The organism is [Clostridium] hylemonae DSM 15053, from assembly GCF_008281175.1.
Classification (GTDB): domain Bacteria; phylum Bacillota; class Clostridia; order Lachnospirales; family Lachnospiraceae; genus Extibacter; species Extibacter hylemonae.
Genome location: NZ_CP036524.1, coordinates 3,100,600 through 3,561,972 on the forward strand (window position 1 = coordinate 3,100,600; position 461,373 = coordinate 3,561,972).

The following is a 461,373-nucleotide window of genomic DNA, read 5'->3' on the forward strand; positions in this document are numbered from 1 at the left end:
TAGTAACAATAGACAATATGGCTGCCAGCACGACAGACACCAGATTGATTCTGAATAATATTTTTCTTCTCGTAATGTTTTAAATATGTAGATACAAGTATCGAGCTCTTACATTCGTACACACAGATTGGCATAAAATGCGGCATATCCCATACTCGCCTCATACTGTGGCAGCCACCAAATAAGCAGTTTAGTCATTGGATAATAAAAATCATACAGCCAAATAAACCCATAACAACAACACTGTTAATAACAGGGTATAATTTGAACAATTCATTTTATCTGTCCTTCGTAAAGCAGGAAAAGTGTAACTGCAACGGCATTAATGCATTGCAGGAATACATTCGCAATACTGATCGTAAGCGTAACTTCTGCAAATGTTGTAATGTTCCAGTGATTCTCAATACACCATCTTGTTATGCCAATTATTACTGTTCCTGCCAGAGTGGCAAACAAAAGCTTATAGCCACTTTGAATTGCCTTTTCCCTTCGGTAACTGCCAATGGATGTTTCTTTTAAAAACATAATATCTTTACAACAAAACATCACATAAACCAATGACAATACTCTCCTGCTACATCTAATAAAATTAACATAATATAACTTTTCATCCCACAGAGTACTGCCAAAATGCTAAATCCAACAGAAACCAATCTCCATAATACAATCGTCAGACTATACTCTTTTATCCTGTTTGTAGCCTGTATGATAAATTGAAGATAACGCCAAATATTTACTACTGCTCCGGCAAGACAGGAAAAGAAAAAACAATTTTTTTATCATAAGTTAATGGACTAAAATTACTATTACTAATAAGACAGTAAAAACGGTTATCATGGAAATCGAAAGCAGCCGATACTGTGCCGAAATGCTCTCTGTTAATATTCTGATAGGACATTCCCCTATTTCCAGATAAGTCTCTCCGGCCACCCTAATGCTGCAATCGAACTGTATGTGACATAAAAAATATATAACTGATAATATCCGTATGAGTCCACCTATAAATTTGGGAATAATCAGCATTGCCGCCATTCCGAGGACTACAGAGAGAATATTTGCTCCTACACTATATGAAAGATTTGTTAATAACTTACTGTATTTTATCTTCAATTGTCTTACCTTTACTATCCCTTTTGTGTATTACTGCGTAAATACTGTAGTGAATGTTCCCGCTGAATTCTTAACTGTTCATCAATATATGACCAATCTATTTCTTTGTTTAATATTTTTCAAAATTATCAAGACTTGCATTTGTCTTATGTTCTAATAGCCCTACTTTTCCAATAATCCCTGTTGGCGGTTATTATTGACCGTCTTTCTTCCAGAAGTATCTGTTCTGTCAAGAACAACAAACTGCCTGTGTAACAGAAGCGAAAAGCACAATCCGTGAAAGCTGTCTGTAAAACCATGTCAGCATTCTCTATTAAGGATATCCATTCCCGCGGACCTGCTTCATATAATTTTATATGTGCAAATTTTTCATCTTCCTTTTATAATGTCCTTGTGCATGTGGAATAGATATAAGTTTTATCTGTTCTCTGTCGCAGTATTCCCTGATTACTCTTCTATGCACTTTATCAACACCGACCAGATATACAAAAGCATATTTTCCACGCTGAATACTTAATGCATTTCCGATCTTTTCCATCTATCACCACTTAACAGCAACGTTGGGTCGAGGCAAACCTCGCAATAATTATGGCAAACTTGTTCTATAATTTTTTTGGCTTCGTATTCTCTCACTGAGATTGCATCAAAGTCTTTAATTGCATGTTGAAGAAAACTCACTTCTTCAACAGATAGTGCAGTTACCCCATAGATGCTGCATAAGATATTTTTTTGTATTCTCACCAGCAAACTTTAAAAAATAGATATCATTCCATGAACTTGGATTCCAAATCTGATCACTTCCTGCAATAATAATCTTGTATCTATCTTTACACTTCCCAATATTTTTTCACTATATGTAACGCTATGCGGTATCTTCTCCATAAACTTTTCAAAATTAACGTATCTGCCTTTTATTCCTTTCTTAATCTCTGGAAAAAGTATATTTAAAACTTTTAGACCTAATTTTCTCTTGAATATACTTAACATCTCCGATATCCGCAATTTCGTTATTTTATGGATAACCAAAGCTTTATAACTTTGACAATAATCAATTATTTCTGCATCATACCCCAGCTCTCCCATAATTTTAACCATGGCATATGCCTGCAGTATGCCCCCATAATTATAATTCTTGTGATATAACGTTATAATTCCACACTTTTCCACAAATCATATTCCTTCTATAAAAACTACTGCCAGAAAAACATATAAGGCATCGTACTGCCTATGTTATTTATACTTAATCTCAATACGTACTGCACACCTATAAGCGTATAAAATATCCCGTTGATAAGTTTTTTGTTTTTTACAAATCTCATATTGTCGGTCACAAATGGCACAAGTAAAATGAGAACAGGACTGAACAAAAAGATACCCTGGAAAAATCTCCAGCCGAAAAGAAAGCCAGTAAAATTCTAATTCCATAATGAAAGCCCATAAATATAAATTAAAGCTACTGCCAGCTTTCCTGAAATCTGTTACTACAAGTATAAAAATAAATATAAGTATGTGAAAACCGAAAACTACACCATTAGTTATCTGCGATGTCATAAGATATCTTTGGTAAACATCCGGCACAAACAAGCTTATAACAGGAAGGAGTCTGTCATAAAGCATAAGCACAATTCCACCTGCGCCAAATAATAAAACCGCTCGAAATCTGGTTAACTTGATGCTATGTAGAATATATAAAGCAATAAATATAAACACACTCTGATGCATCTGCATCGCCAGAACAATTATCAACAGAAACTTCCATAACTTTCTTTCAAGTATAAAGCAAAAGCCGCCTATCACTATAAGACTGGCAATATTACTCGGTATCATATTTAAAGCAGTCTGATATATTCCAAGTGTAATATATAAAAAAGACTGAGAATCGGTTTTAAAGAATATTTCTTTATCATTACTGTCAATGCTATGAATAACAGAATACTATTACAAATTGTGATCGTCTGTCCTGATTCAAAGAAAAGCCCAGTATTTTGTTATATATCATATACCCAGTTTCAATCAGGTATTTATCCGCATAGTAACTTAAATCCTTCCATGTATGCAGCTGTACGATATCTTCGTAATACGCGTAATAGTTTTTAGTATCAGCCCCTACTGTAATTCCTCTTAATACTGCAATGGCAGCAGGAAATATAACTGCCCCCCAAAATGCAACATCCACCCCGCTAATTTATACTGTCTTCGGTTACAGCCATTTATTGCCATTATTGAAACTAGAATAAAATCACTATATATACCGTCATCTTTTAACCCCGATGTCTCTTCCAAAACCATTCCTGTTGCAACTTCTGGTTTTTCATCACCTTTCCACGGAACACATTTTGTATAGTTAGTTATTTTTCTTTATAACTTTCATAATCTCCAATAACCTTTGCCGGCACACCACCAACTACAGTGCCGTCTGGTATATTTCCCGTTACTACACTACCGGCAGCTACAATCACATTGTCTCCTATTACCGTGTCGTACAGTATTGTTGCATTACAGCCTATAAAACATTATTACCGATCTCTATGCACCCAAGTCTTACCGTATATTCTCTATTCTCCTGCCACTCAAACATAAAGGAGGTTATATCATGATTGACAAATGAGACCCCGTCGCAACATGAACATTGTCCCCATAGCTATTAACCACGGTTCTGTTCCGAATCTAACAGGCCAAAATAGCAATGCCGGCCCATTTTATAAAATATGCTTTTCTTTTTTAAATACTCAGCTCTTTTATAACCATCTCTTAAAAAAACAATTTTATATAATAATAGATTCTTTTAAACTTCTGCATCACATCGTCCTATTCATTTATCAATTTGATCCATTCCTGCACATTATTTTGGATAGAAAATTTATTCATCCTGTAATCCCAAGCAGCTAATGATCTTTTTTTTCGTTCTTCAAATGTCAATTCAAAAAAATCATTTAATGCCTGACTAAATTTTTTTATATTACCGCTCTCTATTAATTCTCCAGAAATATGATTCTTTATCTGCTCTCCAATCGCCCCTACATCAAATGCAACAACATATCTGGATGCTTTGTAGGCATCAATCACTACCCCTGACTGTGTTGCCGTTCTGTACGGGAGTATGATCAATTCAGCTTCCTTAAATGTTTATAGTATTCCTCATTTGTTACATATCCAAGAGTCAGGTTAACATTATTATATTTTTTAATATTATTAATATATACATCTGTTTCTTCTGTGCCCGTCCTACTATATCAAATGAAAGTCCGGGCATTCTTTTATTATCTCTTCCAGATACTCTACACCTTTATAAAGATTTATACGACCTAAAAACAAAACCCTTTTCGTCTGCTGCAAAGGAGTATATTTACCGAAATCTTTGTAAATATCTATAAATTTAATGTTTGAAAATTTTACTTTGTACTCCTTTGAAAGGTAATCTATGTATTTTCTATTATGCACAACTACATAGTTAGAAAATATACCTATCAGTCTATTAAACACTTTAAGCACTTTTTCTTGACGATCACCTTCATGTGGAATAATATCATGAATCACATGAAACTTTTACTTTTCTTAGTAATATAAGCAGGGAAGATTCCACACATGCAATGATTCAAAATATATAGTGTCTATATGTAATTGCCTTATGATGCGCAGAAGTTTTAGATATTCTCTAATATTAAATGTCCCCTTACTGATACCGGGTCTCTTTGGCGCATTAACAAATAGATTGTGATTATCAAACTCGGCTATAAACTTGGGATCCCTGATGCCTATCGTGTAAATATTTGATTTATTCTCAATTTCTCTATATAAAGAATAGATTATTTCCTGATGGTCAACATTATCTGAAAAGCTTATAATTGCAACCCTCATTGCCTTTTCTCTCCTCGTCAATTATATTTGTCCTTCCAATATTCCAGCATTTCCTTTATTGTCTGTTCCAAATTAATCTGCTGTTTCCATCCTGTTGCCTCTTTAAGCTTTTTTACATCTCCTACAATTATTTTTTCGTCTGTCGGACGTAATAGTTTTCATCAACACGAAGCTCAAAATGTATCCCCAGCTGTTGCTCAATTATCTCGATAATTTGGCTGATTTCATAGACCCTCTCAGATGAAATATTATATACTTCTCCTGCTACACCCTTTTCTGCCAAGCTTCTAAGTGCTGTAATTAAATCTTTTACATCCATAATAGCCCGTTTTGTATAGATGTTTCCGACTGTTAAAACCGATTCTTCTTATTTTCACAGTATTGTCTAATAGCTCTATTTGTAAAATCAGAAGTCACATCATTTTTCTTCCTCGTCCCTGTAGTGTTAAAAATTCTTGCCCTGATAGTTCTTATATTGTCGTTTGCAAAATACTGATAAGAAATCAGATCCTGCCCCACTTTACTTACTCCATATGGGTGAAGTGGTTTTAACTGCGCATTTTCTTTTACCTTTTCGTCTTCTATTTCTTCCAATGTCTTCCCATACTCCGCACTGGAACATGCCACTATGACAATAGGATTGTAATTGGGATATGTTTTCCTTAGTTCTTTAATAGCCTCAAATACCGCTATTGTACCTCCCACATTGACATCCATCGTTTCATATGGCTTTTCCCATGAAACAGTCGGATAGCTCTGTGCTGCCAAATGATAGATTTGTTCGGGCATATACTGCCTGATTATTCTTTCTATATTCTTTGGATATCTGATATCACACTCTATAAGATTTACACAATTTGAAATTTCATTTAGATCTACTGTTGGTTTATAATAAGTTCCTACTACTTCTATCCCTCCAGCTTCATTATCTCTATTAAATGCGAGCCAACCATCCCCCGGCACCAGTAACTAAAACAGTCATATTCAGATTCTCCTTTCAAAAGAACTCATCTTCTAGCATAAGACACAAACAGTGATATATCGGCAAATGCAATTCCTGTACAAGATACGTTTCAGATTCTGGGACTATAATCGATACATCGGCCTTTTCTCCTAAATACCCACCATCCTTACCAGTCAGTCCTACAACAGTCATACCCTTTGCTTTGGCTGTAACTATCGCATATTTAATATTACATGCATTTCCGGAAGTTGATATGGCCCATAACACGTCTTCCTTTTCCCATATCCCCATACTTGTTGCGCATATACTTGATCTCCATCTACATCGTTCGCAAAGGCACTGTTCAATGCCAGATGATTTCCCAATGCAATAGCCGGCAGCTCCTGTAGATCATCTGCAAGTACTCTTCCCATATCTTTATCGACATTGCATAACTTTTCCTGCATATCTGATGCTATCGTTCTCTGAGATTTAAAGCCTTTCATTAATTCTCCCACTATATGTTCTGCATCTGCAGCGCTTCCCCATTTCCCCAATTAATAACTTTCCCCTTTATAACAGTTCTTTAATATATCAAATACTTCTTCTATCTCTTTTCAACGATACCAAGCATAGGATATCTGTCAATTAATAGTTTCACTCTCTTTTGTTGTTTTCATTCATTCTCAGTCCTCAACGGTGGTAAAATATCCTTAACGCAGCAAAGTAAATCTGAATATTTTTCCCCTCTCCCAGCTTCACCACTTTACATCCCGCCGCTATTCCAGCTTCAACATCAATTTCACTATCACCGATCATCCACGATTGATTTAAATCAATGTTGTACTCTTTCGCTGCACGGAGCAGCAATCCGGGGCTCGGTTTTCTACATTCACATTTCACCTTATACTCTGGCACTTCTCCTCATATCCCCTATCTGGATGGTGCGGACAAAAAAATATTGCGTCTACATATGCTCTTTCTGTTCCAAGCAGTGTCTCCATCTTATTGTGAATTTCTTCTAATTCGTCTACTGTCACTTCCTCTGGCCACCACAGGCTGATTCGTAACTACAACTGCCAGATATCCTGATTCATTAATACAGCGTACAGCTTCACATACTCCTGCCTTCAATTTAAAATCGTCAATATGTTTTAAAAGCCTACGTATTCATTAATTGTTCCATCTCTATCTAAAAATATTGCTTTTGTTTCTCTTTCAAATTTCTTTCTTTGACTTTCCCAGATAATATATCAGCCTTAACCTCTGCCAGTCTTTCAGGCGTACCCATGTCTTTTACATATTCAGGGCTGTCATATGCGTACAACATCCCTTCAGAAATCAGATTTTTCAGTATGTCTCTGTCCAAATCCATCTTCTTAAACTCAGTAATTTTATCTAAAACCTGTGAAGACAAAATATGTATTCCTGCGTTCACCCTATTTTTGTACCATTTTCTCTCATCTTCTTTACAAAGCCATTCCAAAACCCTTCCTTCTTTATCGGATCTTATCAGACCACTGTCAAACGGATGATCGTTGGGGTGTATAAAATTGTCGCCTTCCCCTCTTTTGCTTGTGATATCTTACAAATCTGCCAATATCAATATCAAAATAATATCTCCATTAATGAGTATAAAATCTTCAACTATTTTATTTTTAAGCAGATATAAAGCACCTGCAGTCCCGAGTGGGGACTCCTCAACTATATAATTAATCGTCACACCAAAAGCTGCGCCGTTACCAAAATATGCCTGTATCTGCTCCCTTTATAGCCAATGATAATAATAATATCCTTATAACCCTGTTTTTTAAGACACTCTATCTGATATTCCAATATAGGTTTTTCCAATACAGTAATCATCGGTTTGGGAACTGAGGAATTTATACTTGCTATTCTAGTACCCATTCCGCCAGCCATAATTATTGTCTTCATTCCATATCCCTCTTCCCGAATATTGTCTTACCCTTCCAAATCAAAACTTTCTGGAGCGTAATAAATCACTCTAGTCCCTCATCTTCAAACTCAAATGGAATATATAGGAAATCCTTCAAAATCTCTTTAACCTGATTCTGATATTCTGGTTCAACATAGAAAAGTAAAAACCTCCACCACCTGCTCCAAGTAGTTTTCCCCGACTGCCCCCGCTGATTTTGCTTTTTCATAGCATAGATCAATGGCCTCTGTTGACACTTTACTTGACATATTTCTTTTAATTTCCATGTATAGTCAAGCAGCTTTCCAAACTCAGATAAACCACTTTTGTAGTCAATACTTTTTCTGCTTCATCTACCAGCTGCAGCATTTCCAACAGCTGATTTATTTTTGTCTCAATAGACAATTGTGCTTCTTTTGAATATCAGAAGAAAATCTTGAAAATCCAGTAAAAACAGCATTAATCTGTTGTTTAATTCTTTTCTTTCTAGTTGAAGAATGACAGGGTTCACCCTATACCCGTCCGCTCCGAAATTAATGCGGTTAAATCCGCCAAATGATGCCGCTATTTGATCCTGTATCCCTCCCGCCTCTGCGCACAGTGATCTTTCCAGATAGATTGCATCATCCGCCAGGGTTCTCTTATCGACTCTTTTTCCTTTCAAAGCATAAAAGCATTCAACATACCAACAGAAAATGAACTGCTCGTCCCAAGTCCGGAACGCGCCGGCAAGTCCCCTTCATAGCTTAACCTCAGTTCATACATTTCCAAATATTTCATTGCTTCCCGAATTGCAGGATGCTCAATCTTAGAAATATCAGTAACCCTTTCTATTTTTGAATATACCAGCTCTGATGTATAATCAAAAATCTCGGAGATGCCTGACATTTACATAACAATATTTATTAAAACTCGTAGAAAGCACTGCTCCGCCATGTTCCAAATAAAACTCCGGAAAATCAGTACCTCCTCCAAAAATGACATTCTAAATGGTGTTTTAGTTGTTATCATGTTCTCTCCTAACGCAATAACTTAATATTTTCTGTTTCCTCCGCTTATATTAGAAGGCGTTTTCTGCCTTCCTCTATCCCTTCTGTACTTTCGGGAATAAAAGAATTTTTATCGTCCAGACAATTAGTTTCAGATCCAGCAAAACAGATTGCTCATTTATATATAGCAAATCCAGTCTAAGTTTGTCATACGGAGTTGTATTATATTTCCCGAAAACTTGAGCATATCCAGTCAAACCTGCTTTAACCTTTAATCTAAGCTCAAATTCTGGCAGTTCCTTTAAGTATTTCGCCTCTATTTCCGGACGCTCCGGTCTTGGCCCCACAACAGACATATCACCCTTAATGATGTTGATCAACTGAGGCAGTTCATCAATCCTCGTCATACGGATGAATTTTCCAACGGGTGTTATCCTATTATCATTTCTACTGGCAAGCCGTGCTCCGCCTTTTCAGCATCAACAACCATGCTGCGAAATTTATATATTTCAAATATTTTGTGACCTTCGGTGAGTCTGGTCTGTTTATAGAACACCGGTCCCCGTCATATAACTTAATGCATAGTGCCACAATACCTAAAATAGGAGAAAGCAATACGAGTCCGGTTAAAGATAGTAATATATCAGATAAACGTTTTACAAAAGGATAATACCAACGCACCAGTTCTCGCCTTCTTCTCATAAAGGAATATCCAGAGAGTGAGAAATCTCATATTCAGACGTTAAGATTTCCTCTATATCTCTCGTAATATAAAGCTCAACATTCTTGTTCTCACAATAATTTATAAAATATTTTTTACAGCTGTTACTTACCTCGTATAGATAAACTTTCTGGCATTTGTTTAAATACTGCTCTAACTCAGACTTTATCTCTTTCTCCGCAAAACAACCTGCCACTATATGTATCTTCTTTAATGCTTCGATCTTCTTAACAAGCCTCTCATAGTCATTTTTGCCATATATTATAGTAGTCTGAATGGGCAGCATATATCTCATTATCCACCTGTTAAATACAAAGTAACAACTATCACTCCTGAGAGCTGACACATAAATATAACAAAAACAGGTAAAATAAACATCATTCTGTGATAATATACGGCCGCTTCTACGTATAGAAATATATCTGACAGACCAAAACACAACAAGTGAAAATACACCAAATCTGTCAATCGATATTCACCTATTCTATAAGCATGATACATTTTGCCAGCACATGATAGACGAGTAAATATAAAATTGCAATTATTATCAATTTCATATGACCTTCGAAACCCTCGCTCCACCATGGACTGTAACTTGTATCCCACATTATCATGGCAAGCAGAAAACAAACAGCCAAATCACCAGTTTATAAACAAACTTTATAATCTTTATTTTATCTTTTCGTATTTTGTTCATAAGCACCACTCTTTTCCGCCCCAATACATTCTATTATCCTTTTATTTTTCTTCTGCGATGCTGTTCATCCTATCTTTAATCTGTCGTACAGAACTTTCATCCGGCCACATTACATACAATAACTGTTCTCCTGAGGAATAGCATATCTGCTCATCTCCTTTTCCAGTCGCAGCTGTGGATTCAATAGTCCATGATGTTCCGTCTGAAATCTGCATATTTATCATACGTGACATTTCATCCTGAGTCATATTTGTCTCTACACAATTACTAATGTTCTTAAGTATTTCATTTGCACTTGTCAAAATTGCAGGTGACATCGCTTTCTGTAAGATAGCTGTCAGAACTGCTTCCTGGTTTTTCCTCTGATTATCTCCGGACTCAAAGCTATATCGTTCTCTTGAAAATGCTAATGCTTCGTCTCCGTCCAGATGATTGACACCTTTCTTAAAACTGCTGCCCATCGCTGTAAATTCATAATCAGAATTTACATCTATACCCCAAGCGCATCTACAATCGTAATCAACGATGTAAAGTTCACTCTTGCATAATAGCTAATATCAATTCCATATATCCTTTCCAGAGTATTCATGGAAACATCCACACCATATATCCCCGCATGTGTCAATTTATCTCTCTGTTCTCCAGAAATGTCCGGAATAGGCACATAATAATCCCTTGGCGTTGTAGTCAGCAGAATCTTTTTTGTACTGGGATTTACTGTCATAATAATATTTACATCGCTCCTGCTGTTTGTTGTAATCGGTCCAGAAACATCAATTCCACTAATATAGATGTTAAAAGGAGTCTCTATATCAGCCTCATCTGCTTCAACAGGAGTATCAATTCCATATTGATATAAAATCCTTATTTCTGATGAATAATCCTCTATTGCATCATCCAGTATTCCTGCAAACGCTTCATTATAAATCGCTGCATCAATCCGGCCTTTTAAAAGAGCTTCCGCCTCTTCCTGTAGCGTGTCATACTCTTCAAGCTTCATATCTCTGCCTATGACTTTCTGCACATCTTCGATCATTTTCCCGTTATTTTCCTGGTCCACCGATGTCTGCACTCCAAAGCGGTAGTTTTTGCGGCCAGCAGATTTGCGGCCGGATCATCTTTTGACCACAACGATCATATTGTCTGTCTTGTAGGTTGCTCCTCCTACATCCTTCATAAGCTGGGCGGCCTGCATGATATAGAAAATGCCTGCGGCCGTCGCGGCGCTTATAAGGACACTCAGGACAATTCCAACAATATGTATCTTGTTCTTTACATACTGCAGGCCGAAACAGACCGCAAATAACAGGATAAGCAGTCCGAACATTACTGCCATATATTTTGCCGGCAGCCATCCGCTGTTAAAGACGACTACAGCCAGTACAACGGAAAGCAGCAGCTGTAGAAGTGTAATAAGCCTGCCCGCCATATGTGTACTTTTCTTCTTACTTGAATGCGTATGTGTATGCTTTTTCATATGTATCTCCACTTCTTATTGTACTGTCAAACTAAATGTTTTACGTCCGACGTATTGCCCTCGCTGTCACTGACATAGAATCTGAGTTCATATGTCCCTGCAGTATTTATGTCATACTGGCCGTCCACATGAATATGACGGTATAGCGTATTCTGGTCATCTTTATCATCCGCCACGCCTTTCACATAACTGAGGGCATCAAAACCCCGCCCGCCTTGATCTGAGCATTGTCGGCATTCAGCGCGATGACCGGCCTTACTCCGTCCGGCTTTAATTCTTCACTGTCAGAAGCCTCGTCTTTGTCTCCCGGTGTGTGATCTTCTCCGTCTTTCTTTCCTTCCGTTTTTCATCCGGCATGTCACTGCTTTCATCCGGTGCGCCCGCCTGTATCCCCGTGGCAAATTTCACTTTCCGCACAGCAGTCCCGACATTCCTGTTGCTGTCCATGACTCCGTAATATACGACCGCCTTCCCATTTTCCAGAGGTACGATCTTATATACAAAACCGCATCTGACAAGTCGCCGTCCCTGTCATCCTCTGCCGATACTCCTTTTAGAAGGCCACTGTAATCATCTCCTTCTGTGTAGGATATCTCCATCTCTTTACGACAATTTCAGGCGGTTTGTCATCATGCCCTGCATACAGAAAAATGATACCAAAGCAAGGACTGCCGAACCTGCTGCCAGAGCCAGGGCCAATAACCGTTCCTTCATCTTATGTTACCCTCTACTTTTTCCCGTATTCTCCATAATACTTTCCATAATATTTTCCGTAATATTTATTCTGCTTCATATTCACTTTGTTTAATACAACGCCAAGGATCGGACAATTAGATTTCTCCAGCTGTTCCTTTACAACTCTTGCGAACTTATAGCTGATGGCATTTGCCGCTATCACGAGCACTGCCGCGTCACACACAGCAGCAGCGATCGCGCTGTCAATAACGCTGCCCAGAGGCGGAGCGTCTATGATTATGTAATCATAGATCTTTCTGCACTGGTGATAAAAGAACTGAAGCGCTTATTCCCAAGCAGTTCTGCCGGGTTCGGCGGTACCACTCCGGAAAATATGACCATCAGTCCCGGTTCCTGGGTTTTGTATATGATATCGTCCACCTCCGACTGTCCTGACAGAAAATGACTGAGCCCTTTTAAATCCCCATTCACTTTATGCCTTCCCATCAATACTGATTTTCTCAGATCCGCATCCACAAAAGCACTCTCTTTCCGCCCTCTGCCAGCGATTGTGCCAGTGACAGCGATACTGTACTTTTCCCTTCGTTAGAGTACAGCTTGTAAATACGATCACTTTATTGTCAGCCTGAAAATTCCACATTCGTACGAAGGGTCTTATATGCTTCATTGCTGCGGTAATCTTTTGTCATATTCTTTAAATATATTTCCTGCATTTCCATCATCCTCCTTACCGCTTCATACTCTTCACAAATTTCCTGGCGGACATGCCCTTTACCTTTTAGACTTTTGACCCCTTCCTGAATTGGAATGGATGTCAGGACATTCAGTCCAAGGTAATGCTCTACGTCATCCGGTGTCTTAATCGTATCGTCCAGCACAAATATGAGCACAATAATGCCAAGAGCAATGATAAGTCCCAGAAGACCGCCTATCGCCATATTTTTTACAAGGCTTGGCGACGAAGGTTCCGTCGGAAGATTTCCTCTTCAAACGTATTTACGGAATCTGCATCCATGATCTCTGTTATCTGTATACTCACGGATTCACGCAGTGCATCTGCAATTTCCTTAGCCAACTTCGGATCCTGATTCTCAACTATGATCGTCAGTATTCTCGTGTCCACAGGTGTCTCGGCTGTGATCGTTTCCTCCAGTTCCTCTGCTTCCATATCCAGATTCAGCACTGCTATCACCTGCTCCAGAACCGGTCTGCTCTTTACGAGTTCCATATAATCTTTGGTCAGCTGTGTCCCGGTCTGAATGTCGCTGTAGGTCACGCCGGCCTGCTGTCCTGCTTCGTAAGAACATACATCTTTGTCGTGGATGAATACATTGGCGTTATAAACATCTTTGTTCCTGCAAACGCAAGCAAAGCCATAAAGATCCCCGCCAGAATAACAAGGTGTATCTTACTCCACACAGCCAGAAACAATTCTGTCAGGTCTATGTTTATCTCATCATTTTCAAATTCTCTGTTTGCAACACTATTTTGATTCATTCTCAACCCTTTTCTTCAGCATTATCTTCGCATTGCTGAAAAATATCCTCCTCATATAGTCTTCTCCATATTTTTCTCCACATAATCTGCCGCCTTCTTCATTCTCGGAGCCCGGTGCGCGGCGCCGTGGGCATCCGTTCCCACACAGAACACCAGATCCCGGTCCATAAGTTCCTTTACAAATCTTTTTATTTTCCTGCGCTGTCACCGGTTATACTTCCGGCATTGATCTGCAAATGCGCGCCCATCTCCCACAGATGCTCTGCAAAACCACATTTTCCACAATACATTCATATCTTTCCACATGAGCCAGGATGACCTCGTAACCGTTCATCTGAAGCTGCTGGATCCCCTGCTGGATATACGTATATGTATCGGAAGGGAAAATTCAACGAGAATATATTCTCTACGGTTCATGCTGAGTATTCTTCCTTTTAACTTTGCGGGAATATCCTGCCCAAAGTAGATCTCAGTTCCGAGATATACGCGGAACCGCTCATCGATCCTGTGCGCAGCCCTTCTCAGCAGCTTTAATCTTTCAAGCAGCACGTCCGGATGTTCCTTTCCTCTTCTCGGATGGTAATGAGGTGTGGCTATCATGCATCGGATTCCATCGTCATAGGCTGTTTTCAGCATCCGTTCCATCTCTTCCACACTCCTGGCTCCGTCATCGACCGCAGGCAGTATATGGCAGTGCATATCTATATATCCGCCCATAAATCTTCCTTTCTAAATACTTATTTCCATATCTTTGTCCTGAGACAAAGGCCTTATTTCACGGCTTCCGGGCAGCCCGTAATATGGTAAAGTACACTTTAAAGTACTTCGAAAGAAGTGCTTTTTTATTTTGTAAAAATATAAAATCGCTATATATATTATAACCTTTCCTGTACTAAAAACAAGTATTTTACGTACTAAAGTGTACTTTTACATATTTTTATGTATTGCACATTTTCTTAAAGGTCGAGCAGCTTAACATGGTTGAAAAATAACTTCTGCTCACATCAAGCTGTTCCAGCCTGCTGGCATGTTATTTCCTTCTCCCGCCACTTAAGCACCGTTTCCCGAATCCATTGGGCAGCGGCTTTTTTTCTCCCGAACTTTACTCCGGCCTTTGCAGCCGCAATTCCTTCCGCCTGCCGCTGCCTGATATTTTCTCTCTGTCTGTGCCACATAGGACAGGATCTGCAGCACCAGATCCGCAATAAAAGTACCTGTAAGGTCCTCTCCTCTCGCCCTCGTATCAAGCAGGGCATGTCCAGGATAACTACATCGGCCCCAATCTTTTTGTCAGTATTCTCCACTGTTCCAATATCTCATCGTAATTCCTCCCAAGCCTGTCAATACTCTTTACGAATAAAACATCACTTTTTTTATTCGCCTCAGCAGCTTCTGATAAGCCGGACGCGCAAAGTCCTTTCCGCTTTGCTTGTCAATAAAAGGCGGCTCCGGGGATATGATATTCCGCCAGAGCCGCTAACTGCCTCGCTTCATTCTGATCTTTAGTCGATACCCTGATGTAGCCAAACGTATTTGACATGCGAATAACCCTCCTTATTCATATTGAGAAACTATTTTCAGTTATCTCTATTTTAGAAGAATTATTCCATAAATTACTACTGTAAATTTTTCCAACTTCCTGGCCTCTCGGACTTCCCGCCACTCCGCCTATACCTGTCTCACGCAGACTTACGTCCATCTTTTCACCGACTTCCCGCATGGCGTCGATGACCTGGTCCACCGGTATCTGACTCACAATGCCGCCAGTGACATGTCGGCTGCTGCCATGGCGTTCACCGCTCCGCCCACATTCCGCTTAACGCACGGTACTTCCACAAGTCCTCCTACCGGGTCGCACACAAGACCCATCAGGTTTTGAGCCATAGCACAGGCATGTCCGATCTGGTCAAAGCTGCCGCCGCGCACATAGGTGATGGCAGCCGCGGCCATTCCGGAACCGGATCCAACTCTGCCTGGCAGCCGCCGGAGGCTCCCGCGAGAAACGCCCGGTTTGCGATCACCTGCCCGATACCTGCCGCAACATACATGGCCTCTATCATCCTTTCTTCCGGCACATCATACTCCCTGAAATACGTCACGAGCACTGCCGGGAGCACCCGCAGGCCTGCGTGGGCGCGGCCACTATACGCTTCATGCAGGCATTATTGCATCCCATCTTTAATGCTGTCGTCATGACTTTCGCCATATAGCCGCCGCAAAGTGGTTCCCCTGTCTTTGCATACTCTTCCATAAGGCCGCCCTCTTTCCCCACAAGACCGCTTCTGGAGATGAGCCCCGGCTCATATGCGTCGACTCCGTCGAGCATAGCCTGCCACATATGCTTCATCTCTTTCAAGAATCTTTGGAGCGACATCACGCTCAGCCGCATCTTCTAACTGGACTGCCTTCCAGAAAGATATCTCTTCCTTCTCACATCTTGCTCTGACCTCTTCTATTGATTGAAATGACATACGTTCTTCTTCCTCCCGCCGCTTATTTCTCTTCGATCTTCCATTTACATTCAGGAATGTGACATTGACGATTCCCTTTTCCTTCCAGCCGGTCGAGCGCGTCTCTTGACACGACCTGGTCGGTCTCCACTACCATGACCGCACAGCCGCCTTTCTTATCGCGGAACACCTGCATCGTAGCTATATTGATGTCCTCTTCGCTCAGGGACGCCGCAACTTCCGTAATACATCCCGGCTGGTCGATATTGCGCACAATGAGCGTATTGCTCTCGCCGCTGAAACTAACGTCTATACCGTCCAGTTTGCTGACACGTATTCTGCCGCCTCCGATAGAATATGCCTCGATCTTCATTTTCTCCGCGCCGTCTGCCTCCAGTATGATCTGCGCCGTGTTCGGATGCGCTCCCCTGATCTCCTTTTCTGAAATGGTAAACTCCATTCCTTCCTCCGCTGCGATCTCAAAGCTGCCGGGTATACGCATATCGTCAGGCTTCATCCCCAGAAGTCCGGCGACGATCGCCCGGTCTGTCCCGTGGCCTTTCCCCGTAGCCGCAAAGAACCGTGCAGATAGATCGTGGCTCTTCCCGGCCTTCTGCCAAATAACTGGGTGCTGATCAAGCCGATGCGTACCGCTCCCGCCGTGTGGGAACTGGACGGCCCCACCATCACCGGTCCCAGAATATCAAATATACTGCCCATGTTATAACCTCTCTTTTCTTAAGTTTTGCTTTCTTTTATTATACTTTGGTTCCGGGCGGTTTACAACGACTATTTCACCCTCCTGACCTGAGTCTGCCAAGACACCCTTTCCACAGATTTCACATAATATGCATTAACTACTATATTTATGAGAGAAGGCACATTGGTATGTATTTTTATTTCCCCTGCTGCTCCTGTTTTTGATGGCTGGCAGTTATATTTCATTTTCGTAAAAAAAGAATCATCTGTAAAATAAAATGTATGTGTACTGAAGAAAAGCTGGAACTGCTCAACGAAATTACCGCCCCTTTGGTTTCAGCTATGAATTATGCCATGATGTTTTACTTCCCGTACAGATGCATGGCAGAAAGAATTCGGATACAGCGGTCTCTACGATAAAACGCCGTTCATTTTAATATGGTGTTCGACTGCGAACCTGTTTATTTTGATCACAACGGACGTACCTGGCTGATCGAATTCTGGAAGGGCCAGTATGGCATCAATATCGGCAGTGAGATCGGCATCTATCAGGCAGAAGATATTATTCCCCTGCCGAAAGAAAAATGTACTGTTTCACGCTGTACCGGAAAAGGATATGGTCTCGTTCTCTGTCCGTCTGTTCAACGGCACTTCTCTTCTATATTCCCTGTCCCGCCGGAAACACTGGTGGCTTGCCGGCTTCAGCATGGGATGTTATTCTGTGCCCGAACTGCTGAAAATGGAGATCACCATATCCTTCGGAAACCGGCAGATGATGCATGCCTTTCTGGGCGGTATGAAAAGACCGGATACCGTCCAGGCGAGATCAGCATATGTGGTAATTTGTCTCCTTTGATTTCGACAGGCCCAAAACACGGCAGCCCCGCATGTCACATCTTCTCAACTCGGCATGGGCTCTGGAAAGACCGGCTGTTCCTCTTTCTCTACTGCCGGGTCACGAAAGTATTCTGCCACACACTTGATAAACTCCTGTACCTGTATGAGTATCTGCCGTTCGTCTTCCGTCACATGATGCGCATTCACTGCTATTCCCACCGCAGACACCAGAGGAGGAAACGATCATGAGCACAGCCGCCCGCCTGGACTTAGCTTTTAAAAACGCCCCTGTGCTGCCTTTGGAGCCTGATTCCAAATATGTACTGTTCAGTGACTGTCACAGAGGGACGGGTACTTCAAATGATAATTTTCTAAAGAATCAAAATTTATATTTTGCAGCACTTAAACATTATTATGACCGGCAGTTCACTTATATTGAGCTTGGAGACGGAGATGAATTGTGGGAAAACCGGTCTGTGGAGCAGATAAAATCTATCCATGACAATACGTACTGGCTCCTGTCGCTCTACTACAGGCAGAAACGGCTCTGGATGCTCTACGGCAACCATGATCTCGTAAAACGGAATCCCCGTTACTCAAAACAACATTTTTCTTCATATATTTGCAGTACAAACAAGACCGAGCCGTTGTTTCCCGGCGTCACCTTCTATCAGGGATTAATATTGAAAGACTCCTCGGCACAAGAGACGTCTACCTCACGCACGGCCACCAGGCTGATGATCTGAATTCGGTCCTCTGGAAGCTCTCCCGCTTCCTCGTGCGCTACATCTGGAAACCGCTGGAACATATCGGCTTTCTGGACCCCACAAGTGCGGCGAAAACAACACAAAGAAGAGAAAACAGAGCGGCTGCTCACAGACTGAGCTGGACAACGGAATCCTCATCATATCCGGTCACACACCGGCCGATGATCGGTACAAAAGAATCCCCGTACTTTAATACCGGAAGCTGCGTACATCAAAGGTGCATTACATGCATTGAGATCACAAACCGTTGCATGACCCTCGTAAAATGGACGCTGCGCACGCGGGACGACATGACGCTCTATGTCGGAAGAGAAGAACTCGCAGGCCCCGTCTGCATAGACGAATATTGACCGCCCGGCTGTAAATTTCCGGTAACCGCAAAAGACACCGCCGCCCATCTGCAGGTTGTCAAATCACCCGGGATATGATAAGATTGTGTACAGTTTTTTAGAAGGAAGTGTTGCGCAATGAATAAAAAGAAGTACTCGAGATCCGCAAGCAGTTTTCACCGGAGAACTGCACGATCACCGAATCTGCGGCTGTTATGTAGACCATGAAAACAGAAGATACTGGAACTTAAGAAGGCATTTTTTTCCATGCCGGAGGATGAGGCTTTAAATATTTCGATATATTTAAAAGACTCTCCGCACGATCGGAAAGAATCTCATGAATATGGAATTTCCTCTTGACCAGGAAAAGCCGGGGGGCACGCAGGACTTTCTGCTCAAACTGCGCGACAGCCGCCTGGAAGATGAGATGATCGTCGAAGAATTCTATGATAAAGTCATTGAGAATTACATTTATGCCGAGAACTATTATATCATTCTCATCCATGCCGCCTATGATATACCCGGGAAAGCGTCCGATAACATGGAAATGTTTGACGCCTCGGACGAAGTATACGAGCATATCATGTGCAGTATCTGCCCGGTCAATCTGTCCAAGGCGGGCTTAAGCTACAACGCCGCGACAAACAGCATCGAAGACCGCATCCGCGACTGGATCGTGGACGCTCCTGCAAAGGGATTTCTTTTCCTGCCTTTCAGGACCGTTCTTCCGATATACATAATATCTTATACTACTCAAAAAAGCCGGAAGAACTGCAGCCCGACTTTATTGAACATGTGCTCGGCAGTACGATACCGCTTACGGCCAAAGACCAGCAGGAGACTTTCCACGCCATCGTAAGCGATACGCTCGGGGAGGAATGCGATTATGAGGTTGTCCGCAATATACACGATAATCTGACGGAGCTTATCGAAGAGCATAAGGAAGCGCCGGAGCCGCTTGAGCTTTCACGCCCGGATGTGAAACGCCTTTTGAAAAAAGCGGTGTCCCAGATGAACGGATGGAATCTTTTGACCGTGACTATGAGGAGATCATCGGAGAAAAGAACTCACTTCTCGCTTCCAATATTGTAAATACGAAAACATTCCAGATCGAGACGCCGGATGTGATCGTAAAGTCAACCCGGAACGTTCCGACCTTGTTGAGACGAAGCTGATCGACGGCAGAAAGTGTCTTGTGATCGCGATAGACGACCATCTGGAAGTGAACGGGATCGAGATCGTAAAATAATTTAAAAAGTGCAAAAAAACATTTGCCATATCGCATAATGTATGGTAGAATATTTTTGCGAGCGGAGATGGCGGAATGGCAGACGCGCTAGATTCAGGTTCTAGTGGGAGTTATCCTGTGAGGGTTCAAGTCCCTTTCTCCCACTGGAAAAAGCACCAAACACCGTAGTATTCACGGCATTTGGTGCTTTTCACATATTTTCAAAACGAGACAAGCAATTTTATTTACCGTCAGCTCTTAGTTTCTTATAATGCACTCCCTTACCAGGTACATACAGCCGTGACAGATCCGCTCCTTCCAGTTCAAGTAGCTTCACCTTTGTTTGAATGCCTCCGGCATACCCTGTCAGACTGCCGTCGCTCCTGCCACACGGTGGCAGGGAATGATGATAGATATGGGATTATGGCTCACCGCGCCTCCCACTGCCTGGCTTGACATCGCCTCTCTGCCCATCTTTTCTGCCATCCTTTTGGCGATGCTTCCGTAAGTAACCACCTCACCGTATGGAATTTCACATAGAATCCGCCATACTTCCTGACGGAATTTACTGCCGGCAGCAGACAATTCGGAGATATCCGGCTTTCTGCCTGCAAAATATCTGTCCAGCCAGCTCTTCACAGCGTCAAATACCGGCTGTCTGTTATTCTCTGTCATATCCTCACGTATGGAACCTCCGAAATATTTCTGCCCCTCCAGCCACAGGCCGGCAAGACTGCTGCCACTTTCACCGCAGGCCAGTGTGATCATCCCGACCGGCGATGGATATGTAGTTGAATAATACATATGATACCTCCTTTAACACATGCCACAAAATGCCCTTTATACGGCACTGGTCCATAAATGCAGTACCTCCGGTGTTACTCCTCAATCTTTTCTATAACTACTGCTGTTCCGCTTACTATAGCAGCTGCTATCACATCAGAAATGGACGTGATATCAAAATCTATTCCAATAATTGCATTCGCCCCTTTACAACTGCCTGATCGATCATTTTTCCTGGGCCGCATATTTGGCTCTGGACAATGAATTATCTATATTTATAAAGTGACCCACCGAATATTCCCCATGCACAATATCAATATACCTGCTGATCCTGTATCCTCAAAATTGTAACCCGTGGTTACCATCAGTTTGTTTTTCTCGCTTGCTGCTCCCTGTGTATTTCTGCTTCTTCCAATTTCCTCTGCGTCATACATTGTCTGTTGTCTTCTAATTTTTAAATTCTTCTTCAACAGCTTTGACAGCTTCCTGGGGCTGTTCTCAGCCATTTTATTTTTTATATTATCTTGTGCCTTCTGAATCTGTTCCGCGTTCTCTGCCTTTTGATCTTTTCAAACATATCGGCACACTGATAACAGCCATATAAACCGTACGGAAGCTTATACTTATTCTCCAAAATGAATCGCTTATCTTTCTACCGCAAATGCAACAATTTGGCATGACATCTGTTCTCCTTTTCCCGGTATATAATTTTGTTAACGTATAACTAAATCTTAACATATTATTCCGGCTATTACGACAAAATAAGACAGGGCACCTTTTCCCAGGTACACCCTGTCTCTTTACTTTGCTGCACCTTCTGCGCTATCCGCTGCTACCAGGAGCCTCAGCCGACGCCGCAGTCTGCCGGATGGTCATTTACACATACTTTGCTGTGATACTTTTCTATCTCTGTATTCCAGAACTCTTTATCCTTCGCTCCTGCATACGCATCACCAAGCACTGTTCCGTCCCGGCCGACCATGAGGTTACCGGAGCATCGCCATATTTGCTGAGAACATTCTTCTCCATCTCTTCCGAGGCTATCATCTGCACATAGTCGGCATTAACCTCTGCTGCTGCAGCCTCAGCCTCGGATTCATTATCTGCATTAACACCTCTTACAATGCCGAGGATCTGTACGCCTTTTCCCGCATATTCTCTTCCGATCTCTCCGGCTTCCATCTCTCCTTTGCAGGAATCACAGGATAAATCCCATATATTTACGACCGTAAGTTCCGCCTGGTCAAATATAGTATTCGTGTTTGTCTTTATACCGTTCAATGCGTCTGCTCCGTAGTTTCCAAACTCCTCCTTTTCTCCTCTGTCCTGGCTTCCGGATCCTTTTCTCCGCTTTTTTGTCTGTCGCGGCAGGACTCTGACAGGCTGCCAGAAGCAGCGCTGCCGCCATAACGGCGAGCAATACTTTAGCCTTCATATGTCAGTCCCTCCACAATGATCCTTTACTCCAAAGGATTCTGGCAAGTTTCAGCTTCAGCGTATCCGCAATACTGACTCCTTTTCCCGGCAGAACGATTTTTCCCGTCTCGCTCGGGATAGTCCTGTAACCTATTTCTTCCAGATTTTCATTTCTTCCTCGTCAGCAAACCTTGCTGACATCTCCACATAGGAGCCGCCTCATGTATTGCACACCGTCGGCTCCACGACGATATCCCTGTATTGTTTTTCTTCCATATATTCCTTCAAACTGTTATCCATTACAACATTCATGACTGTTACCTCCTTTTTCATTATGCGTTCATGATATCAGATTTAAAACCAGACTTCTGTGATTACGTCACATTAAGCTCCAAATAATATGCCGGACTTACGTAATATTTGTTCAATAGCCGTAAAAATACGGCATCCTTTTCCTCATTGACTTATAATTTATTAAAATATACTTATATCAAGGGGAATCTTATGAAACGTAAGAAAATCTGTACCGTAACGCTGGCTGTACTAAGCGGTGTCGTTATTCTATCGCTCGGGACATTTATCACTTCCTTTGCCAAAGAAGACAGTTCCGGCAGTCAGGTGACTACGATGGCTGCGACTGCCAATCTCAATCTGCGCGATGACGCAGGACTCCACGGAAAAGTGATCACGGTTATGCCAAAAGGAGCCTCTGTGGAAGTCTACAGCATGACCTCAGCCGGATGGTACAACGTAAAGTACAAAGATCAGACCGGTTATGCATACTATGTATATCTGAATTTTGAGGGGACAGACAAAGGCACTGTCAACGACGGAAAGGTTACTCATATGTATGCCACAGCTCCGCTAAATGTCCGCTCTAAACCAAATACGGGCAGTGCGATTCTTGGAAGCTTTAAAAGGAGATGCCGTCACGGTAGTGAGTAAGCATGACGGTTGGTTTAAAGTGATTTTAACGGAAAGCAGGGGTACTGCCACGGCGGCTACCTCGATTTTGGAAAAGGGGATCCTTCTGTCACAGCAGATGAGAGCACTATGAATGATATGACCACATCAGCCCCGCTGAACGTCCGCGACCGTCCGAGCATGAAGGGTAAGATCATCGGCTCTTTCAAAAAAGGGAAACTGTCAAAGTGATCGGTCAGGAAGGCGACTGGCTGAAAGTAAAATATAAGAGCACGACCGGTTATTCCCATGTTGACTACTTAAAATAAACAGCCGGAAATAACGCGCAGTTCCCCAAGTGAAACTGCGCGTTATTTTATGCGTTTCTATCTCTATCCACAGTGACGTACAGACCGCTATACTTGTCTCATCTTCACATCAACCGCTTCTTTTCTGGCATTGTGCTCCTGGTTCTGATTCTCAGGCTTCACCTTTTCTGTGACGCTGTTGAACTTCTCCAGATTCTTTTCTGATTCTGCTTTTCCTGTCTCTTCTTGTCCATATTATCACCTCATAAACAGTGTTTCTCCGCAATACATATATTATACTGTATACTTTTTCCACAGAAGTACATGCTATATAAAAAGGAGTGTTGACATGAAAGACCTTTCAGAATTAAAACTGGACCTTACACCAGAAGCCCTTCGCAGCTTAGCTGACAGAAAATCAAAAACCGGACAGAAAGTACGAGTGATATCACGATTCCATTTCCGGAAGAACTGCTGCAGAAAACCGGTCAGGAAGACAAGACAAAGGGATAACATTTAAATTTTTAAGAAAACCTTATAAGTTTGTGAAGCTTCTGTATTCCCTCTTGAGAAATTTCTTCAAAAGATATAGAATAAAACTCATTGTTAGGAGGGATCACATGAATAAATATATTGATAAGGATTATGACAAACATTTTGACGATGATTTTGAAGTGATTTACGACGCCCTGGACGAGCTGGATGAATATATAGACTATGATGATGACTATGAGGCAGATGCCTTTGAAGACGATACGTATTCTGACGACGCATCCGGGAGGACGTCCAAAGAAACAGACAGCCCGGCCGGCAGAAAGAGCAGGAAACAGGACGGGAAAACGGCAGCAGCAATAAGTCCGCGGATAAAAGGACGGCAGGAAAAAAACCGGCGGAATCTGCCCAATCTGCTCTCCCCTGCCGCAAAGACAGTCAAGGCCGGCGGGAAAGCGGCAGGCAGTATCATCCGCACGGTCTTAAAAGCCGCATCCTTACTGCTTACGGCAATCATTATAGTCCTGCTCGCTGTCAGCTTCTGGAAAGGGCATACGGTGTACGGGAATCCCGCAGCAGCCGTCGCAGAAAAGAATTATGGACTTGCCGCCTACTTTGGCTTTGCCGCCCTGCTGCTTCTCTTTGAACTGATTTCTTTCTTCTGGATCCTATCCGGACAGAAGATAAAGGATGGCCGCAGAATTCGGAAACTTGATACAGGAAGAGGATTATGTTCCTTCGTCATCATCTATGCCGGTTCCTTTCTTTCCAGTTCCTTTGGCAGCCTCATTCCTGAAGCGCCCAGGCTGAGCGGTAAAGGAGCCGTAACAGTCTACGGCTCCCTCGATCAGACGCTGTTTATTTTATGCGCCGCAGGTCTTGTCAGCTGCCTTGTGCGCAAATTTATTTTTCATTAGCCTTTTCATCCTCAGCTTCCGCCTGCTGCAGAAAGTCTGCATCTTTCGTTTTAAGTCTGGGGATGAATCTTTTGCGAATTTCCTTTTCCTCTGTTCTTTACATAAAAATATCCGATCACTGAAAATACGACCGCCCCTGCAAAGTTTACGAGCAGATCTTTCATCGTATCGATAAGACCGATATCCAGGTAGCCGCCGAGTCCGAGACTCTGGCCGTTTACCGCGGCGTCCGTAATGTTTTCTATAACTTCCGGGTGGTTTCCGCCGGCCGGGTCCAGCATTACAGATGATATCGTGTGCACTATCGTATCCTTCTGCATGTCAAAATGGAATATCTGGTCCATACCGAACTCAAAGAACTCCCAGATCACACCAATGGTCATGGAAAAGCAGAAGGCGACTATCGCTACAAATACCGGGGACAGCCTGATGGAAGCGCTCATTCCGGTTCAGTATATCTACGAGCGCAAACCCGATGGCTGCCATCAGAAACCCGTTCAGCGTGTGCAGCAATGTGTCCCACGCGGGGAATTTGATATAATAAGCCTGAATCTCCCGAGTATCTCTGCTGCAAATATGAACAGCAGAATGATGATCTCCAGTGCAGTAGGCAGCTCTATTTTCAGATTTACCTGCACAAAACTGGGGACTATGAGGAGAATCAAAGTTAATATACATAGAAATACATTTTCAAAATTACCATTAAATATCTGCAGTATCATTATTAGAATAACAAGTGCCCGCAGTGTCACGAATACCATAAAAGAGCTTTTGTGCTCTCTCAGTTCCATTTTGAGGGCCCTGCCCATGATCTTGATCTTATTCATCATTTTCTTCATATGTTCTTCATCCTATTTATGCCTGCTGCAGACTATTCCAAAAGTTTTCTATTATGACTCCTTCCGCTTCCTCTTCCGTCATGCCGAGGGTTCTCAGCTTGATCAGCTGCTCATCATTGATACGCCCGATCGCCGCTTCATGTATGATCGCCGCATCGAGATGTCTTGCATTTATTTCCGGAATGGAGCATACTTCCGCCTTATCCATGATAATAGAATCACACTGTATATGGGCATGGCATCTTGCGTTTCCGACAGCTTTCGGGTGGAAGGTCTGTACGGAGCTTCCTTTTGCCACTGATCTGGACACGATCTGCGCAGAGCTCCCTCGCCGTTCATATTTACTTCCATGTCGGACTGGGCCGTCTGGCTGTCATGCGTCATCAATTTTCGACCACATAAAGCTTCGCGTCCTCTCCCATAATGACATCTGTAGTGCGGACCGTAGAGTCTACACCTTTGATCTGCGCTGTATCAAGCGTAAATACCGCGCCTTTGTCAAGTATGATCTTTGTCACAGGGTTCAGCACTCTTGCGCCTGTCCCTCCCCTTCTCCGTAATGCTTTTCCTCATAGCGGACATTTGCCCCTTTCCCAACGTGAAAGGTATGGATGCCGTCATGCCGGCTCTCGTTGCAGCCGCTGTTATGGATACCGCATCCTGCGATTATGGTCACGTCGGCCGTCTGCCACAAAGAAATCGTTGTAAACCTCATCCTTCATGCCGGTGGCATTGACTACGACCGGAATGTGCACCTGCTCGCCATTTGTATTTTCGTCTATATAAATGTCTATTCCCTGCCTGTCTGTCTTCTTCTTTATCTTAATATGCTCACTGTCGCCGTGGCACAGAGCCGTTCCGTTGTATCTCAGATTAAACGCGCCCTTCTGCCTGAATCCGGCTCCGTCGATCTGCTCGAGCACTTTCTCTACGATTTTGTCCAACTGCTTTCTCAACTTTAACTCCTCCTTCTTATTGGCCGTCCATACATGCACACTGTCCTCGCTCAGCAGACTCGGAAGAATCTCATCCCGTGTGCCGATGGCTCCGATCTTGCCGTTCTCGATCACCATGATCCTGTCCGCCATCTGAATGATTCTCTCCTGATGTGAGATAAGAATCAGGCTCTGTTCTTTCTTTTCATGGATCCGTTCAAACTGCTGTACAAGCATGGAGAAGCTCCACAAGTCGATCCCCGCCTCCGGTTCATCAAAATACAGAGCTTATGGGGTCTGGCAAGGACTGTTGCTATCTCAAGCCTCTTCATCTCTCCGCCTGATAAAGTAGCATCCACTTCTCTCGTGATATACTCCTGGCACAGAGCCCTACACTGCTCAGCATCCGGCAGCACTCCGGCTCAGTCAAAGACCGTCCGGCCGCCAGTGATAATAATTTATCAACTGTCATGCCCTTGAATCTGGGCGGCTGCTGGAACGCAAAACCAATGCCAGCCTCTGCCCTGTGGTTGATATCATAATCTGTGATATCCTCGCCGTCCAGAACGATCCGGCCTTCGTCAGCATCCTCTATCCCCATCAGCACCTTTGCAAGACTGGACTTCCCGCCCCGTTAGGCCGTGATCACAAGCATTTCCCCGTCTTCCACCTGAAAACTGATATCCTTGACAATACTTCTTTGCACACCATTTTCATCCACTTTGAATGTCAGGTTTTTACTTCAAGCATCCTTTGCATCGCTCCTTTATTTCTTATAAATTCCAGGAATCTTATATGTTCCCTACATTGATTTTTAACAGTACGAGACCATTATAATCTCTTTTATCCACATTATCAACAGAAAGGAATACAAAAGGGGACACGGCAAGAGTTGGGGACGGGGTTTTGAAAACCCCGTCCCCAGCCTATCCCCTTTAATAATTCTCTACTTTTCTTTCAAAGTATGCTCTTGAATATCCGCATGCCGGGCATCTCTCCGGCTTCCTCTCCTTCGTAGATGAATCCGCACTGGCGGCATTTCCATCAAGCGGTGCATCACCTTTAAACGTTTTTCTGCCTTCAATGTCTCCAGGATCTTAAGGTAACGTTTTCGTGGGAAGCCTCGACTTTGGCCACATTGTCAAACTTCACGGCCAGTGCCTCAAATCCTTCTTCTCTTGCCTCTTTTGCCATTCGTTTATACATATCTGACCATTCTTCGTTCTCGCCGTCTGCCGCAGTCTGTAGGTTCTCCGCAGTATCTCCCAGGCCGTGGAACTCGCTGAACCACATTTTAGCGTGCTGTCTCTCCTGCTCGGCGGTCTCTGTAAATATGGCCGCTGTCTGTTCCATTCCCTCCTGCCTTGCAATCTCCGCAAAGAAGGAGTATTTGTTTCTTGCCTGTGATTCGCCGGCAAATGCTTCCATCAGATTCTTCTCCGTCTTTGTTCCTGCATATTTTCCGCCGCCTGTCTTTTCTTCTTCCAGTCTGACAAATTTGTCAGCTCCCACCTTACATATCGGACACACTTCCGGTGGATTGTCTCCTTCGTGGATATAACCGCATACTGTACATTTGAATTTTGCCATAGTCTTGTTCTCCTTTTCTTTCTCTTTTTTATTAGTTGTATCATCTGACAAATTGTCTTGTTCCTGTCTTTGCCCAGCCTCACCCGCCGTCTCCCACGGAGAAGGCGTCAGCGGCTTTTCTTTCATTCCTGCCGTTCCCAGATCTGCGCTTCTGTCGTGATACTGTGTGTGCAGAGTTTCTCTGCCACCGCGCTTAACGGCTTTATGTAATATTCTTCATATACTTTTTTTGATATCCGGGTTCTCGTGACTGTACCGCAAGGTCATAGACGCATCTTTGTCATACAGCGCCATGATCCGCGCCTGTCTGACCGCATCGGTCATGGGCACCTCCGTCTTCGGCTGGCCTCCTCCTCCGATGCATCCGCCCGGACAGGTCATGATCTCCACAAAATCATAAGTCTGTTCCCCTCCGGTCATGCAGTCAATAAACTGTCTTGCATTTTCCAGACCGTGTATAACCGCCAGTTTAAGCGGCACTCCGGCAATGGCTACTTCTGCCTTACGTATGCCCGCCATGCCGCGCACCGGTTCCAGCTTCAGATAATCCTCAGGAGGATTCTCCCCGGTAATAAGGTAATAGGCCGTTCTGGCAGCTGCTTCCATGACACCGCCCGTGTTTCCAAATATAACACCAGCTCCCGATGCAGCCCCATCAAAGAATCGTAGGAACTATCCGGCAGATCTTTCAAGTCTATGCCTTCTTCTCTCATCCACCTTGCAAGCTCCCTCGTCGTGATGACATGATCCATATCTCTCATATCTTCTGCCCCATTACTTACAGCTGATATGTTCCTCTCGCCCTGCGTATCTCAAACTTCTTGGCTGTACACGGAGTCACGGCCACATTGACGATCTTGGCCGCGTCAAGATTATTCTGCTTCGCAAAATACGTCTTAATAGTCGGTCCCTGCATTCCGATAGGACTCTTAGCACTTGATATATGTGGAAGAATCTCCGGGTAAAATGTCTCGGCAAATTTCACCCACGCCGGACAGCAGCTTGTAAACTGCGGCAGCGGTTTTGTCTTTTCGTAACGCGCTCTACAAGTTCAGACGCCTCTTCCATGATCGTCAGGTCTGCGGCAAAGTTCGTATCGAGCACATAGTCTGCTCCAAGACTTCTAAGCGCAGCCACCATCTTGCCTTCCACAAAACTCCCAGCCGGATACCCGAACTCTTCCCCAGTCCGACCCGCACTGACGGAGACGTACTGAAAATAACGATCTTCTCCGGATCCTCCACTGCCTCTTTGACCTTTCTGTACTCATACACTTCCTTGATCGAATCCACCGGACAGACATTGGCGCACTGACCGCAATGTACACATATGGCAGTGTCATTCGTACTTTTCAGATCATAAAGACGGCCGACGGCAACTTCCCGCTCACACACCTGCCTGCACTGACCGCATTTGATACACAGGCTTTCCTCTCTTCTCACTGCTGGATTGTCAGATTCTATGGGAATCCTGATTTCCGCAAATTCGTGCTTCATTTTTCACCTCATCATTTCAATATTAGTAACTATTATTAATATAGCATATATTTCCAACAAACGCAAGGATAAAAATATATATTTTAATTATCGGCAAATCTTCTTTACTTATTAAAAGTTTAAGACAGCAGATCCATTTTGTCACATGATTGTCACAATTTTATCTTATACTAAGTCAGACAGCAGAAAACCGCTGTTACTCTGCGGCATATTATAGCAAACCCGCGATAAGGAGAAATATATAAAATGAAATTACTAAGAAATGTATTCCTGGTTCTGCTCCTCCTCATTCTGTCTGCAGCCGGCTGCGTATTTTACGCGTTCAAAATAGAACCTTACAGACTGAAGACCAATGAATACACCATAAATAAAACACAATCTGATTCAACGCCGGTAAAAATAATTCAAATTTCCGACTTACACATAAAGAAGATTTTACATGTAAGCGTCTGGAAAAAGTAGTAAATAAAGTGAACAGCCAGAATCCCGATATCATACTGTTTACAGGTGATCTGTACGATAACTACGCGGCATACAGCGATGATGAAAATATAACAGCCGCCTTACAGGAATTAAAGGCAGCGCATGGTAAGATCGCGGTGTGGGGCAACCGCGACTACGGCGGCGGAGCATCCAGACAATACGAATCTGTCATGCGGGAGGCCGGTTTTACCCTGCTGAAAAATGAAAATCTGTCCGTGACGCTGAACGATCAAAAAAAGATATTGTTCACCGGCCTGGATGATTCTCTGCTTGGTCGTCCTCTGATGCCGTATCTGCCGGATCAGACGATTCGGATTACAGTATACTGCTGACCCATGAGCCGGACATTATAGATGAATATATGGATAATAATTATGATCTTGTCTTAAGCGGGCATAGTCACGGCGGACAGATAAATATTCCTTTTCTGCCGGCTGTTAATGAAAAAGCCGTAGAGACGACCGCGCTTTCCACAAAATACAGCGGGGAATGTATCATCTGAAGGAAGACCCGGATACAACACTGTATGTTAACACCGGAATCGGAACCACTCATATTTCAGCCAGATTCGAGTGGTACCGGAAGTGGCAGTATTTTATGTCTGTCTATGACAGACATAGCCTTCAGTTAAAACCGTGCTCCGGCGAGGGCGAATAGAACAAAGCCGCTTTTGGGACTTCCGTCTCTTTACAGCGGCTTTATCGATTAAATTACTATTTTAACTTTTCCAAAACATATCTGCCAATATTTCTATTTGATAATACATTGTGACCGCACCCGGGTCTAAATGTCCTTCCCTTTATCCGCCTGGTAGACCGCCCTGCCAAAACCGCCCGCATGGATCTTGTAGCGTCAGCCCCTTTCTGGAAGCCTCTTTACCGCTTCCAGCACTTCACACTCCGGCTGATTCTCATCAAGGAGTCTCCTAAGTACATTTACTGCCGGGTCTAGGGCATCGATCATAGTTTTATGCCCCGGCCTGGCCCTCCTCTTGACATAATGGATTCGAGCATAGCTTTTAATATATTGTAAAAGTCTCAAGGTCGATTTCTTCCGTCCCCTCAAGCGCCTTTGATACGCTGATGTACGCCCCGCCGTACAGTACACCTGATGATCCTCCGATACCTGACATCAGCAGCATTCCACATCTTTTCATGAGCCCGCTTAAGTTTTCTTTTCTCAAGTCTTCGGCAGAATCCGTAAGCTTCTTAAATCCGGTATACATGTTTGCCCAATGGTCTCCGTCTCCGGTGGCGGCATCTAACTCTGTCACATAGTCTTTTTCCTGCTCCAGCTTTTTTAACACACGGCTAAAATAATCCAGATAGTCCTCCTTGCCCAGTACCGCTTTCATATCATGCCCTCCTTTTCCATGCCATTGTATCGCAGGGTGCTTCTAGCAACGGCTTCATCTCTTCATCAAGCCGCATAAGCGTCAGGGAACAGCCCGCCATCTCAAGAGAAGTAATATAATTCCCGACAAAGGTTTCATGGATCTTAACTCCCATGCTTTTCAGGAATATATGTGCCTCCCGGTTCAAAATATACAGCTCCATCAAAGGGGTTCCGCCGAGCCGTTGACCATCAGCGCAAATTCTGATCCTGTTTCTTTCAGATCATTCAGTATCCTGGACAGCAATACCCTGGCTGTTTCTTTTGCGGACATAAGCTTCACCCGCTTAACACCTGGTTCACCGTGAATTCCCATTCCAAGCTCGACCTCATCGTCCGCCAGTTCAAACCCAGGCCGGCCTATGGCAGGAATAGTACAGGATGACATTGCCATTCCCATTGTACGGACATTGTCCGCCGCCTTCTGAGCCAGCCGTCTTACTTCCTCAAGGGAATGCCCTGCTGCCGCAGCAGCCTGCCACCTTATGGACCAATATTGTACCTGCGATCCTGCGCCGGCCTGTAGATGTCGTACTGTCTTTGACAGACACATCATCTCTGACGATCACCGAAGCAGTGCTGATTCCTCCATATTTGCAGTTCCGCCGCCATAGAGAAGTTCATACAGTCACCGGAATAATTTGTTATGATAAGCAGCACTCCTTTTCCTGAATCAGCCGCCTTTATACCTGCCAATATTCTCTCCGGATCGGGAGGCGAATACATTTCCCGAGACAGCGGCATCAAGCATTCCTTCTCCTACATAGCCTGCATGCATAGGCTCATGGCCGCTTCCGCCTCCGGATACCACTCCCACTCTTCCCGTCTTGGTCCTCCTTGCTATAACACCCATATTCTCAATATAACATACATCCGGGTTAGCAGCCTGAATGCCTTCCAGCATCTCTTCCACTACCTTTTGCGGGTCATTTATGATCTTTTCATTATTATCACTCTCCTTTTCACCTGCATCCTTGTATCCCTGTGGATCTTATCTCATATGACTTCTTAACAGGGCAATGATCTCCTTTGACTTCTCCTTGATAATATCCTTGCTCATCTTTGCAAGGTCATGGTAGTAAACCGGATCTTCAGCACGCTGTACTGCCTCCATGAGAGGGCTTGCAGGAGCCGTGCCCACACTCGTATAATGGTTGATCTTTCTTACTCCATGGTCTACTGCCGCGAGCATCTGATCCTGGTCTACGCCTGAAGAGCCATGCATAACGAGATATGCGTCCGTCTCCTTATGTATATCAGTTAGCAGCTGGATATCAAGTTCCGGCTTGTCTACAAATACGCCATGCACTGTTCCAAAGAAACGGTGAGCATGTCCACACCTGTTTCCTCGACAAAACGTCTTGCTTCTTCCGGCTTTGTATAATAGTCTTTGATATTGATGATCTCCTTCCCGAATTCCGTACAGCCGCCCTGTCCTACAATATTACTCGGCATACACCCTACTTCACCTTCTACCGCTACCCCCATTTTGTGGGCAAGTTTTGTAAAACGACGCACTTCCTCTATGTTTTTTCCAGTGAAAGAACAGAGCAGTCATACATAATGGAATTAAACCCGGCACGCACTGCCTTTATCGCATATTCATAATCCATACCGTGGTCCAGATGGACCACGACCGAACTTTTGCTTTTACAGCTTCCTGAACGATCAGCGGACCAAACTCATCAATAGGAGCTACTGTTTCATGTACCTGTGCATGCCCCAGTATAACAGGGGCATTTAATTCCTCTGCCGCCTCAATGATTCCCCGAAGCCCTTCATAAGTAGTAGCATTAATGCATGCTACAGCGTAGTTTTATTTTCGGCATCCTTTAACATATCCTGTAGTGTAACGATCATAGTCTTAATCTCCTTTACTATTGCTGTCTTACTTTAAGTGGAACTGATATAATGTTTCATATAATTGTCTGTATTTTTCGTACAGTGTCATGTACTGTTCATGTCTGCCCTTATCCGGATAAAATGTTTTCTCTATTCTGGATGTTTTATGGAATGCTTCTTTTCATTTTGTATATCCCCAGTGCCGAAGCGGCAAGTAACATACACCCCTTTGCCCCGGCCTCTGTGTGCTCCATCCTGCACACCGGAAGTCCGAATACATCCGCGCGGATTCTGAGTGTTACATCTGATGCAGCTCCTCCTCCGGATACCCGGATCAATTCCGGATGAATTCCCATCTGGCCTAACGCCTCAAAACAGAGCTTCATATGGTATGCCATCCCTTCCTTAAAGCCGCCAAACAACTCACCGGGACTTGTGTGAATAGTAAGTCCCCATATCGTTCCTCTCGCCGCATAATCCACGTGAGGATTCCCGGAAGAACCAAAGTTCGGAATCACCAGAAGTCCTGTAGGGTCGTCCGGAACGCCCTCGTCAAGCAGTGAAAATCGATCATCCGCCATACGATCCGACAGCGCATACTTTTCATTCATAACGAAATCCCGGTACCAATTCATAAGGCTTCCACAATTTGTCATCACAAGATAGGTCAAATAAGAATCCTTGTGCAGATAAGGTACACAGGGCAGTTCGTTTTTATCATGCATTCATCTGTATGGATCCCGTCAAGCGGCACTGCCATTACCTCACACGTTCCCATACCATCACCGCATATGGCGGATTCCAACACTCCATTTCCGAGCGCGGCACACATCTGGTCATGCCCTCCGGCCACTATAACGGTCTTCTCTGACAGCCCTGTCAAAGCACATATCTCTGCTCTTATGTTTCCGATGATCTCCCGGAAGGGACCGGTTCGGACATCATCTCTTTATTGAGTCCCGCCAGTCCCAGCAGTTCCTCACACCACTCCTGCTTTCTGATATCAAAAGCCATACTCCTCGATGCTCCGGAATAGCTGATCTTTCTCTCTCCTGTCAGCATATATGCAACATAGTCCTCATACATGAACAGAAACCGGGTCTGTTCAAAGATATCTGTATGCTCCTTTGTCCAGATCATCTTTGGGAGGGCATACATCTCACTGGGACAGACCCCGGTAAGCTCAATCAATTCCTTTCGTCCATACTGTCTGACGATTCTTTTGCCCTCGCCGATCCCCGGTTATCTCCCGTAACCATGGAAGCGTTAAGCACCCTGTCATGCGCATCAACAGCTACAAATGACTCTCCAAGCTGCTATGGCAAATCCATCTATCTGTTCAGGACAAAGGACTGCGGCTTCCTCTAATACTTCTACCACCGCGCTCCAGACTTCCTGAGGATGGATCTCCTGATCCTGCCGGTCCGTATTCTTTATATTTTCTCTTGCTCTCACAGATCACGCTTCCGTCATTTCTAAATACAGCAAATTTCGTGCTGCTCGTTCCGATATCCAATCCTCCTATCGCCAAAATACCACGTCCTTTTCCTGCTTAGTCAAATGCAACGATCGTCTTTTTTTCTGTTTTTCCTTCCATAAACCGCCCGAATGCCTCCGGCATCTCATCGAGCGTAATAACTTCACCAACCAGCGGCCTGAGATCTACTTTCTGCGCCCCGATCATCTCAATGGACTGCTGCATCGTCTTTTGAAGCGCATAAGAGCCGATGATCTTTAGATCTCTGTAGTACACCTCTGTGGATCGATCTCGATCCTGCTGTGAACCGGGTAAGCCCCAAATGTAATAATTGTGCCGGTATCTGCGAGCAGGGAATTCCTGCCTCACATACTTTCGGAACGCCTGTAGCTTCTATAATAACGTCAAATCCATTCGGGGCTGTTTCCTGAGTTTTTATTCTGGTTTTATCTGCCAGCACAGTATAAGAGGCTCCCAGCTCCAGGGCCGTACGCAGCTGACTCTCCTTAAGGTCCACTATCGTCACTGTGGCAGCTCCTCTCTGCCTGGCGATCATCAGATGCAGAAGCCCTATGGTCCCCGCCCGAGAATAAGTACGTTTGCCCCAATACCGATCGTAACCTTATTATGCGCATTGATAACACACGCTAATGGTTCTGCCATAGACATCGCGATCATATCTGTATCCTTTGGTATATGGAAAGCACACCGCTCCGGCAGTGTAATATATTCAGCAAATGCTCCGTCCTCGTATTTCCCACTACCTGTATGTTCTTACAATGTATCTGTTTATTTGCCTTACAAAAATCACAGTTTTCACAGAAAATATTAGGATCCCCTACTACATGATCTCCCAGGGTAAAATTGATCACCTTATTTCCTACAGCCTCAACCACACCGGAAAATTCATGCCCCGGCACAACCGGGTATTCTGTCACATGTTCCCTTTATATGTATGGATATCTGTCCCACAGAATCCACACGCAGCGACTTTGACCAATATCTCATCATCTCCCGGTACAGGTTTTCAAGTTCTGCGATCTGAGCATTGTTTGGTTCTAAAACACATATGCTTTCATTTTGTCTCCTCCCTATGGCCGCATGGCTACCTTTATGGCATCCGGCGACTTTTCCGCCGTCTCAAACGCCTTATCCCAATCTGACATGGCAAATGTATGAGTTACGATTCCGTCAGTCTTAATACTTCCGTCAAGCATTCCCTGAATCACCGCATCATAACAATATGGTCCGAGATGGGAGCCAAGGATATCGATCTTTTCGTATCACCGATGATATTCCAATCAGCTGATATTTTCTCTTTAAATACTCCAAATTGTACAAAACGGCCCAGATTTCGGATCGCCTTCAGTCCCTGATCTACACTCTGTTCGCTTCCTGCTGCTTCTATATATACATCACAGCCGTACCCTTGCGTGAGTTTCATGATCTCCTCTGCTACATCCGTCCGGGCAGGGTTAAGAACAATGTCCGCGCCAAATTCTTTCGCTTTTAAAAGTCTGTTCTCCTCATATCCAATCCGATCAAAAGTCTGGGCGCATGTGTCTTTGCAATCGTTACCATCCCAAGACCAATGGCTCCTAAGCCCGAGATCACAACTACGTCACTGTGCCGTATCTTCCTCTTTCAACAGCGTGCATACTGCATGCATATGGCTCTATCAACACAGCCTGCTCTCTTGTAAGCTGCTCCGGAATCTTATGGTTTCTTCCATTTTATGGAACTTCATATATTGTGCAAATCCTCCTTGTGTGTGATCTTTAAAGCCATACACATCACTTTGGCGGCACATCCAGTAATTTCCGCCCTGCAGTATTCACAGTCATTACAGGGAACGATCTGTTCAGAGATCACCCTGTCACCGATCTCTACATCCTTTACTCCGCCCCTTTTCAGCCACCTCTCCAAAAAACTCGTGGCCGCCGATGCAGGGTGCCTGAATGTATCTGTCTTCTTCACCTGTACCCCATATCCTGATCCCCGTGCAGCGTCTTTACATCTCCTGCACATATTCCTGCCGTATCGATCTTTACCAGAATCTCATCGTCCGATATCTCAGGAACCGGAACATCTTCGTATCTGAAATCATATGGCGCATACATCCTCAGCGCTTTCATTGTATTTTCTTTCATGCCTCTTCCCTTTCTTTATCTTTTCTCTTATATGTACCTGACGCCCGGAGTGTCCTTACCGCATCCAAAGATACCGCCAGCAGTAGGATCAGTCCTGTATAAATGTCTGCCAGTAAGCAGATACATTTAATAAATCTAACGAATTCTGTATGAGTCCCATGATCAGTATTCCAAGGAATGTCCCCGATACCTTTCCCTTTCCTCCTATCGTTACGCTGGCGCCCCAGAACACATGCGGTGATCGCCTGCATATCGATCCCTGGGCAATAGATACAGCGACGGAGTTCATACGGCCGACTACAATGATCCCTGCTATACTGCATAAAAGTCCGGCAAATATATAGACGAGCATGATCAGTCTCTTATTATTAATGCCCGCGATCCTCGTAGCCTCAGGATTACCTCCTACCGCATAGATAAGTCTCCTGTCTTTGTCTTGGCAAGGAAGAACCCAAAGAACAGAAACAATCCGATCGTCCATATAACTGCCATAGGTATCCCGAGAAGTTCTCCTGCCCCGATATTGAGAAAATGTTCCGGAAAGCCGTGTAACGGCTCCTTGTGCAAGTCCAAGGTGGATACCTCTGGTGATCTGTTCTACCGCAAGCGTAGCGATCAAAGGTGGAATCTTAAGCCCCGCAACCGCAAAACCATTCACAACTCCTACCATCCCGCCCACAATCAAACATACGAGTATGGCAGCCGGCCATGGAATACCCGCCAGCATGCACTTTGCCGCCACGTAGACAGACAGCCAAAGTCCCTCCCACGGAAAGGTTGATTCCGCCTGTCAGAATTACCATCGTCATCCCGATCGCTATAATGCCATATGTACTTACATACTGGACGATATTCATGGCGTTTCTGACACTCAGGAAATACGGCGATGCTATACCCATTGCTATAATAATGACGATAATGATTGCAAACAGTACGATCTGCTCCGCTATCTTCTTATAGAAATCTTTTATTCTACTCATTTGTCTCATCCTCTCCCAGCGCAGTCTTAAGGGCACACACGCCCTTTATCTCCCGCGCTGCTGTTACTTATATGTCAGCTTATCATGGCAAACAGTTCATTTTACTTATTTCCCGTGGTTCCACTTTGCCTGTCACTTCGCCAGATTTTAAGATCGTAATTGTATCGCACACCTCTATCAATTCTTCCAGCTCAGATGAGAATATAAGAATGGCAACACCCTGATCTGCCATATCAGTCAATATATTGTATATCTCCATCTTTGCATATACATCCACCCTCTTGTAGGTTCATCCAGAATGAACAGCCGGGGCATACTTGCGACACATCTTCCGATAATGACCTTTGCTGATTGCCGCCTGATAATTCAGATATTCTCTGTTCTATTGAGTCACACTTCACTGTCATCCTTTTGGCCATATCTTCTGCAAATTTCTTTCTTCCTGTTTCTTTTATAACACCTGCTTTATTGCAGAATGACCCAAGATTTGAGAGTGTGATCGTCTCCCGAATTGATAGCAGCTGTGAAAAGCCTTCCTGTTTTCTGTCTTCTGTTATCAGTGCCGTTCCTTTTGCCATCATCTTTTCCGGAGATGGATTCCTGATCTCCTCTCCGTAAAGATAGAGTTCTCCACTATCATAAGAGTCCAGTCCGTATACTGCCCTTGCAAGCTCCGATTTTCCGGCTCCAAGCAGTCCGCATACACCCATGATCTCTCCCGCTTTGACTGTGAGGCTGATATTTTTAAATTTGTTTTCACTCGTGAAATTCTTCAGTTCAAGCTGTTGTATGCGTCTCCTTTCTCTTTACATCCGTTTCCTTTCTCTTTACTATGGAACGGCCCATCATAGCTTCTATCAAGATATTTTTATCTACCTGCGCTGTCTGGAACACTCCGTTATTATGTCCGTCTTTCAGTACGGTCACCCGATCCGTCATCTGAAGAATATCTTCCAGAAAATGTGAGATAAAAATAATAGAAACTCCATTTTCTTTCAGCTTATAAATCAGCTGAAAGAAGACCGCCTTTTCTTTTCTGTCAGGAAGAAGTCGGCTCATCCAGTACCATGATCTTTGCATTCGTTGTCATTGCCTTTAATATCTCTATGATCTGTTTCTCAGCCGCACGTAAGCTGCGGACCGTATCTTTCGCGCTGATATTTATTTTCATATCGTCGATCAATTCCTGCGCCTTGCGGATCGTCTTTTGGCGTCGTAAAGACCAAACTTATCCTTTTGAAGGCTGCCTACAAATATATTTTCCGCAACATTTAGATCCAGACAGACATTCAGCTCCTGGTGGACAAAGGATATGCCGTACTTTTCCGCGTCGCTTGGCTGCCTGATCTGTACAGTTTTTCCTTCTATGCTGATGTCCCCGCCATCCAGACTGTAGATACCGTTTAATATCTTGATCAGCGTACTTTTTCCGGCCATTGGCTCCTACCAGCGCGTGTATCTCTCCCTTTTTAATGAAAATCAACGCCGCTTAAGACAACGTTATCAAAGAACTTTTCTTTATATTATTCATTTCCAGTATCATGTCACCCATCGGTTCAACCACCTTTTTCACTGCTTTAAACATAAAGCTGTGACAACTCTGCCACAGCTTTATATCCTCATTGTCTCATTCGATCAAAGCCGCCCGTTATCCGATAATAAATCCCCACAGATCATCATGCAGCTTATCAATATTTTCATCTGTTACAACATCTCCATTGTAATAGACTTTTCTTCAACCTTGCCGCCGTCCAGATATGTCTTCATGGACTTCACCGTATCAATACCAAACTGGATCGGATATTGTGAGAAAGTTCCGTCAACCGTCCGTCTTCGATTAATTTAAGAACCTCTCCTGCGCCGTCTACCGAATAGATTCCCACATGGTTCTCCTCCCCGACCTTTCCTGTCTTGCCGGCTTCTTTTAATGCTGCTACGATTCCAGGTACTAACGCATCTGTACAGGTAAAGATAACATCCAGATCCGGGTTCGTCTCCAGGAAATTTTTCGTGGTTGCCAACGCGGCTTCATTGTGTACTCTCCTGCTGACGGCTCCCCGACAATGGTGATATTCTCATATTTTTCCAGGACATTTTTTACGCCTTGTGTCCGGTCAAGTGTCGGAGTATCAGAAAGAACACCTTGGATGATCAGTACGTCTACATCTTCTCCATAATCTTTCACGAGCTGCTCTGCCATCGCCTCTCCTGCCTTTACATTGTCTGTCTCTAATGTGGATACCACTTCTCCCTCTCCCCGTCTGTCCACACAGAATACAGGAACACCTGCCTCATTTACAGTCGTAAGCGCAGGCCCGATAGCTTCATTTTCAATGGGAGCTACGCCTATGGCGTCAACGCCTTTGTAACCTGGCTCTGCAGCTGGCTTATTTGAAGTTCCAGGTCACCCTGTGGATCCAGAAGCGTTGCTTCCCATCCATACTCTTTGGCCTGTTTTTCAAATCCGTACCAGCACGCCTCCCAGAATGTGGAGAACATCTCAGGTATAGAAAATGCAACCTTTACAGACTCTTCTTTCTTGTCCCCGCTGTCCGATCCTTTCTTCTCTTTCTCCCCGCTTGAACATGCGGCCAGAGAGAGACACATCGTCAGACATAAAAATGCAGCCAGAAACCTTTTTTCATAATTCTTTCCTCCTTTATCTTTTGTTAGTGTGCGTCCATAAAATTATCGTTTTGTTATTTTATGTTATTATTTTCGATAATTTTATAACTTTATATTACATATATATCACTCTTATGTTATAATGTCAATATAATTTTCACATTTTAACATAATAAAAATAATGTACAATTATTATTGTGCATTATGTACACACAAGGCAGCCTAAAATTCATACTCTCCGAGCCGACCGGCAAGGGGTTAATGGCATTGCCAATTTTTTACAACTATGTTATTGTGAAATCAGTATGAAAGTGGAGGATAAATAAGAATGTTACGTGAATCCAGACAAAAGAAATTTTGAATTTATTAAATACTAATGGTTATGTAGAGATCAGCGCATTGTGCCGTATGTTTAATGTAACTGAAATGACCATTCGCCGGGATCTCGACCAGCTTGCTCAGTATAATGATATTGAACGTACCAGGGCGGAGCAGTCAGATCGGAAACCACCCTTTATGAAGAAACAAGATTTGAACACCGGATCAACCTTCATTCAGAAGAAAAGCTTCAAATCGCATCCGAAGCTTTAAAATACATTTCCTACGGAAATACGGTATACTTTGATTCTGGAAGCACTTCTTTCTGCCTGGCCCAGTCACTTCCGAGTGATATTCATATATTAGCTGTCACCAATGCGCTGAATATCTGTTCCGAGCTTACGTACCGCTCAAATATATCTACCATCATGATAGGAGGCGAGATCTCCCGCAATACGCTGTCCAGCCGCGGGACGTTGTCTGAAGAGATGTTAAAATTGTTCCGCCTGGATGTTGCTTTTCTTGGGGCAAATTCTATCGAGCTCGACGGTAAGATCTATACTGCCAACGTAAATGAGACCGGATTGAAAAGACTGCTATGAGATCTGCAAAAAGACTTATGTATTGGCTGATTCATCTAAGATCAACTCTTCCAAGATCATAACCTATGCATCTTTAAATGAAATGGATGGTCTTATAACGGACAGCGGCATATCCGAATCAGACAGGAAGCAGCTTATGGAACATGGGGCAAACGTTATCATAGCTGATATGCAGTTATAACTCACATGATCCGCTCTGAAATCCTGGCCGCACTATCCGTTCGATCCGGCCTGGCCGCCGGTAAGAAAAGACCGTGACTCCTTACATATTAAGGAATCACGGTCTTTGTGTTCAGTTACAAAATAGATGCCCCGCAAAAATATAGAAAATGAGAATCCCAGGTTCTAAATATCAAGTTCATTTTCTTTACGTCACACATTAAAGGCAGAAGCATCAAACCAGCTTCTGCCTAATGAACTTTTCTTGTTTTAAGGCTTATCTTTTCCCCTTTTTCTTAATATGCCAAAATCCCCGCCTATTACAGCAATTGCCGCCGCAAGAGTGCCAATGTACAGACCAGCAGGAGCCGTGTCACCAGACTTCACATTTCCACCTGTAGGATTTCCCGCAGAACCCAGACCGGACTGTTTATCGGTCTGATGATCCACATTGGTGTCAGGCTGACCGTCTGTTCCTCCCGACGGATCGGTTGTTCCTGGCTTTTTGTCCTGCTTTGTGAGGGTAACCGGTATCTTATATAAATTTAGATCTCCAATAGAAACCGCCATTTCTGCCTTGTATGTTCCGGCTTTCATCCCTTCCTTTAAACCAACCACCGTATTCTTCTGGTCTCCGGCCGCAATGTTCATCATCTTTGAACGTTTGGCCTTTTCCAGTATCTGCATCTTGTCCGCATCCTGTCCGGACAGCTGGCAGTTGACATAGGACAGGTCTACGGTTCCCTTATTCTGTAATCCCAGCTCCGCCTGCGGCATGGTCCCCTGGGAAGACAATTCATTTTTATCCAAATGAAGAATCACTTCACCAGTAAATGCTTTACCGTCGATATCATACTGATAGATTCTGTCCGCAATCTTCACAAGAACATCAAAGACGTCATCCTGCACGTAGAGTACAGGGGTATCAGTCATGAAAAGATTATTAAAAATATCATAGCTGACATTTTTTTCACTGAGATCTGCCGTATGCCAGTTCTCTCCCTGATCTGCAGAGAAAATCACCTCTTTAAAGCCGGGAATGGATAATCCCCATGTGACATCAGCAGCGGGAGACTGATATCCGTCTTCTTCAACGTCTGATTGTCCGAATCTTTTAAAACTCCGGTAAATCCTTTAGCAACACCAAAATGGAATGATTTAAAGTCGGCAGCACGGACCCGCTGATATCCTGAAAGTACACAAAGCTTTCATTAAAACAGCGAAATCTCCTGCTTTTAAACTATCCGCATAGACGACTGCCTGATCTGTGATCATCTTCCTGGCAGTCAATGTATTCCTGACGATCAAAATCCCTGATGTTTCTACATTTACCTGATCAGCTGTGACGTCTCCTCTACAGTTACCACGCCCGCCTTTAATATACTGTTGTCTCCCAAATGAATATCTCCAGTTATCGTTGAGGTAGCTGCTGTGTCCAGTTTCAGCACAACATTATCCTGGCCCTCAATGGCATTTGCAGTATATCCCGGCAGCCTCTGCAAAACATCACCGTCCAGGACAATCTCAACCTCTGCCCCTCCTCAATCTCAACCAGCGGCTGTGTTTTATAGTCCTCATCTCCATATAAAATCTTCCATGAATCCAGTGTTGTCCCTTCTGAAATTGCCAATTTCTTTTGTAAAAGTGACAGTTCCCCGGCCCGGCTGTTCAACCTGGATTGTACCGTCCGCATTCTTAGAAATCTTTAACGCTCCATTTTTAATGAAAATGCAGGAGTCTCCAGATCCGGCTTCACGGATACAGGCGTCATACAATTGTCCTGGTCCGCACTGCCTGAATCTATAAACGCATTTGCACGAAAATCATAGTTATAACCGTCTCTGTCCTCTGACAGTGCAAAGATACTAACCCGGTATGTCTGTGTCTGGTCCGTTCGATTCATCAGAGCCTTTAAGCTTGCTCTCCACTGATTATCATTCACACGTTTAAATATTGCCTGTGACATCACATTACTCTGAGGGTCTGCCATAACAGCGATCAAAGTCCTTTCTGGAAAACCTCCATCTGCGTTCCGGTTAGTGTGATCGTAAATACTTCTTCCGACTCCACCTCTCCTTTTATGTCTACAGTCATACTCTCCACCTGAGGAGCTGCCTTCTTTACGACAGCTATCGAATGATTCAGCTTAAACTCCCTGCCATTTACATTGGCAGACACTGCTATTTGTGCAGTTTTGTTCATAGATGCTTCCGGAATCTCATAATAATAGAGTCCCCGTCACCTACCCGGGTAATCGTCATATCTGGACTTGTTATTTCTACTTCGCCCTCCACATGTAAATAATCCTCTAAAGCACAGCCGGCGTCTATGTTAAATTGAATGGGCTTGTCATATGTGTTAAATACATAGCTCCCGTTATGTGTAAACGGGACATTTATCTGATCCTCCATAGAAAGCTTGAGCAGCTGCGGACATGTACATGGATGAAATGCAATCACTGCATCACCCTGACCAAACACAGCGCGGTAGACCGTTCCGCTGTCCGTCACTGCTTCTATATAATTGGAGCCGTTAAATACTGTAATATCCTGTAATTTACTGTCGCCCCCCACCGTTCCTTCCCCGGTGACTGTATTGTAAAGAGTTTTGATATTGCTATCTTCATACCTTTGTGAGACTTTATAAGTAATATGAGTATCCCTAAGAAACGCCCCTGGTCTCCAATAAATTGAAGAGTCTTTTCACCGGACTTACCTTTGTACTACTATATGTTCCTGATGTGATGGTCCCGCCCTGATAATTTATTTGGGCCACAATAGACTCTGTGGCAAAACATGTGGCATTGCCGTTTGTACCTGTTCCGTTCAATGTTAATTTGGCTTCATCCTGTATGGTGAGTTCACCCACACCATTCTTGTAATACTGATAAATATCTGTAGAATTCTGATATCCGGAGCCTATGGCAGCAGAATACCCCGGTTCCACAGTTGTAACCTCCGCCTGGTCCTTTAAGGTGATGGATTCAAATCCTAAAGAAGCGCTTTCCACCTGTCCGCTGCCCACGTAATTGGCTGCACCGATCGCTGCACTTCCCCATCCACATGTTGCAGTGAGCTTCACGGAACCCCGATCACAATCCTGCCTGCCGGCTCCCCATAGTTTCCTCCATTTTCTGAATTATAGACAGAACCGCCGCCAATTCCGGCAGCTGAGGAGCCCTGGATTCCGGCCGTACTTACATTTAAGGAACCGGAACCTGCAATCGTCACAGACGCCCCTCTTCCACCTGAATACCTGCGCGGTAAGCTCCGCCTGCCAATTCATTTATGCCGCTTACCTCTATGGTAACCTGTGCACCGTCTTTGATATGAACAGCCGGCTTACTTGTCTCAGAATTGTTCGCCCCAGGCGTGGCATCCTTGTTGGGCGCGTATGATTACATTGTTTAACTGGAGCGTTGGCTGCCCTCCTGATATGACAATTGTATTCTGTTCTATGCTTGTTCCGGTAATACTGACCGTCTCATTCGTGTTTGTCAAATTTACCGCATCGGCGGAAATATCATAACTGACTGACGCTGCCTGCGGCCAGCACCTGGTATGGCCCTGTCTGGACGCAGCTCCAAACCAGACATATACATAATAACAGGATCTTCTTTACCCTTCTCTTTTTATCATCTCTGGCCCTGTCTCCTTTTGAGAAACCCTTTCGCTTTGTGACATGATGCATATCCATTATGAAAAACGCAGTATCGTATCCGCCCCAGCAGCTCTATATCCTCGGACTCATGGGTAATTGTGATCAATGTTCTCCCTTTTATCATTTTCCGGATGTATGCGGCAGTCCTATGCCTGTTATCCCTGTCAAGCCCTTAAACGGCTCGTCCATCATCACACAGAGACTTGGAGACAGCAGCCCTAAGTACCGCTGCTCTTCTGCACATGCCTCCGCTCAGCTCCCGCACCGGTTTCCCATAGCAGCTGAAAGGCCCAGCTCCGCCAGTGCTTCTTTCAGTTCTTCTTCCGGCCGCCGGCTGCAGACCATTTTCAGGTTGGCCATGACACTTAAGTTTTCACAGAGCCTGTCCTCTTGGAATACAGCTCAACCGGCCGCTGGGGACCCGGTAACCTCACCGGAGTCTGGCTCCTCGATTCCCATCAGTATATGCAGCAGCGTAGTCTTTCCGCAGCCGGACGGACCCATGATACAGGAGCTTTTCCCTTCCGGGAAGGAAAAGACAGACCTTCCAGTACCGGCTGTCCAGAAAATGACTTATTCAGATTATTGATTTTATATCCATACGCTACATCCTCTCGACTTTTGCACCAGCCATCTGATGCCCCTAAAAACACTTTTCAAATACAAAGCTGATCATGACGATTACAACCGTCCACGCAAACAGCTCCGGCGTATTCAGATAAATTTTAGCATGGTACAGCTTTTCGCCTATAGACCCGTCAGGCACACCGATCACCTCTGCGGCCACACCTGCTTTCCAGCATAATCCAAGGGCAAGCGTACATGCTGTCAAAAGGTAGGGAAGCAGCTGGGAGAGATAGATATAGAGAATCCTCCGGCCCCATCCAATAGAAAATACATCTGCCATCTCAAGAAGTTTCTCATCTGTCTGCCGGATTCCTTCCAATAGATTCGTATATATGACGGGAAGTACGATCAAAAACGAGATAAACACAGATAAATTTCTGGACGGGAGCCATATCAGACACAAAATGATAAAGGATGCCACTGGTATGGATTTGACAGTAACTATCAATGGGGTCAGAAGAATCTCAATAACAGAAAATCTGCATGCCAGCACTGCCAGTATCATCCCGAGCACAAGCGCCAGAAAAAGCCGGATATGATCCTGACGAAGCTGTATCCTACCGCCTGCCAGAATCCTAAGGTGACAGAAAGCCCGGCCAGTTTTGAAGCACGGAAGCAGGAGACGCCAGAAGTATCTCCTGTCCCAGCTTCATACTGGCTGTCTGCCAGACTCCGAGCCAGAAACAGACTGCCAGAACACGCGCTGCATATCTGCTTATCCTGCTGCCCTGCTTATTTCTCGTAGTAGAAATCATCATCTGGCACCGCTCCTCCGATCGTCTCCGGATTCTGCCTGTTTAAAGTTTCAAGATAACCGGAAAGCATTGTCTTCATCTCTTCCCTTTACAAACACAATGCTGCAGTCCGGTATCGCCCTGACCGCCACTTCTTTTGCCACAATGTCATGTGACCCTATTATTTCCGCCGCCTCATCCGGGCGTCATTTACAAAATCCACAGACTTTTCATACTGCTCCATAAACTTGTCCACGGCATCCTTGTGCTCATTCAGAAATTCATTTCTTACAATGACCACACCGGTGACCAACCTGCTTCCGTCAGACATTTTGTCCTCCCACATCTGGTTCAGATCCAGAGCTATCTTAAGATTCTCATTTTCATCAGCCGTTGTAACAAACGGCTGAGGGAGAAGTCCTGCTGCGGTCTCGTCTGCTGCAAGAGCGGCTGCTACTTCTGCATGTTCAGATTTATACTCTATCGTTACATCAATAGAAGGATCAAGACCATTTGCCTCCAGCACAGAATTCAAGGCATACTCCGGCGTTGCCCCTTCCCGCTTGCATAGATTGTCTTTCCTCTTAGATCTTCAGCAGACTGGATCGTATTTCCATTTTCCACAAGATAAAGAACACCCAGAGTATTCACTGCCAGAACACTTACCGCCTTATCTGTCTTCTGATATAATACGGAGGACAGATTAGCCGGGACAGCCGCGATATCTACTTTCCCTGAACGACCATTGGAACAATCTCATCCGGGAAGCCGAAATCGTAAACGTATAATTTTCATCGTCCAGCATCTGAGCCATGCCCATAGCCGTAGGTCCTTTCAAAGCCCACATTCATCTTGACGTTCTCTTCTGTCTTCTTCGTTTCTTCTTTTGTGTCTTTCTTTTCCGTCTCCGCCCTATTTGAAGCACATCCAATTAGCACTGCCCCGCACATACACACAACGAGCAGCCATGCCGCCGCCTTTTTAATTTCATTTCCACACCTGCCTGTCTATTTTTCCTGGTCATTATAACACTTTCACCTGCATATATCAGATAATTCCAGCTTTAGAGATTATTGTAACATGTATCGTATGAAAAAGCAGTGGTTATTTCCGAAAACAGATAAAATCAACAGGGATGAAACCACCAAAAAAAGCTGCAGCCCCTGATCAACAAGAGATTACAGCCTTTCACAAAATGCGGATGACAGGAATCGAACCTGCACGGTCTCCCACTAGATCCTAAGTCTAGCGCGTCTGCCAGTTCCGCCACATCCGCATATAAGTTTGAAAACAGAAAACGGACCGTATTTTCTGAACATCATTCAGAAAATGGGACCGTTTTCCAGTGAGCGTGCGGGGATTCGAACCCCGGACAACTTGATTAAAAGTCAAGTGCTCTACCACCTGAGCTACACGCCCATACGTAACCTGGGCTAGCTGGATTCGAACCAGCGAATGCAGGAGTCAAAGTCCTGTGCCTTACCGCTTGGCGATAGCCCAATAAAAAAAGGTGGGTAATGGGACTCGAACCCATGATATCCAGAACCACAATCTGGCGCGCTAACCAACTGCACCATACCCACCACATATATTACCTATTGAACTATAGTGTCCAACTAAGTACCACTTTATTCAATTGTGTGGCTCTAACGAGCCTGGGGATTCGAACCCTCGACCTACGGCTTAGAAGGCCGTTGCTCTATCCAGCTGAGCTACAGACTCACAAACCAGCTCTTTGGAACTGTTTTCTCTCAAAGCCTGAACACGCGATATCAAGGCTTTAAGAAAGCGGGTGATGGGAATCGAACCCACGTATCTAGCTTGGAAGGCTAGTGTTCTACCATTGAACTACACCCGCATAAATATCGGGGTGACAGGATTTGAACCTGCGACCTCCTGGTCCCAAACCAGGCTCTAGCCAAGCTGAGCCACACCCCGAAGGTATTCTTTTTCTGTCACTTTGCGGCTTTTATTCCGCTGTACCGCCGTGACACAAGAGTTATTATATATGATGGTCTCCAGCTTGTCAACATATTTTTCCATTTTTTATAAACAGCTTATTACACAAATTTTATCTCAAAATCGGCATTTCCTTTGTCATCCATTCTCATGACGATGTAGCTTCCTTTTCTGCCCTCCTGCCTCGGATATGCAACACTGCCCGGATTGAGCGTCACCAGATCATCCTCGACCGTGAGCGCAGGCCTGTGTGTATGCCCATACATCACAATATCCGCGCCGCGGCCCCTGGCCTCTGCCTTAAGACGCTCTTCCGACATACCGACATAATAATAATGCCCGTGGGTGATGAACACATGACTGCCGCCGATAAAGAACTCCTCTTCTCTCGGAAGATCGGAAAAAAATCATTATTTCCGCTTATCACATGAAAAGGGCAGTTAACGAGTGCGTTTATATAATCCTCTTTCCTTCAGCGTCACCGAGATGTATCAGCATGTCAATATGGCCTTCACGCTCCAGCACTGTCTCCAGATTTTTATGAGATTTGTGTGTATCGCTTACAATTAATATTTTCATACTAATTCCTCTTATCCCTGCATCTTACTTTCAATGACCGAACGCATCTTCCGCAGTCCCTCTCCTCTGTGGCTCAGTTCATTCTTTTTTCCGGTGAGAGCTGCGCGCTCGTCATACCATATTGGGGCAGGAAAAAATAGGGTCATATCCGAAACCGTTCTCACCGATTATCTCATGTCCTATAATGCCTTCCATCGTACCGCGCACGACCTCCCCGGACCCGTCAGGAAATACTGCGGCGATCGCGCAGACAAATCTTGCAGTGCGCCTGTCGTCCGCCACACCGTCCAGCCGGTTCAGCAAGGTCTGATTCTTTATGTCATAGGACGTATTTTCCCCATATATCTGGCAGAATATATTCCCGGCTCTTTATTCAGGTAATCTATCTCAAGACCGGAATCATCCGCAAGCACTACCGCATCCTTATACTCCTCTATTCCATGGGCGATCTCTGCTATCTTTCCTGCTTTGATCATGGCATTTTCTTCAAATGTACTGCCGTCCTCCACGATATCCGCAATTATGCCGGCCTCTTTCTGTGACAGGATCTCCATGCCCAGACCTTCCAGTATCATACGGATCTCCACCATTTTATGTTCATTTCCAGTAGCAAATATCACTCTCTTCATCTGTTGGCTTTCCTTTCTTCCTGACTGCCAAAACGCTTTGGAGGCCTCGGCCCGGGAAACTGATAAAATAAGTCTTGAGCATCCGTTATAAATCTTTCTGTTCTTGTCAGCCTTTCTTCCAAAGTACCGTTCTGCATCTTCATAGGACGTTATCATATATGCGGACCACGAATCCAGCGTCCTGAAGCTCTCACCAAAAGTTCTGTAAAGCTGCGGCAGGTTTTCCTTTTCCTCCAGCCGTTCCCCATAAGGCGGATTCGTGATGATAAAGCCGTATTTCTTCGGATGTCTCAACTCTTTCACGTCCCTTTGCTGGAAGTGGATCAGATGCTCAACTCCCGCCTCAGCCGCATTTTGCCTTGCGATCCTGACTACACTGTCGTCCACATCATATCCCTGAATATCAACTTCAATGTCATCACGTATTAAGTCATTCGCTTCATTCACCGCGTCATACCACTTTTCTTCGCAATAAGGTTTGTCCAGCTTTCCGCTGTAAAAGAACGGTTCATTCCCGGTGCGATATTGGCCGCCATCATGGCTGCCTCTATCGGAAATGTACCGCTGCCGCAGAATGGATCCACAAGAATGCGCTCCCTGTTCCAGGGCGTCAGCATGATAAGCGAAGCCGCCAGTGTCTCGGTGATCGGCGCCGTTCCGGAAACCTCACGGTATCCTCTCTTGTGCAGCGACACACCGGAAGTATCTATTCCTATTGTAACAATATCCTTCATTAAAATACACGGACCGGATAAGACGCGCCATCCTCCTTGAACCACTCCGTATGGTAATGCTCCTGGAGCCGCTTTACCATAGCCTTCTTCATAATAGACTGAATATCCGAAGGGCTGAACAGCTTACTTTTAACAGAAGCTGCCTTTGCTACCCAGAACTTTCCATCTTCCGGGATAAACTCCTCCCACGGGAGCTCTTGTCTTCTCAAATAACTCATCAAACGTAACTGCCTTAAAAGAGCCCGCCTTCCACAATATACGCTCAGCAGTCCTGAGGAATATATTAGCACGGCACACCGCTTCCGCGTCTCCGTAGAACGTCACCCTTCCGTCTTCCACACCTGCGATCTCATAGCCCAGATCTTGTATTTCTCTTTTAATACAGCCTCCAGTCCGAAATGACAGGGGCAATCAACTCAACTTTATCCATAAATATCTCCAATTTTGTTAATCTTATCCTCTTATCTTACTTGTTGTGTATACGTTTTGTCAATTGGGGACGGAGGTTTTAAAAACCTCCGTCCCCAATTTATTTTCCTGTCCCCTGCGGGTTATCACAGAAAAGGACGTACCCTGTGGATACGTCCTTTCTGCTCTTCTTACAGACTAGTAGTTGTTGCTCTCGTTGCTGCTGTTCTTGTTAGAAGAATTCTGGTTTGATGCATTCTTGTTTGAAGAATTCTGGTTTGATGCATTTTTGTTTGATGCATTCTGGTTTGATGCATTTCTGTTAGATGCATTCTGGTTAGAAACGTTCTGGTTTGATGCATTTGAATTGCTGTTAGATGAATTATAGTTCTTTGCCATGTTAATTCCTCCTAATCAATCTAATCAATTTTTTGATTACGAGATTATTATGTCCCTATTCCAATCATTTATGTAACATGTACAATAAAACTAATTTTCATGTTTTATTAATTTTATTTGTATAATCTACATGTTTCGTCTATTATCGTCGACTCTCGTCTTTTTTGCTCTTTTCGTTTCTGTTATTTCTGAAACTGTAACTTATTGTATACAATTGAATTGTAAGGTCGGTAGGAGGCATATGGATAAATCAAGAGCTCTATTGTTAAGGCTCGGGATACGGTCTACATTGAAAGGTTTCTATTTCCTGCTGTATGCGCTGAAGCTGTGCTTGTCAAACGATGAGTATCTGCTTTCTGTCTACAAAACACTCTATGTTGATGTGGCCACACATTTCGGCACCTCCAGGGATAATGTAGAGCACTGTATCCGTACTGCCATTTCTAACTGCTGGTACAAGGGTAACCGGAAACTTCTAATCAATATTACTGGGTACGAACTTAAGCAAAACCAGCAAACGGAGAATTCATAGACATTCTCTACAATTATTTAACTCAGGAAGGATAGCCCGCTGTGCGGGCTCCTTCTTAAGACCATCATATTCAATTTTTGGCAATTTTCACAAAAGCTTCCATTTTAAGAATTTTTAATTTTAACTTGCTTTTAATGGCCTCTATATTATACTTAATCATGTAGAAAGGATACTTTCTACAACCCCTATTAATTATTTATATCCTCAAAAGACCGATGGCTCCCCATCGGTCTTTTACTTTTTCCAGTGTTTTCCGGTAATACACATCTGAAACTCCACATGAAGCCCATGCATTACTTACATTAATTGGAAATCCCGGCCGTTAAAACCGACGATCTGATCTACTGCCGGTCAAAATATATATTCTTTCCCGAGACGTTCAACGGTATACCGATCCAGAATGCCTCACCTTCCACGTACTGCATTTCAGCGGCTGCTTTTCCGCCGACCACATCATACGGTTATCCACATTATCGCCGGATGCCTTCAGCACCGCCGAGGAAAGTGCAATTCCCAGATCGAGAAACAGATGTGCGCAGTTTCCTCCCGCCTTCTTACATTCCTCACAGTTTTAAAACCGCAAAGAGCACACTGTCCGACGCCCCGGTAACTCTTTCTGGCGCCGATCAAAACTACCGCCTGGCTTTTACGAACGTTCTCCGCGTCCCTTCCATACCATACAAAAGCCTTGTCTTTAAAATACCGTACTCCCAATTCCTCCATCTTATCAGCCAAAGATTCTTTTCATCTCCGGTCAAAACAGTGTAAGAATCTCGTCTACTCCTTGGCCTTTGGTGCAGTGCGTGCGGCAACACACATTTTGCGGCTGTATCAAGCACTCCTCTTTCTTCCAGCGTTCCACTTTGTAATAACATAATTTTTCTCCTTTCCAATTCGTGTATGTACACTATTTAAGGTAAAAAAAAAATAAGATCTTACAGCTTTTCCGAAATCTCAAAACCACCGGAGATTTTCCTTTCCCAAACGTGCTTCTATTTCGGACTGCGCTGATTCCCATAGTGGAATCCCTTGTTCAGAGTCTCTTTCCCAAGACTTGTAAGCTGCAGCTTCTTGTCTCTTCTGCCCTTCTCTGATACATCCTTAATAAATCCCCGTTCCGTCAGCGGTTTTAACGTACGTGTCAAAGTTGTCCTCTCCAAACCAACATAAGCGGCAAGTTCGCTGATACTGCCGGATCCCAGGCGGCTTAAATTCATTAATAAAGAAAACTGATTTACAGTGATCCCTGTTGGTTCAAGGCCTGTCGTAAAACGAAGTAACCGCATTGGCAGCTCTCCTGATGCCGATACAGTAACAGGTACCTTTGTTGTGTTTCATTTTATTGTCACGCTCCGCCCTAAATAGTGTATATACACTATATCAGAATTATGCTTAACTGTCAACCCGTTTACTATTTACACTGTCACAATTAAATCTATATCCCTGCCGCATAAAAAAAAGGGAAACTCCTCTCACCTTCTCCGCCCTATGAGACGAACTACCAGCATCACTACTATGATCGGCATGATCAACGGCATGAGCAGACTGAAAATGCCTCCGATAACCGCTACGACGATCAGTACCACTCCGATAATACCGAGCACAAGCAGCAGCTTCTTCCACCACGAATCAAAGCCGAACACATGAACACTTCCGCCGCCCGCTCCATACTCCCGGCCTCCGCTCTGTCTCCCTGACGCTTCTTTTGCCTCATACCCGCCGCGTGCTTCCGCGGTATTTTCGGCCGCATCGATGAGAGAACGGGCAATGACCCACGGATCGCCAAGCTCACCGACCACTTCTGACTCCGTCCTTCCTTTTCTCATTTCTTCCATTATATAAGAACTGTAATAAGCAACGTTATCCTGAACGGCCGAACCGCTCAATTCATTCTCCAGCGCATTCCGAAGCTTATCCAGGAACTCATTCTGCGTCATTTGTTAATCCTCCTTACATCACCCTGTAAATAAAAGAACCTTGAACCTAGAATAACATATATAAACTGCCATTCCAAGCCCAAGGTCCTTAAATTTTTCTAATCAATTTCTAAAGAATCAGACTTCAAAATCAAATCTCCGTAAGAAGGCATCGGCCACGCTTCCTTGTCTACGATCATCTCCAGCTCATCGACAGGTTTGCGGGCCTCCATAGCCGGCACAACGTCAGAATGACAATATTCCGCCTGCTGTTTTCCCTCTTCCATATCTGAGGCTTTGTCCGCTGCCAGAATGGCTTCCGCCTTTCTTCGTCTCCGCCAGCAATCCAGATACTTCCGTGAGCAGCCCTGCCTGTACGGACATATCCGCCCCGCCTCTTTTACCGCCACAACGGTATCTGCCAGACTCTTCGTATATCGATCACAGCCGGGATGATCTGTTTGCTCGCCATATCTATCATCGTTCGCGCTTCTATATTAATGGCCTTAGAGTAGTTCTCATACTTTATCTCCGCGCGGGATTCAAGCTCCGCCCTCGTAAATACATTGAACCGCTCAAACATACTGACAGACTTCTCTGTCGTCAGTGCCGGAATCGCCTCAACCATGGAGCTAATATTTGGAAGCCCCTTCTGGCCGCTTCTTCTACCCAGGCCTGCGCATATCCGTTGCCGTTAAATACGATACGGTGATGCTCTATCGCATACTGCTTGATCAGATCGTGAACTGCCATCTCAAAGTCATCCGCCTTCTCAAGAATATCACACGCCTCACTGAACGCCTCGGCAACGATCGTATTGATGACTACATTCGGCCCTGCAACGGAATCGCGGGAGCCCACCATACGGAATTCAAATTTATTTCCTGTAAATGCAAACGGAGAGGTTCTGTTTCGGTCCGTCGCGTCTTTCGCAAGGTCAGGCAGCGTTCTTACACCGGTCTCCAGTTTACCGCCCTTTAAACTGTGGGTTGCCTCCCGGTGCTTATAAGCTGCTGAAGCACGTCTTCAAGCTGCTCGCCCAAGAAGACAGAGATAATGGCGGCGGCCTCATTTGCCCCAAGGCGGTGGTCATTTCCCGGATCGGCGGCAGATTCACGCAGAAGGTCTGCATGCTCATCCACTGCTTTGAGGATACACGTAAGCACGAGAAGAAACTGTATGTTTTCATGTGGTGTTTTACCCGGTTCCAGCAGGTTTCTTCCGTCGTCTGTCGTAATAGACCAGTTGTCATGCTTTCCGGAACCGTTCACACCTGCAAACGGTTTCTCATGGAGCAGGCACTTCATCCCATGCCTGCCCGCTACACGCTTTAACGTCTGCATCACAAGATGATTGTGGTCAACCGCGATATTGGCCGGTGCATAGATCGGGGCCAGTTCATGCTGCGCCGGGGCCACCTCATTGTGCTGCGTCTTCGCCGTTACACCTACCCGCCACAATTCTTCATTTGTATCCTTCATAAATCCGGCGATCCTCTGACGGATCGTGCCGAAGTAATGATCATCCAGCTCCTGGCCTTTCGGAGGCATCGCTCCAAAAGCGTGCGACCGGTATATATCAGATCCTTCCTGAGACGGAACTTCTCAGCGTCAACGAGAAAATATTCCTGCTCCGCCCCACGGAAGGAGTCACCTTTTCGCTGTCGTGTTTCCAAACAGACGGACAAGCCTCAGCGCCTGTTCACTGATGACTTCCATAGAACGAAGCAGCGGCGTTTTCTGGTCAGCGCCTCCCTGTATAGGAACAGAAAGCAGTCGGTATACAGAGCGTCGCCCCGCAGCGTCATGCCGGACAAAGGCCGGAGACGTACAGTCCCCGCAGTGTAACCTCTCGCCTCAAATGTAGCCCGCAGTCCGCCGGACGGGAAGGAGGATGCATCCGGCTCACCTTTGATCAATTCTTTTCCGGAAAAGCTCATCAATACTTTTCCGTTGTCAAGCGGAGCCGATATAAAGAATCGTGCTTTTCGGCCGTAACGCCCGTAAGCGGCTGGAACCAGTGTGTATAATGAGTGGCCCCTTTTCAATCGCCCATTCCTTCATCTCATGCGCAATGACATCCGCCGTTGCAAGATCTAACTCTTTGCCTTCTTCGATCGTCTTCTTCAGATCCTTATAGACTTTCTTAGGCAAACGTTCCAGCATGACAGTGTCATTAAACACATCTTCTCCAAAAATTTCAGCTACGTTAATTGCTTCGCTCATATTTTCTGTTTCTTTCTTGTGTTAAATCCTGTTACAACAGGGAGTCTCATATTCCGTCTCCCGGAAATTTGTGCGGTACACGGCGCAGAAACCTCTGTCACACGCATCACTAGAAAAGGCACTCCAACTACCGGTTGGAACGCCTTTGTTCATTTCTACGTCTGCTAGTATACCTCAATCAGCCGAAAAGGCAAGTAAAATTACATTCTGTGACTTAAGCTTTTCCAACTGAACCGAATAATTCCATCTTTTCCTTAACAGTCTGCATAATGGCATCCGTACCCGGTTTCAACAGCTTACGTGGGTCATAGCCTTTACCTTCTAAGTCTTTACCTGCTTCGATATATTTACGTGTCGCGTCTGCAAATGATAACTGACAGTCTGTATTTACATTGATCTTTGCCACGCCAAGGTCAATCGCCTTCTTGACCATGTCGTCCGGGATCCCGGTTCCGCCGTGAAGTACGAGAGGCATTTTGCCTGTAAGCTGCTGGATCGCGTCCAGTGTCTCAAAGCTTAATCCCGCCCAGTTCTCCGGATATTTTCCGTGAATATTTCCGATTCCTGCCGCGAGCATGTCTACACCAAGGTCAGCGATCATCTTGCATTCCTGCGGGTCCGCACATTCGCCCTGTCCGATAACACCGTCTTCCTCACCGCCGATGGCCCACTTCCGCTTCGATGGACATTCCCTTTTCCTTACAGATAGCGATCAGTTCTTTTGTCTTAGCAACATTTTCCTCGATCGGATATTTGGAGCCGTCAAACATGATAGAAGTAAATCCTGCGTCGATACATTTCAGACATCCTCATAGCTGCCGTGGTCAAGATGTGTTGCGACAGGAATTGTGATCCCGAGTCCGTCGATCATCTCTTTCACCATTGCCTGTACAGTCTTAAAGCCTGTCATATATTTCCCCGCGCCCTCGGACACGCCCAGAATTACCGGTGATTTACACTCCTCTGCTGTGAGCAGGACCGCTTTTGTCCATTCCAGGTTGTTAATATTAAACTGACCTACCGCATAGTGGCCCGCTACCGCTTTTCAAGCATCTCTTTGCTGATACTAACATATATTATTCCTCCAATTCCTACACTATGGCGCTCGCCGCCGACATATAATGTAATTGTTTCGCTTTTAACATTATATCTCATAACCCTTAAAACACAATAATGTTTACCAATAAAAGCAGTACACTTTTAATCCGTCCGGGAACTATTGTCAAGCTTTGCACCGCATGACTCCCGGATAATAAGTTTTGTCTGAAAATAAATCTTCTGCGGCTCCGCTCCGTGCTGAATGCGGTCGATCAAAAGCTCTGCGGCTTTCTGCCCTATCTCTCTGCAGGGCTGGGCAGCCGTAGTCAGACCAGGATGAAACAATGCCGCCCACTCACAGTCGTCAAAAGCCGCGACCGCCATATCCTCCGGCACTTTGATGCCAAGACTGTCAGCGCCTTCATGACTCCGAGCACCATCAGATTATTTGCAGCTATGATCGCCGTCGGACGATCCGCCTGCCTTGCCATCTTCCGGACAATGTCCTTCGTGCGTATCTCGGTGGGAACAGTTCTGGACTCTCCTTCAATCACAAGTGATCCGTCGTAAGGGATGCCATACTTCGCCAGAGAATTTTGGTATCCTCTGATCCGTTCCTCGGTCGTACTGATATTGCGCAGTCCAGCGACAAAAGCGATCCGCCTGTGCCCGAGGGAGATCAGATGATCCGTCAGCTTTTCCATGGATTTTTCATTCTCACTGCCGACCCAGTCACCATTGCCCCAGCATCCGGTCGATATAAACGACCGTATGTCCTTCTCCTCAAAATACTTTCCGACGTATTTCTCAGATTCGGCTGTCGGAGACAGAATGAACCCGTCCACGCAGCGCTCACAAAAGACTGGACGTCTCCAGCTCTCTTTTCGGATCATCGTTGGAATCTGCCAGGAAAACGGTATAATTGTTCAGAATGCACGCATCGCTGATCGCCTTGATGACATCAATAAAGTACTGGTTCTGGATATCAGATATCACAAGCCCTATCGTCCTCGTCTCCGACTTTTCAGAGCCTTCGCCACCAGATTGGGCGTGTAGCCCGTCTCCTCGATCACCTTCAATATCTTATCCTTTGTTCTGTCGCTTACATGCTTCGTGTCATTCAGCACATGGGAGACCGTTGACTTTGAAACGTTTGCAATTCTAGCCACATCGCCAATCGTCACTTTACTTCCGTTGCTTTTCTGCATTTTTCATCTCTTATTTCTTTTAATTTCAGACCTTAAATTTAGGATATCATTAACTATTTTGTTTGTCAATTAATGGTAAAACACTGTGTCTGCGGCATGGCAGCCGCCCATAGGGCAGGGATCTATTTAAGCTCAACAAACTCGATCTTCACGCGGTCCGGCCCATATACCATAATACATCTGCAGGACTTCGGCCTCCACGCTTCTGTCGTCGAGACACCCGGTATTGCAAACGGAACTCCTTCTCTTCCAGAACTTTCTTCGTCTTGTCAAGATCATCCACAAGAAGCGCAAAATGATCTATATTACCGTCTCCTTTAGTGCCCGCCTGGCTTCTGACCGTTTCATCCAGTGACTGCGAAGTCCGATGATCACCCGCCGCACTCCATGAATATAAAATTATTGCCCTCCATTCCTCTTGATCTACAATGATCTGAAATCCCAGATCCTGATAAAACGCAATGCTTTTCTCCAGATCAGATGTAGGAATTCCAATGTGGGCAAGTCCTTTTACTTCTATATTATTACTCAACTTCTCTTCCTCCCGCATCCGTATTCGTCCCAAGCTTATATAAGTCTGAGGCATTTTTCCAGAGGATATCCTCCTTTTGTTCTTCGCTGATCTTACACTCTTTAATATCTGATGGCAGCGTTCCTCTCCCGCAAACAATATTTTTTCGATCCAAGAATAGAAACGGCATGCTCGATCCAGCGGTGGATGTCTACCGGTGGAAACTGTCTGGCCGCATAATGGCGCAGCCATGCCGTGTCAAAGTAAGCGTTCTCAAATCTTTCAGTCAGACAGAGAAATTCTCGGTAAAATTTCCGCCGAAATGCGCAAAGATGATCTTCAGTTTCGGATAACGCTCCAGAACCGCGGCAAACTGATGTGGAAACCCGATACATTCATATTTTGGCGTTTTATCTTCCCGGTTCGTCTGACGGCCAAGTGCTGAATGTCACGATTCCATTGTGAAACAGCAGCGGAATGTCCAGTTCGAGGCATGTCTCATACAGCGGATCCAGCATCGGGTCATCCACAACATAATCTTCAACATATGGATGCATCTTGATACCCCTGACAACACCTTTCCCGACATTATCCTCAGCTCCTTCAGGGAATTCTCCATATCATGGACGTTCACATAACCAATGCCAAACAGCTTATCGCCATATTTTCCTACACTTTCCAGCATTGCCGCGTTTTCCGCCTTTGTCGTTGCAATGCAGGAACAACGGTCTACCTTCTGTTCTTCCATATACTGGAATAACGGTTTGTCGTCATAATCAATAAACTTATCTAAAAAAAATACATGTGCATGTGTGTCAATTACCATTTATTCTACCTCCTTCAAATCCTGTCCCGCTTCTTTGTCCACGATCACCGTACAGTCCCCGTGCAGTCTGAGGATACTTGCAGGCAGTGCCGGCGTGATATCTCCGTATACCATCTTCCGGATGATATCTCTTTTCCGGAACCATTTGCGAGAAGAATGATTTTCTTTGCGGACATAACATTCTTTATCCCCATAGTTACGGCTTCCGCGGCACCTCCTCCGGCGAAGTGAAAAATCTGGCGTTTGCCCGTATTGTTTCTCCTGTCAGCTCTGCGACGTTCACCGCTTCGGTGAAATGATCCGAAGGTTCATTAAAGCCTATATGGCCGTTGCCGCCAATTCCCAGAACCTGTATGTCTGCCGATCCGAGTCTTCTAAGCTGCGCTTCATATTCTTCTGCTATTGCGCCGAAATCCCCTCTGTGCTCTTCGGAAAATGTATATTATCTTTCTTAATGTTTACCTGTCCGAAAAGTGAGTATCCATAAAATAACGAAAACTCTGCGGATGGCTTCCCGAAAGTCCTGCGTATTCATCCAGATTCGCTGTTCTGACTCCTGAAAAATCCACCTTTCCCTCCTCATACATGCGCACGAGCTGTTCATACATGCCGGCCGGAGTCGATCCGGTCGCCAGCCGAGAACACTTTCCGGTTTTCCCGAACCTGCTCCGCTATAATCTGCGCCGCCCATTGGCTCATCTGTCCGTAATCATCTACAACAATCACTTTCATTTGGCATCCCCTCCCTTCTCACATATTTCCTCCAGAGTAGGCGGGCTGTCGATCGCCCCATATCTCTGTACCGCGATGGTGCTTGCCCGTACCGCAAAATCAACCGCATTCGCGTAGAACTCTTCTGCTTCCATCTTCTCTGCAAACGCCCCATAATAGTATAAAATGCAGACATAAATGAATCGCCGCCTCCGGTCACGTCGACTGCCTCCACCGCTTCCGGCCTTCGGCTTACACTCAGCTTCCCGCATAGACAGACGCCGTCTCCGCTCCGTCAGTCACGAGTACGATCTTATCTTCCTCCGCTGCCAGCTTCCGGGGATTCAGCCGTAAGATTTCTGCCTCTTCCTTCGTAAGCAATGATATCACTCACACGTACCAGCTCCTGCACCGACTTATCATCTCATCCCGGGAATCCCATGATCCAGGACGCAAATTCACATCCAGAGAGGTCGTCATCCCTTTTCCCTGGCCCTTCTGATCGCCCTGCCCATACATTCACTCGAAGTTTTCTCCGCCATACCAAGACTTCCATAATGCAGGATCTTTGCATTGTCAAATAACTCTGTAGGAATATCTTCAAATGTCAGCTCCCGTCCGCGCTCTCCTTCCTGTAGATCGCATAACGCGTCATGTCCTCCGAACGGGGCATCACGACGGTTACGGTTGTGACACGGCGTCGGTCTGTCTGAATATAAGAAGTATCTACGCCGCATTCTCCTGCCGTGTCTATGACGCATCTTCCCAGGGCGTCATCCCCACCCTTGCAAGCAGCGCACCCTTGCGCCGAGCTTTCCAAGACCGCACGCCACATTATTCGGCCCCTCCGGCAAGTGCTCTGTAAGGACCCGGAACTCTGTTTTCTTCCGGCACAAAATCCACAAGTGCTTCTCCCATTGTCAAAACATCATATTTTCTCATCATACCTTACCTGCATTCCATCTTAAAAGCCATTTTAAAATAACCGCAACTGCCTTCTCCACCACAACTGCCAGAATCAGAATCCAAACGATTCCCACTACAACGAGATCCGTGGACAAAATCGCAATAAATGCATTTAAGATTCTGCCGACTCCGCTCTTTGCCCCGAGCAATTCGCCTACGATCACAAGTCCCCAGGACCAGCTGCACGCAACTTTGATGGGGCCTGCCATCGACGGCAGGAGACTTGGCAGCAATACGCGGTACGCAACCGTCGTCCTGCCGGCCCCAAGCGTTCTTGCAAAATCAGCCTGTACCGGGTCCAGCTCTTACGCTTCCGCGCCGCCACAAATATCATTGTAAATACATAGAAAATAACGATCCCAATGATCCTCCTGGCTCGTACCGAACCAGAGAAGGAAAAGGAGCAAGGGCCAGCGGCGGTATGGCACGCAAAATATCGACGAGCGGATCAAATATTTCCTGAAAACTTCTAAATCTGACCGTCAGAAACAGACAGATAAAGGCGACTGCTGTTCCTGCCAGCGTCCCGAGCAGATATCGTCCCAGGGTAGCCATCACATGTGTAGAAAAGCCACTGCTCCCGGCTCCTGAAACTGGATCTCCGGACTCTCTGTAATTGTCCCGGCAAACCGGCTCACGATCTTCCACGGGGACGGGACTCTTGTCTCTCCCAGCGAAAACTTGCCCAGATCCATACGGCAAACAATATCATAATGCCGGGCCGCCAAAAAAATGTTTTTTTTCTTTGTCATCTTTTATCCATGTCTGTCCCCTATTTCATTTCTTTTACGGCCTGTTCCGAGAGATTCCTGGCATCCAGATAATTGAAAATAGAATACTGATACTCCGCTTTCTCTTTCAGCTCCAGCGCCGTGCCGTCTGCATTTTCCAGTTTTCAAAGTTAGAATCTGCTTCTGCTTTCAGTTCCTTTAACTCCGCATAAATCTTATCCGCGCTTACGATGTCTGACGGGCCGTACTCTCCGCTTTTAAACATTCCCTCATCCTCGTACATCTTGATCGTTGAACCAATCTCATACTCCCAGTACAGGGCATCTTCCTTATCTTCAAACCAAGGCTTCTGCATATCCCATGTATATAACGGAATGGAAGTTTTATATAATGCCTGTACTTCTTCCTCCGTGAACTCGGTGCCGGCCAACTGGTTCACATAATTCACGTGGATCTTGGCTGCCTCTTTAGGATCATCATTGACATATTGGTTGATCCTGAAGCATACAGACGCAAGCCTCAGCACCGTATCGTGATTTTCTTCCGCCCATTTTCTGTCGTTGTCCATCCATTGTGCAGAATGCTTCTCACTTCCTTTGAGTCCTCTGAAGGCTCTGCAGTCTCCACGATATCCTTGGCAGAAAGGATCGGTACAAATCCCTTGGAAGACAAAGTTGCGGCTGCCGCACGCCGCCGACCTTAAAGTCTGCTCTTCCCGCAAGCATAAGCGCTACCCCGTTGGAGTCATCGATCACTTCATTTTCTACGTCATCCAGCGTCATGCCTGCTTTCTGAAAGCAAAGGTCAATGAACGGTTTGATGGCTGATTCGGACGGATAGGTAAATACTTTTCCTTTCATCTGTCCAAGGGCAGCCTTGATAGCTTCCTCCCCGCTCATGCCTTCTTTGACAAAATCACTGTATGTCTTTGTTCCCTCGGGTGCCATAACACTGTAGCCGAGGAACAGGTTGCTGAAAGCAAATGTCGTAAAGTCGCCCTGCCCCATAGACGGAATAAAGAGGGACGGTGCCCCTGAGGCAAAATCATAGTTGCCTGCGATCAGAACAGAAGGTACTTTATCTGCATCAATGGCATCTACTTTCTCCAGTGTAATACCAACGTCCTCAAAAACTTTTTTCAATGCCCACATACGGAACGGTATGGTCCGGATATGGTTCTGTCGCGAATTTCAGACTCACCTGAGGGATTCCGGCCTCGGTTTTCCTTCTGCGCTTTTGCCTTTGTTGCTGCCGCCTGAACAGCCGGCCAGCGTCAATGCCGCCGTCATTATGAGACATACGGTTACTCTTATCATCTTTTTCATATTTTTCCTCCTTCTTCTCATGCATCATGGCATCCATCGTGTTATCCTGTTTCCTGTCACTTTTACAATCCAGCCGAAGATTGCTGTAAGGACAATGAAAACGATCAATATTATGAGCATCCTGCCCGTTTCCATATACTGCTGTGATACGATCAGCAGCCTTCCGAGACCGTCCTGAGCCGCCAGAAATTCTCCTCCCAGCGCAATGGCCCATGCTACCCCCAGCGCTACCTTTGTAGCATTTATAATGTTGGGCACGATCATCGGTATTATGACATTCGTATATACATCCATATTTTTAGCCCCAAGCGTTCTCGCAAAATTGATCCGGATCCGGTCTGTATTATCAATGGCTTCTATAATGTTTGTCGTATATGATCCAGAGTCCAAATGCGATATATACTATGATCCCGATCTCTTCCCCGCCGAACCAGACGAGGAACAGCTATCAGCGCCAGAAGCGGATATTTCTCAATATCTTCACGACCGGATAGAACATTCCTCTCAGTACGGGCTGCAGTCCGATGATGATCCCCGTGACGACACCGGCTGCTCCGCCGATGAAAAGCCCTGTCACTACGCGTTTTACCGTGATCAGGCTGTTGCTCAAGGACGTACAGCGCATCCGCATAGTTCGGCAGCGCGCTCCCTGAATGCCGCAAACCCGGGCAGTGATTCAGTGAGGACCTTTCCCCATGTCGGCACGAGTACCGCGCTGTATTCCCCGCCGCTTCGGGCGATCAGGGCAGCTATCTGCCAGAAAACTATCAGTCCGGCTGCCGCCAGAATCTTTTTTATATGTTTTGTACCCATTACCGCACCTCACTCTTTACATCGCTCAGCTCCAGCAATTTCCCGAGCAGATAGTCCGAGATTGCGTGAAACTCTGCTGTATTGCGTATTTCAACCGGCCTTGGCCTCGGTATGTCTACTTTGAGTTCCTCCACGATTTTTCCCTTTTCAATCATAATAATGCGGTCGGCCACAAATGTCGCTTCCTCCACATCATGTGTCACAAAGAATGTGGTGAGCGGATTCTTCAGCCGTATCTTCTCCACCTCCACCTGAAGCTCCACCTTCGTCGCATAATCGAGCGGCCCGAACGGCTCGTCCATGAGAAGCAGTTTTGGCTGATTTGCCAGGACCATTGCGATCTGAAGCCGCTTGCGCATGCCGCCCGAAAGCTCCTTTGGATAGAACTTCGTGAACTTTTCCAGATTTACCATTTTAAGGTATTTTGTTATCAGCTGCCCGCGCTCTTCTTTTGGCACTCCGCCCAGCTTCAACGCAAAGTCGACATTATCTCCTACCCGCTTCCACCCAAATACAGCGTCCGCCTGGAATACTACTCCACGCTCCCTGCCCGGTCCCGTGATCTCTTTTCCGTTCAGCCTGCACGTCCCGCCTGTCGGTTCCAGCAGACCCGCAACGATATTCAGAAGTGTCGTCTTCCCGCATCCGCTTCTGCCGACGACGGCTACGAGTTCTCCGTGGGCCACATCGAGGGATATATCATCCAGCGCCTTCATCTTATCCCCGCTCACCGTATTAAATTCAATGCTGACATGTTCAATATTCAGTTCTCCGCTTTGTGTCTTCTTTTCTACTTCGCCCATATTCATCGCGCAACCTCAATCTTCTCAATTCCTAATAATTTTGCAATATTTCCGCCCAGTATCAGTTCTCTGTCCTCCTCGTTGTCCACAAATACATCCAGGATCTTATCTTTTATTCCAGGTATGCCGAGAGGGCCGTCCGTTCCTATTGTAAATTTGCCGGCCCCGCACTGCCTGTATGCCTCCGAAACAGAATAAGGCCCCAGATTGCCTGTCAAGTCCAGAAGCAGATTGTCATATGACGGTGCGATCTCTCCGGTCGTACCGTAACACCAAATGAATCCGGAATGGATCATGAGAAAGACCAGTTTCGGGAAATCCTTGGCAACCTCCGCCACCTGCAGCGCAGTCGTATTGCCGCTGTCCCCGGCGCCATGCACCACGACCGGGAGAACCCTTCCCGTACGTTCCTGCAGTTCCCTCAGCTTGTTCAGCATCGGATACACGACCGTCTTATTATTGATCTCATAGTTATGTGCCGCCGGATTCATCCGCAGCCCTTTCAGCCCGAGATCCACGATACAGCGCTCCAGCTCTCTTGACGACTCATCTGCCACCGGGAGTGTAAACGGTCTCCCCGTCTCGTCCGGCGGGTAGTTCCACGTCTTCGGCGCATCATTCCACGGGTTGACAGTGGCAAGGCCTATCACTCTCTCCGGAAACATGTCCTGGATCTTCGCGACATAATCGTTGCCTATGTATGGATTCCACTTTGGTGTCTGATGGGCGAAGCCCTCATCTGCCTGAAAGACTATCTGTATATCGATTCCGTTCTCATCCATCCATGGAATCAAATCTTCTTCCGCAACGCAGGTGCTCTTCATATTCACACCGATCTTAAAATTTGTATCAATTACCGGCCAGCGATATTTTCCCACGGTTCTCATCCTCCTGTTCCTCATATTTTATCTTTGGTATTCCCAGGTATTCTGCCATGTTTCCGCCCATGACCAGTTCCACTGCCTCCTCGTCGTCCTCTCCGGTCAGGTCTCTGACAATGAGCCGCTTTGTCGTCGCAAGGTCGAATGGACCGTCTGTGCCGATCACGAATTTTCCGGCTCCTTCTTTTTCATATGTCGGTTTTAAAGTTGTCGGGGTGACATTCAGCGTCAGGTCCAGCTTCAGATTATCGATGCCTTCCGCCACATCTCCCGCGGTTCCAAATGCTCTCATATATCCCGCATGAGCCATGAGGAACAAAATGTCCGGAAAGTCTGCGGCGACCTGTGCCAGCTGAGTCGGAGTATTATTCACAGAATCTCCGGCACAGTGCACTACAACAAACAATTTCCGTCCGCATTTTTCCTGAAGCCTGGTCAGCTTTTCCATGATCGGATATATAATACTCTTATTATTGATCTCAAAATCATGTTCCAGCGGATGTAATTTTATGCCCCACAGGCCTAATTCCAGAATAGAACGCTCAAGCTCCTCCAAGGCCTCGTCTCTGATCGGCAGATCCATCTCCTTTCCGTACTTTGACTTCGGCCAGTTATAAGTCTTTGGGGCCTGAAGCCATGGATTGATCGTACACAGACCTATCACTCTGTCAGGGAATTTGTGCTGGATCCTGCTGATATAATCATTTCCTATGTACGGGTTCCAATCCGGTGTCTTATGGACAAACCCTTCATTCACCTGAAAAATCACCTGGATATCCACGCCGTTTTTGTCCATCCATGGAATCAGTTCTTTCTCCGCGTCAAATGTGTTGATGAGACACACTCCTGTGTGATAGTGCGTGTCAATTACCGGCCATCGTTCTTTCACCATTTCTTCACTCCTTCTTTTTTTAATTTATCTTTCAGCAGTATGCCGCACGATTCCCGTATCTCTAACCGGGGATAATATTCCACCTTCTGCAGCGCTGCTGTTGGATTCTTAATTCTCTCTATGAGCAGCTGTACCGCTTTTGTTCCAATATCCCGGCACGGCTGCACGATTGTTGTAATACGCGGTTGAAACAGGTCGGCCCACTCAAAATCATCAAATGCCGCAAGCGCCATATCTTCCGGAACCTTAACATTAAGCTCCTGCAATGTGCGCATAATTCCAATGACCATGAGGTTGTTGGACGCGATGATCGCCGTCGGAAAATTCTCCGTATTTAATATGGCTTTAAAACGTTCTTTTGACCTGACTTTAGCCGGAACAATCCTGGATTCCCCAACGATCAGGAGCGTCTTGTCAAACGGGAGCCCTGCCTCTTTTAATGCACTCTCATACCCTTCGATCCGCTCCTCCGTAGTGTTGATTCCTCTGAGCCCGGAGACAAACGCGATCCTGCGGTGCCCCAGCCCGATCAGGTGGCGGGTCAGTATCTTTGCCGCATTCCGGTTTTCTGTCCCTACCCAGTCCCACTTGTCGTCCAGCGTTCTGTCGATACAAACTGCAGGCAGATTCACACTGTTCAGGTACGGCGCCGCATAATTTCCGGAATGGATCGTCGGCGAAAAGATCAGACCATCTATACATCTTTCCTGAAATGACTTTACCAGCTCTAGTTCCTGTTTCGGATTATCGTCCGAATCACCTAGGATTACCATATATCCGTTTCGCAGCGCTTCTTCATTTACTGCCTGTATCACATCCACGAAAAACTGGTTTGTAATATCGGAGACAATCAAACCTATTGTCTTAGTTTCACTTTTTTTCAGCGCCTTTGCTACATAATTGGGAGTGTAACCCGTTTCATTGATAATACCTGCCACCTTCAGTCTCGTACGGTCACTGACATTCTTTGTACCGTTAATTACATGTGACACCGTGGAAGTAGATACATTGGCCATTTTTGCTATTTGGCTGATCGTGATTTTGCTTTCCTTTTTACTCATTCTTTCCGGTTCCGTTTCTTTGGTAAATCGTTTCGCTACAATCTCAAAAAAAAATTAAAAAATATTATACTTAGTTTTATGTTAATATACATATTTATAGTGTTTGTAGTATGTTTTTAATAATGCAAAATTTAGCGAAACGTTTTTCTTTTGTTTTATAATATCATCTGATACGCTTATTGTCAATATTCTTTTCTGTAAATTAAAAATTGCGCTTTCATCTTACAGTTACCAACATTTAATTCTGTTATTTTTAGATTACAAACAACAATAAAAGTGCCTGTTTAAACTGAACGACACCCCTTAAGTTTGAATTCCAGCTTAAGGGGTGCCATTCGGTTCCAATATCTTTTTACTGTCAATTACGGAGTAAACATAAAGTATCCCCGGACAGAGTCCGATGTAGGTCTATATGAATATCCGCTAAGATCCTGCAGCACGACATCACCTGATGCAAGCGCCGCTGCTCTGTATATTGCTTTAGAATTAGAGTTTAATTCATAGTTTTAATCAACACAACATCTGCCGTAAATGTTTCCGGTGTATTCGCTGCCGTTGATGAGAATGGTATTATGATCCTTCCTTCACTCATGACAGCAGCGCCACAAAGAGTCGCCGCATGTGCAGCATATGCGCTCACTGATAATACACTGTAACCTTCAGGTATGGCAAAATTAATATAAGTGTATGACTGCTGTCCGGCCGATACATTAATGCGGTTCCCCACAGTCCTCTTAATAATATGATCATTCAGGGCGCTGTTTACTGTATCCAACAGCACTTTACCCTGCCGGGCATCAAGGGCGTAACCTTCCTCTGTCGTTTCAAGATTGTTCGCCATATTCACCGGACCGGCCGGTCCCACAGGTCCGCGGTCTCCCTTATCGCCTTTCTCTCCCTTCTCGCCCTGCGGCCCCTGCTCTCCTGCAGTACCGGCATCTCCTTTGTCGCCTTTCGGCCCCTGCGGGCCCGCTGCTCCCGGATCTCCCTTTGGACCCGTGGCTCCGGTTGGCCCCTGCGGGCCTGCTGCTCCTGTGTCTCCTTTGGGTCCTGTGGCTCCCTGCGGACCGGTAGCTCCCGTCGGCCCCTGGGGGCCGGTCAGTCCCTGTGGCCCCGTAGCTCCCTGAGGACCTGTGACTCCGGTCAGTCCCTGAGGCCCCATCGGGCCCGCCTCACCCTTCTCACCCTTCGGGCCGGTGGCCGGCACTCCGGTGTCGGCCTCCCCTATATACCAATTGCCGCTGGCTCCGATGTGAGGCGTGATACCGTCGTCACCTCTTGCCTTAACTCCCGTGTCATAGTTGTTGATAAACCAGTTCCCATTTTCACCGATATAAATTTCCGGTATGAAGCTTGTGTTTTCTTCCATTTTTTGTTCCTCCTTATTATCTGTTTGCTGTATTTTAGCAGCAGCATGCGGGACAAAGAGGGACATAGATAAATATTATTTTTAATTTTGCTTAACACTGCGCTTTATGCATCTTGATTTTACGCCTGATCCCTAGTATACTTTAGCGGACATTAAAACAGGAGCCTTCCGGCTCCATGCTTAATTTCTATATAAAAAGTCTACTGTAAAACCTGAACAGTCCGGACAGCGTCCCCTTCACTTATCAGGATAAAAAAAATCCGCTGAACCCCTGTGTTACAAGGGATTCAGCGGAAAAGTTAAGTGACTCCAAGGGGAATCGAACCCCTGATTCCAGCGTGAGAGGCTAGCGTCTTAACCGCTTGACCATGGAGCCATTATTTCACCTGCCTGTCTATTGTAGCAAAAAAAATCACAATAGACAAGCATTTTTTTTAGAAATTTAAAATTTATTTCATTATCATACTTATATACCCCTGAATAAAGATCACGAACACGATAAGAGGAAGGATAAACGTCAGATAAAACCTGACACCCCGGCCGGACGGAAACTTCATTCCCGCTCCTGCGTTGGCTTCCTTGAGGAAGTTATCCCATCCCCATCCGTACCTTGTCACACAGAACAGCAGATACACCATGGAGCCAAGCGGAAGCAGGTTATTACTCACAATAAAGTCTTCTATGTCCATAATGTTCTTTCCGCCTATTGTAAACGAGGACCAGTCCGTCATCCCGAGTACACACGGAATACTGAGCAGTATGAGAAGAACCCCGTTCACAATCACAGAACGTCTGAGGGGCCAGTCCCACAAGTCGCGCGCAAACTGGATTATATTCTGGAATACCGCAACAATTGTAGAGAGCGCCGCAAAGGTCATGAACAGAAAGAACAGGCTGCCCCACACTCTCCCGCCCGGCATCTCCCGGAATACATTCGGTAGCGTCACGAATACAAGCCCCGGGCCTTCCCCGGGATTTAAGTCAAAGGCAAAGCACGCAGGGAAAATAACAAGTCCCGCCACGACCGCCACAAAGGTATCCAGCGCGGTAATACTTACAGCTTCGCCCGCAAGGCTCCGCTCTTTACCGATGTAACTGCCGAATATGGCAAGTGAACCGACGCCGACACTCAGGGTGAAGAACGCCTGACCCATAGCCGCAAAAACCGCTTCCTTTATCCCTGCCTCCTCCATTTTCCCAAAATCGGGAAGCAGATAGAACTTCAGCCCGTCCGCCGCGTTTGGAAGCGTCACGGCACGTATGACAAGCACGATCATGATGACAAGAAGGCTGGACATCATCACTTTTGTGATCAGCTCCACACCCTTCTGAAGTCCCATGGAGCAGATCAGAAGCGCCGCCACAGAAATGAGAACCATCCAGAAAAGCATCCCGTTCCGGTCAGACGTAAGTGCAGTAAATACCCCCTCTACCTGCGCCGTATCTGCCCCTTCAAAATCGCCCTTCAGCATCTTGACAAAATAAGCGAGCATCCATCCTCCGATCGTCGTGTAGAACATCATGAGCAGATAGTTTCCTGCCATGGAAAAATAGCGGAAGACGTGCCACTTGCTCCCGGCCGGTTCCAGCGCGTTGAACGACATGGCAGAACTTTTCTGGCTTCCTCTTCCTACCGACAGTTCCATGACTACGATCGGAAGTCCCAGTATGACAAGGAAGAACAGATACATGAGTACAAATGCTCCTCCGCCGTATTTTCCTGTGATATAAGGGAAGCGCCAAACATTGCCCAGACCGATGGCACAGCCCGCTGAGATCAGTATAAATCCCAATCTTGAAGAAAACTTTTCTCTTTTTTCCATTTGTCAGTTCCTCTGTTATTTCTCTTCCAGCTGTTTATCTTCCAGCTGTTTCTTTTCCAACTGTTTCTCTTCCAGAAGATATTCCTCCGGGTTCTGCATCAGTTCCCTGATATGCTCCTCCGGCACCATGATCTCAAGCTGCCTGTTCAGGTTCTGAACTTCCACCCTGTCATGAATGCCTCCGAATTCCCCGTCCAGCGTCCACGGTATCTCCTCCAGAGATTCAAACACAATATTGCCTGTCTTGAAAGAATACATGTGCTTCGTGTCCACCTGCTCGATCAGAAGGGCCGCCACTATTTCCTGAAGCTCCAGCGGATTCTTCGGCATCTTGATCAACGTCACTTCAAACACGCCGTCGTCAAAGACCACCTGCTTTCCGATCATATTCCGGAAGCCGCCCACGGATCTGGAGTTCGTCACCATCCCGAATATGAATTCATCCTCTATAGTTTCGCCGTCATGTGTGACTTTAATACGGTATGACGGCACGTTGAACAGTCTCTTTGTCCCTTCCAGCACATAGGCAAGATGCCCGAGAACATTCTTCACCTCCTGCTTTGTCTGGTATGATACGTCGGTAAAGAGTCCAAATGCAGCGATATATACGAAGACGTCGTCATTAAACCTGCCGACATCACACGGAAACACAGCCCCGTTTACCGCATTGTCCGCAGCACTTAACAGTCCTTTCGGTATATGGAGGCTGTTGGCAAAGTCGTTCGTAGTACCGGTCGGAATGTACCCGATAGGAGTCCTGTCGCCGCGCTGCATCATTCCCGTCACTACTTCATCGATCGTGCCGTCTCCTCCGCTGCACACGACGAGATCATAAGAGCCGAACTCATACTGCACCACTTTTTTATACGCGTCCCGGTATGCCTGCGTAGGATATGCGACCACCTCATAACCTGCCTTTACAAAAATATCGATGACATCTGAAAGTTTGGGCTTAAGCAGCCCCTTCCCAGCATGCGGATTATAGATAAATAATAGTCGTCTCATAAGCCCTCCCTTTTTCCTGCGTATAAAAAGGGCATTTTCATGCCCTTCTCATGTATGCCTCGTTAAACATCTCCATTTAACAGGTATGTATTTTTATTTTTTGTCAGAAAGGAATAACTCCAGCCCTTTTGCCGCTTCCTCTTCATCCTTGCCCTCTGCAACCACTGTAAGTTCCTCTCCCTGACATAACCTGAGGGTCATCATTCCCATGATACTCTTGGCATTAATCTTTTTCTCTTCAACCTCGAAGAATACCTGGCTCTGATACTGGCTTGCTTCCTGCACAAGCAGCGCCACCGATCTGTCTTCAGTACTCATGTCCGTTTGGATAGTTACAGGTTTCTTAATCATAATGTTCCTCCTTACTGTTCCCTTAACTTATCAGCTATCTCACTTAACTTTCGCAGCCGGTGGTTTACTCCTGATTTGCCAAGAGGCTCCCGGAGCAGATTCCCCAGCTCTTTCAAAGTTGCCTCCGGATATTCAAGACGTGTAAGGGCAACGTCTCTCAGTCCCTCTGGCAGCTTGTCAAAACCGACGGTTTCCTTTATATAAGAAATATCCTCCATCTGCCTTACGGCAGCAGATACGGTTTTATTGATATTCGCAGTCTCGCAGTTCACCTTCCGGTTCACCGAGTTGCGCATTTCCTTCAGTATCCTCACATTCTCCAGCTCCATCAGCGCGATATGCGCCTCCATGACGTTCAATATATCTACGATCTGTGAGCCTTCCTTCAGATACACTACAAAGGTCTTTTTTCTCGGTACGATCTTTGCATCCATGCCAAAGCTGTTGATAATATCCCGCAGGTGAACCGCTTTTGCCTCGTCACCGCACACGATCTCAAAATGATAAGACTTGCTCGGGTCACTCATGGACCCTGCCGCGAGAAAAGCTCCCCGTATGTAAGAGCGCTTGCAGCAGACAGCCTGCGCAGATGCGTTTTTGACCGCCAGCAGTTCTTTCCCTCTTGCATGGATAAAATAACTGCTGCTGTCCCTGCCCGTATTTCTCCGGACAGCGATATCAGTTCTTATATTAAATGTTTTTTCAATTAATGTAAAGCACTTTCTTGCAACAGCGATATTTTCAGTGTGTACTCCGAGACTGCACGTTCCGCCTGCATCCTCCTGAAACCCGCCGCACATATGCACGATCGCAGACAGTTCCGCAAGACTGCAGTGCCGTGCTTTGGCATAATGCCTGGATAATTCTTCTTTTATATTTCCTGAAAATGACATCTGACTCTCCTTAGACCTCTGTCCGTATAAGGCAATCATCTGGCCTTTGTGACAGCATCCTTTCCGATATCCCGGTGTTCGATCCGTATACCGTACACTTCCGTGTCTTTAAGCTGTTCAAACAGTTCGTTTGCCAGCGTCACGGACCGGTGCTTTCCGCCCGTGCATCCGATACCGATGACGAGCTGCGTCTTGCCTTCCACAATATAATTAGGTATGAGGAACTCTACCAAATCCAGCAGCTTTTCGAGAAATTTCTTCGCCTTGTCATTGTTCATGACATAGTCCCTTACTTCCCGGTCATTGCCACTCTCGGAACGCAGTTCTTCTATATAATACGGGTTCGGCAGAAAGCGTACATCAAATACGAGATCTGCATCATTTGGGATCCCATATTTGAATCCAAAGGAAAGAACCGATATATAAAGATTCTTATATTCTTTGTTCTGGACAAATATCTTATTCAGCTCCGCCTTCAGCTCTCTTGTGAGCATATGGCTCGTGTCCACGAGATAGTCCGCCCTCTTTTTTAAAAATTTAAGCTGTTCTCTCTCCCTCTGTATTCCCTGGTCGACTCTGCTGTCGTTTCCGGACAGGGGGTGGAATCTTCTCGTCTCTTTATACCGCTTGACAAGCACGTTATCACTTGATTCCAGAAAAAGTATCTCGTACTTTAAGCCGGTCATATCCAGTTCATCGAGCACTTTCTCCAGTTCTCGGAAGCTCTGGCCGCTTCGGATATCCACGCCGAGCGCCGCCTTATTTATCTCTGTCCCCGGAACCCGCAGCAGATCCGCCATCTTCGGGATCAACGGCACAGGAAGGTTGTCGACGCAGAAATAGCCCACATCCTCCAGCATCTTAAGCGCCGTACTCTTTCCGGCTCCTGACATTCCGGTAACTATAACAAATCTCATCTTAGAACTCCCCTAATCTTTTCACTTCCGGTTCCATCCGCACACCGGTCTGTCTCTCTACCCGGTCTGCGACCTCGGTTATCAGCGCCATAATATCAGCCGCTGTGGCACTGCCCCTGTTTATCACAAACCCACAGTGTTTCTCGGACACCTGGGCGCCCCCGACACGGAAGCCGCGCAGCCCGGCATCCTCGATCAGCTTGCCCGCAAAATATCCTTCCGGTCTTTTGAACGTACTCCCGGCGCTCGGATATTCGAGCGGCTGTTTGGTCACTCTCTTTTCTTTCAGCTCATCCATTCTGGCTTTTATCTCGTCTTTACTGCCTTCCTTAAGCTCTATTTCAGCTTCCAGCGCAATATATCCTTTTCTGGCAATGACGCTCGTCCTGTAGCCAAGTTCCAGTTCGTCTCTGTGGAGCGTGAGAAATGCTCCGTCTTCTGTGAGAACTGTAACGTATCTCAGTACATCCTTCATCTCTCCGCCGTATGCTCCCGCATTCATCACGCAGGCGCCTCCGAGCGTCCCGGGGATCCCCGCGGCAAATTCAAATCCTGTAAGTCCCGCCGACAGCGCCCGGGCTGCGATCGATGATAAAAGTGCGCCGGCCTGGGCCCTGACTGTATGTCCCTCTACCGTTATTTCACTCATATCTCTGTATATCTGTATCATGACTCCGCGGTATCCTTTGTCCGATACAAGCAGGTTGCTCCCGTTGCCTATAATATAGAAAGGAACGTCCCACTGTCTGCACAGGCGGATAATATCTCTTACTTCCTCCTTTGACTCCGGAACCGTATAATAATCTGCCGCCCCGCCGACGCGGAAGGTCGTGTGGTTCTTCATCGGTTCATCCGCCAGCACTTTATCTTCTGTCAAAACATCCTTCAATGCATTGTAAAAATCTTGATTCATATGTGTCTCCATCTTATATTTTTATATTAAATCATATTAATTTTCTCAGTACATCATACACTATCTACCTGCCAAATTCAACGCAGACTTGCAAAAACAGGGAAAATGGGTTATATTAGTCCCATATAATCTATTTTAAAAAGGAGTGAACTTATCATTGGACTCGAGTGACGTCATACAGCTAATAATACTGGTTGTTTTACTGGGATTGTCTGCATTTTTCTCATCTGCGGAGACATCTCTTACAACAGCCAACAAGATTCGAATCCGCAGCCTGGCCGAGGACGGCAGTAAACGGGCTAAAACATTATTAAAAATAACAGACAATTCAGGAAAGATGCTGAGCGCGATACTGATCGGCAACAACATCGTCAACTTATCCGCCGCTTCGCTTACAACAAGCCTTGCATACAGCTTCGGTGGCTCTATGGTGGCGATCGCCAGCGGTATACTGACCGTATTGATCCTTCTCTTCGGTGAGATAACGCCGAAGACGATGGCAACCATCCACGCTGAAAAAATGGCGCTTATCTACGCCCCCATCATCAGCATGTTCATGAAGATCATGACACCTGTCATTTTCCTTATCAACGGTTTGTCCATGGGAGTTCTCCTGCTGCTGCGTGTGGACCCCAATGCAAAGAATGATATCATGACAGAGACAGAGCTTCGCACGATCGTCGATGTGAGCCATGAAGACGGCGTCATTGAATCCGACGAGCGTGAAATGATATACAATGTGTTCGACCTGGGAGATGCCAAGGCCAAGGATGTCATGGTACCGCGTGTCCATGTGACATTTGCAGATGTGGAGAGCACCTACGAAGAACTGCTGGAGATATTCCGGGAGGATAAATTCACAAGGCTGCCGGTCTTTGAGGAGACAACGGATAACGTTATCGGAACCATCAATATGAAAGACCTTCTTCTCTACGACAATACGAAGGAATTCCATATACGCGACATACTGCGCGAAGCATATTTTACCTATGAATATAAAAACATTTCCGAGCTGCTCGTAGAGATGCGGCAGGCCTCTTTTAACATTGCTATCGTATTAGATGAATATGGCGAAACAGCCGGACTTATTACATTAGAAGATATATTAGAAGAAATCGTCGGTGAGATCCATGACGAATACGACGAAAATGAGGAAGATTTTATTCAGGAGATCGGGGAGCGTGAATTTATCGTCGAGGGTTCCACGAACCTGGACGACTTAAATGACCGGCTGGACCTGAATCTGGAATCTGAAGATTATGACTCGGTCGGCGGCTTTATCATCGAGCGGCTGGACCGGCTGCCTGAGGCCGGTGACACGATCACCACGGAGGACGGCATACGTATGGTAGTCGAGACGCTGGATAAAAACAGGATCGAGACTGTGCATATGTATCTGCCGGAACGAGAGGCAGATGAAGATACAGATGATTAAAAGGATATCACGATAATAACAGACGCTGGAATCTGCATTCCAGCGTCTGTTTTATATCTCTTCCTGTTCTTCTTCCACGTCTTCTCCTGCCAGTTTCAGAAGCGCCTCGACCTGCTCTGTCTCCATACTAAGCTGCTGCGCCACCTCATCCACAGATACTTTCCTGCCCATATCTTCACTCATATGGCGGATCGTCTCATCGAGCTCCGCCACCTGGCTCACCATCTTTTTATCCTGACGTCTCGTCTCTGTCTGAGACTCTATAAATGCCTGCAGTCCGGCGCGCACTTCTTCCATGATCTCCTGCTCACTGTCCACCGCCCCTTCAAAACGCCTGAGCGCTGCCATGAGACTTAAGTTGCCCTCCTGTATCATGTCGCCGATGAAAAGCTCTTTGCGGTGCATCTGAAGCGCCGCGTCCGCAACGAGGGGCAGATAGTAGGCCATACGGGCTTCTTCCACACTTCCTCCCCTCATGTTCTCTATTTCCTGTATGTATTCCGTAAAATACTCCTGCTCTTCACTGCTTAGATCTGCGGACTCTTCGCCTGACTCGATGATCTTTCCCGGCTGCTTTTTATACCCTGCAACAGTGACCTTCTGAGCAAGCAGATAGTCGCAGACGAGCTCCGTCTGTTCCTGAGAAAGGCCGTCCTCCTCAAAAAACTTTTCTATTTCCTCCACGGTAAGGCGGTTCCCCTGTCCCGCGGCGGTCTCCTGGATGCTGCCCAGTTTGCTTCTGAATTCCAATCTGTCTGCCATGATCTATATCCTCCCAAGTTCCGGCCGTATCCGTCCATGCTGTACAGCGGCCCTGCCGGTTTACAAAATATATTAGCATACTCTGTCTGAAAATGCCATTGTAAATCAAACGCGAAAGTGATACGATTACGTTTGCATAACGAATATTTACGGCTGCCGCCGGCGAAAAGGAGCATATGATCATGTCAATAACAAAAGGTATTCTTAAAATAGAAGGGGCCAGGCCGGAAGGGGCAAACCCGCTTCCGCTGTTCAGAGACCGTCAGAAAAACAAACACCCAAAAAGCAACGGTACGATGCGTCCGGAGGAACTGGACTATTTTGGGTATGAATCAGCTTTCCGCGTGCTTCCCTATAAAATGCAGGACCGCTATACGAGAACCAAAACGAGACTTACGCTTACATCTGTAGTGCTGGAAAATGAACATCTGAGAGCTGAATTTCTCCCGGAATTCGGAGGCCGTCTCTATTCGCTGAGAGAAAAAGAGACGGACCGTGAGCTGCTCTACTGCAATCCTGTCATGCAGCCCGCCAACCTGGCTATCCGCAATGCCTGGTTTTCCGGCGGGATCGAATGGAATATCGCCCAGCTCGGACATACGTTTTCCACATGTGACGACGTGTTTTTCGCTGCCGTCAAAGCAGGCGGCGCATCCGGCGGCAAAGAGGAAGAATTTCTGCGCATGTACGACTATGAACGGACGAGAGGACTCGTATGGCAGATAGATTTCCACCTGCCGGAGGGCGCACGGAGCCTCACTGCCCACGTCAGGATCGTAAATGACCAGCCTCACAGTGTTCCTATGTACTGGTGGACCAACATTGCCGTAAAGGAGGAGGAGGGAAGCCGGGTCTTCTCCGGCACAGATGAGGTCCTCTATATCGAGCCGCAGTCGCAGGCCGAAGGCTGCGAACACTGCTTCGGCCGCGGTCAGCTTCCTGATCTTCCCGTACTGCCCGGAAAAGATGCCTCCTACTCTCTCAACTTTGACTTTTCCAGCGAATACTTCTTCCAGAATCCGGTGTCGGATGCCGCCCCGTGGGAGGCAGTCTCCTACAAGGACGGCACCGTATTCTGTGAGCGCTCCACACAGCCGCTCCGTATCCGCAAGATGTTCTGCTGGGGCAGCCACAGCGGGGGGCGCAGCTGGTGCGATTATCTGTCTCTTCCGGGCCAGGGCGATTACATCGAGATTCAGGCCGGACTTGCGCCGACGCAGCTGCACGGAATGGAGATGGACGCTCAGAGCAGTATTGAATTTACCCAGATATTCGGCACTGCAGCCGTACAGCCCGGAGAAGGCAATCTGGACTCTTACGGACAGGCACAGGCACTTATCCGGCAGGCGGTGGAACAGTCGCTTCCGGCGGAGGAAGTCGCGCGGGCAGACATGCACTGCCGGACACTCGCTTCCCTCCCATGCGAAACGATACTGCACCGCGGCCACGGATGGGGCGCGCTCGAGAATATGCGCCGGCGGGCGGAAAATAAGCCGCTGCTTCCCGCCTCCTTCACATTTCCACAAGATACGCTCGGCAAAGAGCAGGAACCGTGGATCTGCCTCCTGGAAGGCCGCGCGCTGCCGGAACTAAATGATACGCACTTTCCCGCTTCATGGATGACAGATGCCAATTATATCCCATACCTGGAGCGCTGTATCAAGAGCGATCCACACAATACCGCCGCACAGCTTCATCTCGGCGTAAACCTGTACGAAAACGGCAGATACGATGAAGCCGCCGCCTTGTGGGAAAAAGCCCTGCTGGCAAAACCTCTGCCGATCCTGCACCGCAATCTTGCCTGCGCGGCACATCAGGAAGGAGACCTGAAAAAAGCCATCCGGCAGATGGAACAGATCACCCTTGATACTTACATAGCGGCAGACGCCGCCTTCCTCCAGGAATACTTGCGCCTCCTGGCCGAAGACGGACAATGGCAGAAACTGAACGACATATATCAAAAACTGCCCGCGCGCCTGAAAGAAGAAGAACGGATATACCTTCTCGAATGCGAGGCAGCACTTCATCTGGAAAACTGGAGCTTTCTGGAAGAAGCATTCCAGAAAGAATATGCATCCATCCGGGAAGGAGAGACAAAGATAACCGACATCTGGTTTGCATTCGCGGCGGCAAATCAGATCGATCCAAAACAACTGCCCAAAAATCTCGATCTGCGGATGTTCTGATCGATGGGGACAGGGCAAAATGAATTGGGGACGGGGTTTTTCTAGAAAAACCCCGTCCCCAACTCATTTTGCCCTGTTCCTTTTATACCCGGTTCCTCATCAGGAAGATGATTCCCCCGAACAGTCCGAAGATGATCCCCACGTATATTGCCGCGCACATGATGCCTGTGGCATATGCCAGAACCGATACGCCTGATATAACGCAGAAAAGCATTCCTGCGATGAGAGCCGCAGCGGTCCAGCATATAATATTTGCCGCAAGAAATACACCGGTCGCCGAGTCATTTTGAAATGTTTTATTTGTAAGTTCCCATAGTCGTTTCATCGCACTACCTCCTTGCCAAACTCTTGCTCATCTCTTTGTTGTCTACATTATAGCCAGGTATTGTTAAGGGAACCTGCAGACCGGTGATAAATCTGCGTTAAATCTTTTCAGCTTATGATCAATGTATCATAGCCGTCCATCTTAAGTCTTCGTTCCATCGCCACCGCATCGCTCAGATTATCATATCCTCCTACCTGAACACTTATAAACGGTCCGGAATCGTCGATAAACGCGGGATAATCCTGCTCCAGAAGTTCATTGCGCAGCCGTTCTGCATATCTCCAGTTTCTGAACAGTCCAACCTGTACTCTGTAATAATTCTCCTGAATGACTCCTTCTGCGTTCAGCGCATCGAGCAGACCTGTGGCGATCGCCTCCGCGATGGCGTCAAAGTTGTTGTCAAAAAGCATATTGTCCGTATCGGAATTGATAAACCCGGCCTCTACAAGTACCGCCGGCATATTTGTTCTTTTCAGCACGACGAGATTGGGTCTTGCCTTCACTCCCAGGTTTACAAACCCCACAGCCTCGAGCTGGGCGTTAATGTCCTGGGCTACCTGGTATTTGAGCCCTGACAGGTCATATACAAGGCTCTCCACCCCCGAGACCTCGTTATCCGTCGGGAAGGAATTCCTGTGTATGGACAGAAAAAAATCCACCCCCGCATTGTTTGCTTTCATCGCTTTCTCATATGGTGTCTCGTATACATCCGTTGTCCTCGTGTAGGACACATCTATTCCATTGTCCTGCAATATCTCGCCCACTGCCAGAGCAAGACGCAACGTATCATCTTTCTCCTGTCTGCCGTTAAAGACAGCGCCTGGATCCCGGCCGCCGTGGCCGGCATCCACCATGACTGAATATGGCATAAAAAATCCCCTTTCGCAACATTCTATAATAGAATATGCAGTGAAAGGGAATTTGGGAACCGCGATATATCCGCCAATAAATAAAAACGTATTACATTCTGATCTTTTCTATCTTAACCTTACCGTATATCTTCTCCATGTCATCCGGATCAAAGATACCCGTCTCTTCCTGGAGCGCCGCGGCCGCCGAGACCGCGCTCGCCCTTCGCAGCGTCTCTTCCATGGAATCTCCTCGTTCCAGCCCCATGGCAAACCCTGCGATCATAGAGTCACCGCAGCCAACTGAATTCACCGTGTCAAGCCGCGGCACCGTCGCCCGATAGACACCGCTGCCGCACACGACGAGAGAACCGTCGGCGCCGAGCGACACCGCCACGTTCTCCACTCCTCTTTCACGGATCTTAAGCGCCGCCTCTATGATGTCATCCATTTTGCCGCAGTCCTTCCCTGTGAGCATGCGGATCTCATCAATATTCGGTTTGATGAGTGAAGGTTTCGCTTCGATCCCGAGCTCCAGAAGTGCGCCGCTCGTGTCCAGGATGACCTTGCTGCCGGCTTCCTTTGCGATGGCGGTCAGCCTCTGATACGCAGTGCCGTCAAGCCCTCTTGGGACACTTCCCGAGACAGCCACCACATCCGCGCGCTCTGCAAGATGCCGGTATTGTTCCGTAAACCTGTCAAATTCCTCCGCCGTCACCGTCACTCCCGGCTCCAGCAGTTCCGTCTGGATCCCGTTCTTTTCATCCCAGATATTCACACAGGACCGGCTCTCCTCGCTGACCCGGCAGAACGCGCAGGAAACACCAAAGTTCTCAAGCGCTTCCTCAATATACCGCCCTGCATGGCCGCCCACAAATCCCGTCGCGGTAGTCTCCCCTCCCGCGATCCGGACGACTCTGGATACATTCAGCCCTTTTCCTCCCGGCGTATACTGGCACTCCTTCAGGCGGTTGACCTCACCTACTTTAAATTCCTCCAGCACATACCTCTTGTCTATAGACGCATTCAATGTAACGGTCAGTATCATGGCAACCTCCTAATCTTCATTGACAAGCAGCACTTTTCCCTTGACAAGTCCCGGCGTCTTAAACATTTGAAACGCCTTCTGAGCCTGTTCCATAGGCATCTTCTTATAGATAAAGCCCGGGTCAAACTTAAGCTGCCCTGTTGCGAAATAATGCGCCGTCAATTCCCATTCCTTCCCCGGGAAAGGCGCGCTGTACGACATCCAGGAACCGGTCAGCCTGAATTCTTTCCGGTTCATGTTCTCCCACATGGAAGGGGTAAACGAAAGCTCCGCGTGAGGCGTTCCGATAAAGCAGACGTCCGCCTTGTTGGCCGCCAGTTCAAACGCCATCTGCATCGTCGGCACCTGTCCCGCCGTCTCGAATACGTAATCATACCCTCTCTGGCCCGTGATCTCCATTGCCTTTTCCATAAAATTCTCTTCCGAGCTGTTCACAACCTCGTCGGCGCCAAGCTTTTCGGCCAGCTTCAGGCGCTCCTTGCTTATGTCGAACACAACGACTTTTCTGGCGCCGAATATTTTCGCCCACTGCATCGTAAACATACCGATCGTGCCGCCGCCAAGCACAGCCACATATCCGCCGCCCTTATAGTCATTCTGTAATACACCGTGAAGCGCAACGGTAGAAGGTTCAAACATGGCCCCCTGCTCATAAGAAACAGATTTATCGAACACGACCGCGTTCTGCTCGGGGATCACAACATAGTCCGCATTGCTCCCCTGCTGCCTGGAACCGATAAAACTGTATTTCTTACAGAGAGAAAAGTTGCCGTTCTGGCAGTCGTCACACTTCATACACGGCAGAAGAGGCGCCCCTGACACCCTGTCTCCGACTTTTACCCTGGTGACTCCCTCTCCGGTCTCCACTACGTCACCGGAAAACTCATGCCCGAGAACGATCGGGTAAAAATGCACTCCGTTGTGGAGCACTCTCGGAATATCAGAGCCGCATATGCCGGAGGCCTTCACCTTTACCTTCACCATTCCCGGTCCTGCGTTCGGCTCCTCATGATCCAGATACCGCACATCCTCATTTGCACATACAACCGCTGCTTTCATCGTTACATATCTCCTTTCATTACTGCTTTCAGATTCTCATACAGCTTCCGGTACACCTTGTAATTCCTTGTATACACTTCCTGTGTATCAGGATCCGGCTCGTGGTACCGTTTCTCTGCCACCGTCTTTTTGACAGCCTCGTCAAAGCTTTTGTACATGCCGACACCGACACCTGCCAGAATAACAGCGCCAAGCGTTGTTGCCGTATCGGAAGACGGCACGACAATGCGTTTGCCCGTCACGTCGGCCTTGATCTGCGTCCACAACAGGGAATTGGCAGAACCTCCCATGGAGCGCAGCTCACTCACAGACGCTCCCGCCTGCTCTGCCACATCGAGATTGTGCCGGAGTGAGAGGGCCACGCCTTCCATCGCCGCTCTGATAAAATGTCCTTTTGTCTTGCTGAAGTCAAGTCCGTAATACACACCCTTTGCGTCCGGGTCCCATATAGGAGAACGCTCCCCTGACATATAAGGAAGGAACACGACGCCGTCGCTCCCCGCGGAGACTTCGCCGGCCAGTTCATTAAAAAGCTCCAGCGAGCTTTTTCCCGTTTCCTTCCCCTTCATGCGCTCGTAATCGCCAAATTCATGCTCCAGCCACCGCATAACACCGCCGCCGCCGACGGTTCCTCCCTGGAGTATCCACTGCCCCGGAACCGCATGAAAGCTCAGGATAAGCCGCTCGTCCGCCTTGTATGTATCCATGCAGATGCTCATGCCGCCTGCCTGGCCTCCCTGCTCCTGCGTCTCACCCGGATGTACTGCGCCCGCGCCGAGCGTTCCGCACGCGGCATCCAGCGCTCCCGCCACAACGGGAATCCCCTCCATCAGACCGCATTCTTTTGCCGCCTTCGCCGTCACCGTGCCGATGACATCATGGCTGGCGCAGATGGCGGGCAGCATGTCAGGATCCATGCCGAGGTCACGGCACATCTCCATATCCCACGTTCCCTGACGCATGCAGAAGCAGTGATGGCCGTACCCCTGCGTCAGCTCCTGCGTCACCTCACCGGTCAGTTTAAAAGCAATATAACTGTTGGACTGCAGAATTTTGTCCGTCTTCCTGTACACGTCCGGCATCTGCTCTTTATACCAGAGTACCTTAGGCGTAGAGTAAGAAGGCTTAAACGGATTGCCGCACACGTCAAATATCCTTTTTTCACCGACACGGGCTCCCGTTTCCTCACAGATGCCGGCAGCCCTCGTATCCATCCAGATAGGCGTATTGGCCAGAACCTTCCCTTCCGCGTCGATCGGTATGGCAGACCAGCTCTGCCCGTCGATACCGATACCGGCAACAGACCCGGGCCGTATGCCGCTCTTTTCCATAGCGGCCTTCACTGCAGAACATACCGCCTGCCACCATTCCTCCGGATTCTGTTCCGCCCAGCCGGGATGCGGATAATATACGTTGTAGGCGCCGCTGGCGCCCGCCTTTACCTGACCGTTCTCATCAAATACGGCGACCTTACATGCACTTGTTCCAATATCGATTCCCAATAAATACTGCTCCATAGTACCACTCATTCTTTCCGTCTCTATTTTGCCCTGCCGTCACATCCGCATACTTTCATACGGCCTTTGACGAGTTCCTTCACAGCTTCCATACCGACAGTCCCTAACTTCTTCGGGTCAAATGTCCCCGGCTTCTCCCCGAGAAGTTTCTTGCAGGCGTCCGTGTAGGCAACGCGCAGCTCTGTGGCAAAGTTCACTTTGCACATCCCTCTTTTTACACATTCCCTCACATCCTCGTCACTTAGTCCCGACGCGCCGTGAAGCACCAACGGCACCGGCACGGCCTCTTTGATCTGGCTCACCCGCTCCTTATCCAGCACCGGCGTGCCCGCATAGAAGCCGTGAGCCGTGCCGATGGCGATCGCCAGAGAAGACACTCCCGTACGTTCTACAAACACCTTCGCCTCCGCCGGGTCGGTATTCGTGTCGGCCTCAGCCTCAAGGTCGTCCTCTTTTCCTCCCACCTTGCCAAGCTCAGCCTCAACCGGAATGCCGCAGGCTGCCGCCACATCGGCCACTCTCTTTGTGAGCGCGATATTATTTTCCAGATCTTCGTGTGAACCGTCGATCATGACAGAGGTATATCCTGCTTTCATTGCCTGTACGGCAAGCTCAAAACTGCTGCCATGATCCAGATGAAGGCATACCGGCACAGACGCCTTTTTGGCCTCGGCTGAAACGATGCCGAAATAAGTCTCCAGACTTCCGTACTTCACAGTCGACGGCGTCGTCTGCAGCATGACCGGAGCGTTCAGCTCCTCCGCCGCCTGGATGACAGCCTTTACCATCTCCATATTTTCCACATTGAATGCCCCAACGGCATATCCGCCCTTCTGGGCATCGAGCAGCATTTGTTCTGATGTAACTAATGGCATGATTATTTCTCCTTTTCCTTTGCTTCTTTTTCTTTTCCCGGATAAATACATTCGATCCTGTTCTTTTCAAATTCCTGAAGCCATTGTCCTCCCGGCTTCCTGTCCGTCACGATCTTCGTAAGTTCGGTCCACTCCGCCACTTTTGTAAACGCGATCTCTCCGAACTTGGAGCTGTCCGCTACAAGGATCCTCTCCTTTGCGGAACCAAGCATCATCCTCTTGCTGTTTGCGTCCTGTTCATCGGAATCCGTGATCCCTGCTTCCAGGCTCAGGCCTTTGCACGAGATGACCGCTTTGTCCACGTGATAGGACTGGATCATGCGGTCCGTGTGCGGACCGACGAGGGCAAATGACTTCTCTCTGGACACGCCGCCTGTAGAGATCACATTCCACTCCGGCATGTCAAACAGTTCCACAATGATCTCGACCGAGTTCGTTATGACCGTAAGCTTTTTCTTCTCTTTCAGCGCTCTGGCTATGTAAACGTCCGTAGAACTGGCGTCCAGCATGACCGCTTCGCCGTCCCGGACCATCCCGACTATGAGCTCCGCCATCTTCTGCTTTTCCACGATCTTCTGATTCTTTCTTATGTTAAACGGCAGGTCGAAGATGCTGTGCTCATTCAGCACCGCGCCTCCGTAGCTCTTTATGACAAGTCCGTCGTTCTCAAGCTTCTCTAAATCCCTTCTTATCGTCTCCTCAGACACCTGATATGACTGACTGAGCTCACTGACAACGACTCTTTTCTCCTTCTGAAGACGTTCCAATATATCATTGCGTCTCTCTATTGCTAGCATTTTAACACCTCCGAATTCTGTGTGCGACTGTCTCTTACCGCTCCATGTCAGCCGGATGCCTGCCGGTCAGACCGTATTGTTTTCTCATGCTGTAGAGCCTCTTTACCTGTTCTTCTGGGAGAACCTGCGGTCCGCCGATCTGCATTGCCTGATACAGAAGCCGCGCGTAGAATTCCAGAGATTCCATCTTGTGGTAAGCGCCGAGCAGAGAGTCCCCGTATGTGAGAGCTCCATGGTTCTCAAGCAGTACCGCGTCATAATATGGAAGATACTCTGATACTGCATCCGGTATCTCTTCCGTGGACGGCGTCCCGTATTTCGCAAGCGGCACTGTGCCGAGTGATATGACAGCCTCCGGCATGATAGGCGCCGTAAGCTCCATACCCGATACCGCAAATGTGGTGGCATACATAGGATGAGCATGTACCACTGATCTGACATCCTCCCTCTCCTTGTACACGCGCATGTGCATCTTGATCTCAGAAGACGGCTTAAAGCCTTCATTCGCCTCGATCACATTTCCTTCAGCGTCGACCTTACATATGTACTCCGGCGTCATGAACCCTTTGCTTACTCCTGTGGGCGTACATAAAAACTCATTGTCATTTAATTTCACAGAAAAGTTCCCATCGTTGGCCGCAACCATACCCCTGTTATACACCCTCTTACCTATCTCACACATCTCATTTTTGATATCAAGTTCGCTCTGCATGCGCATGTCCTCCTTATTCTGATCCGGCCGGATCACCTTTGCTTTTCGTTGTTTCTAAGTTGATACTACCATATAATTCAATGCAATTCAACTAAAATGTGTGTGGTTTTATGTTGTTTTTGAATTTCATACGATAAAAGGCAAATCCAATTGGGGACGGGGTATTTTTAAAAATACCCCGTCCCCAATTAATTTTAAAAAAAGCAGAAGGCTCATCCCTGTTATCGGGAAAGCAGCCTCCTGCCTTTACACTGCGTGCTACAGTGCCTTTGTCAGTTCTTTCATATCTTCTTTCAAATGACGGTAGATATTTTTGTACAGTCTGAAATATTCATTATATTTTTTGTGGTTTTCTTCATTTGGCATGATCTTTTTATCGAGTACCTGCCATTTCTTTACTTCTTCATATGTAAGGATTCCCGTTCCAATGCCCGCAAGCATAACGTCACCCATGTTTGCCTCCACGTCATAGATAGGGCATACGACCGGATAGCCTGTCACGTCTGCAAATATCTGACGCCATACCTTTGACTTTGTCACGCCGCCTGCTATGAGAATGTATTCTCCCAGATCTTCTCCCGTCGCTTCCATGGCATCACGCAGACAGTAGGCGACCGCCTCCAGAAACGCCCGGTAAATATGTCCCTTTGTGTGTGTAAGAGACAGGCCGACGATCGTACCTTTTGCGTCAGAATCCCACACCGGGCTTCTCTCTCCCATAAAGTACGGAAGTACGACAAGACCTTCACTCCCTGCAGGGATCTCTTCCGCCTGCTCATTCAGCACGTCATATACGCTCGGACCGCCGTTCTTCTGATTTTCTACTTCCCACTGGCAGAGCGTATTGCGGAACCATTTTATGATGGCCCCTGCCGTGTTGCCCCCGGCAAAGTAGTAAGAAAGGTTCTTGGCATCATAAAGGTACGGCCAAATGATAAGCCCCTTTCCCTTTACCGGCCTGTCAGAAATGAGAGCCGCGCACATAGAAGTTCCGATGGCCGCAGCGTACACGCCCGCCTCAAACACGCCGAGTCCGATATTGGCGGCTCCGCAGTCGATCCCTCCGGCGATCACAGGAAGTCCCTCCCACAGCCCGAGCTCTTCTGCCATGTCCTTTTTAAGTCCGCCGACAATATCCGTGGATTCCACGATCTTCTGAGGCATCATGGAAAGCGGGATATCCATGGCGTCCAGCAGTTCCTCGGACCATACGCGGTCATTCATGTCAAAGATACCGCCGATATTTCCGGCGGAGGAATAGTCGATCGCGATCTCTCCGGTCAGCTTGTATATCACATAATCGTTCGGCGGAAGGAACAGTTTTGTTCTTGCCCAGTTGTCAGGCTCATTATGTTTCATCCACAGGATCTTCGTATATCCATAATAAGGATCCGCCCCATTGTGCGTGATCTCAAGCAGCTTCTCCTCACCGATATGTTCAAGCGCCCACTCTGTCTCCTTCTGCGCGCGTCTGTCCATCCAGATCATACAAGGTCTCACCGGCTTCATCTCTTCATCCAGCGGTATTCCGGAACCGCCGTAAAGCCCGCTGATCGCGATCCCCTTGATCTCCTCTTTCTTCACGCCGCACTCTGCCACCGCTTTCTCCACCGTCCTGCGGATAGACTCTTTTGAAGCCTCATACCAGACATCCGGCCACTGCTCCGCCCAGAGCGGCTTTGGCGTAAGTACGTCGTATTCCTCCAGCGCCTGGGATATGAGTCTGCCTTTCGTATCCATCAGAATCGTTTTCGTGCCGGACGTTCCGATATCTGTTCCCAATAAATATTCCATCGCATTTCCTCCTAAATATAACATGTTATCATGTTACGCTTCTGTCGTTTTGCAGTTGTTCCGTTCGTCTTCTCCGTCCCAGATGTCTCTCCAGCTTTCGGCCTCTTCCCAGAGAAATACTTTACCTTTGATAAGGCGGGCATTTCTGTCCGCCCTTTTCAGAGTGTCCATCTCTTCTTCCGTCAGAAAATCCTCTGTTGTACACCGCAGGTTCTCCACATACTCTTTCTCATACACAGAAAAAGGAATGGGGACATGCCCTCTCTGCACTGCCCATTTTACACACACCGACGCAGGGTGGCAGCCGTGTGTCTCCGCGATCTCCTTAAGCTCCGGCATCTCAAAAGTAACGACATCTCCTTCTTCCGTGTCCCGCTCTGGACGGCACGGCGAACCCATCGGGCTGTAAGCGACAGGAAGTATACCGTGGGACATACAATAGTCAAACAGCGCCGGCTGCTGAAACGTCGGATTTATCTCCACTTCCAGGACAACCGGCCTGATCCTGCACAGAGGGAGCACCTGCTCAAGCTTTGTGACCGTCATGTTAGACATACCAAGGCTTCTGACGAGTCCCATATCGACCAGACGTTCCATCTGCCTCCACACCGACATATACTCCTCCACAGAAAACGGGACCGCATCCGGATTCCTGCCCGTCAGCACAGCGCCAGGCGCATGATAGTTCGGGAACGGCCAGTGCACCATATACACATCCACATAATCCAGCTTTAAGTCCCGAAGGCTCTTTGCACAGGCGACGAGCACATCGCCTTTTCCGTGCATATCGTTCCAGAGCTTCGTCATAACAGTCAGTTCCTGTCTCTGTACAACACCTTCCGCAAATACACGGGCCAGCACCTGTCCGATGTCCCGCTCATTTCCGTAAGCTGCCGCACAGTCCAGAAGCCGGTATCCTGCCTTTATAGCTCCGTATACCGCGTCAGCTACCTCCCGCGGCGCATACCGGTCATTGCCGAATGTCCCCATACCGATACCCGGGATGATCATCCCATTGCTCAGTTTTCTCTGGGGAACAGCCGCCGGATCCACATTCTCCATAAGCATCCTCCTCATCCACTGCCGGACAGACGGATACGCGGGTGATCCACCCTCGTATCCGCCCCGGAATTTTCAATCGACATTATGTAAAATCATTTTATAAAACTTATTTATATTTTAAACCACTGACAAACTTCTGTCAATCCCAATCACTTCTAAATTTACTTCCACTCCAGCATATATCTCTGGAACTCCAGCGCACGGCGCGCGTCATCGTCAAGCTGTGCCTCGTCTGCTCCACGGCTTATGTCTCTCCACACCTTGATATCAGCGCCGACCTGTCCTCCCATGCGAACGAACGGCTCCATTACAGCAGTTCCGTCATATCCGATATCACGGAGAGCATCCCCTATCTCACGCCATGGAATACGTCCCTTCCCGGGCACCATGCGGTTGCATTCTCCGGTGTGGAAATGCCCGAGCAGTTTTCCTGCCCGGCGGATCGCGCCGCCTATGCTTTGCTCTTCTATATTCATATGGAATGTATCCAGCATGACCTTTACGTTGTCCATGCCGACTTCCTCTACAAACTTCACACCTTCCTCGGCTGTATTCAGGATATGGCTCTCAAACCGGTTCAGAACTTCCATGCCCAGGTTGATGTCATATTTGGCCGCGGCCGGCGCCAGCCTCTGCATGCCCTCTACACTCCACTTCCAGTCTTCCGTTTTATCGGCGTTTGCAAAATCGACAGGCCAGTAAGAATAGAGCGCCCCTCCGATCAGGTGGATATCAAGCTCTGCCAGCACTTCAAATAACCTCTTATACCATTCCAGCGCCTCTTCCCTTACCCCGGCGTCTGAAGAACCGATATTGTGGTTGAACGTCGGACCATATCCGGCCGTCAGCGTGATCCCATTGTCCTGCGCACATTTCTTCAGTTCCTTCACATCCTGCTCTGCGTATTCCGGCAGCGGCCCAGCGCCGATCTCCAGAATGTCAAACCCAAGCTTTGCCACCTTTTCAACATAGCGCTTGTAGTCGGCCGCCCATTCTTGTTCCCAGTATGCATAATAGATACCATGTTTCATTTTTCTTTCCTCCTTCAGAGTTTTTTTATTACCAGACCTGCCAGATCTACTGTGCAGGTCAGTGATACACTTTTATATCAAAGGATCTGTGGATCATTCCTCTTGCCTCTTCCTTGCCGGAAAATTCACCGCGGCAGATCATCTGCGCCGCAATATTTCCGATGGCGGTCCCCTCCGTCGGGCCGACGTGCACCTCTTTGCCGGTGGCTCTGGCCGTCAGTTCGTTCAGATAGTCCGCATTGCCTCCGCCTCCGACGATATGTATCCTGCTGTACGTTCTTCCGGTGGACGCTTCGATCCCTTTGATCGTCCGGTCATAACACTCCGCGAGGCTTGCGTACACACAGGCAGCCGTCTCTCCAAGCGTCTCGGGCACCTGCTGGCCTGTTCTGCGGCAGTAGTCCTTTATCTCTTCTGTCATATTGTCCGGCGCCATAAAGCAGTTGTCCGTCACGTCTACTCTGGACGGGAAATCCGCCGCCTCAGCCGCCTGGCTGCATATCTCGGCGAAGCTGTACTTATCATCCAGATCATGCCTTACAGACTGGATCATCCAGAGCCCCATGATGTTGCGCAGATAACAGATTTTTGAATCATATCCGCCTTCGTTCGTGAAATCATTGATCCGGCTCGTCTCCGAACAGTCCGGCATATCCCGCTCAATGCCGAGCAGAGACCAGGTGCCCGAACTGATGAAAGCGTAGTCGTCATCCGTGGCCGGAACGGCCAGAATGGCAGAGCCTGTATCGTGGCTGCACGGAAGGACAACATCCATATCAAACCCGAATTCTTCCACAAGCGCGGGCCGGAGCGTCCCAAGCTTCTCCCCCGGCATGGCCATGCGCTGGAACATGCCGCTGTTAAACCCGAGCTTTTCTATAAGTTCATAGTCCCAGTCTCTCTTCTGTGCGTTGACGAGCTGGGCCGTTGTGGCCTCCGTGTACTCGTTTACCTTCTCTCCGGTCAGCAGAAAATGGAAGAAATCAGGCACAAACAACAGCGCTTTTGCCTGCTCCATATATTCCGGGCTGAATTTCTTCTCAGCCATCAGCTGGAAGATCGTGTTGAACATCATCTTTTCAATTCCGGTTCTTTCGTACAGCTCCCTCTCCGGAATAATTTTATACACCTCTTTGTCCATACCGTCGGTGCGTTTGTCTCTGTAGCCTGTCATGTTGCCAAGTACCCGGTCATGCTCATCGAGAAGAACATAGTCCACTCCCCATGTATCGATACCCATGCTGACCGGTATCTTCCCGATCTCCCCGCATTTTTTGATCCCATTTTTAATATGTTCAAACAGCTTCTCATGATCCCAGCAGAGATGCCCATCTTTTTTTATCATACCATTTTCAAAACGGTATACCTCTTCCAGCACGATCTTTCCGTTCTCCACGCTTCCAAGGATGTGGCGTCCGCTGGACGCGCCGATGTCCACTGCCAAATAATATAACGGCATAATTATTCCTCCTGACTTATTTTGTACTTTGTTTTCCAAAACCTGTTTCCAGCTCATAGTATGACCGAAGGCAGTTATAGCCTTCCTCGAACAGCGCTTTCTGCCTCGCGTAGACGTCTCTGTTATTTCTGTCCGGGTAAAAGGAACGCTCCGGCTTCACAAACTGGTGTATGACGGAAAAGTCTTCAAACACACCCACGCCGACGCCGGCGATGACTGCCGCTGCCACCGATGTGGCCGTCTCAACGTAATCAAGCCGGCGCAGCGCAACGCCCAGAACGTCCGACAGGATCTGGGCGAGGACATCACCTTTCGCCCCGCCGCCCGTCAGCACAAGCTCCTCCACATGCGTATACTCTCTGTGCGCCTTCAGGATCAGATCCAGATTCATGGCGACCCCTTCCAGCACCGCCCGGATGTAGTCGCACTTCTCATGTTCCATTTTGATACCGAGAAAGCTTCCCGACGTATCTGGATTCCATCTCGGACTCCGTTCCCCGAGCATATAAGGCAGAAATACGAGCCCTCTGGCGCCGGCCGGCGAATCTGTGACGAGCCGGTTCAATATATCATATACCGGTATTCCTTCATCCTGCGCCCGCCTTTCCTCTTCCCTGCAGAGCGTTTTCCGTATGTAGGAGTAGGAGCTCCCCGCCGCCTGCATCGTCCCGCACGGCATATATTTTCCGGGTATGACGTGTCCAAAACAGATCAGTGTCTTCTCCTTATCCAGAAATACTTCTTCAGAAGTCCCCGCGATCCACGCGGACGTGCCAAAGGAGAGAAACATCTGTCCCTTTTCGATACTGCCGGCGCCAAGCGCCGAACACGGGCCGTCCCCGCCTCCGCACACGACCCTGGTCTCCTTCTTAAGTCCGAGCGCCTGCGCTGCCTCCGGCAGCAGTTGTCCGACTACGTCTGTGGACGCGTTAAGTTCCGGCATCTTTTCCATCTCGATCTCTGCCGCGCTCAGTATCTCCTCCGACCACCTGCGGTTTCTCAGGTCAAAGGCATCTGTGCCCGACGCCTCGGAGTGATCGGTCACAAAGTTTCCTGTCAGTCTGCAGATGATGTAATCCTTTGCCAGCAGCATCTTGTAAGTCCGGCCGTACAACTCTGGCTCATTGTCGCGGATCCACATGAGCTTCTCAATGCTGTAACTTGCGCTCGCCCGGTGTCCGTTCAGCTCATACATCCGTTCGGCCCCGACCCGTTCTATAAGCTGCCGCGCCTGCTCCTCTGCCCTTAAGTCCGCCCATATCATGGCAGGTCTGAGCGCATTGCCCTGCCGGTCCACGATCACACATGCCTGCATCTGCGAGGAGAACGAAAGGCTAAGTACGTCCTCTGGACAGATGCCGTCCACGATCTTCCTCGTCGCCGTGCAGACTGCGTTCCACCAGTCAAGAGGATTCTGCTCCGCACAGTTCTTCTGGAAAAACCGGACATCGTAAGGTACCGTGTAACTCTTTATGAGCCTGCCCTCTGTGGAGAACAGTGAAGCTTTGTTGCTTGACGTCCCCAGATCATGGGCGATCAGGTATTTATCCACAATTTTCCTCCTTGTTCCGTCCGGACAGATGATACATCCGGCTCATTGCGCTTATTATACCATACGATATAGAAAAAGTAAACTTAAGAAATTAATTTACTTTCGTACGAAACCATTCAACTTGACATAACCTGTTTTATATGCTAGTATACTAATGATTCAAAGAAGAGTGATCACCGGTCAGGAGGGATATCTATGAGGGAGCGGCACACTGCGCTTCTGGAGTACATCACAGAGCACGGAAAAACAGAAGTAAATATACTTGCCGAGCATCTTAACACATCAAAGGTCACAGTACGAAAGGATTTAGATTACCTGGCTGAACGCGGTATGCTGAAACGGGAACGCGGATACGCTGTCCCGAACGACCCGGGAGATATCAATTACCGGATGGCGCTCCATTATAATAACAAGCAGAAGATCGCGCGCCGGGCCGCCTCTTCCGTCCAGGACGGAGAGACACTGATCATTGAATCCGGCTCCACCTGCGCGCTTTTTGCCGATGAACTGGCAAAATCCAAAAAGAATGTCACGATCATCACCAATTCCTTTTACCTGGCGAATTACCTGAAAGGGTACACGAATATACAGCTTATCGTACTTGGCGGCACGCTCCAGCCTCATGGCCAGTCACTGGTAGGGCCGCTTACCAAAAGCGCGGCCGGCAATTTTCACGTAGACAAAATATTTGTCGGGACAGACGGATATTCCCGCACTTCGGGATTTACGGGGGACGATCTGATACGTTCCGATACCTTAAGCTCCATGACCGGTTCCGCAGAGCATACTTATGTGCTGGCCGGCTCCGAAAAGTTCAGCCAGCCCGGTTCCGTCGCTTTCCTTGACTTAAAAGATGTATATGAGGTGATCACCGACGGAGACATTCCGCCGGAAGAGAAATCCTATCTCGAGGGACAGGGGATCATCGTGACAATAGCATGACAAGCCGCGCCCGGCATGCGGGCGCATATATGATAATATAAGAGGAGGCTTTTATGAAATATCTGTTAGACACCGCAAATCTTAAGGATATCACACACTACTGCGATATCTTTCCGATCGCAGGCGTAACATCCAACCCATCTATCGTAAAAAAAGAAGGCAGCATTGATTTCTTCCGCCACATGAGAGAGATCCGTTCTGTGATCGGACCGGAAAGTCCGTTCCACATCCAGGTGACGGCTCTCGATACCGACGGAATGCTCAGAGACGCCGACGCCATTCTGGAGCATGTAGATCCTAACGTGTACGTCAAGGTTCCCGTTACTCTGGAAGGCATCCGCGCCATCAAGCGGATGAAGGCGCTCAAGATCCGCACCACCGCCACCGCGGTCTACAGCAGACAGCAGGGATTTCTTGCAATGGAGGCAGGCGCAGACTGCATCGCCCCCTACTACAACCGTATGGAAAATATGGGCATAGACGCGGACGATGTCATTGCCTCTCTGGCGGAAATGATCGAACGTTACGGCTACCCGTCTCAAATACTGGCCGCAAGCTTTAAAAATGCCGGACAGGTAGACCGTGCTTTTCTGGCAGGCGCCCAGACGGCAACGATGGATCCGTCCATTCTGGAGGGGATACTCACCCAGCCGCACATCCTGAGCGCAGTGGATGCCTTTGATGCCGACTGGAAATCTGTGTTCGGCGGTAAGACGATCGCCATGCTTTAAGGTAAGACAGAAGGGCCCTGCTCCAGTATCCCTCTGATAAGATAAAGCTTTGCCGTCCATCTGCCCTCCATAGTGCATTGATCCTGAAGACAGGTAAATATGCGCTCCACCGCTGCATACAGGTCCTGTCTGTACATAATGACCTCTGCCCTGTCGCTTTTGGCCAGCTCATCTACTGCCGCGATCTTGACAGCCGCATGGGATTTCCGAAAGGTCTCCACTGTCAGCTCTCCGCTCTCTCTGTCACTGCATATAACGGCATCGGGCTGCGCGTCTGCCGGTGTCATCAGCCGGCCCAGCATGGCTTCACTTTTCTCTGCATCCTTCCACGGCAGGCACAGAAGCCGGGCCGCCGGCCCGGCCGCCTCTTTGTACGCCTGCCGGCGCGTACGTATGCTGTACGCCTCCTGCAGATCCCAACCTATATACGCGATGTCTTTATATCCCTGTCTCACAAGCTCTTCATACAATGTCTGTACTGCCAGTCTGTTGTCCAGCGCCACGCAGTCCGCATACGGAAGTCCTTTGTCGGAATCAAAGAACACGAGATTCATCCCAAGCGAGCGCAGCCTCCTAAGCTTATCCGGGTCGGCCGTCATATCTTCCAGCCAGACGACCACATTGCGCAGTCCCCTTTTATACAGTCTGTACAGACAGCGCTCCAGCTCCTCTGTGCGCGGCTTTTCCACGTAAAGCAGGAGCGCTCCCTTTGTCTCGGCATAGTTCTGGAACCGGGCGATAAATTCTGAAAAGAACGGATTCTGGGCCGGGGCGATGAGAACCACCATATCCAGCTCGCTTCTGTTCCCTGCATTGCGAAGCGTAACTGTCGTACCTCTCCCTACTTCCCGTACAACAAGGCCTTCTTCCTCCAGAAGCTCCAGCGACTTTCTCACCGTGACACGGCTTACGCCAAGCAGCTCTTCCAGCTCCCGCTCAGGCGGTATCCGGTCGCCATCCTCATAATGCCCTTCAAATATTTCATTACAGATTCTGTTCTTTACTGTCTCATATAAATTCTCATTTCCCATAATACCTCTATCCTACATGCTTGTAGATTCCATGTCCAGACGTTTGATGATATCTTCCTGAATATCCGGCGACAGATCCAGGAAATTGACAAACGTACCGTGTATTCTCATGATATACACCCCGCCCGGCGCATATTTCTTCGGGTTGTCAAGCACCTTCCTGAGCATTTCCGGCGTTGTCACATTTACATACAGATAGAACGGTGCGATGCCTTCCTTCTTTGGATTATAAAAAAGCGGCGCTATTATCTTATCTTTGAACTCGAGCCCTTTTCCTTCAAAGGTCTCCGCCTTAAAATAATTCGGATTGACGCCGAGATGAGAGGCGCAGCCTCCGTTCATCTTGTCGAATGGAAGTTTCATATTGGACAGCATCCGGAAGCCGAGCCCGGAATGTGCCTCACCGTACAGCGGATCGATGCCGTAGCCGAGCTGTTCTCTTGCTTTCCTTCCGTCCGGTGTCGCCCCGACCCAGTATCCGTACAGAAGGTGTGTGGACGGTGACGCCCAGTCGGCCCGGAACGGATTGCCGAGATAATTCTTTCTGGACGCCACAAGGTCGCTCACTCTCCCTGCTATTTCCGCCGCCTCATCATCCACTTTTGCAATGTTGTTTCCGTACTTTTCTGCCTTCATAAGATACTGCCGCATCTCCGGGTCGTGCTCAAAATTATCCCGCAGCGCTTCCAGCATCCTGCCCGCATCCTCCGGCCGTTCTGCAAGCAGTGTGTCGATGGCCGCAAAAGAGTCTGCCACAACGGAAAGACCATGGATGAGACAGCCGCTGCCATTATACTTCGTTCCCTGCGCCTTCGTATCCCTCACGTCGATCCCGCTTTCAATTCCGCCCATCAGCGTGGACAAAAACGGCACCTGGAGCAGAGAGACAGCCCCCGAGGCCGCGTTCGCACACGCAGTCATCCTATCCACATACAGTTCCAGATTTTCATAAAAGACCGTACGTATATTCTGGAGCAGTTCAAGGTCTGTATGATATCCAAATTCCTCACTGCTTCTGCCGAATTTCTTTCCGGATATCGTTGAGACGCCGCCGTTCAGAGACAATTCCAGCACCTTTGCCATATTCAGCCAGCTGTTTGTCGTATTGCCGTTGTCTTTCCCCATGATCAGAGGTTCCTGGCATCCCGCCACTGAATAGTCTTCCAGATCCTCCGGATCTACCTTGTTTTTCTCTCTTAATATTTCAAATACAGAATCATCATTAAAGAAAGACGGTGTCAGGCATCCGGGCGTAAACAGGAATCTGCCGAGACTCTCATACAGCTCATTCGGCGTGTTCTTATGCAGTTTCACAGACAGAATGGGCTGGGGCAGATTCATGTCGTAGTATGCGTCAAGAAGCGCGTAGGACGTAACGTTTGTCATATCCTCCCCTGTGTTCGACTTGCCGCCGATGATCAGGTTCTGGGAGATGGCCCAGCTCCTGTCCGCCACGTTGTAAAATACAAGGAGATGCTTCAGAAGCGCTGCCGCCATCTCCCGGTCTGTGTTCTCCGCCAGCCGGTACGGTTCAAAAATACGGTCCGCGTTCCCCACTGAAAATGCATACGGATTCGGCGTCTGTTCCAGACACATCACCTGCCACATGAGAAGAAAGGACTGTATCGCTTCATAGAGGTTGCAGGCGCCATGCAAAGGTACATTCTTAAGTGTTTCCGCCATTAAGAGAAATCGTTCCCGGTCCTTTCCTGCTGCCGCCGCTGCCTTTTCCTCCGCCAGAGCGGCATATCTTTCAGCGATCACGAGCACCGCGCCGAGCGCAGTGTCCATCGCCTCATAATAGGCCAGCTTCTGAACATCGGTTTCCTTCCCGCGCTGCTCATCAATGCGCCTTTTCAGCCCTTCCACTCCGATCCTGAGCACCGGGCGCATGTCCGGTATGAGATGACCTGTCACCTGTTCGATAAAGTAGATCGCTTCACTTGTATCGTCTCCCGCCTTGTCATATGCACTGCAAAGCGCCCTGGAGAACGCTGTCTTTGTATTATATTCCTTCAGCTCCTCTATGCGCTCCCGGGTAATGTCACCGGCAGGATCGATATCTCCGAACACAGCCACAGGGTCGCAGTATCCGGTGAAAGAGTCCACAGAAAACGCGGGGTTTATAAGCGCATAGGATCTGGCAAACGCATCGTCCTGCGTCCCCGCGAATACCTGGTGATCACTGAGCCACAGAGGGAGCTTTTCCGCAACTGCAGCGAGCGTCTTTGCGGTCCGTATACAGTCCGGCTCCTCCTTATATTTGCTGTCACACTCCCGCATAATTTCTTTCGCCAGAAACCATCCCTCCAGATGGTCCACTCCCCGCTCTTCCTGAAATCTTTTCTTTGCCAGCTCGGTAAGCTCTCCGGCGTCTAATATCTTTTCAATTCTCATAACTGTTATTCTCCTTCTAATGAATCACACGTTATTTATTAGTTCTTGGCCGGCTCTGCTACGTCTTTTTATAACGGCATCCCGACTCTGCGACCGCTTTCCGGAATCCTTTGAGCACCTCATCCTTCACAAACGCATTCCGTGTCATTTCATATTTCCACCCGCACGCTTCCCATTTCTTTCTGCCGAACTCGTGATATGCCAGCACCTCGAACGTCACATTATCTCCTCTGATCCCGCTGAAGAATTCCAGAAATGCTTCGAGGTCGTCCTCCCCGTCGTTTACCCCTCCAATCAGCGGAACGCGCACGTGGACCTTCGGATGGCGGGCCGCCGCTTCCCTTATGTTGTGCAGGATACCGCCGCACGGAATACCCGTGTACGCCGTATGCTTTGTATCCGAACAATGCTTGCAGTCTATGATAAGCTCGTCGATATATGGAAATAATCCCGCCAGCGCGGGATGTGTCCCATTTGTCTCGACCGCCGTATTGATGCCGTACTCTTTCAGCATCCGCAGCGCCTTTTCCAGTTCATCGTACTGCAAGGTCGCTTCCCCTCCGGTAAAAGTCACACCTCCGCCGTCATAAAACATCAGCTCGCCCGCGCAGGCTTCCCGGAACACCTCCTCCGGCGTCTCCTCCTCATAAGAAAGGTACATCCCTTTTGTCTTATGTTCTGTGACGCACTCCTTCTTTTCACACGTGCGGCACACTTCTCTGTCCACCTGCGTCCCCTTAACCGCCCCGTGAGGGCAGACAGTCTCCAGCAGCCACTCACTGTCTGCCATGATCACGCCTTCCGGTCTCATCCCCTCCGGATTGGCGCACCACGGACATTTCATATTGCAGCCCTGAAGATGATAGACGAGCCGGTTGCCGCTTCCGTCCTGGGAATAGTTAAAGCCTTTCTGAAATATCTTCATCACATGCCCTCTCCGTACGATCCTTTCATATGAAACAAATCTTTGTTGTGTCCATACAGTTCTCTGTACACCGCAAACTGTTCCTCATAATATTTCTGGTTCTCGCGGTTCGGTGTCACGACCGTATCCTTCATGCGTACAAGCCGGGCGCACGCCTCCTCATAATCTGCGTATTCACCGCACGCGACGGCCGCCGTTATGGCCGCTCCGATCCCTGCCTGCTCATTTCCGACGTTAGTGTAGATATCACAGTCAAATATATCCGCCTGCATCTCCAGGAACAGCTGTCCTCTGGCGCCGCCTCCGGATGCGATGATCTTGCTGTATTCAATACCGAGGCCCTTGAATATCTCAATTGACGTGCGCAGGCCGAATACGATCCCTTCCATCGTGCTCCTGATCATATGCTCCCTGCCGTGACGGAGCGTCATGCCGAAATAGATCCCTTTTGCGTCCGGGTCATTATATGGCGTCCGCTCGCCGCTCAGATATGGGAGAAATAAGAGTCCTTCACTTCCTGCCGGCGCCTTAGAGGCCAGCGCGGTCATCTCATCAAATGTATCCATATATAAGATCTGATTCATAAGCCACTTCATGGCAACACCGCCGCTTAAGTGGGCTCCCATCAGCATCCACAGATCTTTCTTCACATGGCAGAATGTGTTTGTCCGGTACGCTTCATCGTAGAGAGGCTCGTTAAATCCGCCGGATATCTGGCATGCAGTGCCAATGTTTGCCGACAGCACGCCCGGACTGATAATGCCGTTGCCGACCGCCTGCATCAGTGTATCGCCCCCGCCGCAGGCTACCCTGATCCCGCACTTTAATCCTGTAGCCTCAGCACACGCACGGCTCACAGTACCCACAACCTCACACGACTCATGACACGTTGGAAAGATCTGCCTGTCGATCCGGAGGCTGTCGATCAGTTCCCACGCCCAGCGCCGCTGCTTCGTGTCAAAAATGGCGCCGCTTGAAGCATCTGACATATCTGTCCCGTACTCCCCGCACATCCGGAATCTTATGTAATCCTTTGGCAACATGATATACCGTATCTTCTCATAGTTTTCCGGCTCATGTTCTTTCACCCACATAAGTGAGGCGATGAGAAATCCGGTGCTCAGAGAGTTCAGCGCCACGCTTCGGTACGCGTCCTCTCCTACAATATCATAGATCTTATGGATCTCTGCCTGCGAACGCTGGTCCGCCCATATAATGGCATTGCGTATGAGACTGCCGTTCTCATCTGTCATGACGAGGCCGTGCATCTGTCCCGAATAGCTGATTCCCCTGATCTGCGCCGCTTCCTCCGGATATCTTCTCACCACGTCGGCGATCGTCTTCCTTGCAGCCTCCCACAATTGCTCCATATCCTGCTCCGCGTACTCCGGTCTGCTTTTTATAATGTCGTACCCGACCTGCGACGTCCCGGCAACATGCCCTTCTGCATCCATGAGCAGAGACTTCACGCTGGATGTTCCAATATCTACTCCTAAATAATAATTCATCACCGTACACCTCCTATTATTGGTATTGTATAACAATACCAATATTGCGTCAATACTTTACACGCAATCCTTTCTTTTTTTATGACGGTATGGTAAAATAACCCTCCACTATAACACCAGACTTTCTGTCTATGATAAAATAAATCCCGGAAAGGAGGCTGCCGCCCATGAACACATACAGAACTTCTGAAATCGCCGCATTGATCGGCATACATCCAAATACGGTACGGTTATACGAACAGTCGGGCCTTATTCCCAGACCAGAACGGCAGTCAAACGGTTACAGGATCTTCACCGATATCCATGTAGAACAGTTTAAGCTTGCCCGCCTGGCATTTCAGATCGAAGTGCTGCAGAATGGTCTTCGGAAAAAAATCGTTCAGATGGTGAAAGTATCCGCTGCGGGCGACTATGACACCGCCCTTACGATCACACAAGAATATCTTGCTCAGGTACGCGCAGAAACAGCCAACGCGGAAGAAGCGATCGATATCGTTAAGAATATCCTGAAGGGCACGGCCGAACAGTATACCTGCTCTATGAAAAGGAAGGAAGTCTCCGAATATCTGAATATCACCATGGATACTCTGCGGAATTGGGAGATGAACGGACTGCTTACCGTAAAGCGCAGACAAAACGGATACCGTGTATACACGGGCGGGGATATCAGGCGGCTGAAGATCATCCGCTCCCTGCGGTGCGCAAATTATTCGCTGGAATCTATTCTGTCCATGCTCAATCAGCTGTCGGAAAATCCCCGGATAGATATTAAAAAAGCGCTCGACACGCCGAGGGAGAACAGCGGCATCATTGCCGTGTGCGACAAACTGATCACTTCGCTGACAGCCGCAGAATGTAACGCCTTAAAAATGATCGAAAAACTTCAATATATGAAACATACATTTTCTTAACCCTCCACTTAACCACCACTGTTTATCTGTGTGGTATTCTTGCTTTTGAAAAAGCAAGGAGGTAATACTATGCAGGAAGTAATAAAAGTCACGGAACTCACAAAATCCTACGGCAGCCTGGCCGCCGTCAGCAGTCTGAGCCTTTCGGTGCCACGAGGCACGGTCTTCGGTCTCATCGGCCCCAATGGCGCGGGGAAGTCCACAACGATCGAATGTATTCTTGGAACAAAGAAAGCCGACGCCGGAACTGTCCGTATCCTGGGGGCAGATCCCAGATCAGACCGGAAAAAACTATTTGAGAAGACAGGAGTACAGTTTCAGGATAGCAATTATCAGGAACAGATCACCGTATCAGAACTCTGTGAGCTCACAGCCTCTCTTTATGAGAAACCGGCCGACCCTTTCGGTCTGCTCGCAAGGTTTGGTATCGCCGACAAGAAAAAGAGCCTTGTCAAAGACTTATCCGGCGGACAGCGGCAGCGTCTGTTTATTGTCCTTGCCCTCATCCCTGATCCGGACGTCGTCTTTCTCGACGAACTGACGACCGGACTGGACGCAAAGGCGCGGCGGGAGGTGTGGAACATACTGTCCGGTCTCAAAAAAAGAGGGCTCACTATTTTTCTCACCTCACATTTTATGGACGAGGTGGAAGCTCTGTGCGACCGCATCTGTATTTTAAAAGAAGGAAAAAGTGTATTTTACGGCACTGTTTCGGAGGCGGTAGAAAAGAGCCCCTACGGCAAATTTGAGGACGCTTATCTGTGGTATACAAACGAGGAGGACATGTACAATGAAAACATTTAAAACCATGCTGAAAACAGAACTGAAATTGTCACTGCGGGGAATGGATATGTTTATATTCGCGATCTGCGTTCCCCTTGTCGTACTTATCATTCTCGGTATTATTTACGGAAGCAGACCGGCGTTTCCGGGAGCGGAATACACCTTTCTGGAACAGTCATTCGGCGCGCTCACTACGATATCAGTCTGCGCCGGGGGAGTCATGGGACTGCCCCTTGTCATATCAGACTACCGCAGCAGAAATATATTGAAGCGTTATAAAGTCACCCCGGTCCGTCCGTCCATGCTGCTGTTCGTCCAGGTGGCCGTCTATACGCTGTACGCGCTGACATCTCTTTTCACTCTGTATCTTGCGGCGGTACTGTTCTTCGGATATGAGTTCCGGGGATCCGTCCTGACTTTTGCCGGCGGATATCTACTCGTACTCGTGTCCATGTTCAGCATCGGCATGATGGTGGGCGGCATCGCGCCCAACACTAAAACGGCCGGTGTGATCGCAAGCTTATTATATTTTCCCATGCTCATATTTTCCGGCGCGACACTTCCCTATGAGGTCATGCCGGATGCGCTGCAGAAAGCCGCCAGGCTGCTGCCGCTGACACAGGGGATAAAGCTGCTCAAAGCCGCTTCTCTAGGCTCTAACGCCGGAAGCGCCGCGATTTCCGTTATCATAATGGCTCTGATCGCCGTCCTCTGCTCTGCAATAGCATTTCGCTACTTCAAATGGGAGTAAGCCCGGCACAGGCCGCGCTGACAGTAAAACAGCCGGAATCAGGCTCTGACGCCTGATTCCGGCTGTTGATCTGTCCATGTCCTTCCAGACTAAGACACCTGGATCATAACCTTACCGGTCCTTCTGTATTCAGGTTTGGTAAATACGTCCGCAATATCATCCAGCGGAACGATATTTGTGATAAGGCTCTCCAGATCAATGGCCTTGGATTCCAGAACCTGAATGGCCCGTTCAAATGTATATGGATTGATAAAGGAAGAGGTGATCTTCAACTCTTTCTTAAACACATCGTCCGGTTTCAGCGGGAAGCTTTCGTCCGGCGCCGCCAGTCCAAAATACATCACCGTCGCGCCTTTCCCGGCAAACTTGACCGCGTCTTCCTGTGTATGTATATTGCCGACACATTCGATCACCACATCCACATTTGCGCAGTAGTCTGCCAGAACTGCCTGCACATCCTCACTGATCGGATCGATCGTCTTCGTAGCGCCGAGCTTTTCTGCAAGCTTACGCTTTTCTTCCACAGGCTCTGACATGATTATCTTGGATGCCCCTGCGTTCTTCGCCAGCTGCATCATGATCATGCCTATCGGGCCGCCGCCCATCACGAGCACCGTATCGCCCTGCTTGATCCCGCACAAGTCGATGCCATGCAGACAGCAGGATATCGGTTCCGCCATTGCCGCCTCCACAAAGCTCAGCTCGTCGGAAAACTTATACACCTGCTTCTCCCGGAGGACGACATACTCTGCAAAGCCGCCGTCCACTGTCGTGCCGAGACCGATATTGTTTGTGCAGAAGTGCTGCATCGCATTCTTACAGAAATAGCATTCCCCGCACATATCATTCGGGTCGCCGCTCACACGGTCGCCGATTTTTACGGCCGTAACGCCGGCGCCGACCTTTGCCACTGTGCCCGAGAATTCGTGTCCCGGTATCAACGGAGGGGTGACTTCAAAGGAACCTCCGTCACCATTGAAGATGTGGATGTCCGTACCGCACACTCCACAGTATTTCACCTTTATCATAACTTCATTGTCTTTTAATTCTTTCTCCGGTACTTCTTCCACTCTCAAATCCTGTTTCCCATAATATACCGCAGCTTTCATATTTGAATACCTCCATAATTCGCAGTTAAATAGTATCAAAAAACTCATCGATAAAGCAGATCGCCGCGCCGGCCGCCGCAGATTCCACTTTATATTTACAAGGGAACAGGAAATCTTTTGCACAGTCACTGAAGGAAGTTCTCTTATCTACCCTCCGGCACAGCTCATCCATGTATGACTCTATATACGCCCCTACATATCCCCCGAGAATTATATCTGAGTCAAACAGCATGCGTATATTGTGGATGCCGAGCGCCAGATCGTCCAGATATTTTTCCCAGAGCCTTTCCGCCTCTCTGTCCTTCGACTGAAGAAGCGCAAAAAACAGCTCCAGATTGCCATCCGTGTACTGGTCCAGATTGGTGGAGCGGCACACCGTATCAAAACAGCCGTATCTACCGCAGTAGCACTGTTCTCCGCCTTCCGGAACGACCGTCATATGTCCGATCTCACCACTTTTTTGTGTATTTCCTTCATATATATTGTTGTCGACCAGAACCGCACCGCCCACACTGTTGCTCAGACTGATGTAAAATGCATTGCATATCTCATGGTCGATCCACACTTCGGCGTATCCTGCCGCGCTCGAATCGTGGAACAGCCTGCAGTTGTACGGGATATATCTGGCTATCTCTTCCCTTGTCTTTCCGGTAAAGTTAAGAGTAAGACCGTATGTCACGACCTCGCCGTCCTCAGATACAAGGCCCTGCACCGCTATCCCGACGCCGAGCAGGTTCTCATCGCTGATTTCCGCATCATTTTTAATACGCTCCACCACTTCACCTATTTTTTTTAAATAATCTTCGTCCTCTAAATTAAATTTAATGCGCTCCTTCGTCATGTCGATGACATCGCCCGACAGATCTACCGCCACGCAGTTAATATGATGCCCGGTAAGATACACACCGATCGCAGCCCTCGCTCCCTTCACGTAGGAGTATGCAGTGGCATTGCGGCCCCCGGTATTCTGTATCTTTTTCGACGTATCTATGAGATTCATCTGCTCCAGATATTGGAGCTTCTGCGTGATCGTCGGCAGACTGAATTTCAGGCCCAAAACGATGTCCTGCTTGGAAACTGACTGGTGCGTCCGTACATAATGATATATCTGTTGACTCTTATTCAATGTTAGCTACCTTCACTTGTCTTATAATTATATACTCATTATTTTACTTACGATTGCGCCATATGTCAACAAACAGTCCCCCAATCGCCCGTTTTACGTGCATATTCTTTAAAACCCCGGCAAATATATATTTACCGGGATTTTTAAGCTTAATTATTTTGTATATATGTATTGTATTAATTTTGCTGTCTCTTCTTCTGGATACAGTCGAAACCAACCGCAAGTGCAAGTACGACACCCATAACAACGTCCTGAATATAGGAATTGATGTTCATCAATACCATACCGTTTGTCAGCGCACCGATTATGAAAGTACCTGCGACAACACCGGATATCTTACCATAACCACCGGTTACAGACACGCCGCCTAATACAACACAAGTGATAACCTTGAATTCATATCCAAGGCCTGCATTCGGCATACCGGAGTTTGTACGGGACAGCATAACGATACCTGCAAGTCCTGCAAAGAATCCCGAGATAGCAAATACAAGGTATTTGATTCTTCCTACACGGATACCGGACAACCTTGCCGCATCCACATTACCTCCTACTGCGTAGAAGTAGCGTCCGAAATACGTTTTATTCAAAATAAATGAACCCACCGCAAAGCAGACGATCATGATAATTACCGGAACCGGAACAACGCTGACATATCCTTGTCCAATGATACGGAAACCATCTGTAAACCCATTGATCGGAAGCCCGCCGCTCAAGATATACGCGAATCCTGCAAATGCTGTCTGCGTTGCAAAGGTTGCGATCAATGCCGGAATACCGATCGTGGATACCATAAAGCCGTTCAGTACACCGATCAGTGTAGACACTACAAGTGTAACGAGTATGGCAAGCCACATATTTACTCCCATATTCACCATCAAGTAAGCGCAGACAATATTAACAAATGACATAATAGAGCCTGTTGCCAGGTCAATATCTCCAAGCAGGATGACAAACGTCATACCGATAGAAGCAATCCCGTACATGGATACCTGACGGAGCAGAGAAAATATATTGCTCGGGTTAATAAATCTGGGATTTGCGATGGTAAATGCGATAACAAGAACTAAAAACACAACCCAAATCGCTTTATCTTTTAACTGGTATACTACTTTATCTTTCATACAGTCTGACCCTCCATTCTTGCCGCTGATGCATATGCCATGATCCTCTCCTGATCGAACTCATCTTTTTCCAGTTCACCAGTCATCTCTCCTTCAGACAGCACTAGAATCCTGTCTGACATTCCCATCAGTTCTTCCATCTCAGAAGAAATCATCAGAATTGCCTTTCCTTCTTTTTCAACTAAATCATTCATCAGTTTATAAATCTCATACTTTGCGCCGACATCGATACCCCTTGTCGGTTCATCAAAGATGATCAGCTCAGAATCCGCCGCCAGCCATCTCGCCAAAATAACTTTCTGCTGATTACCACCACTTAAATTCTTCACAAGCTGGTTCAGCGTAGGTGTCTTAATTGCCATACTTTCCTCAAATCTCTTAGCCGTCTTCAGCTCCAGTTTGGAATTAATCACACTAAAACGTGAGTTCTTTTCATATATTGGCATATTGATATTATTTTTAATTGATATGCCAAGCATTGCTCCGTGGCGTTTTCGATCTTCAGGAACTAACGCAATTCCAAGATCGATGGCTTCCCTCGGGCTCTTTGGATTGATTTCTTTTCCTTTGAAAAACATCTGTCCCTTTGTCTTTTGCGCGGCCCCGAAGATAACCTCTGCAAGTTCTGTCCGCCCTGCGCCAACCAGTCCGCCAAGACCTAGTATCTCACCTTTATGAACCTTCAGGTTTATATTGTTATCTCCGTTACCGGTAATATCCTTAAGTTCCAGTACCACTTCATTCTTATCAATACAGTCTTTGCGCGGCGGATAGGTTTCTGTCAGCTCCCGTCCTACCATCAGCTTGATCAGCTCCTGCACCTCACTGTCTTTTGTGATCAGTGTCTTTACATATTCACCGTCACGTAATACAAGAATTCTATCAGACAGTCGGTAGATCTCTTCCAATCTATGAGATATGTAGACAATAGAAATACCTTCTTTTCTCAGTCTTTCTACCACCTCGAACATACTTTCAACTTCCGCACTTGTTAACGGTGCAGAAGGTTCATCCATAATCAATATCTTCGCATTCTGCTGAATCGCTTTGGCGATCTCAACCATCTGCTGATAACCTACCGTAAGATTCTTCATCAAAGCTTTGGGATCAATCTTGATATGTAACTGCTCAAATGCTTTGGCTGCCTGTAATTCCATCTCCTTCTTATCAACTACAATTCCTCTTTTGATAGGCCGTCCTAAAAACAGATTTTCCGCCGCCGACAGTTCTTTTACATTATTAAATTCCTGATAAATAATTGCAATTCCATTCTCCGATGCAAGCTGAGGCGTCATGCTTGTAAACTCTTTGCCATTCACGACGATCTTTCCGGAGGTAGGGATAACAGCCCCTGAGCAGCACTTGATCAGTGTAGATTTACCAGCTCCATTTTCTCCGATCAGCGCCAATATCTCACCTTTTTTTAGTTCCAACGTAACATCTTTCAGTGCTACAACACCCGGGTATTCTTTTCTTATATGCTCTAACCGCAATACATACTCTTCGTTCATATTATTCCCCCTGAGTCAAGCGGATATTATTTAGAGGCGGGTTTAACCGCCTCTATCTCATCGTCTCGCTATCTTTATTATGATGTTACATTCCTTTTATGATTTCTTCAACGCTATCCTTGTCTATTGCCTTAACAGGTCTTACAACGTTATGCTTATCGCCTGAGAAATCTTCTCCGCTCAATATTCTCTCATACATTTCCAAGCAAGCTTTTGCTGTATCTGTGCTTGATCCTTCAAATCCAACGATTGCTCTTACAGCCTCATCTCCTGCCTGAAGAGACTCTAACTGCTGCATTGTAACGTCTGTTGTAATAACGCCAACATTTTCTGGAATCTTGCCGGCGCCGCCGAATTTCTGAAGTAATGCTTCATTAGAACCGATCATAGCGCCTGCGCCAACTCCTACGAATACGGTACAGTCCGGGTTAGCCTGAAGTACGGACTCAACATTTGTCTGTGCTTCGTTTGCTTCCAGTCCATCAACTTCTGCTACGATCTTGTAGTTTCCTTTGTCACAGTTCTCTTCCAGACCTTCTTTGATACCGTTTGCTCTTTCTAACAGAACCTTTGTAGATGGTTTACCGATAACGCACACCTCAGCCGGCTTATCTGCTGTATAATGCTCATTAATGAAAGCTGATGCTGTTTTACCGATCTCATTTCCAAGTGCTGTGTTGTCAAGAATCCAGTTGGCTGTCGTGTTCTCCATCGGATCATCCCAGCACATAACTTTGATTCCCTCATCCATTGCCTGCTGACATACTGTTTCAAGAGCATCTGCATCAGACGGGTGAACCATGATCATGTCGCATCCTGATGTAATGAAGTTCTCCACCTGGCTTACCTGTGTTCCTGCATTGTCAGAGCAATCCTGTAATGTGTAATCCCAGCCTTTTTCTTTCAGCAGTTCTTCCAATTTACCCATAACGCCTGCCCAGTAGTCATTCTTCAGTGACTGAATTGTGATACCAACTTTGTAGCTGTCTTTTTTTTCGCCGTCGTCCTTCTTGTCGTCTCCTCCGGAAGTCGGTGCCTTGGTCGTACATCCAACAACCATCGCTGCGATCATTGCCACGCAAAGAATCACGCTTACCACTTTTTTCTTCATAATACGTTTTCCTCCTTGAAATATATTATTTTTATAGCTTTTGCTATCAGCTATCCTGTTTAGGACCCTTTAGAAGCACGTAAATGCTCCGTCTACGATGATATCGGATCCTGTTGTAAATGTACTTGTATCCCCTGCAAGGTACACGAGGATCGACTGGAGCTCCTCAGGCTTTCCAAGTCTTCCCATCGGCGCCATTGCGTTCCACTGTGTGATCAGTGGTTTCAGATGGTCTGCATTCATGATCAGCTCAGTTCCTATGTATCCCGGGCTTATGCAGTTAACGCGCACGCCCTTCTTTGCCCATTCTACCGCAAGAGATTTTGTCAGCTGGCTCACTCCCGCTTTTGACGCATTGTATGCACACTGCGGCTGGGGAACATTCACGATATGTCCTGACATGGAAGCTGTGTTGATGATAGAACCATGTCCCTGTTTCAGCATCACCCTTCCGGCTGCGGTGGCACAGAGAAATACTCCTGTAAGGTTTATGTCAATTACTTTCTGCCACTGTTCAAATGTCATCTCCTCTGCCGGAGCATTTACCGCGATACCGGCGTTGTTGTAGCAGGCGTCCAGTTTCCCGTATGTATCGACCACTTTTGCGACCATTGCCTCAACCTGGTCTTTCTTTGTGACATCACACTGGATCGCTATCGTCCTGGAACCTGTGGCCTCCGCGATCTCTTTGGCTACTTTCTCAGCTCCCTCCAGATTGATGTCCACAATAGCCACGTCGGCTCCTGCTTCTGCAAATGCCGTGGCCGCGCACTTTCCGATTCCGCTGGCGGCTCCTGTCACGTAGATTGCCTTGCCGTCCAGTCTCATACTTTCAATAATACCCATTTCGTCCTCCTCCCGGCTGATAACCGTTCTGCTTATTATTACGTTGCTCGTGTTCAAAAAGTATACTTTTTTTAACAGTCTGAATTTTTATTGAAAACGCCTGAATCAGGCGTTTTTTCATATTTTACTCTCCAGAATCGCATTGAACGAAAAAGTATACTATATTAGCTGCGGCTACAGCTGCAGCCTTATTTATAATAGTTTTATAAAACGATTTTATAAATTCGATTTATATAATTATACATCCAGAGGACTCATTTGTGCAATATGCAATGTTATACAATATTTTTTTTGCAATTTGGTATAATTTGCATAATGTTATTTATTTAGCAAACTTCAGATCACTTTGCGATCTTCACAACGGCTTTTACGATCTCGCTCTTCTCGTTGACACTTCTGTCCATCGCCGTCTGTATATCGTCAAAATCAAATATATGTGTGGCGATCCCTTTGAGGTTCACCTTGCCCTGAGCTACCGCGTCGATGGCCATCGGATAGATATGGCGGTAGCGGAAAACTGTTTTAAATGTAACCTCTTTGTCAAGCGCCAGGCTCATCATCACATTCATCATCCCTGTCTTGCCATAGCCGACCAGTACAATATTGGAGCCTTTCCGCACTGCCTGGACCGCCTGATTTGTCGTTATCTCTGTCCCGGCTGTCTCGATGGCAAGGTCAAACCCTTCGCCGCCGGTCAGTTCCTTCGCCTTTTCAAGCACATCCTCTTCTCTGCCGTTGATCACACCATCTGCGCCTAACTCCATTGCCTTCTCCAGGCGTTTCTCCATCACATCGACTACATACACTCTCGACACGCCGCACGCCTTCAGGGCCATCATGGATACAAGACCGATACATCCCGCTCCGAATACGACCGCCGTCTGTCCTGCGTGCGCCTCCCCCTGCTTAGCCGCGTGGAAGCCTACCGCAAGCGGTTCTATGAGAGCGCCTTCCAGCGTGCTCACATTGTCGGGAAGTTTAAAGCACAGATCCTCGGGATGTGCCACATACTCCTGGAATACCCCGTCAACCGGAGGTGTCGCAAAAAACACGACATCCGGGCAGAGGTTATACTTTCCCTCTTTGCAGAATCTGCATTTTCCGCACGTCTTACCCGGTTCCAGCGCTACGCGGTCACCCGGCTTCAGATGCTTCACGTTCTTTCCGGTCTCAACTACAGTTCCTCCCGGCTCATGTCCGAGAACAAACGGAGGTTCCACAATGTAATCCCCGATCCTTCCCATCTCGTAATAGTGCATATCGCTGCCGCAGATACCTACATACTCCAGCTTTACGACAACTTCGTCATCTTTTGCCTGCGGTATGGGACGCTCCGTGTAGCCCATCTCTCCGATACCGTTCATAACCGCAACTTTCATCATTCCGTCCATAGTTTTCCACTCCTTTTCCCTGTATCTCTATATAGAATTTATAAAATTTTCAATGTAATATACCGCGGCGCCCAAGGCAGATGCCGCTTTCTGGTACTTACAGGCACGGACATACTCCCCATTGCCCTCAAAGATATTTTTTTCTTCCACTCTTTTTTGAAGCTCCTTCATATACGGGCCGATACAGCTTCCGACATACCCTCCAAGCACGATATCACAGTCAAAACACATCCTCAGATTGTCAACTGTAATGGCCAGGTCATCCAGATAAGTCTCCCACACTTCCATAAGTTCAGCGTCTTCGTCTTCCAGCCTGTCAAAAAACCGCTCCAGATAGCCGTCCGTATGCTCTGCCAGACAGAGCGCGGAACAGTAAGCGTCCACACACCCTTTTTTGCCGCAGTAGCATGTCTTTCCCCCGGGATGTATGACCATATGGCCGAATTCTCCGCTGTGCCAGTGTTTCCCGATATACATATTCTCAAACACGCTGTTCAGCGGTCCCGAGGCGTCTTCACGCGCCGGATCCTGCCGGAATACCACCGCCCCTCCGACTGTGTTGCTCAAAGAAAGATATATCATACTCTCAAGCTGGCTGTCCGCAATACATTCTGTCACAGCCGCCGCGTTGGCATCATTCAGCAGTACACACGGGTATGGAATGTAACGGGAAAATACATCCCCATCTATATCATAAAGATTAAGCGCTCTTGAATACGTGATACGGTTTGCGGCGCCGTCCACGATCGACGGAACAGAAATCCCCACTCCCGCGATCTTTTCTTTCACCGTCCCGTCGTCTCCGAGAAATTCATCCAGCGCTTCGCCAAGCTGTTTAAAATATTCATCTTCACATACAAAAGGCTTTCGCGTCCGCTCATACTTCAGCACAGTCTCCGTCATATCCGTCAGTACCATACCAATATGGTGACGTGTTATCTCAATTCCTACCGCATACCGTGCATCTCTCACCGCCGCCAGCGCCCTGGCTTTTCTGCCGCCCGTCGACTCAAATTCCCCGGCCTCACATACGACGCGGGCTTCCCTCAGTTCCTTTACGATCTGCAGCACTGTAGGTCCGCTCATATCAAGCGCGGCAGCAATATCCGGCATGGAAGTCCTGTTCTTACTGTTGATATAACGGAAAACGCGGTTCCGGTTCAGCCTTTTTACTTCTGAGTTGTTTGTTTTTTGTATCACCGATCACCCCTCCTTTTCTCTATATTTTATTATACACGCACTTTCCGTTAATACTTTATTAAACTATTTAATAAAGTCTTTATTTAAGTATAAATTTACCATCCATTTTATGGAAAGTCAACATGTTTTTATCGACAAGAGCAAAGAATATGGTGATTTTGCCAGAAAACCCGGCATTATATGCCGGGCTGTCTTTCCAGGATCTCCGCCGCTTCTGTACTGCCATATGGCGTATTTATTATCCGGCGGGGCCATTTTGAAGTTTTCGTCAATATCCGCAGTCCATCTTCATCAAGAAAAGTCGTCTCCTCGCACTTCGTTCCGAGGATCGTAGGATTCCATGCGTAGGCCTGGCCTGTATGGATCGTCTTGCTGCTGTCCGGGGTTACAATGAACTCACGGCATCCGTATCCGGCAGGCCCTCCCTGGTGGTGCATCTTCCATTCCCCGCCGTATCCGGCTTCCCGGTATAATTCCATGACATTCTGAAAGTATTCTTTATAAGTCAGCCCCTCCCGCATCATCATCTGCATACAGGCAAAGATATACTGAGTTTTCTCATATCTTTCCATTATATGCTCCGGCACCGGAGTAAAATAGACCATTCTTGTCAGACTGACGTTCAGGCCGTACTTCTCTCCCCCGAGGACAACCATCAGGCTGTTCTCTATTTTTTTCCCGGTGGGGACAGGATGCCGGTAGGACAGGATCCTCTCATCCGATCCCACGAGCACGCAGTCCGGACTGATGCCTTGGCTGATGCAGCGGCATCTGAGCATATTGGCTGCTTCCGCCTCCGTCATGCCGGGTTCCGCCTCCTTGCAGACGCCCTCCACAATATGCGCGCAGAGCGCGCCTGCCTCCTCGTACCGCCGCACCTCATCCTCCGTAAGCTTAAGGCGCAGATCCACCAGTTCCTCCTGCACATTTACCGTGCCTGCTATCCCCGTGTCAGAGACAAACCGTCCCCGCCGGATATGATCCGCGATATACAGCTCCTTGGGTTCATACCACGGAATGAGCACCGGCTTTCCTCCGAGCGGGTTCTGTTCCTCATCCATACGGGAGAGATCACTGCTGTCCGCCAGCAGATCGATCCCATCCCGTCTGATGACATAGTACGCCGCGCCGTTCTCACTGTTGTCCACTACATTATTTTCCGCGCCTTTGCTTACCCATGCGTAATTATCTCTCCGGTTCAGCAGTACGCCGTCATAGTCCTTTTCTTCAAGCCACGCTCTGATTCGTTCCACAGCATCCATCGCTCATCCCTCTTCTATTCCATTTCATGGTTGATACATACTTTTCCTGTCCTGCCGGTCGCAAATACCTCAAATGCCTTATCCGTCTCCCTCAGCGGAAAGCGGTGCGTAATGATCTGGCCCGGATGTATTTTCTTCCTGTCCAGAAGTTCCACCAGCTTTTCCATATTTCCCACAGATGTCACCCAGGAGCCGTGAAGTGTAAGGTTCTTGTGAAGCAGAAGCGGACTCGGTTCAAACGTCACTGTCCCCTGCTCCCCGAGAAATACAACATTGCCCCACATCCTTGCAGCTTCCAGACATCTGTGGCGTCCAATGCTGCTGCCGGAACAGTCGATAGCCGCCTCAACCCCTTTTCCGCCGGTCAGCTTCATAATGTTATCCACTGCATTGTCATCGCCCAGGACAACTTCGTCCGCTCCGGCCTTTCTGGCCATCTCCATCCGCTCCTCGGAGATATCTACACCGATCGTCTGCGCCCCAAGCGCCTTGGCCAGAATGACCGCCGCCTGTCCCACCGGTCCGAGTCCCATGACAAGCACTCTGTCATTTCCGGATACGCCGGCCCTCAAAAGACCCTGGTAAGCCGTTCCGAACCCGCACGCTATCATGGCGCCATCCTCATACGTCAGAAAATCCGGCAGGTGGATACATGTGGCCGCGTCCGCCACCATATACTCGGCCAGCGCTCCGTCCCTCTGCCAGCCATACGCCCGTCTCTCCGCCTGCTGACAGTTGATGTAGAAGCCTTTGCGGCATTCATCACAGTAACCGCAGCCCTGGATATGATACACAACGACCCGGTCTCCGGCCTTAAAGTCATCTACCTTTTCACCGACTTCCACAATCTGTCCGCTCGGCTCATGTCCGGCGATGACATCATCATATCTCGCTCCTCCGGTCTTATCCGTATGTTCAAAATATATGTACTTCAGATCACTGCCGCACAGGCTTGCCGCTTTCATTTTCAAAAGCACCTGCCCGTGACCCGGCTTTGGCACATCACATGTGACCGGCTGTACCTTCGCTCCGCCCGGCAGCTTCATGCCCAACATTTTCTCCGGAATCTTCTCACTCATCTTCGTATCCTCCTGTTTTAAATTAACTGATATTAAATGTTCTTTTCACGTTTTGTTAGTTCTTATACGGATTATATCATCATTGATCAGTAAGCTGAATTCCATATGTTATTTTTTGATGGACTATATTACGCTTCCTCAAGCCTTCCTGACGGCATTTCACTCCACTTAAAAAGCCGCGGTTTTCACCCGCGGCTTAACTGCACCTGTTTTACTTTTGTCTGTCCTGAACAGCGTCGTTATTTCCATGTTCCAAAGGCATGATAATGTAATGTGCCGCTTATGCGCGCCGACACAGTAAAAAGAAGCCAGTATCCTACCGTAGACCTCTGGTCTCCCCCGGTGCTGACCGATGGCCATACACCATTTCTGCCCGCAAAATTAAGTGACACCGAAACGCCGGTGAGAGAAGTATACGGCAGGTTAAACACATACCCCGGCGTAGAATATAAGCTTCCTGAAGCGGTAGTAACAGACGCGTCTGATACAGAAAGCGCTCCCCACATTTCCAGCGTTCCATCGGCAAACTTACGATAATACCCGTTTTTATTTTTACCGGTCCCCACAATGGAATGCTGACCGATCATATCCTTCAGTTCTTTTCCCTGCCGGGCGTCGAGCGCATAGCCTTCTACAGTCGTCTCGAGATCATTGGCAATGTTCACCGGGCCGGCCGGACCCTGCTCACCTCTGTCGCCCTTCGGGCCCTGGATTCCCTGTACTCCCTGAGGACCGGCCGCTCCGGTATCTCCCTTGTCACCTTTTGGCCCCTGGGGTCCGGCCGCACCCGGGTCTCCTTTCGGCCCTGTCGCCCCTGTCGGCCCCTGCGGGCCTGTAGCCCCTGTATCTCCCTTTGGCCCTGTCGCCCCCTGCGGGCCTGTTGCTCCGGTCGGACCCTGCGGACCTGTCAATCCCTGCGGACCCGTCAGTCCCTGCGGACCCGTCGCACCGGTAGCTCCCTGCGGGCCCATCGGTCCTGTATCGCCTTTCTCCCCTTTTGGTCCGGCTGCCGCCACCTGTGTATCTGTTTCTCCTAAGTACCAGTTGCCGTTGGGGCCGATGTGCGGTGTGATGCCGTCATCACCCCTTGCTTTTACCCCTGTGTCGTAATTGTTGATGAACCAGTTTCCGTTTTCACCGATATAGATCTCCGGTATAAAGTTTGCATTTTCTTCCATAATGTATGGCCTCCTTTGTTTTTTATAACTGCATCTTATCAGTTTGTTCAGGGACATGGAGGGACAACAAAACAGAATATCTTACATATTTTGATACAAAAAATCATTCAGGAAATCCATTCAAAGACACAATGCTGCACTTCAAGGAAAACATCTGACTATTTGCATTTTATCTTTTATAATTAAATAACAAATGCCTGGGCAGCATACGGACATTTCCCGCACAGGAAAGTACACAACTGTCGTCTGAAACTATTTATTATCTCTAATATTATATAAGGGAGTCTATAGTGTTTAATAAAAAACGTTTAATCCAAACAGAATCTTTATCCTATGCTATCAGCGTCAAAAGCACCTTAAACGATCACAATATTCCATATACGGAACGGGTAGATGCAGGCAGTGGGTGGATGCAGTTCATTACATTGCTGTTTGTAAGCGGACGAGGCAGTTATGGACTGAACAGCGACCACAAACAGACATACTCTGTCTATGTGAACGAAGACCGGTATGAACAGGCGGTAAAGCTTATAAGCCGTCTATGACACGCTGTCACTCACAGTAAAAGTAGTCCCCGTTTTTATAATCTCTCGGTGACACTCCCACCACCTTCTTAAATATTCTCGAAAAATAATACTGATCTTCATAACCAAGCTCAGAACTCACTTCATAGATATACATATCCGTCGCCTTAAGCAGCTTGCACGCCTCCTGCATTTTCAGGTGGATGAAGAACTCCACTGGCGACCGCCCTGTCTGCGTCTTAAATATAGTATTCAGATAACTTCTCGACAGCTTTACTTCTTCCGATATCTCTTCCAGCGTCAGACTCCGTTTCAGATTCTCATACATAAACCGGATCACCATTGTAACGTGCCGGTCCTGCACTGTGCTTTCGTCTGTCTTCTCCCTGAAATAGATCTCTGACAATATAAGGGAGAGCACCTGGGATATGTAGATAAAATTCCCGAGTGTATAGTTCCGTTCCAACACGCGGAACAGCAGCTTGAACAGCACCATCATCCGGTTGTCGCTCTGTCTGGAATTCATATGTACCACTCTGCATTCTTCTAACGGATAACAGAGCGTGACCTCCCCTTTAAAATGAGCCCACAGTATACTCCACGGATCCTCCGGATCCGCATAGTATTTATGCCTCCTGCCTTTCGGGATACAAAAGGCATCCGAACGGCCGATGTGGTATGTCCGGTCCTCCACCTCGATGCACCCTTTTCCTTCCGTACAATAGATGAGGATATACTGCTGTGCGCCATCTTCACGCTCACGGTAGTGGGCGCGCGCCCTCGGAAAGAATCCCACATCCGTCGGGTAGATCGTGCGCACGAGCGGATGTTCCGCATAGTCTGAAAATGACTCGGTCGGAATTATGATATACTTTTCGTCTTTAAATCCATCTGCTTTTCCGGTTATTTCATTCATCCTGAAGCGCCTGCCTTCTTTTTCAATATTTGTCTCGGTAATCTTTGGTTTATTATATTCTTTCTGTACAATATTGTCCATCTTTTTATCATTTATGACATTTTAACCTGCTGCCTGCTGTGATACTCTTGATACAGAAAGAGACACTGAGAACAATGCAGCCTGCAGCTCATGCATATGAAAGGAGACAGAAATGAGTTTTGAAAAAGTTCACGTATGGGAAGAAAATGTGACCATTCCCACCTACAAAGTGTACCCGGCGGAAAAAAGTCCATTATTTATAGAAAACCGCGCCTATCAGGGGAGTACCGGTAAAGTGTACCCGCTTCCGGTGACGGAAAAGATATCCGACGAAAAAGAAGACGTGTCATACCGCGCCGTCTATCTGGAAAACGACTATCTGCTCGTTATGGTACTTCCGGAGCTGGGCGGCCGTATCCAGCGCGCCCTCGATAAGACTAACAATTATGACTTTGTATATTACAACCATGTGATCAAACCGGCTCTCGTGGGGCTTACCGGTCCCTGGATATCCGGAGGCATCGAGTTTAACTGGCCGCAGCACCACCGGCCGACGACCTGCTCCCCGACTGACTTTTACTGGGAAGAAAACGCCGACGGCTCCTCCACCGTATATGTAAGCGAGATAGACAAAATGTACGGCACAAAGGGAATGGCTTCCTTTACGCTCCATCCGGGCAAAGCTTATATCGAGATCAAAGGCCGCCTGTTCAACCGGACGGACACACCCCAGACATTTCTCTGGTGGGCCAATCCGGCCGTACCGGTGAACGACTATACATATTCCGTATTCCCTCCGGATGTCCACGCTGTCATGGACCACGGCAAACGGGCAGTATCCACCTTCCCTGTCGCCACGGGAGAATACTACAAATACGATTACTCCGAGGGCATTGATATCTCCTGCTACCGCAACATAAAAGTGCCGACTTCTTATATGGCCGCCCATTCTGACTATGATTTTATCGGTAACTTTGACGAACAGGTGGACGCAGGCCTGCTGCATGTGGCCGACCACCACATTTCCCCGGGCAAAAAGCAGTGGACATGGGGAAACAGCGATTTCGGGCAGGCGTGGGACCGCAGTCTGACAGAAACAGACGGGCCGTATATCGAGCTGATGACCGGAGTCTATGCAGACAACCAGCCTGATTTCACCTGGCTGAAGCCGTACGAGGAAAAGACATTTACCCAGTATTTTATGCCCTATAAGCACGTTGGCCGAGTAAAGAATGCCACGAAGGACGCGGCCATCGGCGCGGAGCTTGGAGGCGGCAGATGTATACTGAGAGCGTACGCCTCCGGCGAATACAAAGATGCCGTTATCACTGTGAAGAAGGGCGGGGATATCCTGTTCACAGACCGGGCAGATCTCACTCCCGCCGCTTATTATGAATTCTCTTTCGCGACAGAGCTTCCCGCCTTGAGCGGATGCACCGCCGAACTGCGCGATGCCGGAGGGCGTCTGCTCGTATCCTACACAGAAAAAGCGCCGGAGCTTGAACCGACGCCGGAACCGGCGGAACCTCTCCTTCCACCGGAGCAGCTTAAGACAACGGAGGAACTGTATCTCGGCGCGCTTCACCTGGAACAGTACCGTCACGCTACGTTCCGACCGGAAGATTATTATCTGGAGGGATTGAGACGCGACCCGTCTGATATACGCCTCAATAACGGCTATGGTCTTCTCCAGTACAGAAGAGGGAATTTTGCGGAAAGTATCACTTATTTTAAAAAGGCCATTGAAAAACAGACGTGGAAGAATCCGAACCCTTACTGCGGAGAAAGCTACTTTAATCTCGGCCTTGCCCTTGTGATGACCGGAGAGGAAGACGCAGCCTTTGACGCTTTCTATAAGTCTACCTGGAGCTATGAGACCCAGAGTTCCGGTTTCTACTGGCTCGCCTGTCTGTCCTGCCGGAAAGGCCTGTTCAGGGAAGCACTTGAGTTTGCAGACAATTCCCTGCTCCGCGGCTGGCACAACATGAAAGCAAGAACGTTAAAGGCAGCGCTGCTGCGCCGTCTCGGAAAAGACAATACTTCTCTGCTGGCAGAAACCGTGAAGATCGACCCGCTCGACATGGGCACCCGCTACGAGAACGGGCTGCGCCTTGGGGACCTGACAGAATGGAAGACAACGATGCGCGGTCCGGCTCATAATTACCTGGAGCTGTCTCTTGATTATATGAAGGCGGGCCTGTATGAGGACGCGCTGCGCATACTCTCCTCCTGCCCGGACACTTCTCCAATGCTTTCTTATTATGAGGGTTATATCCACGAGCAGGCGGGCAGCCTGACAGAAGCAGTCCGGATGCACCGGCTCGGCGAGGCCGCGGATCCTTCCTACTGCTTCCCGAACCGCGCAGAAGAGATACTTATCCTTGAAAGCGCTGTGCGTCTGCTTGCGGAAGCTCCCTTGGCGCATTATTATCTCGGCTGTCTGCTGTATGATAAGAGGGAATATGAAAAGGCAGCCGCGCACTGGGAAGTATCGGCAGAGCTCGCGCCGGACTTTGCCATGAACTGGAGAAATCTTGCAATTTACTGTTATAATAAGCAGAAGGATATAGAAAAAGCGCTGAGCTGCATGAAGACAGCGCTGGAGCTTGACCCGTCCAGTTCCCGGTTCCTGCTGGAATACGACCAGCTCTGCGCCAGAGCGGCCGTCTCCGCGGAAGAAAGGCTGGATCTCCTTGAAAGAAACCTTACCCTTGTGACATACCGCGACGCGCTGTATATCGAATATATAACGCTTCTCAATAATACCGGCCAGTACGATAAGGCACTCGGCTGTCTGACGGGCCACCAGTTCCACCCGTGGGAAGGCGGGGAAGGCAAAGTCAGCACACAGTACCGCTTCGCCCTTACCGGAAAAGCAGTCCGTCTTCTTAAGTCCGGTTCCTTCGATGAAGCCATCGGACTGCTCGAAGCCACAAAAGAATATCCGGTCAGTCTCGGGGAGGGAAAACTTCCAAATGTGCAGGATACCATTGCCGACTATTATATCGGCAGAGCATACAAGGCAAAGAATGACCCGAAAAACGCTGAAGCATATTTTAAAAAAGCATCCGACGGGCTGACGGAGCCATCCAGTGTGCTCTACTATAACGACCAGCCGTCCGATACGATCCTTTACCAGGGATTTGCAAATGAAGAGCTCGGCGATATGGCTGCCGCGAAGAAATGTTATCATCAGCTGCTTGCCTTTGGAGAAAAGCACCTGTTTGACGATGTAAGCTACGACTATTTCGCAGTGTCGCTGCCGGAGATAGAAGTCTTCCCGGAAGACATCAAAACACGCAATGATATTTACTGTAAATACTTGATGGCGCTCGGCAGGCTCGGCCTGGGCGAAAAAGAAAAGGCCGCTTTGCTGCTTGGCGGCATACTGGATGTGAGGCCGGATCATCAGGGGGCGGTCCGCCACCTTGCCATGACCAGATAAAAAATGGCGGCAGAATCTTCAGCCAGATTCTGCCGCCATTTTTTTATTTTATTAATTTTCCCGACTCTTAATACATCTCTCAAATATGAGCACGGTCTGGTCTACCGTTGCATTTGCGCCCACCCCTGCAGCGGCGAGCACCGTCTTGCCCGCCTCATTTGTCAGTGCGGTGTGCAGCCTCCAGCCATCCATAGCATATACGGACAACATTCTCTGCAGTTCTTCCTTCCTCACCGTACCCGTAAGAGCAGAATCCACGATGATCTCTACTTTATACTCATACAGCGGATTTTTCTGGTACTGCTCATATCTTCCTTCCGCCGCCCTTATGTAGTCTTCCCTGCTCAGCACCTTGCGGTCCGAGTAAAGATAACCGCACGTGGGGCACACATCATCCTGAGGATCCCTCGCATCCCTGCACACAGGACAGATTTCCCACCGGCCGTTCTCCCCGCCGCTTGCAAACTCTTTTTCTTTGTATTTAAAAAAATCTTTCACATACTCGTATCCGGCAGTCCCTTTTTCTGTCTTTACCTGATCTAATACGCTCTCCTGGACCATCTTAAATTCTCTCGGGCCGTTGACTGCCTCAAGTCTTCCGGCTACATTTTTCGTAAAATATTGATGACACTTCAGACAAAGTCCTCTGCCCTTTCCGTCATCCTGGAATTCCCTGTTGATAGATTCCATCATTCCCAGCGTATTTCCGCACATCGCGCATACGTATTTCGCCATATCGTCATTCTCCTTCCAGCCTGTACTTTTTCACGCTATCACAAGCGGTACATTCAGTTCTTTCGCTATTTTTACATTCTCTTTTGCCACTTCGTCATCTGTAATGATCAAATGCACATCCGTAAGCGGACAGATCACAGAAAGGTAGCCCCCGCCGAACTTGCTGCTGTCCGCCAGCACGTACACTTCTTTCGCCGCGTTCAGTATAGCGTGCTTCACCTGCATCTGCGGTGTGGCTATGGAAGTCAGGCCCGCCTCAAAATTGATGCCGTGGACTCCGATAAATGCTTTGTCCACATGGAAGTTCTGCATATTTTCCAGCGCCGCGTCTCCCATGGTCGCGGCGAGATGTCCGCCCACATGACCGCCGACCATGTACAGTTCAACATGCTTTGCCCCGGACAGCTCATTTCCTACGAGAAGGGAATTGGTGACAACGGCCACGCGCTTTTCCGGATGGTTCTTAATGTGAACCGCCAGATAGAAGCTGCTGGACGCGTCGTCAATGATGATCGTGTCCCTGTCCTCGATGTAATCATACGCACAGGCTGCGATCTTCTTTTTCCGGTCCGTATGGCGGTAAATGCTTTCCGCCGAATATTTGCGCACCGGGCTTTCTTCCCGTTTTATGGCGCCTCCGTGGACTCTTTGCAGCAGGCCTTCCATATCCATATTCTTGATATCGTTTCGGATCGTCACCTCCGAACACCCAAGTTCCCTGCTCAGTTCAGCAACCCGCACTCTTCCTTTTTCGTCCAGTTCTCTCAGTATCGTACGTCTGCGTTCTTCCATTTTACTACCCTCTGTCTCTGTGATTTATATACCGGTCAACTATCTCAGTCTGACCCTCTGCGGATCGATATGCTGCGCTATTATCTTCATAACAGCCATAAAGCGGTCGCCGAAGGCCTGCTTCGGAATGATAAACGCGTGTTCTTTTCCGTAATATATCCCTATTGTTTTCGGCGTGGTCACCACACGCTCTATCTTATCCCATGCCACATTTTCCGTTTTTTCTCCGCGTATGACAGTGATGCCCTCATTGTCGAATGTATAGTTCCATTCCGTCTGGTATTCTCTGTTAAGCTCCACCTGCTTTTTGGCCCTGTGCTTCAGCTGAAGCGGAGTGAATGCGATGAATGCGGCGGCAGCGGCGAGATAAAACAGAAGATACACCGGTGTTATCTTCCCCGTGGCCAGCAGAATAATTCCCATAATGCCCACCGCGGCCCCGAGGACATTTGTCAGGAAACCGGAAAATTTAGAGTATGTATGATATAAAAGGAAATCAAACAATGCCTCTTTTGTCATCTGTACAGTCAGCTTTTCTTCCATGGTTATGCTCCTTATAATAAAGTCCTCTCATACATTACGAAATCATTGTAACATATTAGAGGACTTTTTTCACTTGCTTATAATGAATTGTTCTATTACATCTCTGACGGCGCTGCTTCACCTGTAACTTTGTAGTGTGCCCAGCCTTCCGGTGAGTAGATACCTTTCTGCTTCTTCTGCATCATTTTATCGAAGAACGCCACGATGAACGGACAGAGGAACAGTGTAATGATAGATGCCGTAGCGCACTGGGCTGTCGCCATATCTGTGTACTGTGCCATGGTCGGGTCCGCTTCCGCGACCGCCGCCGGTGTCATGGCAGAGTTGAGCGCTGTCGTACCTACCGCGGCTCCCATAGCGTTTCTTTCCTTCTTTGGAAGAAGTAAGTTGAACACGAAGAAGAACACAACTGCCAGCGCTGCTGAGATAAGTCCGAGTACGATACCTGCCGCCCCTGCGGTCACGATCGTCTTCACATCTGTCTTGGCGCCGATGGATATCGTCATAAAGAAGGTGACGATCGGTTGCGCGGTCGCACATGCTTTGCGGAAGCCAGCGTCCAGGTTACCCCAGATAAATCCGATCAGGATCGGAACGAGTGTAGCGATCAGAGAATTGATCGGAATAGAGGCAAGTCCTGTCGCTCCAAGTGCAACGAGTGTAAAGAACGGTCCGTCGTTCAGTGACAGGATAGAGATCGCTCCCGTATCTGTAGCATTACCAAACTGTGAAGACAGGGATATGTACAGAGATCCGTTGGAATTCGTGATCGCCGCGATCATTACGAACGGTGTTATGCCAAGGAATCCATCCGGTCCGCAGATCCTTCCTACTGCAAGCCCGAATAATATTCCAAGCAGAAGTTTCATACCGGTCAGCGTGACACCTTTATACAAAGGCATGCCTACCTGCTTGATATTGATAGTGGAACCACACACGATGAGGAAGAATCCCATCATCGCCGAGTTTCCCTCGTAGAACAGCGCCGTTACATATCCTCCTATCTGGAATGCCTGCGGCACGAATGTCGCGATCAATACTGCGATCACAAGCGGTATGATAACAAGTCCGCCCGGCAGCTTTTTCATCTTGTTCAAAAGGTCAAGGTCTTTCGTTTTCTTTACTTCTGTTGTCTGTTCTCCCATTTTCTCACTTCCTCCAAATTGTTATTTTCTTGCTGATTCACGGAACAGCCGGCTCACAATGTCACAGGCTGTATTATCGTTGCCTGTCAGTCCCCCTTTTCCCACGACAGGGAGTCCGTCATAGCTTCCCACCAGGCGTCCGACGTCCGTCTGCGGTATGACATAATCCATTACTTCTATACACTCAACACCAAGCTGGTAACAAACATTGACCATCGTATCACCGCCTGTTGTGTAAAGTCCCGCTACTTTCTCTCTGCCGGCCTGCTCAAGCACCTGTGAAATGATCGTGCCGAGTCCCGCGTTGATTCTGTTGGCGCTCATACCGCCGGCATAATGTCTCTTGTTATCTTCTTCATCCAGATTCAGCAGCTCTCCGTGCAGCGCTGTCTCAAAGAGGATCGCCCTTGGCTGGGTCTCGGATTCCATCAGTTCTACCGCTTTATGTACCGCTTTGAACGCTTCGTCCATGGCCGCGTCGCCGCCTTCAATTAGGGGAAGCGGGTCTACGCTGATGCGGACATGTCTTTTGTCCTCACAGAGTACCTCCATCTGTTTCTTTGTGACTGGTGTCGCGCTGCCTGCCGCGATAAGTACCGTCTTGCCGTTCTCATCAGTCTCAGGTGGAACATTTGGTTCTTCCTCCTTGATCAGTCCGCGGTGGAAAGCAAGCTTTGACGTAAACGGGCCCGGATCCACTGCCACTACATTCCAGCGAAGTTCTATACACGCTTTCGCAATTTCTTCTACATCCCCGAGCGTGATCGCATCGACTACTATGACGCCGCATCCTGCGTTTCTTTCTTCTTCCAGCGCTTTCCTGACCGCCTCTTCTCCTTTTAATACTTTATCAAGCGTCACGAGGCCGACCTTGCGTTTTGTCTGGCCACAGAGCAGCCTTGGTATATAATTTTCCTTAACCGGGGTGCGCACGTCCTGTGCCACCGGGGTATTGACAAGTGCCACACCGTCGATGACGGAATAACCTCCAACGAGTATTCTTCTCGACTGAGGCATGGCCGGGACTACAACTGCGACCGCATCTTCTCCGGCGGTATCCAGCATTGCGTCCACTTCGATCCCGACTCCGCCGCGCAGCGTCGTATCGATACGTTTCGTAAAATATTTAACTCCCATGCGCTTAAGCGCCTGTGTTCCGGACTTTACTTTTTCGTATGCTTCGTTTGCCGGAAGCGCTCTGCTGTTGCTGCTTATGAGAACTGCATCCAGCTCATCCAGCCCTTCTGCTTTTTCTGCCGCTTCCTCATTGAAAAATACCGCCGTCCTTGCTTTTGACCTTGCAAGCAGCACACCCGTGGTGGTTGCCCCGGTCAGATCATCAGCTACCGCACCGATTAAAGGCATCTTTATCCCTCTCTTTCTATAAACACAGTCTCTTAGTTTTCTTCTCTTTCATGCTGTTTTGCAGCATACTCGGCAACTACTTTCGTAGATTCGATAAGACTTATGGAACCTGCGATGCCTTTACCTGCGATGTCGAACGCTGTGCCATGGTCTACGGAACTTCTTATGAAAGGAAGGCCGAAGGTGAGTGTCACGGATTTTTCAAAATCCAGTGTCTTGCAGGCAATGTGCCCCTGATCGTGATAGAGAGAAAGGATAGCGTCAAACTTTCCTGACTTTCCGATATTGAATACAGAATCTGCCGGACAAGGCCCTACCGCGTTGATTCCTTTTTCCTTCGCCGCCTCTACCGCCGGTCCGATGTCTGTCAGTTCTTCAGTCCCGAACAGACCGTTGTCTCCGTTGTGCGGATTTAATCCCGCAACCGCGATAAGCGGATTCTCGATTCCTACTTTGCGGAGCTCTTTATCGATATTGATAACATTTTCCAGGATCACGTCTTTGGTCGCATAGTGGCATGCGTCCACAAGGGACATGTGACGGCTGACGAAAAATACTCTCAGTTTGTGGCAGGAGAACATCGTCAGTGCATACGGGGAGTTTGTCGCGTTCTGGTAAATCTCTGTGTGCCCCGGTTCTTTTACGCCAACGAGTTTGATTGCACCTTTGTGGATCGGTGATGTGGACACTGCATCGATCTTCCCGGCCAGCCCAAGCTCAATGGACTTCATGATCCAGTCGATCGCCATCTGGCCTGCCAGCTTCTGCTCTTTTCCCCATTCAATGGAATCCGTGTCATAATCGCCGGTCTCCATTATATCTACAACGCCGTATTCGTACTTTGCCTCGGAAGGATCTGAGATCAAATTGTACTGAAGCTCCTTGCCAAGCACTTTGGCCGCTTTCTCCATGATCGCCCTGCTTCCGATCACAAATGGCTTGCAGCACTCGTGGATCTCTTTGCTCAGCATCGTGCCTACTACTATCTCCGGTCCGATACCTGCCGGGTCCCCCATGGTAATTGCTGTCACTGGTTTGAATTGCTCGCTCATTTTCTTCATTCCTTTCGTTTACTTTCGTTTATGTTTTTGTTTTGTTTTTCGTTTTTCTTTCTTTATGACTTCATATTACATTCGTTTCTTTTGATATGCAACCGTTTTTTGTAATTTCAGTACATTTACATATTTTCAACAATACTGTTTTGTGCATTTTAACCCGGATTTTTATATATGTTTTTCGTTTGCTTTCGTTTTTTCGTTTTGTTAATTATTTCACGGTTTAAAGTTGCGTTTTCACGTATTATCATATATAATAGACTCAGATTACAGATCAGTTTACATCAGATTCGCACAAGGAGGCAGTCATGCAGAAAAAATTATATTTTGGAAGTAACTTAAAGATGTACAAGAATATTCACGATACCGTGGAGTACCTTCAAGATCTCGTAGCGTACACAAAGGATATCAGCCGTGATGAAATCGAGCTTTTCATTATCCCTTCCTACACGACGCTGGAAAGCGCCACAAAAAATGTGGACCGTACATACGTAAAACTCGGGGCACAGAATATGTGCTGGGAAGATGAGGGGCAGTTTACCGGAGAGATCTCTCCTCTCATGCTGAAAGAACTCGGGCTTGACCTCGTCATGATCGGACATTCCGAGAGAAGACACGTGTTCGGCGAAACAGATATGGAAGAAAATAAAAAAGTAAAAGCAGCGCTTGACCACGGATTTACAACTCTGCTCTGCATCGGCGAGACCGCAGAGGAAAAAAATTACGGCATCAGCGCGGAAGTGCTCCGCACGCAGCTCAAAGTCGGATTTCACGATGTACCCAAAACACAGATTCCGAATATCTGGGTCGCATATGAGCCAGTGTGGTCCATCGGAGTCAACGGTACACCGGCAACGGCAGACTATGCGGAAGAAATGCACAAGGTGATCAAGCAGACACTGCTGGAGATCTTCGGCAGCGCCGGAGCAGACATCCCCGTATTGTACGGCGGCAGCGTCAATCCAGGCAACGCGAACGACCTCATCGTACAGCCGTCCATCGACGGACTGTTCACAGGCAGAGCCGCCTGGCAGGCAGATAAGTTCGATAAACTGATCCGCGATGCAAAAAAGACATTTGAGTCATTGTAAAGGGACACGTTAAAACGAATTGGGGACGGGGGAAATCTAGATTTCCCCCGTCCCCAATTTTACTCAATTTTACATTTCGTATAATTCGATCATATTATTGACTCTGTTTTTTATAACAGAAGGGTCAAATGGTTTATGTATGATCTCACAGATACCCAGGTCCTTGATACGCTGCATTTTAACCGCGGAGTTCTCGGCGGTGATGGCGATTACCGGTATATTTTCCAGCAGGCTCCGGCTTCTGGCTTCCTTCATCATTTCAATCCCGTCCATGACAGGCATTATAACATCCAAAAGAACTGCCGCTATTTCATCCCCGCGGGAGTCAAGGTGCTCCAGCGCTTCCTGCCCGTCTGCCGCCTCCAGGATCCCGAACTCGCCGCGCAGCACTTCCTTTAATATGACACGGTTCATCTCCGCATCATCCACGAGGAGCACAAGGCCCCGCTCCTTCTGCCGCGTCGGCTGTGGCCGGCCGGCCCGTTTTCTCTTCTGGTTCTCCGTCAGTCTGATCAGCTGGTCTACCCGGTTTGTAACAAGATAGGGATCAAACGGTTTTGCAATCACATCACAGACGCCATATTCTATCCCTTTTAAAATATTTTCCTTATAAGTCTCTGCCGTTACAAATATAATGGGTATATCTTTATACTCGTGTATCTGCTTTACCCGCTCCAGGAATGCAAAGCCGTCCATGACAGGCATTATGATGTCCAGCATTATAAGCGCTATATTCCTATACTCTTTTTCCAGTATCCCGAGCGCCTCAAGCCCGTTCTCTGCCTCGAGTATATGATGATCATTTCCCAGGATCACCGAGAGAAGCTGACGGTTCATCCCCATGTCTTCCACTATCAAAATTGTCTTTTTATTTATATTGTCCACATTATCCACATCCTGTCCCTCCATATTTCTCTTCTATTATAAACTATCTGGAAGGATTTACAAGTGAATTGGGGACGGGGGAAATTTAAATTTCCCCCGTCCCCAATTCGGTTTTAACGTGTCCCCTTTTATCCTTCTATGAATTCTCTCATGCCCTGGAAGATGAGCCATACGGATGTGGCTCCTGCATCCTGGTATCCGATGGCGCGTTCCATCAGTGATTTTGCACGTCCGAATTTGGCCACATAGTTCTTCGTATCTTCCACGCCCTGTCTTGCGGCTTCTTCCGCAGCCTTCGTCATCTCGAGCAGGCCTTTGCCGCTGTTGGCTTCCATTGCCTCCACGGCAGGCGCCAGGGCGTCTACCATTGTCTTGTCGCCGACTTCCGCTTTGCCCCGCTCTTTTATTGCTGCCAGGCTCTTTCGTTCCATCTTCGCCAGTTCTCCGGCCGTGATGGATGCCGCCGGCTCTGTGTCCCTGGCGCCTGCCAGATACAGGCTTCCGAAGATAACTCCGGAGGCGCCGCCCATGGACAGCAGCATCGCCTTCCCGGCCGCCTCAAAGATGGCGTATACGTTCTCCTCGCCTTTCATCCTGAGCAGTTTCGCCCTGGCCTTCTTCATGCCCCCTGCCATTCCGATGCCGTGGTCGCCGTCTCCGATGGCGCTGTCGATCTCCGTCAGATACGGCTTCTTTGCGATCACTTTGTCCGCTATGTATATGAGCATCTCTCTCGCATCTTCAGCCGTAAGCTCAGTGATCGTCCCTTTCTTCGTCCTCGAAAGCACCGGCTCTTCTTCGTCCCCGGCCTCATCCCCGGTATCCTCCGGCTCTGCTTCTGCCTCTTCGTCCTCCGCCTCGTACGCGCTCCCGGTCAGCTCTCCCTTGGCATAGTACGGACTGTAACAAGGCATATCGTAGTATTTCTTAAGCTCTTCATCGAGCCGGAACAGCGTAATGGAAAATCCGCCCATCTCCTGGCTCGTACAATAGTGGTTCAAGTCCGTATCATATACTTTGACGCCGTCCTTATCGAGAAGCTCCTTCACCTTACGGAATACGATCGCAAGCTCGGTTATCGTCGTGGAGCCAAGTCCGTTTATGAGCACACAGACCTCCTCCCCTTCCCCGAGTCCTGTATCTTCCTTGATCTGCTCATACATCTTCTCAGCCAGTACGTCCGCAGGCTCCCATTTCGTCCTGAGTACGCCTCTCTCCCCGTGCAGTCCCATCCCGTATTCGATCTCCTCTTCGCCGAGTTCAAATATAGGCTTATCCACACCGGGAAGCTGAGCCGGGGCGGTGGCCACTCCTATGGTGTTCGTATTGTCACGCGCTTTCTCTGCGATCCTTGTCACTTCCTCCAGGTCAAGCCCCGCATCGCACGCAGCTCCCGCGGTCTTTACGACAAACACATCCCCCGCGATCCCACGCCGGTCTGATATTCTGTCCCTGGGCGCGCTTGCCACATCGTCCCACACACGGACGTGCGCCGTCCTGATCCCGTCGTCATTCAGAAATTCTTCTCCCATGTCAAAGTTCAGATTGTCTCCCGCATAGCAGCCGTATACGAACAGAACCCCCTTGCCATTATCCACCGCCTTTGCCGTCTCATATATAGTGTTCGGGTCCGGAGACGCAAATATATTGCCGCAGGCGGCCGCATCCGCCAGTCCCTTACCGACAAATCCCGAAAACATAGGCTCGTGTCCGCTCCCGCCGCCGATGACAAGGGCCACCTTGTCCTTTCTCCTCTGCTTTAAGATGACACCGTTCACCTCAGGATGCTTTCTGTAATATCTGCTGTAAGCGCTGACATACCCTTCCATCATCTCCTGTACTACATTGTCCGCATCATTGATAATCTTTCTCATCGTTCAACCTCTTTTCTGTCCATATTTTATACTCATTATATCATGAGCACAGCTCATGATTATTGTACATTCGCCAAATGCTTCGCGCCTGGCTCATTGTGTTCATTATATCATACGAAATAAACCTGCGTAATCATCCCTGTATCATTCCACAAGCTTCATTATGCTTTCAGCCCACAGTCCGGCCATCCGCCTGTGCCCTTCTTCGGAAGCATGGATGCCGTCCAGATAAAATGACGCGGTACCGGCGGGATCATCCGGAATACTTTGACGGAAATCTATGAGCGGCACACCGAAGCTGTCCGCAAATGCCATCAGCCAGTCGCTGTATTCCCCGAGCAGCCGGCCGACGCACTCTCCGGACGCGAACGCCTTCCATTTGTCAGAAAGCCCGGCTTCATACACAGGAAGCGGACTGCCGATCACCGGCCTGATCCTGCGGTGCATACAGCGAAATACCATTGCCGCCATATTACATTTTGCCTCTGCGATGCTTCCTGAAAAAAAGATGTCATTGCTCCCTCCCATCACAAATATCACATCCGGCCCGCTGCCTGCCGCGTCTGTCTCAAATCTGGACAGCATGCCCCCTGTCGTATCTCCGTTTATTCCTTTATTGACGATCTCACTTCCAGGCATTGCACGCGAAGCAAGGGCAGTCCAGACGGACGCCCTTTTTACTCCATACCCATATGTAAGACTGTCACCAATACAGACGATTCTCATGCACATTCCTCCTGCCTCATTCCGGAACACAGCAGATACAGGCCGCGACTTCATTTGCCTCGATCGTTCCGAAGTAATCCCTTATCCGGAACTCCTGAAGCACCTCCAGCACCTCCTCGTACCGGTATCTGCATCCCGTAAGCCTCCCGGCCACCTCAGAGGCCGGCCGCAGCGCCATAAAGTCTCCGTACATCAGACACTCTTCTATCCGGCCCTCTCTTACGTTCATGTATACTTCCACCGTGCCGCCCTCATATTTTTTATAGTTATGAATGGCACAGTTTATCGGCTGTCCGTAATTCCATTCCCACGTCTCATATTTTTCCCGCTTCAGCCGTTCAATCTGTACAAGCTCCTTCTCCGGCAGCTTCAGCATATCATAACCGGAGTCCTCGAGCATCTTTTCCGCAAGACGCTCCCGGAAGACGTCCATCGTGATCTCATCCGGCACATAATCCTTTATATTGCCCACACGGCTTTTTACCGACTTCACCGCTTTGGAGTTAAATTTTTCGCTCCTCACATTCAGGCTTTTGGATACGACAGATAAGTCAGAATCAAAGAGCAGGCAGCCGTGATGCAGGATCCGGTTCTTGTAGATTCTCTGTGCAGTGCCGGACACCTTCCTGTCCTCTATCATAATGTCGTTGCGCCCGCTGAATTCCGCCTTCGCCCCCAGTTCTCTCAGCACCTCGATGACAGGTCCTGTAAAATGCTTCATCTCATCCCGGCCTTCCTCCCCTCTGTCCGCAATGACAGAGTAGTTCAGATTACCAAGGTCATGATACACAGCCCCGCCTCCCGTCGTCCTTCGCACGACCCGGATGCCGTGTTCCTTCACAAACTGCTGGTTGATCTCCTCCATGGCATTCTGGTGTCTTCCGACCACGATCGTATTGTCATTCTGCCAGAGCATGACAATGACACCTTCCATATGATGCGTCAGAAGATATTCCTCCAGTGCAAGATTATAATAAGGATCGGTACAATTATTTACAACAAGGTAATTATTTTTCATACTTTTTCGCCACCTGGTATAAATCAGTAAAATCATTCTTCAGATGCGCATATAAGTTCCGGTATATTTCAAAGTATTCCATATAGCGCTCATGCGTCTCCTGATTCGGTTCCATATAATCAATATAGTTTACTTTTTCCTTGGCTATCGAAAAGTCTTCAAACACGCCTACGCTCACTCCCGCCAGAATAGCATCCCCGTAAGGCGCTCCGACACGGTTTTCCACAAATGCGGTCGGGACATTGAACACATCTGTGATGATCCTCCTCCAGAGCTTGCTCTTCGCTCCGCCTTCATTGAGGATGATCGGCGCATTTGCCTTGATCCCCTTCTCCAGCATAAGTCTGTAATTATCATACAGCGCATATGCAACACCTTCCATCATGGCACGTATGAGATGCCCCTTTGTGTGGTGGAGCGACAGGCCGAACACCGTCCCCCTCGCATATGCGTTCCAGAGCACGGTGCGCTCCCCCATAAGATACGGGAGCACGATAAGCCCTTCACTGCCGGCCGGCACTTTCTCTGCCTCTTTGTTCATGATATCATATACATCCATATCTGACATCAGTTTTGCGGTGGCATGTTCCATCTGGCAGAAATTATCCCGGATATACCGGAGCACCTGTCCCCCGGTGAGCACGACAGCTATGGAAATGAAGTCGTTGCAGGAATTGGTCGTGTAGGCATCATTGCACACAAGATCAATAAATTCTCTGCTGTCATTTACAACACCCATGACACCGCACGTTCCGAGATTGATCTGCACATCGCCCGGGGCGATGGCGCCGCCGCCCACAAAACCGGCATTGCAGTCCACCTGTCCGGCGCAGACCGGTATGCCCGGCACAAGTCCAAGTTCTTCTGCCGCACGTTCCGTGACCGTCCCGACGATATACTCGCACGGATACAGATCCGGCATAAGTTCCATGTCAATGCCAAGCTTATCCATCAGCTCCCTGTTGAACTCTTTTTTCCTGATATCATACGCGACACCCCAGAATCCGCCGTGGGAATAGCTCATGGCTGCCCGGCCCGTCATGCGCAGCCTGACAAAGCCGTCGATCGTCAGCGTCTTCCAGATCCTGGCGTAATCGTCCGGTCGGTTATTCTTCTCCCACATGATATTCACCATGGTCGGATAATCCTCGATCCGGTTGCCGTTGATTTGAAATATCTCATCCACCCCGATCTGTTCCCTGAGCCACTCTACTTCCTTAACGGCCCGCCGGTCCATCAGATTATAAGCGCGGTTGATAGGACGTCCGTCCTTATCGACCATGACAAGGCACGGCTGCGCTGATGATATGCCGATCCCCCGGATCTCCTGGGGTGATATGCCCGCCTTCTTCATACAGTCTCTTATCGTCCCGCACGCCAGTGTCCAGTAATTCTCTGCATCGTGCTCAGACCACGAAGGTTTGTCTACGTAAATGGGGTACTCCTGGAAGGAATATGCGAGCACGTCCGCATGTTCATCAATTATACACGCCTTTCCGCCCCCCGTTCCGTAGTCAAGGCCTATCATATATTTTCCCATACTGCTTCCTCCTTATTTTACAGCTTTGTGCACGCTCTTTCCAAAGCAGTCAAGAGCCGCTTCCCTGATCATTTCCGACAGCGACGGATGTGCCACTATCATCCTCTCCCACTCGTCAAGTGTCGTTTTGTTCCTGACCGCCTCGGAGGCAAACGCGATCATCTCCGGGGCATTTTCACCTGTGATATGTACGCCAAGCGTCGTCTTCCTTTCTCTGTCCATGACGACCCGCACAAGACCGTCCGCCCCTTCTGCCAGCGCCATCCCGTTGGCGCTGTAGGCAAATTCTCCGGTCACCGCCGCAATTCCTTCTTCTTCGGCTTTTGCCGCGCTCATTCCCACTGCCGCAAAGGCCGGCATCGTATAGATGCATCTCGGCATAACGCGCAGGTCTGCAGGCTCCCTGCGGGAGGTGATGTTTCTCACCGCCGCCTCACCTTCCGCGTAGGCGGCGTGCGCCAGCTGGTATCCACCGGCCGCGTCGCCGATGGCATAGATATGGGGCACGCTCGTCTCCATGTATTCATCTACCTGTATCTCCCCCTTTGCAGTGAGCGCAATGCCCGCCGCTCCGGTATCGATCCCGTTCAGATTCGGCTTTCTCCCGGTAGCCATAAGCACAACATCCGCGTCAGCCTGTCCGTTTTCTTCTCCTTCGTAAATGACCCGGAACCTGTCTTTTGTCTTCTCCACCTTTTGGACTTTCGTCCCGCACAATATATGTATGCCCCGCTTTTTAAGCGAGCGGGTCATGTATGCCACCGCCTGTCTGTCTTCCGCCGGGAACAGCTCCGGAAGCACTTCGATGACCGTCACCTCCGAACCGAGGGAACTGTACGCGCTTGCCAGCTCCATACCGATGACTCCCCCTCCGATGACCACAAGCCGCGCCGGGACCTTTTCCAGTTCAAGCGCCTCTGTGCTCGTTATCGTATACTCTGCCCCCTGTATCGGAATGGAAGCGGAGACAGAACCGGTAGCGATAATGAGGTCTCTTCCCTTATACACCTGTCCGCCGCACTCTGCCTCGCCCGGAGCGGAGACGCTGGCAAAACCGCGCACTACCTTCACATTATTTACCTTCAGCAGATGATCCACACCTGCCACGAGCTTATCCACCACTTCCTTCCGTCCTTTCTGTATCTTCCGGAAGCTGAACAGCCCGCATTCTTTAAAGATATTCTGCTTTGTAAGCGCCCGCACCTTCTCCATGGCCGCCGCCTTGTCAAGCAGATACTTTGTCGGTATACATCCCACATTCAGACAGGTGCCGCCGATGTGCCCGCCTTCAAACAATACGACAGACAGCCCTTTCTTTGCGGCCGTTATGGCGGCTGAATAACCGCCCGGCCCGCCGCCGACCACGATCAGATCGAACTCTTCCTTCACCCTGTTATCTTCCATTTTAGCGCCCCCCTTATCTACAGCAGTGCCATTGCCGGATCTTCTATCAGAGACTTCAATTCCGCCAGGAACTGCGCTCCATATGCGCCGTCGACGACACGGTGGTCGAAGCTTCCCGTAAGATTCATCACCGGAACCGCCGACCATTGTCCATCTTCAAGCACCGGCTTTTCCTGGACGGCGCCCACGGCCAGTATGCACACTTCAGGCGGGTTGATGATAGCGTCAAACTGTGTCACCGGATACATGCCGAGGTTAGACAGGGTGATCGTTCCGCCCGACATGTCATCGGCCGTTAGCTTCCCTTCCCGCGCGCGGCTTATGTTGGCCTTGTTCGCCTCACATATCTCCGTTATATTTTTTTCATTTACCGCTCTCACGACCGGAACGATAAGTCCGTCGTCCACAGATACGGCCAGACCGATATTCACATCCTTATGCAGCAGAATTGCGTTGTCTGTGTAAGAAGCATTGACATACGGATACTTGCGCACAGCCGCTTCCATACATTTGAACAAAATATCATTGTAAGATATTTTAAAGCCGGCCTTATTGTCGTTGACTTTCGCCCGGAAGGCAATGCACCGCTCCATATTTACTTCTACGGTCGCTCTGAATACCGGAATATTCTGTGAACTCTCCAGCATCCTGCGGGCGATCGTCCTGCGCATCGAGGTGAGCGGCACTTCAGTGACAGCTGCGCCTTCTGCTACCGCCCTGCGCGGCGCGTTCTCGATGTAGATCTGTACATCCGAACGTTTCAGGATATGCTTTCCTGTAAAGGCCGCAGCATCGCTGAGGGAGATCCCGTGCTCTCTGGCGAGCAGTTTCGCGTTCGGCATCGCTTTTACTTCCCCTGTATCCGTATGTACGGACGGCGCCTGCTCCTGCTTTGGCGCGGACGCATAGCGGACAGGTCCGGACGGATCGATGGGCTGATATTCGTCCTCCTCCTCTTCTGTCTGAGACACCGGCATCGCGGCCGCCCCATGACCTGAAGCGCTGCCTCCTCCCGCTCTCGCCTCTGCTTCCTGTCTGTCGCTCTCATCACCGATCAGCGCCAGAACCTCCCCGGCAGCGGCACTGTCTCCTTCTTCTACCAGGATCGCAAGCACCGTGCCCTTGGCAAAGCTTTCCACTGAGAGGGTGGCCTTATCCGTCTCCACGGTGAGAAGCTCGTCGCCTCTTTTGACCTTATCTCCTTTTTTTACCAGCCAGGCGCCCACGGTGGAAGTGTCTGTCGTCTGCCCTCCGGCCGGCATCGTTATCTCTTTTATCATAATTTTCTACCACCTTAAAATGCTTTGTTCTCTCCGTTCAGTGCGCGGATCGTCTCTTCCACATACGCGATGACCGCTTCCTGCTCTTTCACGATCATATCCTTGCCGGCGCCTCTTCCGAGGACGTCATTCGGATCCATGTGGTCCACATCATGTTCTGCAAGATAGGCTTTCACCGCGTTAATGGCCGCCCGTTTCATCCCCGTGCCAAAGTTCACCTTTGCCACGCCCATCGCCGCCGCTTTGGACAGATCTTCGTGAGCGATACTCGTGCCGCCGTGCAGTACGAGCGGGATATCGATCTCTTTCGCAAGTGTCCGGAGGGCGTCGTAGTTGATCGTCACTTTTCCGTCTTCTTTCAGGTGACAGTTGCCGACGGCCACAGCCACGGCATCTATGCCTGTCTCTTTCACAAAGCTGCGGCAAAGTTCAGGGTCTGTGTCCTCTCCTTCGTGAATCTCTCCTGTCGCTGAGTTGAAAAGCGGCAGCTCCCCGACTTCCCCTTCCACGGCCACGCCTTTTGCGTGCGCTTTCTCCACGATCCGCTTCTGGATCTCTGTGAGTTCCTGAAGCGGAAGTGCGTCGGAGGCGAATACAGGGGCGAACATGACCATGTCAAAGCCTGTCTCGGCCGCCTCGATGACCATAGCTTCATCATCCGATTCATTCAAAAGCAGCGCTACCGGAACCTTCGCTTCCTCCGCTATTTTAGACAGCATGGCATAATACACGGCAAGACTTTCTTTGTAACGCCTCTTGGCCTCCCCGACATAAGTGCCGCACACGCCGATCATGACCGGTGACTTTACGTTTTCCGCCGCCCTCACCATCGCGAGTGTAGACTGCAGGTCCCAGCTCTCAAAATATCCGACTGCGTATTTATTTTCAAGTGCGTGTCCAAGCAACTCTTTCACTGTTATTCTGCTCATAATTTTTTCATCCTTTCACATCGTCTCTTGTTGTTAAAACTCTGCCAGTTCCCGCGCCGCATCCATAATACGCTCCGTACTTGGAATCACAAAATTCTCCATCGGAGACGCAAACGGTACCGGGGTGTCATATGCCGCCACGATCTTTACAGGTGCGTCCAGGTCAAATATATTGTGCTCCGCAACATGTGCGGCAACCTGCGCCCCCCATCCGTTGTTCTGATGATCTTCATGCACGATAAGCAGCTTTCCCGTCTTTTTGAGCGACTCTGTCACTGTCTCGTAGTCAAACGGCACAAGCGTTCTCGGGTCAATGACTTCGCAGCTGATCCCTTCTGCCTCCAGCTTCTTTGCGGCCTCCTGCGCGCGGTAGCTCATAAGAAGGTTCGCAACGATCGTCACGTCGCTGCCTTCTCTCCGCACGGCGGCCTTTCCAAATTCCACCGTGTAGTCCTCTTCCGGCACTTCCCCGGACGTTTTGATGGCGTCTTTTTCTTTTCTCGTTCCTCCGTACAACAGCTTGTGTTCAAATACGAGCACCGGATCATCGTCCCGGATTGCCTGCTTCATCAACCCCTTCGCGTCATACGGCGTGGACGGGCAGATCACTTTAAGTCCGGGCACGTGTGTAAAATAGCTCTCCAGACTCTGGGCATGCTGCGCGCCTCGATTCGTCGCTCCGCAGGGCGCCCTCATGACCATCGGCACATGTACGGTCCCGCCGGACATGTAACACATTTTGGCCGCCTGATTCACGAGCTGGTCCATCATACAGAACAGGAAATCACCGTACTGGAGGTCTGCCACCGGACGCATACCGGTGATGCCGGCGCCGACGCACACTCCTGATATGAGGATCTCGGCGATGGGTGTATTGATGACCCGTTCCGGCCCGAATTCCTCAAGAAGACCCTTCGTCACCGTGAACGCCCCTCCCATTCCACCTTTTATATCTACGTCTTCCCCAAGGCAGAAGACGGTGTTGTCTCTTCTCATCTCTTCCTGGATCGCCTGTTTTAAGGCGTCCGCTATGGACATTTCAGCCATTATGCATTTCCTCCTTCCCAGTATACGTCCCGGAGTGCAGATTCCGGGTCCGGGTCTTTGCTGTTCTTTGCATATTCCACTTCCGCTTCTATCTCTGCTTCTATCTCTTCTTCTATCCGGATCAGTTCTTCTTCACTGATGATCTCTTCCTCAAGCAGCCGCTTCCTGAATGACTGTACCGGATCTCTGGAAAACCACTCTTTCTCCTCATCCTCCGGCCGGTAACCGCAGGCGTCATTTCTCGAGTGTCCGCCGATGCGGTACGTCTTAAGCTCCAGGATCGTAGGGCCTTCCCCTTTTCTTGCGCGTTCGATCGCCCGCGCGGCCGCCTCGTTTACAGCCAGTACATCATTGCCGTCCACGACTTCCGCCGGTATCCCGTATGCCGGCCCTCTGTCCGCAGCAACGTTCTCAAGATTACAGGTCATCTTGATGGAAGTCGTTGCAGAATAAAGATTATTTTCGCACACATAGACGACCGGAAGCTTCCACACCGCAGCCGCGTTCAGCGCCTCGTGAAAGGCGCCCTCATTGCTCGCCCCGTCTCCGAAAAAGCAGACCGCCACATTGTCTGTCTTCATCAGCTTGCACCGGAGCGCCACGCCTGCGGCGATCGGCAGGTTCCCGCCTACGATGGCGTTTGCCGTGATGGCGCCGACCGAAATATCTCCGGTGTGCATTGCGCCGCCTTTTCCTTTGCAGCATCCTTCCGCTTTGCCGAACATCTCACACATCATGGAGCGTAAGCTGACTCCTTTTGCCAGATCATGGCCTGCCGGCCTGTGAGTCGTCAATATGTAATCCTCTTTCCTGAGATCATATATCATCCCCACCGCGCAGGCTTCCTGGCCATGGGACTGGTGAATCGTTCCCGGCATGATTCCTTCCAGAAACAGATAATAAATAGTTTCCTCGTACTGGCGGATAAGGTACATATCCCTGTACATTCCGACCGCCCGTTCTCTTTCAGGCATTTTCTGCATAACGCACTCTCCTTGTCATCGTAAAATCAAAATAAATATAAAAGTAATATAGAAAAGCTATTTAACATGTTAAACTCTATGCTCTTATTATATTTTCAAAAAGTTATATATTCAACATTTTGAGCCGTGTGTGATGTTCGTATTAAAACATTTCAGACTCATATTTGTTCATTTATAAACAAAATCGTATCTATTCGGGTTGTCAAACAGAATGCGTTGTTATAAAATAAACAGATAGACACCGCACATGAAAGGGGATTTGAGATGAAAAAAGAACGGCACGCCCGGATCATCGAACTGCTGGAGAACCGTATGGTATGCACACCGAAGGAACTGGCAGACGAACTCGCCTGCAGTGAAATGACTGTCAGAAGGGATCTGAACGAACTGGAGGCTATCAGCCTCGTACGCAGAAAGCATGGCTGCGCCTTCCTCGTGAAAGCCGCAAAACCGAATTATTTTCTCGAACAGATCGACGAGCAGCAGTATGAAAAGGAAGCGATCGCAAAGGCTGCCCTGCAGTTCGTTCATCCATACAGCGTCATCTGTATAGACTCCGGCACGACCGCCCACACGGTCTCACGCTTCCTTCCGGACAACATTCCGCTGTCTGTCATAACTTCTAATCTCATGACTGCGGTAGAACTGTCCAACAAGGAGAACATCCAGACATATCTCGTCGGGGGGATGCTGTACCACAGGACAAAGTCCATCATGACCGAATCCGCCGAGCTGCTCACACAGCACCCCGCGGACGTGGCATTCATATCCGCCAGAGCCTTCCGCATCCCCGGCGGCGCGTTTGAGCACACCTACCCACTCGTGGCCACAAAAAAAGCGCTCGTGTCTATTGCCCGGAAAACGGTACTTCTCATCGACCACACGAAATGCGAGCACGTGTCGCTGTGCAATTCGATCCCGCTGAACCAGATAGACGTGATGATCACGGACAACAAAACGTCGCCCGAGATCATCAAGAAGGCGGTGGGGCTTAAAAAAGAAGTCATTGTCGTCGATCCGGAGACCTCTGCCATTGAGCATCATTACAAAGTATAAGCCCGGCCGCCTAAAGCGGCCTTGCCGATAACCTGCAGGACCTTCTATTCTTCCGCGTAGTTTCTTCCTGCCACAAGAGCGCTTCCCTTTCTGTCCTCTTCCGGCACAAAGCTGTCGTCGCTCCAGGCTGTTATCTCAACTTTGTCATCTTCTGATACCTCTACGATATTGAGCGCCGCGTTGCCTATCGGTTTTACCTCCCACAGCTCGTTGACCGCTCTTTCTTCAAACCGCATCATAAGAAGTGTCAGACATATCATGTGGGATGTTATGAGTATCGTTTTTCCTCTGTTCTCATTTACAATTCTCCAGAACGCATCCGTGATCCGCTCCGACACTTCCTGAAAGGTGTCCCCGCCTTCGATCCTGATCTCTTCCGGCCGGCTCCCCCAGAGCGCTATCTGGCCGGGATACTTTTCTTCCACTTCATTGCCGTCCAGTCCTTCCCACGCTCCGCAGCATATCTCCCGCAGTCCGTCGTCGGTCCGGACAGGAAGGGCGCGGTCTCCCCTGATGATCTCTCCCGTCTCATAAGCCCGCTTCATAGGGCTTGAGTAGATGACATCGATAGGTTCCTCCTTCAGCGCTTCCTTCGCGTACCCGGCCTGCCGTCTGCCTTTTTCGTTCAGCGGGAGGTCTACGCTTCCGAGAAATTTACAAAGTACATTCCACTCCGTCTCACCGTGGCGTACCATAATAACTTTTGTCTTCATAAATCTTTACTCCTTTTCCGTCTTTTTTGACGGCTCCGTAAGCCTGCATCTGTCCGCAAGCCATGATTTTACATTGTCCTGTGTCACAAGCAGACGCATTTCTTCTTCCGGTACTGCCTCCAGCAGCAGATCCACATTTGCAAATTTATATTCGTCTGCATACGCTTCCAGCGCTGTTTGGAAATCTTCTTCGTTTGGCTTTAAGCCATATTTATTTGCCAGCACTTCCGCTGCCAGTTCCTGCTTGACCGATGCCTTGGCCGCTTTTTCAATATCCTTGTCCGTCATGCCGAGGGCTTCCATATAGGCGTCGTACTCTGTGCCCGCCTCTTTTGCGTAATCTTCGTACTGGCTTTTCAGATTTTCTTCCACTTCTTTCAGACGGTCTGCGGGATATTTCTTCACTTCACTGTTATCAATGACTTTTTCCCACACTTTCGTCTCCACCTTTGTCCGCGCCGCTTTTTCCTTTGCCGCGTCGATCTGTTTCTTAAGCTCCAGGCGGTACTGCTCCACCGTCTCCGCGGTATCGGACAGCGTTTCCTTTACAATGGCGTCCGTGATCTTCGTATCTTCCGGGAGATCATGCTGGGCCGTATAGCCTTCCATCATCCTTGCCACGACCTTGTCTATCTCTTCGTCTGTTGTGTCGGTGACTTCCGCTTTTTCAACTTCTATTCCTTCGTATTTATCAATGGTTATATACTCATCTGACAGCCTGCCGGAGCACCCGCCGAGCATAAGAGCCGCCAGAATCATCGTTAAAAGTGCTGTTTTTTTCATAATACTTACCCCACAGTTATGTCGGCAGTGTCCATTACTGCCTTTTTTATTGTTTTAACCTTCCTTTTACAGGAGCACGCAACAACAAGAATTGCATCACATATCTTTTGGCCCGGTTTTCACAACTTGCCGGATACTAACAGCCAAGCTCTCTGTGAAGGTAGTCCATCGTCTTTTTCATGCCGTCATAGACCGCGTCGTCCTCGTCTTCAAATATTGTGACAACTTCCAGATACTGCATGACATCGTCAAGCCCAGCGTCTGCCGTGGCGCGTTTTATCAGTTCCGGCGTTACGATCCCTTCTTTTGTAAAGTCCCAGTGGCGGTCCCACTGACCGTCTGTCTGCTGCAGATGGATGGAGCCGATGTAAGGAGCGCACGTGTGGAACCACAGCTCAATGTCTGCCTCCTCTTTAAGCAGCGGTCTAAAGAGCGCATGCCCCCAGTCCACCAGAAGCCCGACCGGAATATCCGTTCCTTCCAGATCCTTCATCATCTTGACCGATGCCTCCGGGCTGTGGGGAAATTCTGTTATGAGAGGGGTCGCCTCGATATGTATCTCCTCTATCCCTTTCTCTTTCCCGTAGGAGGCCAGGCGTCTTACATAATCGAGCATTTCTTCGTACAATGCTTCCCGCCTGGCAGGATCTAACGCGTCATCGTATGACATTCCGCCTACCGGCGTCCCCATCACCTTTGCCCCCATGACTGCCGTCAGGTCAACGGCCCGTTTGAAGAAGAGAAACGCCGCCTCCCTCTGCTCCTTCGACGGGGCGAGAAAATGCCCGTAGGAATAAGAGGCCAGCCCGCCGAACGTGGCGTCTATATGCACGCCGGCTTTTGCAAATGCGTCTCTGTAGCGCAGCGCCAATACGTCTCTTAATTCTTCCGGCCACCACGGATCGATCAGGTCCCATGTAAACTGTACGTGATCCGTGCCAAAGTCATTTTTGCACATGAAAGCCAGCTTTTCCGGATCCATAAAACGCTTTACGGCAAATGACAGATTTAATCCCAGTTTCATATTTATTCTCCTCGCATTATATAGTATTAGTGTTTATAACCCTTCTTCCCGAAACTGTATGCGGTACTCACCTGACGCTGCCGTTAAGTTTCCGATGTCCGGGCATCTTTAGAAAATGATAATGGGGACAGTCCCCTCCATGCAAAAAGAGACTGCCCCCGTATAAAGAATGAGCGAATTCTCTCCCTTTATACCGTTTTTATGTACAGTTTATACAAACTTGACTACTGCTTTTATTACTTCATCCTTATGGTTGAGGCTGTAGTCGATCGCTTCGATACAGTCTTTGAAGTCAAATTCATGAGAAACAATGTCTTTTACAGGGATCGCGCCTGAGGAAACGGCTGAGATCGCTTTTGGCCAGAGATTTCTGTAGCGGTACACAGAGTATACCACACCTTCCATGGCGTTCAGTGTCGCAACATCCAGTTCCAGAACCGGCTCCGGTGATACCCCGACGAGGGTCACCTTTCCGGCGCGTTTGATCAGTCTGCATGACTGCAGCGTTGTAATGCGGTTGCCCGCGCACTCATATACCTGGTCTGCGCCGCCGCCCGGCAGTGTCTTGGCGAATTCTTCTATACTTTCCCTCGTGCTGTTGAATACTCTTGTCGCTCCGACTTCCAGCGCTTTTTCAAGCCGTTTGTCCATGACATCAGCTACATAGATCTCGCTGACCCCTCTTGCTTTCAGACTCATCACTGTACACAGTCCGATACAGCCGCTTCCGAGCACGATGGCGGTCTCACCGATTCTTGCGTCCGACAGCTCCGTCGCATGCATGCCTACTGCCAGCGGTTCTATCATAGCGCCCTCCAGCGTCGTCATATTGTCAGGGAGCTTGTAGCACATGTTCGCATCGTGCGTACAGTATTCTGCATTTACTCCGTCTCTTTCCCCCGGAATCGCAAGCATCTTGATATTTTTACACAGGTTGTAGTTTCCTTTTCTGCAGTCTTCACACTGTCCGCACGGCACTGCAGGCTCGATGGACACTTTATCGCCGACCGCAAATCCTTCCACCCCTTCTCCGATTCCGGTAACTACTCCGCCCGGCTCATGTCCGAGCGCGAGTGGGCCGTCCAGTGTCCAGTTCGCAAGCTGCCCCTCCTGATAGAAGTGAAGGTCCGAACCGCACACCCCTACATATTCAAGCTTGATCTGAAGCTCGCCTTTTCCCGGCTGCGGTATATCGCGTTCTACCCATTCCAGCTTTTGTTTCCCTGTCAAAACACATACTTTCATCTTTCCTTCCATTATTCTCTACCTCTTTTCTTTTTTACTGAATGCTTTTACCTCGTTAATATAGTTCCAACTGCTGCTTTCCAGCCTTCATACTTTCTATCTCTCAATGCGCCGTCCATTTTCGGCTCATATTTTACCCGCTTTAACTTATTGAAAATGCGCTCGTCCCACACGCCGAGGGCAAGTCCTGCCGCGTACGCCGGGCCGATGCCCGACAGCTCTTCCGAATCCGGCACCTGCACCGCCGCCTCCGCAATGTCGCTCTGGAACTGCATCAGGTAGCTGTTTCTCGTCGGACCTCCGTCCACACGCAGCTCCTCCACTTTCACCTTCGCGTCCTCGCTCATCGCTTTTACGATGTCTGTGATCTGGTAGGCGATGCATTCCACTCCTGCCCGCGCTACTTCCGCTCTTCCCGTCGTCCTCGTCATCCCGACGATGGCCGCCGCCGCGCGGCTGTCCCAGTACGGCGCTCCAAGGCCCGAGAAGGCCGGGACAAGATACAGCCGGTCGTCCTTCACCGCCTCCCGCGCCAGCGCTTCCGTCTCCTGCGGGGAGCTGATGAGTCTCAAGTCGTCCTTCAGCCAGGTGATGACCGCTCCGGTGTAGTTCAGGTTCCCTTCCAGCACGTAGTTCACCTTCCCGCTCATGCTCCACGCCAGGGAGGTTACGACCCCGTGGGTGCTGAGCACCGGTTCTTCCCCGATGTTCATCATGATCGAGGAGCCGGTTCCGTACGTGGACTTTATCATGCCCGGCTTCCGGCAGCCCTGGCCGAACAGGGAGCCGTGGGAATCGCCCAGCACCCCGTGTATCGGCACGGGCCTCGGGAGCAGCCCCTCAAAGTCCGTCTCTCCGAAGTCGGCGTTGGAGTCGCACACCTCAGCCAGGTTGGCCGGGTCGATGCCGAACAGGCCGCAGATCTCCTCATCCCAGCGCAGCGTGAAGATGTTAAAGAGCTGGGTCCTCGATGCGTTGGAGTAATCCGTCTTGTAGGACGTTCTGCCCGTCAGTCTGTAGATGAGCCAGCTGTCGATGGTGCCGTGGCAGATATCGCCCGCGGCCGCCTTCTCCTTTGCCCCGTCCACGTGTTCCAGGATCCAGGCGATCTTGGAGGCCGGGAAGTAGGGGGACAGGTTCATGCCGGTCCTGGCGCGGATCTGCTCCGCCGCGCCGAGCTTCTCCACCCGCTCACAGATATCCGCGGCCCTGGCGCACTGCCAGACGATGGCCTGCCCGAGAGGGGCGCCGGTGGAGCGCTCCCACGCAAGGGACGTCTCCCGCTGGTTGCTGATGCCGACACCGGCGATCTGCTCCTTCGCAATGCCGGATTCCGTCACAAGCCGTGTTACCACCTCAATGGTATTGTGGTAGATCTCCTCCGGATCGTGGGAGACCCATCCCTTTTCATTCACGATCTGCCTGTGGGGCTTATCCGTTCTCCGGATGAGACTTCCGCTCCCGTCAAAGAGAAGGGCCTTTGTCCCCTGCGTGCTCTGGTCTATGCTGATAATAAATTTGTCTGACATCTTATCCGCTCCTATCATAAGGGTTTCACGAAAGGGGTCAGACCCCTTTGGCCATAGGGGTCTGACCCCTATGAAAATTCTACAAAACTTCCTTTATTGTCTTTACAATTCCTTCTGCGTCCAGTCCGTAATACTGGAACACTTCCTTCGACGTTCCCGTGATGACCGGGGCGTCCGGCAGTGACAGGTTCACGACCTTCTTCGGGCATTCGCTCCCTACTACCTGGCTCACCATGGAGCCCAGTCCTCCGTACGGCGCGTGTTCTTCCACCGTCACCACTGCCTTGGCGTTCTGAGCTGCCTTTACGACGGCTTCTTTATCGAGTGGTTTCACGCAGTACATGTCTACCACCGTCACGCTGATCCCTTCTTCTTTCAGCTTCGCCGCGGCGTCCGCCGCCGGCTTCACCATCTCTCCGCAGGCGATCACCGCCACGTCGCTCCCTTCTGTCACGAAGGTCGCTTTATCCATCTCAAACGGCACGTTCCCTTCTTCGTACACGTCGTCCACCGCGTTGCGGCCCACCCGGATGTACGCCGGCTTGTCATCCGCCAGCAGCGCTCTCGTCAGGCACTCCGTCTGCAGACGGTCGCTCGGCAGGTACACCCGCATGTTCGGCACCGCCGCCATGGCCGCGATGTCCTGGGCCGAGTGGTGGCTCATCCCGAGCGCGCCGTAGCTCACGCCGCCGCTGATCCCGATGAGCTTTACGTTTGTGTTCGAGTACGCCACATCTATCTTGCACTGCTCATAGCTCCGCGTGGAGAGGAAGCAGGCCGGGGACGCCGCGTACGGCTTCTTCCCGCATTTTGCAAGGCCGGCGGAGATGCTCACCAGGTTCTGCTCCGCGATCCCCGTCTCCACGAACTGGTCCGGCAGCCCGCTGGCAAATGGGGTGAACGACGCGCTCCCGCGGGAGTCGCTGCACAGCGCCACCACATCTTTATCTTTTTTTGCCGCCTCCATCAGGACTTCACACATCACCTGTTTGTTTGCCGTCTTAGCCATGAAGCGCCGCCTCCTTTCTCTCTGCCAGATCTTTTCTGATCTGCGCAAGTTCCTCTTCATTCGGGACCTTATGATGCCAGTTTGCCTTGTTCTCCATCACGGAAGAGCCCTTGCCCTTCACCGTGTTGGCGATCAGCACGGTGGGCTGTCCCTTCACCGTCTTCGCCTCCTCAAACGCCGCGTGCAGCTGATCGATGTCGTTGCCGTCCGCCACGTCGATAACGTGCCATCCGAAGGCGCCAAACCTTTCATGCAGGTCGTCGTGTCCCATCACGTCCTCCGTATTGCCGGATATCTGCAGCCGGTTCCGGTCCACCACCGCGCACAGGTTGTCGAGCTTATACTGGCAGGCCGCCATGGCGCCCTCCCACACAGAGCCCTCGGCCAGCTCGCCGTCGCCCATCACCGTGTACACCCGGTAATCCTGGCCGTTCATCTTTCCCGCCAGCGCCATGCCGACGCAGACCGGAAGGCCGTGCCCGAGGGAGCCGGAGTTCATCTCCACTCCGGGCAGCTTGTTGTTCGGATGGCCGATGAATTTGGAGCCGAACTTGCTGAACGTGGAGATCAGTTCCTTTTTGTCAAAGAAGCCTTTCTCCGCCAGCACCGCGTAGTATGCCTCCACAGAATGTCCCTTGCTCATGACGAACTTGTCACGGTCCGGGTCGTCCTGGTTCTCAGGACTTATGTTCATCTGGCAGAAGTACAGCTCTGTCAGGATCTCAAGCACGCTCATGTCGCCGCCGATGTGGCCGGCCTTTCCTTCCACGATCATGTCGATCACGGTCTCCCTTAATTCGTAAGCCAAAGCTTTCAGATTTTCCATATTTCCGTCCTTTCTATTTCCACTGCTATGTATCGCACCGCCTATTTTCTCTTAAACATGCGCACCATTTTTTCACGCATTACAGGATTTTCCTTCATAGCATCGATCACGACAGCTATGAGAACGACCCCGCCGGTAACTACCGTCTCCCAGTAAGAAGATACACGCAGCAGTGTAATGGATGTTGAGATCGTACCACTTAAGAGACCACCGATCACAGTACCCACAACGCCGCCGATACCGCCGGTCATGGAAGTTCCGCCAAGTACGGAAGCCGTAACAGAAGGCATTACCCAGTTTGCGCCGATACTTGCCTGGAAGGAGGCCAGCTTACATGTCATGAGTACACCGGCGGTAGCTGCCAGCAGACCACTCAGGCAATAGACGAGCATCTCAACTCTCTCTGTCTTGATACCTACGATTTTCGCGCAGTTTCTGTTTCCGCCAAGTGCAAAGATATGACGGCCGAATTTCGTGCGTCTGAGCATGACGGTCAGGATAACGCAGATGATCAGCATGATGATCACGATCGTCGGGAGGATCCCTCCGATAACTCCATTGGCAATAAACTGCGCGTCATCCGGAACACCAACGATAGGCATACCTCTTGTAATGATATATACGATTCCTTTGTAGATCTCACCGGTCGCCAGCGTTACGATGAACGGAGTGATCTTCAAGTATGCGATAAAGAATCCGTTTACAGCTCCGAACACAACGCCGAGAAGACAGGAAATAAGGATCGCAAGGTATGAATTCATTCCCATCTCGACCATGAATGTAGCGGCAAACATACTGCTGACCGAGCCGATCGCCGCAACGGAAAGGTCGATGCCGCCTGTCAGAAGTACGATCGTCTGCCCAAAACTGATGATGATGATAAAGGATGCCGCACGTGTCAGCGTACTGATGTTATATGCTGTGAAAAAGTTGCCGGTGGCGGCGTGTACCGCAATTCCTACAAGAATTGTCACTATGAGGACCATTCCTGCAGTAGATTTAAAGAAATCAATAATTTTTTTACCCATTGTTTTATTCCCTCCTACTGAAATGCCACTTTCAGAACGTCTTCTTCTGTGGTCATGTCTACATCTTCGATATATCCTTTGATTCTTCCCTGGTGTACGACCATTACTCTGTCGGCGAGCGCCAGAACTTCCTCCATCTCGGAGGAGATCACAACGACCGCGACCCCGTTGTCCGCCAGTTCCCGCACAAGCTGATGGATCTCTCCCTTGGCATTGACATCAATACCGCGGGTCGGCTCATCCATAATGAGCATTTTGATTCCTTTGGCCATCCAGCGGGCAACGATCACCTTCTGCTGGTTGCCGCCGCTTAAGTTCTTGATAAGCTGCTCCTGCCCTGCTGTTTTGATCTTGAACTTGCCGATATAGTCGTCGGCGATCCTGGACGCCTCTTTAAAATTGATCAGGCCGTTTTTCTTCAGCTGGTCATAGGAAGGAAGCATCATATTTTCAAGCACAGACATGCCAGGCGTGATTCCATCGTGACGCCGTTCTTCCGAGACATATCCCATGCCGAGCCTGATCGCCACGCGGGGATCTCTGATGTCTACTTCTTTGCCCTCCACAAATGTCTTTCCGCCCGGTTCTTTCTGAGTTATGCCAAATACAGTCTTAAATATCTCCGTCCTGCCGGCGCCTACAAGCCCCGCCACACAGAGAATTTCTCCCTTTTTCACCTGGAAGCTCACATCCTGGAACTCTCCTTCCCGGTTCAGCTCCTTCGCTTCAAAGAACACTTCATCGGAGACTTCTCTCGCAATATGCCGGGACTGTTCCACTTTCTTACCGGCCATACAGGTGATGATATCTTCTTTTGTCATATCTTTGACTTCCGCCACTTTGACGAGCTGTCCGTCACGCATGATGGTCATGCGGTCTGCCTGCTCAAGCACTTCATCGAGATGGTGGGTGATAAACACCATTGCCGTTCCCTCTTTTTTCAACCTCTGCATGGATTCAAACAGGGATTCGGCTTCCTTGTTCGTAAGCACAGCCGTGGGCTCATCCAGAATGAGCACCCTCGGCGAGTAGGCAAGTGCCCGGGCAATAGACACGAGCTGCTGGTATGCGGCAGACAGTGTCTTTACTTTGCGGGTCACATCTATCTCAACATTTAAGATCTTCAACAATTCAATTGCTTCTTTCTGTGTTTCTTTCCAGTTGATCAATGTTCCCTTGGCTCTCTCGTTTCCAAGGAAAATATTTTCTTCTATCGTAGCCTCAGGAATGAGATTCAGTTCCTGCGGAACCAATACGATATTCTTTCCGAAGGCATCTTTTGGAGATGAGATCTTGACCGGACTGCCGTCCATGAAAATCTCGCCTTCATCCATGATGTACTGTCCGGTAAGGACGTTCATCAAAGTACTCTTACCTGCACCGTTTTCTCCCAGCAGTGCGTGGATCTCGCCCGGCTTAATGCTTAAGTCGACTTTATCCAGCGCTTTTGTACCAGGGAAGGTCTTGGTGATTCCTTTCATTTCAATTACGAATTCGCTCAACTTATTCACTTCCTCTACCTTTCTTTCAATCCTTCGTGCCGCCTTTTCGTGCTACATTTCTTCTTTTTTTCCAGGCCTGGCCCCCACGCCCTTGCGGGCGGATGCGCCGCCCGTATCAAGTCATATATATTGAACCGCTGACGTTCAATATGGCATGCTTATTGAACTGTTAATGTTCAATATGGCATACTTATTGAACTGCTAACGTTCAATAAGGTATAAAAATTCCACGCAACCATGCTCACATAATCGCGTGGAATTTTATAATCAGCCAGCCAGTCTGCACGTGGTGTGAAACCCAATGTTTACTTTTAGCTTATTTTGCTTCACCAAACAGCATATCGATGTATTCGTCTGCCTGATCCTGGTATACAGATGTTGATCCAACGTCTGTGATTTCGTCAACCTTTTCACCGTCGATACATTTTACTGCATTGTAGATCAGTTTGTATCCCATGTCATAGCAGTTCTGAACCTGAGCAACATATAAGGTACCGTCTTTCAGGTAATTGAATGTACGAAGGTCGTGGTCCATACCGCCGATGATCACTTCGCCGCTCTTGCCGGCATCTTTTACAGCCTGACATGCGCCGACCGGGTTAGACATGTTGTTGCAGAGGATACCGTTCAGATCCGGATAAGCCTGCATCCATGCTTCTGTGATCTCGATCGCCTTCTCTACAAAGTCATTGTCTCTCTGGTCGTCAACTACTTCGATGTCCGGATACTTTTCAACTGTGTCGTAGAAAGCCTCAAGGCGCTGCTCGTGGGAAGATGCTCCGATCGTCCCTGACAGGAAAGCGATCTTGCCTTTTTTGCCCATCTTTTCGCACACTGCTTCTGCTATTGCGGCACCGTCGCCGTAGTTGTCATTGTTTCCAACGAAAAATGATCTCTTGGAATCCGGGATATCAGAAGATGCAAACAGTGCAACTTTAACACCTGCGTCTACCGCGTCATCAACAGCCGGCTGTGTTGTCTCAATCTGGTTAACATCTACCGCCACAAGGTCATATCCCTGTCCTACTGCAGTCTCGATCGAGTTGACCTGGTCAACTGCGTCCGGCTCAACTGGTGCGTACCACTCGTAATCGATCGTCACGCCTTTGTCCTTAAAGTCTTCTACAGCTGCTTTTACACCGACTTCGATCGCGTCATACCAGGCATGTACTAACTTGTATGTACAGTAGATCTTATATTCATCTTTCTTTGGCTCGTAGTTTGTGTCAAAATCCTGGTCTGCAAGAGCTTTCGCGTTTGCAGCTTCCTGTGTATCCTCTGTTTTCTTGTCATCTGACTTGGAATCAGATTTTCCGTCGTCTTTGCTTCCGCATCCTGCCATAGCCAAAACCATAGCTGCGACTAATAATAAACTAACAATTTTCTTTTTCATAATTTTCTCCTTTCAAACTTAACCTTTGCTTTTTGCATGTTGCAAAGCCTCCTTGAAATTCTCCTCCTTTCTCCTAAATTTTTCAGTCACGGGAATTCGTTATTTAGTAAATTTTTTATAAATTATCGACTAAATTATTTTTTCTAAATTTATCGAACAATTCATAAATATTTTTAGAAATGTAGCACATTGACTAAGTTTTAACGGATTTCCCTCTGTTTTTTGACTTTATAACCAAGTTATATCACCTTTATCTTGTCATGTCAACTAAATTTCAAATAAAAAAATAGTGTTTTTACTAAATTAATTTTAGTAAAAACACTACTAAATTTTTAAATCCCTTTATTTACACTAATTTCTTCACACTTTCATTCACGATCAATTTTGTTCCAAGTTTATATTTTACAGTATGCTTCCTTTTGTTGCTCATTTTTTCCATCAGCATCTCCACGGCCATCTCGCCCATCTCATCCCCGGACAACTGCACCGTTGTAACCTTCGGGTCTGTGAATGAACAGATCGGCCGGTTGTCAAACCCGACAATAGACACCTGGTCCGGCACTTTGATCTCCCGCCGCTTCATCGCCTGCACAGCCCGGCACGCAAGCAGGTCATTGTCGGCGAGAAACGCGGTCGGAAGCTTTGAATGTCCGTCCAGATACCTTCCGACATCGCGTTCTGTCTCCGATTCCATATATCCCACTTCCATGATCCGTTCCGTGTCAAACGTAAGCCCCCTGCGCCGAAGACAGTCCTCGAACGCCTGCATTCTCTCCTCAAAGCAGAGAATCGGCACTTTACTTTTGATATACCCGAACTCTCTGTGCCCCATCTGGTACAGATACTCAAACCCCTGGTATATCCCGAGATAATTGTCTACAGTGACAGTATCTACCGCCAGCGTAGGGAACGGATTGTCTATGAAAACGCACGGGACATTGAGCTTTGAAAAGATCTCCATATCCTCAGGGTACATCTCCACCGCATACACGATATAACCGGCATACCGGAAGTTCTCTAAAGCGAGATACCTCTCATTGAGCGGCATACTCTTGTCCAGATACATCATGGTCATCGTATAATTATTCCGCTCAATAGCCTTGTTGAGGCTCTCGGACAAATAATTAAAAAACGGGTATTCGTCCACGATCGCCCCGCCGCACTTATATATGACAAAGCCTATATCTCCTCGTTTGACGCCCCCGTCCTTCAGGAGATACTCACAGTCCAGCTCAATGATCTTCTTCAGGATCTCTTCTCTTTTTTCTTCCCCGACCCCCGGTTTATTGTTAAGCACCAGAGATACGGTCGCCGGGGATACTCCCAGTTCCCGGGCAATATCCTTCGCTTTATACTTCATGTTACTTATTCCTCCCAGATTTTCCTCGACCTTACACATTTTTATCCGGCAATTTATTCACCTTTAAATTTTCTGAAACCTCCTGTAATCTGGCAAACGAATTGGCCTCCATCTTCTGCAGCACGCCCATATATACGGCGTCCAGCATGGCCTGTTCCGCTACCCTGCGGGCAATGATCTCCTTGTCTACCGTCGTGTCAGTCGTCACATTGTATAAAACAATATCCGAATACTTCGTAAGCTCCGACTTCCCCGCTTTGGTGATACAGATCGTGACCGCGCCGCGGCTTTTTGCGATCCGCATTGCTTCCACCACCTGTTTTGTCCTCCCGCTGTGAGAGATGGCGATCGCCACGTCTCCTTCTTTCATGTTGCAGGCATTCACGATCTGCACATCCGCGTCGCTGTCTGCATAGCAGTCATATCCGATCCTCCGGAACCGAAGACTTGCATAGCTGCACGGAAACATGGCGTCACCGATGGCAAAGAAGCATATTTTATTGGCCGTGGACAATACTTCACATGCATTTTCATACTCCTCTACCGCAGCCACCTCCAGCGTCCTGCGAAGATTCAGTATGTTAAGCTCAAACACTCTTGCCACGATCTCGCCCATTCCCTGCCCGGTGCTCAGGCGGACAGACTCCTCCTTCACCGCCGGCAGCTGAAGCTGTGTTTCCAACAGACTTTTAAGCTCGGCATATCCTGATACACCGATCGTCTTGCACAGTCTTACGATCGTAGCCTCCCCGCACTCGCATCTTACCGCGAGCTTTTTAAGAGACATCCTGGTAACTTCCTTCGGCGACGCCAGGACAAACTCCGCCACTCTCTTTTCCGCCGCCGTCAGGCTAGGCAGAAGGAACCTCGTCGTCGCCAGAATATTACGTCCATTCTCAATCATACCCATTTACATTTTCTCCCATTCTGTCATCTTAGCTTTATTATCCCATAGTTTTACTCCGCTTTCAACACGTTATTTTTGGAGTGTATTAATTGTTATTTTCCATTATTTTGGCCATTATATACATATATTTCCTTGTTTATTTTTATTTTAATTGTGCAATATTCAGTATTTACAATCCAATTATTGTATTCTATAATTGGAGCATGAACTAAATTTTACAAAATAATTTTTAGAAAGGACTATATTTATGAAAAAATCATTTCGAGCCACGCTCATTGACACTGTCCTGCAAAGCGCCAATGACTATGACAACCTGGTCGTCCTGAACGCCGATTCTGCACGCGCTCTGAAACTGACCGATTTTACAGCCGCATATCCCGACCGCATGTATGGAATGGGCATAAGCGAAGCAGATATGGTCGGAACAGCAGCGGGCATGGCAGCCGCAGGGCTGCTTCCTGTGATCGTCGGATTTTCCATGTTTGTATCCGAAAAACCATTTGAACAGTTACGGCAGGCCGTCGCATACCCGAATCTGAACGTCAAGGTCATCGCCACTCACAGCGGCCTCTGCGTGGGGCAGGATGGAGCGACCCACCAGGCGCTGGAGGACATGGCTGTCATGCGCTCGCTGCCAAACTTTAAGGTATATGCGGCCGCTGATGTGGCCGAGACAAAGGCGGCCGTCGAAGCTATGCTGAAGCATGACGGACCTGCTTATCTCAGACTCGGCCGTGATCTGGCTGAAGACATTTTTGATGAAAATAAGTCCTTTTATCCCGGAGGCGCCGACGTACTGCGGGAAGGCGCGGACGTGACGATAGCGGCATGCGGCCTCATGGTGGAACAGGCGCTGCTGGCAGCCTCTGCGCTTCGCTGTGAGGGCATCAACGCAACCGTGCTGAATACATATTCCGTCAAGCCGCTCCCGGAAGCTCTCCTTTTGGAGCGGGCCAGAAAGACAAAAGCTTTTGTCACCGCAGAAGACCACTCCGTCATAGGAGGTCTCGGCGGCGCGGTGTGTGAATTCCTGTCGCAGACATGTCCTGTGCCGGTGATCCGCGTCGGCGTAAAAGACTGCTTCGGGGAATCAGGAACACAGGACGAATTATATCATAAGTACGGCCTGACCGCAGACCATATCGTCGACGCGGCCAGACGCGCGGTCAGCATGAAAGGGTAGGTGGTTACAATGTCCAGAGATATAAAAGAACTGAAAACAAAGGCAAATATGATCCGCAGAGATATTTTAGAGATGATCTATAATATCCGCTCCGGACATCTCGGCGGCTCTTTCTCCATGGTGGAACTGCTGACGGCGCTCTACTTTGACGAAATGCACTACGACCCGGAGAACCCGAAAGCTCCGGAGCGGGACCGCTTTGTTCTCTCCAAAGGCCACACTGCTCCCGCCCTCTACGCCGCCCTCGCCAATGCGGGATTCTTTCCAAAAGAAAAGCTTCTCACTTCTTTCCGGAGGATCGACTGCATGCTGCAGGGACATCCCGACATGAAAAAAACGCCCGGAGTGGAGATGACCAGCGGTTCCCTCGGTATCGGCCTCTCCGCCGCAGGCGGCATGGTGCTCGCCTGCCGTCTGCGCGGGCTTAAAAGCCGCGTATACTGCATGATCGGAGACGGGGAGCTGAACGAAGGCCAGATCTGGGAGGCCGCGGCCACGGCAGCTCACTACCGTCTGGATAACCTTACGGCGCTCATCGATGTCAACGGACTGCAGAATGACGCGGAGACAAAAAAGGTGAAAAACATGCTCGATATCCGAAAGAAGTGGGAGGCTTTCGGATGGAACACGACCGAGATAGACGGGCACGACTTTGACGCCATCTTCAGCGCACTTGACGCAGCCCGTGCATGCAAGGGGCGCCCCACTGCCGTCATCGCTCACACCGTCAAAGGAAAAGGCGTATCCTTTATGGAAAATGTCGTCGCCTTCCACGGCAAAACGCCGACGGAGGATGAGTACCGGGACGGAATGAAGGAACTGAAAGCAGCAGGCTTGTAACAGGAGGGGACAGCATGCACGAACAAATATTTATCGGATGTGATATCGGCACATCAAGTACAAAAGCAGTTGCCGCAGATATAAACGGCAGGATCCTTGCCCATGCCTCTGTGTCTTATGGGCTGTCAAAGCCGCACAGCAGCTGGGCGGAGCAGCATCCCAACGTATGGCTTGACGCTGCGGTATCCGCGATCCGTTCCGTCACAGGGATGCTTTCTTCGTCGGACCGCATCGAGGCGGTCTGCATCAGCGCGCTGTACGGAGGGACCGGCGCGATGTGCGACGAACATATGAAGCCCGTACGGCCTTCCATCATCTGGATGGACCGCAGGGCAGAAAAAGAAAGCAGGGAGCTTAAGGAGACGATCGGGGAGGAAAACATATTTCAGGTATCCGGCAATGGAACAGACTCTTACTTCGGGTATACAAAGCTTCTCTGGGTCAAGGAAAATGAACCTTCCAACTGGTCGAGAATACGGCACATTCTCCCCATCCACAGCTACGTCATCTGTAAAATGACCGGCGAGATAACTGTCGACTACTGCTCCGCCGGAAACGTGGGCGGCATCTACGATTACGCAGAACATTCCTGGTCCGAAGAGATGTGCCGGACCATGGAGATTCCTTTTCATGCGCTGCCCTCCCACTTTTACCGGCCGGATGACATCGTCGGAACATTGAATGAAGAGTACCAGGAAAAGCTTGGGATCCACAGGCCGGTCCCCTTCTGCGCAGGCACTGTAGACTGTATTGCCTCCATGCTGAGCGCCGGCATCGTACATGCCGGAGATAACGCGGCCGTACTCGGCACTTCTTTGAACTGGGGATTTATACACGGCAAACGCCCCGATAACCCAAGTCTTATCTCCATGCCTTACTGCACAGATCCCTTGTCCGTCAGTTATACCTACGGCGGGGCTTCCACCGCGGGCGCCCTTCCGAGATGGTTTGCCCAGAACTTTCTCGGTGAAGATTCTGCCTCTGCCTACGACTGCCTGGAGCAGGAGATCCGCGGCAAAGCCATAGGCCCCGGGGCGGACGGGCTCATCGCGCTTCCTTACTTCATGGGCGAACGGACGCCCATCTGGGATGAGAATGCCGCGGGGGTGCTGTTCGGCCTGACGCTCTCGCACACGAGGGCACATATCTACCGGGCGGTCCTGGAATCTGTGGCCTATTCACTGAGACACATTATGGAATCCATGACAGACACGTCGTCCGGCGTGAGCAAAATCGTGCTCGTCGGAGGAGGGGCCCGCTCCGGACTGTGGAAAGAGATCTTTGCCGACGTCACCGGGCTTCCCGTGTGTACACCGGTACAGGACGTTGAGGCTCCCCTCGGGGACGCATTTCTCGCCGCCGCGGGCACTGGCTGTATAAGCGGTTACAGCACCATAAAAGACTGGACCGCCATGCGCGAACCCGTGCTGCCCGGACCGGACCGCCACGAACAGTACAGCCGGTACTTTGCACTGTACAAGGAACTGTACGAAAACCTGAAAGAGACAATGAAAAAACGCGCGGATATGCTTCGGAACTGAAGCACACCGTGCCAAATATCAACTATCCGTCCGTTAGGAACAAGCAGAAAGGAGCGCACTATTATGAAAATAGATTTCAACAAAGTTGTAGAACTGAGCCACCGCATGATTCCAAGAGAAGAACCTTTTAATCTCCAGACGTGGGTATACGATGTGGATATTTTAGGGGAGAGAGGGGAGCCGCACAGTCCGGGTACATGGTACGTATCCGGCGACGTAAGCTTCTCCACACACTGCGGCACTCACGTAGAATTTCCCCTGCATCACGTGGAAGGCGGTTTAAACGCCGCCACCTTCCCTCTCACAAGCCTGATAGGCGAAGCCGCCGTTCTTGATTTTACCGGCAAAAAGGCAGGGGACTGCATGTCACTCGACGAATTCAAGGCATATGAAGACAAGATCCAAGAAGGGGACATCGTCTTCCTTCACACAGGGCTTGACAAGAACTGGCGCACCAACGACTGGGAGCCTTATCCATACGTGGCATGCGACGCCATGGAATGGCTCATCCACGAGAAAAAGATAAAAGCCATCGGGACAGACGCCACTTCTCTGGAGAACTTTAATGTCCCGGACCAGCCAAACCATAACCTTGCTTTCAAAAATAACCTCGCAATGGTGGAATCACTCACAAATCTGGACAAAATAGCGGACGAACGCGCACTCATATTTATGCTGCCGCTTAAAATCGCCGGAATCGAAGCATGCCCGTGCCGGATCATCGCCGTCAAAGAAGGCGGGATTTACTAATACGCAGTTGGGGACGGGGGAAATTTAAATTTCCCCCGTCCCCAACTCATTTTATTTTATCAAAATTGGTTCTATATGATTTTGAACAAATTCCACACGGTCAAAAATTGTCGGTTTGAAATACGAGGTCACTGCTATAACAATGTTGTTGGATGTATTCACATAGATCACGTTGCCACTGTTTCCTATTGCTGAATAACAGTTGTTTTTATCATCTGTCAGCCACCACAAATATCCATAGGACATATTTCTAAATTCTTCACCGCATTTGTGATAAGGCTTTGTCATTTCTTCAATCCATTTTGATGACACGATTTGTTTTCCGTTACAGTTCCCTTTATCTAAGCAGAGCTGCCCGATTTTGGCCGCATCCGCGGCGGACAGGCACAGCCCATATCCGGCAGCGCCCGTACCCTGCGGGTCGCAGAACCAAATGTGGTCTTTAGGAGTTTTTGATATGGTAAATTCCTTATGTTCTTCAGCCGTTTCAGCCAGATAGTTTTCATGTACTTTAACACCGGCCGGCTTAAAGAGATATTGATTGGCAAAATCCACCGTTTTCATGCCGCTTACTTTAGCAATAATACCCGTTAAAATATGAATCCCTAATGTAGCGTATTTAAACTCTCCTGTCACTCCGGCTCTGCCACCAAGAAAATCTAACGCCGAAATAGTCCAATCTTCACTGGAACAGATTTTTGTCCATGGCTCATATTTATATTTGTAGGGTGCTGTCATTGTAAGTAAATGCCTTATAGTGACATTTTGAATTGTTTTTTCACCCCGTTTTATTCTGTATTCCGGAAAAAAAGACAAAACAGGCTGGTTTACATCTTCTATCAGTTTTTGGTCAACAGCGATGCCGGCCAGCAAAGATACGATACTTTTTGTTACGGATGCAACGTGACAGGTATCGTCTTTTTTGTAGTCATTCCATTCGTCTGAGTAGACTTCGGCTCCATCTTTATATGCTGCTATCTGGCAGATATTAGGCTGCTGCTCTGCGATGAAGCTATGTAATTCTTCTATATTCAAAATGTATATCCTCACTTTCAAATTTAACCTATTTCCGTAGACCTGCGTTGATCTGCGACAAAAATCCCTTTGCGCTCTGGCGCATCATTTCGTACACCTCCTGCTTTGTAACCGTAATCAACCCAGCTGCTATAAAAGAAGCCAGCCCATGAGTATATATCATCATATTTCTGCAGAATATTTCTACTTCCTCTATGTTAATATCAAGTTGCTGTGCGATCTGAGCCTTCACTATGCCGCCTTCGGTCGTATCAGTAATTGCGTCAAAGCCTCCTATAAACACTTTTTCATTATTGTTCATGTAGAGATATTGGAATAACCTGGGTTCATCAAAGGCAATGTCAATATACGCGGTACCAGCCTCATAAAAGGCGGCCATTCCACTTGATGAAGTGGTTTGCTTTTCTTTGGCGTACTGTAATGCGTATTCCAGAAGCGCCCTGCGCAGTCCGTCCATATTTCCGAAATGCCAGGAGATAGGCTGTGTAGAGCACCCGATCTCTTTTGCCAGCGCTTTAATATTTAGCGCGCTATAGCCTTCTCGTATGAGCATTTGCAGCGCGTGCTGTAAAATTGTTTCCTTTGGAATTTTGGGACTGCTTGGCATAATACAACCTCGTTCTATAAATCAATTTACTGTAAACTAATTTATAGTATATTTGAGAACTGCCTGTTTGTCAAGAAGAGGATATTCCAAAATCTTTTTTTGATTTCAGAATATCCTCTTACCTTACAATAATGGAATCGTTATCCGTTCAATATCTCTTTGATCCCGTCTGCCATCGCCTCCAGAATGATGCAGCACGATGTCGCTCCTGCATCCAGCACGCCGCGGGAGCGTTCGCCAAGACGGCTGGAGCGGCCATATTTTGCCGTCATGTCCTTTGTGGAATCGCGCCCTGCCCGGGCTGCTTCTTTCATCTTATCCAGTGTTCCGGCAAAGTCCTCCCCGGCTTTGGCCCCGTCTCCGACGGCTTTGGCCGCGGGTGAGAGGGTGTCGACCAGTGTCTTGTCCCCCACTTTGGCTTCGACAATGCCGCACAGACCGTCAAGTCCTGCCGTGAGCATGCCGCCGAAGTCTTCCAGACTGATCTCCTCAAGCTCTGCCCCTGCCTCGGCCATATCCATAAATATCGTTCCATAGATGGGACCCATGGAGCCGCCGATCTCATTTAACAGAATCATCCCAAGCTCATCAAGCCCATCTGTAAAACTGATATCTTCATCCTTGAACCTTGTCTCAAACACAGTGAATCCTTTATTCATGTTCATCCCGTGGTCTCCGTCCCCGATCAGTCCGTCCACCTCTCCGAGATATGCCTTGTTATCCTGTATTTCCTTTACCATCCTAAGCAGTACCGGCTTGCCGTCCGCATTTTTAAATCCGCCCATATGTTCCTCCCTGCCATTCTATATTTATCTCAAAACTGTGTAAGCCCCATGCTCTCAGCCGGCATGTCTATCAGCTCTTTTAATTCCCCGTCCAGCTTCATGACCGTGAGCGTTGCTCCCATCATCTCAAGGGACGTAAAGTAATTGCCCACATATGCCCGGTGAGTCCTGATACCTTTGCTCTCCAGAATCTTGTCGATCTCATCGTATAATACATACAGCTCCATCACCGGAGTTGCGCCAAGTCCCGAGACGAGCACGGCCACTTCATCCCCCTTCTCAAACGGATAATCCGGCAGCACTACGTCCGTCATCCGCTCAGCCATCTGAGCAGCGCTCTCCAGCGGGCACACTTCAATGCCAGGCTCACCGTGATGCCCGATGCCTACTTCCATCGTTCCGTCTTTGATCTCAAAGTTCGGGTGTCCCACCGCCGGGAGCGTACACGGTGTCAGCCCGATCCCGACGCTTCTCGTATTGTCTATCGCCTTCTGGGCAGCCGCCACCACTTCATCCAGACTGGCTCCCTTCGCCGCTTTTGCTCCGCCCACCTTCCACATGAGCACCTCGCCTGCCACGCCTCTTCTCTTTTCCCGCTGATCCTTCGGGGCGGACGCCACGTCATCATTGGCAACCACTGTCTTTACGGTTATGCCGGCCTTCTTCGCCATCTTCACCGCCATTTTTACATTCATATTGTCACCGGAATAATTGCCGTACAGGCAGGCAACTCCCTGCCCCTGGTCCGCCTCCCTGCACGCATCCAAAAATGCCGCCGCCGTCGGAGAAGAACATATCTCCCCCACCGCCGCCGCGTCACAGAGATTCCTGCCCACGTATCCGATAAAGGCAGGCTTGTGTCCCGAACCTCCGCCCGTGACAACTCCGACTTTGCCCGCCGGAATATTCTTCGCCTTCACGACACGCGGATTTTGGGCCGCTTCCACAATATCAGAATGTGCTTTCAGAAAGCCTTTGAGCATCTCATCTACTATATCATCCGGATCATTTAATATTCTCTGCATACACTGTCTCCTCCAACTTGTTGTTCTGTCTATTTGATCGTATATCCGCCGTCGATCAGCAGGTTATGCCCCGTGATCATCGCAGCCGCGCCGCTGCACAGGAAGCCGATCGCGCCCGCGACCTCATCCGGTTCCGCGAACCGTTCGGAAGGCATCTCCTTTTTGAACGCATCCCCGGCCGGTCCGTCCCACGCCTTATGTCCAAGCTCTGTCAGCACGACCGTCGGAGATACCGCATTGACGCGTATCCCGTATCTGCCCCACTCATAAGCCATCACTTTTGTCATCGCTATGATCGCCCCTTTGGAAGCACAGTAGGCCACATGCTTGTCAAGAGCGACCACACCTGCCTGAGAGGCCATATTCACAATACATCCGTTTATTTCATTATCGATAAAATATTTTCCCATCATCTGCGCCATCATAAAGGATGCCTTCAGATTTACATTCATCGTGCGGTCCCAGTCCGCTTCGCTTATAAGTTCTGCTTTCTCAAGCGCCACGATCCCTGCGCAGTTCACGAGAATGTCAACCTGGCCAAACGCCTCCGCCGCCGCGTCAAGCACTCTCTCCCTGTAGGCCGCGTCTGTCGCATCCCCTGAGACTCCGATGGCTTTTGGATCCAGTTCCTTTGCAATGTTGTCAACGTCCGGATTCAAATCTGCCAAACATATATTCACACCTTTTTCAGCCAAAAACCGGGCCGTAGCATAACCGATACCCGCTGCACCTCCCGTAATGACCGCCGTCTTTCCTTCCAGCGAAAAGTCCGCGTCTGCTCCGTAATATTTTAACATGATTTTTCCTCCTCACTTTCGTATGCCGGGAAGCATCATCAGGCTTCCCGGCACATTTATACTATTGGGCTCTCTCTCTGAAATCCGCTACATTGTCTTTGTTTACCTCTTCAAACTCGATCCAGTAATTCTCATCAACGTCTTTGCCGTTTACCGCGTCCATAAGAACCTGGACTGCTTTTCTCGCCTGTCCGTCCGCGTTCTGGAAAATAGATACGACCAGGTTGCCGTCTTCCACCGCGTCAAGCGCGTCCGTGATCCCGTCCACGCCTACGGCGGGGATATCCTTATTGGCAGCCTTCACTGCCTCTCTTGCGCCGAGTGCCATCTCATCGTTCTCGCCGATGATGCCGTCGATCTCATCAAACGCCTGCAGCCATGTCTCCATAACAGTCATCGCCTCTGAACGTGACCAGTTGGCCGTCTTTTCTGCCAGCACTTCCACGCCCGGGTTCTTGTCAAGAATGTTCTGTATGCCCTCACGCCGCTCGATCTGCGCAGACTGTCCCATCGGTCCCTCGATGATAACGATCTTGGCGTCCGTTCCCACTTTATCCAGAAGGGCCTGTGTCTCCATCTCTCCGGCCTTCACATCTTCAGACCCTACATAACTCGTCAGTTTATCGTTCTTCACACGCGTATTGACCCCGACGATCGGTATTCCGGCTTCCACTGCCTTGTCGACACACGGAGAACACGCTTCCGCGTCCTGCGGGTTCAGGATGATACCGTCGCAGCCGTCGGCGATCATCGTCTCCACCTGGCTGATCTGCGTGCTTGCGTCATAGTTTCCGTCATAGACCGTAAGCTCGATGCCAAGCTTCTCCGCCTCGTCCTCAGCGGCATTGGCAAGACGCACCGTATACTCATTTTTCAGACTGTAGAGCGTCATCCCGATCTTCACCTTTTTCCCGGAATCCTCTGTGTCCGACTTTTCCTTCTTTGCATCCTTGTCCGCCGCTCCGCAGCCCACAGCGAGCCCTGCCGCCAGACCCAGGCACAACAGTACACTTAATAACTTCCTTTTCATTTCTTTTCCTCCTTTTTTTGTTTATATAAAAATGCAGCTGCATCTTTATTTTCTTTTTATAGCGGCACCTACCTTGATTCGTTGAGCGAATCGAGCATGACCGCGCCGATGATGATGATCCCCTTTATAACGAGCTGCCAGTACGAAGACACCGCCATCATGTCCAGTCCGTTGTTCATCACTCCCATGATCAGAAAACCTACGACCGTTCCCCACAGCCGTCCCCGTCCGCCGGACAGGCTGTTGCCGCCGATAACGGCCGCCGCGATGGCATCCACTTCATACCCGTCGCCGTTCTGGGAGATCCCGGAAGTGACGCGGGACGTCAGTATCACTCCCGCCAGACCGGCGAGAAGACCTGATATCATGTACACCGAGCATATGACCATTTTTATATTGATACCGGACACCCTCGCCGACGTTGCATTTCCTCCTGTGGCAAACACGTACCGTCCGTATCGTGTCTTATAAAGTATGATATAACATACAATCAATACACCAATCAATATTAAAACTGGAATTGGTATAATTCCTGCACTTCCGCCGCCGATCACAAGAAATTCCTTGCTCAGTCCCGGAATTGGTTTGGCATCACTGGCCATGAATGTGATTCCCCTGGCTATGCTCAGCATACCGAGCGTCGCAATAAATGCCGGAACTCTCAGATACGCGATGACAACTCCGTTTATCGTTCCGATGAGAAGTCCGATGGCAAGGCCGGTAAGAAGCGCCACGTACCACGGCATTCCAGTCTCCGTTCTGGCCACAAGCGCACAGTACATGCCTGCCGCCCCCACTGCCGAGCCGACAGACAGGTCGATCCCCCCGGTGAGGACGACAAAGGTCATCCCGAGCGCCAGCAGACCGTTGATGGACGCCTGGCGCAGCATATTGAGCATATTTGTGACTGTGAGGAACCTGGCTTTCATTACGGTAAAAAATATCATGATGACGACCAGACCGAGAATGACGCCGTACTTTGCCAGAAATTCTTTGATGTTAAATTGTTTGCTTTTACTCTTTTCCATAATTTTCTCTTCCTCCCTTATATGTGCGATACCGCCATCTGCATGATGCTCTCCTGCGCAAACTCACTCCTGTTAAGCTCTCCACCCACTTTCCCGTTGCTCAGGACAAGCATTCTGTCCGCCATTCCCATGACTTCCGGCATCTCCGAAGAAATCATGATAATAGCGTTTCCTCTCGCCGCATATTCACACATAAGCTTATATATCTCCGACTTTGCGCCTACGTCGATTCCTCTCGTAGGCTCATCTAAAATGAGAAGCTTCGGATTTTTGATCATCCACTTCGAGAGGACGACTTTCTGCTGATTCCCTCCGGACAGAGATTTTACAAGCTGCCTCGGGCTGTGCAGCCTGATACGGAGCCGCTCGATCTCATCCTTTACGAGACTGTTTTCTTCCCTTTCATTGATGAACAGTCCCCGGCTCAGTTCCTTCATAGACGCAAGAGAGATATTCTGCCCCACGCTCATCTCAAGTACAAGCCCTTCCTGTTTTCTGTCCTCCGTCACATATGCGATCCCCTCCCGGATCGCATCTTTAGGCTTTCTGATATGCAACGGCTTTCCGTCAAAGATGATCTCACCTTTGTCCGGTCTGTCCAGGCCGAACAGCGCATGCATAAGCTCTGTCCTGCCCGCTCCCACCAGACCAGCGATACCGTATATCTCTCCCCTCTTCACCTTAAAGCTGATGTCCTGGAATTTATTCCCGAGCGTAAAGTTCCTGACTTCCAGTATCGTATCCGATATCGGGACCTCCGACTTTGGAAATATCTCCGTAAGCTCACGCCCTACCATATTTTTGATCAGTATATTATTGTCGATCTCCTCAGCCTTCCACGTATTGACATACTGGCCGTCCCTAAGTACGGTGATATCATCTGATATCTGGAAGATCTCGTCCATCTTGTGTGAGATATAGATGATTCCTTTCCCCTGGTCCTTCAGGTCACGGATTATGGAAAACAGATTATCGACTTCCTTGTCCGTGATGGCGGAAGTCGGCTCATCCATTATGATGATCTCCGCATTCAAAGATATCGCCTTCGCGATCTCTACAAGCTGCTGGTCCGCGACTTTTAAGGAGCCCACCTTTTCTTTCGGGCTTATATGTACTTTCAGGCTTTCCAGCAGTTCCTCCGTCTGCCTGTACATGGCGGCATAATCGACAAACAGCCGGCCGCCCGGTTCCCTGCCAAGATAAATATTTTCCGCCACTGTCATCTCCGGCACCGGGGACAGCTCCTGATGTATCATGGCTATGCCGAGCGCCTGTGAGTGCTTTGGCGACTGGATATCAACACTCTTTCCTTTGACCGTGACCGTTCCCGCGTCACATTTATGGATTCCGGCCAAAACCTTCATCAGCGTGGATTTGCCCGCGCCATTTTCCCCCATCAGTGCGTGGACCGTACCTTTTCTCAGGATCAGATCTACTCCGTGCAGCACTTTGACCGTGTTAAAGCTCTTTTCGATTCCCTTCATTTCCAATAAATTCAAAGTCCTCGCTCCTTTCTCACTGAATTCCTCTGTCTGTTTTTATTCTATTACAGAGAACACACCCGGCGAGGTTCAATATTTTACAATAAAGTTTTAATTTTCCGGATGTTTTTTTGCTGCTCATATTTATTTATAAAACAAAGATGAGAACGCAGTTTCCGCATGTATATGGTATACTGTTAACTATCTGAAGATAAAGGAGGGCTGTATACTTATGCTTAACCCTATACACCGCGCTGCTTAGCAAAGGCTGACGCAGCTGCCCGGTATCCAGTTATTGTGAGTTAGCCTTTGCTTTTCCTGTTAATACGAAACAAAGGAGAGCAAGATGCGCTACAAGAAAGCTGACCAGATTCTGCCGCAGGAATTACTTGAAAAGATACAGGAGTATGTGGACGGCACGATCCTGTACATCCCAAAGACCGAGGAACATAAAAAGAACTGGGGAGAAGGAACGGCGACACGGGAAGAATTGAGGATCCGCAACAGCCGGATCTATTCAGACTACCTGGCCGGTGAAAATATGGACAATTTATCCGCCAAATATTTCCTGTCTCTGAAAAGTATCCAGCGGATCATCGGACAAGAGAAGAAAAAAAACGAAAAAGGCCTGAACCGGTGACACATCCCGGTTCAGGTCTTTTCTCAAGTTTGTTTATAAAAAATGTATTCGGTTGGACGGTCCTGCCTGTAGTGCTACAATTTTACAGAACGAAAGGACTGTGTAAATTGAAAAAGATCGTATGGAACGTCCGATGCGGACCGCCTGCCGTACTTCGCCACTGCCGGGGCTGCGGCTTTAAAACTGAATATATATGCTCCGGCCGGTTCCGGATCAACGCGCAGCGGAAGCATCTGGACATTTGGCTCATATACAGATGTTCCCGCTGCGGCGCAACGTGGAATTTGCCCATATACTCCCGCGTCCGCCCTGCCTCTGTAGCCCCGGATCTTCTCGGGCGTTACCAGAGCAACGACCCCGGCCTTGCCCTGCGGCATGCGCTCGATATGGGCCTGCTCCGGGCGAACGGCGCGGCTGTGCGCACCCCCGTCTTAACGATAGACGGGGAGGACCTTCCTCCTGACGGGTCCGCCGAACTGCACCTGGCCTGCCCGCACCCGCTGAACGTAACTGTCTCCTCCATACTGCGGCAAAAGCTCTCCCTGTCCCGCAGAAGGCTGGAACAGCTCATTGAAAATGGCACACTAAAGGGAACTTCAGGCGCAGATCTGATGAGACAGAAGCTGTCCGGCACAGTCATCGTGACCGTAAACGGATCTGTCACCGGCTTATGAGCTTTTCCCTGTATCCTCTCGGCGTCTCTCCCGTCACCTTCTTGAACACGACTGAAAAGTATTTCGGATTGTTATAGCCGCACAGTTCGCCTATCTCCTGGATGGGAATGCTGGAATCCTCCAGCAGCTTCCTGGCGATCTTGATCCTCTCGCCGGTGAGATACGCGCTGAATCCTCCGCTCGTGTATTTCTTAAAAAGCGTGCTCACATAGCCGGATGTCCTGTGAAACTTTTCCGCGACTGTATTCAGATCCAGTTCCTCTGTTATGTGCTCATCCACAAAGTCCAGCATCTGGCGCATCAGCGCCTCATTCACTCCGCCGCTGTCATCATAGAGCTCCTTGAGCAGTTCGATGCGCTCTTTCAGCTCCTGCCCCGCCTCCCCGACGGACCAGATGCAGGAGAAGCTTTTGTACTTCTCATCCCACACCGGTTTCCCGGTCTGCTTGCGCGACATGACCAGATTGATATGGTTCTGCACCTCCTCATACTCGTGCTCCAGAACCTTCAGCACACGGCGGGTCTTCCCGGAATATGCCAGCTTCCGGTAACGGTCCAGCATGTCAAATATATTGATCTCTTCGATCGGCTTCAGCCGCTTCACAAGCTCCGGAGACTCTGTCTCTTTTCCTTTCTCCAGTTCCTGATAAACGCAGACCATATCTCCTTCTTCAAATATCTTATAGCCGGCCGCCAGCATGGCATGCCGAAGAGAGACGTGGAGCTGCACAGAGTCAAAAGCCACATCCCCGATTCCCGCGTAGATATCTGTCTTACAATACTGTTTCAGCAGCGTCACCGCATCCCGCACAAGCTTTTTCTTCTGTTCCAGCAGGGCGTTCTGGCTCTCTCCCTCAAAGATCGCCACAACCATGCCGGGACTGTACACAACATTGACCACCTTCTCGTCGTCCAGGCGGAGTCCCCAGAACTCATCCAGAATATTCTTCACCACAAAGTCTATGTATTCCTGATTCCCCGGCGTCACCTTATACTGAACCGCGACGCACATATACAGGTGGGAGTCAAAGCTCATTCCAAGCTCTTTAAGCTGAATAAGATAATTCCTCGCCTCCTCGCTGCTTGTACATTTCAGCAGGCCGAGCAGAAAGTCTCTCTTGAGCTTTTCCATAATCCTTATGTTCTCGCTCCTTTTCAGATACTCCTCCCGGTTCCTCTGCTGCGCCTGCCGGATGTCAGCTATGTATGAATGGATGAGTTCCACGAATTCATTTTTCTTGATCGGCTTCATGACATACTCTTTTACTCCGAGCTTGATCGCCTTTTTGGCATATTCAAAATTTTCATATCCCGAGAGGATGATGACCGGCACATTTACATTGATCTCCTTCAGCCTCTGGATAAATTCCAGGCCGTCGCAGCCGGGCATGCTTATATCCGTTATGATCAGTCCCGGCGTCTCGGTCCTCGACTTTTCAAGCGCCTCAAGGCCGTTGCGCGCCTCCACGAAGATCACCTCTTCCCGCAGGTTCCCGGACAATATGGAGACGATCCCTTTCCGTATGAATTTTTCATCATCTGCAACCAGTATCTTAAACATTCCCATCACCTACAGTACAATTATGATCCGGATCACTGTTCCCTCGCCCGGCGTACTTTCAATCGCTACTTCGCTGCCTTCCCTGCATATCATCTCGATTCTCTGCTTTACATTCAGAATGCCGATAGATTTGCGCTGCTTCTGTGAGCAACGTATCTCTTTATTCTCATCGAGACATTTCTGTATCCACGCTACCTTTTCTTTCTCTATGCCGCAGCCGTTGTCCTGTATGGCGATCACAAGACTGCCTTCCTCTCTGCGCGCGGACACTCTGACCTTCCACGGCGGCATCTTTGTCTTAAATGCATGGCTGAAACAGTTCTCCACAAGCGGCTGGAGTATCATCTTCGGAACGATCACGTCCTCCAGTCCGTAATCACATTCCAGCTCATCCTCCAGGTCATCTTCATATCTCATGCGCATAATATAGAGATAATTTTTCAGGTTCTGCCATTCCAGTTCAAACGCAACTTCATTGTTTCCCCACTTGATGCTGTAGCGGAACAGCTCCCCGAGGACAGCCAGGCTGTTTCCCATCATATAATAACCGTCTATCTCGCACTGCATACGCATATTTTCCAGCGTATTGTACAGAAAATGCGGGTTGATCTGGGCCTGCAGCGCTTTTATCTCCGCATCCTTCTGGGCCTGTTCATTGCGGACCTTCTCTTCCAGCACCTCATTCAGATGGGCCACCATGAGATTAAAGGAGCTGCCGATGCGGGATATCTCATCTGATTTGCCGTATTCCGGAATGAGCACATCAAAATGTCCTTCTCTTACCTTGCCCATCATGACGTCAACAACAACAAGGCGGTTCAGCATATTGCTGATGACAAGATATGTGATGATCCCCATCACCCCGAGGCACATAACGGTAATGAGCAGCACGCCTGTGACCATGTTAAAGATGTTGCTGTAAATGTCATCCCTTGAGAGAAGCGCGATATTGACCAGCCCTGTGTTCGGGCATACGGAATAAGACATCCTGTAGCTGGCGCCGTCTATGTACAGCTCTTCCGTGCCCCTGTCCTCCTTTATACGTTCCATAACACGTTTTTCTAGGCTTTTGTCTCTTTCCCCTGTATTGATCAGAATATTTTTTCGCCTGTCCGCCACGATCTTCGTGATCCCGGAATCGTCATTGCGCAGGCTCGTCACTTCCATAAGCCTGTTGATATCCACATCCGTCTCCACAACACCTATCACATCCTTCGTCCCTATGGCATAGACCTTTTTGTAAATGGGAAGAACGTACACATTGGCATTGCCTACTTTGATGTGGTTAGTGTCCAGAGTGGAGAAGACAAGTTCCGACTCCCTGACAGCCCCGTATACAGCCCCCTGGGTATCCACCGTCACCTCGGCGTAATAAGGCTTCTCCTCCAGAGTCTTAAGGGGAAACTGCCAGTCAGCCTTCACCTGCCTATTCAGAGAATACAGTCCGATGTTGCCGAAAATATTTGAATACAGGTAACGGTTATTGATAAGCTCCTTCTGTACACTTGAAGTATAATAGTTGATCTCACGCTGGCTCAGTTCGTTCTTGTCGTTCATAAAATAGGAAAACTCCTGCCGGTAGAACAGCTCGTCCAGCATGACGTCGGCATCTGACAGTGTCTCATCTATCCTGCCCTGCATACTGCCAAGCACAGAGGCAAGTTTCCCGTCCGCCGTCTCCATGGAGGTCTTCTGATACATCTGTATATATATGATGCATATGATAAATATCGGAACGAGAAGCAAAAGCATCGTCGCTATCGTCATCTTCCATACCATGCTTACCCCATAACGTTTCTTCATTCCTTCACCCCTCTCCGGCTTTCTCCATCTTTTTCCAGTATAACACACCCGCAGGAGAGATAACAGAGCCGCGGGACAGAGTATGGGTGTTTCTGTGATTCACAGGATGCTTTCTTTTTCAATATTATAATATGGAATGGAGGTATTAATATGTCAACTACAAAATCACCCTGTCCTTACCAAGGTCCCGGAAAGCAAAATCCGGCGAACATTGGAGGTTATGATATAATTCGTCCCACAGAAGATTCTGCTGACCCGGATTATTGGATCTCATCCGGGAATACAACCGTCTATGACGCCGGCTACGACACCGGCCAGGGCGGCCTCATCCATTTCAAGGACCGCCTCAGGATATCCAAAGGAGCCGCAGGGGAATGTACCGCGGCAGTTACACTGGAGGTGGAGGCAAGTCCTCTCGTATTTTCCTATTATCCGCCGCACTCGCTGGACGTCGTATTTGTACTGGATGTAACAGCAAGCATGATGGCGGGCGGAAGCCGCAAAATGGCTCTCGCCAAAAGGGCATTGAGCCAGACGATCCAACTTCTCTGGCGGCAGAATAAAGAGACCCGCGTCACCATTGTACCCTTTGCCAGAGATGCGTATGTCCCGCTTCCGGGGGGCGGGCTTTCCTACGATTACCTCGGCACTCTGTTCACATGGCGGCGATCTACTACAAGCGGCAACCGCATCGGTCAGATACTCGGCTACCGCAACGGCTCTTATGTATCAACGACGGACATTCCGGACTATATGACGCAGTCTGCGCCTATAGCGGCCAGCGCCGGGTTAAGTCTTTACAACTACTACAATTATTATAAAATACAATACTCTGATATTTTCGAGGACGACGGCGCCGCGCGTACAGACGCCGTGCTGGACCGCTATCTGTCGGAGATCTATATGCAGGATCCGGGAGCATACGCAGGCAGCTTCATACAGAACGTGGCCTCCGGCACCCCGCTGGACAGCACGCAGCTGCCATACAGCATGAATGATACCGGCTATGAAAATAATACGATTCTGGACAATTTGATCTGGGCTATCCCTTACGGGGAAGACACAAACACAGAGGCAGGGCTCAACGAAGCCTATACACTCTTCAACACGCCCGGTTTTGCCCAGTCAGACGACATTCTGCGCCGGGCGGTGATTTTGATCACGGACGGCCAGGCCAACCGCTCCGTCAATCCGGCTTATCCCGGTGTATACGCGGCACCCGGCAGTACGGACAGTGACTTTTTCCCCAGTGTACCCGGGGAACCATGGCGCTACTTTATGTACCTGCAGCAGACTGTAAACAGCCTTATTGCCGAGACTGCCGGCCGCTCTGCCACGTCAGAAGAACTCGTCCTGGCCTTAAGACGTGCATGGGAAACCGCGGAAAAAATAAAAGATCCTGCCGGCGGCAACGCTACTGTCTTCGTGCTCGGCATAGAGATCGACGCCCAGACGCCCGGCCCATACACACGGGATGATGTACTCAACATCATGCGTACGATCGCATCCACCGGCTCCTATCTCCACGAAGCCGCTGAGAACGGTTCCGACAATCCTATCATCGAAGAACTGGAACGTCTGGCCGGATACCTGCTCGTATTGACCGGCGGGCCGGAAGCGGTCATCACAGACACGATCAACACTGCGCTCTTTGAGTATGTCCCCGGCTCGATCCGCATTACCGGTGTACAGGATAAAATAATATTAAAGTCAAAAAACGCATCGGATATTACCGACCCGAATGACCCTGACTACACCGTATACACCAAACCTGCACTGCTTCCGGATATCAGTGATGCCAATGTGCAAAACGGGGTCGTCACTGTAAGTCTTGGGACGATTCCGTATGCTCCGGCGTCACCCGACAGCCGCACACTGATCCGGCTCACCTACGAAATCAAGAACAAAGGGCCGGCCCATGGCTCTCACCTGCACACAAACAACGATCAGGAGACTCTGATCACATTTCGGGAGCCAAATCATCTTGACGCGGCCTCCGCTGTGCTCACGTATGACAATCCGCCCCGGATCCTTCATTTTCATACCCCTGTAGTTTCCTGCCACTCAGACTTTACCGTGGAAAAGTATACAGGTACCGAGGCAGATAACACGATCTACAAGTCACTGTCCGTACCGGCCTGCAGCGATGTCTACTACCGTGTTGCTGTCCATAATTATACGAACACATCCCTGCGCTTTCCGCTTCTGTACGAAGTGCAGAATGTCAATACTCTTAAGGAGGCTCAGGCAAGTCCCAGCCGCCGCCTGCTGGCAGAAGATTTTACCGTTGCGGCGGGAGGCAGCCGGGAATTTACGTTCCAGTACAAAACAGACTGCAGTGACAGCGTTATCCCGGATTTTGCCGTACTGGAAACAGACACCGGCCCTCTTTATGACAATGCCGTTATCGAGGTGCAGGGAGGGACGTCATACTACACGGTACAGTACCTCAACCGCTGCACCGGAATGCGCATCTGCCCAGATGAGCTCGTGACAGGCGCAGATGCCTGTAAGCCGGTGGACGCCTGCAGCCATATACGCTGTCTTCCCTGCTGGAAATTTGTCAGCGCCTGTCCGTACAGGCTGGAGCCATGCAGCGGAGAAAATATAATAAAACTTTACTATATTCCCAGATAGACAGAAAAAACCGCGATCTCCAAAAGGGATCGCGGTTTTTGACTCTGCCGGCCAAAACGCGGCCGTGATCTGCAGCAGTATATGTCCTCCCCGTTCTGCCCGGGGGGATCATTTCCATAATGCGGTTCCGTCATACACGCCGGCCGCGGCCTCATAATATCCCAGCCGCCTGCACTCCTCGATCACGAGACGGTAGATCTTGTCAAACAGGCGGGCAGCCTTTTCAGGGAACTTCCCGCGGTCTCCTTCTGAAAGTGTCTCGATCACTTCGATACACTGCTCATGAATCTCGCAGTTCACAGCCGTTTTTTCCGTATTCAGCAGTCCTGGTATACTGCGGCCGATCCGGAAGTTTTTCTGCAGAAGCATATAGATGGCGTTGAATGCGTCGATCTCTATATGTCTCGTTATGACATCCAGAAGAACGGCCGGCGTGCGTTCATACAGATATTCTTCATTCCACAGGCGCTCTATTTCTTCCTTTACCGTCTGCAGCTCTGACCGGGTAATACTGCCGGCCGCGCAGGCAGCGGCGCCTTCTGCAGTCAGCGCCAGCAACTCCAGTGTGTCCAGATAACGCCGGACATGGTATGCGATCAAATGAGGCGGCACATGAACTTTTCCGATATCGATCCGGTCCATCTCCACAAAGATCCCATTGCCGCGGACCGTCTTCACAACACCCCACTCCTGCAGGATCTGTACCGCCTTCAGCGTTGTGTCAACACTGACGCCATATATATTCTGAAGCTCTTTATGTGGCGGAAGCCTGTCTCCCCGCTTATAACGGCCGGCTGATATCAGTCCGATGATATCCATGTACACTGCAGAATACCTCACATCAGCCCCCTGCAGCAGTCTTTCAAGCTGTTTTCTGCCAAGAAGGACGGCTGAGTCCGCAGCAACCTCAAATGCGGGGCTGTCTCCATCTGCCAGTCCGTACATGCCGGACATGTCGTCAAAACGGACGCTCTCCGGATCGCCCCCTGCTTCAAGGGTTTTCATGAATTCCTTAAGCTGTGTATAATATCTTGCCCTGATTTTACCGTCATCGTGCAGCGGTCTTAGGTCAGACAGCCCAAGACCGTCTACCGCCTGTAAGATCAGTGCGTTTTCATTTCGTAAAACAAAAAACCTTATAAAGCGTTTGGACAATTTCCAAAACTCGGACGCATTATCAATATCCATATTTTCCAGAATTTTGCGCGGTATTTCCAGATCTTTCTTTTTACAAAGAGAAATTCCGTTTTTGATCACCGGATAACAGAGCAGTACCCCCGTCTTCAGCACATCATTTGTGATCTCAGTATCGATCCTCTGCAACGCCTTAGCTGTCGCGGTATGTCCCGCGCTTGTGCGGGCCGCTACAACCGGCCGCTTCCTCTTAGATGTTTCAATATATCCTTTTTCCTCCAGCATGGCCAGCGCACGACGTACGGTTTTTTCTGAGGTTCCAAATTCCAGACACAGGTCAGCCCGGGAAGAAAGACTTGTACCCGGCGGCAGCAGTCCGCTTTCTATTTTATTTTTTATGATACGGAAAACTCTCTCATACATCAACATATCGTATTCCAAATTAGCTCTGCCTTCTTTCATCCTGTTTCTTCTTGTCCGTCTACGGACGCTCGGACTGCCCCGTTCTTTTTTCCCGCTCTGCCAGTGAATCCGCGTAAGCTTTTGTAATATCGTTCATGACAAAAGGTTTGGCGATATGCGCATTCATACCGCTGTCCAGACACTTTTGAACATCCTCACGGAAAGAATTTGCCGTCATCGCAATGATAATGATATCCTGCGCATCCGCGCGGGGAAGCGCGCGGATAGCCCGGGTTGCGCTGTAGCCGTCCATAACCGGCATCTGAATATCCATGAGGATCAGATCAAAGAACCCCTCCGGCGCCTCTGAAAACCGCTCAACCGCCTCCCGGCCGTTTTGGGCCGTGGTGACGGCCGCTCCCGCCTCCGTGAGCAGGGAGACCGCTATATACAGATTGATTTCATTATCCTCTGCTGCCAGAATCTGCACATTGTCCAGCATGGTCTGCTGTTGTGCATCGGCGTTATTTATGTTTTGTCCTGTCAGTCTGGCCATGAGTCCGGCTATGTCCGAATGAAATACAGGCCGGCACAGAGTTGCGTCGGCGCCGCACAATGAGGCCGCGTCGTCCAGTTCATCCTGGTCCCTCCCCGTCAGAACGACTTTAAGACGGTCATTTCGGGCTGCCTGGCGGATATTTGATATCAAAGCCGGCATATCCTCAGAAAAATCCCACTTTACAAAACAAAATTCATACGGACTGCCATGTTCCGCTGCCGCCTGTATCCTGTCCAAAACGGTCTCTGCATCGGTTGTCGAATCAACCTGAAACTGCTCTTTTTCCAGCACGACGGCAAGATGAGTCTCCAGTTCCACGATCTGATTTATGATCAGGACCGGCTGCCCGTCCCCGCAAGGTTCCACGATCTCACTTTCGTTTTCCGGCTCATAGGAAAAGGGCAGATCGACCGTAAATACGCTTCCGGCGCCGATCTCGCTCGAGACAGTGACGGAACCTCCCATCATCTGCACAAAGTTCTTCGTGATCGGCAGGCCGAGTCCGGTTCCGCCGTATTCCCTGACAATTCCGCTGTTTTCCTGTGTAAACGCTTCAAAAACACGCTCCAGATTCTCCGGTGCGATCCCGCGTCCGGTATCTCTGACCTCAAAACGAAGCCATATCCCGTTCTCATCACGCTGCAGTTCCTCTACATTCAGACTAACATATCCGTGAGCAGGTGTAAACTTCAAAGCATTGGAAAGCAGGTTGGTCAGAATCTGATTCAGACGGAGCGCATCGCCGGTCAGATACTCTTCCAGCTCACCGTATAAGAAAATCTGGAAATCGATCTGCTTGTTTTTTGCCTGTACGAGGAACACTGTCGTCAAGGTCCGCAAAAGGCGTCCCAGATCAAACCTTTCAGGGTGCAGCTCGATCTTACCGCTCTCGATCTTGGACATATCCAAAATGTCGTTGATCAGGGAGAGAAGGTGGGCGGAGGAGAGCGTGATCTTGTCGAGGCAGTTGCGCATCCTGTCCGGCTCTTCTATATGATGCTTCCCCAGCTCGACCATGCCCATGATGCCGTTGAGAGGGGTGCGGATCTCATGAGACATCTGAGACAGGAAATCACTTTTTGCCCGGTTTGCGGTCTCCGCCCGTTCTTTTTCCGTGCGAAGCAGCTCACTGCTGCGTTTTTCACTGCGCCTTAACAGTAAAAAGAATGTGAGGACTGTTGCAAGAATGATGAAAAAGATTCCTACGCCTACTATCACGATAAAGCGGCTCAAATATACGATCTGATCGTTTACCGTCTCGTATGCCATACTTGTGACCATATACCAGTCTGTCCCATGAACGGGCACATAATAAAGATACTCATGGTGGTCTCCAACGGACAAAAGTGTTATTCCGCTTTCCCCCGCTTCAATTGCAGAACGAAAGGACTTCAGATCATAACCCTCGTCAAACTCCGCCTGCTGTTCATAGATAGAAAACAGATTGGATCCGTACAAAACTGTCTCTGAAAAGATGCTTTTAATGACAAAGTCTCCGTTTTTCGTCACAATATTAGAGTGGGAGTTCGTCTGTTTCTCGCCGTCGAGACCGAGCCTCGAACCTATGTCGGAAGTCTGAATCCCAATGATCACGGCAACAAGCTTCCCGTCCTTAAATGGTGCGGGAGACATGGAAGTCCCCAACAGAATCGTATCGCTTTCCCAGATCGTTTCATTGACAGAGAGCAGCTCCCCGGAGCCCTCCAGTAACCGGTCCAGATCAGAGATCTTGGACATGGCCGGAATCGTACCGTCGGGAGAATAGGCGATCCCCTTGTCGCTGATGGCCGCGATATGTGTGAAACCGTTATTTTCCTGCGCCTGCGCCAGAAAATGTTTCAGACTCTCTTCATCCTTCAGGTCGTTCTCCGATACTGCGCCGGCGATGGTACGGATCTGGGAGAACTGGCTGTCCAGATTCGTCTGGAAATGACTGCTGACTTGTGCCGCCATCTCCTGCAGGTACACTTTACTTATGTTTGTCACTGTCCGCTCCGATACTTTTTGATATACGGCAGCCGCAGACACGCACAGAACTGCGGCCATAAGAAGCAGCACAGAAACAAAAGCAGATATTTTGTGCTCTTTATACTTTTTCTTGTCAGTATCCAATAATATCCATCCTTTCCGCACAGGAAACTTCTCTAATCATCCTGTGCCAGATCCCGGATCCTTCCCTCCATCTGAGCGTCCACAGCAGTATCTCTGTGCTGTTCAAAATACAGCGCCATGGCGTCGCGGTATGTCAGTCCCGTCTCTTTTATAAGTGTCACACTGCCCTTTGGAACAGTATCATCATAGTAATTGAGCATCGTATACCCGTCGCCGTTTCCCTCTGCATAACTTCTCAGGCCGGCCATATAGTCTGTCACAGCAATCTGGCAGCGGGTGTCCGCATCCACTTCTGTCCCATCAGACAATGTCACACTTACGATCCGGCTTCCGGCCGGCCTTGTGCTGTCAAAAGTATACTGAAGTCCTGAGACCTGTAGGAACCGGCCGCCGGGGAACTCCTCCGAACAGGTAGACACACTGTTCTCCAGCATCTCCCACACAGTTTCCCCATCCATCTCAAGCACAATGATCTTATTGTCAAACGGACACACTGCGGCAATGTCCCCGCCGTAGACGACTCCTTCAAAAAAACTGGCCCGTATCCCTCCGCCGTTGACGACCGCGATCGGGGCTCCGGATGCCCCGGCAACACAATCTGCTATAAAATTGCCGATCTCGGTCTCGCCCAGCCGTATATTAAAATTCTGGAGCAGCAGATCATGGCTCACCTCGCCAATGACCGTGAAATCATACGACAGTTTATCCTCACCTTCATAATTGTATTGATCTACTGCCTGTAAGGCTTCCTCCACCGAACATTTTCCGTTCATGATGTTTCTCACACAGCCGCCAAAATATTCCACCGTTTTGCCCGGAAACAGTACATTGTAGATATATCCCGACTCCACATATTCCTCTACGCCTCCTGGGATCGATTCCTTCGGCTGCTCGTGGTCGCGCAGGCAGGACGTGCCCCCGCCCAGATCCGCGATCAGGGCATCCTGTCCCTCCTGCGTCGAGAGCAGCTCCAGAATCCGCCGGCACGCCTCCTGTTTTTCTTCGCCCGTGTTCTTGTTGATCCCCATGAGCGCAGAAGGCGCAAACAGAAACCATGGCTCATTTCCTTTATCGCTGAAAAACGGAAGCATCCGGTATGTATATGCTGTACCGGTCCCTTCTTTTACCGCTTTCTCATTGTCTGCAACGCATTCATAATATAGTGCGGAATCCCCGAAAGCGGCGGCAAGGGTGCCGTCCACAAGACGCTCCTGGCAGAGGATGGAATTGCGCTGACGGCCGACCGCTGCAGGATCCATAACACCTGCATTTACAAAAGAATCGGACAATGAAAAGCTCTGTTCCCAGACACCGGAAAAGGCTGCCTCTTTATTTTTAAAATCTGCCAGCCATTTTACGCCCTCAACCGTCCCGAGAAAATCCGGCACCATGCACCCAACGTAGAACATGCCCACTGACGTGTTATAGTCACTCATAATACTAAAATTTATGTCGTCCTCACCGACCCCGATCCCTTTTTCCCGCATTTCGGAGAGAGCCGACACAAGTTCCGTGTTATTTGCGGGCAGAGACAGTCCCGCCTGCTCAAACAGTGTTTCGTTGACCACATATCCGCTGTACACCCCGGGAAGCGGAATCAGATACGTTTTTCCATTTTGTTTCCAGGCATTCATGATCGTGCCGTCATACGCCTCGCTCGCCTTTGTGTCACTGAGATCGAGCAGATATTCCTGTACCATAGTTGAATCAGGCTGCGGGGTGAACACCAGGTCCGGTCCTACACCTTTTTCAAGACGCCGGATCTGCTCGCTGGAATAGGGCGATATTTCTACCTGCAGATCAATGTCATCATAGGTGGACTCCACCAGGTCCTCCACTTCCTTAAAATTATTGGAATAAAGAATTTTAATTACTGTCTTTTCCCTGTTCTCCTGCCGGCTGCAGCCTGAAGCTGCCCCCAATATCATGGCTGCACTTAATATACATGCAATTCCCCTGGATACACTGCGTTTCATATCGCTCTCCCTTTCTTTCTGCGCGCCGCACCGGCCGCTTTGCCGGTCCGCCGCGGCGCGCCCTTTGAATATACTCAAATCTGTTTGGCTGACCGGGTCAAACAGATCGGTCATTTCTTGGAACCTTATCCATATTATTATAAGGCAAAATATGGTACTTTGCAATAAAAAACGCCGATTCCGGACGCCGATGCATTTTGCCATGCCTTTTTAACAGCGGACGCAGGACAAAAAAACAGCGCTGGATATTTATATTCAAATATCCAGCGCCTGCCCTCATATTTTATTCAGTATGTCTCACCGTTTCGCCCGGCACGCCGCGTCTTCAAACGCCCGGTCCAGAATGCGGGCGTTCTGCACTGTCTCCTCCATGGATACGAGCGGTTTCTCCCCGTCCAGTATACATCTGCCAAATTGTTCTGCTTCCAGCATATAATTATCCGGACACATTACGATGTATTCCGTCTTAACCTCGTCCAGAACCTCCACATTATCCACATAAGCGCCTGTGGAGACTGTAAACTTGCTTACATTTCTGCAGTTGAAATTACACGGAACTTCGATCCGCCCCTTTTCTCCAACCACAGCATAATATCCCCTCGCGTAAGAATTGAGAGAAGAGTAGCCTGCCGCCTGTGTGCCGTCATCGTACTTGAGCAGGAATGTATTGCTTACATCCACCCCGTGCCTTTCGTCCATCTCGGCAAACGCCTTGACACATTCCGGTTCCTTCCCGAGCAGGTAGCTTATGACACTGACATTGTAGCAGGCCATATCATAAAAAGCGCCCCCTCCCAGGTTCCTGTCCATCCTTATGTTGGACATGTCCGTAAGTACATCCGTCAGATGGGATTCCATATACTTCACCTTCCCTACCGCGCCTTCCTCTATGAGCTCCTTGACCTTATTTACAAGGGGGCTGTGGCGGTAGGCAAACGCCTCCATGAGCAGCACGCCGTTCTCCCGGCATATCTCAAACATCCTCTTGGCCTCTTCCTCATTCATGGCGATCGGTTTCTCACACAAAATGTGCTTACCGGCCCTGGCGGCCTTTTCCACCCACTCAAAGTGCATCGAATTCGGGAGCGGTATGTACACGGCCTCCACCTGATCATCCTCCAGCAGCTTCTCATAACTGTCATAAGCCTTCTCCGCTCCAAACAGTCTTTGGAACTCTTTTGCCTTGGCACTTCCCCGGCTTACAACGGCATACAGCCTGGCGTTATCCGCCTGGAGCAGCCCGGGTATCATTCTTATTCTGGCAATTCCGGCACAGCCGAGAACGCCCCAGTTCACCATTTTACCCATCATCATCTCCTGCCTTTCCTCGTTGGGGTTTGTTGGGGACGGGGGAAAATTAATTTTCCCCCGTCCCCAACCTCGTTTTCCCCTGTCCCCAATTTTATTTCAGGGTGTCCCTATCTGCCTTCTACAAATTCTCTCATGCCCTGGAAGATGAGCCAGACGGAAGTGGCTCCTGCATCCTGGTGGCCGATGGCCCGCTCCATAAGTGATTTCGCTCTCCCGAATCTGGCGATATACTTTTTCGTATCTTCCATGCCTTGTCTTGCTGCCTCTTCCGCGGCGTTCAGCATATCCAAAAGGCTGCCGGATGCCTCCCGCTCCATCGCTTCTACTGCGGGAGCCAGCGCGTCTACCATCGTCTTGTCTCCCACTTCTGCTTTCCCGCGCTCCTGGATCGCGAGAAGACTCTTTCTTTCCATCGCCGCCAGATCGGCTGCCGTCAGCTCTTCTTTGGGCTCCATGTCTTTTGCTCCAGCCAGGTAAAGGCTTCCGAAGATGACGCCGGACGCCCCGCCCATGGACATGAGCATGGCTTTCCCCGCCGCCTCGAACAGTGCATAGACATTTGTTGCGTCCTGCATCTGAAGCAGCTTTTTCTTCGCCTTCTGCATACCTCCCGCCATGCCGATGCCGTGGTCACCGTCGCCGATCACGCTGTCGATCTCTGTGAGATACGGTTTGGCGGCAATGATCTTATCTGCGATGTACAAAAGCATGTTTCTTGCGTCGGCAGCATTCAGCCTGTCAAGCACCCCTTCTTTGCTTCTTACGATAACAGCCTCGTCAACGTCTGTCTCGTCAAACTCCGGCTCTTCTTCCTCTTCACCGTCGTCCGCCGCGCTCACGGCGCCGGTCAGTTCCCCTTTCGCATAGTACGGGGAATAGCACGGCGCATCATAAAACTGCTTCAGTTCCTCGTCCAGCTTTAATATGGTGATGGAGAATCCTCCCATCTCCATACATGTACAGTACGTCTTCACTTCCGCGTCGTGCACCTTCAGCCCGTCCGCCGCCATCCGCCTGTGCAGGTCATAATACACGATGTTCAGCTCCAGCAGCGGTGTGGAGCCAAGCCCGTTCACAAGGACCGCGACTTCATCTCCCGTCTTCAGGTCCATCTCTGCTTTCAGCTCTTCATACATCCTGTCCACAAGCTCATCCGCCGGCTTCATCTTCGTGCGTTCGATCCCCGGTTCGCCGTGGAGTCCCATGCCGAACTCCACCTCGTCCTCCGGCAGTTCAAAGGTAGGCTTGTCATTGCCCGGCAGCGTTCCCGGAGATGTGGCAAGCCCGATCGTATTGATATTGTCCCTCGCCTTTTCGGCGATGCGCACGACTTCGTCAAACGCAAGGCCGGCATCGCATGCCGCCCCGGCGGTCTTAATGACGAAGACATCCCCCGCGATGCCACGGCGGTCGGTGATCCTCTCTTTCGGCGCGGAAGCGCAGTCGTCCCATACGCGCACATGCGCGGTCTGAATACCGTCCGCCCTGCACAGTTCTTCCGCCATGTCAAAATTCAGATTGTCCCCGGCGTAACATCCGTAGATGAATAAAACACCCTTCCCCTGATCCACCGCTTTCGCCGTCTCATAGATCAGCTCCGGGTTCGGGGAGGCGCATATGTTGCCGCAGGCGACTCCATCTGCCAGCCCGGCGCCGCAGTATCCGGAGAACAGCGGCTCGTGTCCGCTTCCGCCGCCGATGACGAGGGCAACCTTGTCTTTCCTGTGGCCCTTGTACATAAATGCATTGTATTCCCCGATTTTTTTATAATAGCGCCTGTACGCGGACAGGTAGCCGGCAAGCATCTCTTCCACGACATTTGACACATCCGCATTTAATATCTTTTTCATGGCACCCTTTCCTCCTTCTTATCCTTTACTCCACATTCCTGTGCCGCCCGGACATCTTCTCAAACGTCAGTCCCGGCGTCTCGTCCACGATCGTCATAACGATCATATCAAACAGGATGAGCAGACACTGTTCAAACAGATTGCCCATCGGCTGGAAGGACGCGACCACATCATCTGTCCCCCTGTACACCGCCGCCGGCACAAAAAACACTTTGTCCGCCACGTGCTGTGCCGTACGCCCGCTCGGCGATCCGGTCACCACATATATGAACGCCCCGGCTTCCTTTGCCCGCTCACAGATATAGTTGATATGCCCGATGCAGCCGTCTCCCAGCGTCGCTATGAGCAGGTCGCCCTCCCCGATGGAAGGCGTCGTGTCGTCCCAGATCCAGTGGATCTCCTTGCCCATATGCATGAGCCGCATGGCAAATGCTCTCGTCGCCATCCCCTCTCGTCCGACTCCTATGAGAAAAATGCGTCCGTGCTTTTTCACTTCCTCAATGAACGCCCGCATCCCCGCTTCATCCAGCTTTTCAAACACCTGTCTGTACTCGGAAAGAATCCGTTCATACATCTCTTTATATTCCATATGTAAGCCTCCTTTATCCAAGCTCTCTGTGAAGGTAGTCCATCGTCTTTTTCATGCCGTCATAGACCGCGTCGTCCTCTTCTTCAAATATTGTGACAACTTCCAGATACTGCATGACATCGTCAAGCCCAGCGTCCGCCGTGGCTCGTTTTATCAGTTCCGGCGTTACGATCCCTTCTTTTGTAAAGTCCCAGTGGCGGTCCCACTGACCGTCTGTCTGCTGCAGATGGATGGAGCCGATGTAAGGAGCGCACGTATGGAACCACAGCTCAATGTCCGCCTCCTCTTTAAGCAGCGGTCTAAAGAGCGCATGCCCCCAGTCCACCAGAAGCCTGACCGGAATATCCGTTCCTTCCAAGTCCTTCATCATCCTGACCGATGCCTCCGGGCTGTGGGGAAATTCTGTTATGAGAGGGGTCGCCTCGATATGTATCTCCTCTATCCCTTTCTCTTTCCCGTAGGAGGCCAGACGTCTTACATAATCGAGCATTTCTTCGTACAATGCTTCCCGCCTGGCAGGATCTAACGCGTCATCGTATGACATTCCGCCCACCGGCGTCCCCATCACCTTTGCCCCCATGACTGCCGTCAGGTCAATGGCCCGTTTGAAGAAGAGAAACGCCGCCTCCCTCTGCTCCTTCGACGGGGCGAGAAAATGCCCGTAGGAATAAGAGGCCAGCCCGCCGAACGTGGCGTCTATATGCACGCCGGCTTTTGCAAATGCGTCTCTGTAGCGCAGCGCCAATACGTCTCTTAATTCTTCCGGCCACCACGGATCGATCAGGTCCCATGTAAACTGTACGTGATCCGTGCCAAAGTCATTTTTACACATGAGAGCCAGCTTTTCCGGATCCATAAAACGCTTTACGGCAAATGACAGATTTAATCCCAGTTTCATATTTTATTCTCCTTTCCGGACATGGACCGCCTCTGTGCGTAAGTCCATGCGATCATTAACCAAGCTTTATTTTTCTCTGCTTTCTCTCCCGCATGATCTCGGAGATAGAGCTGAAGGATATGGCGATAACAACTACGATACCGCTGACCGCTGACTGCCAGTAGACATTTACACCGAACAGTACGATCATGTTCTGAATGATACTGATAATGGCCGCGCCTATGAGAGCGCCCGCCGGGTTACCGATGCCGCCTGTCAGCGAGACACCGCCGATGACAGATGCTGCGATAGAGTTCATCGGCCAGTTCTCACCGATGGCTGACTGTGAGGAACCGAGCCGCGCCACGTACAGGATACCTGCAAGAGATGAGATGAGGCCGACAATGGAGTATATCATCACTCTGATTTTGTCCACCTTGATCCCGAGGATCTTGGCAGCCTCACGGCTGTTGCCGATCGCGTAAATGTAACGTCCTGTTTTTGTCTTCTTTACCATAAATATAATAAGGATGAGAACTGCCACACAGAACACGAACGGAAATGGGACCGGACCGAGGTTCCCTTTGCCGAGTATGTAGATATCCCCCGGAATTCCCGTGATCGCCTTTCCTTTTGTAAGTACAAGGTTGATGCCTCCGTACACTCCCTGCATACCGATCGTGGCTACCATAGAATTCAGTCTTAACTTTGTGATGATCAGACCGTTGATACAGCCGAACACAAGGCCGAGCAGAAGCGCCAGCGCCAGTGAGAGCCACGGGTTAAATCCGTAATTGACCATCATCATACCTGCGAGAATACCGCACAGCGACGCTATCTTTCCGACGGACAGATCCAGCTCTCCGATGAGCAGAAGCAGTGACTGGGCAATACCGATCATTCCGATGAATGCCAAATCTCTGATGAGAGACTGCAGGTTATATATATCCAGAAAATACGGAGAAGCTACACTCGCAATAATGATCATCAGCAGCAGTACGACGCCGATCGCTGTCATATTACTTTTCTTCAACGCATTTACGAAGACGTTGTTTGTCTTTGTTTTCTCTTTATTCATAATAAACGACTCCTCTTTCTCTAAGAATTTACTCCAATAATAGCACTCAGGATTGCTTCTTTATCCGCCTCTGCGTCATACTCTCCGGCCTTTTTCCCTTCGTACAGCGCAATGATCCTGTTGGAGCACTTTTTTATCTCCTCCATCTCCGACGATATGAGGATGATCCCGATCCCTTTATCCTCTGCCAGTTCTTTCATGAGGCGGTATATCTCTGCTTTTGTCCCGACGTCGATCCCCTTCGTCGGTTCATCAAACACAAGCACCTTCGGACTGCAGCACATAGAGCGTCCGATTATGACTTTCTGCTGGTTGCCGCCGCTTAAGAACTGTATCTCCTTCTCTGCGTCCGGCGTCTTGACATCATATGTATCAATGATCCTGCCCGCAAGCTCGTCTTCTTTTCTTTTAGATATGCTGAAACCGCTTTTCAGGTCTTCGAGAGCGGAGACGGAAATGTTCTCACGGATGGACAGCACCGGGAGGATCCCCTGTTTCTTCCGCTCCTCCGGCAGATAAATGAACCCGTGGTTCACAGAATAATTCGTATCTCCCAGCTTCCAGTCCTCGCCGTCCAGCTTTACACTGCCGGAATAAACAGGAAGGTAACCGAAGATCGCCTGCATCAGTTCGCTTCTCCCAGCGCCTACCAGGCCTGAAAAACCTAATATCTCTCCTTTTTTCAAGGTAAAACTTACATCCGTGAACCGCTCTCCCGTCAGTTTGTTCACTTCGAGAAGCACTTCATCTGTGACCTTGTCAGAATAAAAGACCTGCTCCTGGTCGAGCTCCCGTCCTGTCATCTGCCGGATCACCCACGGTATATCTATCTCTTCCAATTTGGAATAAGCAACTTTTTTTCCATTCCGGAACACTGTCAGCACATCGCCGAGGGCAAATATCTCTTCCAGCTTATGGGAAATGAATATGATCGCTTTGTTTTCTGCTTTAATTTCTTTTACAATGTCAAATAATATCTGTGTATCACTCGTTGTAAGACTTGTCGTCGGTTCGTCCAGCATCAGCACTTCATAATCCTCATGGACGGCTGCTCTTGCGATCTGGAGCAGCTGCTGCGCGGAGACGGATATATCTTTTACAAGATCGTCCGGTTTAACCGGAATGCGGAACTTTTCAAGCAGCGGAACCGCTTTTTTCTCAAGTTCTTTCTGGTTTACAATTCCTTTCAGGCCGGATCTCTCATATGGCAGGAACAGGTTCTCGGCGACGGACATATAGCCGAACAGATCTATCTCCTGCGGCACATATGCCACTTTGTCAAAAAGCACTTTGTTCTTCAGCGCATCCTCACCGCCGATCAGAACCTGACCTTCCTCCGGCTCATATACTCCTGTCAGACACTTGATAAGTGTACTTTTCCCCGCTCCGTTCTCACCGATGACACAGTGGATCTCTCCTGGCTCAAAGGATACATCTACCGAATCAAGGGCGACGACGCCCGGGAATAATTTCGTGATATTTTGTGCCTCTAATACTTTCATAGACATGCTCCTTTTAAAAAAACGAAGGGCGAGTAACTTGAATTAATCCAGTCACAAGCCCCCCGTTTTTAGTCATTCTGATTGTTATTCACTTACAGTTTTGATCCATTCGTCGATGTTTGTCTCATCGATGTATGCGATACCTGTGTCAACCTTCTGCGGAATTTCGATTCCGATGGACTGCTGCCACATCATCAGCACTGCCATAGAGCCCTGCATCTGCGGTATTGTGGAAGATGTCGCTGAGATAGTGCCGCTCTTAACGTAGTCCAGAATCTCAATGAGGTTATCCATTGCCACGAATGTGACATCACCGGCTTTTCCAGCTTCCTCGATGGCTGCCGCCACACCGGAACCGCAGGCGTCACAGTTCAGATATCCTTTCAGGTCCGGATTGGCCGCAAGAACCGCCGCCGCCTGGGACTGTGCTTCTTCTACGTTGTCGTTGTCGATACCGCCGTCGATCACTTCGATATTCGGATATTTCTTCAGTGCGTCCAGATGCGCCTGATATCTTTCTGCATGGTTTGGAGCGGAAGGGAATCCCTGCATTACTGCAACTTTTCCTTTTTCCCCGATAAGCTCTGCAAGTTTGTCTGCCGCGATAGTCGCCTGCTCTTTAAAGTCGTTGCCCACGCTTGTAAGTCCGCTGCCTTCCGGTGACGGAGCGTCAAAGAGCACGACCGGGATACCCTGGGACTGGATCTCTTCGATGACCGCCTTGCTTCCTTCATAGTCTACAGGGTCGACCGCGATGCCGTCCGGCTTTGTTGCGGCCGCCTGCTCCATAACAGAATTCTGCTCTGCCACATCAGACTTGGATGGCGCGCGGTAGTCGATCTTGACTTCTACGCCGAGCTGGTCAGACAGTGCGTCAGCCTGAAGCTGCGCGCCTTTGTTGACTTCATCAAACCAGGCATGCACACATTTAGGTACAACAACAAATGTCAGGTCCTCACCTTTTTTCGCCTCTCCTCCGGCGTCTTTTTTGGACTCGCCGGAGTTACATCCTACGAGCATTGCAGTAACCATAACTGCTGCCAGCAGAACCGATAAAACTTTCTTTTTCATTTACATTTCCTCCTTTATGCTAGTTCTTTCCCTCTTGGAATGGTTTTATTATACATGGAGGAAAATCAGAATCCAATGTGACAGGATTTAGATTAAGTGTGAACATTTTAAGGCATTTGCCGCAGCCTCTAATCAAGGCTTATGATCTTGTCGGAGATGTCCTCCACATACTCCTCCCTGGACTTCAGGATGATCACGGCAGTTCCTCTGTTGGCAAACTTTTTGATGTAAGATTTCACGATCGATACCCCGTATACGTCGCACTGGGCAAAGGGCTCAAACAGGACGAGCACCTTCGGATTGTAGATGTACCAGCGCTCACAGGTGACGCTTATGAGGTCGTTCACCTCCAGGCTGCCCGCCTCCATGTCTGGCAGCACGGCGTCGCTGTCCATATTCTGTTTCAGCATCTTCGATATGCGCCCGGACGACGCAATATACTCTACGGATGATATTTTCCCGAGAGAAGGCAGGAGCAGGTTCTGCCCCGCGGACATACGGGTGAACACTTCCTCCTTGCTCCCCATATGCATGACAGACACGACCTTGCCGTGCACGAAGCCGCTGAAATCACCGGAGGCGTACTCCTGCGAGTCGACGATGCAGTAAGTATCTCTTCCGGCCTGGCGCCCGGAAAGCAGCAGAAACAGCCTCTCCTTTTCTTTGCTATCCAGCACAAGAAAGGTGACTACCTCTCCCCTCGAAAAGTTGAAGTCACCTTTTCTGCCGTCCTTAAGCTTTAGCCCCCTGACACGGTATACCGTCTTTTTTTCTTCGCTCTGCTCCAGTGTATAGCTGTCCATATGTTTCTTTTTGGATTTGATCGTGCTGCCGAGCAGAAACTTTTCCAGGTGCGCGCCGTCCTGTATATAATCCTTCCTGCACTTTTTCACGATCCGTCCCTTTTTCATAATGATATATTTATCCGACAGGATGGACAGCACCATATCGGAATGGCTGTTTACAATGACTGCCAGGCTGCCTTTTGCAAGCTGCTTCATGACACGGGCAAATTCTCCGATGGATTCCGGACGCATTCCCTCGAATTCGTCTTCCACAATGACGATCCGCACCCCGTGCCTTCTCGCTTTTACCATGTCGGCGATCCTTTTTTCCAGTTCGGTCAGATCTTTCAGTTTCCGGGAGACGTCGAAGGGAATGCCTAGTTCCTTAAAATACGCATCCGTCTCCTCCTCCAGAAGCCGTCTTTTCCAGAGCATCTGAAACCAGCCTGAATCTACGAGCCCTATGTATTCTGCCACCGTCCAGTCGTCTATCGTGTAGTTGGATGCCGCTATGCGGTACACTTTGCCCGCCAGTTCTTCCTGGTCGGACATCTTCACCCCGTCCACGTAAATGTTAAAATCCTGGATATCTGCCTCCGCCTCTTTGCTCAGCAGGCGGACGAGCAGATCTTTTCCCGAGTACGTAAGCCCGAGGAAGCCGACGCTCTCCCCCTCCAGAATGCACATGGAGATATTTTCCAGCCTCCGGTTGCCGGCATACGTATAGTTCAAATTGTTAATCCGCAGTATTTCTTTCTTCATCTTCCAAGCCACCGCCTCTCTCATATCCGGCCGGCACAGTGATCTCCACATCCGTCCCCTGGCCGACGGTACTGTATACATTTACCCCGTACTCCTCCCCGAAAAGCAGCTGGATCCTCTTGTGGATATTCGGAAGCGCGATCCCTGTGTTCCGCTGTCTGCTGCCGCCGTCATAAAGCTGCATATCCTGCGACTTGATCCTGGCGTTCAGTTCTTTCAGTTCACCGCTTTCGATCCCTTTTCCATTGTCGGATATGGTGACGATGAGGTTGCTTTCCGTGACGATGACTTCAATTATCACTTTTCCTCCTTCCAGCTTCTCTTCCAGACCGTGGAAGATGGCATTTTCCACAACGGGCTGGATGATCAGTCTCGGAATGAGGAAGTCATATGCCGCCTCATCCTCCTCATCAATAATGATCTCCATGGAAAAACGGTTGTTGAAGCGGTAGCGCTGTATGAGCATATAGTTGTTAATATTGGCAAATTCGTCACGCAGCGTGACTAGATTGCCTTTTCCGCTGATGCTGTACCGGAAAAATGCCGCCAGCGCCTCCACCATCCTGGCGATCTCTATATTGTCGTCCATCAGCGCCTGCCCCCGGATAGACTCAAGCGTGTTGTAGAGAAAATGCGGGTTGATCTGGCTCTGGAGCTCAGTGAGCTCTGGCTGCTTGTCAAAGATCTTTGCGGAACTCTTGCGCGTCCGCTGATTGGCGTATCTGTCCGCAAGGCGTTCTATCTGTCCCATATACGGGACGCGCCCCGCCGCCTGCCTGAGCTCTTCCTCTACATTTTCATCCGTTGTACCGTCTTTCTGCGTGAAGCCGTCCAGTGTCTCTGCAAAGTTTTTAACAGGGATATAGACAGCCGCCGCCAGATAGACTAACATTCCGGTCTGGATGAGGATAACTGCCGGAATCATTTCCGGGGCATATCCATTTCTTTCCACTATAATAAAAAGAAGGAGCAGGAAGACAATTTCACTTAATATTACCGTTCTCAATCTTCTGACCAGTTTCATATTCTCCTCCTAAGAATGCAGCTTGCGATACAGCGCCGGTTTCACACCGACTACTTTTGCGAATGTCTGGCTGAAATATCGGGAGTCTTTATATCCGACGCGCTCTCCGATGGCCGCAATCGTCTCATTTGAGCTGCAGAGCATCTCCTTCGCCTTCTCCATGCGCACGTTCATGAGATAAGCGCTGAAGTTCATGCCCGCTTCTTTTTTGAACAGTACGCTGAAATAGACCGGGTTCAGCCCGATGACTTCCGCGATATCTTCCAGCACGATCTTTTCGTTGTAGTGCTCGTCAATGTACTGCTTTGCCTGGCGGACGGGCTTTACCGACTCGTCCTCCGCAGCCGCCCGGTTCATGTCAAGATAACTGCCAAGCTCGGTCTTAAGCAGGTTCTTAAGCTGTGTGATGGAATAACAGTGCTGACAGCTGCCGCCAAGCCTTTTTCTCAACTGGCGCGACTCTTCCTGGTGGAGATCCATGTAACCGAAGAAAAGGTCGATCAGTTCCTCCGCAGCGGTATAGCATCCGGAGAAGTCAATGTCATCGCGCAGCATGAAGCTGCTGAATATCTGGTTGAGACACTGCTCCATATTCTCTCTTGAATACACTTCCAGGCTGGCCAGGAAGCTTTCCCGGTACCGCTCCACCGGATTTTCGTCCGTATTGTCTACTCCCCGCGCCGCGGCCTCTGCGTAGATGAGCCGCCCGGTCCCCATTTTAATACGGTTTCCGACCGCCCGGTTTGCCTCCCTGATGGAAAACCGGATCCCTGCAAAGTCCGTCCGCTCTGTGCCGACGCCGATCGTCACCTCATACTGCTCGAAACCTATGAGATACTCTTTTATCTCCGAGAGGATGTCATTGATGCTGTTTTTGATCAGCTTGGCTCTGCTGTAATCATAGTTAAACAGACAGTAGATGTGCAGGTTCTCCTTTTCACATATGAGCACTTCCTCGGACACTTCTTTCAGTATCCCCTCCACGATCGTGACAATGCGCTCCACCGTCAGCCGGTCCTGCTTCCGGTCGCTCTTACTGTAATCCACATAATCAAGCTTGATGTCGATCCCCCGGTAGACCTCCCCCTCAAGGGCGACTCTCGCATCCTCCACCTCGTCCGCGTCTTCCTGCTCAATAATATTTTTCAGAAAGTCACGCTTGATGATCTGCCGGCTCTGCGTCACCTTCTCCTGCAGCTCCTGCCTCTCCTTTATCTGGTGCTCCTTCTGCAGGAATTCCTTATGTATTTTCTTCAACACTTTATTCAGCTCATCTTCACTGATCGGCTTCAGCAGATAGTCGTCCACCCCGTACTGAAGCGCCCGGTGCGCGTACTCGAATTCTTTATACCCGCTGATCACGACAAACTTGATGTCTCTGCTTATCTCCCGCGTCATGCAGATCAGATCAAGGCCGCTCAGCTTCGGCATACGGATATCTGTGATAACAATGTCCGGCCTCTTTTCCTTGATGATCTGGAACGCAGTCTCCCCATTATCCACGGCATCCACAAATTCCATATCATACTCGTCCCACTTGATCAGCTTCCTGATCAACATTCCAATCCTAAATTCATCGTCCACAATCAGTACACGCCATTTTCTATTCTGCATCCCTTACACCTTCCGTCAAATTTACCTGTTATCGTTATGTAAAATTTATTATGTTATATTATAATGGTTTAATATTTAATTAGCAACACGGGAATGACTGGGGACACCCTGAAACGAGATGGGGACGGAGGAAAATTAATTTTCCTCCGTCCCCATCTCGTTTCAGGGTGTCCCCAGCCCGTACGGTTCTATTTTCCACTCTTTCATCTCATCTTCCGGCGGTCTTTCATACAAGCCCCGTCTGCTGAAGCTCCAGCCTGCCTTTTCCTTCATCTCCAAAAGATATTCGGTATGCTTAAGACCCGCCACCATGGAATCGATCACCGGTACGTGGAATTCTTTCTGAAGCTCCTCATAGAATCCAAACTGCATACTGCACCCAAGGATGATCACTTCCGCGCGGTCTGTCTCGATCGCCGCCCGGATCTCCCGCTTCATCCGCCGGACCGTCTCTTCTTCATTCTCGTGGAACTCAAGCACTCCCATACCGAGGCTCCTGAAGGAGGCGAGCTTGCTTAAAAGGCCGTATCTGTGGACATTTTCTTTCATCTGGGGGATCCACTTATCCCGCCCCACTATGACCGAAAACTGGTTCCCCAGCACGGCCGCCAGATGCATACTCGCTTCGCCGGGCGCCGTGACGACTATGTTCCGGCTGATCTCCCGCGCCGGGTATAAAAAGGGATCGTCAAAGCAGCTGATGATCACCGCGTCAAACCCATCCTTTTCTGCCCTCAGCACTTCTTTTAAGATGCCGTTTCCCGCAATGGCCTGATAATACTGATATTCCAAATGCTTCGGCCCTGTATCCAGGCTTCTCACCTCAAGCTCCGTATTGTTATCCTTATATTGGCACAGATAAGATCGGATCGTTGGATTTAGATCACTGTATGCAACTGCTTTTAAAAATAAGATTCGTTTTTTTCCCATATACGCTCCCTGCCTGTATGTTAATATCTCGCGACTCCCAGTTCCGCACAGATCTTCCTGGCAGTCTCATCGACAAACACACCATCTTCTTCCAGTTTTTCACCGTCCAGTATGATCGTCGGACGCAGTACCGTTCCATCGGAATGTGAGGCAGCGCTCCAGTGGGCGCCGCCGATCTTGACGCCCTGACTGCCGATCCCAAATTCCATACAGCCGAACACCCGCTCGTCCTCCACGATACGCCCGGTCACTTTTCTCACTCCCGGATTGAATCCCTGTGAGTAATGTGCAAGGCGCAGCATATTCGGATCGTCAAAAGAGTACAGCCAGTTCTTATATATTTCCGCCTCTGCTCCTCCCGTCACATCCACAACACGTCCTTCTTTGAAATCAATGCAGATCTTATCTCTCAGAACACCGAGTGTATCCGGCGGGAATACAGCCCCGTCAAATACGAGCCTTCCTTCTATCGATTCCTCTACCGGACACCAGCTTGTCTGGCCGGTGAGCATGACCGGATATCCTTTTTCCGACGCTTTGATCCCCGAATGGCGGACCTTGCGCCCTCCCATGCTGCCGCGAAGGTCCATCCCTTCCTTTGACAGCAGATGAATATCCTGCGCCTTTTCCAGGCGGTATTTGAAATACTCACCCAGCTCGATCACCTTATCAATATTCACTTTTCCGATACAATTTACTAACATTTCCGTATCAAGACCGGTGGCGCAGATATACCGCGCACCGTTTTCATCCACTGCCCTGCGGTAAGCAGGTCCGTGCATGATGGAGGCATAAGTCAGCTCGATCCACACATCCGCGGCTGCGATCGCATCGGCGACCGGCTGCGGGGGGTCCGCGTAAAATCCCTCTGCCGTTGGATAATAGATGACCGTCGGGACAGTCTCTATCGTGTAAGCCGCCTCTGTCAACGCATGAACGACCCGCTCGTCAATGCACGTATCATATGTGATCACAAGATTTTCTCCCGGCTTACAGAGCATGATATCCCGCACGAGCTTCATCGCCGCTCTGGCAAGTTCCATTCTCCGGTATTCACCGCGCATTTCAACTCCAAGATTCCATTCCATATTGTATCCTCCTACTTCTTATAATGTTCCAGATTGTCATCCGCATATTGATATGTTTCATATTTTTTGTATATATGGGGAAGCTTTAAACTGTCCCACTCAAGCCTTGCCCTGGCGTCTTTGATCTCCTGCTTTGAAAGTATCACTTCCACATAGCCTTCCCTGTCATCTTCAAGACTGCATAACAAGTTTCCTTCCGGCCCCATCACAGACGTTCCGCCGCAGTACCTTACATCCCCGGAAGCACGGTTGAGCGCTGCGGTGTAGATCTGATTTTCAGCCGCCCTCATCCGCGCGCAGAGATGAAATAAATCTTTCCAGCCGTCCGCCCAGGCGCTCGGATACACGAGCACATCCGCCCCCATATTGGAAAGCGGCGTGGAAATCTCAAAAAAGCGCATATCCGCACATATGAGCATTCCGATCTGAAAGCCTCTGTAGGGAACCAGGACCAATTCGTCCCCGTGTGTAAAAAATTCGCGCTCCTTATCCCACAGATGTATCTTTTTGTACTCGCCCAAAAGCGTTCCATATTCATCCCACATACATGCGGCGTCATAATACGCGTCTCCTTCTTTTACACAGACGCCCGCCAGTATCGCGGTATTGCACTCTTTTGCCAGGGCGGAATAAAACTCCTTTTCCTCTCCGGACCCTTCTGCCCTGTGAAAATCATACCCGCTGATGCTAAGCTCCGGAAAGCACAGCAGATCAACCTCTCTTTTTGCATAAGTCAAGGCAAGCTCTCTCACATGCGCGCAGTTTTTCTCTATCTCACCTTCTGTGACCGCAAGCTGCACGAGTCCCATCTTCAGCAATATGCCCACTCCTTTCCATCTCTTTTCGTCAGGAAATATTCAGCAGCACATAGAGCGCCTGCGCGTAGATCTTTGCGGACAATATAAGATCCTCCACGCTGATGTATTCATCCGGCTCATGTGCCAGTTCCCTCTGCCCCGGAAAAACAGGACCGTAAGCGGCAAAATTTTCCGCCGCCCTGCAATAGGTGCCCCCGCCGATCACGACAGGCTCTTCCTCCCTCCCGGTACTTTCCCGGTACACATGCAGCAATGTCTGTATGAGGGGCGCTTTCACAGGCATATAAATGTGCTTCTTGTCCTGGTAAATATCAAGTTCCACCTTCTGCTGCCCACACGCCACCTTTAACGTTTTCAGGATTACTTCCTCAGAAGCATGGATTGGATAACGGATCTCCACTGTCGCCTTGCCGGAACCTTCTCCCAGCTCCAGTACGCCAAGAGAGAGTGTCAGGATCCCGGATAGCTTATCCTCGCACGCGATCCCGAGGCGTTCCCCCCGGTAACCGTCTCCGAATAACTCTTCGATCTTTCCGGCAAACCGGGCGCCGCCCCCTTCCTCTAACGGCAGCCTGTGCAGGAACTCTAAAAGCGTCTGGATCGCGTTTTCACCATTCCACGGCTGCGAGGAGTGGCCGCCCAGTCCTTTTGCCTCTATTTTCCAGCCCGTGTCCTGCTTAGAAATAGAGATATTGTCCTTTTTGGCAAAACCGTCCCTTGCCTCCTGTAACATGTGCTCCGCGTCTTCTGTCCCGTCAACGGCCGCGTATGCATATCCCGGAACTACGTTCACCTTTGTCCCGCCCCGGATCTCCTTCAGGTACATGCCGCCGGCGTGTTTTGTCTCCTCCCATGTGTCCGATACATAAAACCGGAGGATCCCCTTTTCCGCATGGATGACCGGGAACTCCCCGTCCGGAGAGAAACCTCCCCAGGGCGCTTCTTCTTTTTTCAGATAGTATTTCAGCCCCCGCATAAAACCGCTTTCTTCGTCTGTCCCGATGATGTGGCACACGTGGTTCTTCACCGGAAGCCCGCTCTCTTTTACTGCTTTCATCGCAAAAAGAGCTGCCGCCATCGGCCCTTTATCGTCCAGCGAACCTCTTCCGTACAATCTGCCGTTGTCAAGGGTGCCCTCGAAAGGACGGTACGTCCATCCGTCTCCCGGAGGCACTACGTCAATATGGGTCAGAATGCCGATCTGCTTCCCTTTCTGCCCCCACTTGACCGTGCCCGCATACCCTTCATGATTTCTGGTCTCAAAGCCAAGCTCTTCTGCCACAGACAGCACTTCCTCAAGGGCCGCTTCAATGGGCTCTCCAAACGGCGCCCCTTCTCTGCCCTCTTCATAAAGGCTAGGATGTGCGATGAGCCTCTGTGTCGTTTTAATAATCTCTTCTTTGTACTGCTCGATCAGGTCATTTAATATGTGATCCACCGTATCCCCTCTTTCTCCTCTTTATCTGCCCAATCTGGCCGCATACTCTTTTAAGTCTTCATCAACGATCTTTCCGTCCTTCGTAATGGCCGTCCCATCCAGGTAAATGGACACGCTCAGACAGGTGGCATCGATGTGGGACGGCGCCGGGACCCCGTCCGGCGGCACGAGGAAACTTCCAATCGCCCCAAAGCCCCACTGGGAACCGCCGAAGATCCGCTCATCCTCTCCGAGCTGTCCCGTTAATTTTGCGTTCGGATGAAATCCGACGCAGACATGGGCGGGCCGGAGCATCTGCGGATGCTGGAAGTCTCTCATATATTTCTCCCACTGTCTGGCCGAGGAGCCGCCTTCCACATGGTCGATGACGCCATCCTTCATATATATCTTCACCGGCTCCTTCAGCACCCCGAACTGCGGCACGAGTGAACCGTCAATGGCAATGACGCCGTTCACCGTATCCAGATCCGGCGTCCATGAGATCATGCCCGCCAGCATATGTGTCCCCGGTTCATCCGCATATCCGTCCCGTGCGTTGATCGGGTGATCCGGGTGGTTGTCAAATGAGATATCCTCACCGGCCGTACTTGTGAGGCGTACATGCTTTGCCGCGCGTATCTTATCCCGCACTGCATGCAGAAGATCCCGGAGCGCCCCGTGGTCTGTATTGGCAAACAGGCGGATAAATACATCCACATACATTCCCGGAAGACACAAGAACCGCAGTTTTTTATTCGTGTGCGCCACTTCCTCATACGTGCTGGAATACAGAAAATACATGGCATTGTACTCGATCCAGCAGTCTGCTTCCAGAAGCGCTGCTTTTATCGCCGCAGACGGCAGAAAACCGTCCACCTGCTTTCCTGGTCCCGGCGGTGTCGCCGTCCAGATCACCATCGGTTTGGCCCCGGCCGCATACACGGCCCGCGCGGTGGCATTTACTACACGCTCATCGCTCTTTGTATCTGCGGTGATCACAAAGCTTTCGCCGGGCTTTACTTTAAAAAGCTCCTTCACGATAACTTCCGCAGCCTTTCCTATCTCAAATTCATATAAAAAGTCACTCACTTTATCACACCTTTCCTTGCGTACATGTCAGTCTGCCTGCCAGTTCCTTCAGTTCCTCATCTATGAGCGTCCCGTGAAGCCAGAGCGGTTTTTCGTCCAGATAGATGTCTGTATTTAAGGAGACCGCGTCGGAATGGGACGGCGCGTACACGCCCTCCGGCGGCAGCATACCGGCCCCGATGCTTCCAAATCCCCACGTCGTAGATCCCCATACCCGCTGGTCCAGCAGAATATCTCCGATCACGCCCGCGCCAGGGTGGAAGCCTATGCCGGCATGTGACACCCGAAGCATCTGGGGATGTGCAAATCCTTTCAGCCACGCCTCATACTTTTTCGCCTCTTCTCCACCGTCGATCGACTGGATACAGCCGTGCTCCACACGGATCTTTACCGGCGTCGTGATGATGCCGATGTCCGGCGCTACGGAACCGTCAAGACAGATGACACCGTTCACACTCTCTATATCCGGCGTCCATCCGATCTGCCCCATGAAAAGATGCGTCCCCGGAACACTGGCATCTCCCAGCTTGCACGATATGGGCCTTTCCTGTACATTTTCAAAGGAAAGGACATCCCCCATCTGAGATACCATGCGCACCTGCTTTGCGCCCGCGATCTTATCCCGCAGTATGACGGTAAACCGGCGCATGGCAGGATAATTTACATTTCCGACACAGCGGATGAGCGTATCCGCCGTCGTGCCGGTCAGACACATGTGCCGGAGGCTCGGGTTTGCCTTTTTTGCTCTGTAAAATGGCGTGGAATATAAGAGCCATTTCACATTCAGCTCGATCCAGATGTCCGCATGGGCGAGCAGCCCGCTTAAGCCCTCTACCTGAATGTCCTTATCCGCAGCGAGACTTACCCCCGACGGCGTGGGGATCAGGGCGATGAGCGGCTTTGCCCCCGCCATGGCTGCGGCCCGTCCAACTGTCTCGATGACAGACATGTCGGACGCCGTATCCCCGGTGATCGCGACGATCTCACCTTTTTGCGTCTTGAGCAGGTCATTTATCAGCACTTCGGCTGCAAATTGTAATTCACGTCCTATCACTCTTCCTGCGCCTCCTTTTGTTCCTCCAAACCGTGTTTTGCAAACTTATGACAGCAGACAAAATGCTCCGGTCCGATCTCCGTCATTGTCGGAGCCTCTACCTTACAGATATCCATACAGTCGCGGCATCTTGTGTGGAACGTACACCCGCTGGGCGCGTTTACCGGAGAGGGGATCTCCCCCTGTGAAGTGATCTGCTCCGGCTTCATTGCCTCCTCTTCTTCCGTTGCGACCGGAATGGAAGACAAAAGCATCTGTGTGTAAGGATGCAGCGGCGCGTCAAAAAATTCTTTCGTCGGAGCCAGTTCACAGAGCCTGCCGAGATACAGGATAGCCACCCGGGTCGCCACGTTGCGCATCAGGCTCAGGTCATGAGTGATGAACAGATACGACAGCTCAAGTTCCTTCTGCAGTTCGATCAGTGTATTGATAACCTTTGCCTGTACCGATACATCGAGGGCAGACGTCGGTTCATCCAGAATGATCAGTTCCGGGTTCGTGGCCAGCGCTCTCGCCACGGACACAAGCTGTCTCTCTCCGCCGCCGATGTTGCGGGGCATCTTATTTTTATATTCCTTCGGGAGCCCTACCTCCTCCAGGAGACTTTCGATCCGCGCCTGTTTCTTTTCTTTTGACATCTTGTCATGGATGTCAAGCGGGACCTGCATGCTCTTTTCAATTGTCCGGCGCGCATTCAGCGAAGAACCCGGGTCCTGGAATACGATCTGTATTTCCCCTTTCTGCCGCAGCGTACGCTTGTATCCTTTTTTTACAAGGTCCGTGCCTTTATAACACACTTCTCCATCTGTAGCTCCATACATTCCGACTACTGTATAAGCAATCGTACTTTTTCCGCATCCCGACTCACCGACCAGCCCCAGCGTCTCTCCTTTATACAGATCCATGCTGACGCCGTCCACAGCCTTTACCGTCTGTCCGTTCCCCAAAGGAAAATACTTTTTCAAATCTTTGATCTCCAAAATTTTCTCCGGCATTATTTTCCCTCCTCTGCTTGAAAGCAAGCCACCCAATGCTCTGCGCTGATCTCATGCCTTACAGGTTTCTCATTTCTGCACTTTTCATCAGCGTACGGGCAGCGGGGAGCAAAGCGGCAGCCCTTCGGCGGATTACTGTAATCCGGTATCCGCCCGGGGATTCCTTTCGCAATGCCGCTGCCGGTCAGTTTCGGAAGACAGTCCATCAATGCCTGTGTATATGGATGCTGCGGGTTTTCAAATACCTGCTTCGTCTCCCCGCCCTCCACGATCGTGCCTGCGTACATGATATTGACCGACGTCGTCACCTGCCTGATCACGCCGAGGGAATGGGTCACCATTACAACCGACAGTTCGCCTGACTCTACAAGGCTCTTGATCAGTCTCAGGATCTGGTCCTGTATCGTCACGTCCAGAGCCGTCCCCGGCTCATCTGCCAGAAGCAGCTGCCTCTGCGCCGCCATCGTCATGGCAATGCACACTCTCTGGCGCATACCGCCGGACAGCTGAAACGGATAGCTGTTCAGTATCCGGTCCGGGTCTGCCAGCGACACTGTCTCCAGCGATTTTGCCGCTTTTTCAAGAAGCTCTGTTTTTGTGAGTTTTTTATCTTTGTGCGCATACTTCAATGCTTCCAGAAACTGATTTTTAATAGAGATCACCGGGTTCAGGGCGCTTGACGGATCCTGGAAGATCATCCCCGCCCCCTTCTGCCTGTATTCCTGCAGTCTGGCCTTTGGCATTTCCAGTATATTTTCCCCTTCATAAAGGATCTCTCCGCTTTCGATCGTTCCGTTGGAAGGAAGCACATTTAAAATCGTCCGTAACGTTGTTGTCTTACCGCAGCCGGATTCCCCGACAATGCCGACACTTTTTCCCTTTTCTACGTCAAATGACACACCTTCCAGTACGTGGGTCTTTACATTTGCAACAGTGTAGGATACGGACAAATCCCTGACTTCCAGTACGTTCGTCTTTTCTTCCATCTATTTGCCCTCCACGTTAAAGATATTTCCGACACCGTCTCCCAGAAGGTTAAATCCGAGCACGATAACAATGATCGCCACTGCCGGAAATACTGCAAGCCACCACATATCCGGAAGAAATTTGACGCCGTCGTTGATCATATTTCCAAGTGCCGGTGTAGGCGGCTGTTCTCCGAGGCCTACAAAGCTCAGTGTCGCCCCCATACATATGACGTATCCCATATCGAGCGTCATCTTTGTCAGAATCTGGTCAAAGGTATTTGGCAGGAACTCCTTCAATACAATATGGCTTAACTTTGCTCCTGTCAGTTCTGCGTATACAATATAATTTTCCGTCCTGAGGGAGGAAGCCACTCCAAAGGACAGCCTTGCATACCAGGGCCACCACATGATCGTGATCGCCACCATGGAATTCTTGAGGTTCGGTTCCAGGATCGCGGCGATCGCAAGTGCAAGCACGAGAGCCGGCACCGACAGAAAGATATCTACGATCCGCATCAGTATGGTCTCTATCCACGTATCTTTAAAGTATCCGGCCAGGACACCTACGACAAACCCTACCGGTACCGCGATCGCCAGCACGAGAACTCCCATCAGAAGGCTGCTCCTTAAGCTGATGAGCAGTCTGGAAAAGACATCCCGTCCCATTGTGTCCGTCCCCATAAGATGCTGCGCGCTCGGCGGCTGTGAGCTTTCTTCAAACTTCACTACCGGCCCCGCATCCTCGGGATACGGCGCGATCACTGGTGCAAAGATCGCAAGAAGTACAATGAGCAGCACGATCGCCAGCCCTAATACAGATACTTTACCAGCCGCAAACTTATACCAGTTTTGAATCCATGTTTCTTTACGTTCTGCTTTCATTTACACCACCTCCTATCTTGTCCGCTTCTGCCGCATTCTCGGGTCCAGAATCATCGCCACGATATCTACCGCTATACTGGTCAGCGCAAACGCAAGACCGATGATCAAAACGACGGCACAGACTGCATTTGTATCTTTATTTAATATCGCTGTCATTCCGTAACTGGACAGTCCCGGCCAGTTAAAGATCCGTTCTACGAGAAATGCATTTCCGAACATGGCCGCTATATCCATTCCTATCACGGTGATGGTAGGTATCACGGACGGCTTCAGCAGGAATCTTCTGTTTACCACCGACTGCGGAACCCCCTGGGACGTCACCATAGTGATATAGTCCTTGTCCGCATTCTGCAGCATACTGGACCTTGTGATCCTGGCCTCCTGCATTGTCTTGCCAAGAGCAAGCGCAAGCGCCGGAAAAAGCAGGTGCAGAAATGCGTCCCAGGCCGCCGCCGGCTTTCCACCGAGCAGCGCGTCCAGCACATACAGGCCTGTAATGTCCGGTATCGTGAAGGAGGGGCTTAAGCGCCCCCCTATCGTCGGCATAACAGGTATCCAGTATCCGAATATGAGCACGAACATGACGGCAAACACAAAGGTCGGTGTCGCTACAAATATATATCCCGAGAATCTGCACACATAATCCTGCCATTTATTCTTATGCTGGGCACTTGTGACTCCGAGGTACAGCGCCACCAGGATCGACGGGAACCCGGCCCACAAGACAAGTTCAATGGTTGCCGGCGCAAAGTCTTTGATATCCTGAATGACCGCTCTCTTTGTGACCGCCGATGTGCCAAAGTCCCCGCGCAGCGCTCCGGTCAGCCAGTATCCGTACTGGGCAGGCAGAGACTCATTCAGGTGGTTGACTTCTCTGTAATTCTCCAGCACGTCCTCGGATACATTTGCCCCCAGTGCAAGCCGCGCCGGGTCGCCCGGCACGATCCGCATGAGAACAAATATAATGATCGTCAGTCCAAGTAATACAACGAGCGAACTAAGTAACCGTTTTAATATACTCTTCAGGAGTGACATGATCTTATCCTCCTCTCTTTTCCCGTTATGCGTCTTTACTTTTTGTCCGGATATACCTTGATATTCGGCATATAGTTGATATATCCCATAACCGGAACAAGGTTTGCGGGGTCTGCGGCATCATAGTCTACATAATCTGAACGGTAGGCAAAGCGAAGCGTAACTTCCGCGATCGGTATCATGACGCATTTATCGGCGAGATAATCCTGTATCCCCTCGTATTTTGCGACACGCTCTTCCTGGTCGACCGTTGTCATCGCGTCGTCGATCATGCCGTCCAGCGTCGCATCCTCGATCCAGCAGCAGTTCTTCCATGTCCCTGAAGTCTTGGAGTGGAGCGCGGACTCAAAGACTGAGCCTGCCTCCGGGTAGTCCGCAGAAAACCATGTAGTCGTCACGTTAGGCGTCGACTCGGGTGAAGAGGAATTCTCTACGACACTTGACCACGGAGTTTTTACTACTTTGACATTCACGCCGATCTGCTGTGCCGCTGACTGGATCAAAAGAGCCAGCTTCTCACGGTCCGGAGTCTCTGCCACCCAGCACACTTCGATCGGATAATCCTGAATATTGTCTGCATATTTAGACTTCTGGATCTCTTCCTTTGCCTTCTCAATATTAAAGCTGTATTCACTCATCTTCTTAAATCCAAGTACGTTTTTGGAAATAATACTTTCTGCTTTGACGGAATTCGGATATACATCCTTGCAGACAGCGTCGTAATCCAGCATATATGCCAGTGCTTTCCTTACATGTTCATCATCTGTCGGCGCTTTCTGGTTGTTCAGCAGCAGATAGATGATATCTCCCTGGGTATTTTCCATGATGCTGATGCCATCTACCTTGCCAAGCGCATCAATTGTCTCAGAAGTCTGATATTCATCAGAGAGCTCCAGCTCTTTCCTCTCCAACATCGTCTTGACTGTAACGGCCTCATTGGAACCGATGGCCTTGAACTCCTCCGGCGTATTCTCATCCAGGCCTGCCCAGTAATCTGTGTTTTTCTCACAGAGCACGTGGGAATTTGCCGCGTATTTCTTTACCTTGTACGGTCCGCTTCCCGCGTCATTTTCAAGGAGAAATGCTTTTCCATAATCGCCCTTGTCCCCGTAATCGCCCTTTGCGTAGTTCTCTTCTACGAGCTTGCTGTCCAGTATGTAAAGCCTTACGAGCGTCGCCAGAAGTGTTCCGGTAGGTTTATTACAGACAAACTGTACCGTCGTATCGTCGAGCGCCTTTGCCTCCTCAACAACAGAGCTGAACAGGTAGCCAAACCCTTCGCCCATATCCAGGTTTCTCTGCATCGAGTAGACAACGTCGGCTGCTGTCAGCGGGTTGCCGCTGTGGAACTTCACATCGTCGCGCAGCTTAAACGTCCATGTTTTCCCGTCCTCGGACGTCTCCCATTCTGTGGCGATCCACGGCGCCGTACTCCCGTCCTTTTGAGGCTGCACAAGCGGATCGTAAAGATTGATGAGCACCGTTGCAGCGCCAAGGTCCGAACCGACGCCCGGGTCGATCTGCGGCGTGGATGTCAGCGTATATCTGACAATATTGTCGCCGTCATTCGCTGTATCCCCGACCGATGGCGTATCCCCGGACTTTTCCTCGTCAGACGACGCTTTACCGCATCCGGCAAACAGGGCTGCTGCCATAACAACACACAGTAAACTAGAAATCATTTTCTTCATACATTACCCTCCTTTATGGATTTTGATTGAACTATCAGAAATAATGACCGTTTTTTCTTTTTATTTGAAAATAAATGGTATTTTTTCTGATTCTATTGATTTACTATTGATTATATCAGCCTTTTTGCTTATAATAAAATTCTAATTTATAATTTATCTATTACTACAAATAATAGTCAGGGGGCTTCCGTATGTTAGATACAAGACTGGTCACATTTTTAACGCTCTGCCAGACAAAAAGCTTTACAAAAACGGCAGAGAAATTACATATCACACAGCCTGCCGTCTCTCATCACATCAAGTATCTGGAAGGGTATTATCACACGAAGCTTTACACCTACACGAACCGCAGGTTTGTCCTGACTCCCACCGGGCGGACCCTGTACCAGTTCGTCAATTCCGTTCATTCGGATTCCGAACGTATCAGAGAACATCTCTCCTTGTTGACTTCCCCCACAAAGGAGCTGCGGCTTGGCGCGGAGCAGTCTGCGGGGGAGTCTTTTCTTCCTTATTTGATCATTGCGTTTATGGGGAAATATCCAGATTATAAGATTCGGGTCGTGACCGACAATTATGATGCGCTCTCAAGAATGTTAAATGAAGGAGAGCTTGACTTTTTTTTGATGGATGGAATCGTATCCAAATCAGAACATGACTATTACGAACTGTGCAGCAGCAGCACGATCTGCGCCTGCTCGCCGGATCATCCGCTTGCGGAAAAAACGGTCTCTATCCAGGAGCTCTATAACAGCACGCTCATACTCGGTGTCGATAAAACGCCGTCGAGGAACCGGCTGGAACAGATCTTCCGGGACAACAATATTTCCTCCATACACTTTGCGCACCGCATAGAGATCAGCAACAGCCTTACTACGGTAAAGCAGCTGCTGATCCAGAATATCGGCATATCCTTTCTGTATAAAAGCGCTGTGGCGAGGGAATTAAAAGAAGGTTCTATCCGGCAGATTTATATAAGAGATTATTATGAATATCATTCCTATAACCTGATCTCTATACATAACAGTTATTTTTATCCCGAACAGACAGATTTTATTAAATTCTGCCAGGACTTTCTGAAGCAGTGGGATTCTGACATATAGCTTTTTGAGCGATCTTTTTTCCGAGTTCGGCAGCTCTCTGGCAGTCCTTCGGAAACTGCTCCTTCTTCACCTTGAGCTTCTCTTCCTGGGAAAACCGCTCTGCCTTATATAATGCGTAATCGTCAAACTGGCACGTGTCAAAGCAATGGAAGATCTCGGGCTTTGAAAAGACAATGCCTGTATATTCCTCCATCGCAGAAAGCTTGATCGGATAATTCATCTGTTTCATCTTTTCCTCGGTCGCATTCATCGTGTAGAAGAACGCCGCCGGGAAACGCTTCGGCGCAATCGATGTGTACTCCTTGCCATAGACGAGATACGGGTACAGAAGACGCTCCAGAAATGCCCGCAGCTGCCCGGGAATGCCGTGGAAAAAGACAGGACTGCCGATCAGAAGCCCGTCCCCCTCGGAAATATTCTCCAGAAGCCTGGAAATGGAATCCCGTTTTGCACATTTCCCATAAGATCTCCCATTGACACGTTTACAGCCGTAGCAGCTGACACAGCCGCTATACGAATGGTCATAGACATGGATCCAGTTGATCTGCGCGTCAGGAAGGACACTTTTGATCCCCTCGACTGCACATTCCAGGATCTTTGCTGTGTTATGGTTCTTTCTCGGACTTCCGTTCAGTACATAAAATTTCATCATAACCCTCTCCTTCCTGCTCTCCGCCCGGAGCAGCAGCTCCATTGATTTCCGTTTTGCTTCATTTTAACATTCGCGCTCCGGTTAATCAACGAATTGGGGGAATTGGGGACGGGGAATTTTTAAAAATTCCCCGTCCCCAATTCGTTTTCCCCTGTCCCCATCTCGTTTCAGGGTGTCCCCTTTATCCTTCTACGTACTCTCTCATCCCCTGGAGGATGAGCCATACGGAGGTTGCCCCCGCGTCCTGGTATCCGACCGCCCGTTCCATGAGTGACTTTGCACGTCCGAACTTTGCCACATATTTCTTCGTGTCCTCTACCCCTTGGGCTGCGGCGGCTTCCGCGGCCTTCAGCATGGGGAGCAGGCCTTGCCCGCAGCTTGCTTTCATTGCGTCTGCCGCCGGGGAGAGGGCGTCTACCATCGTCTTGTCCCCCACCTCGGCCTTGCCTCTTTCCTGGATGGCGCGCAGGCTTTTCTCTTCCATCCGGGCCAGATCTTCTGCCGTTATGACCGGTTTGGGCTCCATGCCTTTTGCGCCTGCCAGGTAAAGGCTCCCGAAGATGACGCCGGAGGCGCCCCCCATGGACATGAGCATGGCCTTGCCGGCCGCCTCGAAGACTGCATACACATTCTTCTCGCCGGTCATTTTTTCCAGCGCTTCTTTTGCCTTTTTCATCCCGCCGGCCATGCCGATGCCGTGGTCCCCGTCGCCGATGGCGCTGTCTATTTCCGTCAGATACGGCTTCTTCTCAATGATCTTATCTGCAATGTACACAAGCATTCTTCTGGCGTCTTCCGCGCTCAGTTCTTCCAGCGCGCCCTTACGCTCTCTTTCCGGCTCTGCGGCGGCGGGTGCGTCCTTACCGGGATCCTTCCGAGTTTCGTCCCCTTGCTCTGCTTCTTCTGTGCATCTGTCTTCTTCCCCTGCCGCGCACGCACGCTCTGTCAGTTCCCCTTTTGCGTAATACGGGCACCAGCAGGGGCTGTCGTAGTAGCCTTTCAGCTCCTCGTCCAGCTGGAAAAAGGTGACGGAAAAGCCTCCCATCTCCTGGCTTGTGCAGTAGTTGTTCAGGTCTGCATCATACACTCTGATCCCGTCCTGATCGAGCAGTTTTTTGATCTTGCGGTAGACGATGGCAAGCTCTGTGATCGTCGTGGAACCAAGCCCGTTCACGAGCACACACACTTCATCCCCTTCCCGCAGATCTGTGTCGTCCTTTATCTGGGCGTACATCTTTTCCGCCAGCACATCGGCGGGCTGCCACGCGGTCCGCAGCACGCCCCGCTCTCCGTGCAGGCCCATGCCGTACTCTATCTCGTCTTCCCCCAGCTCAAAGATAGGCTTATCCACCCCGGGAAGCTGCGCCGGAGCCGTGGCGACCCCCACTGTCCTCGTATGATCCCGTGCTTTCTCCGTAACACGCACCACTTCTTCAAGACTCAGCCCGGCGTCACACGCCGCGCCCGCGGTCTTCACCACAAATACGTCGCCCGCGATTCCTCTCCGGTCTTCCATGCGCTCTTTCGGCGCGCTGGCCACGTCGTCCCGGACACGGACATGGGCCGTCCGGATGCCGTCGTCTCTTAGAAACTCTTCACCCATATCAAAGTTTAAGTTATCCCCCGCGTAACAGCCATATACGAAAAGCACTCCTTTGCCGCTGTCAACCGCTTTTGCGGCCTCGTATATCGTGTTGGGGTCCGGCGAGGCAAAGATATTGCCGCAGGCAGCCGCGTCCGCAAGCCCCTTCCCGACAAATCCTCCGAACATCGGCTCGTGTCCGCTTCCGCCGCCGATCACAAGGGCCACCTTATCTTCCCGTTTCTGTCTGGACAGTATGGCGTTCACCTCGGGATGCTTCCGGAAATATCTGCTGTAGGCGCCGGTAAATCCTTCCATCATCTCCGAAACGACATTGTCCGCGTCATTGATTATTTTCCTCATGCTTTTCCCCCATTCTAGTATTTCACTACAGCCTTTATGACATCTGACTTATTGTCCACATTATAGGCAACTCCCTCGATCACATCCTTGAACTCGAAAATGTGGGAGACAATGGATTTCAGAGGGATCGTACCCTCGCTCACCGCCTTTATCGCTGCCGGGTACAGATTCCGGTAGCGGAATATCGTCTTCAGGTCCCCCTCCTTCGCACTCAGACTTCCGATGTCTACGACGATCTCAGGTTCCGCGCACATGCCGACAAGCACGACCCGCCCTCCGTTTTTGATCAGCTTCGCGGACTGGCGTGTCGTAAACTCCGCGCCGGCCGTCTCAAAGACGAGGTCAACTCCCCCTCCCGGGAGCGTCCTGACAAATTCCTCGATATTGACATCCTTTGCGTTAAACGCCTCCTTCGCACCGACTTCCTTTGCTTTTTCCAGACGCTTGCCGATCATGTCGACCGCATAGATTTCTTCGATCCCTCTCGCCTTGAGCACCATGATCGTCACGAGGCCGATGCAGCCGCAGCCAAGCACGACGGCGCTCTGCCCGATCTCAGCCTCCGCCACCTTTGCAGCGTGGAATCCAACCGCCAGCGGTTCAATGAGCGCCCCTTCCATCGTGTCTACATTGTCCGGCAGCTTAAAGCACATATTGGCCGGGTGCACACAGTATTCAGAAAATACTCCGTCCCGCTCGTTCGGAATGGCCATAAAGGACATATCCGGGCAGAGGTTATAAAGCCCTTTCCTGCACATGTCGCACGTACCGCACGGAACTCCCGGTTCAATGGCGATCCGGTCACCCTTTTTAAATCCGGTCACCTCCGGGCCGACTTCTTCTACGACTCCTCCCGGTTCGTGTCCCAGCACAAGCGGGCCGTCCGGCACCCAGTTTCCAAGTCTTCCGGCTTCATAAAAATGCAGGTCAGAACCGCACACGCCCACATACTCCAGCTTCACGAGCAGTTCCCCTTTTCCCGGCTTTGGAATGTCTTTTTCTGTCCATTCCATCTGTCTTGCCCCTGTCATCACCGCAACTTTCATTTTACCTTCCATATATATACCTCTTTTCCGTCATTTTTTGTCTGCTGGACCGCTATGATCCAATAAATATGATATTTTTTTAACAATACCTTATTTTTTATGTGGTTGGGAGTTACCCAACCACTTATAATTTTTCTCAGGGCTGATTATGTTTTACCGTCGGATCATCTGTCCGCATCTATTCTGCATAGATCGTATCCAGCAGCTCGTCTACGTTGTCCTTTGTGATCCATTTCATATCAATATAAGATAATTCTTTCTCTGTCACTTTTCCTTCCAGCACATCATATGCCTTCTGCACTGCTTCGCTTCCTTCCAGTCCTGCGTCCTGATATACCGTTCCAAGGAGTGTGCCGTCTTTGACTGCGTTGCAGCCGTCCAGGATCGCATCGACGCCTGTAACGACGATCTTATCTGTCAGGCCTGCTGCCTCCAGCGCCTGGATCGCGCCGAGCGCCATCTCGTCGTTGTGTGCCACGATAGCGTCTATCTTGCCGCTGAATGTCTCCAGCCAGTTCTCTACGAGAGTGAGCGCTTCCTCACGGCTCCAGTTTGCTGTCTGGTCGGCCAGCACGTTGATCTTGCCCTCGTATTTGTCAAGTATATTCTGGTTTCCTTCCAGACGCTGTATCTGTGCGGACTGTCCGATCGGTCCTTCCAGAATGACAACATTTCCTTCTCCGCCGATCTCATCTATGGCATTCTGCATCTCAAGCTCGCCTGCCAGTACATCGTCCGGTCCTACATAATGATAAGGCTCCTCTGTATTGAACAGCATATTCACGCCGACAAGCGGGATCCCCGCGTCGTCACACATCTCTATGGCGGGAAGGATCGCATCCGAGTCCACCGCCGCAACGATGATGACATCGACTTTCTGCGCGATCAGGTTTTCGATCTGTGTGATCTGGTTCTGGGCATCCTGCTGTGCGTCGAGCATGACAAGGTCACAGCCAAGCTCCTCCGCCTTTTTCTCCATACCTTCTGTCATGAGCGTCACGAACTCGGTCATGTAATAGACTGTACAGCCGATCGTATATCCTCCGTCCTTCTTTGACGCCTTCTTATCATCTCCTTTGCTGTCGCTTCCCTCCGTACCTGAGCTGCATCCAAGCAGCAGAGCCGCCGCCATGGCTGCTACGAGTAAAATAGATAACATTCTTTTTTTCATAACTTTCCCTCCTGATATTATTGATTCCGTTTTGAATCGATTAAAATCGCCCCGAGAATAATCAACCCTTTTACGATCTGCTGGTAGAACGAAGACACATTCATAAGATCAAGTCCGTTATTTACGATACCTAACAAGATCGCTCCTACGATCGTTCCCCACAGCCTGCCCCGTCCTCCGGAAAGGCTTGTGCCCCCGATGACAGTCGCGGCGATGGCGTCCAGTTCATAACTTTCACCTGCTGTCGGCAGCCCCGCAGACACACGGGCCGTCAATATAATGGCCGCTATCCCGCAGGCAATGCCGCTTAACACATACACCATCATCTTTATGCGCTTCACATTGATGCCGGATACCATAGCTGCATTTTCATTTCCTCCGACCGCATATACATAACGGCCGAACTTTAACTTTGTGAGCATAACGCTGGCCAGTATAAACACAATAATGAGTATGATCGTCGGCACCGGCACACCAGCGATGCTTCCCTTGCCGATGGCAAGAAATTCCGTCGGAAGGTTCGATATAGGCCGCCCGGTGCTGTATACGTAAGTCATGCCTCTTGCTATCGTCATCATAGACAGTGTCACGACGAACGGCGCCGCATTCCAGTAAGCCACAAAATAACCGTTATAAAGTCCCAGCAGCCCGCCGATGGCGATGGCAATGAGCACGATGAGCGCGATCGGATATTCCTTGTCCCTTAGAAGGCCCGCCGCTATGATTCCGGAAAAGGCCACGATAGAACCGACCGATAAGTCTATCCCACCGGTCAGACATACGATCGTCATCCCGATAGCCAGTATTCCATTGATCGATATCTGCCGCAGCACATTGAGCAGGTTTGTCCCTGTCAAAAAGTTACCCGAGATAAACGATAATATGATCCCAAGCCCGATCACTATAAAAATAAGCATATATGTCTGGATCCAATTCCGGTCAAACTTCTTTGTCATCTCTTTCATTACTGCATTCCTCCTTCATCGACATCCGAAGCGTACATCATGATCTTCTCCTGCGTAGCCTCTTCTCTTGCCAGCTCTCCCTTTTTTCTTCCTTCATAAAATACTACAACACGGTCCGACATCCCAAGGATCTCTGGCATTTCCGATGAGATAAATATGATCGCCTTTCCTTCCTTGGCAAGACTGGCCACGAGCTTGTATATCTCTGTCTTCGCCCCCACGTCGATGCCTCTCGTAGGCTCATCAAAGATGAGAATATCCGGGTCCTGGAGCAGCCATTTCGCAAGCACGATCTTCTGCTGGTTTCCTCCGCTTAACTGCTTGACCATCTGCTGCATGTTCGGCGTCTTAATGTCCAGCTTCTCCTTGTATTCCTCCGCCACCCTGGCGGCCTTTCTCCGGTTGATGGCGCCGATTCGGCCGGAAAGCTTTCCAAGCGACGGAAGCACTATGTTATCGTAGACGCTCATTTCGAGAACGAGGCCGTTTCCCTTCCGGTCCTCCGTCACATAACCGATCCCCTTTGAGATCGCCTTTCCCGGTCTTGGCTTATCCATCTTTTCACCATTGACCCATATTGTGCCGGACGTCGGCTGAGTGATGCCGAACAAAGCATTCATTACCTCTGTCCTGCCGGAGCCCATGAGCCCGGAAAATCCGAGTATCTCTCCCTTTCTAAGCTCAAAGGAAATATCTTCAAACACACCTTCCTGGCTCAGGTTTTCTACCTTCAGCACAACGTCTCCCGCCTCGTTTGAGCGGGCCGGATAGATCTCCGTCAGCTCCCGGTCCACCATCTTGACGACCAGTTCATTTTCATCGATCTCTCCCGCGTCATAAGTACCGATATACTGTCCGTCTCTGAATACGGTTATCTCATCCGCGATCTTAAATACCTCGTCCATCTTATGGGTGATATAGACGATGCATCTTCCTTCCTCCTTAAGCCCCTTTATGATGCGGAACAGTCCTGCAACTTCTCTGTCTGTTATCGTCGCCGAAGGCTCATCCATAATGATAACCTCGGCGTCGTAGGAGAGCGCTTTTGCGATCTCCACCATCTGCATCTGAGACACTGTGAGCTCTTTCATGAGCTTGCCGGGCGGAAGGTCCACTCCTACCTTCTCAAGCAGTACAGCCGCCTCCCGGTTCATCGTCTTATAATCGATCAGTTTTCCTTTACAGAACTCTTTTCCAAGAAACAGATTCTCTGCGATCGTCATGTCCAGAATAGGGCTCAGCTCCTGATGTATCATGGAAATGCCGTGGCTTAGCGCATGCTTCGGTGTGTGAAAGGAGACCTTCTCGCCGTGCAGATAGATGTCTCCTTCGTCTGCCTGATAAATACCTGCAATGATCTTCATCAAGGTTGACTTCCCCGCTCCGTTCTCTCCCATAAGTGCGTGAACTCTGCCTTTTATCAGCCTGAAATTTACATTGGACAGCGCCAGGACCCCCGGGAAGCGTTTCGTGATATTTTTCGCCTCAAGCACAAGTCCGTCCTGCGCTCTTTCCTCATTTTTCATAACCTTTCCTCCCATTTATTCATCACCGTTCACAGGTTCCTCTCGATGACTGCATCGTATCACACTGCCGGCGGGTCTCATACTTACCATCTTCACAATAGGGGGGACAATCTTCAGAAGTTAGATGTTTTATATAATTGTCGTTTTAATTTTGTTATTTTTTTGTCTATATTGTCCATATTCATAATTGCTAAATGTACGACCGCGCTTGATGGATCTTCTGTTACAGGGCAAAAAAATATCCCCGTCCAGCGGGGATATTTTAGTATTAAGCCTTCTTTCCTATGCACATCTACAGCTCCGAGTACAGGAACTCATACGCCTCCTCCTTGCCTATCATCCTGCCGTGCCTCATATACAGTTCCCGTCCCCGGCAGTAGTTCAGTTCTGCTGTGTTGGACGTGATGATAAGGACCGGAATGTTTCTCTTCTCCAGCATATATATCATCTCCCTCGCCGTCTCCCTCGCCTGGATGTCCCCCTCCGCAAAAGGCTGGATACAGACAAGCAGCTGGGGGGAGTAGATGAGCCACCGGCAGTACACGATCCGCTGTACATCCGCCGGGGAGAGCTCTTTTACTTTTTTAGAATACACATCATCGGATATGATTCCTCCGAGCAGCTTGCGGATACTCTTCCTGTATTTCGGGATCATCCACATTCCGCTCACCTTCTGGGACAGCAGGATCTGCAGATTATCCATCGCCGAAAGCTCCTGAAACAGAGAAGCAGTGCCGGGATTGCCCTGCACGACACCGATACGGTCCCGCATCCCTGTCATCATTTTCCCGACCGCTTTCTCACAGCCGCCGATACAGAGCCGTCCGGACACGGCCTCTGTCTCTCCTCTCAAAAATCCGGTCACTTCGTTATAACTTCGCTCGTCTATGCAGAAAAGTTTGACGATCTCTCCCTTCGCAACAGAAAAAGATACATTTCTAAGATAACTTGTTGTGACGTCCTGTATGCTTATGCCTTCACCGGCGCGCTCTTTTGGGCCCCGCTTCCAGTCCTCTGCATTTTTCTCCAGCTCATCGCGGTATAAAATAGTGTGGAGCGTTGTGTAATCACATTCATCCACATCCTTCACCGCGCACGTCTTGCCGTGCTTTACGACAACAACCGTGTCTGTATAGACGAAATTGATATCCTCCAGCGGTTCGATGACGAGACATGACAGTCCCTTTCTGCGGAGCTTCTCAAGCAGGCACCACAGCGCCTTCATCTCCGCGTCACTCAGGCATATGCTGAGGGCTGTCAGAATAATGATCTTCTGTCCGAGCAGATACGCCTTCATGATCTCTATCTGTACTTTCTCAAATACAGTGCGCCGCCCCATCGGCTTTTCCACGTCGATGCAAAGCCCGAATTCCCGGAACAGTTCTGCCGCCTCTTTTCTGTAGCTGCGTCTGTTGACCCAGTGCCCTTTTACCCGGGGGCGCACGAGAAACATATTTTCCTCCATGGACACAGAATCGATAAGGCGGCTCTCCCTTGATATGAGCGCCACCCGCTTTCTGAGCACACTTGACATGTCTTTTTCCGGTACCTTTTCTTCCTCGTAGTACACTCTCCCGTAATCCGCTTTCCGGGCGCCTGTCATAAGCTCAAGAAACATCGTCTTCTCCTGGATATTGTCAAACACACAGTGAATAATCTCACCTTCAAACACCTGCAGTTCTATTCGTTTGAGAAGGGTGCCTTTTCTTATATTTTCAATTCTCAGCCGTTCTTTCTTCATATTCATCACGCCTCAGTCTGGGCAGCATTATTTTTACATCGGTACCGATTCCCGCGACACTGTACACATGCACCCCGTAGTCTTCGCCAAACAACAGCTTTATCCTGCTGTTGACATTCTTCATTGCGATGCCGCCCTTTTTCTTCCGGTCCTCTCCCACATAGCTGACCGCCACTTTCTCAAAGTAACCGTTTATCTTTTCCACCTGCTCCTCCGGCATGCCGACGCCATTGTCGGAGACGGTGATCATCAGCTTTTGTTCCGTCGTGTCTATCTTCACCCGCACGACGCCGCCGTTTACTTTCTTTTCCAGACCGTGGTAGATGGCATTCTCAACAAAGGGCTGGATCGTCAGCTTCGGCAGCCGGAGCTGGAGCACTTCTTCCTCCTTTGGATATGTGATCTGAAGCTTTAATTTCTCCCCGAACCTGTAATGCTGGATCGTAAAATAATTCTCTACATTGTCGATCTCCTCCTCCAGTGTCACAAGCTTGTCCACTCCTGTGATGGAATACCGGAAAAAGATAGACAGCGCTTCTGTCGTCTCAGCCACACTGTCAAGCCCTGCGCAGATGGCGTCGCCCCGGATAGCCTCCAGCGTATTATACAGGAAGTGGGGATTGATCTGATTCTGCAGAGCCAGGTATTCCGCCTGTTTTTTGGACATTTTTATGGCGTCCTGCTTATTAAGCAGATGCCGCACCTTTTTCATCACATCATTCCACTGGGGCATCAGCTCATACTCAGCATCAAACAGCTCCTCATATACCTGGCCGTCAATAAATCTCTGATACAGCCGCCGCATTTCCTGATACGGCTTCAGCAGATACTCCGCCGCCAGATAGACCGACACGAGCAGTACCGTGACCTCGGCCAGGAGGACGGCGCACATGAATCCGGCAGAAACGGTCCCTTCAGAAAATATGATACTTAATATCCCGATATTGACAACGCCCGACAGCAGCAATATAGCTATGACTGCCGCTGTTCTGGCAGAAAGCGCTTTTCTTTTCATCCTCTGCCTCCTTCTAATTGTACAGTCGGCGGAATTCTGTCGGCGTCACTCCCGTCTGCTTCTTAAACAGTCTCGAAAAATATTTGATGTCCGAATATCCGACTGCAAAGGAAATGTCCTCCACCTGCTGCTCTGTGTTCAAAAGCATATTTTTTGCATTTTCGATCCGGATCTCTTTCAGATAATCCGAAAAGTTTTTCCCTGTCTCTTTTTTGAACATGCCGGAAAAATAGGTGGGATTAAATCCGATCTCCCTGCTTACGGTCTCAAGTGTGAGCGGAAGATAATAATTCTCTCCGATAAACTGCCTTGCAAGCCGGATCGGCCTGGATTCCACATACTTTTTCTCCTCGATCCAGTGCATGAGAGAGTGCACCATATACCGCTTCAGATAGCCGGCCGCCTCATGTATCGTGCCGAGCACCTCCAGATGCTTTAATAACTCCGGATACTGGTCCGGTATCTCAATATTATAATTGTGCGTTCCAAAATAAAACAACGTCAGCACTTCCTTGTACACACTTGCAACAAGACGTCCGTCCTTCGCAGGGCTTTCAGAAAGCTTTCGTTCCAGATCATCCATCTCACCGCCAATGCCGTCCAGATCAATGATCTCGATATAGTTCAAAAACCGCTTTTTAAACCCATTGTCCACGATCCTGCCGGCTTTTTCCCTGTAGTCCTCCCCCTGGGGAGCTTTCAGCAGGAAATCCTCACCGTAATAAAATCTCTGCTGTATAGACTGCCCGGCTGTCTCAAAGCTCTCCAGTATCTCCCGGATACTCCCGGTCTCCCGGCCGAGTCCGATATACACCTGCACTTCCTCGAACACATCCTGTAGTCTTAAGATATCCAGCTTCACTTTCTTCAGTTTGCGCGTGATCCTGTGCATTTCCTCCTCAGTCCCGTTGAGTATGCCGTATATATCACCGTCGACCACTCCCGTTACCGCCTCGTTGCACAAACCGTCCAATGCGCACTTTACGATCTCCGTGCCTTTCTGGAGAAGAATCCTTCTCGTATCCGAATCCTCCTTGCGCTTCCCGGGAATGGCCTTAATGATAAAGGTCTGATAACATACATCCTCAAAATGATAATGGTATTCTCCGTTTATCCGTTCCAGAGAATAAAAGCCTCCAAACTTTTCCGGCCGCTTCAACAGGTCCTCGAGAAAGCTTCCCTTCAGCCGTTCCTCATTTTCCTCCAGCCGTTTCTGCATATCCTCCCACTTCTGCGCGTCAAGTATCTCCTCCCGGCATTTCTCGATTATTTTCTCAAGCGTTGCCGTCAGATCTTTTTTACGGATTGGTTTCAGCAGATAATCCTCCACTCCGAAGCGGATCGCGTTCTGCGCATAATCAAACTGGCTGTATCCGCTTATAATGACAATATACATGTCCGGATAGAGCACCTTCGCCTTCTGGATCAGCTCCATGCCGTCACACCCGGGCATACGGATATCTGTGATCATGACATTGACTGTATTGTCCTGCAGAAACTTATATGCGGAGATTCCGTCATTCACCACACCGACAATCTCAAATCCGAACGATTTCCACTCCACCAGATTGACGATCAGCTGGCAAACCTTCTTCTCATCATCCGCGATCAGTACCTTCAGCATACTCCGCACCCTCTCTTTCGTATCGTCTAAAATTCATTCTATTATATCATAATGTTCAGACAATTTAAATGGGGTAAAATGGGGACGGGGATTTTTTCAAAAATCCCCGTCCCCATTTCGTTTTAGGGTGTCCCTATCTGACATACATTCACTATCCCCACACTTCAAAAAAGAACCCGGCAGTCTGCCGGGTTCTCGTACGCTGAACTATTTTTACCAGAGCGGTATCTACCGCGCATTATCATATTCTACAAATGCGTCAACTTTTGGCTGTGAGGAACAGCCAGGCACAAAGTCGTTTGTAAGGAACGCATCTGTCAATTCTTCTCTCAGCTTATTGCCGATGGTGAACGCGCCCATGCAGGCGATGTTGGCATCGTTGCTCAAGCGTGCTCTTTTAGCGGAATATACGTCAGAAAGCAGGGCTGCATACGCGCCTTTGACTTTATTAGCCGCAATGGACACACCGATGCCTGTCCCGCAGATCAGAATGCCTCTGTCATACTCTTTTGAAGCCACAGCCTCTGCTACTTTTACTGCTGTGTTGGCATATATCGGATCTTCGCTTCCAAAATCTGTAATTTCTCCATAGCCCTTTTCTTCCATGAATTTGATCAATTCTTCTTTTGCCTCCTGTGCATTTGGGTCACAGCCGATTGCAATCTTCATCTTAATTCCCTCCTGAATACGATATGATTATTTTTGATTCTAGGGATATTCTAGCATTGTGGCCGGGCTTTGTCTACTTTCGGTTGCTTTCGCATTGAAATTTAACGGCCCAGGGGGCAGCCGGAAACAGGCTGCAGTCACCTGCTCCCTGAAATTTATTGGGAACCTGCGGTGCGCAATACTTCCAAAAGCAGTCTGCACAGCACCCCGAGCCGTTCTGTATACAGAGTTTCCTTCGTCGTATGTATATTTTCCAGATCTGCTCCCAGCACGATTACCTCCATATCCGGATTTTTCTGTTTAAAATAACCGCATTCAAGTCCTGCATGTATCTTCTCCAATGTGAGTTCTTCATTATTTTGCGCCCGGTATATTTCACACACTCTCCGGATCAGTTTACCGTCTCGTTTTGAGTCAAATCCTGGTTCTTTGGATACGCACTTTACATCCAGCCGGCAGCGCGCTGCCTGTTGTTTTATCCCCGTATAGAGCAGGTCCAGATATTCTTTCCGGCTTCCTCTTGCCATAATGGAAAGCTCCACGCATGTCCCTGTGGATATCGTTCCGATGTTGGAGGAGAGATGTATATATCCGCTGCTCCCCGGCTCTGTCTTTACCACGCCGTTTGGAATGCTCTGAACAAAGTCCAGTATCTCCTTCGCGCACTGACGTTCCAGCACCCGGTCCGGCTTTTCGGCCTTCTCAACCGTCAGCACAACATCCTCACCCTCCGCTTCCATAAATGCAAACATCTGCTTTTTTACAGAAGACAGCGTTTCGAGGAATTTGTTTATGCAGTCTGATTTAATGCAGACGGTGCCTGTGCACGAATCGGGTATGACATTTTTCGCTGTTCCCCCTGCGATATGTGCCAGTTCAAAATCTATCCCCAGCAATAGTATATTCTGCAGTATCTTAATCATTTCACGGACTGCGTTAGTCTTTACCCGATGTATGTCAAGGCCGGAATGTCCTCCCGGCAGTCCCTTTAGACATATCCGGTAGGCAGAGTCATACTCGGGCCGCTTATACACCGCTTCCTTTCTTGCCAGGAGACTAAGGCTGGACGCGCAGCCGATGCAGCTGGTTCTTGTGGAGGTCCAGTCAAGTCCTATGAAATACTTATCCTGCACAAAGGATGGGTCGAGACTTCTTGCCCCGCCCATCCCCTCTTCCTCCTCCACAGTGAAGATTCCTCTTACCGGCCCGCAGGCCTCTTCCCCTCTCAGTATTTCCAGAATGAGAGCGGCCCCGATTCCATTGTCCGCGCCAAGCGTAGTCCCTTCTGCCGTTATCCGTCCCTCCTCTTCCACCAGCTGTATGCCGTCCTTAAGAGGATCATAGCCGCGGCCGGGCGTCCCTTTGCATACCATATCAATATGTGCCTGAAGGATCACCCTTGGCACGTGCTCATAGCCTGCGTGGGCCGGCTTGTCAATCACAACATTATTTTTAGAATCACGTACTGTCTTACAGCCATATTTTATCCCAAGCTTCTCGATATATTCCGCTGCCCTCTGCTCATGGAAGGTCGCCCTTGGAATTAAGGCAAGCGCGCGAAACTGCCGGATCACTTCTTCTACCATCTCTTATCTCCCTGTAAGCGCACGGGCAAGTTCTTTGAACTCTTCATCTGTTACCTCGCCGTTATGGAACAATTCCCTGCCGTCTATGATAAGCGTTGCGCCAAGAGCCACACAGTCAGAATGTGACGGTCCCGGCACGCCGTCCGGAGGAACGAGATTCCCCCCTATGCTGCCGAACGCCCATGTAACAGATCCCCACACTCTCTGATCCTGCAGGATATCCCCGGATAAAAGCGCCCCTGGATTGATGCCGATACCCGTGTGGGAGATTCCAAACATCTGAGAATGCTCAAAGCTCTTAAGCCATTTTAAATATGCCTCCGCCTCTTTGCCGCCTGCCACTTCCTTTACGCTTCCATCCACGACCTTGATTCTTACCGGCTCTGAAGGGACGCCGCATACCGGAGCCAGTGCCCCGTCAAATACGAGAGTTCCGTTTACACTCTCAATAAGAGGAGTCCAAGCTATCTGCCCCGGAAGCATATTTGTCCCGGGATTTCCCGCATCACCAAGCTCCTTCAGCACCGGCCTGCCCTGAATATTCTCAAAAGAGATATCCATTCCTTTTTCTGTTGTCATCCGCATACACCGTGCATTTTGAATCTTTTCCGCCAGCTTAAGGCCAAATGCCTGAAGCGCGTCGTATCGTATATTCCCGATACAATGCGCGAGAAGCTCTCCTGTCGCTCCGGTCAGACACATATGTCTGAGCGACGTGTTCTTTTTCATGATCTCACTGTACGCGCCGGAGCCATATATCCACATCTTATTGTATTCTGCCCATGCGTCTGCCTTCAAAAGCAGCGATACCACCGCCTTACCCGGTATCTCCTTATCGGCCGCCACAGCCACACCTCCGGGCGCTTTTATCCAGAGCGTCGCCCACTGTATACCAAGTCTGCCTGCCGCCTCCTCAGTTGCTTCCACCACTTCCCGGTCCGTGAGGGTATCCGCTGTAATAACAAGCAGTTCCCCCTGTTTCATCCGATATAGATCCCTCAATAACTTCTGTGCGATCTGAATCAATTCATTCTGCATAAAATAACACCTCCTTGATCTGTTTTATCTAGTTCTGGGCGGTATCCGCCCGTTCCGCCTGACAATACTTGTGACAGCACACATAATGCCCCCCGCTTACCTCCATCATCTCAGGAAGTTCTTTTGAACAGATATCCATCTTCACCGGACACCGCATATGGAATGCGCATCCGGGCGGAACATTTACCGGACTTGGAATCTCTCCTTTTGATATCACCTTCTCAGGCCGCATCATCTCTTCTTCATCTGTCGCGACCGGTATGGAAGAAAGCAGCATCTGTGTGTATGGATGGAGCGGCTTCTCAAAGAAATCCGCCGCCGGAGCCAGCTCGCACACCTTTCCCAGATATAGGATCGCCACCCTGTCCGCTATATTGCGCATCAGGCTCAGATCATGGGTAATGAACAGATACGACAGATTTCTCTCCTTCTGAAGTTCGATCAGCTTACGGATCACCTTCGCCTGCACCGACACATCCAGCGCACTCGTAGGTTCATCCAGGATCAGCAGAGAGGGATCCGCCGCCATCGCTCTTGCCACAGACGCCAGCTGTCTCTCCCCGCCGCCGATAGAGCGCGGATAGTTCTCACCGAATTCTCTCGGAAGTCCGACCATTTCCAGCAGATCTTCCGCCTTCTCCTCCAGTTCCTTCCCTTCTATCCCTCCGTGAAGCTTTAATGTAAATTCAATACTTTTCTTAACTTTTCTCCGGGGATTCAATGCCGAACTTGGATCCTGGAACACGATCTGAATATTTCCTTTCTGCTCTTTTGTCCGCTTCATCCCTCTGGCTGTCAGATCTTCTCCTCTATATATGATACTGCCGTCCGTCGCCTTGTACATACCTACTACCATATAAGCGATCGTACTCTTACCGGAGCCGGACTCGCCCACAAGCCCAAGCGTCTCACCTTCATATATCTCAAGGTCCACTCCGTCCACCGCCCGCACTACCTTTCCATTCTTAAGCGGAAAATATTTTTTCAGGTTTTTTACCTCTATCGTCTTTTTCTTTTCTTCCATATGCGCTTACCTCCTGAGCATGAAACATGCCGTCTGGTGTCCTTCCTCTACCTCTGTCATCTCCGGTACAGTGTTCCTGCACTCGTCTGTCGCATATTTACAGCGGGGCGAGAATCTGCAGCCGTCCGGCGGATTCAGATAATCAGGTATGCGCCCCTCGATTCCGCTTGATATTCCGTCTCCGGTCAATTTGGGGACACATTCCATCAGCGCCTTTGTATACGGATGCTTTGGATCGTGGAATACCGCTTTGGTCCTGCCATGTTCTACGATCATTCCTGCATACATGATATAGACATATTCTGTCACTTCGCGGATAACTCCTATAGAATGGGATACCATTACCATGGAAAGTCCCTTTTTCTCCACAAGTGAATTCATCAGGCGCAGTATCTGGTCCTGGATGGTCACATCAAGCGCAGTTCCCGGCTCGTCTGCCAGCAGCAGCTTCTTGTCCGCCGCCAGGGAAGCCGCTATACAGACTCTCTGTCTCATACCGCCGGACAGTTGGAACGGATAACTCTTCATAATGCGCTCTGCGTCCGGAAGTGATACTTCATAAAGCGCCTGCACTACCTTATCATACACCTCTTTTCTGCTCACTTTATCTTCAAAAGAGTATCTAAGTCCTGTCACCAGCTGTTTCTCAATTGTAAATACAGGATTTAAGGCGGCCGACGGATCCTGGAATATCATTCCGGCGCCCCTTCTGTGAAACAGGTCGATCTCCGCTCCTGACATCTCCCGGACATCTTTTCCGTCGAAACGTATTTCTCCGTCTTCCACCACTCCTGCCGATGGGAGAATGCCAAGTATGGCCTTAAGGCTTGTCGTCTTCCCGCAGCCGGATTCTCCTACAAGCCCGACTCTTCCTCCTGAAGGCACGTCGATACAGATCCCATTTACAACCTTGCTCCTGCCGCCGTATACTTTATATGAAACTTTCAAATTACGTACCGATAATATATTTTTCTTCTCCATCAGGCTTCCTCCACTGTAAACAACGCACTCACGCCATCCCCGATCAGATTGAATCCCAACACGATGATAATAATGAAAACCGCGGGAAATATAGTGACCCACCACTGTCCCGGAATGTATTTGATACCGTCTGCGATCATATTTCCAAGTGACGGCGCGGGAGGCTGTTCGCCAAGTCCGACGAACCCGAGCGTAGCGCCCATCATAATAACGAGCCCCATATCCACCGTCATCTTAGTCAGCACCGGCGAAATGCAGTTTGGAAGGATTTCTTTTGTCAGGATATGCAGTGCGCCTCCTCCTGTCAGCTCCGCATAGATCACATAATTTTCCGCTCTGAGGGATGATGATATACTGTAGGACAGCCTGGCATACCACGGCCACCACATGATGGTTATGGCTATCATGGCATTCGTCAGATTCGGCCTCAGCACAGATGCGATGGCCAGCGCCAGTACAAGCGGCGGTATAGACAAGAAGATATCTGTCACCCGCATGATGATCACTTCAACAAAGGTTCCTTTCATGTATCCGGCCACCACTCCAAGGATAAATCCCACCGGTACCGATATGACGAGGACAAGAATCCCCATAAGAAGCGCGCTCCTTAAGGATATCAGCAGTCTGCTGAACACATCTCTTCCCATATTGTCCGTCCCAAACAAGTGCTGTGCGCACGGTCCGATATTGGCGTCGGCAAAGTTGACATATGCTCCGTCATGATCTGGATACGGCGCGATCTGCTTTGCAAATACAGCTGCCAGTATGACAACGGCGACTATGATAATACCCACAACGGCGGGTATATTCTTGGACAGCTGGTACCAGACTCTTTTTACACTTTCAAGCTTGCTTTCTTTCATGCTATCACCTCTTTCTACGCCGATGTTCTCTGCTGCATCCGCGGATCCAGCCATGCCACGATCAAGTCTACCAGTACATTAACAAGAATAAATACCAGTCCGAATACGAGCACCACCGCGCAGACTGAATTCAGGTCTTTTTGCAGCATGGCGTTGATCCCGTAGCTTGACAGGCCGTTCCAGTTAAAGATCTGTTCCACAAGAAACGCATTTCCAAAAAGCGATGCAAAGTCAAGTCCCATAATAGCAACAGTCGGTATAATGGACGGCTTGAGCAGAAACCTTGCGTTGATGATCCTTTTCGGCACGCCCTGTGTCACCGCCATGGCGATATAGTCCTTCCCCTTGTTGTCTATCATGCTGGCCCGCGTCATCTTAGCTTCCTGCATCATACATCCGATAGAGAGCGAAAGCGCCGGGAGTATAATATGGCCTGCAGCATCTGCAAATGCCGCCAGATTCCCCGCCAGAAGAGTGTCGATGAGCATAAAGTTCGTAATCACCGGGACGTCAAAGCCCGCGCTCAGACGTCCGCCGATGGATGGCAGGATCGGGATCCAGTACCCGAAGATGAGAAGACCAAATACTGCCATGACAAATGCCGGGGTGGCAACTCCTATGTAGCCGATGATCTTGATGAGGATGTCAGGCCACCGGTTGTGGAAGGCCGCGCAGATCACCCCGATCACCTGCCCCAGAATAATCTGAAGCAGGCCGGCAAGAAGAACAAGCTCCAGCGTGGCGGGCAGAAATTCTTTCAAGTCCTGGGTGACCGGCCGTCTTGTCACAAGCGACTCTCCCAGATCTCCGCTTACAAGATCCTTAAGCCAGTATCCATACTGGACCGGCAGAGCTTCGTTATAATGCATCTCCTCCCGGTACGCTGCCACCGTCTCTTCTGAAGCCTTCGGCCCAAGAGCTACACGGGCAGGATCACCGGGAACAATGCGCAGAATACAGAAAATGATGATGGAAAGACCCAGGAGCACAAATATTGACCAGAGTAATCTTTTTATAATAGTTTTTGCCATAACATACAGCTCCTTTACAATACTGACTATTTGTCCACAAAGTGCATCCCTTTCAGGCTATACTGATATCCCATTACAGGTACAACGCTTTCCCCCTTCTTGGCCCGTTCTGCCGCTTCCCAGTAAAGGTAGCTGCTCTGATATGCGTGCGTCTCAACGAGTTCAAAGAGAGGAACCGTTGCATAATCTTCCATGATTATCTTCTGTGCTTCCTCATATTTCTTCAGCCTTTCTTCTCTGTCGATCGTAGATATGGCGTCATTGATAAGAGCATCCGCCTTCTCATTACTGTACCAGTCCATACTCTCCCAGCTGCCCACCTCTTTTGTAAGATAGGAGGCAACCAGCTGTGAACCGGCCTCAGAGTAGCTTGGCGTCGTCAGTATCGTACCACTGTTCGGCGACTGTTCCGGTGATGCCGCACTCTCTACCAGTGTAAGCCACGGCACCTTCTCTACATTCACATCCAGTCCGATCTTGGCCGCGTCCGACTGTATGAGCAGCGCCAGCTTCTCCCGGTCTGGCGTCTCAGCTACCCAGTATATCGTATAATCGAGATCGTCAAGCTCATCATAATATTTTGATTGCTTTAATTCCTCCTCTGCCTTCTTGATATCATAATCATAGGTCAGCTTCTCATCGAGAGAACCTGCCAGCACACGGGTGACCGGTCCGTCCGCCACCTCTGACCCCGGGAATATAGATTCCACCATATTGGCCCTGTCGGCAAGATAAGCCATGGCCTTGCGGAAATGGATGTCGTCTGTCGGCGCTTTCTTATTATTCATCGTAAGATACATCATGCTTCCGCCAAAGAATTTCATCAGTTCTATCCCGTCCATCTTCTCCATCTCAGCGTAGGATTCCATCGGCTGGAATGCATCTGTGATCTCCACTTCCTGCCTTGACATCATCGTCCTTACCGTCACAGATTCAGGAGATACCATGAATTTAAATCCTTCCGGGCTTCCCTCCTCAAATGTCTCAAAATAGTCCTTGAACTTCACACCTGATACATGGTCCCCCGACGCATATTCCGTCACCTGGTACGGGCCGCTTCCGGCGTCGTGTTCATTCAGGTAAGCCTTGCCGTAATCCTTATACTCCCCATAGCTTCCGTCTTTCAGATGATCCATTACATCCTTCTCGCTCACGATATAAAGTCTTACAAGCGTGGAGAGAAATGGGCCAAAAGGTTCGGACAGTGTAAACTGCACCTGTGTATCATCTAATGCCTTCGCCTCTTTTACCTTATCCTGGAAGAGATATGCAAATCCCTCGCCGATCGTAATCAGACGGTTCATGGAAAATACCACGTCAGACGCCTTCACCGGTTCCCCGTTGTGAAACTTAGCATCATCTCTTAGATGAAATACCCACGTAAGGCCGTCATCCGACACGGTCCAGTCCGACGCCAGAGACGCTTCTGTATCTCCGTCATGGGTCGGGACTACGAGCGAGTCATAAATATTCGGAAATATTGCCGTAGACACCTCGTCTGAACCGACTGCAGGATCCAGATACGGCGTATTGGTGAACATCATACGTACGATCTTATCCGGGTTCGCAGATGCACTGTTCTTTGTCTTATCTGAACTGTTCTTTCCCCCAGAACAGGCGCCAAGCATCGTTACACACATGGTAAGTATCAATAAAAAGCTTATTTTCTTTTTCATAGTCTTCCTCCTTTCGCTTCCAACTTTTTCCAATTTCATTTATTTTACATTCATTGCAATCATTAAATAATTATGTTATAACGTATATACTATCCATTTTATATCCTAATTCATAAACCAAACATGTAATCGAGGTGTTAAGATTGGAAATACAAGTATCAGACTGTCTGGCTGTCTCTGCGCTGAAACACGCCTCTGTAGCCGCGGGAAGCAAAGGTCTTGGCCGGACCGTCTCTGCTATCTCCGTACTGGAGACAACAGATGTGGACGATATAGAACCCTCTTTTTTAACGAGTGGTGAACTTCTTATCTCCACTCTTACTTCTATACGCTATGATACCGGCAAGCAGTGTGCCCTTTTGTATGAACTGGACAAGGCGGATACTTCTGGTCTTATCTTATTTTATGTTGGGAAGATTCTGCCCGGGCTTGATGCAGACTTTTTAAGAATCGCCGATGAGCTGGCCTACCCGATAATTACCATCTCCCCGGAGGGGCCTGCGCTTTTTACCGATGTCATTCACGACATTGCCAATTACATCTTTCAGAGAACTTTAAATGACGAACTATCCCTGCCCGAACTTCTGATCGACTTTAATGCCTCCGACAGCCAATATGGTGATCTGGGGCTGCTATTTAACGAGATCGGCCGCTGTTACAGGGGGCTGATGATACTGCTCGACGACAAATACCGCCTTATGTGCTGTACGCCCAACAGCTTTCTCACAGATACCGGCCTGTCAAATGAAACACTCGTACATAATATCATGCACTGGTACCGCAGCCTGTACTTTGGTAAACATCCTGCTTCATCCATAATGACAGACCAATATAGACACGATACCGGTACAATATTTACCGTCAACAGCTGCCAGATCCCGCTTAAGGACACCTCCTGCCGGCTGCTGTTCGTCACAGAGCGGGAAGATATCTCCTACCTTTTCATGAACATGCTCACACAGACCATCCGCAGTTATATATTAAAACGCGAAGATTCTTTTCATGCCTCCAGGGAAGACGACCTGCTTAGCGCTCTGTTTACCAGCAATTACGAATATTGTGACTATCTGGCTTCAAAACTCAATATCTCGCTGGAACAGATATCGTCCATGTGGGTCATCTGCCCTGGCGCAGATGATAATGCTTACCCGGATCTGCTGCTTTCCCAGCGCACGAAGACAATTCTCTCCTATTGCCTGAAAGCAGTGGCAGATATGATAAGACCGGTGCATTATGGTTTTTATCAGGGGGCCTGGATCCTTCTTTTTGATAAAGCGCTTCCTTCCTCTGATCTTTCGTATGCTGCCTCGCTTTTCTTAAAAGAACTGAACATGTGCTTTACCGGAAGCCCTCTCTTTCTCTATGACCGGCTTTCTTCCTATAAAAAAATTGCCGCGGCCTATCAGCTCATTGACAATATACGGGATATTGCCTGCAAGGTGTATCCGTATGCCGAATACTATACGCTGTCGCACATCTTCTTTCTGGATACGTGCCAGTCCTGCCTGAATCATATGGCGGACTCTGATTTTCCGTCCTGGCCGCTCGTGCTTGAACCTCTCAGGGATGACGAATCTCTCATATCCATACTGGAGACCATGATTCTGGACACACAGATGGATGTAAAGAAAAGCGCCGGGCTTCTCTACCTGCACCGCAACACGATCTACTACCGGCTGAAAAAGATCCAGTCCATACTCGGCTATGATCCGTTTTCGGCTCCGGGTATCAGTAATATATCCATTTCTCTTGCGCTGCGGCGGATACTGCAGCCGTAGGGTGCAGACTATTTCCCAAGCTTTTCAGCCAGTTTGTTAAGCTCCGGATCGATGACCTTGCCTTTATCTGTGATCTGTACTCCGTCGAGCCATACAGATGTGTTCAGCGTAATGCCGTCTGTATGTGACGGCGCCGGTACACCGTCCGGCGGCGCGAGGAAGCTTCCGATGGCGCCGAAGCCCCATTGGGTGCAGCCCCATACTCTTTCGTCTTCCCCGTTCTGGCCGCTGATTTTTGCTCCCGGATGGAAGCCATAGCATACGTGCGCAGGACGCAGCATCTGTGGATGGTTAAAGCTTCTCAAGTTATCCTCCCACTCTTTTCCTGCTCTTCCTCCGTCAACCTTTACGATAACGCCTTTTTCAATATACACCTTCACCGGCGCCGTCAGCACGCCGATCTGCGGGACGAGAGACGCGTCAAATACAAGCACTCCGTTAATACTGTCAAGTATCGGTGTCCAGGCGATCTGGCCGCTGAGCATCGTCGTTCCCGGCTTATCCCAGTAGCCCGTCTCACCGCGTACCGGCCAGTCCGGGTTATTGTCAAATTCAATATCCTGTCCCAGCTCAGATGTCATACGGATATGCTTTGCCTTCTTTGTCTTCTCCGCCACCAGCTCAACAAAGTCTCTCAATGCCCGCTGGTCTACCCTTCCGTACAGACGGACAAATACATCCGTCGTCGTTCCCGGAAGCGCCAGATATCTTAGTTTCGGATTCCCCCGCACCGCTTCTTCATACGTTTTGGAATAGAGAAAATATTCCCGGTTGAACTCAAGCCATGCATCCGCTTTCAACAGCGCCCCCAGTATGGACTCCGAAGGCAGAAATCCGTCCACCATCTGTCCGGGGCCAAGAGGAGAGGCCGTCCAGATGACCATAGGTTTACCGCCCACCGCGAAAGCAGCCTTGGCAACCTCCGTCACAAGACGCAGATCACTCTCCGTATCAGCCGTCAGCACAAGCGTCTCGCCTTCCTTCAGCTTACACGTCTCCCTGATCAAGACCTCCGCAGCTTTACTTAATTCGATTTCGTACATACGTGACATACAATACACCTCCATTTTTAAACATCTGCTGGTTACCGGCAAAACGCAGCCTGCTGCCCGTATACAAAAACATCCGGGTAAAAAAATGGCTATTGCAAACTTATTTTTGCAATAGCCCCGCTGCTTTTTGTTAAACAAAGGATATCATTATGTCATAACTTTCACAATATACCCCATTACAAATATCTGCCTACTTATTTGTAATTCAGCACAATTCTGTATTTAATATATTACTATGTCTAATTATTAATTAAATTAAAAATATTAATTTAATTATTCATATAATTATATCTTTACATCAGCCCTCTCCGCACCATACCGCTTTTCCCACCGTCAACCACATCATTATTTCTCCCTAACCCCCTCAAAAACCGACTTATGCCAAGTGAACGGAAAAGCAAAAAGCGTCAACTTTTTTCTTACTAAATCTTCTATTCCAGTTTGCATTTTGGTGTGCTATACTGTTCTTAATTATAGAATAGGATATGGCAGGGCGCCGGCAGTTCTCCCGCGGGCACGCCCTTTTACCGGCGGATGCGGCAGATCGAAACAGTTTCATCCGTTTTGACTAAGGAGGGATCTACATGAAAAAAACAAGGAAAAGTATACTGGCATCGCTGATGGCGGTGATGATGCTGTTCTCGCTCATGCCGGCCACGGTGTTTGCCACCGGAGCGGATAGCGCGTCTGCAGGCTGCATCACAGCGTTTGCGGAGGTGAAGGGAATCACCGCCACGGTGGGCACGGCGCGGGAGGCGCTGGCCCTGCCGAAGTCACTTACCACCACGGCCGGCGGGCCGGGCGTCGTCACAGAGGAACCTGTTGCCGTACCCGTGGAAAGCTGGGTCTGCGAGGGCTACGATGCGGCTGCGGCGGGCAGCTACATCTTTATCCCCGCGCTGGGGGAACTGCCGTTCCCGCTGGGCGAAGGCGTGCAGCCGCCCACAATCACCGTCACGCTGACAGAAGCATCCGAAGGGGCCCCCGACATTATAACCTCTGAACAGCAGGCGGGCGAAGCGCGGGTCATCACGGGCTTTGCGGCGAGGAACGGCGCACGGGAAAAACAACCCGTAACCGCAACGGTGGATCTGACCGGCTATAATTCTTTTAAGGCCGCGGTAGAGGCGCAGCTTACTTCGCTGCCATACGACGAGATTACCACCCTGACAATAACCATGAAAACCACCGGCAGCGTATGGACGAGCGACGATGGGGTTTATTTTGGAGAGACCTTCCCAAATGTGACCGAACTAGATTTGGGGAACTTTACAGGTAGGTTTGGGGCGTATGCGTTTTTAAGCAGCGACGTGGAGAAAGTGCGTCTGCCGGAGAGTGTGCAGGTTTCATACGAGATGTTCTCTGGCTGCTCCAGCCTGAAAACCCTGGTGTGCGGCCCCGCGAATACGAATCCTTTTAAAGAGGAGGGCGTCATCGATTTGTCCGGAGCGGCCTCGTTTAGGGATGGTGCGTTTTCCTTTAGCGGCGTGGAGAAAGTGCGCCTGCCCGCTGATGTGGCGATTTCTAACGGCATGTTTTCTCACTGTGAGAACCTTGCCACCCTGTCTGTGGCAGGCAATACAGGCGAGCCGAACGTGATCGATCTGACCGGCTTTATCAAAACCTACGGTGATCGTTCTTTCAGTTACTGCACTTCTATCACAAAAGTAAAGCTGCCCTCTGCCGTAGCGATTTCTGACAACATGTTCTATGGCTGTGAGAACCTTGCCACCCTGTCTGTGGGTGACAATCCATTAAAGACGGATGTGATCGATCTGACCGGCTTTACCGCAACCAACGGTGGTCGTTCTTTCCGTTACTGCACCTCCATCAAAATGGTAAAATTGCCCGCTGATGTAGCGATTTCTGAGGATATGTTCTCTTACTGTAAGAACCTTGCCGCCCTGTCTGTGGGCGACAATCCATTAAAGACGGATGTGATCAACCTGACCGGCTTTACCAAAACCTACCACAGCAGTGCCTTCCAGGGCTGCACCTCCATTAAAAAGGTAAAACTGCCCGCTGATGTGGCGATTTCTAACAACATGTTCTATGGCTGTAAGAACCTTGCCACCCTGTCTGTGGGTAACAACCCGGCAGAGACGAACGTGATCGACCTGACCGGCTTTACCCAAATCTACGGCAGTGGTGTCTTCCAGGGCTGCACCTCCATCAAAAAGGTAAAGCTGCCCGCTGATGTGGCGATTTATGACAAAATGTTCTTTGGCTGCGACAGCCTTACTACTCTGTCTGTGGGTGACAATCCAGGCAGACAGGGTGTGATCGATCTGTCCGCCTTTTCTGCAACCTGCGGTAATTCTGCCTTCCAGGGCTGCACCTCCATCAAAGTGGTAAAGCTGTCCGCTACCATAACGATTTCTAACAACATATTCGATGGCTGTAAAAGCCTTACCACCCTTTCTGTGGGTGACAACCCAGCAGAGACGGACGTGATCGACCTCAGTCATTATGCAAAAAACACCTGTGGCTCTGGGGCTTTCTTCGGCTGCACTTCAATCAAAAAGGTAAAACTGCCCGCTGATGTAGCGATTTCTATCGGCATGTTCTTTGGCTGCGACAGCCTTACCACTCTGTCTGTGGGTGACAATCCAGCAGAGACGGGTGTGATCGATCTCAGTGATTATGCAAATAACACCTATGGCAGAAGTGCCTTTCAAAACTGCACCTCCATCAAAGTGGTAAAACTGTCCTCTGCTGCGGGGATCTCTGACCTTATGTTCTATGGCTGCGGCAGCCTGGACATGCTGATGTTTTACGGCACGGCAGCGCCCGGCGTGGGGATCAATGCTTTCACCGGCGTAACCGAGGGCGGCACACTGTATTACCCGCGAGGCGGCATGAGATACACGCCGGGGACGTTTGGTGAAAGCGACTTTGCAACCTGGAGATTTGCGGAAGCCTTCGGCCCGGAGATTGCAGCCCAGCCGTCCGAGCAATCAGGAAGAGTGGGAGAAACCGTGACCTTCGCGTTTGGGGTGAATGGGGCGCCGCTCGCTTTCCAGTGGCAGTGGTCGGCCGATGGCATAAACTGGGCGAATCTTGCGGACGGCGGCGGGTATGCGGGCACAGCCACCGATATGCTGGTCATCGACAATTTGCAGCAGGAGCAAAACAGGCTTCGGTTCCAGTGCGTGGCGTCCAACACCGGGGGTTATGGCCCGGATATCACATCTGAAGCCGCGGCTTTGACGGTGAACGCTGCCACGACGCTGCAGCCGCCATCTACACCGTACGACAAGGCAGCCCCCGGCAACCCTCAAACCGGCGACCTCTTTGACCCGCGGCCCTATCTTCTTCTGATGCTTTCGGCGCTGGCAGGCTGCGCCTCCCTGCTGCGCTATCGCAGGAGAAGTGCATAGGGTATCAATTCCTGCCATAACCGAATACGTTTCAGAAAAGCCACCACGGTTTGTAAACCGTGGTGGCTTTGTTAGTTTTCTATGAACTTTTGCCGAAGGGGGCATCGTTTTGCCCTAAAAATGTACGGAATAGTAAAAGGACATTTTTTTGTCCTTCAGGAAAGGAGGCGAACGAAATCGGTAAGCAAATCCCCGTCATGAATCACTCGCACTACCGCCGCTCGCGGAATAAAGATATTACTCCTCAACGTTTGGATGCAGGATCACCTTCAATGTCCCCGGCCCGCCTTTTGCGGCCAGCGCGATGCCTTTGTCGTAATCGTCAAGCGGCATCTCGTGTGTCACAAGGTCCTTCACCTGCACTTTGCCCGACTCCAGATATTCCAGCGCCCGCCCAAAGCAGTGTGTCTGCGCCCACGTCGGAATGAGCTGTATCTCGTGAAGATACCAATACTCCGGGTCAATGGCCCATTTCGCACCGGCATGCGGCATGGCGAACATCATAAACTTGGCTCCCATCTTGCCGAACTTGATCATACTCTCCATGACATCTACATTTGCCGTCGTATCTACGAGCACGTCAAATCCCTTTGGAGCGATCTCCCTGAGCTTTGCCTCATGCACGCCCGGGTCGTTTCTGTCCATGAGGATCGTTTCTTTGCATCCGTACTTTTTCAATATATCCAGCTTATCCTGGCTCGGTCCGCAGACTACTACCCGGTTTGCATTGGAATGCATCAGCAGCTGGATCAGAATGATCCCTGTAGGCCCGCATCCGTACACGAGCACGTCATCCCCGAACTGAACCTGGACACGGTCCATGGAATGAACGGCACATGCCGTAGGCTCGGCAAATATCGCCTCATTAAAGGACAGATTGTCACTGATCGGGAATACTTTGTCCGCATTGACAACGACATACTCCGCAAAGCCTCCCGGGCCGTTGCATCCAAGTGAGTAGAAGTTCTCACAGTAGAGCGGCTCGTCTTTTCTGCAGTAATAGCAGTCATCGCACAGCACTGTATTATCGGCCGTCACACGGTCTCCTACCTTAAACGTCTTGACGTCACTTCCTACCTTGCATACATATCCCGCAAATTCATGTCCGTTAAGCAGCGGGAACTCTGCCAGAAATCCTCCGCCTGCCAGCGCCACGTCGGCGCCTTTGCATATTCCGCAGGACATCACTTTTATGAGCACCTGGTGAGGCGCTGTCTCCGGAACCGGCACTTCCGTGATCTCACAGTGGCCGGGCCTGTCGTACACATTTGCTTTCATCATTTCCATATTGGACACCTACTTTCTATTTTTCAGAGCAATTGCTTCTTTTGCTTTTGCAGCTAACTTCTCCGGCGTCAGGCCGTATTTCACCATGAGCGCCTCCGCAGTTCCGGAATGTCCGAACACGTCTTCCACACCGTGTTTTACGACCGGTACCGGGCACGTTTCTCCTATGACTTCCGACACCGCCGCGCCGAGCCCGCCGATGATATTGTGCTCTTCTGTCGTCACGATCGCGCCGGTCTCTTTTGCAGCCTTTACAATGATCTCTTTATCTATCGGCTTGATCGTGTGAAGGTCAATGACTCTCGCCTCTATCCCTTCCTCTTTCAGAAGCGCAGCCGCTTTCAGCGCTTCCTGCACCATAAGGCCTGTGGCAATGACCGTCACGTCACCGCCGTCTTTTAACTGGACCCCTTTTCCGAGTTCAAACTTATAGCCGTCCGCACTGTCTGTCACACACTCCACGCCGGAGCGTCCGAGCCGCAGATAACACGGTCCGTTATAACCTATCATTGCCTTTACGGCTTCCCGCGTCTCGTTTGCATCACTTGGGCAGATAACTGTCATCCCCGGGATCGTGCGCATGAGACTCAGATCCTCGATACACTGATGTGTCGCTCCGTCCTCACCAACCGACAAGCCTGCATGTGTACCTACAACTTTAACGTTCAGCCCCGGGTATGCGATAGAATTCCTTACCTGGTCATAGATCCTTCCCGCCGCAAACATGGCAAATGTATGGCAGAACGCTGTCTTTCCGGATGCCGCGGCGCCGGCAGCCATACCGGCCATGTTGCACTCCGCGATGCCCGCGTTAAAGAAACGTTCCGGATACTTCTCGGCAAAATAGCAGGACATCGTACAGATCGTAAGGTCTGCGTCAAATACCATTATCTTCTCGTCAGCCCCGAATTCACACAGAGCTCTCCCATAAGCTTCTCTCGTTGATACTACATTTCCCATGATTACACCTCCAGTGATGCGATAACTGCATCTATCTCACTAAATGCCTGACTGAACTGTTCTTCTGTCGGGGTGCTGCCGTGGAATTTTACATTGTTTTCCATAAATGACACACCTTTTCCTTTTACTGTCTTTGCGACAACCACCGTCGGCCTGCCTTTTACATCCGCCGCCTCGTCGACCGCGCGCGCGATCTGCCCGTGGTCATGACCGTCAATGGTGATCACATTCCACTTAAATGCCCGGAATTTATCCTCGATCGGGTAAGGAGACATTACTTCTTCCACCGTACCGTCGATCTGCAGGTTATTGTTATCCACAAACACAGTCAGATTGTCAAGTCCGTAATTTCCTGCCGCCATGGCAGCTTCCCAAACTTGCCCTTCCTGGATCTCACCGTCGCCCAGCGCAGCAAATACGCGGTAATCTTTTTTGTCCACCTTGCCGCAAAGCGCCATGCCGACAGCAGCAGATAACCCCTGGCCGAGGGAGCCTGCCGACATATCCACGCCCGGAACTTTCGTCATCTCCACATGGCCGGAGAGATAACTGTCTACGTTTCGAAATGTCATAAGGTCATCCACCGGGAAATATCCTCTGAGCGCCAGCGTCGCGTACATCGTCGGCGTACAGTGTCCTTTGGATAACACGAACCTGTCACGGTCCGGATTCTTCGGGTCTGATGGCTCAATATGCATCTTCTCAAAGTATAAAACTGCCAGTATGTCTGCCACTGAAAAAGAACCGCCTACGTGTCCGGAGTGGGCCGCCTCGATCGCCTCGAGCGCCTTTCTCCTTATCTTTGCCGCTGTCAATGCCAGTTCTTTCACTCTCTTTTCTTCCATCTTAAGAACCTCCGTCTGATTAAGTCATTTACCTTTAGCAGATTGTAAATCCACCGTCAATTACCAGGTTCGCCCCATTGATGAGACTTGCCGCATCACTTGCCAGGAATACCGCGCACGCCGCCACTTCTTCGGGATACCCGAAGCGGTGGGCCGGTATCTTCTTTTTGAATTCCTCTCCCCGCTCATTGTTCCAGTTTTCTTCGCCCATAGGAGTGAGGATGATCGTTGGCGAGATGGCGTTGACATTGATATTGTATTGGGCCATTTCCATTGCAAACTGTTTTGTGGCATAGATGACCGCCGCCTTGGCGCAGCCGTATGTAAGATGTCCTTCCAGCGCAACGACGCCTGCCTGTGATCCCATATTGATGATTTTTCCGCCGCCGTTTTCTTTCATCACTTTCGCGGCAGCCTTCATAAACCGCACCGTACCCGTCAGGTTGATGCCAAGCGTTTTATCCCAGAGCGCTTCGTCGTGCTCAAGCACGCCTTCTACAACTCCGATCCCCGCACAGTTCACAAGAATATCAAGCGAACCGAACCTTTCCACTGTCTGAGCCACACACGCTTCGATCGCCTCTGTCTCTGTGATGTTGCCGGCATATGCCATATAACCGGCGCCGTGCTGTTCCATGTACGCCGGAAGCTCTGCCGGTTCGCTTAGATCAAAGCTCACCACATTGGCGCCTTTTCTCGCATACATTCTGGCGATCTCAAAACCAATACCGCTTGCAGCCCCGGTGACTATAGCTGTCTTTCCTTTAAGGCTGAAGTCTTCATTAAAATTTCTGTAATCCATCTCTTATCATCCTCCATGGTCGTTACCTGTCACTTATTTAATCTTGATCACTGCTTTCACAACCTCGTCTTTGTTGTTGATCGCACAGTCAAACGCTTCCTGGATATCATCAAAGTCAAACTCATGTGTCACAATGCCGGACACGTCGATCATACCGTCCGCGATCGCAGCGATTGCCTGCGGATATATATTTCTGTACCGGAATACAGACTCGATCTTTGCCTCTTTCGCCATGATCTTGGCAAAGTTATATTCTATCTTCTCCTGCGCGGAAATACCTACGAGAACGATAGTTCCGCCGTTCTTTACCATATACGGCGTCTGCTGGATCGTGACCGGTGAACCTGCCGTCTCAAATACTTTGTCTACTCCGGCGCCGCCTGTGAGCTTATCCATTTCCTCCACCGCATTCACTTCTTTTCCGTTAATGACACGGGTTGCGCCGAGCTTCATCGCATAGTCGAGACGCTTTGGAATCACGTCCACAACTGTGATATCCGTTGCGCCGTGGGCCTTGCACGCAAGCAGCGTCACAAGTCCGATGCATCCTGCACCGAGGATCACCACAGAGTCGCCGAGTTTAACGTCTCCCTGGTTGGCCGCATGCATTCCTACTGAAAGCGGTTCCACGAGCGCGCCCTCTTTTGTGCTGATGTTTTCCGGAAGCTTGAAGCACATGTTTTCCGGAAATGCGATATAGTTCTCATAGCAGCCCTGTACCGGAGGCGTTGCCAGAAACTGTACGTCCGGGCAGAGATTGTAGCGTCCCGTCTTACAGAATTCACACTGTCCGCACGTAATGCCCGGTTCAAGCGCCACCTTGTCACCTACTTTAAGATTCTCAACACCTTCTCCCAGTTCAACTACTGTACCGGCACACTCATGCCCGAGCATGAAGTCGCCCTCTACTTTGTAATCTCCGCACCTTCCGTCATGGAAGTAATGTACGTCGGACCCGCAGATCCCCACATACTCAAGTTCAACGAGCACTTCTTTTGCGCCCGCCTTCGGCATCTCGATGTCGCGAATCTCCATTTTGTCCAAATCTGTCATATAAGCCGCTCTGTTTTTCATAGCAAATCACCTGTCCCTTCCTGGATCGTTAAATATTTCTCGATTTTTTTAAGGTTAAATAAAATGTCCCGCATGCGAGACAGCGCACCTTTTTGTATAAAAACTGGCAAGCCATAAGACCTGCCAGTTTTTTACTTTTACAATATACTTTTATTTACTGACATTCTATTATTCTTTAATCTGTCCGTTGTCTTTGTACATCTGGATATATTCGTCAACATTGTCACTTGTGATCAATGGTGCCGGAACATTGTCGTTGATGTCAGTAATTTTCTTGTCGCCTGTCAGAACAGAGTGAATTGCCTCTGCGTTCATTTTTGCCAGGTCGATTGCTGACTGTAAACCTGTAGATGTCATTTTGCCTTCTTTGATCAACAGACAAGCTTCTGCTGTTCCGTCAACGCCGTATGCCAGCATATCTTTAAATTTGTCATTATCTTTTACTACTTCGATCGCGCCTGCCGCCATGTTGTCATTCATAGATACAACTGCGTCGATGTCGCCGTAAGCCTGTACCCAGTCTTCCATGAGTGACATAGCTTCGTCTTTGTTCCAGTTTGCAATGTCTTCTGCAAGGATCTCAACGTCTGGTCTCTTCTCGAAGAATTCTTTCTCCCATGCGTTTCTTCTCTCTGTGCTGTGGAAGTTACCTGCAGGTCCTAACAGAACAACAACTTTTGCGTTCTCAGGAATCTGGTCAACTGCGAGTTCACAGTTTACTTTGGCCTGCTCGTATGGATCAGCGTCGATGGAACCTGTTCCCTCACACTCAACACGTGGGTTTGTTGTGATACATGGGATCCCTGCGTCAACTACCTGCTGGATATAAGGAAGCTGGGCCTCGCCGTTGTTAGCCTGGATGATGATTCCGTCAAATCCGCTGGAGATGGCGTTCTCGATCATTGTGTTTTCTTTTTCGTCGTTTGCTTCGCCGTCAAATACTTCAAGTGTCATATCGTCATAGTTCTCAAATTCAGCCTTCAGCTCATTTGCAAGCCATGCCGCGAATGAATCGGACTGAGCTCTTGCGATATAAGCAACCTTATAGCTGTCTTTTTTGTCCCCTGAATCCTTCTTGTCATCAGAACTTCCTGAGTCTGATTTGCTGCATCCGATCGCCATTGTGGCAACCATTGCCGCGCAGAGTAATACACTTATAACTTTCTTTTTCATAGATAATGTCCTCCTTTTTTTTGCTTTCATATTGTAAAAGTTCTGCACTTAATGCATTCATTTTAATGAGAAAAGTCTTATTTTGCTTCCTCTTTCTTGGCGTCATCTGCCACAAGGATAACTTTTCTCGTCTTCTTATTCTTGGAACGGATGTCCAGTACGACCGCAAACGCGATGATGGCGCCTTTGACTATCTGCTGTACGTAGGAATCCACCCCGGTCAGGTTCATGATATTGTTCAGGAACCCGATGATAAACGCACCTGCAAGAGTACCCATCGTCGTTCCCACACCGCCTGAGAAACTCGTACCGCCGACGATCGTAGCCGTCAGACCTTCCATCTCGTATCCTACCGCGCCGTTTGGCAGACCCGCATTTACACGGCTCATGAACAGCACGCCGGCGATTCCGGCAAACACACCGTTGATTATGTATGTGATGTACTTATTCTTCTTAACATTGATACCGGATGCGATGGCAGCTCCTTCGTTGCCGCCGATGGCATACAGTGAACGTCCGTATCTTGTGTGGTTCATGATATACCAGGTGATGATCGTGATCACGACCATGAATATAATAGGCATCGGTATCGGCCCTACGCTTCCCTGTCCGAATACGGTAAAGTCTTTCAGCTGAAGCAGGTTCTGTCCCTTTGTATAGAGAAGCGCCGCGCCTCTCGCCATGGTCTGCATCGCCAGTGTGGCAATGAAGGCCGGAACATCAAAATGTGTTACAAGCACCGCGTTCACAAGGTTACACAGAACACCGACTACAACGGCCAGCAGAAGCGCCAGCAAAAGAGAACCGGTAGACTGGTAACAGGCGATCGACAGCACGCCTGCAAGCGCCAGCACGGAACCTACGGACAAGTCGATCAGTCCCGCGATAACGAGGAGCATTTCTCCGTATGCTATGATCGTTCCTACCGACAGCTGGCGGGCAACGTTTGTCAGGTTGTTTACGGACAAGAAATTCTCATTCAGCACCGCACATAATATAAACATTGCCAGCAACACAATAAAAATAGAATATTTTTCTACAAACTTACTGTTTTTGAATTTACTTTTATTCATTTTCCTATACCTCCGCTTTTTCTGTGCCTGTCGCAAATCTCATAATAGTTTCCTGTGAGAACTCGTCTCTGTTCAGGCATCCTGTGATCATTCCTTTGTTCATGACATAGATTCTGTCGCACATTCCGATCAGTTCAGGCAGTTCTGACGAAACCATGATGACCGTCTTCCCTTCTTTGACAAGTTCAGTCATCAGTCTGTATATCTCAAACTTAGCGCCAACATCGATACCTCTTGTCGGCTCATCAAGGATCAATACATCCGGATCCCGGAGCATCCATTTTGCAAGAAGGACTTTCTGCTGGTTACCGCCGCTAAGCGCCTGTATGGCAGTCTCTAACGAAGGTGTCTTGACGTTCATCTTGTCGAAATATTCCCCGACGAGCTTTTTCTCTTCTCTTGGATGGCTTCTGCCTCCGTAGATGAATTTGTCAAGACTGGAAATACTCGCATTCTCCATAACGCTTCTTATAGGTACGATTCCATAGCGTCTTCTGTCTTCTGACAGCATGACTACTTTATTGTTGATACTGTCTCTTACTTTCTTGATATGTACCGGCTTGCCGTGCACCTTGATCTCTCCGCCGTCGTACGGGTCCAGGCCGAAGATCGCGCGCATGGTCTCGGTCCGTCCCGCTCCCATGAGTCCCGCGAATCCAACGATCTCCCCCTTCTTTGCATAGAAGTTGATATCTTTGAATACCCCTCTGCTCTCCAGATCCTTGATCTCAAGTATCGGCTCGCCGACAGGTACTTCTTCCTTCGGGTATACATTTTCCATCTTCCGGCCTACCATCAGGGCAATGACCGTATCCAGATCAAGCTCGGAAGCCGGATGTGTCTCCACCACCGTACCGTCACGCAGCACCGTGATATCGTCCGCGATGCGGAACACTTCTTCCATCTTGTGGGATATGTAGATAATGCTTACGCCGCGGCTCTTCAGTTCCGCGATCTTCTCAAACAGTACCTCTACCTCTCTGTTTGTGATCGCCGATGTCGGCTCATCCATGATAACAATATCTGCGTTATTCGAGATCGCCTTGATGATCTCAAGCATCTGAATGTCAGATACCGTGAGCGTCTTGAGCTTCTGTTCCGGGTCATAGGGCAGCTTCTCCTGCTCCAGGAACCTCAGCGTCTCCTTGCGGACCTTTCTCCAGTCTATTTTTCCGATCTTATTTACCGGCAGCCTTCCGAGAAACAGATTCTCTTCGATCGACATCTCAGGAACGTAATTCAGCTCCTGGGCGATCATGGCGATCCCATAGCTTTGTGCCTGGATAGGATTTTTGATCTCCACCGGCTTCTCGTCAATGAATATCTGTCCTGAGTCCGGCTTGTAAAGTCCGTTGATGATTTTCATCAGAGTCGACTTTCCTGCGCCGTTCTCGCCGCAAAGGGCATGTACTGTCCCTTTCCTGACTGCAAAATCGATGTTGTCCAAAGCTTTAACTCCCGGGAAAGACTTATTAATTCCGCTGACACGCATTTTAATATTCTCCACTCTTCTTTCCTCCCTTTCATATACTGCACAGCTTTTACCAAATTTTTGCAAGTTTTACATATTTGTTTTATTACTGTTTATGACCGTTTTTGTTTGAGCTTAAAATGAGCCCAGCATTTTTAACGATTCTATGACAAATATTTTGCATTTATTATGCATTTTGCTTATTATAGGACAAATTATAATATTATGACCCTTGTTTGTCAAGTCACTTTTTTGTCCTTTGACAGTCACTTTTTTATGATTTTTGTTAAAATAGACACCTTTCGTTACATATTTGTTCATATTTAGTTCATAATGTCAACCGCCATACATTTGTTCTTTTTTACTTTTTTATTGTTTTTTATTGTTTTCTTTTTGTTTTTGTGTTATCTTATGCTTAATTTCTTACCTTCTATTGAACATCACCAGTTCAACAGGTATTTATTAAATGTACATAGAAAGGAGTATGTTATGATTCACACCCTTACGCTGAACCCCGCCATTGACAGGATCCTCTACTTGAAAGAGCTGGAAAAGAATGTCACAAACAGAGTCAGGAAGACGACAGACACCATCGGCGGCAAAGGCACACACGTATCCATCAACCTGAAGCTTCTGGGGCAGAACAATAACGCATTCGGCATATGCCACGGCGAAAACGGCAGACAGGTCATCCAGATGCTCTCCGGTCACGGAATTGACGTCCGCTTCAACCATTATATGGAAGAAGGCAAGGAGACACGGACCAACTATCTGCTCATCGAGGACAGTACCGACTGCACCATCGTGGCAGAATCCGGCGTCACACTTTCGGAGAGGGAACTCGACGAACTTCTGGCGACTATGAAGGAAGTGATCCGGCCGGGAGATTACCTTATCTTCTCCGGGGACGCGTCCAATTCCCCCGATCCTTCCATATATAACAAGATCCTGCACACCTTCCGGGAACGGGATCTGAAGTTTTTCCTGGACACAAGCGGCGCTTCCTTAAAGGAATGCATTCAGGAGTCCCCTTATATGATCAAACCGAATCTGGATGAGCTCTCCACGCTGGCCGGCTACGACATCCCCGAAGATGACGCTTCCATCATCCGGGCCATCGATTCCCTTGACAAATACGGTGTGGAGATCACCGCCGTATCACTGGGCGGGGACGGCTCCATCGTCAAAACACCGGAAGGCGTATTCCGCGTGCATCCGCCACAGGTAAAGGTCGTAAACACGATCGGATGCGGCGACTGCTATCTGGCGGGCTTCGTATACGGCCTTTCCCAGGGATATGACATGGAAGAGACTATACGGACCGCGACAGGAGTCTCGGCGGCAACCGCAGAGTCACAGCTGTCTGCCGGCTTTGATACGAGCCGGGCCACGGAACTTAAAAACCAAGTAACAATTGAAAAAATCCGCTGATTATATTAAAGTAAAGGAGTAAAGTATGAGCAATTTATCTTATTATGAAATGAGACAGGAAATGGTAACCGTAGCACGATTGATGTGGGAGCGCAGACTTACGAACGCAGCCGGAGGCAACTTTGCCGTGCGTGTGGATGACAACCGCATTCTCATGTCCCCGTCGCTTATGTCGGAAGAAAAGCACTGTGATATGAAACCGGAAGATTTTCTTCTGATCGATTATGACCAGAACATACTCGAGGGAGAGGGAAGGCTTTCCCGCGAAGGACTGATGCACGTTCTCATTCTGAGCAACTTTAAGGAAATAGAATGCACGATACACGCCCATCCATTCTACTGTATGCCGTTCGTAGCCCAGTGCAAACCGATCCCGAATGTGACGGAAGCCACCATGGGGCGCGGTGAAGTCGGCTGCATCGAATGGACAAAAGCATACTCCGAAGAGCTGAGCAGAAATGTGTACCAGTATTTTGAAGATCACAGGGAACTGGCGGAAAAGAAACCGATCGGAATGATCATGCCAAAGCATGGCGTCGTTGTGTCAGGCCCGAGCATCTATCTCGCTTACAGTATGCTGGAGAGAATCGAATGCGACGCTTTCTGTACCATTACAAAGAACCTCATCTAAATCTTAAATAAGGATGGTATGAAATATGTACAGCCATGAAAGGAAAGCCAAAATCATAGACCTGCTGAAAGCCCAGTCTTCCGTCAGCGTCAATATACTGGCCGATATGCTCCACACGTCCAAGGAGACCATACGGCGGGATCTGAAAGAACTGGAGAGCGAGGGCCTTCTGACGAGAACCCACGGCGGGGCCATAACAAACGGCAATTCCCGCTCGGTCGGGGCGTCGGCAAAGTACGGCGACACGGTACTCAACAACGAGTATCCCTTTGCGCTCCGGCATGTGAGGAATATACCGGAGAAAAAGATGATCGCCCAGAGGGCGGCCGCCTTTATCGAGAACCGGGACACGATCTTTATAGACAACAGTTCCACCACCTTATTTCTCATGGACTATATTCCGAGGGAAATACATCTGACGATCATCACAAACTCGATCAAGGTGCTGCTGGAGGCCGCCAAGCTTGAAAATCCCAATCTGTCACTCATATCGCTGGCAGGGTTCTACAACTGTAATAATTATTCGGTCTACGGCACAAGGACGATCAAAAGCGCGGAAGATTTCTTCCCGAACAAGTCCTTTATTTCCTGTACAGGCGTAACGCTTGAAAACCGGCTTACAGATATCAGCCTCAACGAGGTAGATACGAAAAAAGCGTTAATGTCGAAGTCAAAAGAGACGTACCTGCTGGCCGACCACACAAAGTTTGAGATCAACGGGCCGTTCTATCTGTCTGACTTCGATGCGATCGACTATATCGTAACGGATAAATATGACTATACACCTCAGACCGGCAATAACATACGGACGATCACTTCCAAGAATAATATAAAGATCATCACAAGCTGAGGGAAGGAGGTTCCACATTGAACATACTGGCTTTTGACCTGGGTGCAAGCGGAGGAAAGCTCTTTCTTGCGTCCATCGACGGCGGCAAAGCTTCCATAGAAAATATACACAGGTTTGACAACGTATCCTATCAGATCAACGACTGTCTTTACTGGGACATCATCAATATATATAAAGAAATGAACACAGGGATCAAAAAGGCGGTCGAACTGACCGGAGACAGCATTGATTCTTTTGCCATCGATTCCTTCTCCAACGACTTTGCATTTATCGATGACAAGGGCGCACTGCTCACACCGGTGCGCTGTTACAGGGATAAGCGCACGCAGCGCCACGCCGAAAAGATCTACGGGCGCCTCTCCAGGGAGGAGCTCTACCGGTTAAGCGGCAACCAGAACGCGCTCTTCAACACTTACATGCAGCTCGCCGCCATGTGTGAGGACGGGCATGACTACATATTAAAGAACGCGTACAAGATGCTTTTTATTCCGGACCTGCTCATCAATTTTCTGACCGGAAAGACAATATCGGAATATACACTTTCCTCGGTCAGCCAGCTGTATGATTTTAAAAAGGACGACTGGTGCCAGGAAATACTCGACAGCTATTCCATTCCGCGCAGCCTGTTCGGCACCCTGACAAAACCGGGCACTCTGCTCGGGCGCACACAGGACAGCTACAATAAATATATGGAGACGAAAGGCTTCCCCGTGTCTGTCGTGTGTGAACACGATACGGCCTCGGCCTACCTCTCCTCTCCGCTCACATCAGACTGTGCCCTCATAAGCTGCGGCACCTGGGCGCTCATAGGGACTGAGCTGGACTCCTGTGTCATCACACCGGAAGGCTACCGGGTGAACCTGGCCAATGAGGGCGGTTATGAGGGCCATCACCGCCTGCTCCGCAACGTGATGAGTTCCTGGTTCATCCAGGAGACGAAACGGTACTATAAAGAACACGGAAAAGACTATTCCTTTGAAGAACTCGGAAGTCTCGCCGAAGCCGCCGAACCGTTCGCCTACCTCTTTGACCCGGACGAAGACCTGTTCTACGAACCGGGCAACATGCCGGTAAAGATCCAGCAGTTCTGCATGGAACACTACGGCTCCCGGCCGGAATCTACAGGGGAGATCATCCGCTGCATCTATGAAAGTCTTGCGATGAAGTTTCGCTGGACGATCGAACAGCTGGAGCGCATATCCGGCAGATCACTTCCCGTCATCAATATGATGGGGGGAGGCGCCAAGGCGTCCATGCTCTGCCAGTTCACTGCCAACGCGGCCAGCCGCAAGGTGATCGCCGGTCCGGATGAGGCAACCGCCATAGGCAACATCACAGTGCAGCTCATCTCCACAGGGGCCGCGCAGACACTGGACGAGGCAAAGGAGATCATGCGTTCATCTTATGAGACAAAGGAATATATTCCCCGTGATACGGACCAGTGGAACTTAAAGTACAGGGAATTTTTGAAACTGTTGAAATAATTCAGTCCCGGTGTCCGGTCCGGGAAGCATAGAGGAGCAAATATGAAAAATATATTAGAGTCACCAATCATAACCGAAATCTGTGATATGACAGCCAACATGTACCGTCTCGGGTGGGATGAGAGAAACGGGGGCAATATAAGCTGGCTTCTTGACGAACAGGAACTCGCAGAATACCTGGACCTTTCACAGGTCATCCGCAATATTCCGATAGCGTTTGACGCCGCAGAGCTTGCCGGACGTATTTTTCTCGTAACAGGTACCGGAAAATACTTCAAAAATGTGACCGGGAACCCGCAGGAGAATCTCGGTATCGTCCGCGTGGCTTCAAACGGTACAGAACTGGAACTTCTCTGGGGCTTTGAAGGAGGAGCGCTTCCCACAAGCGAATTCCCCACCCACCTTATGAACCACATGGCAAGACTGAAAGCAGACCCGGAACACAGGATCGTGATGCACTGCCATCCTGCAAACACCATTGCCATGACCTTTGTGCACTCCATAGATGACCGCGAATTCACTTGCACGCTCTGGCAGATGATCACAGAATGCATCGTTGTATTTCCCGACGGTGTGGGCGTCGTGCCGTGGATGGTCTCCGGCACAAACGATATCGGAGAAGCCACAGCCCGGAAGATCAAAGACTGCCGGCTCGTCGTATGGGCACATCACGGCATCTTCGGCACGGGCCGCACGCTGGATGAGGCTTTCGGACTGATAGAGACTGTAGAGAAAGCTGCACAGATCTATATGAAGATCGCCCATCTGGACATCAAAAACACCATACCGAAAGAACAGCTGAAAGCGCTCGCCGAAACCTTCCATGCAGTACCAAGAGAAGGCTGGCTTGATTAAAACCAAAAAGGAGGACGAGAGTATGTATTTACAGGATATATTTGGACTGGACGGCAAGGTAGCCGTCGTGACCGGAGGAGGACGGGGCATCGGCCAGGTGATCGCCTGCGGCCTCGCAAAAGCAGGGGCAGAGGTCGTTGTGATCTCACGTTCCGGGGCAGAAGAGACTGTGCGTATGATCGAAAAAGACGGCGGAAAATCTTATGACCTGAGAGCAGATGTCACAGATGAGCCTCAGGTGGAGCAGGCGCTTGCCTCCATCCTGGAGCGCTCCGGAACTATTGATATACTTTTCAACAATGCGGGCATCTGCATGCATCAGTCGACGATGGAGGCGACCGTGGAGGAATTCCGTCAGGTAGTGGATACAAACCTGACAGGAGAATTCATTATGGCGCGGGCTGTGGGGCGCATTATGATCGAGCGCGGCATCAAAGGCAGCATCATCAACATGGCGTCCATGTCCGGAACCATCGTGAACATCCCGCAGTGGCAGTGTTCCTACAACGCCTCCAAAGCAGGCGTCATCCACCTGACAAAGTCACTGGCCGTCGAGTGGGCGCAGTACGGCATCCGGGTCAACTCTCTCAGCCCGGGCTACATCGCTACTCCGATGTCCGTCGACCTGTCGCCGCAGGAATTGATCGACGCGTGGATCCCGCTCATGCCGCTTGGCCGGATGGGAAAACCGGAAGAACTTATTCCTCCGGTGCTTTACCTTGCCTCCGATGCGTCGGGGTATACGACAGGGAGTGATCTCATCGTAGATGGAGCGTATTCCTGCCAGTAAATGGGAATTTTTTTGAAAAAATGTTGATGGGTTGTGGTGTACGGCGCAGGAACGGAAGCAGAGGGGTTCGGGCCGGTCGGTGCGCTTGCAATCTGTAAGTAAAACAGACACGGTATAGAAAGACACCGACAGATTCAACGGGAAATCTGGATGATTTCCCGTCTCAGCTGTCTCAGAAACTGCACTTGTAGTGCAGTTTCTGGTCTTTCTATACCGTGTCTGTTTTACTAACGGATTGGCTAAGCTCCCTCCGACGGCCTGAACCCCTCTGCTTCCGTTCCTGCGCCTGTTCTCCACAATGGTTGTATTTTTCCATGCGTGGGATGCGATGGATCTGCATTGTGGTTTTAATTTTATTGTTTAAAAAATTTTGACGCGGTGTGTCCCTTTTCTGCCTTAGCCTGCGCGTTCTTTTAGTTTTTCTGCCTGCTGCGGGGTGCAGGTGCATTTGGCGAGGGGGTTGGGGGTTTTGGCGTATTGGCCGTGGTAATCGCTTCCGCCGGTCTCTGCGAGATCGTATTGCCTGGCGAGTTGTCTGAGTCTTGTTCTGGCGGCTTCGGAGTTTCTTGGGTGCCAGACTTCTACTCCTTGTATGAGGCCGCTTTGCGCCAATTCTTCTACAAGCGCAAAGGAATCGAACTGTTCGGGATGGGCGACGACCGCGATCCCGCCTGCGTCTCTTATGGCCTCTGCCGCCGCTCTGGCTGACGGATAGCTGTTTGGCACGTAACAGCTTCCCCGGGAAGATATGAGTTCCTCCATGAGCGGTCCGATGGCAGTGTTCGTATATCCGAGATCACAGAGCACCTGCATGATATGGCACTCGTAGATCGATTCGCTCTCCGCCGCCTGCTGTTCCACCGCCTCCACGGTGAATCCGGGATACAGCCTGCTGATCTTCCAGGCCATCTGAAGCTTCTGCTGCCGTCTCTTCTTCAGTGTGCCGTCCATAAAGCGCTGCAGGCCGTCCTCATCTTTTGGACAGTAACAGAGCATGTGCACATTTCTGCCCCTCTTATCGTCCCGGGCCGATATCTCAGCACCCGGAATGACCTCCGGCCCTCCCGGCCCTGCGGCTGCCCTTGCTTTCCGGGAACCTGCAAATGTATCGTGATCCGTCACCGCAATGTACCGGAGGCCTGCCCGCTTCGCATAGTCCAGCACATACTCCACAGAGGCGGAACCGTCGGAACATGCCGTGTGCACGTGAAGGTCGCACGCCGCTTCTTCCGGTCCGGTTTTTAATACCATCTTATTCGTTTTCATTTTCAATTTCCGTTATCATATCGATACGGTCCTGATGTCTGCCTCCCATAAACTCTGCATTCAGCCATTCTTCTATTATCATCTTTGCCAGTTCAATGCCGATGACACGCGCTCCGAACGCCAGCACATTCGTATTGTTATGCTGTCTGGACAGTTTCGCAGAATATGGCTCCGAACAAACGACTGCGCGAATTCCTTTCACTTTGTTGGCTGCAAGGGATATCCCGACTCCGGTTCCGCAGATGAGAATTCCCAGATCAACCTCCCCTGCGGCGACCGCCTCCGCCACCTTCCTGCCGTATTCCGGATAATTGCTGCTCTCTTTCTTATCCGTGCCGAAATTTACTACTTCATAACCTTTTTCTTTGAGAAATTCCACCACTTCATTCTTCATATCGACTGCCGCATGGTCGTTGCCAATTCCAATTTTCATCATTCTGTTCGTTCTCCTCTCTTCCATTCGTTTTCTTTTTATATTATAATGGGTAGGTATTTAATTAGCAATACCCAGAAAAAGGAGACCTGTTATGATACAATTAGTCGCCAGCGACCTCGACGGGACGATACTGCAGAACGACGCCCAGCATGTAAGTCCCAGAATATTTGAACTTATTATGGAATTAAAGCGGAAAGGGATCCTCTTTGCGGCAGCCAGCGGCAGACAATACAGTAATCTGCGCGGTCTCTTCGAGCCGGTCAAAGACGAGATCTCTTATATTGCCGAGAACGGTTCCCTCTGCATACACAAAGGCCAGGTTCTCTCACGCGGTATCATTGAGAGAGAACTCGGCCTTGAAATTCTCGATTCGATCAAAGAATATGGAAAATGTGACTGTTTTCTGTCCTGTGAATCCGGCGGATACATGGATTCCGACAACGCGGAATTCATCCGGCACATGACAGAGGTCGTAAAATTTGATATACGCCATGTGGATGACCTGAAAAAGATACAGGAGCCTTTCCTTAAGATTGCTGTCTGCAGTTTCTCCGGCACCCATGATATGGCGCCTTTTTTTAAGGACCGTTTCCACGGCAGGATCAACGTCGTAACCTCCGGCAATCTGTGGGTCGACTTTATCGTGCCGGATGCGACGAAGGGAAACGCTCTGTCTGCTCTTCTGGATCATCTCCATATACCGGTTGAAAACTGCATGGCGTTCGGAGACCAGTATAACGATGTAGAGATGCTGCAGCTAGCCGGAGAAGGCTACGCCATGTCAAATGCCGCTCCCGGGATCGCCTATTATTCTGACTATGTCACCGATTCCGTCGAGGAAGTGCTGGAAGACCTCGTGTCTTCACTGTAGACCGCATACTGATTTTTTCCTTTCGCCTTAGCCCGGTAGAGTGCCTCATCCGCCCTCTTCATCACTGTGTCATAATTTTTCTCTCCGGGCTCTGCCATGGCAATACCGATGCTGAGACTTATTCCCGTCTCATCATAGGCCGCCTTCAGAATCCGGCCGGCAGCATCTTCCGCTACTTTGACATTATCGACCCTATACATCCAGATAACGAACTCATCCCCTCCAAACCGGATCACAACATCGCTCTCCCGCATATTTCCCATGAGGATCTGTCCGACTTTAATGAGGATGCGGTCGCCCTCATCGTGCCCATATGTATCATTGATTCCTTTGAAATTGTCCACATCGATAAACAGACAGGCGCCAAACAGCCTGTTCTGATCCACATGAAGCCCCTTCTCCACGATACGCTTTCCCGTCACCCGGTTATAACAGCCTGTCAGAAAATCTCTCTGCATCTTCTTTACCCGCTTCTCCACATGACGGATCCCGCTTATGCTCGTCAAGAGTATGAGCACCACGGCGGCCACTACACCGGCCAGCATCCAGAGCGAAGTCGCTTTAAGCTCCTGAAGCACCTTTTCCTCCGCATCCGTGACGACAAGAGAACAGATCGTCCACCCGTTATACTCCGAAGGCTGGTAATAAAACAGACGCACCTTGTCATTGTTATAATAGGTCATATAACCCGAGTCGCCGGAAGCGGCTTCCTTCTTCAGCTTCTCAACTGCATTCCCGTCCTTATACTGCATTGTCTCCAGCATGTCATATATCGTAGAAAAATCCTCCATCCCCTTATAGGACGCAACTACCTTTCCTGTCCTGTCGAACACGAGAGTGGCGCCGGCTTTCTCTGTGGTCGACGTATTCAGAGCCAGCCCGAGATTCTGCGTCGTATATTCCGCGCAGACCGCGCCGCATACGTGTCCGTCCTTCCAGATAGGCACGGCCATCAGGACACTCTCCTGCCCGTCCCAGCTGTCGGTCAGGACGTCGGAGATGACTTCCTCCCCCTGCATGACTTTCTTATAGTAGTCCCGTCCGCTGATATCTGCCGACTGGTTCTCTCCGAAATAAATCCTTCCGTGCGCATCCGCTATGCCAAACCGCATATCGTCAGAACTGTATTCCTTTAAAATAACATGCCAGTTTTCCGCCCCCGACCCCTCCGGAACGTCGCAGAACGCCGCCACTGTCCTGTACCAGTTCATCCGGCTGCTTATAAACTGCGAAAAATATTGTTCTTTATATTCGTTTTCTGTCTTTAAATTCCTGTGGGCCTCCGACAAAAGCTTTGTATTCATGTCCATATAATACAATACGACCGCCGCGATCATTGCCGCCAGCAGCGCGGCAATGATCAGTACATATTTCAGATAAGACAGGCTCCCGTCTTTTCTTTTTCCGTTATTTTCCATAGCACATTCCCAGCCTTATTCACCTTTACTGTCTCTATTGTACTATGAACCGGTAAAATATGGAACTATGTTTTCTTTTTCGTACATACAGTGTGCGCGGCCGTGAAGCCTGCACTGCGCGGAGCGCATACATTCCGGCTAAATCCCCAGCTTATAGGCCGCCGCATTCCACCTGAGCTCATTTTTAAACTGTCTTATCTCTGTATTTTTATCAATATAGACTGCCTCGATTCCCATAGCATCAGCCCAGTCTCCCAGCTGTCCGGCGCTCAGGTCATAGGAAAATGCCGTGTGGTGGGCTCCGCCGGCGAGGATCCACGCCTCGGCTCCAGTCTGAAGATCTGGCTGCGGAGTCCAGAATGCCGTAGCGACCGGCAGCTTCGGCATTGGTTTTTCTGTCTTTTTACAGTCTACATCATTGATGATGAGACGGAACCTGTCTCCCAGATCGATAAGTGACGCTGCCACTGCCGGTCCTTCCTTTGAAGTAAATACAAGGCGGGCCGGATCTTCCCGGTCTCCCATTGTAAGCGGCTGACACTTGATGCTTATCGGTCCTTCCGCGACGGACGGACACACTTCCAGCATGTGCGCCTGAAGAATTCCTTCTTTTCCCGGAATAAGGTTATACGTATAGTCTTCCATGAAAGATGTTCCCCTGGCGTCTTTCACCCCCTCCGTCATGATCTTCATGATACGGACCATGGCGGCTGTCTTCCAGTCTCCCTCGCCGCCGAATCCGTACCCCTTTTCCATAAGTCTCTGAATGGCAAGTCCGGGAAGCTGCTTTAAAGAACCGAGGTCGCCGAAATGCGTGACGATCGCCTGATAGTCCCTCTCTTCCAGAAATCTCTCAAACCCAATTTCGATCCCTGCCTGAACCGCCACATGCTCCCGGAACTCTTTCTCATCTCTTCCTTCAAGTAAAATGTCATATTTGTCATAATATTCTTCTACGAGTGTGCCGATGTCACTCTTTGAGACTTCCGCTACTGCTTCTGCTATCTCATTGACCGGATAGGTGTCCACTTCCCAGCCGAATTTGATCTGAGCCTCCACCTTATCCCCTTCCGTCACTGCAACATTTCTCATATTGTCGGCAATACGCATTACGCGCACGTGACTGCTCTCAATGACGCCGACCGCCGTGCGCATCCACGAACCGATCTTCTTCTGGACCTTGGGATCCGCCCAGTATCCGGCCACCACTTTACGCTCCATCCTGAGCCGGCTGAAGATATGGCCGTATTCACGGTCACCGTGCGCCGCCTGATTTTCATTCATAAAGTCCATGTCAATGGTATCGTACGGTATCTCCTCATTGAACTGCGTATGCAGGTGCAACAGCGGCTTTCTGTACTCCTGCAGCCCGAGGATCCATGATTTGGCCGGGGAGAACGTATGCATCCACGTGATAACGCCCGCGCACGTCTCATCGGTATTGGCCTCATTGAATGTCTTTCTGATCAGTTCATTGGTGATCAGTGTCGGTTTCCAGACGACCTCATACGGAAGAGCTCCGGAAGCATTTAAAGCCTCCACGATCCTGCGGGAATGCTCCGCTACATGCGCCAGACATTCCTCCCCGTACAGATCCTGAGAACCGGTACAAAACCAAAACTTATATTCTTTGCTTTTTATCATGATAACTGTCTCCTTTAAGTGATGATCATGTTCATTTACTGCTTCTGTCCATAGTAAGCATCCGCGCCGTGCTTTCTGTAATAATGCTTATCCTGGAGTTCCCGGGGCGCCGGCTTAACGCCCGGATTGATGGCCTCACAGCGCGCCGCCATCCTGGCCACTTCCTCCAGTACCACTGCATGATGTACCGCCTCCGAGGCGTCTTTTCCCCACGTGAACGGCCCGTGGTTCTTACACAGTACCGCAGGTGTGGCATTGTGATCCAGATCACGCAGTTCAAATTCATCTGCAATGAGGACGCCTGTATTTCTTTCGTACGCCTCCTCGATCTCCTCCCTCGTAAGGTTTCTCACACAGGGCACACTTCCGTAGATGTAATCCGCATGGGTCGTCCCGTAGCACGGAATATCCCGTCCGGCCTGTGCCCAGCAGGCCGCCCAGGACGAGTGCGTATGCACGACTCCGCCGATATCCGCAAAGCAGTTGTACAATACCACATGGGTATCCGTATCGGAAGAAGGCCGATAACCGCCTTCCACCTTATGCCCCTCCAGATCCATGACTACCATATCTTCCGGCTTAAGTCTGTCGTACGCGACACCGCTCGGTTTGATGACAAAAAGTCCCTTTTCACGGTCAATACCACTTACATTGCCCCATGTAAACGTGACAAGTCCATATTCCGGAAGCTGCATGTTCGCCTCGTATACTTCCCGCTTTAACTGCTCCAGCATTTTGTTTCCTCCTGATCCGCTGTCTGTACGTTTCTATTCCAAATGATCTATCGCTGCCCTTTCGATCGGAAAGCCGGCCGCGTAACGTCTCATAAATGTCTCATAACCTTCCACGTCCGCCGGGGCAGGCTTGATCTTCGTTCCTATATCGCCGCCAAACACATTTGCGGACAGCCAGTCTGCCAGCGCTTCCCCGGTCTGTTCCCGCCTGTAAGCTGCCAGAAGCGCGATTCCCCATGCTCCGCCTTCTCCCGCTGTCTCCATGACAGACACTGGGGTATCAATGGCGGCCGCCATGATCTGCTGCCCTACGCCCTTTGTCTTGAACAGCCCGCCGTGCCCGAGCATCGTGTCAAGCTTCACGCCCTCACTCTTCAGCAGGATGTCCATGCCCGTCTTAAGAGCGCCGAGAGACGTAAAGAGATGCACGCGCATGAAATTGGCCAGGTTGAACCTGCTCTTTGGCGTCCTTACAAACAGCGGACGTCCCGCCTCAAATCCGGTGATATGCTCTCCCGAGAAATAGTTATACGCCAGAAGTCCGCCGCAGTCCGCGTCTCCTTCCAGCGCTTTCTGATACAGCGTGCTAAACAGCCGGTCCGTATCTGCTTCTATGCCAAAGCTCTCCGCGAATTCTCCAAACAGTCCCACCCAGGCATTCAAGTCAGAAGTACAGTTATTACAGTGCACCATGGCCACCAGGTTCCCGTCGGGAGTCGTCACCATGTCGATTTCTTCGTACACTTTGGACAGCTCCTTTTCCAGGACTGCCATGGCAAATACACTCGTACCTGCCGATACATTGCCGGTCCGCACGGCCACGCTGTTTGTTGCCGCCATCCCGGTCCCTGCGTCTCCCTCCGGGGCACACAGCGGGATTCCGGCCCTTAAGTGTCCGGACGGATCGAGAAGTCCGGCGCCCTCTTCTGTGAGGGTGCCTGCGTCTTCCCCTGCCAGAAGCACCTGTGGGAGCAGTTCCTCTAATTTCCATGGATAGCCTTTATGCGCCACCAGTTCATTAAACTGCCCGATCATGCGGTTGTTGTAATTCTTACTTACAGTGTCGATGGGGAACATGCCGGAGGCATCTCCCACCCCCAGCACCTTCCTTCCGGTCAGTTTCCAGTGCACATACCCCGCCAGTGTTGTGAAGAAGCGGACATCCGCCACGTGCTCTTCTCCGTTTAAGATGGCCTGATAAAGATGTGCAATGCTCCACCTCTGCGGGACATTATAACGGAATACGCTCATAAGCTCTCTCGACGCCTGCTCTGTAATGGTATTTCTCCATGTGCGGAAGGGGACAAGCAGTTCATCCTTTTCATCAAATGCCATATAACCGTGCATCATGGCACTGAAGCCGATGGCGCCCACGCGTTCAAGAACGATCCCGTACCTGGCCTTTACATCTTCCGCCAGCTTACGGTAACAGTCCTGAAGCCCGCTCCACACCTCATCCAGATCATACGTCCATATGCCGTCCACAAGCCGGTTCTCCCAGTCATGGCTTCCGGACGCAGCAGGGGCATTGTCCTCCCCGACGAGCACTGCCTTGATACGGGTTGAGCCGAACTCGATCCCAAGCGCCGTCTTTCCGGACGCGATCGCTTTTATAATATCACTCATATTTTCAGCACCTTTCTTTTACGTTTCCTCTATGAAGTTCCCTTTTTCCGGGCCATAACAATACTCTGTATGATAAGGAACAGGCAGAGCATCCCCGCTATCGTGATTCCGGTCCACCATGCCTGGTCGAGCCCTGCGGACGATACGATATTCTGTATCAGGCTGAGTGACAGCACACCAAAGAGCGTACCTGCAATATTGCCGACTCCACCGGTCAGCAGCGTGCCGCCGATGATGGCGGACGCGATGGCGTTCATTTCCATTCCGCTTGCATGGGAAGCCGCGCCGCTTCCTACATGGAGGAAGTACACATATCCGCCGATACCCGCCAGCACTCCGCAGAGCAGATGAGCGATAAATCTCGTTCTCTTTACATTGATCCCGAGCATCAGCGCACTCTGTCTGTTGCCGCCCACCGCGTAAAAGCCGCGGCCAAGTCTCGACCACCTGAGCAGGATGAAAAGCAGGACCACAAGAAGCAGCGCCACGACCACGCCGATCTCCACATAGGCGTCTACGTATTTTCCGATTCGGTTTACCGAACCCATGCCGGGGACGGTGATACGCGTCTCCTTCAATGTTACGAACGCCTTGTTCTCTACGTTGAACGGATTCGTGTGTACGATCGTCGTCATGCCGCGGGCGAAGAACATGCCGGCCAGCGTTACGATAAACGGCTGGATATCCAGATATGCCACAAGGAATCCCTGAACAAGCCCGAATCCCAGACCGATGCCGAGGGCGATCAGCGCAGAGACGAAGATATTGCCATTCATATAATCGAGATATACGGCACAGCACATGCTCACCAGCGCCGCCACACCTCCGACCGAGATGTCGATACTCCCGGTGACCATTACGATCGTGAGGCCGCACGACGCAATGAGCAGCGCCGCATTTGCGTTCAGTATGTTAAAGAATGTCTGTGGTTTCAGGAAACCTGAGCCCTGGAACACGATCGCACAGACATACATCAGAATAAATACCCCGATCGTTATCATGAGCAGCAGGTTTGTATCGGACATTGATCTTATGCGCAGACGTTTAACGCCTGCCGGCTTCTTTTCCGTCATTGCCATGTTAACCAACCTCCTTTTTCTTTAACGTCAGCTTCTTGAATACAGTTGACATTTTATCTCTTACGACCGGCGCGCTTATGACTACGAGAACGATAACGACGATCGCCTTGTATGCAGAAAGCGCATCCGATTTTACATTGAACTTATAGAGCGTCGTTGTCAGGAACTGTATGACATAAGCTCCAAGGACGGACGCCGTCATGTTGAACTTACCGCCGCTTAAGGCATTGCCGCCAAGGGCCACCGCAAGGATCGCGTCCATCTCGATATCTTTTGCGATGACCGAATAGTTGATGGAAGAGATACGGCTTACTTTAATGAGCGCCGCCACCGCGACACATAACCCGAGGATCACAAAGCTTAAGAACTTGATAAACGCCGGGTTCAGACCGTTCAATCGTGAAGAACTTGCGTTGATGCCGACTGCCTGCGTATATAACCCAAGGTTCGTAAATTTCAGCGCAAGCGCTGTTATAATAATACAGCCGAGGGCGATAAAGAACGGAGTCGGGATCGGAATACCGGGAATGAACCCGCCAAAATATGTAAAACTCTTGTCACTGACGACAGGAAGTTCATTGTTATTGATCCACGCCGCCACAGAACGTCCCGCCGTGAACAGGATCAATGTGGCAACCATAGGCTGGATGTTAAATCCTGCGACAAGTATACCGTTGAACGCTCCAAAGAGCATTGCAACCACACAGGCAACAAGAAACGCAACGATGATCGGCGCCTGTAATTCATCCGGTCTTGAATTCGTACCGCACAGCACCCGCAATATGACTGAGCCTGCGATCGCGATCGCAGCGCCCACACTGATGTCCTGGCCGCCTGACGCCGCCGTGACGAGCGTCATGCCAATGGCAAGTATGGCAAGTTCTGAGCCGTAGTCCAGTATCGTGATCAGATACCCGGACAGGACCTGGTCCCCCGCACTGTTGACATCCATCGATATCTTAAAGAAGGACGGATCTACAATAAGGTTAAATATGGCCAGCAGCAAAAGCGCCGCAATCGGAATGAAGATCTGTTTTCCCGCCATCTTACCGGCTATCTGGTTTATGCTTGATTTTTTTGTATTATTCTTCTGCATTGTCTTTGTCACCTCCGGCGATCATACCCATAATACTGCTCTGGGACAAGTCTTTGCCCGAAAGCTCTCCTACCGTCTTCCTGTCCCTCATGACGATGAGGCGGGAGCACGTACGGAGCATTTCGTCCGTCTCAGAAGAAATGAACGTAACGCTCATGCCTTCCGAAGCAAGTTTCAGCACTAATTTCTGTATCTCGATCTTCGTGCCCACATCGATACCCCGTGTCGGTTCATCCAGGATCAGATAATCCGGATGTGTGAACAGCCAGCGGGCAAGTATCACCTTCTGCTGATTTCCTCCGGAAAGCGATTTGATCGGTGTGTCCGCGGACGCAGTCTTGATATCGAGAAGCTTGATATACTCATCTGCGATCTCATTTGCTTTCGCTTTTGAGAATGGTTTGAAAAATCCTTCCAGCACCTGTGCCGCCAGTATGATATTTTCACGCACCGACAGGTCGCCTACGATTCCGTCTCCTTTACGGTCCTCCGGAAGGTATGCGATACCATTCTTCATCGCATCGATCGGTTTGGAAATTTTTATTTTCTTACCATCTTTCTTCACAGTTCCGCCGATGATTCTGTCCGCACCGAATATCGCGCGGATACATTCACTCCGCCCCGAGCCGAGAAGACCGGTAAATCCGTTGACTTCTCCTTTTCTGATGTAGAAGTCAAACGGCTTGATCCCTGCGTCACTCTGCAGTCCTTCTGCCTCGAATACGGGAGGGACTGTGTCATCCTGTTCATACACAAGGCTCTCATCTTTGATCTCCTCCGCGTCGTTTAGTTCCTTGCCGAGCATTTTCGCCACAAGCTGCACACGCGGGAGATCTTTGATCTCATATTCCCCTACGAGCTTTCCGTCACGCAGGACTGTGATCTTATCGCAAACCTCATATACCTGCTCGAGAAAGTGGGTGACAAAGATGATCCCTACCCCTCTTGCCTTCAGATCACGCATCAGTCCGAACAATTTCTCCACTTCCTGTTCATCCAGGGAGGAGGTCGGCTCATCCAGAATGAGCACCTTACATTCCATATCTACGGCACGCGCTATGGCTACCATCTGCTGGATCGCAATGGAACAGTCTGAGAGCTGCTGTGTGGCACTGGCCGGTATATCCAGATTTTTCAGTATCTTATCTGCCGCTTCGTTCATCTTCCTCCAGCTCTGCCCAAGACCCTTGCCCCGGCCTATGTACATGTTTTCAGCCACCGAAAGATTCGGGCAGAGTGTGATCTCCTGATACACGGTGCTGATCCCAAGATTCTGTGCATCCTGGGGAGAACGTATCACTGCCGCTTTATCCAGACCTTTGAGGTGTATTTCCCCCTCATCCTTCAGGTAGACGCCGGTCAAAACCTTTATCAAAGTGGATTTACCTGCGCCGTTTTCACCCATCAGCGCATGTATCTCACCTTCACACAATGTAAAATCTACCGCCTGCAGCGCACGTACTCCCGGAAAGCTCTTATGGATATTTCTCATTTCTAATATGGCATTTTCTTTCACGAGTGCATTCACCTCTAATCCTTTTTTTCACAAAAGGGCGCGGGAGCGTATTACTGTCCCGTACGCCGCGCCGCACCCTTTTCAACAATCATTTTACTGCAACCTGTTTCTCTATTAGATACCGTACTGCTCTACATCATCCTCTGTGATCGTAGTGGCGTCGAATCCTTTTTCATCCATAATAATTGTCTTTTCTTCTATTTCCTTGCCGTCTTCGATCGTCTTGATAACTTCATCAATATAAGAAGCCTGGAAAGGATTGCACTGTCCATCATAGTTCCAGTTCTGAGCAAGCAGTTCTTCTAATGCCCACTTATTGCAGTCAAATCCCATAACGATCACGTCTTTGCCCACACCGTGAGAGATATTTGCCTTGTCAAGCGCTGCCACAGCACCTTTGGCCATATCATCATTCTCTGCGTAGATCACGTTGAACTCTTCGCCGGAATCGATAGCGGACTGAACGATCTGCTGTGCTTTCTCTGCATTCCACTCTGCTGTCTGCTGTGTAACGATGTTCCAGCCTTTTTCCTTTGCTGCTGCATCAAGCGCTCCGGAGCGTCCTTTCTGTGCAGCGGAACCCATAACACCCTGGATATGGATAATGTTGTATGCATCAAGTCCCTGCTCTTCCATCCAGTTCACTGCTGTCTCGCCTTCTTTTTCCATGTCAGATACGATAGATGCCTCATAAAGGCTCTCGTCTGCGTCGATCGTACGGTCAAACAGGATCACTCTTGTCCCTGCATCCTGGGCATCCTTCAGAACAGAATCCCATCCTGCCGTGTCGGCTGCGGAGAGGAGAAGATAATCAACACCGTCCTGGATAAATTTCTGTGCCGCTGTGATCTGCTCGTCATTCTTGAGGCTGTAAGCAAATGAGGCTTCATATCCGTTTTCTTTTGTGAACATTTCTTTCATGTCTTTGTCATTTGCTGTCCGGTAACCTGACTCGTTCGGGTCATTGTTGATGATCCCCACTTTTATCGCGCCGCCGTCCCCGGAATCCTTTTTATCTGCGTCTTTGTCTGACGCTCCGCCGCATCCTGCAAGACCTAATACCATGACTGCCGTAAGCAATACTGCAACAACTCTTTTTTTCATAAATTTTTCCTCCTGAATTTTGATAGTTCTATATGCAGCGGGCCCCGCTTCTTTGTAATTCAACCTTATCATCTGCGCTTTCGTATATCAATCCGTAATTCCTTGTATTTATGCGGTTTATTAGTTTTTTACAATACAAATCTTTTATGATATAATATGATTTAAATACAACTTTTTGTCCATTGTATGTTATTTTAAGAAATAAGCTGGAAAATTTACGATTTTTATAGATTCCGGCACGTCAGAGAGAAATCATTTTACGAAGGCCGGACTGTGAACTTCCTTGAAAATACGAGAAAAGTTTGTTTTTTTACTGCTATTTATGTTTTTTTTAAGGTAATGCAAATTTGAACCGCCACATAATTTTACAATTTTTTACGGAGGTGTCTTATGGCAATAAAATACAAATGGCTTGCGGGCCGTCTCAGGGAACTGATCCCAGATTATATAGAAAATGGCATCAATAAGCTGCCGACAGAGCAGGAACTCTGCCGGCGGTTCAAGGTCAGCCGCCAGACGGCCCGCCTGGCGTTGTCGCTCCTTGAGAAGGAAGGGCTGATCGAAAAGAAACGGGGGAGCGGCTCCTACATTACCGGTCTGACCGCGGACCCTTGTGCTAATGTGATCGGCATCCTCATTTCCGATGATTCAGAATACATATATCCCGGCGTTATAAATGATATAAAGGGCACTCTTTCGCAGAACGGCTTTTCCGCCAAAGTATATGTGACGCGCAACCGTATCGAAAGCGAGCGGGAGATACTGTCCGGGCTCCTCGATACGCCTCCCCGCGGACTCATTGTGGAAGGCAGTAAAAGCGCCCTGCCGAACCCGAACGTAGATCTCTACCGAAGGCTTATGAAAAAAGGGTGCGCTGTGGTGTTTCTTCACAACTATTATCCGGCGCTCAATGACTGTATGTATGTAAAGGATGACAACGCCGGGGGAAGCGCCCTCCTTGTAAAGCACCTGACCGGGCAGGGACATACCGCCATCGGCGGCATCTTCAAATCGGATGACCAGCAGGGGCCGGAACGGTTCCAGGGATTTGTGGAGGCGATGAGGGACGCCTGCCTGCCGGTTCCCGACGAACGGATCGGCTGGTTTTCCTCCCGTGATCTGGATAAGCTGGAACGCTTTCAGGATACCGGGTTTCTGAAAAGATTTGTGCTGGAATCGCTGGAATCTTGTACTGCCGTTATCTGTTACAATGATATGATCGCCTACTTTCTCATCAAGGAACTTAAGCTGGCCGGTTACCGCCTCCCCGATGACATGGCGCTGACCGCCTTTGACAACACCTACTTGAGCAGTTCCGGCATTCTTTATTTCACCACACTTACTCACAGATCACATGAGATGGGGAACACCGCCGCGCGGATGATGGTCAGCAAATTAAAGGGATCTCCCGCTGTACCGCAGGAAATCCCCTGGAGGATCAATCTGAAAGAAAGTACGTCTGAAAATATGGGCCTTATCTAATCTTTTTTGCCGTTCCGGTATTCTCTCGGACTTACGCCCTGCGTCTTTTTAAATACAAAGCTGAAATAGTGGGAATCCTTATATCCCACTTCCAGGGCGATCTCGCCGGATGACTTGTCCGTCGCGCGAAGAAGCTTTTTCGCCTTCTCCATCCGCTTTTCCGTGACATATTCAATAAATGTCTTCTGCATACTCTGACTGAACACAGCGCTCAGATAACTTGCGCTCACGTCGGCTTCTGCCGCCACACTGCTCAAGGAAAGTGATTCCATCGCATAATTACTGTCTATGTACTCAAGCGCATGCCGGAGCGCCCTGCCGCTTTGATAACTGCTCCGCCTGTCGCGGATACAGACCGCCGCCTGGAGCGTATCCACAAAGTAGTCGAATACTTCCGACGGCTTCATGTGGATATCCCAGAGCTTGTGATCCATCTCCTCAACATACTCTTCCTGCTCCGCCCCGATCGATTCCATAAACGCCATCACGGTAAAACGGATATTGAGAACAACATAATCCCGGAACATTCTCGATTCCAGCGCCTCCCGGATGCTCTGCAGATAGGATTCCACGAAATCGTGTATCTCGCTGCTGCTTCCTCTGGACAGAAAGTCCCGGATGATCTCCGGCGCCATCTTGGACGGATCCACATCTCCGATATTATTCTCCTCCCCCGGCGTCAGATAACTTGCAAGGGTCGACTCCGTCAGCAGGTGCAGGTCCGGCATGATAAAGCGGTACGCAAAATAATGGTTTACACTCCGGTAACATTCAGAAAGCAGACTCAAACGCTCTACCGGTCTTCCGACCGCCACATACCAGTCCATCTGGTCTTCCTCCTGGCTGCATATCTGCCTGATATGCCCAAGCGCCTTTTCTGTCAGTTCCTCCATCTGTCCATTTTCGGCCTTCACGAGTACGCCGTAGCAATTGGCGTTCCACCGGAACGGAATATACTGGGGATGGCGCAGAAAATAATGCAGCACCTCTTCCTGCCTTCTCATGAACCGCTCCGCCCTGCCGTCGCTTAATGTACCGGCCTTTTCCTGCAGGCAGAGGAACAGAAGATTATAAGACGAAGCCGAAAGCTCCAGTGATAGTTTCCCTGCTTCTTCATAGATGTCTTTGACAGAGATCTCTCCTCCCCCGAGCACCTTCTCAAAGAACTGCCTGCGGGAAAACTGCTCGTATTCCCGCATCTCGCTCTGGAATTGCGACCGGTACGCATCCTGCTGCACATCCTGCGCGATCTTCTCTTTCAGCTCCAGCAATACTTTTCTCAAAGCCGCTCTTGTCACCGGCTTCAGCATGTACTGGTCGACGCCCGCCTCGATCGCCTCTCTTGCATACTCAAAATCATCATAGCCGCTGATGATGATGATCTTTATCTTCGGAAATTCAGTCCGCACCATCTTACTCAGAGACAGTCCGTCCATAAACGGCATCTTTATGTCTGTGATCAGTACATCCGGTCTGGCTTTCCGTATAAGTGGGAGCGCCATCTCTCCGTCCGCCGCCTCTCCCACGAACCGGTAACCGTACTGTTCCCACGGGATCTTGTCCCGCAGTCCTTCTCTGATCACGCTCTCGTCTTCAACCAAAAACACTTTCAACATCTTTTTCCCTCTGTTCCTGTTCATAAAGTCTGTTCATAAAGTCTGTTAATAAGATCTGTCGCCGATAACACTGGCTACATTTTTCTTTGTGAATACTCTCTCCGACACAAAATATTCCTTCTCAGCCTGCCCCCCGCTTTCCAGCACCCGGATCACTTCTTCTATATATGCTCCCTGTTCAGGATTACATTCGATATCAACATTGATAATTCCCTGTTCTACTTTCTCCAGCGCAGACTTTGTGGCGTCAAAAGAGATCAAGATGATACCGCCGTCCGTCCCGGTAGATTGCCCTGCTTCCCCAATGGCCTCCAGCGCCCCAAACGTCATATCATCATTCTGCGAGACGACCACGTCGATATCTTCGTACTTATGCAGCATTTTTTTCATCTCTTCCCTGCCTTTTGCAGTCGTAAAATCCGCGTCTGCCTGTTCCAGTATATTCCAGTTGTCGTGCTGCGCTGCCACACTATCAAACCCTTCCGTGCGTCCGATAACAGAAGTGCTGCCGTTTGTCCCCTGCAGGACAACGATATTTATTTCTTCGCCGGCGCGCCCTTCTTCCTTCAGATGCCCGGCAAGCCAGCGTCCGGCATTCTGTCCTTCTTCCGCAAAGTCGGAACCCACCCATGCGGTATATAGAGACTCGTCCTTTACCTTCACTTTGCGGTCCATAAGGATGACCGGGATGCCCGCATCCTTCGCTTCCTGCAGCACGGTGTCCCATCCGTCTTCTACGATAGGTGAAAAGACAATATAATCCACCTGCTGGGAGATAAAGCTGCGAAGCGCTTTGATCTGATTCTCCTGCTTCTGTCTGGCATTGTCAAATATAAGGAAATAACCGTTTTCCTTACTGAATGTATTCTGTATTGACGCGGTGTTTGCTGTTCTCCACACTGATTCACTTCCAATCTGTGATACACCTACCACAGTCAGGCTGTCATCCTTGGAGATGACGTCATCCTGTTCGCCCTCTTTATGGAAGTCCTGTCCGCACCCCGACAGGAAGACGAGCACGGCCAATACAGAGGATATCAGCCGTAACTTTCTTTTTGCCCTCTGTCCCATATGTCATCTCATCCTTTCATTGTGCTGCTCTCCCACCTTGACGGCCGGAATCGTGATCTCCACCTTTGTCCCTTTTCCCTTTACGGAGCTTATGGACATTCCGTACTCCGCACCGAAGTACATATGTATACGTTCATTTACATTGGCAAGGCCAAATCCTTTCTTTGTCTCGCCGCACGGGCGTTCTATCTCCTCCCGGAGCTGGCGCAGTTCCTCCGCCTCCATACCGACACCGTCATCACTGACCGTCAGACAGATGATATCCCCCTTCTTCTCCCCGCTGACACAGATCGTCCCTTTCGCCCTCTTGTACTTTATTCCGTGATAGAGCGCATTTTCCACGATCGGCTGGAGCGTAAGCTTCAATATCTGATAATCATACAGAACCGGATCGATCCAAAACTCATATTCTAATATATCGTGGTAGCGCATTTCCTGGATCTCAAGATAACTCCGGATATGCTGTTCTTCCTGTCCTATGGAGATGAACTCTTTTCCTTTGCTGAGCACAAGACGGAAGAAATCCGACAGCGTCACGACCATCTCCACCGCCTGCTCCGTCTCATTGCCCTCGATCAGCCAGACGATCGTATCGAGCGTATTATATAAAAAGTGGGGATTGATCTGCTCCTGCAAAAGCCGCAGGTCCGCCCTGCGCATCTTCTGTTCATCTTCCTTGATCTTGCCGATCAGCGACTGCATATTCCCGGCCATATTGTTGAATCCATGGGCCAGAACCTCGATCTCATCCCTGGAGTCCGCGCTGGCCCGCACTTCAAAGTCGCCCTCCGCTATCTTTCCTGTGGCATCATAGAGCTCCCGTATCGGCCGGAGAATACCGGAGGCGGTCAGAACCGTCGCCACAGCCACAGCCGCAACGAGAAGCACAACGAGCACAATGCATATGACAATAAAATCATCCATCTGACGGTTGAGATTACTTGTAACCTCTTCCATGCTCTGTGTCTGATAGTATATGTAATACTGGATATCATCCTGGATAAGTTCTGTCAAAATATAGATATTGTTGTCCAGCTCTTCGATATTCTCATCGTACCGCTCACCGTCGGACACATTTTCCACAATATCATCCACCCGCTTCTGAAGCGTGTCTATATTGCGGAGCAGACTTTCCAGCCACACCCTGCTCTCGGCTTCCGTCGTTATGTCCATCAGCTTCGTAAATTCACTGCGAAGCTCGTCGATCATGACATACGGGTCTTTCAGCGTATCTTTCTCCGATATATTATCAAAAGTAACATATCCGACCACAAGCTTGTACAGACTCTCATCCATCTCTTCTTTGAAGTCCAGATTGTAATTGTTGGCGATCGTAAGATTTCGCACGATATCATCATAGGCGCGGCTGTAGTTTGTCATGGAGACGAGAAGATACACGACCATGATCAAAAATGGAAGTGCCGCCATCGCCGAAAGCAGCATGATCTTATTTTTAATAGGAAACCGTATCTTATTATCCACAGATTTCTTCGCGAAAAATTTTTCTCTCTTCATCCTGTCCTCCGTTTTATTCATTCTATCATACCGTTCTTTAAATGAAAAGAAGACAGGAAACAGTTTACCCCTTCCCGCGGCTGCCGTTCAATTACAGCAGCTCTTTTATTCCGTCTGCCATCGCCTCCAGAATGACGCAGCACGATACGGCTCCGGCGTCCAGCACCCCTCTGGAGCGCTCCCCGAGCCTGCTGGAGCGCCCGAACTTTGCCGCCATGTCCCTGGTGGAATCCCTGCCGGCCTTTGCCGCGCCTTTCATCTTATCAAGCGCATCGGTAAAGTCTCCCTTCGTCTTTGCTTCTGCCTTCAGTGTATACACAGCCGGAGAGAGCGTATCGATCAGTGTCTTATCTCCGACCCTGGCCTCAACGATGTCTGACAGACCCTCAAGAGAAGCCTCCAGCATCTGGCTGAACTGCGCAAGCCCGATCTCCTCGAATCCATCTCCCGCCTCTGCCATCTCCATAAATACCGTCCCGTAGATCGGCCCCATGGAACCTCCGATCTCATTGAGCAGAACCATGCCAAGCTCTCTGAGTCCTCCGGTAAAGCCAATTTCCTTTTTGCCGTATCTTTCTTCAAAGACTGTAAATCCTTTATTCATATTCATGCCATGGTCACCGTCGCCGATCAGCCCGTCTATTTCTCCCAGATATGCTTTGTTGTCCTGGACTGCTTTGACCATCGCAAGCAATACCGGCTTTCCGTCTCTGTTCTTAAATGTATCCATATCTCTGCCTCCTATAACTGCGTCATTCCCATACACTCCACCGGCATGTCCAGAAGCTCTTTTAATTCGCTGTCCAGTCTCATGACTGTCAGCGTCGCCCCCATCATATCCAGGGAGGTAAAATAATCGCCCACATAAGACTTATAGACGCGGATTCCTTTGTCCGCCAGCAGCCGGTCGATCTCATCATAGAGCACATACAGCTCCATCACAGGCGTCGCTCCAAGTCCGGATACGAGCACAGCCACTTCATCCCCCCTCGCAAAAGGAAGATCCGGCAGCACGATATCCGTCATGCGCTTTGCCATTTTGGCCGCACTCTCAAGCTTACACACTTCGATGCCCGGCTCGCCGTGGTGGCCGATCCCGACTTCCATCGTGCCCTCCTCGATCTTAAAGTTGGGATGTCCTACGGCAGGAAGCGTACACGGCGTCAGTCCGATCCCCACGCTGCGCGTGTTGTCAATGGCTTTCTGGGCGGCGGCTGTTACCTCATTTAAGTCCGCGCCTTTGGCCGCTTTAGCGCCCCCTATCTTCCACATAAGCACTTCGCCCGCCACTCCCCTGCGCTTATCGCGTTTTTCTTTCGGGGCGGACGCCACATCGTCGTTTGCAACGACAGTCTTCACATCGATCCCTTCATTTCCGGCCATCTTCACCGCCATGCGCACATTCATGTTATCCCCGGAATAGTTGCCGTACAGGCAGGCGACGCCTTTTCCCTGGTCCGCTGTTCTGAATGCATCCAGAAACGCGGCCGCTGTAGGAGAGGAACAGATCTCGCCGACGGCAGCCACATCGCATATATTTTTCCCTACATAACCGATAAAAGCAGGTTTGTGGCCGGAGCCTCCCCCTGTGACTACGCCGGTCTTTCCCGCCGGAATATTTCTCGCCTTCACCACTCTCGGATTGGCCGTGGCCTCCACAATATTCTTATGCACCTTCAAAAAACCTTTCAGCATCTCGTCCACAACATCGTCCGGACGGTTCAGTATCCTCTGCATCTTTTACAGACCTCCTATTTCACTTCTTTTGGTACTTCTTTATTGTTATTTGCAAAATTCTGCAGGATGACCAGCGGTTCACAGCAGCTGTTGTTCTCAATGACAACGCCCTTTTTGGCCGCTTTCTCCGACACAAAGAATTCATCCGCCGAGCAGTCTCCAAATCTGAGCATCACAGGAGTCTCACACTCATAGCGCCCGAAGGAGCCGTGCCCCTGTACGATAAGGGCGCAGTAGCAGGCCGAATCTGTAAGGACAGCTTTACTTTTGGGCTCCACCGTTACTTCCTTTGCAGCCACCCAGTCATTGGCGTACGCAACCCACTGTTCCCGGATCCTCCTCTGCCCGGTCGGCCGTTTTACCGGCTCCCTGAAATAAGTTTCCTTATAGTCAGGCCGGGTACTTTCTTTCCAGTCGATCTGGTCCATAAGCGCGCGTATATTTCCCTTCTCTGACTCCGGCTGACAGTCCGTCAGCAGATGATGCGGGTTTACCTCTCCCATCGTAACATTTTCTACGATCGTATTCACATCACTGTTCCACTGCGGCTCATACGTGACAGCCGAACCGGGGGCATGCACAACGCCTGCCGGAGTATACCATCCCGTTCCAAGCCTGATACGGTATGCCCGGGAAAGTTCCGTTATCTTGTTGTCCCGCGCGTCGTAATGTTCAAGACATGCTTTTACCTCGTTCTTTGTCACCGACGGGTCAAAGCCAAAGTATGTCAGCGGGAATCTCCCCATGGAGTAGTTATACTGCCGCGGAAAATAATAGGCTTCCGGCTTCCCCATGCGCCCTATCTTTTCCGCGTGTCTGTCATCCAGATGGAGATGGAAGAACAACGGCCTGTCATAGTCATACAGTTTGGCATAGGCAGGCCATGTCCCATACCGCTCCCACAGTTCTTCCCCGACAAGCTCTGCCTTCAGCTCGCCCACTGCCTCTGCAAATAAGACGGAGCCCGGTTCCCCCCGCCCGGTGGACACATAACTCATTCCTTCTGTCTCCCCTGTCTTCGGACCATTCATAGCCCTCGTCACACTGCCGAGCCACCGTTCACAGATCCCGCCCCGGTCCATTCCGAACGCATAGTAATCGTCCGGGTGGAGCCTGAGCCTTTTCCCCGGTTCATTGAATCCTCTCGGGACCCATGTGGGCGTTAACTTAAGGATCCCTTCTCCTTCCCGGAACACTTCTCTTATCACAGACATACCGACACACTCCTATTCCCCAAGAATCTCTACATCAATATCCAGCATCTCACAGATCATCTTCAGTTCCTCCGTCTTATCCCCATAGACCGCGTGGCAATGGTTGGCGTCAAACTTGTCGAGGAAGATCTGATGGTCAAAAGGCAGCTTCGCAAATATGTGCGGCCATTCTTCTGTCGTCTCTTTCATCTTCTCTTCTGGCACTGCCACAAAATCCGCCGGAATGATCGTAAGCCTGTACTTCCCTTCTCTCCGGTTAAGGCGCGCGATCGTCGCATGTCCCGGCGCGGTCATAAGATTTACGTGGCACCCTCCTCCCGCATAGATATCAAGCGCCGGATACAGCGTCGTCCTGCCAAGATTCTCCCTGTGATCATCCGTGCCGGTCGCGTAGTAGGTGGACTGGGAACCACAGTTGCAGAAGACCATCACGTCATATTCACTGTCATAATGTCTTACATCCATAAAGATGACCGGCTCATCGGTAAGCAGTTTTAATATCTGCATCGTAAGCGCCGCGTCCGAGTCGGCCTCACAGGCATACACGACCGGTTCCTTGGGACCGTCCCAGTCATACGGATCGTTGCAGAACGCCGCGCAGATACACTCCGTGCAGTAATGCCGGCTCATCTCATAGTGGCACTTTACACCGACAAAATCATATTCATTTTCTTTTATGATCTTCTTGAGCGCTTCATAGTGGCTGATCTGTGTCTTTAATTTATCCGGTGTAAAACTGCTGCCATTGTACCGGATCTCTCCCATGTTATCCTCCAGCCAGCCGAGCGCTTTTTCTACCTTTTTCTCCGGAACTTCCTCTGCAAGCCTGACAAGCTCGCTCTGATCCATATGGTCCACATCTACGCCGAACTTTTTCTGCCAGTCCTGCATGCTCACTGTGGCGCTGTACATACCAAGGCTCCTGCCGCCGATAAGTCCGTATTTCTGTCCGTTGAGACGGGTCACTACTCTGGCGCACCTGGCAAAGCGTATATACTTTTTAAGAACCTCAGGTTCTGTCACATCTCCGCTGGCCCTGAAGTGGCGGATACCGAGATGATTGAGCGCTCCGCCCGCCGCCAGCATGGCGACCATGCCCGGCCAGTCCGGATTCAGATTGGCCGCCAGCAGGTAAGGTCCCTTGCCGTTTTGCGCAACGACAGCGGAGAAGTTGGGGAATGCGAATACCCCGTAAGACAGTATCGTGCCGTCCACATCCATCCCTTTCAGATATTCAGCCTGCTCTTTTGCCGTCCTGACGCTGCACACAAGTTCTCCGGCTTCCACCACTTCCACTTCCCCGGATGCCTTAAGCGCATTCACAATGGCATCCACCTGCTCCTTAACAATTCCTTTCAGCTGCTCATGCACCTGCGGATCTCCATCCGAGAGTCCGACAATTCCTATTACCGGTTTCTTCCTCATCTTCTTCCCTCCTGTCTAACGGTCATATTTCACGTATCCCGGGTGTCTTCCTCCCGGATTATTTTTCTTTGAAGATATAAGAAGCTTCTCGATCTCTTCCCTTGGAAGCTCATGTGACACGCCCAGAAGCTTTATCATATATGTGATCTTCGCATTGTATTCCAGTGTCTCTGTCTTGTAATAGGCCTTGATGAGATCCTGGCCTATCGTAACGGTCCCGTGATTCTCAAGGACGAAGGCGTCATAATCCTGCAGGTACGGAATCAGCCCGTCCGCCAGCGCCTGTGTGGACGGCTGTGCATACGGCACGACCGGTACGGCGCCCAGACCGTATACCGCCTCCGGAAGTATGTAGGAATCCAGCGGCATATGTGCGACCGCAAATGTAGTGGCGTACGGCGGATGCGCGTGTACGACCGCCCCCGCGTCCTCCCGCTCTGCATAGACTCTTAGATGCACCTTCACTTCAGATGACGGCTTATATTCTCCTTCCAGCACCTCGCCTTTTTCATTGACTTTCGTTATCATCTCAGGACGCAGATAACCTTTGCTGATGCCGGTCGGCGTTGTGAGATATTCTGATTCATTTACCTTCACCGTGATATTTCCGTCGTTGGCAGCCACAAATCCATTTGTGTACATACGTCTGCCGATATCACATATGAGTTCCTTTAGCTCTTTTTCATTCATCGGTATATCCTCCGTCTAATTTTCCAGATCAAGAATTACTTTTACAGCCTTCTTTTCTGCCACAAGCTGCACGACTTCCTGAATGTCTTCCACACTTTTAACATGACTGTAAAAGTCTTTCGGATCGATGATCCCTTTTTCCATCAATTCAATGTTCTCGGCTGTGACCGCATACTGCCCATAGGGGAAATTAAGCATCTGCAGCAGTGTATTGTTCTTAAGCTTTGTCACATCTACCACTGCGTCAGAGTTCCTCAGAACCCCCATTGAGCCCACAATGCCATACGGCTTCAGCAGATGCGAGCCTTCCACGAGAAGTGACGTAAGCCCGACAATATCAATGACCCGGTCAAATATCCTTCCTTCCAGCGCTTCCTTTTTGTCTACTTTTGTATAGTTGATCGTCTCGTCCGCCCCGGACAATGATCTGGCCAGCTCAAGCCTTTCCTCCACGCCGTCTATGGCTACGATCGTCTTCGCCCCCAGATACCTCATATACTTCATCGTCGCAAGTCCCATAGGACCGGCCCCGTACACGAGTACATCCTTATCCGCCACGTCAAAATTTCTGGCGGCGCTGAAGCATTCATTAAGTGTAATGAGACAGCCTCCGTCAATGACATCAAAGTCCGGCGGGATCTGTACGCACTCCAGCTGTCTCGGGTTGAGTTCGGACATTTCCCGTCCGTCGTCAAGCATCGCCTTCTGGTCCTGCACGACGCCGTAATCACACATTGCGCCCCATGTACATCCATACCTGGTCCCCGGCATCAGCTTTATGATGGGATTCATGATGCGGTCTCCGACTTTATAATTCCTCACCCTGCTCCCCAGCTCTACGATATCGCCTACCCCTTCGTGGCCGAGAAGCGTCGGGAAACTGTCTACCTCCACCGACATCTCTCCGCGGATGATGTGAAAGTCTGTCCCGTTGCAGAAACCGCATGACTTCATTCTCACAAGCGCTTCATACGGACCGATCTCCGGCGCCGGGACATCCCGCACGATCTCTACTCCTCCGTTACCTGCCGCCACAACACCGCGCATATATTTTTCACTCATAACTTCTTCCTCCTCTGTCTGCCTGACCTGACAGCTCCACATATTTCTTATACTGTCTCTGCCACTTTTGTGTATTCACGGGCCGGTATTCCTCTGTGCCAAAGGAGTTTCCCGCGATCTCCCGCATCTCTTTCAGAGACGCCGTCTCACCCATGGCGTATGCCTGGAGCAGCGCGTTTCCCACAGCAGACGCCTCCGACGGCCCGGTCCGCACGCAGATGCCCGCCGCGTCCGCAATATACTGGTTCAGGATCTCTATCCTGTTCGCGCCTCCGACGATGTACAGGACATCCACTTTCTTTCCCGTCGTATCTTCCAGCATCTTTAAAGCACGCACCGACTGCAGGGCAATGCTTTCATATATGATCCGTACGATCTTCCCGGCATCTTCCGGGCGCGGAGCGTACTGGCCTGTCTTCCTGAGATATGCGCAGATCTCATCCGCCATATTCTCCGGATGGCGGAAGCCTTCATACTCTGTGTCCACCATTGCGGTAAATCCCTCTGCCTGCCCTGCCATGTCTTTTAGTTCCGGATATGTATAATGCCTGCCCATCCGCTCCCACTGTCTCCTGCATTCCTGTACGAGCCACATGGCGGTTATGTTCTTTTTGAGCAGCACTTTTCCAAAAGCCATGCCGGTGTTGGACAACTGATAGCGGTAAGACTTCTTTCTGTCTGCCGGGGCGTCCAGCTCCATACTCATCAGAAACCAGGAGCCTGTGGCCAGGAAAGCCCAGCTCTCTCCTTCTCCTGCCGGGACTGCCACCCCCGCGCTTGCGGTGTCATGGACCGCAGGCGCAGTCACATACGTCTTTTTTATGCCGAGATACGTGGCAAGATCAGGCCGCACCGTCCCGATTCTGGTCCCTGCCCTCACTACCGGCGGAACTGCCGCTTCGGGAATATGAAACCGGCCCAGCATCTCTTTCTCCCAGTCTTCATGCTCCATATTAAACAGCTGGGAATAAGAAGCCACAGATACCTCGGAACAGATAACGCCGCTGAACAGATACATGAGCAGATCACCTATGAAAAGTATCTTTTTACTGCCGGACAGCCCTTGCGGGTACTCTTCTTTGTAGGCCAGCAGCTGGCACAGTGTGGAATCCGTAAGTATCCTCTGGGCAGTAAGGCGGCAGATCTCTTCATAGTCCATCACCTGACTTACCTTGTCTACATAACCGTCCGTTCTCTTATCCCGGTAGAAGACAGGCATAGACACGCTTCCGCTCACCGTATCCACAATGCCGTAATCAGAACACCACGAGTCGATCCCGAGAGAATCCACATAGATCCCTCTGTCTGCAAGTGACTTGATCACGCTGCATATCCTGCCGTATATGGCGAATATGTCTGTGGACAGATGCCCGAGATAGAACACCTTCTCTGTGGGAAAACGGCCGGCTTCCTCCATATGCAGTTTTTTTCCGGCATCCAGATGTGCCAGGTATATTTTCACATTACTGGAGCCTGCATCGACAACAAGATAACGCATATGTCTTCCTTCCTACAGATGATAGCGCCCTGCCATGTCCGTACAGCCAAGCAGATCCATCTTCTGTCCCATAACCTTCTTCATCACTTCTATCGCGTCTGCATATATGACATTTGGTTCTCTGAGCGTCTGATCCTCCAATGTCTTTCTGACCTGGCGGTAGAACGGATCTTTAATGTCGGAAGAGATGTTCACCTTGTTGATCCCAAGCTTCACCGCCTCAGCCACTTCCTCGTCCGGGTTGCCGGAGCCGCCGTGGAGGACAAGGGGAATATTTACAGCAGCCTTTATCTCTCTTAAAATATCGAGCCTGAGCTTTGGAATATAGCCTTCCGGGTAAAGTCCATGGGCAGTGCCGATCCCTACCGCCAGCGTATCTACGCCTGTCCGTTTTACAAATTCTTCCGCCTCGGAAGGAATGGTATATGTGATCTCCTTCGTCCCTTCTTCTGCGCTGTTCCCCATGATCCCTATCGTTCCAAGCTCCGCTTCCACCGACACGCCGAGCGGATGTACGAAGTCTGCAACTCTCTTCGTAATCGCTATATTTTCTTCAAACGGACATCTGGATGCGTCGATCATTACCGAAGTATACCCGGCCCTTATGGCCCGCTCTATCTGTCCGTACGAGGAACCGTGGTCAAGATGGATCACAACAGGCACTCTCGTATCGTTTGCCGCTTTCACACAGTGGGTGATAAATGCATCTCCCTGAAATTCAAGCTCATCCGGATGCACTTCAATGATGACCGGAGCATGCTTTGCCTCCGCTGTCTCGATTGCTGCCTTTAATATCTGGCTGCATCCGGCATTGAATGCCGGTACGGCAAAATGATGCTCATCTGCCACCTCAAGAAGTTCCTTCATATTCATTAACATTTTTTCTTCCTCCTATTGTCTGACTAATTGTACATATTCTTTATATCTGCCATCCCACTTCTCACTCTGCCCCGGCTCATATCTTTCCTCTGCCACATCGCTTCCGGCTATGTAGGAAAATTCCTCCATAGACGCAATATCGCCAAGCGCATAGAACTGCATGAGGATATTGCCCGCGGACGCGGCTTCCGGATGCCCGCACAGAACCGTACAGCCGGATGCGTCTGCGGCACACTGGTTCAGGAGTCTGTTGTTTCTTCCGCCTCCTACGATGTACATACATGTGACCGGGCGTCCGGTCACACATCTTAATTCTTCGTTGTGTCTCCTATATTCAAGTGCAAGTCCGTTTATTACGGTGCGCATGATCTCAGCAGGTGTAACGGGCACTGCCTGCCCGGTCCGTCTGCAGTAATTCTGTATCTTTTCCGGCATATGAGACGGCTTCTCAAAATCGGGGGCATCTGTGCAGATCATGGACGGAAAGTCTTCCTGCTTTTGCGCCGCCTTCGCAAGTTCCGGGATCCGGATATCATATCCTTCCTGTTTCCACTGTCTGACACATTCCTCCAGAAGCCATAATCCTGTAATATTACGGATAAGCCGGTACTTCTTCCCTGGCTGTCCTTCATTGCTCATCTTATACCTGCATGCCGCTTCGGTCGTATATGCCCTGTCACACACGATCCCCTTCACGGACCAGGAGCCGCTGCTGATGAAAGAGCAGTCTTTAAGGCCGGGTACTGTCGCAACGGCCGACGCCGTGTCGTGACAGGCTACCGCCGTCACCTGTGTATCCTTCAGGTTGGGAATTCCCTCTGTTATCTCACTTTTAAGCCCACCGACGACCGTGCCGGAATCACAAAGCGGCTTAAAGATATGTGCGGGAAGCCCGAGACTTTCGATCAGTTTTACATCCCAACGGCACTTATGAATGTCAAGCAGTCTTGATGTGGTGGCTATCGTGTATTCATTTACCATCTTTCCGGTAAAAAGATATGCCAACAGGTCCGGCAGAAGGAGAATATGGCGCGCTTCTTTAAGAATCTCAAAGCCGTGCTCTGCCATTCCCTTAAGAACATGGGCCGTACCTGTCGTCCTATAAGTAGCCCCGGTACTCCCATACAGCGCTTCTTCGCAGTTTTTAAAATATGCCTCATACATGCCGTCACTGATATCATCTCTGTATGCCAGCGGATCATCCAGAAGGTTCCCATCCTCGCCGAGCAGCCCAAAGTCTGTACCGAATGTGTCAAATCCAATGGATCTGACTGCGTCTCCCTGCTCTGCCGCTTCTCGTATGACACGGATCAGCTCGTTCTGCATCTTGTGTATGTCCCAGTGGTAGTGTCCTTGTATGAGAACGGGAGAATGCCGGAATCTGGCCAGTTCTTTCATGTCCAGTCTGCGTCCGTCATATGTTCCATCCATTACTCTGTAGCTACTTGCGCCGATATCCACAGCCAGCACTCTGCTCATCGTTCTTCCCCCTGTCATCTCTCTATCGTTTTCTGCGGAAATCTCTTCATAAAGTCTTCTATCTGCCTCTCGCTTCTCACCGCCATATGCGCTCCTGTCTCAAGCGCGTTGACGGCGCCCGCCGCACAGGCGAATCTGGCGCTCTCATACAATGGCTTTCCCCCAAGCACCGAGTGGATGAACCCAGCCGTAAAGTTGTCTCCGCACCCGGTCGTATCCTTAGCATCCACCTTGAACGGATCTACATAGAATGCATCCGTTTGGCTTCTCACATAGCACCCTCTGCCCCCAAGCTTTATGACGACCGTCCCGGCTCCTTTTTCAAGCAGCGCCTCCGCTGCGTCTTTTTCGTGCTCCGTCCCGGTAATGTATCTCGCCTCATCAATGCTTGGGATCAGATAATCCACATATGGGTATACGGCGTCCATGGCATTCGGTCCCAGATTCTCCACATCGTGATCCATATCGGCAAAGGTGAGCGCCCCCGCCCTTTTCGCCTGCTCCATCAGTACCTTGGCGCCTCCTCTGTCGAGGCGGTACGACGTGTACAGACTGCCGATACAGACCGCCCTCGTCTGTCCCAGCATATCCATATCTATCTCATCAAGGGAAATGCCTTCGTTATATCCTTTATGAAGAAAAAACTTATGCTCTCCGCCCTTGCCCAGTATGACAAAAGCAGTGGTAGAGCGGCTCGTCTCGTCCTTTAATACATAGGTCAGATCCACCTTTTCTTCCATAAGGTTATGGTAAAGCGCCTCCCCGACAGGCCCGCCGTCTATTCTGGCCACCAGGCCTGTTCTGCTTCCGAGCCGCCCAAGCACCACCGCCTCATTCGTCGCATCTCCCCCCGAAGTAAAGAGTACACTGTCCAGCACCGTCACCGGCTCGTCAAAGCTTTCCGGATACATCCCGTCAATGAGGATGTCCTGCACACAGGAGCCTACACACAGGATATCGTATTTTTTCTCTTCTGCTCTGTTCATCTGCCATCACCTGCTTCTACATTTTAATAATGCCTTTGACTACATTCTGAGCATCCTCTACTACGGTCTCAAAGGCTTTTCCTGCTTCCTCCAGTGTGAACGTATGTGTCACGATCTGCTTCACATTGATACTTCCGCCTGAGATCGCCGCAATGGCTTTCGGATAAAGATTCCGGTATCTGAATACACACTTGATCACCGCTTCCTTCTCCATAACCTGGAAGAAATTATAGTTGACCTCACTCTGGGCAGACATGCCGACGAGCACGATGGTGCCGCCCCGTCTGACGATATGCGCTGTCTGTGCGATCGTCACTGGGGAGCCGGCCGTCTCAAACACTACATCCGGACCGCCCTCCAGTATCTCCATTATTTTAGCCGGCGCATCTCCTCCGCCTGCGTTCACGGTGTGCGTGGCCCCCATCTGGCGGGCATACTCCAGACGCTTCTCGTGCAGATCTGCGACCACGATATTGGCGGCTCCTCTCGCCTTTGCGGCCAGCAGTGTGACAAGACCGATACATCCTGCGCCGAGTATGACCACTGACTGTCCGAGGGACACCTCACCGAGAGACGCAGCATGAAGTCCCACTGCCAGCGGCTCTACAAGCGCCCCCTCCATAGTAGATACATTACCGGGAAGCTTAAAACACATGTCGGCCGGATGTACCACATACTCCTGCAGAGCTCCCCGCACCGGGGGCGCTGCAAAGAACTTTACATCCGGGCAGAGATTATACCGTCCCGACTTGCAGAATTCGCATTTTCCGCACGCATATCCCGGCTCCAATGCCACACGGTCGCCTGCTTTAAGTTCTGTGACGCCTTCCCCGACTTCCGTCACGGTACCTGACACTTCATGTCCGAGCACGAACGGCCCGTGAAGCACACAGTCTCCTACTCTCCCGTCCTTATAAAAATGTACGTCGGAGCCGCAGATTCCGTTGTATTCTATCCTGACAAGCGCACAGCCCTTTCTGACCTCTGGTATTACCTCCTCTGCGATCTCCATTGTTCCGGGTTCTGTCAAATATACTACTTTCATCACTCTCTCTCCTTTTTGCTGTCATAGATGTATACTGATTTCATAGAATCGATCGTTCTGTCTCCATGTCAAAGAGATAGGATTTCTCCATGTCAAACGCCAGACGGACTGTATCGCCCTCCCGCGCTTTTGTCCGGGAATGAACGCTGGCGGTCACCTTGCTGCCGGCATGTTCAAAGTATAGCAGCGCCTCCGCTCCGAGGAGCTCATACACCTGTATCCTGGCTGTGATACAGGACGCTTCCAGTACATTTACAAAGATTTCCGCGTCTTTGATATCCTCCGGCCGTATGCCTAATATTATCTCTTTTCCCACATATCCCTTTTCCTTCAAAGGCTTCTGCCTCGACTCCGGCAGCGCCAGCGTGCTGCCGCCGGCCTCAAGCGTCAGGACGCCATTCTTGTCAAGAACAGCGGCTTTCAGGAAATTCATCTGCGGCGATCCGATGAACCCCGCCACAAAGAGATTGGCCGGGCGTGTGTATAGATTCTCCGGCGTGTCTACCTGCTGGATGATGCCGTCCTTCATCACAACGATTCTCGTCCCGAGCGTCATGGCCTCTGTCTGGTCGTGCGTCACATAGACGATGGTGGCGCCGAGCCGCTCGTACAGCTCTTCGATCTCCAGCCGCATCTGGACTCTCAGCTTTGCGTCCAGATTAGACAGCGGCTCATCCATAAGAAATACCTTCGGGTTCCGGACGATGGCCGCCCCCATGGCTACTCTCTGTTTCTGTCCGCCGGAGAGTTCTCTCGGCTTCTTTTTAAGCTGGCTCTCCAGATCGAGTATTCTCGCCGCCTCGCGGACCTTCTGATCCACCTCATCCCTGGAGAGCTTCCTCCTTCTCAAGCCAAACGCGATATTGTCATACACACTCATGTGCGGATACAGCGCATAACTCTGAAAGACCATCGCAATATCCCGGTTTCTGGCAGGCACCTCATTGACCACTTCTCCATCCAGCTTAAGTACCCCGGAGGTGATATCCTCAAGGCCCGCGATCATTCTCAATGTAGTAGATTTCCCGCACCCGGACGGTCCGACAAAGATGAGGAACTCTTTATCTTTGATCTCCAGGCTGAAATTCTCTACAGCGCTTACTCCATTCGGATAAGTCTTGCAGATATTCTCCATGCTGATATTTGCCATCCTGATATCCTCCATTCTTATTTATATAGCGGCCCGTAATTTCTGCAGGCCCGGTAATCCTGGCTTTCCTTGTCCATGCCGTAAGCATTCCAGCATGCCGGGCGGAATATCTTTTCTTCTTCCACATTGTGCATACACACAGGAATTCTCAGTATGGACGCGAGCGTGATCAAGTCTGCGCCTATATGCCCATAGCTTATGGCCGCATGGTTGGCGCCCCAGTTATTCATCACATCATAGGCGGACCGGAATGCGCCTTCTCCGGTCACTCTAGGCACAAACCAGGTGCACGGCCACGTGTGATCTGTCCTCCTCCAGAGTATATCCGTCACCTCGTCCGGCAGCGCGGCCGTATATCCTTCTGCGATCTGGATCACCGGTCCAAGACCTTTTACAAGATTGACTCTTGTCATCGTTACCGGCATCTCTGCCCTCGTCACAAACCGGGACGAATAACCGCCCCCGCGGAAGTATCCCTGATCTGCCGGGCACCAGACGGCGGCTTTCAGGCAGGCCTCTATGTCCCGTTCTGTCATATCATAGAATGGTTTCGTGACCGCTCTGCCGCGCTCATCTTTTACTTCCCCGCACATATCCAGACAGGAAGCGCCGGAATTGATCAGGTGGATAAAGCCTCCCGCTTCCCTCACCCTTACGCCAGGCTCATATGCTGCCGCCCGCCGGACTGATTCATTGGACCAGTATGTCCGTACATCGGAAAACATCTGTGCGCGGCCCGTCAGCAGCTTGCCAAACAGCATGGATACCGCGTTCAGCGTATCATTTTCTGTCGCCAGTATATAAGGCTCCCTCGCCCCGTTCCAGTCAAAGGAAGAGTTTAAAACTGCCTCCGCGAAGTCTGTGTTTGGATAATGATCTGTCCACTGCCTCTGCCCCTGGAATCCTCCGGCAATCGCGTTGTGTCCGAGCGCTTCTTCCGGGAACTTCTCTTTCAGACGGCCGTTTCCGTTCATCAGATCTTTGATGATACAGGCAGACTTCACCACGAACTCCCAGTCGCGCGCCTTCTGAACGGATGTCTTTCTGGACTCTTCCGGATTCTTGTCAAATCCTTCCGGACAGTTTTTCTTCGTCCACGACAACGCCTTCTTATATTCGTTCTCGTCCAGTATATTCTCTTCTATCCTTCTGAGTATCTCTACCTCATCTACAGACTCGACCCTCATACCGAGATATTCTTCAAAGAACGCCGTGTCGACAGAAGAACCTGCGATCCCCATACATACAGAGCCGATCTGCAGATAAGATCTGCCTCTCATGGAAGCCGCGGCAACCGCAGCCCTTGCAAATCTCAGTATTTTCTCCTGCACGTCCTCTGGTATCTCTTTGTCCTCTTTCTCCTGCACGTCATGTCCGTAGATCCCGAAGGCCGGAAGCCCTTTCTGGGCATGTGCCGCCAGTACAGACGCCAGGTACACCGCTCCCGGCCTCTCTGTCGCGTTAAATCCCCAGACCCCTTTGACCGTACCCGGATCCATATCCATCGTCTCGGAGCCGTAACACCAGCACGGAGTCACCGTCAGCGTCACCTGCACCCCTTCCCGCCTGAACTGCTCTTCACAGGCGGCCGCCTCCGGGACACGTCCGATGGTTCCCCTTGCAATGACCGTCCGGACCGGTTTCCCGTCAGAATAAGTCAGGCGGGCTTCCATCAGTTCTGCCGCCTTGCGGGCCATCTCCATTGTCTGCTCTTCCAGGGAACCTCTGACATCCAGCATTCCTTTTCTTGCGTCGATCACAGGCCGGATCCCTATTACAGGATACCCGCCGATATATCTGTTTTCCGCCATCTTCACCGCCCCTTTCTCCTTTGGCCGCTGACTCTCTCATTTGATACGGCCGTCATACGCACGTGTATGCACCGTCTACAACGATGTCTGTACCCGTCGTAAATGTGCTCGCATCACTGGCCAGATAAAGGGCTGCTCCCTGTAGTTCCTCCGGCCGTCCCATTCTCTCAAGCGGAGAGAGCTCCTTCCATCTCGGGATCAGTTCATGCCCTTTTATAAGGTCTGTCATGATATACCCCGGGCTTATGCTGTTCACTCTCACGTTCTTATCGGCCCACTCAACGGCCAGCGATCTGGTCAGCATGATAACGCCCGCCTTGGATGCGTTGTATGCCACCTGGGGCTGCGGGATATTTACGATATGTCCCGACATGGACGCTGTGTTAATGATGGAGCCGCCGCCCTGGCGTATCATATACCTGCCTGCTGCCGTTGCTGTCAGGAACACTCCTGTCAGATTAATGTCTATGACTTTCCTCCACTGCTCATATGTCATCTCCTCCGCCGGGACATTGATGGAGATTCCCGCATTGCAGAATGCCACATCGATCCTGCCCATCTGTCCTGCCATGACAGCGCACATATGCTCTACCTGTCCGGGATCTGTCACATCGGCCTCAATGCCCAGCGTCTCTACCTTATACTCTTCCCGAAGCCACGCGGCAGAAGCGCGGGCCTTCTCCCCGTTCAGATCCGCAAGCGCCACCGAGGCTCCGGCCCCGGCCGCCGCCATCGCATAATTTAATCCGATCCCCTGCGCCCCTCCGGTCACTAATACGTTCTTATCCTTTAATGAGAATTTATCAAGTGCGTTCATTTCTGCTACCTCTCTATCTCCTGTACTTGCTGTCATATATGCTGTAAAAATACTCACATTCCTCTTCGCTTAAGTCCAGTGGAGTACCAAGCGCGCCGGCATAATACAGCGCCTTTGTGATGGCCTCCGCCGCCTCTACCTTATTCATGGCATCTTCTGCCGTCTCGCCTACCGCCAGCACGCCATGATTGCCAAGGAGCACCACATCACTGTGCGCAAAGACAGGTACCGCCCCTTTCAATATCTCTTCTGTCCCGGGCCTGCCGTAAGGCGCCACTTCAAATATCTTAAAATTTGCCATCATCTCGGGATACCCCTTCGTCTCCACCGGTTTATTGCAGATGGCATGAGCTGTCAGAAAGGTTGGATGACAGTGTACCACTCCTCCGATATCCTCCCTTATCCTGTATGTTTCAAGATGCATGGGAAGCTCTGACGTAGGCCTGCAGCTTCCGCCGATCTGCTCTTTGTCCTCATTGATCACCGCTATCATGTCTTCTTTCAAAAGCGCTTTGTTTTTTCCGGTCGGAGTGATATATACAAGGCCGTCCTTTTTCGCCGATATATTTCCCTCGAACGCATTTACAAGATTCTTCTCGTCCAGCCGCTTTGCCACAGCCAGCACCTGGTTAATCAATTCTCTGTCCATATAAAAGTAATCTCCTCATCATTTCTTTGCTCTTTTTATCCTTTTACCGCTCCCGCCGTCAGTCCTTTGATCAGCGACTTCTGGGATATCCAGCCAAATATCATGGGCGGTATGCACGAGATAGACGCCGACGCCGACAACTGCGCGATAAACTGTCCCTGCTGCTGCCCGAACCTTGCCATATAGACAGGAAGCGTAGCCGTCGCATTCGTGGTCAGATTATATCCGAGGAAGAATTCATTCCAGATAAATACTGCCACCAGAAGTCCCGCAGTCATGATCCCGGTCTTCGTAAGCGGTATGATAATTCCCATGATCAGCTGTCTGTTCGTACATCCGTCGATTCTGGCCGCCTCCACAACTTCCTCCGGCACATCCTTAAAGAACGAATACAGAAGCCAGATACAAAGCGGGAGATGAAAGCCTACATACAGGAACAAAAGTCCGCCCCGCATATGATTCAGGTTCAGTTCCTTAAACGTAATGTAAAGAGGTATGAGAACTGCCACCGGCGGCAGCAGGATCGTTGTGACAAACCAGTTGTAGAGGCTCTCTCCCCTTCCTTCTTTCTTAAATCTGGCAAATACAAGGGCATAAGTAGCCGGTATTCCAAGCACAAGACAGATACCCGTTCCAAGCAGAACATGGAAGACCGTATTCTTCAGATAATTTATCATGGATATGTCAGATAAAACCTTCTGCCATGTCACCAGCGTGGGATGGAAAAAGATTGCCGGCACCGCAGCCTCCGCTTCTGTCTTAAACCCGCTCAGGATCATATACAAGATGGGGAAAAAATAAAGCAACGCAAAAGCCAGTATGATCATTCCTATTATCCACCGTCTCACTTCTTTTTTCGCCGCGGCCTTCCTGCTTCTTGAATCCCGCTTCACTACTGCTTTCTTCACTTTGTCCCCTCCTTTACTCATATACTGCGCGCCGCTTTTTGATCGCCCTGAATATCAGGTTGATGATCGTAAGCGTCACGACAACGGTTATGACAGACAGGGCCGCAGCTCTTCCTACATTCGACCCGCTGAACAGTGTCTTGTATATATAATAGGTCAGCGTATAGGACTTCTGTCCCGGGCCGCCCCCCGTAGTTGTGAGTATAAGGCCGAATTCCTTGACAAGGAAGATAAGGCCCAGCATGAGCGCCACCTGCATATGATTGAATATCATAGGCAGCTTTATCTTAAATATCATCTCAAACCGGCTGCATCCGTCAAGGTCGGCCCGCTCCAGCACTTCCGCCGGGATTCCCTGCAGGCCTCCTAAAAGGACGAGCACGAAGAAGGGCATCCACTGCCAGACGAACAGGAAGACGATCAAGGGTCTGGCATAATAGCTGACAAAATCGATCGCCTTTATTCCCATCCAGTCCGCGATCGTTCCGACCCAGCCAAAGTTCGTATTCAGGATCACGGTCTTCCAGAGCACGCCCGTGGTCGTCGTCATGATAAAAAACGGGCTCAGGATCAAAGTCCTGGACAGTGTCCTGCCCGGTATATCACAGTCAAGCATCAGCGCGATAAGGTAACCGAACACAAGACATAAGACAAGGGCTGCCCCGATCATCAGAAGTGTCTGAAGACAGATGACATAGAATTCGGAATCTCCCAGATAATAGATGAAATTCTTAAGCCCCGAAAAAGTGATTCCCTGATCCGGACGTACAATGTTCCACTGCAGTGTCGAGAAGATGATCGTCAGGATAAATGGGATCTGTGTAGCGACCGCCACTATCACACATGCCGGCACGACAAAAGTTCTCTCTGCCGGATATTTTTTCTTTGTTATTTTTACTGTTTTACTCATAGGCTCCATTCCATTCTTCATATAGCGGCCAATGTTTAAAAGGGCTGCTGCCCGGCCATTATCCGGCGTAAGACAGCTGCCCTTACTGTATTGGTCCTACTTCTTATAACCGCCTTCTTCTGCAGCTTGTTCAAAGGCTTTCTGTGTTGTGGCCAAAGCTTCATCCAGAGTGATCTCGTCTGTGACATAAGCGGCCAGCGCCTCTGTCATCTTATCCCCTGCCTCCTGGAATTCCGGAATGGCAATGTACTGTAATCCGACATAAGGAACCTCGTCTTTACATGGATGGTTGAAATCCAGGTCAGACAGCGCATCCAGCGTAGGCTGCGCATACGGAAGATCCTTGTACGCGTCCAGCTCATAAGTGGAAGCTCTTACACCCGACGGAGTGGAAGCTCCGCTTGGATCCTTCTCAAGGGAGAGGTTCACATAATCCTTGGAGCATGCCCATACCATGAAGTCAAATGCAGCCTGCTTCTTCTCATCGGAGGAATTCGGATTGATGTTCATACCCCAGTTCCAGAGCCATCCTGCCGGTGACGGCGCATATCCTACCTTGCCTTTGATCAGAGAATCATCTGCTTCCAGATTCGGGCCGTTTGATGTGGCGTCATACCAGATTCCACATTTGCCGGAATTCATGAGACTGATGCACTCATTATACGTATACGTAATGATGTCATCCTGCCCTGCGTCGCGGAGAACCTTCTTATACATCTCCCATGCCGCTCTCTGCTCATCTGTCTCTACGGTTGCATTCCAGTCCATATCATAGAACTTTCCGCCGAGTGCATTCACTATGGTGACGAACGGAGCGCCGCTCATGCCCCAGCCCGGAGCGCCGCGCATGGTCATTCCCGTGATCCCGGCAGCCTCGTCGTCGACTGCTGCCGCGATGTCATAGATATCATCCCACGTAGGCTTCTCCGGCATAGTCACACCGGCATTCTCAAGCAGTTCCTTGTTGTACATAAAGAAGCTTGCCTCGCCAAAGAACGGCAGCGCATAGATATCGCCGGTCTCCGGGTCAGATAAAGAATCCAGCATACTCGGGAAAATATCTTCCACATCAAGAGCTTCTTTCTGTTCGTCACTCATTTTGTCAATATACGGCTGAAGATTTTCCGCCCATCCGTAAGTGATCCAGAAGTTGGCTTCATAAGGGCCTGTAAAGTAGATATCGTATGTTGTCCCCCCGGTTGATGCCTCAAGCGTGGCTTTCTCACGCAGGTCGTTCTCCGGAAGCACTGCAAAGTCAAGTTTGACCCCCTCTTCCTTGTAGTATTCTCCTGCCAGCTTGACCAGGTTTGATACGATCGGATTGTTCAGTGTTGCGATAGATACTACGATTTCATCACCAGATGATTTTTTGCTTTTCTTGTCATCTGATTTTCCCGCACATGCCGCAAGTCCGGCACACATGCACAACACGATCAGAAGCGCCAATATTCTTTTTTTCATAAAACTTTTACCTCCTTTTTTGGTACTGATCGAACTTCAGACGTTCAACCAGATATAATAACCCGCCGCCGTCATTCTCTCCTGCAGGAGGGCCCGTTCCCTGCCGGATGACTGCCCTGCGGCAGAATTATTCAAACGTAAATACTACCTTTACAGAATCTGTCCCCTTCCCGCTCTGTTCAAAAGCAGCTTCATAATCACTGAGGGCAAACTTATGCGACACAACTCCATCCGACATAAGCTCACCGGTGTACAGTCCCTTTATCGTATCCGGGAAACAGCCGTAGCTCAGGCTGACTCCATACATATCAAGTTCCTTGCCGTCGCCGATCACGCTCCAGTCACAGGTCACCGGTTCCAGAAACAGACTGAATTCAATGAATCTGCCTGCCTTGCGTATAATGTCAAGTCCCTGCTTTACACTGGAAGGATGCCCGGTCGCCTCTATGTACACATCACAGCCGTAGCCGTCCGACAGCTCCATGATCTTGTCTTTTAAGCTTTCACGGTTCGGATCGATCGTAATGTCGCATCCGAACTCTTTGGCTTTCTTAAGCCTTTCTTCATTCAGGTCCAGCGCGATCAGGCACTTCGGGTTCCTCTTTCTGGCTGCCGTTATCATACCCAGGCCAAGACATCCGGCCCCTGATATGACTACAATATCGTCTTTGCAGATGGCCGCCCGGTCGATAGCATGCATGGAGCAGGCATACGGTTCGATCAGAAGAGCTCTCTCAAGAGGCATATCCTCTGGTATCTTATAGACAAGCGACTCTTTTGTAAGCCTTGCATATTCCGCAAATCCGCCGTTTAGATAATTCTTAAACCCATATACATTGTGGGGTACACAGAGATGATATCTCCCTTCCTTACAATATCTGCACGTTCCGCACGGCGCTATCTGCTCGACCGCGACCCGGTCCCCTACTTTAAGATCCGTATCCGCGATACCATACGTCTTTTTCTTATCTGTCCCCGGTCCCATCTCTACAATGTATCCGACAAACTCATGTCCCCCGATCGCCGGCACTTCCAGATATGGCGGCGCGCTTCCGTCTCCCCAGAATACGCTGCCCCCTTTAAACGCCTTCAGATCCCCGGCGCAAATGCCGCATCCTTCCACCTTAATAATCATCTCCCCTTCACCGGCCGACGGTCTGTCCACCTCTTCCAGCCGGTAATCATGTGCCCCGTGTGTAACAAGTGCTTTCATCTTAGACTGCATCTGTAATGCCCCCTTTTTTTGGATCATCAAAATGAACTTCCCTTGGGTTTCTTCCATTCTAGGAACTGAAACGCTCATTGTCTACATTTAAAATGTTCACTTTGACTTCATATTGATAGTTTCAAAATATTTTTTGTGCATATTGCACATGGTTCCGAAAGGCAACATGTGGTTGCTTTTCCGTATAATCTATTATAGATTTATTATTTACACTTTAAAAGTGTTATTTTTCACTGCCAGTTATTGGTAAAATAGTAGAAAAGGATGTGAATATTGTGAAAAATCTCAAAAAACTGAGAACAGAAAGAAATCTAAGCCAGCAGCAGCTGGCAGACATGCTTCACACGACCCAACAGAATATTTATAAATATGAAAACGGAATCTCAGAGCCTAACTTAGAAACTTTGAAGAATATGGCCGATCATTTCCAAACCTCCATAGACTATCTTGTCGGATATACTTCAATACGGCACAAGATAGAACCGGTGTCCGAATACGATCTGAACAGTGATGAACAGACTTTGATCCAAAAATACCGAAAGCTTCTCCCGAGAATCCGCAGAATTGTCCACATCATTATTGACGAGTATCTGGTAAGCTCCGGCAGGTGATGAGGCAACGCTTTCTTGACATCCACAATCGCGCTATCTATAATCATAATATGATCACTTGTGAAAGGAGATGGCGTGCCCGATGAAATCAGCATCCAGACAGTCGCTTATATATGATTACATAAAGAAACATAGTGAGGTATCCATTAATCATATCGCCCAGTATTTTAACATTTCACCTGTTACCGTGCGCAGATATGTTGATAAACTGGAACAAAACGGCCTCGTTTCACGAAAATACGGGAAAGCTCTTATCGCCGACAACAGTAAGGCAGAGCTTTCTTTTTATTATCGTTCCATGAAAAACGAAGAAAATAAACAGGCTATCGCACAGCTTGCGCTCCCTCATCTTCTGAGGGCCTCTTCCGTCTTTCTGGATGCGAGCACGACGGTTCTGGAACTGTTAAAACTGCTGCCTCACTCCCACGCACTGACGGTCTATACAGCCAGCTCGGTGATCCTCAGCTATCTGAAAGACCGTCCCAATGTCACACTGTTCATTATGGGCGGTTATCTTTCTCATACGGACGGCGCCACCCTCGATTCTGAGACCACGGTCAATACTGCCCGGCAGATATTCGTAGACGCGGCGTTTATTTCATGCGGCGGTTTTTCAGCCGAAGGTTTTTTTGACAATGCCACAACGGGTATTGAAGTAAAAAGAATCATGCTGCAAAATTCTGTCCACAATTATCTTCTCGCCGATCACACTAAATTTAATTCTAATGGAATTTTTCTGGTAGATACGTGGGCCCCGATACAGACCCTGATCTGTGACGCCTCTTTCGGTAAAAAAACAGAGAGACTTCTTGAAACAAAAGATGTAGATATAGAATATCCCAAAGCCGGAAGCCGAAATATTCCGCTTTGAGTCCCTGACTATCAGGGTAAAGAAATTGTAGCACAGCTCCTGTGATAAATCAATGACTGATTTTTCAGGCTGTAAATAAAAGCCGGGATCCTCCTTGCATCGATATGTGCCCTGTCTGCCCGACAGGGGCATAATCAATGCAGGGAGGATCCCGGCATCTGTTTTTCTCTTATTTACTTCATAAATCTAAGCAGCCTTCTTATCCTGCTTCATCAATGTCTTAATACCATCCACCGCAAGCACTACTGCCAGTATAACAAGCAGAACCGCAATGACCGTACGGATATAACACCATGACACGCCTGCGCCTCCTAAGGAGATAGCCGCCACGTTTGACTTGATCGTGAAACAAAGTGATGTGATCGTCACTACGAGCATAAACGCCATCGGGATATAGAACATCTTGTTGTTCTTTCCGGCCTTGCCAAGCCATGTTGCAACACCGAGCAGGCCAAGTGCGGCAAGCAGCTGGTTGGCGGCTCCGAACAGCGGCCATACGTTGGCATAGCCTGTCAGGCCGAGGCCAACTCCGAGAATGACCGTAATGATCGTGGCAACGATCGGATTTGTGAGTATTTTCTTATATCCCGTCGTCTCTGCGATCGTCTCACCCGGATTGAGCCAGAACTCCTGGAACATGTAACGTGCCAGACGTGTGGCCGTATCAAGTGATGTCAGACAGAATGCAGACACTGCAAGCACAAGCATGGAATAAGCGACCTCTTGTGTCCCTGCCAGCCCCGGAATGGAGCCTACCATCTTGGAGATACCGGTGGCAAATACAACGGTCGGCGTAACAGTCTCCCCTGACGCATAATTCGCCCAGATGTAGCCTACCGCGCAGAGTGATATGATCGCGAGCGCACATTCGATGAGCATACCGCCGTATGCGATCGGACGTGCATCTTTTTCACTGTTCAGCTGCTTTGCTGTCGTACCGGAACCGACAAGTGAGTGAAAGCCTGAGATTGCTCCGCACGCGATCGTGACAAAGAGCGCCGGGAACATGTAACCGAGTGAAGCGCCCGTCGGCGCCAGTGTATCTTTAAATCCTGTAAATGCAGGAATATCCATAGACGCGCTGCCTGTAAACGCACTTCCGATAATTCCCACCACTGCCACTATCATCATAAAATAGAGCAGGAAAGAGCTCAGATAATCTCTCGGCTGCAGAAGGATCCATACAGGTGTTACGGATGCGACCGTAATATAGATTCCCACAATGATCATCCATGCCGTATTGCTTAAGTATAACGGATGCCAGTTAAAACCGATGGCCATACAGGCGGCAATAGCGATCACGCCGACGACCGTTGACACGCCGAGGGACGCGTTACGTCTGTATACGAGCAGGCCGAACACAATAGCAATTACGATAAATAAAATAGAAATCATGGCGGTCCTGGCATTCGCCGCACTTGCCGCCACATCCACAGCCCCGCTTTCTGTATATGTAGCCATAAATGTATTGGCAACTATAGACGCAAACGCTGCAACCACGAGAATCAATGTAAGATAGGAGAACGTGATAAACAATTTCTTTGCCTTCGTTCCCATGGAATCTGCTATAACTTCGCCCATGGACTGTCCTTTATGGCGGATCGACGCAAACAGTGCGCCAAAGTCATGGACAGCTCCAAAGAAGATACCTCCGATCAGCACCCACAGCAATACAGGCACCCAGCCGAATACAGCCGCCTGGATCGGTCCGTTGATCGGTCCTGCTCCTGCAATGGATGAAAAGTGATGTCCCAATAATACAGGTGCCTTTGCAGGGACATAATCCACACCATCCTCCTCTGTGTGCGCAGGCGTCTCTTTGGACGGGTCCACACCCCACTGCTTTGCGAGCCATTTGCCGTATGTCACATACGCAATGACAAGAATTGCAATACCGGCTAACAATACTACAATACCATTCATTTTCTTTTCCTCCTCATTCCTTTATTTCTTCTGTATACCTGCCGGACTTCCTTCTGTTTCCGGCCGGCTGCTAAAAAGGTCCCATAACTGCGGCCTTTGTATAGCCCTTCACCAAATCCCTGGCGGCGCGGCTGCCGAACACTTTTCTGTTCTCCATGTCGAAAACAAGCAGCCTTGCCTCGCTGTAACCGCGAATTGTCCATTTATAATTTTTTACGAAGCTGAACCGCTTCACTGCCTGCTTCACTTCCTCAGGGACGCCGTTCTCACATATGAATACGCCTGTGATGTATGTATACATGTGGTTCTTTTCCGGCCATTTCTTTCCCCCTCTTACGAGCTGAGGTTCTATATAGGATGCAATCTGCGTCCTGAAACGCTCCACGTCATCTGCTGTAAAGCTGTCCTTTACACGAAAAAACACGTGCTCATAACAGTCCGCCCGCCACAGTTCTGCCTTCTTAACGAGGACATACTTGGCGCTGGTCACATTAAAAGCCGCGTGTGCATCATACATATCCCCATTGATACTGCAGGTTCGTTCTATGTCATAGCTCGCTTCATAAGAAGCAAGCAGTTTTTCAAATAGCTCTCTGCCTGTCATATATGAAATTCTCCTTCGCTGTTACTGTGATACAGTAAAGCATTTCTTAAATTACTCTTAAATTTTATCACTTTTCATTCTCAAATGCAAGCATTTTAGAGTACACTCTGTAATTATTTTTGCTTTCAAAGTTTCTTCCTCCATCCACGCCGGCAGACAGACCAAAAATGCGCCGGACAGGCTGCAAACGAGCTCGTTCTGCAGCCTGTCCGGCGCATTTTCTTAATTCTTGTTTTTATTCTTCTCTGTCATTTGTCAGTTTCAGCTTGTCCAGTATATAGAAAATAAGACTCAGCAGCATACCGACGATGCATGCCAGAACCATCCCTGTAAGCTGTATATTCCCGAACTTTACGGCAATACCGGAAAGACCGGTCACAAACACCACTGATGTCAGCGTCAGGTTTCTGGATATTCCGTAATCCACCTTAGAATCCACAAGTATGCGGATACCAGAAGCCCCGATCATACCGTAGAGCAGAAAGGATATCCCTCCGATGACCGGGCCTGGGATCGTCTGGATGAGCATGGACAGCTTCCCGACAAAAGAACAGATGATAGAAAGCACTGCCGCACCGGCAATAACCCGGACACTGTATACTTTCGTCACCGCCATGACTCCGATATTCTCCCCGTATGTCGTCGTCGGGACAGAACCGATCATACCGGATATCATAGTGGAGAGGTTATCTCCCAGCAAAGAGCGGTGAAGTCCGGGATCCTTCAGCAGATCCCTGCCCACGATCTTGCTCGTCACGACCTGATGTCCGATATGCTCGGACGTTATGACGAGCAGCACCGGAAGTATGATCAGAATCGCCTCCATGCTGAAACGGGGCGTCTGAAAATTCGGCATCTCCAGGAAAGACGCCGCAGCCACCTGTCCAAAATCCACCATCCCACAGCAGACGGCGGCTGCATATCCCGCGATGACAGCTATGAGTATCGGTATGACAGATAAAAATTTGCGGAACAGGATATTGCCGAATACGGCTACCCCCAGTGTCACAATAAATACGATCACATTTCTGCCGTCGATCTTCTCCTCCAGAAGTCCCGCATTTCCCGCCGCCGAACCGGCCAGTTCAAGACCGATAAGCGCCACGACAGGACCCATCGCAGCGGGCGGCAGCACGATGTCTATCCATTTTGAGCCAAACTTGTAGATGATCAGGGCAAGCACGCACCCACAGAAACCGACGGCCACAAATCCGCCGAGCGCGTACTGATATCCCATCTCACTAATCACAATTCCGGCCGGCGCCAGAAACGCAAAGCTCGAGCCGAGATATGCCGGCGCTTTCCCCTTCGTTATGACGATAAACAGCAGTGTCCCGACTCCGTTCATAAACAGCACGATGGCCGGGTTGATCCCAAAAATAAACGGAACGAGCACAGATGCCCCGAACATGGCAAACATATGCTGGATACTGAGCGGCACGAGCAGCCGGAAAGGGACCTTGTCCTCCACCTGGATAATCTTACGACCTTCCATTTTATTTCCTCCTCATCTGTTCTTTTCTTGTTTTTACTCTCGATTCCCATTATACCATGAACACAGACAAGTTAAAATAATGTTTTTAAAGACCGGCTCCATTCTGCCGCGCCAACCGAAGAAACGGCAAGCGCACCGCACTTGTTGGCATATACGGCGCACTCTTTTAATGACCTCCCCTCCGAAAGCGCGTTTAGAAAGCCTGCGGCAAAGCTGTCCCCTGCCCCCGTCGTATCGACACATTCCACACCCGGCTCAGCCGGCACGGCAAAGCACTCTGTCCTGCTATGCACAACGCATCCGGCCCCCCCGCATTTTATGATAACATTGGCGGCTCCCGCCTGCACAAGGCAGGCGGCCGACTCTTCCGGCGCTTCCCGGCCTGTTATGAGTGACGCCTCCTTCGCGTTGGCGAACAGATAGTCAACATATGCGAGCGCCGGCGCCATGTCCTCTGCCGTCTCGCCGTTTTTACATGTTGTCATGTCGGCACAGACTGTGATCCCCTGTTCCCCGGCCGTTTTGAAAATACGCACAAGCGCGGCCGTATCTATTTCCGGAGAGACAAAGATACTGGCAAAGCACAGAATCTTTGTACACGGAGAAAACGGCATCTTAATATGAGAGAGTGAGAGCTTTCTCAGACTGCCGTGCGGATTGGTAAGAAAGCTCCTCTCGCCGTCATCCTCCACAAGCACGATATTGATGCCTGTAGCAATATCGTCATGAAAACAGCCATCCTCCAGAACAATTCCTTCCGCAGCACAGTGTTCCGCCAGCATCCTGCCGGCCATGTCTTTCCCGATCACGGTGGCAAGCCTCACACGTTTTCCAAGCCGGGCAAGCACAGTCGCCTCATTCAGGGCGTCTCCCCCCGTGGACATGCGTATCTCATCCGCAGGTTTAGAGCCTGTCTTAAACACATCGGCGCCGACCGGCCGGGCAAGCACGTCAACGATCGCCGCGCCGATGATCAATATCTCACTGTCCATCTGCCTTTCCCTCCTCTTCCCCTTCGTATTTCTCCAGAAATAACTCCAGCCTCTCTTCACAGTCCTTCCCGGTGAGGTAAAGATCCGGCGAAAATCCCCGGCCTTCTTTAAAATAATCCTCATCCCACTGGTACAGGCTGGCGCCGAAACTCACAGGCACACCTGATACAGGAAGCCACAAGATCTCCGTAACGTCCCCGGACAGACAGCCAAAGGTGTCTGCGCCTATGACGACCGTATTCTCTATGGCACGGCAGGAATCTGTCATCATCTCCGCACACGACGCAGACCTTCTGCTCGTCACAAGAAAGAGCCGCTGTGCGTTCTCTATGTGTTTTTCATTATGAGGACGAATCACCTTATATCCGTTCTCCTCTGTCTGTCCCATTCTCAGATACATTGCCTCGTCCTCAGCATAAGCTTTTTTATCCTCTTCCTCCGTCAGCAGTTCTTCTTTGTTCATCCGCCTCAGCACATTGGCGTGAGTCATATAAAGACTTCCCGTATATTCCTCAAACCAGCCGCCGAGCGTCCGTTCCTCCCCGCCGGCATTATCGCTTAAGTCGATGACCGCGTAAGGATGTTTTTTTATCTTTGATGCTGACAGGATAAACTCCTGAGAACTGTCTCTCTCCGGCCTTGGAAACTTGTTCCACTTGATCCACGGAATCCCTCCCCGCTCCTCATACCGGTAGCTCTCCTTCTTCGGCACCTCTTCATCCTCATCATAGTCTGTCTCTGCAAGTCTCACCGTCTTCTTACCGGTCTTTTTAATAAACAGTTTCTGCTCCGTATATTCTATTTCTATCTCCCGGCTCCGTTCACCCGGCTCGCTGATCATGTATGGATACCACGTAAGTTCGCCTTCCTGTCCTATGGAGGGCCTTAGATATTTTTCCGGAGCCTCCCCGCCGATCTTCTCTATCTCCTTCGTGCATTCTTTATCCATATAATACGTTCCATCATTTTTCCAGTAGCTCTTTTCCTGATTTCCCAGCAGGCAGCATTCCTCCGTCGTTGAAAATCCTATGGAAAAATGGCGGTCGTTGTCCACCGCAAAAGCAAATTCCCTGCCGAGCAGTTCCTCATATTCGCCGAATTCTTTCTTGCGGTCCCCTTCAAATGCTTTCATCACATTGCCGGCCGCCACTTCAAACGCCTCGTCCCCGCCGCTTCGCCCATAATTCCCATAATAAGAGCGAAGCAGCCGCAGAAACCAGGCCAGCTCCTGCTCTGCGTCTTCTTTACTTATCCAGGGCGCCATCTCCTTCTGTTCCTTTACTGTCTGCCACAGGTCAAAGTCAGTCCCCCCAAAAGTCTCTTTATCGCGTCCGGCTTTGTAAAAGTATTCGTCCGGTATACTTTCAGGCGCACTGAGCCCCTCATTTTTCTTCTCCGTCTCCTGGAGAAACTCTCCGTACGCGCTTTTATCATCATACTTCTTTACAGACTGTCCGCATGCGGCCAGTGACAGAACAGAAGCCATGATGAGCGCAAACGCAAGCGCCTTCATTTTCCAACGTCTCATACACCAAACCTCCCCGAAAACTTTTCCTCATGATTATTGCACATTCGCCAAATGCTCCGCGCTTGGCTCATTGTGTTCATTATATCATGAGCACGGCTCATGATTATTGCACATTCGCCAAATGCTTCGCGCTTGGCTCATTGTGTTCATTATATCACAAAAAACCCGGGAAACCGAAGTTTCCCGGGTAGTTTATATGCTTTATATCTCTATATCACTGATTATTCGATGATCTTGGCAACACGGCCGGAACCTACTGTACGTCCGCCTTCACGAATAGCGAAACGAAGACCCTGCTCCATAGCTACCGGGTGGATCAGTTCGATCGTCATCTCTACGTTGTCACCAGGCATACACATCTCTACGCCGTCCGGCAGGTTACAAACACCTGTAACGTCTGTTGTTCTGAAGTAGAACTGTGGGCGGTAGTTGTTGAAGAACGGAGTATGACGTCCACCTTCATCTTTTGTCAGAACGTATACCTGAGCTGTAAATTTCTTGTGGCATGTTACAGAACCTGGTTTAACAAGAACCTGTCCTCTTTCGATCTCGTCTCTCTGAACACCACGAAGAAGCGCGCCGATGTTGTCACCAGCCTGAGCCTCGTCAAGCAGTTTACGGAACATCTCGATACCTGTTACAACAGTTTTTCTTGTCTCTTCATGAATACCAACGATCTCAACTTCCTCGGATACATGAAGAACACCACGCTCAACTCTACCTGTAGCAACTGTTCCACGGCCTGTGATAGAGAATACGTCCTCTACAGGCATAAGGAATGGCTGGTCTGTTGCACGCTGTGGATCCGGAATATAAGAATCTACTGCATCCATCAGTTCCATGATCTTGTCGCCCCATTCTCCTGAAGGATCTTCAAGAGCTTTAAGAGCAGAACCCTGGATGATCGGTGTATCATCGCCTGGGAACTCATATTCGTCAAGCAGTTCACGGATCTCCATCTCTACTAATTCAAGGAGTTCTTCGTCGTCAACCATGTCACATTTGTTCATGAATACTACGATATAAGGAACACCTACCTGGCGAGAAAGCAGGATATGCTCTCTTGTCTGAGCCATAACACCGTCAGTAGCAGCTACAACGAGAATCGCGCCGTCCATCTGAGCAGCACCTGTGATCATGTTCTTAACGTAGTCGGCATGTCCCGGGCAGTCAACGTGAGCGTAGTGACGTTTGTCTGTCTCATACTCAACGTGAGCTGTAGAGATCGTGATACCACGCTCTCTTTCTTCCGGAGCCTTGTCGATGTTTTCAAAATCTACAGCAGCGTTACCTTCTACTCTCTGAGAAAGAGTCTTTGTGATAGCAGCTGTTAAAGTTGTTTTACCATGGTCAACGTGACCGATAGTACCGATATTACAATGTGGTTTGTTTCTTTCAAATTTAGCTTTAGCCATTTTGAATATCCTCCTTATTATATCGCCTTACAGGCATTTATTAATACTTTACGTTTACTCGGCTATCTCTGATTATATTTCAAATCGTACAGTTTTTCAAGCCTTTTTAATACTTTTTTACCGCCTGTACAGCTAATTAATCATTTTTTGTTGATAACACTTTTTCCTGTACAGATTTTGGCACCTGTTCATAGCTCTCGAAGAACATAGAATAGTTGCCGCGTCCCTGTGTTCTGGAACGCAGGTCTGTTGAGTATCCGAACATTTCAGACAACGGAACGAATGCGCGTACGATCTTTCCGCCGCCGAGATCATCCATACCTTCGACACGTCCACGGCGTGAGTTGATATCACCGATAACATCACCCATGTACTCTTCCGGCATGGTCACTTCCACCTTCATGATAGGCTCAAGCAGTACCGGAGAAGCCTTCTTCATGGCATCCTTGAACGCCAGAGAACCGGCGATGTGGAATGCCATTTCGTTTGAATCGACTTCATGGTAAGAACCGTCGTATACGTTGGCCTTCAGTCCGACTACCGGGAATCCTCCCAGGATACCTGACTTCATGGCTTCTTCGATACCTTCACCGATCTTCGGAATATATTCCTTCGGGATGGCACCGCCGACTACGCTTGATTCAAACTTGAATGTCTCTTCGCCATTGACATCCATTGGCTCGAATTTCACTTTACAGTGTCCGTACTGTCCGCGTCCGCCTGACTGTTTTGCATATTTGCTGTCTACGTCAACCGGCTTTGTAAATGCTTCCTTGTAAGCAACCTGAGGAGCGCCTACGTTTGCCTCTACCTTAAACTCACGCAGAAGTCTGTCTACGATGATCTCCAGGTGAAGCTCGCCCATTCCGGCGATGATCGTCTGTCCTGTCTCATGATCTGTATGAGCGCGGAAGGTCGGGTCTTCTTCTGCAAGCTTCGCAAGAGATTCTCCAAGCTTGCCCTGAGATGCCTTTGTCTTCGGTTCGATAGCGAGCTCGATAACCGGTTCCGGGAATTCCATGGATTCCAGGATCACAGGATGTCTCTCATCACAGATCGTGTCGCCTGTCGTAGTGAACTTGAATCCGATAGCTGCCGCGATATCTCCGGCATACACTTTGTCAAGCTCTTCTCTCTTATTTGCGTGCATCTGAAGGATACGTCCGACACGTTCCTTCTTGCCCTTTGTAGCATTCAGGACATAAGAACCGGCGTTCATGGAACCTGAGTATACTCTGAAGTATGCAAGTTTACCTACAAACGGGTCTGTCATGATCTTAAATGCCAGAGCGGAGAACGGCTCGTCGTCAGAGGAATGTCTCACAACGTCATTTCCGCTGTCATCCACACCCTCGATCGGCGGGATATCTGTCGGAGCAGGCATATATTCGATCACTGCATCCAGTAATTTCTGAACGCCTTTATTTCTGTAAGCGGTACCGCAGCATACAGGCACTGCCGTACATTCGCATGTTGCTTTTCTGAGCGCCGCCTTAAGCGCGTCTACAGAAGGTTCGTCCCCTTCCAGATACTCCATCATAAGGTCGTCATCCAGCTCGCAGATCTTCTCTACCAGCTCTGTGCGGTAAAGCTCTGCGTCATCCTGCATGTCTTCCGGAACATCAACGATAGAGATATCCTCGCCCTTTTCATCATTATAGATGTAGGCTTTCATCTCCATCAGATCGATGATCCCCTTGAAATCATCTTCTTTGCCGATCGGCAGCTGAAGGCAGATCGCGTTCTTTCCAAGTCTCGTCTTGATCTGTTCTACCGCATTGTAGAAATCGGCTCCTAAAATGTCCATCTTGTTGATGAATGCCATTCTCGGTACGTTGTAAGTGTCTGCCTGGCGCCATACGTTTTCTGACTGTGGTTCAACACCACCCTTTGCACAGAATACACCTACAGCTCCATCCAGCACACGGAGTGAACGCTCAACTTCTACGGTAAAGTCAACGTGTCCCGGCGTATCAATGATATTGATACGGTGTTCCAGGGCACCTGGTTTGCTCTGGCAGTTTTCCTGCTGAGTCCAGTGACATGTCGTAGCAGCTGAAGTGATCGTGATACCTCTCTCCTGCTCTTGTTCCATCCAGTCCATAGTAGCAGTACCTTCATGAGTATCACCAATCTTATAGTTTACACCGGTATAATATAAGATACGCTCTGTCAGCGTAGTCTTACCGGCATCAATATGAGCCATGATACCGATGTTTCTGGTTCTATCTAATGGATATTCTCTTCCAGCCATTATTGCCTCCTAGAATCTATAGTGAGCAAATGCTTTGTTAGCCTCTGCCATCTTGTGCATGTCTTCTTTCTTCTTCACAGATGCGCCTGTATTGTTGGCTGCATCCATGATCTCATTCGCCAGTCTTTCTTCCATCGTCTTCTCGCCTCTGTTGCGTGAATACGTTGTGAGCCAGCGAAGCGCAAGAGCCTGTCTTCTGTCAACTCTTACCTCGATCGGCACCTGGTATGTTGCACCGCCGATACGTCTCGCCTTTACCTCGAGAACTGGCATAATGTTATTCATTGCTTCTTCAAATACTTCGATAGCCGGTTTGTCTGTCTTTTCCGCTACTCTGTTGAATGCTCCATATACAATTTTCTGCGCTACACCTTTCTTGCCGTCTAACATGATGTTGTTGACAAGCTTGGTAACCACTTTGTTGTTGTACAATGGATCCGCTAATACGTCTCTTTTTTGAGTATGTCCTTTACGTGGCACGGTCCTTCCCTCCTTAAACATAACTGTGTAATAAATACACTGATTAATTCATCGGTACTCACATGTGTCTTTCTGATGATACTGTGTAGTGCGGCGGGACATCTTCTATACTAATAACCCGCAACTTACTTGATCATAGTTCTGTTTGTGATAACGATACTGTTTCCTGTTTCTTATTTCGCGTCTTTTGGTCTCTTGGCACCATATTTAGAACGTGCCTGTCTTCTCTTGGCAACACCTGCTGTGTCAAGTGTACCTCTGACAATGTGATATCTTGTACCTGGAAGGTCTTTTACTCTTCCTCCGCGGATAAGAACAACGCTATGTTCCTGAAGGTTGTGTCCTTCTCCCGGGATATAACTTGTCACTTCGATACCATTAGAAAGACGAACTCTGGCGATCTTTCTCAGCGCTGAGTTAGGCTTCTTTGGAGTAGCTGTCTTAACAGCTGTACATACGCCTCTCTTCTGAGGAGCAGATACATCTGTAGCTCTCTTCCTCAAGGAGTTGTATCCTTTCTGAAGTGCCGGAGCTGTTGACTTCTTAATTGATGTCTGACGTCCTTTCTTTACTAACTGGTTAAATGTTGGCATTCCTTTCACCTCCTACGATTTTAAATAAGCTGCGATTTGCATTATATGCATTATGGCGCACAAAAATACAATGCATCTTTGTGCACGCTAGAATATTTTATTATGATTGTATGGAAAAGTCAAGGATTTTAGCGAAAAAACGTGTTTTCTTTCTATGTCTTGTCATTGAAAGAAATAATAGAATGCGGAAACCGCCGGCTGCCGGAGCTTCAGATAGGTTTACCGCCCGGCTCATATGCCGGTCCGTATCCCACGCTCTCTCTCTCAATGAGCGCCGGCTGGAACACGATACATTTTCTTGCTCCCACACCGTTTTCCACCTCTTCGATGAGCTGTCTTACGCTTTCTGCTCCCATCTCATAGACCGGCTGCCTGACCGTCGTCAGCGGAACATCCAGAATTTCCGAAAAGAAAATATCATCGTACCCGATCAGCGACATGCCTCCGGGCACAGGGATCCCTCTTTTTTTCAGGCTGTTGTAAACGCCGTAGGCGGACATATCATTGAACGCAAACACCGCGCTTATGTCCTTGCCCGCGAAAAAGTCCACCGCGCCCGCGCCGCTTTCCCGGTCGTAACTTCCTTCATAGATAAAATCATGCTGATAAGGAATGTGATATTCCTCCAGAGCCTTTTTATATCCTTTCAGACGTTCCATCGAGTCTTCCAGGCCGCTCGGCCCTGTCACACATCCTATATTTCTGTGCCCTAGTCCGAGAAGATATTTTACGGCCGCGTATCCTCCCTGTCTGTGGTCCACGATGACCGAACTGCAGTCAGCCTCCTCCAGATACCGGTCGATCATGACAAATGGGATCTTCAGCTTCTTCAGTAACTGGATGCTCTCCTCGGTCTTTTTCTTGTCACTGTCTCTGGCCATACAGAATAAGATCCCGTCCACCCCTTTATTCGCGAGTACCTGTATGTATGACATGTCGCGCTCATGTTTATCGTTCGTATTGCACAGGATCAGATTCCACCCCTGGCTGCGGCAGGAATCCTCGACGCCTTTGGCCAGCGTAGAGAAAAACACATTGCTCACGTCTGATATGATCAGGCCGATCGTCTGCGTCCGCTTCTTGACCAGGCCTACCGCAAGCTGGTTCGGGTGGTAGTTTAATTTTTCAACCGCATCCAATATTTTGTTTTTTGTGCTCTTTGGGATCTTATCCGCTTTATTGTTCAGGACCAGGGATATCGTCGTCACCGAAAAACCTGTGTAATTTGCAATGTCCTTAATTGTCGTTCTCAATTTTTATACCCTCACCAGACTATTTTTTTCTGTATATGTACTTTGCTTTTGGGAGCGTTGCTTTGCTTCTGGAAGCGCCGCTCCGCTTCTCTTTCGTTACTTACGGGCACAGCCTCGCAAAAGCTTCGCTTTTCCTCGGTCGCTTCGCTCCCCAAAGTGTCGGGCAAAAGGCCTCTTGAGCTGGCTCATCGGCCTTGCTCCTGGGGCGCCGCTTCACTTCTCTTTCGTTACTTACGGGCACAGCCTCGCAAAAGCTTCGCTTTTCCTCGGTCGCTTCGCTCCCCAAGGTGTCGGAGAAAAGGCCTCTTGAGCTGGCTCATCGGCCTTTTCTCCGACACCTTGGCTCTGCCCTATACGCACATTATACAATAATTTGCCATAATTTGGTTAAAATAATCGGTCTAATATTTTTATGTATTGTAAATATTTTTCTATTTCTATGTATTCGTTTGGTTTGTGCGCGAGTTCGGGCTGACCGGGGCCCAGGAGGAGGACCGGGGTCGTTGGGATTCCTTTTGTCAGTATGGATGCGTCGGTAAAATAGTTGATCCCTGCCGGTTCTTTTGGAAGGCCTGCCAGTTTCAGCTCCCACTGGAGCTTTTTGAGCCATGGGCTGTCAGCTGGTATTTCGATGGCCTGTCTGTCGTTTTTTATGTGTACTTCTACTTCCAGTTCTCCGTCTGTCTCCTGCCTGTAACCATCGATGATCTTCTGCGCCCATTCGGTGACCATCCGTGTTGTAATGCCCGGGATCACGCGGATATCGAGCATCAGCTTTGCTGTGTCCGGCGTCATGTTTGGGACGATGCCTCCTTCTGCCATCGTGATCTGGCATGTCGGGGAACCGAGAAGCTCATGGCTTTGTTCTTCCAGCTTCTTTTTCAGATCCTGAAAAATGCGGATCCCATATTCGACCGCGTTGATCCCCTGCCCGGGGTATGCCCCGTGGCTTGTCTTCCCGTGCAGCTTCACCTGAAGCCATATGCATCCCTTCTGGGCCGTCCCGGGACGAAGGTCTGTGGGTTCGCCGATCAGAAGCAGCGCAGGTTCACCAAGCGTCTGTGTTTCCAGCAGATGTTTCGCCCCGATTCCGTTCTTTTCCTCATCACATGTGCCGCAGAAATATATCGTGCGGGAGGGCACATATCCTTTCCGCTTCATTCGGCCCAATACATACGCCATCGCCGCAAGGCCGCTCTTCATGTCGCTGGCTCCCCTTGCATAGATACAGCCGTTTTTCTTTGACGGCACGGACGGGTCCGTCTTCCACTCTCCCATCTTACCGTAGGGCACTGTATCCAGATGACCGTTCCATATAACGGTCTCTTTTGACTTTCCTTCCAGAACCCCCACCACATTAGCATGTCTGCTGTCGATGTCCTGGACGACCGCGCTGACCCCGCACTCCTTCAGAAAGCCGCGGAGAAATACAGCCAGCGCTTTTTCATTGTCTTTCCCGTTTACCGTTGGTATTTTTAATACTTCCATTAAAAATGTCTCTGCATCGTACTTCATCTGTATCTCCTGTTCATGCCGAAAACGCCTGCTGCCATCGGCAGCAGGCGTAATATCAATCAGTCAGCCATCCTACGATCCCCTGCCAGATCTGATCGTAGCTTTCCCACTCACAGAATTCCGGCGGAGCCCAGTGGGGCGCGCAGTCTGCAGTAAATACCGCGCTGCGTCCTTTTCCGTATGAACCAAATGCGATAAATGGATCCCCCTCGACGACAGCCGCCACAAAAGCTTCCTCTTTGGCAACCGTTTTATTGTATCCCAGTACCTCGGGCCACTCGGTTTTGATCCCCTTCAGCGCCTCATGCTCCTTCACGATAACAGGGCGCACGCCTTCGCAGTGCTCCATCCTGTCGTCCACCGTCAGTATTTCCACCGGAAGGACTTCCTGCACCGGGGTGTCATGCCATTTTCCTTTGGCATCCACGCCGGAAAATGTAAGATATCCGCCTATCATTAAAAGAGAGCCGCCTTCCATAACATAGTCCCTGATCACCCTGGCCCGGTTCGGCATCTTTTTGCTCTGCGTGAACGTAGCCGCCGGGAGCAGAAGGGTGTTCGCCCCGATATCGGAAAGGATCACACAATCGTATGATCTCAGCTCCTCCAGCGTATACGGGAACTGCTCTGCCGCTATATGATTCGGAAGGAAATCCACCTCATAACCTCCCTTTTCCAGCGCCGCAACGAGCCACTTCTCCCCGGTCTCATAGACAGATGTATAGAAACTGTCAAATCCTTTCACATGGGTAGTGTAGCTCATCCATGATTCTCCGGCTAATAAAACTTTCTTCATTATATTTGTACCGCCTTTCTATTTTATATCGTACATGGGTAATTCTCCGATCCCCATACTTTTCTTTGTCTGAAATTTACTCACCCAGTATCCGGCCCTGCCTCCAGAACGCAGATACCTTTTTTCAAATGATACGAGCCTTCCGTTCGTCAATACATAGACCGCATGCCTCCGGTTTGGTTCTACGACCGTAATATTGGCGTATGCGCCGATACCAAGATGTCCGTAACGGCTTCTCCACTCTTCGTTTTTCGTCCTCTGCGCCAGCAGTTTTGCGGGATTGCTCGTCATAAGCGCCACCGCGTCCTTTTTGCTCAGGACTTTATTTTCTGCAAGTTCCAGCAGGCATGGGATATTGTCCCTTGTATCTCCGAAGCCTTTCATCGTCGATTGGTTCTGTCCGTCCGATACGAGGATCGTAACAACATGCTCCGCCAGCGCTTCCAGCGCCATCTGTCTTGCGGGTTCAGCCATTTTCAGTCCCTCACGGCAGCCCCCTCCCTCGCGCAGCATCGTCGTCACGAATTCTCCGCTCACTTCTTTCTGCCTGCACAGATCGATCACCTGCTTCATCGCCCGGGCAGCTTCTTCGTCTGTACCGCAGCCCGCCGCGTTGGCATGTCCAAGATGGAGATGCCTTCCTTTTGCCATCTCGAACAGATGCAGCGTATGGCCGATATCCTGCGTGTGGGAGGTAAACATAAGGTTGGCCTGATCTGTGATCGCATAGAGCTTCTGTATCTTTTCGTCCGGAAGCAGGAAGTGCCCCATGTGTTCTTTTATCCCAACCGCGTATTGGGCCGTACGGTTGACGATATTGTTATGGCTCAGCTTCCGCTCCCTGTCTTCCTGTCCCAGCGTACCGCTGAATAAAGCGGTCAGCTCCTCTTCATTTAATCTCGTCCCGAGAACATTTGCCGCGCCGAGAAAAACTCCTACGTTGAGCGGAAGACCTCTGTCCATCTCTGCTCCCAGAAGCGCCGGCGCCATAAACGTATTGCCCGCTCCCGGGGAAAGCGCTGTTGTAACTCCGTCCTCAGCGGCGCCGTATGCCGTATTCGTATGTATCTCAAAGAGGTCGCTTACATGAAGGTGTATATCGATCAGCCCCGGCCATATCTCCAGACCGGCACAATCTATCAGACGGTCCCCTTTTTCTGCACCCGCTTTATCACACACTTCTATGACCTGGTCGCCTTCGATCACGATATCCTTCACCGCTTCAATTCCATTTGACGGATCGATGAGAAGGCCATTTTTCAATATTGTATGCCTTGTATCAGTTTCATGCATGCCCAATTTACCCACATCCCTTATTCGGCGGATTCTGCCCACTCCAGAATCAGATTCGCGTAGATCTTGATAGCGTCAAGATATTGTTCCACAGTGACATATTCATTGACTGCATGACATTGTTCCAGTGAACCCGGACCGTACTGCAGTGTCGGGCAGCCCACGATATTGTGCCATGTCCTGGAATCGCACCCTGCCGGCGAACCTGTCAGTTTCACTTCATTTCCGGTCGCTTTCTTATATGCTTCTTTAAAAGCGCCTACAAAAGGATGTGCCAATTCCATCTCAAACGGATTGCCTGTCTGGTATACGCTGATCTTAGGTTTGTGATCCTTCAGCCATTCGTCTCCTTCACAGCATCTGAGTATGGCGCCGGTATATTCTTCCACTACCTGCTCATGGCTCATCAGATTCGGGAGGTAATGGACACATGTCTTAAAGCAGCAGTGATCCGGAATCGTGGAGCCGGCCTCCCCGCCATAGATGACCCCTACATTGCTTGACGGCGGCGGTAAAAGAGGGTGCTTATACTTTAGCAGCCAGCGGTGCTCCAGCTCATTGATGGCATCCATCAGTTTCCCTGCTTTTTCGATGGCATTCACTCCTGCCAGCTTTAATCCGGAATGGACCGCGATCCCTTCCACTTCCACCTGAAAGAATACCCATCCCATATGTGCCACGATCAGCTCATAGTTCGTAGGCTCGCATACCACGACCGCATCGGCTTTCACACCGCTCACCGCCGCGCAGAGAGAGCCGTTGCCCCCGCCTTCTTCATCGCATACAGACGCGTACTTTACAGTGACCGGCAGCTCGATACCTGCGTCTTTCAGAAGCGCGGTCGCCATTACAGATGCCATAAGCCCTGCTTTCATATCGGCCACGCCAAGCCCGGTGATCCTGTTTTCGATGACCGCGGGGCTTAAGGGCGGTATACACCAGTTCTCTTCATTCTCCGCAGGCATATGGTCAATGTGCCCGTTAAACAGGATGGAACGCTCAGATTTTCCCTTAAAGCTGGCGTAGACGTTGTACCGGTTGTCGTAATTATGTCCGGTATTCCCTTCCCTGTACTGTTCTTTGCATTTCACAATACTGTCTTCTTTCAGCGGATCCTTTACGACTTCCTCTGCCCCGAGCCCGCAAAACAGCTCTGCCATAAAGTCCTGCCCTTCTGCCTCCAGGCCGCCCTCGATACCGTGGCCGATATCATGCGTGTCGATGGAAACAAGTTTTAACAAATAGTCTATATACTTTTGTTTATTCTCTTCCAATGCCTTTTCAATTCTCTTATTCATCACGTTCCTCCTTACGTGCGATCATTTGATATACAGCTTCCGCAAGTCTTCGATGTCCTTCTTTATCCAGATGGATCTTATCGTATTCTCCTGCGCTTGTGACCTTCTCTGCGTTCAGATATCTCCATCCACGCCGCAATGCCAGACTTTCATAACAGGCCGCAAGCTTTCTGCTTTTTTCTTCCGCCCCTGTGCCAAATTCATTGTAAAACGGGCTCTTTTCAAGGTCAGCAAGCACTGGCGGTGCCGCTAGTATGATGCCCGCGCCGGCGCGTTCAAATACGTCCGCCACCTGCCCGATCCCAAGTGCGATCGCTTCCACATCCGCGCCATACTGTTCTTTACAGTCATTCGTTCCAAGCATGATAACTGCGATGTCGACAGGCGCATTGACGGCGGCGCATACTTCTGCCTCCTTCAGGCCATTGACAAAGGGCTCGGATGCACTGTCAAAACAGGTCGTCCTGCCGCAAAGTCCATTCTCCGTCACCCGGTATCCCGGACCCAGTTTTTGGCTTAACAGTCCCGGATAACGCTCCTCCCACATGAGTCTGCCGTCCGTTTCCGGCCGGTAACCCCACGTATTTGAATCTCCGTAGCACAGCACCTGTCTCATGAGACCCTCACTTCTTTATAGCGTTTTACAAACTCCCGGGCGTTCAATATATCTTTTCCCAGCCCTATACTGTCTGCGATCTGCCCGATCTGGGGACGTTTTATCTTGCTCTGCCGTAATATATCATCATCGCGGAATATGTCCCGGACGTTTCCGTCTTTTATGATCTTTTTATTCGCCATAGCGACGACCCGTTCAAAGTTATTGGCGGCAAATTCCATATCATGGGTGATCGTCACTACGCCGATCTCTTTCTTCTCCAGTTCCCCCAGCACCCGCGTGAGAACCTTGATCCCCGTCAGATCCTGTCCCGCCGTAGGCTCGTCCAGGATCATGTACTGCGGCCTCGTTGCCAGGATGGCGGCGATCGTCACGAACTTTCTCGTCACATATGGGATCTCAAAGGGATTCATGCTTAAGTAAGATTCTATCTCCAGTAATTCCGCGACCTCTTTCACTCTCTTTTCTACTTCTTTATCATCCAGTTTATAATATTTTGGCATATACGCTATTTCGGCATATACGGTCTGGTTAAATATCTGGTCGTCGGGGTTCTGGAATACGTAACCGACCTGCCGCGCTATCTGGGCGGTCGTATAATCCTTTGTGTTTCTGCCTTCTACAAGTACATCCCCTTTGCATGGCTTATGCAGGCCGTTCATCATTTTTACCGCAGTCGTCTTACCCGCGCCGTTCTGCCCTACTATGGCAACTCTTTCTCCCCTTTTTACGATCAGGTTTAAGTCGTCGTTCGCCAAAAATCCGTTAGGATACTGAAAGCTGGCGTTTCTCAATTCAATTTGATTCATATCCGGCCTCCCCTTTTTGCAGCAGGTCAATACACTCTTCTGTTGTGACCGGCACGCGCGGAAGCACAATGCCGTTAAGTCTTAATTCCCGCTCTAAAATAACTGCCTGAGGCAGCATCGTCCCGTGCTCCAGAAGTTCCAGATCGCTCAGCACTGTCCTGGCGTCTCCCTTTTTAAGCAGCTCGCCCTTCTGAAACACCAGCACCTCATCCGCATACTCAGCGATGAGATCTACCTTATGTTCCACCAGAATAATTGTCTTTCCCTGTTCCTTCAGCATGTGTATGATCTCAAAAATACGTTCTGTTCCTTCCGGATCAAGCTGGGACGTAGGTTCATCTATCACAAATATATCCGAATCCATGGCAATGATCGACGCAAAGGCTACTCTCTGCCTCTGCCCGCCGGACAGGCGGTTCGGGTCGTTTTGAAGCAGCTCTTCTATCTTCAGCAGTTTCGCAACCTCGATCACTTTCTCTATCATCCGGGCCTTTGGGACTCCCAGGTTCTCAAGCCCCAATGCGATCTCCTCAAACACCGTCTTCCTGACACCGCTGATCTGTGTAAATGGATTTTGAAAAATATAACCCATCTTCGTAGACAGGACATCTACGTCGATCTTTCTGATGTCCTCTCCGTTTATCGTCATATCTCCGACTAGTTTACCGTTATAGAAATGTGGGATAAGCCCCCGCAGCAGATTGCAGAATGTGGTCTTTCCTCCGGCATTTTCACCGATAACCCCATAAAACTTTCCCAGCTCCAGCGAACAGGATATGTTCTTAAGCGCCGGCTCTTTCATAAGCGGATATGTATAAGTGACTTCCTTTAATTCTATATAAGCCATAAAGCAATCCTCCCTGCTATCAATCCGACAAAGGCAAGGTCAAACAAGATAACAATAACCTTCTCCTTTATCGCCACCTCCGGAAGTTCCGACAAAAATGTGTGCGCAACGGGCGCTGAAAAAGCTCTGGCATCCATCGCGATGGATTTCTCTTCCGTGCTGGATATGGCGTTGAGCACAAGCGGCCCCATGACCGGTATATATGCCTTCGCCCGCTTCAGAAGATTTCCTTCCGTTTCTATACCCCTTGCTTTTTGTGACTCCATAATGACCTGTGCGTTCTGCTTCAGATCTGTGATCGTCTGAAACGACGACAGGATGACAAATGATACCATATGTGAAACACCCTTTTTTTCCAGGGCATATGTAAATTCATCCATAGGCGTTGTCTTTACAAACAATATAAACGCGCCGCTGAATGCCAGAACGAGCGCTACGATATTAAGTCCTGACTGTATGCTCTCCGTCGTCACACAGATTCCCCAGAGCCGGAACAGAACATGCTCCCCCGGCGCGAACGCTGCTTTTACCACAAACAGGAACACCCCGAACAAAAGCAATACCTTCCAGTATAAAGAAAAGAACGAACGGAAGCATCCCGCCGCGGCAGAAAGTAATATAAACAACAGTACCATTCCAAAACCATAAAAGTAATTTTGAACGATAAACGGGGACAGCCCGAGTACGAGCATTAAATTGACTTTACTCATGGGATTCAGGTCTCTTATGGCATTACCTGTTCTTTTTGGATTCATATACTGTCTCGCAAAATCATAATCCATCTAATCTTCCTCCTTTTGGAAAAGATTGCAGCCATATGCCGTATGACTGCAATCATCCTCTACTGCTCTTCTTTGATGAAATGTTTTCCGTTTGGAAGCTTCACAACAAAACGTGCAGGCATTGCCTTTAAGACAAAGAATATAATGATCAGACAAATGATCTTATCGATCAGCTCGGATGACAGCTCACTTACAAAGGTAGCCGGCAGCACATCCCAGCCTGCCGCCATAAGTGTTGTAACGATCACGCTGGCCCCCGTTCCGACAAACCCGCCGTATAAGGTCGCTGTGATCGGAACAGCAATGCACGTACTGATGATCGCAATGATCACACCATTGATCGGCGCTTTCCAGAATTTGGAGAACATTTGCTTTTTTGCCAAAAATGAACCGAGAAAACCAAACAGCACACCTATGACCGTGTATGGCAGAAGTGTCGGCAGTGATATGGCATTGATCAGTCCGCATCCCAATCCTACCAGAGCTCCCGGAACACCTCCGCATAAAGCTCCGACAACAAACGTTCCGATACTGTCTAAAAATACAGGTAATTTCAACAGCACCGCAAGCTGTCCGCCTACTACGTTAACCGCAATACCAATTGGGATCAAAAAAATAGTTAACTTGTTAAATTTCTTCATGTTTTTCCTCCTCTTACATTGACTTTTCTCTCTTTGTTGCGTAAATACGTTTGGTAAACCGTTTTTCCAAATGTTTTAACAACATCATACTTTACAATTACGAAAGTGTCAATCGTGATATTTCGACGATTTATACGATATATTTTTGTCAATTGTCACAATTCTATCTTTTATTTTCTCTATTTTCAACAAAATATCGGCGGATTTTTGTGCATAACGCATTTTAATAAACCGATTTACCAAATGAAAAAAAAGAACTGCCGCTTCCGCAGATATCATCTATCTGCTTCTGCCACAGCTCCTTTACTGCTTCTCTCTATACTTTCTCTACAAAATGCCTTGGTCCTTACGCCAGCCCGAGAACGTCCGCTATCGCCCCCATCTCCTCCAGAGCAACATCGATCAGATCATCCAGGCTCAGACCGGTGAACTCTATCATCTCCATATAATCCCTGTTGGCCCCCGCCGCGAACCGCAGTTCATTAAAGCGCTTCATCACCGACTTATGCTTGACGCTGGCGATCCTTTTATCAGGATATATCTGCGCGACCGCTTTTACAAAACCACTCATCGGGTCTGCCGCCAGCACTGCGTACTGAAGCTTCGTCTTGGCCTTCATGCCGCACTTCGGATTGTGCGCCTTGATGGCGTCAAAGAGCACCGGATCGTCGATCCCCTCTTTTTTCAGTATCTCCACGGAAGTCGGCCCGTGCACGCTTATATCGTTCTGCCAGTCGCACTGCTCCTCATCGAGATCATGGAGAAGTCCGACGATCCCCCAGTATTCCACCTCATCCGGAGCCAGACGCCTGGCAAGACCTTTCATGATCGCCTCCACCGCGTAAGAATGCGTGATATAGTTTTCACCTTTCATATATTTCATCAAGATATCATGAGCCTGTTCTCTGTTCATTATGCCCGTCCTCCTTCTATATCTCATATGCCATATATTCTACCACACCGGGAAATAATTGTGAATACATACATCTGCCGTGATTTTCCGGTTCCGCCGGTATTTACATTGATTCTGCCGCCTGTTTCCTGTATAATCTACATGGAATTTGATCCCGTTACAGGCGGACCGGTAAGAACGTCCGCAGACAGCGGCGCAGCCCGCTGTCCTGAGAATACGAAAGGAATATATGTAATCATGGAATTGACGATACAGACGTTTATAATTGTATGCCCGCTTTTGTTTCTGGCGGGCATGGTAGATGCCATCGGCGGGGGCGGAGGACTCATCTCGCTGCCCGCCTATCTCCTCGCCGGACTTCCTCCCCACGCGGCGGTCGCAACGAATAAAATGTCGTCCCCTTTCGGGACCGCGCTGGCAACCTACCGCTTTGCCAGAAATCATCTCATCAATGTAAAGCTTGCCGTTCCTTCTATATTTGCCGCAGTCGCAGGCTCCTTCATCGGATCACATATCTCACTGCTTGTTCCGGAGAAGGTTATGGCGTACGTCCTTGTGATCATACTGCCGCTCTCTGCCTTTCTCGTGCTGAACAAAAAGCTCTTTAACGACAGCGGCGCAGAAGAAGTCACGCTGGATGGACGCACCTACATCACCGCCGTTGCCGCCGCATTTATCATTGGCGGCTATGACGGCTTTTACGGCCCGGGAACCGGTACTTTTCTGATCATCGCGTTTACCATATTTGCAAAGCTCAGCATTAAGACTGCCAACGCACAGGCAAAAGTGATCAACCTGACTACCAACGTTACCTCTCTTATCATTTTTCTTCTGAACGGGCAGGTCCTCATTCCGCTTGGCCTTGCCGCCGCGGCCTGCAATATGCTGGGCGGGTATATCGGCGCGGGACTCGTCATGAAAAATGGGGCGAAGGTCGCAAAGCCGAGTATACTACTCGTGCTCGCGCTGCTTGCGTTTAAAATAATCGGAAACGGAAATATCTAATGCTTTTCTCGTGCTCAGCTTCCGCCAGCTCAATACGCTGGCGGCAAGTCCCGATACCGCCAGGAACAGACCGGCAAACCATGCTTTTTCCGGATAAAACTTCTCCTTTGAGAACATGAATTCCAGGTTATTTCTTTGCTCTTCTATGAGTGTTGACCAGAATTCTCTGTCAGAGAAATGAGTAGGCACAATGTCCCTCGGAATCCCCGGCAGCTGCGTACATATGACCGCTCCCGCCGCGATCAGGACGAGGAGCAGTATGACATTTATACTTTCTTTATCTCTCCTTTTCCAATGCCTGTACAAAGACCGGCACAGAATGAGAACATAGACGAGAAAAGCGGCTCCACAAATAAAATGAGGAAAACTGTAGTCGATACAGCGTAAACGGACGCCCAGCCTTTCTTCCAACTGGTCTTTTATCATTTTCTGGCTTTTATCCGGGCTGCCCGCGGCTGTTATCTCTGTAAACGTATGTGCGGACTCACTATTTCCGTAATATAAAAACAGATTTCTGCTGCCTTTTATTACATCTTGTATTTTATATTTTTGTTCATTGTAGACAATATGTAAATTTTTAACATCTGCCGAGCCGAATAAACTGCATGCCAAACCTTCGCTTATAATGCACGTGTTCGGATATGCCCTGTCGAATGTCCTGCTGTCCGGAAATATGAGATCCGCGCGTTCAGTCACGGCAACCGCAGTTGTAAATGTAGATTTATTTAACTCCTGTACGGCAACCTCCTCATTTTTCTTCTCATTCCAGGCAGCAAACGCTGTCGGGGCGTCTGTCCTCTCGTTTTCACGCTGCAGCCTGCGGACCATCTCCGCCGTTATCTCATTCTCGCTGTTGAACCTGGTAAGCCAGACCTTGTCCTCAACCTGTCTCATCTTTTGATTGCCCGCCAGAAAAAGTATCTGCGAAAATAATGCCAGCCCAAAACATATTATCGTCTTTATGCTTTCTTTATTTTTCATTGTTCTTCCTTTTTCACACGGCTTCCGTCCTCAACATACCGGGAAGACTCAACCACGATCTCTTCACTGCCGGACACGCCCTCTATCGCTGCGTAATTCTCATTCTTATCTATAACCTTTACATTTCTTTTTGCCGCCGTCCATTCTTCCCCTAACAACGTTTCTTTTTTCTTCAGGACAAACACATAATATTTTTCTTCCGAATCGAGATGAAGCGCCTCCCTCTCCACCACAAGCGGATAATGCTCAGCCTCCGTCGTAAGCGTTACCGGCACCTGGCTGCCGATCAGAAAATCAGAATAAGGAATATCGATTTTTATTTCAATAGCCTGTGTCGCCTGATCTGCCAGCCTGACAGATGTGATCGGAAACGACCGCTGTTCGATCTCCACCATCGTTCCCTCACGCAAAAGTTCTTTACCTTCCTCTGTAAATGACGCGACCACTTCCAGACCCTCGTTCTTATCTGCCAGTATCATATCTGCGCCGTTCATGGTTCTTGTGCCTGCGCTGATCAAAATCTCCTTGACAACGCCGTCCTTTGGAGCGGTAATTTTGTCGTCTGTTATTATCTCTTTCAATTGGGACAACTCTTTTTGCTTTTGGGCGGCCGCGATATCATTCTGCTGCGCAGTTGTATTTTCCGGCTCGCCAATGCCCGCTTTTTCCAGTTCCTGTCTTGCGGCGCGGACTATATTATCCTGATCCTCCACCACCTGGCCATATGACCGCTCTTTCTCCCCGATCTCAGTCTCATATGTATCCAGCTGTTCCTCCAGTTGTTCAATGAGCGCTTTTAACTCTTCACTCTTCTGGCTGTTTCCCTCCTGGACCGCTTTGTCATATTCCTGTTTCTTTTCCGCCAGCTTATCCTTTCCCGTCTTTTGTTTTTCATAGGCGCTGTCTATATCCTGCTGCGCGCGTTTCAGATTATCTGTCCTGTTTGAGACGGCGGCCTCATAATTTTCTGCCAGATGTCCATAGTTCACTGTCTCGTTTTTTTCAGTTCTGTTATTCTGATTTGTCACCTCTTCCGACTGTAACTGCAGAGTCTTTATCTCGTCCTCTTTCTGAGCGACCATTTTTCTGGCATCCTCAATATCTATGTGATATAATACATCCCCGGCCTTCACTTGCTCTCCCGGCATGACATCTACCTGTGATACAAGAAGCCCCTCCGCCGTCACGACCAGCATCTCGTTCTTGCCTCTGACCTCCCCGTTTCCTTCAATCGATTTATCGATTTCTTTTCCCCTGGCAAAGTCTGTCCTGACCTTAATGATACACAAATTATCGATCACTCTTGAAATGATCGTCAGCAAAAGCATACTTGCGAAAAAATATACCACACATTTTCTGAATTTTCTTTTCATAACGTCCTCTTTTATTTCTTACTTGTTACATCCTCTTCTATGCAGCTAAGTCCATACAAATATACCAATACGAGCGGAAGCAGGCTGAGCACCGCAGCCACAAAATTCCCTCCCACCTTGTCCATTTTTGCGTTTGGCAGGTACAGCGACAGCGGCCATAATGTCTTCGTCTTGAAAAAAAGCAGCGGCTGCTCTATGATATTAAAACATTCCGCGGCGCTTAAAACAGCCGCGGCCAGCAGTCCCGTCCTGCATAACGGAAGACCGATATATATAAATATCTTCCATTCACTTGCCCCTTCTGTCCGGGCTGCGTCAATAATATGATCCGGTATTTTCTTAAAGAAATAATACAGGATAAAAATAAACTGCGGTGAAAAAACCATCGGTAAGATCACCGCCCATATTGTATCCGTCAGCCCCAGCCTGTCCATCACAAGATATTGGGGCAGCATAAGCACTTGAAAAGGCAGGATCAACAGTATGATATATAACCTGAGCACGGACTTCTTTCCCGGAAAATCATAAACCGCCAGTCCCCACGCCGCTGAAATATTAACGATGCACTGCAGCGCCAGCGTGATCAGCGCGATTTTTATTGTATTCCAGAATGCCGTAAAAAACTCAGGCGAGTCAAACAGAACCTTAATATAAGACCAGATATTGGGATTTTCCGGAAGCATGGACCAGGACGTATATCTTCCCTTTACCGCCCCGAATATAACTCCTATTTTTTCAATGAGCTCCCCTTCCCCCATGAAAGAACCAGTCACGAGAAACACTATCGGATAGCACATTGCGATTATCAAGAGCAGCATAATAAAGTGGGGCAGCTTCTTTCTCATAATTCCAGTCCTTTCCTGACACACACCCTGAGCAGTAAAAAAAGCGCCAGCACTGTGATCACCAGCTGTATGACCGCGCCTGCAGACAGGTTTGCCACCTGCAGATCCCGGAACCAGTTGTTAAAAAGATGCTGCAGCATATATATGCTCTCCGCCGGATATTCCCCGGCGATCAGATACGCCTCCCGGTAAATCTTAAAAGAATTGACCAGGGCCAGCATAGTAATACACAGAAAGTAGTAAACCAGATTAGGGCAGACGATATACAGAAACCTCTGCCTCCCGTTTGCCCCGTCTATTCTGGCGGCCTCTGTCATCGCAGATGGTATCGCAGATATCCCCGCTATCCACAGTACAATGGCAAAACCGATATTTCTCCACAGAAATGTGAGGACAAGCACCCCCATCGCATATTTGTCGTTCATCCAGTCCACCCCGCCGCCCGGAGGAAACTGCAGTATTTTGTTCAGAAAGCCATACTCGTGAAATATGGCGTTCCACAGTATAACGACCGTAGAAACAGGTATTACCATGGGTAAAAGAACTCCCGTCTGGACCCATTTGCTGTTCTTGATCCGCGAGGCAATAAAGTACGCGATAAGTAATGAAAGAACGATCAGCAGCGGAATGCTGACGCATGTGAAATAAACAGTGTTTTTTACCGCTAATCTAAACGCGCTGTTAGACAGGACCTTCTCATAATTGACAAAAGACGGATTCCCGTTTCCTCCGGTCACATTAAAGCTTCTCAGTAAAATACCCATATATGGAAGCAAAACAAAGATGCAGACTCCCAGAAAGCTGGGGATGATAAATAAGATCCCCAGCCGCTTTCTCTTTTTGAGATATCTCATAATAAACCCTCTATAGTCTATTCTTTATTATATAACGCGACCTTTTCCGCCGCATCGCCGACAGCTTCTGCCAGCGTCTTCTTTTCAAGGCAGTAATTACTTGCCTCTCCCATGATCGTGTCTCTTAACCTGGCGTCCCCATATTCAAAGTGTACCGCTTTATTTAATTCTTTTTCAAGTTCATCATAATCTTTATCATTCAGGCCGATACCGTTTATAGCGATCATCTTCGGATCGTCTCCAAAACCAAACTCCGATATCTTGTATGGCTCCTGCTTCTCATTATTGACAAGGGCTTTTTTTAAAGCCTTCTTTTGAACGGGAAGTGCCAACAGGCTCTGGCTGAACGTCTCCTGTCCGTCATTTAGTGCGAATTCAAGAAATTCTTTCGCCTCCTCATCCTTTGCCGACTGTTTAGACACTCCCATTATCAATTTATCTTTATAGACGATGGAATCATTATTATGTACGTATCCCTGTTCATATCCTTCTTGCTTCACAAGATATTTGGATGCAAAAAAACTGTCCTGATTAAAATACGGCGCCATTATAAATGGCAGCTGATCATAATAGATCCATTGAACTTCCGTGTCCATCGCTGCTAACTCCGAGAATTCAAACAACTTGCTGCCCCGCTCTTCTCCCAGGGAATTCCCTGAAAGCTTATACAGCCTGTTTAAGTTCGTATACAGTTCTGACAGCTTCTCTCTGTCCAAGCCCCCTTCTTCGGAAAAGCACCGGGAGATATTCTGAATATATACAATATTTGCACTCTCAGATAAATTGAGGTCACATATTGCGAAGTCTGTATTTTCTTTCTCCGCCTCATCAAGAAATGCATTCGTATCTTCAAAAGCATCTACCATATTTTTACTGCCTACGATACCGTATATCTGGAACCCCAGCGGCAGTGCATACTGTACATTTCCGTCACTGTAAGGAGCCAGCATATTTTCAAAGATATTCTTTCTTATCTTGTCCATATCCAGAATATCTGTTATATCCTTCAGCAAGCCTTCCTCATAATATGTGCCGGCCGTCAGGCCGTCCATTATGAGAATATCCGGTCCGTTTCCTGCCAATAACTCTGTGTTTAAAAGCTTGACAGCATCTGCCTGCGTCTTTCCATCCTCGGATGTGTAGCCATACACGATCTCAACGGGACTGTCCGGATGTTTGACATTAAAGGCATCTGCCAGAACTTCAAGCTCATAGTTCTCCGTCAGACTGTATATTTTAAGCGCCTGTTTCTTGATCTCAAACCCTTTCTTATCATACACATACTTATTTAACTTCACCTGGCCTGTACTCAATGTATAAGATATATAAAGCTCTCCGGCCTTTACAGAAAGTATCTGATAACGGATCCCGTTCTTCAGATCAAAATACTTTAAATCTAATTCTTCCTTCTGTTTTCCGGAACCTATGTCATAGGAGTATAATTTTCCCCCGCTCAGTTTATATATGACATCCGCATCGGGATCTGCATACGCCTCGTACTCACCTTCGTCATACTGTAAATACTTGATCACTCCTTCATCTCCATCCGCGGCAGCGCCGGAGTCTGCATCCATACAATAGACTTTTCCGCTGTCCAGTACGGTATAGACAATATTCTTTACAGCTACCATATCGACTACTTCAGCATCCAGATCCCTGACTTCCTTATTCTCGTAATTCAATTCGCCTTTGTCGGTAAAGGAATATATGATCTGTGCGTTATCAATTCCTATCATTTCCCCATCACGCTTCACTGCCACACTGAAAAGATTATCTTCCGCATATTTATCGCCGCTTGACAGATCCAGCTGTAATTCTTTACCGGTTCCGTCTTTTCCTATCATAAAATATTTTGGGGCCAGAGCCTGTGCTTCCTCCTCACTTCCGGCAGACAACGCATGATAAAGAACCGAAACATAACTCTCATTTTCATCTATAAATTTTGCGTCAAACACAGCGCTGTCAGAAAGTCCTTCAAAGCTTTCATTGACCTGCTTCCACTCATTCGCCTTCCCGTCCAGTTCAAAAATCCTGCCTGTTTCCGACTCGGTGTCCGTCAGAATAGAAAGACTTCCCTCTTTTGTTTCCATCATGTCGTAAATGATTCCCACACCCTCAGGCAGAGTAAGCTGTTCTTCCTTGTAGTGCACCATCTTTTTTTCTTCCTTATTTTTGGAGCACCCTGCCGTTCCCCCTGCTAAAAGAGACAAAATAATGAAAGCAGTAAAAACCTTATATTTCCTTTTCATCAGACCCTTCCTCCCCTCCATAAAAATGCCTGTTATATAATTTCATGTTAATGTTACCCCCTGTAAATGTCAAGAATTTCCTTATTGCATATTGTCAACCACTGGTTGCTGCGTTTAAGAAGGCGTTATAAAAACCGACAGCATTTCACTGTCGGTTTTAGTAATGCTGAATACATCAGCTAAATGGAATTTTTCAGTTACTTAAAACATAGAAAGATTTACCTGAATCCGGTTACATTAATATTTACTATTCCACCTTTCTCCCCCGGTAAAGCCCACAGTCCCGAAGTATGCGCCCCGTAATTTTTATTACTGTTATACCTGTAGGCAGACTTGGAGTGGTTATTATATACGCAGAACCAGAATGAACTGTTTTTTACAACTTTAGTAACCTTCCCATTTGAGACGGTACCATTCGTATTAAGCTGAAACGTCATAGTAGCATCTACAGCTGAGGAATTGGTGCCTACGCCGGTCCGCGTCTGTGTTTTTGTAGCCGCAAAACTTGGAACCGAGAAAACACTTACCAATAAAGCAATTGCAAGAACTGTACTTAATTTTTTGAATACCTTTTTCTTTCTTTGCATAACTTTTCTCCTTTTCTCTTAATAAATCCAGATATTCTGTATAATACAGGCTGATGTATTCTTGTAGGAAACTGCAGCTGCTGATATTACCTACTTTATGGTCTCAGTGTAATGTCACCCGCTGCAGTTTTCAAGGAACCATCTGTTGCAAACCGTCAACTTTCAGTTTCCCCTATATCGGCCTGCTATTTTACTAAACACAGCAAAGAATTTACAGACTCATTTACGCAGTCCGGGACCATATACTGGTACTTTCTGCGCATATATGCTATATTTTATTTTAAATCGTCGAGCAGAGAGGCTTTTTTATGAAGGAAATAAAAACACTTGGGGAAAATTTGAAAAGCGCAAGGCAGAAAAAGCAATTCACGCAGGAGTACGTTTCCAGACAATTGAATATATCAAGACAGGCAATTTCCAAATGGGAAACAGGAAAAGGCTATCCGGATTTGGATAACCTCGTATTATTGAGCAATTTATATGATGTTTCACTGGACGAGCTGATGAATAATAAAAACAAACTTCAAAAAAGCTTCAGAATATCGAACTCTTCTCCCTGCAGCGAAGAGTTACTCTTCGCACACATTGAGGAACTTCAGCTTGCCGTCATATTATCAATATCCTGCCTTTTCCCTCCAATAGGTTTATTAGCTCCTATAGGCGTACTGATCTGGATGAAAAAAAAGAAAAAATACTATAAGACAATAGTTATTTTCTCCGTTTTTTTGTACGTTGCCAAATTATTACAGCTTTTGTTCCATATTAAATATAGTCTTTCATTTTTCCAGTAACTATTCGTTTACAATAGTAAAATTACCGCGCCGGGCTTTAAACTCCCAGCGCCAGTTCAGTTACAGGGTCAAATATATGTGCTTTATCCATATCCATCCCCCATGTTACCATATGATCCCTTCTGGCCGCAGTGTCCGGCTCCACTCTTGCCGCCATACTGCTTCCCGCAAAATCAAAGTACAGGTATGCCTCCGCCCCGAGCATCTCATATACCCGGACACTCTGCCGCGTTTTCATGCAATTTCTCGAAACGATATCCTCCGGACGGTCATAGATGTCTTCCGGACGGATCCCAAGGACGATCTTTCTGCCGATATATCCGTTCTCTCTAAGCCACTGCCCCCTGACATGGGGAAGTTTTCCTTCCGCCTGCCCCGCCTTTGCGATCACATCTTTTCCTGACTCTGTACATACAGCCTCGATAAAATTCATCTGAGGTGTTCCGATAAAACCAGCCACAAACTTATTTGCCGGAGAATCATACAGACGGCCCGGGCTGTCGATCTGCTGGATGACGCCGTCTTTCATCACGACGATCCTCGTTCCAAGCGTCATGGCCTCCGTCTGGTCATGCGTCACATAGATAAATGTAGTGCTTAAGCTTCTGTACAGCTTCAGAATCTCGCCTCTCATCTGTGTCCGCAGCTTTGCGTCCAGATTGGAGAGCGGCTCATCCATAAGGAACACGCGGGGCTCTCTCACGATCGCCCGTCCCATGGCCACCCTCTGCTTCTGCCCTCCGGATAATTCCCGGGGCTTACGCTGCAGGATAGGACGGATATCAAGTATATCAGCCACTTCCTCTACTTTATGCCTTATGTTATCTTTAGAAAGCTTTCTGAGCTTCAGACTGTACGCTATGTTATCGTATACAGTCATATGCGGATAAAGGGCATAATTCTGGAACACCATGGCAATATCCCTGTCACAGGCCTCCACCTCATTCATGCGTTTCCCGTTCATGAGAAAAACTCCGTCCGTTATTCCCTCCAGCCCCGCTATCATGCGAAGCGTCGTTGATTTCCCACAGCCGGACGGCCCGACAAAAACAACGAACTCTTTATCGCTTACACAAAGGTTAAAATCTTTTACGGCCTCGCTGCCGTCTTCATACCGTTTATACACATGCTCTAATGCTATCTGCGCCATAACGATCCCTCCTGCCTTCTTCACCGCACAGCTTCACAACATCGGAAGCTGTCTCAAAGATATAATCCGCCTCCCGGTAATAATCCGCCCTCGTACTTACTCCGCTCAAGACGCCCACCGCAACGCTCCCGCACTGTCTGGCAAACCGGATGTCATTAAACGTATCGCCTACAACAGCTATCTCCTCCGGCTGAATCCCTGTTTGCGCCGCAAACGCCAGCAGCATGTCCGGCGCCGGCTTCGGCGCCTGTTTTCCGTCATCCGCGCCTACATAGTCAAAATACTCTCTCACTCCCAGAGTATCCAGGCAGTTTTCAGCGGAGGCCAGCGTATCTGCGGTAGCCAGTCCTATAAAAATCCCTCTCTCCTTCAGCTGCCGGAATACGTGGTTTAGGTGGAACAGTGGTTTAAACTGTATCTCCGGCCGGTTTATGTACGCGGAAAACAAAGATACGAGCTGCCTGTGAATGACCTTACACGGTATATTGATTCCGGCGGCTGCAAGCGCCTCCTTCACATGTGAGGCGATCTCCTCGTAAGGCTCAAAGGCAAGCGGTCCTTTTGGATCTACTTTCCCGCCTGACATTCCGATCGTCCTGAACAGGTACTCCCTCATCTTTTCTGTCTCTTCGATCCCGTTTTCTCTCATAAATGCGGGGATCACTGTCCGGGCGGCCTCTTCCCACAAGTCAAAGAAGTCGATCAGCGTTCCGTCTTTGTCAAATAATATTCCCTTGATCATGCTCTTCCTCCTCCATGTAATGTACCGCCTCCTTGAAGGTCTTCAGTCTGTGTTCTTTTTTTCCGCTGTAAATGGGGTTCACATAGGCGGCAAACTCTCCTCTGCTGTCTCTTACATCGAGGCGGGCCCAGTGCCAGAAATCCGGTTCAAGACCGATCTGCGCCTCACCTTCATAGACATCCGGCCCGCTCCTTACCAGCTCTATACGGAATCTCACACGGTTCATTACCATATAGACTTGCGGTTCTTCCCCCAGTCCGGTTATTTTCACACAGTACCGCACCTCTGTATGCTGTTCACACACAATCTCATCTCCCGGCAGATAAGACACGCCTCCGGCACAGATATTCAGTTTCAGACTGCAGTGCCTGCTCACATAGACATGCCCTTTTTTCATCGCCCGGAGCATATTTTCGGGTGACAGTTCCTCTGTAAATACATACGTTCCGGGATCTCCGGCAACAGACGGCTCCCGGGCGCCCTCATAATACTCTGTGATGAGATTATGGGAGTCGCTTCCTCCTATCCCGTATATTTTGTAGCCGTCCTGCCACAGCCAGTCAAGAAAGCGGATTGCCTTCCAGTTAGATTTTCCGGCGTATGTGTAGGTAGGGTCGTTGACTATCTCCAGAAAGTCGATCTGCCCGAGGGGCGTTTCCTCATATTTCCACTTCCAGATATGCAGGAACGGATGATTTATGCTGATGCCCCATCCTCTTTTCCGGGCCTCTTCCCACACTTCTTTCATATATGCCCCTGTATGCGTTCCGCCCATATGTGCCAGAATACGGGGAAGCGCTTCCGGCATCCTGTCGATACCGAAGAGGTTGCAGTGTCCCTGTTCCGTTGTTACTTCAATACCGGGGACTGCCATGACTTCTGTCTCCACCCAGCCCGTATGTATGACGTTATGCTCTGTTGGCACGTAAAAATCCAGATCCATATCTGCCGCTTTTTTCATGGCATTTTCCACCGTTTCTCTGCCGTCCGAAAGGCAGGTATGCGTATGGAAGTCCCCTTTATACCATCTCCGCTCTCTCCGGAACACTTTATTCCAGTCATACATATCGTGGAACAGTTCCCCATCGCCCCTGCCGCTCACCCAGCAGTGCCTGCCGGTATAATCCGGCCGCGGAGCGTCTCCCTCTGCCATGTCTGCCAGTCTGACTGTCAGAGTACATGCGCCGTCGCCCGGACGCTGCTTCACGTATTCTGTAAATATATATATGATCAGTTCCCACCGTCCTGCGCCGACGGAACCGGGCACACCTCCGATACTCGTATCACACGGCCCTCTGCCGATACAGATCAGCGGGCTCCCATATCCGATCAGCTTCTGAAGTCTTATATGTCCGCCCTCGTCCTTCAATATGATATAACCGGCCGGGCCGCAGTCCTCCTCTGTACCCACTTCTATATATAAGCGTTCAAGAGACTGGGGAATCCAAAAGGACTCCCCAAACATCGGCTCTGTATGTTTATTGATCTCAAATGTAAAACTTTTATCCATCTTTTTTACTCCACGCTGTCCAACGCAGCCTGTGCTGTTTTCTGTGCCTGGTCAAGCGCTTCTTTTGCCGGCTTTCCCTCTATCTCCACCTGATCGGCGGCAACGGAAAGCGCATCGAATATCTTGCCTCCCGTCGGATCCTCCGGGAGGATCGAACCGTGCTGTGCCTGGGAAAACGGTACAAGCGCCTGCGGGTTTTCTTCCGTATAACTTTTATACTTGTCAACATCCTGTGTAGACTGGCGCACCGGTACATAGCCAGTCTCCATGGACCACTCCGCCTGCTGTTCTGGCTCTGTAAAGTATTTCATAAAATCATATACGCCCTGCTTTTCTTTGTCCGTGGAATCTTTCAGCATGATGAGCTGAAGAGCATCCGCAGTCGGTGCGGACGGATTGCTTCCCCAGCCAGGCTGTTCCATCGCCTGCACTATGGAAAAATCAAGGTCTGCCTGGTCTCCCGATGAACCGGTATAACCGCCGGCCTTATTCTGAAGCACATCGTCAATGGTGGAGTACCAGTATTCCCATCCCTGTCCTCCGGAGTGAATGCGCATGATTTTATCGTCGTGGATCCATTGGCGGAAGCTCTCCCATACTTCTACCCACTCTTCACTGTTAATAAGTACCTTCTTGCCGTCGTCGCTTAAGATTTTACCGCCGTTGCTCAAAGAAGCGTCTACAAGATTATCCTTTCCCCACATCGGCTCCCAGCCATAGAAAGATTCGCCGCCGGACATTTTCTTTGCCGCGGCCTCCAGATCCTGCCACGTCTTGATCGTATCAGGGTCAATGCCGGCATCCTCAAACGCCTGAACATTGTAGTACATCACCTGAGTCGTGCCGTATGCAGGCAGTGCAAAGAGCTTTCCGTCTTCATCTTTACCCTGGTCGAAGAACACCGGGAGGTAGTCGGACTCGTCAAACGTATCGTCGTCTTTGATGTAGGAACTGATGTCTTCCGTCAGGCCCTTCCTTGAGAGATTTCTCGCCTTATCCACATCCAGAAGCGCTATATCCGGCGCTTTCTTTCCTGCGATTCCCGCCTGCAGCTTCTCGTATGTCTCCGTGTAATCGGCCTGTGTCACTGTATTGATGTGGTATTCTGACTGTGACTCATTATAGGCATCTACAATGCCCTGAAATACATTGACCGCTGTCTTTCCTCCCGAATACCAGAAGTCGATCTCCGTCGTCTTGCCGTCTTCAGCCGCCGAAGCCTTGTCTGTGCTGCCGCATCCTGCTGCCAGCGCCGCCGTGACAGATATGACAAGCGCCATCGAAATAAGCTTTTTCATTTTCATATGATTTCTCCTTACCCATGTTGTATTTTATAATGCATCTATGTAAAAAGGGATCATCCCTTCATACCCGTGTCTCCTCCGATACCGTTGATAAACCACTTCTGCGTAAACCCAAACAGAATCAGAAGCGGTACGACGATCAATGTGCTTCCCGCCATAACAAGCGGCCACTCTGTCCCATATGCCCCGCCTTCGATAAAGAAGCGCCGCAGTCCCTGGGACACCAGGCTTAACTCCGGTGAATCCGTGATCAGGGACGGCCACATATAGTTGTTGTAACAGGTGATGAAGCTCATCAGAATAAATGTGATAAAAGACGATTTCGTCATAGGCGCCACGATCTTCCACAATATCTGCCAGTGGCTTGCGCCGTCTATCCTTGCCGCCTCTATCATTCCCGCCGGCACCTGCATGAACGCCTGCCTCAGGAGAAATATGCCGAATATGCTCACCATGCTTGATATGATAAGCCCCCGGTAAGTGTTCAGCATATTCCAGTCTGCCAGTATGATATAGCTTGGAATATATGTAGCCGCAGTGGGCAGCATGTACGTCCCCATAATCAGCGCAAACAGCGCCTTGCGTCCTCTGAATGTCATGAACACCATGGCATATGTGATCATGGCGCCCGTCACAAGCTGCAGTCCCACCGTGGCAGTAGAAACGAACAAACTGTTTCCTATATACCTAAGAAGCGGAGATTCAAACAGCACTGATCGGAAGTTCTGCCACTGAGGGCTGGCCGGAAAGAACTGTGTCACATCCATCACTTCCGCCTTTGTTTTCAACGCGCTCAAAACCATCCAGAGAAATGGAAATATTGTAAATACTCCGGCTGTAAAAAGGACCGCCGTCTTCCCCGCGCCTCTGACCGCTTTTGCCGCTTTAAACGACAATGGGATCTGGTGTACCTGTGCTCCGCCCTGCCGGTCATATTTTTCTAATATATTCTGTTCATTCATTTTATCTTCTCCTTATCAATAGTGGACCCATCTCTTGGATGCCTGAAACTGGAATACGGACAGCGCTACTGTGATGAGGATCAGCACCATGGCCACCGCTGTCGCCTGCCCCATGTCAAATTCCTCAAATCCCAGCTGATAGTACATATACAGGAGCGTCCTTGTGCTTCCGGAAGGTCCGCCCTGTGTCAGGATCTGTATCTGGTCATACGCCTGAAGTGAATTTATCATCGTTATGATCGTAAGAAAGAAGGTGGTCGGCGAGATACAGGGAACCGTAATATCGCGGAACCTCTGCCATCTTTTCGCCCCGTCGAGACCGCACGCCTCATAAAGTTCTCCCGGCACTTTCTCCAGCGCCGACAGATAGAAGATCATGGCATATCCAAGGCTTTTCCACACCGTGACAAGTATGACAGACAGCATAGCCGTATCTGAACTCTGGATCCACTGAAGGCCCGGGAGACCCAAAAAACGCAGAAGAGCATTCGCTATCCCCGTATCCGGCTGGAATATCCATGTCCATACAATAGATACCGCCACAGTCGGCGTGATCCATGGAGAGAATAATATAAACTTTACGATTCCGCTCCCCCTGAAATACTTCTGAAGCAGAAGCGCAAGGATCAGTCCTCCGGCTATCGTCGGTATGAGTGTCCCCAGGGTAAATACTACCGTGTTGCCCAGCGCCTGGTAGAATCTTGTATCTGTGAACAGTTTTATAAAATTATCAAAAAAGACAAACTGATAATCCGGCGACATATAATCCCAGTTGGTAAAACTGATGAGCAGCGATTTCAAAATAGGGTAGATCCAGAATATTGCCAAAGGTACAAGCGCAGGCAGTACAAACAACAGCACACTGCTTCTATTTTTCATTTTCTGCATTTTTCTTTTTCCTCTTTTCTCCTTTTATTCAACGGCCACATCTTACCACCGCAGTATTAAGTCTGCTTTTTCTTCTTGTAAAACATATGTTAAATATAAGAAGCATAACGAGCTGGCCGGCCGGAAAGGCAGCCCATACCCCGTTTATCCCCCATATTTCCGGCAGGATAAAAAGGAGGACAGGCATGGCGATCAGAGTCTCGCCGTATATTAATCTGGAGGCGTCTTTTATCCGAAGTACCGAATTCATGTATGCAATATGGAACTTTACCGGTCCCATAACGAAAAACGCGGTACTGCTGACAGTCATCCCTGTATCAAAATAAGCTGCCGACCGCTTGGACAACCCGAACACATCGGGGATCACCGGCTTCACCGCATATACGAGCAGGGCAAGCAGCAGTCCTGCGGCCGCCGCAAAACGTTCCCCCGTACTGCGGATATACGCAAGCTCCTCCATACGGTCTCCGCCGCAGTAATAACTCATCAAAGGCTGCGAACCGTCTCCGATACCGGTCAGAATATACTGTACGGGAAAGGTGATATAAGAGATGACCGCATAACATGCAACAGCAGCGCCGCCCCCGTATTGAAGACATCTCTGATTCGTAAATACCAGGATCAGAGACGGGGCAAGCGACAGACCAAACGCCGAAGCCCCGGTCCTCAAAATGTGCACCGCCGTTTTCCGATCCAGTGTAAGCTTCAGCGGCTCCTCCCCTTTGCCATAAATGAGGAAAAATCCTGTCAGGGCCGTCACAAGCTGCGCCGCCACAGTTCCCAGCGCCGCGCCGCGGACACCCAGACCAAACCGGAAGATCAGAATATAATTCAGTACGAGATTCACAAGCATTCCCGCAGACATGCCTGCCACAGCTCCAAGAGCCCTTCCTCTATTGCGCAGGATGGGGATGATGCCCGTACCGACGGTCTGAAAAACAGCGCCCAGTATAATGACCTCACTGTAATCTCCCGCTTTTACGCTGACATCTCCCGAGGCTCCGAGTATGCGTAACATCTGCGGATATAAACAATACAGGACCCCGGTTATAAAGAGGCCTTCCACGATCAAAAGCGTCACTGTCTGGCCGTAAATTTTACTGCTCTTTTCCCCCTCACCCATCCCCCTGCAGTTAGAGTAGAGGATGCTGCCTCCCATCCCCGATCCGACGCCAACGGCTGTTACGAAAGCCGGCAGCGGCCAGGCGATATTGACGGCTGCAAGTCCCGCGTCACCCACAGCCCGTCCGATGAACAGGCCGTCCACGATCGAATAAAGCCCGGACAGCAGCAGGGCGAAAACCGCGGGCAGGCAATCCTTTGCCCAATTTTTTCTCAAAGCGTTTTTATCCATCACAGATTCCTGCTCCTTCCGTATGATATCTTGCAGTGCAAAGGGCCTAACCGCCTGACGGCGTATCATGACCCCCGAAAACTCTGCTCAGCGAAATTATAAAGAAGGTTTGTTAAGTCTCTGCTCTGTTTTATGATAAAAGTTTGTTAATTCTGAACCATTCCGGAAAAAGGCACAAAAAAAACCGCGGCGGATAAATCCGCCACGGAAATTTTATTAATGTCTGTTAACTTTTTACTCTTCCGGTACTACAATAAGGTCTTTCGTGAAGTGGTTCAGCACTTCGCATCCGTCCTCTGTAATGATCACAAGATCTTCGATACGTACGCCGATGCCCTCTTCCTGGATATAGATGCCCGGTTCTACGGAGAAGCACTGTCCGACTTTGATGATATCCTCATTTACAGAAGACACATCTCCGAACTCATGGTCTTCAAGACCGATGGAATGTCCTGTCCTGTGCGTAAAATACTGTCCAAACCCTTTTTCTTCGATGTAGTTTCTTGCAGCCAGGTCTACGTCGCACATTCTGTTGCCCGGTTTTGCGGCTTCGATACCACGTCTGTTGGCCTCAACTACAATATCGTAGATTTCCTTTGCGCGGTCGGACACTTCGCCGATAAATACTGTTCTTGTCATGTCAGACGCATAATTGTCTTTGAACGCACCGATGTCAAGCACTACGCAGTCGCCGCGTTTTCCCTTGGAATCGTCCGTTACGTGATGCGGATCCGCCGCACCTTTTGCATAAGCTGTGATCGGGTCGAATGACACATCTCCGCAGCCAAGCTCTTTGTAGATCTCACGGATCTTGGCGTTCAGCTCTCTCTCCGTAAGTCCTTTTGATACCCATGGAATCAGCTTTTCCATAGCGATATCATTCAGTCTGGAGGATTCCCTCATCAGTTCCTGCTCGCCTTCATCCTTTATCATACGGATGTAGTCAACGATAGGAGAACCGTTTACAAATTTGCTTCCGCCGCCCAGTTCCTGCAGACGGATCAGGAATTTTGCAGGCCATGTCTTGTCAATTCCCATAACCTTGTCTTTTTCAACAAATCTGCTCATGATCTCAACACCGTCCTCGATGTCATCATACCACACGATATCTACCCCAAGATCTTTTTCCTGTGGAAACAGTTTGTTGATCATCATTTTGTGATTACCGTTTACATTGAGATACAATGCAAGTAATCTTTCACCTGGATGAATCCATGCTCCTGTCAGATAGAAGATGGCTACCGGATCAGATATGATCATCTGCGGGACTCCGTTTTCTTCCATTGACTTTAAAACTCTTGAAACTTTGTTCTGGTCCATATTTTCCCCAACCTTTCATTGTGTATTCGGCATTAAAACCGGCAGCTGCACACTACCGGTTTCAACTAGTCTCATTATATTATCTTGTATAGAAAAAGTCAATCTACTTCCTTTCATCCGCGGACTTCATCCCGCAGCTGTGGGCACATCCGCTGCAGCCGCATCCGCAGGAGCCACCCGCCTTTTTCTTCTTCCACATACTGCGGACGATAAGGGCAACGATACCGAGTACGATAAGCCCTACTGCTGCCGTTGAAACAACGCTGCTGATTGCTGCCAATGCCATAATATCACCTTCTTTTTTGTCTATGCTTTTGCCCTGCGGGCATTTACGCTTGATACATTCACTTTCAATGAAGAACTTTCCTTATACGGCCTGAATAACAGGTACAAAAAGCCGATCAGTACGATCACCGCTGCGGCTGTGCCGATTCCGAATCCGCCGCCTGTGAACAGGCTGCCGAACTGGTACACACAGAGTGAGACCGCATAGGCAAGTATCGTCTGGTATCCGATGGCGAACCAGAACCATTTTGCATTGTTCATCTCACGCTTGATCGCTCCCATCGCCGCAAAGCAAGGAGCGCACAGTAGATTGAATACGAGGAAGGAATATGCCGCTACAGCGGTCATGCTCGCCGCAAGCGTTCCCCATACTTCTGCTCCGTTTTCCGCCACTTCTGCAAAGCCGTAAAGAATGCCAAATGTTCCCACAACGTTTTCCTTCGCTACAAGTCCGGTGATCGCGGCGACCGCTGACTTCCAGTCTCCCCATCCGAGAGGAACAAAGAGCCATGCAAGGCCTCTGCCGATACTTGCAAGCAGACCGTCACTCAAATCTTCAACCATTCCGAAATGTCCGTCTACAAACCCAAAGCTGGATGTGAACCATATAAATATAGTGGACAGTAAAATGATAGTTCCTGCTTTTTTGATAAAGGACCATCCGCGTTCCCACATACTTCTGAGCACGTTGCTAACAGTAGGCATATGATAAGCCGGAAGTTCCATTACAAACGGCGCCGGGTCTCCGGCAAACATTTTCGTCTTTTTCAGTATGATACCTGAACAGATAATTGCCGCTATGCCGACAAAATAAGCGCTCGGCGCAACCCAGGACGCCCCGCCGAACAGCGCTCCCGCGATAAGGGCTATGATAGGAAGCTTTGCTCCGCACGGAATAAACGTAGTTGTCATGATCGTCATCTTGCGGTCACGGTCATTTTCGATCGTCCTCGACGCCATAATGCCGGGCACGCCGCATCCGGTGCCGATGAGCATCGGAATAAATGACTTTCCGGAAAGACCGAATTTACGGAAGATCCTGTCCATGATAAACGCGACTCTCGCCATATAACCGCATGCCTCCAGAAACGCGAGGAATATAAAGAGCACGAGCATCTGCGGCACGAATCCAAGGACGGCTCCTACACCTGCTATGATACCATCCAGGATGAGACTCTGCAACCACGGCGCACAATTGACCACGCTTAGACCATTCTCCACGATGACCGGTATGCCCGGCACGTCGACGAGTCCGAACAGCTTCCATCCCTCGCCGAATACGCCGTCATTTGCCCAGTCTGTCGCCCATGTTCCGACCGTTGACACGGACACGTAATATACAAGCCACATTACAACCGCAAATATCGGCAGCGCGAGCCATCGATTCGTCACGACCCGGTCTATCTTGTCGGATGTTGTGAGTTTCTCTTTGTTCGCTTTTTTAAGACTCTCGCCTATGATGGAAGTTATGTAATTATACCGCTCATTTGTTATGATACTCTCCGAATCATCGTCCATGTCCTTCTCGGCCTTTTCGATAACTGCAGACACATCCGGCGCATGCTTCATCTGTTCCGCGATCTTGTCATCCCGCTCAAACAGCTTTACCGCATAGAACCGTTTCTGCTCCTCTGGTATATCACCGTCAAGCATCGTCTCGATCTCATCCAGAACAGCCTCAACTTCCTGTGAAAACTCATGCACAGGCGCCACCGCCTGTTTTGCCTGCGCGGCTTTCACAGCCTTTCCGGCCGCCTCTTCGATTCCTTCGCCCTTCAGCGCGGAGACCGCCACGACTGTACATCCAAGCTTTTCTCCCAGTTTTCTTGTATCAATGACGTCGCCCGATTTTTTTACCACATCCATCATGTTGACCGCCATCACTACAGGAATACCGAGTTCCATGAGCTGTGTCGTCAGATACAGGTTACGTTCCAGGTTCGTGCCGTCCACAATATTTAAAATTGCATCCGGCCGCTCTGTAATGAGATAGTTTCTCGCAACTACTTCCTCCAGCGTATACGGCGACAGGGAATAGATCCCCGGCAGATCCATGATCACTGCTTCCTTATTGCTCTTAAGTTTTCCTTCCTTCTTTTCAACAGTGACCCCCGGCCAGTTACCCACGAACTGGTTGGAACCGGTCAGTGCGTTAAACAAAGTTGTCTTGCCGCTGTTTGGATTGCCGGCAAGTGCTATCTTGATTCCCATCTCTATTCCTCCTGTAATGTCTTATTCACGAGCATCTTCTCTGTGACTCTCTAATTTACCTCGATCATCTCTGCGTCTGCTTTGCGCAGGGACAATTCATAACCACGGACGGTAACTTCGACCGGGTCGCCCAGAGGCGCTACCTTTCTGACAAACACTTCCGTTCCCTTCGTGATCCCCATATCCATGATCCGCCTTTTGACCGCTCCCTCACCGTGAAGCTTGACGACCGATACGCTTTGATTGCATCCGATATTTCTTAATGTGCGCATTCCTTTCCTTCCTCCTAAACCATGATCTTGTTTGCGATCCCTCTGCTGACCGCGACTCTGGATTCCTTTACCTGTACGATTATGCTGCCTCCGTTCTCCGAGACTACCTTCACTTCTTCTCCGGTCACAAAACCAAGGCTCTCCAGGAATTTCTTCACTTCATTTTGTCCCCCTACACGTTTGATCGATGCGGTTTCACCCGATCCAAGCATTGTCAGTGGCATCATTATCACTCCTTTTTATCCACATTATATCTGCACCGCCATCTCTTTCCTGATCAGATCAAGGTCCTCCAGCAGCTGTACGGTACGGTATACAGTTGCAATGCCAAGTCTGTTGTCTATCTGCTTTGCGGCAAAATAGATCTCTTTACAGGAAGAATGTTCATTGCTGAGTATGACTTCCAGCAGCATCTTTCTCTGGCTCGTGATCCGGTATCCATTTTCTTTCAGGCGGTTTGTTATCTCCTGCAGACGTTCTTCCTGGTTCATATTATCACTCCGGCATTTCTGATATTGATTATCATTTACATTGGTATTATATTCCTTATGAGAATCTTTGTCAATAACGCAATTGATATTTTTTATCAAAAAGAAAAAAGATGTGAAAACGCCGGTCCCGTACTGCTTTACGCAATCGGGACCGGCGCCTTCACATCTTATATTATAATATTATTCTTCTACTTCCACGAATTCTTCCGCTTCTGCTTCTGCCTCCGGTTCTTCGTCGAACATAAGCTCATCGTTCATCGTAAACTCTGTGTCCAGCCTGACATCACGGTATTTCCTCATACCTGTACTGGCCGGTATATGCTTACCGATGATCACGTTCTCTTTCAGGCCGATAAGCGGGTCGACCTTGCCCTTGATAGCGGCTTCCGTGAGGACCTTTGTGGTCTCCTGGAAAGATGCCGCTGACAGGAAGGAATTTGTAGCAAGAGACGCCTTTGTGATACCGAGCATGATCTGCTCGCCTGTGGCAGGCTCTTTCCCTTCTTCAGCAAGTTTCTCGTTCACATCCTCAAAGTCAAGGATGTCAACAGTTGTACCCGGGAGGAATTCCGTGTCTCCCGCTTCCTCTATACGGACTTTCTTGAGCATCTGGCGTACAATGACCTCGATATGCTTGTCATTGATCTCAACACCCTGCAGACGGTATACGCGCTGTACTTCCTGAATCATGTAGTCCTGCACCGCGCGCAGTCCCTTTATCTTAAGGATATCATGCGGATTGACACTACCTTCTGTAAGTTCGTCACCGGCCTCCAGCTCTGCCCCGTCCTGTATCTTGATCCTGGAACCGTAAGGGATGAGATACGCCTTAGATTCCCCGGTCTCATTGTTTGTCACGATGATCTCACGTTTTTTCTTCGTATCGTTGATCGATGCCGTGCCCGCAAACTCTGTGATAATGGCAAGACCCTTCGGCTTTCTCGCCTCAAAAAGCTCCTCCACACGAGGAAGACCCTGTGTGATATCGTCGCCGGCCACACCACCCGTATGGAACGTACGCATCGTAAGCTGCGTACCAGGTTCACCGATAGACTGAGCCGCGATGATACCGACAGCTTCACCTACCTGCACAGGCTCGCCTGTTGCCATGTTGGCGCCGTAGCATTTCGCGCACACGCCGCTGTGAGACTTACAGGAGAGGATCGTACGGATCTTGATCTTCTTGAGCGGCCCGCCCTTCTCGTCGACACCTTTTCTTATGATAAGCTCTGCTCTTTTCGGTGTGACCATATGGTTTGCCTTCACAAGGATATTGCCGTCTTTATCCACAATGTTTTCACAGAGATAACGGCCTGTGATACGTTCCTGAAGACTTTCGATCTCCTCGTTTCCGTCCATGAACGCTTTCACATACATTCCCGGAATCTCGGCGCCCTTCTTTGCACAGTCCACTTCATGGATGATAAGCTCCTGTGATACGTCAACGAGACGTCTCGTCAGGTAACCGGAGTCCGCCGTACGAAGAGCAGTATCGGAAAGTCCTTTACGCGCGCCGTGCGCGGACATGAAATACTCCAGTACGTCAAGACCTTCACGGAAGTTTGACTTGATAGGCAGCTCGATAGTACGTCCTGTCGTATCAGCCATAAGTCCACGCATGCCAGCAAGCTGCTTGATCTGCTTGTCGGAACCACGGGCGCCGGAATCTGCCATCATAAAGATGTTGTTGTATTTATCCAGACCTGACAGCAGCGCTTCTGTCAGCGCGTCGTCCGTTGCCTTCCATGTCTCTACCACTTCTTTATAACGCTCTTCTTCTGTTATGAGACCGCGCTTGTAGTTCTTCGTGATCTTATCAACAGTATCCTGCGCCTGCTCGATCATCTCCGGCTTCTGCGGCGGCACCGTCATGTCAGAGATAGATACCGTCATAGCCGCTCTTGTAGAATATTTATAACCCGTTGATTTAATGGCGTCGAGCACCTCGGCGGTAGCCGTTGCTCCGTGTGTGTTGATAACCTTTTCAAGTATCTGCTTCAGCTGTTTCTTTCCAACGTGGAAGTCCACCTCAAGCAGCAATTCATTTCCTTCTGCCTCACGGTCTACAAAACCGAGGTCCTGCGGGATGATCTCATTGAAGATGAACCTTCCGAGTGTAGACTCGATTGTTTCCGTCTTCACCTCTCCTCCATGCATAACCTTGGACATGCGCACTTTGATACGTGAGTGGAGTGTCAGCGCGTTATTTTCATAGGCGAGTATCGCCTCATTCACACTTTTAAATACTTTGCCCTCGCCTTTTGCTCCGGGTCTTTCCTGCGTCAGATAGTAGATACCGAGTACCATATCCTGTGAAGGTACGGCAACCGGTCCTCCGTCGGACGGTTTCAGCAGGTTGTTCGGTGACAGAAGCAGGAACCGGCACTCTGCCTGCGCCTCCACGGAAAGCGGAAGATGAACCGCCATCTGGTCACCGTCAAAGTCAGCGTTGTAAGCAGTACATACGAGAGGGTGAAGCTTGATCGCCTTACCTTCTACGAGAATCGGTTCAAATGCCTGAATACCAAGTCTGTGAAGCGTAGGGGCACGGTTAAGCATGACCGGATGTTCTTTGATGACATCTTCCAGCACATCCCATACTTCCGGCTGCAGCCGTTCCACCATTTTTTTCGCGTTTTTGATATTGTGCGCCGTACCGTTTTGTACAAGCTCTTTCATGACAAACGGCTTAAACAGCTCGATCGCCATTTCTTTCGGAAGGCCGCACTGGTATATCTTAAGCTCAGGCCCAACGACGATAACGGAACGTCCTGAATAATCGACACGCTTGCCGAGCAGGTTCTGGCGGAAACGGCCGGATTTACCTTTCAGCATGTCGGAAAGAGACTTCAGCGCCCTGTTGCCCGGTCCTGTGACCGGACGGCCGCGGCGTCCGTTGTCGATGAGCGCGTCAACCGCCTCCTGAAGCATTCTCTTTTCATTTCTTACGATAATGTCCGGAGCGCCAAGTTCAAGAAGACGTTTCAGACGGTTATTTCTATTGATGATCCTTCTGTAAAGGTCGTTTAAGTCAGATGTGGCAAAACGGCCGCCGTCCAGCTGTACCATAGGACGCAGATCCGGCGGGATTACAGGGATCGCCGTCATGATCATCCACTCCGGCTTGTTTCCGGATTCGCGGAATGCTTCTACTACTTCCAGACGCTTAACGATCCTGGCGCGTTTCTGTCCGGTAGCCCCTTCAAGGCCTGACTGAAGTTCTTCGTATTCTTTATCCAGGTCTATGGCCTCCAGAAGCTCCTTGATCGCCTCTGCGCCCATGCCCACGCGGAAGGAACTTCCCCAGGACTCTCTCGCTTCCTGGTATTCCTGCTCGGACAGCACCTGCTTATACTGAAGGTCGGTCTCTCCCTTGTCGAGTACGATATAAGACGCAAAGTACAGCACTTTCTCCAGTGTTCTCGGAGACAGGTCCAGAATGAGTCCCATACGGCTCGGGATCCCCTTAAAGTACCAGATGTGGGATACCGGAGCCGCGAGCGCTATATGTCCCATACGCTCACGCCGCACGCTTGCCTTCGTAACTTCAACACCGCACCGGTCGCAGACTACGCCTTTATAACGGATCTTCTTATATTTGCCGCAGTGGCATTCCCAGTCCTTGCTCGGTCCGAAGATCTTCTCGCAGAATAATCCGTCTTTTTCAGGCTTCAGTGTTCTATAGTTAATGGTCTCAGGCTTTGTAACTTCACCCCTGGACCAGTCTAATATCTTCTCAGGTGATGCCAAACCGATTTTGATTGCATCAAAAGTCATTGGCTGATATGATTGTTCATTACTGTTTACTGGCATACAGGCACCCCTTCCTATTCTTCATCTAATTCCATTGCAAATTCTTCAGTTTCTTCAAATTCCACGTCGAAGTCGTCTTCCTCTGCCTCTTCTTCTACATCCACAAGCTCTTCTCCCTGGAATTCCTGCTCTGTATATCCTTTTGCACCGAGATTATCTTCCTCGCGGTAATTTCTGTCTCCTTCTATGAGAGAATGGAAGTCCGTCTCACCCATATCCACCGTCTCCATGATCTCAACTTCCGTGTTGTCATCACGCAGCACGCGCACATCCAGGCCAAGTGACTGAAGCTCTTTCAGCAGTACCTTGAAAGATTCCGGTATGCCTGGTTCCGGGATGTTCTCCCCCTTGATGATCGCCTCATACGTCTTGACACGGCCGATCACATCATCAGACTTAACCGTCAGGATCTCCTGCAGTGTGTAGGATGCGCCGTATGCCTCAAGCGCCCACACCTCCATCTCACCGAAACGCTGTCCGCCGAACTGGGCTTTACCGCCGAGAGGCTGCTGTGTAACGAGTGAGTAAGGACCTGTAGAACGGGCATGGATCTTATCGTCAACGAGATGATGCAGTTTCAGGTAATGCATGTGTCCGATCGTGACCGGACTGTCAAAGAACTCTCCGCTTCTTCCGTCACGGAGACGCACCTTGCCGTCTCTTGAGATCGGAACACCCTTCCACAGTTTTCTGTGTTCACGGTTGTCTGACAGATACTGGAGCACTTCCGGAAGCAGGTCTTCTTTGTGCTTCTTCTCAAATTCTTCCCAGCTCAGATTAACATAATCATTTGCCAGGTCTAACGTATCCATAATATCAATTTCGTTCGCGCCGTCGAATACTGGTGTCGCTATATTGAAACCGAGCGCTTTCGCCGCCAGTGACAGATGGATCTCAAGCACCTGCCCGATGTTCATACGGGAAGGCACGCCGAGCGGATTGAGCACGATATCCAGCGGACGTCCGTTCGGAAGGAACGGCATATCCTCAACCGGAAGCACACGGGAAACAACACCCTTGTTACCGTGACGGCCGGCCATCTTATCGCCGACAGAGATCTTTCTCTTCTGCGCGATGTAGATACGCACCGCCTGATTCACGCCAGGGGAGAGTTCATCTCCGTTCTCTCTTGTAAATACTTTCGCGTCTACGACGATACCGTATTCACCGTGCGGCACTTTCAGGGAAGTGTCCCTTACCTCACGCGCCTTCTCGCCGAAGATCGCGCGCAGCAGTCTCTCCTCTGCCGTCAGTTCCGTCTCTCCCTTCGGAGTAACTTTTCCGACAAGGATATCTCCCGCACGCACCTCAGCGCCGATGCGGATGATACCTCTTTCATCCAGATTCTTGAGCGCATCGTCGCCGACGCCCGGGATATCACGGGTGATCTCTTCCGGCCCGAGCTTAGTATCACGGGCTTCCGCCTCATATTCTTCAATGTGGACAGATGTATACACATCGTCCTGCACAAGTCTCTCACTCAGAAGGACAGCATCCTCGTAATTGTATCCTTCCCACGTCATAAAGCCGATGAGCGGATTCTTTCCGAGCGCCATCTCTCCGTTTGAAGTTGACGGTCCGTCCGCGATCACGTCGCCCGCCTCCACACGGTCGCCTTTGAACACGATCGGCCGCTGGTTGTAGCAGTTGCTCTGGTTGCTTCGGAGGAACTTTGTCAGTTTATATCTCTTCAGAGAGTTGTCATCCTGACGGATAGTGATCTCATTGGAAGTAGAACGCTCTACCACACCGCCTGCCTCGGCCACCATACACACGCCGGAATCGACAGCGGCTTTTTCTTCCATACCGGTGCCTACCACAGGCGCCTCGGTCATAAGAAGAGGCACAGCCTGACGCTGCATGTTGGACCCCATGAGCGCACGGTTGGCATCGTCGTTCTCCAGGAACGGGATCAGAGCCGTGGCAACAGAGAATACCATCTTCGGTGACACGTCCATATAGTCAAATCTTGTTCTTTCATATTCCTGTGTCTCTTCGCGGTAACGGCCGGATACATTCTTATGAACAAAATGTCCCTCGTCGTCCAGCGGTTCATTCGCCTGAGCCACATGGTAATTGTCTTCTTCGTCCGCCGTCATATACACAACTTTATCCGTCACGACCGGATTATCCGGATCTTCATGACTGATCTCACGGTACGGCGCCTCTACGAATCCGTACTGGTTGATCCTTGCATACGTTGCAAGAGAGTTGATAAGACCGATGTTCGGACCTTCAGGCGTCTCGATCGGACACATTCTGCCGTAATGTGAATAGTGAACGTCACGGACCTCAAATCCGGCGCGGTCTCTGGAAAGACCACCCGGTCCGAGGGCGGACAGACGTCTCTTGTGAGTCAGCTCGCCGAGCGGGTTATTCTGGTCCATGAACTGTGACAGCTGTGAGGAACCAAAGAATTCCTTCACGGCAGCTGTGACAGGTTTTATATTTATGAGTGACTGCGGGGATATCCCCTCCAGATCCTGTGTCGTCATTCTCTCGCGGACAACTCTTTCAAGCCTTGACAGACCGATCCTGTACTGGTTCTGTAATAATTCTCCGACCGCGCGGATACGTCTGTTTCCAAGGTGGTCGATATCATCGTCATTGCCGAGGCCATATTCAAGATGAATATTGTAGTTGATCGAAGCCAGGATGTCTTCCTTTGTTATATGCTTCGGGATCAGATCGTGGATATCTCTCTTGATGGCGTCCTTCAGCTCATCGATATCGCCTGCCGTCTCCTCAAGGAGCGTTTCCAGCACCGGATAGTAGACAAGCTCGGTAACCCCTACTTCCTTCGGGTCAATGTCAACGACAGAGGCAAGGTCCACCATCATATTGGAGAGCACCTTAATATTGCGCTCCTCGTCCGGTCTTTCGATCCACACGAACGGTGCCGCCGCATTCTGGATAGCGTCAGCAGTCTCTCGCGTCACCTTCGTCCCTTTTTCTGCCACGACCTCGCCTGTCAGAGCGCTTTTAACATCCTCTGCGAGCACCTGGCCCGTGATCCTGTTTTTCAGGGCAAGCTTTTTATTAAATTTATAGCGTCCGACTTTCGCCAGATCATAACGTCTCGGGTCAAAGAACATGCTGGTGATAAGACTCTCCGCGCTGTCCACCGCAAGCGGCTCGCCCGGACGGATCTTCTTGTAAAGCTCCAGCAGTCCTTCCTGATAGTTTGTCGCGGCATCCTTTTCAAAGCTGGCAAGGATCTTGGGCTCCTCGCCAAACAGATCCACGATCTCAGGATTTGTACCGATCCCCAGAGCACGCACCAAAACGGTGATCGGCACCTTTCTCGTTCTGTCTACACGCACATAAAAAACGTCATTGGAATCAGTTTCGTACTCCAGCCATGCACCACGGTTTGGGATCACCGTAGATGAATACAGTTTCTTACCTACTTTATCATGCGCGATCGCATAGTAGATTCCGGGTGAACGTACTAACTGGCTGACAATTACACGTTCCGCCCCATTGATAACGAACGTTCCTGTACTTGTCATCAGCGGCAGGTCACCCATAAAGATTTCATGCTCATTGATTTCATCGGTTTCCTTGTTGTGAAGACGTACTCTTACTTTCAAAGGTGCCGCATATGTCGCGTCACGTTCTTTGCATTCTTCGATCGTGTACTTCACATCATCCTCGCACAATGTAAAATCAACAAATTCCAGACTCAGATGGCCGCTGTAGTCGGCGATCGGTGAAATATCATCAAATACTTCTTTTAATCCTTCATCCAGAAACCACTGGTAGGAATCTTTCTGGACTTCGATCAGATTAGGCATCTGAAGAACTTCTTTTTGTCTGGAATAGCTCATGCGTGAACTTTTTCCGCTTTTGATAGGACGAATTCTGTTTTTCTCCATATTGACGTTTCACTCCTCATATATTTTTTGGGCGGGCTACGAGTTGCCCATAACATACTGCTGATTCAGTGAAACCGCTTTATTCAAGCCATTTCACGCGATATCATGGCATAACTTTCCACAATAGCGCATTTTTTACTATAGCACATAGAATTTGAGCTTGTCAACCAAAAACTGTAAAAAAAGCGGCAATGCGCTGATTTTAACCCACATTACCGCTTCTTAAGCCGGCCCCTCCGGGAACCGGACCGGCCGAATCACTTTCTTCCTTATATAAATGGCATGCTGTAAAATGCCCTTTCTCCACTTCCCGAAGCTTTGGTTCCTCATACCTGCACAGTTCCATTGCCCTTGGGCACCTGCCAAAGAATGGGCATCCGCTTCCCGGACCGATCGGACTTGGCAGTTCTCCCTCCAGAGGAATCCGTTTTTTTCCCGCCTCGGCTTCAGGATCCGGGATCGGGACCGCCGAGAGAAGCGCCTGTGTATACGGATGCTTTGGATTCCTGCAGAGCACGTCCGCCCCGGCGGTCTCGACGATTTTACCAAGATACATGACAGCGGTGCGGTCGGATATATATTTGACCATCGAAAGGTCATGCGCGATAAACATATACGTAAGTCCCCGCTCCTTCTGCAGCTTAATGAGCAGATTGACGATCTGTGCCTGGATGGAGACATCGAGCGCCGATATCGGCTCATCACAGACGAGAAGCTCCGGCTCTACCGCCAGCGCCCTTGCGATCCCGATCCTCTGACGCTGCCCGCCCGAGAACTCATGGACATACCGGTCCATATGTCCGGCCAAAAGCCCGACAGTCGTGAGCAGTTCCTTTATCCTATCCGCGCACTGCCTCCCGCTGTCCGCCATTTTATGGGCAAGCATTCCCTCTGCTATGATATCCCTGACTTTCATCCTCGGATCAAGAGAAGCATAGGGATCCTGAAATATCATCTGCACTTCTTTTGTAAACCTTTGCCGCTCTTTCCCTCTCAGACCGCTAACGTTCCTTCCTTTATACAGCACTTCCCCCTCTGTGGCATCGTATATCCCCATGCACGTTCTTGCGCACGTTGTCTTTCCGCAGCCGGATTCCCCTACGATGCCGAGCGTCTCGCCTTTACGGATACAGAACGATACATCGTCCACCGCTTTCAGTATCCCGTTTTTCCCTGTTTTAAAATATTTCTTTAAATGTCTCACTTCCAGCAAACGCTCTTCCATGATCGTATACATCCGCCTTTCTTCTATTCTCTCCTGCTTTGCGCCATCGGATGGTACAGCCAGCAACTGGCGCGGTGTCCCCGTCCTAACGTATAAGCCGGGGGATTCCTGTGTCCGCAAAGGCACATGGCGCTTTCGCAGCGCTCATAAAAGGGGCAGCCCTCCGGCGGATGGATGCTGTCAGGCGGAGCTCCTTCCACAGGTGTCAGCTCCTGTTCCCCCATATCAAGCCTCGGCACCGCCTTCAGAAGCGCCTTCGTATACGGATGCCCCGGATGATAGAAGATATCCGAAGCCGTCCCCTCCTCCACCACTTCCCCTGCGTACATCACAATGATCTTATCCGCCATATCAGCCACAATGCCAAGATCATGCGTGATCAGAAGAACCGTCGTATTCCGTTCACTCTGCAGTTTCTTGAGCAATTGGATAATATCGGCCTGGATGGTGACGTCAAGCGCCGTCGTCGGTTCGTCCGCTATGACGATCTTCGGGCCGCACACAAGGGCGGCCGCGATCATGACCCGCTGCCGCATTCCTCCTGAAAACTCATGAGGATACTGATGCATCCGCTTCCCGGGTTCGGGTATTCCGACCATTCCAAGCATGTTTTCCGCTTCCGTCCACGCCTGCTTTCTGTCGGCGCTCCCATGCAGGAGCACGTTTTCCGCTATCTGCCTCCCGATCTTCATCGTCGGATTGAGCGCCGCCAGCGCATCCTGAAATATAATAGAACATTCCGCGCCCCTGTATGCCCGCCACTCTTTTTCCGTGTAGTCAAGAATATCCTTTCCCTTATACCAGATATGACTGTCTGCCTTGATCTCTCCGGGCGGTGTCTGTATAAGGCCCATTATGCTCCTTGCCGTGACAGATTTCCCGCAGCCGGATTCCCCTACGACAGCCAGCGTCCCTCCTTCATCCGCAGTGAAAGACACTCCTCTTACTGCCTGTACCTCTCCGGCGTAACTATGATATGAAACGCGCAGGTTCTCCACCTCTAACAGTTTGCTCATCTTGCCACCTCTACTTCGTTAATTTCGGGTCCAATGCGTGCTGCAGCATGTCGCCCAGTATGTTAAAGCACAGAACCGTCACAAGGATCAATACACCCGGCACGACAGCCAGAAGCGGCTCATGCAGAATATACTTCTGTGCGTTCTGAAGCATGCTGCCCCACGATGACATGGGAAGCTGCACCCCGTAACCAAGGAAACTAAGCGCGGACTCGTCCAGGATAGCCCTTGCGATACTGATACTTGCCGATACGATGATCTGCGAAGACATATTCGGAATAATATGTCTCATGATGATCCTGACGTCGCTGACGCCAAGACATTTGGCGGCGATCACAAAATCTCTCTGCTTAAGGCTCAGCGTTTCAGCCCTCACGACCCTGGCCACACTCGTCCATGAAAAGAATGCCAGCATGAGCACAAGTACCGGAAGACTTGGCTGTATAAATGCGTAGATGACGATAATAAACAGCAGATTCGGTATGGAAAGAAAGATATCCACGATCCGCATGAGGACTGTGTCCGTGTTCCCACCCACGTAGCCGCTCACGGTGCCGAGCAGCGTGCCGGCGAGAACAGATACGGCCATGGCCGCGAAACCGACCGCCAGCGACACTCTTCCACCGTACAGCGCCCTCGTGAGCGTATCTCTGCCCAGGTCGTCCGTACCGAGCAGATGTCCCGGCCCGGGTCCCTGCAGCGCATTTTGAATATCCAGCGCGTCCGGGTCATATGGAGACAGCGGCGCCAATACGGCGGACAGCAGAATAAGAAGCAGCGCCGCGATGCACACGGACGCAAGCCTGTTCTCCTTCAGAAGATACTTTATGCCGTAAAATGAATTTCTGCTGCGAAAATCATCTTTTCTGCCCCTCTCTTTCGGGGCGGGACGGAAGTCTTCCTCCGTAAATACCGCTTCACCGTTTTGAACCATACTTTTATCCATGGCGCACCTCATTTCCCCGCTTGATCCGCGGGTCCGCAATACCATAGAGAATGTCTGCCAGGAAATTCCCGATGAGCAGTATCGTACAGGACAGCATGATAATTCCCATGATCATCGGATAGTCCCTGTTGTTGATCGCGGTCATACAGAGCGTTCCAAGGCCCGGCCAGCCAAATACAGACTCCACGATAAAGGAGCCCGTGATGAGCGTGCCGAAGTTCATGCCCGTTATCGTGATAACCGGAAGAAGACAGTTTTTCAGGACATGGCGCCTTAATATCCACTGCTTTGACGCTCCTTTTGACGCTGCCGTCATCACATATTCTTCCTCCAGCTGGCTGATCGTATTGGACCTTATATAGCGCACGAACACTGCCATATTATTGAACGCAAGCACGACCGCAGGGAGCGCTCCATGCCAAATGACATCAGCCGCGGAGTTTACTCCCATCGTCCGCATTCCTGAGCTTGGAAACAGCCCCAGTCTTAACGAAAACACAATGATGAGCAGCAGTGCGAACCAGAACGAAGGAAGCGAGATGCCGACGTAGCTGAACCCGCTTATTATATTGTCTATCCATTTATTCTTGTGTGTCCCTGCCGCCAGTCCAAGCGGTATCGCCAGGACGAGCGACAACAGGAGCGCGGCGCCCATAAGGCCCGCAGTCCCGGGCAGGCGCTCCAGAATCTGCGGGCGGACCGGAAGGAAATTATTTAACGATATTCCCCAGTCGCCGGTCAGTGTCTTTCCCGCCCAGCTCACATACTGATGCACGACATTTCCCGTGAGCCCCAGGTCTTCCCTCAGCGTATTCAGCTGCTCCTCCGACATCTTAAAGCTTGATTTTCCGGGCGACGTGTACATGTAGAGAGGGTCGCCGGGCGCAAAATAGATGATGGCAAAGGCAAACATGGATACAAGTACAAACACGAGGGCCATCTGCAGTATACGTTTTAATAAATATCTCTTCATCGGTCTCTACTTAAAGCTCAGCTTAGTATAATCTTCAAATACGGGGTTCGTCTGCAGCTCGTCCGCCCCCTCAAGGCTGCTGGACGTCGCGAACACATAATTCGGATATGCGATCGGGTAAATGGACATATCTTCCACCGCTTTTTCCTGCAGTTCTTTGTAGATTCCTGCCCGCTCTTTGTCATCTGCCGCGGAGCGTCCCTGCTTCCACAAGTCAAGCTGATCTTCGCTCACCTCCAGATTTATGCCCCACGTTCCGTCAAACATGCCTGATATGACTTCGTCCGGATCTCCGAACGCACCGTATCCGTTAAAGTACAGATCATAGTCTGACGCATCTCCGAATACGCGGTCAAAAAATCCGTTGGACTCCATACCCTCTACTTCCAGACGGATCCCTACATCCTTAAGCTGCTGCTGTACAATGAGGGCCGTCTCTTTCATGAATGCTCTGTCCTGGTTATATACAAGCTTCAGCGTCTTTCCGTCGAGCCCCGTCTCCTTCACGAGCTTCTCTGCTTTGCCGGTATCCTGTTCATATCCCTTGATATCCTTATCATGGTACTGCGTTGCATTGCTGAATATGGTATTCGCAGCCGTTCCCATATCCGCGCCGTATGCGCCTTTTACGATCTCTTCCCCATCCAGCGCCGCATAAATGGCTTCTTTTACTTTCGGGTCTGAAAATGTATCGCTGAATTTATTGCATGCAAGATAATTGACACGTCCCTCCGGGAAAGTATGCACTGTGATATCTTTATCTCCTTCATACATATCTGCCGCCGCCTGGCTGGATACTTCCATGAAGTTGATCTCCCCTTTCTGAAGGGCAACTTCCTGGGCGCTCGTATCAGGTATGACCTTGTACACAACTTTATCGATGGCAGGTCTGTCCCCATAGTAGTCGTCAAACCGTTCCAGCTCCAGACATTCGCCGTTCTTAAATTCCTTCACCTTATATGGTCCTGAACCGATCCCCTTCAGGTTCGCCTCGGAATTTGCCTTGATGTCTGTGTCATTGCCGTACACATGCGCCGGAAGGAGCGGCAGCGTTCCCAGTATCGTCACATAGGACGCCGAAGGCTCAGGCAGCGTGATCTCTACTGTCAAGTCATCTGCTTTCTTATAGCTCACCGGTCTGTCACCGATATATACCGCATTGGCATAACCGGCTCCATTGTCAGGGTCCGCATTGACATCGAGTGAAAAAATGACGTCGTCCGCTGTGATCGGTTCTCCGTCGTGCCATTTCAGATCCTCTTTCAGCTTCAGTGTGACAGTCTTTCCATCATCCGACAGTTCCACACTGTCCGCAAGATAATACCGTGTCTCTGAATCGGTCTTCATGTAGAGCTCGTCGTACACTGCGCCGAGCATGAGCCAGCCCTCTTTCATCGTCTCCAGATGCTTGTTCAGATTGGTGACTGAGGACGACACTCCCATCACAAGTTCATTTTTACCTGATGTCTTTTTATCCGGTTCGGAAGTCCCGGCCTTTTCCCTGCCGCCGCATCCAGCGAGCATAACCGCCGCCATTGCCAGACAAAGCAGACCACTCCATGATCTCTTTTTCATATTCTCCTCCTTGTGCTTTGTTGTTCTTCTTTTTTCGTCTTCTGTTATTGTTCCCTCAGTTGACAGAGGCGTATACAACATGTGCATTATATGGGCCGGTTTTTTTGCTGTCAATTTAAGCTTTTATTATTTTAACGCAGTAAATTTGTTATTTATTTTTAATTTTACTTCTTTTTAACTGTTATTTTGTCTTTTTATTTTTATATATTCTTTTTGATTGATTTTGTAAGGAAAATATTCTGTATATATTGATAATTAATTTCTATATCCATATTCACATATAAAAAATATCTATAGAATTTACATATAATTTTATTGTATATATTTTCCAATTCATATATTTTGTCTATGATTTTGCAGTTTTTTTATAAAAAAAGAGCCCTGTGGCATTGGGCGGCCCCCAATAAAGAAGTATTGTTACAGCGAGCGGCATAGTCATTTTGGCTATGCCGTTTTGCTGTTTGTTTCGTTGGTGTCCGGTAGTTCAATCATACCGACACAGTTATAGCTGATTTCCACCTGCTGAACACGCTTGCCGGTGCTCTTGTCCGGGGCGTGGACAATGATTTTTTCCACAAACTCGTTTAAGATGGTGGGGGGCAGCTTTTCTATCTCGGTGTACTTCTTGACGATGGCGAGGAAGCGGTCAAGGTTCATGGCCTGTTCCTCCTGCCCCGTCAGCTCCGCTTGCAGGATAGCAACCTTTTCTTGTAAATCTTTCTGTTCGGCTTCATACCCGCCGGACAGCTTTGCAAACCGTTCGTCAGAGATTTTTCCGGCAACATTGTCCTCATAGAGCCTTTGGAAAAGCCTGTCCAATTCCTCCATGCGCCGCTGGGACTGCGACAGCCCCCGGCGCTTTTCGGAGATTTCCTTGCGACGGTCTGCCGCCGATTTCTCCCCCATAGACTGGACAAACTCGCTTTCGTATTCCCGCACATACTGGACTGTCCTTTGCAGGTGTTCCAGCACCAGCTTTTCCAGCACCACGGCCCGGATGAAGTGGGCCGAGCAAGTCCCCGTGTTGCTCTTGTAGGACTTCTTCGTGCCTTTGAAGTTCACCGTATGCCCCAGATATTCCATGCGTTCTAGAATGGCGGCAACCGCCTTGTTGTCCCAATGGTAGGGGTCGGCGGGTGTGGGGTTGCCGACAATCAGCCCGTGGGCTTCCCAGTAAGCGGTGGGGTTCAGCACCTGTTCTTTCCGCAGGCGCTTTGCAATCTGCAACGGCCCAACCCCCGCAATACAAAGGCTAAAAATCTCTCGCACTATCTTAGCGGCTTCCTCGTCCACCAGCCACCGTTCCTTGTCCTCCGGGTCTTTCCTGTACCCATAGGGGGGATTGTTGCACAGCCGCTTTCCGGCGCTGCTTTTTGCACGCCACACGGCCCGGATTTTCTTGCTGGTGTCCCTTGCATACCATTCGTTAAACAAATCCCGCACCGCCACCATATCGTCCAGCCCTTTGAGGGAATCAATGTTGTCCGTCACAGCGATATAGCGGACGTTGTGTTCGTCCAAAATTTCCTCTAAAAGCTGGCCTATCACAAGGCGGTTCCGGCCCAGCCGGGAGTGGTCTTTCACAATGATGGCTTCCACCATGCCGTCCTCCACCAGTTCCATCATTTCCTGATAGGCGGGGCGGTCAAAGTTCGTGCCGGAATATCCGTCGTCCACGAAAAACCGGGGATTGGGGAAGTGGTTTTCTTCGGCGTATCTCCATAAAATCTCTTTCTGATTTACAATACTGTTGCTATCGCCTTGCAGTTCATCGTCACGGGAAAGTCTGCAATACAAAGCGGTAATCATGTCCGGCTGTCCGTGACAAGGATGTTACTGGCCGCTGTCGCTTAAAATGAGCCGTTTTACTTTAGCAACCATATCCTCCTTTGCCCGTTCATTGAAGCGGGAGGAAACGATATAGGTAGTGCCGCCGATCCGCCGTTGCAGCGTGACGGGCGGCACGGATTTTTTCCGTGGTTCATTTTTTTCAGTTTGACTTTGATTGATAGGCTGTCACCTTTCCTTTCTATCATGCTGCTGCCGTTTCAGTTCCGCCAGCGCTTCCGGTGGAATACGGTCAAGCACCCGATGGATATTGTGCAGTTCGCTTTCCAGTTTCGCCCGCTCCATCGTGTCTTTCAGCTTGCCCTTTTCGCTGGCCTTTGCCCTTGCTTCCAGTTTCTTGTTTTCTTCCAGTAAATCGGTAATCGTTGCTTTGTACTTTTTGAGCTGGCCGGAGAAGTTCTCCATCAGCGGGAACCACTTTTTCAACATGGATAGGGCGTCCTCTTTCTCCTTTCCGGCGTTCAGCGGATTGATACCGTCCAGCGCCGCTTCAATGGCTCCCGCCTGTTTGGAGGGGGAAACCGCCTGCTTGAAAAGTCGAGTGGGAATATGCTTGCGGCCCGTCTTGCTGGCGCTTTCGCCACGCTCCAAGTCCGGGTATTTCTCCACCATATAGGCGTGAAAATCGTCCTGCGGCAACACCGCCCGCCGGAACCAGATACAGCAGACGGAATAAGAAATCGTCTGCGGACAGGTGCAGTTGTCCCCATCGTCCAGTAACAGGCAGTTGCCGTTATCGTAGTTACAACAGGTATTCCGTATGAGCGCGTTGGCCCGTTTCCTCTGCGCCGCCGTCATGCGGGGCAGGGAGCCGCCCGGCCCGCGCTCGATTGGTTGTAGTTTCTTTTTCATGCATTCCTCCGTTTCCAGCCGTTTCCGTTCCTTTGCCGTTCTTCCCGAAAGCTGTTCCTGCCCCCTCTTGGCGGCGTGTCCCGGCGTTGGCACTCTGGCCTGCTTCGGGCCAAGTTGGCCCGAAGTGACTTCTGGACATTCTGTCCACAAGTGGCGGTGTCATGGCGTGCTTCCCCAGCCGGTGGTATCTCTTTCGGACGGTCATTCACTTGTGCCTGTCCATCGATGAACTAACACAAGTCTACACTTTTTTGACCGCCCGTCCCGTATATTCGAAAGGTTGGAAATCTCGCTGAAAAACACACTATTTCCACGCTCTCGGATTTGTGGTAGAATGAAAGAAACCGTAAGCTGACAAGGAGGGCGGGCCATGAAAATGCCAACAGAAAAAATTGATACGGCTATGTTTGCCCCCTGCGGCATGAACTGTTTGCTTTGCTATAAGCATTGTTATCATAAAAAGCCGTGTGCCGGTTGCCTGAACAGCGACATGGGCAAACCGGAACACTGCCGTAAGTGCAAGATAAAAGATTGTATCAAGGGCAAAGGGCTGGCCTATTGTTTTGAATGTCCCGATTATCCCTGCAAGCTAATAAAAAACCTTGAAAAAAGCTACAACAAAAGGTATCAGGCGAGCCTTATGGAGAATAGCGAGTTTGTTCGTCAACACGGTTTGGAACGGTTCATGGAACAGCAGAAAGGGAAATATACCTGTCCCAAATGCGGGGGTATCATTTCTATCCATGACAGAGAGTGCAGCGAGTGTCAAGAAAGTATGAAGTAAGCGTAAGAGGGGGTGTGCAGATTGGCGTTGACAATACAGGAACGCCTAAAAGACCTGCGTGTGGAGCGCGGCCTGACGCTGGGACAGCTTGCGGAGCAAACACACCTCTCCAAGTCTGCTCTGGGCAGTTATGAAGCGGACGATTTTAAGGACATCAGCCACTATGCCCTTATCAGGCTGGCGAAGTTTTATGGTGTGACTGCCGATTATCTGTTAGGGCTGGCCTAAACGAAAAATCACCCAAACGCCGATCTTGCAGACCTGCGTTTGAGTGACGAAATGATAGACCTGCTGAAAAGCGAACGGATTGACACCGCCCTGCTTTGTGAATTAGCGGTACACCCGGACTTTGTGAAGCTGCTGGCCGATATACAGATTTATGTGGAGGGTATCGCCGCCACACAGATACAGAACCTAAACGCTTGGGTAGACGTGGCGAGGGCTGAAATCATGGAGAAGTACCAGCCGGGAGAGCATGACAAAACCGCCGGTGTGCTGCAAGCCGCCCATGTGCGGGAAGGCGACTATTTCAGCAGCCGGGTACATCACGACATTGACGCCATCATGGGAGACATACGGGAAGCCCACAGGGGCAGAAGCGACAGCGCCCCGGAAAATACCATTGTGGATGAACTCAAGCGGGATTTGGAGGAAGTGGCGAGCTTCAAGGGCAGTCGGGCGGAACAACTGCTGATGGTGTTCTGCAAGCAGACAAAGCTGCGCTACAACAAGCTGACAGAGGAAGAAAAACAATGGCTGACACGGATTGTCCAAAAATCCGAACTGGCGAAAAGTTATGTACCACAGCGAGGAAAAAGAAAATAGCAAGTACGCCTTAGGCGAATAAGGCGTACGAAGGAGGTAATATAATGGCAGAGCTATTTGAAACATTTCCATACCTGAGAAATGACCATATTATCATCAGGAAAATGGTTGAAGATGATGTGGACGACCTTATGGAAATTACGAATAATCCTAACGTCTATCAATATGTACCTCCATTCCTGTATAAAAAGAGCAGAGGCAATTTGCTTGCTGCAATTAGAAACTTGGGCGGGAGAGATTTCGATAAAAAAAAACTGATTATTGCAGGCATTTATCTGTGCGATGAACCCAATAAGCTCATAGGGCTTGCAGAGCTGTTTGATTATAAAAAAAGAATGAACCAAATAACGATTGGCTACCGCATAAACGAATCATATTGGCATAGAGGGATTGCGACTGATACAGTAAGGCTTATAATGGATTACCTTTGTAATGATTTGGGCATTCAAAAGTTGAAAGCATTTGTTATGCCTGAAAATGTATTTTCTGAAAAAGCACTAACAAAAAATAGTTTTCTAAAAGAACCCAATACTGTTCAAGAGAAAAACTGGGGTGGTAAAGAAATCGTAGATTTAAATGTGTTTACCTATGCAGTTTTATAGGGTTTAGTTCCAGTATGTCTTATGGAAGAATACGTACTCAAAAATCAGGAGTTGATTTGTGCGTATTAGGCGGATAAGACAAAACAAGATTTAATTAGTGAGGTAGCAAAATGATATTGAGCACGGAGCGTCTTGAATTAGTCCCACTACTTCCCTATCAGTTAAGATTATGGGTGGAGGACATACCAAAACTGGAGAAAGACTTAAAATGCTCTTATCAAGCAGAGCCAATGGAAGGGCTTTTTCTCGAAATCGTAAAAGGGCAATTAGAAAAAACAGAAAAGAATCCTAACGATTTCTTATGGCATAGCTTTTGGCTTCTGATACGCAAAAGTGACCGGGTTGTTGTTGGCTCTGCCGATTTCAAGGATACTCCGAATACGGATCAAGAGGTCGAAATCGGCTATGGATTGGGAAAAGACTTCGAGCGCAATGGGTACATGACGGAAGCGGTACAAGCCATGTGCAAGTGGGCTTTGGAACAAGAAAACGTGTCCCATGTCATCGCCGAAACGGACATAGACGGGTTTGCCTCACAACGCATTTTAAAACGCTGTGGATTTATTGAAAAAGGACAGGAAAAAACAATATGGTGGCAACTATAAATATGCTGTTGAGTGTGCCTTATTGAATGAAGACGTACTCAACAAATCGGAAGTTGTAAAGGTGGGGTAGCAATGAACTTAGCATTATGGATAGCTATAGGAACAGCGATACTTTGTGCTGGTGTAGCTATATACTATGGTACAAAAAAGAAGAAATAAATTCTGATTTGTCTGGCTGATATAGCTAAGCCTTATTGAATAAAGGCGTACTTACATAGCTGGGGAAATAGCAAAGCCAGCGGGACAGAGGGCGACGGTCAAGGCCGGGTGCAAACCCGTTCATTTCAGCCTTGACGGTTGCCCTCTGTCCTGCTATTTTTTCGGGAGTGTGGCCACAAGTTCGGGACATTTTGTCCCGAAGTCCGGCGTGGGACGATAGACGGGGGCTTTCATATACGCCCTGTCTGCTGATGTAACCAGTCCTGCGCTTGCGGTTTTACGCCCTGCAAGCACAGCCCTGTTTTCCTGCCACTTCAAATGCCCTTGCCCTCCCCGGCGGCAACGGCATTTTCACGGCAACGCCGACAGAGCGTACAACACACTACACTTTGCTTCGCAAAGTCGTGTGCCAAAGGGTGCCCCTTTGGAAACCCCATTGAGAGAGCCGTGGCTATGCCGTGGCCCTCTCAATGCAAAAGACGGGCTATCAGCTTACCGCCGATAGTCCGTCTTTTGTTGCTACATTCCGCTTGCCGACTGCCCAGTCTGAATGTTTCTCAATACTTCCTTATTGGGTGTCAGCCTTGGCCGGACTCCTTTTTCTTCCCTTTTTAGATCGGGACAGTTCCCTGTACTTCTTTTATATGCTGTAAGACTTTTTATTCTTCTCTTTTGCATACGGTTCTGTAGACAACCGCCGCGATCACCGCGCCAAGAAGCGGTGCCGCAATGAACACCCACACCTGTGAAAGCGCCGTGCCGTTTCCGACAAGCAGAGCAGGCCCAAGACTTCTCGCCGGGTTTACGGAAGTTCCCGTAAGCGGGATTCCGAGAATATGTACAAACGCAAGTGTCAGACCGATAACGATCCCGGCCGCCCTGCTGTTCTCCGCTTTGGCGGTAACTCCCAGGATCGTAAAGACAAACACAAATGTCAAAATGACTTCCACGAGTATTGCCCCCGGCATACTGAGGCCTGTATAGGAAGCCTCCGCAAATCCGTTCTGTCCAAGGCCGGTCTCCCATACCGGACCAAGGCCTGTACAACTGATGACACCGTACAGTATCCCGGCTCCTGCGATACCTCCCAGAAACTGTGCCACAAGATACCCCGCAAAGTCTGCGGCGCTCATGCCTTTATTTAAAAATACTCCCAGTGAGACCGCCGGATTAATGTGACACCCGGATACATCACCTATCACATAAGCCATTGCCACGATAGAAAGCCCGAAGGCCATCGCTATTCCAAGAATGCCCAGCGTCCCGTCGATCCCCCCTGACACAGCCGCCGAACCGCAGCCAAACAGAGTCAGGACTGCAGTTCCGATAAATTCTGCAACATATTTTTTCATGTTCTTCTTCCTCCTTTGTACAACTGACACATCGGTCACATCGTAGTACAGCATATGTTGCATGTCAACAAACTGAACACAAACCGTCTTTATTTTACACAATCAGAACGGCCGTCTTTTAGTTCTCTTCCTCTTCCGCTATAAAGCTTTTGGACAGTTCCTTCTGTGATCTGTTAAACTTGTCCGCTCTGCGCTTCTCCCACTCGCTTGCCTTTTTGGCCTCTGTCGGTTCGTTTACGACAACCTGCGGGAATGGTATGTTGATATCATATTTGTCAAAGATAAGCTTCATCTCCCGGTTCAGGTCACGACCCATCTGCACCCTGTCACTCTCTGTACAAAGCACCATGACCCGGATCACAACACTGCTTTCTCCCAGCTCAATAACGCCTTTGTAGAATGGGCCTTCAATAATATTAGTCAGACGCTTTCTGATATTCGGGAATTCCTTCTCCAGAATATTTTCGACTCTTTCGAGTGATTCACCGTATTCTATTCCGACGTCGGCCCACGAGTATGAATACTGCCTTGTCATGTTGATGACGCCGCTCACCTCGCTGTTGCTGATTATCTTGATATTTTTACTGGGGTCCTCGATCTTTGTCGTGCGGATGCCGATCTCAAGCACGGTCCCTCTCCAGTCCCCGATCGTAACGATATCGCCGACCCGGAACTCGCCTTCAAAGATAATGAACAGACCGGCCAGTATATCGGACACGAGCGTCCTGGCGCCGAGGCCGACGACAAGTGTCAGGATACCGGCGGAAGCCAGAAGCGTCTTTGTGTCAACGCCGATCAGAGCCAGACAGTAGTACAGAATGGCAATGACCGAAAAGTATTTGATAAAGCTGTGCAGCAGCCTGCATACCGTCTCGCCCCTCGCACCGAATGTCTTTGACAGCATGCGCAGTATGGCCTGGACAAGTACCGTTATGACACTCACAACGCATATTATAAGGATGCATCCTGTGAGCGCGAAGATGTTCACTCCCCGCTCCCATTCTCCGTTCAGGATATACAGGAAAATGGAATTGCTGCCGAATATTTTTTCTTTCATCATGACTGCCATGCAGATGGCCGCGGCCAAAACCCCCAGTATCATCTTCAGCACTGTGGATATCTGCTGCTCAGGCGTCTTTTCATTCCACCGGATGGACACAGTCTCCCAGCGGCTTTCCGCGGTTTCTGTCTTTCTCACGCTTCCGTCAGGCATGACGACATCAATGTTCCGCCTTCCTGCGCCGTCCTTAACGGCATCTGCTTCTTCCCGTCCGCTTCGGCTGAGTGTGAGCAGAAGAAAGACAAACAGAAGACATATGAAGCTGACGGCGCCGCACGCAAGAGTTATCGGCAGACGGGCGCCTGTCATGGCGTCCTTTGGCACAACCACATAGATATAGTCACTTTTTGTTTCGAGTGATGAGCCGTAATATGTCTTGTTGTCAACTGTTATATAATCACAGTATGCATCTTTAAACTGCTGCTTTTGCATGCCGTAGGAGACCGCGCTTCTTCCCGTCAGCTTTTCCTTTGGATAGTACGCAAAGGTCTTATCCTTTTTGTCCACGGCAAATACAAAGCCTCCCTTGCCTACTTTTGTCTTCTCCAGCACCTTGTCTATCTGCATATTAGATAAGGTCTCCTTCAGCTTGGACGGCGTGACGGATATCTGGACAAACCCGTCTGCATCTCCTCTGTCGTCCCGCAGCGTTACTCCGATATACTGATGATAGCCGCCCGACACCTCGTCGGTCTGTGCGTCCTGAATAATGTAGTCCGCGCCATTGAGCAGCTTATTAAATTCATACGACTGATCCTCAGGATCCCCGCTGAGCTTGAAATTCGTGTAAGGGGAGCTGGTAGCCGTCTGCACACCTGCCATGTCGAACACATTGACCGCCTCTACGTCGAGTGCTTTGCTTAATTCTACAAGCGCATCCTTCTGTGCAACTCCGGGATCTTGACTGATAATATAGGAGGCGATCCTGCCCTTGTTCAAATACCTTGCATTATACTGCTCTGTCGTCTCATCGATATCTTTTTCATAATGCTTCAGTGTTTTCTCCACCTCAGCCACGCGCTCATTGTTCCCCATAGACTGGCGTGACAGCGCGAACAATGTCTGCATATAAAACGTTATGATGAGGATAAAAATAAGTCCCACCACGGAAATAGTACCTATTTTCCGCCCGATCACTCTGTCGTAGCAGAATTTTCCCCACGCACTGGAGCCGGCCTCTTTCTTTCCGCTTTTTTCTCTGTCCTTCATCATAAATATGGAATATGTGATCACAAGCGTCATAACCGCAAAGAAAGCAAAAAGTATTCCCGCAACGGTAACGCCCCGCGAGGAAATTATTTCCTTCTCACTTACAGCACATATGATATAGGCATCCTGCTGCTTCGTGATCCCGCAGTAAAACTTCTCACCGTTTACGGTCAGCCATGTATAGTTGTTGTCTTCCAGCTCCTCTACCGGAATGCCCGCATCGAGCGCATCCGTTCCGGACAGCTTTTCGTCCGGATGATATAAAAAGGTGTAATCTTTTTCTGACACGGCAAAGGCATAGCCCTCCAGGCCTACGCTTACATTGCCCAGAATACTTTTCCATGTGGAAGTCTCCTCCAGAAGCTTGTAAAGCTCCTCTGGGTCCTGTTCGATCACGACCATCCTGTCATCATCGATCCTTGAGCCATAATAGCGGAGACTTGTCTCTTTGTTCCGTACTTCAAAGGCTTCTGAAGCCTCCCCTGTATCAAATACAGTGCGCAGCTGGTTATACCTGCTGCGGGTAAAGTCCGCCGGAGATTCCTGCGCCAATGCGACCTTATTTCCCCGGCTGTCCACGACGAGCACGTTCGTGACTTCCAGCAGGCTGCGGTACTCCTCAAGTCTGCCGTCTGTATATTCATCGGCTGTCTGCCTCTGATACATGTAGGACAGACTGTCAGCCTTTGATCTGTAAATATCATCGAAGGACACGGTGATCTGATCTGCTGCTTCCCCGGCGCTTTTGAGCAGGCTGCTCATCTCATGTACTTTATCTTCTGTATTTTTCTTCTGATCGTTCACGGATAGATCCGTCTGCATGCTGAGCAGAAAGAGCCCGAGCAGGACCAGGCAGATAATTTCCGCCCCAACGGCAAGAAGCGCTTTTCTTTTTAATTTCTCAGACAACTTTATCCCCCCTAATCCCATTTATCGATCAGCCGCTCAACTGTCCCGTCGTCCAGCATCTTCTGGACAGCGTCCGCGACCGGACCGCTCAAATCTGAGTCTTTCCGCGTCGCAACACCGTATTGCTGCTCGGCGACCACAACGTCCAAAAACTCACGGTTTTCATTCATATATGTACCTGCGATGCATTTGTCCATGCACACCGCATCCACGGCGCCCGTCTCAAGCGCCGTATCCAGATCTGAATATTTCGCGGTCTTCACGACGCCGGCCCCTTCGTACACTGTAGCCGTATCTGTGTTGGAGACGACCTTGTCTGTTATGATCCCCAGGTCATACAGCTTCTGTGCAAGCAGGGGGCCTGCGTTGGAACCGGACACAATGCCGACCGTCTGGTCTTTCAAATCGTCCGCACTGTGAAAAAGCGCAGATTTCTCTGCCATAATAACCGTCTCATCCGTATAATAAGGCGGGGAAAAATCAAAGTTTTCCTTTCTCGTATCTGCAATCGAGTAGGCTGCCACGAGACAGTCCACCTTTCCTTCCTGCAGCATCTCCTTCCTGTTATCCGGCTGTACCGTAACAAATTCAACCTCCTCGTAACCGAGCTTCTCTGCCAGCTTATTGGCAAGGTCTATCTCCATGCCGTAATATCTTCCGGTCTCTTTGTTCAGATACCCAAAATTCATAATATCGTCGCGCACTCCCACTCTGAGCGTCCCGCTCTTCTCCCGGCCGCCGCATCCTGTGAGAACGGCTGCCAGAGTGAGCAGCCCGCACAGCAGCGCGCTTAACCTTCTCATCTTCATTTTTCTTTCCCCCTGTGATGTTTTCATGACTGAAATATTAATCTGATTATATTTCTTTTATGAAAAAAAGGAAATGGAGAGCGCTCATATTATGCTTCTGTTACCAAAAACGCATAAATTTTACTGTTTGTCTTTAATAGCTGCCGCGTTCTACAGTAACTGTATATAAAAACGCCCCTCTGTCCGGGCAGAGGGGCGTAAAATGAAAGAGGAGACTTAGGCAGAACCGGCGCGGTACAGGCCGCGCCGGTTCTTTATCAGTCTCTTCTCTTATCTTACATTATGACATTTTGTACGGTGCCGCTTTCGTAAAAATATCAGGAGGGCGCAGACCGTCAGAGAGGCCAGCATGACAAGCACCGCGGCTATCGGATCCAGAGGATCGCCCGTCTGAACACCGCTTCCGGTACTGCGGCTGTTTCCTCTGCCGTCGCCTCCCGGAACGAACACCGCAAAGGGGGACAGTCCCCCGAAGGTTCCTGTCACCGCGCCGTTCTCCACCGGCACTTTAATGCGCTCCAGCTCCCTTCTGTGGCAGTGCATCACGGTCGCTGTCCGCCCGTTGTACCCGGTGCCTGCCGGGATCGTCACGTCCACCTCACCCTGAACCTCCCCTGCCGAAAGGCTGATATCGTACAGCAGCAGCGGACCGCCGTTGTCTTTTCCGTACGCGCGTATGGTAGCGCAGGCAGAATCATCATCCCCAGTGTGCAGTGTGCCCGATTTCACGTTCAGCATCGCGTCCTCCGTAAAGCTGCCTCTCACTGTGACCCCGGTGGACGGATCCCGAAGCGTACGCTCGGAGTAAGATGGCGTAAAATGGGCCGTCACCGTGACGTGGGCCGCCGGCATCGTAAAGGTAGTGGAAGCTTCTTCCGCGTTGGCGAACGCACCGCCGCCGGATGAGGTCCACCGGTCAAACTTCCGGCCGGCAGATGGGGCGGTCATGAGAGACACACTGTCATTTTCCTGGTACAGACCGCCCTTTGTTGTGTCTGTTCCGCCGGCCACCGTCAGCCGGTAGCCGGGGACAAGTGTCCAGGTATTGCTGTCGACCGGGGTACTGAGGCCGCTCTTCCATGTATCATTGTAATTGCTCTCCTTCCCGGCAGGGTAGTAGATGGTACCGCTGCCGGCAATAAAATACAACGCACCACCTCCTATCGCTTTTGGGGGGCGGTCCCCCAAAAAGGTCAGAGATGCAAGGCCTCCGCAGTTATAAAACGCAGCATCCTCAATGGTTTCCAGGCTGTCGGGGAATATCACTTTTGTAAGGCTGAGGCAGCTCCAAAACGCAAATCCTTTAATAGTCCTCACACCGTCAGGAAGCACAAAGCTCGTATCAGCGTTTCCGATGGGGTAAATAAGCAGCGTTTCCATCTTTTTATCATACAGCACACCGTTTTCACTGGAAAAGTATCCGTTTCCGTCCGCAACTGTAAATGACTTCATGCTGGCACACTCCGAAAACGCAAAGTCACCAACGGTTTCCAGGTTCTTTGGGAGCGTAACCTCTGTAAGGCCTCTGCAGCCAGAAAATGCGTAGGATCCAATGGTCTGCAGACTACTCGGGAAGACTGCGGCGGCAAGACTGCCGCAGCCCCCAAATGCGTTATCCTCAATGGATCGCAGACCGTCCGGGAAGACTGCGTTTTTTAGGCTGCCACAGCCATAAAATGCATTGCTTCCAATCGTTTTCAGTTTATCCGGGAAAATAACAGTGGTGAGTCTTCCGATGTTATTACGAGCTGATCCTCCCATCTTTATCAGGCCGTCCATCTCCGACAAGTCCAGGATGGTCAGATTTGTCCAGTCACTGCCAGTCTTGTAGAGGCTCCGCAGATAATCCCAGTTATCTCCGGTGAATTCCGTGGCATCTCCTCTGAGCGTTATGGCAGTGTAGTCCGCCTTATTGCCGCCGCCAAGCGCAGTTGTGACTTTGTTCGCCACCTCGCCGGGGGCATCGTTATCCACTTCCACGACCAGGTTATACACTCCGCTGCTCCAGCCTCCGCCGGCGGAAAGGTTCAGTCCGCTGATCCAGGCGGCATCATAGCCGGGCGCATCGCTCGGGTAATACAGCCGGCCGCCTCCGGCGATATTTGCAAACGCGCCAGATCCAACGCTCGGAGGGGTGCTGCCCGTAAAGGTCAGAGAGGCAAGGCTTCCACAGGAATTAAAAGCATTAGTGCCGATGGAGGTCAGGTTTTTTGAAAAAGTCACTTCCGTTAGCCCGCGGCAGAAATAAAATGCATTGTTTCCAATAGATTCCAGGTTGTTCGGGAACGTTACCTCCGTAAGCCCGGTGCAGTTGCTGAACGCATAACCCTCAATGGTTTTCAGGCTGGACGGGAAGGTCACACTTTCAAGGCTGGGCTGGATGCTGAACGCGCCTTCTCCAATAGTCATCACACCATCCGGAATGGTGAAGCTTATATCAGTCTTTCCTTCCGGGTACCGAAGAAGTGTTTCCATCTTCTTATCATACAGTACGCCCGCCTTGCCGGTAAAGTATGGGCTTTCACTCTCAACTGCAAATGCTGTAAGGCTGGTGCACCCAGTAAACGCGCTGCTTTCGATGGTCTGCAGCTTTGATGGGAAGGTCACCTCCGTAAGGCTGATGCACCCAGTAAACGCACCACTCCCGATAGTTTCCAGGCTGGACGGAAAGGTTACACCTGTCAGGCCAGCGCAATATCCAAACGCATCATTCTTAATAGATTTCAGGTTGTTCGGGAAGACTGTCTCCTTAAGGCTGCTGCATCTATAAAACGCAGCCTCCCCGATGGTTTCCAGGCTGGACGGGAAGGTCACCGCGATGAGCTTTGCCGGACTCTTCTGCAGATTTAAGGCTTCGGCTTCCACCTTGCTCAGGCGGCTCATCCCCGACAAGTCCAGGGTGGTAAGGCTGTTCCATTCGCTGTCCTCTTCATACAGCCCCCGGATATAACCCCAGTTACCCTCCGTGAGCTCCGAAGCGCTGCCCGTGAGTATTATGGCAGTGTAATCCGCCTTATTACCGCCGCCAAGCTCCGCCTCCACTGCGTTTTTCACCGCGTCAGTGCCATTTCCGGTCACTTCCACAGTAAGGGCGGTGCCCGCAGAGACCGTCTGAAGTGCCGGAGCACTCTTGAGAGCACTATTCGTCTGTGCTTCTTTTACCCGCACCGTGATCCGGGGCAGGCTCACCTCCTTTGGCACGGTATATCCTTCGCCGGGCTTTGGGGTCAGGACATACTCCCCGGGCTTCTCACTGTCATAGGCAGGCCCGCTCTCCCACGTCACGGGAACATTCTCCGCTGACGGCGCGGAAGTCTCCCCGCCGTTCTCCGCCGGTTCCTCCTGTACACGGAAGACCATGGCCTCCAGTTCCCCGGGCAGGTTTAACTCCTCCCATGCGGTGCCCTGCGGCACCTTTCGCTCCGTGCTGTTATCCGGCAGCGCTAAGAAGGACTGTATCTGCCCCTCCGAAGGAGCCACCGGCGTCTCCGCCCTTGCGGCCAGAGGCATAGTCATGCCCAAAAGCACCGCTGTGGACAACAGCAGTGCCAGTATCCTCTCTTTTCGTTTCTCTCCCATACATTTCCTCTCTTTCTCCCTGCTGCTTTCTGTGCTGTACTTTCCCATCACCCAGAAGCCCCTGAACGCAGGACGGTCAGAAGCTTTGAAGTACCCGCTGGGCGGGTACTTCAAAGGGGTATACCCCTTTGATCGATCTCTATTTTATTCCGGTGCTTTTTCACCCCGCGCTGCCCAGCCTTTCTCCGGCAAAACTTGCTGACGTAGATATAATTACGTCTTTTTATGTACACCTCGGTTGGTAAGCCGCACTCATTTACGCATTCCTGCCCACGATCTCGAATTTTCTCTCCTCCCATGCGCGGCGGACCAACTCTGTTTCACCCCTGCGGATGGGAATCAGCATATCGTCACGCATGACAGCTTTGCCCCTCTGCACCGCGATCACATGGTCAAGGTTGATGACATAGCTTCGGTGGCTGCGCAGAAAGCGGCTGTCTGCAAGTTTTTCCGTCATCCCCTGCACGGATTCATACGGGTTGTACGTACCGGTTCTCGTATGTACTATACAATTCCGGTTGTTTCCCTCAATATAATAAATGTCGGAATACGGGATACGTTCAAAATGCCGGGACACCATGATCTTCAGTGACTTTTCCGCCCCTTCCAACACTTTAAGCGCACGGAAAAACGCCTCATCCACGCCCTCTTGTTCCACGGGCTTCAGAAGATAATGCACTGCCCACACACTACTAAAGCTTTGGGACAGATAGTCCTTTGTAACGGTGGTGAACACCACCGGCGAGTAATTGCCCTCCCGGCGCAGTTTCAAAGCAGCATCCATGCCGGATATCCCCGGCAGAAGGAAATCCAGAAAAAACATGGAAAAGAAGATTTTCTTTGCAGCCTTCAAAAGCTCTTCAGCAGTGCCAAATTCCTCAATCTCCGCTTCCACGTCCTGGCGTGCCATCGCTGTTTTTATCTGTTCACAGAGCGCTTTCCGCTCCTTATTGTTATCTTCACAGACTGCAATTTTCATTTTTTCCTCCTTATGAATCATTTTATCTGGTGTGATTTTCGTTTTTTTATTTTTCTCTTCAACTATATCATAATGCGAAGTATGACGCAACATAAAAGAAAATAATAAATATTATAATGTAGTGAATTGCACTTAAATAGCCAATTTATGTCTTGGTCCATGACATCTTTCCGCACGGAAGCAGCCGTGATCCGGGCGCTGCCGGCAGCTGTTCCCGTGCGGCATCCGCGGCCGGAATCAAGGAACCTCCTTTGACCGGTCAGATGGCAAGAGCGCAGAACAGAAGGCATAAGCAAAACCAGCCCCGAATGATAATATCATATCATTCGGGGCTGGTTTTGCGTTTCATCCACATTGACCCGCAGCATCTTATTTTATTTTGTCAATACGGAAGACACTGCTGATTTCCAGCCTTCATATTTTCTGTCTCTTAATGCGCCGTCCATTTTCGGCTCATATTTTACCCGCTTTAACTTATTGAAAATGCGCTCGTCCCACACGCCGAGGGCAAGTCCTGCCGCGTACGCCGGGCCGATGCCCGACAGTTCTTCTGAATCCGGCACCTGTACCGCGGCCTCCGCAATATCGCTCTGGAACTGCATCAGGTAGCTGTTTCTCGTCGGACCTCCGTCCACACGCAGCTCCTCCACTTTTACCTTCGCGTCCTCGCTCATCGCTTTTACGATGTCCGTGATCTGGTAGGCGATACATTCCACTCCTGCCCGCGCCACTTCCGCTCTTCCCGTCGTCCTCGTCATCCCGACGATGGCCGCCGCCGCGCGGCTGTCCCAGTACGGCGCTCCAAGGCCCGAGAAGGCCGGGACGAGATACAGCCGGTCGTCCTTCACCGCCTCCCGCGCCAGCGCTTCCGTCTCCTGCGGGGAGCTGATGAGTTTCAAGTCGTCCTTCAGCCAGGTGATGACTGCTCCGGTGTAGTTCAGGTTCCCTTCCAGCACGTAGTTCACCTTCCCGCTCATGCTCCACGCCAGAGAGGTCACGACCCCGTGGGTGCTGAGCACCGGTTCTTCCCCGATGTTCATCATGATCGAGGAGCCGGTTCCGTACGTGGACTTTATCATGCCCGGCTTCCGGCAGCCCTGGCCGAACAGGGAGCCGTGGGAATCGCCCAGCACCCCGTGTATCGGCACGGGCCTCGGGAGCAGCCCCTCAAAGTCCGTCTCTCCGAAGTCGGCGTTGGAGTCGCACACCTCAGCCAGGTTGGCCGGGTCGATGCCGAACAGGCCGCAGATCTCCTCATCCCAGCGCAGCGTGAAGATGTTAAAGAACTGGGTCCTCGATGCGTTGGAGTAATCCGTCTTGTAGGACGTTCTGCCCGTCAGTCTGTAGATGAGCCAGCTGTCGATGGTGCCGTGGCAGATATCGCCCGCGGCCGCCTTCTCCTTTGCCCCGTCCACGTGTTCCAGGATCCAGGCGATCTTGGAGGCCGGGAAGTAGGGGGACAGGTTCATGCCGGTCCTGGCGCGAATCTGCTCCGCCGCGCCGAGCTTCTCCACCCGCTCACAGATATCCGCGGCCCTGGCGCACTGCCAGACGATGGCCTGCCCGAGAGGGGCGCCGGTGGAGCGCTCCCACGCAAGGGACGTCTCCCGCTGGTTGCTGATGCCGACACCGGCGATCTGCTCCTTCGCAATGCCGGACTCCGTCACAAGCCGCGTTACCACCTCAATGGTATTGTGGTAGATCTCCTCCGGATCGTGGGAGACCCATCCCTTTTCATTCACGATCTGCCTGTGGGGCTTATCCGTTCTCCGGATGAGACTTCCGCTCCCGTCAAAGAGAAGGGCCTTTGTCCCCTGCGTGCTCTGGTCTATACTGATAATGTATTTTTCTGACATTTCTTCCACCCCTTTATAACTCTGTATTCAGCACTTCCTCTTTCAGCGGGATGGATGCCGTGGCACCTTCCCGCGACACTGCGATGGCGGAAGCTCTGGCCGCCAGCTCGAGACCGGCCGGTACGGACATCCCCTCTATGATAGAAGAGATGAAATACCCGGTGAACGTATCACCGGCCGCAGTCGTATCCACTGCTTTTACTTTAAAGATTCCCTGACGGCAGATCTCTTCCTTATACTGGTAGACAGAGCCGTCGCCGCCGAGCGTCAGCACAACCTTTGCGTCCGGATATATTTCTTTTAATTTCGCGAGGATCTTATCTGTATCCTCCTCCCCGGTCACCTGCGCTCCTTCAATCTCATTTAACAGAAACATAGATATCTTATTGAAGTCGCATCTGTCAAGCGCGCTGTTATACGGCGATGGATTCAGTATGATCATGAGTCCCTTCTCGTAAGCAGAGTCGATGATATAGTCAAGCATATTGACTTCATTTTGCAGAAGCAGAATATCCCCTTTCTCAAAGTGGGCAAGCACTTCGTCCACATACTCTTTCGTGATGCTCTGGTTCGCGCCGCCGTACAGCAGAATACAGTTCTGCCCGGTTTTATCCACCTGTATGATCGTGTGGCCCGACCTGCCTTCGATTTTTCTGATGTAATCTGCTTTTACGCCGCCATCACGGCATGTTTTAAGGAGAATATCTCCTTCCTCGCCGATCATACCTGCATGGTAGACCGTTACCCCGGCCTTGGCAAGGGCGATGGACTGGTTCAGTCCCTTTCCGCCGCAGAAAACATTCATACCATAAGACGCCAGGGTTTCCCCCGGCGTCACCATATGGTCGACGGAATATACATAATCTAAATTTAAAGATCCAAAATTCAAAACTTTCATATACAATTCCTCTCGATTTTATATTGTCACGCCTTGCTGCCACACCGGTGTTCAACAAGGCGCCTGTGACTGAGTTCCTACGCCGGGAATGCCACCCCGGCCCTTAATATAATGTTTGGGTACGGTGTAAACTCCCCTGTGCGGACGGCAAACTTGATGCCCCCGGACATCTTTTTAAGCTCCACATGGCTTATCATCTCAACGTCCGCGTCAGGGAGCTTTTCCCTGATATAGGCCAGCAGCTTTGGATTTTTCTCTACAATTTCCTCCGCAAGCGTATACGCTTCCACTTCCGTCTCGCCGAGAACCGCATCCATCACCTGCCGGTAAGTCGGCACCCCTCCGCACAGAGCCAGATCTACGAGCTCTACCCCTTTTGGGATCGGCATGCCGCCGTCCGCGATCATAAATAAGTCCTTGTGCCCGAGACCCGCGATCAGCCCCGCAAGCTGCGCATTAATAATGCCCCTTTTTTTCATACAATTCACCTCAATTTCGATAGGGGTCAGACCCCTGTGGCCACAGGGGTCTGACCCCTATGAAAATTCTTCAAATTGTCTATTTATTTTCGTTCCGTGCCTGCAGTGCCATCTTTGCCTGAAGGTTCCTCTGTACCTGGTCAATGATCACGGCGATGATGATCACGAGACCTCTGATGATCTTCTGCCAGAACTCTGTTACACCGCACATTGTCATACCGTCGTTGATGACGCCGATAACGAACGCGCCTACGATCGTACCGCCGATAGTTCCGACGCCTCCGGCCATGGATGTTCCGCCGAGTACGGATGCGGCGATCGCGTTCATTTCCCAGGATTCACCAGTCTTTGGCGTGGCGGATACGAGCTGTGATGTGGCGATGATACCTACAACTGCGGAGCAGAAGCCTGAGAATGCGTATACCCAGATCTTTACTCTGTCAACTTTGATACCGGACAGCTTGGATGCTTTCTCGTTTCCTCCGATGGATAATACATGCCATCCAAATGGTGTCTTCTTTAATATGAGTCCTGCAACGACGGCGATGATGGCGAGTATGAGAACGCCGCACGGGATCGATGTCCCGCCAAGGTTTCGGCCGAATACTTCAAATCCGGTATTGCCAAGTCCTTCGCTTCCGGATATTTCCGAAAAGGTGGCGCCGTTGGAACGGATATTTGCAAATCCGCGCCAGATATACATTGTGCCAAGTGTGGCGATGAAAGGCGCCACATTACATTTTGTGATGACAAGGCCGTTGATCATACCCATCAGCGCTCCGAGAAGTACGGTGATAAGAACGATCATGGGAACGCTGAAGTATAAGGTTACGCCGAACATCTTAAGTGTGAGGCCTTCCTGTATGAGACCGCCGGCTATCATTCCGGCCAGGCCTGCCACAGAACCTACGGAAAGATCGATGCCGCCGGTGATGATGACGTAGGTCATACCGATCGCAAGGATCCCGTAAAGCGCCACGTGCTTTGCCACGGTCAGAAGCGCGCCCGCACTTAAGAAGTTATCTGCTGTGATACTGAAGAATATGAGCAGAATGATCAATACAATGAATGTACGGCCCTTTAAAAGGGTCATCATTAACTTATTATTTCCTGATTTTTGTTTCGCTGCCATAATTTAACTCTCCTTTTCCTCTATATGATGGCCCTTGTAAGAAGCCAGTACCAATGTATCCTGCTGTATCTCGTCCCCGAAGAATTCGCCTGTCTTGATACCATTTGACAGTACGATCACGCGGTCCGCGATAGACACGATTTCCTGCAGCTCTGAAGAAATGACTATAATGGACAGCCCTTCTTCTGCATACTTGTTGATAATGTCGAACACTTCCGTCTTTGCTCCGATGTCAATGCCGCGGCTTGGTTCGTCCATGAGCAGAATCTTCGGCTCTGTCAGAATACCTTTGCCGATAACTACTTTCTGCTGGTTACCACCTGATAAGGAAAGAATCGGCAGCTTTTTATCTGCCACTTTTATCTGGATGTCTTTGATCTCTTGTTCTACTTTTTCCGCTTCCTTTTTACTGTCCAGAAACGGTCCTTTTTTATATCTTTTCAGCGCGGACAGGGCACAGTTTTTCTCTATATCCAATGTCTGCACGAGTCCCTGCGCCTGTCTGTCTTCAGGAATGAGCGCGAAACCGTTGTCGATCTGCTGGGAAATGGATTTGATATTCAATTCCTTCCCATTCATAAATACCTGGCCGGTATGTTCCGGGTGCAGTCCCATGAGACACTCAAACACTTCACTGCGTCCGGCGCCCATCAGACCGTAGATCCCGAGAACTTCTCCCTTTTTAAGTTCAAAATCCAGGTGGTCTACGAGATACCCACCGCCGGCTTTCGGGAGACACAAGTCCTTTACTTCCAGGACATTTTCCACCTTGTTCCAGTCTACTTCGCGGTCTCTCTTTGGATAAGATTTTGCACCGCCTGTCATCTGGTGGACGATCCACGGAACGTCGATCTCTTTGACATCCGCGTCTGCCACGTATTTGCCGTCCCTGAGGATCGTGACATGGTCGCCGATCTCCATGATCTCTTCCAGTCTGTGTGATATGTATACGATAGAGATTCCCGCCGCCGTCAGTTCTCTCATGATCTTGAAGAGAACTTTAACTTCCTGCTGGGAAAGAGAAGAGGTAGGTTCATCCATGATGAGCACCTTCAGGTCGTCCTCTACAAGGTTTCGCGCGATCTCGATCATCTGCTGCTGGCCCACGCGGAGCTCTCCGACTTTTGCATGCAGATCAAGCGGGTGCTCCAGCCGCTCCAGCACTTTTTTGGCGCCTTCCATGTGCGTCTTATTGTCCAGGGCGACCTTTCCTTTTGTCTTCTCTTTGTTCATGTAAATGTTCTGGTATACGTTCAGATTCGGAAACAGGCTCAGCTCCTGGTGAATGATGCCGATTCCGTGCTTTCTGGCCTCTGTCGTATTTTTAAAGAATACTTCCCTGTCTCCGATGTACATTTTACCTTCATTTGGCTGTTCGATCCCGGCGATCATTTTCATCAGAGTGGATTTACCGGCGCCGTTTTCTCCGATGAGCACATTTACTTTTCCTTTTAAAAGGTCAAATGACACTTCATCGAGCGCTTTTGTACCGGGGTAGATCTTACTTATTTTTTCTGCATGGAGAAATACATCGTCCCTGCACTTATATGTCTCACCCATAGTTCATATCTCCTTCTTGTTGTAAAGTAGGTTATTCTGCTTCCAGAACTACAGGCGTGATCAGAACGTCTGAACTTCCTGTCGATACTGTAAATGCTCCTACAAATGAGATCGTCTTTCCCTGTAAGGAATCCGGTTTCGCCGGCTCGACAACATCCTTTGCCACCACTTCATTGATGCTCTGTGATACCGCTGCCCACTGCTCCTGGTTTTTGTAATCGCCGAACTTGATAAAGCTCAACGAATCACGGATGGAAGAACCTTTGTATACAGGCCCGATCTGGATCTTGATGACCTCTGTGCCGTTATAGCCGTCCAGCTTTATTGCTATGTAACCTGCCTGGGACTGTGTATTTACTTCTTCTACAGTGCCTGACCCTTTTACGACATAGCTCAGTTCCCCGGAATCACCCATGGAGTATTTGCCGTACTCGTCCGCCAGTGCCGTCAGGTCTCCGTTTGACTCCTCAAGAAACTCTTTGAGGTCAACGGCATTTTCGTTCATCTCCGGAAGTGCCGATTCTTCCCAGATGGCTTCCACGTCATCCCCTGCATTAAATTCTACATCTCCGGTATATTTTCCTTCTTCCCCGATCTTAACGACTTTCACAATTCCACATCCTGTAAGCAACGTGGACGCTGCAAGTGTGAGCGTAAGTGCGAGAGCTATCATGCGCTTTTTCATAGCGGCCTCCTTCATATCGTTTATTCACAAATATTTCTGCCGAATATCTATACTGACCGAACTTCCCATGTTCCATCAGAAATGTTCCGTAACCATTTAATACTTTTCCACATAAAAGAGTTGTTTTCATATACGGGGAAGCACCTTAAAGTGCCTCCCCACCCATGTTTGTACTTTATTTTCCCAGCTTATTCTGTGAAAACAAATCCTGATAATTTGTCTACATTTTCAGATGTGATAGCGATACAGTCAACTAACTGTTTCTCATCCAATCCTGTGGAACCTTCTTTGAGATACTTGTCAGCCTGCTCTACTGCCATCTCAGCGATAACTGCGAACTGCTGAAGAGCTGTTCCTGTAGCGTCTCCTGATTTGATCAGGGCCGCCGCCTCGTCGGAACCGTCCACACCGATAACAGGAAGTGTCTTGCCGGCTGCCTGGAGCGCTGCGCATACACCTTCTAACATTGTATCGTTACCGCATACAACACCTTCGATGTCAGGGTTTGCCTGAAGCATTGCTTCCATCTTGTCATAAGCTTCTGTCTTTTCCCAGTTAGCTGTCTGCTGAGCTACCATCTCCATATCCGGATACTGGTCGATCACTTCGTGAAAAGCGGAAGAACGTACGCCTGCGTTTGTGTCAGATTCTTTTCCTAACAGCTCAACGTATTTTCCTTTTTCACCCATAGCTTCAACAAATTTTTCAGCGATGGCTTTTGCGCCCTGGTAGTTGTTTGCAACGATCTGAGAGATGGCTACGCCCTCTTCATTGATCTCACGGTCGATGAGGAATGTCGGGATCCCTGCTTCTCTTGCTTTCTTTACAGCCTCAACTGTCGCATCCGCGCCAGCGTTGTCACAGATGATCGCTGCTGCTTTGTCTGCGATCGCACTGTCAAATAATTCTGTCTGTTTCGTCGGGTCGTCATCGTGAGATGCGGCTTTTACTTCATATCCAAGTTCTTTAGCCTTTGCAGTAGCTGTGTCAGCCTCCGCCTTGAATGCCGGGTTGGATACGGATGGTGTGATAATATAAATGATGTTAGAGCCTCCGCCTGGTAAAGCTTCCTCGTCCTTTGTGTCCTCTGTCTTCTTGTCTTCCTTTTTGTCTTCTTTTTTAGAAGAATCGTCTGATTTGGAGCTGCATCCCATAACCATAGCTCCGACCATAGCTACTGCAAGCAGCATAGCCAATACTTTTTTGAAACCTTTCATTTTTGTTCCTCCTTATGTTTTTAAAAGTATTAAATTCTCTATATCAACAGGCAATACCTGCTAATATCTGAAAACTTGCGGAATTTTGAAAGGGGTCAGACCCCTTTGGCCATAGGGGTCTGACCCCTATGAAAATTTTGGCCATAGGGGTCTGACCCCTATGAAAATTCTACAAAACTTCCTTTATTGTCTTTATAATTCCTTCTGCGTCCAGTCCGTAATACTGGAACACTTCCTTCGATGTCCCCGTGATGACCGGGGCGTCCGGTAGCGACAGGTTCACGACCTTCTTCGGGCATTCGCTCCCTACTACCTGGCTCACCATAGAGCCCAGTCCCCCGTACGGCGCGTGTTCTTCCACCGTCACCACTGCCTTGGCGTTCTGAGCTGCTTTTACGACGGCTTCTTTATCGAGTGGTTTCACGCAGTACATGTCTACCACCGTCACGCTGATCCCTTCTTCTTTCAGCTTCGCCGCGGCGTCTGCCGCCGGCTTCACCATCTCTCCGCAGGCGATCACCGCCACGTCGCTCCCTTCTGTCACGAAGGTCGCTTTATCCATCTCAAACGGCACGTTCCCTTCTTCGTACACGTCGTCCACCGCGTTGCGGCCCACCCGGATGTACGCCGGCTTATCATCCGCCAGCAGCGCTCTCGTCAGGCACTCCGTCTGCAGACGGTCGCTCGGCAGGTACACCCGCATGTTCGGCACCGCCGCCATGGCCGCGATGTCCTGGGCCGAGTGGTGGCTCATCCCGAGCGCGCCGTAGCTCACGCCGCCGCTGATCCCGATGAGTTTTACGTTTGTGTTCGAATACGCCACATCTATCTTGCACTGCTCATAGCTCCGCGTGGAGAGGAAGCAGGCCGGGGACGCCGCGTACGGCTTCTTCCCGCATTTTGCAAGGCCGGCGGAGATGCTCACCAGGTTCTGCTCCGCGATCCCCGTCTCCACGAACTGGTCCGGCAGCTCGTTGGCAAATGGGGTGAACGACGCGCTCCCGCGGGAGTCGCTGCACAGCGCCACCACATCTTTATCTTTTTTTGCCGCCTCCATCAGGACTTCACACATCACCTGTTTGTTTGCCGTCTTAGCCATGAAGCGCCGCCTCCTTTCTCTCTGCCAGATCTTTTCTGATCTGCGCAAGTTCCTCTTCATTCGGGACCTTATGATGCCAGTTTGCCTTGTTCTCCATCACGGAAGAGCCCTTGCCCTTCACCGTGTTGGCGATCAGCACGGTGGGCTGTCCCTTCACCGTCTTCGCCTCCTCAAACGCCGCGTGCAGCTGATCGATGTCGTTGCCGTCCGCCACGTCGATAACGTGCCAGCCGAAGGCGCCAAACCTTTCATGCAGGTCGTCGTGTCCCATCACGTCCTCCGTATTGCCGGATATCTGCAGCCGGTTCCGGTCCACCACCGCGCACAGGTTGTCGAGCTTATACTGGCAGGCCGCCATGGCGCCCTCCCACACAGAGCCCTCAGCCAGCTCGCCGTCGCCCATCACCGTGTACACCCGGTAGTCCTGGCCGTTCATCTTTCCTGCCAGCGCCATGCCGACACAGACCGGAAGGCCGTGCCCAAGGGAGCCTGAGTTCATCTCCACTCCCGGCAGCTTGTTGTTCGGGTGGCCGATGAATTTGGAGCCGAACTTGCTGAACGTGGAAATCAGTTCCTTTTTGTCAAAGAAGCCTTTCTCCGCCAGCACCGCGTAGTATGCCTCCACGGAATGTCCCTTGCTCATGACGAACTTGTCACGGTCCGGGTCGTCCTGATTCTCAGGACTTATGTTCATCTGGCAGAAGTACAGCTCTGTCAGGATCTCAAGCACGCTCATGTCGCCGCCGATGTGGCCGGCCTTTCCTTCCACGATCATGTCGATCACGGTCTCCCTCAGCCCGTAGGCCAATGCTTTTAGATTGCTCATAATCATTCTCCTCTTAAATATGCTTTGACGTCTTCTTCGATCGGGTCATAAAAGTCAGGTTTTACGCCAATATATTTACATGCTTCATATAATACCGGAACGATGTCCTTGTGAATGCCCACGCAGTGGTGAATGTAAGGTCCTTCCACGATCTTTGCCTCAAGCCGCTTGATGTTTTCCACCTCTACCCAGAGATATGTCCCCATTCCCTTCGGGCCGTCCACGCCTTTGGCGTTGCCAAGAAGCAGCGAATACTCTCCGTTGTCCCCGTCGAACCGACACAGCGTCACATCGCCGTGCTTCGCCTCCGCCGTAAGGCTTCCCGGATGGTCAAATGCCAGCGGATATGTAAGCTGCGGCTTCTCCTTTGCCACCGAAATGGGCCACGGTCCGCAGTGCTGCAGCAGCTCTCCGTTCTCGATATCCGGATGGCGGATCGTCCAGTCTGCAAAGAAACCTCTCGTCTCCCCCATTCCTGCCGCTTCCACCATAAGCGCCGTGATGGCTCCGTGGATATCTGTCTCACATACGACTGGTATTCCCTTGTCATTCAGGATAGCGTTTGCCGCACACGGCATAACACCGAGTTCCGTCTGAAGCGCGTTCCAGCACTGGATCGCCGCAGCGCCACAGCCATACTTCTCCACGAGCCGTTCCATCGCCACCGCAAGGGCAGCCACATTCTCCACCTCATTGTCCTTGATCTTGACTTCCATGTTCTCCCTGATATAGGAGATCATCTCCGCCAGTCTGCCGCCTTCTTCCTTAACCGCTTTCACTTCCTGCGTAAGCTCCGTCATCGGAACCGGGGCGAGCTGTACATTGAACTTCTCCAGCAGCTCCCCTTCGTTGCACATCGTCGTCCAGAAATCAAACGGCCTCGTGGAGATCTGGAGTATTCTTATATTGCGGAATGTTTTTACTACATTGCACACCGCCATAAAGTCCCTCAGTCCTCTTTCAAATACCGGATCATTTAATCTGCAGTTTGTCACATATGTAAATGGAATCTGAAATCTTCTCAGCACCTTCCCGGTGGCGAACAGGCCGCACTGCGTATCTCTCAGCCTCACACCGTTCTCTTCCGGGCGCTCATCCAGCGGCCCCCAGAGCATTACCGGTACGTCCATTTCCTTTGCAAGTCTTGCGCAGACATATTCTGTTCCGAAGTTGCAGTGAGGGAACATGATCCCGTCAACGCCTTCCTTCTTGAACTTTGCCGCTATCTTCTTCACGTCATTGTCATCATAGAGAAGACCTTCCTCATTGATGTCGTCGATATCCACAAAATCGATCCCCAGCTCTCTCAGTCTGTCTGCCGTTAGTCCCCTGTACTTGATCGCATCCGGCGCGCTGAAAATACTTCTTCTTGTCGGCGCAAATCCCAATTTGATAGTTGCCATCTTTCTTCCTCCATTCTTATGCTTTGCTGCACTGTTTATCTTTCAATTTGTCTGACACTGTCTCTTTCTATAAATTGTGTGCAGACCTGGATCTTCATCTTTATATCTTTCCCTGAATACTTAATATGGTCCAGCGCTCTTCTGACCGCCACTTCCCCCATCTCCTGCTTGAACACCCGAACCGTCGTAAGACCCGGGGTGGAGACGGTCCCAAACCTGATATCGTCAAAACCGACGATGGAAATGTCTTCCGGAATGCGTATCCCCTTTTCCTTCATGGCCCTCATCGCTCCGATGGCTATCACATCATTGTCCGCAAAAAATGCAGTCGGAAGCCTGTCGGTATGTTCCAGATATTTTTTCATGTCCTGGTAAGCCGATTCCAGCTTTGTTCCTACCGTGACCTCATATTCCGGCTTCCTTACAAGGCGGTGTCTGCCCATCACTCTGTGGTAACCGTATTCCCGGTATCTGAAAGACTTTATCCGGTAATCCCCTCTCAGGTACCCAATCTCACGGTGTCCTTTTTCTACGAGATATTCCATCGCATTGCACACCGCGTCCGTATTGTTGATCATGATACCGTCAAATATCATCTCGTCACTCCATCCGTCCAACACGATGAGGTAACCTTTATAGTCGTAAAACGGAACATAGTCCTCTTCCGTCATCTCTGTCCCAAGCAGTATCACAAGGCAGTTCGTATCTTCCAGAAACTCTTTCAGCCTGATCTCAAAAGATTCATCTTCATAATTCAGATGACAGAACGTTGTCTCATACCCAAGCTCCTTGGCCTGACGTTCAACGCCTTCGATCATGGCCGGAAATATCTGGCTGTCATCAATGATAAGTCCGTTTTTTCTGTATGTGACAAACTTGATCTTCGTGATCGTCTTCCCCTGCTGATATCCGAGCGTCTCCGCTGCCTTTAATATCTTTTCAGAGGTAACGGGATTGACTCCCTTTTTGCGGTTCAAAGCATTTGAGACGGTCGCGGGAGAAAAACCTGTGATCTGGCTTATCTTTTTTATACTGACTTTCACTCTTCACCGCCCCTTAACTGTTTATATCTGTATTATAAGCGTTTATATAAATTATTCAATACTTTTTATGTAAAAACTCCATTTTAATTTACATTTTGTTTAATTACAATAGATTTAACCAGTTGTTTTTGTGTACTATTAACAATATATCTATTCCACATTTACATTTTATTCACATTTAACGCTTTGTTTTGGTAAACGTTCATATGAATATTTATATAAACATTTATATAAACTATGTCATAATATGTAAATTATTGTCAGTACAAAAAGCATTACCGCTTCACAAGCACCTTCCGAACGTTATTTTCCGCTTTCTATGCTGAACGGCACCACTAAAAAACAGCCGGTCCTCCGGCTCTCGTTCACGATCAGTGCAGAACAAGGGCCGGAGGACCGGCTGTATCACAAACCACAGGCGGGCGGTACATTCGTACCGCCCGCAAACCCGCTATATTTTTCTAACACTCGCACGTTCCACAAAGTCCGTGCAGACCTGTATCTTCGTCTTGATCTTCTTCCCGTCCTCAACCGAGCGCATCAGCTCCCGCACCGCCATCTCTCCCATCTCGTGCTTATATACATGGATCGTAGTAAGAGGCGGATCCGAGATCGCGCCGAACGATATATTGTCAAATCCTATGATGGACACATCGCCCGGTATGTCGTATCCCCGTTCCTTCAGCGCCTGCATCGCCCCGATGGCGATCGTATCGTTATCCGCAAAAAACGCAGTCGGAAGTATGGGCGTCTCCTCCAGATATTTCCGCATGCCCTCATAGGCCGTCTCGATCTTCGTCCCGACAGTCGCGATATACTCAGGCTGCACCGGCAGGTGATGCCTGTCCATAACTCTCCTGTAGCCGATCTCGCGGTAACAGAATGCCTGTATGCGAAAGTCCCCCCGCAGATATCCGATATCACGGTGTCCCTTATCGATCAGATATTCAACCGCCCTGGCCGCGGAATCTGTATTGCTTATCAGTACACTGTCAAAAAAGTAGCGGTCACTCCAGCCGTCCAGAAGAATGATCTTGTTCTTCGCATGTGTGTACGGCTCAAAGTCCTCCTCCTGCATCTCAGTGCCAAGCAGCACAATGGCGCTCTCCACGTCTGAAAGTATCTCCTGCAGCTGCGTATTGTACTCTATATCGTTGATATCCACATGGTTAAATACCGTCTCATAGCCGAGCGACTTGGCCTGTCTCTCAACTCCTTCGATCACAGCAGGGTGAAACGGGCTGTCGTCTATGATCAATCCGTTTCTGCGAAAAATCACAAATCTTATTTTACTTATTTTTTCTTCCAGTCTGTATCCCAGTTCCTCTGCCGTCTTAAGAATTCTGTCAGCCGTCTCTTTATTTACGCCTTTTTTATGATTCAGTGCATTGGAAACTGTCGCAGGAGAAAAACCGGTAATTTCACTTATTTTCCTGACGCTTACTTTCATCCCTTACGACCTTCCATCCTTTTTGCCTCCCTGTTTTCCGGAGTATAAAAATACTATAACACATTCAATTCAAAAAAAGAAGGGAAATTCCAGCCGGTGGAATTTCCCTCCTGTGATAAGCTTTTACAGATGCAGCCCTCAATTACTTAAGGTTTACTTCTGCTCCTTCGCCTTCCAGCTTTGCCTTGATCTCTTCAGCCTCAGCCTTGGAAGCGCCCTCTTTCACTACCTTCGGAGCTCCGTCAACTAATTCTTTTGCTTCTTTTAATCCAAGTCCTGTGATCTCACGTACAACTTTGATTACTTTAACTTTGGAAGAACCTGCAGAAACTAATTCAACGTCAAATTCGTCTTTCTCTTCTGCCGCTGCTGCCTCTCCGCCTGCTGCTGCAACTACAACGCCTGCTGCCGCAGATACACCAAATTCTTCTTCGCATGCTTTAACTAATTCGTTTAATTCTAATACTGATAATTCTTTGATTGCTTCAATCATCTCAGCTGTTGTTATTTTAGCCATTTTGTTTTTCCTCCATTTTTATGATTTTTCGATTATTCTTCTGTCGCTTCCGCTGTCTCTTCAGCCGGAGCTTCTGCCGCTGCCGGAGCCTCTTCTGACGCCGGAGCTTCCTCTGCCGCTACTTCACCGCCCTGTTCAGCGATCTGCTTAATAACACGGGCAAAGTTTGTAATTGGTGACTGTAAGCTTCCAAGCAGTTTGGAAAGCAGTTCTTCTCTTGACGGGATCTTGGATAATTCCGTAAGTCCTGCAGTGTCATAAACTGAGCCTTCAATCACACCAGCTTTTAATTCAAGGGCTTTCGCATCCTTCGCGAACTTGCAGAGAATTCTTGCCGGAGCAGTCGCGTCCTCTTTAGAGATCGCAATAGCGCTCGGTCCTGCAAGATGCTCTTCCAAAGCAGCATACTCTGTCCCTTCAAAAGCTCTTTTCATCATTGTGTTCTTGTATACCTTGTAGATGATCCCGGCATCTCTGAGCTGCTTACGCAGTTCTGTATCCTGCGCAACAGTAAGCCCACGGTAGTCAACAAGCACAACTGATGCTGCATCCTTGACTTCATCTGCAATAGTCTCTACGATTGGTTGTTTTAATTCAACTTTTGCCATGAAAATGGTGCACCTCCTTATAGTTTAGTCTGCTGCCAAAAGAACAACGCTTTCTATCATATAAAAAACCTCCGGTCCGTAAGACGCAGAGGTTGTATAAATTCATAGAAATCGAATCTCATATCATCCTCGGCAGGCGTGTCTATCACTTACGCTAATCAAAAGCACCTGCTGTCTTCGGCAGTCATCGCTTTGCTATTATACCATCACATTTGACGGATGTCAACACCTTATTTTATACCGGACTTTTCCCGACGCAAGTTTACCATAATGGTGCTGTTTTTACCGTTTATTTCCAATCCCCTGTTCATATAGTGTGTTAAAATAAAATCAGAACTTTTTTACTTGGGGAGGAATGCCGAATGAATGTCGCTGTTGTAGACGACTCGCTTTTCGACAGACAATATTTACAGGATAATATCGAACGTTACTGTTCTGAACATAAAGTTCACATGCAGATCAAAACTTACGATAACGGACATGGATTTTTAAATTCCTTTTCTGTTCACACATATGATCTCGTTTTTCTCGATATATTCATGGATGAGACGAGCGGCATACATATTGCCGAGAAGATCCGGCAGATAGATGACAGATGCCAGATCATATTTACGACCTCGAGCCAGGAACATGCCATCAAAGCTTTCCGGCTGCACGCGCTCGATTATCTCCTCAAGCCTTACACATATGAACAGCTGGAAGAATCACTGTTCAGATGCCAGACGGCGATGAAACGGTTTTCACATTACATCGAGCTGAAAGAGGGGCGCCACTATACACGGGTACTTATCTCGGATATTATATATACCGATTACTATAATCACTATATACAGGTCCACACTTTGCGAAACGTCATCCGCTCTTATATGTCATTCGCGGACTTCGCGCCGATGCTCGGCAAATACCCGCAGTTTCTCTGGTGCTACCGCAACTGTATGGTCAATATGGATTATATCAGATCGATGGACAGCAAAGACTTTATCCTTTCCACGGATGAGCGTATTCCCATCTCAAGGGCGCGCAAAAATGAGATACGCCAGACTTATGCCAACTATCTGTTTGAGTATGTGACCACAGGAGATACTCCATGACGCAGGATATCATCATCAGCGCCCTGTTGTTCATCCTCCCGTGTATTCTCATACTGTTCCTCACTTTTTCAGATCATCTGAGAACACCAACTCATGCAACAGCCGCCTTTTCCATATCCTGTTTCATGATCATAGATATGGCGGCCACCTACATATATTATACAAAACCGCTCACCGCATGGACAATGATTCTTCTTTCCTTTGCAGCCATGCTGGCCGGAGTGGTTTTATTTCGCGCGGCGTCCGGCTACAGCTTTGCACAGAGTCTCTTTTCTGTGGCCATCGTCATGTGCTATACGGACAGCATATATATCTTTTCGTCGCAGTTCCATTACATCGCGGCAGGCAGGCTCCCCGACGGACCGTCCGCACTACACACGGTGTCGACGCTGGTCATATCACTGGCCACCTTCCCGTTTGTCCTTCTGCTCTTCAAACGGCTTCTCCGGCCGGCGCTGGACGCCACAGAAAGCCTCGCTTTCTGGCGAATATCCTGGGGGATCCCGCTGTGCAGCAGACTGTTGTATTACCTGACCATTTTTCCGATATTTTCGCCAAATCTGCCTACGTCGGTACAAAGCGATATATATTCCGCGCCCACACTCTGGAGCATCTTTACGTTTTTCACTTATGTCATTGCGCTTAAGATGGTGACGGAAACAACAAAAAATGCCAGGCTTCAGGAGGAACTGCATATATCAGAAACTCAGTTTGCGGCACAGTTAAAACAATCCGAGATGATCCAGCAGCGCATAGAGGAGACGATGCGCATACGCCACGATTTCCGCCACACGCTCATAGCGCTTCAGGCATGCCTGGACTCCAAAGATTATGACGGCATGGGAGAATTTATAAATAATTATATATGCAGCCTGGACTCCCTCCGCCCGACTGCATATTGCGACAACCCCGTCGTCAACGCCATCATATCATACTATGCCGAAATGGCCCGCGGCGACGGCATCACCTTCTCCGCCTCCGTGCAACTGGAGCAGAAGCTGCCGCTTACAGATACCGACGCATGCATTATCCTCGGAAACCTGCTGGAAAACGCTCTGGAAGCCTGCCAGCGGCAGACGGGCACAGGCCGGTATATACACGTCAAACTCCATGCCGTCCACGGAAGTTCACTCGTTATCATCATTGACAACAGCTACAGCGGCATCATCCACAAAAAAGAGCATGTTTTTCTTTCCACAAAAGCGAAAAACAGAAAAGGGATCGGCATCGCTTCCGTACTCGATATCGTGTCAAAATATGAGGGTGTACCCCGGTTTGAGTATGATGCGGAAACATTTAAAGTCTCTATTTTTTTGCATCACAGCCGCAATTGACAGAAAGCCGGGTGCGGCTTTCTGTTTTGCTTTATTCATAATAAAAAAGGACCGGCGCAGTATGTGCCGCGCCGGTTTCCTCTAAACTTTGTCTATATCGTTTTAACCGCCTCTGTTACATTCTCAGCCGACTTTAAACACTCCCCTTTGCAGTCTTCCCTCCTTTTATCTATGCCGCTTTGCACAGCGCCGCTTCCTGCTGAACACCATGGAAGCACAGACCGCCAGAGAGGCCAGCATAATAAGCGCAGCGGACACCAGTTCCACGGGATCGCCCGTCTGAACACCGCTTCCGGTACTGCGGCTGTTTCCTCTGCCGTCGCTGCCTCCCGGAACAAACACCGCAAAGGGGGACAGTCCCCCGAAGGTCCCTGTCACCGCGCCGTTCTCCACCGGTACTTTAATGTGCTCCAGCTCCCTTCTGTGGCAGTGCATCACTGTCGCTGTCCGTCCGTTGTACCCGACGCCTACCGGAATCGTCACATCCACCTCACCCTGAACCTCCCCTGCCGAAAGGCGGATATCGTACAGCAGCAGCGGACCGCCGTTGTCTTTTCCGTACGCGCGTATGGTAGCGCAGGCAGAATCATCATCCCCAGTGTGCAGTGTGCCCGATTTCACGTTCAGCATCGCGTCCTCCGTAAAGCTGCCTCTCACTGTGACCCCGGTGGACGGATCCCGAAGCGTACGCTCGGAGTAAGATGGCGTAAAATGGGCCGTCACCGTGACGTGGGCCGCCGGCATCGTAAAGGTAGTGGAAGCTTCTTCCGCGTTGGCGAACGCACCGCCGCCGGATGAGGTCCACCGGTCAAACTTCCGGCCGGCAGATGGGGCGGTCATGAGAGACACACTGTCATTTTCCTGGTACAGACCGCCCTTTGTTGTGTCTGTTCCGCCGGCCACCGTCAGCCGGTAGCCGGGGACAAGTGTCCAGGTATTGCTGTCGACCGGGGTACTGAGGCCGCTCTTCCATGTATCATTGTAATTGCTCTCCTTCCCGGCAGGGTAGTAGATGGTACCGCTGCCGGCAATAAAATACAACGCACCACCTCCTATCGCTTTTGGGGGGCGGTCCCCCAAAAAGGTCAGAGATGCAAGGCCTCCGCAGTTATAAAACGCAGCATCCTCAATGGTTTCCAGGCTGTCGGGGAATATCACTTTTGTAAGGCTGAGGCAGCTCCAAAACGCAAATCCTTTAATAGTCCTCACACCGTCAGGAAGCACAAAGCTCGTATCAGCGTTTCCAATGGGGTAAATAAGCAGCGTTTCCATCTTTTTATCATACAGCACACCGTTTTCGCTGGAAAAGTATCCGTTTCCGTCCGCAACTGCAAATGACATCAGGCTGGTGCAGTTAGAAAACGCTTGGGCTCCAACGGTTTCCAGGTTCTTTGGGAAGGTAACCTCTGTAAGGCTGGGGCAGTTAGAAAACGCTTGGACTCCAATGGTCTGCAGACTATCCGGGAAGACTGCGCCGGCAAGACTGCCGCAACCCCCAAATGCGCTACCCCCAATGGATCGCAGACCGTCCGGGAAGACTGCGTTTTTTAGGCTGCCACAGCTATAAAATGCATTGCTTCCAATTGTTTTCAGTTTATCCGGGAAAATAACAGTGGTGAGTCTTCCGATGTTATTACTCGCTGATCCTGCCACCTTTATCAGACCGTCCATCCCCGATAAGTCCAGGGTGGTCAGATTTGTCCAGTCATTGCCAGGTATATAGAGGCTCCGCAGATAATCCCAGTTATCTCCGGTAAGTTCCGTGGCATCTCCTGTGAGCGTTATGGCAGTGTAGTCCGCCTTATTGCCGCCGCCAAGCGCAGTTGTGACTTTGTCTGCCACCTCGCCGGGGGCATCGTTATCCACTTCCACGACCAAGTTATACACTCCGCTGCTCCAGCCTCCGCCGGTGGGAAGGTTCAGTCCGCTGATCCAGGCGGCATCATAGCTGGGCGCATCACTCGGGTAGTACAGCCGGCCGCCTCCGGCAATATTATTAAACGCGGCAGGTCCAATGTTCGGAGGGGTGCTGCCCGTAAAGGTCAGAGTGGCAAGGCTTTCACAGGAATGAAAAGCACTACTGCCGATGGAGGTCAGGTTTTTTGAAAAAGTCACTTCCGTGAGACAGAGGCAGTTATAAAATGCATTCCCTCCAATAGACTCCAGATTGTTCGGGAACGTTACCTCCGTAAGCCCGGTGCAGTTGCCGAACGCATAACCCTCAATGGTTTTCAGGCTGGACGGGAAGGTCACACTTTCAAGGCTGGGTTGGCTGCCGAATGCGGCGTTTCCAATGGTCACCACACCATCCGGAATGGTGAAGCTCATATCAGTCTTTCCTTGCGGGTACAGAAGAAGTGTTTCCATCTTCTTATCATACAGTACGCCCGCCTTGCCGGTAAAGTATGGGTTTTCACTCACAACTGCAAATGCTGTAAGGCTGGTACAGCCAGAAAACGCATTTTTTACAATGGTCTTCAGCTTTGATGGGAAGGTCACCTCCGTAAGGCTGATGCAGTCAGAAAACGCACAACTTCCAATGGTTTCCAGACTGGACGAGAACGTTACACTTCTCAGGCTAAAGCAACCGCTAAACGCATACGCCTCAATGGATTTCAAGTTGTTCGGGAAGGCTGTCTCCTTAAGACTGCCACAGCTCAAAAACGCATTCACCCCGATAGTTTCCAAGCTTGACGGGAAAGTTACCTCCGTAAGGCCAGTGCTGCCATAAAACGCATCCATTCCAATGGTTTTAAGGCTGGACGGAAAGGTCACCGCGATGAGCTTTGCCGGACTCCTCTGCGAATTTAAGGTTTCCACCTTGCTCAGTCGGCTCATCCCCGACAAGTCCAGAGTGGTAAGGCTGTTCCATTCGCTGTCCTCTGCATACAGCGCCCGGATATAATTCCAGTTACCATCCGTGAGTTCCGAAGCGCTGCCCGTAAGTGTTATGGCAGTGTAATCTGCCTTATTGCCGCCGCCAAGCTCCGCCTCCACCGCGTTTTTCACTGCGTCAGTGCCATTTCCGGTCACTTCCACAGTAAGGGCGGTGCCCGCAGAGACCGTCTGAAGTGCCGGAGCACTCTTGAGAGAGCTATTCGTCTGTGCTTCTTTTACCCGCACCGTGATCCGGGGCAGGCTTACCTCCTTTGGCACGGTATATCCTTCGCCGGGCTTTGGGGTCAGGATGTACTCCCCGGGCTTCTCACTGTCATAGGCAGGCCCGCTCTCCCACATCACGGGAACATTCTCCGCCGACGGTGCGGGAGTCTCCCCGCCGTTCTCCGCCGGTTCCTCCTGTACACGGAAGACCATGGCCTCCAGTTCCCCGGGCAGGTTTAACTCCTCCCATGCGGTGCCCTGCGGCACCTCCCGCTCCGTGCTGTTATCCGGCAGCGCTAAGAAGGACTGTATCTGCCCCTCCGAAGGAGCCGCCGGCGTCTCCGCCCTTGCGGCCAGAGGCATAGTCATGCCCAAAAGCACCGCTGTGGACAACAGCAGTGCCAGTATTCTCTCTTTACGTTTCTCGCCCATACATTTCCTCTCTTTCTCCCTGCTGCTTTCCGTGCTGTACTTTCCCCTCACCCTGAAGCCCCTGAACGCAGGACGGTCAGAAGCTTTGAAGTACCCGCCCAGCGGGTACTTCAAAGGGGTATACCCCTTTGATCACATCTTTATTTTATTCCGGCGCTTTTAGCGCCCTGCTCTGCCAAAAAATCATCCTGGCTAAATGTAAGTGACTATTTTCCATTACTATAACACATCATGAGGTCTCATGCAATACGAAAGAATATTTATCGTATTATAATGTAGTGAATTGCACATACAAGAGTGCTCGACGCACCGTGTCCTGCCATCCTCTCCCATCCCAGGCCTTTCCGAAAAAAGCGCAGCGCGCAAAAAAGAAACCTTATGCAAATGCATCCGCATCACATAAGGTTTCTCTTTTTTCCCGTCCATTTGGCGTGACCTGCAGTCTCTTTCTGCTGCTTCACGGCTTACCGCCAAACCGCCGACAGGATTATATTACACAATACAATTAAACTAATTTAGCCGGGTTGATCTTTACACCGGGTCCCATAGTAGAAGTAAGTGTCACGCTCTTTAAGAACTGACCTTTTACCGCTGCCGGTTTAGCTTTGTTGATTGCATCAATAAGCGTCTGGAAGTTGTCCGCAAGTTGTTCTTCGGTAAAGGAAGCTTTACCTACTGGCACATGGATAATGTTCGTCTTGTCAAGTCTGTACTCAATCTTACCGGCTTTGATCTCCTGAACAGCTTTTGCAACATCCATTGTTACCGTTCCGGCTTTCGGGTTTGGCATCAGGCCCTTTGGTCCAAGTACACGGCCAAGGCGTCCGACAACACCCATCATGTCCGGCGTAGCAACAACTACGTCAAATTCAAACCAGTTTTCATTCTGGATCTTTGGGATCAATTCATCCGCTCCTACGTAATCTGCCCCTGCCGCCTTTGCTTCTTCTGCTTTGGCGTCCTTGGCAAATACAAGGATCCTGGTCTTTTTGCCTGTTCCGTGAGGCAGTACGACTGCTCCACGAATCTGCTGGTCAGCGTGACGTCCGTCACATCCGGTTCTGATATGAGCTTCGATCGTCTCATCGAATTTAGCTACTGCAGTTTTCTTTACTAATGAAACAGCTTCTTCTTTGTCGTAAAGATTTCCTCTGTCGATCACTTTAGCAGCTTCAATATATTTCTTTCCTCTTTTCATTCTAAAAAACCTCCTCGTGGTAATGTCGGGATAACCCTCCCACATATTTAACATTTACAATTAGCAACGAAAGCTCTCGAGCCTACTCTTCTACTTTAACGCCCATGCTGCGGCATGTGCCGGCGATCATGCTCATGGCGGCCTCAACAGTTGCGGCGTTTAAGTCCGGCATCTTAAGTTCAGCGATCTCCTGAAGCTGAGCCTTTGTGATCGTAGCAACCTTTGTCTTATTCGGAACGCCTGAACCTGATTTGATATTGCAGGCTTTCTTGATAAGAACCGCTGCCGGCGGAGTCTTTGTGATAAAGCTAAAGCTTCTGTCATTGTAAACTGTGATCACTACAGGGATGATCATATCTCCCTGATCTGCAGTTTTAGCGTTGAACTGTTTTGTAAATTCAACGATGTTTACACCGTGCTGACCAAGTGCAGGTCCAACCGGTGGTGCCGGTGTAGCTTTTCCGGCAGGTATTTGTAACTTAATATAACCTTCTACTTTTTTTGCCATTTCAATTACCTCCTTGTGGTGTTGGCGGGAACGTCACACGCCCCTCCCACTTCCTACTACATTTTCTTTACTTCTGCGAAACTGATCTCTACCGGCGTTTCGCGGCCGAATAACTCAACATTGATCGTCAGACTCTGCTTCGGAATGTTCAGCGCCTGGATCACTCCAACCGTATCTGCCCATGCCCCGGCAATTACCTGAACGGTATCGCCGACCTCAAAGTCAACGACAATATTCTCCTGCCTGATCCCAAGCGGAGCCATCTCGGCATCCGTAAGCGGAACCGGTTTGGACCCCGGCCCTACAAATCCCGTCACACCTCTCGTGTTACGGACAACGTACCAGGTGTCGTCATTCATGATCATATGAATGAGCACATACCCGGGAAACATTTTTTTCTGTGTCGCCTTCTGGACGCCGTTTTTCAGTTCCACTACATCCTGCATCGGAACACGGACCTCCAGTATTTGGTCTTCCAGGTGCCGGTTTTCAATTGTCTTATCAATGTTGGCCTTAACTTTGTTCTCATACCCTGAATAAGTATGAACAACGTACCATTTTGCCTCTGACATAAAATCACCTTTCTTGCCTGCAGTTTATCAGTGCTATCTTACTAATAAATCCACTCCGTTCTGTACCAGGAAATCAATAACTGCAATAATTAATCCGAGTACAACAGACACAGAAACGACTGCCGCTGTCTGTTTTGCAAGTGTCATCTTATCTGGCCAAATGATCTTTCTGAACTCTGCCTTAAGTCCTTTGAACCAGCTTTTCTTCTGAGTTTTTTGTTCAGCCATGACATCACTCCTTTGCGGCGACTATTTTGTTTCCTTGTGCAATGTGTGTGACTTGCAGAATTTACAGTACTTCTTAGTCTCCATGCGCTCAGGATGAGTTTTCTTATCCTTCGTCATGTTGTAATTACGCTGCTTGCATTCTGTACATTCCAATGTGATTCTTGTACGCACAACTTCCACCTCGCTTTATGTTTCTTGTGTTAACATTGTTACGTGGCAGCTTGCGGGGCTGCCCGATTTTAGGCATAAAAAAAAGACCTACTTCCATTCGCTAGGATAGTGTATCACACAAAGCCGGAAAATGCAAGTCCTTTTCGTCATATAACTCCGCCGCAGCCGGGACTGCGGCGGAGTCTGTTTCATGTCACTTCAATAATCTAAGCGCATTTTTATAGAAAATACTTTCCCGCGCTTCATCTGTCAGGTCTGCCCTCTGAATGCGGTATATCTCAAGCTCTGTATTAAGCCACGGAAAATGAGAGCCGAATACAAGCCTGTCATACCCGAGGCGCTCCGGTATATTTTCGATCCCTTCATCGGAATAGTCTCCCGAAGTCTCGATCATCAGGTTGGAATGCCTGTCCATCACATGATCCACATCTGTCAGCGCATAGCCGCTGCTGTCAAACTGCCCTCCGTGGGACATGATAAACGTGATCTCAGGAAATCTTTCCGCCAGATCGGCCACCTGAAAGCAGTGTGACAGCCACGGGTATCCCGTCTCAACCAGGACAGGCAGGCCGTACTCTCTGCATATCTCCATAAAAGGATATACCTTCTTGTCGTTTATCGCAAATGTCTCCTCCCACGGATGCAGGACGAGCCCTTTCAGCTCCAGTTCCTGCACCGACTCCCGCAGTATCTTCTCAGAATCCTTCCCGAGATTGGGGTCAATACGGCAGAAACCGGCAAGTTTCCCCGCATGCTTTCTCTGCAGGTCCGACACATATTCATTCTGCCGTTCAAAGAAAGGGTCTGTCGTCTTGACGGGACAGATCACCGAGATATCCACCTGATTTTCCGCCATATTCTGCAGAAGCTCATCTTCCGTACTTTCCTGACCGAGCATGGATGTGCCGACATATGTATGAAAATCAATGATCATTTCTCTCCCTCCAATCCCATCACACGCACCGCGTTTTTATAGAGCACCATCTCCAGTTCTTCCTCTGAAAGTCCCGCCAGCAGCACCTTCTTAAGCTCCACGAGCGGGTCGCAGCACGGCGCGTCCGTGCCGAAAAAGATACGTTCCGCTCCCAGTTCATCCACAAACCACCGGATTTCCTTTACGAGCGGCACTTCTGAAGTATCGATGTAAATATTTTTATATTTTTTGGCCGCCTCAATGGCATCTCTGTTATGGGCGTAACCTCCCATATGCGCAAGAATAATGACCGTGTCCGGGCACTGCGCGGCCAGCTCCCCTATCTGGAGCGGAAGGCACATCATCTCGTCCCCGCAGTGGAAGAGAACCGGAAGCCCAAGTTCTCCCGCCTTCCTGCATAAGTTTACCGTAAGCTCCCCGTATGGGTGCAGTGTATAGTGGGCCGGATGCAGCTTGACTCCCCGGACCGGATACGTTCTGCAGCTTTCTTCCAGAAAGTCCACCGCCTCTTGGCCAAACCACGGATCCATGCGCAGAAACATCATAAAACGCTCCTTATAAGGTTCTATGGAATTCCAGAGACGCTCTGCGCACGTCATATCCGGTCCCGGAAGATTCAGGTACGCGCTGACGACAGCTTTCTCGATACCCGCCTCATCCATGAGCTTCACGAGCTTCGTGGCGGTATCATGCCAGTGCAGCGGTTCGCACACGTCCACATGCGCGTGCATATCTATGATTCTCATATAAGACTCCTTTCATTATATATATGTATTTAAATTATGGAACAACTGGTGTTTCTCCGAAATGTCTTTCAGACAAACAGGTTACACGTACAGTCTTCATACTGTCTGATACACTTTTCATATATCCGGTCCACGTACGGCATAAGCGCGTCATTCTTTTCCACCGTATCTTTAAACCGCTCCTGAAACTCTCCTGTCATTGCCTGAAGTTCCTCTATCAGAGCATTCTCATCTACGTTCAGTATGTTTCTGTTCTCCATCAGAATGCGCCCCGCCGAGATCACAGTCTCCACATCACTGCCGTCCTCACAGTAGACGAGATGCTTGTAAATATCGTTTAACGGCGTAAATGCCTCGGACTTCAGATTTATGACCGCAATATCCGCGTCCTTTCCTTCTTCCAGGCTTCCCATCTCCTCCGTTCTCCTCAGACTGTGCGCGGGCGTCTGAATGGCCATTTTCAAAATGGATCTGGCGTCCAGCCACGTCTTATAGTCCGCATCCATCACCTTCTGCAGCAGCGCGGCAAACTTTACCGTTTCAAACATGCTGTACCCGTCGTTGCTGCTCATGCCGTCCGTGCCGAGCACCACATTTACGTTGTTTTGCACCATCCTGCGAAGCGGCATGATACCGCTTCCAAGCTTCAGGTTGCTGACTGGGTTGTGGGCCACAGAGGCGCCCGCCTCCCCGATCATCCGCATATCCTCCTCGTCCATCCACACTCCGTGAATAATCGTGAGGCGGTCTGTCAGGAACCCGATATCTTTGATATGCTTTACAATGGACGCGCCGTAAAATTCAGGACCGGTAGCGCGCTGCATCCTCGTCTCCAGGATATGTGTATGCATGGGCAGGTCATACTTAAGCGCGGTCTTTAGTCCTCTCATCAGGTATTCGTCCGTGCACCGCTGCGGCGCCGACGTGGAAAATACAACACGCATGCCGTCCTTTCTGTCCCACCTTCTGATCACTTCCTCATACGTCTCTATCATCTCATCCGGATCCGGGTGCGAGGAAAGCAGCCCATGATACTGTCCGGGAATACAGTCTTTTGTATACGGAAGCCTGTCCATAAAGGCGCGGTCTCCCATATTTACTGCTATATTGCCTTTTAAGCCTATGTCCTTATATGCCTGAAATACCTGGTCGTACCCTTTTACCGTGGCTTTCGGGCACTCCGATACGTCATCCTGCACGCACGTTATTCCTTTCTTCACCATCTCCATGGCCCCGATCATCGTGCGCAGATATATGAGCCGGTGGGAAAACGGACCATAATCCAGCGGCGGGCAGCTGTACAGCATCCATGGCTCCAGCGGCAGGTTGTCGAAGCGTCCGCGGAACATATTTTCATCCGAGTGCAGGTGGGCGTTCACGAGCCCGGGCATGACAAGCTTATCTGTACAGTCTATGATCTTGTCCGCGCTTTCTTCTATCCGGTATCCTATTCTCGTTATCTTCCTCCCTTCGATCAGCAGATCCGCACGTTCCAATATTTTGTCCTCAGGATCAAACGTCAGTATCTTTGCGTTTTTCAGTAATATTTTCATCCTGTAACCTCCTCCTATGAGAATAATTTATATGCATATGCCTCCATGCAAAGCGGCATCAGGTCGTCCATCGTTTCCAGGTCGTTGTACAAAAGTTCTTTGATCTTGTTCAGCCGGTTGATCAATGTATTTCTATGGATGTATAATGCCTTTGCCGTCTCGCTGACATTAAACTTGTGCTCCAGAAATCCAAGCAGCGTGTGCACAAGTTCTGTATTGTTTTCTTCATCATATTCCTGCAGGCACCGGATACTGTCGCAGCACTGCTCCTTTGTCTTTACCGGATACTGCAGCAGATAATCGTAAAACTCCAGCTGGTTATAGGCAAAGACCTGTTCTTTCATCCCAAGCTTTTCCCCGATATCAACGGCCTTTTCCGCCTCCTGGTATGCTCTTTTTATACCGGGAAAGTCGTCGCTGCTTTTCCCAATGCCGATCTGCACTTCCATCCCGTCATTTATGCGGCCCATTCTCTCCGCCATGATGTCTGCCAGTTTTCCGGCCGCGCTGCACATGAACGGATCGCTCTTATCCGTACAGGCAAAAAGATAGACGATGAACTTGCGGCCGCGGCTCAGTATATAGGGCTCAAATCCGCGCATTTCCTTACATTTGCGGATACATCCCTGTATCAGTTCCCGGTAGTCGGTACCTGCGTCAAATCCTCCCTGTATCTGGAGGAGTATCATGATCCTTTTCTTTTCAAACGGCATCTCTATATCCCGCAGGATATTTTTCAGCTCTCCGTCGTCGTACTGGCGCAGGCCGTTCAGGTACTCGTACAGATCCTTATGATATGAATCTTCAAACTCATATCTGTCCTCCTGTCTCGACCTCGCCTGTTCCAGCGCCATGCTCAGGATCTTTATGCACCGCTCGATTATGGACTTCTCCTCTTTTGTCAGTTCACCGGCGTCTTCCAGCACGAGCAGGAGCGCGTTCGCCCCGGCTCCGGGTATGGTGACTGTATATCCTTTCCTCTCCGTTTTATCCGGAAATAAAAAGACACACTCATCATTTTTCAGTGACTTCAGCCGCCTGATCACACTGTCTTTCATACACAGCTTCTTGTCATTCATTCTTTTGGCGGCATAGACGCACTTAAAGTCGCTGTCCAGCAGGATAACTGTCCGTTTCAGGAACTCCGCGATCCGGTAAACGATCTCCATCGTCCCCCTCTTTGAAAAGAAAATATCTGAGATATCTTCGATCAATTTCTGTTCCTTTACCCTGCTCCGGTAACTCAGTTCATATATATGGTTATAGATCGTCTGGCTCACCTCAGATAATGAATAATAAAATGGAAGCTCTAAAAGGGGGAGCTTTACCTTTTCTGCTTCCTTGACCATTCCTTCGGGAATCTCCTGGAAATAGTCTCTGATCTTCACTCCGAGCCCGGCGCAGCCGGCTTCTTTTAATTCGCGGACGATCCTTTTCTGCGCTTCCTCGTCATGGAGCAGAAAGTAGCCCGTAGTGACTGCCAGTTCATCCTGTTTTACCCACCGGATCGCATCCGGATTATCCAGCACTGTCACCCCGTCAAATCTGGTATTTGTAAGGTCGTCACAGGCAATACATTTTATATTTTTTAATCCGCTTGCTGTCACCAGCCATTCTAAACTACTTTTCATCGGCTCACCTGCAAATATAGCGTCCGCGCGGTTTTGATCCGCCTGCTTCCGCGCCGCGCAGGAAGGTCCTCTCAACGGTCCCCTGCAGGCACATATCTTTATAGACACTATTCTTTACTTTCGTTTTGATCTGATTCTCATCATAGATTGTCTGTTTCTCCGGATTTAATACGGCCAGATCCGCATCTTTTCCAAGTTCTATACTTCCCTTACTCTTATCGATCCCTAATAATTCAGCGGGCCTGAGCGATAACACCTCCGCAATGCGCTCCGGGGGCATCTTTCGTTTACAACATCCTTCTGAAAAAAGTACCGGCAGCGTAAACTGGACGCCTGATATGCCGGCCCACGCACGGTCAACCGCATCTGTCACCGACTTGTCTGCGCTCGGAGAGTGATCCGAGGAAATAATGTCTATATGCCCGCACTTTAGTTCTTCCCACAGTGCGTCTCTGTTTCTCATACCGCGTACCGGCGGCGCGCATTTCAGCATTGCTCCTTTGTCCGGGTAATCCTCTTCTGAAAACATGAGATAATGCGGACACGTCTCGCAGGTGATACGAGCTCCCTGCCTTCTGGCTTCCTGGATCAGCGCTATGCTTTTTGCGCTGCTTATATGGGCGATATGCACGCCCGCCCCCGTGATCCGCGCAAACAGCGCGCACCGCGCCACTGCCTCCAGCTCACTTTCTTCCGGATGCATCCTGCTCCAGTCTTCCCACCTTAAGCGCCCTTTCAGCTTCTTCGAGTAATAGTTGTTTATCTCCTCATTTTCAGCATGTATGACGATCGGGAAATTTTCTTTTGCGGCAAGACGCATCGCCTCCAGCAGGACCGGGTCGGAGACACGGGGGAAATCCTCCGCCCCGCTGTCGCACAGAAATGCTTTGAGCCCCGCCGCCCCTTCTGAAAGCATGGGCATGACCGCATCGAGATTATCCGCCGTCAGTCCGCCCCATACCATATAGTCTGTAAAAGAATTGCCTTTAATACGCATAAGCTTCATCTGCAGAGAACGTCTGTCAACGGTAGCGGGCACATTGTCGATCGGCATATCTGCGACCGTCGTGATCCCGCCCGCAGCCGCGGCCATGGAACCGTGCCGCCAGTCTTCCGGTTCGTCTGCGCCAAGATCATCCATATGGACATGCACGTCGATTCCCCCCGGAAATATATACCGTCCCGGGACTTGAACGGACTCTTTTGCAGCTCCGAGCATGCCCGGCATGGACAAACCGGCGATGATCCCGTTGCTGATCCCTATATCGAGTCTGCGTTTTCCTGCTGCCGTAATAACATAACCCTTTTCAATGGCCAAATCATACATATTTATCTGCTCTTTCTATAATGCCTTACTTTGTCTGCAAATCGTCTGATCTTTTCCGCATCCCACCGCAGCGGGCTTCCCGGAACTGGATCGTCCAGCATCAGCGAGCTGCTTACGACCGCCCCTTCACAGTGATCCAGTATGTCATAAATATTGTCCTCACTGACCGAGCCGCCCACCAGCACCGGTTTGCCCAGTTCCATTTTTTCCGCGGTCTCCAGATACTCCATCGTTTCCTTATAGTCGTGTCCTGTCAGTATAAGACCGTCTGCTCCGATATGGCTCGCCCAGCCGATGGCCATATCGACCGGCACTCCCGGCATCGGTATCCCTTCCCGGTCATGTACATCTGCAAGTATTTTTACCGGGGAATTTATCATAGTGCGGTACTGTACCGCCGTCTCACCGACGCCTGTACGGATCCCCTCTGCCTTGTACATTGTTCCGGCAAATACTTTGATGCGGACGAAATCCGCTCCCGCGGCCGCGGCCGCGGCGATCGGCGCCACTCCGTCGTGAGCCTGCATGATCAGTCCCAGTTTCACGCCCGGCACTTCCATCTTCACCATTTTTGCAAGTGACGCCGTCAAGGCGATCGTCTCCGGCAGCGCCGGGCCTGTATTCAGATTTTCATCCTGTATATATACCGTATCGATACCATTTTCATAGTGGACCTTTACATTGGCCATGACATACTCTTCGATCTCCGCCACTGACTGAGACGGATTATTCCTGCCATAGTACGGAAGATGTACCGCTCCTATAATGACCGGCTCCTTTGCATATCTCATTCTTTTCCCTCCATTGTGTAACAGACCACATCCTTCAGCCGTTCTTCCGCCAGCTCTCTGCTGATATGCAGCGCCGGCTCGATCCCAAAATCTTCAATGATAAACGAAGAAGATACGGTCCCATATTTGGCCGCTGTGACGAGGTCGTGCGTCTTATTGTATCCGACGAGAAAGCCTCCGCAGAAACTGTCTCCCGCTCCCGTCGGGTCCTTGACCGTGTCTGAATGAAACGCGTTCACAAATATGATTTCTTTATTTACATACACGAGACAGCCTCTTTTTCCGATCTTGATCACCACATTTCTGGCCCCAAGCTGTATCATTTTCTCTGCCGCTTCCGCCATGGGGATATCTCCGAAGATACCTTTCACCTCGACTTCGCTTGGTATCACCACATCCACCAGCCGGAAAAGCTCAGGAAGCTTGTCTATACACTCCGGTCTCATATAGTCGCTGCCGGTATCGAGCACGATGAGCCCTCCCGGATTCTTTTCTCTGAAATACTTTGCATAACCCAACTGTCTGTCATAGTGGCGCGCCGCAAGGAAAACGGCGGCGTCCGAATAGCTTTCAGGTATATCACTCACCGCAGGCGCAAATATCTCATGTGCCATCGTCACCATCTCGGGCGTCATCACCGGGAAGCCGGCGATCAGTTCGCCGCTTTGTTCGCTTTCATTAAAGGTTACTTCTCTGCGCTCCCCGTTCTCATCATAGATCATTCCCGCAAACATCATATGGCGCATGGGCACATCTTTTATGCCCTCCGTGTCGATGCCCCGTTCTTCCAGCATCCGGATCCACTCTTTTGGGATATCTGTTCCTTTTCTTGAGACGACTCCGATCTCTCCGTCGTGCCAGAGTGAGATCCCTGCCGTACCAAAGGCGGCGTTGCCGCCAAATACATTTAATTTTTTTATGCCCATTGTATTGATGATGTTGTCAATACTAAGGCAGCCAACTGCTACATAATCCATATGCCAGCACTCCTATTCCCCCAATTTTTCCCTTGCTTTCTTTTCCTGTTCAACAGAAAGGTAGTATCCGAATAACTGCAGCGGAACCGCATACACAAAATTCGCAAAACACTCTTCTGCTTCCGGCAGTATGACCGCCTCATCCGCCTCTTTGACGAGAGCCGCCTCATTTTTTGATGTGAGTACGATCACAGAGCCTCCCAGTTCCTTTCCGGCCCATATAGTCTCTATGGCCCGCATAACAGAATACCCCGGCGGAGCGATCAAAAACAGAGGGTCGCCCTTTTTCAGCGTGTTATAATGATGGAATTCTTCCAGAAGCACCGGCACCGCATAGACCGGCGTCGCTTCTTTTACTTTTGCCGCTCCGTACTCCGCGCACGTAAAGAATGGTCCCCCGCCGCAGAAAAAGAACATCTTCCTGCTGTATAACTCTTCTGCCATTTTCCGGATCTTTTTTTCCGTCATCTCAATGGCCTGTTCCATAAGTCCAGGTACTTTATCAAACTGCTCTTCGTAATAACCAAGCGCGGCTTCGCTCACTCCCATCACCCTTCCCAGCTCGAGCCCGAGCCTTACGGTCACTGCCATGGCGGCGGTGGAAGACTGTGTCGGCCATCCTTTTCTGGATGCATGGATGAGGATACCGGCCGACGCCGCTTTCATGAGCGGAGAATCCGGTGTATTGGACAGGGCGAGCGTCTGGGCGCCGCGCGCCCTCGCTGCCAGCAGCGCTTCCACTACCCGCACCGTCCGTCCGCTGGAAGACAGCGTGATCACGAGTGTCTTCTCATCCACGGCCGAACTGTTATAATATGCAAAGTCCAACGCGTCCTCCTCCTTGCACGGAATGCCGAGCAGCGACTCCAGAAAGAACCTGACGCCCCGCAGGGCGGCAACCGAATCGCCGCAGCCGACCATATAGATCTGTCTGATCTCTCTCTGTCCCAGAAGTCCGGCGGCTTTTTTGACCGCCTCTTTCTCCCGGCTCAATGTCTCGCGTATTTTATCCGGCTGTCCCACCAATTCCTCATATGTATAAGAATTCCGCGCAAGCCTCCGCTCATCCAGCGGATCATCGCCCGCGACGACCTTCCATGTATTATCTCCTTCTTCTTCATAAAGATTCATCAACAACGCACGGTCTTCGGCGTTTAAAATGGAATCCTCCTTTAACAGTGGCGGCAATATCTTATCGTTCATATCCTGATTCTCTCCTTGCTAATGCTTCTATTAATTGTTCATTCGTTGTTATCTCTTCCCCGAGAGACAGCTCTTTGGCAAATCTCACCGCATATGGTGTCTTGAGCATCGCCTTCTTAAGCACTGCCTCGTCATGGAATATTTCTTCCGGCGTTCCTTCTCTGATGATCTTTTTCTTCGCCATCACAACGATCCTGTCAAATGTATTTATGGCAAACTCGATATCGTGCGTGATGGTGATCACCGTTTTGCCAAGCCCCTGCAGGCTGCGGATGATCTTATCGAGGCTGATCAGTCCCATTCTGTCCTGCCCCGCCGTCGGTTCATCAAAGATATAGACATCCGGATCCGAGGCTATGACCGCCGCAATGGCAACAAATTTCCGTATGGATAGCGGCAGGGAAAAGGGATTTTCATCCTTCATTTCTGTAAGTCCCGCCAGCTCAAGCGCCCTGCCGCACCTGTTCTCCACTTCGTCCGGCGGCAGTTTCAGCGCTGTTTTAGGGCCAAATTCTACTTCCTCCCGGACCGTGGCATGAAAAAGCTGGTCGTCCGGATTCTGGAAAACATACCCTACCTCTCTTGATATCTGGGCGGTCGTATAATCTTTTGTATTTTTACCGCCCACCATGACCGTTCCCTTTGTCGGGCGGCGCATGTTGTTCATCATTCTCACCGTCGTTGTCTTTCCGGCGCCGTTCTGCCCGAGTATGGCGACTCTTTCTCCCTGCCGGACAGAAAGAGAGACATCGGACACTGCTTCATACCCGTTCTTATATGTAAACGACACGTGGTCTAATAATATATCTCCCATACGATTCCCCCGCTATACTTGTTTTAGTAGATCTACCGCTTCATTATACGTGACCGGAATGCTGTCAAAACACATTCCTCTTTTTTTCAGCTCGCTGAATATAACACTTATCTGTGGAAGCTGGATGCCGTGCTCCTCCAGCCTCCGGTCGGACAGCACCTCTTTTGTCCGTCCCACGGCAATATTGCGGCCGTCCTCCAGCACGATCATCTCATCTGCATACTCTGCCAGAAGATCCATCTTGTGTTCCACGAGAAGGATCGTTTTCCCCTCTTCCTTCAGCCGCTCAATGATCTTGAAAATGCTCTCTGTACCTTCCGGGTCAAGCTGGGAGGTCGGTTCGTCGATCACGAGGATCTCAGGATCCAGAACGAGTACGGAAGCAAGCGCGACTCTCTGCTGCTGTCCGCCCGACAGTTCATACGGATTCTTCATAAGCAGTGATTCGATATCTGTCTTTTCCGCGATCGCCACAACGCGCTCCTCCATCTCTTCCGGCGCCACCCCGAGATTCTCAAGCCCATAGGCGATCTCCTCGAGCACGGTCTCTCTCACCCCGGATATCTGGCTGAAAGGATTCTGGAGAACATATCCCATCATCCGGGACGTCTCTCCGTCCTCATACTCGTCTATATTTCTGCCTTTTATGAGAATCTCTCCCTGCAGCGTGCCCTTTTCAAATCTCGTGGCAAATCCGCATATGGCCAGACAGAGGGTCGTTTTCCCGGAGCCGTTGCCGCCGACGATGCCATAGAGCTTTCCTGCCTCCAGCTCCAGCGATATGTCTTTTAAGGCCGGCCTGGAATTCAGCGGATATGTATATGTCACATTTTTCAATTCAATTATCTTACCAGCCATAATATAGCCCCTCCTGTCGCGCTAAGTACGATCACCGCAGACACGATCAGCGCCCGCTTTTCATATCCGTTGCGTGTGGCGGGGATCATGATCGTCTTCCTGCATTTAACGGAAAACGCCTTGGATTCAAGCGTCAGCGCCCTCTCCCCGACTTCCAGCATGGCATTTACGACCAGAGGGATTATGATAGGCACAAATGCCTTTGCCCTCACAAATATATTTCCTTCCGTCTCAACCCCTCTGGCCCTCTGCGCGTCCATGATCTTATAGGTGTTCTGTTTCATTACATCGATCATTTTGAAGGTTGAGAGAAACACGTAGGCAGCCTTGTGATGAAGACCGCTCTGCTCCATGGCAGCGCTGATCTCCTGATAGGCTGAGGTTTTAAAGAGCCAGTAAAAAATGCCTGCGAAATTTAAAATATTGAAGCTGAGCGTCAGGCCTTTGTCCAGGCCGCCCAGATAAATGTGCAGGAATTTCCACTGCCACACAAGTACCGGCTGTGCCCCCTTGATCAGGAATGCCTGTATCACAAACAGAAAACAGACGAGAAAGCTGACCATTTTAATAAAGGACAGATAGTCTTTCAGCTGTCCGCTCAGCGCAAATATGAGTGGAATACAAAGAGAAAGCGGAATCAGCAGCAACGGTAACTGACAGATCTGGATGATGTTGGCCAGGATAATTAAAATAACATACAGTCCGAGCATCTCGATCTTGCACATCGGATATAACCCGGCAATTTTATTTTTCTTTTTTTCCATTAATTGTTCTCGGTACATAAGTCCCTCCATCTGCATCGGCCGTCCTTGTCCTATTCAGGCTTCTTCTTTGTGAAATTGGCCCCGAGACTGTACTTGATCAAAGTCCGGTCCGGAATGACCTTCACAACCGCAAAAGCGATAATAAGAGCAAGCGATCTGTCCACCAGGTTGACCCAGAAGTCCGTGCCTACGACCGCCGCTATGATATTGGCGCCGGATGCCATAAGTCCCGCGATCGCTACTGACTGGCCGCCGTTGCCGGATACCCCTCCGAACGCAAAAATGGTGATCGGGGACGCCGTACATATCGTTACAAGATCCAGAACTAATACTATGATGACCAGCTTCCACTTCTGTGTGGAAAACCATTTCTTCCTTGCGAACATTCCGGCCGCAATACCGCAGGCCGCCGATGTGATCGCAAACGGAATGAGCGTCGGGTTATCTGTGATGCCCATACAGAGATTAGTAAGTACGCCGGTTACAGCCGCAGGCCACGGTCCCGCAAGCATCGCCATCAGTACCGTTCCTATCACGTCCAGGAATATCGGCAGTTTCAGCAGCTGTACGATCTGGTCCCCCACTACGTTGATAGCGACACAGATCGGGATCGTCAGAACCGCTACCATTGAAAAGTCTTCTTTCATTGAATATTTTTTTGTTTTTCCCATATTTTTGCCCTCCTTGCAAATTTTCCTTTAAGTTGAGTTTATTATATCTTTTCAACATCAATTTTCAATAAACGCAAGGAATCGTTATGCAATTTGCACACTCTTTTTTATTTTTTTATTATTTTTCTACATTATTCGACAATGTTTTTGCTCTATACGAGGTGAATCTCGGCGAACTGCCGGTGAAATGTTAAATCCAAAGATAAACGCGATAATTCCCCCCGGCCGTCTGTGTATCCACAGACAGCCGGGGGGAATCGTGTCGGAATTCTTCAATCATATGAACTTCTATTTACATGCAAACCCTTTCATTTCTTCCAGGAAACCGCGGATAAACTCTACGGACAGATCAAGAGCTTCCTGTCCGAGCTCCGCCGTGGAATCTTTCGGGTCAAAAGGACCGAACCATCCGCTCGGCGCGATCTCTTTTGTGTCTCTCACAAGACGGACCGTGCCTCCTTTGTAACGGACTGCCTGTATATAAGCAGCCTCCACATTTTCTGAAGGGTGCTGCGCGTTCATGGGCTGTCCAAGCTCCAGATGTACCGCGTCCGGCGCGACCGCCATCATGGCAGATGTCTCGAGGATATCTCCGTGCCCGCCGCAAAACTTCTCATCCAGTTCCGCCACAAGGCTCCACCAGTCTATACTGGCGCAGATGCCGCCCTTGTGGTAGACTTCCAGCGCCGCGCGGTCGATGGACGGCGTGTTGCCTCCGTGTCCGTTCAGCACGACAAACCGTTTCACTCCGTGCTGCATGAGGGAGTCCATGATTCCGTGCAGGACCATATAAAGTCCTTCATAACCAATATTGATACTGCCCTCAAAGCTTAAGTGATACGGACAGACTCCGTACGGGACCGTGGGGGCGATGATCACGTCCTCCATGTCCGCCACATGATCCGCCAGATACGAGGGCACCATGTAGTCTGTGCCTAGCGCACACTGGGCGCCGTGCTGTTCCGTACTTCCCACCGGTATCACGAGCACCGGGTCCTTCTGGAATGCCTCTTTTGCCTGGGCTGTCGTCATCTTTCCAAGATACATACTATTACCTCCTTTTATCTGGCACTGACTTTCTTCAGCAGTTTAAAGTGCCGGTCGATCGTCTCCTGCGGCGGCGCCTGCGTCAGTCTGCTGACGATCACCATCGTGACCGCGCCGAGTATTGTCGCCGGGAACAGTGCGTGGAATCCATGCGCCAGTTCCTTAAGCTGCGGAACAAGTGTAAAGCTCAGAAGAGCCGCCACCCCTACAGCCACAGATGCGATGGCGCCCCAGGCCGTAGACCTCTTCCAGTACATGCCGAACAGGATCGGCACTACAAAGACGGCCATGCCCGAGAACGCAAACAGGTTGATCTCAAAGATACTTCCCGGCTGGAACACGCCAAAGAGAATGACAACAAGTCCGATCAATATGGTAACCACCTTGGACAGCTTCATGACACTGTCATCCGTCGCTTTTTTATTGACGATCTTCTGGTAGATGTCCCTTGTCACCGCTCCGGTCGTCGTTACGAGTATTCCGTCGATGGTGGACATACCGGCCGCCACGATCCCCGCGATAAAGAGGGACGCAAGGAACGGGTTCAGTCCTCTCTGGAGGATCATCGGCACGATCTGGTCTGCCTTTTCAATATTCTGGATGGACGCGATCCCGTTTACACCTGCCCACTCAATCAGCGTCGCTGAGAGGAACATCCCGCCCGTACCGAGCAGTATCGCCTTAAACATCGTCTTATGGTCCTTCATCGTAAAGAACTTGGTGAACAGGTGGGGCTGCCCCATCGTAAAGAACGACCAGAGCACAATGTTTGATACGTAGTAAGCCCACGGCATATAACCGTTCGCTCCCGGGAAGGTCAGATACGATTCATTCATACTCTGCAGCGTGCTGTTGATATTATGAAAACCGCCGCCCATTTTGACGGAGACGATGAATGTGATAACCGCAGTTCCCATCATGAGAGAGCCCTGGATAACGTCCGTCATCATCGCGCCCTTCATACCGCCGCTCATACAGTATAATATAACGATAATACCCATTCCTACAACCCCGACCCACTCAGGAAGTCCGGTAAATACGTGAACGATAACTCCTGCGCCGATGATCTGAGCTCCCATCATCGGAATGAGGAAAAAGAGCATCATAACGCCGAGCACGCCGCTCATTGATCTTGAGTGGTACCGGTCTGTCAGGTAGTCTGCCATTGTGAGGAAGCCATATTCATGGCCGAGCGTCACGAGCTTTCTGCCTATGAGAAGCGCAGGCAGGATCATGCAGAAGACAGCGCCTGGTACAGAGATGGCCATTCCCGCATATCCGACTCCAAAAATCGTTCCCGGCGTACCGAGAAAAGTACCCATGGAGAACTGGGTGGAAAAATAAGCGATACCGCTGACAAGAACGCCGGCTTTTCCGCTCAGTACGAAGAAATCGCCGAGACTCTTCGTCTTTCTGCTGGCGTACCAGCCGATAAACGCCATAATACCAAGATATATAACTAAGACCGTATAAAACGGCACCGGTGATGGTTGGATCGCTTCAGACATTATTCTTCTCCTCCTTCCGTATCTTCCTCATTTTTCTCATCGTATATGTGGTACTCTTTCCGTTTCATACACATTCTGTAGTAGATGATAATGAGGGTGAATGTGACCGCCGTATGCGCAAACCACCCGAATATGTATGACGGTATTCCGCCTATGGCCGGAATGTAAGTCTCACTGTAAAAGAATGGAAACGGGATCATAATGATGACGAACATGATCAGAAAGATGATAAGCCATGTACGTTCAAAGTGTTTTTCAAATAGTTTCTTCATTGCTTTTTCTCTCCTCCCTTTTGTGCTTTTTTACGCAAAGCAGCTTTACTTCATTTTTGTTGAGATATGCGAAATTCACAAAAAATAAAGTATTTACTTTACTTTTTAATTATTATTATACATATAACAACAAAATTGTAAAGTATTTACTTGCAAATTGTTTATACATTCTTTATATTTATTTTATAAGCAGTTTACGATGCACCACTGCATCTGCGTATCTGGAAAGGAAACAATATGGATATATTACAGAGAATCCGGGACTTATATCCCACGCTCACAAAAAAACAGAGAGGAATCGCCGATTATCTGCTGGAGAACCCCGAGGATGTATGCTATGTTACGCTTGCCCAGCTGAGCCATCAGACGTCGTCCTCGGAACTTACACTGCTGCGCTTTTGTAAAAAAGCAGGCTGTTCCAGCTTCCTGGAGTTAAAAAATGAGTTCCGGGAATACACACAGCATATGATCAGGCTTCTTTCGGCGCCGGCATATTTCCCACCCGAAAACGCCTCATCCGAAGGCTCTGACAAAGAAGCGCTCCTGACAGACATCTGCCGCCGGGAAGCCGCCGCAGTCGCAGATTTTTCCGCCTCCTTCAGCCCCGAGTCGATCGTGGCCGCCGCCGGGGAGATAAAGAAAAGCAGACGCATTTTTATTTTTGCCCATGATATCTCGAAAATACTCGGCGAGTTTCTGGAGGCCAGGCTGCGGCTGCTCTACTTCAACGCCTCCCTCATTGATCTGGCGGATCTGGCGGAGACGCAGAACCGGCTGCAGCACCTTAACGAGGGCGACCTTGTCATCTTCTTTTCCTTCCCAAAGTATTATTATCCTATGGGAAGCATTGCCAAAAAGGCGGCGGACACGGGCGTCCCTATCCTGACCATCACCGACAGCATCTCGTCCCCGGCGGCTGAATACAGCACTCACCTTCTTCTCTGCCAGACTGCCACAAAGATGTTCTATAATTCACTGACGCTGCCGATGACCGCGCTGAACCTGCTGGCATCCTGCCTCGTCATTGACATGGTACCGGAATCGGAACGGAAAGATTTTAAGAAGACTCTGTCATCCTGATCCGCGTCCCCCATGGTTTTCCCGGATCAGACTATATTTTATAATAATCTCAGGAGGTATTGTATATGGAAATCGGAGGATTTTTCCCTTATGAAAAGAACAGTATTGAAACGAACGGCTACATAGACCTCGTCTGCCCGGATGCCGGCGATGTAAGCCACCTGATGTCGGGCCGCTGCGCCATCTATCTCTGCCTTAAGGATTTTATGCTCACAGATAAGAAGCGGACGGCCTATCTCCCCGCGTACACGTGCGAGACGGTAAGCGGCTGCTTCGTGAAAGCAGGTTTTGAAATCTACTATTATGACGTGGACCGCTGCCTTGTGCCTCAGTTTGATGACAGCCTGATCGATAAGATCGGCTTTCTGCTCATCTGCGGCTTCTACGGATTCTCTACCTTTGACACAGACTTCGTCAGAACGTGCAGAAGCCGCGGCGTCACTGTGATGCAGGATACGACCCACACTGCCTTCTCACCGTACGGCGCCTGCCCTGAGACCGACTATATCGCAGTCAGCCTCAGGAAGTGGATGGGCGTAACTTCCGGCGGACTGGCGGTAAAGCGCACCGGACGCTTCGGCGTATCACCCATTCCCGCAGATACGGAGCATCTGAAGATAAGAGACCTGGCGCTTTATACAAGAGAACAGTATGAAAAGACCGGCGACGAGACGCTGAACAAAAAGAGCGCGGACGCCTTCTGGAAAGCGGAATGGATGCTGCGGGAGATCTTTGACATGCAGGCAGGCGACGAAGCTTCCCTCCGGTCGATCCTGCACTACCCGCTTGGTGACGCCATTCAAAAGAGACGGGAGAATTACGCGTATCTGCTGAGGCATCTGCCGGACGATCCTGCGGTGCGCCCTGTCTTCCCGGAACTTCCGGACGATACGTGCCCGATGTTCTTCCCGTTCTTCTGCGAAGACCGCGAGTCACTCATGGAGCATCTGGCAGCCAACGGCATACCGCCCAAAGTATACTGGCCGGTTCCTCCCTTCATCGATATCGAAAAATACCCGGGCGCGCGTTACGTCTACGGCCACATCATGTCCGTCAGCTGCGACCAGCGGTTTACGACGGACGATATGCAGCGGATCGCAGATGTTTTCACAGCATACAGGGAGAAAAACAGCGATAACTGCTGAATACTGAATAACTGAATATAAGATATAACAGCAGAATGCACTCCCAATACTATATTGGGAGTGCATTCTACGGCAAAACCGGCCGTTCCGCCGCGGTCAGTTCTACGGCAGTCTTATTTTTCATAAGTACCTTTCTTTTTTAAGGCTCCGGCCTCCATCATGACAGCGCCTCTCGCTATCACCGTGTGGAGTTCCAGCTCCTCTGTAAAAAGCAGTATATCCGCGTCTGCCCCTTCTGCTATGCAGCCTTTTTTCGGGTATATGTCAAGCGCTTCCGCCACATGGGCTGTCACATATCCAAGGGCATCTTCAAGTGCCATTCCAAGCCCTTTCACCATCTCTTTTAATTCTCTGTACAGACTGTCCACTCCTGATACGCCGATCTCCTGCAGCGTTCCGTCCTCACCGTAGCTGGACCAGCTGCCGTGTCCGTCCGAGCTGATGGTGATGTGTTCAAGGGGAAGGCCTCTCCTGGCCGCCTCCGCAATGCACTGCCCGGGGGAAGGCTGGCCCTTCATCCCACACGTATAGTCTACATAGCCGCCCTTCTCAAGGAAACCGTACCCCGCTTCAAGCAGCTTTCCGTTGCGGTTTACGTGGGTCGGACGGAAGATACGGACAGGAAGCGCGCTCCGGTCCAGCACTTCGTACACCGGCTCCAGTCCTTCGGGCGCGTCCCCCATATGCAGCACAACTATGCCTGGCTTTCCGCTCAGCATTCCCGCCACTCTGACGCGGCTTGCAGTCTGCATGAGCTGCTCCGGCGTAATGTGGGGCGCCCGGTGGTCGGATAACGCCAGTTTCATTCCGAGGACTTCTCTGATAAACACGATATCCCGGTCTGCCTCACCGGTTATGGACGGCCCCGGATATCCGTAGGCGCCGGTCAGCATGTAGGCCGTTACCCCTTCCTCATTCAGCGCGGCAGTCTTGGCATACAGATTCTCCACGCTTCTCGTCATTCCGTCCGTCCCGAGCAGGCCCACAGCCGTCGTGATCCCGCCCTCTATCATCTCGGACAGGGCAAGCTCCGGGGTGCGGGTGTGGAAGCTTCCCTCCCCGCCGCCGCCGGTCACATGTATGTGCTGGTCGATCATACCCGGAGACAGCATAAGCCCTTCTGCATCTATCACACGGCAGCTGTCCGGCAGTCCGTCGATCCTGTCTTCTATCAACTCTATTTTTTCATTGCATACAAGAATATCTTTTTTCCCAATACGGGCCGGAGAATAAATCTCGGCATTTTTTATTAACAGCATTTCGCAAAACTCCAATCTCCCAGCAGGGTTCTTTCTCAAATCCATATTGCATGATTTGCCTGCATTTGTCAATTCGATACACTGTTAATATTCATTTATTTTTCTCACCGGAATCTGAATTTCTGAAAGCCATTCCTCTTTTGTCTCCTTGTTCCAGATGCCATCGATGTATGACTCTCTCGGATTCCCGCAGATCTCATACCCGTTTTCCTCTACAAACCGCAGCACACGGCCGTACGACTTCGGAAAACTTTCATATGAACCTTTATGGAGAATACAGGCCGCCGTCTCCACCTCAGGTACCACCTTGAACTGCAGCAGTCCGGAATCCTGCTTTTTTTCCGTGACGGCCTGGTATATTTCCACATCAACATCCTCTTCTCTGTAGCCGCCGTCATGGTAGACGGAAAAACAATATTCCGGCTCCGCACAGACACAACCAAGACGTTCCATCTCCCGTCCCATAAACGGCATAAAGTCAAACAGGGCTCCATACCTGGAAATTCTCTTTCTCATGGAGGCCGTTATGACCTCCGGCAGAGCTTTAATGAGAACATGATGTTCCGTATCTATTTTATCGGCAGAAAGATAACTCTCCACCTCGGCAATCCTGGCTGTTATTTCCGCAATTTCAGACAACAGCTGTCGTTTTCTGGCTGCCAGCATCTCCATCTCAGAATGACCGGCCTGAATGGACCTTATTTCCTCCAGAGAAAATCCCATTCCACGAAGCGCCAGAATCCGATGTATCTCCGGAAGCTGCCCTGATGTATAATAACGGTAGCCCGTAGTGCTGTCCACATAAACGGGCTTTAACAGATTCTGTTCATCATAGTATCTGAGTGCCTTGATGGTCACATGGTTCATGGCCGCAAACATGCCTATTCTGTACAGTTTGTCTTCCATCTTAACCTCACACGTATATTCTTTTTTCATCATCACACCTCCAATATGGTCACTATACACTAGATTATTCCCAGCGAAAAGTCAATTTTGCCGCGAAACAGCAGATCGCTGTTACAGCTGTCAGCAGCAGTACAATACCGGCCACATTTTTTACCGGACTTCCCACGGAAATCTCTTTCATCATCTTGATCCCCTGCGTCAGCGGAAGTATGGACGCCGCTTTTTGAAGTTTTTCCGGAAACAGCTCAAATGGTATCGTAGCGCCGGACAGAAACAGCATCGGAAAGTACACTACGGTCGTGACTACATTCGCAGTTTTTACCGATCTGCACAGGCCGGATATAAGCATTCCGATGCTGTACATGGAAGCCATTACAAGCAGATAAGCTCCCACAAACAACAGGACATTGCCCTGCATCCGGTATCCGAACATAAAGACAGAGAACAAAGATATCACTCCGCCGGAAATGAGCGCCGTGACCACCCCGCAGGCCACTACCGCCGCAAGCAGCGCCATAGGACTGCACGGGGTGACAAAAAAGTGTTTCAAAATCTTTTTATCCCGGTAATCGGCTATCGTAAGCGGAATCCCCATAAAAGCACTGGCACAGATACCCACTGCCATCAAAGACGCAAACGCGCTCTGGAGAAACGTATAGCTGCCTCCCCCTGCGGCTTTCCCGCCCGCGATAACCGCTATGAGCACCAGCACGCCGGCAGGCATGGCAACTCCGAATATCAGACCATCCGGACATCGAAGCCCCAGTTTCTGTTCTGTCTTATACAATGTCCAAAATCGTTTCATACATTTCCCTCCTCCTGCATATACCACAGATATGCGTCCTCTAGACTGTCATACGGGCTGCCATCCACAACTTCTTTTACCGTTCCTGTTGCGATCTTTCTTCCATGTTTAATAAGCAAGAGACGGTCACACAAACTCTCTGCTTCTTCCATATAATGCGTAGTGAGAAATATCGTCATCCCTTTCGCTTTCAATTCCTTCAGTACCTGCCAGACCTCTCTGCGCGCGGCCGCATCAAGCCCGGTCGTCAATTCATCCAGGAATACAAGCTCCGGCCTTGGAAGCAGCGCAAGGATGACGGACAATTTCTGCCTCTCTCCACCTGAGAGCTTCTCCACCGGCTGCTTTCTGAATTCATCAAGCCTGAACTGGCACAGTAATTCCCGGTAATCCGCGGGAGATTTATAGAGCGCAGACAGTTCCCCGCATATTTCCTCCACTCTTATATTGTTCTGAAAATTGGTAGATTGAAGCTGAACGCCAACACGCTCAAACACCTTTTTCCTCTTAAGCGCCGGATCCATTCCTAATATCTCGGCTGTTCCTCCGTCTGCCTTTTTCAGCCCGAGCGCCGTCTCGATGGTCGTACTTTTTCCGGCCCCGTTCGGTCCAAGCAGTCCGAACACTTCCTGCCGCTCCACTTGAAACGACAGTTTATCCACCACTGTCCTTTTTCCAAACGTCTTTGTAAGATTATCTACTTTCATACATGATCTCATCGGTTATCCCTCCTTACAAAGCCATCCTACAGTCTCCTCTACGGTCAGGGTCAAGCAGTTTCTGACAAAAAAACCGATAACCAAATTCGGTTATCGGTCCTTTCGCTGCCGGCACACATGCGCCGCGCATCAGAACTATTTAAGAAAGCTGCTCTTAAGCTTTAATATCCGTCTGCTCCCTGTATATGTCACGATAAAATACAGTCCGTACACCGCGACAACGAGTCCTCCTGTAAACATCCCGGTCTGCAGCAGCTTTCCTGTACTGATCTCCTCCACACCGGCAAGCATCCCTCTTATAATAAATAATGCGTTTACCACGGCCAGCATGAACGGAATCCCAAAATATACCCTCAGCTGCATAAGCAGTGATTCTTTCATATCTTTATCTCTGGCGCCCATCTTCCTGAGCAGGGCGTATCTTTGTTCATTGTCCGCCGCCTGGGAAAGCTGCTGCAGCGCGAGCACTGCTCCTGCTACAATGAGAAATGTAATGCCAAGATAGATTCCGATATAGCTGACCGTGAGTATATTGGACATAATTTCCACCTTGATATCCATATGTGTATTGCAGGTGATATGCTCCGGTATGGCGAGAATGGCTTCCGAAAGTTTTTCATAGGAATCTGCATTCAGGAACGTTCCGCTGTCCACAGCCGCGAACAGTTCAAGACCTTCTGTCAGCCGCTGCGGAACGATCAGCGTTCCTCCGTCTGAGTACACATTTTCATTGCCGTATACACGGTTATAGAGGCCCTTGGACGCCGGAGTCAGCTCTGTGCCTTCGAGCTGCACCGTTCTGCCTTTATGGCTCATGAAATTTTCCAGTTTTTTTCTGTCTTCCTTTACACTGTAATTTATTGCATATTCATTTTCTCCGAGCTTTACCGGCGCCTTTCCCTGAAGCGCCATTACTCTGTTGTAATCGTCGATACCGACGATATTTATATAATACTTAAATTGTCCGTCGGCGTCCTCTTTCTCTGCGGCGGATGCGCCGAAGAGATCGCTGGTGAGCCCCTTCGCATTATATATCCGAAGCTCCGCCGAATCTTTCACATAGTCAGACAGTACGAGACCCTTCTGTGCAAGAATCTGTTCCACCGTCAGGCCTTCACTCAGGCCTTCGTCTTTGCGCAGCGGAAAGCTCACGTCATAAGGCGCGACCTCATCCGCGTCACTGACGAGCGCCCCTCCGATACTGAGTCCAAGCGTCATAGCCGATATAGACAGGCAGACGAGTATGCTCACCACTCCGATAGAGGCGCCGGCGCTTTTCATTCTGCTGCCGAGCTGGTTCACCGCAAACAGATGCAGTCGTCTGTAGTAGTACCGCTTACTGCTTTTTCGCACCTTCACTAGCACTTCAGACACCGACATACAAAATAACATGCTCCCCGCGGCGATCATGGCGATCCCCTGAAACATTCCCTGTGTAAAATACAGTTTTTCCGGAGCGGCGAGCACAGCGTACCCTCCGCCGATCAGCGCCGCCGCCAGAACAAACATGAGAATATCCTTTGTCTTTCCCCTGGAAATATTCTCATTTTTCTTCCCTGCGTACAGAAGTTCTAGCAGCTGCATCTTTCTTATCTCCCGCATATTCCTCCGGTATACGAAGAAATACATACATCCGAAGAAAAATACCGCCGCGGCGACCGCCTTTGGCGAAAGAAAGAAGCGGTAGTCCGCAATATCCGTCCCGATAATTCTTGCAGTGACCATGGACAGCCCCTGGGACAGAGCTATACCGAGCACGAGACCGGCAGCCAGGGAAGCTCCTCCTACCAGGCATGTCTCCTTCCACATCAAGGCGCTTATATCTTCATATTCCATTCCGAGCGTCATGTAAACGCCCATCTCCCTTTTTCTGCGTTTCTGCATAAACTGGTTGGCATATGCCACGAGGAATCCCATGATCAGGCAGACGAGCAGAGACACCCCCGCCATCATCCCGCTGGAAAAGCTGAGGAAATTTAATCTGTCAGGTACGCCGAAGACCCGAAACTGTGCTTCTATTGAATTGAACGTATAGAAAAGGGCGACGGAAAAAGCGAGTGTCATAAAATAAATAAGATAATCTCTTCCGCTTTTTTTAACATTCTTGACCGCAAGCTCCCGAAATACTTCTTTTGAAGCCGTCCGGTCTGTTCTCATCTTTTCAGACCGCATGGCTGAGCCCTCCTCCCAGATAAGATACGACCTGCATGATCTCATCAAAAAACTGCTTCCTTGAACGGCTTCCCTTTACCAGCTCGTTAAAGATCCGGCCGTCTTTGATAAAAAGAATTCTTTTACAGTGGCTTGCCGTAAATGCATCGTGCGTCACCATCAAAAGAGTCGCATTCTTTTTCTCATTCATCATACGGAAGCTTTCCAGAAGCATTCCCGCCGACTTGGAATCGAGCGCGCCGGTCGGTTCGTCCGCCAGCACAAGAGACGGTTTTGTCACCACGGCCCGCGCGCAGGCGACTCTCTGCTGCTGTCCGCCCGACATCTCATACGGATACTTATCCAGTATATCTGCGATACCCAGGTCTGCCGCCACCTCCTGTACCTTACGCTCTACAGTCCCCGGCCTCTCACCTTTAATGGCAAGCGCCAGAGCAATGTTCTCCCGCGCGTTGAGTGTGTCCAGAAGATTGAAGTCCTGGAAGATAAATCCAAGCTCCTCCCGCCGGAATTTGGCAAGCCTGCGCTTATCCAGCACGGTAATGTCCGTACCTCTCACCCATATCTGCCCGGATGTTGCGCTGTCTATCGTAGAGATACAGTTTAACAGCGTTGTCTTCCCGCTTCCGGACGCACCCATGATTCCTATATATTCACCGCTTTGAACATCAAAACTGATATGATTGACTGCTTTAGTCAGACTTCCTTTATTTTTATAAAATTTTTCAAGATCTCTGACTTTCAAGATTGTGTCCATTTATTTGTTCCTCCTTGAATTGTTATCCACAGTCTAACATTCTCTTCTGTATTCTTCCACAGATTTACATGACAGAAACATTACATTGCTGTAATGTTCCCCCTGTTATTCTCTCTCATACAGTTATATCGTATTCAGATAAAAGGATACCGCGGTTCCTTCCCCTTTTACGGACCGGATCTCCATCTCTATGTCCATTCTTTCACACAGATTCCTGCAGAGGTAGAGACCCATACCTGTAGACTTTTTAAAGAGCCGCCCGTTCTCCCCTGTAAATCCTTTTGCAAATACCCTGGGAATATCCTGGGAAGCTATACCGATCCCGTTATCCTCCACAGTGAGCCTGATCCGGTTTTTCCCTCTTCCCTCCTTTTCATCTGTCTGTTCTGCGGAAAAAGACAGCCATGAATCTCTCTCTTTATCACGATACTTTACCGCGTTTGTGATGATCTGTCCGAGCACAAATTCCATCCACCTGATATCCGCAAGCACTTCGCAGTCCAGACTGCCGAACTTTGGGGACACTCCTTCTGCCACCATCATCCTGGCATTTCTCTGCACTGCGCTCATACATAATTTTTTAAGTGACAGCGGCCGGATAATATAATCTGATTCCACACTTGCGCTTTTGCTGTAATAGAGCATCTGCTCTACATATTTTTCTATTTTATCGATTTCCTCCGCAAGACCTTCCGCCGCTTCCCCTTTATGATTCTCAAGGATAAGCCGTTCCACTGCTATCGGCGTCTTCACCTCATGCACCCATGTCTGCACATAACTTTTATATTCTTCCAGTTCCCTGCGCTGCTTCGCGATCATGTCATTCAGATACTTTCCGTTCGTTCTGACAACGTGATACAATATTTGTCCGTCAAGAAATTCCGGCTCTTCTATCATTTCGCTCAGATACGACTTTTCCTCCAGCTGCTCCAGTGTATCCGACAGTTCATCATAATACCGTTTTTTCCTTAAAAAGTCATAGCCTGCAGACAGAAGCACTCCCGCGAAGTAAAGTATCACTACCGCGGCAGTGACTGGCGCAGGACTCCCCATAACACTCAGAAAAGCCGCCGCCAGGAAACTTATGAACAGTTCTGTGAAGAGCGCGAACCATCTGTCTTTTATATACTGTGAAAAACTCATACCATATACCCCTGTCCCCGTTTTGTGAGAAGATAATCATCCAGTCCGATATCCGACAGTTTCCTGCGCAGCCGGTTGACATTTACCGTAAGCGTGCTGTCCTCTATGAATTCTTCCATCTCCCACATGTGGCAGATAAGCTCGTTTCTCGAAACGACAGCGCCGGCATGCTCCATCAAATATTTCAGTATACCGAGTTCGTTCTTTGTCAGATCTGCCTTCTTCCCCCTGTGGCTGGCGCTGCTGCCCAGCACGTCCAGAGACAGACCTTTGTGCGTGATCACAAACGACCTGCCCGGCCCTTTCACCCGGTGCAGCACTGTCCCGATGTGGGCCAAAAGGATATGAATATTATACGGCTTTGTAATAAAATCATCCGCCCCTACGTTCAGGCTCATCAGCTCATCCATGTCACTGTCCGAGCTTGTGACTACAATGACAGGGATATCAGACTGCCTGCGTATTTCTCGGCAGATATAAAATCCGTCATTCACAGGCAGGTTAATGTCAAGCAGTACAAGATCCGGCGCCGCCTCCATGATCTGGCGGGGTATATCGCCAAACTCTGCCGCCGCCTCCACTGTGTATCCATTTTTCTCCAGAACAGTCTTCAGCTCACTGCGGATCTTCTCTTCATCCTCCACTATAAAAATACGTTCCATAGCTTTACCTCCTGCACATATGTCTCCATTCTCATCATAATATGGTCCATTATAACACGATTTCTTCTGTTTCATGTTCTGCGTGGAGATATTTATATCTTTTTATGCGCGCAAAAAGCCGCCATACAGAGAATCGAGTGCGGAAAACGATTTGTGACAGATATAGAACTCAAGGCATTCGCGCAGATTCTGGATACAACTGCCGACGAACTGCTCAGCGGGGAATAAGATTCCAAAATGACAAACGTCCATGGAATAAATTGCATTCCACGGACGTTTGTGTCTCATATTTTTACGAGTGCTTTAAACTGTTCCTTTAATGACCGGTATGACTCTTCGTATACGTCAAACATTTCCCGGTATGGTTCTATCCATTCCTTTACCGGCTCTACCGTCTTTCTGATCTTAAGACAGGCGGCGGACGCTTCTTCCGGACTTTTGTATTCTCCCATGTAAGCCGCGTTTATGTAAGACAGTCCGCCCGGCGCGCCCAGATTTACTTCCGGCAGCTTGATCTCCTTTTCAATAACAGACGCTTTGATCTTCAGCCAGATCTCACTTTTACTGCAGCCGCCGCAGCAGATAATGTCATGAATGGGAATTCCGATCTTAAGCGCCTGGTTCAGGTTATCCTTCAGCGCAAAGCATGTTCCTTCCATAATAGAGCGCATCATTTCCGCCCGGTTTGTATTCAGGTTCAGTCCGATAAACGTGCCTCTTGCGTCCGGGTCCCATATGGGCGCCCTCTCCCCTGCCATATATGGGAGAAATATGATCTTTGACGGATACTTTGCCATCTTCTCGATCTCGCTGTTGATCCTCCGGTAGGAATCTTTCCTGACCGTCTCCCCTCCAAAAAGCGCGTCTCTGAACCACTTAAGTGAACCTCCCGCTGTATTCATCGGCCCGTAGAGGATCGTGCTGTTTTCTCCTCTCCCTTTTAAGTAGGACAGCTCTCGTGCCGTGACAAGCCTGTCAAAGCCTATGAGCACGACCGAACTTGTTCCGGTCATTTCTGCGATTCTCCCGCCCTCATAAACTCCGGCCTCCAGCCCTGCCGCTGTGGCGTCCACCGCTCCCGCGAGCACTGTTGTTTTCACAGAGAGCCCCGTCATCTGCGCTGCGGCTTTTGAGACATTTCCAATCGGTTCACAGCACCTGTAGACATCCGGCATAAGCGAGCGGTCCGCGCCGACAGCCGCCAGCAGTTCTTCGCTCCAGCAGCAGCGGTGTATATCGTAGATCTGAGTAAGTGAAGCATGGGTATCATCGATGGAAAATGTTCCGGTAAGCTTATAGTTGATATATCCGTTCACCTGGAGGACCTTACAGCACTTTTCCATAAGTTCCGGCTTATTGCGCAGAAACCACATGAGCTCTGTCAGTGTGAAATACGTATCCAGCCGGTTGCCGGTTAACTCAAATATTTTATCCTCTCCTACCCTTTCTTTGATGATCTCATATTCTTCCTTACTTCTTCTGTCCATCCAGATCAATGCGTCGTGAAGCGGCTTTCCGTTCTTGTCCACAGGAAGCACGGCCGGCGCCTGGCTGCTGACCGATATGACCTTGATGTCTTCTGCGTCAACCCAGCTTTTAGCCAGCACTATGCGGATGCACTGTACGACCGCGTCCCACCAGTTATCCGGATCCTGCTGCACCCAGGAGGGCTCCGGAAGCAGCGTCTCATACTCCTTTTCAGCCTCTGCCGCCACTTCCGGCCCTTCTTTGAAAAGGATACATTTGACCGTTGTTGTTCCAATATCTATCCCGAGGGAATACTGCACGTTTCATTCCTCCCATTCTAGGAGAGCACCTCCGGATTGCAGATGAACCGGGGTCTTTCTCCAGCAAGTAGTTTCTTCACATCGCCAAGCGTGATCTCTGTCTGGTGTCCCACAATGTCCCTTGCAGAGCCGGCCAGGTGCGGAGTCAGTACGACATTGCGCAGCGCCAGGAACTTATCTTTTGATGGTATCGGCTCCACCGGATACACGTCAAGGCCGGCGCCGGCGATATTATGTTCTTTCAGCGCGTCGTAAAGGGCATCGTAATCCAGCACTCTGGCTCTTGCCGTGTTGACAAAATAGGCCGTGGGCTTCATGAGCGCGATTCTGTCTCTGCTGATAAGCCCCTCTGTCTCCGGGACTACGTTACAGTTTACACTGACAAAATCGGACTCTTTCATCACGGTATCCAGGTCCGTCTTTTTTGCCCCGAGATAATCCATATCTTCCTGCTCCACATAAGGATCATAAACGAGAAGCTCCATTCCGAGCGCCTTTGCGCGTTTTGCCACTTCCCTGCCGATCATGCCGAATCCGACCTGCCCGAATATTTTGCCGTACATCTCGGGGCCGCCGCCGTAGAGAGCAAAAGGTGCATCCGGATCCATAGACCACTCCGACATCGTCTGCGCGCGTTTTCCGCCGTCATCCTTATAGGAAACTCCTGTCAGCTCGTCAGTGTATTTCAGCAGATGGTCTGTAAGACTGATATTTTTGGATACGCACATGAGCAGCGCTATCGTGTGCTCCGCCACCGCGACTGCGTTTCTTCCTCCGGCCCTCAGAACAGGGATCTTCTTTGCCGTGGCCGCCTCAATATCTATACTTGCAAAAGCCTCGTTCCGGCAGCACACTATGACTCTCAGCCGGTCTGCGGCCTCGATCACTTCTTTTGTGATATCTTCAAATTCGGTGATAAGAAGCTCGATCCCTTTGATCTTTTCTTTCATTTCCGCAGCCGGCATCTTTTCTCCGATCACACCATAACCTGCAAAAGTGTAATCCGACGTGACCGTCTCAAGCAGCTTTTCATATTTCCTGTCAAACCTCGCTGTGATCAATGTTTTCATTGCCCGTACATCTCCTATCTCTGCCCATATTTGTTTAAAAAGAAATCGTGGAAAAAGTCAATATCCTCCTGGGATATCTCCACAGGACCTCCGATGCTCTGGCTGTTGATGTATACCATGGCGGCCTTTTCCAGCACCTGGGAACCAACGTACGCTTCCGTGAGCGTACGGCCTACCGTGATCGCCCCATGATTGGCGATGAGCGCCCCTGCCCGCTCCTTAAGCGCGCCGACTACCTCCTCTGCCATCTCCTTCGTCCCCGGCATCGTGTATGCGGCAAGACGCACCTCTCCGCCGAGTATCTGAACCTGGTCGTCACAGACAGGGGGGATCGGTTTTCTGGCAGTCGCAACGGTAAGTGCATAGGTCGAATGCGTATGCATGATACCGTTCACCTCCGGTCTGTCCAGATAAATGGAGGCATGTACGACCGCTTCGACAGAAGGCTTTAAGTTCCCTTCATACGCAAGCGTATGCATATTGATGATCACCATGTCCTCAGCGGCCAGCCGTTCGTAGTCCATGCCGGACGGCGTGATGACCATGTACTCGTCGTCCACCCTGCCGGATATATTTCCCCACGTACCGGCTACAAGTCCACTGTGGTACATGCTGAGGGCCGTATTGCACACTTCGATCTGGGTCAGTTTTGCTTTTTGTCTGTTCATTCTTTTATCCTCCATATGTTTAGTATCTGTACTGATATAACAGATGCTCCCCTTTCAGGAATCTCTTAATATCAGATACGATCTGTTTTGTGTGGTTCACGAGCACGTCATCTGTCGCTCCCGCGATATGAGGCGTCACGACCACATTGTCAAGTTCCGTTATGTATGGATGATCGCGGGCTATCGGTTCACTTTCGTATACGTCAAAGGCCGCGCCGGCGATTCTTTTTTCCTTCAGGGCTTCTATAAGAGCCTCCTCATCGAGAATAGCTCCTCTGGACGCATTGATGAAATAGGCCGTCGGCTTCATGAGCGCGATCCTTTCCCGGCTGATAATGCCTGTCGTCTCCGGCGTCACCTTCATGTGACACGTGATAAAATCGGACTCTTTCATCAACTCTTCCACCGAATGCGCCTTTTTTATCCCGATCTCCTCCACATCGACTTCACCGACGAACGGATCGAAGATCAGAAGCTGCATTCCGAATGCCCTGGCGATCCGTCCCACCCTGCGGCCGATACTGCCGTAGCCGAGGATCCCCAGCGTCTTGCCCTTCAGCTGTGTCCCCTTGAAGACCATATAGGGGGCGTCTGCTTTCATATCCCAGATAACGTCTGCCTTCAGTCCTTCCTTTGTCTCCTTTCTGGAAGACGGGTCTCCGGTGTATTCTCCTCCTTTTAAGGCCTTATACGCCATAGGGATCTTTCTTGCGGCAGAGAGCATCAGGCCGATAGTCATCTCCGCCGTAGAATCAGAATTGCGCCCCGGCGTGTAGAGGACCGGTATTCCCCGCTCCTTCGCCGCCGCCATGTCCACGTTTACCGGGGTTGCCCTCGTACACGCGATCAGTTTCAGATGCTCTGCGTTTTCTATTACCTTTCTCGTAATGTCGTCGTAACTCGTGATGATCATATCTGCGTCCCGCGTCTTTTCTGCCAGTTCTTCTTCCGGCATTTTCGGAAGGCCGAGCGCCCAGCCGTCTTTTACGACTTCCCCCACTTCATACAGAGGCTTCAGTTCTTCCTCGTTATACTCGGCTGTAAAAAAAATCTTCATCGTACTAATCCTCCTCAATGGCTTTGATTTTTTTGTTCATCTGATGTCTGTAGTCCCATATTTCCTGATTATGTATTCTGACTCTTTTGTATAATTCATAGATAAGGTCATATTTTTTTACATTTCCTGGATCCGGGTGAAAAACTCGCTTAAATTTACAGGCCTTTTCCGCCGCCTCGTCATAATCTTTATACAGCCCCTGGCTTACCCCTGCCATCAGGGCAACGCCCTTGGCCCCCAGTTCTTCCCCGGAAGGTATCATTACTTTCATGCCTGCTACGTCTGCGATCATCTGTGCCCATACGGGACTTTTCGCCCCGCCTCCCGCCAGGTAGATCGTTCCTCTTTTGTCTACATTGCGCAGACAGTCTCTGATAGAAAGGCTGATTCCTTCATACACCGCCCGGATCAGATGTTCCCTCGTCGTGACCTGGCTGATGCCAAAAAAGCTGGCTCTCGCATAGGGATGGTAAAACGGCGCCCTCTCCCCCGCAACGCTGATGTACGGATGGTACACGACACCGCCGCATCCGACCGGTATACTGTCCACGATCTTGTCTATCTCCTTAAAGTCTTTTGTGAGAGATATATTGCTGAGCATCCAGTCAATATTCGGCGTCCCGTTAAGCGTAGGCTGGAGTTCCACGAACAGCTCTCCGATCGGATGCTTTTCATATCTGGAATTCGGCGCCCCAAATTCACAGTCTTCCTTCTTCATCACGATCTCACTTGCGCACGTAGTGCCCAGAATGACACATACATCCTTCTCATGGATCGCCCCAAGCCCCACCGCTGTGGCTGACGTGTCCAGGGCGCCCGCGATCACCGGTGTGCCCCGTCTCAGTCCGGTCTCATCTGCAAAGGAGTCCAGAATTGTTCCGACGACCTCATCAGACCTTACCGGAGCAGGAATACACCTTCTGTATTCATAGACACCAAGCTCCTTCATAAGCTCTTCCGCTATCGTCCCGTCTTTGACGTCTATGAGGGAGGTCAGGCTGTCTGTGATCTCTGTCCTGATCTCCCCGGTCATTTTAAACCGTATCCAGTCCTTGCAGAATATCATGTATCTGGCCTTATCAAGTATTTCTCTGCGGTTGTGCTTCATCCATTTTAAGAGAACCATCTGGTTGCCCAAAAGGGGCGGCGTTCCCGTCGTCGTGTGATAGAGTTCTCCCACTTCCGGGCGCTCCTGCGTGATCGCTTTCACCTCGTCCACTGCCCTGCCGTCACACCAGAGTATGGCGTTCTGTACTGGGTTCCCATCTTTATCGATGAGCCAGCACCCTTCCCCCTGCCCCGTCACGCCGATGGCAGCCACTTCCTCCCCGGAAGCCGCGCCTGCCTCCATCACCCCTTTTACACACTGTTTTACCTTTTCCCATACGAGAAGCATATCCTGCTCCACCTGGTTTGCGGCGCCGTTGATCGTCCGGCTCTCCCTGCTCGATACACTGACTTCATTGCCGCATTCGTCGAATAATACCGCCTTTACATTTGATGTTCCCACGTCGATCCCAAGAATATATTTCATCATACAGCCTCCCGAAAACGTTTATGAACCGCTCTTTTGTTTTCCAATTCAACTTGTTATCTTTCAAAGATGTGACATATGTAATATTATATTACATTTGTAATTTCAGTATAGCACCTTGTGTATTTTTGTCAATTCCTTTCCACAAAATAAAGCGGACTAGTCCACTTCAATTTCCTATATAACAAAAAAAGCGCTACCTGAAAATCAATTCAGATAACGCTGTACGTTCCCCTTCGGATATATTTCAATTTTAAAAGCTGTCCATAACTTGTCTTGCGGTCGTCACGTCTACGATCAGCGTGTTTATCGTTCCTGTGCACAGGGCGGCCTGTATTGCCTCTACCTTCTGTGCGCCGCTGGCGATAAGGACTGTATTCTTGATACCTTTCAGACATTCCATGTCTGCGTTTAAAAGTCTGTCGCTTAAAGGGCAGTTATCCCAGCTGCCGTCTTTCCGGATCGGGTTCATGGCGATATCTCCCACAAATCCCTGTTCTCTTAAGATACGCACATCGTTTCTCGTGATATGTCCCCTTGTACACATAGTTGACTGCTCCGTGAGCTCTCCCACTCCGAGCAGCGCCACATCGCACTTCTGCATCAGCTCACACGAAACTCTGATACTTCTCTCCTGCATCAGCCATTTTTTCGTCTCCGCGTGTTCCACCACAACGGGCGCATACAGCATATAGCTGGGACAGTCCAGCCTGTTTGCAAGCCCTCTGGCAATTTCGTCCGATTTCTCCACTAGCTCCTCTATGTTCTGTGCCCCGATAAGCTGAACTACCCGGCACTCACTTCGCCTTTTAAATTCCATCTGCTTTACTACTTCCGACAGAGTATGTCCCCAGGATACCCCTATAATATCTCCCTGCCTGATATTTTCATCCAGATACTGGGCCGCCACATTGGCAACTTTATAGATAGCCGTACTGCTTTCCCCGTAATCTTCTGTAACGAGCACCTCCTTCAGTCCAAAGCGTTCCTCCATTCTGCATTCCAGCTCAACGTTGTCCCTCTCGTAGCCGTGGATATTAATATTTACAACATCCAGGTCAATGAGAGAACTTATGATCTGATTCACCTTCTGTCTTGTAAAAGACAGGCGCTTTGCGATCTCATCCTGGGTCATCCCCAAAGTGTAATACCAGTATGCTATTTTAATGTACAGGTTTCTTTTCATAGTGCCTCCTCGTTACAAATATATCTCAATCTATCTTTGTAGTTAAAGTATAACACTGGTCATTAAATTTTGCCAATCATTGTTTACAGTCAAAAAAACCCAAAAATGCCCGCCGGTGGGCACTTTTGGGTTTTTCTGTTCCGCTGCCTTTTATGTGTATTATATCATCTTCAATATTCCTTCTGCCATCGCCTTCAGTATAATACAGCAGGACGCCGCTCCGGCGTCCAGAACTCCTCTGGAGCGCTCGCCCAGCCGGCTGGAACGCCCGAATCTGGCAACCATGTCCTTTGTGCTGTCCCGGCCGGCTTCCGCCGCGGCCGACATCTTCACAAGCGCCTCCTTGTAATCCTCCCCCGCTTCATGAGCCGCCTTCACCGCGTCCACAGCCGGGGACAGCGTATCTACCAGTGTCTTGTCGCCTACCTTGGCCTCCACGATCCCCTGAAGGCCTGCAAGGCCGGCCGCCAGCATATTCCCGAAGTCCTCCACTCTGATGTCCTCCAGCTCTTCCCCTGCTTCCGCCATATCCATAAATATCGTCCCGTAAATAGGTCCCATGGAACCGCCGATCTCATTGAGAAGGATCATTCCGAGTTCATCGAGCCCCTCCGTGAAGCTGAAGTCTTTGTCCGCGAAACGCTGCTCAAACACGGAGAATCCTTTGTTCATATTCATGCCGTGGTCTCCGTCTCCGATGAGTCCGTCCACTTCGCCGAGATACGCTTTGTTATCCTGAACAGCCTTTACCATATTCATGAGAACCGGTTTCCCGTCTGCATTTTTAAATGTATTCATTTTATTTTCCCCTCCTGCCGTCTATTTTTGTTTCAGCCCCATACTGTACGCCGGCATATCGATCAGTTCTTTCAGTTCTTCATCCAGCTTCATGACCGTCAGGGTCGCGCCCATCATCTCAAGTGATGTAAAGTAATTGCCTACATACGCTCTGTGGATCAGGATCCCTTTTTCTTTCAGAAGCCTGTCGATCTCATCATATAAGACATACAGCTCCATGACAGGTGTGGCGCCGAGTCCGGACACGAGGACTACCACTTCATCCCCTTCCGTGAACGGATAATCAGGCAGAACGACATCCACCATTCTTTTCGCCATCTTGTCTGCCGTCTCAAGCGGGCAGACCTCGATCCCCGGCTCCCCGTGATGGCCGATCCCGACTTCCATCGTCCCGTCTTTGATCTCAAAGTTCGGATGGCCTACAGCCGGAAGCGTACACGGTGTCAGTCCGATACCGACGGAACGTGTATTGTCAATGGCTTTCTGGGCCGCCGCGATCACCTCGTCCAGGTCTCCGCCTTTGGCCGCCTTCGCTCCTCCTACTTTCCACATGAGGACCTCCCCGGCCACGCCGCGGCGTTTCTCTCTCTCGTCTTTCGGCGCGGAGGCGACGTCATCGTTGGCCACTACTGTTTTCACGGTGATACCCTCTTTTTTGGCCATCTTTACAGCCATCTTTACATTCATGTTGTCACCGGAGTAGTTGCCGTACAGACAGGCCACTCCTTTTCCCTGGTCTGCTGCCCTGCAGGCGTCGAGAAAAGCCGCCGCCGTAGGTGAAGAGCAGATTTCTCCCACCGCCGCCGCGTCGCACAGATTCTCTCCCACATATCCTATAAAGGCCGGTTTATGTCCGGAGCCTCCCCCTGTTACGACGCCGACCTTTCCTTCCGGAATATGTTTCGCCCTGACGACTCTCGGATTCTTTGCTGCCTCCACGATATCCTCATGTGCCTTCAGGAAGCCTTTCAGCATTTCGTCTACTATGTTATCCGGGTTGTTTAATATACGCTGCATACACGTTTCCTCCTTATGCTTCCATATCCGGAACGAGAATCACTTTCATCGCCCCATTTTCACCTGTCTTGGCAATGTGGAATCCTTCTTCCCATTTCTCCAGCGGAAATTTATGAGTGACAACGCCTTCTGTCGGAAGCTTTCCGCTGCCGATCCATTCGATGACCGTGTCATAACAGAACGGACTCAGATGTACGCCGAGAAGATCCAGCTCTTTCCTGTCGGAAATAATGGACCAGTCTACCGTTACCGGCTGTCCGAATACGGAGAATTCTACAAAACGCCCCATCTTGCGGATCGCGTCCAGCCCCTGCTGTACACTTGAAGGATGTCCGGTTGCTTCTATATAGATGTCGCAGCCGTAGCCTCCTGTCATCTCTTTGATTTTTGCGACAACGTCCTCTTTTGCAGGATTCATTGCAATATCCGCTCCGAATTCTACTGCTTTTGCAAGACGAGTTTCATTCATGTCCAGTACGACAAGACATTTCGGGTTTGCCTGTCTCAGGGCGCCGACCATCCCGAGACCGAGTGTTCCCACGCCCGAGAGTACAACGAAATCTCTCGGTGTCACCTGCGCCCGTTCCACACAGTGGAAGGAACAGCCGTAAGGCTCGATCAGAGCAGCCTGTTCCAACGGCATATCTGCCGGCACGAGATAAGGGATCGCCTCTTTCGTAAGCTTCACATACTCTGCCATGCCGCCGTTTACATTATTCTGAAAGCCGAACAGATCATGTTTCTCACACATCCAGTGGCGGCCTGTCTTACAGAACATACACTCCCCGCACGGCACGATCTGTTCCGGACATATCCTGTCCCCGATCTTCCAGTTTCCCTTTACTTTATCTCCCATCTCCACGACAGTCCCCACAAATTCATGGCCGGGGATCATCGGTTCTTTTATGTATTTCGCCTGCCCGTCAAAGCCCCAGAAGCTGGCTGCCCCGGCGTAGGCTTTTGTATCCCCCGCGCAGATACCGCACGCCTCGACTTTCAGGATCATCTCCCCTTCGCCTGCTCTTGGCGTATCGACCATCTCAAATCTGTAGTCGCCCGGAGCATAGGCGACGATCGCTTTCATTTTTTCAGGTAAATTGCTCATAATAACTACCTCCTTCTGATGGATAACTTGCTCTATTCTCGAATACGTTCTCCTGTCTCAATGTCAAACAGGTGCGTCTTCTCTCCCCGGACTTCCAGTTTAATGATATCGCCGCTCTTATACCGGGTCTCATCATCTGTGATGAGCATGAGCAGCGCCTCGCCTACGTGGATGCCGATGCGCCGTTCATCTCCCAGATTCTCGAATGTGGCGACCTCCTCCGGCGTGCCCACGGAATCCGCTCCTCCGATCAGTACATCCATCGGGCGGACTCCCATCTTACATCTGAACCCGGCGCTCACTACGTTATGGTATCGTTCCGGAACCGCGATCTTCAGGTTACTGTCCTGGAAGGTAAAGAAGAAGTGCCCTTCATCCGCGGTTATTGTCGTCTCGAGAATATTCATCGGAGGCTCTCCGATAAAGGAAGCGACAAATTCATTTACCGGATCGTCGTACACCTGCGCCGGCGTGCCGAACTGCTGAAGCACGCCAAAGTTGATGATGGCGATCTTATCTGCCAGTGACATTGCCTCCAGCTGGTCATGGGTCACATAGACGGTCGTACATTTGATGTCATTGATGAGGCGCTTTATCTCCGTACGCATAGCCTGGCGCGCCTTCCCGTCCAGATGTGACAGCGGCTCATCCATGAGAAGCAGCTCCGGCCGGCGGATAATGGCCCGCGCGATATTCACACGCTGTTTTTGACCGCCGGAGAGCTTCACCGGCATTTTATCCAGCAGATCGTCACACTGCATCAGAGGGGCGATCTCCTGCACCCGCTTGTCGATCTCTGCCTTGTCGACGCCTTTTGCCTTTAAGTTAAACGCAATGTTGTCATATACGGTAAGCGGCGGATACATGGCGTAATCTTCAAAGGCAAGCCCGATATGCCTGTCTTTTGGATGGAGCTTGTTCACGAGCGTATCTCCGATATAAATATCTCCTTTTGTGATATCTTCCAGTCCTGCGGTCATACGCAGAGTTGTCGTCTTGCCGCACCCGGAGGGGCCTAACAGGGCTATGAATTCTCCCTGCTCACATACGAGATTCAGATCATTTACGGCATAGTCATTCTGTACGGCATTTTTCTTCTTTTTGCCGTTATTTTCATAACGCTTATAAAGGTGTTCAATTCTTAATCCGGCCATACTCTTACCCCTCCTGTTCCGTCAAAGCCAGCACCGCGGCTTCGTTGTATCTCGTCAAATATTCTTTTGTCTCTGCGTCAAAGAACATAGCATAATTAAGTTCCATATCTACATATATATCCTGGTCGATCCTCACAGTAAGGCCGTTTGGGGCGATCATGCGAAGCTGCAGGCCCTCAAGTTCCGCCACGATAACTGACTTGTTCCCGATACTTTCATAGCTGTAAACGGTACATTTCAGATATCCTTCCTTCGGCTCAAAAGAGTATTTCAGATTCTGGGGTCTCATGCCGATATCAACATTTTCACAGCCGAGCTCATCCAGTTTCTCAAAGAGTTCAAAATCATCGGGCAGTCTGTAGCTTTTATTTCCAGCTTTCATGTCAAATGTATAGGAATCCCCGTCTTTTTTCAGCGTTCCGGCGATCAGGTTGATCTCCGGATCCCCCATAAGCTGGGACACGAATTCGTTGCGGGGCATGTAATAAATCTCATCACCCGTGCCGATCTGTACGATCTTTCCTTGATTTACAATGGCGATCCTGTCCCCCAGAGACATGGCTTCCATGAAATCATGCGTTACATAAACGCTCGTCGTCCCAAAGTTTGCCTGGATCTCTTTCAGCTCCGTACGCATGGAATTGCGAAGCTTCGCGTCCAGATGCGCAAGCGGCTCATCCATCAGATACACCCGCGGGGAACGAACGAGGGCGCGCCCCATGGCGACACGCTGTTTCTGTCCGTTGGACAGCTGGCTTGGAAGGCGCTTAAGAAGATAATCCATCTTCATCATCTCGGCCACTTCCTGTATCTTCTGTCTGATATACTCTTCATCCTTTTTGTATAGCGGGCTCCTAAGCGGAGACGCCATATTATCATATACTGTCATCTGTGGATACAGCGCATAGTTTTCAAATACCATGGCAGTATCCCTGTGTGCGGCGTCTGTCAGGTTCATCACTTCCCCGTCAAATTTTACAACACCTTCCTCCGGTATCTGGATCCCCGCGATACAGTTGAGAATGGTCGTTTTTCCCGCTCCTGCAGGGCCAAACAGTACAAAGAACTCTTTGTCTTTTATATCCAGAGAAATGCCATCCAGAGCCGTAACTTTTCCGAATTTTTTCGTAACGTTTTCTAATTGTATTCTTGACATATTCTCACACCTATCCCTTCACTGCACCAAAACTCAGGCCTCGCACCAAATGTTTCTGTATACATAATGCGAATATGATCGCGGGTAACGCAGATACAGTCGCCGCAACGGCCAGCTGTCCGTAATGGGCGCTGTCTGTTCCGAGGAACTTTGTGATGGCAACTGTTATCGGCTGAACGTTCGTACCGGCCAGGATCAACGGGAACGTGAAGCTGTTCCATGCGAAGATAAATGCCAGAAGCGCGGCAGATACGAGTCCCGGCTTTATAAGAGGCACAAGCATCTTAAAGAAGATCTGGTACCATGTGTAACCGTCTACCTGGGCCGCATGTTCGATCTCAACTGAAATATCCTCAAAATATCCCCTCACCACCCAGATGAGCAGAGGCATACAGATCAGCTGATATACCCATATAAGCCCGAAATAGGAATCATAGATGCCCAATTTCTGGAAGAGCATAAACAGAGGCAGCACTACGAGGATCTCAGGCGCAAATTTAAAAGACAGTATCTGGAACGCGATGTCTTCCTTTTTCTTAAAATTATATCTCGCCAGCGCGTACGCGGCAGGAACTCCCGCGACAACGGAGACGGCTACCGCGCCTCCCGCGACGATCAGACTGTCTAACATATATTTCAGATAGTCCGACTGGAATATGACTGCTCTGTAATTGTCCAATGTAGGGTTGAATACAAATGTCGTTGTATACATCTGCGCATCGGGCTTGATTGTCAGGATAAGCATCCATAACAATGGAAACAAAGCAAAAATCGTATATATGACTAACAGTAAATTCTGGACGACACGGCCCAGCATTTTTTTACTTTCCATGTTTTACATCCTTTCTGACTCTGTATTTTATAACTGTTCCTGCACTCACTGTTCATCCTGCCCGGAAGCCAGTCTCTGAGCCGCACGCTGTCTCTTGACGATCTGTTTTGCCACAATGTTGATAAATACCCATAGGACAAGTATGTATGGCAGGGCAAACCCAAATTTCTGGAACTGGAACCCGGTCTGGTAAGAGGTCAGAGACAGGTTCATAAGTGTATCGCCCGGTCCTCCTTTTGTCAGGCCGAATATGATGGCATATTCCTGGAGCGCCGCCATGAGACGGAACAGCAGAGCAATGTATAAGCTCGGCTTCAGCATAGGCAGCGTCAGATTCCGGAAATTAAACCATGCGCTTCCGCCGTCGATCTTCGCCGACTCAAACGGTGACTTCGGAAGAGACTGTAGTCCGGCAAGTACAAGCAGCATACAGAATGAAGTGTTGACCCACACGTCTATCATTACGACCGTCATCATCGCCGTGGATGCACTGGCCGCCCACGGAAAGTTATATACGCCGAAGAAGTTCAGGAACTTTTCCACGATTCCTACAGAGTTGTTCAGCATGAGCTGCCAGATAATGGTGGCGGTGATCGGCGCGACCATCAGCGGGAATATAAGTACGACTCTTAAAATCTTGGAAAAGCGGTTCTCCAGATTGTTCAGCAGCATGGCGATCCCGAGTCCTATCCCCATCTCCAGCGCCGTGCTGAAAAATGCATATCTTAACGTTACCCATACCGATTTCCAGAATCCGGAGGATTGAAGTATGGTGATCCAGTTTTTCAATCCGATAAAGCTGTACGTCGGCATCCTGAATGAATAGCTCGTCAATGAGAAATATATGGACATTACAAAGGGTATCATGATTCCGATCGTAATGATCAGTGCCGGAGCTACTATCAGATAGGGACGCATTCTCGTCTTAAACGGCACTACATTCAGCTCGCTGACGGCAGCACTGTCTTTTTTCTGCTCTTTCATTTGCGTTTCCTCCAATTTCAGATTTTCTGATTCTGATAATAAAAATATTCGTTCTTAAAAAAATCAAGGAGGGTCAGGTAACCCCTCCTTGCCTTTCACCCTTAAGTACAAATTAACTGCTGTTGTCGATTTTTAAGGTTATTCAGATACTTCCAGATCAGATACGATCGTATCCAGATCTTTCTTAAGCTGCTTCATGGCATCCTCTGTGGACGAATACTTGTCGGTGAGCACAAGATCCTGAAGTACCTCCGCCCACTTTGTCGTACACTCGAAGAAGTATGGCTGCGGTGTGAACTGAATGGTCGCATTCTTTGACAGCACATCGATGGATTCAAGATAGTTGTCTGCTTTGCCGACGATCGCTTTGTACTCATCGCTCTCCATTACAGATGTACGCGGTGTATCCGGGCTTGCCCCGTCAGTTCCTGCGTAAAGCATGTAATCCGGGCTTGTGAAATACTGGATAAAGTACCATGCGGCATCCTTATTTTTTGAGTCAGCGTTCATAGCCAGTGACCAGATCCATACATTTGCTTTCATATCAGCTTCTGTCTTTCCTTCCGGAAGCGGTATGGTTGACCATGCAATATTGCCTGACTGATCAGACGCGCCTTCATAGTTCTGGAAATAGCCTGCGCTTGTAGCGTCGAATAACATAGCGGCTTTTCCTGCGCCGAGGTCTGAACTGGCCTCATACCATGTATAGTTGGACCACTGCGGAGCGCCTGCTTCTTTGATCAGTTTTACCCAGTAGTCTGTCATTTCGATCGCTTCTTTGGAATCCAGCTGACATACCAGTTTGCCGTCTTCGATCGCAAAGTCTTTTCCGCCCCATGTTGCGAATAATGACATGTATCCGGGATGTATGGTCGCCCATTCACGCGTACCGCGTACTGCGATGCCGTAGGAACCGGAACCGTTGAATTCATTGAGAGATTTGGCTGTCTCAAGCAGTTCGTCCGTCGTTGTTGGAACTGTGATCCCTTTTTCCTCAAATACTTTCTTGTTGTATGCAAGGTTATTTAATTCCCATCCCATCGGAAGCGCCCACTGAGAACCTTCGCCAACTGCATGGCCCGGTACGAGGTCCCATTTAAGCGGATCAACTGTGGCGCTGATAAAATCGTCATAATTATAGTCCGCCGCTGTCTTGGAAGCGTCATTTATGTAATCCTCCAATGGCTCCATATAGCCGGCAGATGCATATTCCCAAACCTGATAAGCACCTGTCATATATACGTCCGGCGTACCGGAACGGCTGCTCAGAGACGTGTTCAGTTTGTCAAAATAGTTGGACTCAGGAGTGGATGAATACTCAACCTTGATACCTGTCAGCTCTTCAAACTCTTTTATCTTGGAAATAACTGCTTTGGAATAATTGTGTTCATTGAACATTACGTTGATCGTCGTGCCGTCATAATTCTTCCAGTCAAAGTCTTCGGCCTTTCCGCTTGACTTTGCTTTTCCGTCGTCACTTCCGCCGGAGCCGGAACCGCCGCCGCATCCTGCCAGCATGGTACCAACCATAACTGCACACAAAAGAACGCTGATTACTCTTTTTTTCATACTTTTTCCTCCCTTTTGATACATTTGCCGCATAAAAAAGTGCTTCATTTTTCGGTTTACCTGCCCGATTTTTTATGCATTTTGTCTAACGTCAGTATATCTCTCGCCGTGTCATTTGTCAAGCTTTTTGTCATTTGTCTTATTTTATGCAGATTTTAAAGTATAATTGCACTAATAATCATTATTTTTACAGCATTATTTTGTTTGTATTTTCTTTAACGACCCATTTTTCCTCTTGCGGCAATATAAGTTTTATTGTATGATTACTCTTAACTCGTGAAAGACACACGTTTGTTTTGGAACGGAGGCCGCTCAAAGCAGCGGCACATGGAGGAACATACTATGAAAGTATTTGAATACGACAGCAGTTTTATGAAATTTATACTTCTCTTAAGCCGGCTTACAGTATTAAATATCATCTGGCTTTTATGCTGTATCCCGGTCGTCACCGCAGGCGCGGCGACCGCCGCCCAGTATTATACGGCCAGCCGGATTCTCGGCGGAAGCACGGAAGTCTGGCGAAATTTCAAGACCGGCCTGAGGCTGCACTGGAAACGCTCCTCCGTTATCTGGACCGCCTTTGCGCTGCTTACCGCCGTCTTTGCCGCGGAATACTACATACTCACCACAGCAGCCGTTCCCGGCAAAACAGCGCTCCTTGCCATATCCGGCCTGGCTTTTCTCACAGCCGTTCTCATAATGCTGTGGATATACCCGGTCATGATCAACTTTACGGGCAGCCTGGGCGAAATACTTTTTAACTCTTTTGTGTTCACCTTCATGTACGCGCCCATCACCCTTATAGCTGCTGCTTTTTACGGTGTCGCCGGCTTTTTGTTTATCCGCTTCAACTTCACAAAAGGTCTCTTCGTCCTGTTCGGCCAGTCGCTGATCGTATACGGGATACTCGTTCTCTTCGAAAAAGTGCTCAGGAAGTACCGGTGATTAGATTTTAGGTTGGGGGATTTGGGAGGTTGGTAGTGTACGGCGCCGGGGCGGTAAACAGGCAGAGCGGGCGGGGGCACAGGGAGGAGTTAAGGGCGTTCGGAGGCAGATGAGGAAGCCGTTGCTGCGGAAAGAGCCGGAATCAGACACGGGAATGTTATCACAAATAACATTCCCGAGAGCCTCTGAGGGAGGAAATCCCTTCAGGATTTCCTTCCGAATAGGCTCGGTTGTCTGATTCCGGCTCTTTCCACAGTTACGGCTTCCCATCTGCCGGAGCGCCCTTAACTCCCCCTGCCCCCCGCCCGCTCTGCCGTCCGCCGCCATTACCCCTAAACTCTGCCAACCAAATTCAAAAAGTAAAAGCCACTTTTAAGTCGCCGTATTTTCCTGATGCATAGTCAAAAGCCTTCTCCCACTCTTCAATGGCAAAGGTGCTTGACACTACGCCTTTAGTCTTTAAGTTGCCTTTCATCATATTGTCGATCACGAATGGGTAGGCGTACGGACTCAGGTGCGCGCCAAGTATATCCAGTTCCTTTCTGTCCCCGATGATGGACCAGTCTACGGTCGTCTCGGAACCGAATACACTGAATTCTACAAAGCGGCCGAGCTTTCTTGTGATCGTAAGTCCCTGGATGACGCTGGACGGATGTCCGGTGGCCTCGATATATACATCGCAGCCGTAGTCGTCTGTCAATGCTTTTATTTCTTTGTCTATGTCACATTTTCCGGGGTTGAATACGAGATCCGCACCAAATTCTTTTGCTTTTTCCAGACGGGCATCCTGCATATCAAGCACGATCAGTTGTTTAGGATTTTTCATTCTGGCGTATGTGATCATTCCAAGCCCCAGTGTCCCTGCGCCGGAGATGACTACAATGTCTTCGTTTGTGATGCTTCCCCTGTCTACCGCGTGTTTGGAACAGCCGTAAGGCTCCACGAGAAGCGCCTGCTCAATGCTCATATCCTCAGGCACACGGCTGATGACACAGTTCTTCGGATATCTTACATACTCTGCCATACCGCCGTTATTGTATGACTGGAATCCCAGCATATCGTGAGGCTGGCACATCCAGTAATGGCCGTCCTTACAGAACCGGCACTTGCCGCACGGAACGATCTGGTCCGCGATGATCCTGTCGCCCAGTTCATACCCTTCGACATTTTCTCCCATCTCCACAATGCGTCCAAAGAACTCGTGTCCCGGAATAAACGGAGGTTTCACCCATGAAGGCTGTACTTCGTCTCCCCAGAACATTGCCGCTCCGTGGCTGCACTTCAGATCTCCCGCGCATATACCGCAGGCCTCTGTCTTAATGATAATGTCGTCGGGCCCGCATTCCGGCGCCGGATATTCCGCCTCAAAACGGTAGTCATCCTTGCTGTATGCCACAAGCGCCTTCATAGTTTTTGGAGTCCTTCCCTGATTTGCCATAATGTTTCCACCTTTCCTTTTATGATGATTATGTTTATACTTCAAACTGTCCCCAGACAGTATCAAGCGCCCGGACTATCTCCCGGTATTTTTCGTACTTTCTCTGATAGACTGCAGTCTTCGCCTCATCCGGATATATCCGGCCCGATACGTGCACCATATGCTCAGCCGCGTCTTTATAGTCTTTGTATACGCCCGCCGCGATGGCCGCGGCCATTCCGCAGCCGAGGGCGCCCAGTTCCTTTGCCTCCACCGTCTCGATCGGGAAGCCGAGCGCATCCGCGAACATCTGCACCCATACGCCGGAGTTTACCGCGCCTCCGGCCATGCGGACCGCCTCCGGCGGCTTTCTCGAAGACAGCAGACGCTCAATATGTGTCTTATGGGAATACACGACTCCCTCGTAAACTGCCCGCAGCATATGTGCTTTATCGTGATAAGTCGTAAGTCCGACAAATGCTCCCTTGCCAAGCGGATGCGCGTTAGATCCATAGAGGAAGGGAAGAAAATAGACCTCCGACTCCTCCGGCGGTATGCTGTCAACCTTTTCATTCACCACGTCGTATATATTTTTACCTTCCGGTATGTGCTCATGTTCCATACAGTTTTCTAAAAACCATTCCAGATTACCTGAGGATGTGGCGCTGCACTCTTCCACGAGGTAATATCCCGGCACGGCGAAAAGGGAATTCATGGCAATGCTTCCGTCCATGACCGGCGTCTCGGAGATATATTCGTTGATACTCCACGTCCCGGCAATCGTACACAATTCGTCCGGCGACATGACATTGACCGCCACCGCACACGCGTCAATGTCGAACATTCCGCCTGCCACAGGCGTGCCCTCCAGAAGTCCGGTAAGCTTTGCCGCCTCTTTTGTGATCGTCCCGCACAGATCATAGGAGTATCTCACCGGCGCCAGCTTCTCATACACCTCTCCTATGCCGAGCTTTTCCAGTATCTCCCTGTCAAACTGTGCATGTTTCACATCCATGAGCCCGGAGCCGGATATGTCTGTCGCTTCACTGTAAGCCTCCCCGGTAAGGCGGTACCGGATATAGTCCTTCACGGAAAATACGTATTTAATATTGTCATATACATCTCTGTGATGCTCTTTAAACCACGCGAGAAGCGCCACCTGCTGACAGGCCATCAGTTCCTGGCAAAGCTGTCCGCGCAGACTTTCATAGACTCCGTTCTCATGCCATTTCTTCGGATATTTCCATGCCCGGCTGTCGGTGGAAATGATCCCGTTATACGCAGGTTTACCGTTTTTCCCCCACGGGTACAGGCCCTTGCCGTGTCCGCACACAGCGATCCCAAGCACGTCTCTGCCGTCTGTCCCCGCTTTTAAAAGCGCCCGTTTTACACAGTCACAGTTTGCCAGCCACAACTCTTCCATATCCCGCTCCGTATAACCGGATCTTGGGGTGATAACTTTTGTCTGCCTGCCCGCAGAGGCAATTTCTTTTCCGCTTAGATCAAATATGGCCGCTTTCGTAGAAGTGCCGCCATTGTCCAGGCCGATCACATACTTTCCCATATTCAGAACTCCTTTCCGGACGCCTTACGCGCTGATATCTTCTGGTATTCCGAGCAGCTGCCTCGCCTTTTCAAACTGTCTGTCCAGAAACTCTCTGTTAGAGCGCGCAATTTCTCTCCAGTTTTCTTCCCCGCAGTACCAATACTCAGCGACGTACCTTCTGACTCCATGCTCATACAGTTTTGCGATGGCCCCGGGAAAGTCAACCTGCCCTGTCCCGTAAGGGATCTCCCTGAACTTTCCTATCACGGTCTCTTTTAAATGGGCCGCCGCTATATGCCCCCTGCCGGTGGTGATATCTCCAGCCACATCTTTCGTGGCATTGGAAATGTTGCCGATATCGGGATACACCTGCAGATAAGGAGAATTGACCCGGTTCACGCTGTGCATCGCCTTTTCCACTGTGTTCATAAAATCATTTTCCATCGTCTCCATAGCAAGCATTACACCGTGGGAGGCGGCAAACATCGTTCCCTCTTCCAGATTTCTGTAGAATCTCTCCCGCGTCGTCTTATCGCTCGTCTCCTCGTAGTAACAGTCATAGCCCTGAGTCTGGATGATCCGGATACCCATTTTCCGGGCAAAGAGAACGCCTTTTCGCAGAAGCTCCTTTGCCTCCTTTTCCCACTTCCTGCTGCCGAGCGGGTATTTTCTCTGTGCACTGAAGCAGATAGTCTCAATTGGGATCCCAACTCGTTTTTCTGTCTCCAGCAGCTCATATATCTGCTCGTCGCACCAGTCAAGCCGCGACATCCTCATATCAGTCTCGTCAATACTCATCTCTATATAATCAAAACCGGCTTCCTTTGCCGCCGCCAGGCGCTCTTCCCATGACAGTTCCGCAGGAGCTGCTTTTTCATAGACGCCTAATCTGTATGTATCCTTAAACGACATACCATCCCTCCTTCTGTTGTTTTGTGCACTTTATATACTTTAACTTGTTTTACAAGAACAATTATACGATTACTGCACAAAAAAAGCAATGACATTTTTCATTTAATGTTACATTTGTAATTTTAGGACAGGAAAAAAGCAGTCCAGACTCTGTAGGATCACACAAAGTCTGGACTGCTTTTTTCCTGTCTATTTCTCCGGTGCAGCTTGTATACAGTTGTCAGCCACCCACTCTTTTACTTTTTCTCTGAGGATGTAACGCCTGACAGACTCCTCCGGCGCTTCCTTTTCCATTGCTTTTACATCCTCATATCCCATTTCTTCTGCCAGTTCTTTTTTCGCCTTTTTATACGCTTTATCATCGAGCTTTATATGCTCTTTATCCGCTATCAGTTCCACCGTCAGATCTTCTTTTACATTGGAACGGGCCGCCTCTTCTGCCTTCTCTTTGAACTCTGCCTCCGTCATATCAATCTTCGACAAAAACTCCGGAAAATCCATCTCGTACATATCCGCGCCGTCCTCATAATGGTCGTAAAAGCTCTGTTCCTCCTCTTTCAGCCGGTCCTTCGGATATTTTTTCACTTCTGTATTTTCCAGTACCTGCTTCCACGCTGAATCCATGAGTTCACTCTGTATATATTCTTTATTGTTTTCTTCCAGCAGCTTCCGTACCTCTTTTCTGTATTCTTCGACCGTATCGGACTTCTGTGAGATCGTCCGGACAAATTCGTCCGTCAGCTCGGGCAGTTCCTTTTCCCTGACCGCTTTGACCGTGACATCAATGGATGCTTTTTTCCCTGCCAACGTCTTATTATTGAAGTCGTCCGCAAATGTATGTTCAATGTTCAGTGTATCGCCGGCGTTATGTCCGATCAGATTATCGTCAAACCCTTCATAAAATGACCCCGAACCAACCGTCAGCTCATAATCGCTGCCCGATCCGTTTTGTATCGGCTGTCCGTCTGCTGACGCGGCGTAGTCAATGATCACAACGTCCCCCTCCTGTATCGCTCTGTCAGTGACGTCTTTTATTTCCGCAAATCCTTCCCTGACCGTTTCAATATTATTATCCACGGACTCATCCGTAATGTCAGGGATGCCCTCCACCTTCGGCACCTCCACCCCTTTATATTTTGATACCGTGATATAATCATTGGATATCTGTCCTGAACCGCAGCCTGCTAACGCCGCCGCTGTCCCGAGCAGAACCGCACATACCAACATTCTTTTTCTCATACCGTTCCCCCACCTCTCATTTTTCTTCTCCCGGGATCAGTTTCGGACCCGGATAATGTATCGCTATACCATCTTGTTATAACACATTTTTCCGGAACAAAAAAGGAAATTCATACATTTTTCACATTAAATTACATTTGTCCGTTTTTCATATACTTATTGGACAGACAATGTCCTGTCTGCTATAATTCAGGAAACAGGCCGCGCCTGTAAAAACAGCATTTACGCAGTGGGGGATTGATATGATTAAACTGATCGCAAGTGACTTGGACGGTACTTTACTTCTGAACGGAGCCCAGCGGCTGAACCCGGAAGTTTTTGACCTGATCAGAGCACTGAAGGAACACGGGATCTTATTTACAGCTGCCAGCGGACGGCAGTATACGAATCTGCGGCGTCTGTTCGCTCCGGTCAAAGACGATATCGCCTATGTGGCGGAAAATGGTTCCCTGTGCATCTATGAAGGGAAGACACTTTCTAAAGGAATGATCGGCCGGGAACTTGGACTTCGTATTATCGACGCCGTGCACAGCTACGGCCGCTGTGAGTGTATCGTATCCGGGGAGAGAGTGTGCTATACGGATTCCCGCGATACGCGCTTTAAGGAACATATGCTGCATGTTGTCGGAAATGACATGGAATTTGTCTCTGATCTGAAAGAAGACGTACATGAGCCGTTCTTAAAGCTCGCACTGTGCGACTTTCAAGGGACGCGCAAAACAGAGGAACATTTCAAAGCGTTGTTTTCTGATGAGATAAAGATCGTGACTTCCGGAAATATTTGGGTCGATTTTATCACACCGGGGGCCAACAAGGGAAATGCGCTTCAGGTACTGCTCGATCATCTTCATATCGACGCGAAAGACTGTGCCGCCTTCGGCGACCAGTGTAACGACGAGGAGATGCTTCAGCTCGCAGGAGTAAGTTACGCCATGGCCGGTGCGGCGCCTGCCGTCATACAGCAGGCTTCCCACACGACAGATTCGGTCGAAAACGTGCTGAAGCGTATTTTAGAAGCTTTGGAATAAAATAGTAATACGAAAACCCCGGGGAAGGAGCACCCGCGTGCGGCATCACATATCTGCCTTCACGCGGGTGCTCCTTCCCCGGGATTTTATGATCCCGGTTTATTTATTCTGCCCATAATAAGCGTTTGCGCCATGTTTTCTGTAGTAATGCTTATCCTGGAGCTCCTGGGGAGCGGGCCTGACCTGTGGGTTGATGAGCTCACAGCGGGCAGCCATCTTGGCCACCTCCTCAAGGACAACCGCATTGTGTACCGCCTCGGCTGCGTTTTTGCCCCACGTAAACGGACCGTGGTTTTTGCAGAGTACGGCCGGCATCGCCATATACTCCCTGCCTTTAAAATGTTCCACGATAAGAAGTCCTGTATTCTTCTCGTAAGCTTCCTCGATCTCCTCCCGGGTCAGATTGCGCACGCACGGGATCTCTCCGTACATATAATCTGCATGGGTCGTACCGTAGCACGGAATACCTCTTCCCGCCTGCGCCCAGCTCGTTGCCCACTCAGAATGCGTATGTACGATGCCTCCCATATCCGGAAATGCTCTGTAAAGCTCCAGATGCGTCTCCGTATCCGAAGAAGGATTATATTCCCCCTCCACCTTTTCGCCGTCCAGATTCATGACTACCATATCTTGCGCTTTCAGCTTATCGTACTCTACGCCGCTCGGTTTGATGACAAACAGGCCCTTCTCCCTGTCGATCCCGCTTACATTCCCCCAAGTAAATGTAACAAGTCCATACTTTGGAAGCATCATATTGGCCTCAAACACCTCTTTTTTTAACGCCTCTAACACTTTTCTCCTCCTTTCCCCTCTCTGCTTATGGGGTCCGAATACAGGTCCATAAGCTGCTGTGCCCATTCTAATCTGCAGCACAAATTCCGGTTAAGTTGGAATTCTAGCACAATCTTCCAGTTCTGTCAAATATCAGACTTGATACCTTTTCCATACTGACTTCTCCTCCCTATGTTCTTTAGTGTTCTTTAATGTTTTTTAATCCTCTTTTACATACTCTTCATAATCTGCCTCGCATGCAAACAGCATATACCTTCCGTCCACACACCCCATAAAACCGTTTTCGACCATATATCCTTTCATAGTTGCTCATCTCCTTCTCTCTGATCAAATCTTATTTTTTATTTTTCAAGCCTCACTGATCTTTGTTTCTTGTTTTACTTTACCTCATATGGTGTGCGATAAAAATGCCACCATCATTTAGCATATACGTGGATCCGAGGTGGCTATATGGTTAAGAACTGATGAGGCAGCAAGCCCGGCAGTTCATGCGCGCGCAAAAAAGAGAGGCTTTTCAAAAAAGCCTCTCCCGCCTATATCTTCTTTATTTCACTTCATATTGCTCAGCCAGTCTCCTGATCTCCTCCCTGACCTGCCGCACCACTTTATCCGGTCCTATGATCTCTGCGCCTTTCCCAAGAGCAAAAAGCCACCCCACAAACTGCCGGCTGACCGCCACATCGACGCTGACCGTAAAGCGCTCTTCGTCCGCGGGTATTAAAGAGATATCTTTTCCGAACCGGTCGATGACTACGCCGGCCAGACTGTTGTCCATAAGAAGTTTTACCCGTTCCTCTTTTCCGCCGTACATGGCGAAATTTTTTCTCGTATAAGCTGCAATGTCAAATTGATGAAAATGTTCTTTTCCTTCTCTTTGCTCATCAGACATCTTAATTCTTAACATCTTATCTACCCGGTAATGTTTGATGATCTGATCTTCTGCATCGTATCCTACAAGATAGTAGTTTTCATCATCCCAGCACAATCCCCACGGGCTGATATGATAATATGTCCCTTCGCGCCGCAGTTCCATCTCCTTTTTTATATTCCACTGATAATACTGAAACAGGATTTTCCTGTTTTCCGCAATGGCGTTGTGTATAGAATCCACATTGTAATAAATGCTTTCATTCATTGTTTTGATCCTGCCGGATACATAGACCTGACGCTGCAGTTTCTTCGCCTCATATTCGCTGCACATACCCTCCAGCTTCCGGATCAGTTCATTTGACTTTTTGGCTGTGATAAATTTAGAAGACTGAATCGCGTCCACCAGAAGTTTTAATTCCGCAAGCTCAAACTGCCTGCTCCCGACATGATAATGGTAAGTCTTTCCCACAGGCTCTCCGATGATCTCCACGCCCATCCTATCCAATGTCTGCAGATCCGCATAAATACTTCTCCGCTCCGCAGTCACCTCATAACGCTCTAGTTCCGCCAGGATCTCCGGCATGGTGATACTGTGGTCATCATCCGTTTTTTCCAGCATGATCTTCATAAGATAGTATAGTTTAAGTTTTTGGTTCGCCCCTTTTGGCATCTTTATTACTCCTTTAGCAATGCATTTATACAATATTTTATCTGTTCTATCATAAAGTAAACCGGACATCACGGCTGTTGGGGGCATCGTTCATATCGATAACTGCTGTCTGGACATCAGAATAGGTTACCAGACGCTGGCGAAAAGCGTGATAGATAGTATCGCACAATTCTTTCAGCAGTTTCTCAAATTTACCTACCTGCTTATTCTCAATGGCAAGTATCATAAGTTCATGATACTTGACCGACTGGATATCCTGCGCAATAGGGACATAAAAGTTATCATATAGGGTAAGGATAATATTCATTTTTTTATAGATACTGTGAAAGATGTCACTCAGATATTGATTCTCCGCCTTGTCCACGATAGTAACGTGAAATTCTGTATTTGTCTCCATATAGAGAGGAAAATCCCTGTCTTCAAAGGCTTTTTGTTCCTGGTCAAGGATCTCCTGGAGAATTTTGATATCATCCTCTCTGAAGGTCTCAATACACAGATGAACAGCAAATATCTCCAGTTCGATCCTCACTTCGTACAACTGACGGATATCTTCGATACTTGGCTGTATGACAAACGCCCCTTTGTTGGGAATGATCTCCACATATCCTTCCTGCGACAGGCGCCGCAGTGCATTTCTGACAGGTGTCCTGCTCACATGGAACGCATCACACAGAGACTGCTCAACTAAAGGAGCTCCTGGGGCCAGGCGCCTTTTATAGATTGCCTCTTTAATTTTTTCATAAGCCTGTAATTCATAAGAATTTTTTCTGGTTTCCATATCATTACCCCCGGATTTACTAAGCTTCTATAATTCTACCATAAATTCCTATATTTCTACATTACTTATTTTGTTATTTCCCGCCGGTATCCGTATTGTATATATCCTGGGACTCTATATCCTGTTTTTTGCTAAGCGGAAGGAATTTTCCAGTATACCCGCATATTAACACCAGTATCATAGCAAGCCAGTGATTGAACATATAGGGAGCATACTGATACCATGCGACTCCAAAAGTGCTCAGCATAATAATGGCGCCATTGCTCCAGGGCACGATCGCGCCGAAATTGGAGGCACACTCTGTAAGAGTCCGCGCCAGCGCAATCTTGTCGATCCCTTCTTTCTCGTAAGCGGGCAGATACATACGTCCGTTCATGATGGTAGAAACATAGACGCTGCTTGTCATGTAAACGCCAAGTACAGTAGTGATCATGCTTATCAGTATAAGATTGCCTCTGCTCTTTGCAACTTTAATCAATTTTTCAAGAATCGCATCCAACAGCCCCATTGATTCCATAATGCCGGCAAATACAAACGCGCAAAACAGCATAAGGATCAATGACATCATGTAAGACAGGCCGCCGCCGGAGAGCAGGCCGTCAATCGCTTCATTTCCCGTGGTAACAGTATACCCGTTGTAGAGGGCTGACAGGGCGTCTGTTACAGATGAACCCTGGATCAGGATCGAAAATACGGTTCCGATCCCTGCTCCGATGACCAGTACCGGGAAAATGGGTTTCTTCATAACCGCAAGCACTACAACAACTATGAGCGGCAGAATCAATATTGGGTTAAATGTATATGTATCTTCAAGAGTCGATATTATCTCCTTTGTCTGGCTTGCATCAAAAGTCCCGTGTGTACCCATCACAAACCCCATAACTGCATAAATGACTAATGCTATCCCTGCGCTGACTCCGGATGTGGGAATCATACAGCCAAACAGCCGGAATGAGTTTTCCTCCGTGACAGCAGAGGCCAGATTGGTCACATCTGAAAGAGGACTCCATTTATCGCCCAGATACGAACCACAGCAGATTGCAGCTGCGGCCGCCGGCGCAGGGATCCCAAGACCATTTGCCACTCCCATGAGGGCCACACCGAACGTAGCCATAATTGCCCATGCAGAACCGGTTGCCATACCTCCTATCGCAGTGATCAAAAATGTGACTGCCAGATAAATAGATGGGTTTAATATCTTAAGCCCCCAATAAATCAAAATAGGTGTAGTACCTGACGAAAGCCAGGAACCGGAAATCAGACCTACCATCAGCAATATTAATGTGGCGGGCATTCCGATCCCGATAACCTTCAAAATCCCTGTCTGTATCTCATTCCACGATTTATGCAGTACAATGATTCCGTACAGAGCCGCTGTGAATGAGCAGAGGCAGATAGAGATACCAGTCGGGATCCCCGCGGACAGCGCACCCCACATCAGAATTGCAACAAAAGCAACGAGCAGCCCAATTGCTTCCGGAAATTTAATCTTTCTAGATTCACTTATTTTTCCCATAACAACTTCTCCTTTCTTGGTATCTTGCATACCTTACAGGCAATTGAGCAGTTCCTGACAGGAAAGATCACCAAGTCCCAGCTTATCAAGTGTCCGCGCTCTTTCTGCTCTGTAATCCCTCTGCATTATAGTGGATGCGATCGTAATGACAGAACTGATATTGGATACTTCTACGCCAAATTTCCGGCCTAATTCTTCAAACAGAACAAGCCCAAATCCCACATCCTCGTGGAAATACCGGGTGTCCAGTTTCTGAGGGGCTTTGACTCCTTTGAAGCCTGGAGCGCTGCGGTAACAGTTTTCATAGTCATCCTCAATAAGATACCCTTGTTTCTTTGTCAATACCGGTCCCGGATACAGGTCAAATCCCATAGCCTTTGCGATAGACAACCGTTCTGTATCAATACTGCGGATCAGACGCCCTACGCTTGGCTGAATACCATTTTCATAGAAATAAAAATCGCCTCCGGTAGCTTCGATCCACGCCGCCATCATCAGAGTTCCGGCAGGATGAATTGCCGGGTTCCCGTTTGTCAATGTTGTCTGAAGTACATTTTTGGCAGGAACACAAGGGTTGACCTGATTGAATATCCTATATAATTCATCCGTATATTTAGAGGGGAGCGCTGCGATATAGACCCATCCCGTCAGTTTATGATATACCTGTATTACCCCCGGATCCATTACCCTGCAGGCATACGGCAGGGTATGGGTCTCTCCTGCTATTACGCTTTCATCATCGTAATTAAGTCCCAACGCCTTTTTGAAGATCAATGCCCCTCCGCATGAACCGGGGACAATAATGACCTTCTGTCCATATGGAAGCTTACCTCTGCACGCTTTTCCAAATGATTCCGTACTATATGCAGGGCCTACCACATACAGAATATCGCATCCATCCAACGCTCTGTCGATATCACAGCCACAGTAAGATAATTTTGCGAATCCTTTTACACAACCGGAAACAGCAATGCCTCCTGCTTCATTGACCGCGTCAATATTAGCAGAGAACTGTTTAAAGTCAAACAGCCTGACTTCATGTCCTGCTAACGCCCAGTCCGCCGCCAGTGTACACCCGCCGTTTCCACTTCCAAATACAGTAACCTTCATAGTTTTTCTCCTTTCTCACGAAATATGTAGTATAATATTGTAGTACAATTTTGTTTAAAAAATCATACCACATACAATAGTTAATGTCAATCAATATTCTGGCAAATTATATTTTATAAATATTTTTTCTGTAAATTATAAGTTAATAGAAATAATTAACGGATAATCGCAAAAAGCCTGCCGCATATCTGCGGCAGGCTCCTTTATACATTTATAAAATTACATGAACAAGCACATATAGCTTCATAAAGACGCTATATTAATTGCACTATCTAGACCACAAACTTTTCCATCTCTTCTTCTGTCAACGGACGCCCTAACTTCTTCGATAACAATATAGCTTCCCTCAACCGGTATACCTTCCCGTCAGAAGGTACTGTTAAGCGGCCATCTGACATTGCTTCACCAAAACGGTCAAAATTTCCGACTACTGCTTTTGGTTTTCTTTCTGCAATAATCATACTACTCACCTTCCTTAAAATATTTATTTATTAATCCTACAGCACCGTAGCTGTCTATATACATAGTATGCCAATCAATACATTGCGCATTTAATGTTTTCTTATAGTGTTCTACCAAATCCGTTTTAGCAGTGAACTGCACGTACCCTTCATTTCCTGCCTCCCAACTCAATTTACAGGCTATCGCAAATAAGTGGGCACCTACACCCTTATACTTTCCAGTTTTGCCAACGTTAAACGGAGCGGCTTCAACAATATCCACATGTGTGTAATACTGGTCCCTAACATGTTTTAGCGCAATCATTCCCTGCACTTCATCGTCATCCTTCAAAAGCAGTTCATACACATCATAGCCATTCTGGTGCGGAATACTCCAATCAAATTTCCATCCAATTTCTTTAAATTGAGCCGCAACTGGCCTTGCTATAGTTTTCGCCACAAAACGATATTCTGTATCTCTCTCTTCTCCCGTAGCATTACATATCAAACAATTTGTCAGAGAATCAATATAAATATCTATTTCCATTTGCACTCTGCTCCTTTTCCTTTAATTATATTATACATGAAATCAGCCTCTTATAACAGTAATTATTCATTTTACTTTGTAGATTGCCAAATTCTTTTTTATCACTTCTTCTGCCAGTCTAATCGATAAGCATGGCGTAGAGAATGGTAATTAAAGTTTTCTGACTTAGCCACTTTGTTAATCATGGGCTGTACAATTCCTTATTCTACATTTAATATTCTCCATGTATACCTGATACATATACCTTTTATTACATTTATTTAGAACAAAAAATCCTCAGAAGCATCTACACTTCTGAGGATTCAAAGCTTACACTATCTATTTAACTCAAATACTCAATTTCAAAGCAGCTTAGTACAGCTTCGCACCTGCCGGGATTCTGTCATCTACCATCAAAAGATTCAGTCCTTCCCTGCCGTCTTCCTCATGAACTGCTGAGATCAGCATTCCGCAGGAAGCAATTCCCATCATCGGTCTGGGCGGCAGATTTGTGATCGCGATACAAGTCTTTCCAACCAGTTCTTCCGGCTCATAATATTCATGGATACCGCTTAAGATCACGCGTTCGGCGTCTGTTCCGTCATCAAGGATGAACTTCAGAAGCTTCTTGCTCTTCGGTACAGCTTCGCAGGCTTTTACCTTGACGGCTCTGAAATCAGACTTACTGAATGTCTCAAAATCTACCATCTCTTCAAATAACGGCTCGATCTTTACGTTAGAAAAATCGATCTTTTCCGGCGCTTTCTCAGCCTCCGCAGCTGCTGATCCTTCCGGCGCGGCTGCTTTTTTAGAAACGTCAGTACCGCCGATGCTCTTCATTGTCGGGAACAACAGCACGTCACGGATCGCAGCCGAATCCGTCATGAGCATACACATCCGGTCAATTCCGAATCCGATCCCTCCCGTAGGCGGCATGCCGATCTCCAGCGCGTTGAGGAAGTCTTCATCCGTAGTATTCGCCTCTTCGTCCCCCTGGGCCAGTAGTTCTTCCTGCGCCCTGAAACGCTCTCTCTGGTCGATCGGGTCATTGAGCTCAGAGTACGCATTTGCCATCTCCCAGCCGTTCATGAAGAATTCAAACCGCTCCACATACTCCGGATCTTCCGGTTTCTTTTTCGTGAGCGGTGATATCTCGATCGGATGATCCATAACAAACGTCGGCTGAATGAGGTGCTCTTCTGCAAACTCCTCGAAAAACAGACTTAAAATATCTCCCTTTTTATGCCTGTCCTCATATTCTACATGGTGCTTGTCAGCCAGCGCTCTCGCCTCTTCCAGCGTATGCACTTCATTCCAGTCCACACCTGCATATTTCTTTACGGCATCTATCATTGTGATTCTTTCAAACGGTTTTCCCAGATCCATTTCCACACCGTTATAAACGATGGTCGTCGTGCCGAGGACCTCCTGTGCCACGTGGCGGTACAGATTCTCTGTGAGATCCATCATTCCGTTGTAGTCTGTATATGCCTGATATAATTCCATCAGCGTAAACTCCGGGTTATGTCTTGTATCCAGTCCTTCATTGCGGAAGACACGTCCGATCTCGTACACCTTTTCAAGGCCGCCCACAATAAGGCGCTTTAAGTAAAGTTCCAGAGAAATACGCAGCTTAAAGTCTTCGCTGAGCGCGTTAAAATGCGTCTCAAACGGCCTGGCGGCCGCCCCTCCGGCATTGCTCACGAGCATCGGTGTCTCCACCTCGAGAAAGCCCTGGCCGTCCAGATATCTTCTGATCGCGCTGATTATGTGGGAGCGCTTTATAAAGGTATCCCTCACCTCAGGATTCATGATCAGGTCTACATATCTCTGACGGTAGCGGGTATCCGTGTTTGTCAGTCCGTGAAATTTTTCCGGCAGGATCTGGAGGCTCTTGGAGAGCAGCTTTACCGCGGTCGCATGTATGGAGATCTCGCCCGTCTTCGTCTTGAAGACTTCACCTTCCAGCCCCACGATATCGCCGATATCAAGCTTCTTAAACTCTTTGTACGCCTCTTCTCCGAGACTGTCCCTTGCGACATACGACTGGATGTTTCCGCTCTGGTCGAGGACATTACAGAAAGACGCCTTACCCATGACGCGCTTCTGCATAACACGACCTGCCACAGATACGTGCTTTCCTTCCATCTCATCGTAATTTTCCTTTATATCGGCGGCATGGACCGTCGCCTCATAGCGCATCACCTGATACGGGTCTTTGCCATTTTCCTGAAGCTCTTTTAACTTTTCACGGCGGACCTTCCTCAACTGATTTAAGTCCGGTTCCTGTACATTTCCCTGCTGTTTGGACACGATACTCTCTCCTTTCCGTTTGAACAGGTCTTCTATGTTTTACATTGAACGGCTTATTTCAAGAACCTTGTAAGCCATCTCGCCTGCCTGTGTTTCTACTTTCACGGTGTCTCCCACCTTCTTGCCCATCAAAGCCTGGCCAACCGGTGATTCGTTGGAGATTTTACCTTCCAGGCTGTTCGCCTCCGTAGAACCTACTATTTTAAATTCCATCTCTTCATCAAATGTCTTATCGAATACTTTCACAGCACAGCCGACATTAATCTTATCGAAATCCACTTCGTCTTCCACTACGACTTCTGCATTCTTCAGAATGCCTTCCAGCTCTTCAATGCGGGCTTCTATGTCACGCTGCTCGTCCTTGGCCGCATCGTACTCCGCGTTCTCGGACAGATCGCCCTGCTCCCTGGCTTCTTTGATCTTGCCCGCAACTTCCTTCCGCTTTACGACCTTCAAATTCTCCAGTTCATCCTCCAGTGCCTTCAGGCCTGCATAAGTAAGTAATTTTTTCTTTGCTTCCATGTCTCTCTTCTCCTTAATCTACACAGATTTCTGTCTCTATTCTTTCACAGGTCTTCCTGTATCGTCCTTACTCTGCTGTCTGTATCGAAAAGATACTTTCACAATTTCATTATTATACATAATCGGACGTCTAATGTCAATCATTTTTCGATACGATAAATTATCTTACGTTTTACAGAAAAGCCCTGCCTCACATATTGGTTAAGTATATGTAGGACAAGGCTCTTTTATTATCTCAAATTTATCCAGCGGGCCTTTCAAAGAGCAGGTGCTTAAGCTCCTCATACGACTCTACACTGTTGATCTGGGCCCGCAGCTTTGAGGCGCCTTTCAATCCCTTTGTATACCACGCCACATGTTTTCTCATCTCTCTGATCCCGAGGTATTCTCCCTTGTATTCCATCTGCATCTTTGCATGCTTCAGCATAGTCTGCCGCACTTCAGCCTCAGCCGGACGCGGTAAAACCGTGCCGTCTGCCGCATATGCCCTCAGCTCACGGAATATCCACGGATTCCCCTGTGCCGCCCGGCCGATCATCACCATGTCACACCCGGTCTGTTCCTGCATGGCTGCAGACGAAGGACCGGACACCACGTCGCCGTTTCCGATGACGGGGATCGAGACTGCCTCCTTTACCTTCCGTATAATGTCCCAGTCTGCTTTCCCGGCGTAATACTGCTCTCTTGTCCTGCCGTGCACGGCCACCGCGGCGGCGCCTGCCTCTTCTATGACTCTGGCGGCTTCCACCGCATTCACATGTTCGTCGTCAAATCCTTTGCGGATCTTCACCGTGACCGGTTTATCGATCGCTTTTACCGTCTCGTGTACGATGTCGTATATAAGGCCCGGATCTTTCATCAGAGCAGAACCCTCCCCATTCCTTACAACTTTGGGTACCGGACATCCCATGTTGATGTCCAGTATCTGAAACGGAAGCTCCTCGATCCGCTTTGCCGCCTCGCTCATGATACGCGGATCAGAACCAAACAGCTGAAGGGAGACCGGATATTCTTCCGGGTGAATTGCGAGCAGCAGCTTCGTATTTTTATTATTGTACTGCAGCGCTTTCGCACTGACCATCTCCATACATAAAAGGCCCGCCCCCTGTTCTTTGCAGAGCAGACGAAATGGCAGGTCGGTTACCCCTGCCATAGGCGCCAGAATATATGGATTTTCAAGCTCAATGTTTCCTATTTTTTTCATAAATAATCCTCAGTCCCTTTAATGTCAGCTGGGAATCATAGATATCGATCACGTCTGTCTCCGCCGCGATTATCTTGCCAAGGCCTCCGGTGGCAACCACCTTCGCGTCCATATAGCCCGACTCTTCCTTGATCCTGTTTACGATATATTCCGTCTGGCCGATCTGGCCGAACACAAGCCCCGCCTGCATGCTGCTGATGGTTTCCTTCGCCATTATGGAATCCGGCTTTTTGATCTCGATCGCCGGGAGCATTGCCGCCCCTCCCCAGAGCGCCTGCGCGGATGTTCGGATGCCCGGCGCTGTGACCCCGGCCTCAAATGTACCGTCGATGCCCACCACGTCATATGTGGTGGCCGTGCCGAAGTCCAGAACGATGACCGGCCCTCCGTGCAGTGTATAGGCCGCGACCGCATCCACGATCCTGTCCGACCCGACCTGCCGCGGATTCTCTGTCACGATACGGATGCCGGTCTTGATGCCTGCTGAGACTACGATCGGTTTGATACCAAAATATTTGATAATGGAACTTCCGAGGGAATGCATAATGTCCGGCACAACAGAAGCGATGATGACCGCGCTGATATCTGTGCTTAAGATTCCCTGGCGCTCCACAAGTTCTTTCAGTGTGATCCCGTATTCATCCGACGTGCGGGGCTGTTTCGTAGTCATACGGAACGTTCCAAGCAGTTCGTCTTCTTTGAATACGCCAAGTGTGATATTCGTGTTTCCCACATCTATAACAAGTAACATATCTGCCTCCTATACGTCCTCGCCGAGGAAAAATACACGGTAGTACAGCTGCAGGGCAGCGAGCAGTTCCTGTTTTTCCCTCTGGAGCTCTTTTATCTTAAGCTGGCTTCCTATCTCATCAAACATCGGATCGCCTTCCTCACTTGTCACCTCAAAGCAGAGCTCTGCATCCTCTTCGTAAACAAGCGTAAGTATACCGCCAACATCATTTACGTACAGCACGCACATGATCTTCAGCTCATCTTTTATCTTGCCGGGCAGCTGTTCAAAATCCGGGTTCAGGTAATACTTCTCTTCATAAGAATTGGCTCCGCAGAGCACCACTTTATTTTCATACATATCCATATACTCCTCTTACAGATACTTCTCCCGCGAATATGGCCCGCCTGGAACCATCCCGCGCCGTGACGATCAGCTCTCCCGTATCATTGATGCCGGAGGCCACCGCCTCATACTCATTTCCAGGCTCCAGGATACGCACCTCTTTTCCGCGGTTGACGAGCAGCCGGTTATACGCGCTCTTAAGCCCGGACAGATCCTCCGCCGCGAGAAATGTCTCATAATTTTCCTCATACCGCTCCATAATTCTGGCCGCCAGCTTTGCCCGCCTTACTCTGGCGCCCCCTTCTATATACAGGGAAGTTGCCGTCCCGGCAATTTCCCTGGGAAAACATTCTGTGTTTACATTGATGCCGGCGCCTGTCACTACATAATTGATATAGTCGACTTCCGCGCTCATCTCTGTCAGGATGCCGCACACTTTCTTTCTGTTCACTACGATGTCGTTGGGCCATTTTATCTGTGCCAAAAGCCCGGTCTCGCCTGTAATGCCCTCCGCCACGCTCAACGCCATGACAAGAGTGAGCATGGGCGCCCTGGAAGGAAGAAATCCGGGCCTGAGCAGGACCGTCATATAGATGCTCGTCCCGGCCGGCGATTCCCAGCTGCGTCCGCGCCGGCCTTTTCCCGCAGTCTGGCGGTCCGCCACAAAGAGCGTGCCGTGTGACGCGCCTTTTTCTCCAAGCGCCTTAGCCTGTATATTCGTAGAGTCTGTCTCTGACGCATATACCACAGGCCTTCCCGCCCAGCGCGTGCGGATCAGGCTTTCGAGCTCCGCCTGCCCCATCACATCCGGGCTTTCTACGAGGCGGTACCCTCTGCTGCGCACCGCCTCTATCTCATACCCTTCCTTCTTCAGCTGTTCGATCACCTTCCAGACAGCTGTCCGTGATACGCCAAAGCTGTCACAGAGCTGCTGCCCGGACACATATCCTCCGCTCTCACGGAGCACTTTCAGAATTTCCGTCTTCATTGCCTTCTCCTAGATATTGCCAAGTGTGGCCACCATAACCGCTTTGATCGTATGCAGGCGGTTCTCTGCCTCATCAAATACGACAGAAGCATCTCCCTCAAAGACATCCTCCGTCACTTCCTTACCCTTGACTGCAGGCAGGCAGTGCATGAATATCGTACCTTCCTTCTTCGTCCTTGCCATCATCTCTTTATTGATCTGATACGGACGGAGCATCTCGATCCGCTCAGCCGCCTTGTCTTCCTCGCCCATAGAAGCCCACACGTCTGTGTATAATACATCGGCGCCTTCCACGTCATTGACATCGTCTGTGATCGTGATGGAAGCGCCTGACTCGGCCGCATATTTTTTGCACAGGTCTGTCAGTTCTTCGGTCGGCCACAGAGCCTTTGGCGCCACATTTATAAAGTCCACGCCCACTTTGGCACATCCTATCATAAGGCTGTTGGCCATATTGTTGCGGCCGTCGCCGAGATAAGCAAATTTCAGCCCCTTCAGATATCCGAAGTGTTCTCTCATCGTGAGAAGGTCCGCAAGTATCTGTGTCGGATGGTACTCATCCGTCAGTCCGTTCCAGACCGGCACCCCGCTGTATTTTGCAAGCGCCTCTACATGCGCCTGGCTGAAACCGCGGAATTCAATTCCGTCAAACATCCGTCCGAGCACCCGCGCCGTATCTTCAATACTTTCCTTATGTCCAAGCTGTATCTCGCTCCCGGCAAGATAGGTCGGATTTCCGCCCTCATCCGCCGCGCCTACCGTGAACGCACAGCGCGTTCTCGTGGATGGCTTCTCAAATATGAGCGCTATGTTCTTGCCCTGCAGGCTGTTTCCTGTGATCCCCTGTTTTTTCTTCTCCTTTAGATCCGCTGCCAGATCAAGCAGATATACGATCTCCTCCGGTGTAAAATCCTTCAATGTCAAAAAACTTCTTCCTTTTAAATTCATCTTCCGTTCCTCTCTTAATCCTGTTAATATATGAACAAAACGCGGCAGGTGCAGCTTATCACCTAAAATTTCATATTTATTATATACAATATCATACAATTGGTCCACTGTGTATATCTGATATTTCGGAACACGCAGTAATTTCGCAGCCGCCTCCAGCATCCCCATGAACAGCTCCTTGTCAGAGTGCCCGAAGGAAAGCTTCAGGGCAAATGCCGTCTCCGCCTTCTCGATCTCTTTGATACCGCTCATGAGCTTCTCATAGTAGTGATCGTCATACGTCTGCTCTACATAGTAGATAAATCCTTCCAGTCCGTACAGCATTCTCTTTGCGTCAAAGTAACCGATCTTCATGTTCTGCCGGCTTCTCCTGCCGGAAAATTCTATAATGCTTCCAAGCTTTACCCTCGGACCGATCTCGTATTTTACCCCGGTCTCAGGCATCTTTACCCGGGGCTCTCTGCCCGGCCCGTAGATACGCACTTCTATGATATTCTCATAGCCCCTTTTGACGAGGGAACTAAGCGGCACATTATTGATAACGCCGCCGTCGATATACTTTTTGCCGTGAAGCCGTTCATTTTTGAAGCCGATCAGGTAAGCGCTCGCCAGAAGAAATTCTTCCAGCAGCCCTTCCGGGATATCTTCTACACTCAAGTCCAGCTCTTTAAAATCAGACACTGAAAAAGTCAGCAGGCAGAATTCAATGCTGCTGTTCCTTATCTTCTCTTCGTCTATAACCTCATGGATCAGCTCTTTGAGCGGTGTTATGTCAATGCCGCCGTCTTTCAGTCGGCTCCATCCTTCGTTCAGAAACTCGCGGATCGTCGTCTCCTTGCGGAACAGACGCTCCATCCATTCGTCGTCCACATCCATCACGGAAGAAAACGTCATCTTGCTCCAGATGTCTTCCGCCTTTTCCATATCACCCATGCAAACGAGGGCGCCATTTAATGCGCCCACGGATGTCCCTGCCACTGCATTCAGCTTCACCCCGGCTTCCCTCAGGGCCTTCCACGCACCTATCTGGTACGCGCCCCTCGCTCCGCCTCCGTCAAATACAAGGCCATATTCTTTTGATAAATCTATGATGGGTTTCAGCTCCATCACACCCTTTCATACTACTCCTGTGCTTCGTCCTTCTGTCCGACCTCTGCCAATGATTTTACAAGTCCTGCTATGCTCTGGATCTCTGAAGGTATGATGATCTTCGTCGCCTTACCGTCCGCCGCACGCTCAAAGGCTTCCAGACTCTTGAGTGTCAGAACGGCCTCATCCGCGCCTGCCTCCTTCAGGAATTCAATACCATTTGCATTTGCCTGCTGCACCTTAAGGATGGCTTCCGCCTCACCTTCGGCCTCACGTATCATTGCTTCTTTCTTCGCTTCCGCACGCAGGATCGCCGCCTGCTTTTCTGCCTCAGCATCGAGGATAGCAGATTCTTTATGTCCTTCCGCCACAAGGATCGTAGACTTCTTCTCACCTTCCGCGCGCAGGATCGCCTCACGGCGTTCACGCTCTGCCTTCATCTGCTTCTCCATCGCATCCTGGATCGCTGCCGGCGGAATGATATTCTTAAGTTCCACACGGTTTACTTTAATTCCCCACGGGTCTGTCGCTACATCGAGGGAAGAACGCATCTTCGTGTTGATCGTCTCTCTTGATGTAAGCGTCTGGTCCAGCTCCAGGTCACCGATTATATTTCTCAGTGTAGTGGCGGTCAGATTCTCGATCGCCATGATCGGGTTTGCCACGCCGTAACAGAACAGCTTCGGATCTGTGATCTGGTAGAATACGACCGTATCGATCCGCATCGTGACATTGTCCTTTGTGATGACCGGCTGAGGAGCAAAGTCCACCACCTGTTCTTTCATATCTACTTTTCTTGCAACGCGGTCCACGATCGGAAGTTTGACATGAAGTCCCGTACTCCAGGTCGCCTGATATGCGCCGAGTCTCTCAATGACGAGCGCCTGCGCCTGTCTGACGATTCTGATACAGGATATCAGTATCAAAACGACTATGACTATAACAACTATACCTGTGATTTTACCAATTAATGCTCCCATTATGCCTTCTCCTCTCTGGCTCTTACAATAAGCTTCACTCCTTGGATCCCTTCAACTACAACTACTGTGTTCTTTTCAATGCGGCCCTCGGGCTCATCTGTCTTAGCCGCCCACTCCTGCCCGTTGATCTCGACCCTTCCCTTAGACTGAAGTGTGTCGATATCCTCCAGGACAAGTGCCTGCTGTCCGATCAGGCTCTCCGCATTGGTCTTCTGACGTTCCTTGTTAAAATACTTGACCGCGATCGGTCTCGTGACGATCAGAAGAATCACGGACACTACCACAAATACGATTATCTGCACTGCTGTGCCGAACCCGAGCACACCGGCCGCAAATGCCACAAGCGCGCCGCCGGCGAACCATATGGTCGTCAGGCCCATGGTAAGGATCTCGACGATCAGCAGAATCACAAATAATATTAACCAATACATCGTCTGCATATGCTGTCCTCTCTTTTCTTGTAATAGTATTCCTCATGTCTATTTTACTATACTTCTGTCTATAAAGCAATTATTGTTGCCGTCTCTGCCTGGCCGCCTCAAACATGAGCACTGCGGCAGCTGTGGCCGCGTTGAGCGATTCCACCTCTCCTTCCATCGGAATGCGGATATAAGTGTCCGCCAGAGCGGCAACTTCCTCTCTCAGTCCGCTGCCCTCGTTTCCGATAAAAAATGCGCACGGCTTCGTAAGATCAGCTTCGTCGTAAGAGAGGACTCCGTCAAGATGCGCCGCGTATGTATGGATACCGCTCTCCTTCATCCGACGCACCGCCTCCGTCAGGTCTTTGGCCCGGTAAAGCGGCATCCGGTAGACCGAGCCCATCGTAGAGCGGATCGTCTTCGGATTGTACACATCCACACATTCACTGCTCATAACGATCCCCGTCACCCCGGCGCCCTCGGCCGTCCGGATGACAGTCCCCATGTTTCCCGGATCCTGCAGATTGTCGAGAACGAGGATATGCGCCCTCTCTCCTCCTGCCGCCTCCGCAAATGTATACTCCTTCTGACGGACTACGCAGAGAACACCCTGCGGCGTCTTCGTGTCGGATACATAGTCATAGACTGTGTCAGACAATATCTCCGGGCGTACCGCGCATCCTTCCAGCACACGGCTTACTGTGCCGCCCTCCCTTTTATAAAAGGATTCCGACACATACGCTTCTAAGAGCCGCTCTGCCGGAACTTCCCTGAACATCCGGATACCCTCCACAAGAAATACTTTTTCCTCGTCTCTGGCCTTCCTCTTTTTCCTGAGATTTACAAGCCGTTTTACCTTCTGGTTTCCAGTACTTGTGATCATCACACCGTCGCCCTATCCTTTCTGAAAGCTTTCCAGCGCCTCGTTCGCTCCGACGAGGATCAAAACCATTCCCTGTTCCAGCGGCTTGTTCGGATCCGGATTCACTTCCACCTTATCACCGGACACAACACCTACTACGCTCACATCATGAGAGCGCCGGACATCCAGCTCCTGCAGGCTCTTCCCGGTCCAGCCGTCCGGTACGGCCACCTCCGTGATACTGTATTCCGGGGAAAGCGCGATCCAGTCTGCAAAATTAGTAGATACAAGATTCTTTGCGATCCGCTCTCCCGTCTCACGCTCCGGGAACACGACCGCGTCCGCGCCAAGCTTCCTCAGTATCTTCGCATGCATCTCATTTCTCGCCTTGGCGAGCACATAGGGCACTCCCAGTTCCTTGGAGATAATGGTGGCCATGACACTCGCCTCCATGTCCTCGGAGACCGCGATGATCACGCCGTCGAGATTCCTCGCCCCCAGTGACCGGATGACCTCCTGGTCCTGCATATCTGCCTGAATCGCATAGGACACATCATCCGCGATCTCCTGAATGCGCTCCATCCTGTTATCTACCACAACGACCTCACAGCCAAGGTTCTGCAGCGTGACCGCCACACTGGAACCAAAACTGCCAAGTCCGAATACTGCATATTGTTTCGTCATATTCTGCTCCTTGCTGTCGCTTAAGCCGCCTGGGCCTGCAACACTGATTCTAACCTACTATGATCCTGCGCTCCGGAAGCCTTCGTATCTTATCTCTTGGATGCACCTTCCCGCCGAACAGCAGCGCCAGCGTGATCGGTCCAAGCCGCCCAAGATACATCATTACCATGATCACCGCCTGGCTGGCCCGGCTCAGATGCGGCGTAAGGTCGGCAGTAAGCCCCACCGTCCCGATGGCGGAAGACGCCTCGTACAATATGCCGATGAACGGCACACGCTCCGGCTCGATCACCGTGATGGCCGTCACACCGGCAAGGAACGCCGTAAACGCCACCAGCACTACAAAGAATCCTGTGCGAATATTGGCATTGTCGATCCTCCGGCCAAAGCATTCCGTATCGCGCCCGCCTCTCACAAAAGTGAAGCATGCCAGCACGAGCATGGCGACGGTCGTCGTCTTTACGCCTCCCGCCGTTCCTCCCGGGGATCCGCCGATAAACATGAGCATACTGCAGACAAGCTTTGACTCCGTATGGAGCCCGCCCTGGGATATGGTGGCAAACCCGGCCGTCCTCGTCGTGACGGACTGGAACATGGAAGCCATCACCTTTTCCCCGACTGTCATGTTTCCTATCGTGTCCGGATTATGATATTCCAGCCCGAATACGGCCACCGTTCCGAGCACGAGCAGGATAAGTGTTGTTACGATCGCTATCTTGGAATGAAGTGCAAGGCGGGTAAACCACCATTTTTTCGGCACTTCATTTTTATAGATCTTTCTGCTGTTGCTTATGACATCTGTCCATACCGTAAATCCGATACCGCTCAGAATGATGAGCAGCATCGTCGTTATGTTGATGAGCGGATTTGTCACATAATCCATCAGGCTGCTGCTGCCGAGTATGTCGATACCGGCATTGCAGAATGCGGATACCGCATGAAAGACTGAATACCAGATACCCTTTGCCACACCAAATTCCGGCACGAACTGGACGGCGTACAGCACAGCACCCGCGGCCTCCACAAGAAGCGTCCCGAGAATGGCCCGCCTGACCATGCCGACCATCCCGCCGATCCGGTCCATATTATAAGTTTCCTGGATGACGACCCGTTCCCGCACGGTGATCTTCTTTCTCAGGATAAGAAAAAAAGCAGTGGCGCAGGCGATGACTCCCAGGCCTCCTATCTGGATCAGAATGAGAAGAATGATCTTCCCAAGCAGCGTAAACTGTACAGCCGGCGTGATCGTCACAAGCCCTGTCACGCAGACCGCTGTCGTGGACGTAAACAAGGCATCCGCAAACGCGATCGGCTTCTCATTGCATATCGGCAGCCACAGAAGTATTCCGCCGAGCAGGATCACTCCGAGAAACCCAAGCGTCAAAAGCTGCATCGTATTCCACCTGATATTCTTCCTGCGCTCACCCATGAACCTTTTCTCTCCTTGCCGTCACATAATTACCATTAGTATACTACAATGGTCTCAAAAATTACATACAAATTTTTGCCGCGGGAAACCGGGAGGGGCAGAAGCGTCTCCCGGAAACGCAGCTTTGACCGGCTGTTGAAAAAGGGGCGCCGCCGGCCGAAAATGATCTCTTTGACCGGTGGTGCCCCACTATACTCATGCCCCGGGTAACGCCCTTATCCGGTATACTATACTTTGAACCGGTAGCCCACTCCCCAGATCGTCTCTATATACTGCGGATTTGAAGTATCCATCTCCACTTTTTCACGGATTTTCTTGATATGGACCGTGACAGTCGCTATATCTCCTATGGATTCCATATCCCAAATCTCACGGAACAGCTCCTCCTTCGTATATACGTGATTCGGATGGCTTGCCAGAAAGGTAAGAAGATCAAACTCCTTTGTCGTAAATGTCCGCTCCTCACCGTTTACCCATACGCGTCTCGCCGTTGTGTCTATCTTCAGGCCGCGGATCTCAATGATATTGTTCACCTCTGCCGCGCTTCCCGTCAGCCGGTCGTACCGGGCCAGATGTGCCTTCACTCTCGCCACAAGCTCACTCGGACTGAACGGCTTGGTCATATAATCATCCGCTCCGAGGCCGAGCCCCCGTATCTTGTCAATGTCATCCTTCTTGGCGGACACCATTATGATCGGAGTATTTTTCACATTTCTCACCTGCCGGCATATGTCGAATCCGTCTACACCGGGAAGCATGAGATCCAGGATAAACAGGTCGTAGTCTTCCTCCAGCGCTTTTTTGAGGCCAAGTTCACCGTCATTGGCCACTTCCACATGGAACCCGCTCAGCTCCAGATAATCTTTCTCCAGATCTGCAATTGCCTCTTCGTCTTCCACGATTAGTATTTTACTCATGAATCGGTACCTCCTGATATTTTCTTAGAACAAAGTACATGGTCGTTCCGGTCTCCTCCCGGCTGGTAGCCCATATCTTTCCTCCGTGTTCCTCAATGATCTTCTTAACGATCGACAGTCCTATGCCGCTTCCGCCTTTGGATGAATTCCTGGAAGCGTCGGTCCGGTAGAACCGGTCAAATATATTCGGCAGGTCTTTTGCCGCGATGCCTTTGCCGTTGTCTTCCACCTCCACCTGGATAAAGTCACCCACATCCTTGACTCTCAGATTGATCTTCCCCTTCGATTTATCCATATACTTCAGGGAATTATTGACAATGTTGTGTATCACACGCTTGATCTGTTCCGCATCTGCGATAACCTGTACACCCGAGGCTACATAGTTAAAGTATCCGAACTCTACATTTTTAGATTCCATCTCCAGCGACAGATCCTCCGCGCAGTCATTGAAGTATTCATTCACCGACAGCGTATTGAAATTATACGGGATCCTGTTTGTATCGATCTTGGAGTACAGTGTCAGCTCATTGATGAGCAGATCCATCTCATTGGCTTTATTATATATCGTTCTGATATATTTATCCATCTTTTCCGGAGTGTCCGCCACTCCGTCCATGATCCCTTCCGCATACCCTTTGATGGCTGTCACAGGCGTCTTCAGGTCATGGGAAATGTTGCTGATGAGTTCTTTGCTCTCTTTGTCGTACTTTACTTTCTCCTCCGCATTGTCCTTCAGCCGCTTTCTCATCTCCTCCAGGTCCCGGCAGAGCCGTCCCAGTTCATCGTCTGCCGCCGGTCTTAATTCAAAGTCCAGATTCCCTTCTTTAATATTCTGGGCCGCGCACTGCATCTTTCCGAGCGGCTGCATCACCGCGCGGTATATCCAGAAGATAAGAAGCAGAGCCGTCAGCACGAGCACCATAAGTATGCCCATCACCAGATCTACAATGAACTCCTGTACTTCCGGTATCATATTGCTCACATCGGTGACGATAAACGCGCTTCCCTGTTCTCCGTCCCCGTACAGAAAATCGACCTGCTTGACGAGCGCCTGCGCCTCCCCGCCGAGATAGACTCCATTCTCCGACGTGTTGCCTGACTCCCCGTAAGAGGGAAGCTGGGGGATCACATGATTCACATTGTCAATGTCGGTCCCCATATATATGATCGTAGTGCCTTTGCGCACAAGGAGATATGCTTTTTTCTTTTCCAGCTTTTTGTTAAACTTCTCCAGACAGGTGGCATCCTCCAGCTGCTCTGAATCTTCCTTTGCCATCTCATAAAGCTCATGATAAGGCTTCTCCGTAAGGCGCGAGAGCACCTGCATGGAATTGGCAAAGCTTTTTACGGTCGTTCCGGTTATCTCATATGTCTTTTCTATGGAATTGATCTGATACCGGCTCAAACCGCATACCATAAGATACGTAAGCAGGACCGGAATCAGTATCACTGTCAAAAATGCTATTATAAGCCTTGTTTTTAGCTTCATAGTAACGTCCTCCGTGCTTAAGTATAGCATGAAAAAGGGTGCTTCACACGAAAGCACCCATAAACATTTATAAAATTTTTATAAATACCGGGACAATTCTGCCGCTTTGTCAGTCTTCTCCCACGGCAGCTCGATATCTGTCCGCCCAAAATGTCCGTAAGCCGCTGTCTGTCTGTAGATCGGCCTCCTGAGGTCCAGCATCTTGATGATCCCCGCCGGACGGAGGTCAAAATTCTCCCGGATGATCTCCACAAGCCTGTCATCCTCCAGCTTTCCTGTGCCGAACGTGTCGACCATGACAGAAGTCGGATGAGCCACCCCGATCGCGTAAGACAGCTGTATCTCGCATCTTTGTGCCAGCCCCGCCGCCACGATATTTTTGGCCGCGTAACGGGCCGCATATGCTGCCGAACGGTCCACCTTCGTGCAGTCTTTCCCGGAGAATGCGCCTCCTCCGTGGCGCGCCATGCCGCCGTATGTGTCTACGATGATCTTCCGGCCCGTAAGTCCGCTGTCACCGTGGGGACCGCCGATCACAAACCGGCCTGTCGGATTGATAAAGAACTTCGTCTCCTCATCTGCCATTCCGGAAGGGATAACCGCGTCAAATACGTATTTTTTAATGTCCTCGTGTATCTGTTCCTGCGTCACATCAGGATCATGCTGGGTGGACAGCACGACAGCGTCTAGCCGCACCGGAGCTCCTTTGTCATCGTACTCTACCGTTACCTGCGTCTTTCCGTCCGGCCTCAGGTAAGAAAGCGTGCCGTCCTTCCTCACCTCTGTGAGCTTCCTCGCAAGCCTGTGGGCCAGCGCGATCGGATACGGCATAAGTTCCGGCGTCTCGTCTGTCGCATAACCGAACATCATTCCCTGGTCCCCCGCGCCGATGGCCTCGATCTCAGCGTCGGACATCCGATTTTCCTTTGCCTCCAGCGCCTTATCGACCCCGAGCGCAATGTCCGGAGACTGCTCGTCGATGGCGGTGATCACACCGCATGTCTCACAGTCAAAGCCGTATTTTCCCCTCGTGTATCCGACTTCTCTCACTGTATCCCTCACGATCTTCTGAATGTCCACATACGCGTTCGTCGTGATCTCTCCCATGACGAGCACAAGCCCTGTCGTCGTGCTCGTCTCGCACGCGACGCGGCTCATCGGATCCTGCTCCATGAGCGCATCCAGGATCGCATCGGATATCTGGTCGCACATCTTGTCCGGATGTCCTTCCGTCACCGACTCTGATGTAAATAATCTCTTTTCCATATTTTCTCCTTTCTTAACGGCCGTTTAAAGCCCTGCAAAACTTTCTCCCGGTGGTCCCTCACAGTATGAGAATCCTTTTCTTCATACCGCAGAAAACAGCCCGCCATAAGCGGACTGTTTTATATTCATAAACCAATCCTCTTATTGTTCGAAAGACTCGCTCAGGTTGGCACCTTCCTTTACGGGGTTGCCGCAGCTTCACAGATCCTTTGTATCTCCACTGCTCTGAATAAGAGAAAGTTTCATTATTAACTTTGTTGTTCAATAAGACTTTACTGCCTTTCTGTGAAAAAGTCAATATACAATCAGCATTTCTGCTGTATTTTGATCCGTGCCGTCACTGCCATGCCAATGACACACACTCCCCCCGCGGCTATAAAGGACAGATTTGTTCCAAGAGGGGTGCTCTGCACCGCCGCCAGAAGGTACGGGCAGAGAATGGACACAATGCCATATCCGAGCATGACCGCCCCGAAGTTCATCCCCTGATACCTCATGCCGAAACAATCGGACGTGAGCACCGGAAATACGCTGACGAATCCTCCGTATGTAAGTGACACGAGTGAGATGAGCAGTATAAACAGCCCTCCTTTAGCGGCGGTCAGACCGACGACCGATATCATGGCGATAACATACAGCACCTGTATCACCGTCTTCCGTCCGAGAAAGTCCGACACCCACGGGGCCGCAAAGCGTCCGGCAATGTTGGCCGCGGAAGCTGCCATGACCCCCGCAAGAGCCGCGCTGTCGGTCAGCCCTCTCTCCATGCCGAGCGATTTCATGAGCGGGTTGACGAGCACATACGCCGGAACTGCCAGCGCCATGGACACGCTGACGAGATAATACGTCTTTGTGCAAAACATTTCCCGCGTCGTATACTGCCTCTTTCCCGGCGCCTCCGCCTCCTGTGCTTTTTCATATTCTACCGGCTTTGGTCCCGGCTCCCCATCCTGCTTTGGCCCCGGCTCTGAAATAAATATACCGCCAAGGCTCAGCACGGCATAGACCGCCGCGGTCGTCATCATGGCGGCCCGGTAACCGTACGCGGAGAGAAGCCAGTCGCAGAATGGATTCATTATCACACCCGAGATTCCGACGATTCCCACTGTTATCCCGGTCACGAGGCCTCTCTTATCCGGGAACCATTCCTGGGGCACCGCCACGAGCATGCTGAACGCGCAGCCCGAGCCGAGCCCTCCGAGCACCCCATAACCGGCGGATATGAGCCACGGCATATTGTACGGGGCGGCGGCCGCGAGAAAAAACCCGGCGCACATCACAAAGCTGCCGCCGAGGATCGTCGCTCTTGCTCCTATCTTGTGCTGAAGATACCCGCCTATCATGTTGCCCACGGCAAAGATGCCGATGATGAGCGTGAACGGCTGGCTCGAAGCCGCCAGGCTGAGATCGTACTCAGACCTGACATGAGGCTGGAATACAGTCCATATATACGGATTTCCATGTACAAAATTAACTACAGCCGCAACGGCGAGTATAAAATAACGGTTCGTTCCCTTTTTCATCTTTTTCTCCACTTACCAAAATCAGCCCGCAATATGCGGACTGATCAAAATGTCTGTTTTATACGATTCTGCCTGCGCATCTTTCCGGATATAGATACCAGAAACGCGCTTAACTCACTTTTAACGTAAATTTCTGTATTTCTTTTTCTGTCGACACCTGCTCCATGAGCGCTCCGATACTGCGGAGCTTTTCATCGAATCTTTCATATCCGCGCAGAATGTAGATGATATCATCTACGATCGTGATTCCGTCGGTGGCAAGTCCGGCGATACAAAGCGCAGCGCCTGCCCGCAGGTCCGGCGCGCTCACTCTCGCCCCTGAAAACTGCTCCACGCCCTCAATGGTAGCGGAATTGCCTTCCACTTTTATATTGGCCCCCATTCTGGCCAGTTCATCCAGATATTTGAATCTATTTTCAAAAATACTCTCCGTTATGGTACTTGTCCCCTTGCATAAAGCCAGCGTCACCCCGATCTGAGGCTGCATATCTGTCGGAAATCCCGGATACGGCAATGTCTTTACGTGGGTGCTTGTCAGGTCTCCTTTGGATACGACACGAACCGCGTCGTCAAACTCTTCCACTTCGCAGCCGATCTCAGTCAGCTTTGCGATCGTCGCCTCCAGATGCTTCGGAATGACATTCAGTACCGTTACATCGCCTTTTGTAGCTGCCGCAGCGAACATAAACGTACCGGCCTCGATCTGGTCCGGAATAACAGAGTATTCTGTGCCGTGCAGTCTGTGTACGCCCCGGATCTTGATCACATCCGTACCTGCGCCCCTTATATTGGCCCCCATGCTGTTCAGGAAATTGGCTACGTCTACAACGTGCGGTTCTTTTGCAACATTTTCCATGATCGTGATGCCTTCCGCCATCGTTGCGGCCATCATCACATTGATCGTGGCGCCTACGGTCACAACGTCAAAATAGACATGTCTCCCGACGAGCTTCTCCGCCTCTGCGACGACTTTGCCGTGCTCAATATCCACGTCTGCCCCAAGCGCACGGAATCCTTTCAGGTGCTGGTCGATCGGTCTGCTTCCGATGTTACATCCGCCCGGAAGAGCCACTTCCGCCCTTTTATACTTTCCGAGAAGAGCTCCCAGAAGATAATAAGATGCACGGATCTTCTTGATATAGTCGTATTCCACATCATAGTTTCTGATTCCGCTTCCGTTGATCTTGACCGTATGACGGTCAACCCGGTGTACTTTCGCGCCGATTCCGGTAATGGCATCCAATAATACATTAACATCATTGACGTCCGGTATATTGTCAATAAGAACTGTGTCATCTGTCATAATTGCCGCTGCAAGAATAGCAAGAGCCGCATTCTTCGCCCCGCCTATCTCTACTTCTCCAACAAGCGGATGGCCGCCTTTTATAATATACTGTTCCATACTGCACCTCAATATCGATTTATATTCACTCTCAAAACTTTGATAGCTATTTTTCTTTATTCACATTCTTTGCTATTATACCATAGAATCGAAAATTGTAAAATATTTTTTACAATTATGTAACTTATATTACATTTTTCTTAATGCAACCGTAACTTTTTATGCACTTTGTAATGCCCCGATCACCTTCTCTATCGTATCTTCCAGCTTCAGTCCGTCCTCGCACACAGTTATATCTGCATATTTCTCAAAAAGAGGGACTCTCTCGTCATACAGGTGTCTGAGTGTCTGTCCGTCCCGAAGTACAACGCCTCTGTTTTTTGCGCTTTTCAGTCTCTTGTTTATTGTCTCATAAGATGCCTTTAAATATACGACCGTACCGATCTCTTTATAATGTTTCATGGCATTTTTGCAGTACACTACGCTGCCGCCGGGCGAGATGACCGTATTGTCCGCCTCTACTTCGGCATTTACGCGGTCTTCCACTTCCAAAAATCCGTCAATTCCCTTTTTTTCTATAATTTCCCTGAGGAGTTTCCCTTCTTTTTCCTGTATCAAAAGGTCCGTATCAATAAACTGATAGCCAAGCCGCTTTGCGACAACGACCCCAACTGTACTTTTTCCTACCGCAGGCATACCGATAAATATAATATTTTCCATGTCTGTCGTACCTTCCTCAATATGTTTAATGATTATTTTAACATATACCGGCTCATCCGTCCACCCTCACGAAACCTAAAAGGAGTCAGGCCTTTCTTTCCAAGGTCTGGCTCCTTTCTTTCATTAGTAGTATTTTCGTCTCATATTTCTGTGCTCGCAGCGTCTGCGGCACAGTTCCTGGTATGCCATGACCTGGATCAGGTCGTGGAGCCATTTGCCCGGAACTTCTTCATCCTCCTCTGCCCTGTCGTAGATCCGCCTGCACATCAGCCGCAGCTGCAGCTGATCCGGGTATTCGTCATACATCATGCTTCCTTCGTATTCCAGCCTGTCGCATTCATCCTCAATATAAGGGATCAGCCGCTTCGCCGCTGCAGGATACAGGCTCTTCATATAATCCAGGTCCCTTCTGGCAACCTTGTCATCATCATAGAGTAAAGGCATCGGATAGGCCATGTAGTAAGGCAGTCGATTGTCCATGTACACACACTCCTAAGATAAGTATCTATCTTATCATATGCGGCGTTCTCCGCGATGTTCCACAATCATGCCATACACCCCTCCAAACTTGGGCCGTATCGCCCTTTACCGCTCTGCGGGATATGATTTTTATAATAAAATAAAGAATGTGCCTTGGCACATTCTTGCGCCGAGCGCGGTCGCTTGCGACATATTACATCTTCGCGCGAGTGCGCCTCCCCCGGAGGGTTTTTATAACATAGGAAACGAAGTTTCCTATGTTATAAAAAAGCAGGCAGCGCCCACCTTGCGGTGCCGCGCTGCCCACGCTTGAAAGATCAGGCTTTCTCACTGTAATGATGCGCTTCTTCAAGCATCATGTCTTTTACTTTCATCAGACGAATCTGGGAGCTTCTCTCGTTCTCGTCCAGCTTCATCGTTATATACTTGATATTTTTCTGTGCTTCCGGAATTATAACATGTTCCAGCGCGTTTACACGGCGTCTCGTCTTCTCGATCTCAACCGCCATGAGCTGGCATGCTTTTTCCGTCTCCGCAAGTTTCAGCATATCCGGCAGAATATCCGCCAGAGATTTCACTGCGCCGTCCAGGTCGCTTGAGGTAAACGCAAAGCCGTATGAATATATATCATTTGCGTCGGCAGTCCTCGTCTTCGTCTCAAAGACCGGGATGTTGACACTCATGACATTTTTCTTATCAACTTCCAGATTTACCTCCTGCTTTGGAGCCATCAGTGCTGTATTCAGCGTAGCTTCGTCCATTCCGGCCTTGGCTATGACAAAATTCTTATTTGCGGAGCGGATTCCGGCCTCTACTTTCAGGCGCAGTTCCATATTTTCTCGGACAAGGTCCAGGAACTGGCGCATCAGTTCGTCACGTTTATCCTTCAGAAGCTTATGCCCCTTCACGGCTGTGACTAATTTTTTCTTTGTCTTGGTCAACTCCATACGGGTAGGAGTCACCTGCGTAGATGCCATCTATCCATCCACCTCCCTTTTTTACTGTTGATTTATGCCGTGGAGATTTGCTTGGCGGGCTGGCGCCCTGCAGCTTCACTTGCTTGACGGGGCGCTGGCAGGGGGACGCCGTGCCAGTTCTGTTCCGTCTCGCTTCATTTTGCTGCGGGCTGGCGCCCTGCAGCTTCACTTGCTTGACGGGGTGCTGGCAAGGGTCCGCCGTGCCAGTTCGATTCCGCTTCGCTCCATCTCACTGCGGGCTGACGCCCTATGCAGATTTCCAGCAATAGCCTTTTGCAAGCAAGCTTGCACGGCTATTACCGGAAATCTGCGCACGGCTTACTGCTTTCCATAGTATTGATCTAAGAATTTGTCGTCGATTCGTTTTAGCTCGGCTCTTGGCAGCATGGATAGGAGTTTCCAGCCGATCTCGAGTGTTTCCTCGATGGAGCGGTCTGTGCCGTATCCTTGTGATACGTATTCTTTCTCGAATGCATCGGCAAATTTGGCGTAGAGCAGGTCGATGTCGGTGAGGGCTGCCTCTCCGAGGATGGTCATCAGCTCTTTTGCGTCTTTACCGCGGGCATAGGCTGCAAATAACTGGTTCAGTGTATTGGAGTGGTCTCCTCTTGTCTTTCCTTCACCGATACCTTTATCCTTCAGACGTGACAGGGAAGGCAGCACGTCGATAGGCGGCTGGATGCCCTTTCTGTAAAGGTCACGGCTCAGGATGATCTGGCCTTCTGTGATATATCCCGTCAGGTCAGGGATCGGATGTGTCTTATCGTCTTCAGGCATCGTAAGGATCGGTATCATCGTGATACTTCCCTTCTTGCCGTTCTGGCGGCCTGCTCTCTCATAGAGGGATGCAAGGTCCGTATACATGTAACCAGGATAACCACGGCGTCCGGGTACCTCTTTACGTGCGGCGGATACCTCACGGAGCGCATCCGCGTAGTTTGTAATATCTGTCAGGATTACAAGTACATGCATATCCTTTTCAAATGCCAGGTATTCTGCTGCCGTCAGCGCCATACGGGGAGTAGAGATACGCTCGATGGCCGGGTCGTTTGCCAGATTGACGAACAGTACCGTTCTGTCGATAGCTCCGGTCTCT

The 461,373-nt window shown here is 49.5% G+C and carries 446 protein-coding genes, 9 tRNA genes, 32 pseudogenes, 1 riboswitch and 1 other annotated feature (1 of these 489 only partly in view); of the genes and pseudogenes, 60 read left to right on the top strand and 427 right to left on the bottom strand.

Features of this window, described 5'->3' with window-relative positions:
- Window positions 1–273: 273 nt before the first annotated feature.
- From LAJLEIBI_RS14475 to sdaAB, 32 genes and pseudogenes are all read right to left on the bottom strand, one after another.
- Window positions 274–558 (bottom strand): hypothetical protein, encoded by a 285-nt coding sequence (locus LAJLEIBI_RS14475; protein WP_149301934.1) that lies wholly within the window; start codon window positions 556–558, stop codon window positions 274–276.
- A 904-nt stretch (window positions 559–1,462) separates the two neighbouring features.
- On the bottom strand, window positions 1,463–1,648 hold the full coding sequence (locus tag LAJLEIBI_RS14480; RefSeq protein ID WP_149301935.1) for a hypothetical protein: 186 nt from the start codon (window positions 1,646–1,648) through the stop codon (window positions 1,463–1,465).
- Between the two features lie 212 nt (window positions 1,649–1,860).
- Window positions 1,861–2,277 carry a glycosyltransferase family protein gene (locus LAJLEIBI_RS14485; protein ID WP_149301936.1) on the bottom strand — a complete coding sequence of 139 codons (417 nt, stop codon included), beginning with the start codon at window positions 2,275–2,277 and terminating at the stop codon, window positions 1,861–1,863.
- Window positions 2,278–2,340: 63 nt separating this feature from the next.
- Window positions 2,341–3,036 (bottom strand): EpsG family protein, encoded by a 696-nt coding sequence (locus LAJLEIBI_RS19850; protein ID WP_416390466.1) that lies wholly within the window; start codon window positions 3,034–3,036, stop codon window positions 2,341–2,343.
- Entirely contained in the window at window positions 3,029–3,286 is a 258-nt protein-coding gene (locus LAJLEIBI_RS14495) for a hypothetical protein (protein WP_149301938.1), read from the bottom strand. The genes LAJLEIBI_RS19850 and LAJLEIBI_RS14495 overlap by 8 nt, the downstream gene beginning before the upstream one ends.
- A gap of 172 nt (window positions 3,287–3,458) precedes the next feature.
- Window positions 3,459–3,617, bottom strand: a complete 159-nt coding sequence (locus LAJLEIBI_RS19155) for an acyltransferase (protein ID WP_330580834.1) — start codon at window positions 3,615–3,617, stop codon at window positions 3,459–3,461.
- 301 nt (window positions 3,618–3,918) lie between these two features.
- Window positions 3,919–4,221, bottom strand: a pseudogene (locus LAJLEIBI_RS14505) (glycosyltransferase); the annotation flags it as partial.
- Window positions 4,222–4,985: 764 nt separating this feature from the next.
- Window positions 4,986–5,099: a hypothetical protein gene (locus tag LAJLEIBI_RS19635; protein WP_334296346.1), complete on the bottom strand. Its 114-nt coding sequence runs from the start codon at window positions 5,097–5,099 to the stop codon at window positions 4,986–4,988.
- Complete coding sequence (locus tag LAJLEIBI_RS18460) at window positions 5,096–5,287, bottom strand: hypothetical protein (protein ID WP_243133318.1); 192 nt, start codon at window positions 5,285–5,287, stop codon at window positions 5,096–5,098. The genes LAJLEIBI_RS19635 and LAJLEIBI_RS18460 overlap by 4 nt, the downstream gene beginning before the upstream one ends.
- 32 nt (window positions 5,288–5,319) lie before the next feature.
- Window positions 5,320–5,931 (bottom strand): GDP-mannose 4,6-dehydratase, encoded by a 612-nt coding sequence (locus tag LAJLEIBI_RS18465; RefSeq protein ID WP_243133319.1) that lies wholly within the window; start codon window positions 5,929–5,931, stop codon window positions 5,320–5,322.
- Window positions 5,932–5,965: 34 nt separating this feature from the next.
- Window positions 5,966–6,223 carry an SIS domain-containing protein gene (locus LAJLEIBI_RS19640; RefSeq protein WP_334296342.1) on the bottom strand — a complete coding sequence of 86 codons (258 nt, stop codon included), beginning with the start codon at window positions 6,221–6,223 and terminating at the stop codon, window positions 5,966–5,968.
- The gene (locus LAJLEIBI_RS19160; RefSeq protein ID WP_330580769.1) at window positions 6,145–6,468 is read right to left on the bottom strand and encodes a hypothetical protein; all 324 of its coding nucleotides are present in this window, start codon (window positions 6,466–6,468) and stop codon (window positions 6,145–6,147) included. Before LAJLEIBI_RS19160 ends, LAJLEIBI_RS19640 begins: the two co-directional genes overlap by 79 nt.
- A gap of 136 nt (window positions 6,469–6,604) precedes the next feature.
- Window positions 6,605–6,829: an HAD-IIIA family hydrolase gene (locus LAJLEIBI_RS18470; protein ID WP_243133320.1), complete on the bottom strand. Its 225-nt coding sequence runs from the start codon at window positions 6,827–6,829 to the stop codon at window positions 6,605–6,607.
- Window positions 6,830–7,103: 274 nt separating this feature from the next.
- A pseudogene (locus LAJLEIBI_RS19165) lies at window positions 7,104–7,634 on the bottom strand (nucleotidyltransferase family protein).
- Window positions 7,631–7,846, bottom strand: coding sequence for a nucleotidyltransferase family protein (locus LAJLEIBI_RS18770; protein WP_279232017.1), 216 nt, complete (start codon window positions 7,844–7,846; stop codon window positions 7,631–7,633). The pseudogene LAJLEIBI_RS19165 and the gene LAJLEIBI_RS18770 overlap by 4 nt, the downstream one beginning before the upstream one ends.
- Before the next feature lie 27 nt (window positions 7,847–7,873).
- A pseudogene (locus tag LAJLEIBI_RS19645) lies at window positions 7,874–8,858 on the bottom strand (GHMP family kinase ATP-binding protein).
- Between the two features lie 73 nt (window positions 8,859–8,931).
- Window positions 8,932–9,392, bottom strand: a pseudogene (locus LAJLEIBI_RS14530) (sugar transferase).
- 142 nt (window positions 9,393–9,534) lie between these two features.
- Window positions 9,535–9,903 carry a hypothetical protein gene (locus LAJLEIBI_RS14535; protein WP_149301940.1) on the bottom strand — a complete coding sequence of 123 codons (369 nt, stop codon included), beginning with the start codon at window positions 9,901–9,903 and terminating at the stop codon, window positions 9,535–9,537.
- 392 nt (window positions 9,904–10,295) lie between these two features.
- Window positions 10,296–11,290, bottom strand: a pseudogene (locus tag LAJLEIBI_RS18490) (LCP family protein).
- Between the two features lie 78 nt (window positions 11,291–11,368).
- Window positions 11,369–11,731: a hypothetical protein gene (locus LAJLEIBI_RS18495; protein WP_243133322.1), complete on the bottom strand. Its 363-nt coding sequence runs from the start codon at window positions 11,729–11,731 to the stop codon at window positions 11,369–11,371.
- 26 nt (window positions 11,732–11,757) lie between these two features.
- Entirely contained in the window at window positions 11,758–11,907 is a 150-nt protein-coding gene (locus LAJLEIBI_RS18140; RefSeq protein ID WP_170254073.1) for an immunoglobulin-like domain-containing protein, read from the bottom strand.
- Window positions 11,908–12,001: 94 nt separating this feature from the next.
- On the bottom strand, window positions 12,002–12,178 hold the full coding sequence (locus LAJLEIBI_RS18145) for a hypothetical protein (RefSeq protein WP_170254074.1): 177 nt from the start codon (window positions 12,176–12,178) through the stop codon (window positions 12,002–12,004).
- 280 nt (window positions 12,179–12,458) lie between these two features.
- Window positions 12,459–12,650, bottom strand: coding sequence for a hypothetical protein (locus LAJLEIBI_RS19170; protein WP_330580770.1), 192 nt, complete (start codon window positions 12,648–12,650; stop codon window positions 12,459–12,461).
- A gap of 53 nt (window positions 12,651–12,703) precedes the next feature.
- Entirely contained in the window at window positions 12,704–12,913 is a 210-nt protein-coding gene (locus tag LAJLEIBI_RS19175; RefSeq protein WP_330580771.1) for a P-loop NTPase family protein, read from the bottom strand.
- A gap of 134 nt (window positions 12,914–13,047) precedes the next feature.
- Window positions 13,048–13,365 (bottom strand): hypothetical protein, encoded by a 318-nt coding sequence (locus LAJLEIBI_RS19180; protein WP_330580772.1) that lies wholly within the window; start codon window positions 13,363–13,365, stop codon window positions 13,048–13,050.
- 5 nt (window positions 13,366–13,370) lie between these two features.
- The gene (locus tag LAJLEIBI_RS18500) at window positions 13,371–13,703 is read right to left on the bottom strand and encodes a YveK family protein (RefSeq protein ID WP_243133323.1); all 333 of its coding nucleotides are present in this window, start codon (window positions 13,701–13,703) and stop codon (window positions 13,371–13,373) included.
- Window positions 13,700–13,924 (bottom strand): Wzz/FepE/Etk N-terminal domain-containing protein, encoded by a 225-nt coding sequence (locus tag LAJLEIBI_RS18505; protein WP_243133324.1) that lies wholly within the window; start codon window positions 13,922–13,924, stop codon window positions 13,700–13,702. Before LAJLEIBI_RS18505 ends, LAJLEIBI_RS18500 begins: the two co-directional genes overlap by 4 nt.
- A 51-nt stretch (window positions 13,925–13,975) precedes the next feature.
- Window positions 13,976–14,092, bottom strand: a complete 117-nt coding sequence (locus LAJLEIBI_RS18775) for a CpsB/CapC family capsule biosynthesis tyrosine phosphatase (protein WP_279232018.1) — start codon at window positions 14,090–14,092, stop codon at window positions 13,976–13,978.
- A 163-nt stretch (window positions 14,093–14,255) separates the two neighbouring features.
- Window positions 14,256–14,641, bottom strand: a pseudogene (locus LAJLEIBI_RS18780) (CpsB/CapC family capsule biosynthesis tyrosine phosphatase); the annotation flags it as partial.
- A 287-nt stretch (window positions 14,642–14,928) separates the two neighbouring features.
- Window positions 14,929–15,464 (bottom strand): annotated as a pseudogene (locus LAJLEIBI_RS19650) (recombinase family protein).
- 18 nt (window positions 15,465–15,482) lie between these two features.
- Window positions 15,483–16,395 (bottom strand): annotated as a pseudogene (sdaAA, locus tag LAJLEIBI_RS19655) (L-serine ammonia-lyase, iron-sulfur-dependent, subunit alpha).
- Between the two features lie 39 nt (window positions 16,396–16,434).
- A pseudogene (sdaAB, locus tag LAJLEIBI_RS14575) lies at window positions 16,435–17,094 on the bottom strand (L-serine ammonia-lyase, iron-sulfur-dependent subunit beta); the annotation flags it as partial.
- A gap of 493 nt (window positions 17,095–17,587) precedes the next feature.
- Between sdaAB and LAJLEIBI_RS14585 the strand changes: the two are divergent.
- The gene (locus LAJLEIBI_RS14585; RefSeq protein ID WP_149301942.1) at window positions 17,588–17,929 is read left to right on the top strand and encodes a DUF4474 domain-containing protein; all 342 of its coding nucleotides are present in this window, start codon (window positions 17,588–17,590) and stop codon (window positions 17,927–17,929) included.
- Window positions 17,930–17,973: 44 nt separating this feature from the next.
- Here LAJLEIBI_RS14585 and LAJLEIBI_RS18150 read toward each other — a convergent pair whose 3' ends face one another.
- Window positions 17,974–18,138: a hypothetical protein gene (locus LAJLEIBI_RS18150; protein WP_205689559.1), complete on the bottom strand. Its 165-nt coding sequence runs from the start codon at window positions 18,136–18,138 to the stop codon at window positions 17,974–17,976.
- A 17-nt stretch (window positions 18,139–18,155) separates the two neighbouring features.
- Between LAJLEIBI_RS18150 and LAJLEIBI_RS19215 the strand changes: the two genes are divergently transcribed.
- The 4 genes and pseudogenes from LAJLEIBI_RS19215 (at window position 18,156) to LAJLEIBI_RS14600 (ending at window position 20,398) form a co-directional block, all read left to right on the top strand.
- A complete protein-coding gene (locus tag LAJLEIBI_RS19215) occupies window positions 18,156–18,656 on the top strand; it encodes a hypothetical protein (RefSeq protein ID WP_330580780.1) in 501 nt (166 codons plus the stop codon).
- A 32-nt stretch (window positions 18,657–18,688) separates the two neighbouring features.
- The gene (locus tag LAJLEIBI_RS19220) at window positions 18,689–19,027 is read left to right on the top strand and encodes a hypothetical protein (protein ID WP_330580781.1); all 339 of its coding nucleotides are present in this window, start codon (window positions 18,689–18,691) and stop codon (window positions 19,025–19,027) included.
- Between the two features lie 140 nt (window positions 19,028–19,167).
- A pseudogene (locus LAJLEIBI_RS19660) lies at window positions 19,168–20,255 on the top strand (DUF4317 domain-containing protein).
- A gap of 61 nt (window positions 20,256–20,316) precedes the next feature.
- Window positions 20,317–20,398 (top strand) — tRNA-Leu (locus LAJLEIBI_RS14600).
- Window positions 20,399–20,475: 77 nt separating this feature from the next.
- On the opposite strand, the pseudogene LAJLEIBI_RS14605 reads toward LAJLEIBI_RS14600, so the two are convergent.
- The 5 genes and pseudogenes from LAJLEIBI_RS14605 to LAJLEIBI_RS18155 all read right to left on the bottom strand — a co-directional run bounded on the left by LAJLEIBI_RS14605 (window position 20,476) and on the right by LAJLEIBI_RS18155 (window position 22,452).
- A pseudogene (locus LAJLEIBI_RS14605) lies at window positions 20,476–21,038 on the bottom strand (methylated-DNA--[protein]-cysteine S-methyltransferase).
- 74 nt (window positions 21,039–21,112) lie between these two features.
- Complete coding sequence (locus LAJLEIBI_RS19855) at window positions 21,113–21,262, bottom strand: heavy metal-binding domain-containing protein (protein WP_149301943.1); 150 nt, start codon at window positions 21,260–21,262, stop codon at window positions 21,113–21,115.
- A gap of 30 nt (window positions 21,263–21,292) precedes the next feature.
- Window positions 21,293–21,523, bottom strand: coding sequence for a hypothetical protein (locus tag LAJLEIBI_RS14615; protein WP_149301944.1), 231 nt, complete (start codon window positions 21,521–21,523; stop codon window positions 21,293–21,295).
- 397 nt (window positions 21,524–21,920) lie between these two features.
- Complete coding sequence (locus LAJLEIBI_RS14620; RefSeq protein WP_149301945.1) at window positions 21,921–22,298, bottom strand: thioredoxin domain-containing protein; 378 nt, start codon at window positions 22,296–22,298, stop codon at window positions 21,921–21,923.
- Entirely contained in the window at window positions 22,261–22,452 is a 192-nt protein-coding gene (locus tag LAJLEIBI_RS18155) for a hypothetical protein (RefSeq protein WP_170254076.1), read from the bottom strand. Before LAJLEIBI_RS18155 ends, LAJLEIBI_RS14620 begins: the two co-directional genes overlap by 38 nt.
- 485 nt (window positions 22,453–22,937) lie before the next feature.
- On the opposite strand from LAJLEIBI_RS18155, the gene LAJLEIBI_RS18240 reads away from it, so the two are divergent.
- The 4 genes from LAJLEIBI_RS18240 (at window position 22,938) to LAJLEIBI_RS14630 (ending at window position 25,053) form a co-directional block, all read left to right on the top strand.
- Window positions 22,938–23,378 carry an SH3 domain-containing protein gene (locus tag LAJLEIBI_RS18240; protein ID WP_205689561.1) on the top strand — a complete coding sequence of 147 codons (441 nt, stop codon included), beginning with the start codon at window positions 22,938–22,940 and terminating at the stop codon, window positions 23,376–23,378.
- 108 nt (window positions 23,379–23,486) lie between these two features.
- Entirely contained in the window at window positions 23,487–23,588 is a 102-nt protein-coding gene (locus tag LAJLEIBI_RS19945) for an SH3 domain-containing protein (protein ID WP_465244965.1), read from the top strand.
- Window positions 23,585–23,665 (top strand): hypothetical protein, encoded by an 81-nt coding sequence (locus tag LAJLEIBI_RS19860; RefSeq protein ID WP_205689608.1) that lies wholly within the window; start codon window positions 23,585–23,587, stop codon window positions 23,663–23,665. Before LAJLEIBI_RS19945 ends, LAJLEIBI_RS19860 begins: the two co-directional genes overlap by 4 nt.
- A gap of 599 nt (window positions 23,666–24,264) precedes the next feature.
- Window positions 24,265–25,053 carry a hypothetical protein gene (locus tag LAJLEIBI_RS14630; protein ID WP_149301946.1) on the top strand — a complete coding sequence of 263 codons (789 nt, stop codon included), beginning with the start codon at window positions 24,265–24,267 and terminating at the stop codon, window positions 25,051–25,053.
- Here LAJLEIBI_RS14630 and LAJLEIBI_RS19665 read toward each other — a convergent pair.
- The 10 genes and pseudogenes from LAJLEIBI_RS19665 to LAJLEIBI_RS18530 all read right to left on the bottom strand — a co-directional run bounded on the left by LAJLEIBI_RS19665 (window position 25,040) and on the right by LAJLEIBI_RS18530 (window position 29,913).
- Window positions 25,040–25,883: pseudogene (locus LAJLEIBI_RS19665) on the bottom strand (DUF2238 domain-containing protein). The gene LAJLEIBI_RS14630 and the pseudogene LAJLEIBI_RS19665 overlap by 14 nt on opposite strands.
- A gap of 25 nt (window positions 25,884–25,908) precedes the next feature.
- Window positions 25,909–26,848: pseudogene (locus LAJLEIBI_RS19670) on the bottom strand (SufB/SufD family protein).
- A gap of 45 nt (window positions 26,849–26,893) precedes the next feature.
- Window positions 26,894–27,560, bottom strand: a pseudogene (locus LAJLEIBI_RS19675) (ATP-binding cassette domain-containing protein); the annotation flags it as partial.
- A gap of 202 nt (window positions 27,561–27,762) precedes the next feature.
- Window positions 27,763–28,255: pseudogene (locus LAJLEIBI_RS18250) on the bottom strand (rubrerythrin family protein).
- A 105-nt stretch (window positions 28,256–28,360) separates the two neighbouring features.
- Window positions 28,361–28,543: pseudogene (locus LAJLEIBI_RS19865) on the bottom strand (rubredoxin-like domain-containing protein); the annotation flags it as partial.
- 90 nt (window positions 28,544–28,633) lie between these two features.
- Window positions 28,634–28,837, bottom strand: coding sequence for an iron hydrogenase small subunit (locus tag LAJLEIBI_RS19265; protein WP_330580837.1), 204 nt, complete (start codon window positions 28,835–28,837; stop codon window positions 28,634–28,636).
- Window positions 28,826–29,178: pseudogene (locus tag LAJLEIBI_RS19270) on the bottom strand ([Fe-Fe] hydrogenase large subunit C-terminal domain-containing protein); the annotation flags it as partial. The gene LAJLEIBI_RS19265 and the pseudogene LAJLEIBI_RS19270, both read right to left, overlap by 12 nt.
- 17 nt (window positions 29,179–29,195) lie before the next feature.
- A complete protein-coding gene (locus tag LAJLEIBI_RS18520; RefSeq protein ID WP_243133326.1) occupies window positions 29,196–29,402 on the bottom strand; it encodes a [Fe-Fe] hydrogenase large subunit C-terminal domain-containing protein in 207 nt (68 codons plus the stop codon).
- On the bottom strand, window positions 29,399–29,569 hold the full coding sequence (locus tag LAJLEIBI_RS19680; RefSeq protein WP_334296343.1) for a [Fe-Fe] hydrogenase large subunit C-terminal domain-containing protein: 171 nt from the start codon (window positions 29,567–29,569) through the stop codon (window positions 29,399–29,401). The genes LAJLEIBI_RS18520 and LAJLEIBI_RS19680 overlap by 4 nt, the downstream gene beginning before the upstream one ends.
- On the bottom strand, window positions 29,491–29,913 hold the full coding sequence (locus LAJLEIBI_RS18530) for a 4Fe-4S binding protein (protein WP_243133350.1): 423 nt from the start codon (window positions 29,911–29,913) through the stop codon (window positions 29,491–29,493). The genes LAJLEIBI_RS19680 and LAJLEIBI_RS18530 overlap by 79 nt, the downstream gene beginning before the upstream one ends.
- 246 nt (window positions 29,914–30,159) lie before the next feature.
- On the opposite strand from LAJLEIBI_RS18530, the gene LAJLEIBI_RS18535 reads away from it, so the two are divergent.
- The 4 genes from LAJLEIBI_RS18535 to LAJLEIBI_RS18550 are packed head-to-tail and all read left to right on the top strand — an operon-like array spanning window position 30,160 to window position 31,053.
- Window positions 30,160–30,375: a hypothetical protein gene (locus LAJLEIBI_RS18535; RefSeq protein ID WP_243133327.1), complete on the top strand. Its 216-nt coding sequence runs from the start codon at window positions 30,160–30,162 to the stop codon at window positions 30,373–30,375.
- 8 nt (window positions 30,376–30,383) lie between these two features.
- Complete coding sequence (locus LAJLEIBI_RS18540; protein ID WP_243133328.1) at window positions 30,384–30,728, top strand: metallophosphoesterase; 345 nt, start codon at window positions 30,384–30,386, stop codon at window positions 30,726–30,728.
- A 29-nt stretch (window positions 30,729–30,757) separates the two neighbouring features.
- Complete coding sequence (locus LAJLEIBI_RS18545) at window positions 30,758–30,898, top strand: hypothetical protein (protein WP_243133329.1); 141 nt, start codon at window positions 30,758–30,760, stop codon at window positions 30,896–30,898.
- Window positions 30,886–31,053, top strand: a complete 168-nt coding sequence (locus LAJLEIBI_RS18550; RefSeq protein WP_243133330.1) for a hypothetical protein — start codon at window positions 30,886–30,888, stop codon at window positions 31,051–31,053. The genes LAJLEIBI_RS18545 and LAJLEIBI_RS18550 overlap by 13 nt, the downstream gene beginning before the upstream one ends.
- 195 nt (window positions 31,054–31,248) lie before the next feature.
- On the opposite strand, the gene LAJLEIBI_RS19275 is transcribed toward LAJLEIBI_RS18550, so the two are convergent.
- The 26 genes and pseudogenes from LAJLEIBI_RS19275 to LAJLEIBI_RS14770 all read right to left on the bottom strand — a co-directional run bounded on the left by LAJLEIBI_RS19275 (window position 31,249) and on the right by LAJLEIBI_RS14770 (window position 40,844).
- Window positions 31,249–31,503, bottom strand: a complete 255-nt coding sequence (locus LAJLEIBI_RS19275) for a DAK2 domain-containing protein (RefSeq protein WP_149301947.1) — start codon at window positions 31,501–31,503, stop codon at window positions 31,249–31,251.
- A complete protein-coding gene (locus LAJLEIBI_RS14665; protein WP_149301948.1) occupies window positions 31,415–31,750 on the bottom strand; it encodes a DAK2 domain-containing protein in 336 nt (111 codons plus the stop codon). The genes LAJLEIBI_RS19275 and LAJLEIBI_RS14665 overlap by 89 nt, the downstream gene beginning before the upstream one ends.
- A 1-nt stretch (window position 31,751) precedes the next feature.
- A pseudogene (locus LAJLEIBI_RS19685) lies at window positions 31,752–32,692 on the bottom strand (dihydroxyacetone kinase subunit DhaK).
- 87 nt (window positions 32,693–32,779) lie between these two features.
- Window positions 32,780–33,401: pseudogene (locus LAJLEIBI_RS19870) on the bottom strand (class II fructose-bisphosphate aldolase).
- A pseudogene (locus tag LAJLEIBI_RS19950) lies at window positions 33,380–33,592 on the bottom strand (hypothetical protein); the annotation flags it as partial. The pseudogenes LAJLEIBI_RS19870 and LAJLEIBI_RS19950, both read right to left, overlap by 22 nt.
- Window positions 33,593–33,794: 202 nt before the next feature.
- Window positions 33,795–34,355: an FGGY-family carbohydrate kinase gene (locus LAJLEIBI_RS14695; protein WP_149301952.1), complete on the bottom strand. Its 561-nt coding sequence runs from the start codon at window positions 34,353–34,355 to the stop codon at window positions 33,795–33,797.
- Window positions 34,298–34,513, bottom strand: coding sequence for a hypothetical protein (locus LAJLEIBI_RS18160; protein WP_170254081.1), 216 nt, complete (start codon window positions 34,511–34,513; stop codon window positions 34,298–34,300). The genes LAJLEIBI_RS14695 and LAJLEIBI_RS18160 overlap by 58 nt, the downstream gene beginning before the upstream one ends.
- A gap of 17 nt (window positions 34,514–34,530) precedes the next feature.
- Window positions 34,531–34,866, bottom strand: a complete 336-nt coding sequence (locus LAJLEIBI_RS14700; protein WP_149301953.1) for an FGGY family carbohydrate kinase — start codon at window positions 34,864–34,866, stop codon at window positions 34,531–34,533.
- 51 nt (window positions 34,867–34,917) lie between these two features.
- Window positions 34,918–35,085, bottom strand: coding sequence for a hypothetical protein (locus tag LAJLEIBI_RS18165; protein WP_170254083.1), 168 nt, complete (start codon window positions 35,083–35,085; stop codon window positions 34,918–34,920).
- 97 nt (window positions 35,086–35,182) lie between these two features.
- A complete protein-coding gene (locus LAJLEIBI_RS14705) occupies window positions 35,183–35,383 on the bottom strand; it encodes a hypothetical protein (protein WP_149301954.1) in 201 nt (66 codons plus the stop codon).
- Window positions 35,316–35,663, bottom strand: a complete 348-nt coding sequence (locus LAJLEIBI_RS19875; protein WP_149301955.1) for a zinc-binding dehydrogenase — start codon at window positions 35,661–35,663, stop codon at window positions 35,316–35,318. The genes LAJLEIBI_RS14705 and LAJLEIBI_RS19875 overlap by 68 nt, the downstream gene beginning before the upstream one ends.
- Before the next feature lie 118 nt (window positions 35,664–35,781).
- Window positions 35,782–36,045, bottom strand: a complete 264-nt coding sequence (locus LAJLEIBI_RS19880) for an alcohol dehydrogenase catalytic domain-containing protein (protein ID WP_149301956.1) — start codon at window positions 36,043–36,045, stop codon at window positions 35,782–35,784.
- Window positions 36,042–36,113 (bottom strand): annotated as a pseudogene (locus LAJLEIBI_RS19885) (alcohol dehydrogenase catalytic domain-containing protein); the annotation flags it as partial. The pseudogene LAJLEIBI_RS19885 and the gene LAJLEIBI_RS19880, both read right to left, overlap by 4 nt.
- 85 nt (window positions 36,114–36,198) lie before the next feature.
- Entirely contained in the window at window positions 36,199–36,324 is a 126-nt protein-coding gene (locus LAJLEIBI_RS19300) for a hypothetical protein (protein WP_330580793.1), read from the bottom strand.
- An 8-nt stretch (window positions 36,325–36,332) separates the two neighbouring features.
- Window positions 36,333–36,644, bottom strand: a complete 312-nt coding sequence (locus LAJLEIBI_RS19305; protein ID WP_330580838.1) for a zinc-binding dehydrogenase — start codon at window positions 36,642–36,644, stop codon at window positions 36,333–36,335.
- A 206-nt stretch (window positions 36,645–36,850) separates the two neighbouring features.
- Complete coding sequence (locus LAJLEIBI_RS19310; RefSeq protein WP_330580794.1) at window positions 36,851–37,084, bottom strand: alcohol dehydrogenase catalytic domain-containing protein; 234 nt, start codon at window positions 37,082–37,084, stop codon at window positions 36,851–36,853.
- A complete protein-coding gene (locus tag LAJLEIBI_RS19315) occupies window positions 37,081–37,257 on the bottom strand; it encodes a hypothetical protein (RefSeq protein WP_330580795.1) in 177 nt (58 codons plus the stop codon). Before LAJLEIBI_RS19315 ends, LAJLEIBI_RS19310 begins: the two co-directional genes overlap by 4 nt.
- Before the next feature lie 88 nt (window positions 37,258–37,345).
- Window positions 37,346–37,984, bottom strand: coding sequence for an ABC transporter permease subunit (locus LAJLEIBI_RS19320; RefSeq protein WP_149301957.1), 639 nt, complete (start codon window positions 37,982–37,984; stop codon window positions 37,346–37,348).
- Window positions 37,887–38,246: a hypothetical protein gene (locus LAJLEIBI_RS14735; RefSeq protein ID WP_149301958.1), complete on the bottom strand. Its 360-nt coding sequence runs from the start codon at window positions 38,244–38,246 to the stop codon at window positions 37,887–37,889. Before LAJLEIBI_RS14735 ends, LAJLEIBI_RS19320 begins: the two co-directional genes overlap by 98 nt.
- A gap of 224 nt (window positions 38,247–38,470) precedes the next feature.
- On the bottom strand, window positions 38,471–39,028 hold the full coding sequence (locus LAJLEIBI_RS14740; RefSeq protein ID WP_330580839.1) for an ATP-binding cassette domain-containing protein: 558 nt from the start codon (window positions 39,026–39,028) through the stop codon (window positions 38,471–38,473).
- Complete coding sequence (locus LAJLEIBI_RS14745; RefSeq protein WP_149301960.1) at window positions 39,015–39,296, bottom strand: hypothetical protein; 282 nt, start codon at window positions 39,294–39,296, stop codon at window positions 39,015–39,017. Before LAJLEIBI_RS14745 ends, LAJLEIBI_RS14740 begins: the two co-directional genes overlap by 14 nt.
- Complete coding sequence (locus LAJLEIBI_RS18800; protein WP_149301961.1) at window positions 39,277–39,408, bottom strand: ATP-binding cassette domain-containing protein; 132 nt, start codon at window positions 39,406–39,408, stop codon at window positions 39,277–39,279. The genes LAJLEIBI_RS14745 and LAJLEIBI_RS18800 overlap by 20 nt, the downstream gene beginning before the upstream one ends.
- 8 nt (window positions 39,409–39,416) lie before the next feature.
- Window positions 39,417–39,674 carry an ATP-binding cassette domain-containing protein gene (locus LAJLEIBI_RS18805; protein WP_149301962.1) on the bottom strand — a complete coding sequence of 86 codons (258 nt, stop codon included), beginning with the start codon at window positions 39,672–39,674 and terminating at the stop codon, window positions 39,417–39,419.
- A 335-nt stretch (window positions 39,675–40,009) separates the two neighbouring features.
- Window positions 40,010–40,258: a substrate-binding domain-containing protein gene (locus tag LAJLEIBI_RS18810; protein WP_149301963.1), complete on the bottom strand. Its 249-nt coding sequence runs from the start codon at window positions 40,256–40,258 to the stop codon at window positions 40,010–40,012.
- On the bottom strand, window positions 40,186–40,587 hold the full coding sequence (locus LAJLEIBI_RS19890; RefSeq protein ID WP_149301964.1) for a sugar ABC transporter substrate-binding protein: 402 nt from the start codon (window positions 40,585–40,587) through the stop codon (window positions 40,186–40,188). The genes LAJLEIBI_RS18810 and LAJLEIBI_RS19890 overlap by 73 nt, the downstream gene beginning before the upstream one ends.
- Entirely contained in the window at window positions 40,584–40,844 is a 261-nt protein-coding gene (locus tag LAJLEIBI_RS14770) for a sugar ABC transporter substrate-binding protein (RefSeq protein ID WP_149301965.1), read from the bottom strand. The genes LAJLEIBI_RS19890 and LAJLEIBI_RS14770 overlap by 4 nt, the downstream gene beginning before the upstream one ends.
- Window positions 40,845–41,219: 375 nt before the next feature.
- Here LAJLEIBI_RS14770 and LAJLEIBI_RS14775 point away from each other — a divergent pair, with 375 nt between their 5' ends.
- Genes LAJLEIBI_RS14775 through LAJLEIBI_RS18170 form a run of 3 tightly spaced genes read left to right on the top strand, consistent with a single transcriptional unit; the run spans window position 41,220 to window position 41,963 of the window.
- Window positions 41,220–41,453, top strand: a complete 234-nt coding sequence (locus tag LAJLEIBI_RS14775) for a DeoR family transcriptional regulator (protein WP_170254085.1) — start codon at window positions 41,220–41,222, stop codon at window positions 41,451–41,453.
- Window positions 41,454–41,458: 5 nt separating this feature from the next.
- Window positions 41,459–41,782 (top strand): sugar phosphate isomerase family, encoded by a 324-nt coding sequence (locus tag LAJLEIBI_RS14780; RefSeq protein WP_243133349.1) that lies wholly within the window; start codon window positions 41,459–41,461, stop codon window positions 41,780–41,782.
- Between the two features lie 22 nt (window positions 41,783–41,804).
- Window positions 41,805–41,963, top strand: coding sequence for a hypothetical protein (locus tag LAJLEIBI_RS18170; protein ID WP_170254086.1), 159 nt, complete (start codon window positions 41,805–41,807; stop codon window positions 41,961–41,963).
- Window positions 41,964–42,211: 248 nt separating this feature from the next.
- On the opposite strand, the gene LAJLEIBI_RS14785 is transcribed toward LAJLEIBI_RS18170, so the two are convergent.
- The 23 genes and pseudogenes from LAJLEIBI_RS14785 to LAJLEIBI_RS18190 all read right to left on the bottom strand — a co-directional run bounded on the left by LAJLEIBI_RS14785 (window position 42,212) and on the right by LAJLEIBI_RS18190 (window position 51,670).
- The gene (locus LAJLEIBI_RS14785) at window positions 42,212–42,874 is read right to left on the bottom strand and encodes a hypothetical protein (protein WP_149301968.1); all 663 of its coding nucleotides are present in this window, start codon (window positions 42,872–42,874) and stop codon (window positions 42,212–42,214) included.
- Between the two features lie 395 nt (window positions 42,875–43,269).
- Complete coding sequence (locus LAJLEIBI_RS18175; RefSeq protein WP_170254087.1) at window positions 43,270–43,443, bottom strand: hypothetical protein; 174 nt, start codon at window positions 43,441–43,443, stop codon at window positions 43,270–43,272.
- A 203-nt stretch (window positions 43,444–43,646) separates the two neighbouring features.
- The gene (locus LAJLEIBI_RS14790) at window positions 43,647–43,844 is read right to left on the bottom strand and encodes a hypothetical protein (RefSeq protein WP_149301969.1); all 198 of its coding nucleotides are present in this window, start codon (window positions 43,842–43,844) and stop codon (window positions 43,647–43,649) included.
- 95 nt (window positions 43,845–43,939) lie between these two features.
- The gene (locus LAJLEIBI_RS14795; RefSeq protein ID WP_149301970.1) at window positions 43,940–44,143 is read right to left on the bottom strand and encodes a hypothetical protein; all 204 of its coding nucleotides are present in this window, start codon (window positions 44,141–44,143) and stop codon (window positions 43,940–43,942) included.
- On the bottom strand, window positions 44,140–44,514 hold the full coding sequence (locus tag LAJLEIBI_RS14800) for a hypothetical protein (protein WP_149301971.1): 375 nt from the start codon (window positions 44,512–44,514) through the stop codon (window positions 44,140–44,142). Before LAJLEIBI_RS14800 ends, LAJLEIBI_RS14795 begins: the two co-directional genes overlap by 4 nt.
- Before the next feature lie 88 nt (window positions 44,515–44,602).
- The gene (locus LAJLEIBI_RS14805) at window positions 44,603–45,022 is read right to left on the bottom strand and encodes a hypothetical protein (RefSeq protein WP_149301972.1); all 420 of its coding nucleotides are present in this window, start codon (window positions 45,020–45,022) and stop codon (window positions 44,603–44,605) included.
- The gene (locus LAJLEIBI_RS18180) at window positions 45,019–45,171 is read right to left on the bottom strand and encodes a hypothetical protein (RefSeq protein ID WP_170254088.1); all 153 of its coding nucleotides are present in this window, start codon (window positions 45,169–45,171) and stop codon (window positions 45,019–45,021) included. Before LAJLEIBI_RS18180 ends, LAJLEIBI_RS14805 begins: the two co-directional genes overlap by 4 nt.
- Window positions 45,172–46,003: 832 nt before the next feature.
- Window positions 46,004–46,105, bottom strand: a complete 102-nt coding sequence (locus LAJLEIBI_RS19690; protein ID WP_149301973.1) for an ATP-binding cassette domain-containing protein — start codon at window positions 46,103–46,105, stop codon at window positions 46,004–46,006.
- A gap of 139 nt (window positions 46,106–46,244) precedes the next feature.
- Window positions 46,245–46,733, bottom strand: a complete 489-nt coding sequence (locus LAJLEIBI_RS14815; RefSeq protein ID WP_330580796.1) for an ABC transporter permease — start codon at window positions 46,731–46,733, stop codon at window positions 46,245–46,247.
- A 70-nt stretch (window positions 46,734–46,803) separates the two neighbouring features.
- Window positions 46,804–46,986, bottom strand: a complete 183-nt coding sequence (locus tag LAJLEIBI_RS19325) for a hypothetical protein (protein WP_330580798.1) — start codon at window positions 46,984–46,986, stop codon at window positions 46,804–46,806.
- Between the two features lie 157 nt (window positions 46,987–47,143).
- Window positions 47,144–47,497, bottom strand: coding sequence for a substrate-binding domain-containing protein (locus LAJLEIBI_RS19330; RefSeq protein ID WP_330580799.1), 354 nt, complete (start codon window positions 47,495–47,497; stop codon window positions 47,144–47,146).
- A 661-nt stretch (window positions 47,498–48,158) separates the two neighbouring features.
- Window positions 48,159–48,238: transfer RNA gene (locus LAJLEIBI_RS14825), tRNA-Leu, on the bottom strand.
- Between the two features lie 70 nt (window positions 48,239–48,308).
- Window positions 48,309–48,381: transfer RNA gene (locus tag LAJLEIBI_RS14830), tRNA-Lys, on the bottom strand.
- A 9-nt stretch (window positions 48,382–48,390) separates the two neighbouring features.
- Window positions 48,391–48,462, bottom strand: a tRNA-Gln gene (locus tag LAJLEIBI_RS14835).
- A gap of 9 nt (window positions 48,463–48,471) precedes the next feature.
- Window positions 48,472–48,545 (bottom strand) — tRNA-His (locus LAJLEIBI_RS14840).
- 67 nt (window positions 48,546–48,612) lie between these two features.
- Window positions 48,613–48,684: transfer RNA gene (locus tag LAJLEIBI_RS14845), tRNA-Arg, on the bottom strand.
- 65 nt (window positions 48,685–48,749) lie between these two features.
- A tRNA-Gly gene (locus LAJLEIBI_RS14850) sits at window positions 48,750–48,820 on the bottom strand.
- Window positions 48,821–48,827: 7 nt separating this feature from the next.
- Window positions 48,828–48,900: transfer RNA gene (locus LAJLEIBI_RS14855), tRNA-Pro, on the bottom strand.
- Entirely contained in the window at window positions 48,877–49,005 is a 129-nt protein-coding gene (locus LAJLEIBI_RS18815; RefSeq protein WP_279232019.1) for a hypothetical protein, read from the bottom strand. The genes LAJLEIBI_RS14855 and LAJLEIBI_RS18815 overlap by 24 nt, the downstream gene beginning before the upstream one ends.
- Window positions 49,006–49,022: 17 nt before the next feature.
- A pseudogene (locus LAJLEIBI_RS19695) lies at window positions 49,023–49,500 on the bottom strand (metallophosphoesterase family protein).
- Between the two features lie 11 nt (window positions 49,501–49,511).
- Window positions 49,512–50,129, bottom strand: a pseudogene (rdgB, locus tag LAJLEIBI_RS19700) (RdgB/HAM1 family non-canonical purine NTP pyrophosphatase).
- Window positions 50,126–51,293 (bottom strand): annotated as a pseudogene (locus LAJLEIBI_RS19705) (THUMP domain-containing class I SAM-dependent RNA methyltransferase). Before LAJLEIBI_RS19705 ends, rdgB begins: the two co-directional pseudogenes overlap by 4 nt.
- Before the next feature lie 176 nt (window positions 51,294–51,469).
- On the bottom strand, window positions 51,470–51,670 hold the full coding sequence (locus LAJLEIBI_RS18190; protein ID WP_170254089.1) for a hypothetical protein: 201 nt from the start codon (window positions 51,668–51,670) through the stop codon (window positions 51,470–51,472).
- Between the two features lie 241 nt (window positions 51,671–51,911).
- Between LAJLEIBI_RS18190 and LAJLEIBI_RS19710 the strand changes: the two are divergent.
- Window positions 51,912–52,237: pseudogene (locus tag LAJLEIBI_RS19710) on the top strand (sporulation initiation factor Spo0A C-terminal domain-containing protein).
- A gap of 306 nt (window positions 52,238–52,543) precedes the next feature.
- Here the strand turns inward: LAJLEIBI_RS19710 and LAJLEIBI_RS18580 are convergent.
- The 35 genes and pseudogenes from LAJLEIBI_RS18580 to murB all read right to left on the bottom strand — a co-directional run bounded on the left by LAJLEIBI_RS18580 (window position 52,544) and on the right by murB (window position 75,380).
- A pseudogene (locus LAJLEIBI_RS18580) lies at window positions 52,544–52,695 on the bottom strand (DUF2148 domain-containing protein).
- Between the two features lie 499 nt (window positions 52,696–53,194).
- Window positions 53,195–53,488: a MarR family transcriptional regulator gene (locus LAJLEIBI_RS14885; protein WP_243133333.1), complete on the bottom strand. Its 294-nt coding sequence runs from the start codon at window positions 53,486–53,488 to the stop codon at window positions 53,195–53,197.
- Between the two features lie 186 nt (window positions 53,489–53,674).
- Entirely contained in the window at window positions 53,675–54,139 is a 465-nt protein-coding gene (locus LAJLEIBI_RS14890; protein WP_147570476.1) for a DUF1700 domain-containing protein, read from the bottom strand.
- Window positions 54,140–54,237: 98 nt separating this feature from the next.
- Window positions 54,238–56,343 (bottom strand): annotated as a pseudogene (locus LAJLEIBI_RS19715) (glutamine synthetase III family protein).
- Window positions 56,344–56,557: 214 nt separating this feature from the next.
- Window positions 56,558–57,416: pseudogene (gene fba / locus LAJLEIBI_RS19720) on the bottom strand (class II fructose-1,6-bisphosphate aldolase).
- 127 nt (window positions 57,417–57,543) lie between these two features.
- Window positions 57,544–58,274: pseudogene (locus tag LAJLEIBI_RS18595) on the bottom strand (substrate-binding domain-containing protein).
- Window positions 58,234–58,377 (bottom strand): hypothetical protein, encoded by a 144-nt coding sequence (locus tag LAJLEIBI_RS18600; protein ID WP_243133336.1) that lies wholly within the window; start codon window positions 58,375–58,377, stop codon window positions 58,234–58,236. The pseudogene LAJLEIBI_RS18595 and the gene LAJLEIBI_RS18600 overlap by 41 nt, the downstream one beginning before the upstream one ends.
- A 5-nt stretch (window positions 58,378–58,382) precedes the next feature.
- The gene (locus LAJLEIBI_RS18605; protein WP_243133337.1) at window positions 58,383–58,589 is read right to left on the bottom strand and encodes a LacI family DNA-binding transcriptional regulator; all 207 of its coding nucleotides are present in this window, start codon (window positions 58,587–58,589) and stop codon (window positions 58,383–58,385) included.
- A 148-nt stretch (window positions 58,590–58,737) separates the two neighbouring features.
- A complete protein-coding gene (locus LAJLEIBI_RS14910) occupies window positions 58,738–59,121 on the bottom strand; it encodes a VOC family protein (protein ID WP_170254090.1) in 384 nt (127 codons plus the stop codon).
- Between the two features lie 427 nt (window positions 59,122–59,548).
- A complete protein-coding gene (locus LAJLEIBI_RS18610; RefSeq protein ID WP_243133338.1) occupies window positions 59,549–59,926 on the bottom strand; it encodes an amidohydrolase family protein in 378 nt (125 codons plus the stop codon).
- A 458-nt stretch (window positions 59,927–60,384) separates the two neighbouring features.
- Complete coding sequence (locus tag LAJLEIBI_RS18615) at window positions 60,385–60,534, bottom strand: sugar phosphate isomerase family (protein ID WP_243133339.1); 150 nt, start codon at window positions 60,532–60,534, stop codon at window positions 60,385–60,387.
- Window positions 60,527–60,658, bottom strand: a complete 132-nt coding sequence (locus tag LAJLEIBI_RS18820) for a hypothetical protein (RefSeq protein WP_279232020.1) — start codon at window positions 60,656–60,658, stop codon at window positions 60,527–60,529. Before LAJLEIBI_RS18820 ends, LAJLEIBI_RS18615 begins: the two co-directional genes overlap by 8 nt.
- Window positions 60,655–60,792 (bottom strand): hypothetical protein, encoded by a 138-nt coding sequence (locus LAJLEIBI_RS18195; protein ID WP_170254091.1) that lies wholly within the window; start codon window positions 60,790–60,792, stop codon window positions 60,655–60,657. Before LAJLEIBI_RS18195 ends, LAJLEIBI_RS18820 begins: the two co-directional genes overlap by 4 nt.
- A gap of 103 nt (window positions 60,793–60,895) precedes the next feature.
- A complete protein-coding gene (locus tag LAJLEIBI_RS18825) occupies window positions 60,896–61,027 on the bottom strand; it encodes a hypothetical protein (RefSeq protein WP_279232021.1) in 132 nt (43 codons plus the stop codon).
- An 86-nt stretch (window positions 61,028–61,113) separates the two neighbouring features.
- Window positions 61,114–61,374, bottom strand: a complete 261-nt coding sequence (locus tag LAJLEIBI_RS14925) for a hypothetical protein (protein ID WP_149301975.1) — start codon at window positions 61,372–61,374, stop codon at window positions 61,114–61,116.
- A gap of 204 nt (window positions 61,375–61,578) precedes the next feature.
- A complete protein-coding gene (locus tag LAJLEIBI_RS14930) occupies window positions 61,579–61,905 on the bottom strand; it encodes an ABC transporter permease subunit (protein WP_149301976.1) in 327 nt (108 codons plus the stop codon).
- A 252-nt stretch (window positions 61,906–62,157) separates the two neighbouring features.
- On the bottom strand, window positions 62,158–62,355 hold the full coding sequence (locus LAJLEIBI_RS14935) for a hypothetical protein (protein WP_149301977.1): 198 nt from the start codon (window positions 62,353–62,355) through the stop codon (window positions 62,158–62,160).
- Window positions 62,356–62,461: 106 nt separating this feature from the next.
- Entirely contained in the window at window positions 62,462–62,902 is a 441-nt protein-coding gene (locus LAJLEIBI_RS14940) for a substrate-binding domain-containing protein (protein WP_149301978.1), read from the bottom strand.
- Window positions 62,903–62,921: 19 nt separating this feature from the next.
- Window positions 62,922–63,485 carry a substrate-binding domain-containing protein gene (locus LAJLEIBI_RS14945; RefSeq protein ID WP_149301979.1) on the bottom strand — a complete coding sequence of 188 codons (564 nt, stop codon included), beginning with the start codon at window positions 63,483–63,485 and terminating at the stop codon, window positions 62,922–62,924.
- Window positions 63,486–63,530: 45 nt separating this feature from the next.
- The gene (locus LAJLEIBI_RS18830; RefSeq protein ID WP_279232022.1) at window positions 63,531–63,659 is read right to left on the bottom strand and encodes a hypothetical protein; all 129 of its coding nucleotides are present in this window, start codon (window positions 63,657–63,659) and stop codon (window positions 63,531–63,533) included.
- A gap of 24 nt (window positions 63,660–63,683) precedes the next feature.
- Window positions 63,684–64,049, bottom strand: a complete 366-nt coding sequence (locus LAJLEIBI_RS14950) for an ABC transporter permease (RefSeq protein WP_170254092.1) — start codon at window positions 64,047–64,049, stop codon at window positions 63,684–63,686.
- 58 nt (window positions 64,050–64,107) lie between these two features.
- Window positions 64,108–64,284: a hypothetical protein gene (locus LAJLEIBI_RS14955; protein WP_205689563.1), complete on the bottom strand. Its 177-nt coding sequence runs from the start codon at window positions 64,282–64,284 to the stop codon at window positions 64,108–64,110.
- The gene (locus tag LAJLEIBI_RS14960; protein ID WP_149301982.1) at window positions 64,266–64,472 is read right to left on the bottom strand and encodes a hypothetical protein; all 207 of its coding nucleotides are present in this window, start codon (window positions 64,470–64,472) and stop codon (window positions 64,266–64,268) included. The genes LAJLEIBI_RS14955 and LAJLEIBI_RS14960 overlap by 19 nt, the downstream gene beginning before the upstream one ends.
- Window positions 64,472–65,275 carry an ABC transporter ATP-binding protein gene (locus LAJLEIBI_RS14965; protein ID WP_040435512.1) on the bottom strand — a complete coding sequence of 268 codons (804 nt, stop codon included), beginning with the start codon at window positions 65,273–65,275 and terminating at the stop codon, window positions 64,472–64,474. Before LAJLEIBI_RS14965 ends, LAJLEIBI_RS14960 begins: the two co-directional genes overlap by 1 nt.
- A 2-nt stretch (window positions 65,276–65,277) precedes the next feature.
- Complete coding sequence (locus tag LAJLEIBI_RS14970) at window positions 65,278–66,162, bottom strand: amidohydrolase family protein (RefSeq protein WP_006442959.1); 885 nt, start codon at window positions 66,160–66,162, stop codon at window positions 65,278–65,280.
- On the bottom strand, window positions 66,125–67,048 hold the full coding sequence (locus LAJLEIBI_RS14975; protein ID WP_006442960.1) for an amidohydrolase family protein: 924 nt from the start codon (window positions 67,046–67,048) through the stop codon (window positions 66,125–66,127). The genes LAJLEIBI_RS14970 and LAJLEIBI_RS14975 overlap by 38 nt, the downstream gene beginning before the upstream one ends.
- On the bottom strand, window positions 67,042–68,109 hold the full coding sequence (locus LAJLEIBI_RS14980; protein ID WP_006442961.1) for a LacI family DNA-binding transcriptional regulator: 1,068 nt from the start codon (window positions 68,107–68,109) through the stop codon (window positions 67,042–67,044). The genes LAJLEIBI_RS14975 and LAJLEIBI_RS14980 overlap by 7 nt, the downstream gene beginning before the upstream one ends.
- A gap of 493 nt (window positions 68,110–68,602) precedes the next feature.
- Window positions 68,603–69,478, bottom strand: a complete 876-nt coding sequence (locus LAJLEIBI_RS18835) for a collagen-like domain-containing protein (RefSeq protein ID WP_050765505.1) — start codon at window positions 69,476–69,478, stop codon at window positions 68,603–68,605.
- Window positions 69,479–69,782: 304 nt separating this feature from the next.
- A tRNA-Glu gene (locus LAJLEIBI_RS14990) sits at window positions 69,783–69,854 on the bottom strand.
- Between the two features lie 73 nt (window positions 69,855–69,927).
- Window positions 69,928–71,301 carry a sodium-dependent transporter gene (locus LAJLEIBI_RS14995; RefSeq protein WP_006442964.1) on the bottom strand — a complete coding sequence of 458 codons (1,374 nt, stop codon included), beginning with the start codon at window positions 71,299–71,301 and terminating at the stop codon, window positions 69,928–69,930.
- Window positions 71,302–71,316: 15 nt separating this feature from the next.
- Window positions 71,317–72,306: a diacylglycerol/lipid kinase family protein gene (locus LAJLEIBI_RS15000; protein ID WP_006442965.1), complete on the bottom strand. Its 990-nt coding sequence runs from the start codon at window positions 72,304–72,306 to the stop codon at window positions 71,317–71,319.
- Window positions 72,307–72,399: 93 nt separating this feature from the next.
- The gene (locus tag LAJLEIBI_RS15005; protein ID WP_006442966.1) at window positions 72,400–72,657 is read right to left on the bottom strand and encodes an HPr family phosphocarrier protein; all 258 of its coding nucleotides are present in this window, start codon (window positions 72,655–72,657) and stop codon (window positions 72,400–72,402) included.
- Between the two features lie 11 nt (window positions 72,658–72,668).
- Window positions 72,669–73,550: a DNA-binding protein WhiA gene (whiA, locus tag LAJLEIBI_RS15010; RefSeq protein WP_040434972.1), complete on the bottom strand. Its 882-nt coding sequence runs from the start codon at window positions 73,548–73,550 to the stop codon at window positions 72,669–72,671.
- Between the two features lie 35 nt (window positions 73,551–73,585).
- The gene (gene rapZ, locus LAJLEIBI_RS15015; RefSeq protein ID WP_006442970.1) at window positions 73,586–74,467 is read right to left on the bottom strand and encodes an RNase adapter RapZ; all 882 of its coding nucleotides are present in this window, start codon (window positions 74,465–74,467) and stop codon (window positions 73,586–73,588) included.
- A gap of 1 nt (window position 74,468) precedes the next feature.
- On the bottom strand, window positions 74,469–75,380 hold the full coding sequence (gene murB / locus LAJLEIBI_RS15020; protein WP_040434974.1) for a UDP-N-acetylmuramate dehydrogenase: 912 nt from the start codon (window positions 75,378–75,380) through the stop codon (window positions 74,469–74,471).
- Window positions 75,381–75,537: 157 nt separating this feature from the next.
- On the opposite strand from murB, the gene LAJLEIBI_RS15025 reads away from it, so the two are divergent.
- Window positions 75,538–76,815, top strand: a complete 1,278-nt coding sequence (locus tag LAJLEIBI_RS15025) for an HlyC/CorC family transporter (protein ID WP_006442972.1) — start codon at window positions 75,538–75,540, stop codon at window positions 76,813–76,815.
- Between the two features lie 51 nt (window positions 76,816–76,866).
- On the opposite strand, the gene LAJLEIBI_RS15030 is transcribed toward LAJLEIBI_RS15025, so the two are convergent.
- Complete coding sequence (locus LAJLEIBI_RS15030; protein ID WP_006442973.1) at window positions 76,867–77,577, bottom strand: sigma-70 domain-containing protein; 711 nt, start codon at window positions 77,575–77,577, stop codon at window positions 76,867–76,869.
- A 182-nt stretch (window positions 77,578–77,759) separates the two neighbouring features.
- Here LAJLEIBI_RS15030 and LAJLEIBI_RS15035 point away from each other — a divergent pair, with 182 nt between their 5' ends.
- Entirely contained in the window at window positions 77,760–79,763 is a 2,004-nt protein-coding gene (locus tag LAJLEIBI_RS15035) for a DUF5107 domain-containing protein (protein WP_040434977.1), read from the top strand.
- Between the two features lie 82 nt (window positions 79,764–79,845).
- On the opposite strand, the gene LAJLEIBI_RS15040 is transcribed toward LAJLEIBI_RS15035, so the two are convergent.
- From LAJLEIBI_RS15040 to xylB (LAJLEIBI_RS15100), 13 genes are all read right to left on the bottom strand, one after another.
- Window positions 79,846–80,088, bottom strand: coding sequence for a hypothetical protein (locus LAJLEIBI_RS15040; RefSeq protein WP_006442975.1), 243 nt, complete (start codon window positions 80,086–80,088; stop codon window positions 79,846–79,848).
- A 107-nt stretch (window positions 80,089–80,195) separates the two neighbouring features.
- Entirely contained in the window at window positions 80,196–80,957 is a 762-nt protein-coding gene (locus LAJLEIBI_RS15045; protein ID WP_040434979.1) for an N-acetylmuramoyl-L-alanine amidase, read from the bottom strand.
- Window positions 80,958–81,048: 91 nt separating this feature from the next.
- A complete protein-coding gene (gene pfkB, locus LAJLEIBI_RS15050) occupies window positions 81,049–81,984 on the bottom strand; it encodes a 1-phosphofructokinase (protein WP_006442977.1) in 936 nt (311 codons plus the stop codon).
- A 9-nt stretch (window positions 81,985–81,993) separates the two neighbouring features.
- Complete coding sequence (locus LAJLEIBI_RS15055) at window positions 81,994–83,043, bottom strand: galactitol-1-phosphate 5-dehydrogenase (protein ID WP_006442978.1); 1,050 nt, start codon at window positions 83,041–83,043, stop codon at window positions 81,994–81,996.
- Between the two features lie 2 nt (window positions 83,044–83,045).
- Window positions 83,046–84,572 (bottom strand): xylulokinase, encoded by a 1,527-nt coding sequence (gene xylB / locus LAJLEIBI_RS15060; protein ID WP_006442979.1) that lies wholly within the window; start codon window positions 84,570–84,572, stop codon window positions 83,046–83,048.
- A gap of 11 nt (window positions 84,573–84,583) precedes the next feature.
- Entirely contained in the window at window positions 84,584–85,435 is an 852-nt protein-coding gene (locus LAJLEIBI_RS15065) for a class II fructose-bisphosphate aldolase (protein WP_040434983.1), read from the bottom strand.
- A gap of 2 nt (window positions 85,436–85,437) precedes the next feature.
- Window positions 85,438–86,232: a DeoR/GlpR family DNA-binding transcription regulator gene (locus LAJLEIBI_RS15070; protein WP_006442981.1), complete on the bottom strand. Its 795-nt coding sequence runs from the start codon at window positions 86,230–86,232 to the stop codon at window positions 85,438–85,440.
- 34 nt (window positions 86,233–86,266) lie between these two features.
- The gene (locus LAJLEIBI_RS15075) at window positions 86,267–86,944 is read right to left on the bottom strand and encodes a class II aldolase/adducin family protein (protein ID WP_040434985.1); all 678 of its coding nucleotides are present in this window, start codon (window positions 86,942–86,944) and stop codon (window positions 86,267–86,269) included.
- Between the two features lie 258 nt (window positions 86,945–87,202).
- Entirely contained in the window at window positions 87,203–88,738 is a 1,536-nt protein-coding gene (locus LAJLEIBI_RS15080) for an FGGY-family carbohydrate kinase (RefSeq protein WP_040434987.1), read from the bottom strand.
- A 33-nt stretch (window positions 88,739–88,771) separates the two neighbouring features.
- Complete coding sequence (locus tag LAJLEIBI_RS15085) at window positions 88,772–89,800, bottom strand: aldo/keto reductase (protein WP_330362725.1); 1,029 nt, start codon at window positions 89,798–89,800, stop codon at window positions 88,772–88,774.
- A 161-nt stretch (window positions 89,801–89,961) separates the two neighbouring features.
- Window positions 89,962–90,831, bottom strand: coding sequence for a D-psicose 3-epimerase (locus LAJLEIBI_RS15090; protein ID WP_006442985.1), 870 nt, complete (start codon window positions 90,829–90,831; stop codon window positions 89,962–89,964).
- 58 nt (window positions 90,832–90,889) lie between these two features.
- A complete protein-coding gene (locus tag LAJLEIBI_RS15095; protein WP_040434991.1) occupies window positions 90,890–92,290 on the bottom strand; it encodes a rhamnulokinase in 1,401 nt (466 codons plus the stop codon).
- 16 nt (window positions 92,291–92,306) lie between these two features.
- On the bottom strand, window positions 92,307–93,842 hold the full coding sequence (xylB, locus tag LAJLEIBI_RS15100) for a xylulokinase (protein WP_006442987.1): 1,536 nt from the start codon (window positions 93,840–93,842) through the stop codon (window positions 92,307–92,309).
- A 195-nt stretch (window positions 93,843–94,037) separates the two neighbouring features.
- Here xylB (LAJLEIBI_RS15100) and LAJLEIBI_RS15105 point away from each other — a divergent pair, with 195 nt between their 5' ends.
- Both LAJLEIBI_RS15105 and LAJLEIBI_RS15110 read left to right on the top strand, forming a co-directional pair.
- Complete coding sequence (locus tag LAJLEIBI_RS15105) at window positions 94,038–94,784, top strand: DeoR/GlpR family DNA-binding transcription regulator (protein ID WP_006442988.1); 747 nt, start codon at window positions 94,038–94,040, stop codon at window positions 94,782–94,784.
- Between the two features lie 53 nt (window positions 94,785–94,837).
- Window positions 94,838–95,515, top strand: coding sequence for a fructose-6-phosphate aldolase (locus LAJLEIBI_RS15110; protein ID WP_006442989.1), 678 nt, complete (start codon window positions 94,838–94,840; stop codon window positions 95,513–95,515).
- Here LAJLEIBI_RS15110 and LAJLEIBI_RS15115 read toward each other — a convergent pair.
- The 4 genes from LAJLEIBI_RS15115 to xylB (LAJLEIBI_RS15130) are packed head-to-tail and all read right to left on the bottom strand — an operon-like array spanning window position 95,512 to window position 101,376.
- Complete coding sequence (locus tag LAJLEIBI_RS15115) at window positions 95,512–96,546, bottom strand: GntR family transcriptional regulator (RefSeq protein ID WP_006442990.1); 1,035 nt, start codon at window positions 96,544–96,546, stop codon at window positions 95,512–95,514. The genes LAJLEIBI_RS15110 and LAJLEIBI_RS15115 overlap by 4 nt on opposite strands.
- 12 nt (window positions 96,547–96,558) lie before the next feature.
- Entirely contained in the window at window positions 96,559–98,943 is a 2,385-nt protein-coding gene (locus LAJLEIBI_RS15120) for a pyruvate formate lyase family protein (RefSeq protein ID WP_006442991.1), read from the bottom strand.
- 58 nt (window positions 98,944–99,001) lie between these two features.
- Window positions 99,002–99,868, bottom strand: a complete 867-nt coding sequence (locus LAJLEIBI_RS15125; protein WP_006442992.1) for a glycyl-radical enzyme activating protein — start codon at window positions 99,866–99,868, stop codon at window positions 99,002–99,004.
- Window positions 99,868–101,376 (bottom strand): xylulokinase, encoded by a 1,509-nt coding sequence (xylB, locus tag LAJLEIBI_RS15130; protein WP_006442993.1) that lies wholly within the window; start codon window positions 101,374–101,376, stop codon window positions 99,868–99,870. The genes LAJLEIBI_RS15125 and xylB (LAJLEIBI_RS15130) overlap by 1 nt, the downstream gene beginning before the upstream one ends.
- A gap of 167 nt (window positions 101,377–101,543) precedes the next feature.
- Here xylB (LAJLEIBI_RS15130) and LAJLEIBI_RS15135 point away from each other — a divergent pair, with 167 nt between their 5' ends.
- The 3 genes from LAJLEIBI_RS15135 to LAJLEIBI_RS15145 all read left to right on the top strand — a co-directional run bounded on the left by LAJLEIBI_RS15135 (window position 101,544) and on the right by LAJLEIBI_RS15145 (window position 103,821).
- The gene (locus LAJLEIBI_RS15135; protein WP_006442994.1) at window positions 101,544–102,287 is read left to right on the top strand and encodes a MerR family transcriptional regulator; all 744 of its coding nucleotides are present in this window, start codon (window positions 101,544–101,546) and stop codon (window positions 102,285–102,287) included.
- A 69-nt stretch (window positions 102,288–102,356) separates the two neighbouring features.
- Window positions 102,357–103,091 (top strand): ABC transporter ATP-binding protein, encoded by a 735-nt coding sequence (locus LAJLEIBI_RS15140; protein WP_040434994.1) that lies wholly within the window; start codon window positions 102,357–102,359, stop codon window positions 103,089–103,091.
- Entirely contained in the window at window positions 103,078–103,821 is a 744-nt protein-coding gene (locus LAJLEIBI_RS15145; RefSeq protein WP_006442996.1) for an ABC transporter permease, read from the top strand. The genes LAJLEIBI_RS15140 and LAJLEIBI_RS15145 overlap by 14 nt, the downstream gene beginning before the upstream one ends.
- 89 nt (window positions 103,822–103,910) lie before the next feature.
- On the opposite strand, the gene LAJLEIBI_RS15150 is transcribed toward LAJLEIBI_RS15145, so the two are convergent.
- The 11 genes from LAJLEIBI_RS15150 to LAJLEIBI_RS15200 form a co-directional block, all read right to left on the bottom strand.
- On the bottom strand, window positions 103,911–104,930 hold the full coding sequence (locus LAJLEIBI_RS15150; protein ID WP_006442997.1) for a zinc-dependent alcohol dehydrogenase family protein: 1,020 nt from the start codon (window positions 104,928–104,930) through the stop codon (window positions 103,911–103,913).
- 25 nt (window positions 104,931–104,955) lie between these two features.
- Window positions 104,956–105,987, bottom strand: coding sequence for an ROK family protein (locus LAJLEIBI_RS15155; protein ID WP_242654909.1), 1,032 nt, complete (start codon window positions 105,985–105,987; stop codon window positions 104,956–104,958).
- Window positions 105,988–106,232: 245 nt separating this feature from the next.
- A complete protein-coding gene (locus LAJLEIBI_RS15160) occupies window positions 106,233–107,180 on the bottom strand; it encodes an ABC transporter permease (protein ID WP_006442999.1) in 948 nt (315 codons plus the stop codon).
- Window positions 107,177–108,691, bottom strand: coding sequence for a sugar ABC transporter ATP-binding protein (locus LAJLEIBI_RS15165; RefSeq protein ID WP_006443000.1), 1,515 nt, complete (start codon window positions 108,689–108,691; stop codon window positions 107,177–107,179). The genes LAJLEIBI_RS15160 and LAJLEIBI_RS15165 overlap by 4 nt, the downstream gene beginning before the upstream one ends.
- 85 nt (window positions 108,692–108,776) lie before the next feature.
- Window positions 108,777–109,802: a sugar ABC transporter substrate-binding protein gene (locus LAJLEIBI_RS15170; protein WP_006443001.1), complete on the bottom strand. Its 1,026-nt coding sequence runs from the start codon at window positions 109,800–109,802 to the stop codon at window positions 108,777–108,779.
- 69 nt (window positions 109,803–109,871) lie between these two features.
- On the bottom strand, window positions 109,872–110,648 hold the full coding sequence (locus LAJLEIBI_RS15175; protein ID WP_006443002.1) for an SDR family oxidoreductase: 777 nt from the start codon (window positions 110,646–110,648) through the stop codon (window positions 109,872–109,874).
- 341 nt (window positions 110,649–110,989) lie between these two features.
- A complete protein-coding gene (locus LAJLEIBI_RS15180; RefSeq protein ID WP_006443004.1) occupies window positions 110,990–112,039 on the bottom strand; it encodes an NAD(P)-dependent alcohol dehydrogenase in 1,050 nt (349 codons plus the stop codon).
- Between the two features lie 27 nt (window positions 112,040–112,066).
- Window positions 112,067–113,239, bottom strand: coding sequence for an ROK family transcriptional regulator (locus LAJLEIBI_RS15185; protein ID WP_040434995.1), 1,173 nt, complete (start codon window positions 113,237–113,239; stop codon window positions 112,067–112,069).
- 176 nt (window positions 113,240–113,415) lie between these two features.
- Window positions 113,416–114,501, bottom strand: a complete 1,086-nt coding sequence (locus tag LAJLEIBI_RS15190) for a M24 family metallopeptidase (protein ID WP_006443006.1) — start codon at window positions 114,499–114,501, stop codon at window positions 113,416–113,418.
- Between the two features lie 14 nt (window positions 114,502–114,515).
- On the bottom strand, window positions 114,516–115,580 hold the full coding sequence (locus LAJLEIBI_RS15195; RefSeq protein ID WP_006443007.1) for a zinc-dependent alcohol dehydrogenase family protein: 1,065 nt from the start codon (window positions 115,578–115,580) through the stop codon (window positions 114,516–114,518).
- A gap of 239 nt (window positions 115,581–115,819) precedes the next feature.
- Window positions 115,820–116,758 (bottom strand): collagen-like domain-containing protein, encoded by a 939-nt coding sequence (locus LAJLEIBI_RS15200; protein ID WP_050765506.1) that lies wholly within the window; start codon window positions 116,756–116,758, stop codon window positions 115,820–115,822.
- Window positions 116,759–117,168: 410 nt separating this feature from the next.
- On the opposite strand from LAJLEIBI_RS15200, the gene LAJLEIBI_RS18840 reads away from it, so the two are divergent.
- Window positions 117,169–117,303 carry a hypothetical protein gene (locus tag LAJLEIBI_RS18840; protein WP_006445171.1) on the top strand — a complete coding sequence of 45 codons (135 nt, stop codon included), beginning with the start codon at window positions 117,169–117,171 and terminating at the stop codon, window positions 117,301–117,303.
- 7 nt (window positions 117,304–117,310) lie between these two features.
- On the opposite strand, the gene LAJLEIBI_RS15205 is transcribed toward LAJLEIBI_RS18840, so the two are convergent.
- Window positions 117,311–118,279 carry an AraC family transcriptional regulator gene (locus tag LAJLEIBI_RS15205; RefSeq protein ID WP_006443011.1) on the bottom strand — a complete coding sequence of 323 codons (969 nt, stop codon included), beginning with the start codon at window positions 118,277–118,279 and terminating at the stop codon, window positions 117,311–117,313.
- A gap of 112 nt (window positions 118,280–118,391) precedes the next feature.
- Between LAJLEIBI_RS15205 and LAJLEIBI_RS15210 the strand changes: the two genes are divergently transcribed.
- Window positions 118,392–121,664, top strand: a complete 3,273-nt coding sequence (locus tag LAJLEIBI_RS15210) for a DUF5107 domain-containing protein (RefSeq protein WP_006443012.1) — start codon at window positions 118,392–118,394, stop codon at window positions 121,662–121,664.
- Between the two features lie 51 nt (window positions 121,665–121,715).
- On the opposite strand, the gene LAJLEIBI_RS15215 is transcribed toward LAJLEIBI_RS15210, so the two are convergent.
- The 6 genes from LAJLEIBI_RS15215 to pdxA all read right to left on the bottom strand — a co-directional run bounded on the left by LAJLEIBI_RS15215 (window position 121,716) and on the right by pdxA (window position 127,296).
- Window positions 121,716–122,399 carry a DUF4177 domain-containing protein gene (locus LAJLEIBI_RS15215; RefSeq protein ID WP_006443013.1) on the bottom strand — a complete coding sequence of 228 codons (684 nt, stop codon included), beginning with the start codon at window positions 122,397–122,399 and terminating at the stop codon, window positions 121,716–121,718.
- Between the two features lie 30 nt (window positions 122,400–122,429).
- Window positions 122,430–123,191 (bottom strand): DeoR/GlpR family DNA-binding transcription regulator, encoded by a 762-nt coding sequence (locus LAJLEIBI_RS15220; protein WP_006443014.1) that lies wholly within the window; start codon window positions 123,189–123,191, stop codon window positions 122,430–122,432.
- A gap of 39 nt (window positions 123,192–123,230) precedes the next feature.
- Window positions 123,231–123,734: a YcxB family protein gene (locus LAJLEIBI_RS15225; RefSeq protein WP_006443015.1), complete on the bottom strand. Its 504-nt coding sequence runs from the start codon at window positions 123,732–123,734 to the stop codon at window positions 123,231–123,233.
- A gap of 95 nt (window positions 123,735–123,829) precedes the next feature.
- The gene (locus LAJLEIBI_RS15230; protein ID WP_138263215.1) at window positions 123,830–124,879 is read right to left on the bottom strand and encodes a 2-keto-3-deoxygluconate permease; all 1,050 of its coding nucleotides are present in this window, start codon (window positions 124,877–124,879) and stop codon (window positions 123,830–123,832) included.
- Between the two features lie 21 nt (window positions 124,880–124,900).
- The gene (locus tag LAJLEIBI_RS15235) at window positions 124,901–126,244 is read right to left on the bottom strand and encodes a four-carbon acid sugar kinase family protein (RefSeq protein WP_006443017.1); all 1,344 of its coding nucleotides are present in this window, start codon (window positions 126,242–126,244) and stop codon (window positions 124,901–124,903) included.
- Between the two features lie 32 nt (window positions 126,245–126,276).
- The gene (gene pdxA / locus LAJLEIBI_RS15240; RefSeq protein WP_040434996.1) at window positions 126,277–127,296 is read right to left on the bottom strand and encodes a 4-hydroxythreonine-4-phosphate dehydrogenase PdxA; all 1,020 of its coding nucleotides are present in this window, start codon (window positions 127,294–127,296) and stop codon (window positions 126,277–126,279) included.
- A gap of 311 nt (window positions 127,297–127,607) precedes the next feature.
- Here pdxA and tpiA point away from each other — a divergent pair, with 311 nt between their 5' ends.
- Window positions 127,608–128,390 (top strand): triose-phosphate isomerase, encoded by a 783-nt coding sequence (tpiA, locus tag LAJLEIBI_RS15245; protein WP_006443020.1) that lies wholly within the window; start codon window positions 127,608–127,610, stop codon window positions 128,388–128,390.
- A gap of 69 nt (window positions 128,391–128,459) precedes the next feature.
- Here the strand turns inward: tpiA and LAJLEIBI_RS15250 are convergent, their stop codons facing one another.
- The 10 genes from LAJLEIBI_RS15250 to LAJLEIBI_RS18205 all read right to left on the bottom strand — a co-directional run bounded on the left by LAJLEIBI_RS15250 (window position 128,460) and on the right by LAJLEIBI_RS18205 (window position 140,076).
- Window positions 128,460–129,299, bottom strand: a complete 840-nt coding sequence (locus LAJLEIBI_RS15250; RefSeq protein WP_006443021.1) for a response regulator — start codon at window positions 129,297–129,299, stop codon at window positions 128,460–128,462.
- A 104-nt stretch (window positions 129,300–129,403) separates the two neighbouring features.
- Window positions 129,404–131,149, bottom strand: coding sequence for a dihydroxyacetone kinase subunit DhaL (gene dhaL / locus LAJLEIBI_RS15255; RefSeq protein ID WP_006443022.1), 1,746 nt, complete (start codon window positions 131,147–131,149; stop codon window positions 129,404–129,406).
- A gap of 144 nt (window positions 131,150–131,293) precedes the next feature.
- Window positions 131,294–131,875, bottom strand: a complete 582-nt coding sequence (locus LAJLEIBI_RS15260) for a GDSL-type esterase/lipase family protein (RefSeq protein ID WP_006443023.1) — start codon at window positions 131,873–131,875, stop codon at window positions 131,294–131,296.
- A 16-nt stretch (window positions 131,876–131,891) separates the two neighbouring features.
- Entirely contained in the window at window positions 131,892–132,893 is a 1,002-nt protein-coding gene (locus LAJLEIBI_RS15265; protein ID WP_006443024.1) for a lipoate--protein ligase, read from the bottom strand.
- Window positions 132,883–134,433: an FGGY-family carbohydrate kinase gene (locus LAJLEIBI_RS15270; RefSeq protein ID WP_006443025.1), complete on the bottom strand. Its 1,551-nt coding sequence runs from the start codon at window positions 134,431–134,433 to the stop codon at window positions 132,883–132,885. Before LAJLEIBI_RS15270 ends, LAJLEIBI_RS15265 begins: the two co-directional genes overlap by 11 nt.
- 12 nt (window positions 134,434–134,445) lie before the next feature.
- The gene (gene lpdA, locus LAJLEIBI_RS15275; protein WP_006443026.1) at window positions 134,446–135,837 is read right to left on the bottom strand and encodes a dihydrolipoyl dehydrogenase; all 1,392 of its coding nucleotides are present in this window, start codon (window positions 135,835–135,837) and stop codon (window positions 134,446–134,448) included.
- A gap of 17 nt (window positions 135,838–135,854) precedes the next feature.
- Window positions 135,855–137,117: a dihydrolipoamide acetyltransferase family protein gene (locus LAJLEIBI_RS15280; RefSeq protein WP_006443027.1), complete on the bottom strand. Its 1,263-nt coding sequence runs from the start codon at window positions 137,115–137,117 to the stop codon at window positions 135,855–135,857.
- 14 nt (window positions 137,118–137,131) lie between these two features.
- Window positions 137,132–138,046 carry a class II fructose-bisphosphate aldolase gene (locus tag LAJLEIBI_RS15285; protein WP_006443028.1) on the bottom strand — a complete coding sequence of 305 codons (915 nt, stop codon included), beginning with the start codon at window positions 138,044–138,046 and terminating at the stop codon, window positions 137,132–137,134.
- A gap of 33 nt (window positions 138,047–138,079) precedes the next feature.
- Window positions 138,080–139,093: an alpha-ketoacid dehydrogenase subunit beta gene (locus LAJLEIBI_RS18200; protein WP_006443030.1), complete on the bottom strand. Its 1,014-nt coding sequence runs from the start codon at window positions 139,091–139,093 to the stop codon at window positions 138,080–138,082.
- A complete protein-coding gene (locus LAJLEIBI_RS18205) occupies window positions 139,093–140,076 on the bottom strand; it encodes a thiamine pyrophosphate-dependent dehydrogenase E1 component subunit alpha (protein ID WP_006443032.1) in 984 nt (327 codons plus the stop codon). Before LAJLEIBI_RS18205 ends, LAJLEIBI_RS18200 begins: the two co-directional genes overlap by 1 nt.
- Before the next feature lie 264 nt (window positions 140,077–140,340).
- Between LAJLEIBI_RS18205 and LAJLEIBI_RS15295 the strand changes: the two genes are divergently transcribed.
- Window positions 140,341–141,132: a DeoR/GlpR family DNA-binding transcription regulator gene (locus LAJLEIBI_RS15295; protein ID WP_006443035.1), complete on the top strand. Its 792-nt coding sequence runs from the start codon at window positions 140,341–140,343 to the stop codon at window positions 141,130–141,132.
- 44 nt (window positions 141,133–141,176) lie between these two features.
- On the opposite strand, the gene LAJLEIBI_RS15300 is transcribed toward LAJLEIBI_RS15295, so the two are convergent.
- The 12 genes from LAJLEIBI_RS15300 to LAJLEIBI_RS15355 all read right to left on the bottom strand — a co-directional run bounded on the left by LAJLEIBI_RS15300 (window position 141,177) and on the right by LAJLEIBI_RS15355 (window position 154,454).
- Entirely contained in the window at window positions 141,177–141,845 is a 669-nt protein-coding gene (locus LAJLEIBI_RS15300; protein WP_006443037.1) for a histidine phosphatase family protein, read from the bottom strand.
- 6 nt (window positions 141,846–141,851) lie between these two features.
- Window positions 141,852–142,628 carry a SurA N-terminal domain-containing protein gene (locus LAJLEIBI_RS15305; protein WP_006443038.1) on the bottom strand — a complete coding sequence of 259 codons (777 nt, stop codon included), beginning with the start codon at window positions 142,626–142,628 and terminating at the stop codon, window positions 141,852–141,854.
- A 136-nt stretch (window positions 142,629–142,764) separates the two neighbouring features.
- Window positions 142,765–143,652, bottom strand: a complete 888-nt coding sequence (locus LAJLEIBI_RS15310) for a sugar phosphate isomerase/epimerase family protein (protein WP_006443039.1) — start codon at window positions 143,650–143,652, stop codon at window positions 142,765–142,767.
- Between the two features lie 210 nt (window positions 143,653–143,862).
- Window positions 143,863–144,909, bottom strand: a complete 1,047-nt coding sequence (locus LAJLEIBI_RS15315) for an NAD(P)-dependent alcohol dehydrogenase (protein WP_006443040.1) — start codon at window positions 144,907–144,909, stop codon at window positions 143,863–143,865.
- A 35-nt stretch (window positions 144,910–144,944) separates the two neighbouring features.
- A complete protein-coding gene (locus LAJLEIBI_RS15320) occupies window positions 144,945–146,426 on the bottom strand; it encodes an FGGY-family carbohydrate kinase (RefSeq protein ID WP_149301983.1) in 1,482 nt (493 codons plus the stop codon).
- A 79-nt stretch (window positions 146,427–146,505) separates the two neighbouring features.
- Window positions 146,506–147,435: a transketolase family protein gene (locus tag LAJLEIBI_RS15325; protein WP_138264744.1), complete on the bottom strand. Its 930-nt coding sequence runs from the start codon at window positions 147,433–147,435 to the stop codon at window positions 146,506–146,508.
- A complete protein-coding gene (locus LAJLEIBI_RS15330) occupies window positions 147,428–148,261 on the bottom strand; it encodes a transketolase (RefSeq protein ID WP_149301984.1) in 834 nt (277 codons plus the stop codon). The genes LAJLEIBI_RS15325 and LAJLEIBI_RS15330 overlap by 8 nt, the downstream gene beginning before the upstream one ends.
- A 41-nt stretch (window positions 148,262–148,302) precedes the next feature.
- Entirely contained in the window at window positions 148,303–149,289 is a 987-nt protein-coding gene (locus LAJLEIBI_RS15335; protein WP_006443044.1) for an ABC transporter permease, read from the bottom strand.
- 14 nt (window positions 149,290–149,303) lie between these two features.
- Window positions 149,304–150,800, bottom strand: a complete 1,497-nt coding sequence (locus LAJLEIBI_RS15340) for a sugar ABC transporter ATP-binding protein (protein WP_006443045.1) — start codon at window positions 150,798–150,800, stop codon at window positions 149,304–149,306.
- A 307-nt stretch (window positions 150,801–151,107) separates the two neighbouring features.
- Window positions 151,108–152,184, bottom strand: a complete 1,077-nt coding sequence (locus LAJLEIBI_RS15345; protein WP_006443047.1) for a substrate-binding domain-containing protein — start codon at window positions 152,182–152,184, stop codon at window positions 151,108–151,110.
- Between the two features lie 346 nt (window positions 152,185–152,530).
- On the bottom strand, window positions 152,531–153,544 hold the full coding sequence (locus tag LAJLEIBI_RS15350; protein ID WP_040434998.1) for a LacI family DNA-binding transcriptional regulator: 1,014 nt from the start codon (window positions 153,542–153,544) through the stop codon (window positions 152,531–152,533).
- Between the two features lie 31 nt (window positions 153,545–153,575).
- The gene (locus LAJLEIBI_RS15355) at window positions 153,576–154,454 is read right to left on the bottom strand and encodes a MurR/RpiR family transcriptional regulator (protein ID WP_006443049.1); all 879 of its coding nucleotides are present in this window, start codon (window positions 154,452–154,454) and stop codon (window positions 153,576–153,578) included.
- A gap of 244 nt (window positions 154,455–154,698) precedes the next feature.
- Here LAJLEIBI_RS15355 and LAJLEIBI_RS15360 point away from each other — a divergent pair, with 244 nt between their 5' ends.
- The 4 genes from LAJLEIBI_RS15360 (at window position 154,699) to LAJLEIBI_RS15375 (ending at window position 158,765) form a co-directional block, all read left to right on the top strand.
- On the top strand, window positions 154,699–155,634 hold the full coding sequence (locus LAJLEIBI_RS15360) for a transketolase family protein (RefSeq protein ID WP_006443050.1): 936 nt from the start codon (window positions 154,699–154,701) through the stop codon (window positions 155,632–155,634).
- Between the two features lie 9 nt (window positions 155,635–155,643).
- Entirely contained in the window at window positions 155,644–156,474 is an 831-nt protein-coding gene (locus LAJLEIBI_RS15365) for a transketolase (RefSeq protein WP_006443051.1), read from the top strand.
- Window positions 156,475–156,488: 14 nt separating this feature from the next.
- The gene (locus LAJLEIBI_RS15370) at window positions 156,489–158,015 is read left to right on the top strand and encodes an FGGY-family carbohydrate kinase (protein WP_006443052.1); all 1,527 of its coding nucleotides are present in this window, start codon (window positions 156,489–156,491) and stop codon (window positions 158,013–158,015) included.
- Window positions 158,016–158,078: 63 nt separating this feature from the next.
- Window positions 158,079–158,765: a cyclase family protein gene (locus LAJLEIBI_RS15375; RefSeq protein ID WP_006443053.1), complete on the top strand. Its 687-nt coding sequence runs from the start codon at window positions 158,079–158,081 to the stop codon at window positions 158,763–158,765.
- Between the two features lie 51 nt (window positions 158,766–158,816).
- On the opposite strand, the gene LAJLEIBI_RS15380 is transcribed toward LAJLEIBI_RS15375, so the two are convergent.
- The 8 genes from LAJLEIBI_RS15380 to LAJLEIBI_RS15415 form a co-directional block, all read right to left on the bottom strand.
- On the bottom strand, window positions 158,817–159,800 hold the full coding sequence (locus tag LAJLEIBI_RS15380) for a serine hydrolase domain-containing protein (RefSeq protein WP_040435000.1): 984 nt from the start codon (window positions 159,798–159,800) through the stop codon (window positions 158,817–158,819).
- A gap of 28 nt (window positions 159,801–159,828) precedes the next feature.
- Entirely contained in the window at window positions 159,829–160,407 is a 579-nt protein-coding gene (locus tag LAJLEIBI_RS15385) for a TetR/AcrR family transcriptional regulator (protein WP_006443055.1), read from the bottom strand.
- Window positions 160,408–160,547: 140 nt separating this feature from the next.
- Window positions 160,548–161,192, bottom strand: a complete 645-nt coding sequence (gene dhaL, locus LAJLEIBI_RS15390; protein WP_006443056.1) for a dihydroxyacetone kinase subunit DhaL — start codon at window positions 161,190–161,192, stop codon at window positions 160,548–160,550.
- A 29-nt stretch (window positions 161,193–161,221) separates the two neighbouring features.
- Complete coding sequence (locus LAJLEIBI_RS15395) at window positions 161,222–162,217, bottom strand: dihydroxyacetone kinase subunit DhaK (protein WP_006443057.1); 996 nt, start codon at window positions 162,215–162,217, stop codon at window positions 161,222–161,224.
- Window positions 162,218–162,246: 29 nt separating this feature from the next.
- Window positions 162,247–163,014 (bottom strand): GolD/DthD family dehydrogenase, encoded by a 768-nt coding sequence (locus LAJLEIBI_RS15400; RefSeq protein WP_006443058.1) that lies wholly within the window; start codon window positions 163,012–163,014, stop codon window positions 162,247–162,249.
- A 61-nt stretch (window positions 163,015–163,075) separates the two neighbouring features.
- Window positions 163,076–164,044: a substrate-binding domain-containing protein gene (locus LAJLEIBI_RS15405; RefSeq protein WP_006443059.1), complete on the bottom strand. Its 969-nt coding sequence runs from the start codon at window positions 164,042–164,044 to the stop codon at window positions 163,076–163,078.
- A 68-nt stretch (window positions 164,045–164,112) separates the two neighbouring features.
- Window positions 164,113–165,072 carry an ABC transporter permease gene (locus LAJLEIBI_RS15410; protein ID WP_006443060.1) on the bottom strand — a complete coding sequence of 320 codons (960 nt, stop codon included), beginning with the start codon at window positions 165,070–165,072 and terminating at the stop codon, window positions 164,113–164,115.
- Between the two features lie 17 nt (window positions 165,073–165,089).
- Window positions 165,090–166,556: a sugar ABC transporter ATP-binding protein gene (locus LAJLEIBI_RS15415; RefSeq protein ID WP_006443061.1), complete on the bottom strand. Its 1,467-nt coding sequence runs from the start codon at window positions 166,554–166,556 to the stop codon at window positions 165,090–165,092.
- A 343-nt stretch (window positions 166,557–166,899) separates the two neighbouring features.
- On the opposite strand from LAJLEIBI_RS15415, the gene LAJLEIBI_RS15420 reads away from it, so the two are divergent.
- Window positions 166,900–167,193, top strand: a complete 294-nt coding sequence (locus tag LAJLEIBI_RS15420) for a CD3324 family protein (RefSeq protein WP_006443062.1) — start codon at window positions 166,900–166,902, stop codon at window positions 167,191–167,193.
- A 107-nt stretch (window positions 167,194–167,300) separates the two neighbouring features.
- Window positions 167,301–167,867, top strand: coding sequence for a DUF1062 domain-containing protein (locus LAJLEIBI_RS15425; protein WP_040435526.1), 567 nt, complete (start codon window positions 167,301–167,303; stop codon window positions 167,865–167,867).
- On the opposite strand, the gene LAJLEIBI_RS15430 is transcribed toward LAJLEIBI_RS15425, so the two are convergent.
- Both LAJLEIBI_RS15430 and LAJLEIBI_RS15435 read right to left on the bottom strand, forming a co-directional pair.
- A complete protein-coding gene (locus LAJLEIBI_RS15430; protein WP_006443065.1) occupies window positions 167,854–169,434 on the bottom strand; it encodes a response regulator transcription factor in 1,581 nt (526 codons plus the stop codon). The two genes, LAJLEIBI_RS15425 and LAJLEIBI_RS15430, sit on opposite strands and share 14 nt — an antisense overlap.
- Before the next feature lie 3 nt (window positions 169,435–169,437).
- Window positions 169,438–171,231 (bottom strand): sensor histidine kinase, encoded by a 1,794-nt coding sequence (locus tag LAJLEIBI_RS15435; RefSeq protein ID WP_006443066.1) that lies wholly within the window; start codon window positions 171,229–171,231, stop codon window positions 169,438–169,440.
- A gap of 150 nt (window positions 171,232–171,381) precedes the next feature.
- On the opposite strand from LAJLEIBI_RS15435, the gene LAJLEIBI_RS15440 reads away from it, so the two are divergent.
- A complete protein-coding gene (locus LAJLEIBI_RS15440; protein ID WP_006443068.1) occupies window positions 171,382–173,868 on the top strand; it encodes a vWA domain-containing protein in 2,487 nt (828 codons plus the stop codon).
- Between the two features lie 108 nt (window positions 173,869–173,976).
- On the opposite strand, the gene LAJLEIBI_RS15445 is transcribed toward LAJLEIBI_RS15440, so the two are convergent.
- From LAJLEIBI_RS15445 to LAJLEIBI_RS15560, 24 genes are all read right to left on the bottom strand, one after another.
- On the bottom strand, window positions 173,977–175,431 hold the full coding sequence (locus LAJLEIBI_RS15445) for a winged helix-turn-helix domain-containing protein (RefSeq protein ID WP_147570483.1): 1,455 nt from the start codon (window positions 175,429–175,431) through the stop codon (window positions 173,977–173,979).
- 52 nt (window positions 175,432–175,483) lie between these two features.
- Window positions 175,484–178,075 (bottom strand): hybrid sensor histidine kinase/response regulator, encoded by a 2,592-nt coding sequence (locus tag LAJLEIBI_RS15450; protein WP_040435005.1) that lies wholly within the window; start codon window positions 178,073–178,075, stop codon window positions 175,484–175,486.
- Window positions 178,076–178,107: 32 nt separating this feature from the next.
- Window positions 178,108–180,129 (bottom strand): 5'-nucleotidase C-terminal domain-containing protein, encoded by a 2,022-nt coding sequence (locus tag LAJLEIBI_RS15455; protein ID WP_243133341.1) that lies wholly within the window; start codon window positions 180,127–180,129, stop codon window positions 178,108–178,110.
- Between the two features lie 219 nt (window positions 180,130–180,348).
- Window positions 180,349–181,365: a Gfo/Idh/MocA family protein gene (locus LAJLEIBI_RS15460; RefSeq protein WP_006443072.1), complete on the bottom strand. Its 1,017-nt coding sequence runs from the start codon at window positions 181,363–181,365 to the stop codon at window positions 180,349–180,351.
- 104 nt (window positions 181,366–181,469) lie between these two features.
- A complete protein-coding gene (dhaL, locus tag LAJLEIBI_RS15465; protein WP_006443073.1) occupies window positions 181,470–183,212 on the bottom strand; it encodes a dihydroxyacetone kinase subunit DhaL in 1,743 nt (580 codons plus the stop codon).
- Between the two features lie 25 nt (window positions 183,213–183,237).
- The gene (locus LAJLEIBI_RS15470; RefSeq protein ID WP_006443074.1) at window positions 183,238–183,801 is read right to left on the bottom strand and encodes an SIS domain-containing protein; all 564 of its coding nucleotides are present in this window, start codon (window positions 183,799–183,801) and stop codon (window positions 183,238–183,240) included.
- A 13-nt stretch (window positions 183,802–183,814) separates the two neighbouring features.
- Window positions 183,815–184,699, bottom strand: coding sequence for a sugar phosphate isomerase/epimerase family protein (locus tag LAJLEIBI_RS15475; RefSeq protein ID WP_006443075.1), 885 nt, complete (start codon window positions 184,697–184,699; stop codon window positions 183,815–183,817).
- A gap of 55 nt (window positions 184,700–184,754) precedes the next feature.
- The gene (locus LAJLEIBI_RS15480) at window positions 184,755–185,756 is read right to left on the bottom strand and encodes an ABC transporter permease (RefSeq protein WP_006443076.1); all 1,002 of its coding nucleotides are present in this window, start codon (window positions 185,754–185,756) and stop codon (window positions 184,755–184,757) included.
- Window positions 185,757–185,776: 20 nt separating this feature from the next.
- A complete protein-coding gene (locus LAJLEIBI_RS15485) occupies window positions 185,777–187,258 on the bottom strand; it encodes a sugar ABC transporter ATP-binding protein (RefSeq protein WP_006443077.1) in 1,482 nt (493 codons plus the stop codon).
- A gap of 84 nt (window positions 187,259–187,342) precedes the next feature.
- Window positions 187,343–188,329 (bottom strand): substrate-binding domain-containing protein, encoded by a 987-nt coding sequence (locus tag LAJLEIBI_RS15490; protein WP_006443078.1) that lies wholly within the window; start codon window positions 188,327–188,329, stop codon window positions 187,343–187,345.
- Window positions 188,330–188,457: 128 nt separating this feature from the next.
- Window positions 188,458–189,957, bottom strand: coding sequence for a sugar ABC transporter ATP-binding protein (locus tag LAJLEIBI_RS15495; RefSeq protein WP_170254094.1), 1,500 nt, complete (start codon window positions 189,955–189,957; stop codon window positions 188,458–188,460).
- Window positions 189,851–190,900, bottom strand: a complete 1,050-nt coding sequence (locus LAJLEIBI_RS15500; RefSeq protein WP_149301986.1) for a sensor histidine kinase — start codon at window positions 190,898–190,900, stop codon at window positions 189,851–189,853. The genes LAJLEIBI_RS15495 and LAJLEIBI_RS15500 overlap by 107 nt, the downstream gene beginning before the upstream one ends.
- A 9-nt stretch (window positions 190,901–190,909) precedes the next feature.
- Entirely contained in the window at window positions 190,910–192,484 is a 1,575-nt protein-coding gene (locus LAJLEIBI_RS15505; RefSeq protein ID WP_205689567.1) for a response regulator, read from the bottom strand.
- A gap of 192 nt (window positions 192,485–192,676) precedes the next feature.
- On the bottom strand, window positions 192,677–193,444 hold the full coding sequence (locus LAJLEIBI_RS15510) for an aspartate/glutamate racemase family protein (RefSeq protein WP_006443082.1): 768 nt from the start codon (window positions 193,442–193,444) through the stop codon (window positions 192,677–192,679).
- 20 nt (window positions 193,445–193,464) lie between these two features.
- The gene (locus tag LAJLEIBI_RS15515; protein WP_006443083.1) at window positions 193,465–194,532 is read right to left on the bottom strand and encodes a 2,5-dihydroxypyridine 5,6-dioxygenase NicX family protein; all 1,068 of its coding nucleotides are present in this window, start codon (window positions 194,530–194,532) and stop codon (window positions 193,465–193,467) included.
- Window positions 194,533–194,543: 11 nt separating this feature from the next.
- A complete protein-coding gene (locus LAJLEIBI_RS15520; RefSeq protein WP_243132955.1) occupies window positions 194,544–195,359 on the bottom strand; it encodes a carbon-nitrogen hydrolase family protein in 816 nt (271 codons plus the stop codon).
- Between the two features lie 19 nt (window positions 195,360–195,378).
- On the bottom strand, window positions 195,379–196,788 hold the full coding sequence (pepV, locus tag LAJLEIBI_RS15525; protein ID WP_006443085.1) for a dipeptidase PepV: 1,410 nt from the start codon (window positions 196,786–196,788) through the stop codon (window positions 195,379–195,381).
- A gap of 21 nt (window positions 196,789–196,809) precedes the next feature.
- Entirely contained in the window at window positions 196,810–197,856 is a 1,047-nt protein-coding gene (locus LAJLEIBI_RS15530) for a 2,5-dihydroxypyridine 5,6-dioxygenase NicX family protein (protein WP_006443086.1), read from the bottom strand.
- Window positions 197,857–197,860: 4 nt separating this feature from the next.
- Window positions 197,861–198,910, bottom strand: a complete 1,050-nt coding sequence (locus LAJLEIBI_RS15535; protein WP_006443087.1) for a 2,5-dihydroxypyridine 5,6-dioxygenase NicX family protein — start codon at window positions 198,908–198,910, stop codon at window positions 197,861–197,863.
- A complete protein-coding gene (locus tag LAJLEIBI_RS15540; protein WP_006443088.1) occupies window positions 198,907–199,905 on the bottom strand; it encodes an ABC transporter ATP-binding protein in 999 nt (332 codons plus the stop codon). The genes LAJLEIBI_RS15535 and LAJLEIBI_RS15540 overlap by 4 nt, the downstream gene beginning before the upstream one ends.
- Window positions 199,905–200,891 (bottom strand): ABC transporter ATP-binding protein, encoded by a 987-nt coding sequence (locus LAJLEIBI_RS15545; protein WP_006443089.1) that lies wholly within the window; start codon window positions 200,889–200,891, stop codon window positions 199,905–199,907. Before LAJLEIBI_RS15545 ends, LAJLEIBI_RS15540 begins: the two co-directional genes overlap by 1 nt.
- The gene (locus LAJLEIBI_RS15550) at window positions 200,892–201,755 is read right to left on the bottom strand and encodes an ABC transporter permease (protein WP_006443090.1); all 864 of its coding nucleotides are present in this window, start codon (window positions 201,753–201,755) and stop codon (window positions 200,892–200,894) included.
- Between the two features lie 12 nt (window positions 201,756–201,767).
- Complete coding sequence (locus LAJLEIBI_RS15555) at window positions 201,768–202,790, bottom strand: ABC transporter permease (RefSeq protein ID WP_006443091.1); 1,023 nt, start codon at window positions 202,788–202,790, stop codon at window positions 201,768–201,770.
- 35 nt (window positions 202,791–202,825) lie between these two features.
- The gene (locus LAJLEIBI_RS15560; protein ID WP_006443092.1) at window positions 202,826–204,481 is read right to left on the bottom strand and encodes an ABC transporter substrate-binding protein; all 1,656 of its coding nucleotides are present in this window, start codon (window positions 204,479–204,481) and stop codon (window positions 202,826–202,828) included.
- 191 nt (window positions 204,482–204,672) lie between these two features.
- On the opposite strand from LAJLEIBI_RS15560, the gene LAJLEIBI_RS15565 reads away from it, so the two are divergent.
- Window positions 204,673–205,581: a LysR family transcriptional regulator gene (locus LAJLEIBI_RS15565; RefSeq protein ID WP_006443094.1), complete on the top strand. Its 909-nt coding sequence runs from the start codon at window positions 204,673–204,675 to the stop codon at window positions 205,579–205,581.
- On the opposite strand, the gene LAJLEIBI_RS15570 is transcribed toward LAJLEIBI_RS15565, so the two are convergent.
- From LAJLEIBI_RS15570 to LAJLEIBI_RS15650, 17 genes are all read right to left on the bottom strand, one after another.
- Entirely contained in the window at window positions 205,535–206,233 is a 699-nt protein-coding gene (locus tag LAJLEIBI_RS15570; RefSeq protein WP_242654912.1) for a flavodoxin family protein, read from the bottom strand. The two genes, LAJLEIBI_RS15565 and LAJLEIBI_RS15570, sit on opposite strands and share 47 nt — an antisense overlap.
- Before the next feature lie 181 nt (window positions 206,234–206,414).
- Window positions 206,415–208,178 carry a dihydroxyacetone kinase subunit DhaL gene (gene dhaL, locus LAJLEIBI_RS15575; protein WP_006443096.1) on the bottom strand — a complete coding sequence of 588 codons (1,764 nt, stop codon included), beginning with the start codon at window positions 208,176–208,178 and terminating at the stop codon, window positions 206,415–206,417.
- A gap of 14 nt (window positions 208,179–208,192) precedes the next feature.
- Complete coding sequence (locus tag LAJLEIBI_RS15580; protein ID WP_006443097.1) at window positions 208,193–209,236, bottom strand: NAD(P)-dependent alcohol dehydrogenase; 1,044 nt, start codon at window positions 209,234–209,236, stop codon at window positions 208,193–208,195.
- A 166-nt stretch (window positions 209,237–209,402) separates the two neighbouring features.
- A complete protein-coding gene (locus tag LAJLEIBI_RS15585; protein ID WP_006443098.1) occupies window positions 209,403–210,395 on the bottom strand; it encodes a substrate-binding domain-containing protein in 993 nt (330 codons plus the stop codon).
- Window positions 210,396–210,412: 17 nt separating this feature from the next.
- On the bottom strand, window positions 210,413–211,360 hold the full coding sequence (locus LAJLEIBI_RS15590; RefSeq protein WP_006443099.1) for an ABC transporter permease: 948 nt from the start codon (window positions 211,358–211,360) through the stop codon (window positions 210,413–210,415).
- Window positions 211,360–212,886, bottom strand: a complete 1,527-nt coding sequence (locus LAJLEIBI_RS15595; RefSeq protein ID WP_040435011.1) for a sugar ABC transporter ATP-binding protein — start codon at window positions 212,884–212,886, stop codon at window positions 211,360–211,362. The genes LAJLEIBI_RS15590 and LAJLEIBI_RS15595 overlap by 1 nt, the downstream gene beginning before the upstream one ends.
- 292 nt (window positions 212,887–213,178) lie before the next feature.
- Complete coding sequence (locus LAJLEIBI_RS15600; protein WP_040435013.1) at window positions 213,179–214,627, bottom strand: ATP-binding cassette domain-containing protein; 1,449 nt, start codon at window positions 214,625–214,627, stop codon at window positions 213,179–213,181.
- Window positions 214,602–215,642 (bottom strand): sensor histidine kinase, encoded by a 1,041-nt coding sequence (locus tag LAJLEIBI_RS15605; RefSeq protein WP_006443104.1) that lies wholly within the window; start codon window positions 215,640–215,642, stop codon window positions 214,602–214,604. The genes LAJLEIBI_RS15600 and LAJLEIBI_RS15605 overlap by 26 nt, the downstream gene beginning before the upstream one ends.
- Before the next feature lie 13 nt (window positions 215,643–215,655).
- Entirely contained in the window at window positions 215,656–217,266 is a 1,611-nt protein-coding gene (locus LAJLEIBI_RS15610; RefSeq protein ID WP_006443105.1) for a response regulator transcription factor, read from the bottom strand.
- A gap of 228 nt (window positions 217,267–217,494) precedes the next feature.
- Window positions 217,495–217,935 (bottom strand): RpiB/LacA/LacB family sugar-phosphate isomerase, encoded by a 441-nt coding sequence (locus LAJLEIBI_RS15615; protein ID WP_006443106.1) that lies wholly within the window; start codon window positions 217,933–217,935, stop codon window positions 217,495–217,497.
- A 155-nt stretch (window positions 217,936–218,090) separates the two neighbouring features.
- Window positions 218,091–219,521 carry a M20/M25/M40 family metallo-hydrolase gene (locus LAJLEIBI_RS15620; protein WP_006443107.1) on the bottom strand — a complete coding sequence of 477 codons (1,431 nt, stop codon included), beginning with the start codon at window positions 219,519–219,521 and terminating at the stop codon, window positions 218,091–218,093.
- A gap of 3 nt (window positions 219,522–219,524) precedes the next feature.
- The gene (locus LAJLEIBI_RS15625) at window positions 219,525–220,559 is read right to left on the bottom strand and encodes a 2,5-dihydroxypyridine 5,6-dioxygenase NicX family protein (protein ID WP_006443108.1); all 1,035 of its coding nucleotides are present in this window, start codon (window positions 220,557–220,559) and stop codon (window positions 219,525–219,527) included.
- A gap of 28 nt (window positions 220,560–220,587) precedes the next feature.
- Window positions 220,588–221,583: an ABC transporter ATP-binding protein gene (locus LAJLEIBI_RS15630; protein ID WP_006443109.1), complete on the bottom strand. Its 996-nt coding sequence runs from the start codon at window positions 221,581–221,583 to the stop codon at window positions 220,588–220,590.
- Between the two features lie 6 nt (window positions 221,584–221,589).
- Window positions 221,590–222,564 carry an ABC transporter ATP-binding protein gene (locus LAJLEIBI_RS15635; protein WP_006443110.1) on the bottom strand — a complete coding sequence of 325 codons (975 nt, stop codon included), beginning with the start codon at window positions 222,562–222,564 and terminating at the stop codon, window positions 221,590–221,592.
- The gene (locus LAJLEIBI_RS15640) at window positions 222,564–223,427 is read right to left on the bottom strand and encodes an ABC transporter permease (protein ID WP_040435016.1); all 864 of its coding nucleotides are present in this window, start codon (window positions 223,425–223,427) and stop codon (window positions 222,564–222,566) included. The genes LAJLEIBI_RS15635 and LAJLEIBI_RS15640 overlap by 1 nt, the downstream gene beginning before the upstream one ends.
- 14 nt (window positions 223,428–223,441) lie before the next feature.
- Window positions 223,442–224,458: an ABC transporter permease gene (locus LAJLEIBI_RS15645; RefSeq protein ID WP_006443112.1), complete on the bottom strand. Its 1,017-nt coding sequence runs from the start codon at window positions 224,456–224,458 to the stop codon at window positions 223,442–223,444.
- 26 nt (window positions 224,459–224,484) lie between these two features.
- On the bottom strand, window positions 224,485–226,134 hold the full coding sequence (locus tag LAJLEIBI_RS15650) for an ABC transporter substrate-binding protein (RefSeq protein WP_050765507.1): 1,650 nt from the start codon (window positions 226,132–226,134) through the stop codon (window positions 224,485–224,487).
- 143 nt (window positions 226,135–226,277) lie between these two features.
- Here LAJLEIBI_RS15650 and LAJLEIBI_RS15655 point away from each other — a divergent pair, with 143 nt between their 5' ends.
- A complete protein-coding gene (locus LAJLEIBI_RS15655) occupies window positions 226,278–227,912 on the top strand; it encodes a PucR family transcriptional regulator (protein ID WP_040435017.1) in 1,635 nt (544 codons plus the stop codon).
- Window positions 227,913–227,920: 8 nt separating this feature from the next.
- On the opposite strand, the gene LAJLEIBI_RS15660 is transcribed toward LAJLEIBI_RS15655, so the two are convergent.
- Complete coding sequence (locus LAJLEIBI_RS15660; protein ID WP_040435018.1) at window positions 227,921–228,964, bottom strand: 2,5-dihydroxypyridine 5,6-dioxygenase NicX family protein; 1,044 nt, start codon at window positions 228,962–228,964, stop codon at window positions 227,921–227,923.
- 584 nt (window positions 228,965–229,548) lie between these two features.
- Here LAJLEIBI_RS15660 and LAJLEIBI_RS15665 point away from each other — a divergent pair.
- Window positions 229,549–232,344, top strand: a complete 2,796-nt coding sequence (locus LAJLEIBI_RS15665) for a leucine-rich repeat protein (RefSeq protein ID WP_006443117.1) — start codon at window positions 229,549–229,551, stop codon at window positions 232,342–232,344.
- Between the two features lie 237 nt (window positions 232,345–232,581).
- On the opposite strand, the gene LAJLEIBI_RS15670 is transcribed toward LAJLEIBI_RS15665, so the two are convergent.
- The 8 genes from LAJLEIBI_RS15670 to LAJLEIBI_RS15705 form a co-directional block, all read right to left on the bottom strand.
- Window positions 232,582–233,631, bottom strand: a complete 1,050-nt coding sequence (locus LAJLEIBI_RS15670) for a zinc-dependent alcohol dehydrogenase family protein (RefSeq protein ID WP_006443118.1) — start codon at window positions 233,629–233,631, stop codon at window positions 232,582–232,584.
- A gap of 9 nt (window positions 233,632–233,640) precedes the next feature.
- Window positions 233,641–234,591: a transketolase family protein gene (locus LAJLEIBI_RS15675; RefSeq protein WP_006443119.1), complete on the bottom strand. Its 951-nt coding sequence runs from the start codon at window positions 234,589–234,591 to the stop codon at window positions 233,641–233,643.
- A gap of 2 nt (window positions 234,592–234,593) precedes the next feature.
- Window positions 234,594–235,436, bottom strand: coding sequence for a transketolase (locus LAJLEIBI_RS15680; protein ID WP_006443120.1), 843 nt, complete (start codon window positions 235,434–235,436; stop codon window positions 234,594–234,596).
- Between the two features lie 34 nt (window positions 235,437–235,470).
- Window positions 235,471–236,238, bottom strand: coding sequence for a GolD/DthD family dehydrogenase (locus LAJLEIBI_RS15685; protein WP_006443121.1), 768 nt, complete (start codon window positions 236,236–236,238; stop codon window positions 235,471–235,473).
- Between the two features lie 33 nt (window positions 236,239–236,271).
- Entirely contained in the window at window positions 236,272–237,312 is a 1,041-nt protein-coding gene (locus tag LAJLEIBI_RS15690) for an NAD(P)-dependent alcohol dehydrogenase (protein ID WP_006443122.1), read from the bottom strand.
- 168 nt (window positions 237,313–237,480) lie between these two features.
- Window positions 237,481–238,485, bottom strand: coding sequence for a sugar ABC transporter substrate-binding protein (locus LAJLEIBI_RS15695; RefSeq protein WP_040435019.1), 1,005 nt, complete (start codon window positions 238,483–238,485; stop codon window positions 237,481–237,483).
- Window positions 238,486–238,562: 77 nt separating this feature from the next.
- Window positions 238,563–239,558, bottom strand: a complete 996-nt coding sequence (locus LAJLEIBI_RS15700) for an ABC transporter permease (RefSeq protein WP_006443124.1) — start codon at window positions 239,556–239,558, stop codon at window positions 238,563–238,565.
- Between the two features lie 4 nt (window positions 239,559–239,562).
- The gene (locus LAJLEIBI_RS15705; protein ID WP_040435020.1) at window positions 239,563–241,065 is read right to left on the bottom strand and encodes a sugar ABC transporter ATP-binding protein; all 1,503 of its coding nucleotides are present in this window, start codon (window positions 241,063–241,065) and stop codon (window positions 239,563–239,565) included.
- A 453-nt stretch (window positions 241,066–241,518) separates the two neighbouring features.
- Here LAJLEIBI_RS15705 and LAJLEIBI_RS15710 point away from each other — a divergent pair, with 453 nt between their 5' ends.
- The 6 genes from LAJLEIBI_RS15710 to LAJLEIBI_RS15735 are packed head-to-tail and all read left to right on the top strand — an operon-like array spanning window position 241,519 to window position 247,070.
- Entirely contained in the window at window positions 241,519–242,460 is a 942-nt protein-coding gene (locus LAJLEIBI_RS15710; RefSeq protein ID WP_147570489.1) for a 1-phosphofructokinase family hexose kinase, read from the top strand.
- Between the two features lie 25 nt (window positions 242,461–242,485).
- The gene (locus tag LAJLEIBI_RS15715; RefSeq protein ID WP_040435025.1) at window positions 242,486–243,091 is read left to right on the top strand and encodes a class II aldolase/adducin family protein; all 606 of its coding nucleotides are present in this window, start codon (window positions 242,486–242,488) and stop codon (window positions 243,089–243,091) included.
- 25 nt (window positions 243,092–243,116) lie between these two features.
- Window positions 243,117–243,941, top strand: a complete 825-nt coding sequence (locus LAJLEIBI_RS15720) for a DeoR/GlpR family DNA-binding transcription regulator (RefSeq protein ID WP_006443129.1) — start codon at window positions 243,117–243,119, stop codon at window positions 243,939–243,941.
- A 17-nt stretch (window positions 243,942–243,958) separates the two neighbouring features.
- Complete coding sequence (locus LAJLEIBI_RS15725; protein WP_006443130.1) at window positions 243,959–245,425, top strand: rhamnulokinase; 1,467 nt, start codon at window positions 243,959–243,961, stop codon at window positions 245,423–245,425.
- A gap of 42 nt (window positions 245,426–245,467) precedes the next feature.
- Window positions 245,468–246,280, top strand: coding sequence for a rhamnulose-1-phosphate aldolase (gene rhaD, locus LAJLEIBI_RS15730; RefSeq protein WP_006443131.1), 813 nt, complete (start codon window positions 245,468–245,470; stop codon window positions 246,278–246,280).
- A 22-nt stretch (window positions 246,281–246,302) separates the two neighbouring features.
- Window positions 246,303–247,070 (top strand): SDR family oxidoreductase, encoded by a 768-nt coding sequence (locus LAJLEIBI_RS15735; RefSeq protein WP_040435027.1) that lies wholly within the window; start codon window positions 246,303–246,305, stop codon window positions 247,068–247,070.
- 396 nt (window positions 247,071–247,466) lie between these two features.
- Here the strand turns inward: LAJLEIBI_RS15735 and LAJLEIBI_RS15740 are convergent, their stop codons facing one another.
- Together LAJLEIBI_RS15740 and rpiB are read right to left on the bottom strand one after the other, a co-directional pair.
- On the bottom strand, window positions 247,467–248,336 hold the full coding sequence (locus LAJLEIBI_RS15740; protein ID WP_006443133.1) for a PHP domain-containing protein: 870 nt from the start codon (window positions 248,334–248,336) through the stop codon (window positions 247,467–247,469).
- On the bottom strand, window positions 248,323–248,769 hold the full coding sequence (gene rpiB / locus LAJLEIBI_RS15745; protein WP_040435537.1) for a ribose 5-phosphate isomerase B: 447 nt from the start codon (window positions 248,767–248,769) through the stop codon (window positions 248,323–248,325). Before rpiB ends, LAJLEIBI_RS15740 begins: the two co-directional genes overlap by 14 nt.
- 94 nt (window positions 248,770–248,863) lie before the next feature.
- Here rpiB and LAJLEIBI_RS15750 point away from each other — a divergent pair, with 94 nt between their 5' ends.
- Window positions 248,864–249,643, top strand: coding sequence for a Cof-type HAD-IIB family hydrolase (locus LAJLEIBI_RS15750; protein WP_006443135.1), 780 nt, complete (start codon window positions 248,864–248,866; stop codon window positions 249,641–249,643).
- On the opposite strand, the gene LAJLEIBI_RS15755 is transcribed toward LAJLEIBI_RS15750, so the two are convergent.
- From LAJLEIBI_RS15755 to LAJLEIBI_RS15790, 8 genes are all read right to left on the bottom strand, one after another.
- A complete protein-coding gene (locus LAJLEIBI_RS15755; protein ID WP_006443136.1) occupies window positions 249,589–251,061 on the bottom strand; it encodes a sensor domain-containing diguanylate cyclase in 1,473 nt (490 codons plus the stop codon). The genes LAJLEIBI_RS15750 and LAJLEIBI_RS15755 overlap by 55 nt on opposite strands.
- A gap of 138 nt (window positions 251,062–251,199) precedes the next feature.
- On the bottom strand, window positions 251,200–252,705 hold the full coding sequence (gene araA / locus LAJLEIBI_RS15760) for an L-arabinose isomerase (protein WP_006443137.1): 1,506 nt from the start codon (window positions 252,703–252,705) through the stop codon (window positions 251,200–251,202).
- A 35-nt stretch (window positions 252,706–252,740) separates the two neighbouring features.
- Window positions 252,741–253,439, bottom strand: a complete 699-nt coding sequence (locus tag LAJLEIBI_RS15765) for an L-ribulose-5-phosphate 4-epimerase (RefSeq protein WP_006443138.1) — start codon at window positions 253,437–253,439, stop codon at window positions 252,741–252,743.
- 33 nt (window positions 253,440–253,472) lie between these two features.
- A complete protein-coding gene (locus LAJLEIBI_RS15770; protein WP_006443139.1) occupies window positions 253,473–255,065 on the bottom strand; it encodes a xylulokinase in 1,593 nt (530 codons plus the stop codon).
- A 29-nt stretch (window positions 255,066–255,094) separates the two neighbouring features.
- On the bottom strand, window positions 255,095–256,144 hold the full coding sequence (locus LAJLEIBI_RS15775; protein WP_006443140.1) for an ABC transporter permease subunit: 1,050 nt from the start codon (window positions 256,142–256,144) through the stop codon (window positions 255,095–255,097).
- Between the two features lies 1 nt (window position 256,145).
- The gene (locus tag LAJLEIBI_RS15780) at window positions 256,146–257,240 is read right to left on the bottom strand and encodes an ABC transporter permease (protein ID WP_138263287.1); all 1,095 of its coding nucleotides are present in this window, start codon (window positions 257,238–257,240) and stop codon (window positions 256,146–256,148) included.
- Entirely contained in the window at window positions 257,227–258,732 is a 1,506-nt protein-coding gene (locus LAJLEIBI_RS15785) for a sugar ABC transporter ATP-binding protein (RefSeq protein WP_083790636.1), read from the bottom strand. The genes LAJLEIBI_RS15780 and LAJLEIBI_RS15785 overlap by 14 nt, the downstream gene beginning before the upstream one ends.
- Window positions 258,733–258,870: 138 nt before the next feature.
- Window positions 258,871–259,860, bottom strand: a complete 990-nt coding sequence (locus LAJLEIBI_RS15790) for an ABC transporter substrate-binding protein (RefSeq protein ID WP_040435031.1) — start codon at window positions 259,858–259,860, stop codon at window positions 258,871–258,873.
- 390 nt (window positions 259,861–260,250) lie between these two features.
- Here LAJLEIBI_RS15790 and LAJLEIBI_RS15795 point away from each other — a divergent pair, with 390 nt between their 5' ends.
- Window positions 260,251–261,342 (top strand): GntR family transcriptional regulator, encoded by a 1,092-nt coding sequence (locus LAJLEIBI_RS15795; protein WP_006443144.1) that lies wholly within the window; start codon window positions 260,251–260,253, stop codon window positions 261,340–261,342.
- Here the strand turns inward: LAJLEIBI_RS15795 and LAJLEIBI_RS15800 are convergent.
- From LAJLEIBI_RS15800 to LAJLEIBI_RS15905, 22 genes are all read right to left on the bottom strand, one after another.
- Window positions 261,339–262,958: a response regulator gene (locus LAJLEIBI_RS15800; protein WP_040435033.1), complete on the bottom strand. Its 1,620-nt coding sequence runs from the start codon at window positions 262,956–262,958 to the stop codon at window positions 261,339–261,341. The genes LAJLEIBI_RS15795 and LAJLEIBI_RS15800 overlap by 4 nt on opposite strands.
- A gap of 45 nt (window positions 262,959–263,003) precedes the next feature.
- Window positions 263,004–264,029, bottom strand: coding sequence for an ABC transporter substrate-binding protein (locus LAJLEIBI_RS15805; RefSeq protein WP_006443146.1), 1,026 nt, complete (start codon window positions 264,027–264,029; stop codon window positions 263,004–263,006).
- Between the two features lie 3 nt (window positions 264,030–264,032).
- On the bottom strand, window positions 264,033–265,544 hold the full coding sequence (locus LAJLEIBI_RS15810; RefSeq protein ID WP_050765508.1) for a sensor histidine kinase: 1,512 nt from the start codon (window positions 265,542–265,544) through the stop codon (window positions 264,033–264,035).
- A gap of 91 nt (window positions 265,545–265,635) precedes the next feature.
- Entirely contained in the window at window positions 265,636–266,274 is a 639-nt protein-coding gene (dhaL, locus tag LAJLEIBI_RS15815; RefSeq protein ID WP_006443148.1) for a dihydroxyacetone kinase subunit DhaL, read from the bottom strand.
- Between the two features lie 11 nt (window positions 266,275–266,285).
- Window positions 266,286–267,281: a dihydroxyacetone kinase subunit DhaK gene (locus tag LAJLEIBI_RS15820; protein ID WP_006443149.1), complete on the bottom strand. Its 996-nt coding sequence runs from the start codon at window positions 267,279–267,281 to the stop codon at window positions 266,286–266,288.
- A 14-nt stretch (window positions 267,282–267,295) separates the two neighbouring features.
- Window positions 267,296–268,495, bottom strand: coding sequence for a cupin domain-containing protein (locus LAJLEIBI_RS15825; protein ID WP_006443150.1), 1,200 nt, complete (start codon window positions 268,493–268,495; stop codon window positions 267,296–267,298).
- A 12-nt stretch (window positions 268,496–268,507) separates the two neighbouring features.
- Window positions 268,508–269,920 carry an L-fucose/L-arabinose isomerase family protein gene (locus LAJLEIBI_RS15830; protein ID WP_006443151.1) on the bottom strand — a complete coding sequence of 471 codons (1,413 nt, stop codon included), beginning with the start codon at window positions 269,918–269,920 and terminating at the stop codon, window positions 268,508–268,510.
- A gap of 15 nt (window positions 269,921–269,935) precedes the next feature.
- Window positions 269,936–270,610, bottom strand: coding sequence for a class II aldolase/adducin family protein (locus LAJLEIBI_RS15835; protein ID WP_006443152.1), 675 nt, complete (start codon window positions 270,608–270,610; stop codon window positions 269,936–269,938).
- 15 nt (window positions 270,611–270,625) lie between these two features.
- The gene (locus LAJLEIBI_RS15840) at window positions 270,626–271,672 is read right to left on the bottom strand and encodes a zinc-dependent alcohol dehydrogenase (RefSeq protein ID WP_006443153.1); all 1,047 of its coding nucleotides are present in this window, start codon (window positions 271,670–271,672) and stop codon (window positions 270,626–270,628) included.
- On the bottom strand, window positions 271,665–273,170 hold the full coding sequence (locus LAJLEIBI_RS15845; protein WP_006443154.1) for a rhamnulokinase: 1,506 nt from the start codon (window positions 273,168–273,170) through the stop codon (window positions 271,665–271,667). Before LAJLEIBI_RS15845 ends, LAJLEIBI_RS15840 begins: the two co-directional genes overlap by 8 nt.
- A 12-nt stretch (window positions 273,171–273,182) precedes the next feature.
- Complete coding sequence (locus tag LAJLEIBI_RS15850; RefSeq protein ID WP_006443155.1) at window positions 273,183–274,049, bottom strand: ketose-bisphosphate aldolase; 867 nt, start codon at window positions 274,047–274,049, stop codon at window positions 273,183–273,185.
- 12 nt (window positions 274,050–274,061) lie between these two features.
- Window positions 274,062–275,528, bottom strand: a complete 1,467-nt coding sequence (locus LAJLEIBI_RS15855) for a rhamnulokinase (RefSeq protein WP_040435035.1) — start codon at window positions 275,526–275,528, stop codon at window positions 274,062–274,064.
- A gap of 14 nt (window positions 275,529–275,542) precedes the next feature.
- Window positions 275,543–276,514, bottom strand: coding sequence for a carbohydrate kinase family protein (locus LAJLEIBI_RS15860; protein WP_006443157.1), 972 nt, complete (start codon window positions 276,512–276,514; stop codon window positions 275,543–275,545).
- A gap of 16 nt (window positions 276,515–276,530) precedes the next feature.
- Entirely contained in the window at window positions 276,531–277,559 is a 1,029-nt protein-coding gene (locus LAJLEIBI_RS15865) for an NAD(P)-dependent alcohol dehydrogenase (protein WP_006443158.1), read from the bottom strand.
- 40 nt (window positions 277,560–277,599) lie between these two features.
- Window positions 277,600–278,709, bottom strand: a complete 1,110-nt coding sequence (locus LAJLEIBI_RS15870; protein WP_040435037.1) for an ABC transporter ATP-binding protein — start codon at window positions 278,707–278,709, stop codon at window positions 277,600–277,602.
- A 17-nt stretch (window positions 278,710–278,726) separates the two neighbouring features.
- The gene (locus LAJLEIBI_RS15875) at window positions 278,727–280,520 is read right to left on the bottom strand and encodes an L-fucose isomerase (RefSeq protein WP_147570494.1); all 1,794 of its coding nucleotides are present in this window, start codon (window positions 280,518–280,520) and stop codon (window positions 278,727–278,729) included.
- Window positions 280,521–280,572: 52 nt separating this feature from the next.
- Window positions 280,573–281,337: an SDR family oxidoreductase gene (locus LAJLEIBI_RS15880; protein WP_040435039.1), complete on the bottom strand. Its 765-nt coding sequence runs from the start codon at window positions 281,335–281,337 to the stop codon at window positions 280,573–280,575.
- A 13-nt stretch (window positions 281,338–281,350) separates the two neighbouring features.
- Window positions 281,351–281,986, bottom strand: coding sequence for a class II aldolase/adducin family protein (locus LAJLEIBI_RS15885; RefSeq protein ID WP_006443162.1), 636 nt, complete (start codon window positions 281,984–281,986; stop codon window positions 281,351–281,353).
- 35 nt (window positions 281,987–282,021) lie between these two features.
- Window positions 282,022–282,894, bottom strand: coding sequence for a carbohydrate ABC transporter permease (locus LAJLEIBI_RS15890; protein ID WP_205689569.1), 873 nt, complete (start codon window positions 282,892–282,894; stop codon window positions 282,022–282,024).
- A gap of 13 nt (window positions 282,895–282,907) precedes the next feature.
- Window positions 282,908–283,825 carry a carbohydrate ABC transporter permease gene (locus LAJLEIBI_RS15895; protein ID WP_006443164.1) on the bottom strand — a complete coding sequence of 306 codons (918 nt, stop codon included), beginning with the start codon at window positions 283,823–283,825 and terminating at the stop codon, window positions 282,908–282,910.
- A 75-nt stretch (window positions 283,826–283,900) separates the two neighbouring features.
- On the bottom strand, window positions 283,901–285,265 hold the full coding sequence (locus tag LAJLEIBI_RS15900) for an ABC transporter substrate-binding protein (protein WP_006443165.1): 1,365 nt from the start codon (window positions 285,263–285,265) through the stop codon (window positions 283,901–283,903).
- A 127-nt stretch (window positions 285,266–285,392) separates the two neighbouring features.
- Window positions 285,393–286,490, bottom strand: coding sequence for an alcohol dehydrogenase catalytic domain-containing protein (locus LAJLEIBI_RS15905; RefSeq protein WP_205689571.1), 1,098 nt, complete (start codon window positions 286,488–286,490; stop codon window positions 285,393–285,395).
- Window positions 286,491–286,765: 275 nt separating this feature from the next.
- On the opposite strand from LAJLEIBI_RS15905, the gene LAJLEIBI_RS15910 reads away from it, so the two are divergent.
- Together LAJLEIBI_RS15910 and LAJLEIBI_RS15915 are read left to right on the top strand one after the other, a co-directional pair.
- Entirely contained in the window at window positions 286,766–287,101 is a 336-nt protein-coding gene (locus LAJLEIBI_RS15910) for a helix-turn-helix domain-containing protein (RefSeq protein WP_040435043.1), read from the top strand.
- Window positions 287,102–287,183: 82 nt separating this feature from the next.
- Complete coding sequence (locus LAJLEIBI_RS15915; protein WP_006443168.1) at window positions 287,184–287,972, top strand: DeoR/GlpR family DNA-binding transcription regulator; 789 nt, start codon at window positions 287,184–287,186, stop codon at window positions 287,970–287,972.
- Between the two features lie 186 nt (window positions 287,973–288,158).
- On the opposite strand, the gene LAJLEIBI_RS15920 is transcribed toward LAJLEIBI_RS15915, so the two are convergent.
- From LAJLEIBI_RS15920 to LAJLEIBI_RS16020, 20 genes are all read right to left on the bottom strand, one after another.
- Window positions 288,159–289,895, bottom strand: a complete 1,737-nt coding sequence (locus LAJLEIBI_RS15920; RefSeq protein ID WP_006443169.1) for a carbon starvation CstA family protein — start codon at window positions 289,893–289,895, stop codon at window positions 288,159–288,161.
- Between the two features lie 70 nt (window positions 289,896–289,965).
- Window positions 289,966–290,499, bottom strand: a complete 534-nt coding sequence (locus LAJLEIBI_RS15925) for a DUF8052 family protein (protein ID WP_006443170.1) — start codon at window positions 290,497–290,499, stop codon at window positions 289,966–289,968.
- A gap of 235 nt (window positions 290,500–290,734) precedes the next feature.
- Entirely contained in the window at window positions 290,735–291,994 is a 1,260-nt protein-coding gene (uraA, locus tag LAJLEIBI_RS15935) for a uracil permease (RefSeq protein WP_006443172.1), read from the bottom strand.
- 71 nt (window positions 291,995–292,065) lie between these two features.
- Entirely contained in the window at window positions 292,066–292,986 is a 921-nt protein-coding gene (locus tag LAJLEIBI_RS15940) for a carbohydrate kinase family protein (RefSeq protein WP_006443174.1), read from the bottom strand.
- Window positions 292,976–294,514, bottom strand: coding sequence for a S41 family peptidase (locus tag LAJLEIBI_RS15945; RefSeq protein WP_006443175.1), 1,539 nt, complete (start codon window positions 294,512–294,514; stop codon window positions 292,976–292,978). Before LAJLEIBI_RS15945 ends, LAJLEIBI_RS15940 begins: the two co-directional genes overlap by 11 nt.
- 221 nt (window positions 294,515–294,735) lie before the next feature.
- On the bottom strand, window positions 294,736–295,929 hold the full coding sequence (gene tuf, locus LAJLEIBI_RS15950) for an elongation factor Tu (RefSeq protein WP_006443176.1): 1,194 nt from the start codon (window positions 295,927–295,929) through the stop codon (window positions 294,736–294,738).
- 136 nt (window positions 295,930–296,065) lie between these two features.
- Window positions 296,066–298,183: an elongation factor G gene (gene fusA / locus LAJLEIBI_RS15955; RefSeq protein ID WP_006443177.1), complete on the bottom strand. Its 2,118-nt coding sequence runs from the start codon at window positions 298,181–298,183 to the stop codon at window positions 296,066–296,068.
- Between the two features lie 9 nt (window positions 298,184–298,192).
- Complete coding sequence (gene rpsG / locus LAJLEIBI_RS15960) at window positions 298,193–298,663, bottom strand: 30S ribosomal protein S7 (RefSeq protein ID WP_207635512.1); 471 nt, start codon at window positions 298,661–298,663, stop codon at window positions 298,193–298,195.
- A 173-nt stretch (window positions 298,664–298,836) separates the two neighbouring features.
- Window positions 298,837–299,256 (bottom strand): 30S ribosomal protein S12, encoded by a 420-nt coding sequence (gene rpsL, locus LAJLEIBI_RS15965; protein WP_006443179.1) that lies wholly within the window; start codon window positions 299,254–299,256, stop codon window positions 298,837–298,839.
- 209 nt (window positions 299,257–299,465) lie between these two features.
- Window positions 299,466–300,509 carry a LacI family DNA-binding transcriptional regulator gene (locus LAJLEIBI_RS15970; RefSeq protein WP_006443181.1) on the bottom strand — a complete coding sequence of 348 codons (1,044 nt, stop codon included), beginning with the start codon at window positions 300,507–300,509 and terminating at the stop codon, window positions 299,466–299,468.
- Between the two features lie 387 nt (window positions 300,510–300,896).
- Window positions 300,897–302,024, bottom strand: a complete 1,128-nt coding sequence (locus tag LAJLEIBI_RS15975) for a M20 family metallopeptidase (RefSeq protein WP_006443182.1) — start codon at window positions 302,022–302,024, stop codon at window positions 300,897–300,899.
- Between the two features lie 55 nt (window positions 302,025–302,079).
- Window positions 302,080–302,823 carry a glutamine amidotransferase gene (locus LAJLEIBI_RS15980; RefSeq protein WP_040435046.1) on the bottom strand — a complete coding sequence of 248 codons (744 nt, stop codon included), beginning with the start codon at window positions 302,821–302,823 and terminating at the stop codon, window positions 302,080–302,082.
- Between the two features lie 15 nt (window positions 302,824–302,838).
- On the bottom strand, window positions 302,839–304,113 hold the full coding sequence (locus LAJLEIBI_RS15985; protein WP_006443184.1) for an amidohydrolase family protein: 1,275 nt from the start codon (window positions 304,111–304,113) through the stop codon (window positions 302,839–302,841).
- A 20-nt stretch (window positions 304,114–304,133) separates the two neighbouring features.
- Entirely contained in the window at window positions 304,134–305,411 is a 1,278-nt protein-coding gene (locus tag LAJLEIBI_RS15990; RefSeq protein ID WP_006443185.1) for a M20 family metallopeptidase, read from the bottom strand.
- Window positions 305,404–306,027, bottom strand: a complete 624-nt coding sequence (locus LAJLEIBI_RS15995; protein WP_006443186.1) for a GDSL-type esterase/lipase family protein — start codon at window positions 306,025–306,027, stop codon at window positions 305,404–305,406. The genes LAJLEIBI_RS15990 and LAJLEIBI_RS15995 overlap by 8 nt, the downstream gene beginning before the upstream one ends.
- Window positions 306,024–306,836 carry an energy-coupling factor ABC transporter ATP-binding protein gene (locus LAJLEIBI_RS16000; protein ID WP_006443187.1) on the bottom strand — a complete coding sequence of 271 codons (813 nt, stop codon included), beginning with the start codon at window positions 306,834–306,836 and terminating at the stop codon, window positions 306,024–306,026. Before LAJLEIBI_RS16000 ends, LAJLEIBI_RS15995 begins: the two co-directional genes overlap by 4 nt.
- A complete protein-coding gene (locus tag LAJLEIBI_RS16005; RefSeq protein WP_006443188.1) occupies window positions 306,823–307,683 on the bottom strand; it encodes an energy-coupling factor ABC transporter ATP-binding protein in 861 nt (286 codons plus the stop codon). The genes LAJLEIBI_RS16000 and LAJLEIBI_RS16005 overlap by 14 nt, the downstream gene beginning before the upstream one ends.
- Window positions 307,671–308,465 (bottom strand): energy-coupling factor transporter transmembrane component T family protein, encoded by a 795-nt coding sequence (locus LAJLEIBI_RS16010; protein ID WP_006443189.1) that lies wholly within the window; start codon window positions 308,463–308,465, stop codon window positions 307,671–307,673. Before LAJLEIBI_RS16010 ends, LAJLEIBI_RS16005 begins: the two co-directional genes overlap by 13 nt.
- A gap of 59 nt (window positions 308,466–308,524) precedes the next feature.
- Entirely contained in the window at window positions 308,525–309,106 is a 582-nt protein-coding gene (locus LAJLEIBI_RS16015; protein ID WP_006443190.1) for a hypothetical protein, read from the bottom strand.
- A 346-nt stretch (window positions 309,107–309,452) separates the two neighbouring features.
- Complete coding sequence (locus LAJLEIBI_RS16020) at window positions 309,453–310,019, bottom strand: HD domain-containing protein (protein WP_006443192.1); 567 nt, start codon at window positions 310,017–310,019, stop codon at window positions 309,453–309,455.
- 237 nt (window positions 310,020–310,256) lie between these two features.
- Here LAJLEIBI_RS16020 and LAJLEIBI_RS16025 point away from each other — a divergent pair, with 237 nt between their 5' ends.
- Window positions 310,257–311,024 (top strand): sulfite exporter TauE/SafE family protein, encoded by a 768-nt coding sequence (locus LAJLEIBI_RS16025; protein ID WP_147570496.1) that lies wholly within the window; start codon window positions 310,257–310,259, stop codon window positions 311,022–311,024.
- On the opposite strand, the gene LAJLEIBI_RS16030 is transcribed toward LAJLEIBI_RS16025, so the two are convergent.
- The 6 genes from LAJLEIBI_RS16030 to LAJLEIBI_RS16055 form a co-directional block, all read right to left on the bottom strand.
- Complete coding sequence (locus LAJLEIBI_RS16030) at window positions 310,971–312,005, bottom strand: hypothetical protein (RefSeq protein WP_006443194.1); 1,035 nt, start codon at window positions 312,003–312,005, stop codon at window positions 310,971–310,973. The two genes, LAJLEIBI_RS16025 and LAJLEIBI_RS16030, sit on opposite strands and share 54 nt — an antisense overlap.
- Complete coding sequence (locus LAJLEIBI_RS16035) at window positions 312,002–313,378, bottom strand: efflux RND transporter periplasmic adaptor subunit (RefSeq protein ID WP_006443195.1); 1,377 nt, start codon at window positions 313,376–313,378, stop codon at window positions 312,002–312,004. Before LAJLEIBI_RS16035 ends, LAJLEIBI_RS16030 begins: the two co-directional genes overlap by 4 nt.
- Before the next feature lie 11 nt (window positions 313,379–313,389).
- On the bottom strand, window positions 313,390–314,223 hold the full coding sequence (locus LAJLEIBI_RS16040; RefSeq protein WP_006443196.1) for a carbohydrate ABC transporter permease: 834 nt from the start codon (window positions 314,221–314,223) through the stop codon (window positions 313,390–313,392).
- Entirely contained in the window at window positions 314,220–315,077 is an 858-nt protein-coding gene (locus LAJLEIBI_RS16045; protein ID WP_006443197.1) for a carbohydrate ABC transporter permease, read from the bottom strand. The genes LAJLEIBI_RS16040 and LAJLEIBI_RS16045 overlap by 4 nt, the downstream gene beginning before the upstream one ends.
- Before the next feature lie 17 nt (window positions 315,078–315,094).
- The gene (locus LAJLEIBI_RS16050; RefSeq protein WP_040435048.1) at window positions 315,095–317,326 is read right to left on the bottom strand and encodes an ABC transporter substrate-binding protein; all 2,232 of its coding nucleotides are present in this window, start codon (window positions 317,324–317,326) and stop codon (window positions 315,095–315,097) included.
- A 218-nt stretch (window positions 317,327–317,544) separates the two neighbouring features.
- On the bottom strand, window positions 317,545–317,913 hold the full coding sequence (locus tag LAJLEIBI_RS16055) for a hypothetical protein (RefSeq protein ID WP_006443199.1): 369 nt from the start codon (window positions 317,911–317,913) through the stop codon (window positions 317,545–317,547).
- A gap of 308 nt (window positions 317,914–318,221) precedes the next feature.
- Between LAJLEIBI_RS16055 and LAJLEIBI_RS16060 the strand changes: the two genes are divergently transcribed.
- Complete coding sequence (locus LAJLEIBI_RS16060; RefSeq protein WP_006443200.1) at window positions 318,222–318,704, top strand: helix-turn-helix domain-containing protein; 483 nt, start codon at window positions 318,222–318,224, stop codon at window positions 318,702–318,704.
- A gap of 37 nt (window positions 318,705–318,741) precedes the next feature.
- Here LAJLEIBI_RS16060 and LAJLEIBI_RS16065 read toward each other — a convergent pair whose 3' ends face one another.
- The 24 genes and pseudogenes from LAJLEIBI_RS16065 to LAJLEIBI_RS19405 form a co-directional block, all read right to left on the bottom strand.
- On the bottom strand, window positions 318,742–319,854 hold the full coding sequence (locus LAJLEIBI_RS16065; RefSeq protein WP_006443201.1) for an ABC transporter ATP-binding protein: 1,113 nt from the start codon (window positions 319,852–319,854) through the stop codon (window positions 318,742–318,744).
- The gene (locus tag LAJLEIBI_RS16070; protein ID WP_006443202.1) at window positions 319,823–320,596 is read right to left on the bottom strand and encodes an HAD family hydrolase; all 774 of its coding nucleotides are present in this window, start codon (window positions 320,594–320,596) and stop codon (window positions 319,823–319,825) included. The genes LAJLEIBI_RS16065 and LAJLEIBI_RS16070 overlap by 32 nt, the downstream gene beginning before the upstream one ends.
- On the bottom strand, window positions 320,574–322,106 hold the full coding sequence (locus LAJLEIBI_RS16075) for a CehA/McbA family metallohydrolase (RefSeq protein WP_006443203.1): 1,533 nt from the start codon (window positions 322,104–322,106) through the stop codon (window positions 320,574–320,576). Before LAJLEIBI_RS16075 ends, LAJLEIBI_RS16070 begins: the two co-directional genes overlap by 23 nt.
- A 5-nt stretch (window positions 322,107–322,111) precedes the next feature.
- A complete protein-coding gene (locus LAJLEIBI_RS16080) occupies window positions 322,112–323,410 on the bottom strand; it encodes an ABC transporter substrate-binding protein (protein ID WP_006443204.1) in 1,299 nt (432 codons plus the stop codon).
- Window positions 323,411–323,463: 53 nt separating this feature from the next.
- Entirely contained in the window at window positions 323,464–324,372 is a 909-nt protein-coding gene (locus tag LAJLEIBI_RS16085) for a carbohydrate ABC transporter permease (protein WP_006443205.1), read from the bottom strand.
- A gap of 15 nt (window positions 324,373–324,387) precedes the next feature.
- Entirely contained in the window at window positions 324,388–325,260 is an 873-nt protein-coding gene (locus LAJLEIBI_RS16090; protein ID WP_006443206.1) for a carbohydrate ABC transporter permease, read from the bottom strand.
- Between the two features lie 28 nt (window positions 325,261–325,288).
- A complete protein-coding gene (locus LAJLEIBI_RS16095) occupies window positions 325,289–326,599 on the bottom strand; it encodes an MATE family efflux transporter (RefSeq protein WP_243132956.1) in 1,311 nt (436 codons plus the stop codon).
- 249 nt (window positions 326,600–326,848) lie between these two features.
- Window positions 326,849–327,934 (bottom strand): M24 family metallopeptidase, encoded by a 1,086-nt coding sequence (locus LAJLEIBI_RS16100; RefSeq protein ID WP_006443208.1) that lies wholly within the window; start codon window positions 327,932–327,934, stop codon window positions 326,849–326,851.
- 103 nt (window positions 327,935–328,037) lie between these two features.
- On the bottom strand, window positions 328,038–328,220 hold the full coding sequence (locus LAJLEIBI_RS16105) for a FeoB-associated Cys-rich membrane protein (RefSeq protein ID WP_006443209.1): 183 nt from the start codon (window positions 328,218–328,220) through the stop codon (window positions 328,038–328,040).
- Between the two features lie 20 nt (window positions 328,221–328,240).
- Complete coding sequence (gene feoB / locus LAJLEIBI_RS16110) at window positions 328,241–330,430, bottom strand: ferrous iron transport protein B (RefSeq protein ID WP_006443210.1); 2,190 nt, start codon at window positions 330,428–330,430, stop codon at window positions 328,241–328,243.
- Between the two features lie 50 nt (window positions 330,431–330,480).
- Complete coding sequence (locus LAJLEIBI_RS16115; protein WP_006443211.1) at window positions 330,481–330,702, bottom strand: FeoA family protein; 222 nt, start codon at window positions 330,700–330,702, stop codon at window positions 330,481–330,483.
- A gap of 14 nt (window positions 330,703–330,716) precedes the next feature.
- Window positions 330,717–330,929, bottom strand: a complete 213-nt coding sequence (locus LAJLEIBI_RS16120) for a FeoA family protein (protein ID WP_006443212.1) — start codon at window positions 330,927–330,929, stop codon at window positions 330,717–330,719.
- Between the two features lie 21 nt (window positions 330,930–330,950).
- Window positions 330,951–331,193: a Fur family transcriptional regulator gene (locus LAJLEIBI_RS16125; protein WP_040435053.1), complete on the bottom strand. Its 243-nt coding sequence runs from the start codon at window positions 331,191–331,193 to the stop codon at window positions 330,951–330,953.
- Between the two features lie 180 nt (window positions 331,194–331,373).
- Window positions 331,374–335,006: a DNA-directed RNA polymerase subunit beta' gene (gene rpoC / locus LAJLEIBI_RS16130; RefSeq protein WP_149301987.1), complete on the bottom strand. Its 3,633-nt coding sequence runs from the start codon at window positions 335,004–335,006 to the stop codon at window positions 331,374–331,376.
- A gap of 14 nt (window positions 335,007–335,020) precedes the next feature.
- Window positions 335,021–338,884 carry a DNA-directed RNA polymerase subunit beta gene (rpoB, locus tag LAJLEIBI_RS16135; protein ID WP_006443215.1) on the bottom strand — a complete coding sequence of 1,288 codons (3,864 nt, stop codon included), beginning with the start codon at window positions 338,882–338,884 and terminating at the stop codon, window positions 335,021–335,023.
- A 202-nt stretch (window positions 338,885–339,086) separates the two neighbouring features.
- A complete protein-coding gene (locus LAJLEIBI_RS16140) occupies window positions 339,087–340,109 on the bottom strand; it encodes an ABC transporter ATP-binding protein (protein WP_050765545.1) in 1,023 nt (340 codons plus the stop codon).
- A gap of 23 nt (window positions 340,110–340,132) precedes the next feature.
- A complete protein-coding gene (locus tag LAJLEIBI_RS16145; protein ID WP_006443217.1) occupies window positions 340,133–341,125 on the bottom strand; it encodes an ABC transporter ATP-binding protein in 993 nt (330 codons plus the stop codon).
- A gap of 10 nt (window positions 341,126–341,135) precedes the next feature.
- Window positions 341,136–342,071 (bottom strand): ABC transporter permease, encoded by a 936-nt coding sequence (locus LAJLEIBI_RS16150; protein WP_006443218.1) that lies wholly within the window; start codon window positions 342,069–342,071, stop codon window positions 341,136–341,138.
- Window positions 342,064–343,044 carry an ABC transporter permease gene (locus LAJLEIBI_RS16155; RefSeq protein WP_006443219.1) on the bottom strand — a complete coding sequence of 327 codons (981 nt, stop codon included), beginning with the start codon at window positions 343,042–343,044 and terminating at the stop codon, window positions 342,064–342,066. Before LAJLEIBI_RS16155 ends, LAJLEIBI_RS16150 begins: the two co-directional genes overlap by 8 nt.
- A gap of 6 nt (window positions 343,045–343,050) precedes the next feature.
- On the bottom strand, window positions 343,051–344,619 hold the full coding sequence (locus LAJLEIBI_RS16160; RefSeq protein ID WP_040435057.1) for an ABC transporter substrate-binding protein: 1,569 nt from the start codon (window positions 344,617–344,619) through the stop codon (window positions 343,051–343,053).
- 444 nt (window positions 344,620–345,063) lie between these two features.
- A complete protein-coding gene (locus tag LAJLEIBI_RS16165) occupies window positions 345,064–346,428 on the bottom strand; it encodes a DUF4368 domain-containing protein (protein ID WP_006443222.1) in 1,365 nt (454 codons plus the stop codon).
- Between the two features lie 24 nt (window positions 346,429–346,452).
- A complete protein-coding gene (locus LAJLEIBI_RS18845; RefSeq protein WP_006443223.1) occupies window positions 346,453–346,584 on the bottom strand; it encodes a transposon-encoded TnpW family protein in 132 nt (43 codons plus the stop codon).
- 51 nt (window positions 346,585–346,635) lie between these two features.
- A pseudogene (locus tag LAJLEIBI_RS16175) lies at window positions 346,636–347,100 on the bottom strand (MobV family relaxase); the annotation flags it as partial.
- A 54-nt stretch (window positions 347,101–347,154) separates the two neighbouring features.
- Window positions 347,155–347,319 (bottom strand): annotated as a pseudogene (locus LAJLEIBI_RS19405) (cysteine-rich VLP protein); the annotation flags it as partial.
- Window positions 347,320–347,689: 370 nt separating this feature from the next.
- On the opposite strand from LAJLEIBI_RS19405, the gene LAJLEIBI_RS16180 reads away from it, so the two are divergent.
- The 4 genes and pseudogenes from LAJLEIBI_RS16180 to LAJLEIBI_RS16195 all read left to right on the top strand — a co-directional run bounded on the left by LAJLEIBI_RS16180 (window position 347,690) and on the right by LAJLEIBI_RS16195 (window position 350,135).
- Entirely contained in the window at window positions 347,690–348,103 is a 414-nt protein-coding gene (locus tag LAJLEIBI_RS16180; RefSeq protein ID WP_006443225.1) for a DUF3795 domain-containing protein, read from the top strand.
- 21 nt (window positions 348,104–348,124) lie between these two features.
- A pseudogene (locus LAJLEIBI_RS16185) lies at window positions 348,125–348,928 on the top strand (helix-turn-helix domain-containing protein).
- A 44-nt stretch (window positions 348,929–348,972) separates the two neighbouring features.
- The gene (locus LAJLEIBI_RS16190; protein WP_006443228.1) at window positions 348,973–349,530 is read left to right on the top strand and encodes a GNAT family N-acetyltransferase; all 558 of its coding nucleotides are present in this window, start codon (window positions 348,973–348,975) and stop codon (window positions 349,528–349,530) included.
- Between the two features lie 110 nt (window positions 349,531–349,640).
- Complete coding sequence (locus tag LAJLEIBI_RS16195) at window positions 349,641–350,135, top strand: GNAT family N-acetyltransferase (protein WP_006443229.1); 495 nt, start codon at window positions 349,641–349,643, stop codon at window positions 350,133–350,135.
- Between the two features lie 312 nt (window positions 350,136–350,447).
- On the opposite strand, the gene LAJLEIBI_RS18210 is transcribed toward LAJLEIBI_RS16195, so the two are convergent.
- The 20 genes from LAJLEIBI_RS18210 to rplJ form a co-directional block, all read right to left on the bottom strand.
- Entirely contained in the window at window positions 350,448–350,612 is a 165-nt protein-coding gene (locus LAJLEIBI_RS18210) for a hypothetical protein (RefSeq protein ID WP_006443230.1), read from the bottom strand.
- A gap of 341 nt (window positions 350,613–350,953) precedes the next feature.
- Window positions 350,954–351,709 (bottom strand): MIP/aquaporin family protein, encoded by a 756-nt coding sequence (locus LAJLEIBI_RS16205; RefSeq protein WP_006443232.1) that lies wholly within the window; start codon window positions 351,707–351,709, stop codon window positions 350,954–350,956.
- Window positions 351,710–351,764: 55 nt separating this feature from the next.
- Window positions 351,765–354,824: a mechanosensitive ion channel domain-containing protein gene (locus tag LAJLEIBI_RS16210; protein ID WP_205689573.1), complete on the bottom strand. Its 3,060-nt coding sequence runs from the start codon at window positions 354,822–354,824 to the stop codon at window positions 351,765–351,767.
- Window positions 354,825–354,835: 11 nt separating this feature from the next.
- Complete coding sequence (locus LAJLEIBI_RS16215; protein WP_040435059.1) at window positions 354,836–355,633, bottom strand: transporter substrate-binding domain-containing protein; 798 nt, start codon at window positions 355,631–355,633, stop codon at window positions 354,836–354,838.
- 270 nt (window positions 355,634–355,903) lie between these two features.
- Window positions 355,904–359,260: a leucine-rich repeat protein gene (locus LAJLEIBI_RS16220; RefSeq protein ID WP_149301988.1), complete on the bottom strand. Its 3,357-nt coding sequence runs from the start codon at window positions 359,258–359,260 to the stop codon at window positions 355,904–355,906.
- 208 nt (window positions 359,261–359,468) lie between these two features.
- Window positions 359,469–360,191, bottom strand: coding sequence for a LytR/AlgR family response regulator transcription factor (locus LAJLEIBI_RS16225; protein WP_040436074.1), 723 nt, complete (start codon window positions 360,189–360,191; stop codon window positions 359,469–359,471).
- 374 nt (window positions 360,192–360,565) lie between these two features.
- On the bottom strand, window positions 360,566–362,047 hold the full coding sequence (locus LAJLEIBI_RS16230; protein WP_149301989.1) for an FGGY-family carbohydrate kinase: 1,482 nt from the start codon (window positions 362,045–362,047) through the stop codon (window positions 360,566–360,568).
- 13 nt (window positions 362,048–362,060) lie between these two features.
- Window positions 362,061–362,945, bottom strand: a complete 885-nt coding sequence (locus tag LAJLEIBI_RS16235; RefSeq protein ID WP_006445102.1) for a ribokinase — start codon at window positions 362,943–362,945, stop codon at window positions 362,061–362,063.
- Between the two features lie 77 nt (window positions 362,946–363,022).
- Window positions 363,023–363,424, bottom strand: a complete 402-nt coding sequence (gene rbsD, locus LAJLEIBI_RS16240; RefSeq protein WP_006445103.1) for a D-ribose pyranase — start codon at window positions 363,422–363,424, stop codon at window positions 363,023–363,025.
- Window positions 363,425–363,503: 79 nt separating this feature from the next.
- A complete protein-coding gene (locus LAJLEIBI_RS16245; RefSeq protein WP_006445104.1) occupies window positions 363,504–364,556 on the bottom strand; it encodes an ABC transporter permease in 1,053 nt (350 codons plus the stop codon).
- A 3-nt stretch (window positions 364,557–364,559) separates the two neighbouring features.
- On the bottom strand, window positions 364,560–366,116 hold the full coding sequence (locus LAJLEIBI_RS16250) for a sugar ABC transporter ATP-binding protein (RefSeq protein ID WP_006445105.1): 1,557 nt from the start codon (window positions 366,114–366,116) through the stop codon (window positions 364,560–364,562).
- 31 nt (window positions 366,117–366,147) lie between these two features.
- A complete protein-coding gene (locus tag LAJLEIBI_RS16255) occupies window positions 366,148–366,801 on the bottom strand; it encodes a DUF2291 domain-containing protein (RefSeq protein WP_040436078.1) in 654 nt (217 codons plus the stop codon).
- Between the two features lie 188 nt (window positions 366,802–366,989).
- Entirely contained in the window at window positions 366,990–368,018 is a 1,029-nt protein-coding gene (locus LAJLEIBI_RS16260) for a D-ribose ABC transporter substrate-binding protein (protein ID WP_006445107.1), read from the bottom strand.
- A 169-nt stretch (window positions 368,019–368,187) separates the two neighbouring features.
- Window positions 368,188–369,117 (bottom strand): transketolase family protein, encoded by a 930-nt coding sequence (locus LAJLEIBI_RS16265; RefSeq protein ID WP_149301990.1) that lies wholly within the window; start codon window positions 369,115–369,117, stop codon window positions 368,188–368,190.
- A complete protein-coding gene (locus LAJLEIBI_RS16270; protein ID WP_040436081.1) occupies window positions 369,110–369,943 on the bottom strand; it encodes a transketolase in 834 nt (277 codons plus the stop codon). Before LAJLEIBI_RS16270 ends, LAJLEIBI_RS16265 begins: the two co-directional genes overlap by 8 nt.
- A 2-nt stretch (window positions 369,944–369,945) precedes the next feature.
- Window positions 369,946–371,346 carry an L-fucose/L-arabinose isomerase family protein gene (locus tag LAJLEIBI_RS16275; protein WP_006445113.1) on the bottom strand — a complete coding sequence of 467 codons (1,401 nt, stop codon included), beginning with the start codon at window positions 371,344–371,346 and terminating at the stop codon, window positions 369,946–369,948.
- Between the two features lie 35 nt (window positions 371,347–371,381).
- Entirely contained in the window at window positions 371,382–372,389 is a 1,008-nt protein-coding gene (locus tag LAJLEIBI_RS16280; RefSeq protein ID WP_006445114.1) for a LacI family DNA-binding transcriptional regulator, read from the bottom strand.
- Between the two features lie 451 nt (window positions 372,390–372,840).
- Window positions 372,841–373,839 (bottom strand): LacI family DNA-binding transcriptional regulator, encoded by a 999-nt coding sequence (locus LAJLEIBI_RS16285; protein WP_006445116.1) that lies wholly within the window; start codon window positions 373,837–373,839, stop codon window positions 372,841–372,843.
- Window positions 373,840–373,981: 142 nt separating this feature from the next.
- Entirely contained in the window at window positions 373,982–374,356 is a 375-nt protein-coding gene (rplL, locus tag LAJLEIBI_RS16290) for a 50S ribosomal protein L7/L12 (RefSeq protein ID WP_006445117.1), read from the bottom strand.
- A 32-nt stretch (window positions 374,357–374,388) separates the two neighbouring features.
- Complete coding sequence (gene rplJ, locus LAJLEIBI_RS16295) at window positions 374,389–374,964, bottom strand: 50S ribosomal protein L10 (protein ID WP_006445118.1); 576 nt, start codon at window positions 374,962–374,964, stop codon at window positions 374,389–374,391.
- A 53-nt stretch (window positions 374,965–375,017) separates the two neighbouring features.
- Window positions 375,018–375,163 (bottom strand) — a sequence feature (ribosomal protein L10 leader region).
- Between the two features lie 163 nt (window positions 375,164–375,326).
- Here rplJ and LAJLEIBI_RS16300 point away from each other — a divergent pair.
- Both LAJLEIBI_RS16300 and LAJLEIBI_RS16305 read left to right on the top strand, forming a co-directional pair.
- The gene (locus LAJLEIBI_RS16300) at window positions 375,327–376,055 is read left to right on the top strand and encodes a LytR/AlgR family response regulator transcription factor (RefSeq protein ID WP_006445120.1); all 729 of its coding nucleotides are present in this window, start codon (window positions 375,327–375,329) and stop codon (window positions 376,053–376,055) included.
- Window positions 376,052–377,389 carry an ATP-binding protein gene (locus LAJLEIBI_RS16305; protein WP_006445121.1) on the top strand — a complete coding sequence of 446 codons (1,338 nt, stop codon included), beginning with the start codon at window positions 376,052–376,054 and terminating at the stop codon, window positions 377,387–377,389. The genes LAJLEIBI_RS16300 and LAJLEIBI_RS16305 overlap by 4 nt, the downstream gene beginning before the upstream one ends.
- A gap of 165 nt (window positions 377,390–377,554) precedes the next feature.
- Here the strand turns inward: LAJLEIBI_RS16305 and LAJLEIBI_RS16310 are convergent, their stop codons facing one another.
- From LAJLEIBI_RS16310 to LAJLEIBI_RS16410, 21 genes are all read right to left on the bottom strand, one after another.
- Entirely contained in the window at window positions 377,555–381,037 is a 3,483-nt protein-coding gene (locus LAJLEIBI_RS16310) for a leucine-rich repeat protein (protein ID WP_149301991.1), read from the bottom strand.
- 391 nt (window positions 381,038–381,428) lie between these two features.
- A complete protein-coding gene (gene rplA / locus LAJLEIBI_RS16315) occupies window positions 381,429–382,121 on the bottom strand; it encodes a 50S ribosomal protein L1 (RefSeq protein ID WP_040435060.1) in 693 nt (230 codons plus the stop codon).
- Window positions 382,122–382,203: 82 nt separating this feature from the next.
- Window positions 382,204–382,629 carry a 50S ribosomal protein L11 gene (gene rplK / locus LAJLEIBI_RS16320; RefSeq protein WP_006443239.1) on the bottom strand — a complete coding sequence of 142 codons (426 nt, stop codon included), beginning with the start codon at window positions 382,627–382,629 and terminating at the stop codon, window positions 382,204–382,206.
- Between the two features lie 56 nt (window positions 382,630–382,685).
- Entirely contained in the window at window positions 382,686–383,201 is a 516-nt protein-coding gene (gene nusG, locus LAJLEIBI_RS16325) for a transcription termination/antitermination protein NusG (RefSeq protein ID WP_006443241.1), read from the bottom strand.
- A gap of 33 nt (window positions 383,202–383,234) precedes the next feature.
- Window positions 383,235–383,429, bottom strand: a complete 195-nt coding sequence (gene secE / locus LAJLEIBI_RS16330) for a preprotein translocase subunit SecE (protein ID WP_006443242.1) — start codon at window positions 383,427–383,429, stop codon at window positions 383,235–383,237.
- Between the two features lie 21 nt (window positions 383,430–383,450).
- A complete protein-coding gene (gene rpmG / locus LAJLEIBI_RS16335; protein WP_005332089.1) occupies window positions 383,451–383,600 on the bottom strand; it encodes a 50S ribosomal protein L33 in 150 nt (49 codons plus the stop codon).
- A gap of 193 nt (window positions 383,601–383,793) precedes the next feature.
- Window positions 383,794–384,534: an amidohydrolase family protein gene (locus LAJLEIBI_RS16340; protein WP_006443243.1), complete on the bottom strand. Its 741-nt coding sequence runs from the start codon at window positions 384,532–384,534 to the stop codon at window positions 383,794–383,796.
- Window positions 384,531–385,280, bottom strand: a complete 750-nt coding sequence (locus LAJLEIBI_RS16345; protein WP_006443244.1) for an amidohydrolase family protein — start codon at window positions 385,278–385,280, stop codon at window positions 384,531–384,533. The genes LAJLEIBI_RS16340 and LAJLEIBI_RS16345 overlap by 4 nt, the downstream gene beginning before the upstream one ends.
- A 68-nt stretch (window positions 385,281–385,348) precedes the next feature.
- Window positions 385,349–386,833: an amidohydrolase family protein gene (locus LAJLEIBI_RS16350; RefSeq protein ID WP_006443245.1), complete on the bottom strand. Its 1,485-nt coding sequence runs from the start codon at window positions 386,831–386,833 to the stop codon at window positions 385,349–385,351.
- 14 nt (window positions 386,834–386,847) lie between these two features.
- Window positions 386,848–388,464, bottom strand: a complete 1,617-nt coding sequence (locus LAJLEIBI_RS16355) for a PucR family transcriptional regulator (RefSeq protein WP_006443246.1) — start codon at window positions 388,462–388,464, stop codon at window positions 386,848–386,850.
- A 4-nt stretch (window positions 388,465–388,468) separates the two neighbouring features.
- Window positions 388,469–389,791, bottom strand: coding sequence for an allantoinase AllB (gene allB / locus LAJLEIBI_RS16360; protein WP_006443247.1), 1,323 nt, complete (start codon window positions 389,789–389,791; stop codon window positions 388,469–388,471).
- 2 nt (window positions 389,792–389,793) lie between these two features.
- Entirely contained in the window at window positions 389,794–390,582 is a 789-nt protein-coding gene (locus LAJLEIBI_RS16365; RefSeq protein ID WP_006443248.1) for a BtpA/SgcQ family protein, read from the bottom strand.
- Window positions 390,579–391,559: a carbohydrate kinase family protein gene (locus tag LAJLEIBI_RS16370; protein ID WP_006443249.1), complete on the bottom strand. Its 981-nt coding sequence runs from the start codon at window positions 391,557–391,559 to the stop codon at window positions 390,579–390,581. Before LAJLEIBI_RS16370 ends, LAJLEIBI_RS16365 begins: the two co-directional genes overlap by 4 nt.
- Before the next feature lie 12 nt (window positions 391,560–391,571).
- A complete protein-coding gene (locus LAJLEIBI_RS16375) occupies window positions 391,572–392,762 on the bottom strand; it encodes an SIS domain-containing protein (protein ID WP_006443250.1) in 1,191 nt (396 codons plus the stop codon).
- Window positions 392,752–393,576, bottom strand: coding sequence for an energy-coupling factor ABC transporter ATP-binding protein (locus tag LAJLEIBI_RS16380; RefSeq protein WP_006443251.1), 825 nt, complete (start codon window positions 393,574–393,576; stop codon window positions 392,752–392,754). The genes LAJLEIBI_RS16375 and LAJLEIBI_RS16380 overlap by 11 nt, the downstream gene beginning before the upstream one ends.
- Before the next feature lie 12 nt (window positions 393,577–393,588).
- Window positions 393,589–394,434, bottom strand: a complete 846-nt coding sequence (locus LAJLEIBI_RS16385) for an energy-coupling factor ABC transporter ATP-binding protein (RefSeq protein ID WP_006443252.1) — start codon at window positions 394,432–394,434, stop codon at window positions 393,589–393,591.
- A complete protein-coding gene (locus tag LAJLEIBI_RS16390) occupies window positions 394,419–395,198 on the bottom strand; it encodes an energy-coupling factor transporter transmembrane component T (RefSeq protein ID WP_050765509.1) in 780 nt (259 codons plus the stop codon). Before LAJLEIBI_RS16390 ends, LAJLEIBI_RS16385 begins: the two co-directional genes overlap by 16 nt.
- A 50-nt stretch (window positions 395,199–395,248) precedes the next feature.
- Entirely contained in the window at window positions 395,249–395,869 is a 621-nt protein-coding gene (locus LAJLEIBI_RS16395) for a hypothetical protein (RefSeq protein WP_006443254.1), read from the bottom strand.
- Window positions 395,870–396,157: 288 nt separating this feature from the next.
- Window positions 396,158–396,916, bottom strand: a complete 759-nt coding sequence (locus LAJLEIBI_RS16400) for a creatininase family protein (protein WP_006443255.1) — start codon at window positions 396,914–396,916, stop codon at window positions 396,158–396,160.
- Window positions 396,917–396,930: 14 nt separating this feature from the next.
- Window positions 396,931–398,424, bottom strand: a complete 1,494-nt coding sequence (locus LAJLEIBI_RS16405; RefSeq protein WP_006443256.1) for a sodium/pantothenate symporter — start codon at window positions 398,422–398,424, stop codon at window positions 396,931–396,933.
- Window positions 398,424–398,696, bottom strand: a complete 273-nt coding sequence (locus LAJLEIBI_RS16410) for a hypothetical protein (RefSeq protein ID WP_006443257.1) — start codon at window positions 398,694–398,696, stop codon at window positions 398,424–398,426. Before LAJLEIBI_RS16410 ends, LAJLEIBI_RS16405 begins: the two co-directional genes overlap by 1 nt.
- Window positions 398,697–398,933: 237 nt before the next feature.
- Here LAJLEIBI_RS16410 and LAJLEIBI_RS16415 point away from each other — a divergent pair, with 237 nt between their 5' ends.
- Together LAJLEIBI_RS16415 and LAJLEIBI_RS16420 are read left to right on the top strand one after the other, a co-directional pair.
- Complete coding sequence (locus LAJLEIBI_RS16415; protein WP_006443258.1) at window positions 398,934–399,776, top strand: MurR/RpiR family transcriptional regulator; 843 nt, start codon at window positions 398,934–398,936, stop codon at window positions 399,774–399,776.
- 65 nt (window positions 399,777–399,841) lie between these two features.
- A complete protein-coding gene (locus tag LAJLEIBI_RS16420; protein WP_006443259.1) occupies window positions 399,842–400,921 on the top strand; it encodes an aspartate aminotransferase family protein in 1,080 nt (359 codons plus the stop codon).
- A 113-nt stretch (window positions 400,922–401,034) separates the two neighbouring features.
- Here LAJLEIBI_RS16420 and iadA read toward each other — a convergent pair whose 3' ends face one another.
- The 22 genes from iadA to LAJLEIBI_RS16535 form a co-directional block, all read right to left on the bottom strand.
- Window positions 401,035–402,180 carry a beta-aspartyl-peptidase gene (gene iadA, locus LAJLEIBI_RS16425; RefSeq protein WP_040435062.1) on the bottom strand — a complete coding sequence of 382 codons (1,146 nt, stop codon included), beginning with the start codon at window positions 402,178–402,180 and terminating at the stop codon, window positions 401,035–401,037.
- Window positions 402,181–402,264: 84 nt separating this feature from the next.
- Window positions 402,265–403,119: a MerR family transcriptional regulator gene (locus tag LAJLEIBI_RS16430; protein ID WP_006443261.1), complete on the bottom strand. Its 855-nt coding sequence runs from the start codon at window positions 403,117–403,119 to the stop codon at window positions 402,265–402,267.
- Between the two features lie 31 nt (window positions 403,120–403,150).
- Complete coding sequence (locus LAJLEIBI_RS16435; RefSeq protein ID WP_006443262.1) at window positions 403,151–403,891, bottom strand: ABC transporter permease; 741 nt, start codon at window positions 403,889–403,891, stop codon at window positions 403,151–403,153.
- Window positions 403,888–404,610, bottom strand: coding sequence for an ABC transporter ATP-binding protein (locus LAJLEIBI_RS16440; protein WP_040435065.1), 723 nt, complete (start codon window positions 404,608–404,610; stop codon window positions 403,888–403,890). The genes LAJLEIBI_RS16435 and LAJLEIBI_RS16440 overlap by 4 nt, the downstream gene beginning before the upstream one ends.
- A gap of 135 nt (window positions 404,611–404,745) precedes the next feature.
- Window positions 404,746–406,782 carry an ABC transporter permease gene (locus LAJLEIBI_RS16445; RefSeq protein ID WP_006443264.1) on the bottom strand — a complete coding sequence of 679 codons (2,037 nt, stop codon included), beginning with the start codon at window positions 406,780–406,782 and terminating at the stop codon, window positions 404,746–404,748.
- A complete protein-coding gene (locus LAJLEIBI_RS16450) occupies window positions 406,772–407,539 on the bottom strand; it encodes an ABC transporter ATP-binding protein (RefSeq protein WP_006443265.1) in 768 nt (255 codons plus the stop codon). The genes LAJLEIBI_RS16445 and LAJLEIBI_RS16450 overlap by 11 nt, the downstream gene beginning before the upstream one ends.
- Window positions 407,540–407,662: 123 nt before the next feature.
- Window positions 407,663–408,682: a sensor histidine kinase gene (locus LAJLEIBI_RS16455; RefSeq protein WP_006443266.1), complete on the bottom strand. Its 1,020-nt coding sequence runs from the start codon at window positions 408,680–408,682 to the stop codon at window positions 407,663–407,665.
- Window positions 408,679–409,344, bottom strand: a complete 666-nt coding sequence (locus LAJLEIBI_RS16460) for a response regulator transcription factor (protein ID WP_040435068.1) — start codon at window positions 409,342–409,344, stop codon at window positions 408,679–408,681. The genes LAJLEIBI_RS16455 and LAJLEIBI_RS16460 overlap by 4 nt, the downstream gene beginning before the upstream one ends.
- A 284-nt stretch (window positions 409,345–409,628) precedes the next feature.
- Complete coding sequence (locus LAJLEIBI_RS16470) at window positions 409,629–411,131, bottom strand: xylulokinase (protein ID WP_006443269.1); 1,503 nt, start codon at window positions 411,129–411,131, stop codon at window positions 409,629–409,631.
- 17 nt (window positions 411,132–411,148) lie between these two features.
- The gene (locus LAJLEIBI_RS16475; RefSeq protein ID WP_006443270.1) at window positions 411,149–412,201 is read right to left on the bottom strand and encodes a 2-hydroxyacid dehydrogenase; all 1,053 of its coding nucleotides are present in this window, start codon (window positions 412,199–412,201) and stop codon (window positions 411,149–411,151) included.
- Between the two features lie 14 nt (window positions 412,202–412,215).
- Window positions 412,216–412,869, bottom strand: a complete 654-nt coding sequence (locus LAJLEIBI_RS16480) for a class II aldolase/adducin family protein (protein ID WP_040435070.1) — start codon at window positions 412,867–412,869, stop codon at window positions 412,216–412,218.
- A gap of 19 nt (window positions 412,870–412,888) precedes the next feature.
- Entirely contained in the window at window positions 412,889–413,926 is a 1,038-nt protein-coding gene (locus LAJLEIBI_RS16485) for a 2-hydroxyacid dehydrogenase (RefSeq protein WP_006443272.1), read from the bottom strand.
- Window positions 413,927–413,930: 4 nt separating this feature from the next.
- Window positions 413,931–415,463 (bottom strand): FGGY-family carbohydrate kinase, encoded by a 1,533-nt coding sequence (locus LAJLEIBI_RS16490; RefSeq protein ID WP_006443273.1) that lies wholly within the window; start codon window positions 415,461–415,463, stop codon window positions 413,931–413,933.
- Between the two features lie 250 nt (window positions 415,464–415,713).
- Window positions 415,714–416,646 carry a sugar-binding transcriptional regulator gene (locus tag LAJLEIBI_RS16495; protein WP_006443274.1) on the bottom strand — a complete coding sequence of 311 codons (933 nt, stop codon included), beginning with the start codon at window positions 416,644–416,646 and terminating at the stop codon, window positions 415,714–415,716.
- 159 nt (window positions 416,647–416,805) lie between these two features.
- A complete protein-coding gene (gene dhaL, locus LAJLEIBI_RS16500) occupies window positions 416,806–417,444 on the bottom strand; it encodes a dihydroxyacetone kinase subunit DhaL (RefSeq protein ID WP_006443275.1) in 639 nt (212 codons plus the stop codon).
- Between the two features lie 21 nt (window positions 417,445–417,465).
- Entirely contained in the window at window positions 417,466–418,461 is a 996-nt protein-coding gene (locus LAJLEIBI_RS16505; RefSeq protein ID WP_006443276.1) for a dihydroxyacetone kinase subunit DhaK, read from the bottom strand.
- Between the two features lie 13 nt (window positions 418,462–418,474).
- Complete coding sequence (locus LAJLEIBI_RS16510) at window positions 418,475–419,566, bottom strand: erythritol/L-threitol dehydrogenase (RefSeq protein WP_006443277.1); 1,092 nt, start codon at window positions 419,564–419,566, stop codon at window positions 418,475–418,477.
- Between the two features lie 32 nt (window positions 419,567–419,598).
- On the bottom strand, window positions 419,599–420,720 hold the full coding sequence (locus tag LAJLEIBI_RS16515; RefSeq protein ID WP_006443278.1) for an ABC transporter ATP-binding protein: 1,122 nt from the start codon (window positions 420,718–420,720) through the stop codon (window positions 419,599–419,601).
- A gap of 4 nt (window positions 420,721–420,724) precedes the next feature.
- Window positions 420,725–421,876, bottom strand: coding sequence for an ABC transporter ATP-binding protein (locus LAJLEIBI_RS16520; protein WP_006443279.1), 1,152 nt, complete (start codon window positions 421,874–421,876; stop codon window positions 420,725–420,727).
- A 10-nt stretch (window positions 421,877–421,886) separates the two neighbouring features.
- Complete coding sequence (locus LAJLEIBI_RS16525) at window positions 421,887–422,708, bottom strand: carbohydrate ABC transporter permease (RefSeq protein ID WP_006443280.1); 822 nt, start codon at window positions 422,706–422,708, stop codon at window positions 421,887–421,889.
- A gap of 45 nt (window positions 422,709–422,753) precedes the next feature.
- Entirely contained in the window at window positions 422,754–423,692 is a 939-nt protein-coding gene (locus LAJLEIBI_RS16530; RefSeq protein ID WP_006443281.1) for a carbohydrate ABC transporter permease, read from the bottom strand.
- Between the two features lie 138 nt (window positions 423,693–423,830).
- A complete protein-coding gene (locus tag LAJLEIBI_RS16535; RefSeq protein ID WP_040435074.1) occupies window positions 423,831–425,261 on the bottom strand; it encodes an ABC transporter substrate-binding protein in 1,431 nt (476 codons plus the stop codon).
- A 342-nt stretch (window positions 425,262–425,603) separates the two neighbouring features.
- Here LAJLEIBI_RS16535 and LAJLEIBI_RS16540 point away from each other — a divergent pair, with 342 nt between their 5' ends.
- Window positions 425,604–426,206 (top strand): DUF624 domain-containing protein, encoded by a 603-nt coding sequence (locus LAJLEIBI_RS16540; RefSeq protein WP_040435076.1) that lies wholly within the window; start codon window positions 425,604–425,606, stop codon window positions 426,204–426,206.
- A gap of 352 nt (window positions 426,207–426,558) precedes the next feature.
- Here the strand turns inward: LAJLEIBI_RS16540 and LAJLEIBI_RS16545 are convergent, their stop codons facing one another.
- The 4 genes from LAJLEIBI_RS16545 to tig form a co-directional block, all read right to left on the bottom strand.
- Window positions 426,559–427,644 (bottom strand): erythritol/L-threitol dehydrogenase, encoded by a 1,086-nt coding sequence (locus tag LAJLEIBI_RS16545; RefSeq protein ID WP_006443286.1) that lies wholly within the window; start codon window positions 427,642–427,644, stop codon window positions 426,559–426,561.
- A gap of 34 nt (window positions 427,645–427,678) precedes the next feature.
- The gene (locus LAJLEIBI_RS16550) at window positions 427,679–429,187 is read right to left on the bottom strand and encodes an FGGY-family carbohydrate kinase (RefSeq protein WP_006443287.1); all 1,509 of its coding nucleotides are present in this window, start codon (window positions 429,185–429,187) and stop codon (window positions 427,679–427,681) included.
- 24 nt (window positions 429,188–429,211) lie between these two features.
- On the bottom strand, window positions 429,212–430,081 hold the full coding sequence (locus LAJLEIBI_RS16555; RefSeq protein WP_006443288.1) for an L-ribulose-5-phosphate 3-epimerase: 870 nt from the start codon (window positions 430,079–430,081) through the stop codon (window positions 429,212–429,214).
- 189 nt (window positions 430,082–430,270) lie between these two features.
- Window positions 430,271–431,320, bottom strand: coding sequence for a trigger factor (tig, locus tag LAJLEIBI_RS16560; protein WP_006443289.1), 1,050 nt, complete (start codon window positions 431,318–431,320; stop codon window positions 430,271–430,273).
- 242 nt (window positions 431,321–431,562) lie between these two features.
- On the opposite strand from tig, the gene LAJLEIBI_RS16565 reads away from it, so the two are divergent.
- Window positions 431,563–432,348: a Cof-type HAD-IIB family hydrolase gene (locus tag LAJLEIBI_RS16565; RefSeq protein ID WP_006443290.1), complete on the top strand. Its 786-nt coding sequence runs from the start codon at window positions 431,563–431,565 to the stop codon at window positions 432,346–432,348.
- A gap of 99 nt (window positions 432,349–432,447) precedes the next feature.
- Here LAJLEIBI_RS16565 and araD read toward each other — a convergent pair whose 3' ends face one another.
- From araD to LAJLEIBI_RS16705, 28 genes are all read right to left on the bottom strand, one after another.
- Window positions 432,448–433,140 (bottom strand): L-ribulose-5-phosphate 4-epimerase, encoded by a 693-nt coding sequence (gene araD / locus LAJLEIBI_RS16570; protein WP_040435078.1) that lies wholly within the window; start codon window positions 433,138–433,140, stop codon window positions 432,448–432,450.
- Window positions 433,141–433,684: 544 nt separating this feature from the next.
- The gene (locus LAJLEIBI_RS16575) at window positions 433,685–434,680 is read right to left on the bottom strand and encodes a helix-turn-helix transcriptional regulator (RefSeq protein WP_040435080.1); all 996 of its coding nucleotides are present in this window, start codon (window positions 434,678–434,680) and stop codon (window positions 433,685–433,687) included.
- A gap of 49 nt (window positions 434,681–434,729) precedes the next feature.
- Window positions 434,730–435,458 (bottom strand): GntR family transcriptional regulator, encoded by a 729-nt coding sequence (locus tag LAJLEIBI_RS16580; protein ID WP_006443293.1) that lies wholly within the window; start codon window positions 435,456–435,458, stop codon window positions 434,730–434,732.
- Window positions 435,459–435,531: 73 nt separating this feature from the next.
- On the bottom strand, window positions 435,532–436,974 hold the full coding sequence (locus LAJLEIBI_RS16585) for an SLC13 family permease (protein ID WP_040435082.1): 1,443 nt from the start codon (window positions 436,972–436,974) through the stop codon (window positions 435,532–435,534).
- Window positions 436,975–437,007: 33 nt separating this feature from the next.
- Window positions 437,008–438,084: an NAD/NADP octopine/nopaline dehydrogenase family protein gene (locus LAJLEIBI_RS16590; RefSeq protein WP_006443295.1), complete on the bottom strand. Its 1,077-nt coding sequence runs from the start codon at window positions 438,082–438,084 to the stop codon at window positions 437,008–437,010.
- 272 nt (window positions 438,085–438,356) lie between these two features.
- Entirely contained in the window at window positions 438,357–438,545 is a 189-nt protein-coding gene (locus LAJLEIBI_RS16595; RefSeq protein WP_006443296.1) for a hypothetical protein, read from the bottom strand.
- 1 nt (window position 438,546) lies between these two features.
- The gene (locus LAJLEIBI_RS16600; RefSeq protein WP_006443297.1) at window positions 438,547–439,071 is read right to left on the bottom strand and encodes a hypothetical protein; all 525 of its coding nucleotides are present in this window, start codon (window positions 439,069–439,071) and stop codon (window positions 438,547–438,549) included.
- 351 nt (window positions 439,072–439,422) lie between these two features.
- On the bottom strand, window positions 439,423–441,363 hold the full coding sequence (gene lysS / locus LAJLEIBI_RS16605) for a lysine--tRNA ligase (protein WP_006443298.1): 1,941 nt from the start codon (window positions 441,361–441,363) through the stop codon (window positions 439,423–439,425).
- 39 nt (window positions 441,364–441,402) lie between these two features.
- On the bottom strand, window positions 441,403–441,885 hold the full coding sequence (gene greA / locus LAJLEIBI_RS16610; protein ID WP_006443299.1) for a transcription elongation factor GreA: 483 nt from the start codon (window positions 441,883–441,885) through the stop codon (window positions 441,403–441,405).
- Window positions 441,886–442,126: 241 nt separating this feature from the next.
- Window positions 442,127–443,089, bottom strand: a complete 963-nt coding sequence (dusB, locus tag LAJLEIBI_RS16615) for a tRNA dihydrouridine synthase DusB (RefSeq protein ID WP_006443300.1) — start codon at window positions 443,087–443,089, stop codon at window positions 442,127–442,129.
- A complete protein-coding gene (locus LAJLEIBI_RS16620; protein ID WP_006443301.1) occupies window positions 443,067–443,840 on the bottom strand; it encodes a type III pantothenate kinase in 774 nt (257 codons plus the stop codon). The genes dusB and LAJLEIBI_RS16620 overlap by 23 nt, the downstream gene beginning before the upstream one ends.
- Window positions 443,841–443,849: 9 nt before the next feature.
- Window positions 443,850–444,179 carry a DUF6145 family protein gene (locus LAJLEIBI_RS16625; RefSeq protein ID WP_040435563.1) on the bottom strand — a complete coding sequence of 110 codons (330 nt, stop codon included), beginning with the start codon at window positions 444,177–444,179 and terminating at the stop codon, window positions 443,850–443,852.
- A complete protein-coding gene (locus LAJLEIBI_RS16630; RefSeq protein WP_006443303.1) occupies window positions 444,172–445,152 on the bottom strand; it encodes a biotin--[acetyl-CoA-carboxylase] ligase in 981 nt (326 codons plus the stop codon). The genes LAJLEIBI_RS16625 and LAJLEIBI_RS16630 overlap by 8 nt, the downstream gene beginning before the upstream one ends.
- A gap of 9 nt (window positions 445,153–445,161) precedes the next feature.
- Window positions 445,162–447,207, bottom strand: coding sequence for an ornithine carbamoyltransferase (gene argF / locus LAJLEIBI_RS19725; protein ID WP_006443304.1), 2,046 nt, complete (start codon window positions 447,205–447,207; stop codon window positions 445,162–445,164).
- Window positions 447,208–447,221: 14 nt separating this feature from the next.
- Entirely contained in the window at window positions 447,222–448,169 is a 948-nt protein-coding gene (locus LAJLEIBI_RS16640) for an SPFH domain-containing protein (RefSeq protein ID WP_006443305.1), read from the bottom strand.
- Complete coding sequence (locus LAJLEIBI_RS16645) at window positions 448,169–448,609, bottom strand: NfeD family protein (protein ID WP_006443306.1); 441 nt, start codon at window positions 448,607–448,609, stop codon at window positions 448,169–448,171. Before LAJLEIBI_RS16645 ends, LAJLEIBI_RS16640 begins: the two co-directional genes overlap by 1 nt.
- A 70-nt stretch (window positions 448,610–448,679) precedes the next feature.
- A complete protein-coding gene (locus LAJLEIBI_RS16650; protein WP_006443307.1) occupies window positions 448,680–449,471 on the bottom strand; it encodes a TrmH family RNA methyltransferase in 792 nt (263 codons plus the stop codon).
- A 12-nt stretch (window positions 449,472–449,483) separates the two neighbouring features.
- Entirely contained in the window at window positions 449,484–450,134 is a 651-nt protein-coding gene (locus tag LAJLEIBI_RS16655; RefSeq protein WP_006443308.1) for a potassium channel family protein, read from the bottom strand.
- Between the two features lie 49 nt (window positions 450,135–450,183).
- Entirely contained in the window at window positions 450,184–451,563 is a 1,380-nt protein-coding gene (locus LAJLEIBI_RS16660; RefSeq protein WP_006443309.1) for a TrkH family potassium uptake protein, read from the bottom strand.
- 227 nt (window positions 451,564–451,790) lie between these two features.
- Window positions 451,791–452,480 carry a response regulator transcription factor gene (locus LAJLEIBI_RS16665; RefSeq protein ID WP_006443310.1) on the bottom strand — a complete coding sequence of 230 codons (690 nt, stop codon included), beginning with the start codon at window positions 452,478–452,480 and terminating at the stop codon, window positions 451,791–451,793.
- A complete protein-coding gene (locus LAJLEIBI_RS16670; protein ID WP_040435084.1) occupies window positions 452,473–453,969 on the bottom strand; it encodes a HAMP domain-containing sensor histidine kinase in 1,497 nt (498 codons plus the stop codon). The genes LAJLEIBI_RS16665 and LAJLEIBI_RS16670 overlap by 8 nt, the downstream gene beginning before the upstream one ends.
- A 78-nt stretch (window positions 453,970–454,047) precedes the next feature.
- Window positions 454,048–455,235: a methionine adenosyltransferase gene (gene metK / locus LAJLEIBI_RS16675; protein WP_006443312.1), complete on the bottom strand. Its 1,188-nt coding sequence runs from the start codon at window positions 455,233–455,235 to the stop codon at window positions 454,048–454,050.
- A 138-nt stretch (window positions 455,236–455,373) separates the two neighbouring features.
- Window positions 455,374–455,471: riboswitch (SAM riboswitch) on the bottom strand.
- Window positions 455,472–455,540: 69 nt separating this feature from the next.
- Window positions 455,541–456,758, bottom strand: a complete 1,218-nt coding sequence (locus LAJLEIBI_RS16680) for an OFA family MFS transporter (protein WP_040435085.1) — start codon at window positions 456,756–456,758, stop codon at window positions 455,541–455,543.
- A 109-nt stretch (window positions 456,759–456,867) separates the two neighbouring features.
- Window positions 456,868–458,160: a UDP-N-acetylglucosamine 1-carboxyvinyltransferase gene (locus LAJLEIBI_RS16685; protein WP_006443315.1), complete on the bottom strand. Its 1,293-nt coding sequence runs from the start codon at window positions 458,158–458,160 to the stop codon at window positions 456,868–456,870.
- 159 nt (window positions 458,161–458,319) lie between these two features.
- The gene (locus tag LAJLEIBI_RS16690; protein WP_006443316.1) at window positions 458,320–458,820 is read right to left on the bottom strand and encodes a shikimate kinase; all 501 of its coding nucleotides are present in this window, start codon (window positions 458,818–458,820) and stop codon (window positions 458,320–458,322) included.
- Window positions 458,821–458,943: 123 nt separating this feature from the next.
- Complete coding sequence (locus LAJLEIBI_RS16695) at window positions 458,944–459,300, bottom strand: hypothetical protein (protein WP_006443317.1); 357 nt, start codon at window positions 459,298–459,300, stop codon at window positions 458,944–458,946.
- 317 nt (window positions 459,301–459,617) lie between these two features.
- Window positions 459,618–460,277 carry a V-type ATP synthase subunit D gene (locus LAJLEIBI_RS16700; protein WP_040435086.1) on the bottom strand — a complete coding sequence of 220 codons (660 nt, stop codon included), beginning with the start codon at window positions 460,275–460,277 and terminating at the stop codon, window positions 459,618–459,620.
- Between the two features lie 318 nt (window positions 460,278–460,595).
- On the bottom strand, window positions 460,596–461,373 hold the 3' portion of the coding sequence (locus tag LAJLEIBI_RS16705; protein WP_006443320.1) for a V-type ATP synthase subunit B. The gene runs 596 nt beyond the window's last position; the window shows 778 of its 1,374 coding nt (coding positions 597–1,374); its start codon lies beyond the right edge, outside the window; the stop codon is at window positions 460,596–460,598.

What these genes read in the sequence shown, in the direction of transcription:
- LAJLEIBI_RS14480 (WP_149301935.1), bottom strand. Translation starts at nt 1,648, where the DNA reads ATGGAAAAGATCGGAAATGCATTAAGTATTCAGCGTGGAAAATATGCT.
- LAJLEIBI_RS18460 (WP_243133318.1), bottom strand. Translation starts at nt 5,287, where the DNA reads ATGGATGTAAAAGATTTAATTACAGCACTTAGAAGCTTGGCAGAAAAG.
- LAJLEIBI_RS19640 (WP_334296342.1), bottom strand. Translation starts at nt 6,223, where the DNA reads ATGGGGATATGGGAAAAGGAAGACGTGTTATGGGCCATATCAACTTCC.
- LAJLEIBI_RS18770 (WP_279232017.1), bottom strand. Translation starts at nt 7,846, where the DNA reads ATGAAGACAATAATTATGGCTGGCGGAATGGGTACTAGAATAGCAAGT.
- LAJLEIBI_RS18495 (WP_243133322.1), bottom strand. Translation starts at nt 11,731, where the DNA reads ATGAAAAAGCATACACATACGCATTCAAGTAAGAAGAAAAGTACACAT.
- LAJLEIBI_RS18145 (WP_170254074.1), bottom strand. Translation starts at nt 12,178, where the DNA reads ATGGACAGCAACAGGAATGTCGGGACTGCTGTGCGGAAAGTGAAATTT.
- LAJLEIBI_RS19175 (WP_330580771.1), bottom strand. Translation starts at nt 12,913, where the DNA reads ATGGGAAGGCATAAAGTGAATGGGGATTTAAAAGGGCTCAGTCATTTT.
- LAJLEIBI_RS19180 (WP_330580772.1), bottom strand. Translation starts at nt 13,365, where the DNA reads ATGGCGATAGGCGGTCTTCTGGGACTTATCATTGCTCTTGGCATTATT.
- LAJLEIBI_RS18505 (WP_243133324.1), bottom strand. Translation starts at nt 13,924, where the DNA reads ATGAATCAAAATAGTGTTGCAAACAGAGAATTTGAAAATGATGAGATA.
- LAJLEIBI_RS18775 (WP_279232018.1), bottom strand. Translation starts at nt 14,092, where the DNA reads ATGGACCGGGATCTGGTGTTCTGTGTGGGAACGGATGCCCACGGCGCC.
- LAJLEIBI_RS14585 (WP_149301942.1), top strand. Translation starts at nt 17,588, where the DNA reads ATGGCATCAATATCGGCAGTGAGATCGGCATCTATCAGGCAGAAGATA.
- LAJLEIBI_RS19215 (WP_330580780.1), top strand. Translation starts at nt 18,156, where the DNA reads ATGAGCACAGCCGCCCGCCTGGACTTAGCTTTTAAAAACGCCCCTGTG.
- LAJLEIBI_RS19855 (WP_149301943.1), bottom strand. Translation starts at nt 21,262, where the DNA reads ATGCGGCCCAGGAAAAATGATCGATCAGGCAGTTGTAAAGGGGCGAAT.
- LAJLEIBI_RS14615 (WP_149301944.1), bottom strand. Translation starts at nt 21,523, where the DNA reads ATGGCTGAGAACAGCCCCAGGAAGCTGTCAAAGCTGTTGAAGAAGAAT.
- LAJLEIBI_RS18155 (WP_170254076.1), bottom strand. Translation starts at nt 22,452, where the DNA reads ATGAAGGCTAAAGTATTGCTCGCCGTTATGGCGGCAGCGCTGCTTCTG.
- LAJLEIBI_RS18240 (WP_205689561.1), top strand. Translation starts at nt 22,938, where the DNA reads ATGAAACGTAAGAAAATCTGTACCGTAACGCTGGCTGTACTAAGCGGT.
- LAJLEIBI_RS19945 (WP_465244965.1), top strand. Translation starts at nt 23,487, where the DNA reads ATGAATGATATGACCACATCAGCCCCGCTGAACGTCCGCGACCGTCCG.
- LAJLEIBI_RS14630 (WP_149301946.1), top strand. Translation starts at nt 24,265, where the DNA reads ATGAATAAATATATTGATAAGGATTATGACAAACATTTTGACGATGAT.
- LAJLEIBI_RS19265 (WP_330580837.1), bottom strand. Translation starts at nt 28,837, where the DNA reads ATGACCGGAGGGGAACAGACTTATGATTTTGTGGAGATCATGACCTGT.
- LAJLEIBI_RS18530 (WP_243133350.1), bottom strand. Translation starts at nt 29,913, where the DNA reads ATGAAGCACGAATTTGCGGAAATCAGGATTCCCATAGAATCTGACAAT.
- LAJLEIBI_RS18535 (WP_243133327.1), top strand. Translation starts at nt 30,160, where the DNA reads ATGAAATTACTAAGAAATGTATTCCTGGTTCTGCTCCTCCTCATTCTG.
- LAJLEIBI_RS18545 (WP_243133329.1), top strand. Translation starts at nt 30,758, where the DNA reads ATGGATAATAATTATGATCTTGTCTTAAGCGGGCATAGTCACGGCGGA.
- LAJLEIBI_RS18550 (WP_243133330.1), top strand. Translation starts at nt 30,886, where the DNA reads ATGTATCATCTGAAGGAAGACCCGGATACAACACTGTATGTTAACACC.
- LAJLEIBI_RS14665 (WP_149301948.1), bottom strand. Translation starts at nt 31,750, where the DNA reads ATGAAAGCGGTACTGGGCAAGGAGGACTATCTGGATTATTTTAGCCGT.
- LAJLEIBI_RS14695 (WP_149301952.1), bottom strand. Translation starts at nt 34,355, where the DNA reads ATGCATGATAAAAACGAACTGCCCTGTGTACCTTATCTGCACAAGGAT.
- LAJLEIBI_RS19875 (WP_149301955.1), bottom strand. Translation starts at nt 35,663, where the DNA reads ATGATCGCCAGGCAGAGAGGAGCTGCCACAGTGACGATAGTGGACCTT.
- LAJLEIBI_RS19300 (WP_330580793.1), bottom strand. Translation starts at nt 36,324, where the DNA reads ATGCTTGACGGAAGTATTAAGACTGACGGAATCGTAACTCATACATTT.
- LAJLEIBI_RS19315 (WP_330580795.1), bottom strand. Translation starts at nt 37,257, where the DNA reads ATGAAAGAAAATACAATGAAAGCGCTGAGGATGTATGCGCCATATGAT.
- LAJLEIBI_RS19320 (WP_149301957.1), bottom strand. Translation starts at nt 37,984, where the DNA reads ATGCTGGCGGGTATTCCATGGCCGGCTGCCATACTCGTATGTTTGATT.
- LAJLEIBI_RS14735 (WP_149301958.1), bottom strand. Translation starts at nt 38,246, where the DNA reads ATGAGACAAATGAGTAGAATAAAAGATTTCTATAAGAAGATAGCGGAG.
- LAJLEIBI_RS14745 (WP_149301960.1), bottom strand. Translation starts at nt 39,296, where the DNA reads ATGAGCCGACTTCTTCCTGACAGAAAAGAAAAGGCGGTCTTCTTTCAG.
- LAJLEIBI_RS18800 (WP_149301961.1), bottom strand. Translation starts at nt 39,408, where the DNA reads ATGAAAATAAATATCAGCGCGAAAGATACGGTCCGCAGCTTACGTGCG.
- LAJLEIBI_RS18805 (WP_149301962.1), bottom strand. Translation starts at nt 39,674, where the DNA reads ATGGCCGGAAAAAGTACGCTGATCAAGATATTAAACGGTATCTACAGT.
- LAJLEIBI_RS14770 (WP_149301965.1), bottom strand. Translation starts at nt 40,844, where the DNA reads ATGTGTCTCTCTCTGGCCGCATGTTCAAGCGGGGAGAAAGAGAAGAAA.
- LAJLEIBI_RS14785 (WP_149301968.1), bottom strand. Translation starts at nt 42,874, where the DNA reads ATGACTGATACCCCTGTACTCTACGTGCAGGATGACGTCTTTGATGTT.
- LAJLEIBI_RS14790 (WP_149301969.1), bottom strand. Translation starts at nt 43,844, where the DNA reads ATGAATCGAACGGACCAGACACAGACATACCGGGTTAGTATCTTTGCA.
- LAJLEIBI_RS14795 (WP_149301970.1), bottom strand. Translation starts at nt 44,143, where the DNA reads ATGAACAAAACTGCACAAATAGCAGTGTCTGCCAATGTAAATGGCAGG.
- LAJLEIBI_RS19690 (WP_149301973.1), bottom strand. Translation starts at nt 46,105, where the DNA reads ATGGGTCCGTCCGGCTGCGGAAAGACTACGCTGCTGCATATACTGATG.
- LAJLEIBI_RS14815 (WP_330580796.1), bottom strand. Translation starts at nt 46,733, where the DNA reads ATGATACTGGCAGTGCTGGCATGCAGATTTTCTGTTATTGAGATTCTT.
- LAJLEIBI_RS19325 (WP_330580798.1), bottom strand. Translation starts at nt 46,986, where the DNA reads ATGATGATTTCTACTACGAGAAATAAGCAGGGCAGCAGGATAAGCAGA.
- LAJLEIBI_RS18815 (WP_279232019.1), bottom strand. Translation starts at nt 49,005, where the DNA reads ATGGAAAAATATGTTGACAAGCTGGAGACCATCATATATAATAACTCT.
- LAJLEIBI_RS18190 (WP_170254089.1), bottom strand. Translation starts at nt 51,670, where the DNA reads ATGGCAAAGAACTATAATTCATCTAACAGCAATTCAAATGCATCAAAC.
- LAJLEIBI_RS14885 (WP_243133333.1), bottom strand. Translation starts at nt 53,488, where the DNA reads ATGCGGTTACTTCGTTTTACGACAGGCCTTGAACCAACAGGGATCACT.
- LAJLEIBI_RS14890 (WP_147570476.1), bottom strand. Translation starts at nt 54,139, where the DNA reads ATGACGCAGAATGAGTTCCTGGATAAGCTTCGGAATGCGCTGGAGAAT.
- LAJLEIBI_RS18605 (WP_243133337.1), bottom strand. Translation starts at nt 58,589, where the DNA reads ATGCAGAAAAGCAACGGAAGTAAAGTGACGATTGGCGATGTGGCTAGA.
- LAJLEIBI_RS18610 (WP_243133338.1), bottom strand. Translation starts at nt 59,926, where the DNA reads ATGGTAATTGACACACATGCACATGTATTTTTTTTAGATAAGTTTATT.
- LAJLEIBI_RS18615 (WP_243133339.1), bottom strand. Translation starts at nt 60,534, where the DNA reads ATGTATGAACAGCTCGTGCGCATGTATGAGGAGGGAAAGGTGGATTTT.
- LAJLEIBI_RS18820 (WP_279232020.1), bottom strand. Translation starts at nt 60,658, where the DNA reads ATGAAAGTGATTGTTGTAGATGATTACGGACAGATGAGCCAATGGGCG.
- LAJLEIBI_RS18195 (WP_170254091.1), bottom strand. Translation starts at nt 60,792, where the DNA reads ATGGAAGCAGAAGAGTTCTACGCGAATGCGGTTGATTTTGCGGTACGG.
- LAJLEIBI_RS14925 (WP_149301975.1), bottom strand. Translation starts at nt 61,374, where the DNA reads ATGCGGCGTAGATACTTCTTATATTCAGACAGACCGACGCCGTGTCAC.
- LAJLEIBI_RS14935 (WP_149301977.1), bottom strand. Translation starts at nt 62,355, where the DNA reads ATGACAAAGAAAAAAAACATTTTTTTGGCGGCCCGGCATTATGATATT.
- LAJLEIBI_RS14940 (WP_149301978.1), bottom strand. Translation starts at nt 62,902, where the DNA reads ATGGACAACGACAGAAAATGGGCGGAAGAAAATCACGATACGGTGCTG.
- LAJLEIBI_RS14945 (WP_149301979.1), bottom strand. Translation starts at nt 63,485, where the DNA reads ATGTGGGCATTGAAAAAAGTTTTTGAGGACGTTGGTATTACACTGGAG.
- LAJLEIBI_RS18830 (WP_279232022.1), bottom strand. Translation starts at nt 63,659, where the DNA reads ATGAAAAAGATGATAAGAGTAACCGTATGTCTCATAATGACGGCGGCA.
- LAJLEIBI_RS14955 (WP_205689563.1), bottom strand. Translation starts at nt 64,284, where the DNA reads ATGCGCTGTACGTCCTTGAGCAACAGCCTGATCACGGTAAAACGCGTA.
- LAJLEIBI_RS14960 (WP_149301982.1), bottom strand. Translation starts at nt 64,472, where the DNA reads ATGGGTACAAAACATATAAAAAAGATTCTGGCGGCAGCCGGACTGATA.
- LAJLEIBI_RS14965 (WP_040435512.1), bottom strand. Translation starts at nt 65,275, where the DNA reads ATGGGCGAAGTAGAAAAGAAGACACAAAGCGGAGAACTGAATATTGAA.
- LAJLEIBI_RS14970 (WP_006442959.1), bottom strand. Translation starts at nt 66,162, where the DNA reads ATGAGAACCGTGGGAAAATATCGCTGGCCGGTAATTGATACAAATTTT.
- LAJLEIBI_RS14975 (WP_006442960.1), bottom strand. Translation starts at nt 67,048, where the DNA reads ATGGTGAAAGAACGATGGCCGGTAATTGACACGCACTATCACACAGGA.
- LAJLEIBI_RS14980 (WP_006442961.1), bottom strand. Translation starts at nt 68,109, where the DNA reads ATGAGTAAAAAGGAAAGCAAAATCACGATCAGCCAAATAGCAAAAATG.
- LAJLEIBI_RS18835 (WP_050765505.1), bottom strand. Translation starts at nt 69,478, where the DNA reads ATGGAAGAAAACACAAGCTTCATACCGGAAATTTATATCGGTGAAAAT.
- LAJLEIBI_RS14995 (WP_006442964.1), bottom strand. Translation starts at nt 71,301, where the DNA reads ATGGAAAAAAGAGAAAAGTTTTCTTCAAGATTGGGATTTATACTGATC.
- LAJLEIBI_RS15000 (WP_006442965.1), bottom strand. Translation starts at nt 72,306, where the DNA reads ATGAGACGACTATTATTTATCTATAATCCGCATGCTGGGAAGGGGCTG.
- LAJLEIBI_RS15005 (WP_006442966.1), bottom strand. Translation starts at nt 72,657, where the DNA reads ATGATTAAGAAACCTGTAACTATCCAAACGGACATGAGTACTGAAGAC.
- whiA (WP_040434972.1), bottom strand. Translation starts at nt 73,550, where the DNA reads ATGTCATTTTCAGGAAATATAAAAGAAGAATTATCCAGGCATTATGCC.
- rapZ (WP_006442970.1), bottom strand. Translation starts at nt 74,467, where the DNA reads ATGAGATTTGTTATAGTTACCGGAATGTCAGGAGCCGGAAAGAGTACG.
- murB (WP_040434974.1), bottom strand. Translation starts at nt 75,380, where the DNA reads ATGAATCAAGATTTTTACAATGCATTGAAGGATGTTTTGACAGAAGAT.
- LAJLEIBI_RS15030 (WP_006442973.1), bottom strand. Translation starts at nt 77,577, where the DNA reads ATGGCAGACAGATTGGAATTCAGAAGCAAACTGGGCAGCATCCAGGAG.
- LAJLEIBI_RS15035 (WP_040434977.1), top strand. Translation starts at nt 77,760, where the DNA reads ATGTCAATAACAAAAGGTATTCTTAAAATAGAAGGGGCCAGGCCGGAA.
- LAJLEIBI_RS15040 (WP_006442975.1), bottom strand. Translation starts at nt 80,088, where the DNA reads ATGAAACGACTATGGGAACTTACAAATAAAACATTTCAAAATGACTCG.
- LAJLEIBI_RS15045 (WP_040434979.1), bottom strand. Translation starts at nt 80,957, where the DNA reads ATGCCATATTCAGTCATGGTGGATGCCGGCCACGGCGGCCGGGATCCA.
- pfkB (WP_006442977.1), bottom strand. Translation starts at nt 81,984, where the DNA reads ATGATACTGACCGTTACATTGAATGCGTCTATAGACAAGAGGTATGTG.
- LAJLEIBI_RS15055 (WP_006442978.1), bottom strand. Translation starts at nt 83,043, where the DNA reads ATGAAAGCAGCGGTTGTATGTGCAAATGAGGATGTGCGGTATCTGGAT.
- xylB (WP_006442979.1), bottom strand. Translation starts at nt 84,572, where the DNA reads ATGAGTGGTACTATGGAGCAGTATTTATTGGGAATCGATATTGGAACA.
- LAJLEIBI_RS15065 (WP_040434983.1), bottom strand. Translation starts at nt 85,435, where the DNA reads ATGCCATTAGTTACATCAGAACAAATGCTGCTCGATGCCCAGAAGGGC.
- LAJLEIBI_RS15070 (WP_006442981.1), bottom strand. Translation starts at nt 86,232, where the DNA reads ATGCTAGCAATAGAGAGACGCAATGATATATTGGAACGTCTTCAGAAG.
- LAJLEIBI_RS15075 (WP_040434985.1), bottom strand. Translation starts at nt 86,944, where the DNA reads ATGCAGAGCGAACTTGATATCAAAAATGAGATGTGTGAGATAGGTAAG.
- LAJLEIBI_RS15080 (WP_040434987.1), bottom strand. Translation starts at nt 88,738, where the DNA reads ATGGAATATTTATTGGGAACAGATATCGGAACGTCCGGCACGAAAACG.
- LAJLEIBI_RS15085 (WP_330362725.1), bottom strand. Translation starts at nt 89,800, where the DNA reads ATGGAGAATGTGGATCCGGCGGCTGTTCCCCAGAGAAAACTGAGCAAT.
- LAJLEIBI_RS15090 (WP_006442985.1), bottom strand. Translation starts at nt 90,831, where the DNA reads ATGAAACATGGTATCTATTATGCATACTGGGAACAAGAATGGGCGGCC.
- LAJLEIBI_RS15095 (WP_040434991.1), bottom strand. Translation starts at nt 92,290, where the DNA reads ATGCCGTTATATTATTTGGCAGTGGACATCGGCGCGTCCAGCGGACGC.
- LAJLEIBI_RS15105 (WP_006442988.1), top strand. Translation starts at nt 94,038, where the DNA reads ATGAGGGAGCGGCACACTGCGCTTCTGGAGTACATCACAGAGCACGGA.
- LAJLEIBI_RS15110 (WP_006442989.1), top strand. Translation starts at nt 94,838, where the DNA reads ATGAAATATCTGTTAGACACCGCAAATCTTAAGGATATCACACACTAC.
- LAJLEIBI_RS15115 (WP_006442990.1), bottom strand. Translation starts at nt 96,546, where the DNA reads ATGGGAAATGAGAATTTATATGAGACAGTAAAGAACAGAATCTGTAAT.
- LAJLEIBI_RS15120 (WP_006442991.1), bottom strand. Translation starts at nt 98,943, where the DNA reads ATGAGAATTGAAAAGATATTAGACGCCGGAGAGCTTACCGAGCTGGCA.
- LAJLEIBI_RS15125 (WP_006442992.1), bottom strand. Translation starts at nt 99,868, where the DNA reads ATGAAGATATTTCAGAAAGGCTTTAACTATTCCCAGGACGGAAGCGGC.
- xylB (WP_006442993.1), bottom strand. Translation starts at nt 101,376, where the DNA reads ATGAATTATTATTTAGGAGTAGATATTGGAACATCCAGCGTGAAGTCT.
- LAJLEIBI_RS15135 (WP_006442994.1), top strand. Translation starts at nt 101,544, where the DNA reads ATGAACACATACAGAACTTCTGAAATCGCCGCATTGATCGGCATACAT.
- LAJLEIBI_RS15140 (WP_040434994.1), top strand. Translation starts at nt 102,357, where the DNA reads ATGCAGGAAGTAATAAAAGTCACGGAACTCACAAAATCCTACGGCAGC.
- LAJLEIBI_RS15145 (WP_006442996.1), top strand. Translation starts at nt 103,078, where the DNA reads ATGAAAACATTTAAAACCATGCTGAAAACAGAACTGAAATTGTCACTG.
- LAJLEIBI_RS15150 (WP_006442997.1), bottom strand. Translation starts at nt 104,930, where the DNA reads ATGAAAGCTGCGGTATATTATGGGAAACAGGATTTGAGAGTGGAAGAA.
- LAJLEIBI_RS15160 (WP_006442999.1), bottom strand. Translation starts at nt 107,180, where the DNA reads ATGAAAGATAAAGTAGTATACCAGTTAAAAGATAAAGCGATTTGGGTT.
- LAJLEIBI_RS15165 (WP_006443000.1), bottom strand. Translation starts at nt 108,691, where the DNA reads ATGAACGAAGAGTATGTATTGCGGTTAGAGCATATAAGAAAAGAATAC.
- LAJLEIBI_RS15170 (WP_006443001.1), bottom strand. Translation starts at nt 109,802, where the DNA reads ATGAAGAAAAAAGTGGTAAGCGTGATTCTTTGCGTGGCAATGATCGCA.
- LAJLEIBI_RS15175 (WP_006443002.1), bottom strand. Translation starts at nt 110,648, where the DNA reads ATGGGTATTATTGAAAGTATGAGACTGGACGGCAAGGCAATCTACGTG.
- LAJLEIBI_RS15180 (WP_006443004.1), bottom strand. Translation starts at nt 112,039, where the DNA reads ATGGACGGAATGATGAAAGTTGCGGTTATGAACGGTATCGGAGAGATG.
- LAJLEIBI_RS15190 (WP_006443006.1), bottom strand. Translation starts at nt 114,501, where the DNA reads ATGGATGCTGTGGAACGAATCAGAGCGTGGCTTGAAGAAAAGGACTAT.
- LAJLEIBI_RS15195 (WP_006443007.1), bottom strand. Translation starts at nt 115,580, where the DNA reads ATGAGTGAGAAGATTCCGGAGAAAATGTTGGGCATGAAGCTGCCGGGC.
- LAJLEIBI_RS15200 (WP_050765506.1), bottom strand. Translation starts at nt 116,758, where the DNA reads ATGGAAGAAAATGCAAACTTTATACCGGAGATCTATATCGGTGAAAAC.
- LAJLEIBI_RS18840 (WP_006445171.1), top strand. Translation starts at nt 117,169, where the DNA reads ATGCAGTTCATTACATTGCTGTTTGTAAGCGGACGAGGCAGTTATGGA.
- LAJLEIBI_RS15205 (WP_006443011.1), bottom strand. Translation starts at nt 118,279, where the DNA reads ATGGACAATATTGTACAGAAAGAATATAATAAACCAAAGATTACCGAG.
- LAJLEIBI_RS15210 (WP_006443012.1), top strand. Translation starts at nt 118,392, where the DNA reads ATGAGTTTTGAAAAAGTTCACGTATGGGAAGAAAATGTGACCATTCCC.
- LAJLEIBI_RS15215 (WP_006443013.1), bottom strand. Translation starts at nt 122,399, where the DNA reads ATGGCGAAATACGTATGCGCGATGTGCGGAAATACGCTGGGAATGATG.
- LAJLEIBI_RS15220 (WP_006443014.1), bottom strand. Translation starts at nt 123,191, where the DNA reads ATGGAAGAACGCAGACGTACGATACTGAGAGAACTGGACGAAAAAGGA.
- LAJLEIBI_RS15225 (WP_006443015.1), bottom strand. Translation starts at nt 123,734, where the DNA reads ATGGAAGAAAAGCTGACTGTACAGATGACAAAAGAGGCATTGTTTGAT.
- LAJLEIBI_RS15230 (WP_138263215.1), bottom strand. Translation starts at nt 124,879, where the DNA reads ATGGGAGAACAGACAACAGAAGTAAAGAAAACGAAAGACCTTGACCTT.
- LAJLEIBI_RS15235 (WP_006443017.1), bottom strand. Translation starts at nt 126,244, where the DNA reads ATGCCTTTAATCGGTGCGGTAGCTGATGATCTGACCGGGGCAACCACC.
- pdxA (WP_040434996.1), bottom strand. Translation starts at nt 127,296, where the DNA reads ATGAGCGAGCAATTCAAACCAGTGACAGCAATTACCATGGGGGACCCG.
- tpiA (WP_006443020.1), top strand. Translation starts at nt 127,608, where the DNA reads ATGCAGAAAAAATTATATTTTGGAAGTAACTTAAAGATGTACAAGAAT.
- LAJLEIBI_RS15250 (WP_006443021.1), bottom strand. Translation starts at nt 129,299, where the DNA reads ATGGAGGGACAGGATGTGGATAATGTGGACAATATAAATAAAAAGACA.
- dhaL (WP_006443022.1), bottom strand. Translation starts at nt 131,149, where the DNA reads ATGAGAAAGATTATCAATGATGCGGACAATGTAGTACAGGAGATGATG.
- LAJLEIBI_RS15260 (WP_006443023.1), bottom strand. Translation starts at nt 131,875, where the DNA reads ATGAGAATCGTCTGTATTGGTGACAGTCTTACATATGGGTATGGAGTA.
- LAJLEIBI_RS15265 (WP_006443024.1), bottom strand. Translation starts at nt 132,893, where the DNA reads ATGAAAAATAATTACCTTGTTGTAAATAATTGTACCGATCCTTATTAT.
- LAJLEIBI_RS15270 (WP_006443025.1), bottom strand. Translation starts at nt 134,433, where the DNA reads ATGGGAAAATATATGATAGGCCTTGACTACGGAACGGGGGGCGGAAAG.
- lpdA (WP_006443026.1), bottom strand. Translation starts at nt 135,837, where the DNA reads ATGGAAGATAACAGGGTGAAGGAAGAGTTCGATCTGATCGTGGTCGGC.
- LAJLEIBI_RS15280 (WP_006443027.1), bottom strand. Translation starts at nt 137,117, where the DNA reads ATGATAAAAGAGATAACGATGCCGGCCGGAGGGCAGACGACAGACACT.
- LAJLEIBI_RS15285 (WP_006443028.1), bottom strand. Translation starts at nt 138,046, where the DNA reads ATGAGCAGAATAACAGTGAAAGAGTTGCTTGGACACGCACTTGAAAAT.
- LAJLEIBI_RS18200 (WP_006443030.1), bottom strand. Translation starts at nt 139,093, where the DNA reads ATGGCTGAAATGTCCATAGCGGACGCCTTAAAACAGGCGATCCAGGAA.
- LAJLEIBI_RS18205 (WP_006443032.1), bottom strand. Translation starts at nt 140,076, where the DNA reads ATGCAGAAAATGCCTGAAAGAGAACGGGCGGTCGGAATGTACAGGGAT.
- LAJLEIBI_RS15295 (WP_006443035.1), top strand. Translation starts at nt 140,341, where the DNA reads ATGAAAAAAGAACGGCACGCCCGGATCATCGAACTGCTGGAGAACCGT.
- LAJLEIBI_RS15300 (WP_006443037.1), bottom strand. Translation starts at nt 141,845, where the DNA reads ATGAAGACAAAAGTTATTATGGTACGCCACGGTGAGACGGAGTGGAAT.
- LAJLEIBI_RS15305 (WP_006443038.1), bottom strand. Translation starts at nt 142,628, where the DNA reads ATGAAAAAAACAGCACTTTTAACGATGATTCTGGCGGCTCTTATGCTC.
- LAJLEIBI_RS15310 (WP_006443039.1), bottom strand. Translation starts at nt 143,652, where the DNA reads ATGAAACTGGGATTAAATCTGTCATTTGCCGTAAAGCGTTTTATGGAT.
- LAJLEIBI_RS15315 (WP_006443040.1), bottom strand. Translation starts at nt 144,909, where the DNA reads ATGGAAGGAAAGATGAAAGTATGTGTTTTGACAGGGAAACAAAAGCTG.
- LAJLEIBI_RS15320 (WP_149301983.1), bottom strand. Translation starts at nt 146,426, where the DNA reads ATGTCAGACAAATTTATTATCAGCATAGACCAGAGCACGCAGGGGACA.
- LAJLEIBI_RS15325 (WP_138264744.1), bottom strand. Translation starts at nt 147,435, where the DNA reads ATGGCTAAGACGGCAAACAAACAGGTGATGTGTGAAGTCCTGATGGAG.
- LAJLEIBI_RS15330 (WP_149301984.1), bottom strand. Translation starts at nt 148,261, where the DNA reads ATGGAAAATCTGAAAGCTTTGGCTTACGAATTAAGGGAGACCGTGATC.
- LAJLEIBI_RS15335 (WP_006443044.1), bottom strand. Translation starts at nt 149,289, where the DNA reads ATGGGTAAAAAAATTATTGATTTCTTTAAATCTACTGCAGGAATGGTC.
- LAJLEIBI_RS15345 (WP_006443047.1), bottom strand. Translation starts at nt 152,184, where the DNA reads ATGAAAAAGAAAATTGTTAGTTTATTATTAGTCGCAGCTATGGTTTTG.
- LAJLEIBI_RS15350 (WP_040434998.1), bottom strand. Translation starts at nt 153,544, where the DNA reads ATGAAGTATAAAGCGAAGGATATTGCCCGGGAACTGGGAGTATCCCCG.
- LAJLEIBI_RS15355 (WP_006443049.1), bottom strand. Translation starts at nt 154,454, where the DNA reads ATGGGTATGATTGAGAATGGACGTAATATTCTGGCGACGACGAGGTTC.
- LAJLEIBI_RS15360 (WP_006443050.1), top strand. Translation starts at nt 154,699, where the DNA reads ATGAAAAAATCATTTCGAGCCACGCTCATTGACACTGTCCTGCAAAGC.
- LAJLEIBI_RS15365 (WP_006443051.1), top strand. Translation starts at nt 155,644, where the DNA reads ATGTCCAGAGATATAAAAGAACTGAAAACAAAGGCAAATATGATCCGC.
- LAJLEIBI_RS15370 (WP_006443052.1), top strand. Translation starts at nt 156,489, where the DNA reads ATGCACGAACAAATATTTATCGGATGTGATATCGGCACATCAAGTACA.
- LAJLEIBI_RS15375 (WP_006443053.1), top strand. Translation starts at nt 158,079, where the DNA reads ATGAAAATAGATTTCAACAAAGTTGTAGAACTGAGCCACCGCATGATT.
- LAJLEIBI_RS15385 (WP_006443055.1), bottom strand. Translation starts at nt 160,407, where the DNA reads ATGCCAAGCAGTCCCAAAATTCCAAAGGAAACAATTTTACAGCACGCG.
- dhaL (WP_006443056.1), bottom strand. Translation starts at nt 161,192, where the DNA reads ATGGGCGGATTTAAAAATGCGGACGGCAAGCCGGTACTGCTTAGGATG.
- LAJLEIBI_RS15395 (WP_006443057.1), bottom strand. Translation starts at nt 162,217, where the DNA reads ATGCAGAGAATATTAAATGATCCGGATGATATAGTAGATGAGATGCTC.
- LAJLEIBI_RS15400 (WP_006443058.1), bottom strand. Translation starts at nt 163,014, where the DNA reads ATGTTAAAATATTACGGAGCAGACGCGGACTTTTCGCTGGAAGGAAAG.
- LAJLEIBI_RS15405 (WP_006443059.1), bottom strand. Translation starts at nt 164,044, where the DNA reads ATGAAAAGGAAGTTATTAAGTGTACTGTTGTGCCTGGGTCTGGCGGCA.
- LAJLEIBI_RS15410 (WP_006443060.1), bottom strand. Translation starts at nt 165,072, where the DNA reads ATGGAAAAGAGTAAAAGCAAACAATTTAACATCAAAGAATTTCTGGCA.
- LAJLEIBI_RS15415 (WP_006443061.1), bottom strand. Translation starts at nt 166,556, where the DNA reads ATGAAGGGAATCGAAAAGAGCTTTAACACGGTCAAAGTGCTGCACGGA.
- LAJLEIBI_RS15420 (WP_006443062.1), top strand. Translation starts at nt 166,900, where the DNA reads ATGCGCTACAAGAAAGCTGACCAGATTCTGCCGCAGGAATTACTTGAA.
- LAJLEIBI_RS15430 (WP_006443065.1), bottom strand. Translation starts at nt 169,434, where the DNA reads ATGGGAATGTTTAAGATACTGGTTGCAGATGATGAAAAATTCATACGG.
- LAJLEIBI_RS15435 (WP_006443066.1), bottom strand. Translation starts at nt 171,231, where the DNA reads ATGAAGAAACGTTATGGGGTAAGCATGGTATGGAAGATGACGATAGCG.
- LAJLEIBI_RS15440 (WP_006443068.1), top strand. Translation starts at nt 171,382, where the DNA reads ATGTCAACTACAAAATCACCCTGTCCTTACCAAGGTCCCGGAAAGCAA.
- LAJLEIBI_RS15445 (WP_147570483.1), bottom strand. Translation starts at nt 175,431, where the DNA reads ATGTTGATGTATGAGAGAGTTTTCCGTATCATAAAAAATAAAATAGAA.
- LAJLEIBI_RS15460 (WP_006443072.1), bottom strand. Translation starts at nt 181,365, where the DNA reads ATGATGATGGGTAAAATGGTGAACTGGGGCGTTCTCGGCTGTGCCGGA.
- dhaL (WP_006443073.1), bottom strand. Translation starts at nt 183,212, where the DNA reads ATGAAAAAGATATTAAATGCGGATGTGTCAAATGTCGTGGAAGAGATG.
- LAJLEIBI_RS15470 (WP_006443074.1), bottom strand. Translation starts at nt 183,801, where the DNA reads ATGGAATATAAAGAGATGTATGAACGGATTCTTTCCGAGTACAGACAG.
- LAJLEIBI_RS15475 (WP_006443075.1), bottom strand. Translation starts at nt 184,699, where the DNA reads ATGAAACTGGGATTAAATCTGTCATTTGCCGTAAAGCGTTTTATGGAT.
- LAJLEIBI_RS15480 (WP_006443076.1), bottom strand. Translation starts at nt 185,756, where the DNA reads ATGAATAAAGAGAAAACAAAGACAAACAACGTCTTCGTAAATGCGTTG.
- LAJLEIBI_RS15485 (WP_006443077.1), bottom strand. Translation starts at nt 187,258, where the DNA reads ATGAAAGTATTAGAGGCACAAAATATCACGAAATTATTCCCGGGCGTC.
- LAJLEIBI_RS15490 (WP_006443078.1), bottom strand. Translation starts at nt 188,329, where the DNA reads ATGAAAAAGAAAGTTTTATCGGTTCTGCTGGCAGCAGTTATGGTTACT.
- LAJLEIBI_RS15495 (WP_170254094.1), bottom strand. Translation starts at nt 189,957, where the DNA reads ATGTATACAGTACCGTCGGCCAGGGGACGGATGTGGAGATCACTGTGC.
- LAJLEIBI_RS15500 (WP_149301986.1), bottom strand. Translation starts at nt 190,900, where the DNA reads ATGAAACTGGTCAGAAGATTGAGAACGGTAATATTAAGTGAAATTGTC.
- LAJLEIBI_RS15510 (WP_006443082.1), bottom strand. Translation starts at nt 193,444, where the DNA reads ATGGGAAAAAAACGAATCTTATTTTTAAAAGCAGTTGCATACAGTGAT.
- LAJLEIBI_RS15515 (WP_006443083.1), bottom strand. Translation starts at nt 194,532, where the DNA reads ATGGAATGGAATCTTGGAGTTGAAATGCGCGGTGAATACCGGAGAATG.
- LAJLEIBI_RS15540 (WP_006443088.1), bottom strand. Translation starts at nt 199,905, where the DNA reads ATGCCGGAGAAAATTTTGGAGATCAAAGATTTGAAAAAGTATTTTCCT.
- LAJLEIBI_RS15545 (WP_006443089.1), bottom strand. Translation starts at nt 200,891, where the DNA reads ATGGAAGAAAAGACGAACGTACTGGAAGTCAGGGATTTGTCCGTATCC.
- LAJLEIBI_RS15550 (WP_006443090.1), bottom strand. Translation starts at nt 201,755, where the DNA reads ATGAAAGCAGAACGTAAAGAAACATGGATTCAAAACTGGTATAAGTTT.
- LAJLEIBI_RS15555 (WP_006443091.1), bottom strand. Translation starts at nt 202,790, where the DNA reads ATGTCACTCCTGAAGAGTATATTAAAACGGTTACTTAGTTCGCTCGTT.
- LAJLEIBI_RS15560 (WP_006443092.1), bottom strand. Translation starts at nt 204,481, where the DNA reads ATGAAGAAAATGATTTCTAGTTTACTGTGTGTTGTTATGGCAGCAGCC.
- LAJLEIBI_RS15565 (WP_006443094.1), top strand. Translation starts at nt 204,673, where the DNA reads ATGTTAGATACAAGACTGGTCACATTTTTAACGCTCTGCCAGACAAAA.
- LAJLEIBI_RS15570 (WP_242654912.1), bottom strand. Translation starts at nt 206,233, where the DNA reads ATGATGAAATTTTATGTACTGAACGGAAGTCCGAGAAAGAACCATAAC.
- dhaL (WP_006443096.1), bottom strand. Translation starts at nt 208,178, where the DNA reads ATGAGGAAAATAATCAATGACGCGGACAATGTCGTTTCGGAGATGATG.
- LAJLEIBI_RS15580 (WP_006443097.1), bottom strand. Translation starts at nt 209,236, where the DNA reads ATGGAAGGTAAAATGAAAGTTGCGGTGATGACAGGGGCAAGACAGATG.
- LAJLEIBI_RS15585 (WP_006443098.1), bottom strand. Translation starts at nt 210,395, where the DNA reads ATGAAAAAAAGAATGTTATCTATTTTACTCGTAGCAGCCATGGCGGCG.
- LAJLEIBI_RS15590 (WP_006443099.1), bottom strand. Translation starts at nt 211,360, where the DNA reads ATGAAAGAGATGACAAAGAAGTTTGACCGGAATTGGATCCAGACATAT.
- LAJLEIBI_RS15595 (WP_040435011.1), bottom strand. Translation starts at nt 212,886, where the DNA reads ATGAAAAATGAGGAAAGAGCGCAGGACGGACTTGTGCTTGAGGCGAAA.
- LAJLEIBI_RS15600 (WP_040435013.1), bottom strand. Translation starts at nt 214,627, where the DNA reads ATGAAGAAAGAACGGCTGAGAATTGAAAATATAAGAAAAGGCACCCTT.
- LAJLEIBI_RS15605 (WP_006443104.1), bottom strand. Translation starts at nt 215,642, where the DNA reads ATGAAAAGAAAAGCGCTTTCTGCCAGAACAGCGGCAGTCATAGCTATA.
- LAJLEIBI_RS15610 (WP_006443105.1), bottom strand. Translation starts at nt 217,266, where the DNA reads ATGCTGAAGGTACTGATCGCGGATGATGAGAAGAAGGTTTGCCAGCTG.
- LAJLEIBI_RS15615 (WP_006443106.1), bottom strand. Translation starts at nt 217,935, where the DNA reads ATGAAGATTGCAATCGGCTGTGACCCAAATGCACAGGAGGCAAAAGAA.
- LAJLEIBI_RS15620 (WP_006443107.1), bottom strand. Translation starts at nt 219,521, where the DNA reads ATGGTAGAAGAAGTGATCCGGCAGTTTCGCGCGCTTGCCTTAATTCCA.
- LAJLEIBI_RS15625 (WP_006443108.1), bottom strand. Translation starts at nt 220,559, where the DNA reads ATGCAGAATGAATTGATTCAGATCGCACAGAAGTTATTGAGGGATCTA.
- LAJLEIBI_RS15630 (WP_006443109.1), bottom strand. Translation starts at nt 221,583, where the DNA reads ATGGAAGAAAAGAAAAAGACGATAGAGGTAAAAAACCTGAAAAAATAT.
- LAJLEIBI_RS15635 (WP_006443110.1), bottom strand. Translation starts at nt 222,564, where the DNA reads ATGGAGAAGAAAAATATATTATCGGTACGTAATTTGAAAGTTTCATAT.
- LAJLEIBI_RS15640 (WP_040435016.1), bottom strand. Translation starts at nt 223,427, where the DNA reads ATGAAAGAAAGCAAGCTTGAAAGTGTAAAAAGAGTCTGGTACCAGCTG.
- LAJLEIBI_RS15645 (WP_006443112.1), bottom strand. Translation starts at nt 224,458, where the DNA reads ATGGCAAAAACTATTATAAAAAGATTACTCTGGTCAATATTTGTGCTC.
- LAJLEIBI_RS15650 (WP_050765507.1), bottom strand. Translation starts at nt 226,134, where the DNA reads ATGAAAAAGAAAATAAGCTTTTTATTGATACTTACCATGTGTGTAACG.
- LAJLEIBI_RS15660 (WP_040435018.1), bottom strand. Translation starts at nt 228,964, where the DNA reads ATGTCACGTATGTACGAAATCGAATTAAGTAAAGCTGCGGAGGTCTTG.
- LAJLEIBI_RS15665 (WP_006443117.1), top strand. Translation starts at nt 229,549, where the DNA reads ATGAAAAAAACAAGGAAAAGTATACTGGCATCGCTGATGGCGGTGATG.
- LAJLEIBI_RS15670 (WP_006443118.1), bottom strand. Translation starts at nt 233,631, where the DNA reads ATGGAAATGATGAAAGCAAATGTGTACGACAGGCCCGGCCACTGTGAG.
- LAJLEIBI_RS15675 (WP_006443119.1), bottom strand. Translation starts at nt 234,591, where the DNA reads ATGGGAAATGTAGTATCAACGAGAGAAGCTTATGGGAGAGCTCTGTGT.
- LAJLEIBI_RS15680 (WP_006443120.1), bottom strand. Translation starts at nt 235,436, where the DNA reads ATGGAAGAAAAGAGAGTGAAAGAACTGGCATTGACAGCGGCAAAGATA.
- LAJLEIBI_RS15685 (WP_006443121.1), bottom strand. Translation starts at nt 236,238, where the DNA reads ATGGATTACAGAAATTTTAATGAAGACTTCAGCCTTAAAGGAAAGACA.
- LAJLEIBI_RS15690 (WP_006443122.1), bottom strand. Translation starts at nt 237,312, where the DNA reads ATGAAAAACAGAGCGGCTTATATGACAGATTTGGACAAAATGGAGATT.
- LAJLEIBI_RS15695 (WP_040435019.1), bottom strand. Translation starts at nt 238,485, where the DNA reads ATGAAAAAGAAAGTTATAAGTGTATTACTCTGCGCGGCAATGGTTGCC.
- LAJLEIBI_RS15700 (WP_006443124.1), bottom strand. Translation starts at nt 239,558, where the DNA reads ATGAATAAAAGTAAATTCAAAAACAGTAAGTTTGTAGAAAAATATTCT.
- LAJLEIBI_RS15710 (WP_147570489.1), top strand. Translation starts at nt 241,519, where the DNA reads ATGATTCACACCCTTACGCTGAACCCCGCCATTGACAGGATCCTCTAC.
- LAJLEIBI_RS15715 (WP_040435025.1), top strand. Translation starts at nt 242,486, where the DNA reads ATGAGCAATTTATCTTATTATGAAATGAGACAGGAAATGGTAACCGTA.
- LAJLEIBI_RS15720 (WP_006443129.1), top strand. Translation starts at nt 243,117, where the DNA reads ATGTACAGCCATGAAAGGAAAGCCAAAATCATAGACCTGCTGAAAGCC.
- rhaD (WP_006443131.1), top strand. Translation starts at nt 245,468, where the DNA reads ATGAAAAATATATTAGAGTCACCAATCATAACCGAAATCTGTGATATG.
- LAJLEIBI_RS15735 (WP_040435027.1), top strand. Translation starts at nt 246,303, where the DNA reads ATGTATTTACAGGATATATTTGGACTGGACGGCAAGGTAGCCGTCGTG.
- LAJLEIBI_RS15740 (WP_006443133.1), bottom strand. Translation starts at nt 248,336, where the DNA reads ATGAAAACGAATAAGATGGTATTAAAAACCGGACCGGAAGAAGCGGCG.
- rpiB (WP_040435537.1), bottom strand. Translation starts at nt 248,769, where the DNA reads ATGAAAATTGGAATTGGCAACGACCATGCGGCAGTCGATATGAAGAAT.
- LAJLEIBI_RS15750 (WP_006443135.1), top strand. Translation starts at nt 248,864, where the DNA reads ATGATACAATTAGTCGCCAGCGACCTCGACGGGACGATACTGCAGAAC.
- LAJLEIBI_RS15755 (WP_006443136.1), bottom strand. Translation starts at nt 251,061, where the DNA reads ATGGAAAATAACGGAAAAAGAAAAGACGGGAGCCTGTCTTATCTGAAA.
- araA (WP_006443137.1), bottom strand. Translation starts at nt 252,705, where the DNA reads ATGATAAAAAGCAAAGAATATAAGTTTTGGTTTTGTACCGGTTCTCAG.
- LAJLEIBI_RS15765 (WP_006443138.1), bottom strand. Translation starts at nt 253,439, where the DNA reads ATGCTGGAGCAGTTAAAGCGGGAAGTATACGAGGCGAACATGCAGCTT.
- LAJLEIBI_RS15770 (WP_006443139.1), bottom strand. Translation starts at nt 255,065, where the DNA reads ATGAGTGATATTATAAAAGCGATCGCGTCCGGAAAGACGGCGCTTGGG.
- LAJLEIBI_RS15775 (WP_006443140.1), bottom strand. Translation starts at nt 256,144, where the DNA reads ATGGCAATGACGGAAAAGAAGCCGGCAGGCGTTAAACGTCTGCGCATA.
- LAJLEIBI_RS15780 (WP_138263287.1), bottom strand. Translation starts at nt 257,240, where the DNA reads ATGCAGAAGAATAATACAAAAAAATCAAGCATAAACCAGATAGCCGGT.
- LAJLEIBI_RS15785 (WP_083790636.1), bottom strand. Translation starts at nt 258,732, where the DNA reads ATGAGAAATATCCATAAGAGCTTTCCGGGAGTACGTGCGCTGCAGGCG.
- LAJLEIBI_RS15790 (WP_040435031.1), bottom strand. Translation starts at nt 259,860, where the DNA reads ATGAAAAAAAGAGTTGTTGCAGTATTGCTTACGGCAGTCATGGTATTA.
- LAJLEIBI_RS15795 (WP_006443144.1), top strand. Translation starts at nt 260,251, where the DNA reads ATGGCAATAAAATACAAATGGCTTGCGGGCCGTCTCAGGGAACTGATC.
- LAJLEIBI_RS15800 (WP_040435033.1), bottom strand. Translation starts at nt 262,958, where the DNA reads ATGTTGAAAGTGTTTTTGGTTGAAGACGAGAGCGTGATCAGAGAAGGA.
- LAJLEIBI_RS15805 (WP_006443146.1), bottom strand. Translation starts at nt 264,029, where the DNA reads ATGGGACAGAGGGCAAAAAGAAAGTTACGGCTGATATCCTCTGTATTG.
- LAJLEIBI_RS15810 (WP_050765508.1), bottom strand. Translation starts at nt 265,544, where the DNA reads ATGAAGAGAGAAAAATTTTTCGCGAAGAAATCTGTGGATAATAAGATA.
- dhaL (WP_006443148.1), bottom strand. Translation starts at nt 266,274, where the DNA reads ATGGATACATTTAAGAACAGAGACGGAAAGCCGGTATTGCTTGCGATG.
- LAJLEIBI_RS15820 (WP_006443149.1), bottom strand. Translation starts at nt 267,281, where the DNA reads ATGCAGAGGATACTGAACCGTCCGGACGATGTTGTGGACGAGATGCTG.
- LAJLEIBI_RS15825 (WP_006443150.1), bottom strand. Translation starts at nt 268,495, where the DNA reads ATGTCTGTGATAAGAGAAGTGTTCCGGGAAGGAGAAGGGATCCTTAAG.
- LAJLEIBI_RS15830 (WP_006443151.1), bottom strand. Translation starts at nt 269,920, where the DNA reads ATGAGGAAGAAACCGGTAATAGGAATTGTCGGACTCTCGGATGGAGAT.
- LAJLEIBI_RS15835 (WP_006443152.1), bottom strand. Translation starts at nt 270,610, where the DNA reads ATGAATGAAAAAGAGCTAAAGGAACTCATATGTGATATCGGCAGACGT.
- LAJLEIBI_RS15840 (WP_006443153.1), bottom strand. Translation starts at nt 271,672, where the DNA reads ATGAGTGAAAAATATATGCGCGGTGTTGTGGCGGCAGGTAACGGAGGA.
- LAJLEIBI_RS15845 (WP_006443154.1), bottom strand. Translation starts at nt 273,170, where the DNA reads ATGCGTTATCTTGTTGTCGATGCAGGCTCCAGTAATGTGAAAATATAC.
- LAJLEIBI_RS15850 (WP_006443155.1), bottom strand. Translation starts at nt 274,049, where the DNA reads ATGTTAATGAATATGAAGGAACTTCTTGAGGTGGCAGATGAGCATCAT.
- LAJLEIBI_RS15855 (WP_040435035.1), bottom strand. Translation starts at nt 275,528, where the DNA reads ATGAGCAGAGTGCTGGCTGTGGATATCGGCGCAAGTAGCTACAGAGTA.
- LAJLEIBI_RS15860 (WP_006443157.1), bottom strand. Translation starts at nt 276,514, where the DNA reads ATGAACAGAGCAGAAGAGAAAAAATACGATATCCTGTGTGTAGGCTCC.
- LAJLEIBI_RS15865 (WP_006443158.1), bottom strand. Translation starts at nt 277,559, where the DNA reads ATGAAAGTAGTATATTTGACAGAACCCGGAACAATGGAGATCGCAGAG.
- LAJLEIBI_RS15870 (WP_040435037.1), bottom strand. Translation starts at nt 278,709, where the DNA reads ATGGCAAATATCAGCATGGAGAATATCTGCAAGACTTATCCGAATGGA.
- LAJLEIBI_RS15875 (WP_147570494.1), bottom strand. Translation starts at nt 280,520, where the DNA reads ATGGCGGAAAACAGATATATCGGCGGGTATCCTGTAATAGGGATCCGG.
- LAJLEIBI_RS15880 (WP_040435039.1), bottom strand. Translation starts at nt 281,337, where the DNA reads ATGAACGCACTTGATAAATTCTCATTAAAGGATAAGAACGTATTAGTG.
- LAJLEIBI_RS15885 (WP_006443162.1), bottom strand. Translation starts at nt 281,986, where the DNA reads ATGGACAGAGAATTGATTAACCAGGTGCTGGCTGTGGCAAAGCGGCTG.
- LAJLEIBI_RS15895 (WP_006443164.1), bottom strand. Translation starts at nt 283,825, where the DNA reads ATGAAGAATGGAATGGAGCCTATGAGTAAAACAGTAAAAATAACAAAG.
- LAJLEIBI_RS15900 (WP_006443165.1), bottom strand. Translation starts at nt 285,265, where the DNA reads ATGAAAAAAAGAATATTGGCGCTTCTGATCGTGTTGTGCATGTGTGCC.
- LAJLEIBI_RS15905 (WP_205689571.1), bottom strand. Translation starts at nt 286,490, where the DNA reads ATGCAGTCTAAGATGAAAGCACTTGTTACACACGGGGCACATGATTAC.
- LAJLEIBI_RS15915 (WP_006443168.1), top strand. Translation starts at nt 287,184, where the DNA reads ATGAAATCAGCATCCAGACAGTCGCTTATATATGATTACATAAAGAAA.
- LAJLEIBI_RS15920 (WP_006443169.1), bottom strand. Translation starts at nt 289,895, where the DNA reads ATGAATGGTATTGTAGTATTGTTAGCCGGTATTGCAATTCTTGTCATT.
- LAJLEIBI_RS15925 (WP_006443170.1), bottom strand. Translation starts at nt 290,499, where the DNA reads ATGACAGGCAGAGAGCTATTTGAAAAACTGCTTGCTTCTTATGAAGCG.
- uraA (WP_006443172.1), bottom strand. Translation starts at nt 291,994, where the DNA reads ATGGAAGGTCGTAAGATTATCCAGGTGGAGGACAAGGTCCCTTTCCGG.
- LAJLEIBI_RS15940 (WP_006443174.1), bottom strand. Translation starts at nt 292,986, where the DNA reads ATGGACAGTGAGATATTGATCATCGGCGCGGCGATCGTTGACGTGCTT.
- LAJLEIBI_RS15945 (WP_006443175.1), bottom strand. Translation starts at nt 294,514, where the DNA reads ATGAGACGTTGGAAAATGAAGGCGCTTGCGTTTGCGCTCATCATGGCT.
- tuf (WP_006443176.1), bottom strand. Translation starts at nt 295,929, where the DNA reads ATGGCTAAAGCTAAATTTGAAAGAAACAAACCACATTGTAATATCGGT.
- fusA (WP_006443177.1), bottom strand. Translation starts at nt 298,183, where the DNA reads ATGGCTGGAAGAGAATATCCATTAGATAGAACCAGAAACATCGGTATC.
- rpsL (WP_006443179.1), bottom strand. Translation starts at nt 299,256, where the DNA reads ATGCCAACATTTAACCAGTTAGTAAAGAAAGGACGTCAGACATCAATT.
- LAJLEIBI_RS15975 (WP_006443182.1), bottom strand. Translation starts at nt 302,024, where the DNA reads ATGAAGTACGATGCAGAGACATTTTTAATGGAAGTATTAAAAATACCA.
- LAJLEIBI_RS15985 (WP_006443184.1), bottom strand. Translation starts at nt 304,113, where the DNA reads ATGCATGAAACTGATACAAGGCATACAATATTGAAAAATGGCCTTCTC.
- LAJLEIBI_RS15990 (WP_006443185.1), bottom strand. Translation starts at nt 305,411, where the DNA reads ATGAATAAGAGAATTGAAAAGGCATTGGAAGAGAATAAACAAAAGTAT.
- LAJLEIBI_RS15995 (WP_006443186.1), bottom strand. Translation starts at nt 306,027, where the DNA reads ATGAGACAGGTGCTGTGCTACGGAGATTCAAATACGTGGGGTTACCGG.
- LAJLEIBI_RS16000 (WP_006443187.1), bottom strand. Translation starts at nt 306,836, where the DNA reads ATGAATCAAATTGAATTGAGAAACGCCAGCTTTCAGTATCCTAACGGA.
- LAJLEIBI_RS16005 (WP_006443188.1), bottom strand. Translation starts at nt 307,683, where the DNA reads ATGGCTTATATAGAATTAAAGGAAGTCACTTATACATATCCGCTTATG.
- LAJLEIBI_RS16010 (WP_006443189.1), bottom strand. Translation starts at nt 308,465, where the DNA reads ATGGATTATGATTTTGCGAGACAGTATATGAATCCAAAAAGAACAGGT.
- LAJLEIBI_RS16015 (WP_006443190.1), bottom strand. Translation starts at nt 309,106, where the DNA reads ATGAAGAAATTTAACAAGTTAACTATTTTTTTGATCCCAATTGGTATT.
- LAJLEIBI_RS16020 (WP_006443192.1), bottom strand. Translation starts at nt 310,019, where the DNA reads ATGAACAGAGAACAGGCTCATGATATCTTGATGAAATATATGAAAGGT.
- LAJLEIBI_RS16025 (WP_147570496.1), top strand. Translation starts at nt 310,257, where the DNA reads ATGGAATTGACGATACAGACGTTTATAATTGTATGCCCGCTTTTGTTT.
- LAJLEIBI_RS16030 (WP_006443194.1), bottom strand. Translation starts at nt 312,005, where the DNA reads ATGAAAAATAAAGAAAGCATAAAGACGATAATATGTTTTGGGCTGGCA.
- LAJLEIBI_RS16035 (WP_006443195.1), bottom strand. Translation starts at nt 313,378, where the DNA reads ATGAAAAGAAAATTCAGAAAATGTGTGGTATATTTTTTCGCAAGTATG.
- LAJLEIBI_RS16040 (WP_006443196.1), bottom strand. Translation starts at nt 314,223, where the DNA reads ATGAGAAAGAAGCTGCCCCACTTTATTATGCTGCTCTTGATAATCGCA.
- LAJLEIBI_RS16045 (WP_006443197.1), bottom strand. Translation starts at nt 315,077, where the DNA reads ATGAGATATCTCAAAAAGAGAAAGCGGCTGGGGATCTTATTTATCATC.
- LAJLEIBI_RS16050 (WP_040435048.1), bottom strand. Translation starts at nt 317,326, where the DNA reads ATGAAAAGGAAATATAAGGTTTTTACTGCTTTCATTATTTTGTCTCTT.
- LAJLEIBI_RS16055 (WP_006443199.1), bottom strand. Translation starts at nt 317,913, where the DNA reads ATGCAAAGAAAGAAAAAGGTATTCAAAAAATTAAGTACAGTTCTTGCA.
- LAJLEIBI_RS16060 (WP_006443200.1), top strand. Translation starts at nt 318,222, where the DNA reads ATGAAGGAAATAAAAACACTTGGGGAAAATTTGAAAAGCGCAAGGCAG.
- LAJLEIBI_RS16065 (WP_006443201.1), bottom strand. Translation starts at nt 319,854, where the DNA reads ATGGCGCAGATAGCATTAGAGCATGTGTATAAACGGTATGAAGACGGC.
- LAJLEIBI_RS16070 (WP_006443202.1), bottom strand. Translation starts at nt 320,596, where the DNA reads ATGATCAAGGGAATATTATTTGACAAAGACGGAACGCTGATCGACTTC.
- LAJLEIBI_RS16075 (WP_006443203.1), bottom strand. Translation starts at nt 322,106, where the DNA reads ATGGATAAAAGTTTTACATTTGAGATCAATAAACATACAGAGCCGATG.
- LAJLEIBI_RS16080 (WP_006443204.1), bottom strand. Translation starts at nt 323,410, where the DNA reads ATGAAAATGAAAAAGCTTATTTCGATGGCGCTTGTCATATCTGTCACG.
- LAJLEIBI_RS16085 (WP_006443205.1), bottom strand. Translation starts at nt 324,372, where the DNA reads ATGAATGAACAGAATATATTAGAAAAATATGACCGGCAGGGCGGAGCA.
- LAJLEIBI_RS16090 (WP_006443206.1), bottom strand. Translation starts at nt 325,260, where the DNA reads ATGCAGAAAATGAAAAATAGAAGCAGTGTGCTGTTGTTTGTACTGCCT.
- LAJLEIBI_RS16100 (WP_006443208.1), bottom strand. Translation starts at nt 327,934, where the DNA reads ATGGACCAGAACAAAGTTTCAAGAGTTTTAAAGTCAATGGAAGAAAAC.
- LAJLEIBI_RS16105 (WP_006443209.1), bottom strand. Translation starts at nt 328,220, where the DNA reads ATGGCATTGGCAGCAATCAGCAGCGTTGTTTCAACGGCAGCAGTAGGG.
- feoB (WP_006443210.1), bottom strand. Translation starts at nt 330,430, where the DNA reads ATGGGAATCAAGATAGCACTTGCCGGCAATCCAAACAGCGGCAAGACA.
- LAJLEIBI_RS16115 (WP_006443211.1), bottom strand. Translation starts at nt 330,702, where the DNA reads ATGCGCACATTAAGAAATATCGGATGCAATCAAAGCGTATCGGTCGTC.
- LAJLEIBI_RS16120 (WP_006443212.1), bottom strand. Translation starts at nt 330,929, where the DNA reads ATGATGCCACTGACAATGCTTGGATCGGGTGAAACCGCATCGATCAAA.
- LAJLEIBI_RS16125 (WP_040435053.1), bottom strand. Translation starts at nt 331,193, where the DNA reads ATGAACCAGGAAGAACGTCTGCAGGAGATAACAAACCGCCTGAAAGAA.
- rpoC (WP_149301987.1), bottom strand. Translation starts at nt 335,006, where the DNA reads ATGCCAGTAAACAGTAATGAACAATCATATCAGCCAATGACTTTTGAT.
- rpoB (WP_006443215.1), bottom strand. Translation starts at nt 338,884, where the DNA reads ATGGAGAAAAACAGAATTCGTCCTATCAAAAGCGGAAAAAGTTCACGC.
- LAJLEIBI_RS16140 (WP_050765545.1), bottom strand. Translation starts at nt 340,109, where the DNA reads ATGGAAGAGCGTTTGCTGGAAGTGAGACATTTAAAGAAATATTTTAAA.
- LAJLEIBI_RS16145 (WP_006443217.1), bottom strand. Translation starts at nt 341,125, where the DNA reads ATGAGCAAACTGTTAGAGGTGGAGAACCTGCGCGTTTCATATCATAGT.
- LAJLEIBI_RS16150 (WP_006443218.1), bottom strand. Translation starts at nt 342,071, where the DNA reads ATGGATAAAAGTATGGTTCAAAACGGTGAAGCGGTATTTACGGAGGAA.
- LAJLEIBI_RS16155 (WP_006443219.1), bottom strand. Translation starts at nt 343,044, where the DNA reads ATGAAGAGATATTTATTAAAACGTATACTGCAGATGGCCCTCGTGTTT.
- LAJLEIBI_RS16160 (WP_040435057.1), bottom strand. Translation starts at nt 344,619, where the DNA reads ATGAAAAAGAGATCATGGAGTGGTCTGCTTTGTCTGGCAATGGCGGCG.
- LAJLEIBI_RS16165 (WP_006443222.1), bottom strand. Translation starts at nt 346,428, where the DNA reads ATGATTACCGCTTTGTATTGCAGACTTTCCCGTGACGATGAACTGCAA.
- LAJLEIBI_RS16180 (WP_006443225.1), top strand. Translation starts at nt 347,690, where the DNA reads ATGAAAATGCCAACAGAAAAAATTGATACGGCTATGTTTGCCCCCTGC.
- LAJLEIBI_RS16190 (WP_006443228.1), top strand. Translation starts at nt 348,973, where the DNA reads ATGGCAGAGCTATTTGAAACATTTCCATACCTGAGAAATGACCATATT.
- LAJLEIBI_RS16195 (WP_006443229.1), top strand. Translation starts at nt 349,641, where the DNA reads ATGATATTGAGCACGGAGCGTCTTGAATTAGTCCCACTACTTCCCTAT.
- LAJLEIBI_RS16205 (WP_006443232.1), bottom strand. Translation starts at nt 351,709, where the DNA reads ATGCAACATATGCTGTACTACGATGTGACCGATGTGTCAGTTGTACAA.
- LAJLEIBI_RS16215 (WP_040435059.1), bottom strand. Translation starts at nt 355,633, where the DNA reads ATGAAGATGAGAAGGTTAAGCGCGCTGCTGTGCGGGCTGCTCACTCTG.
- LAJLEIBI_RS16220 (WP_149301988.1), bottom strand. Translation starts at nt 359,260, where the DNA reads ATGGGAAAGTACAGCACAGAAAGCAGCAGGGAGAAAGAGAGGAAATGT.
- LAJLEIBI_RS16225 (WP_040436074.1), bottom strand. Translation starts at nt 360,191, where the DNA reads ATGAAAATTGCAGTCTGTGAAGATAACAATAAGGAGCGGAAAGCGCTC.
- LAJLEIBI_RS16230 (WP_149301989.1), bottom strand. Translation starts at nt 362,047, where the DNA reads ATGTCAGAAAAATACATTATCAGTATAGACCAGAGCACGCAGGGGACA.
- LAJLEIBI_RS16235 (WP_006445102.1), bottom strand. Translation starts at nt 362,945, where the DNA reads ATGAAAGTTTTGAATTTTGGATCTTTAAATTTAGATTATGTATATTCC.
- rbsD (WP_006445103.1), bottom strand. Translation starts at nt 363,424, where the DNA reads ATGAAAAAAAGGGGCATTATTAATGCGCAGCTTGCGGGGCTGATCGCG.
- LAJLEIBI_RS16245 (WP_006445104.1), bottom strand. Translation starts at nt 364,556, where the DNA reads ATGGCAGCGAAACAAAAATCAGGAAATAATAAGTTAATGATGACCCTT.
- LAJLEIBI_RS16250 (WP_006445105.1), bottom strand. Translation starts at nt 366,116, where the DNA reads ATGGGTGAGACATATAAGTGCAGGGACGATGTATTTCTCCATGCAGAA.
- LAJLEIBI_RS16255 (WP_040436078.1), bottom strand. Translation starts at nt 366,801, where the DNA reads ATGAAAAAGCGCATGATAGCTCTCGCACTTACGCTCACACTTGCAGCG.
- LAJLEIBI_RS16260 (WP_006445107.1), bottom strand. Translation starts at nt 368,018, where the DNA reads ATGAAAGGTTTCAAAAAAGTATTGGCTATGCTGCTTGCAGTAGCTATG.
- LAJLEIBI_RS16265 (WP_149301990.1), bottom strand. Translation starts at nt 369,117, where the DNA reads ATGGCTAAGACGGCAAACAAACAGGTGATGTGTGAAGTCCTGATGGAG.
- LAJLEIBI_RS16270 (WP_040436081.1), bottom strand. Translation starts at nt 369,943, where the DNA reads ATGAGCAATCTAAAAGCATTGGCCTACGGGCTGAGGGAGACCGTGATC.
- LAJLEIBI_RS16275 (WP_006445113.1), bottom strand. Translation starts at nt 371,346, where the DNA reads ATGGCAACTATCAAATTGGGATTTGCGCCGACAAGAAGAAGTATTTTC.
- LAJLEIBI_RS16285 (WP_006445116.1), bottom strand. Translation starts at nt 373,839, where the DNA reads ATGAAAGTAAGCGTCAGGAAAATAAGTGAAATTACCGGTTTTTCTCCT.
- rplL (WP_006445117.1), bottom strand. Translation starts at nt 374,356, where the DNA reads ATGGCTAAAATAACAACAGCTGAGATGATTGAAGCAATCAAAGAATTA.
- rplJ (WP_006445118.1), bottom strand. Translation starts at nt 374,964, where the DNA reads ATGGCAAAAGTTGAATTAAAACAACCAATCGTAGAGACTATTGCAGAT.
- LAJLEIBI_RS16300 (WP_006445120.1), top strand. Translation starts at nt 375,327, where the DNA reads ATGAATGTCGCTGTTGTAGACGACTCGCTTTTCGACAGACAATATTTA.
- LAJLEIBI_RS16305 (WP_006445121.1), top strand. Translation starts at nt 376,052, where the DNA reads ATGACGCAGGATATCATCATCAGCGCCCTGTTGTTCATCCTCCCGTGT.
- rplA (WP_040435060.1), bottom strand. Translation starts at nt 382,121, where the DNA reads ATGAAAAGAGGAAAGAAATATATTGAAGCTGCTAAAGTGATCGACAGA.
- rplK (WP_006443239.1), bottom strand. Translation starts at nt 382,629, where the DNA reads ATGGCAAAAAAAGTAGAAGGTTATATTAAGTTACAAATACCTGCCGGA.
- nusG (WP_006443241.1), bottom strand. Translation starts at nt 383,201, where the DNA reads ATGTCAGAGGCAAAATGGTACGTTGTTCATACTTATTCAGGGTATGAG.
- secE (WP_006443242.1), bottom strand. Translation starts at nt 383,429, where the DNA reads ATGGCTGAACAAAAAACTCAGAAGAAAAGCTGGTTCAAAGGACTTAAG.
- LAJLEIBI_RS16340 (WP_006443243.1), bottom strand. Translation starts at nt 384,534, where the DNA reads ATGATCATTGATTTTCATACATATGTCGGCACATCCATGCTCGGTCAG.
- LAJLEIBI_RS16345 (WP_006443244.1), bottom strand. Translation starts at nt 385,280, where the DNA reads ATGAGAATCATAGATATGCACGCGCATGTGGACGTGTGCGAACCGCTG.
- LAJLEIBI_RS16350 (WP_006443245.1), bottom strand. Translation starts at nt 386,833, where the DNA reads ATGAAAATATTACTGAAAAACGCAAAGATACTGACGTTTGATCCTGAG.
- LAJLEIBI_RS16355 (WP_006443246.1), bottom strand. Translation starts at nt 388,464, where the DNA reads ATGAAAAGTAGTTTAGAATGGCTGGTGACAGCAAGCGGATTAAAAAAT.
- allB (WP_006443247.1), bottom strand. Translation starts at nt 389,791, where the DNA reads ATGTATGATTTGGCCATTGAAAAGGGTTATGTTATTACGGCAGCAGGA.
- LAJLEIBI_RS16365 (WP_006443248.1), bottom strand. Translation starts at nt 390,582, where the DNA reads ATGAGATATGCAAAGGAGCCGGTCATTATAGGAGCGGTACATCTTCCG.
- LAJLEIBI_RS16370 (WP_006443249.1), bottom strand. Translation starts at nt 391,559, where the DNA reads ATGGATTATGTAGCAGTTGGCTGCCTTAGTATTGACAACATCATCAAT.
- LAJLEIBI_RS16375 (WP_006443250.1), bottom strand. Translation starts at nt 392,762, where the DNA reads ATGAACGATAAGATATTGCCGCCACTGTTAAAGGAGGATTCCATTTTA.
- LAJLEIBI_RS16380 (WP_006443251.1), bottom strand. Translation starts at nt 393,576, where the DNA reads ATGGGAGATATATTATTAGACCACGTGTCGTTTACATATAAGAACGGG.
- LAJLEIBI_RS16385 (WP_006443252.1), bottom strand. Translation starts at nt 394,434, where the DNA reads ATGGCTGGTAAGATAATTGAATTGAAAAATGTGACATATACATATCCG.
- LAJLEIBI_RS16390 (WP_050765509.1), bottom strand. Translation starts at nt 395,198, where the DNA reads ATGGAAAAAAAGAAAAATAAAATTGCCGGGTTATATCCGATGTGCAAG.
- LAJLEIBI_RS16395 (WP_006443254.1), bottom strand. Translation starts at nt 395,869, where the DNA reads ATGGGAAAAACAAAAAAATATTCAATGAAAGAAGACTTTTCAATGGTA.
- LAJLEIBI_RS16400 (WP_006443255.1), bottom strand. Translation starts at nt 396,916, where the DNA reads ATGTATCTTGGAAAGATGACGACAGCCCAGGCAAAAGAGGCATTCCAG.
- LAJLEIBI_RS16405 (WP_006443256.1), bottom strand. Translation starts at nt 398,424, where the DNA reads ATGTCTGAAGCGATCCAACCATCACCGGTGCCGTTTTATACGGTCTTA.
- LAJLEIBI_RS16410 (WP_006443257.1), bottom strand. Translation starts at nt 398,696, where the DNA reads ATGAAGAAACTATTTGAAAAACACTTTGAACGTACATGGCTTATCATC.
- LAJLEIBI_RS16415 (WP_006443258.1), top strand. Translation starts at nt 398,934, where the DNA reads ATGGATATATTACAGAGAATCCGGGACTTATATCCCACGCTCACAAAA.
- LAJLEIBI_RS16420 (WP_006443259.1), top strand. Translation starts at nt 399,842, where the DNA reads ATGGAAATCGGAGGATTTTTCCCTTATGAAAAGAACAGTATTGAAACG.
- iadA (WP_040435062.1), bottom strand. Translation starts at nt 402,180, where the DNA reads ATGCTGTTAATAAAAAATGCCGAGATTTATTCTCCGGCCCGTATTGGG.
- LAJLEIBI_RS16430 (WP_006443261.1), bottom strand. Translation starts at nt 403,119, where the DNA reads ATGATGAAAAAAGAATATACGTGTGAGGTTAAGATGGAAGACAAACTG.
- LAJLEIBI_RS16435 (WP_006443262.1), bottom strand. Translation starts at nt 403,891, where the DNA reads ATGAAACGATTTTGGACATTGTATAAGACAGAACAGAAACTGGGGCTT.
- LAJLEIBI_RS16440 (WP_040435065.1), bottom strand. Translation starts at nt 404,610, where the DNA reads ATGAGATCATGTATGAAAGTAGATAATCTTACAAAGACGTTTGGAAAA.
- LAJLEIBI_RS16445 (WP_006443264.1), bottom strand. Translation starts at nt 406,782, where the DNA reads ATGCGGTCTGAAAAGATGAGAACAGACCGGACGGCTTCAAAAGAAGTA.
- LAJLEIBI_RS16450 (WP_006443265.1), bottom strand. Translation starts at nt 407,539, where the DNA reads ATGGACACAATCTTGAAAGTCAGAGATCTTGAAAAATTTTATAAAAAT.
- LAJLEIBI_RS16455 (WP_006443266.1), bottom strand. Translation starts at nt 408,682, where the DNA reads ATGAGTTTTTCACAGTATATAAAAGACAGATGGTTCGCGCTCTTCACA.
- LAJLEIBI_RS16460 (WP_040435068.1), bottom strand. Translation starts at nt 409,344, where the DNA reads ATGGAACGTATTTTTATAGTGGAGGATGAAGAGAAGATCCGCAGTGAG.
- LAJLEIBI_RS16475 (WP_006443270.1), bottom strand. Translation starts at nt 412,201, where the DNA reads ATGAAAACATTGATCACAGCGAGGTTTGACAGGAAATATGAAAAGCTG.
- LAJLEIBI_RS16480 (WP_040435070.1), bottom strand. Translation starts at nt 412,869, where the DNA reads ATGAACAGACAAAAAGCAAAACTGACCCAGATCGAAGTGTGCAATACG.
- LAJLEIBI_RS16485 (WP_006443272.1), bottom strand. Translation starts at nt 413,926, where the DNA reads ATGAAGATTTTTTTTACAGCCGAGTATAACGAGGAAGAACTGAAGCCT.
- LAJLEIBI_RS16490 (WP_006443273.1), bottom strand. Translation starts at nt 415,463, where the DNA reads ATGATGAAATATATTCTTGGGATCGACGTGGGAACATCAAATGTAAAG.
- LAJLEIBI_RS16495 (WP_006443274.1), bottom strand. Translation starts at nt 416,646, where the DNA reads ATGAAAAGAAACCTGTACATTAAAATAGCATACTGGTATTACACTTTG.
- dhaL (WP_006443275.1), bottom strand. Translation starts at nt 417,444, where the DNA reads ATGAATACATTTAAAAATGCAGACGGGAAACCGGTTCTCATGAATATG.
- LAJLEIBI_RS16505 (WP_006443276.1), bottom strand. Translation starts at nt 418,461, where the DNA reads ATGCAGCGTATATTAAACAACCCGGATAACATAGTAGACGAAATGCTG.
- LAJLEIBI_RS16510 (WP_006443277.1), bottom strand. Translation starts at nt 419,566, where the DNA reads ATGAGCAATTTACCTGAAAAAATGAAAGCGATCGTCGCCTATGCTCCG.
- LAJLEIBI_RS16515 (WP_006443278.1), bottom strand. Translation starts at nt 420,720, where the DNA reads ATGGCCGGATTAAGAATTGAACACCTTTATAAGCGTTATGAAAATAAC.
- LAJLEIBI_RS16520 (WP_006443279.1), bottom strand. Translation starts at nt 421,876, where the DNA reads ATGTCAAGAATACAATTAGAAAACGTTACGAAAAAATTCGGAAAAGTT.
- LAJLEIBI_RS16525 (WP_006443280.1), bottom strand. Translation starts at nt 422,708, where the DNA reads ATGGAAAGTAAAAAAATGCTGGGCCGTGTCGTCCAGAATTTACTGTTA.
- LAJLEIBI_RS16530 (WP_006443281.1), bottom strand. Translation starts at nt 423,692, where the DNA reads ATGAAAGAGCAGAAAAAAGACAGTGCTGCCGTCAGCGAGCTGAATGTA.
- LAJLEIBI_RS16535 (WP_040435074.1), bottom strand. Translation starts at nt 425,261, where the DNA reads ATGAAAAAAAGAGTAATCAGCGTTCTTTTGTGTGCAGTTATGGTTGGT.
- LAJLEIBI_RS16540 (WP_040435076.1), top strand. Translation starts at nt 425,604, where the DNA reads ATGAAAGTATTTGAATACGACAGCAGTTTTATGAAATTTATACTTCTC.
- LAJLEIBI_RS16545 (WP_006443286.1), bottom strand. Translation starts at nt 427,644, where the DNA reads ATGGCAAATCAGGGAAGGACTCCAAAAACTATGAAGGCGCTTGTGGCA.
- LAJLEIBI_RS16550 (WP_006443287.1), bottom strand. Translation starts at nt 429,187, where the DNA reads ATGGGAAAGTATGTGATCGGCCTGGACAATGGCGGCACTTCTACGAAA.
- LAJLEIBI_RS16555 (WP_006443288.1), bottom strand. Translation starts at nt 430,081, where the DNA reads ATGTCGTTTAAGGATACATACAGATTAGGCGTCTATGAAAAAGCAGCT.
- tig (WP_006443289.1), bottom strand. Translation starts at nt 431,320, where the DNA reads ATGAGAAAAAGAATGTTGGTATGTGCGGTTCTGCTCGGGACAGCGGCG.
- LAJLEIBI_RS16565 (WP_006443290.1), top strand. Translation starts at nt 431,563, where the DNA reads ATGATTAAACTGATCGCAAGTGACTTGGACGGTACTTTACTTCTGAAC.
- LAJLEIBI_RS16575 (WP_040435080.1), bottom strand. Translation starts at nt 434,680, where the DNA reads ATGCCAAAAGGGGCGAACCAAAAACTTAAACTATACTATCTTATGAAG.
- LAJLEIBI_RS16580 (WP_006443293.1), bottom strand. Translation starts at nt 435,458, where the DNA reads ATGGAAACCAGAAAAAATTCTTATGAATTACAGGCTTATGAAAAAATT.
- LAJLEIBI_RS16585 (WP_040435082.1), bottom strand. Translation starts at nt 436,974, where the DNA reads ATGGGAAAAATAAGTGAATCTAGAAAGATTAAATTTCCGGAAGCAATT.
- LAJLEIBI_RS16590 (WP_006443295.1), bottom strand. Translation starts at nt 438,084, where the DNA reads ATGAAGGTTACTGTATTTGGAAGTGGAAACGGCGGGTGTACACTGGCG.
- LAJLEIBI_RS16595 (WP_006443296.1), bottom strand. Translation starts at nt 438,545, where the DNA reads ATGATTATTGCAGAAAGAAAACCAAAAGCAGTAGTCGGAAATTTTGAC.
- LAJLEIBI_RS16600 (WP_006443297.1), bottom strand. Translation starts at nt 439,071, where the DNA reads ATGGAAATAGATATTTATATTGATTCTCTGACAAATTGTTTGATATGT.
- greA (WP_006443299.1), bottom strand. Translation starts at nt 441,885, where the DNA reads ATGGAAGCAAAGAAAAAATTACTTACTTATGCAGGCCTGAAGGCACTG.
- dusB (WP_006443300.1), bottom strand. Translation starts at nt 443,089, where the DNA reads ATGAAAAAAATAGGAAACATTGAGCTTGAAAATCCATATATTCTGGCG.
- LAJLEIBI_RS16620 (WP_006443301.1), bottom strand. Translation starts at nt 443,840, where the DNA reads ATGTTACTTGTTATAGATGTGGGAAACACGAATATCACACTTGGCGTA.
- LAJLEIBI_RS16625 (WP_040435563.1), bottom strand. Translation starts at nt 444,179, where the DNA reads ATGTATGAAAATAAAGTGGTGCTCTGCGGAGCCAATTCTTATGAAGAG.
- LAJLEIBI_RS16630 (WP_006443303.1), bottom strand. Translation starts at nt 445,152, where the DNA reads ATGAAGACGGAAATTCTGAAAGTGCTCCGTGAGAGCGGAGGATATGTG.
- argF (WP_006443304.1), bottom strand. Translation starts at nt 447,207, where the DNA reads ATGGAGCTGAAACCCATCATAGATTTATCAAAAGAATATGGCCTTGTA.
- LAJLEIBI_RS16640 (WP_006443305.1), bottom strand. Translation starts at nt 448,169, where the DNA reads ATGGGAGCATTAATTGGTAAAATCACAGGTATAGTTGTTATAGTCATA.
- LAJLEIBI_RS16645 (WP_006443306.1), bottom strand. Translation starts at nt 448,609, where the DNA reads ATGCAGACGATGTATTGGTTAATATTATTTGTGATTCTGCTGATCGTC.
- LAJLEIBI_RS16650 (WP_006443307.1), bottom strand. Translation starts at nt 449,471, where the DNA reads ATGATCACAAGTACTGGAAACCAGAAGGTAAAACGGCTTGTAAATCTC.
- LAJLEIBI_RS16655 (WP_006443308.1), bottom strand. Translation starts at nt 450,134, where the DNA reads ATGACGAAACAATATGCAGTATTCGGACTTGGCAGTTTTGGTTCCAGT.
- LAJLEIBI_RS16660 (WP_006443309.1), bottom strand. Translation starts at nt 451,563, where the DNA reads ATGGGTGAGCGCAGGAAGAATATCAGGTGGAATACGATGCAGCTTTTG.
- LAJLEIBI_RS16665 (WP_006443310.1), bottom strand. Translation starts at nt 452,480, where the DNA reads ATGAGTAAAATACTAATCGTGGAAGACGAAGAGGCAATTGCAGATCTG.
- LAJLEIBI_RS16670 (WP_040435084.1), bottom strand. Translation starts at nt 453,969, where the DNA reads ATGAAGCTAAAAACAAGGCTTATAATAGCATTTTTGACAGTGATACTG.
- metK (WP_006443312.1), bottom strand. Translation starts at nt 455,235, where the DNA reads ATGGAAAAGAGATTATTTACATCAGAGTCGGTGACGGAAGGACATCCG.
- LAJLEIBI_RS16680 (WP_040435085.1), bottom strand. Translation starts at nt 456,758, where the DNA reads ATGAAAAAGGGAACGAACCGTTATTTTATACTCGCCGTTGCGGCTGTA.
- LAJLEIBI_RS16685 (WP_006443315.1), bottom strand. Translation starts at nt 458,160, where the DNA reads ATGGAACAGTATATTATAAAAGGCGGCCATCCGCTTGTTGGAGAAGTA.
- LAJLEIBI_RS16690 (WP_006443316.1), bottom strand. Translation starts at nt 458,820, where the DNA reads ATGGAAAATATTATATTTATCGGTATGCCTGCGGTAGGAAAAAGTACA.
- LAJLEIBI_RS16695 (WP_006443317.1), bottom strand. Translation starts at nt 459,300, where the DNA reads ATGGACAATCGACTGCCTTACTACATGGCCTATCCGATGCCTTTACTC.
- LAJLEIBI_RS16700 (WP_040435086.1), bottom strand. Translation starts at nt 460,277, where the DNA reads ATGGCATCTACGCAGGTGACTCCTACCCGTATGGAGTTGACCAAGACA.